This is a genomic window from Massilia sp. Root133 (assembly GCF_001426525.1).
Classification (GTDB): domain Bacteria; phylum Pseudomonadota; class Gammaproteobacteria; order Burkholderiales; family Burkholderiaceae_D; genus Telluria; species Telluria orientalis.
In genome coordinates, this window is sequence record NZ_LMEW01000031.1 from 180,050 (window position 1) to 596,344 (window position 416,295).

The 416,295-nt window shown below is 67.3% G+C and carries 350 protein-coding genes, 6 tRNA genes and 1 pseudogene (1 of these 357 running past the window's edge); 204 read left to right on the plus strand and 153 right to left on the minus strand.

Going from position 1 to position 416,295, the window contains the following annotated elements:
- A protein-coding gene (locus tag ASD28_RS18890; RefSeq protein WP_056131507.1) for a LysR family transcriptional regulator crosses the window boundary here: on the plus strand, nt 1-198 show its end. It extends 714 nt beyond the left edge of the window; 198 of the gene's 912 nt are visible here — the last part of the coding sequence; its start codon lies beyond the left edge, outside the window; it ends in the stop codon at nt 196-198.
- Nucleotides 199-201: 3 nt separating this feature from the next.
- On the opposite strand, the gene ASD28_RS18895 is transcribed toward ASD28_RS18890, so the two are convergent.
- Both ASD28_RS18895 and asd read right to left on the minus strand, forming a co-directional pair.
- Nucleotides 202-768, minus strand: coding sequence for a hypothetical protein (locus ASD28_RS18895; protein WP_056131509.1), 567 nt, complete (start codon nt 766-768; stop codon nt 202-204).
- A 56-nt stretch (nt 769-824) separates the two neighbouring features.
- Entirely contained in the window at nt 825-1,676 is an 852-nt protein-coding gene (gene asd / locus ASD28_RS18900; RefSeq protein ID WP_056131513.1) for an archaetidylserine decarboxylase, read from the minus strand.
- Nucleotides 1,677-1,821: 145 nt separating this feature from the next.
- On the opposite strand from asd, the gene ASD28_RS18905 reads away from it, so the two are divergent.
- From ASD28_RS18905 to ASD28_RS18920, 4 genes are all read left to right on the plus strand, one after another.
- Nucleotides 1,822-3,996, plus strand: coding sequence for a TonB-dependent receptor domain-containing protein (locus tag ASD28_RS18905; RefSeq protein WP_229412128.1), 2,175 nt, complete (start codon nt 1,822-1,824; stop codon nt 3,994-3,996).
- Between the two features lie 246 nt (nt 3,997-4,242).
- Nucleotides 4,243-7,131, plus strand: coding sequence for a TonB-dependent receptor (locus ASD28_RS18910; RefSeq protein WP_082577286.1), 2,889 nt, complete (start codon nt 4,243-4,245; stop codon nt 7,129-7,131).
- A 7-nt stretch (nt 7,132-7,138) separates the two neighbouring features.
- A complete protein-coding gene (locus ASD28_RS18915; RefSeq protein WP_200948849.1) occupies nt 7,139-8,725 on the plus strand; it encodes a tryptophan halogenase family protein in 1,587 nt (528 codons plus the stop codon).
- Entirely contained in the window at nt 8,726-10,222 is a 1,497-nt protein-coding gene (locus ASD28_RS18920; protein ID WP_200948848.1) for a glycoside hydrolase, read from the plus strand.
- Between the two features lie 2 nt (nt 10,223-10,224).
- Here the strand turns inward: ASD28_RS18920 and ASD28_RS18925 are convergent, their stop codons facing one another.
- The 6 genes from ASD28_RS18925 to ASD28_RS18950 all read right to left on the minus strand — a co-directional run bounded on the left by ASD28_RS18925 (nt 10,225) and on the right by ASD28_RS18950 (nt 14,668).
- Complete coding sequence (locus ASD28_RS18925; protein ID WP_056131520.1) at nt 10,225-11,061, minus strand: EamA family transporter; 837 nt, start codon at nt 11,059-11,061, stop codon at nt 10,225-10,227.
- The gene (locus ASD28_RS18930; RefSeq protein WP_056131522.1) at nt 11,058-12,293 is read right to left on the minus strand and encodes an MFS transporter; all 1,236 of its coding nucleotides are present in this window, start codon (nt 12,291-12,293) and stop codon (nt 11,058-11,060) included. Before ASD28_RS18930 ends, ASD28_RS18925 begins: the two co-directional genes overlap by 4 nt.
- 73 nt (nt 12,294-12,366) lie before the next feature.
- Complete coding sequence (locus ASD28_RS18935; protein WP_056131526.1) at nt 12,367-13,047, minus strand: HD domain-containing protein; 681 nt, start codon at nt 13,045-13,047, stop codon at nt 12,367-12,369.
- Nucleotides 13,028-13,696, minus strand: coding sequence for a ribonuclease HI family protein (locus tag ASD28_RS18940; protein WP_056131529.1), 669 nt, complete (start codon nt 13,694-13,696; stop codon nt 13,028-13,030). Before ASD28_RS18940 ends, ASD28_RS18935 begins: the two co-directional genes overlap by 20 nt.
- Before the next feature lie 50 nt (nt 13,697-13,746).
- Entirely contained in the window at nt 13,747-14,313 is a 567-nt protein-coding gene (locus ASD28_RS18945; protein ID WP_056131532.1) for a binary toxin-like calcium binding domain-containing protein, read from the minus strand.
- 136 nt (nt 14,314-14,449) lie between these two features.
- Nucleotides 14,450-14,668: a hypothetical protein gene (locus tag ASD28_RS18950; protein ID WP_056131533.1), complete on the minus strand. Its 219-nt coding sequence runs from the start codon at nt 14,666-14,668 to the stop codon at nt 14,450-14,452.
- A 197-nt stretch (nt 14,669-14,865) separates the two neighbouring features.
- Here ASD28_RS18950 and ASD28_RS18955 point away from each other — a divergent pair, with 197 nt between their 5' ends.
- The 7 genes from ASD28_RS18955 (at nt 14,866) to ASD28_RS18985 (ending at nt 26,028) form a co-directional block, all read left to right on the plus strand.
- Nucleotides 14,866-17,889: a penicillin-binding transpeptidase domain-containing protein gene (locus ASD28_RS18955; protein ID WP_056131536.1), complete on the plus strand. Its 3,024-nt coding sequence runs from the start codon at nt 14,866-14,868 to the stop codon at nt 17,887-17,889.
- A 142-nt stretch (nt 17,890-18,031) separates the two neighbouring features.
- On the plus strand, nt 18,032-19,252 hold the full coding sequence (locus ASD28_RS18960) for a hypothetical protein (protein ID WP_056131539.1): 1,221 nt from the start codon (nt 18,032-18,034) through the stop codon (nt 19,250-19,252).
- The gene (locus ASD28_RS18965) at nt 19,245-19,808 is read left to right on the plus strand and encodes a hypothetical protein (protein WP_056131542.1); all 564 of its coding nucleotides are present in this window, start codon (nt 19,245-19,247) and stop codon (nt 19,806-19,808) included. Before ASD28_RS18960 ends, ASD28_RS18965 begins: the two co-directional genes overlap by 8 nt.
- A complete protein-coding gene (locus ASD28_RS18970; RefSeq protein WP_056131545.1) occupies nt 19,805-20,839 on the plus strand; it encodes a hypothetical protein in 1,035 nt (344 codons plus the stop codon). The genes ASD28_RS18965 and ASD28_RS18970 overlap by 4 nt, the downstream gene beginning before the upstream one ends.
- Complete coding sequence (locus ASD28_RS18975) at nt 20,836-21,828, plus strand: hypothetical protein (RefSeq protein ID WP_056131547.1); 993 nt, start codon at nt 20,836-20,838, stop codon at nt 21,826-21,828. The genes ASD28_RS18970 and ASD28_RS18975 overlap by 4 nt, the downstream gene beginning before the upstream one ends.
- A gap of 34 nt (nt 21,829-21,862) precedes the next feature.
- Nucleotides 21,863-23,830, plus strand: a complete 1,968-nt coding sequence (locus ASD28_RS18980) for a hypothetical protein (RefSeq protein ID WP_056131551.1) — start codon at nt 21,863-21,865, stop codon at nt 23,828-23,830.
- On the plus strand, nt 23,827-26,028 hold the full coding sequence (locus ASD28_RS18985; protein ID WP_056132492.1) for a bifunctional serine/threonine-protein kinase/formylglycine-generating enzyme family protein: 2,202 nt from the start codon (nt 23,827-23,829) through the stop codon (nt 26,026-26,028). Before ASD28_RS18980 ends, ASD28_RS18985 begins: the two co-directional genes overlap by 4 nt.
- Before the next feature lie 187 nt (nt 26,029-26,215).
- Here the strand turns inward: ASD28_RS18985 and ASD28_RS18990 are convergent, their stop codons facing one another.
- The 3 genes from ASD28_RS18990 to ASD28_RS19000 form a co-directional block, all read right to left on the minus strand.
- Nucleotides 26,216-27,694, minus strand: coding sequence for an FHA domain-containing protein (locus tag ASD28_RS18990; protein ID WP_056131554.1), 1,479 nt, complete (start codon nt 27,692-27,694; stop codon nt 26,216-26,218).
- 134 nt (nt 27,695-27,828) lie between these two features.
- Nucleotides 27,829-28,788: a PP2C family serine/threonine-protein phosphatase gene (locus tag ASD28_RS18995; protein ID WP_056131557.1), complete on the minus strand. Its 960-nt coding sequence runs from the start codon at nt 28,786-28,788 to the stop codon at nt 27,829-27,831.
- 40 nt (nt 28,789-28,828) lie between these two features.
- Nucleotides 28,829-30,082, minus strand: coding sequence for an MFS transporter (locus ASD28_RS19000; RefSeq protein WP_056131560.1), 1,254 nt, complete (start codon nt 30,080-30,082; stop codon nt 28,829-28,831).
- 107 nt (nt 30,083-30,189) lie between these two features.
- Between ASD28_RS19000 and ASD28_RS19005 the strand changes: the two genes are divergently transcribed.
- Nucleotides 30,190-30,660 carry a GNAT family N-acetyltransferase gene (locus ASD28_RS19005; RefSeq protein WP_056131563.1) on the plus strand — a complete coding sequence of 157 codons (471 nt, stop codon included), beginning with the start codon at nt 30,190-30,192 and terminating at the stop codon, nt 30,658-30,660.
- On the opposite strand, the gene ASD28_RS19010 is transcribed toward ASD28_RS19005, so the two are convergent.
- The 4 genes from ASD28_RS19010 to ASD28_RS19025 are packed head-to-tail and all read right to left on the minus strand — an operon-like array spanning nt 30,634 to nt 35,804.
- Complete coding sequence (locus ASD28_RS19010) at nt 30,634-31,047, minus strand: SH3 domain-containing protein (protein ID WP_056131566.1); 414 nt, start codon at nt 31,045-31,047, stop codon at nt 30,634-30,636. The genes ASD28_RS19005 and ASD28_RS19010 overlap by 27 nt on opposite strands.
- Before the next feature lie 7 nt (nt 31,048-31,054).
- A complete protein-coding gene (locus ASD28_RS19015) occupies nt 31,055-32,587 on the minus strand; it encodes a hypothetical protein (protein WP_056131569.1) in 1,533 nt (510 codons plus the stop codon).
- On the minus strand, nt 32,557-34,872 hold the full coding sequence (locus ASD28_RS19020; protein WP_056131570.1) for an FtsW/RodA/SpoVE family cell cycle protein: 2,316 nt from the start codon (nt 34,870-34,872) through the stop codon (nt 32,557-32,559). Before ASD28_RS19020 ends, ASD28_RS19015 begins: the two co-directional genes overlap by 31 nt.
- Nucleotides 34,869-35,804 (minus strand): hypothetical protein, encoded by a 936-nt coding sequence (locus ASD28_RS19025; protein ID WP_056131573.1) that lies wholly within the window; start codon nt 35,802-35,804, stop codon nt 34,869-34,871. The genes ASD28_RS19020 and ASD28_RS19025 overlap by 4 nt, the downstream gene beginning before the upstream one ends.
- Nucleotides 35,805-35,915: 111 nt before the next feature.
- Between ASD28_RS19025 and ASD28_RS31935 the strand changes: the two genes are divergently transcribed.
- A complete protein-coding gene (locus ASD28_RS31935; protein ID WP_156403792.1) occupies nt 35,916-36,065 on the plus strand; it encodes a hypothetical protein in 150 nt (49 codons plus the stop codon).
- Between the two features lie 206 nt (nt 36,066-36,271).
- Here the strand turns inward: ASD28_RS31935 and ASD28_RS31940 are convergent, their stop codons facing one another.
- Nucleotides 36,272-36,772, minus strand: coding sequence for a glycine zipper domain-containing protein (locus ASD28_RS31940; protein WP_056131576.1), 501 nt, complete (start codon nt 36,770-36,772; stop codon nt 36,272-36,274).
- A 206-nt stretch (nt 36,773-36,978) separates the two neighbouring features.
- Between ASD28_RS31940 and ASD28_RS19035 the strand changes: the two genes are divergently transcribed.
- Together ASD28_RS19035 and ASD28_RS19040 are read left to right on the plus strand one after the other, a co-directional pair.
- The gene (locus ASD28_RS19035) at nt 36,979-38,121 is read left to right on the plus strand and encodes a metallophosphoesterase (RefSeq protein WP_056131579.1); all 1,143 of its coding nucleotides are present in this window, start codon (nt 36,979-36,981) and stop codon (nt 38,119-38,121) included.
- 81 nt (nt 38,122-38,202) lie between these two features.
- The gene (locus ASD28_RS19040; RefSeq protein WP_056131581.1) at nt 38,203-39,648 is read left to right on the plus strand and encodes a M20/M25/M40 family metallo-hydrolase; all 1,446 of its coding nucleotides are present in this window, start codon (nt 38,203-38,205) and stop codon (nt 39,646-39,648) included.
- 44 nt (nt 39,649-39,692) lie between these two features.
- On the opposite strand, the gene ASD28_RS19045 is transcribed toward ASD28_RS19040, so the two are convergent.
- The 3 genes from ASD28_RS19045 to ASD28_RS19055 form a co-directional block, all read right to left on the minus strand.
- Nucleotides 39,693-40,037: a DUF1566 domain-containing protein gene (locus tag ASD28_RS19045; RefSeq protein WP_229412127.1), complete on the minus strand. Its 345-nt coding sequence runs from the start codon at nt 40,035-40,037 to the stop codon at nt 39,693-39,695.
- Nucleotides 40,038-40,223: 186 nt separating this feature from the next.
- Complete coding sequence (locus ASD28_RS19050) at nt 40,224-40,895, minus strand: SOS response-associated peptidase (RefSeq protein ID WP_056131587.1); 672 nt, start codon at nt 40,893-40,895, stop codon at nt 40,224-40,226.
- 82 nt (nt 40,896-40,977) lie between these two features.
- Entirely contained in the window at nt 40,978-42,006 is a 1,029-nt protein-coding gene (locus tag ASD28_RS19055) for an acyltransferase (protein ID WP_160409823.1), read from the minus strand.
- Nucleotides 42,007-42,237: 231 nt separating this feature from the next.
- Between ASD28_RS19055 and ASD28_RS19060 the strand changes: the two genes are divergently transcribed.
- The 3 genes from ASD28_RS19060 to ASD28_RS19070 all read left to right on the plus strand — a co-directional run bounded on the left by ASD28_RS19060 (nt 42,238) and on the right by ASD28_RS19070 (nt 44,593).
- On the plus strand, nt 42,238-43,377 hold the full coding sequence (locus ASD28_RS19060; RefSeq protein ID WP_056131593.1) for a diguanylate cyclase: 1,140 nt from the start codon (nt 42,238-42,240) through the stop codon (nt 43,375-43,377).
- Between the two features lie 70 nt (nt 43,378-43,447).
- The gene (locus ASD28_RS19065; protein WP_056131596.1) at nt 43,448-44,416 is read left to right on the plus strand and encodes a glycosyltransferase; all 969 of its coding nucleotides are present in this window, start codon (nt 43,448-43,450) and stop codon (nt 44,414-44,416) included.
- Nucleotides 44,417-44,506: 90 nt separating this feature from the next.
- Nucleotides 44,507-44,593: transfer RNA gene (locus ASD28_RS19070), tRNA-Leu, on the plus strand.
- A 156-nt stretch (nt 44,594-44,749) separates the two neighbouring features.
- Here ASD28_RS19070 and ASD28_RS31945 read toward each other — a convergent pair.
- Nucleotides 44,750-45,016, minus strand: a complete 267-nt coding sequence (locus tag ASD28_RS31945; RefSeq protein WP_156403791.1) for a hypothetical protein — start codon at nt 45,014-45,016, stop codon at nt 44,750-44,752.
- A gap of 163 nt (nt 45,017-45,179) precedes the next feature.
- On the opposite strand from ASD28_RS31945, the gene ASD28_RS19080 reads away from it, so the two are divergent.
- From ASD28_RS19080 to ASD28_RS19125, 10 genes are all read left to right on the plus strand, one after another.
- Nucleotides 45,180-45,974 carry a hypothetical protein gene (locus ASD28_RS19080; RefSeq protein WP_056131604.1) on the plus strand — a complete coding sequence of 265 codons (795 nt, stop codon included), beginning with the start codon at nt 45,180-45,182 and terminating at the stop codon, nt 45,972-45,974.
- Between the two features lie 13 nt (nt 45,975-45,987).
- The gene (locus ASD28_RS19085) at nt 45,988-48,204 is read left to right on the plus strand and encodes a penicillin acylase family protein (RefSeq protein ID WP_056131607.1); all 2,217 of its coding nucleotides are present in this window, start codon (nt 45,988-45,990) and stop codon (nt 48,202-48,204) included.
- An 87-nt stretch (nt 48,205-48,291) separates the two neighbouring features.
- Entirely contained in the window at nt 48,292-48,843 is a 552-nt protein-coding gene (locus ASD28_RS19090) for a thymidine kinase (protein WP_056131610.1), read from the plus strand.
- A 12-nt stretch (nt 48,844-48,855) separates the two neighbouring features.
- Entirely contained in the window at nt 48,856-49,416 is a 561-nt protein-coding gene (locus tag ASD28_RS19095; protein WP_056131613.1) for a hypothetical protein, read from the plus strand.
- A 165-nt stretch (nt 49,417-49,581) separates the two neighbouring features.
- Nucleotides 49,582-51,846: a carboxy terminal-processing peptidase gene (locus tag ASD28_RS19100; RefSeq protein ID WP_056131617.1), complete on the plus strand. Its 2,265-nt coding sequence runs from the start codon at nt 49,582-49,584 to the stop codon at nt 51,844-51,846.
- A 189-nt stretch (nt 51,847-52,035) separates the two neighbouring features.
- A complete protein-coding gene (locus ASD28_RS31950; RefSeq protein WP_156403790.1) occupies nt 52,036-52,896 on the plus strand; it encodes a PEP-CTERM sorting domain-containing protein in 861 nt (286 codons plus the stop codon).
- 141 nt (nt 52,897-53,037) lie between these two features.
- Nucleotides 53,038-54,228 carry an acyl-CoA dehydrogenase family protein gene (locus tag ASD28_RS19110; protein ID WP_056131622.1) on the plus strand — a complete coding sequence of 397 codons (1,191 nt, stop codon included), beginning with the start codon at nt 53,038-53,040 and terminating at the stop codon, nt 54,226-54,228.
- An 8-nt stretch (nt 54,229-54,236) separates the two neighbouring features.
- Nucleotides 54,237-55,427: an acyl-CoA dehydrogenase family protein gene (locus ASD28_RS19115; protein ID WP_056131626.1), complete on the plus strand. Its 1,191-nt coding sequence runs from the start codon at nt 54,237-54,239 to the stop codon at nt 55,425-55,427.
- Nucleotides 55,424-55,894 carry a MaoC family dehydratase gene (locus ASD28_RS19120; protein WP_056131630.1) on the plus strand — a complete coding sequence of 157 codons (471 nt, stop codon included), beginning with the start codon at nt 55,424-55,426 and terminating at the stop codon, nt 55,892-55,894. Before ASD28_RS19115 ends, ASD28_RS19120 begins: the two co-directional genes overlap by 4 nt.
- Nucleotides 55,887-56,354 (plus strand): MaoC family dehydratase, encoded by a 468-nt coding sequence (locus ASD28_RS19125; RefSeq protein ID WP_056131632.1) that lies wholly within the window; start codon nt 55,887-55,889, stop codon nt 56,352-56,354. Before ASD28_RS19120 ends, ASD28_RS19125 begins: the two co-directional genes overlap by 8 nt.
- Nucleotides 56,355-56,358: 4 nt before the next feature.
- On the opposite strand, the gene ASD28_RS19130 is transcribed toward ASD28_RS19125, so the two are convergent.
- Both ASD28_RS19130 and ASD28_RS19135 read right to left on the minus strand, forming a co-directional pair.
- A complete protein-coding gene (locus tag ASD28_RS19130) occupies nt 56,359-57,291 on the minus strand; it encodes a diguanylate cyclase domain-containing protein (RefSeq protein ID WP_056131635.1) in 933 nt (310 codons plus the stop codon).
- Entirely contained in the window at nt 57,288-61,763 is a 4,476-nt protein-coding gene (locus tag ASD28_RS19135; RefSeq protein WP_229412126.1) for a PAS domain-containing protein, read from the minus strand. Before ASD28_RS19135 ends, ASD28_RS19130 begins: the two co-directional genes overlap by 4 nt.
- Before the next feature lie 329 nt (nt 61,764-62,092).
- On the opposite strand from ASD28_RS19135, the gene ASD28_RS19140 reads away from it, so the two are divergent.
- From ASD28_RS19140 to ASD28_RS19190, 11 genes are all read left to right on the plus strand, one after another.
- On the plus strand, nt 62,093-63,799 hold the full coding sequence (locus ASD28_RS19140) for a GspE/PulE family protein (protein ID WP_056131640.1): 1,707 nt from the start codon (nt 62,093-62,095) through the stop codon (nt 63,797-63,799).
- Nucleotides 63,800-63,808: 9 nt separating this feature from the next.
- Entirely contained in the window at nt 63,809-65,056 is a 1,248-nt protein-coding gene (locus tag ASD28_RS19145) for a type II secretion system F family protein (protein ID WP_056131643.1), read from the plus strand.
- A 10-nt stretch (nt 65,057-65,066) separates the two neighbouring features.
- Nucleotides 65,067-65,552 (plus strand): hypothetical protein, encoded by a 486-nt coding sequence (locus ASD28_RS19150; protein WP_056131644.1) that lies wholly within the window; start codon nt 65,067-65,069, stop codon nt 65,550-65,552.
- A gap of 46 nt (nt 65,553-65,598) precedes the next feature.
- Nucleotides 65,599-66,117, plus strand: a complete 519-nt coding sequence (locus ASD28_RS33110; protein ID WP_056131647.1) for a type II secretion system protein — start codon at nt 65,599-65,601, stop codon at nt 66,115-66,117.
- Between the two features lie 221 nt (nt 66,118-66,338).
- On the plus strand, nt 66,339-67,286 hold the full coding sequence (pilM, locus tag ASD28_RS19160) for a type IV pilus biogenesis protein PilM (protein WP_056131650.1): 948 nt from the start codon (nt 66,339-66,341) through the stop codon (nt 67,284-67,286).
- Nucleotides 67,283-67,954, plus strand: coding sequence for a PilN domain-containing protein (locus ASD28_RS19165; protein ID WP_056131653.1), 672 nt, complete (start codon nt 67,283-67,285; stop codon nt 67,952-67,954). Before pilM ends, ASD28_RS19165 begins: the two co-directional genes overlap by 4 nt.
- Nucleotides 67,951-68,667 carry a hypothetical protein gene (locus ASD28_RS19170; RefSeq protein ID WP_056131656.1) on the plus strand — a complete coding sequence of 239 codons (717 nt, stop codon included), beginning with the start codon at nt 67,951-67,953 and terminating at the stop codon, nt 68,665-68,667. Before ASD28_RS19165 ends, ASD28_RS19170 begins: the two co-directional genes overlap by 4 nt.
- Entirely contained in the window at nt 68,652-69,050 is a 399-nt protein-coding gene (locus tag ASD28_RS19175) for a hypothetical protein (protein ID WP_229412125.1), read from the plus strand. Before ASD28_RS19170 ends, ASD28_RS19175 begins: the two co-directional genes overlap by 16 nt.
- 12 nt (nt 69,051-69,062) lie before the next feature.
- Nucleotides 69,063-70,871 (plus strand): pilus (MSHA type) biogenesis protein MshL, encoded by a 1,809-nt coding sequence (mshL, locus tag ASD28_RS19180; RefSeq protein ID WP_229412124.1) that lies wholly within the window; start codon nt 69,063-69,065, stop codon nt 70,869-70,871.
- Nucleotides 70,872-71,765: an ExeA family protein gene (locus tag ASD28_RS19185; RefSeq protein WP_056131659.1), complete on the plus strand. Its 894-nt coding sequence runs from the start codon at nt 70,872-70,874 to the stop codon at nt 71,763-71,765.
- A gap of 12 nt (nt 71,766-71,777) precedes the next feature.
- A complete protein-coding gene (locus ASD28_RS19190) occupies nt 71,778-72,995 on the plus strand; it encodes a tetratricopeptide repeat protein (protein WP_056131661.1) in 1,218 nt (405 codons plus the stop codon).
- Between the two features lie 7 nt (nt 72,996-73,002).
- Here ASD28_RS19190 and ASD28_RS19195 read toward each other — a convergent pair whose 3' ends face one another.
- Nucleotides 73,003-74,160 carry a pyridoxal phosphate-dependent aminotransferase gene (locus ASD28_RS19195; RefSeq protein ID WP_056131664.1) on the minus strand — a complete coding sequence of 386 codons (1,158 nt, stop codon included), beginning with the start codon at nt 74,158-74,160 and terminating at the stop codon, nt 73,003-73,005.
- Nucleotides 74,157-74,627: a putative toxin-antitoxin system toxin component, PIN family gene (locus tag ASD28_RS19200; protein WP_056131668.1), complete on the minus strand. Its 471-nt coding sequence runs from the start codon at nt 74,625-74,627 to the stop codon at nt 74,157-74,159. The genes ASD28_RS19195 and ASD28_RS19200 overlap by 4 nt, the downstream gene beginning before the upstream one ends.
- 38 nt (nt 74,628-74,665) lie before the next feature.
- Here ASD28_RS19200 and yaaA point away from each other — a divergent pair, with 38 nt between their 5' ends.
- Nucleotides 74,666-75,436, plus strand: coding sequence for a peroxide stress protein YaaA (gene yaaA, locus ASD28_RS19205; protein ID WP_056131671.1), 771 nt, complete (start codon nt 74,666-74,668; stop codon nt 75,434-75,436).
- A gap of 215 nt (nt 75,437-75,651) precedes the next feature.
- Here yaaA and ASD28_RS19210 read toward each other — a convergent pair whose 3' ends face one another.
- The gene (locus ASD28_RS19210) at nt 75,652-76,491 is read right to left on the minus strand and encodes an outer membrane protein assembly factor BamD (protein WP_056131674.1); all 840 of its coding nucleotides are present in this window, start codon (nt 76,489-76,491) and stop codon (nt 75,652-75,654) included.
- A 67-nt stretch (nt 76,492-76,558) separates the two neighbouring features.
- On the opposite strand from ASD28_RS19210, the gene ASD28_RS19215 reads away from it, so the two are divergent.
- The 6 genes from ASD28_RS19215 to ASD28_RS19245 all read left to right on the plus strand — a co-directional run bounded on the left by ASD28_RS19215 (nt 76,559) and on the right by ASD28_RS19245 (nt 84,117).
- Nucleotides 76,559-77,596 (plus strand): RluA family pseudouridine synthase, encoded by a 1,038-nt coding sequence (locus ASD28_RS19215; protein WP_056131677.1) that lies wholly within the window; start codon nt 76,559-76,561, stop codon nt 77,594-77,596.
- On the plus strand, nt 77,596-78,390 hold the full coding sequence (gene pgeF / locus ASD28_RS19220) for a peptidoglycan editing factor PgeF (protein WP_056131680.1): 795 nt from the start codon (nt 77,596-77,598) through the stop codon (nt 78,388-78,390). The genes ASD28_RS19215 and pgeF overlap by 1 nt, the downstream gene beginning before the upstream one ends.
- Before the next feature lie 331 nt (nt 78,391-78,721).
- Entirely contained in the window at nt 78,722-80,476 is a 1,755-nt protein-coding gene (gene phaC, locus ASD28_RS19230; RefSeq protein WP_056131687.1) for a class I poly(R)-hydroxyalkanoic acid synthase, read from the plus strand.
- Between the two features lie 175 nt (nt 80,477-80,651).
- The gene (gene phaR / locus ASD28_RS19235; protein ID WP_056131689.1) at nt 80,652-81,206 is read left to right on the plus strand and encodes a polyhydroxyalkanoate synthesis repressor PhaR; all 555 of its coding nucleotides are present in this window, start codon (nt 80,652-80,654) and stop codon (nt 81,204-81,206) included.
- A gap of 236 nt (nt 81,207-81,442) precedes the next feature.
- Entirely contained in the window at nt 81,443-82,846 is a 1,404-nt protein-coding gene (rimO, locus tag ASD28_RS19240; RefSeq protein WP_082577282.1) for a 30S ribosomal protein S12 methylthiotransferase RimO, read from the plus strand.
- 86 nt (nt 82,847-82,932) lie between these two features.
- Complete coding sequence (locus ASD28_RS19245; RefSeq protein WP_082577281.1) at nt 82,933-84,117, plus strand: cystathionine beta-lyase; 1,185 nt, start codon at nt 82,933-82,935, stop codon at nt 84,115-84,117.
- Here ASD28_RS19245 and ASD28_RS19250 read toward each other — a convergent pair whose 3' ends face one another.
- Nucleotides 84,118-84,480 carry a hypothetical protein gene (locus tag ASD28_RS19250; RefSeq protein WP_056131695.1) on the minus strand — a complete coding sequence of 121 codons (363 nt, stop codon included), beginning with the start codon at nt 84,478-84,480 and terminating at the stop codon, nt 84,118-84,120. It abuts the gene before it with no gap.
- A gap of 46 nt (nt 84,481-84,526) precedes the next feature.
- Nucleotides 84,527-84,970, minus strand: a complete 444-nt coding sequence (gene trxC / locus ASD28_RS19255) for a thioredoxin TrxC (protein ID WP_056131696.1) — start codon at nt 84,968-84,970, stop codon at nt 84,527-84,529.
- Nucleotides 84,971-85,082: 112 nt separating this feature from the next.
- On the opposite strand from trxC, the gene ASD28_RS19260 reads away from it, so the two are divergent.
- From ASD28_RS19260 to ASD28_RS19270, 3 genes are read left to right on the plus strand one after another with little or no spacing between them, the layout of a single operon-like run.
- Nucleotides 85,083-85,868 carry a DUF72 domain-containing protein gene (locus ASD28_RS19260; protein WP_056131697.1) on the plus strand — a complete coding sequence of 262 codons (786 nt, stop codon included), beginning with the start codon at nt 85,083-85,085 and terminating at the stop codon, nt 85,866-85,868.
- Nucleotides 85,832-86,590, plus strand: a complete 759-nt coding sequence (locus tag ASD28_RS19265) for a Mut7-C RNAse domain-containing protein (protein ID WP_056131698.1) — start codon at nt 85,832-85,834, stop codon at nt 86,588-86,590. The genes ASD28_RS19260 and ASD28_RS19265 overlap by 37 nt, the downstream gene beginning before the upstream one ends.
- 12 nt (nt 86,591-86,602) lie before the next feature.
- Nucleotides 86,603-87,016 (plus strand): hypothetical protein, encoded by a 414-nt coding sequence (locus ASD28_RS19270; RefSeq protein WP_200948846.1) that lies wholly within the window; start codon nt 86,603-86,605, stop codon nt 87,014-87,016.
- Here ASD28_RS19270 and ASD28_RS19275 read toward each other — a convergent pair.
- From ASD28_RS19275 to ASD28_RS19300, 6 genes are all read right to left on the minus strand, one after another.
- Nucleotides 87,013-87,423 carry a hypothetical protein gene (locus ASD28_RS19275; RefSeq protein WP_056131699.1) on the minus strand — a complete coding sequence of 137 codons (411 nt, stop codon included), beginning with the start codon at nt 87,421-87,423 and terminating at the stop codon, nt 87,013-87,015. The genes ASD28_RS19270 and ASD28_RS19275 overlap by 4 nt on opposite strands.
- 181 nt (nt 87,424-87,604) lie before the next feature.
- On the minus strand, nt 87,605-87,952 hold the full coding sequence (locus tag ASD28_RS19280; protein WP_056131704.1) for a hypothetical protein: 348 nt from the start codon (nt 87,950-87,952) through the stop codon (nt 87,605-87,607).
- Nucleotides 87,949-88,386, minus strand: a complete 438-nt coding sequence (locus tag ASD28_RS19285; protein WP_307168651.1) for a GNAT family N-acetyltransferase — start codon at nt 88,384-88,386, stop codon at nt 87,949-87,951. The genes ASD28_RS19280 and ASD28_RS19285 overlap by 4 nt, the downstream gene beginning before the upstream one ends.
- Nucleotides 88,387-88,394: 8 nt before the next feature.
- A complete protein-coding gene (locus tag ASD28_RS19290; RefSeq protein ID WP_056132506.1) occupies nt 88,395-89,198 on the minus strand; it encodes a lipid II flippase Amj family protein in 804 nt (267 codons plus the stop codon).
- 123 nt (nt 89,199-89,321) lie between these two features.
- The gene (locus ASD28_RS19295; protein ID WP_056131710.1) at nt 89,322-89,942 is read right to left on the minus strand and encodes an ABC transporter ATP-binding protein; all 621 of its coding nucleotides are present in this window, start codon (nt 89,940-89,942) and stop codon (nt 89,322-89,324) included.
- 8 nt (nt 89,943-89,950) lie between these two features.
- Entirely contained in the window at nt 89,951-91,087 is a 1,137-nt protein-coding gene (locus ASD28_RS19300; RefSeq protein WP_056131713.1) for a hypothetical protein, read from the minus strand.
- 177 nt (nt 91,088-91,264) lie between these two features.
- On the opposite strand from ASD28_RS19300, the gene ASD28_RS19305 reads away from it, so the two are divergent.
- Together ASD28_RS19305 and ASD28_RS19310 are read left to right on the plus strand one after the other, a co-directional pair.
- Complete coding sequence (locus tag ASD28_RS19305) at nt 91,265-92,404, plus strand: glycerate kinase (RefSeq protein ID WP_056131716.1); 1,140 nt, start codon at nt 91,265-91,267, stop codon at nt 92,402-92,404.
- Between the two features lie 49 nt (nt 92,405-92,453).
- A complete protein-coding gene (locus ASD28_RS19310) occupies nt 92,454-93,620 on the plus strand; it encodes an aminotransferase class V-fold PLP-dependent enzyme (protein WP_056131719.1) in 1,167 nt (388 codons plus the stop codon).
- Here ASD28_RS19310 and ASD28_RS19315 read toward each other — a convergent pair.
- The 5 genes from ASD28_RS19315 to ASD28_RS19335 all read right to left on the minus strand — a co-directional run bounded on the left by ASD28_RS19315 (nt 93,599) and on the right by ASD28_RS19335 (nt 99,118).
- Nucleotides 93,599-94,321, minus strand: a complete 723-nt coding sequence (locus ASD28_RS19315) for an ABC transporter ATP-binding protein (protein ID WP_056131722.1) — start codon at nt 94,319-94,321, stop codon at nt 93,599-93,601. The genes ASD28_RS19310 and ASD28_RS19315 overlap by 22 nt on opposite strands.
- Before the next feature lie 9 nt (nt 94,322-94,330).
- The gene (locus ASD28_RS19320) at nt 94,331-96,277 is read right to left on the minus strand and encodes an ATP-binding cassette domain-containing protein (RefSeq protein ID WP_056131724.1); all 1,947 of its coding nucleotides are present in this window, start codon (nt 96,275-96,277) and stop codon (nt 94,331-94,333) included.
- Complete coding sequence (locus ASD28_RS19325) at nt 96,274-97,164, minus strand: branched-chain amino acid ABC transporter permease (protein ID WP_056131728.1); 891 nt, start codon at nt 97,162-97,164, stop codon at nt 96,274-96,276. The genes ASD28_RS19320 and ASD28_RS19325 overlap by 4 nt, the downstream gene beginning before the upstream one ends.
- A 164-nt stretch (nt 97,165-97,328) precedes the next feature.
- Nucleotides 97,329-98,486 carry an ABC transporter substrate-binding protein gene (locus ASD28_RS19330; protein WP_056131731.1) on the minus strand — a complete coding sequence of 386 codons (1,158 nt, stop codon included), beginning with the start codon at nt 98,484-98,486 and terminating at the stop codon, nt 97,329-97,331.
- Between the two features lie 224 nt (nt 98,487-98,710).
- Nucleotides 98,711-99,118, minus strand: coding sequence for a hypothetical protein (locus ASD28_RS19335; protein WP_056131734.1), 408 nt, complete (start codon nt 99,116-99,118; stop codon nt 98,711-98,713).
- A gap of 180 nt (nt 99,119-99,298) precedes the next feature.
- On the opposite strand from ASD28_RS19335, the gene ASD28_RS19340 reads away from it, so the two are divergent.
- Genes ASD28_RS19340 through ASD28_RS19355 form a run of 4 tightly spaced genes read left to right on the plus strand, consistent with a single transcriptional unit; the run spans nt 99,299 to nt 102,721 of the window.
- A complete protein-coding gene (locus ASD28_RS19340) occupies nt 99,299-100,192 on the plus strand; it encodes an EamA family transporter (protein WP_056131738.1) in 894 nt (297 codons plus the stop codon).
- Entirely contained in the window at nt 100,189-100,704 is a 516-nt protein-coding gene (locus tag ASD28_RS19345) for a GNAT family N-acetyltransferase (RefSeq protein WP_056131741.1), read from the plus strand. Before ASD28_RS19340 ends, ASD28_RS19345 begins: the two co-directional genes overlap by 4 nt.
- A 32-nt stretch (nt 100,705-100,736) precedes the next feature.
- A complete protein-coding gene (locus ASD28_RS19350; RefSeq protein WP_056131747.1) occupies nt 100,737-101,720 on the plus strand; it encodes an aldo/keto reductase in 984 nt (327 codons plus the stop codon).
- Nucleotides 101,720-102,721, plus strand: coding sequence for a ThuA domain-containing protein (locus ASD28_RS19355; protein ID WP_082579161.1), 1,002 nt, complete (start codon nt 101,720-101,722; stop codon nt 102,719-102,721). The genes ASD28_RS19350 and ASD28_RS19355 overlap by 1 nt, the downstream gene beginning before the upstream one ends.
- Here ASD28_RS19355 and ASD28_RS19360 read toward each other — a convergent pair.
- The 8 genes from ASD28_RS19360 to ASD28_RS19395 form a co-directional block, all read right to left on the minus strand.
- Nucleotides 102,678-105,179: a TonB-dependent siderophore receptor gene (locus ASD28_RS19360; RefSeq protein ID WP_056131753.1), complete on the minus strand. Its 2,502-nt coding sequence runs from the start codon at nt 105,177-105,179 to the stop codon at nt 102,678-102,680. The genes ASD28_RS19355 and ASD28_RS19360 overlap by 44 nt on opposite strands.
- A gap of 330 nt (nt 105,180-105,509) precedes the next feature.
- Complete coding sequence (locus ASD28_RS19365; protein ID WP_156650917.1) at nt 105,510-105,929, minus strand: hypothetical protein; 420 nt, start codon at nt 105,927-105,929, stop codon at nt 105,510-105,512.
- A gap of 148 nt (nt 105,930-106,077) precedes the next feature.
- A complete protein-coding gene (locus tag ASD28_RS19370) occupies nt 106,078-106,497 on the minus strand; it encodes a hypothetical protein (RefSeq protein ID WP_156650918.1) in 420 nt (139 codons plus the stop codon).
- Between the two features lie 31 nt (nt 106,498-106,528).
- Nucleotides 106,529-107,761: an SGNH/GDSL hydrolase family protein gene (locus tag ASD28_RS19375; RefSeq protein ID WP_056131760.1), complete on the minus strand. Its 1,233-nt coding sequence runs from the start codon at nt 107,759-107,761 to the stop codon at nt 106,529-106,531.
- An 82-nt stretch (nt 107,762-107,843) separates the two neighbouring features.
- Nucleotides 107,844-108,692, minus strand: coding sequence for a phosphoserine phosphatase SerB (serB, locus tag ASD28_RS19380; protein WP_056131765.1), 849 nt, complete (start codon nt 108,690-108,692; stop codon nt 107,844-107,846).
- Between the two features lie 20 nt (nt 108,693-108,712).
- Entirely contained in the window at nt 108,713-112,162 is a 3,450-nt protein-coding gene (mfd, locus tag ASD28_RS19385; RefSeq protein WP_056131768.1) for a transcription-repair coupling factor, read from the minus strand.
- 145 nt (nt 112,163-112,307) lie between these two features.
- Complete coding sequence (locus ASD28_RS19390; protein ID WP_056131771.1) at nt 112,308-112,607, minus strand: hypothetical protein; 300 nt, start codon at nt 112,605-112,607, stop codon at nt 112,308-112,310.
- A gap of 182 nt (nt 112,608-112,789) precedes the next feature.
- On the minus strand, nt 112,790-115,177 hold the full coding sequence (locus tag ASD28_RS19395; protein WP_082577279.1) for a penicillin-binding protein 1A: 2,388 nt from the start codon (nt 115,175-115,177) through the stop codon (nt 112,790-112,792).
- Between the two features lie 180 nt (nt 115,178-115,357).
- Between ASD28_RS19395 and ASD28_RS19400 the strand changes: the two genes are divergently transcribed.
- The gene (locus ASD28_RS19400) at nt 115,358-117,613 is read left to right on the plus strand and encodes an OPT family oligopeptide transporter (RefSeq protein WP_056131774.1); all 2,256 of its coding nucleotides are present in this window, start codon (nt 115,358-115,360) and stop codon (nt 117,611-117,613) included.
- On the opposite strand, the gene ASD28_RS19405 is transcribed toward ASD28_RS19400, so the two are convergent.
- Nucleotides 117,614-118,507, minus strand: a complete 894-nt coding sequence (locus ASD28_RS19405; RefSeq protein WP_056131778.1) for a LysR substrate-binding domain-containing protein — start codon at nt 118,505-118,507, stop codon at nt 117,614-117,616.
- Between the two features lie 136 nt (nt 118,508-118,643).
- On the opposite strand from ASD28_RS19405, the gene ASD28_RS19410 reads away from it, so the two are divergent.
- Nucleotides 118,644-119,573, plus strand: a complete 930-nt coding sequence (locus ASD28_RS19410; protein ID WP_056131780.1) for an NAD-dependent epimerase/dehydratase family protein — start codon at nt 118,644-118,646, stop codon at nt 119,571-119,573.
- 50 nt (nt 119,574-119,623) lie between these two features.
- Here ASD28_RS19410 and ASD28_RS19415 read toward each other — a convergent pair whose 3' ends face one another.
- On the minus strand, nt 119,624-121,126 hold the full coding sequence (locus tag ASD28_RS19415; protein ID WP_056131783.1) for a peptide MFS transporter: 1,503 nt from the start codon (nt 121,124-121,126) through the stop codon (nt 119,624-119,626).
- A gap of 235 nt (nt 121,127-121,361) precedes the next feature.
- Here ASD28_RS19415 and ppnN point away from each other — a divergent pair, with 235 nt between their 5' ends.
- Nucleotides 121,362-122,732 carry a nucleotide 5'-monophosphate nucleosidase PpnN gene (gene ppnN, locus ASD28_RS19420; protein WP_056131785.1) on the plus strand — a complete coding sequence of 457 codons (1,371 nt, stop codon included), beginning with the start codon at nt 121,362-121,364 and terminating at the stop codon, nt 122,730-122,732.
- A gap of 156 nt (nt 122,733-122,888) precedes the next feature.
- On the opposite strand, the gene lysS is transcribed toward ppnN, so the two are convergent.
- From lysS to prfB, 3 genes are all read right to left on the minus strand, one after another.
- Complete coding sequence (gene lysS / locus ASD28_RS19425) at nt 122,889-124,433, minus strand: lysine--tRNA ligase (RefSeq protein ID WP_056131788.1); 1,545 nt, start codon at nt 124,431-124,433, stop codon at nt 122,889-122,891.
- 23 nt (nt 124,434-124,456) lie between these two features.
- Nucleotides 124,457-125,110: an HAD family phosphatase gene (locus tag ASD28_RS19430; protein ID WP_056131792.1), complete on the minus strand. Its 654-nt coding sequence runs from the start codon at nt 125,108-125,110 to the stop codon at nt 124,457-124,459.
- A 4-nt stretch (nt 125,111-125,114) separates the two neighbouring features.
- Nucleotides 125,115-126,219, minus strand: a protein-coding gene (gene prfB / locus ASD28_RS19435) for a peptide chain release factor 2 (protein ID WP_156403785.1) whose coding sequence is annotated in 2 segments (ribosomal slippage) — nt 125,115-126,137 and nt 126,139-126,219 — 1,104 coding nt in all. Because the reading frame shifts where the segments join, the coding sequence is not laid out codon by codon here.
- A gap of 77 nt (nt 126,220-126,296) precedes the next feature.
- On the opposite strand from prfB, the gene ASD28_RS19440 reads away from it, so the two are divergent.
- Entirely contained in the window at nt 126,297-128,321 is a 2,025-nt protein-coding gene (locus tag ASD28_RS19440) for a bifunctional 2',3'-cyclic-nucleotide 2'-phosphodiesterase/3'-nucleotidase (RefSeq protein ID WP_082577277.1), read from the plus strand.
- On the plus strand, nt 128,318-128,647 hold the full coding sequence (locus ASD28_RS19445) for a hypothetical protein (RefSeq protein WP_156403784.1): 330 nt from the start codon (nt 128,318-128,320) through the stop codon (nt 128,645-128,647). The genes ASD28_RS19440 and ASD28_RS19445 overlap by 4 nt, the downstream gene beginning before the upstream one ends.
- On the opposite strand, the gene ASD28_RS19450 is transcribed toward ASD28_RS19445, so the two are convergent.
- The 4 genes from ASD28_RS19450 to ASD28_RS19465 all read right to left on the minus strand — a co-directional run bounded on the left by ASD28_RS19450 (nt 128,648) and on the right by ASD28_RS19465 (nt 130,945).
- Nucleotides 128,648-129,391, minus strand: a complete 744-nt coding sequence (locus ASD28_RS19450; protein ID WP_056131797.1) for a GAF domain-containing protein — start codon at nt 129,389-129,391, stop codon at nt 128,648-128,650. It lies immediately after the preceding gene.
- A gap of 98 nt (nt 129,392-129,489) precedes the next feature.
- Nucleotides 129,490-129,810 carry a DUF2288 domain-containing protein gene (locus ASD28_RS19455; RefSeq protein WP_056131800.1) on the minus strand — a complete coding sequence of 107 codons (321 nt, stop codon included), beginning with the start codon at nt 129,808-129,810 and terminating at the stop codon, nt 129,490-129,492.
- A gap of 13 nt (nt 129,811-129,823) precedes the next feature.
- A complete protein-coding gene (locus tag ASD28_RS19460) occupies nt 129,824-130,507 on the minus strand; it encodes an RES family NAD+ phosphorylase (RefSeq protein ID WP_056131802.1) in 684 nt (227 codons plus the stop codon).
- On the minus strand, nt 130,508-130,945 hold the full coding sequence (locus ASD28_RS19465; protein WP_056131805.1) for an MbcA/ParS/Xre antitoxin family protein: 438 nt from the start codon (nt 130,943-130,945) through the stop codon (nt 130,508-130,510). It abuts the gene before it with no gap.
- A 174-nt stretch (nt 130,946-131,119) separates the two neighbouring features.
- Between ASD28_RS19465 and ASD28_RS19470 the strand changes: the two genes are divergently transcribed.
- Nucleotides 131,120-131,545, plus strand: coding sequence for a nuclear transport factor 2 family protein (locus ASD28_RS19470; RefSeq protein ID WP_229412123.1), 426 nt, complete (start codon nt 131,120-131,122; stop codon nt 131,543-131,545).
- Between the two features lie 104 nt (nt 131,546-131,649).
- Nucleotides 131,650-133,488: a rhamnogalacturonan lyase gene (locus ASD28_RS19475; RefSeq protein WP_056131812.1), complete on the plus strand. Its 1,839-nt coding sequence runs from the start codon at nt 131,650-131,652 to the stop codon at nt 133,486-133,488.
- Nucleotides 133,489-133,590: 102 nt separating this feature from the next.
- On the opposite strand, the gene recJ is transcribed toward ASD28_RS19475, so the two are convergent.
- Genes recJ through ASD28_RS19495 form a run of 4 tightly spaced genes read right to left on the minus strand, consistent with a single transcriptional unit; the run spans nt 133,591 to nt 138,445 of the window.
- Entirely contained in the window at nt 133,591-135,240 is a 1,650-nt protein-coding gene (gene recJ / locus ASD28_RS19480; protein ID WP_056132515.1) for a single-stranded-DNA-specific exonuclease RecJ, read from the minus strand.
- Between the two features lie 44 nt (nt 135,241-135,284).
- Nucleotides 135,285-136,349, minus strand: a complete 1,065-nt coding sequence (locus tag ASD28_RS19485; RefSeq protein ID WP_056131815.1) for a hypothetical protein — start codon at nt 136,347-136,349, stop codon at nt 135,285-135,287.
- A gap of 24 nt (nt 136,350-136,373) precedes the next feature.
- Complete coding sequence (locus tag ASD28_RS19490; protein ID WP_200948844.1) at nt 136,374-137,207, minus strand: ferritin-like domain-containing protein; 834 nt, start codon at nt 137,205-137,207, stop codon at nt 136,374-136,376.
- Nucleotides 137,208-137,224: 17 nt separating this feature from the next.
- On the minus strand, nt 137,225-138,445 hold the full coding sequence (locus ASD28_RS19495) for a hypothetical protein (protein WP_056131818.1): 1,221 nt from the start codon (nt 138,443-138,445) through the stop codon (nt 137,225-137,227).
- A 161-nt stretch (nt 138,446-138,606) separates the two neighbouring features.
- Here ASD28_RS19495 and ASD28_RS19500 point away from each other — a divergent pair, with 161 nt between their 5' ends.
- The 8 genes from ASD28_RS19500 (at nt 138,607) to ASD28_RS19535 (ending at nt 153,800) form a co-directional block, all read left to right on the plus strand.
- On the plus strand, nt 138,607-139,872 hold the full coding sequence (locus ASD28_RS19500) for a lipoprotein-releasing ABC transporter permease subunit (protein WP_056131823.1): 1,266 nt from the start codon (nt 138,607-138,609) through the stop codon (nt 139,870-139,872).
- Between the two features lies 1 nt (nt 139,873).
- Nucleotides 139,874-140,566 carry a lipoprotein-releasing ABC transporter ATP-binding protein LolD gene (gene lolD, locus ASD28_RS19505; RefSeq protein ID WP_371769773.1) on the plus strand — a complete coding sequence of 231 codons (693 nt, stop codon included), beginning with the start codon at nt 139,874-139,876 and terminating at the stop codon, nt 140,564-140,566.
- A gap of 7 nt (nt 140,567-140,573) precedes the next feature.
- Complete coding sequence (locus ASD28_RS19510) at nt 140,574-141,374, plus strand: TatD family hydrolase (RefSeq protein ID WP_056131829.1); 801 nt, start codon at nt 140,574-140,576, stop codon at nt 141,372-141,374.
- 137 nt (nt 141,375-141,511) lie between these two features.
- A complete protein-coding gene (locus ASD28_RS19515) occupies nt 141,512-144,424 on the plus strand; it encodes a type VI secretion system Vgr family protein (RefSeq protein ID WP_229412122.1) in 2,913 nt (970 codons plus the stop codon).
- 42 nt (nt 144,425-144,466) lie between these two features.
- A complete protein-coding gene (locus tag ASD28_RS19520) occupies nt 144,467-146,131 on the plus strand; it encodes a triacylglycerol lipase (protein ID WP_056131832.1) in 1,665 nt (554 codons plus the stop codon).
- Between the two features lie 352 nt (nt 146,132-146,483).
- Nucleotides 146,484-148,106 (plus strand): T6SS immunity protein Tli4 family protein, encoded by a 1,623-nt coding sequence (locus tag ASD28_RS19525; protein ID WP_156403783.1) that lies wholly within the window; start codon nt 146,484-146,486, stop codon nt 148,104-148,106.
- A gap of 250 nt (nt 148,107-148,356) precedes the next feature.
- The gene (locus ASD28_RS19530) at nt 148,357-151,308 is read left to right on the plus strand and encodes a TonB-dependent siderophore receptor (RefSeq protein ID WP_056131839.1); all 2,952 of its coding nucleotides are present in this window, start codon (nt 148,357-148,359) and stop codon (nt 151,306-151,308) included.
- A gap of 125 nt (nt 151,309-151,433) precedes the next feature.
- The gene (locus ASD28_RS19535; protein ID WP_056131843.1) at nt 151,434-153,800 is read left to right on the plus strand and encodes a DNA internalization-related competence protein ComEC/Rec2; all 2,367 of its coding nucleotides are present in this window, start codon (nt 151,434-151,436) and stop codon (nt 153,798-153,800) included.
- Here the strand turns inward: ASD28_RS19535 and ASD28_RS19540 are convergent, their stop codons facing one another.
- Nucleotides 153,801-155,267 (minus strand): HAMP domain-containing sensor histidine kinase, encoded by a 1,467-nt coding sequence (locus ASD28_RS19540; RefSeq protein ID WP_056131846.1) that lies wholly within the window; start codon nt 155,265-155,267, stop codon nt 153,801-153,803.
- Between the two features lie 2 nt (nt 155,268-155,269).
- Nucleotides 155,270-155,956, minus strand: coding sequence for a response regulator transcription factor (locus ASD28_RS19545; RefSeq protein WP_056131851.1), 687 nt, complete (start codon nt 155,954-155,956; stop codon nt 155,270-155,272).
- A 135-nt stretch (nt 155,957-156,091) separates the two neighbouring features.
- Between ASD28_RS19545 and ASD28_RS19550 the strand changes: the two genes are divergently transcribed.
- The 3 genes from ASD28_RS19550 to dcd all read left to right on the plus strand — a co-directional run bounded on the left by ASD28_RS19550 (nt 156,092) and on the right by dcd (nt 158,105).
- A complete protein-coding gene (locus ASD28_RS19550; RefSeq protein WP_056131854.1) occupies nt 156,092-156,571 on the plus strand; it encodes a Spy/CpxP family protein refolding chaperone in 480 nt (159 codons plus the stop codon).
- An 83-nt stretch (nt 156,572-156,654) separates the two neighbouring features.
- On the plus strand, nt 156,655-157,491 hold the full coding sequence (locus ASD28_RS19555; protein WP_056132522.1) for an alpha/beta fold hydrolase: 837 nt from the start codon (nt 156,655-156,657) through the stop codon (nt 157,489-157,491).
- Between the two features lie 47 nt (nt 157,492-157,538).
- The gene (dcd, locus tag ASD28_RS19560; RefSeq protein ID WP_056131857.1) at nt 157,539-158,105 is read left to right on the plus strand and encodes a dCTP deaminase; all 567 of its coding nucleotides are present in this window, start codon (nt 157,539-157,541) and stop codon (nt 158,103-158,105) included.
- Nucleotides 158,106-158,155: 50 nt separating this feature from the next.
- On the opposite strand, the gene ASD28_RS19565 is transcribed toward dcd, so the two are convergent.
- Nucleotides 158,156-160,411, minus strand: coding sequence for an arginine/lysine/ornithine decarboxylase (locus tag ASD28_RS19565; protein WP_056131860.1), 2,256 nt, complete (start codon nt 160,409-160,411; stop codon nt 158,156-158,158).
- 262 nt (nt 160,412-160,673) lie between these two features.
- Here ASD28_RS19565 and ASD28_RS19570 point away from each other — a divergent pair, with 262 nt between their 5' ends.
- Entirely contained in the window at nt 160,674-161,177 is a 504-nt protein-coding gene (locus ASD28_RS19570; RefSeq protein WP_056131863.1) for a hypothetical protein, read from the plus strand.
- Here the strand turns inward: ASD28_RS19570 and ASD28_RS19575 are convergent, their stop codons facing one another.
- The 11 genes from ASD28_RS19575 to wrbA all read right to left on the minus strand — a co-directional run bounded on the left by ASD28_RS19575 (nt 161,178) and on the right by wrbA (nt 174,204).
- Nucleotides 161,178-161,666 carry a dihydrofolate reductase gene (locus tag ASD28_RS19575; RefSeq protein ID WP_056131866.1) on the minus strand — a complete coding sequence of 163 codons (489 nt, stop codon included), beginning with the start codon at nt 161,664-161,666 and terminating at the stop codon, nt 161,178-161,180. It abuts the gene before it with no gap.
- Between the two features lie 14 nt (nt 161,667-161,680).
- Nucleotides 161,681-162,475 carry a thymidylate synthase gene (gene thyA, locus ASD28_RS19580; RefSeq protein ID WP_056131867.1) on the minus strand — a complete coding sequence of 265 codons (795 nt, stop codon included), beginning with the start codon at nt 162,473-162,475 and terminating at the stop codon, nt 161,681-161,683.
- Nucleotides 162,476-162,514: 39 nt separating this feature from the next.
- Nucleotides 162,515-163,609 (minus strand): low specificity L-threonine aldolase, encoded by a 1,095-nt coding sequence (locus ASD28_RS19585; protein ID WP_056131869.1) that lies wholly within the window; start codon nt 163,607-163,609, stop codon nt 162,515-162,517.
- Nucleotides 163,610-163,689: 80 nt separating this feature from the next.
- Complete coding sequence (locus tag ASD28_RS19590) at nt 163,690-165,702, minus strand: Cache 3/Cache 2 fusion domain-containing protein (RefSeq protein ID WP_056131871.1); 2,013 nt, start codon at nt 165,700-165,702, stop codon at nt 163,690-163,692.
- A 155-nt stretch (nt 165,703-165,857) separates the two neighbouring features.
- Nucleotides 165,858-167,681 (minus strand): ABC transporter transmembrane domain-containing protein, encoded by a 1,824-nt coding sequence (locus ASD28_RS19595; RefSeq protein WP_056131873.1) that lies wholly within the window; start codon nt 167,679-167,681, stop codon nt 165,858-165,860.
- 31 nt (nt 167,682-167,712) lie between these two features.
- Nucleotides 167,713-168,780 carry a lipocalin-like domain-containing protein gene (locus tag ASD28_RS19600; RefSeq protein WP_056131876.1) on the minus strand — a complete coding sequence of 356 codons (1,068 nt, stop codon included), beginning with the start codon at nt 168,778-168,780 and terminating at the stop codon, nt 167,713-167,715.
- Nucleotides 168,780-171,341 (minus strand): FtsX-like permease family protein, encoded by a 2,562-nt coding sequence (locus ASD28_RS19605; protein ID WP_056131877.1) that lies wholly within the window; start codon nt 171,339-171,341, stop codon nt 168,780-168,782. Before ASD28_RS19605 ends, ASD28_RS19600 begins: the two co-directional genes overlap by 1 nt.
- Nucleotides 171,329-171,775, minus strand: coding sequence for a DUF4124 domain-containing protein (locus ASD28_RS19610; protein WP_056131882.1), 447 nt, complete (start codon nt 171,773-171,775; stop codon nt 171,329-171,331). Before ASD28_RS19610 ends, ASD28_RS19605 begins: the two co-directional genes overlap by 13 nt.
- 13 nt (nt 171,776-171,788) lie before the next feature.
- Entirely contained in the window at nt 171,789-173,198 is a 1,410-nt protein-coding gene (locus ASD28_RS19615) for an FAD-binding oxidoreductase (protein ID WP_056131884.1), read from the minus strand.
- Entirely contained in the window at nt 173,191-173,589 is a 399-nt protein-coding gene (locus ASD28_RS19620) for a DUF2069 domain-containing protein (protein WP_056131888.1), read from the minus strand. Before ASD28_RS19620 ends, ASD28_RS19615 begins: the two co-directional genes overlap by 8 nt.
- Nucleotides 173,590-173,592: 3 nt before the next feature.
- Complete coding sequence (gene wrbA / locus ASD28_RS19625) at nt 173,593-174,204, minus strand: NAD(P)H:quinone oxidoreductase (protein ID WP_056131891.1); 612 nt, start codon at nt 174,202-174,204, stop codon at nt 173,593-173,595.
- A 56-nt stretch (nt 174,205-174,260) separates the two neighbouring features.
- Between wrbA and ASD28_RS19630 the strand changes: the two genes are divergently transcribed.
- Nucleotides 174,261-175,649 carry a YihY family inner membrane protein gene (locus ASD28_RS19630; protein ID WP_229412121.1) on the plus strand — a complete coding sequence of 463 codons (1,389 nt, stop codon included), beginning with the start codon at nt 174,261-174,263 and terminating at the stop codon, nt 175,647-175,649.
- Here ASD28_RS19630 and ASD28_RS19635 read toward each other — a convergent pair.
- From ASD28_RS19635 to ASD28_RS19645, 3 genes are read right to left on the minus strand one after another with little or no spacing between them, the layout of a single operon-like run.
- Nucleotides 175,639-175,947, minus strand: coding sequence for a DUF962 domain-containing protein (locus ASD28_RS19635; RefSeq protein WP_056131894.1), 309 nt, complete (start codon nt 175,945-175,947; stop codon nt 175,639-175,641). The two genes, ASD28_RS19630 and ASD28_RS19635, sit on opposite strands and share 11 nt — an antisense overlap.
- Before the next feature lie 38 nt (nt 175,948-175,985).
- A complete protein-coding gene (locus ASD28_RS19640; RefSeq protein WP_056131897.1) occupies nt 175,986-176,789 on the minus strand; it encodes an alpha/beta fold hydrolase in 804 nt (267 codons plus the stop codon).
- Nucleotide 176,790: 1 nt separating this feature from the next.
- Complete coding sequence (locus ASD28_RS19645) at nt 176,791-177,894, minus strand: PLP-dependent transferase (protein ID WP_056131901.1); 1,104 nt, start codon at nt 177,892-177,894, stop codon at nt 176,791-176,793.
- Between the two features lie 188 nt (nt 177,895-178,082).
- Between ASD28_RS19645 and ASD28_RS19650 the strand changes: the two genes are divergently transcribed.
- Nucleotides 178,083-178,538 (plus strand): CBS domain-containing protein, encoded by a 456-nt coding sequence (locus ASD28_RS19650; protein WP_036231747.1) that lies wholly within the window; start codon nt 178,083-178,085, stop codon nt 178,536-178,538.
- 14 nt (nt 178,539-178,552) lie between these two features.
- Here ASD28_RS19650 and ASD28_RS19655 read toward each other — a convergent pair whose 3' ends face one another.
- Nucleotides 178,553-180,796: an EAL domain-containing protein gene (locus ASD28_RS19655; RefSeq protein WP_056131905.1), complete on the minus strand. Its 2,244-nt coding sequence runs from the start codon at nt 180,794-180,796 to the stop codon at nt 178,553-178,555.
- A 176-nt stretch (nt 180,797-180,972) separates the two neighbouring features.
- Between ASD28_RS19655 and aroC the strand changes: the two genes are divergently transcribed.
- Nucleotides 180,973-182,067 (plus strand): chorismate synthase, encoded by a 1,095-nt coding sequence (gene aroC / locus ASD28_RS19660; RefSeq protein WP_056131909.1) that lies wholly within the window; start codon nt 180,973-180,975, stop codon nt 182,065-182,067.
- A gap of 130 nt (nt 182,068-182,197) precedes the next feature.
- Here the strand turns inward: aroC and ASD28_RS19665 are convergent, their stop codons facing one another.
- Both ASD28_RS19665 and ASD28_RS19670 read right to left on the minus strand, forming a co-directional pair.
- Entirely contained in the window at nt 182,198-183,691 is a 1,494-nt protein-coding gene (locus ASD28_RS19665; protein WP_056131912.1) for an HDOD domain-containing protein, read from the minus strand.
- Complete coding sequence (locus ASD28_RS19670) at nt 183,688-185,421, minus strand: GGDEF domain-containing protein (protein ID WP_082577275.1); 1,734 nt, start codon at nt 185,419-185,421, stop codon at nt 183,688-183,690. Before ASD28_RS19670 ends, ASD28_RS19665 begins: the two co-directional genes overlap by 4 nt.
- 331 nt (nt 185,422-185,752) lie before the next feature.
- Between ASD28_RS19670 and ASD28_RS19675 the strand changes: the two genes are divergently transcribed.
- From ASD28_RS19675 to ASD28_RS19690, 4 genes are all read left to right on the plus strand, one after another.
- The gene (locus ASD28_RS19675; RefSeq protein WP_056131921.1) at nt 185,753-187,444 is read left to right on the plus strand and encodes an isovaleryl-CoA dehydrogenase; all 1,692 of its coding nucleotides are present in this window, start codon (nt 185,753-185,755) and stop codon (nt 187,442-187,444) included.
- A 98-nt stretch (nt 187,445-187,542) separates the two neighbouring features.
- The gene (gene upp / locus ASD28_RS19680) at nt 187,543-188,193 is read left to right on the plus strand and encodes a uracil phosphoribosyltransferase (protein WP_056131924.1); all 651 of its coding nucleotides are present in this window, start codon (nt 187,543-187,545) and stop codon (nt 188,191-188,193) included.
- A gap of 10 nt (nt 188,194-188,203) precedes the next feature.
- Nucleotides 188,204-188,578, plus strand: a complete 375-nt coding sequence (locus ASD28_RS19685) for an Hpt domain-containing protein (RefSeq protein ID WP_056131926.1) — start codon at nt 188,204-188,206, stop codon at nt 188,576-188,578.
- A 296-nt stretch (nt 188,579-188,874) separates the two neighbouring features.
- Nucleotides 188,875-189,078, plus strand: coding sequence for a cold-shock protein (locus tag ASD28_RS19690; RefSeq protein WP_036166698.1), 204 nt, complete (start codon nt 188,875-188,877; stop codon nt 189,076-189,078).
- A gap of 71 nt (nt 189,079-189,149) precedes the next feature.
- Here the strand turns inward: ASD28_RS19690 and ASD28_RS19695 are convergent, their stop codons facing one another.
- A complete protein-coding gene (locus ASD28_RS19695) occupies nt 189,150-190,058 on the minus strand; it encodes a LysR family transcriptional regulator (RefSeq protein ID WP_056131928.1) in 909 nt (302 codons plus the stop codon).
- 173 nt (nt 190,059-190,231) lie between these two features.
- Here ASD28_RS19695 and aceB point away from each other — a divergent pair, with 173 nt between their 5' ends.
- The gene (aceB, locus tag ASD28_RS19700) at nt 190,232-191,821 is read left to right on the plus strand and encodes a malate synthase A (protein WP_056131930.1); all 1,590 of its coding nucleotides are present in this window, start codon (nt 190,232-190,234) and stop codon (nt 191,819-191,821) included.
- 72 nt (nt 191,822-191,893) lie between these two features.
- Here the strand turns inward: aceB and gloB are convergent, their stop codons facing one another.
- On the minus strand, nt 191,894-192,691 hold the full coding sequence (gloB, locus tag ASD28_RS19705; protein ID WP_056131932.1) for a hydroxyacylglutathione hydrolase: 798 nt from the start codon (nt 192,689-192,691) through the stop codon (nt 191,894-191,896).
- Between the two features lie 23 nt (nt 192,692-192,714).
- Here gloB and ASD28_RS19710 point away from each other — a divergent pair, with 23 nt between their 5' ends.
- From ASD28_RS19710 to ASD28_RS19725, 4 genes are all read left to right on the plus strand, one after another.
- The gene (locus tag ASD28_RS19710; RefSeq protein WP_056131935.1) at nt 192,715-193,500 is read left to right on the plus strand and encodes a class I SAM-dependent methyltransferase; all 786 of its coding nucleotides are present in this window, start codon (nt 192,715-192,717) and stop codon (nt 193,498-193,500) included.
- A 21-nt stretch (nt 193,501-193,521) separates the two neighbouring features.
- On the plus strand, nt 193,522-193,962 hold the full coding sequence (gene rnhA, locus ASD28_RS19715; protein ID WP_056131938.1) for a ribonuclease HI: 441 nt from the start codon (nt 193,522-193,524) through the stop codon (nt 193,960-193,962).
- Nucleotides 193,963-194,023: 61 nt separating this feature from the next.
- Nucleotides 194,024-194,731 carry a DNA polymerase III subunit epsilon gene (gene dnaQ / locus ASD28_RS19720; protein ID WP_056131941.1) on the plus strand — a complete coding sequence of 236 codons (708 nt, stop codon included), beginning with the start codon at nt 194,024-194,026 and terminating at the stop codon, nt 194,729-194,731.
- A 70-nt stretch (nt 194,732-194,801) separates the two neighbouring features.
- Nucleotides 194,802-194,876 (plus strand) — tRNA-Val (locus tag ASD28_RS19725).
- 144 nt (nt 194,877-195,020) lie between these two features.
- On the opposite strand, the gene ASD28_RS19730 is transcribed toward ASD28_RS19725, so the two are convergent.
- Nucleotides 195,021-196,349 (minus strand): sorbosone dehydrogenase family protein, encoded by a 1,329-nt coding sequence (locus ASD28_RS19730; RefSeq protein ID WP_056131944.1) that lies wholly within the window; start codon nt 196,347-196,349, stop codon nt 195,021-195,023.
- Nucleotides 196,336-196,779 carry a DUF2231 domain-containing protein gene (locus ASD28_RS19735; RefSeq protein WP_056131947.1) on the minus strand — a complete coding sequence of 148 codons (444 nt, stop codon included), beginning with the start codon at nt 196,777-196,779 and terminating at the stop codon, nt 196,336-196,338. The genes ASD28_RS19730 and ASD28_RS19735 overlap by 14 nt, the downstream gene beginning before the upstream one ends.
- Nucleotides 196,780-197,070: 291 nt before the next feature.
- On the opposite strand from ASD28_RS19735, the gene ASD28_RS19740 reads away from it, so the two are divergent.
- The 9 genes from ASD28_RS19740 (at nt 197,071) to ASD28_RS19780 (ending at nt 210,085) form a co-directional block, all read left to right on the plus strand.
- On the plus strand, nt 197,071-198,687 hold the full coding sequence (locus ASD28_RS19740; RefSeq protein WP_056131950.1) for an AMP-binding protein: 1,617 nt from the start codon (nt 197,071-197,073) through the stop codon (nt 198,685-198,687).
- Nucleotides 198,684-201,008, plus strand: a complete 2,325-nt coding sequence (locus tag ASD28_RS19745) for a bifunctional salicylyl-CoA 5-hydroxylase/oxidoreductase (RefSeq protein WP_056131953.1) — start codon at nt 198,684-198,686, stop codon at nt 201,006-201,008. The genes ASD28_RS19740 and ASD28_RS19745 overlap by 4 nt, the downstream gene beginning before the upstream one ends.
- Nucleotides 201,008-201,763, plus strand: a complete 756-nt coding sequence (locus ASD28_RS19750; RefSeq protein WP_056131956.1) for an SDR family NAD(P)-dependent oxidoreductase — start codon at nt 201,008-201,010, stop codon at nt 201,761-201,763. The genes ASD28_RS19745 and ASD28_RS19750 overlap by 1 nt, the downstream gene beginning before the upstream one ends.
- The gene (locus ASD28_RS19755) at nt 201,760-202,224 is read left to right on the plus strand and encodes a MarR family winged helix-turn-helix transcriptional regulator (RefSeq protein ID WP_056131958.1); all 465 of its coding nucleotides are present in this window, start codon (nt 201,760-201,762) and stop codon (nt 202,222-202,224) included. The genes ASD28_RS19750 and ASD28_RS19755 overlap by 4 nt, the downstream gene beginning before the upstream one ends.
- Before the next feature lie 9 nt (nt 202,225-202,233).
- Nucleotides 202,234-203,052, plus strand: a complete 819-nt coding sequence (locus tag ASD28_RS19760) for an enoyl-CoA hydratase family protein (RefSeq protein ID WP_056131960.1) — start codon at nt 202,234-202,236, stop codon at nt 203,050-203,052.
- Between the two features lies 1 nt (nt 203,053).
- Entirely contained in the window at nt 203,054-204,211 is a 1,158-nt protein-coding gene (locus tag ASD28_RS19765) for an acyl-CoA dehydrogenase family protein (RefSeq protein WP_056131962.1), read from the plus strand.
- Nucleotides 204,211-204,603 (plus strand): RidA family protein, encoded by a 393-nt coding sequence (locus tag ASD28_RS19770; protein ID WP_056132527.1) that lies wholly within the window; start codon nt 204,211-204,213, stop codon nt 204,601-204,603. Before ASD28_RS19765 ends, ASD28_RS19770 begins: the two co-directional genes overlap by 1 nt.
- A gap of 140 nt (nt 204,604-204,743) precedes the next feature.
- Nucleotides 204,744-209,474 carry a discoidin domain-containing protein gene (locus tag ASD28_RS19775; RefSeq protein WP_082579162.1) on the plus strand — a complete coding sequence of 1,577 codons (4,731 nt, stop codon included), beginning with the start codon at nt 204,744-204,746 and terminating at the stop codon, nt 209,472-209,474.
- 8 nt (nt 209,475-209,482) lie between these two features.
- Complete coding sequence (locus ASD28_RS19780) at nt 209,483-210,085, plus strand: NF038129 family PEP-CTERM protein (RefSeq protein ID WP_056131966.1); 603 nt, start codon at nt 209,483-209,485, stop codon at nt 210,083-210,085.
- A 12-nt stretch (nt 210,086-210,097) separates the two neighbouring features.
- Here the strand turns inward: ASD28_RS19780 and ASD28_RS19785 are convergent, their stop codons facing one another.
- The gene (locus tag ASD28_RS19785) at nt 210,098-212,224 is read right to left on the minus strand and encodes a LamG-like jellyroll fold domain-containing protein (protein WP_056132531.1); all 2,127 of its coding nucleotides are present in this window, start codon (nt 212,222-212,224) and stop codon (nt 210,098-210,100) included.
- A gap of 455 nt (nt 212,225-212,679) precedes the next feature.
- Here ASD28_RS19785 and ASD28_RS19790 point away from each other — a divergent pair, with 455 nt between their 5' ends.
- The 4 genes from ASD28_RS19790 to ASD28_RS19805 all read left to right on the plus strand — a co-directional run bounded on the left by ASD28_RS19790 (nt 212,680) and on the right by ASD28_RS19805 (nt 222,593).
- Nucleotides 212,680-214,155, plus strand: coding sequence for a hypothetical protein (locus ASD28_RS19790; protein ID WP_056131968.1), 1,476 nt, complete (start codon nt 212,680-212,682; stop codon nt 214,153-214,155).
- 53 nt (nt 214,156-214,208) lie between these two features.
- Complete coding sequence (locus ASD28_RS19795) at nt 214,209-217,334, plus strand: glycoside hydrolase family 2 TIM barrel-domain containing protein (RefSeq protein WP_056131971.1); 3,126 nt, start codon at nt 214,209-214,211, stop codon at nt 217,332-217,334.
- 221 nt (nt 217,335-217,555) lie between these two features.
- Nucleotides 217,556-220,525: a TonB-dependent receptor gene (locus tag ASD28_RS19800; RefSeq protein ID WP_056131974.1), complete on the plus strand. Its 2,970-nt coding sequence runs from the start codon at nt 217,556-217,558 to the stop codon at nt 220,523-220,525.
- Nucleotides 220,526-220,610: 85 nt separating this feature from the next.
- Nucleotides 220,611-222,593, plus strand: a complete 1,983-nt coding sequence (locus ASD28_RS19805; protein ID WP_156650920.1) for a beta-L-arabinofuranosidase domain-containing protein — start codon at nt 220,611-220,613, stop codon at nt 222,591-222,593.
- Here the strand turns inward: ASD28_RS19805 and ASD28_RS19810 are convergent.
- A complete protein-coding gene (locus ASD28_RS19810; RefSeq protein ID WP_229412407.1) occupies nt 222,554-224,227 on the minus strand; it encodes a glycoside hydrolase 43 family protein in 1,674 nt (557 codons plus the stop codon). The genes ASD28_RS19805 and ASD28_RS19810 overlap by 40 nt on opposite strands.
- A 232-nt stretch (nt 224,228-224,459) precedes the next feature.
- Here ASD28_RS19810 and ASD28_RS19815 point away from each other — a divergent pair, with 232 nt between their 5' ends.
- Entirely contained in the window at nt 224,460-225,509 is a 1,050-nt protein-coding gene (locus tag ASD28_RS19815; protein WP_056131981.1) for a LacI family DNA-binding transcriptional regulator, read from the plus strand.
- Here the strand turns inward: ASD28_RS19815 and ASD28_RS19820 are convergent, their stop codons facing one another.
- Genes ASD28_RS19820 through kduI form a run of 8 tightly spaced genes read right to left on the minus strand, consistent with a single transcriptional unit; the run spans nt 225,510 to nt 233,787 of the window.
- A complete protein-coding gene (locus ASD28_RS19820; RefSeq protein ID WP_082579164.1) occupies nt 225,510-226,712 on the minus strand; it encodes a glycoside hydrolase family 88 protein in 1,203 nt (400 codons plus the stop codon).
- Nucleotides 226,713-226,729: 17 nt separating this feature from the next.
- Complete coding sequence (locus ASD28_RS19825) at nt 226,730-227,971, minus strand: oligosaccharide MFS transporter (protein ID WP_056131984.1); 1,242 nt, start codon at nt 227,969-227,971, stop codon at nt 226,730-226,732.
- A gap of 12 nt (nt 227,972-227,983) precedes the next feature.
- Nucleotides 227,984-228,976, minus strand: coding sequence for a carbohydrate kinase (locus ASD28_RS19830; protein ID WP_082579165.1), 993 nt, complete (start codon nt 228,974-228,976; stop codon nt 227,984-227,986).
- Nucleotides 228,973-230,187 carry an AGE family epimerase/isomerase gene (locus tag ASD28_RS19835; protein WP_056131986.1) on the minus strand — a complete coding sequence of 405 codons (1,215 nt, stop codon included), beginning with the start codon at nt 230,185-230,187 and terminating at the stop codon, nt 228,973-228,975. The genes ASD28_RS19830 and ASD28_RS19835 overlap by 4 nt, the downstream gene beginning before the upstream one ends.
- 11 nt (nt 230,188-230,198) lie before the next feature.
- The gene (locus ASD28_RS19840; protein ID WP_056131988.1) at nt 230,199-231,224 is read right to left on the minus strand and encodes a hypothetical protein; all 1,026 of its coding nucleotides are present in this window, start codon (nt 231,222-231,224) and stop codon (nt 230,199-230,201) included.
- Complete coding sequence (locus ASD28_RS19845; protein ID WP_200948843.1) at nt 231,221-232,177, minus strand: sugar kinase; 957 nt, start codon at nt 232,175-232,177, stop codon at nt 231,221-231,223. Before ASD28_RS19845 ends, ASD28_RS19840 begins: the two co-directional genes overlap by 4 nt.
- Nucleotides 232,174-232,929 (minus strand): 2-dehydro-3-deoxy-D-gluconate 5-dehydrogenase KduD, encoded by a 756-nt coding sequence (kduD, locus tag ASD28_RS19850; protein ID WP_056131991.1) that lies wholly within the window; start codon nt 232,927-232,929, stop codon nt 232,174-232,176. The genes ASD28_RS19845 and kduD overlap by 4 nt, the downstream gene beginning before the upstream one ends.
- A 9-nt stretch (nt 232,930-232,938) precedes the next feature.
- Entirely contained in the window at nt 232,939-233,787 is an 849-nt protein-coding gene (kduI, locus tag ASD28_RS19855) for a 5-dehydro-4-deoxy-D-glucuronate isomerase (protein WP_056131993.1), read from the minus strand.
- 444 nt (nt 233,788-234,231) lie between these two features.
- Here kduI and ASD28_RS19860 point away from each other — a divergent pair, with 444 nt between their 5' ends.
- Together ASD28_RS19860 and ASD28_RS19865 are read left to right on the plus strand one after the other, a co-directional pair.
- Nucleotides 234,232-237,306, plus strand: coding sequence for a putative Ig domain-containing protein (locus ASD28_RS19860; protein WP_056131996.1), 3,075 nt, complete (start codon nt 234,232-234,234; stop codon nt 237,304-237,306).
- 7 nt (nt 237,307-237,313) lie between these two features.
- Entirely contained in the window at nt 237,314-237,907 is a 594-nt protein-coding gene (locus ASD28_RS19865; protein ID WP_056131999.1) for an NF038129 family PEP-CTERM protein, read from the plus strand.
- A 72-nt stretch (nt 237,908-237,979) separates the two neighbouring features.
- On the opposite strand, the gene ASD28_RS19870 is transcribed toward ASD28_RS19865, so the two are convergent.
- Nucleotides 237,980-238,816 (minus strand): lipid-binding SYLF domain-containing protein, encoded by an 837-nt coding sequence (locus ASD28_RS19870; protein WP_162252947.1) that lies wholly within the window; start codon nt 238,814-238,816, stop codon nt 237,980-237,982.
- Between the two features lie 111 nt (nt 238,817-238,927).
- Here ASD28_RS19870 and ASD28_RS19875 point away from each other — a divergent pair, with 111 nt between their 5' ends.
- From ASD28_RS19875 to ASD28_RS19885, 3 genes are all read left to right on the plus strand, one after another.
- Nucleotides 238,928-239,299 carry a DUF2784 domain-containing protein gene (locus ASD28_RS19875; RefSeq protein ID WP_056132005.1) on the plus strand — a complete coding sequence of 124 codons (372 nt, stop codon included), beginning with the start codon at nt 238,928-238,930 and terminating at the stop codon, nt 239,297-239,299.
- A gap of 85 nt (nt 239,300-239,384) precedes the next feature.
- Complete coding sequence (locus ASD28_RS19880) at nt 239,385-239,756, plus strand: DUF427 domain-containing protein (protein ID WP_056132008.1); 372 nt, start codon at nt 239,385-239,387, stop codon at nt 239,754-239,756.
- Nucleotides 239,737-240,495, plus strand: coding sequence for a M15 family metallopeptidase (locus ASD28_RS19885; protein ID WP_056132011.1), 759 nt, complete (start codon nt 239,737-239,739; stop codon nt 240,493-240,495). The genes ASD28_RS19880 and ASD28_RS19885 overlap by 20 nt, the downstream gene beginning before the upstream one ends.
- On the opposite strand, the gene ASD28_RS32490 is transcribed toward ASD28_RS19885, so the two are convergent.
- Nucleotides 240,492-241,502: a hypothetical protein gene (locus ASD28_RS32490; protein WP_056132014.1), complete on the minus strand. Its 1,011-nt coding sequence runs from the start codon at nt 241,500-241,502 to the stop codon at nt 240,492-240,494. The two genes, ASD28_RS19885 and ASD28_RS32490, sit on opposite strands and share 4 nt — an antisense overlap.
- A gap of 168 nt (nt 241,503-241,670) precedes the next feature.
- On the opposite strand from ASD28_RS32490, the gene ASD28_RS19895 reads away from it, so the two are divergent.
- The gene (locus ASD28_RS19895; protein WP_056132017.1) at nt 241,671-243,197 is read left to right on the plus strand and encodes a sigma 54-interacting transcriptional regulator; all 1,527 of its coding nucleotides are present in this window, start codon (nt 241,671-241,673) and stop codon (nt 243,195-243,197) included.
- Here ASD28_RS19895 and ASD28_RS19900 read toward each other — a convergent pair whose 3' ends face one another.
- The 8 genes from ASD28_RS19900 to ASD28_RS19935 all read right to left on the minus strand — a co-directional run bounded on the left by ASD28_RS19900 (nt 243,198) and on the right by ASD28_RS19935 (nt 251,763).
- Complete coding sequence (locus ASD28_RS19900) at nt 243,198-243,581, minus strand: hypothetical protein (RefSeq protein ID WP_056132021.1); 384 nt, start codon at nt 243,579-243,581, stop codon at nt 243,198-243,200.
- Between the two features lie 41 nt (nt 243,582-243,622).
- Nucleotides 243,623-245,902 (minus strand): serine/threonine-protein kinase, encoded by a 2,280-nt coding sequence (locus ASD28_RS19905; RefSeq protein WP_156403780.1) that lies wholly within the window; start codon nt 245,900-245,902, stop codon nt 243,623-243,625.
- A gap of 341 nt (nt 245,903-246,243) precedes the next feature.
- Nucleotides 246,244-246,462 (minus strand): hypothetical protein, encoded by a 219-nt coding sequence (locus ASD28_RS19910; protein WP_056132027.1) that lies wholly within the window; start codon nt 246,460-246,462, stop codon nt 246,244-246,246.
- Between the two features lie 115 nt (nt 246,463-246,577).
- Nucleotides 246,578-248,446 carry an AI-2E family transporter gene (locus ASD28_RS19915; protein ID WP_056132030.1) on the minus strand — a complete coding sequence of 623 codons (1,869 nt, stop codon included), beginning with the start codon at nt 248,444-248,446 and terminating at the stop codon, nt 246,578-246,580.
- A 119-nt stretch (nt 248,447-248,565) separates the two neighbouring features.
- On the minus strand, nt 248,566-249,252 hold the full coding sequence (locus ASD28_RS19920; protein ID WP_056132033.1) for a methionine ABC transporter permease: 687 nt from the start codon (nt 249,250-249,252) through the stop codon (nt 248,566-248,568).
- Complete coding sequence (locus tag ASD28_RS19925) at nt 249,245-250,018, minus strand: methionine ABC transporter ATP-binding protein (RefSeq protein WP_056132038.1); 774 nt, start codon at nt 250,016-250,018, stop codon at nt 249,245-249,247. The genes ASD28_RS19920 and ASD28_RS19925 overlap by 8 nt, the downstream gene beginning before the upstream one ends.
- A gap of 10 nt (nt 250,019-250,028) precedes the next feature.
- Complete coding sequence (locus ASD28_RS19930) at nt 250,029-251,009, minus strand: acyl-CoA dehydrogenase family protein (protein ID WP_056132041.1); 981 nt, start codon at nt 251,007-251,009, stop codon at nt 250,029-250,031.
- A gap of 127 nt (nt 251,010-251,136) precedes the next feature.
- Nucleotides 251,137-251,763, minus strand: coding sequence for a LysE family translocator (locus ASD28_RS19935; protein WP_056132043.1), 627 nt, complete (start codon nt 251,761-251,763; stop codon nt 251,137-251,139).
- Nucleotides 251,764-251,856: 93 nt separating this feature from the next.
- Between ASD28_RS19935 and ASD28_RS19940 the strand changes: the two genes are divergently transcribed.
- From ASD28_RS19940 to cphA, 4 genes are all read left to right on the plus strand, one after another.
- Nucleotides 251,857-252,675: a metallophosphoesterase gene (locus tag ASD28_RS19940; RefSeq protein ID WP_229412119.1), complete on the plus strand. Its 819-nt coding sequence runs from the start codon at nt 251,857-251,859 to the stop codon at nt 252,673-252,675.
- A 255-nt stretch (nt 252,676-252,930) separates the two neighbouring features.
- Complete coding sequence (locus ASD28_RS19945; protein ID WP_056132049.1) at nt 252,931-254,334, plus strand: amino acid permease; 1,404 nt, start codon at nt 252,931-252,933, stop codon at nt 254,332-254,334.
- A gap of 164 nt (nt 254,335-254,498) precedes the next feature.
- Nucleotides 254,499-255,956: an iron-containing redox enzyme family protein gene (locus tag ASD28_RS19950; RefSeq protein ID WP_056132052.1), complete on the plus strand. Its 1,458-nt coding sequence runs from the start codon at nt 254,499-254,501 to the stop codon at nt 255,954-255,956.
- 58 nt (nt 255,957-256,014) lie between these two features.
- Entirely contained in the window at nt 256,015-258,660 is a 2,646-nt protein-coding gene (cphA, locus tag ASD28_RS19955; RefSeq protein ID WP_056132055.1) for a cyanophycin synthetase, read from the plus strand.
- Nucleotides 258,661-258,664: 4 nt separating this feature from the next.
- Here cphA and ASD28_RS19960 read toward each other — a convergent pair whose 3' ends face one another.
- Both ASD28_RS19960 and ASD28_RS19965 read right to left on the minus strand, forming a co-directional pair.
- Nucleotides 258,665-261,376 carry a PAS domain-containing protein gene (locus ASD28_RS19960; protein ID WP_082577272.1) on the minus strand — a complete coding sequence of 904 codons (2,712 nt, stop codon included), beginning with the start codon at nt 261,374-261,376 and terminating at the stop codon, nt 258,665-258,667.
- A 76-nt stretch (nt 261,377-261,452) separates the two neighbouring features.
- On the minus strand, nt 261,453-262,337 hold the full coding sequence (locus ASD28_RS19965) for a LysR family transcriptional regulator (protein ID WP_056132061.1): 885 nt from the start codon (nt 262,335-262,337) through the stop codon (nt 261,453-261,455).
- Between the two features lie 331 nt (nt 262,338-262,668).
- On the opposite strand from ASD28_RS19965, the gene sdhC reads away from it, so the two are divergent.
- The 8 genes from sdhC (at nt 262,669) to ASD28_RS20005 (ending at nt 268,920) form a co-directional block, all read left to right on the plus strand.
- The gene (gene sdhC / locus ASD28_RS19970) at nt 262,669-263,019 is read left to right on the plus strand and encodes a succinate dehydrogenase, cytochrome b556 subunit (protein ID WP_056132540.1); all 351 of its coding nucleotides are present in this window, start codon (nt 262,669-262,671) and stop codon (nt 263,017-263,019) included.
- A 2-nt stretch (nt 263,020-263,021) separates the two neighbouring features.
- Nucleotides 263,022-263,390, plus strand: a complete 369-nt coding sequence (gene sdhD / locus ASD28_RS19975; protein ID WP_056132064.1) for a succinate dehydrogenase, hydrophobic membrane anchor protein — start codon at nt 263,022-263,024, stop codon at nt 263,388-263,390.
- A gap of 2 nt (nt 263,391-263,392) precedes the next feature.
- A complete protein-coding gene (gene sdhA, locus ASD28_RS19980; RefSeq protein ID WP_056132067.1) occupies nt 263,393-265,171 on the plus strand; it encodes a succinate dehydrogenase flavoprotein subunit in 1,779 nt (592 codons plus the stop codon).
- A gap of 13 nt (nt 265,172-265,184) precedes the next feature.
- On the plus strand, nt 265,185-265,895 hold the full coding sequence (locus tag ASD28_RS19985) for a succinate dehydrogenase iron-sulfur subunit (protein ID WP_056132068.1): 711 nt from the start codon (nt 265,185-265,187) through the stop codon (nt 265,893-265,895).
- A gap of 211 nt (nt 265,896-266,106) precedes the next feature.
- On the plus strand, nt 266,107-266,373 hold the full coding sequence (locus ASD28_RS19990; RefSeq protein ID WP_036240314.1) for a succinate dehydrogenase assembly factor 2: 267 nt from the start codon (nt 266,107-266,109) through the stop codon (nt 266,371-266,373).
- 63 nt (nt 266,374-266,436) lie between these two features.
- On the plus strand, nt 266,437-267,738 hold the full coding sequence (gltA, locus tag ASD28_RS19995; RefSeq protein WP_056132071.1) for a citrate synthase: 1,302 nt from the start codon (nt 266,437-266,439) through the stop codon (nt 267,736-267,738).
- A 91-nt stretch (nt 267,739-267,829) separates the two neighbouring features.
- The gene (locus tag ASD28_RS20000; protein ID WP_056132074.1) at nt 267,830-268,363 is read left to right on the plus strand and encodes a dihydrofolate reductase family protein; all 534 of its coding nucleotides are present in this window, start codon (nt 267,830-267,832) and stop codon (nt 268,361-268,363) included.
- A complete protein-coding gene (locus ASD28_RS20005; protein WP_056132077.1) occupies nt 268,360-268,920 on the plus strand; it encodes a TetR/AcrR family transcriptional regulator in 561 nt (186 codons plus the stop codon). The genes ASD28_RS20000 and ASD28_RS20005 overlap by 4 nt, the downstream gene beginning before the upstream one ends.
- On the opposite strand, the gene ASD28_RS20010 is transcribed toward ASD28_RS20005, so the two are convergent.
- The 4 genes from ASD28_RS20010 to ASD28_RS20025 form a co-directional block, all read right to left on the minus strand.
- Nucleotides 268,907-270,028: a glycosyltransferase family 4 protein gene (locus tag ASD28_RS20010; protein WP_082577653.1), complete on the minus strand. Its 1,122-nt coding sequence runs from the start codon at nt 270,026-270,028 to the stop codon at nt 268,907-268,909. The two genes, ASD28_RS20005 and ASD28_RS20010, sit on opposite strands and share 14 nt — an antisense overlap.
- Nucleotides 270,025-272,238, minus strand: a complete 2,214-nt coding sequence (locus tag ASD28_RS20015) for a glycosyltransferase (RefSeq protein ID WP_056132083.1) — start codon at nt 272,236-272,238, stop codon at nt 270,025-270,027. Before ASD28_RS20015 ends, ASD28_RS20010 begins: the two co-directional genes overlap by 4 nt.
- Nucleotides 272,235-272,540 (minus strand): hypothetical protein, encoded by a 306-nt coding sequence (locus tag ASD28_RS20020; protein WP_056132084.1) that lies wholly within the window; start codon nt 272,538-272,540, stop codon nt 272,235-272,237. Before ASD28_RS20020 ends, ASD28_RS20015 begins: the two co-directional genes overlap by 4 nt.
- A gap of 161 nt (nt 272,541-272,701) precedes the next feature.
- A complete protein-coding gene (locus tag ASD28_RS20025) occupies nt 272,702-272,953 on the minus strand; it encodes a DUF3297 family protein (RefSeq protein WP_056132087.1) in 252 nt (83 codons plus the stop codon).
- 130 nt (nt 272,954-273,083) lie between these two features.
- Here ASD28_RS20025 and ASD28_RS20030 point away from each other — a divergent pair, with 130 nt between their 5' ends.
- Nucleotides 273,084-273,566, plus strand: a complete 483-nt coding sequence (locus ASD28_RS20030) for a nuclear transport factor 2 family protein (RefSeq protein ID WP_056132092.1) — start codon at nt 273,084-273,086, stop codon at nt 273,564-273,566.
- Here the strand turns inward: ASD28_RS20030 and ASD28_RS20035 are convergent.
- Genes ASD28_RS20035 through ASD28_RS20050 form a run of 4 tightly spaced genes read right to left on the minus strand, consistent with a single transcriptional unit; the run spans nt 273,558 to nt 279,429 of the window.
- Entirely contained in the window at nt 273,558-274,253 is a 696-nt protein-coding gene (locus ASD28_RS20035; RefSeq protein ID WP_056132094.1) for an SOS response-associated peptidase, read from the minus strand. The two genes, ASD28_RS20030 and ASD28_RS20035, sit on opposite strands and share 9 nt — an antisense overlap.
- 27 nt (nt 274,254-274,280) lie before the next feature.
- Entirely contained in the window at nt 274,281-276,389 is a 2,109-nt protein-coding gene (locus ASD28_RS20040) for a TonB-dependent siderophore receptor (RefSeq protein ID WP_056132097.1), read from the minus strand.
- On the minus strand, nt 276,386-277,582 hold the full coding sequence (locus ASD28_RS20045) for an MFS transporter (protein ID WP_056132100.1): 1,197 nt from the start codon (nt 277,580-277,582) through the stop codon (nt 276,386-276,388). The genes ASD28_RS20040 and ASD28_RS20045 overlap by 4 nt, the downstream gene beginning before the upstream one ends.
- Nucleotides 277,579-279,429 carry an IucA/IucC family siderophore biosynthesis protein gene (locus ASD28_RS20050; RefSeq protein ID WP_056132105.1) on the minus strand — a complete coding sequence of 617 codons (1,851 nt, stop codon included), beginning with the start codon at nt 279,427-279,429 and terminating at the stop codon, nt 277,579-277,581. The genes ASD28_RS20045 and ASD28_RS20050 overlap by 4 nt, the downstream gene beginning before the upstream one ends.
- Nucleotides 279,430-279,549: 120 nt before the next feature.
- Between ASD28_RS20050 and gluQRS the strand changes: the two genes are divergently transcribed.
- Nucleotides 279,550-280,443 carry a tRNA glutamyl-Q(34) synthetase GluQRS gene (gene gluQRS / locus ASD28_RS20055; RefSeq protein ID WP_056132108.1) on the plus strand — a complete coding sequence of 298 codons (894 nt, stop codon included), beginning with the start codon at nt 279,550-279,552 and terminating at the stop codon, nt 280,441-280,443.
- 25 nt (nt 280,444-280,468) lie between these two features.
- Here gluQRS and ASD28_RS20060 read toward each other — a convergent pair whose 3' ends face one another.
- A complete protein-coding gene (locus tag ASD28_RS20060; protein ID WP_056132111.1) occupies nt 280,469-281,065 on the minus strand; it encodes a CHRD domain-containing protein in 597 nt (198 codons plus the stop codon).
- 173 nt (nt 281,066-281,238) lie between these two features.
- On the opposite strand from ASD28_RS20060, the gene ASD28_RS20065 reads away from it, so the two are divergent.
- On the plus strand, nt 281,239-282,201 hold the full coding sequence (locus ASD28_RS20065; protein WP_056132114.1) for a hypothetical protein: 963 nt from the start codon (nt 281,239-281,241) through the stop codon (nt 282,199-282,201).
- A 6-nt stretch (nt 282,202-282,207) separates the two neighbouring features.
- On the opposite strand, the gene ASD28_RS20070 is transcribed toward ASD28_RS20065, so the two are convergent.
- The 5 genes from ASD28_RS20070 to ASD28_RS20090 form a co-directional block, all read right to left on the minus strand.
- Complete coding sequence (locus ASD28_RS20070; RefSeq protein ID WP_056132116.1) at nt 282,208-282,693, minus strand: DUF421 domain-containing protein; 486 nt, start codon at nt 282,691-282,693, stop codon at nt 282,208-282,210.
- A gap of 84 nt (nt 282,694-282,777) precedes the next feature.
- The gene (gene arsH, locus ASD28_RS20075; RefSeq protein ID WP_056132118.1) at nt 282,778-283,485 is read right to left on the minus strand and encodes an arsenical resistance protein ArsH; all 708 of its coding nucleotides are present in this window, start codon (nt 283,483-283,485) and stop codon (nt 282,778-282,780) included.
- Between the two features lie 7 nt (nt 283,486-283,492).
- A complete protein-coding gene (locus tag ASD28_RS20080; RefSeq protein ID WP_056132121.1) occupies nt 283,493-284,773 on the minus strand; it encodes an arsenic transporter in 1,281 nt (426 codons plus the stop codon).
- A complete protein-coding gene (locus ASD28_RS20085) occupies nt 284,773-285,261 on the minus strand; it encodes an arsenate reductase ArsC (RefSeq protein ID WP_056132124.1) in 489 nt (162 codons plus the stop codon). The genes ASD28_RS20080 and ASD28_RS20085 overlap by 1 nt, the downstream gene beginning before the upstream one ends.
- Before the next feature lie 11 nt (nt 285,262-285,272).
- A complete protein-coding gene (locus ASD28_RS20090; protein ID WP_056132125.1) occupies nt 285,273-285,587 on the minus strand; it encodes a helix-turn-helix transcriptional regulator in 315 nt (104 codons plus the stop codon).
- Between the two features lie 113 nt (nt 285,588-285,700).
- On the opposite strand from ASD28_RS20090, the gene ASD28_RS20095 reads away from it, so the two are divergent.
- From ASD28_RS20095 to ASD28_RS20105, 3 genes are read left to right on the plus strand one after another with little or no spacing between them, the layout of a single operon-like run.
- Entirely contained in the window at nt 285,701-287,107 is a 1,407-nt protein-coding gene (locus ASD28_RS20095) for an FAD-dependent oxidoreductase (RefSeq protein WP_056132128.1), read from the plus strand.
- Between the two features lie 11 nt (nt 287,108-287,118).
- A complete protein-coding gene (locus ASD28_RS20100; RefSeq protein WP_056132543.1) occupies nt 287,119-288,306 on the plus strand; it encodes an MFS transporter in 1,188 nt (395 codons plus the stop codon).
- A gap of 35 nt (nt 288,307-288,341) precedes the next feature.
- Entirely contained in the window at nt 288,342-288,659 is a 318-nt protein-coding gene (locus ASD28_RS20105) for a helix-turn-helix transcriptional regulator (RefSeq protein WP_056132131.1), read from the plus strand.
- Here ASD28_RS20105 and ASD28_RS20110 read toward each other — a convergent pair.
- The 5 genes from ASD28_RS20110 to ASD28_RS20130 form a co-directional block, all read right to left on the minus strand.
- Entirely contained in the window at nt 288,656-289,171 is a 516-nt protein-coding gene (locus ASD28_RS20110; protein WP_056132135.1) for an arsinothricin resistance N-acetyltransferase ArsN1 family B, read from the minus strand. The two genes, ASD28_RS20105 and ASD28_RS20110, sit on opposite strands and share 4 nt — an antisense overlap.
- Nucleotides 289,168-289,359, minus strand: a complete 192-nt coding sequence (locus ASD28_RS20115; protein ID WP_056132546.1) for an oxidoreductase-like domain-containing protein — start codon at nt 289,357-289,359, stop codon at nt 289,168-289,170. The genes ASD28_RS20110 and ASD28_RS20115 overlap by 4 nt, the downstream gene beginning before the upstream one ends.
- A gap of 43 nt (nt 289,360-289,402) precedes the next feature.
- Entirely contained in the window at nt 289,403-289,846 is a 444-nt protein-coding gene (locus tag ASD28_RS20120; protein WP_056132139.1) for a hypothetical protein, read from the minus strand.
- Between the two features lie 88 nt (nt 289,847-289,934).
- Nucleotides 289,935-290,612 (minus strand): response regulator, encoded by a 678-nt coding sequence (locus ASD28_RS20125; RefSeq protein WP_056132142.1) that lies wholly within the window; start codon nt 290,610-290,612, stop codon nt 289,935-289,937.
- Nucleotides 290,609-292,105, minus strand: a complete 1,497-nt coding sequence (locus tag ASD28_RS20130) for an ATP-binding protein (RefSeq protein ID WP_056132147.1) — start codon at nt 292,103-292,105, stop codon at nt 290,609-290,611. The genes ASD28_RS20125 and ASD28_RS20130 overlap by 4 nt, the downstream gene beginning before the upstream one ends.
- Before the next feature lie 297 nt (nt 292,106-292,402).
- On the opposite strand from ASD28_RS20130, the gene ASD28_RS20135 reads away from it, so the two are divergent.
- Nucleotides 292,403-293,773 carry a methyl-accepting chemotaxis protein gene (locus ASD28_RS20135; RefSeq protein WP_229412314.1) on the plus strand — a complete coding sequence of 457 codons (1,371 nt, stop codon included), beginning with the start codon at nt 292,403-292,405 and terminating at the stop codon, nt 293,771-293,773.
- Between the two features lie 238 nt (nt 293,774-294,011).
- On the opposite strand, the gene ASD28_RS20140 is transcribed toward ASD28_RS20135, so the two are convergent.
- From ASD28_RS20140 to ASD28_RS33215, 4 genes are all read right to left on the minus strand, one after another.
- A complete protein-coding gene (locus tag ASD28_RS20140) occupies nt 294,012-295,424 on the minus strand; it encodes an OmpP1/FadL family transporter (protein ID WP_056132150.1) in 1,413 nt (470 codons plus the stop codon).
- A gap of 123 nt (nt 295,425-295,547) precedes the next feature.
- On the minus strand, nt 295,548-296,744 hold the full coding sequence (locus ASD28_RS20145) for an SGNH/GDSL hydrolase family protein (protein WP_056132153.1): 1,197 nt from the start codon (nt 296,742-296,744) through the stop codon (nt 295,548-295,550).
- 70 nt (nt 296,745-296,814) lie between these two features.
- Complete coding sequence (locus ASD28_RS20150) at nt 296,815-298,050, minus strand: chemotaxis protein CheW (RefSeq protein WP_056132159.1); 1,236 nt, start codon at nt 298,048-298,050, stop codon at nt 296,815-296,817.
- A gap of 1 nt (nt 298,051) precedes the next feature.
- Nucleotides 298,052-299,767, minus strand: a complete 1,716-nt coding sequence (locus tag ASD28_RS33215) for a PAS domain-containing methyl-accepting chemotaxis protein (protein ID WP_307168752.1) — start codon at nt 299,765-299,767, stop codon at nt 298,052-298,054.
- 214 nt (nt 299,768-299,981) lie between these two features.
- On the opposite strand from ASD28_RS33215, the gene ASD28_RS20160 reads away from it, so the two are divergent.
- Nucleotides 299,982-301,412 (plus strand): carboxylesterase/lipase family protein, encoded by a 1,431-nt coding sequence (locus ASD28_RS20160; RefSeq protein ID WP_056132162.1) that lies wholly within the window; start codon nt 299,982-299,984, stop codon nt 301,410-301,412.
- Here the strand turns inward: ASD28_RS20160 and ASD28_RS20165 are convergent.
- The 5 genes from ASD28_RS20165 to ASD28_RS20185 are packed head-to-tail and all read right to left on the minus strand — an operon-like array spanning nt 301,406 to nt 305,759.
- Entirely contained in the window at nt 301,406-302,743 is a 1,338-nt protein-coding gene (locus ASD28_RS20165; RefSeq protein ID WP_056132165.1) for a sulfite reductase subunit alpha, read from the minus strand. The two genes, ASD28_RS20160 and ASD28_RS20165, sit on opposite strands and share 7 nt — an antisense overlap.
- Entirely contained in the window at nt 302,740-303,741 is a 1,002-nt protein-coding gene (locus tag ASD28_RS20170) for an FAD:protein FMN transferase (RefSeq protein WP_056132169.1), read from the minus strand. The genes ASD28_RS20165 and ASD28_RS20170 overlap by 4 nt, the downstream gene beginning before the upstream one ends.
- A 2-nt stretch (nt 303,742-303,743) precedes the next feature.
- Nucleotides 303,744-304,556 (minus strand): DUF4198 domain-containing protein, encoded by an 813-nt coding sequence (locus ASD28_RS20175; RefSeq protein ID WP_056132174.1) that lies wholly within the window; start codon nt 304,554-304,556, stop codon nt 303,744-303,746.
- 10 nt (nt 304,557-304,566) lie between these two features.
- A complete protein-coding gene (locus ASD28_RS20180) occupies nt 304,567-305,079 on the minus strand; it encodes a DUF2271 domain-containing protein (RefSeq protein WP_056132177.1) in 513 nt (170 codons plus the stop codon).
- Between the two features lie 20 nt (nt 305,080-305,099).
- Nucleotides 305,100-305,759, minus strand: a complete 660-nt coding sequence (locus ASD28_RS20185) for a PepSY-associated TM helix domain-containing protein (protein ID WP_056132180.1) — start codon at nt 305,757-305,759, stop codon at nt 305,100-305,102.
- 299 nt (nt 305,760-306,058) lie between these two features.
- Here ASD28_RS20185 and ASD28_RS20190 point away from each other — a divergent pair, with 299 nt between their 5' ends.
- The 6 genes from ASD28_RS20190 to ASD28_RS20215 all read left to right on the plus strand — a co-directional run bounded on the left by ASD28_RS20190 (nt 306,059) and on the right by ASD28_RS20215 (nt 314,135).
- Entirely contained in the window at nt 306,059-308,914 is a 2,856-nt protein-coding gene (locus ASD28_RS20190; protein WP_056132186.1) for a 2-oxoglutarate dehydrogenase E1 component, read from the plus strand.
- A gap of 70 nt (nt 308,915-308,984) precedes the next feature.
- Nucleotides 308,985-310,244: a 2-oxoglutarate dehydrogenase complex dihydrolipoyllysine-residue succinyltransferase gene (gene odhB / locus ASD28_RS20195; protein WP_056132190.1), complete on the plus strand. Its 1,260-nt coding sequence runs from the start codon at nt 308,985-308,987 to the stop codon at nt 310,242-310,244.
- 61 nt (nt 310,245-310,305) lie between these two features.
- Entirely contained in the window at nt 310,306-310,647 is a 342-nt protein-coding gene (locus ASD28_RS20200) for a PspC domain-containing protein (protein ID WP_056132559.1), read from the plus strand.
- A 188-nt stretch (nt 310,648-310,835) separates the two neighbouring features.
- The gene (gene lpdA / locus ASD28_RS20205) at nt 310,836-312,269 is read left to right on the plus strand and encodes a dihydrolipoyl dehydrogenase (protein ID WP_056132193.1); all 1,434 of its coding nucleotides are present in this window, start codon (nt 310,836-310,838) and stop codon (nt 312,267-312,269) included.
- A 79-nt stretch (nt 312,270-312,348) separates the two neighbouring features.
- Nucleotides 312,349-313,446 (plus strand): cell division protein ZapE, encoded by a 1,098-nt coding sequence (zapE, locus tag ASD28_RS20210; RefSeq protein ID WP_056132195.1) that lies wholly within the window; start codon nt 312,349-312,351, stop codon nt 313,444-313,446.
- A gap of 17 nt (nt 313,447-313,463) precedes the next feature.
- Complete coding sequence (locus ASD28_RS20215; protein WP_229412313.1) at nt 313,464-314,135, plus strand: hypothetical protein; 672 nt, start codon at nt 313,464-313,466, stop codon at nt 314,133-314,135.
- A 29-nt stretch (nt 314,136-314,164) separates the two neighbouring features.
- Here the strand turns inward: ASD28_RS20215 and ASD28_RS20220 are convergent, their stop codons facing one another.
- The gene (locus ASD28_RS20220; RefSeq protein ID WP_056132201.1) at nt 314,165-314,932 is read right to left on the minus strand and encodes a PP2C family serine/threonine-protein phosphatase; all 768 of its coding nucleotides are present in this window, start codon (nt 314,930-314,932) and stop codon (nt 314,165-314,167) included.
- 179 nt (nt 314,933-315,111) lie between these two features.
- Here ASD28_RS20220 and ASD28_RS20225 point away from each other — a divergent pair, with 179 nt between their 5' ends.
- The 9 genes from ASD28_RS20225 (at nt 315,112) to rlmD (ending at nt 325,019) form a co-directional block, all read left to right on the plus strand.
- Nucleotides 315,112-315,312 carry a YdcH family protein gene (locus ASD28_RS20225; protein WP_056132203.1) on the plus strand — a complete coding sequence of 67 codons (201 nt, stop codon included), beginning with the start codon at nt 315,112-315,114 and terminating at the stop codon, nt 315,310-315,312.
- Nucleotides 315,313-315,338: 26 nt separating this feature from the next.
- Nucleotides 315,339-317,408 (plus strand): ATP-dependent DNA helicase, encoded by a 2,070-nt coding sequence (locus ASD28_RS20230; protein WP_056132206.1) that lies wholly within the window; start codon nt 315,339-315,341, stop codon nt 317,406-317,408.
- Between the two features lie 240 nt (nt 317,409-317,648).
- Nucleotides 317,649-318,257 carry a toll/interleukin-1 receptor domain-containing protein gene (locus tag ASD28_RS20235; protein ID WP_056132211.1) on the plus strand — a complete coding sequence of 203 codons (609 nt, stop codon included), beginning with the start codon at nt 317,649-317,651 and terminating at the stop codon, nt 318,255-318,257.
- A gap of 8 nt (nt 318,258-318,265) precedes the next feature.
- Nucleotides 318,266-319,777, plus strand: coding sequence for a hypothetical protein (locus ASD28_RS20240; protein WP_056132215.1), 1,512 nt, complete (start codon nt 318,266-318,268; stop codon nt 319,775-319,777).
- Nucleotides 319,778-319,870: 93 nt separating this feature from the next.
- The gene (surE, locus tag ASD28_RS20245; protein WP_056132218.1) at nt 319,871-320,608 is read left to right on the plus strand and encodes a 5'/3'-nucleotidase SurE; all 738 of its coding nucleotides are present in this window, start codon (nt 319,871-319,873) and stop codon (nt 320,606-320,608) included.
- On the plus strand, nt 320,605-321,459 hold the full coding sequence (locus ASD28_RS20250) for a protein-L-isoaspartate(D-aspartate) O-methyltransferase (protein WP_056132221.1): 855 nt from the start codon (nt 320,605-320,607) through the stop codon (nt 321,457-321,459). Before surE ends, ASD28_RS20250 begins: the two co-directional genes overlap by 4 nt.
- Before the next feature lie 32 nt (nt 321,460-321,491).
- Nucleotides 321,492-322,397, plus strand: a complete 906-nt coding sequence (locus ASD28_RS20255) for a peptidoglycan DD-metalloendopeptidase family protein (RefSeq protein WP_056132222.1) — start codon at nt 321,492-321,494, stop codon at nt 322,395-322,397.
- Nucleotides 322,398-322,406: 9 nt separating this feature from the next.
- Nucleotides 322,407-323,420 carry an RNA polymerase sigma factor RpoS gene (rpoS, locus tag ASD28_RS20260; RefSeq protein ID WP_056132226.1) on the plus strand — a complete coding sequence of 338 codons (1,014 nt, stop codon included), beginning with the start codon at nt 322,407-322,409 and terminating at the stop codon, nt 323,418-323,420.
- 168 nt (nt 323,421-323,588) lie between these two features.
- Entirely contained in the window at nt 323,589-325,019 is a 1,431-nt protein-coding gene (gene rlmD / locus ASD28_RS20265; protein ID WP_082577652.1) for a 23S rRNA (uracil(1939)-C(5))-methyltransferase RlmD, read from the plus strand.
- Here the strand turns inward: rlmD and ASD28_RS20270 are convergent.
- From ASD28_RS20270 to ASD28_RS20285, 4 genes are all read right to left on the minus strand, one after another.
- Nucleotides 324,993-327,641, minus strand: coding sequence for an ATP-binding protein (locus ASD28_RS20270; RefSeq protein WP_056132229.1), 2,649 nt, complete (start codon nt 327,639-327,641; stop codon nt 324,993-324,995). The genes rlmD and ASD28_RS20270 overlap by 27 nt on opposite strands.
- Nucleotides 327,642-327,971: 330 nt before the next feature.
- Nucleotides 327,972-329,972: a TonB-dependent receptor gene (locus ASD28_RS20275; RefSeq protein ID WP_056132234.1), complete on the minus strand. Its 2,001-nt coding sequence runs from the start codon at nt 329,970-329,972 to the stop codon at nt 327,972-327,974.
- Nucleotides 329,973-330,051: 79 nt separating this feature from the next.
- Nucleotides 330,052-330,402 carry a hypothetical protein gene (locus ASD28_RS20280; RefSeq protein WP_156403997.1) on the minus strand — a complete coding sequence of 117 codons (351 nt, stop codon included), beginning with the start codon at nt 330,400-330,402 and terminating at the stop codon, nt 330,052-330,054.
- A gap of 333 nt (nt 330,403-330,735) precedes the next feature.
- Complete coding sequence (locus ASD28_RS20285; RefSeq protein WP_056132240.1) at nt 330,736-331,419, minus strand: Bax inhibitor-1/YccA family protein; 684 nt, start codon at nt 331,417-331,419, stop codon at nt 330,736-330,738.
- 267 nt (nt 331,420-331,686) lie between these two features.
- Between ASD28_RS20285 and ndk the strand changes: the two genes are divergently transcribed.
- The 34 genes and pseudogenes from ndk to ASD28_RS20450 all read left to right on the plus strand — a co-directional run bounded on the left by ndk (nt 331,687) and on the right by ASD28_RS20450 (nt 372,297).
- Nucleotides 331,687-332,112, plus strand: a complete 426-nt coding sequence (gene ndk, locus ASD28_RS20290) for a nucleoside-diphosphate kinase (protein ID WP_047824070.1) — start codon at nt 331,687-331,689, stop codon at nt 332,110-332,112.
- 118 nt (nt 332,113-332,230) lie between these two features.
- A complete protein-coding gene (rlmN, locus tag ASD28_RS20295; RefSeq protein ID WP_156650923.1) occupies nt 332,231-333,403 on the plus strand; it encodes a 23S rRNA (adenine(2503)-C(2))-methyltransferase RlmN in 1,173 nt (390 codons plus the stop codon).
- Nucleotides 333,403-334,212, plus strand: coding sequence for a type IV pilus biogenesis/stability protein PilW (gene pilW, locus ASD28_RS20300; protein WP_056132248.1), 810 nt, complete (start codon nt 333,403-333,405; stop codon nt 334,210-334,212). The genes rlmN and pilW overlap by 1 nt, the downstream gene beginning before the upstream one ends.
- A gap of 10 nt (nt 334,213-334,222) precedes the next feature.
- On the plus strand, nt 334,223-335,245 hold the full coding sequence (locus tag ASD28_RS20305) for a RodZ domain-containing protein (protein WP_056132250.1): 1,023 nt from the start codon (nt 334,223-334,225) through the stop codon (nt 335,243-335,245).
- Nucleotides 335,246-335,260: 15 nt separating this feature from the next.
- A complete protein-coding gene (gene ispG, locus ASD28_RS20310; protein ID WP_056132251.1) occupies nt 335,261-336,541 on the plus strand; it encodes a flavodoxin-dependent (E)-4-hydroxy-3-methylbut-2-enyl-diphosphate synthase in 1,281 nt (426 codons plus the stop codon).
- Nucleotides 336,542-336,655: 114 nt separating this feature from the next.
- Nucleotides 336,656-338,002 (plus strand): histidine--tRNA ligase, encoded by a 1,347-nt coding sequence (gene hisS, locus ASD28_RS20315; RefSeq protein WP_056132256.1) that lies wholly within the window; start codon nt 336,656-336,658, stop codon nt 338,000-338,002.
- Between the two features lie 31 nt (nt 338,003-338,033).
- A complete protein-coding gene (locus tag ASD28_RS20320; protein WP_056132260.1) occupies nt 338,034-338,687 on the plus strand; it encodes a tetratricopeptide repeat protein in 654 nt (217 codons plus the stop codon).
- A 145-nt stretch (nt 338,688-338,832) separates the two neighbouring features.
- Complete coding sequence (bamB, locus tag ASD28_RS20325; protein ID WP_056132263.1) at nt 338,833-339,978, plus strand: outer membrane protein assembly factor BamB; 1,146 nt, start codon at nt 338,833-338,835, stop codon at nt 339,976-339,978.
- Nucleotides 339,979-339,984: 6 nt separating this feature from the next.
- The gene (gene der / locus ASD28_RS20330) at nt 339,985-341,322 is read left to right on the plus strand and encodes a ribosome biogenesis GTPase Der (RefSeq protein WP_056132266.1); all 1,338 of its coding nucleotides are present in this window, start codon (nt 339,985-339,987) and stop codon (nt 341,320-341,322) included.
- A 213-nt stretch (nt 341,323-341,535) separates the two neighbouring features.
- Complete coding sequence (hfq, locus tag ASD28_RS20335; RefSeq protein ID WP_036168820.1) at nt 341,536-341,772, plus strand: RNA chaperone Hfq; 237 nt, start codon at nt 341,536-341,538, stop codon at nt 341,770-341,772.
- A 29-nt stretch (nt 341,773-341,801) separates the two neighbouring features.
- A complete protein-coding gene (hflX, locus tag ASD28_RS20340) occupies nt 341,802-342,965 on the plus strand; it encodes a GTPase HflX (RefSeq protein WP_082577657.1) in 1,164 nt (387 codons plus the stop codon).
- Nucleotides 342,966-342,968: 3 nt separating this feature from the next.
- On the plus strand, nt 342,969-344,357 hold the full coding sequence (gene hflK / locus ASD28_RS20345) for an FtsH protease activity modulator HflK (RefSeq protein ID WP_082577651.1): 1,389 nt from the start codon (nt 342,969-342,971) through the stop codon (nt 344,355-344,357).
- Nucleotides 344,357-345,235 carry a protease modulator HflC gene (hflC, locus tag ASD28_RS20350; RefSeq protein ID WP_056132272.1) on the plus strand — a complete coding sequence of 293 codons (879 nt, stop codon included), beginning with the start codon at nt 344,357-344,359 and terminating at the stop codon, nt 345,233-345,235. Before hflK ends, hflC begins: the two co-directional genes overlap by 1 nt.
- Nucleotides 345,236-345,397: 162 nt before the next feature.
- Complete coding sequence (locus ASD28_RS20355; RefSeq protein ID WP_056132274.1) at nt 345,398-346,552, plus strand: ATP phosphoribosyltransferase regulatory subunit; 1,155 nt, start codon at nt 345,398-345,400, stop codon at nt 346,550-346,552.
- On the plus strand, nt 346,552-347,865 hold the full coding sequence (locus ASD28_RS20360) for an adenylosuccinate synthase (protein ID WP_371768021.1): 1,314 nt from the start codon (nt 346,552-346,554) through the stop codon (nt 347,863-347,865). The genes ASD28_RS20355 and ASD28_RS20360 overlap by 1 nt, the downstream gene beginning before the upstream one ends.
- A 77-nt stretch (nt 347,866-347,942) precedes the next feature.
- Entirely contained in the window at nt 347,943-348,485 is a 543-nt protein-coding gene (locus ASD28_RS20365; protein WP_056132277.1) for a phosphoribosyltransferase, read from the plus strand.
- 261 nt (nt 348,486-348,746) lie between these two features.
- Nucleotides 348,747-349,343: a MarC family protein gene (locus tag ASD28_RS20370; RefSeq protein WP_056132280.1), complete on the plus strand. Its 597-nt coding sequence runs from the start codon at nt 348,747-348,749 to the stop codon at nt 349,341-349,343.
- 15 nt (nt 349,344-349,358) lie between these two features.
- Complete coding sequence (locus ASD28_RS20375; RefSeq protein ID WP_056132282.1) at nt 349,359-349,811, plus strand: FKBP-type peptidyl-prolyl cis-trans isomerase; 453 nt, start codon at nt 349,359-349,361, stop codon at nt 349,809-349,811.
- A 17-nt stretch (nt 349,812-349,828) separates the two neighbouring features.
- Nucleotides 349,829-350,626, plus strand: a complete 798-nt coding sequence (locus ASD28_RS20380) for a helix-turn-helix domain-containing protein (protein ID WP_056132285.1) — start codon at nt 349,829-349,831, stop codon at nt 350,624-350,626.
- 69 nt (nt 350,627-350,695) lie between these two features.
- The gene (locus ASD28_RS20385) at nt 350,696-351,946 is read left to right on the plus strand and encodes a glycosyltransferase (RefSeq protein ID WP_056132287.1); all 1,251 of its coding nucleotides are present in this window, start codon (nt 350,696-350,698) and stop codon (nt 351,944-351,946) included.
- A gap of 64 nt (nt 351,947-352,010) precedes the next feature.
- Nucleotides 352,011-354,041: DUF4347 domain-containing protein (locus ASD28_RS32890; RefSeq protein ID WP_229412408.1), on the plus strand; the 2,031-nt coding region annotated here is incomplete at its 3' end.
- Between the two features lies 1 nt (nt 354,042).
- Nucleotides 354,043-356,998: pseudogene (locus tag ASD28_RS33360) on the plus strand (hypothetical protein); the annotation flags it as partial.
- An 87-nt stretch (nt 356,999-357,085) separates the two neighbouring features.
- The gene (locus ASD28_RS20395) at nt 357,086-359,350 is read left to right on the plus strand and encodes an ATP-binding protein (RefSeq protein ID WP_056132293.1); all 2,265 of its coding nucleotides are present in this window, start codon (nt 357,086-357,088) and stop codon (nt 359,348-359,350) included.
- Nucleotides 359,351-359,550: 200 nt separating this feature from the next.
- Nucleotides 359,551-361,440, plus strand: coding sequence for a S53 family peptidase (locus tag ASD28_RS20400; RefSeq protein ID WP_162252948.1), 1,890 nt, complete (start codon nt 359,551-359,553; stop codon nt 361,438-361,440).
- Nucleotides 361,441-361,459: 19 nt separating this feature from the next.
- The gene (locus tag ASD28_RS20405; RefSeq protein ID WP_056132302.1) at nt 361,460-361,996 is read left to right on the plus strand and encodes a PEP-CTERM sorting domain-containing protein; all 537 of its coding nucleotides are present in this window, start codon (nt 361,460-361,462) and stop codon (nt 361,994-361,996) included.
- A gap of 582 nt (nt 361,997-362,578) precedes the next feature.
- Nucleotides 362,579-363,880 carry an oligosaccharide flippase family protein gene (locus tag ASD28_RS20410; RefSeq protein WP_156403996.1) on the plus strand — a complete coding sequence of 434 codons (1,302 nt, stop codon included), beginning with the start codon at nt 362,579-362,581 and terminating at the stop codon, nt 363,878-363,880.
- A gap of 45 nt (nt 363,881-363,925) precedes the next feature.
- Nucleotides 363,926-364,990 (plus strand): GNAT family N-acetyltransferase, encoded by a 1,065-nt coding sequence (locus ASD28_RS20415; protein WP_082579169.1) that lies wholly within the window; start codon nt 363,926-363,928, stop codon nt 364,988-364,990.
- A complete protein-coding gene (locus ASD28_RS20420; protein ID WP_056132310.1) occupies nt 364,987-365,997 on the plus strand; it encodes a GNAT family N-acetyltransferase in 1,011 nt (336 codons plus the stop codon). Before ASD28_RS20415 ends, ASD28_RS20420 begins: the two co-directional genes overlap by 4 nt.
- Nucleotides 365,997-367,355 carry a polysaccharide deacetylase family protein gene (locus tag ASD28_RS20425; RefSeq protein ID WP_082579170.1) on the plus strand — a complete coding sequence of 453 codons (1,359 nt, stop codon included), beginning with the start codon at nt 365,997-365,999 and terminating at the stop codon, nt 367,353-367,355. Before ASD28_RS20420 ends, ASD28_RS20425 begins: the two co-directional genes overlap by 1 nt.
- Nucleotides 367,356-367,366: 11 nt before the next feature.
- Nucleotides 367,367-368,575: an O-antigen ligase gene (locus ASD28_RS20430; RefSeq protein ID WP_056132317.1), complete on the plus strand. Its 1,209-nt coding sequence runs from the start codon at nt 367,367-367,369 to the stop codon at nt 368,573-368,575.
- A gap of 18 nt (nt 368,576-368,593) precedes the next feature.
- Nucleotides 368,594-369,778 carry a glycosyltransferase gene (locus tag ASD28_RS20435; protein WP_056132319.1) on the plus strand — a complete coding sequence of 395 codons (1,185 nt, stop codon included), beginning with the start codon at nt 368,594-368,596 and terminating at the stop codon, nt 369,776-369,778.
- Nucleotides 369,762-370,373, plus strand: a complete 612-nt coding sequence (gene hisH / locus ASD28_RS20440; protein WP_056132322.1) for an imidazole glycerol phosphate synthase subunit HisH — start codon at nt 369,762-369,764, stop codon at nt 370,371-370,373. Before ASD28_RS20435 ends, hisH begins: the two co-directional genes overlap by 17 nt.
- The gene (locus ASD28_RS20445) at nt 370,373-371,131 is read left to right on the plus strand and encodes an AglZ/HisF2 family acetamidino modification protein (RefSeq protein WP_056132325.1); all 759 of its coding nucleotides are present in this window, start codon (nt 370,373-370,375) and stop codon (nt 371,129-371,131) included. Before hisH ends, ASD28_RS20445 begins: the two co-directional genes overlap by 1 nt.
- On the plus strand, nt 371,128-372,297 hold the full coding sequence (locus ASD28_RS20450) for an N-acetyl sugar amidotransferase (RefSeq protein ID WP_082577647.1): 1,170 nt from the start codon (nt 371,128-371,130) through the stop codon (nt 372,295-372,297). The genes ASD28_RS20445 and ASD28_RS20450 overlap by 4 nt, the downstream gene beginning before the upstream one ends.
- Before the next feature lie 31 nt (nt 372,298-372,328).
- On the opposite strand, the gene ASD28_RS20455 is transcribed toward ASD28_RS20450, so the two are convergent.
- Together ASD28_RS20455 and ASD28_RS20460 are read right to left on the minus strand one after the other, a co-directional pair.
- Entirely contained in the window at nt 372,329-373,759 is a 1,431-nt protein-coding gene (locus ASD28_RS20455) for a tyrosinase family protein (RefSeq protein WP_162252949.1), read from the minus strand.
- A gap of 311 nt (nt 373,760-374,070) precedes the next feature.
- Nucleotides 374,071-375,138: a choice-of-anchor Q domain-containing protein gene (locus ASD28_RS20460; protein ID WP_162252950.1), complete on the minus strand. Its 1,068-nt coding sequence runs from the start codon at nt 375,136-375,138 to the stop codon at nt 374,071-374,073.
- Between the two features lie 479 nt (nt 375,139-375,617).
- Here ASD28_RS20460 and ASD28_RS20465 point away from each other — a divergent pair, with 479 nt between their 5' ends.
- Nucleotides 375,618-376,193: a methyltransferase domain-containing protein gene (locus ASD28_RS20465; protein ID WP_056132335.1), complete on the plus strand. Its 576-nt coding sequence runs from the start codon at nt 375,618-375,620 to the stop codon at nt 376,191-376,193.
- A gap of 43 nt (nt 376,194-376,236) precedes the next feature.
- Here the strand turns inward: ASD28_RS20465 and uvrB are convergent, their stop codons facing one another.
- On the minus strand, nt 376,237-378,333 hold the full coding sequence (gene uvrB / locus ASD28_RS20470) for an excinuclease ABC subunit UvrB (protein ID WP_056132338.1): 2,097 nt from the start codon (nt 378,331-378,333) through the stop codon (nt 376,237-376,239).
- 108 nt (nt 378,334-378,441) lie between these two features.
- Between uvrB and ASD28_RS20475 the strand changes: the two genes are divergently transcribed.
- The 3 genes from ASD28_RS20475 to ASD28_RS20485 all read left to right on the plus strand — a co-directional run bounded on the left by ASD28_RS20475 (nt 378,442) and on the right by ASD28_RS20485 (nt 379,917).
- Nucleotides 378,442-379,653 carry an amino acid aminotransferase gene (locus ASD28_RS20475; protein WP_082577643.1) on the plus strand — a complete coding sequence of 404 codons (1,212 nt, stop codon included), beginning with the start codon at nt 378,442-378,444 and terminating at the stop codon, nt 379,651-379,653.
- A 45-nt stretch (nt 379,654-379,698) separates the two neighbouring features.
- Nucleotides 379,699-379,774: transfer RNA gene (locus ASD28_RS20480), tRNA-Asn, on the plus strand.
- 67 nt (nt 379,775-379,841) lie between these two features.
- A tRNA-Asn gene (locus tag ASD28_RS20485) sits at nt 379,842-379,917 on the plus strand.
- A gap of 42 nt (nt 379,918-379,959) precedes the next feature.
- Here the strand turns inward: ASD28_RS20485 and purT are convergent.
- Nucleotides 379,960-381,162, minus strand: coding sequence for a formate-dependent phosphoribosylglycinamide formyltransferase (gene purT, locus ASD28_RS20490; protein WP_056132343.1), 1,203 nt, complete (start codon nt 381,160-381,162; stop codon nt 379,960-379,962).
- A 113-nt stretch (nt 381,163-381,275) separates the two neighbouring features.
- Here purT and ASD28_RS20495 point away from each other — a divergent pair.
- The 8 genes from ASD28_RS20495 to ASD28_RS20530 all read left to right on the plus strand — a co-directional run bounded on the left by ASD28_RS20495 (nt 381,276) and on the right by ASD28_RS20530 (nt 388,633).
- Nucleotides 381,276-381,351, plus strand: a tRNA-Asn gene (locus tag ASD28_RS20495).
- Between the two features lie 52 nt (nt 381,352-381,403).
- Entirely contained in the window at nt 381,404-382,498 is a 1,095-nt protein-coding gene (locus ASD28_RS20500) for an acyl-CoA dehydrogenase (protein ID WP_056132346.1), read from the plus strand.
- Nucleotides 382,499-382,520: 22 nt separating this feature from the next.
- Nucleotides 382,521-382,596: transfer RNA gene (locus tag ASD28_RS20505), tRNA-Asn, on the plus strand.
- Nucleotides 382,597-382,710: 114 nt separating this feature from the next.
- Nucleotides 382,711-383,928, plus strand: coding sequence for a YeeE/YedE family protein (locus ASD28_RS20510; protein WP_056132350.1), 1,218 nt, complete (start codon nt 382,711-382,713; stop codon nt 383,926-383,928).
- A 65-nt stretch (nt 383,929-383,993) separates the two neighbouring features.
- A complete protein-coding gene (locus ASD28_RS20515; protein WP_056132352.1) occupies nt 383,994-385,379 on the plus strand; it encodes an MFS transporter in 1,386 nt (461 codons plus the stop codon).
- Between the two features lie 25 nt (nt 385,380-385,404).
- A complete protein-coding gene (locus ASD28_RS20520) occupies nt 385,405-386,499 on the plus strand; it encodes a tartrate dehydrogenase (protein WP_056132355.1) in 1,095 nt (364 codons plus the stop codon).
- 40 nt (nt 386,500-386,539) lie between these two features.
- On the plus strand, nt 386,540-386,884 hold the full coding sequence (locus ASD28_RS20525) for an HNH endonuclease (protein ID WP_229412311.1): 345 nt from the start codon (nt 386,540-386,542) through the stop codon (nt 386,882-386,884).
- Between the two features lie 138 nt (nt 386,885-387,022).
- The gene (locus tag ASD28_RS20530) at nt 387,023-388,633 is read left to right on the plus strand and encodes a response regulator (RefSeq protein ID WP_056132359.1); all 1,611 of its coding nucleotides are present in this window, start codon (nt 387,023-387,025) and stop codon (nt 388,631-388,633) included.
- On the opposite strand, the gene ASD28_RS20535 is transcribed toward ASD28_RS20530, so the two are convergent.
- Nucleotides 388,634-389,092 (minus strand): response regulator, encoded by a 459-nt coding sequence (locus ASD28_RS20535; protein ID WP_056132362.1) that lies wholly within the window; start codon nt 389,090-389,092, stop codon nt 388,634-388,636.
- An 18-nt stretch (nt 389,093-389,110) separates the two neighbouring features.
- Nucleotides 389,111-391,354, minus strand: coding sequence for an ATP-binding protein (locus ASD28_RS20540; protein ID WP_056132365.1), 2,244 nt, complete (start codon nt 391,352-391,354; stop codon nt 389,111-389,113).
- Nucleotides 391,355-391,608: 254 nt separating this feature from the next.
- On the opposite strand from ASD28_RS20540, the gene ASD28_RS20545 reads away from it, so the two are divergent.
- The 3 genes from ASD28_RS20545 to ASD28_RS20555 all read left to right on the plus strand — a co-directional run bounded on the left by ASD28_RS20545 (nt 391,609) and on the right by ASD28_RS20555 (nt 395,424).
- Nucleotides 391,609-392,457, plus strand: coding sequence for an alpha/beta fold hydrolase (locus ASD28_RS20545; protein WP_056132368.1), 849 nt, complete (start codon nt 391,609-391,611; stop codon nt 392,455-392,457).
- Nucleotides 392,458-392,488: 31 nt separating this feature from the next.
- Complete coding sequence (locus tag ASD28_RS20550) at nt 392,489-393,340, plus strand: helix-turn-helix domain-containing protein (RefSeq protein WP_056132370.1); 852 nt, start codon at nt 392,489-392,491, stop codon at nt 393,338-393,340.
- A gap of 179 nt (nt 393,341-393,519) precedes the next feature.
- Complete coding sequence (locus ASD28_RS20555; protein ID WP_056132374.1) at nt 393,520-395,424, plus strand: PAS domain-containing sensor histidine kinase; 1,905 nt, start codon at nt 393,520-393,522, stop codon at nt 395,422-395,424.
- Here the strand turns inward: ASD28_RS20555 and ASD28_RS20560 are convergent, their stop codons facing one another.
- Nucleotides 395,425-396,621 carry a triacylglycerol lipase gene (locus tag ASD28_RS20560; protein ID WP_056132378.1) on the minus strand — a complete coding sequence of 399 codons (1,197 nt, stop codon included), beginning with the start codon at nt 396,619-396,621 and terminating at the stop codon, nt 395,425-395,427. It lies immediately after the preceding gene.
- Nucleotides 396,622-396,781: 160 nt separating this feature from the next.
- On the minus strand, nt 396,782-398,026 hold the full coding sequence (locus ASD28_RS20565) for a dienelactone hydrolase family protein (protein WP_056132381.1): 1,245 nt from the start codon (nt 398,024-398,026) through the stop codon (nt 396,782-396,784).
- 204 nt (nt 398,027-398,230) lie between these two features.
- Between ASD28_RS20565 and ASD28_RS20570 the strand changes: the two genes are divergently transcribed.
- The 7 genes from ASD28_RS20570 to ASD28_RS20600 all read left to right on the plus strand — a co-directional run bounded on the left by ASD28_RS20570 (nt 398,231) and on the right by ASD28_RS20600 (nt 405,385).
- On the plus strand, nt 398,231-398,668 hold the full coding sequence (locus ASD28_RS20570; protein WP_056132385.1) for a MarR family winged helix-turn-helix transcriptional regulator: 438 nt from the start codon (nt 398,231-398,233) through the stop codon (nt 398,666-398,668).
- A complete protein-coding gene (locus ASD28_RS20575; RefSeq protein WP_082577642.1) occupies nt 398,665-400,401 on the plus strand; it encodes an MFS transporter in 1,737 nt (578 codons plus the stop codon). Before ASD28_RS20570 ends, ASD28_RS20575 begins: the two co-directional genes overlap by 4 nt.
- A 13-nt stretch (nt 400,402-400,414) precedes the next feature.
- Nucleotides 400,415-401,494, plus strand: a complete 1,080-nt coding sequence (locus ASD28_RS20580; RefSeq protein ID WP_056132388.1) for an HlyD family secretion protein — start codon at nt 400,415-400,417, stop codon at nt 401,492-401,494.
- Nucleotides 401,491-402,861: an efflux transporter outer membrane subunit gene (locus ASD28_RS20585; protein ID WP_056132391.1), complete on the plus strand. Its 1,371-nt coding sequence runs from the start codon at nt 401,491-401,493 to the stop codon at nt 402,859-402,861. The genes ASD28_RS20580 and ASD28_RS20585 overlap by 4 nt, the downstream gene beginning before the upstream one ends.
- A 21-nt stretch (nt 402,862-402,882) precedes the next feature.
- Nucleotides 402,883-403,497 carry an NADPH-dependent FMN reductase gene (locus ASD28_RS20590; RefSeq protein WP_056132394.1) on the plus strand — a complete coding sequence of 205 codons (615 nt, stop codon included), beginning with the start codon at nt 402,883-402,885 and terminating at the stop codon, nt 403,495-403,497.
- A gap of 31 nt (nt 403,498-403,528) precedes the next feature.
- Nucleotides 403,529-404,134 carry a tRNA-uridine aminocarboxypropyltransferase gene (locus ASD28_RS20595; RefSeq protein ID WP_056132397.1) on the plus strand — a complete coding sequence of 202 codons (606 nt, stop codon included), beginning with the start codon at nt 403,529-403,531 and terminating at the stop codon, nt 404,132-404,134.
- Between the two features lie 99 nt (nt 404,135-404,233).
- Entirely contained in the window at nt 404,234-405,385 is a 1,152-nt protein-coding gene (locus ASD28_RS20600; RefSeq protein WP_056132578.1) for a PA0069 family radical SAM protein, read from the plus strand.
- Here the strand turns inward: ASD28_RS20600 and ASD28_RS20605 are convergent.
- The gene (locus ASD28_RS20605; RefSeq protein ID WP_056132400.1) at nt 405,382-405,936 is read right to left on the minus strand and encodes a GNAT family N-acetyltransferase; all 555 of its coding nucleotides are present in this window, start codon (nt 405,934-405,936) and stop codon (nt 405,382-405,384) included. The two genes, ASD28_RS20600 and ASD28_RS20605, sit on opposite strands and share 4 nt — an antisense overlap.
- An 85-nt stretch (nt 405,937-406,021) precedes the next feature.
- On the opposite strand from ASD28_RS20605, the gene ASD28_RS20610 reads away from it, so the two are divergent.
- A complete protein-coding gene (locus tag ASD28_RS20610; protein WP_056132403.1) occupies nt 406,022-406,567 on the plus strand; it encodes an AAA family ATPase in 546 nt (181 codons plus the stop codon).
- On the opposite strand, the gene ASD28_RS20615 is transcribed toward ASD28_RS20610, so the two are convergent.
- A complete protein-coding gene (locus ASD28_RS20615) occupies nt 406,564-407,898 on the minus strand; it encodes a deoxyguanosinetriphosphate triphosphohydrolase (RefSeq protein WP_056132405.1) in 1,335 nt (444 codons plus the stop codon). The genes ASD28_RS20610 and ASD28_RS20615 overlap by 4 nt on opposite strands.
- Before the next feature lie 116 nt (nt 407,899-408,014).
- Here ASD28_RS20615 and ASD28_RS20620 point away from each other — a divergent pair, with 116 nt between their 5' ends.
- Complete coding sequence (locus ASD28_RS20620) at nt 408,015-408,707, plus strand: PadR family transcriptional regulator (protein ID WP_082579175.1); 693 nt, start codon at nt 408,015-408,017, stop codon at nt 408,705-408,707.
- Between the two features lie 3 nt (nt 408,708-408,710).
- Here the strand turns inward: ASD28_RS20620 and ASD28_RS20625 are convergent, their stop codons facing one another.
- The gene (locus ASD28_RS20625) at nt 408,711-409,880 is read right to left on the minus strand and encodes an acyltransferase (RefSeq protein ID WP_056132407.1); all 1,170 of its coding nucleotides are present in this window, start codon (nt 409,878-409,880) and stop codon (nt 408,711-408,713) included.
- 128 nt (nt 409,881-410,008) lie between these two features.
- Between ASD28_RS20625 and ASD28_RS20630 the strand changes: the two genes are divergently transcribed.
- On the plus strand, nt 410,009-410,578 hold the full coding sequence (locus tag ASD28_RS20630; RefSeq protein WP_200949053.1) for an RNA 2'-phosphotransferase: 570 nt from the start codon (nt 410,009-410,011) through the stop codon (nt 410,576-410,578).
- 8 nt (nt 410,579-410,586) lie between these two features.
- Here the strand turns inward: ASD28_RS20630 and ASD28_RS33115 are convergent, their stop codons facing one another.
- The 3 genes from ASD28_RS33115 to ASD28_RS20645 all read right to left on the minus strand — a co-directional run bounded on the left by ASD28_RS33115 (nt 410,587) and on the right by ASD28_RS20645 (nt 412,832).
- Nucleotides 410,587-411,123 (minus strand): ankyrin repeat domain-containing protein, encoded by a 537-nt coding sequence (locus ASD28_RS33115; RefSeq protein WP_056132410.1) that lies wholly within the window; start codon nt 411,121-411,123, stop codon nt 410,587-410,589.
- An 81-nt stretch (nt 411,124-411,204) separates the two neighbouring features.
- Complete coding sequence (locus ASD28_RS20640; protein WP_056132412.1) at nt 411,205-411,777, minus strand: gamma-glutamylcyclotransferase; 573 nt, start codon at nt 411,775-411,777, stop codon at nt 411,205-411,207.
- A 56-nt stretch (nt 411,778-411,833) separates the two neighbouring features.
- A complete protein-coding gene (locus ASD28_RS20645; RefSeq protein ID WP_056132415.1) occupies nt 411,834-412,832 on the minus strand; it encodes a LysR family transcriptional regulator in 999 nt (332 codons plus the stop codon).
- A 95-nt stretch (nt 412,833-412,927) separates the two neighbouring features.
- Between ASD28_RS20645 and ASD28_RS20650 the strand changes: the two genes are divergently transcribed.
- Complete coding sequence (locus ASD28_RS20650) at nt 412,928-413,953, plus strand: fumarylacetoacetate hydrolase family protein (RefSeq protein WP_056132418.1); 1,026 nt, start codon at nt 412,928-412,930, stop codon at nt 413,951-413,953.
- Nucleotides 413,950-414,594, plus strand: a complete 645-nt coding sequence (gene maiA / locus ASD28_RS20655) for a maleylacetoacetate isomerase (RefSeq protein WP_056132422.1) — start codon at nt 413,950-413,952, stop codon at nt 414,592-414,594. Before ASD28_RS20650 ends, maiA begins: the two co-directional genes overlap by 4 nt.
- Nucleotides 414,595-414,625: 31 nt before the next feature.
- Here the strand turns inward: maiA and ASD28_RS20660 are convergent, their stop codons facing one another.
- Nucleotides 414,626-415,084, minus strand: coding sequence for a CBS domain-containing protein (locus ASD28_RS20660; RefSeq protein WP_056132425.1), 459 nt, complete (start codon nt 415,082-415,084; stop codon nt 414,626-414,628).
- A 153-nt stretch (nt 415,085-415,237) separates the two neighbouring features.
- Between ASD28_RS20660 and ASD28_RS20665 the strand changes: the two genes are divergently transcribed.
- On the plus strand, nt 415,238-415,999 hold the full coding sequence (locus ASD28_RS20665) for a uracil-DNA glycosylase (RefSeq protein WP_056132428.1): 762 nt from the start codon (nt 415,238-415,240) through the stop codon (nt 415,997-415,999).
- Nucleotides 416,000-416,295 lie beyond the last annotated feature (296 nt).

Sequence of the window (416,295 nt, forward strand, 5' to 3'; positions counted from 1 at the left end):
ATCGCGGCGAGCACGGATTTCATCGTGGCCAAGCACGTCAGGAAGGGAGAACTGGTGCGCGTGCTGCCGGACTGGGATTTGCCCGGCTCGACGGGCTGGGCCGTGTTCCCCGGCCGCCGGCTGATGCCCGCGAAGACGCGGGCGTTCCTCGATATGCTGGACGAGGTGTTCTGCAAGGACCGGAACAAGTCCGAATAAGCGTCAGGCCGATACGCGCAGCGTGTCCTTCGTGGCGCGCAGCGCAGCCAGCACGATGATGCCGAACACGATCTCGATGGCGCCGCCGGCGAACGCGCCCGCCGCCGGCGCCGCATGCAGGGCGGCCAGGCCGTAGCCCGCCAGCGCCAGCACGGCGCCGCACACCCAGAACAGCTTCGTGCCGAATACCGTGGCGAACGTCAGGTAGCGCCCGCCGATGACGAACAGCATCGCGGGGAAGAACAGCTCGATGCGCCACAGGGCGATGCCGTAGGCGAGGGCGAGCATCATGATCATCCAGATCGTCGTCGCGAAGGCGAGCATGCCGAACGGATTGCCCGCGGCGTGCTTGCCGGAGCGCCCCAGCAGGCGGGTCAGCAGGGAGGACACGGGATGAATCAGCACGCCGCCCACGTACAGGGCCCAGACGGCGTCGTGCGGCGACTTCCACAGGCAGACGAGACCCGCGATGGTCCACACGGTGCCCGACACGAACAGGCCGGGCGCGCCGCCCAGGTAAGCCGTGCGCATGTCCTGCTGGGCGCCGGCGACGGTAAGGGTGTCCTGCATGGCTTGCCTCCATGAAATAAGGCGTCCATGCTGCCACGAAAAACTTGTCAGTACAATCAGGCCGGCCGGTTACCCATCAATTCGCCCAGGCGCACGGCGCGTTCCGGCGCCCAGTCCGGGTTGAAGCGGATCGTGTCGGGGCGGAACAGCATGACGATCGTCGAGCCGAGCAGGAAACGCCCCATCTCTTCGCCCTTCTTGAGGACGATGTCGCGGTCATCATAGGTCCACTCCGTCACCTTCTGCATGCGGGGCGGGTTGACGACGCCGTGCCACACGGTCGCCATGCTGCCGACGATCGTCGCGCCCACCAGCACCAGCACGAACGGGCCGTGTTCCGGCGATTCGAACACGCACACGACGCGCTCGTTGCGCGCGAACAGGTTCGGCACGCCGCGCGCCGTCGTCGGGTTCACGGAGAACAGGGCGCCCGGCACGTAGATCATCCGGGTCAGCCTGCCGTCGCACGGCATGTGCAGGCGGTGGTAATCCTTCGGCGACAGGTACAGGTTGGCGAAGCAGCCGTGCTGGAACTGCTTGGCGAGGGACGCGTCGCCGCCGACCAGTTCCGTCGTCGTGAAGCGGTGGCCCTTGGCTTGCAGGATGTGATGATCGTCGATCGCGCCGAACTGGCTGATGGCGCCGTCGACGGGGCAGACGAAATCGGCGGCGGCCAGCGGACGCACGCCGGCTTTCAGCGGACGGGTGAAGAATTCGTTGAAGCTCTTGTAGCTGGTGATGTCCGGATTCTCGGCCTCCTGCATGTTCACGCCGTACTTCGCGACGAACCAGCGGATCAGCCGCGTCGTCACCGTACCGCCATTGGCACCGGCCACGCGGCCGGCAAACGTCGTGAGGCGCCGTTTCGGCAACAGATACTGGGGCAGGACTTTCAGGCGATCGGACACGGTAAACCTCGATATGAAGACGCGCCATTATAGCGGCACGAGCCAACGGTAATGCATATCAAAAATATTTACGCAAAAGCAACAAAAAGCCGATGATCTGACGGACAATGGCGGCCGCCTATTTTGCCATTCTGACATGCATACCGTGAAAACGCCATTCCGCCTCACCTTGCTCGCCGCCGCCATCGGCGCCGCGAGCGTCGCTCACGCCCAGCAATCGTCGGCACCGCTTGCGAAGGACGACAGGATCCAGCAAGTCGAGGTCAAGGGCGCGGCCGACGCCTATGATCCGCGCCGCGACGACACCGCCAGCAAGATCGTCGTCAATCACGACGAGATCGTCAAGTACGGCGACACGAGCGTGCTCGACGTGCTGAAGCGCGTGCCGGGCGTCACCGTCAGCGGGACGGGAGGCGGACGCGGCGGCGAGATCCGCATGCGCGGGCTCGGCAGCGGGTACACGCAGGTGCTGCTCAACGGCGAGCGCGCGCCGGCCGGGTTTTCCATCGATTCGCTGGCGCCGGACGTCATCGAACGCATCGAAGTGCTGCGCGCGGCCAGCGCGGAATTCTCCACGCAGTCGATCGCCGGCACCATCAACATCGTCCTCAAGAAGACGGTGAAAACGGCGCAGCGCGAACTGAAGGCGGGCTATGGCCACGGGCACGACGTGGCGAACCCGTCCGTGAACCTGCAGCTGTCGGACCGCCTCGGCAAGCTGTCGTATTCGCTGTCGGCAAACCTGTCGCGCTCGCACTTCTGGCGCGAGCCGGCGACCGTTGAACGGCATCTCGACACGGCGGGCCATCTCGACGGCCTGCGCCTGGGCGGCCAGTCCGACGCCGCCCGGTTCACGGCCTTCAACCTGGGCCCGCGCCTGAACTGGAGCTTCGCCAACGGCGACACGCTGACGTCGCAGGCGTTCTTCAACATCAACCGGTTCCAGAACGCGTCCGAGGGACGTTTGTCGACCCGGCTCGGCCCGCTCCCGGCGTATCCGGCGCTGGACCAGACGATGAGTAACGACAACCGCTTCTTACGCGAAGAGCTGAACTGGGTGCACAAGTTCGCGGGCGGCGGCAAGCTGGATGCCAAGCTGAGCGGCCTGTACGGGGCCCTCGCCAACGCGACCTATCGCACCGGCAGCGGCAACCCGGCGTCGCCCGCGCTGCACGAGGTGATTTTCTCGGCCGGCACGGACCGCGGCATCAGCTCGATGGGGAAATACACGAGCGCCAGCTGGGAAGGCCATGCGCTTGCGTTCGGCTGGGACGGCGGCTATTCGACGCGCGACGATGCCCGGCGCGACCGCGACTATTTCCGGCCCGACGTCGCGCTGCCCGGCGGCGACGAGATCTACAATGCCCATGTCGCCCGGCTGGCGGTCTACACGCAGGACGAGTGGAACGTGACGCCGCGCTGGTCCGTGTACCTGGGCGCGCGCTGGGAAGGCATCCAGACGCGAACCGAAGGGAACACGTTCGCGACGGCGCACTCGCGTTCGACCGTGTGGAGCCCGCTGATGCAGACGCTGTACAAGCTGCCCGGCACGAAGGCCGATCAAGTCCGGTTCGCCGTCACGCGCACGTACAAGGCGCCGGGCCTGCAGAGTCTCATCCCGCACCGCTTCACGTCCGTCAACAACAGCCAGACGGAACCGGATTTCATCGGCAACCCGAACCTGAAGCCCGAGCTGGCGCTGGGCATCGACGCGTCGTACGAGCATTACTGGGCCGAGGGCGCGCTGTTGTCGGCGAGCGTATCGAGCCGGCGCATCGACGACTACACGCGCAACCAGGTGCTGTTCGACGGCACGCGCTGGGTGTCGACGCCGTCCAACGCGGGCCAGGCGCGCACGCACGGCGTGGAACTGGAGGCGAAATTCCCGCTGAAGGCCCTGATCGACACGAGGGAGGCGCTGGACCTGCGCGCGAGCCTGTCGCGCAACTGGTCGACCGTCGATTCCGTGCCGGGTCCGAACAACCGCCTGGACGCGCAGACGCCCGTCTCGGCCACGCTGGGTGCCGATTACAAGCGCGGACCGCTGACCGTGGGCGGCTCGTACGTGTTCAAGAACGGCGGCCAGGTGCGCGTGTCGGCGAACCAGATCAGCTACCAGTCCGTGCGCCGCGACCTCGACCTGTACACGCTGTGGAAATTCGACCCGAAGCTGCAACTGCGCGTCGCCACCGCGAATCTGCTCGCGCAGGACACCATCAGCGAAAGCAGCTACGTCCTGGCCGGCAACGGCACGCAGTCGACGCGCACCATCACGCCGCTGTACCGCAGCGTGCGCGCGACGCTCGAAATGAAGTTCTGATCCCGCATCGACGCGCCGCAGCATCGCGCACCGGCCCGGCCACGCCGAGCCGGACGCCTATCCCAATCTATCCGCAATCGTTATACCACCATACAAAATCCGCATAGGATTGCTGCCAATCTTTTCTCGTAACATTGTATGTATGCGACAACGTTGTCGCGCTGCTCCGATGGTTCAGTGCGATGACTTACGCGACATTCCCGCCGGCTGGAATGGGATCCAAACGAGCCGGCAGCATACAAGGCAATGCCCAAAAATTACTATAAGGAGATATTTGCTGTGCGAAACGGAAATGTAAAAACGATTAAAAAGACGATGGTGGCCAACGCTTGCGCGCTTCTCGTGGCAGGGCCGATGGCCGCGCATGCGCAGGAGGCGGCCACGGCGAGTGCAAGCGGGGACACGAGCGCCCCGAGCACCGTCATCGTCACCGGTCAGCGCGCGGCGCTGAAGTCGGCGCGCGATCTCAAGCAGGACGCCAATCAGATCGTCGACTCGATCCAGGCAACCGATATCGGCAAACTGCCGGACGTGAGTACGGTCGAGTCGCTGCAGCGGGTCGCCGGCGTCCAGATCCAGCGCCGCTATGGCGAGGGTGGCACCGATTACGACCATCGCACCGAGCCCGCGATCACGATCCGCGGCATTACCCAGGTCCGTAACCTGATCGACGGACGCGACTTCTTTACGGCCAACGGCGGGCGGGCACCGGACCTGGAAGGGCTGCCTTCCGAACTCATGGCCGGGGTCGACGTCTACAAGAATGCAGCGTCCAACCTCATCGAAGGCGGTGTCGGCGGCGTGGTCAACATTCGCACGCGACTGCCATTCGATTCGAAAGAAGACATCAACGTCATTACGCTCAAGTCCAATTACTACGACCGGATACGCAAGTATTCACCGTCGGGTTCGGGCCTGTTGAGCCGCCAGTTCAAGACGGATTTCGGCCGCATGGGCTTCCTGGTGAATGCCACGGCGAGCAAGACCTACTATCGCCAGGACGCCGTTCTTCAACAGCAGCAGCACTGCCTGACCGCAACGGCAGGGAAATGTGCGACCGACGCGGCGCAACCGCCCTCGGCGGCCAAGGTTGCGGCCTACAATTCGATGCCGAACAAGGGGTCTCTCTCGGAACTCTATGTGCCGACATCCTTCGAGATGTACGAGGACTCGGGGGAGCGAAAGCGCCAGGGCCTGGCGCTCGCCTACCAGTGGCAGGTGAACAGCGACGTTCTCCTCACGGCACAAAATCTCTATTCGAACTACACGTTCATCCGTCGCGGCGAATACATCTACGGCGACGACAAGAACAACGACCCGCACGCAGCGGCGGGTTCCACATGGACGTGGGCGCCGGATGGCAGCGCCACGAGCGGCACGTTGTCGCCGCAAATTTTTTCATCTTCCCGGTTCGACCAGGATGTTCGCAATCGCACGAACCTGTCCGCGGTGAACGTCAAGTGGCGCATTTCGGACAGGCTCAAGTCGAAGACCGATTTCGCGTATGAACGTGCCAACTACGACGCCGACCGCAATGGCGACTCCATCAAGCTTTACGACAATGAAAACAGAAGCGTCGCGAATATCCCCAACCTGAATCTCGCCTTCGACGTGCGTGGCAGGATCCCCACATTTTCGATTGTCGATCCAGCCAATCCGGGCAATCCTTACGCCTACTTCGGCAATCCGAAGAATTGGTATTATGAGTGGCTCGCCAATGCGGTCGATCGTCACAAGCTGAAGATGTCGGCGCTCAGCCAGGATTTCGACTACGACCTCGGCGATCATTTCTTTACCAAACTGCACGTCGGCATCCGCGCAGCCGATACCAAGGTGCTGTTGCGGGGTAACTGGAACAACACCGGTGTCTGTAACGATACGGGCACCAACCCCAGCTGGGGTGCCTGCCCGCTGATTCCGGTTGCGCAACATCCGGATCTCGCCTACGCCGGGCCGGCCAGCAATTTCATGCAGCCGGGTATTGGTTGGCCTGTTGCCGTGTTCCCGGAGTACGCCAATCCCAACTCGAGCGTTCTCGACCGAACCGTCGCGACGTATGCGCAGTTATTCGCCGGAAAGCCAAATACTTATACGTTCGATACGTCGTTCCGGCCGGGCGATATCAATGAACAACACGAAAAGACGCGGTCGTTCTTTGTCACGGGTGACTTCGGTACAAGCGTATTCGGTTACGACCTCGACGGTACCGCCGGTATGCGCGTCGTGAAGACCGACCAGACGTCGATCGGCTATGTCCAGGACAGCACCGGGTCACGCGCCGCCACGCTCAATAACAGCTACCGGAATTTCCTCCCGAGCCTCAATACACGCCTGCACCTGAACGAGGATGTGCAAGTCCGCTTCGGCTACAGCAAGACGATGACGCGGCCAAACTTTACCGACATGGCCGCCCATGTCCAGCTGAATCCGAACATTCCTTCGCAGTACGACGCCAACGGCCGTCCGACGGGCAGTTCCGGTAACCCGTACCTGAAACCGATGACGGCGACGTCCTACGATTTGACGTTGGAAGACTATTGGGGGACGTCCAATACGGCGTTCCTGGGTTTGTTCAAGAAGGATATCGACGGTTACCTGGCCGGCGGCACGGAACCAATGAACTTCGGTGGCGTCATCTACGATATCGGCACCAGCATCAATCTCGGCAAGGGCTCGGTAAAAGGCATCGAAGCCGGCTTTACCCAGTTCTTTGATTTCCTTCCCGACCCGTTCAAGGGATTCGGCATACAGGCCAACTACACTTATGTCGATTCGAAAGTCGAGCTCAAGCCCGGGACCCTCATTCCGTTGCCGAAGTTGTCCAAGAACAGCTACAACCTGATCGGCCTCTATGAAAAAGGACCGTTACAGGCGCGTCTTGCGTACAACTGGCGTTCCTCCTACCTCGACCAGATCAACGGCAGCGGTGTGTTCGGTGCGAACCAGTATGCGGCGCCGTATTCGTCGCTCGATGCGTCGGTGAGCTACCAGATCAACAAGATCTTCACGCTGTCGGCGGACGCCGTGAATCTGAGGAACTCGATGTACCACACGTATGTCGAGCGGTCGTCGGGCGGTTTGTTGTGGCAACTTAACGATCGTCGATACAGCGTGTCCCTGAAGGCAAGCTTCTAACGCCGACATGAGCGAACGCGCCGCGGGTCTTTCCGCGGCGCGCTTTTTGTGCACGCGATCCAAAGGGGACAGGATGGACAAGGATAGATGGATTGGGAAGGTTGTCATCCTCGGCGGCGGTACCGCCGGATGGATGACGGCGGCCGCGTTGTCCCACACGTTTGGGCACGCCGTCGAGATCGTCCTGGTGGAATCGGACGCCATCGGCACGGTGGGCGTGGGCGAGGCGACGATTCCGCCGATCCGCGCGTTTCATCAACTGATCGGCATCGATGAAGCCGAGTTCATACGCGCCACCGGGGCGACGTTCAAACTCGGTATCGAATTTCGCGGCTGGCGCAGCGAGAGTTCGACATATTTCCACCCTTTCGGTGCGTACGGGGTGGAACGCGACATCGGCTACTTCTTCCAGTACTGGCTGCGTTTGAAGGAGAAGGGGCAAGTGTCGGACTTCTCCGAGTTCTCGCTATGCACCCTGGCAGCGCGACATAACGTATTTGCGCCTGCGTCCGAACGGCCGGGCGATCCGCTGCAGCATCTCCAGTCCGCCTATCATTTCGACGCCGGCCGCTATGCGACATACCTGAAGGGGGTTTGCCTGGCGCGCGGGGTGGCCCACAAGATCGGCGACATGCTGACGGCGGAACGCAACCCCGAAAACGGGTATATCACAGGCCTGAAGCTCAAGTCGGGCGAGCTTGTGCCGGGTGACTTGTTCATCGACTGCTCCGGCGTGCGCGCCATGCTTCTCGGGCAGGCGCTGGGTGTCGAGTATGAAGACTGGTCGCGTTGGTTGCCGATGAATCGCGCCTGTGCGGTGCCTTGTGAACAAAAGCTGGCACTGACGCCCTACACGATTTCCACCGCCAGACCTTTCGGCTGGCAATGGCGGATACCTTTGCAACATCGCGTTGGTAACGGTGTGGTGTATTCGAGCGAATTCGCCACGGATGAAGCGGCAGAGCGGTGTCTGCTGGATGGATTGGAAGGGGAGCCGCTCGCGCCGATCAACCGCATCAAGTTCACGGCAGGAAGGCGCAGGACGCCGTGGACCAGGAACGTGGTCGCCATCGGGCTTGCCAGCGGGTTCCTGGAGCCGCTGGAGTCGACCAGCATTCATTTCATTCAATCCAGCATCCAGCGGCTCATCCGCTATTTTCCGGATGCCGGCTTGTCTCCGGTGTGCGCACAGGCTTTCAACAAGGAGGCGAGCCGGGAAGTCGAAAACGTCAGGGATTTCCTCATCCTGCATTACCACGCTACGGAACGTGACGACTCGGCATTATGGCGCTACGTAAAAGCCATGCAGATCCCGGACAGTCTGCAGGAAAGAATTGCGCTGTTCCGTGAGCGTGGACAACTGAACCTTGCTGCCGAAGAACTGTTCCAAAGTACGTCATGGCATGCCGTCCTGTTGGGGCAGGGTATTCGACCAAGAACCTATATGCCGACCATGGTCCTGCAAGACGACGCCATGCTCGCGAATGCATACGGCAATCTGGAGCGCAACTTCAAGAAAATCGTGTCGAGGTTGCCGGATCACGCCGCCTACATCAAGGAACACAAGCTGACCTCGACCATGGAGAATCGCTGAATGAGGTTTCGCAAGGTACTGCGCTACATGGTTGTCATCGGATTGGGTGTCCTGGCAAGCGGCGCCCATGCCGAACATGCCGACGAAAAGCCGGCGCCGGTTGCCGTCGCGATCAACGTCGACTGGCGGCATCCGGCGCCACCGTTTGAAGGTTGGGGAACCGCGCTTGCCTGGTTTGCCCATGTGACCGGGAAATTCGCCGAGCCGCAGCGCACCCGGTTGGCCGATTTGCTCTATGGGCGGGACGGTCTTGCACTGAATATTGCGCGATACAATATTGGTGGCGGCAATGCGCCCGGGACACCATCGTATTTGCGGCCCGGTGGAGACATTCCCGGATTCTGGCGCAAGCCGGATGGGTGGAATCCGGACGCCGACGATGCCTGGGACTGGTCCGCGGATGCCGGGCAGCGCTGGTGGCTCGATGCCATCAAAGCGCGGGTCACGCCGCGAGATCTGATCCTCGAGGCGTTTTCGAACTCGCCGCCGTATTTCATGACCCGCAGCGGGCTCGTTTCCGGCAACGTCAATGGGTTGGAGAACAACCTTCGTCCGGGATTCGAAACGCAATTTGCTAAATATCTCGCGCGCGTCACGGCGGAGCTCGAGCGGCGGCATGGTATCCGATTCAGGACGCTGTCTCCGGTCAACGAGCCGAATACGCCTTATTGGTTCTCCACCAATAAACAGGAAGGCGCACATTGGTCGCCGGAAGCGCAGTCGCGCATGTTCATTGCGCTGGCCAAGGTCTTGACCGAATACGGCATGAAGACGGAGATATCCGGGCCGGATGAAACCAATCCCCAGACGTTTTTCGTCGATTGGGCCGGCCTGTCACCCGATGCGAAAAGCGTCATCCGGCAACTCAACGTCCATACCTACGAATGGATCGGAAAGAGTGGGGTGCGGGATATTGCGGAAACGTCCGGCAAACGGTTATGGATGTCGGAAGTCGATCTATCGCCCAGCAATGTGCGGGAAGACATCAACGACATGCGCCCAGCCATCGCGCTCGCGCAGCAGATCGTTACCGACATCAACAGCATGAATCCCCGCGCCTGGGTCCTGTGGCAAGCCATCGAAAACAGGTCGTCCGATCCAAAGAACAGCTCGAACTGGGGATTGATCAAGGCTGATTTTTCAAACCTGGAGCGACCGGACTATCAGATCACGAAGAAATTCTGGGCGTTTGCCAATTTCACGAGATTCATCAGGCCGGGCTTTCGGTTCCTGAAATCCGATAACCCGGATGCGCTGGTGGCTGAAAATCCGGAAACGCATGAAGTCGTCATCGTGGCCGTCAATCCAGGTATCGTGTCGCGGATGCTGGACATCCGGCTGCCGGATGCAAAACGCGGCACGATGACATGCAAGACCTATATGACCCGGGCAGAAGACAGCCTCGCGACCTCGAAACCCGCATCATGCGGCGCCAGGTTGTCCGTGCATGCGCGGCCCATGTCCGTGGTGACCGTCGTTGCGACGCCTCGACAATAGGGTCAGGCCAGCCGCATCGCGACCGCACCGCACGCGATCAGGGTGACGGCCGCCAGCCGTGCGCGGCCGATGGGTTCGCGCAGGATGAAGGCGGCGATCGCGGTCGCGAACAGGATCGACGTCTCGCGCAGCGCGGCGACGGCGGCGACCGGCGCGCGCGTCATCGCCCATAGCGCGATGCCGTACGACCCGACCGACGCGAGGCCGCCCAGCGGCGCCACCAGCGGATTCGCGCGCGCGAACGCCACGAGCGCGCCCACGCGGCCGCGGGCCGTCCAGGCGCATACCCAGGCGCCCGTCAGCAGGAAGATCCACAGCGTGTACGCGGCCGGCGCGCCGGAGAGCCGCACGCCCTGGCCGTCGATCAGCGTACAGGCCGCGATGACGCCGGCCGTCAGCAGCGCGAACACGGTCGTGCGGCGCGCACCGGTGGCCGGCGCGGCGAGCCATAGCCCCAGCACGCCGCCGCAGATCAGCAGCATGGCGACCCACTGGCCGGGGCTCAGTAGGTCGCCCGTCAGCGGCCCGTTGACGATGGCGACGAGCAGCGGCGCGCAGCCGCGCATCAGCGGGTAGGCGTGGCTGACCTGGCCGTCGCGGTAGGTCTCGATGAGCAGCAGGAAATAGGCCGCCTGGACGACGCCCGACGCCGCGATGAACGGCCAGCTCGCCCGCGCCGGTGCCGGCAGGAAGGGGAGCAGCAAAATGGCAACGCAGGCCGACCCCGCCACCACGAGCACGGTCGCGAGTAGCGGCTCGCCGCGCCGCTTGAGCAGCGTGTTCCAGCTCGCGTGCAGCAGCGCCGCGCCCAGCACGGCGCCCAGCACGAATGGCGTCACGCCTGCTCGGCGGCCGGTGCCGTCTCGGGAATGCCGTGGCGGCGGAAGTAGCGGTGCGCGACGAGCAGCGCGGCCGCCTGCATGGCCGCGCACAGGAAGAATGGCCCGCCGACGCGCCAGTCCTGCGGCGGCAGATGGCTCGCGGCGCCCAGCAGCAGGGTGCCGACGAGCGGCGAGACGACGAGGCCGACGCTGCTGATCGATTGCAGGGAGCCCATCAGTTCTCCCTGTTCGCGGTTGGACGACGATTTCGACAGGATGCCCTGCAGCGCCGGTCCCGCGGCGAACGACAGCAGGTTGCAGAGGATGAAGACGTACATCATCCAGCCGTGCGTCGCGATCGCGTACAGGAAGTAGGTGACGGCGCCGGACGCGAGGCCGATCAGCGACAGCCGCACTTCGCCGAAGCGCCGGATCAGCGGCGCGAGCAGCCCGGCCTGCACGACGATCGAGCACACGCCCACGCAGAACAGGGCGATGCCGTTGTCGCGCGGCGTCCAGTCGAAGCGGAACGTCGTGAACAGGACCCACGTCGACTGCAGCATCATTTGCGCGAAGGCGACGAGCGTGTAGACGGTGATCAGGCCGCGGATGTCCGTGCGGCGCACGAGGCGCAGCAGGGAGCCGAACGGGTTGATGCGCGACCACTGGAACGCCGCGCGGCGTTCGCGCGGCAGCGATTCCGGCACGGCAAAGTAACCGTAGACGAAGTTCGCGGCGGACAGCGCGGCCGCCACGTAGAACGGCAGGTGCAATCCCATATTGCCCAGCAGGCCGCCGAGGATCGGCCCGCAGATGAAGCCGAAGCCGAACGCGGCGCCGATCTTGCCGAAGCTTTTCGCGCGGTTCTCCGGCGTGGACACGTCCGATGCGTACGCGGACGCGACGGACATGCTGGCCGACGACGCCCCGCCGATCACGCGCCCGATGAACAGGCAGGCGAGGTTCGGTGCCCAGGCGGTCGCGAGGAAGTTGATGCACATGCCGCCCATCGAATACAGCAGCACGGGGCGGCGGCCGATGCGGTCGGACAGCGCGCCCACCATCGGCATGAACAGGAATTGCATCAGCCCGAACGTGGCGCCCAGCACGCCGTACCACAGCGCCTGCTGCGCGCGGTTGTCGACGAATTCGCCCACGAGGCTCGGCAGCACGGGCACGATCAGGCCGATGCCGAGCATGTCGACGAACACGCAGATGAGGACGAAATTCAGGTTCGCGCTTTTGGCCATGGGCGTACCGGGACGATGCGGAAAACGTCTATGGTAGCACCGATTGCCCGGCAGACAACTGCGTGCTTTTCGATCAAGCTGCCACGTGCGGGATGCCAGTCCATTCGGCCGCGAAGGCGCTGCGGAAGTCCGTCAGGATCGCCAGCCGTTGTGCGGCGAGGCGGCGGCCGGCGTCCGTCTGCATCATGTCCGGCAGGCGCGCCAGCTTCGCGTCGATGTGGTCGAGCGAATACGATTTGTCGTCGAGCGGCCGGTCCAGCGCGAGCGGATCGCTGCCGTGGGCGAGGGCGCTGCCCATGCGGCCCGCGATATAAAACATGCGCGCGAGGCCGACGGCGCCGAGGCCGTCCAGGCGGTCGGCATCCTGCACGATGCGGGCTTCCAGCGTGGTCGCGGGGATGGCGGCGGAAAAGCTGTGCGCTTCGATCGCGTGGGCGACGGCGGCCAGCTTGTCCGCCGGAAAGCCGAGCGCCGCCAGCCGCTCGCTGGCCAGTTCGGCCGACAGGCGGGATGCAATGCTGCGGCGCGGGTCGTCCTTCGGCACGTTGACGAGGTCGTGCAGATAGCACGCCGCCAGCACGACGAGCGGATCGGCCTGGTCGTGGTGCGCCAGCAGCGCCTGCGCATTGCGCCAGACGCGTTCGAAGTGGTTCAGGTCATGGGCGCCGTCGGGGCCCTGGTCGGCGACCGCCTGTGCGGCCAGTTGGGCGAGGCGGGGCCGCCAGCCGTCGAGTTCAGGATGGAGTGCTTGCATCGGTCTCTAAGTCAATGAGGGCGCGCTGCGACAGCGCGTCGGCCCCGGTGTTCTTGTGGCGCGGCACCCAGCGCAGGCGCACGTCGGGGAGGAGGGCCAGCAGCGCCAGCGCCCGGGCGCGATAGCCGGCCAGGGCGGGCGCCGCGTACAGGTCGGGGCCGGTGACGTCGTCGATCACGACCCGGCTGTCGCCGTGGATGGTCAGCTCGTGCGCGCCGTGGGCGGCGGCCGTTTCCAGCAACGCGATCAGCGCGCGGTATTCCGCCTCGCTGCTGTTGCCGTGGCCGGCCGGCTGGGCGAGTTCGACGACATGGCCGTCGGGGCCTTCGATCCGCACGCCGATGCCGCAGCGGCCCGGGTTCGGTTTCGCTGAGCCGTCGAACCACGCGCGCCATGCGGTCGGCTGCGCATCGCGCCGTGAGGTCGCGGCGGCTTTTGCGGAGGCGCGGGCCGCATCGCGCGCCGCCTGGGCGGCCAGCATGCCGGTACGCACCTCGACGAGGGCGGCGAGGCCCGCCGCGCCGGCCGCCAGTTCCAGCGTGCGGCGCAGCGCCACGTCGGCGGACAGTCCTTCGGCCAGCGCCAGGCGGCGGCTGGCCGCGCGCTCGGTCTTGTAGGCGATCCTTGCCAGGTCGGGGAAGTTGTTCATGCCGAGAGGATACTACAAAGAAAAACAGCGCCGGGGCGCTGTTTTCAGGATTAGCGGCGGTAGGGATTGTCCGGCCGGCGATCCCAGCGGTTCGGCACACCGTCGCCGTCACGGTCGCGGTCGTAGCGGTTCGGCACGCCGTCGCGGTCTTCGTCCCAGCGGCGGCCGTTGCGCTCGTAGCGGTCGGGGATGCCGTCGCGGTCGCGGTCCCGGTAGTACGGCCGGTCGTTGTAGTACGAACCACGGTCGTAGTCGCGGTCATGGCGGCGCTCGAAGCGGTCGGGCACGCCGTCGCGGTCGCGATCGGGGCCGTAGGGCGTCCACGCGGCAGGCTGCATGTACCAGCCGCCATTGCCCTGGTACCAGGCCGGTGCGCGGTAGACATAGCCCGGACGCTCGGCGACCCAGTAACCCGGCGCCCACGTATGGCGATGGCCGGACCAGGCCCAGTAGCCGGGTGCCCAGACATAGCCGTGGCGCGGCGCGGGGACGCGTTCGTACAACGGGGCCGGCGGGGCGGTGCTGATGGTCAGGCTGACATTGCTGTAAGCCATGGAAGGAAGCGGTGCGGCGGCGGCGCCGATGGCGATCAGGGTGGCAAGTGCGAGGCGTTTCATGTCGGTCTCCAATCCGGACTGCGGATGTGACCAATATAGCGCGGCGGGCAGAACGATTCAGCGGTTGAAGCAGACTCTTACATCTGAAACAGATTGTGTGCGGGGACGGCGGTGGCGACCGTCCCCGCGCTGAACATCATGCGCGGCTCCGCACGCGTTCCAGCGCCAGCATCTGCTGCTTCTCGACCGGCGTCAGGCGCTTGGCGGTGACGTGCACGACGGGGATGCCGGCGGTCGTCGCGAGGACGGGTGCGGTCGCCTGTGCGGGCTTGGCGCTGTCGAGTGCCGTACCGCCGGCGGCGGCCAGGCTGAGTGCGACGATGAAGGCGGCTTCCATGTGCTTGATGACGTTCATGATGCTCTCCTCGGGGTTGGATGCGGCGTTGGGTGATGAAGCGCTTGTCGATGTGTGTACTGTAGCCACAAGGGTTCCTGGTCTCCACCTGCGTGCGACGAACCGCACGAAATGCGGGACGAAGCGCAGATATGCGGGACTGGCTTTCATCCGCCCCCGGCTAGGCGCGCACGGACACAACGAGGGAGAACCCAGCGATGATCGGAACGCTCGTCGAGGCCGTCGCGGCCAACCGGACGCGCTTGCGGCGCGCGCGCAACCTGCGTGCCGGCACGCGCACGCACGTGGCGGCGCAGCCGCGCGCACGCGGGCCCGCGCCGCTGCGCTGGCTGACGGCAGGCTGCGTGCTGCTGGCCGTGGCGGGCGCCGCGCTCATCGTCGTGCACGCGCGCTGGCTGGCCGCTGCCGGCGCGATGCCGATGGGCGACGGCGCTTCCCGCCTGACGGCCGTGCTGCCGGGCGTCGCGTTCACGGTGCCCGACAGTCCAGGGGTGACGATGCACATGCACGGCGGCGCGGCGCTGCTGATCCTGGCGGGCATGCGCGGCGGACCGGCGCAGCGTGTCGACCTGTGCGACCAGCTCGCCGACCGCACGCGTCCCGGCCGCCTGCTGCCGCTGCGGATCGGCTGGACGTTCGCCGACGCGGCAGGCCTCGCTTCCCCGCGCAACGTGTTGCTGGCGGAACGCCCGATGCCGCGCGTGCGCGTCGACGGCCGCGCCGGGGCGCCGCTGGACGTGCATTGGGACGGGGAGGCGCGGTGGGTCGGCGCCGCGGCACGGCTCGCGCCGGGCAGCGAGGGCTGGCTGGCGTGGCGCGACGGCGCACTGCGGCTGCGCCACCGGCCGAGCAACGCTTGCCCGGCCGCCGGCGAACTCTTCGTGCAGCTGTACCGCCCCGCACCGACGCCACGCGCGCTGGTCGTCGCCGTGCCGGCGCACGGCGAACCGGTCGAGACGCTGCTGGCGCCGGGCGGCTACCGCGTGCCGGCATCGCCCGCGGCCACGCTGGAAGACGAGCAGCTGTTCGCCCAGCTGCAGGCCCGCGGCCTCGTGCGCCTGGGTGCGAACGGCCTGGCCGAACTGGCCCCGCCGGACCTCGCCGCATGGCGCGCGGCCGGCAAGACGCCGTGGGATGACGTGAACCTCGACGGCGACGCGCTGCGGCTGCTGGAGCGCTTGTATCGCCGCGCCGACGGCGATTTCGTGCGCGAACAGGTCCGCGTCTTCAATGCCGAGCGGCGGCTGCTCGCGTGGCGCCTGCCGGCCGGCGCGACCGCCGGGTGGCGCGCGGAAGTCGTGCAAGGCACGGCCGCGGTGCCCGTGCCGCTGGCCGACGACATGCCCCCCGCCACCGCCCGCCTGTTCGCCCGGCTGCCGCAGGGCTGGGCGCCGTGGCAGCGGATCGGCGCGTGGCCGGCGGACGGCGGCGTGGCCCGCCTGCGCCTGACCGTACCCGCCGGGACGGCGAGTCTCCGGCTGATGCTGGCAGGCCGCCTGCGCCACGTGGCCGGCGCCCGGTTGCGCACCGATCCGCAGCCGGGCTGCGACGGCCGCGCGTGCACTGCGCCGGACGAGGTGCAGGTGCTCGACCTGCTGCCCGACGCCGCCGACATCGTGATCGATGCGGAACCGCTGGCCCAGGGTGCGCTGGCCACGCCGGGCGATGCGCGTTACCGCCACCTCGTCGCGCGCGACGGCCGCCTCGCATGGCAGGCGCTGGGCGCGGCCGCGCCGCGTCCGTCCGTGCCGCTGGCGGACGTCGTGCTGGGCGACCGCAACGGCATCCCGCTGTGGCGCGACGGTGCGCCGACGGAGGCCGCCCGCGTGGCCGGCCTCGCCACGATGCTGGGCGTGCGCGCGGGCCAGGCGGGCAGCGTCGCCACGTCGCTCGGCCGGGTGCCGGGCGACCGCCACACGGCGCGGATCACCCTGGACCTGCGCCTGCAGGCGGCCGCGCAGGCGGCGCTCGACTGCATCGCGATGCGGCGCGGGCACTGGGATGGCCGCGCCTGCACGGGCGCCGGTCCGGTGCCCGCGGGGCGGCAGGCGGGCGTCGTCCTGCTCGACACGGAGACGGGCGCGATCCTCGCCGCGGCCGGGGCGGGCATGCCCGCCGTGACGCAGGAAAACTGGCGCGAGGCGCGCGACTTCGATCGCGTCGACCCGGCCGCCAGCCCGCTGCGCCTGCCCGCGCTGCAGCACGACGGCGGCGCGGAGCGGGCGCCGGGGTCGACGTTCAAGATCGTCAGCGCCCTCGGCCTGGAACTGGCCGCACAGTCCGACCGCCAGCTGGACGCGTTGCTGGACGGCCTGCCGCTCGCCGGCATCAATGCCGCCGCGCACGAACGAGGGTTCGCGTTCCGCACCGATGCGCCGACGTATCCGGTCGACGGCCGCGTGCGCATCACGAACTTCCGCGACCAGGGCCTCGACCGGCGCGCCCAGGACGGCCGGCTGGGCCTCGCCCAGGCACTGACCTACAGCCTGAACACCTGGTTCGCGTGGACGGGAGAGCTGTCCGACCGGAGCCTGCTCGGCCGGCCCGACGGCGGCGTGCCCGACCTGCAGCCGTTGGAACCGGGCGCGCTGGACCCGGTCCGGCCGATCGTCGCGATGGCGCACCGGCTCGGCTTCGGCCAGGCGCTGCGGCTGGACGGCGGTTTGCTGCCGGCGGATGGCGGCTGGTCGGCGTGGGACGCGCTGCAGGCGACGCCGGCCGCCATCGACCCGGTCCACACGCGCCACGAACTGCGTCAGATGGCGATCGGCCTGCGCATGCAGGCGACGCCGCTGCAGATGGCGCTCGTCGCCGGTGCCGTCGGGCAGGGGCGGGCGATCGTGCCGCACCTGCTGGGGGAACTCGACGGCAAACCGGCCGCACCGTCGAACGGCCCGGCCCTGGGCGTGCGCCTCGACCGTGTGCGCGCGGGCATGAAGGGCGTTGTCGACGTGGGCACGGCGGCCGGGGCCTTCCGGGCGCCCGCGCTGGCCGGCATCCGGCGCGGCCTGTCAGGCAAGACGGGGACGGCGCCGGTGGGCGACGGATCGCTGGCGACGGTCTGGTTCACGGGCTGGCTGGAGCCGCACAGCGTGCCGGGGCAGGCGCACCGGCTGGCGGTCGCCGTCTTCGTCAGCCGCTCGGAAGCCACGGGCGGCGCGCATGCGGCGCCCGTCGCGGCGGCCGTCCTGGGGGCGCTCGCCGCCAACGGGTCGAATTGAGGGGTATTTGCCGCTCATCTGCGCGCCTCAACGATGTGTTTCTATGGCATGATCTGTTGCGGACACGTCAAAAACCTGCTGCGACGGTTTTTCAGGTGCCCTTATGGTCCTGCTATTAGCGGCCGAACATCGAAGAGGATTTATGCGTTTGCCGGGAACCCGGTACCAGGAGCCGGGCTGGGAAGAAGTGCGCAAGTTGCTGGGACAGTGCTCGCTCGCCGCGCTGCGCGGTCTCGATGGCGCACATCCGGACCTGGAAGACTACGTGGAGCGCATGACGGACCAGCTGACGGCCCAGCGCCACGGGGCCCGCGCCCGGGCGGCCGGCAACGGCTACGGCGACACGGTGCACGAGCTGGCGGTGACGCTCGTCGTCGAGCTGCGCGCCCGTCCGGCCGACTGGGACGCCCTGTGTGCCGCGCTGGCCGACGGTCCCGCCGGCGACGCACTCCTGCGCAAGAAGGTAAACGACATGTACGCCGTGCTGCGCGACCGCGTCGACGCCGACAACTACCAGGCCGCCTGCGGCCGTCCGTGCAGCCCGAACCGTATGTACGCGTACCGGATGCTGGACACCGCCTACCACGACATCGCCCGCCTGTTTGCCAACTGGCGCGCGCACCGGGCGCAGGTCGGCGCGATCCTCGGCCGCGCGATCGCGGACGGCGCCGACCCCATCGAAGTGCGCCAGCTGCGCACGATCCACGACTGCCGCGCCGAGTGGATCCTGCGCTGGAGCGCCTCGCTGGAGGACTTCGGCGGCGCTCCCGGGCCGCTGCACACGCGCTCCAAGCGCTTCGCCAGCCTGAAGACGAGTCCGGACCGCATCGCCGCCATGCTGCGCGAGATCGGCGATTACGAACAGCTGTCGGCCAACCGCGACGAGGACTGGCTGCAGGACCTGGACGACGCGTCGGTCTGGGTGGAAGATTACTGGCGCGTGCTGCAGGAATCGGACAGCGCGGCGACGCCCGGCCCCGACCGGATCCTGGAAGCGCGGCAGGATGCGCTCGACGCTGCGGCGCCGGAACCCGATCCGGCGCCGGAGGAAGCCGACCCGCGCCTCGAGACGCTCGCGCTGAGCGTTTCACTGCCCCCCGGCTATGTGGCGCAAGCGGTGCCGGACGGCCTGCTGGCGGCCGAGGGCCTGCCGGTGGGACTGGCCGTGTACGCGAAGCTGCTGGGCCCCGACGACGCGTCCTACCCGGACGCGTGGCGCGACCCGGCCACCGGCGCGCTGCCGACGATGCAGCAGCTGGCGGCACTGGCCGAGGTGTCGCTGCCGACGTTGCGCAAGCGGCGCGACGCGGCGATCGCCCGGATGACGGCCGCCTTTGACACGAAGCGAGGACGCGATGCATAGCAACGACACGAGCTCACGCCGGCTGCAGGAAGCCCTGCTGCTGGCCCGCCGCAAGGACGGCGACCGCCTGATGCTGGACGATGCCACGCTGGCCGCGGCGCTGGACGGCAGCCGGCCGCTGACGTCCGGCGAGCGGGCCGCGCTGCAGGCATCGCCGCTGACCGCGCGCCGGCTGCGCCATCTCGCGCTGGCGCGGCGCGCCGCCGCATCGACCGCGTGGCGCGGCAGCCGCGGCGCGCTGCGGGCCGCGAGCAGCGGCGCACCGGAAACGGTCGTGACGGACGACGGCTGGTGGACCCTGCATTTCATTGCGGCCGGCGCAAGCTGGCGCACGGTCCTGCAGCTGGCGCCGCAAGCCCCGTTCGCGGAAGCGCTGCTGGTCGCGCGCGCGCCGCTGCGCGTCGTGGACGGCGCCGGCGGCGTGGTGTTCGCCGGCCAGCTCGATGCGGACGGCGAATGCGAAGCCGCCTGGCCGTTTGCCGCCGCACCCTCGGACCATTTGCAGGCGCACGGCGCCCGTTTCACCGTCGAACCGTTGGAGGCGGACACACCATGATCCCATTCTTCAAGCGCGCCGCGCCCGTTCACGATGCCTGCACCCTGGGACGCACGGCCGTCGCGCTGCCGCTGTCGCCCGGTTGCGGCGCGCCGGCGGGCTGCCCCGTCGTCATCGTCGACGCCGACGGCCGCCCGCGCCGCGCCACGACGCCGGCCGGGAAAAAGGTCGAGCTGCGTCCCGGCGAACTCGCCTGGGCATTCCATCCGGGGCCGTACACGATCGCCGTGGTCCCGTACGCGCAGGCGCCCGAGATCGGCCTGCGCACGACGTTCGCCATCGACCCGCAGGACCCCGCCGCCGCGGGCAAGCGCTTCGACCTGTACCTGGCCGCGGAAGCGGATGGGCGCGTCGACCTGGCCGCGCTGGGCATGAAGGTGGAAAGTGCGGTGCGCAGCGCGCTGGAACAGGGCGCGCTCGAACTGCCGCCGTGCGCGGACATCGACGAGTGGAATGCGTTCCGCCAGGGCCTGAACCGCTTGCTGTACCTGCGCTTTGGCCTGACCGTGGACGATTGCGTGCCCGTCGAACTGGACGGCATCGACTACGCGGCGCAACTCGCCGCGCGCGCAGCCGGAAGCACGGCGGCCGCGGCGCCCGCACCCGTGGCGGAGAAGGTCGTGCCGGACCTGGCCGACGCGAAGGCCATGCGCCGGCTGTTCCTCGAACTGCCTTGCCTGATGTGCGGCCTGCGCTTCGGCGCGCTGCCGAACGGGCAGGAACAGTTCCGCCAGCAGCAGGCCTTGCTGCAGCGCCTGGACCGCCTGTCCGTCGAGATCACGACGATGCCGGCCCTCGTGCTGGCCGCGCCCGGGCAGCCGCTCGCGCTGGACGAGCAGCTGCGCCGCATGCGCCACAGCCGCCGCGCGACCGTCGCGCTGGACGAGGCGTGGGCGCTGCTGGCCCGCCTCGAAGGCGCGCAGGGAGAGCGCCTGGCCGCGCTGTACGACGAGGCCGAGCGCATCGTCGCCAACCTCGAAGCCGATTGCGCCGGCCGGCGCGCGGCGAAACACGTCGCGGAGGCGGCATGAACGTACCCCAACAGGCCGCATGCCGCACCCGCCTGCCCGACGGCACGCTGCTCACCGTGACGGCCACGCGGCGCGAGCGCGCGGGCCGCGCTGACGTCAAATGCACCGTGCCGGGCGACGCGGCATTGGCCGAACGCCTGCAGCAAGTGGTCCGCCTCGCGCGCCACACGGAAGCGAAGATCGACAGCCGCGACCAGGTCGTGCTCAGCGTCGACCGGTTGCCTGTGGGGCGCGACTGCGAACTGGCGTTCGTGCTGGCCGACCGACTCGTGCGCCGCGTGTGGCATGGACGGGACGTGGTCGCCAACGGCTGGTCGGATGCGTGGCAGCTGGGCCGTGTGGACGGCCACGACGCGCCGAACGCGTCGCCGGACGCGCTGCTGGGCGGGCCGGACGGCCTGTCCCACCTGGGCCAGCTGGACGGCCATCCCGATCCCGGCGCGCGCGTGTCCAGCGCCCGCGCGTGGTTTCCGCTGCACAGCGGGGGAGACGGCGACGGCCTCGGTTGGGTCGAGGTGAGCGTGCACCCGCTGGAGGGCGAACGCATCGAGGAGGAACAGACGATCGCCGTGGCGGGCGCGGACGCCGCGCGCCAGCTGGCGGTGCGCCAGGCGCTGGCCGGTGCGCGTCATTTCGATGGCCGCGGTCTCGGGCGCTGGCGCACGACGGTGCGCTTCAGCGACGCCGCGTTCGCCGGCCGCTCGTACGAACTGGCCCTCGTGCTGGCCGACCGCATCGCGCGCGGCCGCGAATTCATCCCGCGTGCGCGGCTGCTGGCGACGGGCTGCTCCGACTCTTGGCATGCGGGCCGCGTGGATACGGTCGACGGGCTCGCGCCGAAATGCGCGCTGCTGCTGCGCGAAGCCGGGCCGGGCGACCGTATTCTCCTGCCGCATGCGTGGCGCGATGCGCTGCCGGCCGGCTTCGCGGACGACGTCCGTGCGCGCGGCGCGAGCGTGGCGTGCGTGGAGCGGATCGGAATCATTTGATGTAGGCTTGCAGGTGAGCCGGAAGGAGTCGACGATGTTGCGGATGTTTGGATTGGGTGGGGCAAAGTGCCCGCGCTGTTCTCGAGGGACGAGCGCGGCGGACGGCTATTGCACCGCCTGCGGCCTGATGCTCGGCACGCCGCGCAACGAGCCGGTGCTGGTGGAGAACCGCTGGGTGCCCGGCCCGGACGAATTGGCCGTGTTCTTCGGCGTGCGCGCGCTGTCCGGCGTATTCGTCAAGACCTTGCGCGTGCCCGCCACGGCGCGTGCCTACATCCTGCAGGGCGACCAGGCCACGGAAGTGCCGCAGGGCGAGTACGAGATCGAAGGCTTCTTTACGCGCCTGAACCACCTGCTGCGCGACCAGCATGCGGAGATCCTCGTCACGAGGAGCAGCGCGCTGCCGGTCGAATTCGAGCTGGATGGCCTGGTCAGCGCCGAACATCTCGAGGTGTCCGCGCGGCTGGCGCTGTCCGTGCGGATCGAGAGCGTGCCCGCGTTCGCGCGCCATTTTATGACGATGCCCGGCACCGTGAAGGCCGACCACCTGCGCGAACTGCTGCTGCAGCCGGTGCGCCAGCTGGCGGGCGAATTCGTCGCCGCCCGTTCGCTGCGCGAGATGGCGGGCCAGCGCGAACTGCGGCCGGAACTGGACCAGCACCTGCAGGGCGGCCTCGCCACCCTGCTCGCCGATTACGGCCTCGCCATCGTCCGGGTGGAGACGCTGGCGCTGCGCCACGACCGCTTCGACGCCAACCGCGCCCGCATCGGCAGCCTGTGGCTGGCCGTGGACGAGCAGCGGGTGAAGGTCGAGCATGCGCGCCAGTTGGACGAACTGTATTCGGACGACGAGTGGCGCCGCATCGCGCGCGAGGAAAGCCAGGCGCGCCTGGCGCACCGGCGTGCGGAACTGCGCCAGGGCGCGGGCATCGAGCGCGCGGAGATGAGTTTGCAGAACGCCGAGCGCGCGCAGGCGATCCGCGCCCGAGAAATCGAGCTGTATGGCCGCATCGTCGAGTCCCGTTCGCGCAAGCACGCGATCGAACGGGGCGCCCAGGACCTCGTCGCGGAACTGGAACACGAACTGGCGCAGAAACGCGGCGCGCGCGCGGACCAGGAAACGGAATGGGCCCATTTGCGCGAACTGGCCGCCGTGCACATGCGCGAAGAGGTCGCCCTCGCGCGCCAGGACGCGGCGCAGGCGCGCACGGTCGCCGCGCAGCGCTTCGCGCACCAGTTGCTGCAGCAGCAGATCCGCAACAAGATCGAGCAGGCGCGCGGCATCGAGGACGCGGCGCGCCAGCGCGCGGAACTGGCACGGCTGCACGCGGTAGAGGAAGACGCGGCGCGGCGCGCGCGCGAGATCGAGGCGCAAGAACATGCGCTGCGGCTGCGGGCGGCGGAGCGCGAGGAGTCGATCGAGGTGGAAGCCGTGCGCCAGCGCGTGGAAGCGCTGCGCCGCGACGGGACGCAGGCCGACGCGTTGGCCCAGCACGAAAAACTGCTGCGCACGATCGAGGCCGATGCGGCGCTGCAGCGGGTGGCGCTGGATGGCGAGGAGTGCCGGGCCGTGCTGCAGGCCGAGATGCTCGCGGCCGAGCGCGCGCACGAGCTGCGCCGCATGGAGACGCTGGGCGCCGTGGACGACACGACGAAACTGGTCGTGGCCGGCGCGACCAATGCCGCGCTGCTGGCGGACGTGCTGAAGGCGCGCACGCAGGCCGGCATGAGCGCGGAGCAGCTGGCGGCGCTGACGTCGTCGCGCCTCGCGGATGAACAGGTCGAACGCGAGCGCGCGCGGCGCAACGACGAACTGGAACGCGAACGGCGCCACCAGCTGGAACTGCTGGCGCTGCAGAACGACGTCAACAAGACGGCGCTGGCCACGCAGGCGCAACTGGGCGGCGCGCTGATCGCGGGGGCAATCTGCCGTCATGCGGGCGCCCAGCCCGGCGACCGGTTCTGCGGTACGTGCGGCGCGCCGCTGCCGGCGCGGGGATGATGCAGACGGCGATCGACAAGCTGCGCGAACTGCGCGCGCTGCACGAAGACGGCCTGTTGAGCCGCCAGGAATTCGACAGCCGCAAGAACGCGATCCTCGACGCGGCGTATCCAGCCGACGCGCCGGTCGACTTGCCGGTGCGCGCCGGCACCGAGATCGGCCTGATGGCCACGCAGGAAGTGGGGCCGGTGAACCGCCGCTACCGGCTCGAGCGCCTGATCGCGCAGGGCGGCATGGGCGAGGTGTGGCAGGCGACGGACCTCGCCACGCATGCGGAACTGGGCCACAGCGCCCAGGTCGCGCTGAAGATCCTGCCGCCCCGGCTCACGGAAAACTCGCTGCACGCGAAGCTCTTGATCGAGGAAGCGGCACGTGCGCGCCAATTGGCGCACCAGCACATCGTGCGCGTCTACGACTGGGCCCAGGACCCGGCGACCGGCAGCTATTTCATCATCATGGAGTGCCTGGACGGCGAGGACCTCGACGCGCTGCTGGCGCGCGTGGGCCGGCTCGACCTGGCGCGCGCGCTCGACGTGCTGGCGCCCGTGGCCGCCGCGCTGGATTACGCGTGGGAGCGGCACCACCTCGTCCACCGCGACATCAAGCCCGCCAACGTGTTCCTCGCGCGCGGCGGCGACGTCAAGCTGCTCGACTTCGGCATCGCGGCGCGCGCCCGCGCGGGCGGCCTCGCGCTGGAAGCACCGGCCAGCTCGGGCACGGCGGGCTATCGCGCGCCGGAAGCCAGCGGCGCCGGCGGCGCGCCGGCGCGCGGGCTGGATGTGTATGCCGTCGCTGTCATGCTGTATCAAATGCTGACGGGGTCCTTGCCCGTCGGCGCCGATCCGGCCAGGCCGGCGGCATTCAACGATGCGCAGTGGGCCGTGCTGCGCGCCGGCTTTGCGCAGGACCCGGACGAGCGTCCGGCGAGTGTGACGGATCTGCTCGCGCGCTTGCACGCGGCGCCGGTCGTCGACGAGGCGGCGCAGGCGGCGCAGGCGGCGCAGGCCGCGGCGGACGCCATCGACAAGGAGCGCGCCGCACGCGAACTGGCGGCGCGCAAGCTGGCGCAGGCCCAGGCGGAAGCCGCGGCAAAAGCGCAGCTCGACCGCCAGCGCCGCGAACAGGAACGGGCCGCGAAACAGGCGGCGGAAGCGGCGCGTGCGGCGCGCAAGGAAGCGCTGCGCCAGCAGTTGCTGGAACGGCGTGCGGCGGAAGCGGAAAAGGCGAGACTGGAGCGCGAGGAAGCGCAGCGCAAGCTCGTGCAGGCCAGGGCGGCCGCGGCGTACATCGCGGAACAGAAGCGCGCCCGGCTCGAAGAGGCGGCGCGTGCCCAGGCCGTGCTGACGCAACTGATGCCCACGCCGGCCAGCCCCGTCGCCGACACGGAAGGGGTGCTGCGCGACCGCTTCCTCGGCGGCGACGCCAGGGGGCCGGAACTGGTGCTGCTGCCGACGGGCCGCTTCCAGATGGGCTCTCCCGAGCACGAACGGAAGGTCGCGATGGAAGCCGGCTCGCAGCCGGCCTGGCTGGCGCGCGAGCTGCCGCAGCACTGGGTCGGCATCGAGAAGCCGATCGCGATGGGCCGTTATCCCGTGACGGTCGGCGAGTGGCGCGTGTTCGTGGCAAGCACCGGCTGGCGGCCGAGCGGGGAAACCGACTGGGACGCACCGGGCTTCGCGCAGACCGACCGCCATCCCGTCGTCGGCGTAAACTGGTTCGACGCGATCCGCTACGTGCGCTGGCTGTCCGAAGCGACCGGTAAGTCGTACCGGCTGCCGAGCGAGGCGGAATGGGAATACGCGTGCCGCGCCGGGACGAAGACGGCGTTCTCGTTCGGCGACAGGATCACGACCGACCAGGCGAACTACGACGGCAATTTCACGTACAACGGCGGCCCGCGCGGCGAGTACCGGCGCGGCACGACGCCGGTCGGCATGTTCGCCGCCAATCCCTGGGGCCTGTTCGATATGCACGGCAACGTGTGGGAATGGGTGCAGGATGTCGTCCACGACAATTACCATGGCGCGCCGCTCGACGGCGGCGCGTGGGAGGAGGACGGCGACCAGGCCCGCCGCATCCTGCGCGGCGGCTCCTGGCTGTACAACCCGCGCTACCTGCGCTCGGCGCTACGCAACGGCTTTTCGGCCGCGCTGTCGAACGACATTGTCGGTTTTCGTATCGTACGCGACCTGATGTAGCCAACACGATACGCGGCGGAAATTCGCTGTGTCTCTACCTTGAGCGCATAATGAATCGCACTCTGCAAACGAGGAGGCGATCATGCGAATTCCCAAGGATATCCAGATCCCGTTCATTGTCCTGTCGCTGGAAGCCGTGCTGCTGACCGGCGCGGCGTTGATCTTCCTGATCCTGCGGCCGGGCTGATCAGGCGTCCAGCAGGCGTGCGTGCGCGCGCCGGCGGTCGCCCGTGCGTTCGGCATGGTCTTCGGGACGCGGGCTGGCCGCGAAGCGCACGCGGCCCGTGAACCGGGCGAGGCGGTCCAGCACCGTGGCCGGGCCGATGGCGGTTTCCTGGCCACTGGCCGGGTCGACGTGCCAGAAGCCGCCGTCGCGGTGGAACAGGACCGGCATGCCCGCCGCGCGCGGCAGGGCGCCGGCCCCCTGCGCCGCCGGCTCGGGCACGACGCCGGGCGCCAGCAGCACGAAGCACTCGGACGCACCGCCGGCATCCACGCGGTGCAGGGTCAGCGCATGCGCGTGCAGCGCGGTCACGACGAACGTCACCACGCCGCGTATGCTGGCCGTCAATTCGATGCGCATCCCGAGGCGCAGGGGGACGGGCACGTGCTTGCCCGGCCAGGCGCCGTCCAGCAACAGGCCGTAGCGCGACACGTCCTCGATCTCGAACCCGCCGCGCGCGGGGCGGATGACGGCGTGGCGCGCGGACAGCCGGCGCGTGAGGCCATCCCGTTCGGGCCCGTTCCCGTCATGGTGTTCCAGCAGCAGGTCGGCCTCGGCGCCGACGGTGTCGAAGCGGCCCAGCACGCATTCGTCCAGCGCGAACAGCCGCACGTGGCGCTGGGCGCCGGCGTCCGGTTCCGCGTACACGAGGCAGCCGACGCTCGCCGGGCACGGATGCGCCGCGCGCTCGGCGGGCAGGTCGATCTCGATCAGGTCTTCGTCCCACGCGATGGTCGGCAGGCCGACGGCCACTTTGCCGCCGGCATTCCCATCGAGGTTCAGCTGGGCGATGGAGGCGTTGCGGGCCTCGATGTCGATGTCCATCGCGCCGCCGCCGGCCAGGCCTTGTACCCGGGCGATGGCGGCATCGTCGGCGCTGATGCGCACGTTCTTGTGCGTGGACAGATAGGTCTGGTGGATCTCGCCCAGCGACGCGTCCGGGCGCGGCACGAGCAGCACGAGCGTCGCGACCCATGTGCGCGCCGGGTGGCGCGCATGGATTTCCAGGTCGACGCGGTACTGGCCATGTTCCCGTCCGCGCGACGAGAATTCCACGAACACGGGCCGCCAGTCGCCGCGCAAGGTGCGCGAAAACTGCAACTGGCCGGCGCCCATCGGCAACAGCTTCGATTCGAGCAGCAGCGTCAGTTGCGCCGGCGCGTCGTCCGGCATGCCCCGCAGTTCCAGCTTGATCGCCTGGCGGCCGCCGGCCGCGCGCGGGTCGAAGCCGCTCACGTGCAGGTGCGGCCGGGGTGGCGACGCCTGGATCGGCGCCGGTATCCGCGCCGGTCCTGCGGCGCGTACGCGTTTCAGCATCTCGAAACTCGAGCCGAGCACATCGACCGCGCCGGCGGGCTGGCGGTGGCCGTGCGCGCACTGCGCCTCGCCCGGGGCGACCCAGACGGTGCAATGCGGGTGATCGGGACTGCTGCAACGCTTCATGGGCGGTTATCGGTTCGGCAGATGTGGGCTGTGGACGGGTCGTCGGACCTCAGCTTACGCGATTGTAGCGTAGCGCGGCGCGCGGATTTCATGGTTGAGCAAGACTTTTTTCCAAGATGCACTATTTACCACAGTCATGCCCCCGGCAATGCGGTCTCGTCGCGCGCCGCGCCAGGGACGCGCACGAGGATGGCGCTGACGTTGTCCGGATAAAAGAATGCGGCCGGATGGGCGTCGTAGGCCGCCATCAGCGCGCGCAGCATCGCGGCGGCGTCGGCGGTGCCGGCCAGCAGTTGCGGCCATTGTCCGGCCCAGCCGACCGGGTCCGAGCACGACCACAGGCCGTCCGTCGCCAGCAGGTAGGAGGCGCCGGGACGCAGCGCGAGCGGACGACGGTCGGCCAGCCCGGACAGCCAGGACGGCAGGTTCAGCGGCGATAGTTCGTACAGCGGGTCGTTCAGCCGCGTCGGGTCGGCGAACGCGTTCCCGAGCAGGAAGGCCTGGGCGATCTGCGGCCGGTGTTCGCCATGGACCTGGCGCCACCAGTCGGCTTCGCCCAGCAGGCCTGCCATCGCATAGGCGGTGGCGGGGACGTGGTCGACCGTCAGCGGCGCCGCGCGTGCCGGCGTGATCTCGTACAGGCGCGAATCGCCCACGTGGTACAGCAGCGGCGTGTCGTCCGCGCGCAGTTCCAGCAGCGTGAGCGTCGTGCCGGGACGGGGGCCGGGCACGTCGGCGAAATGGCGCTGCAGGTCGGCGTGCAGCGCGTCCAGGCGGCGCGCCAGCTCGGCGCCGGTGGCGCACGGCGGCAGCGCGAGCAGGCCGGCGACGACGGCTTCCGCGGCTTCGCGGCCGTGGCCATGGCCGCCCATGCCGTCCAGCACGGCCAGTCGCGCGTGGCCGCGACGCCAGCCGGGGAGTGTCCGGCGCTGCACGGCCTGGTCCTGCAGCCAGGCGGCGTCGCCGTCCGTGTCGATCAGGAGCAGGTTGTCCTGGTTTTCCGCGCGCCGGCGCGGCCCGGCGCCCAGGCGCGAGCACGCCGCAACGTCCAGGGGGCCGAAGCGCAGCCCGGCAATGAAGGGAGAAATTGGCATCCTTTACTCTAACCGCAAATGCCAGAAGACCAAGCTTCGATTAGATGGGGTTTTGCCGTCCACCCGTCAGCAACACGGCCGCGTTGACGAGCACGCACGCGCCGGCCGCCGCCATCGCGAACCGCACGCCGCAGGCGTCGGCCATGCGGCCCCAGAACAGGCTGCCGAGCGTGTAGCCGCCCGCCATCACGACGAGATAGATGGCCAGCGTGCGCGCCCGCACGTCCGCCGGGAACGACAGCTGGGCGGCCGCGTTCAGGGTCGACACGACGGCCGACCAGGCCATGCCGCCGACCACGATCAGCGGGATGAGCAGCGCCAGCGTATGCAGGAAGGGCAGGATGGCCAGCATCGTGCCGTACACGGCCAGCGCGGCGGCCAGGATCCTGGTCTTGTCGACGCGCGCGCGGATCGCGGGCAGGCAGAATGCGGCCAGCACGGCGCCGGCGCCCAGGCTGCCCATCAGGGTGCCGAACACGCTGGCGTCCATCCGGAGGACGTCGCGCACGAACACGGGCAGCAGGCCCGCGAAGGCGATGGTGGCGAAGAACACGGTGGCCACGTTGCGCAGGATGCGCCGGTAGCGCGGGCAGCCGAACGCCGTTCGCACGCCTTCGCGCAGGCGCGCGCCATAGCCCGCGCAGGGCTTCACGTGCGAGCGGTCGGCGCGCCACCAGGCGCGGTAGATGGCGAGCAGGCCCACGAACGAGATCGCGTTGAGGAGGAACAGCGGACCGGGGCCGATCCATTTGAACAGGACCCCGCCCAGCGCCGGGCCGATGATCGCGGCCGTGTTGTACGACAGGTTGTTGAGGGTCGCGGCGGCTTCCACTTCGTCCGGCTCGACGAGCCCGGACATCGCCGCCTGCCACGCGGGCCACATGAACGCGGAGCCGCAGCCGAGGCAGAACAGCACCATCAGCACGACGGCGTGCGGCGCATGGCCGGAGGCGACGAGGGCGGCCAGCGTGCACGCGCAGCCGGCCATGAACAGGTTGCAGAAGAACAGGAATTGCGGGCGGTGCACGGCATCCGCGACGACGCCCGCGAACAGCGCGAACAGGAAGATCGGGATGTACGTGCACGTCTGCACGAGCGTCGTCGTGGACGCCGAGTGCGAGCTGGACGCGATCAGCCAGGCCGCCGCGAACGTCTGGATCCACGTGCCGAGATTGGAGACCAGGTTGGCGCACCACAGGTGCCGGTAGCGCGCATGGCGCAGCGGTTGCGTCAGCGGGACCTTGCGCCGGCCTTGCGTACCCGTCTGCGCCGGGGTGAAGCTGGATGTCGTCATCGGGCCAGTCTAAGTGCGCGGCCCGGCCGGGTCAACGCGGCAGGGGATGCCCGCGTGGTTTTCCCAACGTGACGTTTCGACAAGGCTGCCGTGTTATCTTGTGACGCATGCAAATACGCCTACTGGAACCCGCCGACATCCCGGCCGCCGCCGCGGTCCTGCGCCGTGCCGCCGAGACGTTCTTCCTGCACGAATCCGCGCCGGAGGACGCCGCCGGCTTCCTCGCCCAGCACGACGCCGCGGGCCTGCGCCGCAACCTGGACGCCGGCTTCGTCTACCACGTGGCCGTCGTCGACGGCGTGCTGGCCGGCTTCATCGGTGTGCGCGGCGGCACGCACGTGTTCCACCTGTTCGTCGACGCCGCATACCAGCGGCGCGGCATCGCGCGGGCGTTGTGGGACGCGGGACGCGCGGCGGCGCTCGGGCCCGGGCACCCGGGTTTCTTTACCGTGAATGCGTCGAATTTCGCCGTGCCCTTCTACGCGTCGCTCGGCTTCGAACGCACGGCGCCCATGCAGGTCGACAAGGTGCGCTACAACCCGATGCGCCTGTCAATGCCGCTCGTCGGTGCGGCGTAGCCACAGGCTGCTCGCCCAGCCTTCCACGCCGCCTTCCACGCGCACGCGCCACCAGTCGCCGTCCGTCGCCCCCGTCGCGCTGACGACCGTCCCCGCGCGCAGCACGCGCATGCGGGCGGCACCCACGCCGCGGTCCTCGCGCAGGTTCAGGTCGTCGACGACCAGGTAGCGGGCGCCGGCGGCCGGGCCGGCTGCCACGGCCACGGCCACGGGTTCCGGCGCGGCCGGCAGGAGCGTGGAGAACAGCAGGCCGACACCGAGCGTGCCGCCGGCGACGACGGCCAGCGCCCGCAGGTTCGGCCGGCGCCACCATCCGCGCGGCGTGCACCACGCGGCCAGCACGAGCGTCGCCGCCAGCGCGCCGGCCCACACGAGCCACGAAGCCATGGCCGCCTCACGCATCGAAGCGCAGCACGTAATGGCCCGCGACTAGGTGGTGCCCGGCCGGCAGGCGGTACGGCTGCTCCGGCGTCGCGGTGTCGATCGCGGCGACGAATGCCAGCTTGTCATCGAGGTGGTACAAGGCCTGCGTGGGCGACAGGCGCGCGATCCGCCAGCCGTCCGGTCCCGCTTCGAAGCTGAACGCGTCGCGCGACAGGCCCAGGCGGTCGGCGCTCGACGGCGGCGTGCCGGCGGCATGCTTCAGGAAGGCCGGCGAATCCAGTACGCGCAGCGCCGCGAGCATGGGTGCGCCCCGGCCGAACGTGAAGCGCGCGCCGGGCGCCACCGGCAGCGCCGGCGGCTGCGGCAGCACGAGCAGGGCGCAGTAGCGGTCGGCCAGTGCGGGGGCGCAGGCGGCCAGTTCCACGCGCGTGCCGTCGAGGGGGCTGAACGCGGCCGGCACGGCGATCCGTTCGCGGCCGGCCTGCGTGATCGCCTGCAGCTGGTCCTGGTCGTCGACGGCGAAGCCGATGACCGTGTCCGACGGTTGCGTCGACGGGACGAACGCGCGGTTCAGGTTGATCTCGAGCGCCTGCGCGCCCGTTTCGCGATAGCGCGACAGCCGCGGCAGCGCCAGCGCGGCCAGCGTGACGCGCTGGCGCGACACGGGGGCGTACGTGGCGTCGACGGTTGGCGGTGCCGGGGCGCGCGCCACCGGCACCGCGGTCAGTTCGGGGTCGGGGACGGCACGCGGTTTCCACACGGCGGGGCGGGCCGACGCAGGTTTGACCGGCGCCGGCGCGCGGGCCGTCGCGTTCGGCGTCACCCGCAGCAGCAGGCGCAACGCGGCGCCGGTGGCGTCGACGGCGCCGCGGCGCGACTTGATCGTCCAGTAGCCGGCGGCCGCGTCGTAGCCGCAGTCGAAGGCGTCCTTCGGCCGCACCTGCACTTCGAGCGGAGAGTCCGGTCCGTCGTTGATGAGGAGGACGGCGCCTTCCGCGCCGAACGGCCAGCCCGGCGCGGTGTACGTCGCTTCGTGCGCGTCGTGGCCGATCAGGGTCAGTCTCTGGTTCGGGTAGATGGGGCAGACGGTCTTCCACACGGCGCTGTCGCGCGATACGCTGACGGTGTACTGCACGGCCTCGCCCGGCGCGGGCAGGTAGACGGCATGGCCGAACTTCACTTCGACCTCGCCCGGCTCCAGGCGGTCGGCGCCGACGACGTGGTAACGGACGTCGTCGCCCTGCAGCAGGTCGCCGAAATCCTTGCGGTGCAGCGCGGACAGCGACTCGGCGAGGTCGCGCACGCGGGCGCCGCGCGTGAGGTGGCGGTCGTCGTCGACCTCTTCCTGCGGCAGCACCAGCGTGATGTGGGAAAAGCAGCGCGTCGCGGCGCGTCCGCGCTGTTCGCGCGGCGAGCGTTCCAGCAGGTCGCGCAGCAGCGGACGGCGCGCGAACAGCGCCAGCCCGGGCGCCTGCCAGATGGCATGGGCGTCGAAGACGTCGTTGATCTTGCCTAGGGCTTCATGTTGGACGTAGACCGGCATGATTCGTTCTCCTCTAAAGTTTGGCTGCTGGCGGCAGCGGCACCTAGCAGGGGGCAGATGAAAAACAGCAGGTGCGAGCCGCCCGCCGACAGGAAGCTCATCGGCTGGCCCATCACCGGGAAGATCGCGAGGTTGGTGCCCCACGAGAGCAGGAAGTGGCCGAACGCCAACGCGGCGCCGCCGGCCAGGAAGAAGCAGCGCAGGCGGGCGAGCCACGCCACGCGGAAGTCGCGCGCGTTCGCCCCCGCCAGCCAGCAGCGCAGGGCAAGGCGCAGCAGCGCGGCGAGGAACAGCGCCTGCAGCAGCCACAGGCCGACGGCGGCCGCGAGCCCGTGGCGCGCGAGGTAGAACGACGCGGCGAAATCGTCCTGCACGGCGGGAATGCGCAGCGCGAAGCCCGGATCGCGGCCCAGCACCGTGACGCCGAACGCGCCGTCGGCGCCCACCCAGCCGCCCTGCGCGATGGCGCGGGCGCCCAGCAGCAACTGTTGTCCCGTGTGCGGATGCGTGCCGGGATCGAGCCAGACGAGGAAGCGGTCCGCATAGAAATCCCAGCGCGCGATGCCGTCGGCGCCCGCGCCGCGCAGCAGGGCCACCGTCGCGACGGCCGCCAGCGCGACGCACGCGAGCGCCAGCGCGGTGCCGCGGCGGCGCGTGGCCAGCGCCTGCGCCAGCATCATCGTGCCGCCCCACAGCGCGAGCAGCACCAGCGGAGAATAGTCGTCGACCTGCACGAGCGCGACGCCCAGCAGCAGCATGAACAGCAGCGCGGGCGCCCCGACCCGAAGGGCACGCCGCCATGCGCCGCCCGGTGCGGGACCGTCCGCGCAGGCGAGCGCCAGGCAGTGCGCGGCCAGCGCGGCCAGCGCCAGCTTGGCGAATTCCACGGGCTGCAGGTCGAACACGCCGGTCTCGTCGCCGTACGCGACCTGCAGCAGCAGCGCGAGCAGCGCGACGCCGGTCAGCAGCAACAGCGCCAGTTCGATGCGCGCCTGCGGCAGCGGCCGCGCCGGGCGCACGACGCTTGCCAATGTCGCGGCGCCGGCGCCCAGCGCGAGCAGCGCCGTGGTCTTGTGGAAGTGGCGCAGCCAGGCGGTGTCCGGCGCGCCGAGGCCCAGGTCCAGCTGGGCGAGCAGGCCCACGGCCAGCAGCGGCAGCGCGGCGGCGAGGACCGGTTCGAGCCGTCGCGGCGCCAGCAGCGCGAACGCGAGCGCAGCCCAGGCCACGAGCAGGCCGAGGCCAGGGCCCGCCGGCGTGCCGGTGCGCTGCAGCCAGAACAGGACGGCGCCGCTGCCGGCCAGCAGCAGCGGGAAGCCGACCGCCGCACCCGCGCGCAAACGGTTGGCCGGGTTCAGAACGAGGGCCGTCAGCGCGCCCGTCAGGGCCAGGCCGAGGACGGCCAGCAGCGGCAGCGCGGCGTGTGGCGGCAGATCCCATGGGCCGCGCCGCGTCCACGTCCATGCGACGCCGGCCGGCAGGCGCTTCTGCGTGTCGGCATACAGGGCGACGTGGCCGTTGGGGTGCAGCCGCAGCACGTCGCCGCCTGGGGCGAGCAGCAGGCGCGTGCGGCCCGCGACGAGCGTCTGCCCGGCCGCCAGCCGCAGCGGCCGGCCGGCCAGCAATGCCGCGCCGCGGTCGTCTTCCAGCAGCAGCGGCACGGCGGGTGCGGCGCCCAGCAGGAAACCGTCGTCGTTGCGCGCGATGCCGGCGGCGTGCAGGGGCAAGCCTGCGATCGCGATGCGGTTGCCGCAATCGAGGTTGCCGCCGAAGACGAGCGGGCGGCCGAACGCCAGCGCGCGCGGGACGATCCGGTTCCACGCGTCCGCGAAGCGCGCGTCGGGACAAGCCTTTTGCGGCTTGCCGTCGCGGCGCAGCAGGGCGCCGTCGTAGCGCCAGCGGATGGCGCCGGCCGCCAGGTCGACGGCGTCCCCGCCGGCCGCGTCGACGCGCATGCGCAGCACGCCCAACTGGAATTGCTGGCCGGGCTTCAGGACGACGCTGCCGCTGCGGCGCTGGCGGTTGCCGTCCTGGACGCGCAGCGGGGCACCCGTGCCGTCGTCCGCCGCCCACCACGTGCCATTCCGGTTGCGCCCCAGCCGCAGGCGGCCCGTATCCGCCGCGGGGGCGCCGAGCATGGCGTGGTCGACGTCGAGCGCCGCGCCCGGCGCCAACGTCAGTGCGACCTGCGCGGGCAGCCACGCGGCCGGCGCGCGCAGCAGCGCGAGCATCTGCAGCGCGCACAGGGCGGCGAGCAGCGCGCCGGCGGCAAGGCGGGTGCGGCTCATGCCGCGCTCCGCAGCGGGTCCGCGCCGGCCGCGGCGCGCGCGATCAGGCGGCTGATTTCCAGCGCATGGCGCGGCCGCGCTTCCGGACGCGCCGCCAGCAGCGCGCGCAGCAGCGCCACGGGCGCGTCTCCACCGTGGCCGGCGAACAGCGCGGCCTCGTCCGGCGCGAGGATCGCGGGTGCGCGCAGTGCCGCCGCGCCTGCCGTGCCCCGGGCCCGGTAGGCATCCGCGCAGGCGGCGCAAAAGCGCAGCGGGATGCCGGCGACGAGCCAGTAGAGCAGGGCGCCCAGTGCAAAATAGTCGCTGCGCGCGTCGGTCCGGTAGCGGCCGGCGTCATCGGGAAAGAATTGTTCCGGCGCCTGCCACGCCGCGGTGCCGGCATACGAATGCGCGGCGCTGTCCTGCAGGGGGCGATTGGTGCCGAAGTCCGCGAGCTTGAGCGTGCCGGTGTGCGCATCGACGAGCAGGTTGGCCGGCTTCAGATCCAGGTAGCGCCAGCCGTATTGGTGGACCTTCGCCAGCGCGGCATTCACCTGCGCCGTCCACGCAAGGGCCTGCCCGATGCGGGGGCCGTCGCCGCGGCTGCGCAACGTCGCCACGTGGGCGGCGAGGTCGCCGTCCAGCAGTTCGAGCGCGAGCGCGGGCTGGCCCTCGTGTTCGCCGCTGTCGAGCAGGCGCACGATGTGGCGCTGGTCCCATGGCTGCAGGCCGCGCAGGAAGGCGATCTCGGCGTCGAAGCACGCGCGCCAGACGACCTGCTGGGGCGGCAACGCAAGGTCCATCTGCGCGCGGTTGACGAGTTTCACCGCGGCCGGCGTGCCGTCCAGCACGGACGCCGCGCGCCACACCTGGCCGTAGCTGGACCCGCCCAGCGGCGCCTGCAGGCGCCAGGCGCCCGCCGTCAACGTGATGATGTCGCCTGCCTCGACCATGTAGCCTCCCGAACGGGCGGCCGGTGCCGCCTCGGCGGGGAATAGCAGGGGGACGGAGAAAACACGTCAGAGTCGACAAGATTGTAGTGCTAACAACTTGTCGAGGCAGCCTTGTCCAAAGCCACGTTCAGCACCCCGGTGTTCGCCGTCTTCGTCGTCGGTACCGTGCTCGTCGTCGCGCCGCACGTGCCGCCGGGGATCTTCGGCATCGCGTCGACGTCCGGGGTGGGGATCCGCGTTGCGGGCGATCCATTCCCGTAGCCGAGCCAGGTCGTCTGGCGACAACTGCACCGCCAACAGCATGGCGAACCAGTCGTCGAACGTCAGGCCGCATCGTCACTCCTCATGAGTTAACTCGACGATGCGTCTGACCTCTGCAACGAATCTCAGTTCACACAAATAGCGCGAACACAGCCAATAAAAAACCGCGCACGAGGCGCGGTTCTCAAAGTTGGCTGTTGCTGCGATCAGCGGTGCCAGCCACGGTCATGGCCGCGGTCCCAGCCGCCGCGGTCGCGGTCGTAGCCGCCGCGGTCGCGGTCCCAGCCGCGATGGCCGCCGCGGTCGTGGTCGTAGCCGCGGCCCCGTTCGACGACGACGACGTCCGGGCGCGCGTTGTAGTAATAGCGGGGCGATTCCACATATACCGGACGCGACTCGACGTAGGCCGGTGCCGCCTGGTAATAGCCGCCGGAATAGCCGCCGGAATAGCCGTTCGAATAGCCACCCGAGTAGGCGTAGCCGCGGTTGCGGTAGTAATAGTCGTCGTTGGTGCGGACCGAATTGCCGACCGCGGCGCCGATGGCACCCCCGACAAGCGCGCCGTCGCGACCGCCCACGCTGCCGCCGATGGCGGCGCCGGCCAGTGCGCCCACGACCGTGTTCACACCCCGATCGCCAGCCATTGCCGAGGTGGACACGGCAGCTGCGGCCAGGAGCATGGCACCAATGCATTTTTTCTTCAACATGGTTAGTTCCTTGCGCCTCAACGGGGATCGGGATGATCGCAACTACGCCGGGCATGCAATCATCATAGATACATCCGTGTATGCTGCCACGCGTTAATACAGATTATTACATCTGCTTCCGCCCCGGTAACATCGGTTACAGGCAGGCCTTGCAGTCGGCGCATGCCGCCCCATCTTGGAAGCGTCACCGACTGTACGAACCTACCATGGCGCGCCGGCGTTCTTTCGTTTCCATTCTTGCCATCCTCCTGCTGTTGCACGCCTACATCGGCCTGCGGCTGTTGCCTGCGCTGGACGCCGGTGTCATCGGCATGCTGGCGGGGGCCGTGCTGCTCGCCCTGTCGGCCGCGCTCGTACGTATCGGCCTCGTCGCACCGAGCCTGCGCCGCACGCGCTGGACCGAACCGCTCACGTGGGCCGGGCTGCTCGCGATGGGTCTGTTTTCCTCGCTGTTCGTGCTGACCCTGCTGCGCGACCTCTTGCTGGTGGCCCTCGCGCTGGGCGGCGCCGGCGGGCCCGGCTTCACCCACGACAGCGCCGTCGCGGTGCCGCTGCTCGCACTGGCCATCACGTGCATCGGGTTCGTCAACGCCCGCCGCGTGGCGCGCGTCGTCAAGGTCGAGGTGCCGATCGACGGCCTGCCGGAAGACCTGCACGGGTATTCGATCGCGCAGATTTCCGACATCCACGTGGGCCCGACCATCCGCCGGCCGTATCTGAACGCCATCGTCACGAAGGTCAACGCACTCAGGCCGGATGCCATCGCCATCACGGGCGACCTCGTCGACGGCAGCGTGCAGCGCCTGGCCATGCACACGGAACCGCTGGCGCGCCTGTCCGCGCCGGACGGTGCGTTCTTCGTCACCGGCAACCATGAATACTATTCCGGCGCCGAGCAATGGATCGCGGAAGTGCGCCGCCTGGGCCTGCGCGTGTTGCTGAACGAGCACGTGATCCGGCGCCGCGGCGGGGCCAAGCTCATGATTGCCGGCGTCACGGATTACACGGCGCAGCATTTCAATCCCGCCCACAAGAGCGACCCGCACCTCGCCGCCGCGGGCGCGCCGGACGACGTGGCCGTGCGCATCCTGCTGGCCCACCAGCCGCGTACGGCGCCGGCCGCGGCCGACGCCGGCTTCGACCTGCAATTGTCCGGCCATACCCATGGCGGCCAGTTCTTCCCGTGGAATTTGTTCGTGCCGCTGCAGCAACCATTCGTCGCCGGTCTGAACCGCGTGCGCTCCCTGTGGGTGTACACGAGCCGCGGCACCGGGTATTGGGGGCCCCCGAAACGCTTCGGCGCGCCGTCCGAGATCACGCTCGTGCGCCTGGTGCCAGGCCGCGTGTGATTGACTACGCCAATATATTTCCCCAAAAACAAGCGGATGCGTTATCGTTTTGGTTTTTCCCCCGACCAAAGGATTGCAAGCATGAATCGCCTCCGTCTCCCCGCCTTGAGCCTGCTCGCCGCCTGCCTGCTGGGCACTACCGCGAACGCCGCCACTCCCGGTAATGACCCGGCCGCGCTCGCCAAGGTGCGCGATACGGCCTTGCAAAGCGATTACGCGTACCAGCGGCTGGAAGACCTGACGGACCTGGTCGGCCCGCGCCTGTCGGGTTCGCCCGGCGCCGCCGCCGCCGTGACGCAGGTCGCCGACGAGCTGCGCAAGCTGGGCGCCAAGGTCACGCTGCAGCCGATCAAGGTGCCGCACTGGGTGCGCGGCGAGGAGAAGGCGGCGCTCGTGGACTACCAGGGCCGTCCGGCGGGCGTGACGCAAAAAATCGTGCTGACCGCGCTGGGCGGATCGGGCGCGACCCCGGCCGCCGGCATCACGGCGCCGGTGATCGTCGTGCGCACGTTCGAGGAACTGAAGGCGCGCGCGGCCGAAGTGAAGGGCCGCATCGTCCTGTTCGACGTGCCGTTCGACCAGAACATGGCCGACCGCGGCCTGGCAGGCACCGCGTATGGCCAGGCCGTCGCGTTCCGCGGGGCCGGCCCGCGCATGGCGGCCGAGATGGGCGCCGCGGCGGCCCTCGTGCGCGCCGTCGGCGGTGCCGCTTACCGCATCCCGCACACGGGCGCCACGCTCCTCAAGGACGATGCGCGCATCCCGGCGGCGGCGGTCACGATCGAAGACTCGCTGCTGATCGCGCGCCTGTCGAAGCGCGGCCCCGTCACGATGCACCTGACCCTGACGCCGCAGATCCTGCCGGACGCCGACAGCTACAACGTGATCGCCGACTGGCCGGGCACGGACAAGGCCGACGAGATCGTGATCGTGTCGGGCCACCTGGATTCGTGGGACCTCGCCACCGGCGCCAACGACGATGCGTCCGGTGTCGTCAGCGCGATGGAAGTGATCAACACGCTGCGCAAGCTGGATTACCGGCCGCGCCGCACGATCCGCGTCGTCGCCTGGATGAACGAGGAGAACGGCGGCCGCGGCGGGCACACGTATGACGCCGTCAACAAGAAGCTCGCCGAGAAGCATGTCGCGGCGTACGAGGACGACGGCGGCTCGGGCCGTCCGTTCGGCCTGCACGCGGGCATCGGCGTGGCCGGCGCGAAGCTGCTGGCGCCGCTGCAGGCTGCCCTGTATCCGATGGGCGCGGGCGCATTCCGCCGCGACGACGTCGTCGGTGCCGGCGACCTGCACGACCTGGAAGATTCGGGCGTGCCGACTTTCGAACCGTGGATCGATTCGTCCGATTACTTCAATTATCACCATACCCCCGCCGATACCTTCGATAAGGTGAATCCGGAAAACCTGCGCCGCCACGCCGCCGTCATGGCGACGACGGCCTGGTTCCTGGCCAACATGGATCAGCCCATCGGCCGCTCCAACGTCTTCACCGAGGCGAAGACGACGAAGTAAAAGCAGCAGCGCTGCGGCAGGCGGCGCACCGCCTGCCGTGGCCGTCATCCGGCGTCGATGCGCCGGATCGCGCGGGCATGCCCGCGGAACGGACGGCCATACACGGTCTGGATGCCGCTGGCAAAATTCTGCCCCCAGACCAGTTGCGGCCGTGTGTCGTGGGACTCGTTCGACCAGTACCAGACGCGGTCGAAGCCTTCGCGCAGGTTGGCGAACAGCAGGGCGAGTTCGCGCCGTGTCGGCAGCTCGCCTTGCTGTGCGGCAGCCCATTCGCGCGCGGCAGGCCAGCTGACGTCGGACGCTTCGTCCGGCAACAGCACCAGGTGGTAGTCGGACTCGCCGTTCTTGCCGAGTATCAGGCCGGCATAGGCTTCGCCTTCCTTCAACATTTCTTGGATCCTCAGGTAGTCACCCATTGCGCAACCCTTTCGTCATGTCTTGCGGTCTCGTATGACCATCGATCGCCGCGCTTGGTTGCGACATTCGATACGACCTAGCTCATAACGGCGTTTGCAATAGCGGTTCTCAGCTTTCGTTGCGAAGCTGGCCGAGGCAATGAATGACTGTGGGACAGGTTAGTCGTCCAGCGGCCGGACGATCTCCGGCCCGTCGGCGCCGGCCCGGTTGACGGCCGTGCTGACCTTGTACCATTCGAAGGCATCCGCGGGCACGGCCGCATGGCGCGCCAGTTCGATGGCCTGCTGGGGCGACAGGCCCGGATCGAGCCAGAGTTTCGCGTCTTCCGCCTCCAGCACGACGGGGCGGCGGTCGTGGATGTCCAGCATGCCGCCGGAGGCGTCGTCCGTGACGATGACGAAACCCGCCTCGGCGCGGTTCTCCTCGAACGGGCCGAAATTGGCGACGGCCAGCATGAACAGCGGGGCGTGGTCCTTGCGGTGGATGTGCCAGGGCTGCTTGTGGCCTTTTTCTCCCGTCCACTCGTACCAGCCCTCGGCGGGCACGATGCCGCGCCCGTTCTTGACGAGCCGCGACCAGTAGCGGTTGGCCAGCTTTTCCAGCCGGGCGTTGATGACGATGGGCACCTTGCCTTCAGCCCATTTCGCGCGGTAACTCCAGAACACGTCGTCCACGCGCTGCTCGCCGTCCTGCACGTGCATGACGGGGCGGTAGGTGCCGGGCGCCGCATTCGTCGTTGGTCTCGACTCGCTGTCGAACACGGCGTCGGTCCAGCCGATCAGGTTGGCGTAATGGCGCGCGGTCTGGCTTTGGTCAAATCGTCCACACATGGGACGATGGTAGCGCAGATGGGCGACGACGGTCGTCCGTTAGCGCGCCGTGCCGGCCAGTCCGTACGTGGTGCTTCCGGATTCATGCGACCAGGCGGCGCGTGGGCGCGAACCGCCACAACAAGCCCGTCAGCGCCAGCGACAGCGCGAAGACGAGGGCGACGACGATGATGTCCCAGCCGGGGATGGCGCGCAGCGGCGCATCCGGGCCGGCAAGCAGGTCGACGAACAGGAAGTGCGACGCATAAATCCCCAGCACCAGCGGACCGAGCCCGGCGAGGCGGGAACAGCGCAGCGGCGCCGGATCGGACAGGGCCAGCATTGTCATGCCCAATCCATAGAAATAGGTGCCGAGCACGAAATCCTGTGCCATGTTCGTACCCCAATGTGCATGCAGCCAGGCGACCTCGGCCAGCTGGAGGGCCAGTCCGCCCAGCGCCAGCGCGGGACCGAGCCGGCGCCATGCGGGCCGCGGGCCCAGGCGCTGCAGACGGACGCCGGTGACGAACATGATCAGGCTGAAGCACGGCCCGTTGCGCATGTTGACGGGCGTGTGGAAGCCGATGGGCGTATCGGCGTACGCCTTGCCGGCGAGGCCGGCCGCGTACAGCGCCAGCGCCAGCACGAGCAGGGTGCGCTCCCGCCCGCGCGCGAGCAGGGCGCCGGTGACGAGTGCTGCCAGTGCAAGTGCTGGCAGGAACCACAGATGGGCCTTGGTGCCTTGCAGTAGCAGGGTGGGCAGGCCGGGCAGGGGGCGCGTGGCGGCCGCCCAGCCCACCGCCGCGACCGTGATGAGGAAATAAATCGCGGACCAGGCGGCGAACAGCACGAGGATGCGCCGGGCGAGCGCGACGCCGGCCGTCCGGCATGCGGCACGGTCCCGGCAGCGGCCGGCCCAGAAATAGCCGGACAACATGAAGAACAGCGGCACGGCGAAGCGTTCCAGCTGGTCGCATACCGTGCGGGCGTCGAAGCGCAGTCCGACCGCGTCGAGGCCTGCGCGCGGCGCGGTGTGCAGCGCGATGACGGCGGCGATCGCCAGGACCCGGAAGACGTCGACGGACTGGATGCGCGTCGCGGCCGGCCGGCTGCCCTGTTGTTTCTGCATCATCGTGGTCGGCATTTTTTCGACGATTTTGCCAAAAAAGCGTGAACAATTCCTTCTCGGCAATATCACGGCACTCAAATTTGCTAAACTTATGTTTATTTCCACCGCGCAATTTCGCGCGCCTTTCCCGGGACTTGTGCCAGTCTCGACAGTGTTGCACGTCCAGCCCATCCAGCCCGTTTCGATTTGAGCGCCTTACTCCTTTTACTTGTCACCATCGCACTGTCGGCGATCATGCTGATGGTCCTGCGCTCGCTGGCACGCAGCGGGGTGCCCGGCATGCGCGAGTGGACGGTCGCGAACGTCCTGGCCATCGCGGCGCTGCTGCTGTTCGCCGGCCGCGGGCGGATCGCGGACGTGCTGTCGATCGACATCGCGAACCTGCTGTTCCTGTGCGCGCCGGCACTGATGCATGCCGGCTTCCAGCGCCACCTCGACCGTCCGGCGCCGTACGGTGCGCTGGCCGTGCTGGTGGCTGCGTCGACCGCGGCGCTGGGTGTTTTCCACTACGTCGTGGACGCGATGGCGGTGCGGGTCGCGCTGTCGTCCCTGTTTCACGGCATCGTGTGCGTCGCCATGGCCTGGGGACTGCGGCCCTGGGCGCAGCCCGGCCGGGCCCGTTATCCGATCCGGTTCGCGTTCGGCGCCGCGCTGACCCTGGCGGCGGCCCACGCGGTGCGCGCGCTGATGTACGCGTCCCACCATGACGCCCAGGTCACGCTGTTCGACGCGTCGCCCGTCAACCTCGTCTGCTTCGCCCTCGGCACGCTGGCGCTGCCGGGCCTGACCCTGGGCGCCGTGATGATGGCGAACGCCGGCCTGATCGGCCAGGCCCGGTATGCGGCGGAACACGACCACCTGACGGGCGCCTGGTCGCGCCGCGCCTTCTTTGGCCGCGCCGAGCGCGCCCACGCGGATGCCGTGCGCGCGGGCAGGACGCTGTCGGTGCTGATCTTCGACGTCGACCACTTCAAGTCCATCAACGACACTCACGGCCACGCCGTCGGCGACCGGGTGCTGGCCGACCTCGTCGCACGGACGGCCGCCGTGCTGCGCGGCGACGGGTGCGCCCGCCTGGGCGGGGAGGAATTCGCCGTCCTGCTACCGGATTCGGATGCGGACACGGCCGTGTGTCTTGCCGACGAATTGCGGCGCACGCTCGAACGGGCCGCCGTAGCCGGACCAGGGGGCGTGGCCGTGCGCTACACGGTCAGCGTGGGGGTGGGCAGTCTCGCTGATGGGGAGTCGCTGGCGAACCTGTTGCAGCGGGCGGATGCGGCGCTGTATGCGGCCAAGCGGGGCGGGCGGAACCGGATCGCGGATGCACGCCTCGTGGACGGCGAGCGATGTAAGTACGCAACGTCAGGCAGTTAGCGGGTAGGAATTTTCCTACAGCTGAGCTACTATCTGGCAATCGTTCTTATATTTAGAGCATCGGCAATCCATGCGCACCCCTACCGTCACCGTCATCGCCCTCTGCTATAACCACGAGCGTTTCGTGCTGGACTGCCTGGAGAGCATTCGCGCCCAGACGTTCCAGGACTTCGAACTGATCGTGATCGACGACTGCTCGCGCGATCATTCGCCGCAGGTCATCGCGAATTGGCTGGCCGAGCATTATCCGGCGGCCCGTTTCATCCGCCACGAGGTCAACCGCGGTATCTGTGCCTCGCTGAACGAAGCGCTGGCGCTGGCGCAAGGTACGTATGTCAGCATGACCGCCACCGACGACACCTGGCTGCCGCACAAGCTGGCATCGCAGGTGGCGCTGGCGCAATCGCTCGACGCCGACACGGCCGTCATCTATGCCGATGCCGGGCAGATGGATGAGGCGGGAGCATTGCTCCCCAAACCCTTCATCGAGGCGCATGGCGTCACCGACCCGCCGCAGGGACGGATCTTCAACAGGCTGGCCGACGGCAATTTCATCCCCGCCATGGCGACGCTGATCCGGCGCGACGCACTGGAGGCCGTCGGCGGCTACGACGAACGCCTGAACTACGAAGACTACGACATGTGGCTGCGGCTGGCGGACCGTTATGCCTTCGCTTTCCAGCCCGAGGTCGTGGCGTACTACCGTATCGTGGCCACGTCCGTGGTGCGTACCGTGTTTGCCCAGCCGAGCGCCTGGTATCACCACTCGAATTTCCTGATCCGCCAGAAATGGTTGCGCTCGGACCGCCTGACGCGGCAACAGCGCGCGCTGTGGGCCGACAAGATGTGGTGGGCGGCCTATGGATTGTTCGTCCTCGACGACCGGCGCGCCGCGTCCTGCCTGTGGCTGGCGTTCCGCCACTCCGGCCGGCCGCGCGCGGCGGTGCTGGCCTTGACGTTCCGGCTCGGGGTGTCGCGCGCGCGGCTCATGCGGTTGCGCCGGGTCGTCACCGGGATGACCCGGCGCACGCCGACCTGACCTCCAAGCCGGAATGACACCCGCGCCATCGCGGTCAATATTGCAATTTCGACCCTGATCGGGTCTGGCTGTGCTAGAATTCGGCGCGCTGCCCGGATGGTGAAACTGGTAGACACCCGGGACTTAAAATCCCGTGCCAGCGATGGCGTGCCGGTTCGATCCCGGCTCCGGGCACCAGGTGCCTCTGCGCATTTGGCAGCTGGCCGTCACTCCTTTTTCCGCCTGCGATCGTTCCGCACAATGCGAGGCGTTCCGCAATCATCGTCTTGCCCTGATCTGCCCGACCAGGGCGCGGTCAATATCGACCGATCGTTATTGAGCATGGTGCAAACCTCAACCGTTGGTTTGTAGGCTTTCTCGACGGTGAGGATGCGCCGCCCCGAACGGCCGCACGACGGCCGCCGCCGCCGCCACCAGCACATGCGGAGGACGGGGTCCCAGGCGCCTTCCCGCAGGGCGCGTCAGTACGCGCAGCGCGACGTCGAACGCCACGCCGTCCTCTTGCAGGAGGCGGGCGGCGCGGGCGGTGCCATGGTGCCGGCTGGCGTCCAGCACGGCCTCGATGAACATGGCGGAGATGCGGTCATGGCGTCGATTCATCGTTCGCTCCCTGAAGGCTGAGTCCACATCATTGTGCGCCGATCCGGCCGATGTTGCCATTCAACATGCATGACGCGTGCCGGCCGGCGGCGCATGGTGTAGCATGCGGGGCGATACGCCCGCGGCCGCCATCGCCGCGGCAGGAAACATGCAAGGACACATTTTGAATATCACGATCAACGAGGAACTCCGCTCTTTCATCGACCCCCTCACGCCCGTCGAATACGCCGCGCTCGAACGCAGCCTGCTGGCCGACGGCTGCCGCGACGCGCTCGTGTTGTGGCGCGACGTCCTGATCGACGGGCATAACCGCTACGAGATCTGCACGAAGCACGGCATTGAGTTTCGTACAGTCAACAACGACAAGTTCGACTCGCTCGAAGACGTCATGCTGTGGGTGATCGACAATAACCTCGCGCGCCGCAGCGTGTCCGACTTCCAGCGCGGCATGCTCGCGCTGCGCAAGAAGGAAATCGTCGCCGCGCGCGCCGCCCAGCGCGCCGCCGAGGCGCCGCCGGACCAGCCGGCGCCGGAACCTGCCGACGATCCGGTCGACCCGCCGTGGAGCACGCGCGAAGACGTGGCCAAGGCCGCGCGCGTGTCGGCCAACACGCTCAGCCAGATCGAGCGCATCCGCAAGACGGCGGCGCCGGAACTGGTCGACGCCGTGCGCAGCGGGACGATTTCCGTCAGCGCCGCCGCCAGCGTCGCGTCGCTGCCGCCGGAAGCGCAGGTCGCGGCCGTCGCCGGCGGACGCAAGGAGCTGCAGCAGGCCGCGCGCCAGGTGCGCGAACAGAAGACGGGCGCCAAGCCGAAGAAGGAGACCGTGCCGGATTCGCCGGAAGACCAGGTGAAGGCCTTGCGGGCCCAGGTCGGCGAATTGAAGGACCGCGTCGCCACCTTGATGACGGAAAACGAAGTGCTGCGCCAGAAGCTCGCCGCGCTCGGCGGCGCCTGAACGAGGCGCCCTCATGACGCTGTCCCGCGCGACCCCGGTCGCCATCGCCTGCGCCGCGCTGTTCGCGCTCGTCCAGCCCGTGGCCGCGCATGCCGCCGCAAAGCCGCATGCCGCCTCGACGTCCTCCGAGCGCGCGCGCCTGCAGGCCCAGGCACGGCGCGTGACGATCCTGCGCGACAAATGGGGCATCCCGCACGTCTTCGGCAAGACCGATGCGGACGCCGTGTTCGGCACGCTGTACGCGCAGGCCGAGGACGATTTCAACCGCGTCGAGCTCAATTACATCAACGCGTTGGGGCGGCTGGCCGAGGTCGAGGGCGAGAAGGAGATCTGGCGCGATTTGCGCATGAAGCTGTACATCGACCCGGCCGAGCTGAAGGCAAAGTATGCGGAGAGCCCGGCCTGGCTCAAGAAGCTGATGGATGCGTACGCGGATGGCCTGAACTGGTATCTCGCCACGCATCCGCAGGTCAAGCCCAGGCTGATCACGCGTTTCGAGCCGTGGATGGCGCTCGCGTTCAGCGAGGGCAGCATCGGCGGCGACATCGAGACCATCGACCTGAAGGCCTTGCAGGCGTTCTACGGGACGGCACCGGCGCCCGCCGTGGCGCTGGCCGACAAGGGCTTCGATCCGGAGCCGCGCGGCTCCAACGGCTTCGCCATCGCGCCGCGGCTGGCGGCCGGCGGCCACGCGCTGCTGATGATCAATCCGCACACGTCGTTCTACTTCCGGCCCGAGATCCACATGGTGAGCGGGGAGGGCCTGAACGCGTACGGTGCCGTCACATGGGGCCAGTTCTTCATCTACCAGGGCTTCAACGACCGCATCGGCTGGATGCACACGTCGGGCGGCGGCGACGTCATCGACGAGTACCTGGAAACGGTGGAGCGGCGCGACGGCGGGTTTGTGTACAAGTACGGCGCCGGCGAACGCACGGTGCGCGCGAAGACGATTGCGCTGCCTTATCGGACCGCGCACGGCATGGCCACGCGCACCGTCACGGCGTACTTCACGCACCACGGTCCCGTGATCCGCGCGCAGGACGGCAAGTGGGTCGCGGTGCGCATGATGGACGACCCGATGCACGCGCTCATGCAGTCGTACGGCCGCACGAAGGCGCGCGACTACGCGGCGTTCCGCAAGGTGATGGACCTGCGCACGAATTCATCGAACAACACGGTGTACGCGGATGCCGACGGCAATATCGCCTACTTCCACGGCAATTTCATCCCGCGCCGCGACCCGCGCTTCGACTGGACGAAGCCCGTCGACGGCAGCGACCCGGCCACCGAGTGGAAGGGCCTGCACGACGTCGGCGAGACGATCACGGTGTTCAATCCGGCGAGCGGCTATATCTCCAACACGAACAACTGGCCGTGCACGGGATTCGGCGCGAGCAGCCCGGATTGCGCGACGTATCCGGCCTATATGTGGTCGCTGCCGCAGAATCCGCGCGGCGTCCACGCGGAGCGCGTGCTGCACGATGCGCGCGACGTCACGCTCGACGGCCTCATCGCGAAGGCCTACGACAGCTACCTGACCGCGTTCGAGCCGCTCGTCCCGGCCGTGGTGAAGGATTGGGAGGCGCTGCCGGACGGCGATCCGCTGAAGGGGCGCCTGGCCGACCAGGTGGCGCTGCTGCGCGGCTGGGACCTGCGCTTCTCGACGGCGTCCGTGCCGACGTCGCTTGCCGTGTACTGGGGCCAGGACATGGTCGCGCAGGCATCGAGCCGCGCGAAGGCGCAGCGCGTGCCGGTGGTCGACTTCGTGCAAACGCAGCTGACCTCGCGCGAACGGCTGGATGCGCTGGCGCGCGCGAGCGACAAACTGCAGGCGGACTTCGGCAGCTGGAAGACGCCGTGGGGCGAGATCAACCGCTTCCAGCGCCTGTCCGGCGCCGTCGGCCAGCAGTACGACGACGACAAGCCGAGCCTGCCCGTCGGCTTCACGTCCGCCAACTGGGGCTCGCTCGCGTCGTTCGGCATGACGGCGAAGCAGACGACGAAGCGCATCTATGGCGACCGCGGCAACAGTTTCGTCGCCGCCGTCGAGTTCGGCCCGCGCGTGCGCGCGAAGAGCATCCTGGCCGGCGGCGAGAGCGGGGATCCGGCCTCGCCCCATTTCGCGGACCAGGCCGCGATGTACAGCCGCGGCGAATTCAAGGACGTGCTGTATTACAAGGAAGATATCGAAAAACAGCTCGAGCGCAAATACCATCCGGGCGAGTGACGGCGGCCCGCTGCGCCATGTCCGATTGCCGGCGGGATTGCTATAATCCTCGGATCGTACAACGGCATTCCAGGGCAGGACAGGGCAGTGGCAAAACTCTATTTCAGGTATTCGGCAATGAACGCGGGCAAGTCGACGTCGTTGCTGCAGGTGGCGCACAACTATGAAGAGCAGGGCCAGAAGGTCCAGCTGTACACGGCCGCCATCGACGACCGCTACGGCGTCGGCCAGATCACGTCGCGCCTCGGTCCGCAGCGCCAGACCGACGTGTTCGACACGACCACGAATTTCCTGGACAAGGCGCCGGTCGTGTCCTGCGTGCTCGTCGACGAAGCCCAGTTCCTGACGAAGGAGCAGGTCGTGCAGCTGCACCAACTGGCGCAGGTGCGCGGCGTGCCCGTCATCTGCTACGGCCTGCGCAGCGATTTCCGCGGCGACCCGTTCCCCGGCTCCGCGCACCTGCTGGCGCTGGCCGACGATATCGAGGAAATCAAGAACATCTGTACGTGCGGCAAGAAGGCGACGATGAACATCCGGGTCGATCCGGAAGGACGCCGCATCCGCGAAGGCGAGCAGGTCAGCATCGGCGGCAACGAGAGCTACCGCCAGGCCTGCGCCCGCTGTTTCTACCTGGGCTGACGCGCCGCGGCCATGTCCTGGCTTGCGGGCTGCGCCTCCCATTTGCCCGCCTGGGCCTGCGGCCTGGGCGAGATGCTGCTGTATCTCGTGCCGTCGCTCGCGCTCGCGTTCCTGATCTGGATGGTGACGCGGGCGCACCCCGTCTTCTTCCTGTTCAGCGCCGTCGGCACGTTCTGCCACGAGCTCGCGCATTTCTCGGTCGGGCTGCTGCTGGGCGCCGAACCCGTCGGTTTTACCATCATCCCGCGCCGCAACGGGCGCGTGTGGGAGCTCGGCTCCGTCTCGTTCGCCAACCTGCGCTGGTACAACGCCGCGCCCGCGGCGCTGGCGCCGTTCCTCGTGCTGTTCGTGCCGGTGACCGTGGCCTGGTGGCGCACCCGCGCCCCGTGGCACTTCGGTCCGGCCGACCTGGCGCTGACGCTGCTGCTGGCACCGCAGTTCCTGTCGTTCTGGCCATCGCCCGTCGACTGGAAATTGAGCGCGCGCAGCTGGCCTTATCTGTTGATCATCGCGGCGGGCGGCCTGGCTTACTGTTGGTTCCAAACGAGTTTGTTTCGATTTGTAAAAGCGTAGGCACGAGGGCGCCATGAAGACTTAAGCTCGGCTGAAGACACGTACAAGCCGGCTCTGCGCCGCCGCGCTATCCTGTAGAATGGGTTGCATCCGCCGCTGCGTCGGCGCGACTGCCGGCCCTCCCGCCAAGCAGTCGCATGAATATTCCCGTCCGGAGAACCAAGAATGAAGAAGCAGTTGTTGACGGTCGCGCTGGCGTTTGCCATGTCGGCCCACGTGGTCACGGCACAGCCCGAGAAGGTTGCCGCGGCCAAGACCGACACGGCCCCCATCGTCCAGATCAAGCCGGCCCCCGCCCAGACCCAGGCCGCGCTGTGGGCCTCGCGCGTGCTCGCGCGCTACCACTACAAGGCGACGCCGCTGGACGACGCGATGTCCGCGAAGATCTTCGACGCTTACTTCAAGGCGCTCGACAGCGAGAAACTCTACTTCACCCAGGCCGACATCGACAGCTTCGCGCCCGTGCGCACCAAGCTGGACGATGCGATCAACAACGAAGACCTGACGGTCCCTTTCCAGATCTACAACGTGTACCAGCAGCGCTTCTTCGACCGCATGACGTATGCGCGTGAGCTGTTGAAGGGCAAGTTCGATTTCACCACGGACGAATCGCTGCAGATCGACCGCGAGAAGGCGCCGTGGGCCAAGAACGAGGACGAGGCGAAGGATCTGTGGCGCAAGCGCGTCAAGAACGACTGGCTGCGCCTGAAGCTCGCCGGCAAGGACGAGAAGGCGATCCGCGAGACGCTGGACAAGCGTTACGAGGGCTACCAGAACCGCCTCAAGAAGTTGAACAACGAAGACGTGTTCCAGATGTTCATGAACGCGTACGCGATGGCCATCGAGCCGCACACGAACTACCTGGGCCCGCGCTCGGCCGAGAACTTCGACATCGCCATGCGCCTGTCGCTGGACGGCATCGGCGCCGTGCTGCAGTCGCGCGAAGACTACACCGTGATCCGCGAGATCGTCCCGGGCGGCCCGGCCGATAAATCCGGCAAGCTGAAGGTGGGCGACCGCATCGTCGGCGTCGCGCAGGGCAACGGCCCAGTCACGGACGTGATGGGCTGGCGCATCGACGACGTCGTGCAGCTCGTGCGCGGCGAGCGCAACTCGACGGTCCGCCTGGACGTGCTGCCGGCCGACGCCGGCCAGGACGGCAAGCACACGACGATCTCCCTCGTGCGCCAGAAGATCAGCATGGAAGAGCAGTCGGCCAAGAAGAAGGTCATCGAGGTCACGGACAACGGCGTGAAGCGCCGCATCGGCGTGATCCAGCTGCCGACCTTCTACCAGGACTTCGAGGCGCGCCGCAAGGGCGACAAGGACTTCAAGAGCGCGACGCGCGACGTGAAGCGCATCCTCGGCGAACTGAAGAAAGAGAAAGTCGACAACGTCCTGATCGACCTGCGCAACAACGGCGGCGGTTCGCTGATCGAGGCCGTCGAGCTGACGGGCCTGTTCATCGACAAGGGCCCGGTCGTGCAGCAGCGCAGCGCCGAAGGCCGCGTCGAAGTCGAGAGCGACACGGACGCCGGCCTGGCGTGGGACGGCCCGATGGGCGTGCTGATCAATCGTGGTTCGGCATCGGCGTCGGAAATCTTCGCCGCCGCGATCCAGGATTACGGCCGCGGCGTCATCATCGGCGAGCCGAGCTTCGGCAAGGGCACCGTGCAGACGCTGATCAACCTCGACCGCTTCTCGCAGAACGACAAGATGAAGTACGGCGAGCTCAAGATGACGATCGCCCAGTTCTTCCGCATCAACGGCGGCACCACGCAGCTGCGCGGCGTCACCCCGGACATCAGGTTCCCGGTCACGTCGGACGACGACAACTTCGGCGAATCGTCTTACGACAACGCGCTGCCGTGGGTACAGATCAAGCCGGCGACGTACATGCCGTCGGGCGACCTGAAGGAGCTGTTCAACCCGCTGCAGAAGAAGCACGATTCCCGCGTCGCGAAGGACCGCGACTTCCTGGACATCGAGCAGGACATCGCCGAGGCGCTGAAGGTCCGCAAGGACAATCTCATCTCGCTGAACGAGACCGTGCGCCGCAAGGAGCGCGAGAACCAGGAAGCGAAGGCCCGCCTGCGTGAATCGCGCCTCGCCGGCAAGGATAATCCGGATGAGCCGGTGTCCGGCCCGGGCAGCAAGGAGCAGCGCGGCAAGGTGCCGACGCCGACCAGCCCGAAGAAGACGAATGTCGTGCTGAAGGGCGCGGCGAGCGCGGACGACGGCCTGCAGGGCGACGAGCGCAGCCTGACGGCGGAACTGGCCGCCGAGAAGGCCGCCAAGAACGCCAAGGACGTGTATCTGCAGGAAGCTGCCCACATCCTGGCCGACGAGGCCGGCATGTTGAAGGCCGACACCCGCATGGCGTCGCGCGCGATGCCGTACATGTCGATGTTGAAACAACCCGGCAATTGATCGGTTGCCAAATGTGAAATAACCACTAGTTAAGCATTCATCCTTACCGGATGGCTGAAGGCGAGGCTCCCCTGGGAGTCTCGCCTTTTTTTATGCCGCTCAATTGAAAATTGTATTTTTTATAGGTGTGCTACAGTCACTCAGCAGTTAATTTAACAATAACTTTATGAACTGAGCAAGGAGTGCAATATGACAACTCGTTACCTCATCGCGGCGGCTCTGCTGGTCGGGACCGCATGCGGAGCCCAGGCAGAAGTGGTCTCGGGGAACCAATCGGGCTTCCTGTCCGGATGGACCGGCGGGAACGGCGCGGACGTGGTCAGTTCGGGCGTGCTGGCGAACGGCACGAGCCTGGTCGGCGGCGCCGCCTACGGCAGCGGCAACCTGGCCGAAACCCTGTACCAGAAGGCCAGCGCCAACGTCGGCCAGAGCGGTGCGCCGGTCAAACTGACGTATTCGCAGGGCATCGAAGGCACCTATCTGCTGAGCACGAGCAACGCCAGGCTGGCGGCGATGCTGGGTAACGGCATGGCGGTGGTGTCCACCAGCGACGGCAAGGTCGTCACGGTCGGCCAATCGGGCAGCGTGACGGTGGGCAACGGTGGCGGCTTCGGCGGCGGCTTCGGCAACGGCGCGATCGGGGGCGGCGCGTCCGGCGGCGGCAGCGCATCGAATGGTGGCGGCGCGTCCGGCGGGGGCACGGCGGTGGCTGGCGGTGGTTCCACCAAGGGCGGCGGCTCGACGAATGCGGGCAACGGCGTCGACGGCGCCCCGTCCGGCAATTACAACAACGGGAACGGTGCGACGGTGATCACGCCGGCGGCCGGCGGCCAGGAGGGCGGCGCCATCGTCCAACTGCCGATCCCGGCGCAGAACGGCCATGCCGGCGGCAATGCCGGCAACGGTGGCGGCATCGGCGGCATCAGTGACGATGTCGGCGTGGGCCTGCCGGCCGCGCCCGCGGCGGCCGTGCCGGAACCGTCGTCGATCGCCCTGATGATGGCGGGCATGCTGGGCGCGATGGGCATCGTCCGTCGCCGCAAGCGCTGATCGACACCGCACGCGGCAGCACGAACGCCCCCGCCCGCGCGGGGGCGTTTGCATTTGTACGCCGCGTTTCTCGCCGGATGATTTCGGGTACAATCTTTTGAACGGTCGTGCTTTTTTGGCCGGCATAACAAAGGAGACAACATGGACCTGACCTATACCGGCGACGACCTGACCTTCCGCGACCAGGTGCGTGCCTTCCTCGAGGCCGAGCTGCCGGCCGACCTGCGCCACAAGGTGGCCAACCACCTGCGCCTGCACAAGGACGACTACGTGCGCTGGCACCGCATCCTCGCGCGCCAGGGCTGGGCCGCGCCCGGCTGGCCGCGCGAGTACGGCGGCCCGGGATGGACGCCCGTGCAGCGCCACATCTTCGAGGAAGAATGCGCCCGCGCCGGTACGCCGCCTGTGCTGCCGTTCGGCGTGAACATGGTCGCGCCCGTCATCATGGCCTTCGGCAGCGAGGAACAGAAAGCGTACTACCTGCCGCGCATCCTGGCGTGCGAGGACTGGTGGTGCCAGGGCTATTCCGAGCCGGGCGCCGGGTCCGACCTCGCGTCGCTGAAGACGACGGCGGTGCGCGACGGGGATCACTACATCGTCAACGGCCAGAAGACGTGGACGACGCTGGCCCAGCACGCCGACATGATCTTCTGCCTCGTGCGCACCGACCCGGCCGTGCGCAAGCAGGAGGGCATCTCGTTCCTGCTGATCGACATGCATGCGCCGGGCGTCACCGTGCGCCCCATCATCATGCTCGACGAGGACCACGAGGTGAACGAAGTCTTCTTCGACAACGTGCGCGTGCCCGTGGCGAACCTCGTCGGCCAGGAAAACCGCGGCTGGACGTATGCGAAATATCTGCTGGGTCACGAGCGCACGGGGATCGCGGCCGTGGGCCGGTCCAAGCGCGAGCTGGCCCGGCTCAAGGCGCTCGCCCGGCGCGAGCAGAAGAACGGCGCGCCGCTGCTGCGCGATCCGCTGTTCGCGGCAAAAGTGGCGGACCTCGAGATCGAGCTGATGGCCCTCGAGATGACGGTGCTGCGCGTGCTGGCGCAAGCCGACAAGGCGCCGGGACCGGAAGCGTCCGTGCTGAAGGTGCGCGGCACCGAGATCCAGCAGCGGCTGTCGGAACTGATGGTCGAGGCGGCCGGCCCGCTGGCGCTGCCGTTCGACCCGGCCTACCTGGAAGGCGAGCAGGCGCATAGCGCGATCGACGACGACTTCGCCGCGCCGCTGCTGCCGCATTACTTCAATTTCCGCAAGACGTCGATCTACGGCGGCTCGAACGAGATCCAACGCAACATCATCTCCCAGATGATCCTGGGCCTGTGAGGAAAGACATGGACTTCAACTTCAAGGAAGAGCAGCTGCAGCTGGCGGATGCGCTCAAGCGCTGGATCGCACGCGACTACACGTTCGAGGCGCGCCGCGCCATCGTCGGGTCGCCGGCCGGCGTGTCGGAGGCCGCCTGGGCCACGCTCGCCGAGCTCGGCCTGACGGCGCTGCCGCTGCCGGAAGCGCAGGGCGGCTTCGATGGCGATGCCGTCGACATGTTCGTCGTGATGCAGGAACTCGGCCGCGGCCTCGTTGTCGAACCGTATTTCGCAACGATGTTCGGCGCCGAGTTCCTCCGTCGCGGGCGTGCGCATGAAGCGCTGCTCGAACGCGTGGCGGCGGGCGACCTGAAACTGGCTTGTGCGCTGGGCGAGCGCCAGTCGCGCCACGACCTGCGCGATATCGCCATGCGCGCCACCCCGGACGGTGCTGGCTGGCGCCTGAACGGCGAAAAGAAGGTCGTGTTGCATGGCGCGCAGGCCGGCTTGCTGATCGTGTCGGCCAGGACGGCCGGCGCGCAGCGCGACGAGGACGGCATCACGCTGTTCGCGGTGCCGGCGGACGCGGCGGGCGTGGTCATGCGCGACGTGCGCATGCTGGACGGCCAGCGTGCGGCCGACGTACTGCTGCGCGACGTGACAGTCGGTGCCGATGCCGTGATCGGCACCGTGGACGAAGGCTGGACTATCCTGGAAGCGGCGGCCGACCATGGCGCCGGCCTGCTGTGCGCGGAAGCGTTGGGTGCGATGGATGCGCTGTTCGGCGCGACGCTCGACTACCTCAAGACGCGCCAGCAGTTCGGCGTGCCGATCGGTAAGTTCCAGGCCTTGCAGCACCGCATGGCCGACATGTACGTGCATCTGGAGCAGGCCCGTTCGATGGCGCTGCTGGCCGCCGTGCGCCTGGCCGCCGAGCAGAAGGCCGCCGGGCACCAGGCCGAAGATGCTTGCACGGGCATCGTCGCCGAGCGCCGCCGCGCGGTCGCGGCGGCCAAGTACCGCGTGGGCCAGGCCGCCCGCTTCGTGGGCCAGCAGGCGATCCAGTTGCACGGCGGGATGGGCGTAACGGACGAGTTGCCGGCGTCGCATTATTTCAAGCGCCTGTCGACGATCGAGCTGACGCTGGGCGATTGCGACCATCACCTGGCCCGCTTCATCGCGCAGCCGGGCTTTTACGATGACGAGGAGGCGGCATGAAAGAGTACTGGTATTTCGAGGATTTCGAACCCGGCCAGGACATCGACCTGGGCACGCGCACCGTCACGGAAGACGAGATCGTCGCGTTCGCGCGGGAGTTCGATCCGCAGCCGTTCCACCTTGATCGCGGCGCGGCCGAGGCGTCGATCTTCGGCGGCGTGATCGCCAGCGGCTGGCACACGTGCAGCATGATGATGCGCATGGTCGTCGACGGGCTGATGAACCGGTCGGCCAGCATGGGCTCGCCCGGCCTGGACGGCGTGCGCTGGCTCGCGCCCGTGCGCGCGGGCGACACGTTGAACGTGCACTACCGGACCACGCGGGTGAAGGCGTCCACGTCGAAGCCCGACCGCGGCATCGTCTGGTCGACGTGGGTCGCGCTCAACCAGCATGGCGAGACCGTGTGCACGGTCGAGGGCATGGGCATGTTCGGGCGCCGGCCCGGCGGGGAGGCACGCCATGGCTAGCGCCCTGCACGAAGTGACGGGGCTGGACGCGCTGCGGGGCCTCGTCGGCACGGAGCTGGGCCGGTCGCGCTGGTTCGAGATCGGCCAGGACCGCATCGCGACGTTCGCCGACGCCACCGACGACCACCAGTGGATCCACATCGATCCCGAACGCGCGGCGCGCGAATCGCCGTTCGGCGGGACCGTGGCGCACGGCTTCCTCACCCTGTCGTTGCTGCCGTCGATGCTTGCCGACGTCCTCGTCATGGTCGATGCGAAGCTCGTCGTCAACTATGGCTTGAACAAGGTGCGGTTTCCCGCGCCGGTGCCGGCCGGCAGCCGCGTGCGCGCGGCGATCGTGCTGGCGGCATTGGAGGATGAACATGGATCGAGCCAGCTCACACTCGACGTCACGGTCGAGCGCGAGGGCGGCACGAAGCCCGTGTGCGTGGCCGAATTCCTCGTGCGGCGCTACGCGTGACAGGCTAGGCGGCGCAGTCGGCGCCGCCCAGCTTGTAGCGGTTGCGGCCCTCGGCCTTGGCCTGGTACAGCAGGGCGTCGGCCACCTGGATCAGGTCGGCCGGGATGCTGTGTTCGCCCGGCACCATGCAGGCGATGCCCATGCTGGCAGTCAGGCGGGAGGCCGTGGGCGATGCGGCGTGCGGGATCGCCATCTGCTCCAGCTCCGTCATCAGGCGGTGCGCCACGCCGGTGGCGCCACGGCCGTCCAGCTGCGGCAGCAGGATCGCGAATTCCTCGCCGCCGTAGCGCGCCACGAGGTCCTGCGTGCGCGCGGCGGCGCGCCGCATCGCGGTCGCGAACTGCACGAGCGTCGCATCGCCGGCCTGGTGGCCGTAGTGGTCGTTGTACAGTTTGAAGTGGTCGATGTCGACGAGGATCAGCGCCACCGGCAGGCCCGCGCGGCCGCAGCGGCGCCATTCGGCGTCGAGGCGCTCGTCGAAGGCGCGGCGGTTCGCGACGCCGGTCAGGGCGTCCGTGAGGATCAGCGCGCGCAGGGCGTCGCGCTGGCGCTTGACGGTCAGCTGCGTGCGCACGCGGGCGCGCACGACGGCGGCGTTCACCGGCTTGCTGATGAAGTCGGCCGCGCCGGCGCCCAGGGCGCGCGTCTCGTCCTCGGGCGACTTCAGCGCCGTCACGAAGATCACGGGGATGTCGCTCGTCTCGGGTGCCGCCAGCAATTCCTTGCAGACGGCATACCCGTCCATGCCGGGCATGACGGCGTCGAGCAGGATCAGGTCGGGCTGCTGGGTACGGGCGATCTCGAGCGCGCGTGGACCGTCCATCGCGAACAACACCTCGTGCTCGTCCTGCAGGGCGCCGTGCAGGATCTGGATATTCTCCATCGCATCGTCGACCACCAGGACGCGGCCGTTGACGGCCATGTCGGTCCAGCTCATGCATCCTCCTTCGTATCCAGTAGCGTCCGCACCAGTCGCGCCGCCTCTTCGAAGCGCAGGGTCGCCACGGCATCCGCCAGCGGCGCCACCTGGCATGGTTCGAGGCGGGCGAGGGCGGGGCGCAGCGTCTCGAACTGCGCGATCGCCTTCATGTTGTTATTGTGGAGCAAATCGAGGAGCTGCGCCAACTCGCGCTGCAGGATAGCGCTATCTTCCGGCGCCGCGGCCGGCGCGGGCTTGGCCTCCGGTGCGGGGAGGTCGCGTGCCGCCTCCAGCACGATGGACAGCGCGGCGTCGAGACGGGCGAGGCGCAGCGCGAGCGCCGCCTCGTCCTCGCTGCGCAGCGCCTGTTCCAGCTCCAGCGCCTGGCTCGCCACGTCCGTCGCGCCCAGGTTGGCGGCCACGCCGCGCAGGCGGTGCGCGGCCTGGCCCGCCCCGGCGCGGTCGCCGGCGTCGAGCAGGGCGCGGATGTCGGCCACGGCGCCGCCCTGCGAGCTCTCGAAGCGCCTGAACAACGCGGCGAAGCTGGCGAAATTGCCGCCGAAGCGGGGCAGCGTCGCCTTGAGGTCGATGCCGGGCAGGTAAGCGGGCACGGCCAGCCCGGCGGCGAGCGCCGTCTGCGCCGCTTCGGACGGGGACGCCGCCGGCCGGCCCGTGACGCGGACCAGCATGTTCACCAGTTCGTCCACGTCGATCGGCTTGGCGAGGTAATCGTTCATGCCCGCGGCCAGCGCGCGGCGGCGGTCCTCGTCCAGCGCGTTGGCCGTCATCGCGATGATCGGCAGCCGGTCGAGCCCCATGGCGCGGATCGCGTGGGTCGCCTCGAAGCCGTCCATCACGGGCATCTGCAAGTCCATCAACACCGCGTCGTAGTGCGCGCTGCAGTTGGCCGAATGTTCGGCGAGCATGCTGACGGCGCTGCGGCCGTTGGCGGCGAAATCGACGCTGGCGCCCGCGTGCACGAGCACGTAGTTCGCCACTTCCTGGTTGAGCAGGTTGTCCTCGACGACGAGCACGCGCATGCCGGCCAGGCGCCCGCCCAGCGGCGTCGGGCGTCCGCTCGCCGGCGCGGGCGCGCCGCTGTGCAGTTCCGCCAGCGCGTCGGCCACCGCGCCCGGCGTGAACGGTTTCGCGAGCACGGCGTCGATGCGCAGGTCGGCCGCCACGGCGTCGAGGCGTTCCCGTTCCGGGTCGGCCGCGAGCAGCGCGCAGCGGGGCAGGGAAATCGCCTGGTCGGCGCGCGCGAAGGCGATCACGGACGCGCCGTCCAGGTCGCCCAGCACGCTGTCGATGAACGCGACGTCGAACGGCCCGGCGGCGCGCAGCAGCGCGAGCGTGTCCGCGCCGCTGGCGGCCGTCTCGACGTGCCAGCCGCGGCCCGCGAGCAGGGCGGCCAGCGCGGCGCGGCTGCTCGCGTTGTCGTCGGCGACGAGGACGCGCAGCGGCGCCGTTTCGGGTTGTGCGGGCGCGGCATCGCCGGCGATGCCGAACGGCGCCGTGAAGCGGAACGTGGCGCCCCGCTCGGGCACGCTGTCCACGCGCAGGTCGCCGCCCATCAGGCGCACGAGGCGGCGGCTGATGGCGAGGCCCAGGCCCGTGCCGCCGTACTTGCGGCTCGTGGACGTGTCGGCCTGCGAGAAGGCCTCGAACATGCGCTGCTGCTGTTCGGGCGGGATGCCGATGCCGGTGTCGCGCACGGTGAACGCCAGCGCGTCCGGACCGGCCGGTTCGATGGTGAGCACGACTTCTCCACGTTCCGTGAACTTGATCGCATTGCTGACGAGGTTGAGCAGCACCTGGCCGAGGCGCATCGGGTCGCCCACGAGGCGCGCCGGCACGTCCGGGTGGACCGCGAACACGGGTTCGATGCCCTTGTTCCACGCGCTCGTGGCGGACATCGCGGCGATGCTGGCGAGGACGTCGTCGAGCGCGAACGGCGTCTGTTCGAGCACGAGCTGGCCCGCTTCCACCTTCGAATAATCGAGGACGTCGTTCAGCATCGACAGCAGCGATCGCGCGGCCATCTGCATGCGCGCAACGTAGCCCCGTTCGCGCCGGCCCAGGTCGGCCTCCTCGAGCAGGCGCGCGAGGCCGATGATGGCATTCATCGGCGTGCGGATCTCGTGGCTCATGTTGGCGAGGAACTCGCCCTTGGCGCTGCTGGCCGCTTCGGCCGCGTGCAACGCTTCCTCCAGGCGCGACTGGGTGCGTTTCAGTTCCGTGATGTCCGCGTGCAGCATGTAGAAGCCTTGCACGCGCCCGTCGGCGTCGAAGTCGGGGATGTAGCTGCCCCACGCCTGGATCACCTTGCCGGAGCCCTTGCGGTGCAGCCTGCGCTCGAAGAACTGGCGCTCGCCGCGCAGCACGCCCTCCAGGTGCGGCATCACTTCGCGGACCTGGTCTTCGTCGATGAGTTCGACCAGCGTGTGCCCGATCACGTCGGCGGCGTCGCGCTCCAGCCAGTCGAGATAAGGCTTGTTGGCGAAGCGGCAGCGCATGTCCGCGTCCCAGTAGCCGACGAGCGCGGGCAGGTGGTCCGTCACGGTGCGGATCATGCGCTCGCTCTCTTCCAGCCGGCGGCTGGCGGCGCGCAGCGCGGCGGCCGTTTCCACGCGCGCGGTGATGTCGCGGATGGTGCCCTGCACGATGCCGCGGCCGCCGATGTCGACGCTGTTCAGCAGGACGTCGGCGTGGAACAGCGAGCCGTCGCGGCGGCGGTAGATCCACTCGAAGCGGTTGCCGCCCGTGTCGAGCGTGCGCCGCATCGCCTCGTGCCACAGCTCGTCCGAGCGGCGGCCATTCGGCTGGAAGTCGGGCGAGCTGCTGGCCGGCGCCATCGCGAGGAATTCGTCCGCGCCCGCGCAGCCGAACAGGTCGATCGCCGCCTGGTTGGCGCTGATGAAGCCGGCCCCGTAGGCGATCAGCACGTGGGCGTCGCCTGAGCCCTCGAACAGCGCGCGGAACATCACCTCGTTGTCGCGGTTGCGCTGTTCCTGGCGCTTGCGCTCCGTGATGTCGAGGACGACCGCGTTGATGCCGACCAGGTCCCGATCCCGCCCGTACACCGGGTAGTAGCTGCAGATCCAGTGGCGCATGATGCCCGGCTCCGCGGGCGATTCTCCGCTGTCCTCGACGTCGATCAGCGGTCGCCCCGTCGTCAGCACGTGGCGGTAGGGCCGTTCGATGTGGATGCCCCGTTCGCCCAGCAGGTCGGGCAGGGTGTGGCCGATGTGGGCGCTGGCGGGGAGCGCGTTCACGGCCGCCAGGTAGTCGTTGATCATCACGACCTTCAGGCTGCGGTCGAGGAACGCGAGGCCTACCGGCGCCGTCGCGTACACGGTCGCCAGCATGGCGGAGGAACGCTGCAGTTCGTCGGTGCGCTCGGCCACGAGCGACTCCAGGCCGGCGCGGTATTGTTGCAGTTCGCCTTCGACCTTGCCGAGCGCGCGCGCGACGGTCGCCGCCTCGCGGATCGCCAGCGGCGGGATCACGAGCGCCTCGCCACGGCCGAGGGCCGCCGCCGGCTCGGTCAGGGCGCGCACCGAGCGCGCGATCGAATCGCCGATGCGCCAGGCCAGGCCCAGGCTGACGGCCAGCATGACGGCGATCCACGCGAGCGTCGTGGCGGGATCGGGCCCGAGGATCTCGCGCGCGGCGTGGCGCGGAAAGCCGATCGCCACGGCCCAGTCGTGGCCGAGCGTGCGCGCATACGCGGAATACATGGCCTGCGGACCGTGCGCCGTCAGCTCGACGATGCCGACCGGGCTCTTGGCCACCGCCTTGATCAGCTCCGGGTGCATCCTGTCGCCGATCCCGTGCGGCGTGTGGCCGCGGTAGGCGACCAGCCTGCGGTTGTTGTCGAACACGATCGCGCTCCAGCGCGCCGGCAGGTTCTGGTTCGCGAGCAGTTCCTGGAGGCGGCGCGGGCGCAGTTCGACCGTCACCGCATACGCGACCTTGCCCTCGCGCCAGACCGGCACGCTGATCGAGATCACCCAGGGCTGCGTGGCGTCGCCCCGGTGCAGGCCGGACGTGACAGCGTCGCCGCTGGCGAAGACGGCGCGGATGTCGGCCTCGTTGCCGCGGGGCGGGAGCGTGCTGCCGAGGGCGTGGCGCGTGTCGAGGAGGACTTTGCCGTCCGGCGCGCTGACCGCAACCGCATAGGCGGGGAATTCGGGGCGCAGCAGCCGGCGCGCCGCCGTGTAGAACGCGGCCAGGTCGCCTCTGGCGAGATTCGCCTGGTTGGCCAGGGTGCGCGCCGCCGTTTCGCCGTTGGCCAGGTCGCGGTCGACGGCCGCGGCCAGCGCGCGCGCGATCATCTCCGCATCCTCGGCGACGTGGACCCGTTCGCGCTGGTCGGCGTCCCTGGCGAACACGATGTAGCCGATCAGGATCGGCAAGGCGCACGCCAGCACGAGCGTCACGAGCTTGGCGCGTATGGAAGGGAGAGAACGACGTTGTAACAGCTGCACAGCAAGCTCCGCGGATAATGCGCAGCCCAGGCGCCTTGCGAGCATGGTAGCCCAGCAGCCACCTCATGTAAATTCGGGGTCGGAGCACATTTTGGGCAGGTGCCGCAGCCGCAAGTGTCTGTTTTATCGAAGATTTAACGCCGCGCGTCGGGGAAAAAGTGGACCTGACCCCGAATCTTGGCAACATTTGTTTCTTGTGTGGCATGCAGGAGTGACACGGAGTCGCGCGGACGATACGTTTTGCCTTACGTAAAGTCATTCTCCACGTTAATTTTTCGTTCCTCTGGAATACAATGAAGGACTAGTCCTACATTGATCGAAGAGGTGGTATGGCCCGGCCCGAAAAAGTCCGACTTGGCGAAATCCTGGTGCAACAAAAGCTGTTGTCGGAAGACCAGCTGAACCAGGCGCTTGCCGACCAGAAGCGCACGGGCCGCAAGCTCGGCCGCGTGTTCGTCGAGAGCGGTTTCGTCACGGAGGAGCAGATCTCGGGCGCCCTGGCGCGCCAGCTGGGCATCCCTTACCTCAACCTCAAGTTCTACAACATCAACCAGGACGTCGTGCGCCTGCTGCCGGAAACGCAGGCGCGCCGCTTCCGCGCGCTCGTGCTGGAAGACCGCGGCGAGACGATGCTCGTCGGCGTCTCCGACCCGACCGACCTGTTTGCCTACGACGAGATCGCGCGCCTGCTCAAGAAGGGCGTCGAGCTGGCCGTCGTCAACGAGACGGAAGTGCTGCAGGCCATCGACCGCATCTACCGCCGCACGGGCGAGATCACGGGCCTGGCGCGCGAGCTCGAGCAGGACCTGGGCGACACGACCTCGGTCGACTTCAACGCGCTGTCCGCCAACTCCGGCCTCGAAGAAGCGCCGGTGGTGAAACTGCTGCAGTCGGTGTTCGACGACGCGGCCCAGGTGCGCGCGTCCGACATCCACATCGAGCCGCAGGACGGCCGCCTGCAGATCCGCTTCCGCATCGACGGCGTGCTGCACCTGCAGACGGAAGCCGACATCAAGATCGCGACGCCGCTGGCGCTGCGCCTGAAGCTGATGGCGGACCTGGACATCTCGGAAAAACGCCTGCCGCAGGATGGCCGCTTCGCCGTCAAGGTGCGCGGCCAGCGCATCGACGTCCGTATCTCGACGATGCCCACGCAGTACGGCGAATCCGTCGTCATGCGTCTGCTGAGCCAGGTGGGCATGAACTTGCGCCTGGATGCGATCGGCATGCCGGCCGCGCTGGTGGAACGCTTCCGCGCCATCGTCCAGCGGCCGAACGGCCTCGTGCTCGTGACGGGGCCGACGGGTTCCGGCAAGACGACCACGCTGTACAGCGCCCTGGCCGAGCTGAACTCCGTCGAGAAAAAGCTCATCACGGTCGAGGACCCGATCGAATACCGGCTGTCCGGCATCAACCAGGTGCAGGTCAACGACAAGATCGAGCTGAATTTCGCGCGCGTACTGCGTTCCGCGCTGCGCCAGGACCCGGACATCGTGCTCGTCGGCGAGATGCGCGACCAGGAGACGGCGCAGATCGGCCTGCGAGCCGCCATGACGGGCCACCTCGTGCTGTCGACCTTGCACACGAACGATGCCGCCTCCACGCCGCTGCGCCTGATGGACATGGGCGTGCCGCGCTACATGGTGAGCGGCTCGCTGCAGGCCGTGCTGGCGCAGCGTCTGGTGCGCGTGATCTGCGAAAGCTGCTCCGAGCCGTACCAGCTGCCGGCGCCGGAACGCGCCTGGCTGCGCGCCGAACTGGGCGACCGCGCCGAAACGGTGCCGTTCTTCCACGGGCGCGGCTGCTCGCACTGCAACGGCACGGGCTACCGCGGCCGCACGGGCGTGTACGAACTGCTGGAGATGACGCGCGTCGTCAACGAAGCCGCCAACCACCCGGACCCGTCGCACTTTCTGAAGGTGGCGCATGCCGAGATGCGCGGCGAGACGCTGCGCCGCAGCGGCGTGCGCCTCGCGATCCAGGGCCGCACGACGGTGGCGGAAGCCATGCGGATCAGCAACCAGATGGAAGACTGATAGACATTCATGCCGTTCTTTGCCTACAAGGGCCGCAACGCGCGCGGCGAATTGATGCAGGGGGTGCTGGAAGGCGCCGACAGCAGCGCCATCGCCGACCAGTTGTTCGGCACTGGCGTCACGCCGCTCGACATCACCCCGACCACCCGCAAGGCGACGACGCCGGGCAACGCCGCCGGCGCGAACGACAGCCTGTGGGAACGCCTGACGCGCAAGAAGGTCACGTCGATCGACGTGCAGCTGTTCAGCCGCCAGATCTACACGCTGCTGAAATCCGGCGTGCCGATCATGCGCGGCCTCGCCGGGTTGCAGGAATCGGCGACCAATAAAAGCTTCGCGCGCGTGATCCAGGACCTGCGCGAATCGCTGGACGCGGGCCGCGAACTGTCGACCGCGATGCGCCGTCATACGGAATGCTTCACGCCGTTCTACCTGTCGATGGTGCGCGTGGGCGAGATGACGGGCCGCCTGGAAGAAGTCTTCCTGCGCCTGTTCGACCACCTGGAATTCGACCGCGACATGCGCGACCGCGTGAAGACGGCGATGCGCTATCCCACGTTCGTCATCATCGCGATGATCGCGGCGATGGTCGTCGTGAACGTGTTCGTGATTCCTCAGTTCGAAAAGGTCTTCCAGAGCTTCCACGCCGAGCTGCCGCTGATGACGCGCATCCTGATCACGACGTCGCGCTTCACCGTCGAGTACTGGCCCGTGATGCTCGGCGCCGCCCTGGCGGCCTTCTTCGGTGTGCGGGCGTGGACGCGGACCGTGTCCGGACGCCTGGCGTGGGACCGCTGGAAGCTGCGCTTCCCCATCGCCGGCAAGATCATCCACAAGGCCACGATGGCCCGCTTCGCGCGCAGCTTCGCGCTGTCGATCCGCAGCGGCGTGCCGATCGTGCAAGCCCTCTCGGTCGTCGCGCAGACGGCCGACAATGCCTACCTGACCATGCGCCTGGACCAGATGCGCGACGGCGTCGAGCGGGGCGAAAGCATCCTGCGCACGGCGACCAACGCCCAGGTGTTCACGCCGATCGTGCTGCAGATGATCGCCGTGGGCGAGGAATCCGGCTCGCTCGACGACCTGATGGACGAGATCGCGCAGATGTACGAGCGCGAGGTCGATTACGAGCTCAAGACGCTGTCCAGCCAGATCGAGCCGATCCTGATCACCTTCCTCGGTGCGATGGTGCTCGTGCTGGCGCTCGGCATCTTCCTGCCGATCTGGGACCTGGGCAAGGCAGCCCTGCATCATTGACGAGGCATCCATGATTCGTGTGAAGACAGCCAGCGGGTTCACCCTGTACGAATTCGCGATCGTCGCCGCCATCACGGCGGCGCTGTCGACCGTGCTGCTGCACCGCCTGGACGGCTACCGCCGCGCGGCCGAGGACGCGGCGGCGCGCCAGACCGTGGCCGCGCTGCGCACGGCGCTGCAGGTCGAGGCGGCCCGCCATCCCGGTACGCTCGCGGCGCTCGCCGGGCAGAATCCGATGCGCCTGCTGGCACGGCCGCCGGCCGATTATCTTGGCGAATTCGCACTATCCGAGCAGGGTAGCGTGGCACGAAACGGGTGGGTGTTTGACCCACGCGACAAAACCCTTGTCTATCTCACCTCAGAACGAGAAAGATTTGCTTCGGGCAAATCGAAATTGCCTACGTTCAAGGTAGAATTAACCCGAACTCCTGCTGACGCAGGGAAACAAATGATGAGTCTTGCATTGAATGAAATCGGTGTGCAAGGCGGTCGTTAATCAAAACCCACGCGGCCGGGAATGCCGCACCTAAATCGGAGAGAGCATGAAAGTAAGTATCAAGAACAATGCGCAGGGCGGCTTCACCTTGATCGAATTGATCGTCGTGATCGTTATTCTGGGCATCCTGGCTGCGACGGCACTGCCGAAGTTTGCCAACCTGGGCAGCGATGCCCGCGTGGCCAGCCTGAATGCTGCGAAAGGTGCACTCAGCGCGACCGCGGCAATGGCGCATGGCAAGTTCATGGTCGATCCGAACGTGACCACGACCAAGCAACTCACGGTCGAAGGCGTGACGATGAACATCAACACCACGACCGGCTATCCGGTGGCCGACAGCAATCTCGCGGAGGCTGCCGGCATGAAGGACGGCGTCGACTATAAGGTCATCGCGACGGCCGCTACGACGGGTACCAATGCTTCGGGTGCGTCGATCAAGCTCGTACCGCAGAGCCTTGCGGGCACGACCAATGAGGCGAACTGCTACGTCCAGTACACCGAGGCAACGACGGCGGGCGGCGCACCGTCGATCAAAGTGAACGGCACGGCGGCAAATTGCAACTAAGCGTTTTTACGCTGGATCAATCGGGACCGCAATGCGCGGTCCCGATTGTCGTTTACAGGCCGAATGCTGCGTATTGACCACACCCCATTAGTAGTTCCACACGGAAAACCAAATATATTCTCCCAGAGTAAAAATTTGGTATCGGAATTTCCTACCGCTTGAATATAATCAAGCCTCTATCGCACTTATCTCGACCAAGTCACGGATAACCATCGCCACGCATGGGTTTTTTCAGTAAAGCACAGAACAATGCAGCCTGGCTGGCCATGGTGCCGCAGCGCGACGGGATCGCGGCGGCCAGCGTGCGCCGTGGCGCGGACGATGGCGCGAAGCCGGCCGTGACGCATGCCGTCTTCTTCCCCGGCGCCCCGTCCGCGGACAGCCTCGACAAGGCCGCGAAGGAGATGCACAGCGCGAGCTACCGCTGCACGACAGTGCTGGCCGGGGGCGATTACCAGTTCATGTCGGTCGAATCGCCGAACGTCCCGCGCGAGGAACTGAAAAGCGCCATGCGCTGGCGCCTCAAGGACATCCTCGATTTCCCCATCGACGACGCCACGTTCGACGTCCTCGACGTCCCGCTCGACCCGAACGCCGTCGTGCGCCCGCAGCAGAGCGTGTTCGCGATCGCGGCGCGCAACAGCATCGTGTCCGCGCGCCAGAAGATGTTCAACGCGGCCAAGGTGAAACTGCGCGCGATCGACATCCCCGAGATGGCCCAGCGTAACGTGTCCGCGCTGCTGGAGCAGGACGGCCGCGGCATCGCGCTGCTGTCGTTCGGCGAGGACGGCGGCCTGTTGACCGTGTCGTGGCGCGGCGAGCTGTATCTGTCGCGCCGCATCGACGTCACGCTGGCCCTGCTGCTCGACGACGACCACGACCGCAAGCACCAGGCCTTCGACAAGATCACGCTGGAGCTGCAGCGCTCCCTCGACAACTTCGAGCGCCAGTTCTCGTTCATCAGCGTGGCCAAGCTCGTGCTCGCGCCGACCGGCGCCACGGGCCTCGAAGACTACCTGTCGAGCAACCTGTACACGCGGGTCGAGACGCTCGACCTGGCCGACGTGCTCGACCTCGGACGCGTGCCGGACCTGGCCGATCCGGGCCGCCAGCAGCGCTTCTTCGTGCCCATCGGCGCCGCGCTGCGCGTCGAGGAGGGCGCGGCATGAGCCAGCAGATCAACCTGTTCAATCCCGCGTTCCAGCCGCAGAAGAAGATCTTCTCCGTCAATGCGATGGCCGGCGCGCTCGGCGTGCTGGTGCTGCTCGTCGTCGGCACGGGCGTGTACGCCAAAATGCGCATCGCGCAGCTGGAAGCGCGGGTCGCGCGCGGCGAGGCGGAGGTGCAGGCCGCGCAGAAACGCCTGGAAGCCGCCACCGCCGAATTCGCGCCGCGCACGAAGGACGGCCGCCTCGAAGCGGAGGTGGCCGCGGCCCAGGCCGAGCACGATGCCTTGCGGCGCGTGGCCGACGTCATCCAGCGCGGTGACCTGGGCAATACCGAAGGCTATGCGGAATACTTTCGCGCGCTGGCGCGGCAAAGTGTCGACGGCCTGTGGCTGACGGGCGTGACCATCACGGGCGCCGGCACGGAGATCGGCGTGCGCGGGCGCGCGCTCGATCCGGCCCTCGTGCCGGGCTACCTCGCGCGCCTGCGCAATGAGCGCGTCCTGCAGGGCAAGCCGGTGGGCAGCATGCAGATCGGCCAGGCGTCCACCGTCAAGGTGCTCGGCGCCGACGGCAAGGAGTCCGATGCACCGGCGCCGTACGTCGAATTCAGCCTGCAGTCGGCCGCCGCCGGTGCGGCACCGGCGCCGGGCACCGGAGGCCAGCCATGAAGCGCCGCTGGCTCCAGTTCACGGCGCGCGTGGAGGCGCTGCAGCCGCGCGAACGCATCATGGCATTCGGCGCCGCCGTCGTCATGCTGGTGTTCCTCGCGAATAGCTTCGTGTTCGCGCCGATGTCGCGCAAGGAAGCCGCGCTGCGCTCGACCCTGCAGCAGCAGACCATCACCATCGGCGGCATCGCGGCCGACATCGAAGGCAAGGCGCGCGCCTACGGCAACGATCCGAACGAGGCGCTGCGCAAGCACCTGGGCGAATTGCGGGCCGAGACGGCGCGCACGAGCGACGAGCTGCGCACGATGCAGAAAGGCCTCGTGCCGCCGGAACGCATCGCGCCGCTGCTGGAAGCGATCCTGCGCGCGAACGGGCGCCTGAAGCTCGTGTCGCTGAAGACGCTGCCCGTGTCGACGCTGACCGACGGCGCGGCGCCGGCACCGGCAGCGGCGGCATCGGCACCGGCACCGGCACCGGCCGCACCGGCGCCGCCGCCCGTCGTGAAATCGCCCGACCTGCTGTACCGCCACGGCGTCGAACTGACGGTGCGCGGCAGCTATCTGGACATGGTCGACTACATGCAGGCGCTGGAGACGCTGCCCACCCAGCTGTTCTGGGGCAAGGCGCAGCTGGATGCGGAAGCGTATCCGAACGTGCGCCTGACCCTGACGCTGTACACCCTGAGCCTGGACCCGAAATGGATGAAGCTGTGATTCCGACGACGATGAAGCCGGCCCTGCGCGCCGCATTCCTGGCGCTGCTGCTGGCGGGCGGCGCCCACGCGCAGCCGCTGCAGGACCCGACGAAACCGCCCGCGGCGGCGACGCCGGTCGCGCTGGGTCCGCAGGCCGTGAGCAGCGGCCCGCAGCTGCAATCGATCCTGATCGGGCGCGCGGCGGGCGGGCGCCACGTGGCCGTCATCGACGGCGAGACGGTGCGCCAGGGCGAGAGCTTCCGCGGCGCGAAGGTCGTGCGCATCCGCGAGAACGAGGTGGAACTGGCGCGCGGCGGCGAACGCCAGGTGCTGCGCCTGTACGCCGAAGCCGAAGGCGCCATCAAGGGCGACCACGCCGCCACGGTCACCGTGCGGCGCTGACAGAGGATGAGGATGAACGACAAGCGTATTCCGATGCGTTCCATGGCGGCGGCCGCCGCCGCGCTGCTGGCACTGTCCGGCTGCCAGACGACGCCCAGTTCGGCCACCTACGACAACATCAAGGGCGAGGTGGCGAGCGGCGCGAACAAGCGCCCGGCCGCCGCGCCGACGGTCGACGCGGCCGTCGCCGACGCGCTGCTGCCGCCGGCCGCCGCGCTGGCGACGCAACTGCCGAAGGCGCGGCCCGCGCTGGAAGAGCGTTTCAACGTCTCCTTCAACAACGTGCCGGCGCAGCAGTTCTTCCGCTCGATCGTCGCGGGCACGCGCTACAACATCCTCGTGCATCCGGACGTCGCCGGCACCATCACGGCGAACCTGAAGGACGTGACCCTGCCGGAGACGCTCGACGCGATCCGCGAGATGTACGGCTACGACTACAAGATCGACGGCACGCGCATCTCGATCAAGCCGCTGACGATGCAGACCAAGATGTTCCACGTGAACTACCTGGTCGGCAAGCGCTCAGGCATGTCGAGCACGCGCGTGACGTCGACGTCGGTCTCGAACGCGGTCAACAACCAGAACGGCAACGGCTACGGCAACAACGGCAACAACCAGGGCCAGAACCAGAACGGCAACAACCAGAACAACAACGGCAACAACCCGAACGGCCAGAACGGCGGGCAGATGGACAGCACGGACGTCGCCACGACGTCCGCCAACGATTTCTGGAGCGACCTGAAACTGGCCATCGAGGCCATCGTGGGTTCCAAGGAGGGCGGCCGCAGCGTCGTCGTCAGCCCGCAGTCGGGCGTGCTCGTGATCCGCGCGATGCCGGACGAGCTGCGCAACGTCGACGCCTACCTGAAAGCCACCCAGCTCGCCGTCGACCGCCAGGTGATCCTGGAAGCGAAGATCCTCGAAGTGGAGCTGAACGACAGCTACCAGAGCGGCGTCAACTGGGCATCGTTCGCGTCGATCAAGAGCGGCCACGACAACCGCGTCTCGGGCGGCATGATCGCGCCGGGCGCCACGCTCACGCCGCTGCCGTTCGGCGGCGGCCAGCCGGCCGTGATCACGGATCCGAGCACCGGCCTGTCGGCCAGCAGCGGCTTCTCGCTGTCGAACGCGGCGGGGGCGGCCGGTTCGATGTTCGGCCTGGCCGTGCAGACCGCGAACTTCGCGGCGCTGATCTCGTTCCTCGAGACGCAGGGCACCGTGCACGTGCTGTCGAGCCCCCGCGTGGCGGCCGTCAACAACCAGAAGGCCGTGCTGAAGATCGGTACCGACGAGTTCTACGTCACCGGCGTGCAGACGACCACGAACTCCACGACGACCGGCAACACCGTGTCGCCGAGCGTCACCCTGCAGCCGTTCTTCTCCGGCGTCGTCCTCGACGTCACGCCGCAGATCGACGAGAAGGGCAACATCCTGCTGCACGTGCACCCGTCCGTGAGCCAGGTCTCGACGATCAACAAGTCCGTCAACCTGGGCACGGCCGGCAGCCTGAACCTGCCGCTCGCGGCATCGGCGACGTCGGAACTGGACAGCATCGTGCGCGGCCAGAACGGCCAGGTCGTCGCCATCGGCGGCTTGATGCGCCAGTCGTCGACGGCGGACGATTCGCAGCTGCCCGGAACCGGCAAGGTGCCCGTGCTGTCGGCGCTGTTCGGCGCGAAGAAGCGCGTGAACCAGAAGCGCGAACTGGTCGTGCTGATCAAGCCGACCATCGTCGAGGGCATCAACAACTGGAACGACGACCTGCTCGACACGAGCCGCCGCATCGAGCAGCTCGACCCGCGCACCCGGGGGAGCCGCTGAATGTACACGGCCCACTTCGGCCTGCGCGAACTGCCGTTCGGGATCACGCCGGACACCAGCTTCTTCTTCGGCGCCCCGCATTCGCAGGAAGCCCTGAACACGCTGCTCGTCGCGGCGCGCGGCGGCGAGGGCTTCATCAAGATCACGGGCGAAGTCGGCACCGGCAAGACCCTGTTGTGCCGCAAGTTCATGGCGACACTGGGTCCGGAATTCGTCACCGCGTACATCCCGAACCCGTACCTCGAACCGCGCACCCTGATGCTGGCGCTCGCGGACGAGCTGGAAGTCGGCTACGACAAGGACGCCGACCAGCACCAGGTCCTGAAAGCGATCACGCACCGGCTGCTGCAGCTGGCGGGCGAGGACAAGCGCGTGCTGCTGTGTCTCGACGAGGCACAGGCGATGCCCGTCGAGACGCTGGAGGCGCTGCGCCTGCTGACGAACCTGGAGACGGAAAAGCGCAAGCTGCTGCAGATCGTCCTGTTCGGCCAGCCGGAGCTGAACCGCAAGCTGGAGCTGCAATCGATCCGCCAGCTCGCCCAGCGCATCACGTTCCACTATCATCTCGGTCCCTTGAGCCGCGACGACCTCGATTACTATGTGGCGCACCGCCTGCGCGTGGCCGGGTATGATGGGGCGCGCCTGTTCTCGCGCGCTGCGGTGGCCCGCCTGTACGGCGCCAGCGGCGGCGTGCCGCGCCTCGTCAACATCCTCGCGCACAAGGCCATGATGCTGTGCTACGGCCAGGGACGCCAGCAGGTCGCGCGCGCGCACGTGAACCTGGCCGCGCGCGACACGCTCGCGACGAGCAGGCGCCGCGTTTGGCCCTGGGCCGCCTCGGCCGCCGCGCTGGCCGCCGCCGGCGCGGGCCTGGCCTGGGCGTTGAGCCATTGACGGGGAGCGGGAATGAGCCTGATTAACAAGATGCTGCAAGACCTGGACGCGCGCGGCACGCCCAAGGACGGCGAGCTGCCGGGCCAGGTGAAGCCGGTCGCGCGCGAGCCGTACCGGCTGAACCGGCGCGCGATCGCGGCCGCCGTCGGCGGCTCGCTCGCCGCGAGCGCAGTCTGCTGGCTGGCCTTGACCCAACCGCACCGCGCGCCGGCACCGGCTGCGCCGCCGCCCGCCGCTGCCGTCCGGGTGGCGCCGGTGGTCACGGGCCCCGTGCAGGCTTCTCCGGTGGTGACCGTGCAGGCGCCCGCCGCGCCGGCGGCGCCGCCGCCCGCCGTGGAAAAGACCGCAGACGCGCCGCCGACGAAGCACATGACGCGGGCGGAGCGGCGCGCGGAACGCAAGCGCCTCGCGCAAGAGAAAGCCGCGGCGCGCAAGGCGGAGAAGGCGGCGCAGGCGGCGTCCGTGCGCGCGCAGGACGTGGCGCCGATGGAGCCGGACAGCGCGGAAGCGCGCGCGGCGCGGCGCGCCATGGCGCAGGCGCTGGCCGCACGGGGCAAGTCCTCGAAGACGACGTCCGCCGCGATGGTGGCCGCCGCGCGCGCGGCCGCGCACGACGACGCGGCGCCGAAGGGCAAACGCGGCGTCCAGGGCCGCCAGGAGACGGGCGCCCAGCGCGCGGAAGGCGAATACCGGCGCGCACTGGCGAGCCTGCAGGAAGGCCGCATGACCGAGACCGTCGCGGCGCTGGAGCAGGCGCTGAAATACGAGCCGGCGCACGAAGCGGCGCGCCAGACCCTGGTCGGCCTGCTGATCGAGGCGAACCGCAACGACGAGGCGATGCGCCAGCTGCAGCTGGGCCTCACGCTGGACCCGCGCCAGCCCGCGATGGCGATGCTGCTCGCGCGCCTGCAGATCGAGCGCGGCGGCAACGGCATCGACACCTTGATGCGTACCTTGCCGTACGCGGGCAACGACGCCGACTACCACGCCTTCCTGGCGGCCGCGCTGGCACGCCAGCAGCGTCACCGCGAGGCGGCCGAGCAGTATCACCAGGCCGTGCGCGCGGTGCCGTCGAACGGCGTGTGGTGGATGGGCCTCGGCATCTCGCTGCAGGCCGAGAAACGCAACGGCGAGGCGCTCGACGCGTTCCAGCGGGCGCGCGCCGGCGGCGGGTTGTCGCAGGAATTGCAGGGGTTCGTGGAGCGCCGCATCCAGCAGCTCTCGCACTGAGCCCGCGTCACACTGTCGCCAACCGCTCGAGGGCGCCGTTCAGCGTCTCGTCCTTTTTCGCAAAGCAGAACCGCACGATGCCGGACTCCGTCGGCTTGCTGTAGAAGGCCGACACGGGAATCGCGGCCACCTTGATCTCGCGCGTCAGCCACTGCGCGAATTCGGATTCGCTCAGGTCCGAAATCCCGTCGTAGCGCACGCACTGGAAATACGTGCCGTCCGCCGGCAGCAGGGTAAACCGCGTGTTCGCCAGCCCCGCGCGGAACAGGTCGCGCTTGCGCTGGTAGAACGCGGGCAGGTCGCACCACGGCGCCGGGTCGCGCATGAAGGCGGCCAGGCCGGCCTGCATCGGCGTGTTCACGCTGAAGACGTTGTACTGGTGGACCTTGTGGAATTCCGCCATCAACGGCGCCGGCGCGGCCACGTAGCCCACCTTCCAGCCCGTCACGTGATAGGTCTTGCCGAAGCTCGACACGACGAATGCGCGCGCCGCCAGCACGGGATGGCGGCTCACCGACGCATGCGGCTGGCCGTCGTAGACCATGTGCTCGTACACCTCGTCCGCCAGGATCAGGATATCGGTCCCGTCGACAATGGCGGCCAGCGCATCGAGGTCGGCCCGGCGCAGGATCGTGCCGGTCGGGTTGTGCGGCGTGTTCACGACGATCATCCGCGTCCTGGGCGTGACGGCCGCCGCGACGGCATCCCATGGCACGCTGTAGCCGCCGGCGTCCACGCGCATCGCGACGGGCACCGGCACGCCGCCGGCCAGGGTGATCGACGGCTGGTAGCTGTCGTAGCAGGGCTCGATGACGATCACCTCGTCGCCCGGATGCACGGCGCACAGGATCGCGGTGATGATGCCTTGCGTGGCGCCGGCCGTGATCGTGATCTCGGTGGCGGCATCGTAGGCGTGGCCGTACAGCGCGGCCAGCTTGGCGGCGATGGCCTCGCGCAGCACGGGCAGGCCGGTCATCGGCGCGTACTGGTTGTGGCCCGCGCGCATGGCGGCGTCGACGGCGTCCAGCAGGCGCGGATCGCAGTCGAAGTCGGGGAAGCCCTGGCCCAGGTTGACGGCGCCGTGCTCGGCCGCGAGCGCGGACATCAGGGTGAACACGGTGGTGCCGACGGCCGGCAGGCGCGATTGCAGGACGGGTGTGGTCATGGTGCGTACGGGTTGGGTGGGGCTGCCGGCGCCTCGGTCTTGACCCAAGCGTCGGGCGTCATGATGCGGAAGAGGTTCTCGCGCGCGGCGCGGCGGGCCAGTTTCAACAACGCCTTGTCCTTCGTGACGAGGACGGCGGCATCGGCGTCGCGCGCGATCTCGAGGAATTTCTGGTCGTCGCGGTCCGTGCAGACCGGCAGGCGCAGCGCGCGCGACGTCGGCGCCACGACCTCGATCAGGGCGTCGAAGGCGGCCTCCGCCTGCGGACGGGTATCGTCGTCGAGCGGCAGGTGAGAATAATGCAGCACGATCCGGTATTCGTCGCGGCAGTCGGCGCGCGTGACGGCGCGCACCGTGCCGGACTCCAGCGCGGCGAGCAGGGGCGCCCAGCGCGGGTCGCGGAAAACGAACAGGTCGAGGCAGACGTTGGTGTCGATGACGATGGGTTTCGCTGAAGCAGGTATCATGTCAGCAATTTTACCCGCTGTACGTGTTTCATAACTAAATGCTGATCGTTCTCTCGCCCGCCAAGTCCCTCGACCTCGAATCGCCACCCACCACGCAGGAGCGCACGACGCCCCGCTTCATCGACGATGCCGCCGAATTGATCCGCGTTCTCAAGCCGAAATCGCCGGCCGAGATCGGCGCGCTGATGGATATCTCGGACCAGCTGTCGGTGCTGAACGTGACCCGTTACGCCGACTGGCACCCGGACCACGCCGACGCCCGCCAGACCATCATGTCGTTCGACGGCGACGTGTATACGGGCCTGGCTGCGCGCACGCTCGGCAAGCACGCGCTCGGTTATGTGCGCGACCGCGTGCGCATCCTGTCGGGCCTGTACGGCGTGCTGCGACCGCTAGACGCCATGCATCCGTACCGCCTGGAGATGGGCACGCGCCTCGCGAACCCGCGCGGCAAGGATTTGTATGCCTTCTGGGGCGAGCGGGTGACGGCCGCGCTGAACGCGGACCTGAAGGAGGCGGGCGCGCCGGTCCTCGTGAACCTCGCGTCCGAAGAATACTTCAAGTCCGTCAAGCCGAAGCTGCTGGACGTGCCCGTGATCACGCCCGTGTTCGAAGACTGGAAGAACGGCAAGTACAAGATCATCTCGTTCTTCGCCAAGCGGGCGCGCGGGATGATGGCGCGCCATGCGGCCGAGCAGGGCATCACGGACGTCGAGCGCCTGAAGGACTTCGACGTGGACGGGTATGCGTACGACGAGGCCGTGTCGACGGACAAATCCTGGGTGTTCCGCCGGCGCATCGAAGGCTGACGACGTCGACAAATTCGGGGTCAGAGCACTTTTTTGCGCAAGGTCCTCGAAGTAAGTTCTGCGCGTGGCGCCGGGCGCGAATGTCCATGGACGGCGTGAACGCGCGCAGAGCGTTGCCAGAGCAACTGGTCGCAGGATATTGATCGGAAATGTGCTCTGACCCCGAATTTTGGGGCAGGGGGGCGAAAAAAAGCCCGCTTCCGCGGGCACTGGGGTTACTGCACGGCGTCTTTCGGCGCCGGTTTGGGGCCGGCCTTGGCCCAGAACTTCCACCACGGCGCGTCGCCCGAACCCTTGCCGCCCATGAAGCGGCTGTTCGGGTAGTTCATGGTGAAGATGCGCTGCGTGTCGTCGCGCAGGTCGAACATGCCCAGCTTGTCGTAGGCGCGAATCATGATGAACAGTGCTTCCTCGCGCGCCGGGGCTTCGCTGAACTGGGTAACGGCGCCCTGGGCGCGGTTCAGCGCGGCCAGGTAGGCGCCGCGGCGGTAGTAGTAGTTCGCCACGTGCACTTCGTACTGCGCCATCGCGTTGATCAGGTAGTTCATGCGGGCGACCGAGTCCGGAGCGTATTTGCTGTTCGGGAACTTGTCGACCAGTTCCTTGAACGCGGCAAACGCTTCGCGCGTCGCCTTCGGGTCGCGCTCGGTCGGATCCTGGGCGTAGATGAAGCTGAGGAAGCCGATCTGGTCGTTGAAATTGATCAGGCCGCGCAGGTAGTACATATAGTCGACCTGCGGGTGGTTCGGGTGCAGCTTGATGAAGCGTTCGACGGCGGCCAGCGCCTCGGCCTGGTCCTGCGCCTTGTAGTGCGCATAGGCGATTTCCATCTGCGCCTGGGCGGCGTAGGTGCCGAACGGATAGTTGGATTCGAGGCGTTCGAACAGCTTGATCGCGGCTTCGTAGTGGCCGCCCGCCATTTCCTCCTGCGCGTCAGCGTATAATTTCGATGCTGACACGTTCTTGTTTTCGTCGGATCTTTCCGGCAACAAACCGCAAGCTGACAAACTGAGCAGGACGCTAGTCAGGACTAATACAGACAATTTTTTTTGCATAAGCTCTTAGTGCAAGAAAGTTTTACCGAGATTCAACGAACGGCTGATTATAGCCGATGGGACTGACGTGATATTAACTGCTGCGCCGAATTCGGCGGAAAACCTTTTCGACCCCGACCTGGATGAGGACCTCGACGCCGAGCTCGATGCCGGCACCGGTGGCCCTGATTATTCTCCGATCTCCCTGGAACTGGAGCCAGAACACTGCGGCCAGCGGTTGGACAAGGTCGTGGCCGGGTTGGTGCCCCAGTTCTCGCGCAGCCGCCTGCAGCAATGGTTCGACGAGGGCCACATCCTCGTCGACGGCAAGCCGGCGAAGGGCAAGAGCACGGCCTATGGCGACGAGACGGTCACCGTCGTGCCGCAGCCGGCGCCCGAGGACACGGCCTACACGCCGGAAGCGATGGAACTGGACATCGTCCACGAGGACGACGCCATCATCGTCATCAACAAGCCGGCCGGCCTCGTCGTGCATCCGGGCTCGGGCAACTGGTCGGGCACCCTGCTGAACGGGCTGCTGTATCACTGCCCGCAACTGGTGTCCGTGCCGCGTGCCGGCATCGTGCACCGCCTCGACAAGGACACGAGCGGCCTGATGGTCGTCGGCAAGACGCTGGAAGCGCAGACGGACCTCGTGCGCCAGCTGCAGGCGCGCACGGTGAAACGCGAATATTTCGCGCTCGTGTGGGGCACGCCGCGTGCCTACGGCACCATCGATTCGGCGATCAGCCGCGATGCGAAGGACCGCGTCAAGATGGCCGTGTCGAACAGCCCGTCGGCGAAGCCGGCCATCACGCACTACGAACTGCTGGAGACGGGCGAGCTCGACCGCCGCCCGGTCAGCCTCGTGCAATGCCGCCTGGAGACGGGCCGCACGCACCAGATCCGCGTGCACATGCAGTCGCTGGGCTACAGCCTCGTCGGCGACACCGTGTACGGCAAGCAGCACCTGCGTTCGTTCTTCCACCGCCAGGCGCTGCAGGCGCGCCGTCTTGGGCTCACGCACCCGGCCACCGGCGAGCACATGGAATGGGTCGTGCCGCTGGCCGACGATTTCGCGGAACTTCTGGAACAGGCCGGGATCGAAGAACCGGAAGCGATCTGATGCCGGAATCCGATCTGCAGGACGCTGATCTGATCCACCCCGCGACCCAATGGCCCGATCTGCCTGACGCGTTCGGTGCCCTGGCCACGACGCGGCGTGGCGGCGTCAGCATGGGCCCGTTCGGCGACGGGCGCGACGGTGGCGGGCTGAACCTGGGCAGGCACGTGAACGACGATCCGGAGGCCGTGCAGGCCAACCGGATGCGCCTGTGCGCGCGCCTGCCGGGCCCGCCCGCGTGGATCGCGCAGGTGCACGGTCCCGACGTCGTCGATGCGGCGGCCGTCCAGCCGGGCGGTCCCGTGCTTACGGGCGATGCGAGCATCGCGACGGTGCCGGGCGTCGTCTGCGCCATCCTCACGGCCGACTGCCTGCCCGTGCTGTTCGCGGACCTGGGCGGCAAGGTCGCGGGCGCCGCGCATGCGGGCTGGCGCGGGCTGGCCGGCGGCGTGCTCGGTCAGACGGTCGCGGCCATGCGCGCGGCTGGCGCGGGCGAGATCACGGCCTGGCTCGGGCCGGCGATCGGCCGGGACGCGTTCGAAGTGGGCGGCGACGTGCTGGCCGCCTTCGAGGCCGCGTTGCCGGGGCAGGTGGACGATGCTTTCCGGCCGTATGCGGGGCGACCGGGCAAGTATCTGGCGGACATGTATTTGTTGGCGCGTCGCATGCTGGCCCGCGACGGGATCACGCGCGTCCATGGCGGCGACCGTTGCACCGCGACCGAGACCGACTGGTTCTATTCGTATCGCCGCGACGGCGTCACCGGCCGGCAGGCCAGCCTCATCTGGTTGAAGTAAGCGCGGGCCGTTCAGCGGCCCCCATCGCGGGCGTCTCCGGCCGCACCGCCATCGGCGCCGGCCACATGGCCTGCCACGGGCACGACCGGTGTTCCGTCAGCCGTCCTCGGCGCCGCCTGTGCCGCGCGGGCGCGCCGCCGTCTTGATCCCGCAAGGTAAAAAACGATTGAGAATGGCAACACGCCATAGCCGAAAAAAGTCATAATGCCGCCAACCACAGTCGGCTCCGTCGCCGCCATCAGGGTTACGACGTACATCCATCCTATGGCTACGATCCACATGCGATGCTCCGGTTGCTGTCGATAAAACGATTCTACACAATGGACGCCTTATGAATACGCCTGATGCTACCCCGCAGATGCTTGCCGCACCCTGGATGGCGCCGTTTGCGCAATTCACCGATCCCTCCGCCTGGCAGTCCTGGATGAAACTCCCTGACGGGGCCGACGGCTCGGCAGCGTTCGCACCGGTGGCCAAGATGCTGGGCGATATCGGCGCCGGGCTGTCGCAGGGCAAGCTGGAAGCGCTGCGCAACGATTACCTGCAAAAGGCGATGAAGCTGTGGCAGGATCTTGTCACCGGCAAGCTGCCGTCGTTCAGCGACCGCCGCTTTTCCGCGCCCGAGTGGACGGCGAACGCGATGTCCGCGTACAGCGTCGCGTCCTACCTGCTGAATTCCGAATTCCTCATGGCGCTGGCCGAGGCCGTCGAAGCGCCGCCGCGCGACAAGCAGAAAATCCGGTTCGCCGTCCAGCAGATCGTCGATGCGATGTCGCCCGCGAACTTCCTCGCGACGAATCCGGAAGCCCAGCAGAAAATGATCGAGACCAAGGGCGAAAGTCTCACGAAAGGCTTGCAGAACATGCTGGCCGACCTGCAGAAGGGCCGCATCTCCCAATCGGACGAGTCCGCGTTCGAAGTGGGCCGCAATGTCGGTATGACACCGGGCACGGTCGTGTTCGAGAATCACTTGTTCCAGCTGATCCAGTACACGCCGGCGACGCCCACCGTGCACGAGGTGCCGCTGCTGATGGTGCCGCCGTGCATCAACAAATACTACATCCTCGACCTGCAGCCGGAGAATTCCCTCGTCCGCTACCTGGTGGAGCAGGGCAATACGGTGTTCATGCTGTCCTGGCGCAATCCGGACCAGAGCCTGGCCGGCACGACGTGGGACGATTACGTGGAACAGGGCGCGATCCGCGCACTCGACGCCACGCGCGCCATCACGGGCCAGGACAAGGTGAACGTGTTCGGCTTCTGCGTGGGCGGCACGATCGCCGCGACGGCGCTGGCCGTGCTGGCCGCGCGCGGCCAGAAACCGGCCGCCAGCCTGTCGCTGTTCACCACGCTGCTCGATTTCTCGGACACCGGCGTGCTCGACGTGTTCGTCGACGAGACCCAGGTCAAGCTGCGCGAACAGCAGCTGTCCCGCGGCGGCTTGATGCCGGGTCGCGACCTGGCGACGACGTTCTCCGCGCTGCGTCCGAACGATCTCGTGTGGAACTATGTCCAGCAAAACTACCTGAAAGGCAAGACGCCGCCCGCGTTCGACCTGTTGTACTGGAATGCCGACAGCACGAACCTGCCGGGCCCGATGTATTGCTGGTACCTGCGCAACACGTATCTCGAAGACAAGCTGAAGGTGCCGGGTGCGCTGACGGTGGCGGGCGTCAAGGTCGACCTGGGCGCCATCGATTGCCCGACCTTCCTGTACGGCTCGAAGGAAGATCACATCGTGCCGTGGGAAGCGGCGTTCGCGTCGATGGGCCTGCTGAACCCGAAAAAGCCGAAGAACAACCGCTTCGTGCTGGGCGCGTCCGGTCACATCGCCGGCGTGATCAACCCGGCGTCGAAGAACAAGCGCAGCTACTGGGTCAACGAGGGCGGCAAGACGCGGCCGAAGACGCCGGCCGACTGGATGGGCGGCGCCGTCGAGAAGAAGGGCAGCTGGTGGCCGGAATGGGCGAAATTCCTCGTCGAACACGGCGGCAAGGAAGTCGCGCCGCCCGCACAGCCGGGCAATGCGCAGTATCCGGCGATCGAGCCGGCGCCGGGCCGATACGTCAAGGCCAGGGCCGATTGAAGAGGCGGCAGCCGCGTTGCGAAAAAAATCATTCAGTTGCTCAGCGAATAATTGCTGCACCTGCGTTCGCAACGTGGTATTTTTAGCGGATATCCTCTTGGAATCGGAGACGCCGCAGGAGATCCCCGCGGTCGCCGCATAATAAATGCGCTACGGCGCTGTACATGGAAATGAGATGAGTAGTGTCAAAAAAAGCACTGAACGCCTGATCAAGAAGTATCCGAACCGCCGGCTGTACGACACCCAGACCAGTTCTTACATCACCTTGTCCGACGTGAAGCAACTCGTCCTCGATTCCGACGAGTTCACGGTCGTGGATGCCAAGACGAACGAAGACCTGACCCGCAGCATCCTCCTGCAGATCATTCTCGAAGAGGAAGCGCACGGCGTGCCGATGTTCTCCAGCGGCGTGCTGTCCCAGATCATCCGCTACTACGGCCACGCGATGCAGGGCATGATGGGTTCCTACCTGGAAAAGAACGTGCAGGCGTTCACCGACATCCAGAACAAATTCGTCGGCTCGGCCACGGGCGCGATGGAAGGCAAGCCGTTCAGCACCGAGATGTGGACCCAGTTCATGAACATCCAGGGCCCGATGATGCAGGGAATGATGAACAACTACATCGACCAGAGCAAGAACCTGTTCCTGCAGATGCAGGAGCAGATGCAGAGCCAGAGCAAGGCGATGTTCGGCGCGTTCCCGTTCGGGGTGCCGCCGGAGAAGAAATGAGTGCATAAAGTACGGCGCACTCAAATCTGTCATTCCCGGCAATGCCGGAAATGACTTCCCGGCATTGCCGGAAATGACTTCCCGCCTAGGCGGGAATCCAGGTTCCCGGGCGCTCCCGCGGCGCTGAAATTGGGCCCCTGCCTTCGCAGGGGCGACGTTCCAAGGCCATCGATTTCCCTCCGCCCCCGCTTCCTGTACAATCGCGGATTGCCCTGAACGTTTGCCGCAATCCGACAATGCAAGAACTCCGCCGTAACCCTCTTCCCGCCACCTCCGACGCCGCCGGCAATGCCGTGCCGCCGAAGGTCGGTTTCGTCTCGCTCGGCTGCCCGAAGGCGCTCGTCGACTCCGAACAGATCCTCACGCAGCTGCGCGCGGAGGGTTACGAGACCGCCAAGTCGTATGCCGGCGCGGACCTCGTGATCGTCAACACCTGCGGCTTCATCGACGCGGCCGTGCAGGAATCGCTGGATGCGATCGGCGAGGCGCTGGCCGAAAACGGCAAAGTGATCGTCACGGGTTGCCTGGGCGCCAAGAAGGATGCATCGGGCAGCGACATCATCACCAAGGTGCACCCGAAGGTGCTCGCGGTGACCGGCCCGCACGCCGTGGCCGAAGTGATGGAGTCCGTCCACATCCACCTGCCCAAGCCGCACGACCCGTTCATCGACCTCGTGCCCGACCACGGCGTCAAGCTCACGCCCAAGCACTATGCCTACCTGAAGATTTCGGAAGGCTGCAACCACCGCTGCAGCTTCTGCATCATCCCGTCGATGCGCGGCGACCTGGTGTCGCGTCCCATCCACGACGTGCTGCAGGAGGCGGAGAACCTGTTCAAGGCGGGCGTCAAGGAACTGCTCGTGATCTCGCAGGACACGAGCGCGTACGGCGTGGACGTCAAGTTCCGCACCGGCTTCTGGAACGGCCGCCCCGTCAAGACGCACATGACGCAGCTGATGGAAGCGCTGGGCCAGTTGGCGAAACAGTACGGCGCGTGGGTGCGCATGCACTACGTGTACCCGTACCCGCACGTGGACCAGGTGATCCCGTTCATGGGCGAGCACGTCCTGCCCTACCTCGACATCCCGCTGCAGCACGCGCATCCGGACGTCCTGAAGCGCATGAAGCGCCCGGCCAGCGGCGAGAAAAACGTCGACCGCATCCAGGCATGGCGCAAGATGAACCCGGACCTCACGATCCGCTCGACGTTCATCGCCGGCTTCCCGGGCGAGACGGACGCGGAATTCGAATACCTGCTGGACTTCCTCAAGGAAGCGCAGATCGACCGCCTGGGCTGCTTCGCCTACTCGCCGGTCGAAGGCGCGACGGCGAACGAGATCGCGAATCCGGTGCCGGACGAGGTCAAGGAAGAGCGCCGCGCCCGCGTGATGCTGCTGCAGGAAGAAATCTCGGCGCAGCGCCTGCAGGCGAAGGTCGGCAAGACGATCCGCGTGCTCGTCGACGAAGCGGGCCCGCGCGAAGCGGTCGGCCGCTCGGCTGCGGATGCGCCGGAAATCGACGGCGTCGTCCACATCAAGCGCGCCCTCACGCCGGGCAAGGCCAAGCCGGCCGTGGGAGAATTCATCGACGTGGTCGTGACGAAGGCGGATGCGCACGACCTGTGGGCGACGGTCGCCTGATTACCCGTCTTTCCCGCGCACGCGGGAAACCATATTGAGTCGGCTGAAGTGACTCGGCATGGGTTCCCGCTTTCGCGGGAACGACGATGCATGGAGCATCCGACGTGACGAAGACAAAGTCCATCCAGACCACGCTCACCCACAGCGACTACCGCCCGCCGGCCGGCTTCGCCGCATACCCGACGCCGATCCACCACGCGTCCACGGTCCTGTTCAAGGACGTGGCCAGCCTGCGCTCGGGCGACTGGCGCAGCAAGCAGGCCTATACCTACGGCCTGCACGGCACGCCCACGACGTTCACGCTGGAAGCGCGCCTGGCGGCCATCGAAGGCGGCACGCATTGCCTGCTGGCGCCGTCCGGGCTGGCCGCGATCTCGATGATCCTGCTGGCGCTGCTGAAGTCGGGCGACGACGTCCTGCTGCCCGATAACGTCTACAACCCCACGCGCGAGCTGGGACGCTGGCTCGCGAACGACTTCGGCATCTCTGCGCGCTTCTACGATCCGCTCGTGGGCGCGCGCATCGCGGACCTGATCCAGCCGAACACGAAGCTGATCTGGACCGAGGCGCCGGGCTCCGTGTCGATGGAAGTGCCGGACCTGCGCGCGATCAGCGCGGCGGCGCACGACAAGGGCATCCTGGTCGCGCTGGACAACACCTGGGCCGCAGGCCTCGCGCTGCGCGGTTTCGACGTCGGCGCCGACATCGTCATGCAGGCGCTGACGAAATACCAGTCGGGCGGCTCGGACGTACTGATGGGCGCCGTGATCACGCGCGACACCGCCATCAACGACCGCATCGCGACGTCGCACATGCGCCTCGGCATGGGCGTGGGCGGCGACGATGCCTGGCTCGTGCTGCGCGGGCTGGAAACGATGAAGCTGCGCTTCGACGCGCACGATGCGTCCGCGCGCAAGGTGGCGGCGTGGCTGAAAGGCCGTCCCGAAATCGCGAAGGTGCTGCACCCGGCATTCGAGGATTGCCCCGGCCACGACGTGTGGCAGCGCGATTTCACGGGCGCGGGCGGCCTGTTCTCCGTGGTCTTCGACGCGCGTTTTTCGGGCGAGCAGGTCGACCGCTTCGTCGACGCGCTGGCACTGTTCGGCATCGGGTACAGCTGGGGCGGGACGCACAGCCTCGCGGTGCCGTACCGGATGCAGGGGATGCGGCGCGACTGGCCCGACACGGGCCCGCTCGTGCGCTTCAACATCGGCCTCGAAGGGACCGACGATCTCATCGCGGACATCGAGCAGGCGCTCGGCCGGCTCTGATCACACCGGCATCGCGCGGTTGTTGTTCAGGTCGAGGAAGCCGCGGATGATCCTGTACGCCATCCACACCCACGCACCCGCGCCGACGAGCCACGCGATCGGAATCCCGATGATCGTGATGGCAAGCACCACCGCGACCACCATCCAGACCAGGTAGAACCAGAACGACCGGATCATCCACGTGTGGTGGCTGTACACCATCGTCCCGGCCGTATCGGGCCGGCGCATGTAATTTACGATCAGCACGAGGATCGACAGCGTGCCGAGCGAAAAGAAAAACGTGAGCGCATGCGCGACGTACAGGATGCGGGCGAACTGCTTCGCATCCTCGAGGCCGCGTTCGTAGACGAGTTCCTGGGCCATGATCTCTCCTGGTTCTAGATTGCCATTACCATAACCGATCGGCCGCTCATGCGGCGCGCGCGGTCTGCTGCACCCACGCGACGAGGCGGTTCGCATCCATCGCCCCGGCCTGGCGCGCGATCTCCCGGCCGCCCTGGAACAAGGCGATCGTCGGGATGCTGCGGATGTCGTACCGCGCCGCGAGATCCTGCGACGCTTCCGTATCGACCTTCAGCAGGCGCACGTGCGGCTCCAGCCGGCCGGCGGCCTGCGCATACGCGGGCGCCATCATGCGGCACGGGCCGCACCACGCGGCCCAGAAATCGACGAGGACGGGGATATCGTTGCGCCCGACGTGCTTGTCGAAGCGGACGGACGACACGTCCGTGGGCTGGGCCGTGAACAGCGCCTTGGCGCATTTGCCGCAGACGGGCTGGTCGGCCAGGCGCTCGCCCGCGACGCGGTTGACGGCGTCGCAGTGCGGACAGACGATGTGCAGGGACTCGGCCATGGTTTCCTCCTGTAGGTAATCGATATTCTGGGCCCGGTGGCGCGTGCGCCGTCGATCATGCCGTTCGACATAGAATCGGATGCCGGGCGGATGCCCTCCAACATGGGTCCAGATGAGCGAATTGCAATCCACGGCAGTCAATCGGCCCCTGATCGGCTGCGCCGGCTGGGGCCTCAACAAGGACGTGGCGGCCGACTTCCCCGTCGAAGGCAGCCACCTCGAGCGTTACGCGGCCGTGTTCCCCGCGGTCGAGATCAACTCGTCATTCTACCGGCCGCACCAGCCGCACACCTACGCCCGCTGGGCCGCCAGCGTGCCCGACGCCTTTCGTTTCTCCGTCAAGCTGCCGAAGGCGATCACGCACGAGGCGAAGCTGCGCGACGCGGACGAGTTGCTCGACCGTTTCGTCCGCGAAGCCGGCGAACTGGGCCGGAAACTGGGCTGCGTGCTCGTCCAGTTGCCGCCGAGCGGCGTGTTCGATGCGGAGACCGTCGCCGATTTCCTGCCGCGCCTGCGCGCACGCTTTCCCTGCATGCTGGCGCTGGAAGGGCGTCATCCGACGTGGTTCGGCGACACGGCGACCGCGCTGCTGCGCGAGCACGGCGTCACGCGCGTGATGGCCGATCCGCCCGCCGGCCAGCTCGGACCGCACGCGCCGACGACGGCGTCGACCTACATCCGCCTGCACGGCACGCCGCGCATCTACTACTCGTCCTATTCGCCGGAGTTCCTGCGCGAGGTCGAGCAGCGGATCGTCGCGATGGAGCAGCCCGGCGCGGACCTCTGGTGCATCTTCGATAACACGGCCGAGGGCCATTCGGTGCCGAACGCACTGGAGGTGCTGCGCGGCGTGGACGAATCATGGTCAGCGCGACGTTCCGCTTCTACGGCGAACTGAACGACTTCCTCGCGCGTGAGCGGCGCGGACGCTCCTTCGCGGCGCCGTGCGCGCGCGCCGCCACGACCAAGCACATGATCGAGGCGCTCGGCGTGCCGCACACGGAGGTGGAACTGGTGCTGCTGAACGGCGAGTCGCGGGGCCTGGACGACATCCTGGAAGAGGGCGACCGCATCGCCGTCTACCCGCGCTTCACGACCTTCGATGTGGCCGACGTGGCGCGGCTGGACCAGCGTCCGCCGGGCCGCGTGCGCTTTGTCGCGGACGCGCATCTCGGCGGTCTCGCGCGGCTGTTGAGAATGGCGGGGTTCGACACCATCTACCGCAATACGCTGAACGACGCCGAAGTCGAAGCGATCGCGCTCGATGACGGCCGCGCCGTGCTGACGCGCGACCGCGAACTGCTCAAGCGCCGCGGCATCGCGTACGGCTGCTACGTGCGGGCATTGAAGGCGGAAGCGCAGCTGCGCGAAGTGGCCGAGCGCTTCGGCCTGGCCGAGCGCATGCGCCCGTTCACGCTGTGCCTGTCGTGCAATGCGCCGCTGCGGCCCATCGCGAAGGCGGAGGTGAGGGACCGGCTGCCGCCGCGCGTGGCCGCCACGCAGGACGAGTTCAGCACGTGCGACCGCTGCCATGGCGTGTTCTGGAAGGGCTCGCACTGGCGGCGCATGGCGGGCGTATTAAATGAGATACACTACCTTCCCGGACGAGCCATCCGTTGACAGCGTGACCCCATGTTGCAACAAGTATCGATACCCATCCGCACCGAATGTCCTCCCGGCGCCTGCGTCTGCGGGCGCGAGATCCTGCTCGCCGATCCGGACGCGGACCTGCGCCCGCTGCGCCTCACCCGCACGGAAGAGCAAAAACTGCTCGAGCGCATCGACGCCGTCGCCAGCTACGACGACCTGAAACGCCTGCAGGAGCGCATCCGCGCCAACCTCGGCGTCGAACTGAAGATCGCGCCCGGTCCGAACGAGGTGCGCACCTTGCGCGGCATCCTCATCGTGCTGGAAGACCGGCCGGGCCTGTGCAAGAAGGTGCGCCAGTCCGTGCCCGCGGCCGTGCGCAGGGTGCTGGAACGCCATCCCGGGATCACGTACGCGATCCTCGACGCGCACGATCTGTTCGGGGCGGGCGGCGCCTAGCGCTGCGCGATCGACACCGAGGTGAGCACGACCTCGGCCATGCCGACGCCCGGCACGTAGCGCAGCGTCATGTCGTTCTCGTCGTTGCCGCGGCTGAATTCCATGGTCACGTTACCGTCGCCGGACACGAACTTCCGGGGCGATATGGCAAGGAGCCGCAGCGGCCTGTTCCGGTCGATGAGGACGTCCACGTGGCGCATGTCGGGACGCACGTCGACGGACCAGCCGTTCGACATCTCGTACGTGCCAGCGATCTGCCGGGCTTGCTCGTTGCGCAGGCGGTAGGGCCCGTCCATGGGTTTGACCTGGACGACGGCGACGGGGTCGTCCGGCGCCAGGGTTTGCGCCTGCGTGCCGGACGCGGACACGAGCAGGACGGGGATGAGCATCAGGTACAGGGGACGCATGATCGTTCCTTCACGAAGTACATGGAGACTTCGGTCAGGCATCGCGTCGCAACGGCACGATGTCGGCCGCCGGTGTGGTCATCCCAGTCTAGGGCGGAGCACGCCAACCGCAAGGCGGCCAGCGCGTGTATCACGAAACAATCTGATTTTGCCGGGGACCAGACCGGCGCGGCATGACGCGTTACTCGTCGAAATCCTCGGCCAGGTTCTTCCACCCCTTGCTTTTCGCGAACGGCGCGAATTCCTCGGGCGCCTCGAGCACGATGAGACGGCTCTCCTGCAGGCCGGGATCGCTGTGGCCGAAGTCCGGCCCCTTGTACCCGACGGCGCGCAGCCGGTCGATGATGGCGCGCACGAGGACGGAGTCCTTGTAGGCGCCGGGGTCGAGACGGTCCTTGAATTTCACGTACACGTCGATGATCCCGTAGCCCTCGTCGAAAATGCGGATCGACTTGACGTCGAGGTTACGGCCATTGGCGTCCCTGGCCTGGAATGGGCCGGACAGTTCAATATCGGAATCGGTAGTCATGGCGCCAAGGATACCACCGGGCGCGCCAGCGTGTACGCGATCTCGGTGGCGCTGACGGGCGCGCGGCGCCAGCCCTGGGCCGCATAGAAGCGGTCGGCGCGGGTGCCGGCGCCGGTCGTCAGCCGGATCTGCGCGTGGCCTTGCGCGAACAGCCAGTTCGCCGCCCGCTCGAGCAGCGCCTTGCCGAGTCCCCGTCCTTCCTGGCCCGGCTGGATGAAGAGCGCCCAGATCGACGCGTTCACGTTGTCGGCGTAGCTGAAGCCGACGATGCCGCCATCGGCTTCGGCTACCCAGCCGCGGCCCGACCGTTCCAGATAATCCTCGTACATCGCGACCGTGATCCGTGTGGGGTCGCGCAAGGCGTTCTCGGTGACGGCCAGCCGGATGCGCGACATGGCGGGGATGTCGGCGTGGGTTGCGCGTCGGAACAGCACGTGCCCGGTCATATGACGCGGGCCACGGACGCGATCAGCAGCGACGCCGGTACCAGCAACGCCTGCGCGGCGACGGTGCCCGCCAGCCGGCTGCCGACCAGCCAGACGATGGCCTTCCTGAACTGGCTTTCCGTGACGTTGCCTTCGACGACATCGTCCGTCATCCCCGACATGTGCGGGTCGATGAACACGGCCATCATGATGGTCGCGCCGCCGTTGATGATCGAGGAGAGCGTGCTGGAGGTGACGCGGACCGACGGGTCGAGCACGCCGGCGTACAGGGCCGCGAACACGCCGACGGTCCAGAGCGCGGTGGCGCCGACGTTCAGCAGCGTGATCCGGCCCGACACGCCATGTCCCGACCGGAATCCGGTCATGTTGCGCGCGGCGGGCATGCGGGCGACGTCCCGGACGTACGAGAGGCCACCCTTGAAGAAACCATGGAGGATCAGCTTCGGGATCGAGCGATGTGCCTGGAAATGCAGGACCGCGCGGCAGAATACACGCTGGAACGTCGGAATCAGCAGGGCGCCCGCCACCGTCGCAAGACTTGCGGATACGAGCAGCCAGCGAAAATCGGCGAGCAGCGCGCCGCCGGCGAGCGCGTCGAGATGGGTCTCGACGCGCTTCGCCAGGAACGGGCCCAGGAACGAATTCGACGTCCGCGACACGAGCATGAGAATGCCGAACAGGGCCAGCGACACGGCGATCCGCCCGGTCCGTACGCCGGCGATCCGTACCGAATACGCCAGGGTCCCGATCAGGTGGATCACGAACGTCAGGAAGCAGATGAAGAAGAGTTGCGTGTCCATGTCGGCCAGCCGGTTCATTTCACAAAATACACCGCGTCCCACTGCCGGCCATGCGCCGGCGGCGACGCCAGCGCGGCGGCCACAGCGACGAGTGAAGCAGGCTGTGTCATCGCACCTCCCCGATTAACGGTCTGTGAGTGTTTCGAATTCTATCTCTGCCGCGCCGATCGCATCCGCGAATGCCTTGTCGTGCGTGGACATGAAGACGACGGACGTGTCCCGTTGCGCCGCCAGCAGGTCGGCGAGTACGGCGCGCGCGTCCGCATCGAGGCCGTTCGACGGTTCGTCGAGCAGCAGCACGGCGGGTTCGCCGATCCACGCCGCCGCCAGCATCAGCTTCTTTTGCGTGCCCAGCGACATGGCGCCGCAGCGCGTGTCGAGATGGCGCGCGAGACCGAAGCGTTCGACGATGCGGGTGACCTTGTCCGGGATCGCGCAGCCTTTGGCCCAGGCCACGAACGCCAGCAGTTCGCGGCCCGTCACGAACGGGTACACGGGGCACTCGTCCGGCGCGTAGGCCAGGCGGGCTTTCGCGGAGGCCGGTTGCGCGCGCAGGGAGTGGCCGTCGATGACGATGTCGCCGCCATCGGCCTCGTCGACGCCGGCCAGCACCCGCAGCAAGGTCGATTTGCCGATGCCGTTCGGCCCCCGCAATGCGTAGGCGCCCGGCGCGAAGCGTCCGGTCCGCCGTTGCAGCACGGCCCGGGATCCATATGATTTGCTCACGTCGTCGAAGCGCAGCATGGTGTCTCCTAAAGCAGGCAGGCGAACGTGCCTGCCGTCCAGCAGCCCGCCGCGATGGTCGTCAGGACGACGGCATGCCGGTCGCTGATCAGTTGGGGCGTGCGCAGTGCGCACAGCAGGGCCGCGTTCGAGGCCAGCGCCGCCAGCGCGTGCGCCGGCGTGGCGCCGATGGCCCACGCGCAAGCCGTCAGCGCGGCCAGGAACGGCAGGGCCGCCGCCAGCACGGCCGCCAGGTCGTACGGGCGCCACCAGGCGGCGGGCAGCGGCAGCGCACCCAGGTAGCCCATGCTGGCGCGATGCGCGAGATGCAGGCCGCGAAACAGGCCGCTGAACGCTAGGGCGATGGCGCCCTCGGCCAGCAGCATGGTGGGAAAGCTGCGGGCATCCCGCTCGAACAGCTCCACGAGGCCGACGGCCGCCGCCGCGATGGCCGCGGCGGTCAGGCATGTCGCGAGCAGTTCGCCGCGGCGCTCGCGCAACAGGACGGCGAGCGACATTTGCAGCGCGGCGCCACGACGTCCGCCCGGCGCGGGCGGGCTGGCGCGGCGCGCGTGCGGGCTTGGTACGCGGCGCTGTGCGCGCGGCCGCGGTTGCATGACGAGGGCACATGCCGCCGCCGCGCCCACGAGCAGGTTCGCGGCAAGGTCGAGGCGCGTGCCGAACGCCGCCCCCGCCAACACCGCGCCGGCGGCCACGCCGGGCCACGCGCCGGCACGCCGTTCCAGCACGGCTTGTTGCGCGACCAGGGCCAGCAGCGCGACGTCGGCCAGCAGCACGGCGTGGGCGGCCGGTGCGCCGCGGCCGGCGGTCAGCCCAAGCGCGCAGGCGGTGACGACCAGCAGCGGCGAATCGGCCAGCAGCAGCACGGCCAGGTCGGCACGGCGGCGCTGGCGCGGGGTGAACGGCAGCGATCCGGCGAATGCCATGAACGGACCGCCCGCGACCTGGTCGCGCTGCATGGCGACCCAGGCGGCCGCGAGCAGCAGCAGGGCGAGCAGATAGCCCGTGCGCCAGATGGCGCCGTGGCCGGGTGCGAGCAGGGTCAGCAGGGGGCGCGCGTAGGTGTCGAGGTTGCCGAAGGCGGACGCGTTGGCCGACGCCAGCACGCCGGTGGCGAGCAGGATGGCCTGCCAGCGGCGCAGCAACAGGCGTGCGGTGCTGATGGCATACCAGCGCAGGCGCAGGCGGACGAGGGGTGACTGGATGGCGTTCTCCTGGGTCGGGTCGCAGGATTATGAACGACTTTTTGTCGATAGAGCAATATATTCCCGCTGAAGTCCGGGCTCGTATATCCTTCCGGGCATCGAGATCAAGGACAACCCATGAAGATCGTCATCGCCCCCGATTCGTTCAAGGAAAGCCTGACGGCGCTGCAGGTGGCCGACGCCATCGAGGCCGGCATGCGCGAGGTCTGGCCCGACGCGACCTACGTGAAGGTGCCCGTGGCCGACGGCGGCGAGGGCACGGTACAGGCCATGATCGACGCGACCGGCGGCCGGCGCGTGGACGTGCGCGTGACAGGCCCGCTGGGCCAGGCGGTGGACGCGTTCTACGGCGAGGCCGGCGGCATCGCCGTGATCGAGATGGCGGCGGCCAGCGGCCTGGAAGGGGTGCCGCCCGACTTGCGCGATCCGCGCACGGCCACGAGCCGCGGCACGGGTGAACTGATCCGCGCGGCGCTGGATGCCGGCGCGCGCAGGTTCGTGCTGGGCGTGGGCGGCAGCGCGACCAACGACGGTGGCGCCGGCATGCTGCAGGCGCTGGGCGTGCGCCTGCTCGATGCGGACGGCAGGGACCTCGGCCCGGGCGGCGCGGAACTGGCGCGCCTCGACCGCATCGACGCCTCCGGGCTCGACCCGCGCGTGCGCGAGGCGGAATTCCGGATCGCGTGCGACGTCGACAACCCGCTCGTCGGCCCGCGCGGCGCGTCCGCCGTGTTCGGCCCGCAGAAGGGCGCGACGCCGGCGATGGTCGCCCAGCTCGACGCCGCGCTCGCGCATTATGCGGAGGTCATCCGGCGCGACCTTGACGAGGACATCGCGCAAACCCCTGGCGCGGGCGCCGGCGGCGGCATCGCGGCCGCGATGGTGGTGTTCCTGGAAGGGCAGCTGAAACCCGGCGTCGAGATCGTGCTTGATGCCGTCGGGCTCGATGCGGCCGTGCGCGACGCGGACCTCGTCGTGACGGGAGAGGGCCGAATCGACGGCCAGACCGTGCACGGCAAGACGCCGATGGGCGTGGCGAACGTCGCGCGCCGCCACGGCAAGCCCGTCGTCGCCATCGGCGGCGGCCTCGCGGTCGATGCGGATGCCGTGCACGCGCACGGCATCGAGGTCGTGGTCGCGGCGGTCGCGCGGCCGTGTTCCGTCGCCGAGGCGCTGGCCGCGGGCGCGGACAACCTGCGCCGCGCGGCGCGCAATCTCGCGGCGGCGCTGGCGCTGGGGGGACGCCTGCAGCATTGACCGGGGCGGGCTATGATGGCGGTTGCACAACGCCCGACAGGAGCCCGTCTTGACCGCCATCCTTCCCGACGACGAATCGTTCTGGTCCACCGTCCGCGCGCAATACACGCGCTCGCCCGACTTCCTCAACCTGGAGAACGGCTACTTCGGCATGCCGGCCGATCCCGTGCGCGCGGCGCTCAAGCGTTACCAGGAGGAGGTCGACGTCGAGAACGCGTTCTTCCTGCGCAAGCGCTGGCCCGCGCGCCTCGCGCACGTGAAGGCGCTGCTCGCCGGCTTCACCGGCGTCGCGCCCGATGAGCTCCTGATCACCCGCAGCGCCGTCGAGTCGTTGAACATCGTGTTCCAGGGTTATCCGTTCGAACCCGGCGACGCGATCCTGATGGCGCGCCACGACTACGACTTCAGCCACGACATCGTCCGCATGGTCGCGGCGCGCAAGGGCCTGGCCGTCATCGAGGTGGACGTGCCCCACGACCTGGAAGACGAGGACGCGATCGCGGCGCTGTACGCGGACGCGATCACGCCGCGCACCCGCGTGCTGCTGATCACGCACATCGTGCACCGTACCGGCCGCATCATGCCGGTGGCGCGCCTGGCCGCGCTGGCGCGCGAGCGCGGCGTCGATCCCATCGTCGACGGCGCTCACGCGCTCGCGCAACTGGACTACAGGATCCCGCAACTGGGCACGCAGTTCGCGGCGTTCAACCTGCACAAATGGGTCGGCGCGCCGCTGGGCACGGGCCTGCTGTACATCGCACGCGAACGCATCGCCGACATCGCGCCGCTGTACGGCGACGTGACGTTCGGCCGCACCGACATCGACAAGCTGGGCGCGTTCGGCACCGTGCCGCCGGCGCCGATCATGGCCATCGAGGACGCGCTGGCGTTCCACGCGGCGATCGGCGCGCGCAACAAGGAAGCGCGCCTGCGCTGGCTCGCGCGGCGCTGGATGGACCAGGTGCGCGACCTGCCCGGCGTGCAGATCTACACGCCGCGCGATCCGAACCTGCACTGCGCGCTGGGCGCGTTCGGCATCGACAGCGTGCCGGCCGCGGAGGTCGCGCGGCGGCTGATGGATGAACACCGCATCTTCACCGTCACGCGCAAATTCGGCGGCACCGAGATCGTGCGCGTGACGCCGCACCTGTACAACGGGCCCGAGGACCTCGATGCGCTGGCGGATGCGATCCGTCAGTGGGCGCCGCCCAGGTAGGCCGCGACCACCTTCGGATCGTTCTTCAAGCTCGCGGCGGGGCCGTGCACGGCGATGCTGCCGTTTTCCAGCACATAGCCGTAATCGGCCACGTTCAGCGCGGCCTGGGCGAACTGCTCGACGAGCAGCATGGTAACGCCTTCCGTCTTCAGCCGCGCGATGATGCGGAAGACTTCGTCGACGAGGATCGGCGCGAGACCCATCGACGGTTCGTCCAGCAGCACGACGTCCGGATTCAGCATGACGGCGCGCGCCATCGCCAGCATCTGCTGCTCGCCGCCGGACAGGGTGCCGGCCAGCTGCGTGCGGCGTTCCTTCAGGCGCGGGAACAGTTCCAGTGCGCGCTCCAGGTCGTGCTGCACGTCGCCCTTCGGCCGCGAGCGGGTGAAGCGCGGGAAGGCGCCCAGCAGCAGGTTGTCCGTGACGGTCATCGTCGCGAACACGCGCCGCCCCTCCGGCGAATGGGCGAGGCCCGCGCGCGCGATGCGGTGCGATTCCATGCCGGTGATGTCGCGGCCGGCGAGCAGTACCTTGCCGCCGCGCGGCTTGATCATGCCGGAGATGGCGCGCATGGTCGTCGTCTTGCCGGCCCCGTTGGAACCGATCAGCGTGACGAGTTTGCCTTTCGGGACTTCCAGCGAGATCCCGTGCAGCACTTCGACCTTGCCATAGGCCGCGTGCAGGTTGTCGATGGTGAGCATGCGGTCTCCTCAGACGGCGGCGGAGGCGGCGGGTTCGCCGGCGCCGCCCAGGTAGGCTTCGATCACGCGCGGGTCGGACTGGACGCGCGCCGGCGTGCCCTCGGCGATCTTCTGGCCGAAATCCAGCACGGTGACGGTGTCCGAGATCGACATCACGACGTCCATGTGGTGTTCGATCAGGACGATGGTGATGCCGTGGTCGCGGATCTTGCGGATGATGGCCATCAGCTCGCGGATGTCCGGCGCCGTCAGGCCCGCGGCCGGTTCGTCCAGCAGCAGCAGGCGCGGGTCGAGCGCCAGCGCGCGGCCGATCTCCAGCAGGCGCTGCTTGCCGTAGGGGAGGTTGCGCGCTTCTTCGTCGACGAGGTCGGCGAGGCCGACGAAACTCAGGATCGCGGCCGCCCGCGCGCGCGCGGCCAGTTCCTCGCGCAAGCGGCGCGGCGTGTGCAGCATGGCGTCGAACACGTTCGAGCGGAAGCTGTGGTGCAGGCCGACGAGGATGTTTTCCGTCGCCGTCATCTCGCCGAACAGCTGCACGTTCTGGAACGTCCGCGCGATGCCGCCCAGCGCGATCTGCGCGGGCGTGCGGCCCGTGATGCCGCTGCCGGCGAAGACGACCCGGCCGGCCGTCGGTTTATAAATGCCGGTGAGGACGTTCATCATCGTGCTCTTGCCCGACCCGTTCGGCCCGATCAGGCCGTGCACGGTGCCGCGCGCGACGGCCAGGTCCACCTGGTTCAGCGCCTTCAGGCCGCCGAACTGCATCAGCACCTGCTCGACTTTCAGCAGATCGCCGCCGGTGGCTTCCGCCTGCGGCACGCCGGCGAACGGATCGCCGCCGTGGTCCGCCAGCGCGCGCGCATGCGTGCGGCCGCGCCCGAGCAGGTCGCGCAGGAAGCCCACGATGCCCTCCTGCAGGTAGTAGACGACGAACAGCGTCATGAGGCCGAAGATCGTCAGGCGCCAGTCGACCATGCTTTCCAGCTTGTAGGAGACCACGGCCAGCGCCAGCGTCGCCACGACGGGGATGGCGACGCGGCGCGCGGTCGTCTTGCGGCGCGCCAGCAGCAGCCCCGCGCCGACGACGGCGAGGATCGCGGCGCCGATGGCGATGCGGCGGAACAGGTCGATGTCGGACAGGAGGCTCGGCAGCATCACGACGATCACGGCGCCGATCAGCGCGCCGCTGCGGGTCTTGCGGCCGCCCATGATCACCGCGAGCAGGAACAGGATCGTCAGCTCGAAGTTGTACGTGTTGGGCGAGATGTACTGTTCGGAATAGGCATACAGGCTGCCGGCCAGGCCCGCGAAGCCGGCGCTGATCACGAACGCATAGACTTTATAACGGTACACGGAGACGCCCATGCAGTCCGACGCGATGGGACTGTCGCGCAGCGCCTCGAACGCGCGGCCGATGTGCGATTTCAGCAGCCGGTGCACGAGCAGCAGCGACACGATCATCAGCGCGGCCACGGCGTAGTAGTACTCGACTTCCGACAGCTCGTGCCCGGCCACGGTGGGCTTCGTCAGCATGATGCCCATCGGGCCCTCGGTGAGGAAGGTCATCTCGTTGATGAGGATTTGCACGATGGTGCCGAAGGCCAGCGTGACCATCGCGAGATACGGCCCCGTCACCCGCAGGGCGGGCAGGGCGAGGATCGCGCCGAACAGCGCCGCGCCCGCGATGCTGGCCGGGAGCGTGAGCCACCATGCGGCGCCCAGCTTCATCACGAGCACGCCCGTCACGTACGAACCCACGCCGAACAGGCCGGCGTGGCCCAGCGACACCTGGCCCGTGTAGCCGACGACGATGTCGAGGCCGAACAGCAGGATCGCGTAGATCAGGATCGTCTCGACGAGGTGGATGTAGTACGGGTTCCCGACCAGCACGGGAAAGGCGGCCAGCAGCGCGATGCCCGCGATCGCGCCGCTCCAGGTCAGCTTGTTCATCGTCATACCTTCTTGATGGCGGCCTTGCCGAACAGGCCGGACGGCTTCACGGCCAGCACGAGCAGCAGCAGGACGAGGCCCGGCACTTCCTTGTAGCCGGTCGACAGGTAGAAGCCGGTCGCCGTTTCCGCGATGCCGAGGATGATGCCGCCGACGATGGCGCCCATGCCCGACGTCAGCCCGCCGATGATCGCGACGGCGAACGCCTTCAGGCCCAGCGACGCGCCCATCGTGGCGCTCGTGAGCGTCAGGGGCGCGACGAGGGCGCCCGCGAAGGCGGCCGTCGCGGACGACAGCGCGTACGAGAACGTGATGACCATGCCGGTGTTGATGCCCATGAGGCCCGCCGCGTCGCGGTCGTTCGCGGTGGCGACGACGGCCTTGCCGTAGATGGACTTGCGGTTGAAGATCTCGACGGCGAACATGATGGCGAGCGCGCCGACGATCACGGCCACCTGCATCGGCTGCACGTTCGCGCCGAGCACGGTGAACGGTTCGGACGACAGCGGCGACGGGAAGGGCAGCACGTCCTTGCCCCAGATGTTCTCGGCCACGTTCTTGAAGATGATGGCGAGGGCGATGGTCGACATGATCCAGCCGAACTCCGACTTGATGCGGATCGCGGGCCGCACGGCGATCCATTCGACGAACACGCCCTGCAGTGCGCCGAACAGGACGACGATGGGAATCATCAGCCAGTAGCCGAGATAAGGCCCGCCGTGGATGGTGCCGACGAGCGACAGGCCGACGAGCGCGCCGAGCATCAGCGCCTCGCCCTGGCCGAAGTTGAGGGTGCCGGACGTGGCGAACGTGAGCTGGTAGCCGAACGCGATCACGGCATAGATCATGCCGAGCGCGATGCCGGACACGACGAGTTGGAGCAGGATCTCCATGGTTCCTCCAGGGGCGGCACGTGGATAGAGCTCGTCGTTCCCGCGCAGGCGGGAACCCATGCTGAAGGGCCGAAGCCGGGCCTCGTTCGAACTGCGGGATGTCCGGGATACGGAATCCGGTTCGTCAGTATGGGTTCCCGCTTCCGCGGGAACGACGGATTACGTTACTTGGCCTGCACCACTCGCCCATCCTTCACTTCACCGAACTTGGTGTTCTCGAAGTTGATGGCCTCATGGTCCGTATGCGAGTACGGCTTGTTGTAGGTGGTGACGACGCCTTCGACCGGCGTCTTGAGGTCTTCCAGCGCGGCGGCGATCTTCGGACCCTCGGTGCTGCCGGCCTGCTGGATGGCGGCGGCGAGCAGGTACACGGAATCGTAGCCCTGCGCGGCCGACACGGCCGACGGCATGCGGCCGCCCGGCGGGTTGTAGGCCTTGATGTAGGCGTCGATGAACGCCTTGCGCTTCGGCGTGTCCGGGTTCTGGATGAAGGTCTGCGGCATGCGGGTGCCGTCGCCGTTCTTGCCCGCGTTGTCGATGAAGTTGGCCATCGCGAGCGTCCAGCTGCCGACGATGGGCACTTTCCAGCCCAGCTTCTGCATGCCGTTGGCGATCTGCGCCAGCTCGGGGCCGATGCCGTAGGTGAGGACGACGTCGGCGCCGGCCTGCTTGGCGCGCAGCAGTTGCGCCGTCATGTCGACGTCGCCGATGTTGTATTTCTCGACGACGACCGGCTTCACGCCTTTCTTGTCGAGCACCTTCTCGAGGTCTTCGCGGCCCAGCTGGCCGTAGTTGGTGGAGTCGGCGAGGATCGCCGGCTTCTTGAAGCCGCGGCGCGTGATCGCTTCCTCGACGATCATCGCGGACTGGATGGTGTCGTTCGCGGAGTTGCGGAAGATGAAGTTTTGCGGCTGGTTCGCGAACTGCTTCGTGACGATGGAGCCGGTGGCCACGTTGTTCATCACGGGGATCTTCGCCTGCTGGTAGAAGCGCTGCGAGGCGAGGGCGACGCCCGTGTTGATGTAGCCGACGGTGGCGGCGACGCGCTCCTTGTTGATGAGTTCCTGCGCGACCTGCACGCCGCGCTCGTTCTTCGCTTCGTCGTCGCGTTCGACCAGTTCGATCTTGCGGCCCAGCACACCGCCCTTGGCATTGATTTCAGCGGCGGCGAGACGGACGCCATCGCGCATCGACACGCCCATCGGCGCCGACCCGCCCGTGAACGGACCGGACACGCCGATCTTGACCGGCTCCGCCGCCATGCCCGACATCGAAAAACCCAACACTACCCCTGCAAGCAATGCCTTTACCTTGAAATTCATTGTCGTCTCCGTAGTCGTATTCTCGTTTTACGCCGGGCACCGCGGACCAGTGCCGGGCCCATCGTGAGCCGATTGTAGAATGGCAATCAGACAACAGCAATCGATTGATGTGACGCGATGCAACATGCGTCATTCATGCAAATGCGTAAGGAAAGCGTCAGGCAGCAGGGGTACCGGCGAAAAAAAAGCTGCGCCGAAGCGCAGCCTTGTCGGTGGAGCGGGCGTCAGCGGTGACGCCACCCGCCGCGATGGCCCCAGCCGCCGCGATGGCCGCCGCTCCAGTGGTTCCAGCTGAAGCCGAGGCCGATCGAGATCGGCGGATACCACAGCGGGTCGGCATACACCGGGGCCGGCGCGTAGATCGGCGCGGGCGCGTAGACCGGCGGCGCGACGTACACCGGCTGGGTCACGACGGTCGCCGGGGCCGGGGAATAGGTCACGCGGCCGGCGTCGCCCGATGCCGCCGCGGCCGCACCGGTCCCCGGCGCCACCGGCGTCACGGACACGACCTGCCAGCCGTTGGCATCGGGTTGCGAATAGGCGCGCGTGCCGTAGTTGGCCGGCGCCGGGTAATACGTGGCGCAACCGGTCAGGGCGGCGGCGCAGGAAACGATAATAGCGAGCTTGATCATGGCGGTTCTCCTCACCTGCCAACTATAAAGAATCCGTTGGCGCGTGCCTGTTGTTTTACAGGCTGTTACAGATGTTCATGATCCGGAAAAAGAGCGTTACCGGGCCAGTCCCATCGTAGCGCCCGCGGAGGGGGCCGGATTGATGATATCGTTGCAGGTTTCGCTACACGCCGCTTTTCGATGTCCTCTTCCACGCGTCCGTCCGTTGTTCCCTACGCAGCCCTGCTGTTGTCCCTCGTCTCGCTGACGACGGGCGCCTCGCTCGCGAAGCACCTGTTCCCCGTCGTCGGCGCGGCCGGCGCCACCGCGATGCGGCTGACCTTCGCCGCCGTGATCCTCGCGATCGTGTTCCGGCCGTGGCGCATCGGCGTGCGGGGTGATGGACGCGCGCTGCTGCAATACGGCCTGTCGCTGGGCGCCATGAACCTGAGCTTTTATTCGGCGCTGGCGTATGTACCGCTGGGGATCGCGATCGCCGTCGAGTTCACGGGGCCGCTCGTCGTGGCCGTGGCGACGTCGCGCCGGCGCCTGGACTTCGCCTGGATCGCGCTCGCGTGCGTGGGCCTCGCGCTGCTGCTGCCGCTGGGCGGCGATGCGCCGGCGGTGGACTGGCGCGGCATCGCGTTCGCGCTCGTCGCGGGCGCCTGCTGGGCCGTGTACATCCTGGCGGGCAAGCGCGCCAGCGACGCCTACGGCGCGGCCGCGTCGAGCTGGGGCACGCTGCTCGGCGCGCTGATCGCCGCGCCGGTCGGCATTGCGCACGCGGGCGCGGCGCTCTTGGCCCCGTCCGTGCTGCTGCTCGGCTTGGCCGTCGCCGTGCTGTCCAGCGCGATCCCCTATTCGCTCGAGATGGTCGCGCTGCGCCGCCTGCCGGCCAACACGTTCAGCACCCTGCTCAGCGCGGAGCCGGCCATCGGCGCGCTGATGGGCCTCGTGCTGCTGGGCGAGCACCTCGACGTGTCGCAGTGGCTCGCGATCGGGCTCATCGTCGCGTCGTCGATCGGCGCCGCGACCAGCGCGAGCCTGGCCGCGCGCCGCCGTCCCGCCGATGCCGAACCGCCGGTGCCGCTATGACTGAACGGATCCGGCTGCTGCAGGAAGACGACTGGGCCGCGTTCCAGCAATTGCGCGTCCAGGCGACCGTCGAGTCGCCGCTCGCGATCTGGCCCACGCGCGACGAAGAGGCGGGACGCACGCCGGCCGAGGTCCGCGCGCGCATCGCGCCGACGGTATTCCAGGCCGTGTTCGGCGCGTTTGCGGGCGACGAACTCGTCGCGATCGCCGGCGTGCGGCGCGAACCGCTGGCGCAGGTGGCGCACAGGGCGATGCTGTGGGGTGTCTACGTGCATCCGGCGCATCGGCGCGGCGGCCTCGCGCGGCGCTTGCTGGCCGCCGCGTGCGCGCATGCGCGGGCGCAGGGTGTGCTGCAGATCCACCTGGCGGTAAATGCCCGGAACCCGCGCGCGCTCGCCCTGTACGAGTCGCTCGGGTTCGTCCCCTATGGCCGCGAGCCGCGCACCTTGCGGGTCGACGGCGTTTTTTACGACGAGATCCTGATGGCGCTGCCGCTGGATCGGGTACAGTAGCGCACCCACACAACGACTAACGAGGGAAGACGATGCAGCGACGACAACTGGGCCCCGACGGCCTGACGATACCGGAAATCGGCCTGGGCTGCTGGCAGCTGGGCGGCGGCTGGAGCAACGACTGGAACGACGACATCGCGCAGCAGACCTTGCAGACGGCCATCGACGCGGGCGTGCGCTTCATCGACACGGCCGATGTCTACGGCGACGGCGCCAGCGAGCGCTCGATCGGCCGCTTCCTCGCCGGCCGCAAGGATGCGGATATCGTCGTGGCGACGAAACTGGGCCGCGCGGGTATTTACCCGGACGGCTACACGCGCGCGTCGCTGCGCGAAGCGACGCAGCGTTCGCTCGAGCGCCTGCGGGTGGACGCGCTGGACCTCACGCAGCTGCATTGCGTGCCGACGGAGGTGATGCGCCAGGGCCACGTGTTCGACTGGCTGCGCGAGCTGCAACAGGAGGGCTTGATCAAGCGCTGGGGCGCCAGCGTGGAGTCGGTCGAGGAAGGCCTCATCTGCCTGGCACAGGACGGCCTGACGTCGCTGCAGGTGATCTTCAACATCTTCCGCCAGAAGCCGGCCGAGGAACTGTTCCCGCGCGCGGCGGACAAGAAGGTCGGCATCATCGTGCGCCTGCCGCTCGCGAGCGGCCTGCTGGGCGGGAAGATCACGCGGGCGACGACGTTCCGCGACGACGACCACCGCAATTTCAACCGCGACGGCGCGATGTTCAACGTGGGCGAGACGTTCGCCGGACTGGAACTGGAGCGCGGCATCGCGGCCACCGAGCAGGTGGCGGCGCTGGTGCCGGCCGGGATGACGATGGCGCAGATGGCGCTGCGCTGGATCCTCGACCACCCGCAGGTGTCGGTGGTGATTCCCGGCGCGAGCCGCCCGGAGCAGGTGCGGGCCAACGTGGACGCGGCGGCAGTGCAGCCGCTGCCGGCGGACCTGCACGAGAAACTCGCCGGCGTGTACCGCGCCCACGTGCGCGACTTCATCCGCGGGCCGTACTGATGATGCGCGCCGGTGCGCTGGCCGCGCTCGTCCTGGCCGCAACGATGGGCGGCGCAGCCGCGCAAACCGGATCGCACGGCACCTGGGCCGGACCGCCCGCCAACGCGGGCCCCATCGCCGTCACGCCCCCGCCGCCGGGCGCGGCGCCGGCGTCCCCGGTGCCGCCCGGCATGCGTTCGCCTTCGCCCAAGCACGTGCTGGTACTGGGCGGGGCGCGCGGCTGGCATCACGATTCGATTCCGGCCGGGATGGCCGCCGTCTACAACTGGGGCCGCGCGACGCATCTGTGGGACACCGACATGCGCACGGAATTCAGCCTCGTCAACGGGCGCGGCGGCCAGCCGATGACGGCCGGCTTCCAGCCCGTGGGCCTGCGCGACTTCGATGCGATCGTCGTCGTCAGCGCGACCGGCGATTGGGGGCTGGACGCTTCCCAGAAGGCCGCGCTGCTCGACTTCGTGCGCGCGGGCGGGGGACTCGTCGCGATCCACGGCGGCGTCGACGCGAACCACGGCTGGAAGGAATACGTGGACATGGTGGGCGGGGCGTTCGTGTCCCACCCCTTCAACAATCACGCGTGGCCGCTGTTCCCGTTCCCGCTGCGGACCGAGAACCGCGACACCCCGATGACGTCGTTCCTGCCGGCGCGCTGGATCCGGCAGGACGAGCTGTACGTCGTGCGGAATTTCTCGCGCGCCGATGCGGAAGTCCTGCTCAGCATGGACGGCGAGCGGCTGGACATGACGCGCATCCCGGAGCAGCTGCCGCCCGACCGCGACATCCCCGTCGCCTGGATCAAGCAGTACGGCAAGGGACGGGTGTTCGCGTCCACGATCGGGCACGCGAAGGAAGCCTTCGACGATCCCGACGTGGCGCGCATGTACACGGAGGCGATCCGCTGGGCGCTGCGCCTGTCGGGAGACGACGCGCGCCCACGTCCCTCGGTGATTCCCGCGCTTACAGCGCCACGTCCAGGCGGGCAGACCAAGAACGGCCGTTGATGCCGAACGGGCAGGTCTCCCAGCAGTAGGTGAAGCCCAGCTGCGGGAACGGCGCCGCCTTGACCGGGTCCCACTTGGTCGGGAACGTGTTGAAGATGTTGTTCGAACCGACGGTCAGGCTGGTCGACTTCGAGAAGTTGTAGCGCACGGTGGCGTCCACGATCCACTTGCCGTCCCAGGTCTGCACGAACGGGGCGGTGAAGCCCTGGCCCTGCACTTCGCCGTACCAGTTGGCGCGTACGTTGCCGTTCCACTGGCCGTGCGTCAGGTCGGCCGCCAGCACGTGGTGCTGGCGCGGCTGGCCGCGTTCGATCAGGGTCACCTGCGAGTCGTCGAACAGCTGGGCGCCCGTCAGCACCGGCGAATCCGAATGGCGGCCCGTCACCGACGTGCGGTTGAAGTCCAGCTGCGCGGACAGCACGAGCGTCGTGGCCGGCCAGCGGGTCGTGTGCTCGGCGACGATGTCCAGGCCCTTCGTTTCGGTATCGATCGCGTTCGTGAAGAACTGCGCCTGGCCGACCTTGAGCGGATCGAGGATGGCCTTGATCGGGCAGGCGGCGGCCGTCGCGCACGCACCCGATTCCGGCGCGATGTTCGACGAGAACACGATGCGGTTGTCGATGTCGATGCGCCACAGGTCGGCGGTCACCGAGAAGTTCGAGGCCGGACGCAGGATGATGCCCACGCTGCCGTTCTTCGACGTTTCTTCCTTCAGGTTCGGAATGCCGAAGGCCTTGGTGACGGCGCTGCCTTCGCGCGCCGTCAGCGTCTCGGTCAGCACGCCGGCGCTGTTCAGGTTCGTCGACACGGAGCTGTAGAATTTCTGCTGCACGCTCGGTGCGCGGAAGCCGGTCGACAACGTGCCGCGGAAACCCACCTGGCGGCTCGGGTCGTAGCGCAGCGACAGCTTGCCGGTCGTCGTGCTGCCGAAGTCCGAGTATTTTTCCCAGCGCGCGGCGGCGCCGACCAGCAGCTGCGGCGTGATGTTGTATTCAGCGTCGGCGTACAGCGCGATGTTGTGGCGTGCATCGTCGACGGCGGTAGCGGGCGTGTAGCCGGGGAAGCCCTGCGTGCCCGACGCGGCCGCGCCGCCCGTCTGGTCCTTGATCACGATGGCCGGATTGTTGGTGCGGCCGTACTGGTAAGAGACCGGGTCGCCGGCGTCGATCGCATAACCGTCGCGGCGCCATTCGAAGCCCGTCGCGAAGTTGATCTTCCTGCCCAGGACGTCCAGCGGGCCGCGCAGGTCGGCATTGAACGTCGTCTGCTTGAATTTCAGCTTGCCGGTATCGGCTTCCAGCGGGGACTCCGCATAGATGCCGCCGCCCGGTTTCGGCTCGAACCAGTAGCTGACGTTGATCGTGCTCTTTTCGTGGAAATCCAGTTCGCTGCGGCCGTGGTTGAGCGAGACGTCGACCTTCCAGTCGTTCGCGAGGTCGCGGCGGTAGCCGACGGCCAGCGACGCATCCTTGACGGTGGTGCGGATGTTCGGCAGGAAGCCGTTCGGGTAGACGGCAGGCACGTTGCGGCCGTCGCCCGCGGAGCGGAAGAAGCCGGCCGAATCGCCCGTGCGGTGCGATACGCCGCCGAAGGTATAGAACTCGCCTGCGCTCGACACGGGAACGGCCGAGTTCCACCAGAAGTACTTGTCTTTCGCGAGGCTGTCGCCGATGCGCTGCGTGACGCGCGGCGGGTCGACCCGGAGGGAGTCCACGCCGGCGCGGTTGGTTTCGCCGCGGTGGCGGGCCTCGGCCGTCAGGTTGATGTAGCCGCCGTCGCCGATCGTCCAGCCCTTGTTGACGCTGCCCTGGCGCAGCTCGCCGCCGCCCTCGGTCGTGCCGCCGACGGTGCCGGACAGCTGCGTTTCGTTGGTCTGGTTCTTCAGCACGATGTTGATCACGCCGGCGATCGCGTCGGAACCGTACTGCGCGGCGGCGCCGTCGCGCAGCACCTCGATGCGCTGGATCGCCGACATCGGGATCGCGTTGATGTCCGTACCGGCCGAGCCGCGGCCGATCGTCTGCTGCACGTTGACGAGCGCCTGCTGGTGGCGGCGCTTGCCGTTCACGAGCACGAGCAGCTGGTCGGGGCCCAGCGAGCGCAAGGTGGCGGGGCGGATGATGTCGGTGCCGTCGCTGATGAACGTGGTCGAGAAGTTGAAGGACGGGTCGAGCGTCTGCAACAGCTTGCCCAGTTCCACCGGACCGGCCATCGCCATGTCCTTGGCGCCGATCAGGCCGACCGGCGCGGCCGAATCCAGAGCCGTGCGCGCGGTCGAGCGCGAGCCCAGCACCACGACGGACGCCATGCCCTTGTCGGCGGGCGGCTGTGCCTGCGGCGCAGTGGCGGGGGGAGGATCGGCGGGGGTCTCTTGGGACCAGGCGGGAGAGAAGGCCAGGAACAGCGAGGAAGCGAGCAAAGTGCGGGTGAAAACGGGTACGGCGCGGAGTTGGGTCATCCTTATTCTCTCGTCGATGGTTGTTGTTGTGAGAACGCCCAACCGCACCGGGTGGATGCCGGCCAGGCGTGACTCAGTGTAACGAGCGCCCAGCCGTATTCACAATCGTCACCTGTCTATACTGTTGTGAAATTGATGCATGAAGGGCAATCTTGCTTGTTGTGATAGACGAATTACGGCTATTCTGGGGAGGATGCCAGCATTGTCGGCCACACAAGGGGCCGCTTGCGAGCATGAGAATTCCGAATATGCATATACGCGGAATGTCACAAAGTTGCTGATTTGTTAGCGCGGGACAGGCCCGGCGGCACGCCGGGCCAGGGTCGACGGTCAGGCCGATACGTCGATGGTGGCGCCCGGCGGGGCGGTGGGCGCGGTCGTTGCGGACGCGCTGTAGGTCAGCGATTCTGCGCCGCCGGCTTGCGTCCGGTGGCTCCGGTGGTGCTGCGCTCCCTGCGTTCCGCCGCTGGCTTCCTTGCGGTCGTCGCGCAGCTTCGCGAGCGCCTGTTTGGCCGCATCGGCGTCGCCGCTGTCGAGGGCCTTGCCGATGGCGGCGATGGCTTGGTCGCGCTGGTTCGTGGTCCCCGACGCATCGGTCGCGCCCTGGCGGTTTTTCTGGAGCGTGTCGAACGCCGCCTTGGCGCTCGCGAGGTCGCCGCTGTTGATGCCGTCGACGAGCGATTTCATCGCGCCGCCGCGGGAGGCGGGCTGTGGGGACACCGAGGTGGTCGAGATTGCGGATACGGTCATGCTGATTCTCCCGTGAGTTGACAAGAGGCGCCGATCGCGTCGTTGCGTCGAGCGCCGAGCCTTATAACGTCACGGGTCGGCAAACCTGTTGGGCAAGCGGGGCGGTTTTACCCCGCTTTACATGCATTACGCGCCGTCCATGTAGCGGTCACACGTAGACATTGATCGTGTTGACGATGCCCTGCGCGACGGCGTCTTCGACCGCGACGCTCGTTAGTGCGGGATTCGATTTCAGGATCGTGCCCCAATCGCCCGGCACGGCGGCCGCCACGGACGTGCCGGACGCTGCGGACGTGTCCACGGATGCGGCCGGATCGGTCGGCGCCGGCGCGGCCGTGTCCGCCTGCGCCATGCCGGCCTGCGCGACCGCGTTCAGCAGGCCCGTCGCGTCATACGTCTGGACGCCGCTGTCGCGGTTGCCCAGGGTCGCGACGATGCTCGCTTGTTCGGACAGGTTCGACAAGGTCACGCGGGTCGCCGGATCCTGCGTCGCGGGCTCGGGCGGTTTCGTCGTCACGGACGTGTTTGGCGTCGGGGTGGGCGTCGATGAGAGGGAAGAGATGGCCATGATATTCACCTGAATTGTTGCCACAAGCAAACTATACACCGAACCAGCCCAACGGTATCGCTTTCGCCATGGCTTCGTAGCCGAGATCGTTCGGATGCAGGTGATCGCCGCCGTCGTAGGCCGGCAGCAGCCGCGTGGGACGGCCCGGATCGCGCAGCACGGCGTCGAAGTCCGCCACGGCATCCCAGGCGCCGGACGTCCGGATCAACGCGTTGGCGCGCTGGCGCACGGCATCGCGCGCCGTCGTGAAATACGCATGGCCTTCGTACGGCGGCAAGGTCGTGCCGATGACCTGCATGCCGCGCGTGCGCGCCCGGGCGATCAGTTGCAGCCAGCCCGCTTGCAGGGATTCCGCGGGGACGGGACTTGACGCAGAGCTATAGAGAATGTCGTTGATGCCGATGAGGACGAACAGCCAGCGCGCGCCGGCCGTGGCCAGCACGTCGCGGTCGAAACGTTCCAGCGCGTCGCGGCCGGACAGCAGCGCCGTCGGATAGTCCGTCAGCAGCGAATTCGCGCTGATGCCCCGGTTGACGACGGCGATGGGCGCGCTGCCGGGCAGGGTCTCGGTGCGCAGGCGGCGCGCCAGGTAGTCGGTCCAGCGGCGGTTGGCGTTGCTCGTGCTGCGCACGCCATCCGTCAGCGAATCGCCCAGGGCCACGATGGCGGACGGCGTGCCGGCGGCACTCGTCACGTCGACTGCGGTCAGGAACGGCCACGAGGCCAGCGTGCGCTGCACGGGCAGGGTGTTCGCGCCCGCGTAATTGCCGGCGACGGACACGTAGTTCGTCTGGAGCGCGAGATCGTGGATCGACGTCGCCTGCGTGCTGCCTGGCAGCCAGAGGCTGACGGCCAGGTCGGCCAGCGCGGGCACGGCGAAGTCGATGGGGTCGGAGACCAGCGGATCGCCCGGTGCGACGGTGGCGCCCGACGATCCGCCGAACGTCAGGTCGCGCCCGCTGCCTGCGACGAGGCTGGCGCCGCCGGAGCGCACGCCGATGTGGGCGGCGCCGATGCGCAGAGGCCCGCTGCCCATTTCATTCGACAGCCGCACGCGCACGCGGTTGCCGGGGATGCTCGTGTGGACGATCAGGCGCAGCGTCTGGTTGCTGAACGTCTGCAGGCTGGCGGACGGCGGCGGGCCGGCCGGCGCCGTGCCCCACGTGGCGCACCAGGCGCTGGAGGACTGGGCGCGGACGGCCGGCAGCGTCAGGCAGCCGGCCAGTGCCGGCAAGGCGTGGAGAAATGTGCGGCGTGACGGCATCGCGGGCTCCGTGATCGACGAGCGGACCCCATCAATCTACACATGCACACCGCATAGCCCTTGCGCCAGATCAGGAGAGGCGTCAGGCGAGGACGGCAAGCAGGCCGTCGAGGCCCGTGACATTCAGCGCCACGTCGGCCTGCGCGCGCACCACGGGCTTGGCGCGGAAGGCAACGGACAGGCCGGATACGCCCATCATCTTGAGGTCGTTGGCGCCGTCGCCCATGACAATGGCCTGTCTCGTGGCGATGCCCAGCTCGGCGCACACGCGTTCGACGGTGCGCTTCTTTTCCTCCGCGTCGACGATGCCGCCGACAACTTTACCGGTCAGCACGCCGCCGGCCGCTTCCAGCACGTTCGCATGGGTGTAGTCGAGGCCCAGGCGCGTCTTGAGGCGTTCGGTGAAGAAGGTAAAGCCGCCCGAGACGAGCAGCGTCTTCAGGCCCGCGGCCTGCACGGCCTGCAGCATCGCTTCGCCGCCCAGCGAGATGCGCAGGCGTTCTTCGTACACGCGCTCGAGCGCGTCGACCGGCAACCCTTCCAGCAGCGCGACGCGGCGCGTGAGGCTTTCCGAGAAATCCAGTTCGCCGCGCATCGCGGCTTCCGTGATCGCGGAGACCTGCGGCTTGAGGCCCTGCATGTCCGCGATCTCGTCGATGCACTCGATGGTGATCAAGGTGGAATCCATGTCCATCGCGACCAGCTTGAAATCGGCCAGGGTCAGGTCCGCGTCGACGAACGTCGCGTCGATGCCGGCGGCGTGGGCGGCCGTCTCGACTTGCGCTTTCAGTGCCGGCGTGAAGTCGAACCCGTCGCAACGGAGCGCGTGCGCGTGAACTTCGGTGGTGCGTGCGGGACGGGCGAGGGCGGCAATCTGTGCGAGTGCGGCCTGGTCGGCCGCTGGACCCTGGAGGACGAGCTTCTTGGACATGATAGGTTCGGTGTTCTGTTTTAAGCGAGGAGTTGTTTGATGGTCTGCTTGACCTGGTTCACGCGCGCGGCCAGGTCCGGCATGTTGGCCGTGATGCGCAGCTTGTCCTGGCCGGCCAGCTTGACGTGGCGGTTCTTTTGAATGAGCGTGATGATCCTGATCGGGTCGATGGGCGGCTTTTCCATGAACTGCAGGCTGGCGGCATCCGCATGCGCGTCGATCTTGACGATGCCGACCGACTTCGCCGCGATGCGCAGGCGGTGCGTCTCGATCAGCGCCTTCACGGCATCGGGCAGCTTGCCGAAGCGGTCGATGAGTTCTTCCTGCATGTCGTCGATGCGGCCCTGCTCCTCGCAGTTCGCGAGGCGTTTATAAATCGACAGGCGCTCGTGCACGTCGCCGCAAAAATCCGCCGGGAGCAGGGCGGGCACGTGCAGGTTGATCTCCGTCGTCGACGACAGCGGCGCGCTCATGTCCGGTTCGCGGCCGGCCTTCAGCGCCTTCACCGCTTCGTTCAGCATGTCGGAGTACAGCTGGAAGCCGATTTCCAGCATCTCGCCCGACTGGTTCTCGCCCAGCACTTCGCCGGCGCCGCGGATTTCCAGGTCGTGCATGGCGAGATAGAAGCCGCTGCCCAGTTCTTCCATCTGCTGGATCGCGTCCAGGCGGCGCTGCGCCTGCTTGGACAGTCCGAGCACGTCGTTCACGAGCAGGTAGGCATAGGCCTGATGGTGCGAGCGGCCGACGCGTCCGCGCAGCTGGTGCAGCTGGGCGAGGCCGAACTTGTCGGCGCGGTGCATGATGATCGTGTTCGCGGTCGGCACGTCGATGCCGGTCTCGATGATCGTCGTGCACAGCAGGATGTTGTAGCGCTGGGCGACGAAATCGCGCATCACCTTTTCCAGGTCGCGCTCGTGCATCTGGCCGTGCGCGACGGCGATGCGCGCTTCTGGCAGCAGCTCGCGCAGCATCGCGAGGCGGTTCTCGATCGTCTCGACTTCGTTGTGCAGGAAGTAGATCTGGCCGCCCCGTTTCAGCTCGCGCAGGCAGGCCTCGCGGATGACGGAGCCGTCCTCGCTGCGTACGAATGTCTTGATCGCGAGGCGCTTCTGGGGCGCCGTCGCGATGACGGAAAAGTCGCGCAGGCCTTCCAGCGCCATGCCCAGCGTGCGGGGAATCGGCGTCGCGGTCAGCGTGAGCACGTCGACTTCGGCGCGCAGGGCCTTCAGCGCTTCCTTCTGGCGCACGCCGAAGCGGTGTTCCTCGTCGATGATGACGAGACCGAGGCGCGTGAACTTCACGTCCGGCGACAGCAGCTTGTGCGTGCCGATCACGATGTCGACGGTGCCGTCGGCCATGCCCTTGATCGCGTTGTTGATCTCCTTGCCGGTGCGGAAGCGCGACAGTTCCGCGATGCGCACGGGCCAGTCGGCGAAGCGGTCGGAGAACGTCTGCGCGTGCTGCTCCGCGAGCAGCGTGGTCGGCGCGAGGATCGCGACCTGCTTGCCGCCCATGACGGCGATGAACGCGGCGCGCAGGGCCACCTCGGTCTTGCCGAAGCCGACGTCGCCGCACACGAGGCGGTCCATCGGCCGGCCCGACGTCATGTCCTGGATGACCGCGGCGATGGCGGCGCGCTGGTCCGGCGTTTCGTCGAAGCCGAAGCTTTGCGCGAAGTTTTCGTAGTCGGTGGTCGAGTATTCGAACGAATGGCCCTGGCGCGCGGCGCGGCGGGCGTAGAGGTTCAGCAGCTCGGCCGCCGTGTCGCGCACCTGTTCCGCGGCTTTTCTCTTCGCCTTGTCCCACTGGCCGGAGCCGAGCGTGTGCAGCGGCGCGTCGTCCGGCGCGGCGCCCGAGTAGCGCGAGATCACGTGCAGCTGCGACACCGGCACGTAGAGCTTCGACTCTTTCGCGTATTCCAGGTGCAGGAATTCCGTCTCGCCTTCGCCCAGGTCCATGCTGACGAGGCCCAGGTAGCGGCCGATGCCGTGATTGATGTGCACGACGGGATCGCCGATCTTCAGCTCCGACAGGTCGCGCACCATCGACTCGACCTGCGAGCCCGCTTCCTGCTTCTTCTTGCCCGCGCGGCGGCCGGTGCCCGCGTACAGCTCCGTCTCCGTGATGAACACGAGATGGCCGGCGCCTTCTTCCATCAGCTCGAAGCCCGCCTGCAGCGGCGCGACGCCCAGCACGACCTTCGCCGCCGTCGCGCGCAGGCCGTCGAAGCCTTCGATCAATGCGAGATCCAGCTTGTACTCGTTGAAGTACTGCTGCAGGGTCTCGCGCCGGCCGGCCGATTCGGCGCAGATCATCACGCGCTTGCCGGTGGCCTGCATCAGGTACGAGCGCAGGTTCGCGAGCGGATCGTCGAGGCGGCGGTTGACGGCGATGTCGGGCACCGGCGCGGACAATTCGGACGCGCCCGCGTTCGCGTCGCGCGCGATCGCCCAGCGGCCGTGCGGCTTGGCCTGCACGAAGAAATCCTCGGCACCGAGGAAGATCTCCTTTGGTTCCAGGATCGGGCGGTCGCGGTCGCTCTTGAGGAATTTGTAGCGCGATTCGGTATCGAGCCAGAAGCGCTGGATAGCCGATTCGATGTCGCCGACGAGGGCGAGGCTCGCTTCGTCCGGCAGGTAGTCGAACAGCGTGGCCGTCCCGTCGAAGAACAGCGGCAGGTAGTATTCGATGCCGGCCGAGGCGATGCCGTTGCCGATGTCCTTGTAGATCGTCGACCGCGACGGATCGCCTTCGAAGCGTTCGCGCCAGCGGCCGCGGAAGGCCGTGCGCGACGCCTCGTCCATCGGGAATTCGCGCCCCGGCAGCAGGCGCACTTCCTTCACGGGGTACAGCGAGCGCTGGGTGTCGGCGTCGAACGTGCGGATCGTCTCGATCTCGTCGCCGAACAGGTCCAGGCGGTACGGCAGCGCGGAACCCATCGGGAACAGATCGATCAGGCCGCCGCGCACCGAGTATTCGCCCGGCGACATCACCTGCGTGACGTGCGTGTAGCCGGCCAGGGTCAGCTGCGCTTTCAGCTTCGCTTCGTCCAGGCTTTCGCCCTGGCGGAAGAAGAACGTGTAGGCGGCCAGGAACGACGGCGGCGCGAGGCGCACGAGGGCCGTCGTAGCGGGCACGACGAGCACGTCGCACTGGCCGTTGCGGACTTCGTGCAGCGTGGCGAGGCGTTCGGACACGAGGTCCTGGTGCGGCGAGAACGCTTCGTACGGGAGCGTCTCCCAGTCCGGCAGCAGGTGGCAGGACAGCTTGCCTTCCGCGAACCAGGGAATTTCATCGAGCAGGCGCTGGCCGTCGCTGGCATTCGCGACGATCACGGTCAGCATCTGCTTCCTGGCTTTGAGCGCGAGGGCGGCGACGGCGAGCGCATAGGCATCGGCCGAGCCATGCAGCTGGGGCAGGGCGAAACGGGTTCCGGGCTTGGGAAGGTGTTTGGTGAGGTCGAAGGGCATTGACGCGGTGCTGTTCGGGTTCGTCAGGACGAGCGTCCATTATAGTCGAACAACGTGCGGGCCGCCCTCGTGCCAACCAGGCGGGAGTCGTCCGGCCTGGTTGGCCGGAGTCGTCCGGCCCGGGGGGGCCGGACGACGAAGACGGTTACTGGTTGCCGGTGGTCTGGGCCGGTGCCGGGTTGGTACCCTGGCCGGTGGCGTTCGAGTTGCCGGTACCGCCGGCGGAGATGCCGGTCGGCGTCGTGCTGGTGGCGTTGGTCGCGGTGCCCATGGTGCCGGATTCCGACGTGCCGGTCGAGCTCGAACCCGAGCTGGTCGACATCGCGCCCGACGAGGAGCTGCCGCTGGCGCTGCTGCTGTCGCTGCCGCTGGTGCCGGTCGAGCTGCATGCGGCCAGGGACATGGCCATCAGGCCGCCGATCAGAAGGGCTTGGTACTTTTTCATATTGACTCCTTTTGTAAAAGTGACGCCATCATGGGGGCACACTTTTGCGTTCGAAATAGGATGAGTTCGTACAGACATGTAGGACTGGACGTACGATCTCTTCCATTTGTTGCAATGCGATTGCTGGCCTGCCAATGAAAACGGGCCGCACGCGGCGGCCCGTTCGTCGAGTGACCAGCGGGTCAGAACAGCGTATTCGACGGCTGCTGTTGTTGCGGCACCGGCCGCACCGGCTGCACCGGCTGGCCAGGCTGGCCCGGCGGGACCATGCCGTCCACCGGCTGCACGGCGTTCGGATCGGGCGCCTGGTCGAGGTCGATGCCACCGAGGGTCGGCGTTTCCGCGAACTCGGCATACACCCAGTCGTCGTTCTCGCGCACGACGCCTTCCGGCGCCAGGCGCTCTTCCTGCTGCGGGCGCTTGGCCAGCGCCACGCGCATGTAGTCGATCCAGATCGGCAGCGCGACGGTGGCGCCGAATTCACGGCCGCCCAGCGATTTCGGATCGTCGTAGCCCATCCACGCGACCGCGACGACGTTGCCGCCATAGCCCGAGAACCAGCCGTCCACGGCATCGCTCGTCGTACCGGTCTTGCCGGCGATGTCAGTGCGGCCCAGCGCCTTGGTCGCTTCGGCGCCCGTGCCGTAGCGGGTCACGTCGCGCAGCATGCTGTCGGTGATGAAGGCGTTGCGCGGATCGAGCACGCGCTGTTCGTCGGTGTGTTCGGCGGGCGCCTTCGTCTCCTGGATGATCTTGCCGTCGGCATCCTCGATGCGGGCGATCAGGTAGGGCTGCACGCGGTAGCCGCCGTTCGCGAAGACGGCGTATGCGCCGGCCATCTGTAGTGGCGTCGCCGCGCCGGTGCCCAGCGCCAGCGTGTAGTTCGACGGCTGGCGCGTGAGGTCGAAGCCGAACCTGGCGATGAATTCGTGCGCATACGGCACGCCGACGGCGCGCAGCAGCCGCACGGACGGGACGTTCTTCGATTCGGCCAGGGCGCGGCGCATCGTGATCGGACCGTCCCACTTGCCGTCGTCATTCTGCGGCGACCACGTCTTGCCGGCATCCTCGCCCGGCATGTCGAGCGGCGCGTCGAGGATGAGCGTGCCCGGCGAATAACCCTTGTCGACGGCGGCCGAGTAGATGAACGGCTTCATGCCGGAGCCGGGCTGGCGGTACGCCTGCGTCACGTGGTTGAACTTCTGGAAGTTGTAGTCGAAGCCGCCGACGAGCGCGTGGTAGGCGCCCGTATCGGCATCGATGGCGACGAAGGCCGCGGCCACCTGCGGCACCTGCGCGACGCTCCAGTTGCCTTTCGCATCCTTCGCGACGCGGATGATCGCGCCCGGCGTCAGCTTCATCTTTTCCCTGGCGCTGGACGACAGGCCGGCCTGCGCGAATTTCAGGCCGGCGCCGGTGAGGTCCACCGTGTCGCCGTCGGCCGTCTCCACGCGTACCGTCTTTCCCGTCGCCGAGAGCACGACGGCCGGGATCAGCCCATCGCTGGTCGGGCGCTTGCCCAGCGCGTCGCCGATCGCGTCTTCGCGCTCGACCGGGTCGGACGGCAGTTCCATGCGGTCTTCCGGACCGCGCCAGCCGTGGCGCTGGTCGTACGTGAGCACGTTGCGGCGCACGGAGGCGTAGGCGGCGTCCTGCTCGGGCTTCAGGATCGTCGTGTAGACCTTGATGCCCTTCGTGTACGCGTCTTCCTTGAACTGGCTGTAGACGGCCTGGCGCGCCAGTTCGGCCACGTATTCCGCGTGCGTGCCGAATTCCTGCACGCCGCGCTGGTTGACGCGCAGCGGCTCGGCCATGGCCTTCTCGTATTGCGCCTCGGTGATGTAGTTCAGTGCGCGCATGCGGCCCAGCACGGCGTGCTGGCGCTCGCGCGCCCGCTTCGGATTCGCGACCGGATTGTGGCGCGCCGGGTTCTGCGGCAGGCCCGCCAGCATGGCCATCTCGGCGACCGACAACTGGTCCAGCGTCTTGTTGAAATAGATGCGCGCGGCGCTGGAGAAACCGTAGGCGCGCTGGCCCAGGTAGATCTGGTTCATGTACAGTTCGAGGATCTCGTCCTTCGACAGGGCGGTCTCGATCTTGTACGCGAGCGCGATCTCGTTGATCTTGCGCGTCAAACGCTTTTCGCGCGACAGGAAGAAGTTACGCGCGACCTGCATCGTGATCGTCGACGCGCCGCCGGAACCGAAGCCGCCGCGCAGGTTGGACCCGACCGCGCCCATCGCGCGCTTCCAGTCGATGGCGCCGTGCTCGTAGAAGCGGGCGTCCTCGATGGCGAGCAGCGATTTCTTCATCAGGTCCGGGATTTTATTGATCGGGACGAAATCGCGGTGCTCTTCGCCGAACTCGCCGATCAGGACGTTGTCTGCCGTATAGATCCGGAGCGGGATCTTGGGCCGGTAGTCGGTGACGGCATCCAGCGCCGGCACGTTGGGCAGCACACGGAACACCACGTAGCCGGCGACGCCGGCAATGAACAGGACGACGAGGGCGGCCGCGACGGCCAGGATGGGGAGCAGGAAGCCGCGCTGGCGGCGGGGGATAGTTGCCAAAACTGAACTCTCTTGATGGGGGTCGTAAAACCCCGTTGAGGCCGTAAACACGGGCGGTTTAAGAAATTATAATCCGCTTTTCTTAACCTACGGCATGTGAGATAGTCACGCTTTCAAGGGCTGCGTGGCGATCCCGGCAGTCCTGTTTGACTCTACCCACGCCTGAAGGAAATCCCTCCGATGCCCTACGATCCCCATCCGCCCGCGGTCAAACCGTATATCCCGGCGTCGGCGGACCTCCCCGAACTGACCTGGCGCGCCCTGATCATGGGCACCGTGCTCGGCATGGTCTTCGGCGCATCGTCGCTGTACCTCGTGCTGAAGGTGGGGTTGACCGTCAGCGCATCGATTCCCGTGGCCGTCATCGCGATCACGCTGTTCGGGCTCGCGAAGAAGATGGGCGGACGCGAATCGACGATCCTCGAAAACAGCATCACGCAGACGGCCGGTTCGGCCGGCGAATCGCTCGCGTTCGGCCTCGGCTGCACCATGCCCGCGATCATGATCCTCGGCTTCGACCTGGAGATCTCGCGCGTGATGCTCGTGGGCGTACTGGGCGGCCTGCTGGGCATCCTCATGATGATCCCGATGCGGCGCACGATGATCGTCGACCAGCACCGCGAACTGAAGTACCCGGAAGGCACCGCGTGCGCCGAAGTGCTGAAGGCCGCGGCCACGGAAACGTCGCGCGCGGCCGCCGGCGAAGTGCGCGACGCGGATTCCGACGAAGCCAGGGATGCCCGCCGGCGTGCCTTCATTATCTTCGGCGGCTTCGGTCTCGGCCTGCTGTACAAGGTTCTCAATATCTCCCTGAAGCTGTGGAAGGACACCGTCAACTTCATCTTCGACGCACCGCTGAAATCCGGTTCGGCAGGCGCCGAGATCTCGCCGGAGCTGCTGGGCGTCGGCTACATCATCGGCCCGCGCATCGCGATGATCATGGCGGGCGGCGGCGTGCTGTCCTACCTGCTCCTGATCCCGATGATCAAGTTTTTCGGTGATTCCCTGACGGTGCCGGTGGCGCCGGGCACGATGCTGATCCGCGACATGAGCCCGGACGACGTGCGCAGCGCCTACGTGCTGTACATCGGCGCGGGCGCCGTGGCGGCCGGCGGTCTCATTTCGCTCGTGCGCTCGCTGCCCACGATCTGGAACGGCCTGAAAGGCGGCCTGGCCGGCATCGGTAAAGCCTCGAACGTGGATACGTCGCTGCGCACCGAGCAGGACATGCCGCTGAAATGGGTCGTCATCGGCTGCCTGGGCATCATCGCCGTGATCACGTTCGCGACGCCGCTCCACATGAACGTGCTGGGCGCGCTGCTGATCCTCGTGTTCGGCTTCCTGTTCTCGACCGTGTCCTCGCGCCTGACGGGCGAGGTGGGCTCGTCGTCGAATCCGATTTCCGGCATGGCCGTGGCGACCCTGCTGTTCACGTGCCTGATCTTCCTCGTGATGGGCTGGACGGGCGGCCGCTACTACGTGACGGCGCTGTCGGTCGGCGCCATCGTCTGCATCGCCGCCAGCAACGCGGGCACGACGTCGCAAGACCTCAAGACGGGCTTCCTCGTCGGCTCGACGCCGAAACTGCAGCAGTACGCGATCCTCGCGGGCGCGCTCGCGTCCGCGCTGATCCTCGGCCCGATCCTGTTGAAGCTGAACGACGCGGGCACCGTGTACGTGCCAGCCGCGCAGGTGGCGCCGCACATCAGGACGGACGCATCGAAGCTGACGGAGTCCGCGCAGCTGCAAGGCCCGCAGGCCGCATCCGATCACGCCACGTATAAAGTCTGGCAAAAGACGGACACGGTCGGCGGCCCCGCCGGCAAATACCTCGTGCGCGCCGACGGCTCGCTCGCCTGGCTCGTCGACCCGGGCATCAACGGCCAGTACCACACGCGGCCGGACGGCACCGAGGTCAAGAAATTCGATGCGCCGAAGGCCGTGCTGATGTCCTACATCATCAAGGGCATCCTCGATCACCAGCTGCCGTGGACCCTCGTGCTGTTCGGCGTGATGGTCGCGGTCGTGCTGGAGATGTCGGGCGTCGCGTCGCTTGCGTTCACGGTGGGCGTGTACCTGCCGCTCGTGTCCACACTGCCGATCGCGATCGGCGGCATCATCCGCTGGATGGTCGACCGCCGCAACAGCGGGCTGCCGCAGTACCAGGGCCTGAACGAGGAAGAATTGCAGGCCGCGGGCGACCGCAGCTCGGGCACCTTGCTGGCCTCCGGCTACATCGCGGGCGGCGCGCTGGCGGGCATCATCATCGCCATCACGGCCGGCGTGATGACGGGCTTCGACGATGCGATGAACAAGTGGGCCGAGGCCGCGAATCCGTTCTTCGCGGGCGCCGGCGCGGACCTGCTGTCGATCCTGCCGTATGCGGCGATCTGTGTGCTGTTGTACGTCGTGGGCCGCGAGAAGGCACGTAGATAATCAGGCGATCGTCGCCTTCATGGCCTCCATTTCGGCGACGATCCAGTCGCGGAAATGCTGGACCTTCGTCATCGCTTCCTTGTGCGGATTGACGAGCAGGCGGTACCCGTACCCGAACGGCGCGCTCCTGCACGCGAGCTGAAGGAGTGTCCCCGCACGGATGTCCTCGAACGCGATTCCGTACGGCACGAGGCCGATCCCCTGGCCCGCGACGGCCGCCTGCGCCAGCACGCCCCAGTGGCTGTACGTGCGCGCAAAATCGTAATCGCCTTTCAGCGCGCGGTTCTCGTTGAGGAGCTGCAGCCACGTTTCCGGCGTGCGTTCGCACAGCAGCGGGAACCGGGTCAGGTCCGACAGCTGCAGGGCGTCCTGGCCCTCCGCCAGCAGATCCGGGCTGTACACGGGCACGAGCCGTTCGCGGAACAGCAGCGCGGGGTCGTCGTCGCGCACGGGGCCGTAGCGGATCGCCACGTCGACGGCATCGTCCTCGATGTCGACCGGGGTGTCGTTCGAGTCGATGCGCAGGTCCAGCTCCGGATGCAGCTTGGTGAAGCGCGACATGCGCGGCACGAGCCACTTGATCGCGAACGAGTGGGTCGTCGAGATGCGCAGCACCGCTTCCTCGTCGCCCCGCTGCAACGCCGCCACTTTCCCGCGCAGGTCCGCCAGCATGCGCGCGACGACGATCGCCAGTTCCTGCCCCTTGGCCGTCAGCGCGATGTGGCGCGGATGCCGCACGAACAGCGGAAAACCGATGGCTTCTTCCAGCTGCTTGACCTGCAGGCTGACGGCAGCGGGCGTCTTGTGCAGCTCGCGCGCGGCCAGCTTGAAGCTGCCCCAGCGCGCGGCGCAATCGAAATCGATCAGCCCGGAGAGGCTGCGCAGCGGTTTCACGCCATCCCCGAGCGTAAGTTTTTCTTATTCATAAGATTTATTTTTCTCGTTTGAACAATTGCCGTTCTAGTTACAGAATATAACGGATTCACCAAAACAGTGCTACGAGCCTCGCCCACAGACTAAGGAAAACTTCATGCCCAAGAATGTCCTGGTGATCGGCGGTACCCGTTATATCGGCAAGCTGCTCGTGCAGCGGCTGCTGCGCGCCGGCCATCGCGTCACCATCGCGACGCGCGGCTATGCGCCCGACCCGTTCGGCGACCGCATCGCGCGCGTGCGCGTCGACCGCCGCAACGAGACCGCGATGCGCAACGCGTTCACCCATCGCGGCCCGTTCGACATCGTGTACGACCAGATGTGCTACAACCCGCTGGACGCGGCCATCGCCGTGCGCACGTTCGCGGGCAAGGTGGGGCGCTACGTGATGGCGTCCACGATCGACGCCTACCGCGCCCTCGGCTACGGCCATGCCGACCCGCTGCGCGAGAGCGACCTGGCCGTGGAGGCGCAGCGGATCGACACCGGCTATCCTTGGCACGACCCGTGCCGCGCGACCGAGTGCTATGTCGCGGGCAAGGTGCAGGCGGAGGCCTATCTCGTGCGCGACGGCGCGCTGCCCCTCGTGACGCCGCGCCTGGCGCACGTGCTGGGCGGGCCGGAAGACTTCACCGGCCGCCTCGCGCACTACGTGGAACTGGCGCGCATGAACGGGGTGCTGGAATACTCGAACCCGGACGCCGTGCTGTCCTTCATGCCGTTGCAGGGCGCGGCCGACTTCCTCGTGTGGGTCGGGATGCAGGATTTCACGGGGCCGGTGAATGCGGCCTGCGACGGCGCGCTGTCGGCAAAAAGCCTGTACCAGCGGGTCGGCGCCGTGCTCGACACGCCGGTACGCATGCGCCAGCGCGTGCCGCCGGCGGAGATGGGGCGCCTGTCGCCGTTCGACGTGCCGGGGGCGATGGTGCTCGACACGGCGCGCGCGCAGGCACTGGGCTATCGCTTCGGCCACTGCGAGGATTGGATCGACGATACGATCCAGCTGCACGATCTGGCGTTCGTGTAAACGATAACGGCGGCCCGCGGGCCGCCGTCGCTGCCGAAGCGTCAAGAGATTTACTTCACGCCGTGCATCAGTTTCTGGATCAGCGGTGCGACCAGGAACAGCAGCACGCCGGCGCCGATCAGGGCCCAGAAGCCGAACGTGTAGCCGGACAGCGCCGATTCCACGGTCATGCCTTTTTCACCCGATACGACGGAAGCGAAGATGCCCGACAGGTTGTTGCCGATACCGGTGGACAGGAACCAGCCGCCCATGCCCAGGCCCACGAGGCGGGTCGGCGCGAGCTTGGTCACCATCGACAGGCCGATCGGCGACAGGCACAGTTCACCGATGGACTGGATCACGTACACCATGAACAGCGTCCAGAACGGGATCTTGCTGTCGGCGCCGACGAGGTGCTGCAGCGCGAACATCAGCAGCAGGAAGGCGAGGCCGTTGAAGATCAGGCCCAGGCCGAACTTGCGCGGGATCGACGGGTTCTTGCGGCCCATCGCGACCCACACGGCGGCGACCATCGGCGCGCACACGATGATGGCCAGCGTGTTGACGGACTGGAACCAGCCGGTCGGGAACGTCCAGCCGCCGAAGTCGCGGCGCACGATGTATTCGGCCAGGAACGTGAACGAACTGCCGGCCTGTTCGAAGAAGCACCAGAACATCACGTTGAAGAAGAAGATGACGAGCATGGCGATCGTCTTGTCGCGCACGACCGCGCCGCCGCGGATGCCTTCCACCATCAGCATGATCGCGAGGATGATGAAGAGGACCGACAGCACGCCCTGCAGCTTTTCCGCGCCGAGCTTCAGCAGGAAGTACACGACCGGGATGACGAGCAGCGAACCGATGACGACGCCGACGAGGCGTACCGGATTGGCCAGAGGACCGGTGGCGGCGCCGATACCCTTCAGCATGCGGCGGCCGATCTGGAACCAGATCAGCGACAGGATCATGCCGACGCCGGCGGCGAAGAACACGACCTTGTACGCGGGCACGCCGGTCTGGCTGGACATGCTCTGCGCCAGCGCGCCGGTCAGGATCGGGGCGAGGAAGCCGCCGCCGTTGATGCCCATGTAGAAGATCGTGAAGCCGGAATCGCGGCGCTGGTCGTTGATGCCGTACAGCTGGCCGACCATGGCGGAGATGTTCGGCTTGAACATGCCGTTGCCGACGATGATCGTGGCGAGACCCAGCTTGAAGATGTCCGGGTTGGGAATGGTGATGGCGAACAGGCCGGCCACCATGAACGAGGCGCCGACGAGGATCGAGCGCTGGTAGCCGATCACGCGGTCGGCGATGTAGCCGCCGAACACGGCGCCTGCGTACACGAGGGCGAGGTAGGAACCATAGGTCAGGTTGGCGTCGGCCTGGCCTGAGCCGTCTCCGCCGTAGAACTGGGCGACGATGTAGAGCACCAGGGCCCAACGGATGCCGTAGAAGGCGAAGCGTTCCCAGAATTCGGTCATGAACAGCATCCAGAGGGGCGCCGGATGGCCCATGATCTGCTTGAATTCCGGGACCGCCTTCGGTTCGGCGGTTGAAGTAGCTGCACCGCTCATGCGGTTCCTCCCCTAATCTTTTTAAGAGTGATTGTCTTTGCGTGGCCTGCGCGTCCTGGGTAAGGACCGCGGCTAGCGTCGCATTTTAGTGGAAATCGTGCATATGGGGCCAGCTTTTTACAGCTCAGCCATATGCGGAATCGGCATAAGCGAAAACGGAGACGCAAACTCGGTTGACTTGTCGTATATTGGAGCAAAAGCCACACCGATTCACAGTAGAGAAAAGGAATACACCATGAACTACGACGTTGTCGATACGCTGATTTCTCCGGAAGGCCGGTTGGAAGTCCTGTCCAAGGCCGAAGTGGCCAAGCTCCTCGATACGAGCCAGGGTGGGCTGTACCAGATCTTCCGCAAGTGCGCGCTGGCGGTGCTCAACTCCGGCAGTTCGATCGACGACGGCAAGGAACTGCTCGAACGCTACAAGGATTTCGACATCAAGATCATCCAGCGCGAACGCGGCATCAAGCTCGATATCCGCGGCGCGCCCGCGCACGCCTTCGTCGACGGCAAGATGATCAAGGGGATCCACGAGCACCTGTTCTCGGTCCTGCGCGACATCGTCTACGTGAACTTCGAGGTGACGGACAATCCGCGCTTCGACCTCACGCGCCCGGAAGGCATCACGGACGCCGTCTTCCACATCCTGCGCAACGCCAACGTGATCCAGCCGCAGCGCAATCCGAACCTCGTCGTGTGCTGGGGCGGCCACTCGATCAACCGCGTCGAGTACAACTATTCGAAGCACGTCGGCTACCAGCTCGGCCTGCGCGAACTCGACATCTGCACGGGTTGCGGCCCGGGCGCGATGAAGGGCCCGATGAAGGGCGCCACCATCGGCCACGCGAAGCAGCGCCTGCAGGGCGGCCGCTATCTCGGCATCTCGGAGCCGGGTATCATCGCGGCCGAGTCGCCGAACCCGATCGTCAACGACCTCGTGATCATGCCGGACATCGAGAAGCGCCTGGAAGCCTTCGTGCGCACCGGTCACGGCATCGTCGTGTTCCCGGGCGGCGCCGGCACGGCGGAAGAGATCCTGTACATCCTCGGCATCCTGCTCCACCCGGACAACGCGGAACAGCCGTTCCCGCTCGTGTTCACGGGGCCGGCGACGGCGCGCGAGTACTTCGAACAGATCGACCACTTCATCGGCCTGACGCTGGGCGAGGCGGCGCAGCGCCGCTACAAGATCATCATCGACGACCCGGACGCGGTGGCGCGCGAGATGCAGCAGGGGATCCGCCAGGTGCGCGAATTCCGCAAGTCGCGCAGCGACGCGTACTACTTCAACTGGGGCCTGCGCATCGACCCGGAATTCCAGAAGCCGTTCCGTCCGACGCACGAGAACATGCGCAACCTGTCGCTGCACAAGAACCAGGAAACGCATTTGCTGGCCGCGCACCTGCGCCGCGCGTTCTCCGGCGTCGTCGCGGGCAATGTGAAGGAAGAGGGTATCCGCGCGATCGAACAGTTCGGCAAGTTCGAGATCCACGGCGAGAACGAGATCATGGCGCCGATGGATGCGCTGCTGCAGTCGTTCGTGGAGCAGAGCCGCATGAAACTGCCGGGCAAGGAGTATGTGCCCTGCTATCGGGTGGTGCGATAACCCGAAACGTCGTTCCCGCGAAAGCGGGAACCCATACTGAGCTGATTTTTCAACCTGCGTATGGATCCCCGCTTTCGCGGGGATGACGGTTCAACGGTCGGGGGAAATAAAAAAGGCGCGGACGAGTCCGTGCCTTTTTTTTGTGATGCGTGGCGTTTAATCTTCCTTGCGCAGGTGCGGGAACAGCAGCACGTCGCGGATGTTCGGCGAATCGGTGATGATCATCATGAGACGATCGATACCGATGCCGCAGCCGCCGGTCGGAGGCATGCCGTATTCCAGCGCGCGGATGTAGTCGGCGTCGTAGTACATCGCCTCCTCGTCGCCCGCCTGCTTCGCTTCGACCTGGGCCAGGAAGCGTGCCGACTGGTCTTCCGGATCGTTCAGCTCCGAGAAGCCGTTGGCGATCTCGCGGCCCACCATGAACAGCTCGAAGCGTTCCGTGATGCCTTCGCGCGTGTCCGACGCACGCGCCAGCGGCGACACTTCGACCGGGTAGTCGATGATGAAGGTCGGTTCCCACAGCTGCGCTTCCGCCGTCTCTTCGAACAGCGACAGCTGCAGCGCGCCCAGGCCCGAGATGACGTGCGGCTTGACGCCGAATTTCGCCAGCTCCGCCTTCAAGAAGTCCATATCGTGCAGCTGCTCGTCCGTGTAGTGCGGGGCGAACTTGTTGATGGCCTGGACGATCGTCAGGCGGTGGAACGGCTTGCTCAGATCCAGCGCGCGGCCGCCGTACGTCAGGTCGGCCGTGCCGTGCGCGTCGATGGCGGCCTGGCGGATCACGGCTTCCGTGAAGTCCATCAGCCACTTGTAGTCGGTCCACGCGGCGTAGAACTCCATCATCGTGAATTCCGGATTGTGGCGGATCGACACGCCCTCGTTGCGGAAGTTACGGTTGATCTCGAACACGCGGTCGAAGCCGCCCACGACGAGGCGTTTCAGGTACAGCTCCGGCGCGATGCGCAGGAACATCTGCATGTCGAGCGCGTTGTGGTGCGTGATGAACGGCTTGGCCGCGGCGCCGCCCGGGATCGGGTGCAGCATCGGCGTCTCGACTTCCATGAAGCCGTGGTCCTGCATGAAGCGGCGGATCGACGAGATCGCGGCCGTGCGCGCCTTGAACGTGCGGCGCGTTTCCTCGTTCATGATCAGGTCGACGTAGCGCTGGCGGTACTTCGTTTCCTGGTCGGCGAGGCCGTGGAATTTGTCCGGCAGCGGGCGCAGGGCCTTGGTGATCAGGCGCAGGGTCGTGACCTTGACGGTCAGTTCGTCGGTCTTGGTCTTGAACAGCGTGCCCACGACGCCGAGGATGTCGCCCAGGTCGAAGTGGCGCAGCGCTTCCATCGCCTCTTCGCCCGTGTTGTCCAGGGTGACGTAGATCTGGATGCGGCCGTCGGCGCGCGGGCCCGACGCATCCTGCAGCGTCGCGAAGGCGGCCTTCTTGCCCGCTTCGCGCTTCAGCATCATGCGGCCGGCCAGCACGACCTGCTGCGGTTCCGCTTCCAGCTGTTCGCGGGTCCAGCCGCCGAACTGCCCGGTGAGATCGGCCGCCTTGTGCTGCGGGACGAAGTCGTTCGGGAACGCGATGCCTTTTTCGCGGAGCGCGGCCAGCTTGGCGCGGCGCTCGGCGATGATCTTGTTGTCTTCGGCCGCGAGAGTCGACGGCTCGTGTTGTTGTTCTTGGTTTTCGGTGCTCATGTCAGTATCGGTCTAGTTTGGGATCATGGGGTGCCGAGCAGGTTGCCGACGTTCAGGTCTTCGTAGTGTTCGACGATGCGGATCACGTTGTCGAATTCGCGGAACGCGTCGGCGGGCAGGGTGGTCGTGATGACGACGGCCTTCATGCCGGCGCGGCGCGCCGCTTCCACGCCCATCGGCGCGTCTTCGAACACGATGCAGCTGCGCGGGTCGAAGCCCAGCTTCTCGGCCGCTTTCAGGAAGACGTCCGGATGCGGCTTGCCGCGCGCGACGTCGGCGGCGCCGACGACGGTGTCGAAATGGCGGCGCAGGTCCAGTTCGTCGAGCGTGAAGACGATGTTCGCGGGCGGGGCGGACGTCGCCACCGCCAGCTTCACGCCTTGCGCGCGCGCGGCCGTCACGAAGTCCTCGAAGCCCTGGATCGCGCTGCGGTGCGGGCCATACATCTCGCGGTACAGCGCATCTTTTTCGTGCGCCAGCAAGGCGATCTCGTCGTCCGTGATCTCCGGGCCGAGGCGCTCGCGCAGGATCTCGCGGCCCTGCGCGCCCGCCGTCTCGCGGAAGAACGCGTCGGCGTCGTACGTCTTGCCGTGGCGCTCGAAGAACGCCAGCCAGGAATCCGTGTGGAACGCCATGTTGTCGACGATGGTGCCGTCCATGTCGAAGATGAAGGCCATCGGCTTACACCCCTTGCTTCAGCGAAGCGGAGATGAAGTCGTCGAGGTCGCCGTCCAGCACGTTCTTCGTGTTGCCGGTCTCGAAGCCGGTGCGCAAGTCCTTGATGCGCGACTGGTCGAGGACGTACGAACGGATCTGGTGGCCCCAGCCCACGTCGGTCTTCGAATCTTCCAGCTTCTGCTGCTCGGCCATGCGCTTGCGCAGCTCCAGCTCGAACAGCTTCGCGCGCAGCATGTCGAACGCTTCGGCCTTGTTGCGGTGCTGCGAGCGGTCGTTCTGGCACTGCACGACGATGCCCGACGGGGCGTGCGTCAGGCGCACCGCGGAGTCGGTCTTGTTGATGTGCTGGCCGCCCGCGCCGGACGCGCGGTACGTGTCGATGCGGACGTCGGCCGGGTTGATGTCGATTTCGATCGACTCGTCCACTTCCGGGTACACGAAGATCGACGAGAACGACGTGTGGCGGCCGTTGGCGGAGTCGAACGGCGACTTGCGCACGAGACGGTGCACGCCGGTTTCCGTACGCAGGTGGCCGTAGGCGTACTCGCCCTCGACCTTGATGGTGGCCGTCTTGATGCCGGCGACCTCGCCCTCGGACAATTCCATCACCTCGGCCTTGAAGCCCTTGCGCTCGCAATAGCGCAGGTACTGGCGCATCAGCATCGACGCCCAGTCCTGGGCCTCGGTGCCGCCGGCGCCGGCCTGGATGTCGATGAAGCAGCTGGCGTGGTCCATCGGGTTGCTGAACATGCGACGGAATTCCATCGCCTCGATGACCTTCTTGATCTCGTCGGCATCGCCTTCGACCGATTCGATCGTGGCGTCATCGCCTTCTTCGCGTGCCATCTCGAACAGGTCGGACGCGTCCGCCAGGTCGGCGCGCGCCTTTTCCAGCGTGAGGACGACGCCTTCCAGCGCCTTCTTCTCGCGGCCCATGTCCTGGGCGCGTTTCTGGTCGTTCCAGATGGCGGGGTCTTCCAGTTCCTGGTTGACCTGCTCTAACTTCTCCGCTTTGCGGTCGAAGTCAAAGATACCTCCGAAGTTCGGCTTCACGGCTGGTCAGGTCGTTCAGCAGGGACGAGAGGGCATTGATGCGTTCAGCTTCCATGGTCTGTGGCAATTTTCTGTGGTTGAATCGAACCGGAGATTATACCTTAGTGCGCGCATGCTTTATGATGCGAGCCCATGACGCGCCACCTTTCCCATCTGTTCCGCCTGCTGCCGCTCGCGGCCATGGCCTCCGCGGCCGGCGCGGCACCTGTGCCGCGCGCACCTTTGCCAGCAGGCACTCATGCCACGCTCGCGATCCTGGAGACCACCGACCTGCACGCGAACGTCGTCGGTTACGATTATTTCAAGCTGGCGGCCGACCCGTCGCTGGGCCTGGACCGCACGGCGACCCTGATCGCCCAGGCGCGGCGCGACTTCCCGAATACGGTGTTGCTCGACAACGGCGACACGATCCAGGGCAGTGCGCTGGGCGATTACCAGGCCGTCGTCGCGCCGGTGAAATGCGGCGAGCTGCTGGGCATCCACAAGGTGATGAAGCGGCTCGGCTATGACGGCGGCGGCGTCGGCAACCACGATTTCAACTATGGCCTGGGTTTTCTCGGCCAGGTCACGGGCAACCGCTTCGACGTGCCAGGCGTCGCGCGCGCGCAGAAGCCATGCGCCGGCCCCGGTTTCCCGATCGTGCTGGCGAACGTCGTCAGCGTCAGGACGCACCAGCCCCTGTTCGCGCCGTACCGCATCATCGAGAAGCGCGTGCACGCCGAGGACGCCGCCGGCAAGCCCGTCGAAGCGACGGTCAAGGTCGGCATCATCGGCTTCACCACGCCCACGATCCTGTCCTGGGACAAGCGCTGGCTGGAAGGCCGCGTCACCACGGAAGGCGTCGTCGAGACGGCGCGGCGCTACATTCCGGAGATGCGCAGGAAGGGCGCCGACGTGATCGTCGCGATCTCGCACGGCGGCCTCGATGCGAGTCCGTACTCGCCCACGATGGAAAACGGGAATTACTACCTCGCGCAGGTGCCCGGCATCGACGCGCTGCTGCTGGGCCACGCGCACCAGCAGTTCCCGAACCCCACGAGCACGGTGGCGCAGTTCAATCTCCCGAACGTCGACAAGGCGCGCGGCACCGTGTTCGGCGTGCCGACCGTGATGGCGAGCCTGTGGGGCAAGAACCTCGGCGTGATCCGCTTCGACCTGCGCCACGACGGCAAGGGCTGGACGATCGCCCGTGACAATACCGTCGTCGAGACGCGCGCCACGCAGCAGGCGGACAAATCGTATGTGGCCGCCGACCCGGCCGTGCTCGACCTCGTGCGCGCCGAGCACGAGGCGACGATACGCTATGTGAAAACGCCGGTCGGCAGCACGGACTTCCGCATGTCGACGTATTTTGCCGACGTGGGCGATCCGTCCGCGATCCAGCCCGTCAACGCAGCGCAGGCGGATTACGTGCGCGCCTACGTGAAGGCGAACCTGCCGCAGTACGCGAACCTGCCGGTGCTGTCCGTGTCCGCCGCGTTCAAGGCCGGCGCGGCGGGACCGGGCGATTACACGGACGTGGCGCCCGGCAGCCTCGCGCTGAATAATGCGGCGGACCTGTACCTGTATCCGAATTCGCTGTACGCGGTCAAGGTGGACGGTGCGGCGTTGACGGCGTGGCTGGAAAAGGCGGCGCACCGTTTCAACACGATCGACCCGGCGCGCGCCGAACCGCAGGAGCTCGTCAACGGCGGCTTCCCCAGCTATAACTTCGACACGGTCACCGACCCGGATCTGCACTACGAGATCGACGTGACGCGCCCGCCCGGCCAGCGCATCCGCAACCTCACGTGGCAGGGCAAGCCGGTCGCGAGCGGCCAGGTGTTCCTCGTCGCGACGAATAACTACCGCGCGAGCGGCGGCGGCAACTTCCCGGGTCTCGATGGCAGCAAGACCGTGATCGCGTCGCCGGACGCGAACCGCGACGTGCTCATCGCCTGGATCCGCGCGCACAAGCGGCTCACGCGGGCGGCCGACGGCGCCGCGCGCAGCTGGCGCTTCACGCCCGTGACGACGGCCGGGCCGGTCGTGTTCCACGCGCCGCCGGGCAAGCTGGACCTGGCGCGCGCTGCCGGCATCGACAACGTCACGGAAGTGCGCGCCGATGACGGCCAGGGCAAAGGGGTCGCGCTGTACGCGGTCGACCTGTCGAAATGAAGAGATTGCTTGCGGCGATGCTGCTGGCCGCGCTGGCGCTGCCTGCGTGCGCGGACGCGGACGCCGACGACGCGCGGCGCCGCCTGCAACAACGGGCGGAGGGCGGCGAACCCGCCGCGATGTTCCTGCTGGCGCACATGCTGGCGGACGGGGAAGGCGGACCGCCCGACGCGGCCGCCGCGCGCGCGTGGCTGGCGCGGGCTGCCGAGCTGGAGTATCCGGAAGCGTTACAGGAGCTGGCGCTTTCCGAGCCGGACCCGCAGCGGGCGGATATGCTCATGCGCGCGGCCGCGCACGCGCTCGCGCACCGCGCGCACCGGCATTGATCAGTTGCGGACGTTGCGGCCCGTGGCCTGGATCTCGCTCGAGGCGATCTCGGCCAGGTCGATGAGGCCTTGTACTTCGGCCGCGCGCAGGCGGCGCGGTTCGCGGTCGATCACGCACAAGGTGCCGAGCGGCTGGCCGGACTTGTCGCGCAGCGGCACGCCGGCATAGAAACGGATGTGCGGTTCCTGCAACACGAGCGGATTCGTGCGGAAGCGCTCGTCTTCCATCGCGTCTTCGACGACGAACAGTTCGTTTTTCAGGATCGCGTGCGAGCAGAACGCCCAGTCGCGCGGCGTCTCGCGGGCGGCGAGGCCGACCCGGGCCTTGAACCACTGGCGGGTCGACGTCAGCAGGGAGATGAGGGCGATCGGCGAGCCGGTCACCATCGAGGCGAGGCGGACGAGGCGGTCGAAGCGGGCTTCCTCGTCGGTGTCGACGAGGCCGGTGGCGGCCAGCGCGGCGAGGCGCGAACGTTCGCCGACGCCGACGGGGTAGCCCGGTTGCGACGCCGGCTGGTATTCCTTGTCCGTGCTGGGGTTCGGGGTCGACCGGGCCTGGTCGTCGCCATGCATCAGGCCTTGCACGAGGGAGAGACGCGTACGGCGGTGTCCGCCCGGCGTCTTCCACGATTCGATCGCGCCGCTTTCCATCCAGATTTGCACGGTGCTCGTCGCCACGCCGAGCAGGCGCGCGACTTCGCTCGTGGTCAGGATCGGGTCGTCTTCTTGTAAGTTGCTTTGCATAAACTTCCTCACTTCACGCCAGTATAGCGGATTCGGAGGGATCACATTTCTTAAAATCTAGTTGCTGTACGGTAATGTGCTTGCTGGCCAACACTTTCTCAGTGGACGGCATGCTTTTCCGGCTGCACGAGCACGAACGGGCTCACGACGGATGCCCACAACAGGGTGTCGGACGCCTGCCAGGTGCTCGCCTGCACGTCGGATACCTTGGCAACCTTGCCGTCGTTCATCCAGCGGCCGATGGCATCCTTGTCATCGTGGGCGATGCGCAGCGCGACTTCGACGAGATCCAGTTCTTCGCTCACATACACGACGGCGCCGTGGGCGAAATGGCGTTCGAGTTCGGACCAGTGCACGCGGGCGGTCTCGCGGTTGATCTTGTCGTGCAGTTCGGTGTCTTTGAGCGGATCGGTTTTCATGGCGGTGTCTGGTTCAGAGGGGTTCGATGGCGGGAAGCGGCGAACCCGCCCATGTTAACCGATATGCATGCCCCTTGCGGACATTGCCGACCAATGCGGGGCGGAAGCATGCGAGATTCGTGCCCTCGGGCCGGCGCACGCTCGGGTAGATGACGCCCATCGAACCCGCCTCCAGCAGCTCCGCCGCCAGCGCCTGCGACGCGACATAGCTGTCGGCCGCGAGGCAGTCTTCCCACGCGTCGGCGCCGCGCAGGTCGTGGAAGCCGGCGCTGAAATCGGCCAGCAGGGCCTGGTAACTCACGCTGTCGTCGAAGTGGCCGATTTCCTGGTATTCGACGGTCTTGTGGAACGCCACCTCGGCCAGCGCCGTCTCGATCTCGAACGCGCAATACCACGCGCCCCGTTCGCCGTCGTTGAAGCGGCTGCCTTCAGGGCGTGCATAGGTGTAGGCCGCGTTGACGATGCGGAAGTTCGGCACGCCGAACACGAGTTCGTCGACGCCGATGCCGGGCAGCAGGCCCGATTCGCCGCGCAGGCGGTCGTTGGTGGCGTTGTCGAGGTCGAACAGGTCGCGCAGCATGCCGTCGTCATCGGCCAGCGGGGCCAGCACGGAATCTTCGAGGTCGGCGAAGCGCGACGGGATCAGGCGGCACGTATCGAACTGCCGCAGCGCCGTCAAACGGGGGATGAGTTTCACTCACAGCCCTCCGCGGCGGGCGTCGAGCAGGCGGCGCACGGTCTGCATCGCCAGCAGGCCGCCGCCCAGCATGTAGGCCAGCGGCGTGCGGCCGTTGAAGATGGGATTGGTGTTGGGGAGGTGGATCCAGTCGTCGGCGAGCTTGTCGCCGTACAGGATGTGCAGGGCTTTATAGATGCCGAGCAGGTAGGAGATGCGGGTGATGCGGTCGACTTCCAGCACCCGCGCGGGGTGCTTCTTCCATTCGTAGAACGAGGACGACGACAGGCCGCCGAGCAGCTCGCGCGCATCCTCGTCGCGGATCTGCCAGGCGCCGGCCAGGCGAAAGAAGCCTTTCAGGGCCGATTCCGACAGCCGTTCGCGTTCCGAGCGGGCGGACAGGTCGACGAGTACCGCCGGTTCGAACCGGCTCTTGGGGTAGGCGTAAGCGAAGCTCATGAGGAATTCTCCGGTTATGGACTATATATACTCCGCTTTCGGACGTCGCGCAAGCGTCTTGTACAAACCGAATTGCCATGCCAGAATTCAAGGCTTGTCAAATCATCATCCTGGGCAACGACGTTAAAGGGGGGCGCGATGCGTCTGCTGTCGATTGGGGTCATGTGCATCAGCATGCTGATGCTGGCTATGGCGAGCGCGGCGCGGCCGTCGCACGACGAGCTGAAGAAACAGGTGGCGGACATCGAGCGTGCCTTTGCCGCGACGATGAAGGCGCGCGACCACGCCGCGTTCACCTCCTTCCTGGCCGACGAGGCCATCTTCTTTTCCGGTCCGACCCCGCTGCGCGGGCGCGAGGCTGTCGCGAATGCGTGGCGCAAGTATTACGACGGCGAACGCGCGCCATTCTCGTGGGAGCCGGAGCAGGTGGAAGTCGTGGAGTCCGGCACCCTGGCCTATAGCGGCGGGCCCGTCTACGACCCCAGCGGCAAGGTGGTCGGCCGCTACAACTCGATCTGGCGGCTGGAAGCGCCGGGGCGGTGGAAGATCGTGTTCGACCGGGGCGAGGCGCCGCCCTGTCAGTGCGGCAAGAACGAGTAGCCGGCCCGCTCAACATTGTGACTGCTTGCCTGGACCGAATTGACACTCGCCAGGCCAATCCAGATACTCGAACGCCCGACAACAACAACGAGCAGGCTGGAGACATGATACCGATCCGAACCGTTGCACCGCTAGGGCTGCTGGCGCTCGCCCTCACGCAATCCGCGTTTGCCGCGCAGGGCAAGCAGGTTGAAAAACTCGACCGCGGCGTCGTCGCCGTCGCCACCGGCGGCGGCGTCTTCGTCAGCTGGCGCGTGCTGGGCGTCGACGACCCCGACACCCGTTTCAACCTCTACCGCGACGGCGTCCGCCTGAACGGGGCGCCGCTTACGGCGAGCAATTTCACGGACACGAACGGCACGCCGGCGGCCCGCTACACCGTGCGCGCGATCGTCGACGGGCACGAAAAGAAGGACGAAGCGGCCGGCGCCACGTGGAGCCAACCCGTCCTGCGCATCCCCGTGCAGCGGCCGGCCGGCGGCGTCACGCCGAAGGGCGAGGCCTACACGTACGACATCAACGACGGCACACCGGCCGACCTGGACGGCGACGGCCAGTACGAGCTGATCGTCAAATGGCAGCCGACCAATGCCAAGGACAATTCGCAGTCGGGCTATACCGGCAACACGTATGTCGACGCCTATCGACTCGACGGCACCCGGCTGTGGCGCATCGACCTGGGCCGCAACATCCGCGCGGGCGCCCATTACACGACGGTGGTCGCCTACGACTTCGACGGCAACGGCAGGGCCGAGGTGATGCTGAAGACGGCCGACGGCACCGTCGACGGCCAGGGCAAGGTGATCGGCGACGCCAATGCCGACTACCGCAACGCGAACGGCTACATCCTGTCCGGTCCAGAGTACCTGACCGTGTTCGATGGCCGCACGGGCAAGGCGCTGGCGACCACGGATTACCTGCCGGCGCGCGGCTCGGTGGCGGCGTGGGGCGACAACTATGGCAACCGCGTCGACCGTTTCCTGGGCGGCGTCGCCTACCTGGACGGCCGCCGGCCCAGCGCCATCTTCTCGCGCGGCTATTACACGCGTGCCGTGGTCGCGGCGTGGGATTACCGCGACGGCGTACTGTCCAGCCGCTGGGTGTTCGACACGGACAAGGAAGGCAGCGCCGTCCGCGGCCAGGGCTCGCACTGGTTCGCGGTGGCGGACGTCGACGGCGACGGCCGCGACGACATCGTCTACGGCGCGGCCGCGATCGGCAGCGACGGCCACATGTTGTACAGCACCGGCCTGTGCCACGGCGACGCGCTGCACGTCGGCAAACTCGACCCGACCCGCGCGGGCCTGCAGGCGTACATGGTGCACGAGACGCCGTCCTGCTACGGCGCCACCGGCTCCGAGATGCACGACGCGGCGACGGGCCAGGTCCTGTGGGGCGTCAGCGGCAGCGGCGCCGACGTCGGCCGCGGCGTGTGCGCGGACATCGATCCGAACTACCTGGGCGAGGAGTGCTGGGCGTCGCGCGGCGGCCTGATGGCGGCGAACGGCCACCAGATCTCCGCGGCGCGTCCGGGGAACATGAATTTCGCCAGCTGGTGGGATGGGGATCTCGGCCGCGAACTGCTCGACGGCACCGTCATCAACAAATGGCAGCCCACGACGGGGAGCGTCGTGCGCCTGCTCGACGGCGCGCCGTACGGGGCGGCGTCGAACAACGGCACCAAGGCGACGCCGGTGCTGTCGGCCGACATCCTCGGCGACTGGCGCGAGGAAGTCGTGTGGCGCACGGCGGACAACTCGGCGCTGCTCGTGTTCACGACGACGGCGCCGACCACTGCGCGCATTCCGACCTTGATGCACGATCCGCAGTATCGCGCGCAGGTGGCGGGGCAGAATGCGGGCTACAACCAGCCGCCGCATCCGAGCTTCTACCTGGGCGAAGGGATGGGGGCGGTGACGCAGGCGCCGATTTTTACCCGCTAGGCCCGTAACGTAAAACCATCATTCCCGCGCAGGCGGGAATCCATGCTGAGGTTCCGAAGTCGGTTGCTCAGTATGGGTCCCCGTTTTCGCGGGGACGACGGGTTATACAGGTTCCGCGTGCTCCACCAGCAACTGCACCTTGGTCACGCCGTTGTATTCATTGGCATCCAGCCTGAACGCCACCCGCGCCTTGTCACCCAGCGCATCCGTATGCCCGAACCAGATGGCATCGTAGCGCCGCCCGTTCCGCTCCAGCAGCAGCTTGAGGTGCTTGTCCTTCAGGATGCGCTGGCTGACGACGCGGAATTCGTCGCAGAACACGGGCGGCGCGAACCCCTGGCCCCAGACCTGGCCGTCCAGCAGTTCGATGAATTGCGTGCTGTAGAAATCGTCTTCCAGCGGGCCGTCCGTCTCGACGATACGCTCCAGCTGCGCCTCCGTCAGCCACGCGCGGCCGACGGCTTCGAACGCCTGCGCGAACGTGTTGAAATGGTCGCCGCGGATCGTCAGGCCGGCCGCCATCGCGTGGCCGCCGAACTTGTCGATCAGCCCCGGCACCTTCTTCGACACGAGGTCCAGCGCGTCGCGCAGGTGGAAGCCCGGGATCGAGCGGCCCGAACCCTTGATCCAGCCGTCGCCCGCGGGTGCGAACGTGATCGTCGGGCGGTAGAATTTCTCTTTCAGGCGCGAGGCGACGATGCCGATCACGCCCTGGTGCCAGCCGTCGTCGAACACGGCGATGGTGCTGGCGTCCGCCGGCTTGAAATCGTCCAGGTGCAACAGCGCCGTACCCTGCATGTCGGCCTCGATCTCGCGCCGTTTCAAATTGATGTCGTTGAGTTCCTGCGCGATGGCCCAGGCGCGGCCCTCGTCGTCCGTGATCAGGCATTCGATCCCGAGCGACATGTCTTCCAGGCGGCCGGCGGCGTTCAGGCGCGGGCCGAGGGCGAAGCCGAGGTCGAACGGCGACGCGCAGCGCGCCTCGCGGCCCGCCACGCGGAACAGCGCCGCGACACCCGCGTGCATGCGGCCCGCGCGCATGCGCTTGAGGCCTTGCGCGACGAGGATGCGGTTGTTCGTGTCGAGTTTCACCACGTCGGCGACGGTGCCCAGCGCGACGAGGTCGAGCAGGTTGTCGAGCTTGGGCTGTGTCTGCGCGTCGAACACGCCGCGCCGGCGCAGTTCCGCCCGAAGGGCCAGCAGCACGTAGAACACGACGCCCACGCCGGCCAGGTTCTTGCTGGGGAAGCCGCATTCCGGCTGGTTCGGGTTCACGATCACGCGCGCGTCCGGCAGCGCGTCGCCCGGCAGGTGGTGGTCGGTGACGACGACGTCGATGCCGCGCGCCTTCGCCGCCGCCACGCCGTCGATGCTGGCGATGCCGTTGTCGACAGTGATGATGATGTCCGGGGATTTCTCGCGCGCCGTCAGTTCGACGATTTCCGGCGTCAGGCCATAGCCGTACTCGAAGCGGTTCGGCACGATGTAGTCGACGCGCGCGCCCATCGCCGTGAGGCCGCGGATCGCCGTGGCGCAGGCGGTGGCGCCGTCGCAGTCGTAGTCGGCGACGATGGTCATCTTCTTGCCGGCCGCGATGGCGTCGGCGAGATACACGGCCGCCGCGTCGATCTGGCGCAGCGCGCCGGGCGGTACCAGCGCTTGCAGCTCGACGGCCAACTCGCGCGGGTCGGTCAGGCCGCGGGACGCAAACACGCGCGCGAGGACGGGGTGGATGCCGCCCTGGCGCAGCATTTCGGACTGGCGTACGGGGCAGGGGCGGATGGTGATGCGGGTCTTCAAAGCAGTCGTTCCAGGGTGGGGCGGCGCCAGAATTTACGTTGCGCCAGCGGGGTCGTCGTCGTTTCGAGGTGGCCGTCGCGGTGGCTCAGCACGAGGCGCACTTCCTTGATGCGGCCGGATTTCAATGCGGCCAGCAAGGGCGCGAACAGCTCGGTCTCCAGGCGCTGCATCTGCTGCAGCCAGCCATGCCAGTCGGCCGCGATACCGGACGCCGCCACGTTGCCGCAGGCGAGCAGCCAGTGGCCATCCTCGTCCAGGATCGAATCCAGGCCGGCCAGGGTGTCCAGGCGGCGGTCGGCCAGCGCCGTCAGCCAGCCGGGCGTGTCGAACGCCGCCACGCGCGGGCGCACGAGCGGCTTGCCGGAGACCTTCGCCACCAGTTGCTGGGCGTGTTCGGTCGCCATGCTCGCATTCCCCCACGGCCAGAACGAATTGATCGGCAACTGGCCGCGCGCCTCGCGCGCCGCGTTGGCCGGATCCGTGAACCACGTCACCTGCACGTCGTTCTGCAGCTTGCGGAACGCGCGCGCCTGCGGGCCGGACGGCATCCAGTCCGTCAGGTTCATGTTCACGGCCGCATCCGGGCTCGCCGTCCCGATGTCCGTCCAGTCGTCCGCGCGCATGAACCACGTGTCGTGGGCGCCCCACGCGAGCGCGTAGCCCGCGTCCTCGAAGCAGGGGCGGGCGCTGTCGAACAGGGCGCGCGCTTCGTCCTCGCGCAGGTCGAGCTGGCGCATGTCGCCCATCTGCAAATGCGTGCGCGCGATCTGGATATGGGTCGGGTTCACGACGAACCACATGCCGTCGTCCGGATCGAGGCCGATTGCGCGCATCGCGCTGGTCGCGACTCCCGGGACGAGCCCGTGCGCGACACCCAGCGCCCGCGCGATCCAGAGCTCATACGGCAGGACGCGCGCGTCGGTGTCCAGCGGGCGGTAGCGCGCGTCTGATATTTTCGACAACAGCGCGGCCAGCGCCGGCGCCTGCAGGGCACGGGTCAGGTCGGGCGCGAATTCGGGAGCGGGGAGGGCGAACGGCAGGACGAGCGAAATGTGGGCCATCCCTCTATTTTAGGCGAAATGGACTCAGATGTCCGCCCCCGGTCCCGGCGTCGTCACGTCCGGCGACGTCGTGGGCGCGGTCGTCGAATCGGGCGGCATCCCGGCCGACCCGCCCGGCGGCAGCATCCCGGCAACGGGCGTCAGCCCGATGGCTTCGTGATACCACCCCTGGACGAGCACCAGGTGCCGGTGCTCGTCTTCCAGCGCCAGCGTGAAGCCGGCCACGAGGTCGTCCTGGCCGGCCTCGCCCGCGAGCGCGATCAGCGTCTCCCAGCCGGCGCGGTCGGCCAGCTCGGCCGTCAGCAGCGCGTGCAGCGACTGGGCCAGGCTCGTGCGCGGATCGTTCAGCACTTGCACGAATCCCAGGGACTCGACGCCGGTCACGTCCGCGCTGGGCGTCTGCGCCGTCGGGTCGCCGCCCAGCGATTCGATCGCGTCCTTCAGCAGCAGGAAGTGGCGGGCTTCGTCGCGGCGGATGGCGGCGACGTGGTCGCGCGTCATGCCGGCCGGGCCGCCCTGCATCACGTCGCATTTCGCCAGCAGCGCGTCGTAAAGACGGGTGCCCGTGCGTTCGAACGCCAGGCGCTCGCCCAGCTTGTCGAGCAGGATCTGCGGCCGGTCGCCCTTGAGCATGTGCATGCCCATGCTGACGGCGCCCGTCACTGAGCCCGGCATGGGGATGGAGCCGATGTCGCCGGCGTCCATGATGAGCGCTTCGCGCGCGTCCAGCAGGGCGCGCTCGTCGCCCGGCGCGCCGCGGATCGGCGCGTTGTCGCTGCCCTGCATGGCCGCCGTGTCGATGGGCGACATCTGCACGCCCGTCCGGTTCATGCCGAGGTGTTCGGTCTGCTGTGCCATGGTGTCTCCGTTGCGGTTCAGGGGTGGACGACGCCACCCTGGTTGGCGGGAAGGGTCGTCGTGACGGCCGTCGTGGTGGCCGCGCCATGGCTCACGAGTTCCGTGCCCGGCGTCCACACGTAGCCGGCCGCCACCGCCTCGCTGGGCGAGCCGTCGCTGTTCATCCGCCGCCGGTAATCGATGCTGGCCTGGTCTTCGTGCGCCTTCGGCACGAATTGCGTGCCCAGCGCGCGCAGGTCGACTTCGCTGGCCAGCACCTGCCGCACGTAGTCGCGCTGGCTGCGGAACGGGATCGGGCCTGAGAAATCGCCGACGATCTCGGCCGGATCGCGCCGCTCGTAGCGCCGGAAGGCGTCGGCGGCCATGTGGAAGTGGCCCAGCTCGTAGTCGAGGCACCGCTCCCACACGGCCTTGACGTGGTGGTTCGTCTCCGTTTCGACGCAGCTGTAATAGGTGTAGCACTCGTTCGCCTCGTGCAGCAGCCACTGCTCGACCCACGTCTCCGTCGGGTCCAGCAGCGATTCGTATTGCGTGACGTGCTGTTCCTCCACCGAGGCGATCTCCGCATACAGCTGGCGCGCGACCGGGTCGGCGAACGCCGGGCCCACGTTCATATAATAGTTGTGGGTCTGCGCCTCGGCCGCCGTGATCGTCAGCGCGTGCAGCTTGCTGAGCATCGTGGCCATGCTGCGGTCGTACGGCATGCGCAGGTCGTCGCGCGGGGCGCGGTGGTGCTCGGGCGTGGGGCGGCCGGGGAGAATGTCCGTATAGCTCTGCAGGATATTGTTCGCATCCTTGCCCTCCACGCGGTCGAGCAGCGCCGCGTAGCGGTACAGGTGGTCGAAGTCTTCCAGCAGGCCGAAACGGTAGACTTGGGACAGGTAGTCGTCCGGCTCGGCCCGGGCCACGCTCGCCGTCAGCTCGATGGCGAGCTGTTCGTAGGCGATGGTCGTCTCGAGCGGAGAATGATCGGGCGACAGCAGCCAGTTCACCATCGTTGCCTGGTGCTGCTCGACCCGCCTGACGTCGGCCAGCGGCTGGCGCAGCGCCATGTTGCAGCGCGCGGCCATGTGCGAGAAGCGCAGGGCCTCGAGCTCGATGCCGTTCATGAGGATGATGCGCATGCGGGTAAAGGCATCGTCGTCCAGCTTGCTGATCGGCTTGCGCACCATGTCGCGCCACGTGGTGTGCTGCCGGTCGAGCGGCGTGCCCTTCGAATCGAAGACGGAAAATGCCATGGTGGGCCTCCTGTCTGCGTTCGATAGTCTTGCCGCGCCCGGAGTTCCGGACATTTTATGATGTGTGCAAGATAGAAAAAGTACTTCCAATTGTGACAACGCCCCACATGGATGAGCGTTGTGTGGCAAACTGCGGGACCAAAGCATTTACCCTGGAGCCCATGAGTCTCATCCACAAACTGCCGTACGAATGGCTGGTCGGCTTGCGCTACACGCGCGCCGGCAAGCGCAGCAGCCGCAACAGCTTCATTTCCTTCATCTCGCTGATCTCCGTGTCCGGCATCGCCCTTGGCGTGGCCGCCCTGATCGTCGTGCTGTCGGTGATGAACGGGTTCCAGAAAGAGGTCACGGACCGCATGCTGTCCGTGCTCGCCCACATCGAAGTGTTCGACGCGAGCGGCACCATGCCGAACTGGCGCCAGGCCGAGCAGGAAGCCTTCCGCAACCCGGCCGTGCGCGGCGCCGCGCCGTTCGTCGAGACGCAGGGCCTGCTGGTGCGCGAGGACACGATGAAGCCGGCCGTCATCCGCGGCATCCTGCCGTCGGAAGAGCACAAGGTGTCGGACGTGGCGAAGCAGATCCGCCAGGGCAGCATCGAGAGCCTCAGGCCCGGCGAGTACAACATCGTCATGGGCTACGCGCTCGCGCGCTCGCTCGGCGTGGGCATCGGCGACAAGGTCAACATGCTGCTGGCGCAGGGCCAGACGACGCCGGCCGGCATGGTCCCGCGCTCGCGCGTCTTTACGGTGAGCGGCATCTTCGAGGCCGGCCACTACGAATTCGATTCGGCGCTCGCCTTCATCAACATCGAGGACGCGCAGCGCATGGTGCGCATCGACGCGCCCAATGGCCTGCGCCTGCGCATCGCCGACATGCACCAGGCCCCGTTCGTCGCGCAGGAACTCAAGCGCAGCATGTCGGGCGAGCTGATGATGCGCGACTGGTCGCAGCTGAACGCCAACTGGTTCGCCGCCGTGCAGACGGAAAAGCGCATGATGTTCATCATCCTCACGCTGATCATCGCCGTGGCCGCGTTCAACCTCGTCTCGACCCTCGTCATGACGGTGACCGACAAGCAGCCCGACATCGCCATCCTCCGCACCCTCGGCGCATCGCCGCGTTCGATCACGAAGATCTTCATGATCCAGGGCGCCCTCGTCGGCATCATGGGCACCGCGGCCGGCGTGGGCCTGGGCGTGCTGGTGGCTCTGAACATCGACGTCATCGTGCCGTTCATCGAACACCTGCTCGGTGTGCAGTTCCTGTCCAAGGATATTTATTTGATCAGCGAAATCCCGTCCGACCTGCGCTGGCCGGACGTCTTCAAGATCGGCGGCGTCTCGGTGCTGCTGGCCTTCGTCGCGACCATCTACCCCAGCTGGTCCGCGTCGCGCGTGAAACCGGCGGAGGCACTCCGCTATGAATGACATGAATGTGAATACGGCAATACTGGCCTGCCGCAACGTCGGCAAGACCTTCCGCCAGGGCGATTACGCGGTCCAGGTGCTGGACAACATCGATTTCTCGATCGGCCGCGGCGAGCGCGTGGCCATCGTGGGCGCGTCCGGGTCCGGCAAGTCCACGCTGCTGCATATCCTGGGCGGGTTGGACACGCCCAGCACGGGCAGCGTCACCCTGCAGGGCGAGGACTTCGCGACCTTGTCCGAAACGCGCCGCGGCGAGCTGCGCAACCGCTCGCTCGGCTTCGTCTACCAGTTCCACCACCTGCTGCCGGAGTTCACCGCGCTGGACAACGTCGCGATGCCGCTGCTGATCCGGCGCATGAAGCGCGAGGACGCCGTCGCGCGCGCCGAGGCGATCCTGGCGCGCGTGGGCCTGACGAAGCGCGCCATCCACCGGCCGGGCGAACTGTCCGGCGGCGAGCGCCAGCGCGTGGCGCTGGCCCGTGCCCTCGTCACGGAACCCGCGTGCGTGCTGGCGGACGAACCGACCGGTAACCTCGACCACTCGACGGCGCAGGGCATCTTCGACCTGATGCTGGAACTGTCGAAGACCCTCGGCACCGCGTTCGTCATCGTCACGCACGACCCGGAACTGGCGCGCCGCTGCGACCGCGTGCTGCGCATGACGGAGCACGGCCTGCAGCCGGCCGGGGCGTGATCCTGCCATGTGGATCGACACGCACTGCCACCTCGACGCTCACGAATTCGGCGGGGACTCGCGCGCCATCGCCCGGCGCGCGCAGGAACTCGGGGTCGGCATGATCGTGATACCGGCCGTCGCGCGCGCCAACTTCGACGTCGTGCGCCGGCTCGCGGCCGACCTGCCCAACGCCAGCTATGCGCTGGGCATCCACCCGATCTACGTGCCGCAGGCGACGGACGACGATCTCGCCGAACTGCGGCGCCAGGTCGAGGCGTCGCTGGCGGACCCGAACTTCGTGGCCATCGGCGAGATCGGCCTGGACTTCTTCATTCCGATGCTGTGCGAGCCCGCGATGCGCGACAAGCAGGAGCGCTTCCTGCGCGAGCAGCTGCGCATCGCGCGCGATTTCGACCTGCCCGTGCTCGCGCACGTGCGCCGTTCGCAGGACCAGGTGCTGAAGCACGTGCGCCAGATCCGGCCGGCGGGCGGCGTCGCGCACGCGTTCAACGGCAGCTTCCAGCAGGCGAAGGCCTTCATCGACGCCGGCTTCCACCTCGGCTTCGGCGGCGCCATGACCTTTACGCGCGCGCTGCAGATCCGCCGGCTCGCCGAGGACCTGCCGCTGGAATCCATCGTGCTGGAGACGGATGCGCCGGACATCTCGCCGGCGTGGGTCCACCCGGGCCGCAACAGCCCGGAGCAATTGCCCGCGATCGGGGCCGCGCTGGCCGCCATGCGCGGACTCGATGCGGACGCCGTGCGCGCGGCGACGCACGCGAGCGCGCTGGCGACAATGCCGCGCCTGGCCGCGCTGCTGGGCTGACTACGCGGCCCGCATGAAGCACATGGGTCCTACCCGGCCCTCATGACGGCGCGACCGCGCCTGAACACGCCCGGTTCCATCGAGTCGCGCCGGCGCGCGCTGCGCACCCGCGCGGCGCGCCGCGTGGGACCATCCGCATGCGCCGAAGTTCGCTCCTGTACACCCTGACGCACGTTAATCTCGCGCCGGTTGAAGCATGGAAGAATCCATTCTCGTGCCGCAGCCGCGGCGTGTTCACGGGAGAGACAGTGGAAAGCGCGAGCGATTTCCTGCGGGTTCTGCAGCACGAGAAGGTCCTGAGCACCGCGCACCGGCCGTTGCGCCTGCGCCTGGCCCACGGCGGCCAGCTCGCGGAGGACGTGCTGCTGCCCCAGCGGGTCGTGGGCCACGAGGCGATCTGCGGCGGCATCGACTACCGCGTCGCCTGCCTCGCCAGCAGCCCGCACATCGCGCTGAAAGACCTGATCGCGCTGCCGGCCGAACTGCAGTTCGTCACCGACCGCGGCATGCTTCGCAGCGTGTGCGGCATCGTCACCGAGGCGCGCGCGGGCGATGCGGACGGCGGCCTGGCCGGCTACGAGCTCGTCTTGCGCGACGTGTTCGCCATCATGGAAAAGCGCACCAACAGCCGCGTGTTCCGCTACCAGAACGAGCTGGAGATCGTGCAGGTGCTGTGCGCCGAATGGCGCCAGTCGAACACCGTGCTGGCCAACGCCTTCGAAGTCGAGCTCGATCCGCTGTTCGACATGCGCCAGTTCCCGCCGCGCGAACAGACCATGCAGTACAACGAGTCGGACGCCGCGTTCGTGCGCCGCCTGCTCAAGCGGCGCGGCATCGCCTGGGTGTTCCGGCCGGGCCGCAGCCGCGGCAGCCCCGTCGACCCCGCGCACGACCGCACGCCCGCGCACACGCTGGTGCTGTTCAACGACCCGAACGGCCTGCCGCAGAACGCGGCCGGCACGGTGCGCTACCACCGCGACAGCATGGCGGACGGCCGCGACACCGTCAGTTCCTGGCGCGCCGCGCGCCGCCTGCAGCCGGGCGTCGCCACGCGCCACAGCTGGGACTACAAGAATCCCGGCGCCGCGCAGTTCATGACGGCCTCCGCGCGCAGCAACGTGGACCAGGGCCCGAGCGGCAACACGCTCGCCGCGTCGCTGGACGACTACCTGATCGAGATGCCGCACGCGGGCAACGACGTCGAGGACCACTGGCGCCTGGGCCAGGTGCGCATGAGCCGCCACGAATTCGAATCGAAGTGCTTCCAGGGCGAGGGCAGCGTGCGCGACTTCTGCGCCGGCCAGTATTTCGCGCTCGAAGGCCATCCGGAGATCGACACCCATCCTGCCGCCGAGCGCGATTTCGTGATCACGGAGTTGCACGTGGTGGCCGACAACAACCTGCCGCGCGACCTGGAACGCCACGCCAGGCAGGTGGCGGCGGATGCGGCCCCGAGCGCGCTGCCGGCCCCGCGCGCGGGCGACGGGCAGGCGCGCGTGCGCGTCAGCTTTTCCGCCGTCCGGCGCGGCATTTCGATCGTGCCCGCGTACGACCCGCGCACCGACCTGCCGCAGCCGCCGCTGCAGAGCGCCATCGTCGTCGGGCCGGCCGGCGAGGACGTCCATTGCGACGCGCTGGGCCGCGTGAAAATCCGCTTCCCCGGCATGCGCGTCGCCGACCACCGGCATGCGCACGGCGCCGGCGCGTCCGATTCGCCGGCCGATTCGGCCTGGGTCCGCGTGGCGTCCAACTGGGCCGGCAACGGCAACGGCAGCCAGCAGCAGGCCGGCGCGCTGGCGCTGCCGCGCGTCGGTTCCGAAGTGCTGGTCGCCTTCCTCGGCGGCGACCCGGACCGCCCGATCATCCTCGCCCAGCTGTACAACCAGCGCACGGCGCCGCCCGCGTTCAGCCAGGCGGGCGCGCTGCCGGGCAACCGCTACGTATCCGGCACGCGCACGCACGAGATCCAGGGCGCGCGCGGCAACCAGCTGCGCTTCGACGACACGCGCGGCGAGATCAGCGCGCAGCTTGCCAGCGACCACGGCACATCGGAACTGAATCTCGGCTGGCTGACGCGTCCGCGCGCCGACGGCACCGGCACGCCGCGCGGGGAGGGCGCCGAGCTGCGCAGCGACCTGTCGGTGGCCGTGCGCGGCGCCCAGGGCGTCCTGATCAGCGCGGAGGCGAGCCCGCAGGCGGAAGGCGGCCAGCTCGACCGCGCCGGCCTGGTGGGCCTGGCCGACGTCATGCAGGGCATCCTCGACGAAGTGGGCAGGCTGGCCGCGGTCCACACGGACGACGAGCCGACGGGCCGGCGCCTCGCCGTCCTCGTCGACAAGCTGAAGCGTTGGCATGCGGGCAGCAATGTCGCGGAAGGTGCCGCGGGCGGCGGGGAACCCATCCTGGCTGCGACGGCGCCGAACGGCATCATCGTCGCCAGCAACGACAACCTGGCACTGGGCGCGAGCGGCAAGGTGGACGTCGTCAGCGCGGGCGACGCCGAGGTCGCGGCCGGCGCCAACATCTTCGTGCGCGCCGCTCGCCGCCTGAGCCTGTTCGCCCACGAACTGGGCGTGCGCCTCGTCGCGGGCCGCGGCGACATCGTCGTGCACACGCACGTGGGCAATATCCAGATCAAGTCGGCGGGCCGCATCAGCCTGATCGCTGCCGAACGCATCGAACTGGAAGCGCCGGCCGTGAAGATCATCGCGCCGGGCGCGCAGACCGACTGGGCCGACGGCACGGTCACCCAGCAGACGAGCGGCCGCCAGGTCTTCAAGGCGACGGAGCACGACCTGGTCGGCCCCGGCGGGGCGGCACCGGCAGGCGTGCGCATGCCGACGTCGCACCTGCACACGGACGAATACGTGGTGCTGCGGCACCAGCAGACCGGCAAGCCGGTCCCGAACCAACGCTACAAGGCGACGTTCGAAGACGGCCGCGCCGTCACCGGACGCACCGACGAACAGGGCCGCACCTCGTTGCTGATCGGCGAAATGATCGGCGACGTCGACATGGCCTTCCTCCCCGACGACGACCCGGCCCGTTGACCCCGAATTTTACGCAAACTCAACCCAGACCACGGAGCGCGCATGGCAGACCCGACCCGCCCCTTGCCCAACCTCGTCCCGCAGCCCGACGGCAGCTGGACGGGCCGAACCGTCCTGACCCCCACCTCGTTCACGACACGCGGGCTGTTCACTTTGCCGCCGTCGAAAGTCATTCCGGTCATCGTCGTGCCCGGAATCATGGGGAGCAACCTGCGGGCGGCGACCAGTCCGGCGATGCGGGCGAACGCCGTGCTGGATCCGGGCGAGCCGGCGTGGCGGGCGCCGAACGGGACATTCGAGGGATTGAAGACGGCGCGCAAGTGGAAGGAGTTCGATCCGAAGAAGCGCCAAAAGCTTCTCAACGCACGGACGCTCGAGGTGGATAACCGTGGCGCTATCCACTTGCCGCTGGAAGCACGCAACTACGGTACGACCGAGGCCGAGGTGCGGCAGCGCTGGTGGGGGGAGGTGCATTGGGATTCGTATGGCAGGCTGCTGTACGGCTTGCAGGTTGGCCTCAATCACACGTTCGAGATGGATCCGCTGGATAACGTCCGTGTGATATGCAGCCATTGGAAGAACGTGATGGCGTGCGATCCGGCGCAGTGGGGTGTGCGGGGCATCGCCAGGGTGACGGAGGCGGAGCTCGACAAGCACGCGGCGTATTACTATCCGGTTTATGCCTGTGGCTACAATTGGCTCGAGTCCTGCGACGCATCGGCCAAATGGCTGCGGCAGCGTATCGAACGGATCATTTCTTTCTGGACTGAGCGCAAGCGCGAATGCCGGCAAGTGATCCTGGTCACCCACTCGATGGGTGGATTGGTTGCGCGCGCTTGCGCGAAGCAGATCCCGGAGCAGATCCTGGGCGTCATCCATGGTGCCATGCCCGCCCTTGGTGCGCCCGCATGCTATCGCCGCATCGCATGCGGTACCGAGAAATGGAGTCCTAGCAATGGGCAGGTGGACAATATCAAGGCAGAGCACATCGCCGAAATCCTGGGTGAACTGCCCAAGGACACGATGCCGGTGATGGCCGCCGCGTCCGGCGCTCTGCAGCTGCTACCCAATCATCTTTATCCGCAGCCCTGGCTGCACATCTGCCTGGTCAACAAGGTCAACCATAAAGATGTGCCGCGCGAGGTGGTGCATCTGCCCGCGGGTGATCCCTACGACATGTATCGCGATACGCAGTCGTGGTACAGGTTGATCGACCCTGTGCTCGCAGACCCTGCAAAGCTCTACAACGACACCGAGGTCGTCGATGTTCTACGGCGAGCCGTCGACGAGGCCGAGCGGTTCCACCGCAAGGTCCTGGATACGTACTATCACCCGAACACGTACGCATTTTATGGCGCCGATCCGGAACACATGTCGTTTGGCGCGGTGCGTTGGGTTGCACGCGACCCGGCTGCCGGCGCCGTGTTTACAGAATCTAATATCAAGGCGGCGGCCCGGGCGGGCTATGGCCCGGGTGGCGGGCGACGCGTGCGCGTGGAAGGACGTAGTGATCTCTACTTTGTTCCTGCACGCCAGGACGTGGCCGGCGACGGCACCGTGCCACATCAGTCCGGAGCGGGCCCACGGGGAAAGGTCAGCCAGTTGTTCGACGTGCGTGGAATCGATCATCAGGGCGCATACAACAATGATGCAACCCTGATGCTGACCCAGCACCTGATCGTCAAACTGGTTCAGAAGCTGCAATGAAGCGCACCGGGAAACAGCGTTGGCGCCGTCGCGCCACATCGGTTGCGCCTCCATGCATGATGAGACGCAAGGAAACCCCAAGCCTCATCCAGTGTGCGGGGGCCGCTAAATGTAAATTGGATGGGCGAATGATTGTCGTCCGTACGTTCCTTCGTATGGATGCGTTCATGCGGCAAGTCGTCTTGTCGTCGGGCCCAGTTTCCGTTGCCATGCCGGTACCGACGTTGCCATGACGCGAACAAGGAAACGCGGTTGGCGAGAGCTCATCGTTTTGCTTGCAGCTCTCGCCTGTGCAGGTACCTGGGCCGCTGGCCAGGTCCGCAGCATACGGGACAGATCCGAGGTGGCAAAAATGACGGGAAAGATGAAAACGGTATGCGTCGGACGGTACCTGGTCGACGTTCCTGGCGAGGCCGATGTCAGCTTGTCGGGCGAAAGGATATCCGGGTTCGCGATCGACTCCGTCGAGGAAGACGAGGCCACATTCCGTGGGCGGGTGGCGGCACGCGAGGCAGAGATCGCGGCACGCGGCCGCGATCACGACGACAGCGGCGAAGGCGGGATGCTCGACGCCCATGACCTCCGTATTCCCGGGGTCACCGGGCGAAGCTTCGTTTACGGCCGCAGCCGCGGGCATATGATGAACGGGGATCGCCGGATCGATATGGAATCGGTGTCGATCGAAGTCCATGCGCACATGAACGGTTTGAGTTTCACGATGTCTGCGTCGTCGAAGCAGGCGCAAGGTGTCAAGGACGCAGAAACGCTGCTGGCACGATTGCAAGTGCGCGGCACGGACGAGATTCCGCGTGGTCCCGGGTTCTGCATCTGGCGAGGGGTCTTCGCGGAACCTTTGCCGGAACATGAGAACGAACATGTCACCCTGCATCTCGGCCTGCCTGGCCATCCGGACATGGGATTGGCATTCGACGTCATGCCTGCTGGTCGCACTGACCGCAGCTTGCTTGTCCGTGTCGCCGATATCGACGCAGACGCCAGCGCCGATGAAATGCTGCGCGTGACAAAGCTGCGCTCGGGCAAGCGGAGCATCAATGGCATTGACGGGGAAGAGGTCCTGGAGCGCGTCCGCGAACTGAATTTCACGACGGGCTATAGCTTCATGTGGGAGGCGCATGGGGTCGGCAATGATCACTTGCAGCCGTACTTGCTGCTTAACATGGAAACCGGCACAAACCCGAGCCCCGGGGGAAAACCTGTCGATTCCAGTCTTCATGAAGACGCCGTGCTCGAGCTTTGGGACAGCATTTCGTCCAGCATCCGCCTGCGCAAGTCCGATTCGCCGCCGCCAACGGATCCGCCGCCGGAACCGCCCGGACCGAAACTGGGTGCGTTGGCGACTGCCGGAGAAATCTGTCCGCAATCCGGCTGGTGGAAATGCCGCGAAGGCGGCCCCGGCGTGGACGTACACGGCGGATCGGTCCAATGGATACGCAAAGGCGACCGCATGCCACAGGCGCTGCTGCTACCGCGCCAGACGCTGTGGCAAAAGCTGCGCGGTCTCCAGCCGAGCATCGAACCGTCGCAGCCGACGACGTGGAGGCTGGTCGATCAACGGCTACGTCCCCGTACGCCAATGCTGGTCACCCTTGCCCCGCCGGGACCGGGCAGTCTCGCCCTGGAAGGCGAAGCCGACCCCGTCCAGGAAGCCGCTCTCGGCACGAACGTCAGGACCGGTGAAATCTGTCCGGCGAGCGGCTGGTGGCGTTGCGGGGAGGCGCATGCGCTCGACGGCACGCGCTGGTTCCCGCGCGGAAGCACGCTTCCGGCTGCGACCTTCCAGGTAGCCGTGGGCATGTTCGGGCGTTCGGCCGGTCCGGAAGTGATCCAGCGACGCAGTACGTGGCAACTGATGCGCATCGCCGAAGCCGAACGCGTCGCACTTTTCGCCGGGTCCGTACAGGACGGACAACCCGTGCCCGGGCCGCCGCCAATGGGACCATCGACGCTCGCCTGAGCCTTTGTCATTGGCAGTGCTGTTCGGTATTTTATAAATGAAATCCATTTCATGCTGGCCGCGTCCGTTTTCGTATCGACGGATATCGCGCTTTGGCTTGATCGCCAGTGCTGGCCGCGTCGGTTTTTTATAAATGATATCCATTTTTGTATCGGAGGACGAAAAAAAGGAATTGGATGGTAGCGTGTAACATCCCTAGGATGATTTTTCACACTATTCAAGGTGTGATAAAAATCATAACGGAGATCTCATGACCATTCGACCCGCCAGGCGCAGCGAGGCCCAGCCTCCACAACCCTATCCCTTGAAACTGTCCACCGCAGCATTGCTCGGAGCAGGCCTGATCAGCGCCGCAACCGTCTGCGCGCAGGAAGCAGCGCCCGCTCCCAAGGCCGTCGACAATGTGGTGACGGTGACCGGTTCGCGCATCGCGGCGCGCGGCTTCAACCAGCCCACCCCGACCACGACGTTGACCGCCGACGATATCGAAAAATCGGCCGAGCCGAACATCTTCAACACCATCGCCCAGCTGCCGGCGCTGCAGGGCAGCACGGGCAGCCAGGTGCTGACGTACAGCACGTCGAGCGGCCAACAGGGACTGAGTGCGTTCAGCCTGCGCGGCCTGGGCGCGTTCCGCACGCTGACGCTGCTCGACGGCCAGCGCGTGGTGCCGGCCAATGTCACCGGCGTCACCGACATCAGCCAGTTTCCACAATTGCTGGTCAAGCGCGTCGACGTGGTCACCGGCGGCGCGTCGGCCTCGTATGGCTCGGACGCGGTCGGCGGCGTCGTCAACTTCATCACGGACAAGAAATTCAAGGGCTTCAAGGCCAACATCGAGGGTGGCGAGACCACCTACCACGATGACAAGAACGTCACGCTGCAGGCGGCATGGGGCCGCGGCTTCCTGGACGACAAGCTGCATGTCGTGGTCAGCGTGGAGCGCAGCAAGGAGGATGGCATACCGCCCAACGGCTTCGGCGCCGGCCCGGGCCCGAACGGCCGCACCGCGTTCAAGGCGCCGGCCTTTCAAACGCGTCCGTTTGCCCAGACCACCGACGGCAAGCCGCAAATCTACGACATCCGTAACGCCCAGAATTACCAATACAACCTCTATGGCCTGATCACCTCCGGCCCGCTGCAAGGCACGGCCTTCGGCGATGGCGGCGTGCCGTACAAGTTCAACTACGGTTCCAACGGCGTGCCCGACGGTAAGGGCGGCGTGAGCGGCTGTATCAGCCCGTTCTGCGTGGGCGGCGACCTGTCTGGCGTGTCGGCCAATACCACGACGCTGGCCTCGGAGCTCAAGCGCGAGAACGCCTACACCCGCATCGGCTATGCGATCAATGACGACCACGAGATCTACATGACGATCAACGCGGCCGAGGTCAATTCGCAGAACCAGCCCAATGGCGGGGCGCCGAAAAACGCCAACCTCACCATCCAGTGCGACAATCCGTTCCTGCCCGCCTCGATCGCGGCAGCCTGCGCGGCCAACAACATCACCAGCTTCCAGTACGGCACCGCCAACGCGAATCTTCCGAAATACATCAGCGTCGTGCCGACCCGTCGCATGGCGCGCTACGTGATCGGCGCCGACGGCCGCTTCGATGCCGGCGGTACGACCTGGTCGTACAACGGCTACTACCAGCGCGGCATCAACCGCACCGACCTGTACGTCAACAACATCACGCTGACGCCGCGCTATAACGCCGCGATCGACGCCATCCGTCTGCCCGACGGCAGCATCGTCTGCCGCAACGTCGTCGCGCGCAATTCGGGGTGCCAGCCCCTCAACATCATCGGCAACGTCCCGCAGAGCACCGGTGCGCTGGCCTATGTGATGCCGCCGAACGGCCCGCAGCAGCACGCCCGCCAGACCCAGGATGTGGCCAGCTTCAACGTCAGCGGCGAGCCGCTCGCGCTGTGGGCCGGTCCGCTGGCCGTCGCCACCGGTCTCGAGTACCGCAGGGAGGCCTATACCGTGCGCGCCGACCCGTACGGCAACGGCGTCACGGCGGACAGCCCGAATTCGCCCGCCTACCCGGCCGATCCGCTGCTGAACACGTCGTCCGGCGCGAACTGGTTTGCGGGCAATTACCACAACGGCTCGGGCGCCTATTCCGTGCGCGAAGCGTACCTGGAAGTCAATCTGCCGCTGTTCAAGTCGGCTGGGCTCGGCGAAGCCAACCTGAACGTGGCGGGACGCGGCACCAGTTACAGCACCGCCGGCAACGCCAAGACCTGGAAGATAGGCGGAACCTGGAAAACGAGCATCGACGGGGTGCGCCTGCGGGCCGTCACCTCGCGCGACGTGCGTGCGCCCAATCTGAGCGAACTGTTCGCGCCGGTCGTGATCACCAACAACGTCGTGAACCACAAAGGCACGACCTTGACGGTGCAGCAGCAGGTCACCGGGAACCCGGCGCTCAAGCCGGAGGTCGCGCGCAGCACCGAGCTGGGCATCGTCCTCGCGCAACCGCGCTGGGCGCCGGGTTTCAGTGCCTCGTTCGACTATTACACGATCAAGGTGAACGGCGTCATTTCGACGCTGGGCCTGCAGCAGGAGGTCGACCTGTGCGACGCCGGGCACCAGGACCTGTGCGCGGCCATGGTGCTCGACAGCGCCGTGCCGACGAATAACTACGTGCGCCTGCAGCAATTCAACCTGGCGTCGCTCAAGCTCAAGGGCTATGACATCGAGACCTCGTACCGCGGCAGCATGGCCGGCCTGGGCCTGCCCGGCATGTTCACGCTGCGCGCGCTGGCCACGCATACGATCGACAACATCACGGACTCGGGCGTACCCGGCACCATTCCGACGCAGGGGGCGGGCGTCAACATGGGCACCACGCCGCGCTGGAAGCTGCTGGCCTCTCAGGGCTGGTCGTCGGACAGCGGCAGCCTGACGCTGAGCGAGCGCTGGATCAGCAACGGTGTCTACAGCAATGAGTACATCGAGTGCCAGACCAACTGTCCGGTCTCCACGCCTATCCACCAGACCATCGACAACAACCACATGAAAGGCGTGTTGTATGTCGACCTGGGCGCAACCTACAAGGTGTCGGAGAACGTCATGGCCTATGCCAAGATCGACAACCTGGCCAACCGCAACGCGCCGACCTCGGGCAATGGCATCAACCCGTCTCTGTACGACCTGTTCGGTCGCATGTATCGCGCCGGCGTGCGATTCACGTTCTGAGTCGAGTGGCGCCGCCGCAGCGCTCTTCAGCTGTGGCAGCTCAACAGAGGGTGTGGTAGCGCCGCTTCGGCCGTCCGCGCTGCGTAAGATATGCGCTGGACAGTGCCAGACGAAAGGCAGGCGCCATGCGGATCGCGATATGCAGCTTTGTCGCCGGCGTCGCGTGGCTGCAGTGCCGGGCTGCGCTTCCCACATGGAGCGCGCTGGCATTCGGGGCGGTCTTGCTGCTGGCCTGCCTCATGGTTCGGCGACCGCGGCGGCGGATCCCCCTGTTGATTACCGGCGGCGCACTGTTGGGTTTCGGCTGGGCGGCGTTCCTCGCGGGCGGCGCGCTCGCGGACCAACTGGCGGCGGTGGACGAGGGGCGCGACGTCACCCTGGTGGGCACCATCGATAATCTGCCCTATCGCTTCGATGGTGGTGTGCGCTTCAATTTCGCGGTCGAGCACGTCGTCGGTGGCGCGCTGAAGGTGCCACGGCGCGTAGCGCTCTCCTGGTATTCGGGCTCGCGCAACACGGTTGCCACGGTCGGCGACGTCCAGCCGGGCCAGCGCTGGCAATTGACGGTGCGCCTGCAGCGCCCGCACGGCAACGCAAACCCGGGCGGATTCGATTACGAAGCGTGGCTGCTGGAACAGGGCGTGCGCGCCACCGGCTATGTGCGCGCCGACGACGGCAACCGGCTGCTGGACGCGTTCGTGGCCGCTCCCGGCGCGGTCGTCGAGCGCGTCCGCGCGGCGCTGCGCGCGCGCATCCAGGCCGCACTCGCGGGACGCACGTACGCGGGCGTGGTCGTGGCACTGGTGATCGGCGACCAGCGCGGCATCGAGCAGGCCGACTGGCAGGTGTTCAACCGCACCGGCATCGGTCACCTCATTTCGATCTCGGGCCTGCACATCACGATGATCGCGGGACTCGCCGCGTGGGCCGTCTCGGCGTTGTGGCGCCGCTCGTTCTTCACCGATGCGCGCCTGCCGCTGCGCCTGCCGGCACAGAAGGCCGCCGCGCTGGCCGGCAACGTCGTCGCCTTGCTGTACGTGCTGCTGGCCGGCTTCGGCGTGCCGGCACAACGCACGCTGTACATGCTGTCCGTCGTCGCGCTCGCGTTGTGGATGGGGCGTCTCGCGGCCGTGTCGCACGTGTTGTGCACGGCGCTCGCGGTGGTCGTGCTGCTCGATCCGTGGGCCGTGCTGTGGCCGGGGTTCTGGCTGTCGTTCGGGGCCGTGGCCGTCATCCTGTTCGCGGGGCATGGCCGCATCGGGCCGCCGCCCACGGGCCCGCGCGGCGCGCTGCTGCTGGCCGGACGGACGCAATGGGCCGTCACGGCGGGACTGGTGCCGTTGACGTTGCTGTTGTTCGGCCAGGTGTCGATCGTGAGCCCGGTCGCGAATGCGGTGGCGATCCCGCTCGTCAGCTTCGTCGTGACGCCGCTCGCGCTGGCCGGCAGCCTGGTTCCCGGGCCGCCGGGCGACTGGCTGCTCCTGCTCGCGCACTGGACGGTGGAGATGCTCGCCTGGCTGCTGCGGCTGATGGCCGGCTGGCCCGGTGCCGTGTGGCGCGCGCCGGCGCCGCAGGCGTGGGTGTTCGCGCTGGGACTCGGCGGCATCCTGTGGATGCTGATGCCGCGCGGCTGGCCGCACCGCTGGGCCGGGGCCGTCGCGCTGCTGCCGATGCTGTTGCAGCGCCCGGACCATCCACGCGACAACACCTTTCGCGTGACCGCGTTCGATGTCGGCCAGGGCATGGCGCTGCTCGTCGAAACGGAGCGGCACCGCCTGCTGTACGACACCGGTCCCGCGTACGCCCCGGGCGCGGACGGCGGCAGCCGCGTGATCCTGCCGTACCTGCGGATGCGCGGCATCGCCACGCTCGACGGGATCGTCGTCAGCCATGGCGACAAGGACCACACGGGCGGGGCGCTGGCGGTGCTGGAAGGCGTCGACGCGGGCTGGCTCGCCTCGTCGCTGCCCGCCGATCACGCGATCGTCCGCGCCGTGCGCCGCCACGTGCGCTGCAGCGCCGGCCAGCATTGGGAATGGGACGGCATCGCGTTCGACATGCTGCATCCGACGCCGGCCAGCTACGATGACGCGCACCTGAAGACGAATGCGCGCAGCTGCACGCTGCGCATCAGCAATGGCCGGCGCACGGTGCTGCTGGCCGGCGACATCGAGGCGGCGCAGGAAGCGGCGCTGGTCGATCGTGCAGCGGATCGCCTGCACGCGGACGTCCTGCTGGCGCCGCACCATGGCAGCGGCACGTCGTCCACGCCGGCCTTCCTGCAGACGGTACGTCCGGACATCGCGCTCTTCCAGGTCGGATACCGCAACCGCTATCACCATCCGAAGCCCGAAGTCTACGACCGCTACGGCACGCTCGGCGCCCTGCGCCTGCGGACCGACGACGCGGGCGCGCTGACGCTGGACTTCGGCGCCGACGTGGCCTGGCGCGGCTACAGGAACGAGCACGCGCGCTACTGGTACGGGCGCTGATTACGCCACGCGCGGCAGCGTGATCGTGACGCGCAAGCCGCCTTCGGGCCGGTTGGCGGCCGAGATCCGTCCGCCATGCGTCTCCACGACCCGCTTGGCGATCGCGAGTCCGAGCCCATGGCCGTCGACGTTGTTGAGCGTGGGGTTGGAGCGGAAGAACGGTTCGAACACGTCGCCCAGGTGTTCGGGCGCGATGCCCTGGCCCTTGTCGAGGACTTCGATGTGAACGAGGTCGCCGTCCGGATGCAGGCAGACGTTCACGGGGCCGCCCGCGCCGTGCTTGACGGCGTTGCGCACGATGTTCTCGACGGCGCTCCACAGCAGGTCCGGGGCGCCGCGCACCGTGACCGGTTCCGGCGCGTCGACCTCCACCACCGCGCCGGCTTCGAAGCGGGCATCGTCGGCGATCTGGTCGACCATCTCGACGAGGTCGACGGGCTCGGTGGCGGGCAGCGTCGTCGCCGCTTCCAGGCGCGACAATGTCAGCAGCTCGCCGACGAGGCGGTCCATGCGTACGCTTTCGCGCTCGATGCGTTCGAGCGACGCCTGCAGGCGGTCCGGCCGCTGGTGCGCGAGGCCGATGGCGGCCTGCAGGCGCGCGAGCGGCGAACGCAGTTCGTGCGAGACGTCGTGCAGCAGGCGGCGCTGGCCATCCATCAGGGCGCGCAGCTGGGCGCTCATGCGGTCGAAATCCTGGCCCAGTTCCGCCAACTCGTCGCCGATGAGGCGCGGCGCCGCGTGGGCGAATTTCGGCGCGAGGTCGCCCGCCGAGGCGGCGTCGAAGGCGCGCTGCAGGGCGCGGATCGGGCGCGAGAAATACCAGGCGAGGAGGGCGGCGAACAGGAGGCTGGCCAGCGTGGCGGCGACGATGGGCAGCCAGGGGCCCACGTGCCGGCTGAATTCCGGCGGCAGGCCGAACCAGCCGCCACCCGGGCCGCCCGGGCCGCCGGGTCCGCCGTCCATGCGCGCGCCCGGGTCGCCGTCGCCTGGGCCGGCCGGCGGCGGCCCGGCGCCCGGTCCGGTGCCGAAGCCGCGCGGACCCGGACCGTCCATGCCCGGCACATGCCATGCGCGCGAGGCGAAGGCCGTGTAGCGGCGGCCGTCGGCGCCCGTCAGGTGGGCGACGGCATGGGTGTGGCCGTCGCCGTTCAGGTTGCGCTCGACTTCCTCGCGCAGCCTGGCGGGCACGGGCCGGTCGAGCAGTTCGTGGCCCTGCTCGTCGAGAACGTACAAATGCATGCGGCGGCTCCCGGCGGCGAGGTCGCGCAACGCGTCGATGCCACCGTGCTTCAGCGTCGCGGCGGCTGCGTCCAGCATGATCGTCGCGGGGGGACTCTTGTCGAGCGTGGGTTCGCCGCCGCGCTGGCGCGCCTGGTCGCGCAGCCACAAGGTGCCGCCGACGCCGATCGTGGCCGCCACCTGGGCCAGCAGGATGGACAGGAAAAACTTCCAGAACAGCCGGCCCATCGCTACTCGCGGATCAGCTGGTAGCCGAGACGGTAGACGGTCTGCAGGCAGGAACGCCCGTCGGACAGCGTGCCCAGTTTATGGCGCAGGCTCGACAGGTGGACGTCGATGTTGCGGTCGAAGCGGGCCAGCGGGCGGCCCAGTCCCTGCTCGGAGAGGTCGTTCTTGCTGACCGGACGGCCCGCATTGCGCGCCAGGACTTCGAGCAGGTTGAATTCGGTGCTGGTCAGGTCCAGCGGCTGGCTGTCCCACATGGCGCGGCGCTGCTCCGGCAGCATCGTCAGCTTGCCGACGGTGAGCGTGATGCCGGGACCGTCGTTAGGCGAGCTTTGCGTGCGGCGCAGGATGGCGCGCACGCGCGCCGTGAGTTCGCGCGGCGTGCAGGGCTTCGTGACGTAGTCGTCGGCGCCCAGTTCGAGGCCGAGGATGCGGTCGGCGTCGTCGCCGCGCCCCGTCAGCATCAGGATCGGCATGCGGCTGGCGGCGCGGATGCGGCGCAGCGTCTCGATGCCGTTCATGCGGGGCATCATCACGTCGAGGATGGCGATCGCGTACTGGCCGGTCAGCGCTTCGCGCGCGCCCGTCTCGCCGTCGTGGGCGCAGGCGACGCGAAAGCCTTCCTGTTCCAGGTATTCGGAAAACATGCCGACCAGTTCGGTGTCGTCGTCGATAAGCAGGACTTGGTTCATGTTCGCATCTTAGCGCAGCGCGGCTGTGCCGGCCACGACCGCCGCCGGCTCTTTACGCGCTTTTACACGCCGACAACACGCCTTAACATCGAGACAATCGAGAATGGCGTCTCCGAACAAAAAAGGATGACACACATGAAATTCACAAGCCTTTCCGCGGCAGCCGCGCTGCTCGCCGCCTGCCTTGCCGCCGCCCCGGCCTTCGCGACCGGCGAACCGGATGCGCCGCCGGCCGCCGGCCGGCACGGTCCCGACGGTGACCACGAGCGGGGCCCGGGCATGCCCTTCGGCCACGTGCCGCTGCACCGCCTGAAGCTGACGGAAGCCCAGCAGGACAAGGTGTTCGCCATCGTGCACGCCCAGGAACCGCAGCGCCGCGAGTACGACAAGGCGATCCGCAAGGCGCACGAAGGTTTGCGCGAACTGGGCCGCGCCGACGGGTTCGACGAGGCCAGGGCCGGCGCGCTGTCGCGCGACCTCGGCCAGGCGGTGGCCGCCCAGGCGCTGCTGCAGGCACGCACCGACGCGCAGATCCAGGCCGTGCTGACGCCGGAGCAGCGCGAGCAACTGCGCCAGCACCGCATGCGCGGACACGATGGGGGCGAGCGGCCGTAGGCGTTTCCCTCTAAATACTTGGAGATAATGACATTACAATGGGTGTCGTCCTGACTATGCGCTGCCGCGTCATCCCATTCCCGATGTCCAAGCCTTTACTCCATTTCACCCACGGGAACAGCTACCCGTCCGGTTCGTACGGCCGCCTGCTGGACGACTTGCGCCGTGATTTCGACGTGCGCACGACGGACATGCTGGGCCACGATCCGCGCTTTCCCGTGCGCGACAACTGGCACACGCTGATCGACGAGCTGATCGCGCAGCTGGAGGGGTACGGCCAGCCGGCGATCCTCGTCGGCCATTCGCTGGGCGGCGCCGTCAGCATGCTGGCGGCGCACCGGCGGCCGGACCTGGTGCGCTGCGTGGTGATGCTGGATTCCCCCGTCGTTGCGGGCTGGCGGGCGTGGGTGTGGCGGTTCGCGAAGATGCTCGGACTGCGCATGCGGCTGTCGCCGGGGAACGTGGCCCGGCGGCGGCGCAACGTGTGGCCGTCGCGTGCGGCCGCCTTCGAGCATTTCATGGCGAAACCCGTGTTCCGGGCATGGGCGCCGGGTGCCCTCGACGATTACCTGGAGCACGGCCTGGTAGCGCATGCCGAGGGCGTGCAACTCCGCTTCGACCGCGACGTCGAAGCGGCGATCTACAGCACGCTGCCGCACGACATGGACCGGGTGCTGCGTGCGCCTTTCCCCGTGCCCGTCGGCTTCATCGCGGGGACCGATTCCACGGAGCTGCGCCAGGCGGGCCTGGACGGGACGCGCCGGCTGGTCGGCGGCAATCTCGTCACGATCGAAGGCACGCACCTGTACCCGATGGAGAAGCCGGCGCTGACCGCCGCGTTGACACGCGAGATGATCGCGCGGCTGCTCGCACAGGCCGAGGAAAAAAAGGCCGGTCGTCCCAAGGCGCTTTTCGCGTAAAATTGCGGGATTCATATCCCCATTTTTTTTGGAAAAGAAGCCCAGCGATGAGTATCAAGAGCGACAAATGGATCCGCCGGATGGCGGAAGAACACGGCATGATCGAACCGTTCTCGCCGAAACAGGTGCGCGAGACGGACGGCCGCAAGATCATTTCGTGGGGCACGTCCTCGTACGGCTACGACATCCGCTGCGCCGACGAATTCAAGGTGTTCACGAACATCAACAGCACCATCGTCGATCCGAAGAACTTCGATTCGAACTCGTTCGTCGACGTGAAGAGCGACGTGTGCATCATCCCGCCGAACTCCTTCGCGCTGGCCCGCACGATCGAGTACTTCAAGATCCCGCGCAACGTGCTGACCGTCTGCCTGGGCAAGTCGACCTACGCGCGCTGCGGCATCATCGTCAACGTGACGCCGTTCGAGCCGGAGTGGGAAGGCTATGTGACCCTGGAGTTTTCGAACACGACGCCGCTGCCGGCCAAGATCTACGCCGGCGAAGGCTGCGCACAGGTGCTGTTCTTCGAGAGCGACGAGGTCTGCGAGACCTCGTACAAGGACCGCGGCGGCAAGTACCAGGGCCAGCATGGCGTGACGCTGCCGAAGGCCTGATCGCGCCGAACACGTAAAAAAGGAGGCCGCGGCCTCCTTTTTTTACGTCGTCAGTCCTGCTTCACGCAGTCGACGAAATACCCCAGCTTCCCGTCGATCTCGCGCTTCACGAGACCATGCACGTCCGTCTCGAAGCCCGGGAACCGCTCGTTGAAGTCGCGTGCGAAGCGCAGGTAGTCGACGATGGTCTTGTTGAAACGCTCGCCCGGGATCAGCAGGGGGATGCCCGGCGGGTAGGGCGTCAGCAGGATCGCCGTGATGCGGCCTTCCAGTTCCTCGATCGCCACGCGCTCGATCTCGCGGTGCGCCATCTTCGCGAACGCATCCGACGGCTTCATCGCCGGGATCATGTCCGACAAATACATCTCGGTGGTCAGGCGGGCGACGTCGCGCGATTTGTAGAAGTCGTGGATCTGCTGGCACAGGTCGCGCAGGCCCCACGATTCGTAGCGCGGGTTCGCGGCCGTGAACTCCGGCATGATGCGCCACATCGGCTGGTTGCGGTCGTAGTCGTCCTTGAACTGCTGCAGCGCGGTGACGAGCGTGTTCCAGCGGCCTTTCGTGATGCCGATCGTGAACATGATGAAGAACGAGTACAGGCCGCACTTCTCGATGATCACGCCGTGCTCGGCGAGGTACTTGGTGACGATCGACGCCGGGATGCCGGAGGTGCCGAACGAGCCGTCCAGCGACAGGCCCGGGGTGACGACCGTCGCCTTGATCGGGTCGAGCATGTTGAAGCCTTCGGCCAGCCTGCCGAAGCCGTGCCAGTCGTCGTCCGCGTGGATCATCCAGTCGGCCTGCGTGCCGATGCCTTCCTCGCTCGTGACCTGCGGGCCCCACACCTTGAACCACCAGTCGTCGCCGTAGTCCTCGTCGACCTTCTGCATCGCGCGGCGGAAGTCCAGCGCTTCATAGATCGATTCCTCGACGAGGGCCGTGCCGCCCGGCGCTTCCATCATCGCGGCGGCGACGTCGCACGACGCGATGATCGAGTACTGCGGCGACGTCGACGTGTGCATCAGGTACGCCTCGTTGAATGCGTCCTGGTCCAGCGCCACGGTCTCCGATTCGCGCACGAGCACCTGCGAGGCCTGCGACAGGCCCGCGAGCAGCTTGTGCGTGGACTGCGTCGAGAAGATCATCGACTGCTTCGCGCGCGGGCGGTCGCGGCCGATCGCGTGCATGTTGCGGTAGAAGTCGTGGAACGTCGCGTGCGGCAGCCAGGCTTCGTCGAAGTGCAAGGTGTCGATCTCGCCGTCCAGCAGTTCGCGCAAGGTCTCGACGTTGTAGACGACGCCGTCGTAGGTCGACTGCGTGATCGTCAGGATGCGCGGCTTCTTGTTCTTCGCTTCGCGGGCGAACGGGTTCGCTTCGATCTTCCGGCGGATCGACTCCGGCGAGAATTCTTCCAGCGGGATCGGGCCGATGATGCCGAGGTTGTTCCGGGTCGGCATCAGGAACACGGGGATCGCGCCGCACATGATGATCGAGTGCAGGATCGACTTATGGCAGTTGCGGTCGACGACGACGATGTCGCCCGGCGCCACGGTCGAATGCCACACCATCTTGTTCGACGTCGAGGTGCCGTTCGTGACGAAGTAGCAGTGGTCGGCGTTGTAGATGCGCGCGGCGTTGCGCTCCGACTTCGCGACGGGGCCCGTGTGGTCCAGCAGCTGGCCCAGTTCCTCGACGGCGTTGCAGACGTCGGCGCGCAGCATGTTCTCGCCGAAGAACTGGTGGAACATCTGGCCGATCGGCGACTTCAGGAACGCGACGCCGCCCGAGTGGCCCGGGCAGTGCCAGGAATACGACCCGTCGTTGGCGTAGTTGACGAGCGCGCGGAAGAACGGCGGCGCCAGGCTGTCCAGGTAGGCTTTCGCTTCGCGGATGATGTGGCGCGCGACGAATTCCGGCGTGTCCTCGAACATGTGGATGAAGCCGTGCAGCTCCTTCAGGATGTCGTTCGGGATGTGGCGGCTCGTGCGGGTCTCGCCGTAGATGTAGATCGGGATGTCCGAGTTCTTGTGGCGGATCTCCTGCACGAACGCGCGCAGGCCGCTCAGTGCGAAATTGGTCTCCTCGATGGTGCCGCCGCCGAATTCCTCGTCGTCGATCGACAGCACGAAGGCGGAAGCGCGCGACTGCTGCTGGGCGAACTGGGACAGGTCGCCATAGCTGGTCAGGCCGAGCACTTCCATGCCTTCTTTTTCCATCGCGGCCGCAAGCGCGCGAATGCCGAGACCGGACGTGTTCTCGGAACGGAAATCCTCGTCAATGATGACGATTGGGAAACGAAATTTCATGGACAGCTCCAAAGCGAAGCGCCGTGCGCGCCGCTATCCGGGAGGGAAGGCGGCCGGGCACGGCACCGGAAAAATGAAGAAGCGGATTTTCGCAGAAATCGCGGGGTCCCGTGCAAAAATTTTTAATAGGTTAGCTACACGGGGCAGATTGTGGCGCACTCTTGTGTAAACAAGATGACGGAGCGGCCGCTACGTTAAGGGATTAACGGAAGCGGGTATGCGGCGGGCGTAGAGTGGGGACTCTTTTGCAGCCGAGGTCATCATGTCCACCGTCCGCGTCCAGTTGGAAAGCAGCGTCCCCCGTTCGCCCGCCGAGCTGTGGGACTGGAGCACGTCGGTCGAGGGCGTCGTGACCGAGATGGGACCGGTCCTGAAGCTCGATTTCCCCGAGGGGATGACGCACATCCCGCGCGACGGCAGCAACCTTGGGCGGCCGCTGGGCGATTACCGGTTCCTGCTGTTCGGCGTCGTGCCGGTCGATCTGTCGCGGCTGACCTTTACCGAGATGGAGCCGGGCCGCCGCTTCGTCGAGCAGTCGCCGCTGCTGTCGATGAAGAGCTGGCGGCACGAACGGATCATCACGCCGTCCCGGGACGGTTCGAAAATCGTCGACCGCCTGGAATTCACGCCGCGCTTCGCCGGCCCCGTCGTCGGCTGGATCATCGAGCGCTTCTTCCGCCACCGCCACGCGGTGCTGAGGAAGCACTACCGCGAGCGCCGCTCGGTGGCCAGAGGAGAACAGGGCGCCCAGCGGATCCACGCGTAGCTACCTGACTCTGTCGTAGGTGACGATGGCGTAGTCGACGCCGGCCGTCGGCGAGTGCAGGGTTTCGTTCGAGACGGCGGCCCACTGCGCGCTGTCGATCTCCGGGAAGAACGCGTCGCAGCGGTAGGCCTTGTCGATGTGCGTGACGATCAGGCGGTCGGCAACGTGCATCGCCTCCGCGAAGATCTGCGCGCCGCCGATGATGCTGGCCGAGTCGGCGCCGACGAGGGTGACGGCATCTTCCAGCGAATGCACGACGTCCACGCCGTCATGGCCCCAGTCGGTATTGCGCGTGACGACGATGTTGCGGCGGCCCGGCAGCGGACGGCCGATCGATTCGAACGTCTTGCGGCCCATGATGATCGGGTGGCCGAGGGTCACGCGCTTGAAGTGCGCGAGGTCCTCGGGCAGGTGCCAGGGCAGCTGGTTGTCGACGCCGATGCCGCGGTTGGCATCCATCGCGACGACGAGGGATAAATGGTTGGCCATGCGAACCTCCTTGCTTACACGGCGACCGGCGCCTTGATGGCCGGGTGCGGATCGTAGCCGACGATCTCGACATCCTCGAATTTATAATCGAACAGCGAGTCGGGTTTGCGGTGGATGACCAGCCGGGGCAGCGGACGCTCCTCGCGCGACAGCTGCAGCTCGACCTGCTCCATATGGTTCGAGTACAGGTGGCAGTCGCCGCCCGTCCACACGAAGTCGCCGACGTCCAGGCCGGCCTGCTGCGCCATCATGTGCGTGAGCAGCGCGTACGACGCGATGTTGAACGGGACGCCGAGGAAGATGTCGGCGCTGCGCTGGTACAGCTGGCACGACAGCTTGCCGTCCGCAACATAAAACTGGAACAGCGCGTGACATGGCGGCAGCTTCATCTTCGGCACGTCGGCCACGTTCCAGGCCGACACGATCATGCGGCGCGAGTCCGGATTGTTCCTGATCTGGTCCATGACCTGCGTGATCTGGTCGATGTGCTCGCCGGACGGCGTCGGCCAGCTGCGCCACTGGTAGCCGTAGATGGGGCCGAGGTCGCCGTTCGCGTCCGCCCACTCGTCCCAGATCGAGACGCCGTTTTCCTTCAGGTACGCGATATTCGTGGAGCCGGCGAGGAACCAGATCAGTTCATGGATGATCGACCGCAGGTGCAGCTTTTTCGTGGTCACCAGCGGGAACCCGTCCTGCAGGTTGAAGCGCATCTGGTGGCCGAACACGGAACGGGTGCCGGTGCCGGTGCGGTCGGTCTTGACCGTGCCATGGTCCAGCACATGGCGCATCAGGTCGTGGTATTGGCGCATCGGTGTGGCTCGATTTGAAAGGTTGAAAACCCGCGCATTTTAACCCAAGCCGCGCTCCACGGCGGCCGCCAGCAGCGCCACGGCTTCGCGCACGCGGCCGTCGGGCGTGTCGAGCAGGTTGTCGCCCACGTACAGCTCGAAGAACGCGGTATCCGGCAGCACGCCGTGGTTGACGCGATTGAATGGCCAGATGCCGTGGTCGCGCGCCAGCTCGCGGCGGATCTCCAGCGCGCGCTCACGGCTCACGGGCAGGTGGACGTGCAGCATGTTGGCTTGCGGCCGGGCAGGGTTCACGCGCAGCACCGGGTGGTCGCGCAGCACGTCGAACAGGAAGCGCGTGCGCTCGAAGTACGCGGGCATCGCGGCCAGTCTCTGCTCGAACTGCATCGCCGCCGCGACCACGTACGGCGAGCGATGGATCACGTTGCCGCCCTGGCGCTTGAACCATTCGGCGGCCTGCGCGACGAATTCGCGGCTCCCGGCCAGCATGGCGCCACCGAGACCGCCGATGCCCTTGTACAGCGACGTGTAGACGGTGTCGAAGCCGGCCGCGATCTCGGCCACCGGACGGCCATATCCTGCCGCCGCCTCCCACAGGCGCGCGCCGTCCATGTGCAGGTGGATGCCGCGCGCGCGGCAGTGCGCCTTGATGGCCTGCAGGTCGTCCCACGCCGACAACTGGCCGCCGATCTCGCGCATCGGGATCTCGAGCGCGACGGCGGACAGGCGGTCCGGGATGCCCGTGATGTCGGCGGCCGTCCACGGACGAAACGGGTCGCCCGTGCGCAGCGCGTCGAAATGCCCCAGCAACTGGTAGTTGGAACGTTCGTGGACGAAGATGTGGGCGGTCGGATGCAGCGCCACCGGTGCGCGTCCGCGCGCGTCGGCGGCGAGGCGCAAGGTCGTCACCTGCGCGAGCGTGCCGCTGATGCAGAACACGGCGGCCTCGAAGCCGAGGACTTCGGCCACGCGGGCCTCGAAGCGCTGGATCAGGGCGCCGTCGCCGTAAGTGTCGTGGGCGATGCCGTTGGCGTCGCACCAGGCGGCCATCGCGGCGAACATCTCCGCCGGCGTGCGGGCGCGGTGGCCGGGGAGGACGGTGGTGCAGCGGGCAAGCAGTTCGGTGTCGGTCAAGGTGACGCTCCAGGCAGGTGGCGTTACTCTACACCGAAGGCCGCGCAGGTGGAAGGGCTGTAAAGCGACGGCGGTTCGAGTCAGTACTGCGCGAGCGCAGTGCGCTTCGTGGCCTGCTGTTGGTCCAGCTTGAACAACCGCACCGAGCGCGCCAGCTGGTCCGCCTGTTCCTGCATGGCCTGGGCGGCCGCGCTGGCCTCCTCGACGAGGGCAGCGTTCTGCTGGGTGACCTGGTCCATCTCGCCGATCGAGCGGTTGATGTGCTCGATGCCGGTGCTCTGCGCCGCATTGGCCGTGCTGATGCGGGCCATGATGGCGGTGACCTTCTCGGCGCTGGCCAGCACTTCGTTCATCGTGACGCCCGCTTCCTGCACGATGCGGCTGCCCGCATCCACTTCCGCCGTCGACGCGACGATCAGGCCCTTGATCTCCTTGGCCGCGGCGGCGCTGCGCTGGGCGAGGTTGCGCACCTCGGTCGCCACGACGGCGAAGCCGCGGCCCTGTTCGCCGGCGCGCGCGGCTTCCACGGCCGCGTTGAGGGCGAGGATGTTGGTCTGGAACGCGATGCCGTCGATGACGCCGATGATGTCGCCGATCTTGCCGGACGACGCCTTGATCGTGTCCATCGTGTCGATCACTTCGCGCACCATGCGCCCGCCTTCCTGCGCCACCATCGACGTGTTCACGGCCAGCTGGTTCGCTTCATGGGCGTCGCCGGCATTGCGGCGCACGGTCTCCGTCAGGTCCTGCATCGAATTCACGGTGGACGCCAGGTTGGCGGCCTGCTGCTCGGTGCGCGAGCACAGGTCCAGGTTGCCGGTCGAGATTTCGCCGGACGCGTTGGCGATCTGCTCGGCGCCGCTGCGCACCTGGCCGACGACGGTCGACAGGCTGCCGCTGATGTTGTTCATGGCGTCGGCCAGCAGGCCGATCTCGTCGCTGCGGTCGACGGGGATGCGCACGGTGAGGTCGCCCTCGGCGATGCGGACGGCGGCGTCGCGGGCCCGTACGAGCGGACGGGTGACGGTGTGCTTCATCACGGTGTGCAGGATCGCCGCGAAGATCGCCAGCGCCACGAGGCCGATGGCGATGTAGCGGTTGCGCAGGCTCGCCGCTTCCTTGGTGATCTCGTCTTCGTACGTGCCGCCGGCGATCATCCAGTTCCAGTCCTTGAACAGCGTGTAGGCGGCGACTTTCGTGCGCGGGCTCGTCTCGCCCGCCTCGGCGTTCTGCCACGGGTACTGGATCAGGCCGTGCTTCGTTGCCAGCATCTCCTTGATGAATTCGCGGCCGCTCGCATCCTTGCTGGCGAGGATGTTCTTGCCTTCCTTGACGGGGTGGACGATCAGGTCGCCGTAGGTCTTGCCGGGCGTTGCGTCGAGCACGTAGTAATAGCCCGTGTCGCCCACCTTCATCTTCCTGATGCGGTCGCGCAGCGCGGCGATGTTGGCGTCGACGTCGAGGCCGATGTACAGGATGCCGATCACCTTGCCGGACGCGTCGCGGATCGGTTCGTAGTCCGTCATGAACTGCTTGCCGAACAGCCTCACCAGGCCGACGTAGGGTTTGCCCGCGCGGATCGCGGCATACGCGGGGCTCTCGTGGGCGAGCACCGTGCCGACGGCGCGGTCGCCGTTTTCCTTCTTGACCGACGTGCTGATGCGCACGAAGTCGTCACCGCTGGCCACGAAGATCGTCGCGTTGCCGCCGGTCTGGTGGGTGAAGCGGTCGGGCAGCGTGAAGTCGAGGTTCAGGGGCTTGCCGTTCGAGTTCAGGGTGGGCACCTGCTTGTCGCCGACGGCAACCATCGCGTCGGGGTCCAGCGTGAACTCGCCTTCGAAATGCGTGGCGAAGATGCGGCCGAAGCTCGTGGCCTGGCTCTTCATCACGTTGTCGAACATCTCGACGGCGTTGACGACGCTCTGCAGTTCCGAGTTGACGTTGGCGATCGCGCGGGCATGCAGCATCGACGACGTCGTCCAGGTGATGGTGAAGACGAGGCCGGCGAGGATGACGGCGACGAGCGCGAACGTGAAGGCCGTGATCTTTGCGCCGACCGTCAGGTTCGCGACGCTGAACGATTTCTTGTTCATGAAAATAGGGGATAAGCTGGCGTTGCGCTATGGTACGCCAGGTATCCACTAGGAAACAAAAATGTGTCGCGTTTTCGATGTGTTCATGCAACAAATTCTTGCCGGGATGGCATGAATCGTTGCGTAACCATGCGTGGGGTTATCGTCCGGCTAACTCAATGCTCGACCTGGACGTTATGGAACTGTAAAGCCGCCAGGTTCGCGTAGATGCCGCCGAGCGCCACCAGCGACGCATGCGTGCCCGTCTCGACGATGCGCCCGTCCTCCATCACGATGATGCGGTCGGCCCGCTGCACGGTGGCCAGGCGGTGCGCGATGATGAGCGTCGTGCGGCCCACCATCGCCGCTTCCAGCGCGCGCTGCACGAGGCGTTCCGACTCCGCGTCGAGGGCGCTCGTGGCTTCGTCCAGCAGCAGCAGCGGGGGATTCTTGAGGAGTGCGCGCGCGATGGCGACGCGCTGGCGCTGGCCGCCCGACAGGCGCACGCCGCGCTCGCCCAGGTAGGACTGGTAACCCTGCGGCAGGCGTTCGATGAATTCGTGGGCCGCGGCCAGCTTCGCGGCGGCGATCACTTCTTCGTCCGTCGCGTCGGCGCGGCCGTAGCGGATGTTTTCCAGCGCGTTCGCGGAGAAGATGACGGTGTCCTGCGGGACGATGCCGATGGCGCCGCGCAGCACGTGCAGGTCGAGGTCGCGGATGTCCACGCCGTCGAGGCGGATGCTGCCTGCCTGCGGGTCGTAGAAGCGCAGCAGCAGCTGGAACAAGGTGGTCTTGCCGGCGCCGGACGGGCCGACGACGGCCACCGTCTCGCCGGGTTTCACGTCCAGGCTCACGTGGTCCAGCGCCGCGGTCTCGGGCCGCGACGGGTACGAGAACTGCACGTTCGCGAGGTTCAGGGCGGCACCGCCGGCCGTGCGGTGCGGCAGCGGCGTCGGGTGCGCGGGGTTGCGGATGTCGGAGCGGACGGCCAGCAGTTCCAGCAGGCGCTCGGTGGCGCCGGCCGCGCGCTGGGCCTCGCCCATCACTTCGGACAGCGCGCCGATGGCCCCGGACACGATCGACGCGTACAGGATGAACTGGCCCAGGTCGCCGCCCGTCATGGCGCCTTCCAGGACGGCGTGGGCGCCCAGCCACAGCACGAACACGATGGCGCCGAAGACCAGCGCGATCGCGAGCATCGTCAGGACGGCGCGGGCGCGGATGCGCCGCATCGCCGTCGCGAACGCGCCTTCGACGGAAGACCCGAAGCGCCGGGCTTCGATCTTCTCGTGGGTGAAGGCCTGCACGGTGGGCATGGCGTTGAGGATCTCGCCGGCGATGGCCGACGCGTCGGCGATGCGGTCCTGCGAATCGCGCGACAGCTTGCGCACGCGCCGGCCGAACAGCACGATCGGCACGACGACCAGCACCAGCAGGCCGAGGATGATCGACGTGAGCTTCGCGCTCGTCACGAACAGCATCGCGAGGCCGCCGACGAACAGCAGGGTGTTGCGCAGCGCGAGCGAGATGCTCGTGCCGACGACGGCCTGGATCAGCGTGGTGTCGGTGGTCAGGCGCGACAGCACCTCGCCCGTGCGCGTCGTCTCGAAGAATTCGGGACTCTGTTCGACGACGTGGCGGTAGACGGCGCTGCGGATGTCCGCCGTCACGCGCTCGCCGAGCCACGACACCGTGTAGTAGCGCGCCGCCGTCGCGACCGCGAGCACGGCGGCCACGCCGAACAGCGCGAGGAACGTGGCGTTGACGCTGGCGGCGTTCGACGCACCGCCCTTCGCGCCGAAGCCGTGGTCGATCATCTGCTTGAAGGCGGCCGGGATTGCCAGCGTGGCGCTGGCCGCGACGAGCAGGGCGATGCCGGCGAACAGGAACTGGCGGCGGTACGGCCGCAGGAAGGGCAGCAGGCCTTTCAATGCGGCGAGGGCGCCCTTGCGCGAGGTGGAGTCGTTGGATGGGGTGTCGCTGGTGGAACCGTTGCTCATGTCGTCTTCTTGTTCGTCTTGTTGCGGATGCTTACAGCTTCATGGCCGATACGTAGCCGGTCAGCTCGAGGTAGCCCCTTCCGGCGGGCCTTCCGTCGCGCTGCACGGTGACGGCGCCTTCCCAGTACACGGCCCCGGTCGAGCGGCGCGAATCGAGTTCCTGGTCCGGCTGCAGCGGCTCGATGCGCCATTGCGTCGTCCCCGTGGTGAGCAGCGTCGCCACCGGGTAGGCGGCGTTCGTGCGCGGCGAGGTCCAGGTTCGTTGCGGCGCGAAGCGCACCTGGTCCGGACCGTATTGCGTCACCTTGCCGGCGCCGTCGCGCCAGGTCGCGTGGGCCCACAGTGTACTACCATCCTTGGCGCGGATCCGGAAGGCCATCAGCGCGCCGCCGTCGTCGAGGTTCACGCCGGTCCAGTCCCAGCCCGCGGCCTTCGTGTCGAGCACCTGGCTGGACCATTCATGGTCGAGCCATGCGGTGCCCGTCACGGCCTGCTTGCGGCCCGCGTGAACGACGTCGCCGTCGACCTGCAGATGCGGCTCGCTATAGTAATAGCTGGCGTGGCCCGCCTGTGGACCCTTTTGCGAAAAGCCGGCCTCGCCCTGCAGCAGCACCGGTTGCGTGGGCGTGAGCCGCAACGTGAACGACAGCTCGCCGGCGCGCACGACGACGCGGTAGCGGCCGTCCGGTTCACGCCGCATGCTCCAGTCGTCGAGTTTCACGTCCGTCGTGCCCGTGCCCGCGTAGGCGAGCCCGAAACCGGCACGCGCGCTTCTCTGGTCGTGCACGAGGTGGCCAAGCACCGGGTCGGACAGCGCCGCGTGGCCGATGATCAGCTGCTTCGGTGCGAACGCGCTCGGGTTGGCCGGATCCGTCTCCGTGCGGCTGCGGAAGAACGTGACCTGGAAGCCGAGCGGCTTGCCGTCGGGTGTTTTCAGCCAGCCGGTCGCGTACCACCATTCCGTGCGGTAGTCCGGATGGGCGCCGTAATCGGCGGGGAAGGCCAGGGTGCGTCCTGGCGTGACGGGTGCGAACGCAGGCGGCGCCGCGTGGACGCACGTCGCCACGAGCCACAGCAGCAGGGTGCGCACCAGGATCATCACCAGTCCTCCCGTACCGCGCGCACCGGCCCGCCGGACAATGCGTAGCGGCCCGACACGAGCGCCGTCGCAACGGACGCCGCCACCAGCACGGCCGCGACGCTGCCCAGCAGGGGCCACGGCAGGTGCAACTGCATCGTCCAGTGGAACGACTGCGGATTCACGACGTAGACGAGGATCAGGCTGATGACGAGGCCGAGGACGAAGCCCGTGACGACGCCGAGCGCCGTCAACGCGCCGCCCTCGACGGCGAGGATGCCCAGCACCTGCCTGCGCGTGACGCCCACATGGCGCAGCATGCCGAATTCCTTCGCGCGCGCCAGCGTCTGCGCCGAGAATGTCGCGGCCACGCCCGAGAGGCCGATGGCGATGGCGATCGCTTCCAGCAGATAGGTCACGGCGAAGCTGCGGTCGAAGATGCGCAAACTCATGGCCCGGATGTCGCCCGGCCGGGCCAGTTGGAGTGCCGCGCCGAACGGCAGTTTGCGCAGCGCGGCCTCGACGTGCGCGACATCGGCGCCGGGGGCGACCCACAGCGCGGCATCGGTGACGGTCGTGTCGCCCGTCAGCGCGCGATAGTCATCCAGGAGCACGACGACGGCGCCGGTCTGGTTGGCATAGTCGCGCCAGACGCCGGCGATGAAGAAAGGCTGCGGCCGGCCGCCCAGCGGCAGGTTCACGGTCTGCCCGGGCTTCAACCGGTACAGGTCCGTCATCGCTTCCGATACCCACACGGGCCGGGCGCCGGCGGGCACCGGGGCCGGGTCGCCGACGAGGGCCAGCATCCGTCCCGGATCGTTCGCGTCGATATCGCGCGCGACGAGCGCGATGTTCGGGCGGGCCGGGTCGAGCGACAACGGCCGCGTGCGCAGGAACGCGGCGCGCGCGACACCGGGCACGCCGGCCAGCGCCGCCTGTTCCGGCGCGCCGAAGCCGCCCGTGTTGCCGCCGCTGCTGCTGCGCACGTACAGGTCGGCCGGCAGGATGTGCAGGATCCAGTCGTCGACGGAGACGCGGAAGCTGGCGACCATGATGCCCATCGCGACCATCAGGCTGAAGCTCGCGAGCACGCCACCGAGGGCGATCGAGGCCTGGCCCGGCGCGTTGGCGAGGCGCGCCAGCGTGAGTGCCAGCACGGGCGAATGGTCTTCACGGCGGCGCAGCACGCGGTCCAGTGACCGGAATGCGGATGCGGCCAACCGGGGCATCAGGCCGATGCCGCCGATGAGCAGCAGGGCGACGGCGAAGTAGCCGAACAGCGGCAACCCGAACACGGGCGGCGCGAACGCGCAGGCGCCGGCGAGCAGAAGGCAGACCACGGCGGGCCAGACGCGGTTGAGGCGCTCCAGCGCCGTCTCGTCGTTGCCCGACTTGAGTGCGATGGCGGGCCGGGCACGCGCGGCTTCGAGTGCAGGCGCGGCGCAGCCGAGCAGCGCGACGCCGAGGCCCAGGCCGAAATAGACGAGGGCGGCGCCGGGCGCGAACTGTACGTGCGGTTTCACGCCGGGGAAGTAGCCGGCGCCGAGGTCGCCGCCGAACAGCGACAGGGCGGCCGCCGCGAGGCCATAGCCCGCCGCGATGCCGAGCAGGGCGCCGAGCACGCCCAGGATCGCGCCTTCCAGCAGCACCTGGCGCAGCAGCGCGCGCCGTTCCAGGCCGAGCACGCGCAGCAGCGCGAACTGGCCGCGCCGGCGCAGCACGGACAGCGCCTGCGTGGAAAACACGAGGAATGCGCCGGTGAACAGGGCGACCAGCGCCAGCACCGTCAGGTTCACCCGGTACGCGCGGCTGAGGTTATTGCTGCGGCTTTCCTGGTTGGCGTCGCCGGGACGGCCGACCGTGAAGCGGCCGGGATAATCGCGCTCCAGTTCCGCCGCCAGCGCGCGCTCGAACGTGGCGCGGTCGACGCCGTCGCGCAGTTTCAGGTCGATGCGCGACAGTTTGCCGGTGAGTCGAAAACGCCACTGCAGCGCGCCGATGTCCATCACGCCGAGGCGCTGGCCGCTGCGCGCGCGCAGGATCGGCCCCGCCACGCGCAGCGCCAGGTCGCGCGTGCCGGCGCGGACCGTGATGCGGTCGCCGCGCGCCTTGCCCAGCCACGCCTGCGCGGCCGGCGACAGGAACACCGTGTCGTCCGCGAGGACGTCGTACGGGCGGGACGCATCCGGCACGCCCATCAGGTCGGGGGCGATGTAGCCGGCGCGGAAGGCGTCGAGGCCGACAATCTTCAGCGACCCCTGGCCATCGGCCCGCGCGGCGTCGACTTCGAGCACGGGCGAGGCGAGGGCGACGCCTTCGTGGGTGGCCAGGCGTGGGTAGATGCCCTCGTCGAACAGCGCTTCGCGCCCCGTGACCTGGACGTCGGCCTGGCCGGAGAGGCTGTGCACGGCCGCGTTGAATTCATTGAATGCCGCTGCATTGATCAGGTGGATGGCGAAGCCCATCGCGACGCCGACCGCGATGGCGACGACGGCCAGCACCGCGCGCATCGGGTGCGCGCGCCACTCGCCGAACAGCAGCCAGCGCGACAACGGGTTGACGCCGAGGATCACGCCGGACATTCCACCGCCAGCGCTTCCGTCGCCCGTTTCGACCGGCGCTGCGCGGCCACCTTGGCGCGGCCCGTCAGCCGGGCGACGTCTTCCTCGGCCCAGCGCTTGCGCAGGTTCAGCCGCGCACACTGCTTGCGGTGCGTGGCGGCGGCTCTGGCCTGGCGCGCGTCGGCCTTGTCGCTGCGTTCCTGTTCCCGCTTTTGTTCCTTCTCCCGCGCGATGCGCAGCTTTTCCAGCTGGAGGAGCGTGCGCGCGTCGCGCGTCGGCACCGATTCCGCGCCTTCGGGGCGGATGCCCACCGGCGCCGGCAGCTCGACCGATTTGCCGTGGACGCAGGGGCGGTCCGAGTAACTCGTCTTGCCGTCCTGCGTGCATTTGTAGACGGGATCGGCGAGGGCGTTGGTCAGCAGACAGGCCGCGAGCAGGGGAAGAAAACGCATCATGAAGGTCTCCGGGTCACAGGATTTTACCGGGGTTCATGATGCCCAGCGGGTCGAGCGCAGCCTTGATCGCACGCATCAGCTGCAGCTCGACCGGCGACTTGTAGCGCGGGAGCTCGTCGCGCTTCAACGCGCCGATCCCGTGCTCGGCCGAGATCGACCCGCCATGCGCCGCCACGCTGTCGTGCACGATGCGGTTGATCGGGCCCTGCTCGGCGAGGAAATCGTCGTGGCGGATGCCTTCCGGCGGCGCGACGTTGTAGTGCAGGTTGCCGTCGCCCAGGTGGCCGAAGCAGACGACCTGTACGCCGGGATAGTCCGCTTCCAGCTGCGCGTCCGTCGTCTCGATGAAGTCGGCGATGCGCGAGATCGGCACGGAGATGTCGTGCTTGATGTTCTTGCCGGCCGCCGCCTGCGCCAGCGGGATGTGCTCGCGGATGGCCCACAGCGCGCGCGACTGGGCGATCGACGTCGCGACGACGGCATCCTGCGCGAGTCCGTCTTCCAGCGCCCGTTCGATCGCGCGCTCCAGCAGCGCCACGCCGTGCGCCTCGGACTCGTGGCTCGACAGTTCCAGCAACGCGTACTGCGGATAGCGTTCCGGGAACGGCTTCGGCAGGTCGGGGAAATGGCTGGCGACGAGGCGCAGGCTGACGTCGCTCATCAATTCATAGCCGGTCAAGGTCGGCCCGCATTCGCCTTCGACGAGCTTCAGCAGCGCCAGCGCGTCGCGCGGCGTGGCCAGCGCGACGAGCGCCGTGATCGCGGCCTTCGGCTGCGGGAACAGTTTCAGTACGGCCGCGGTGATGACGCCGAGCGTGCCTTCCGCGCCCACGTACAGGTCGCGCAGGTCGTAGCCGGTGTTGTCCTTGCGCAGGCCGCGCAGCGCATCCCACACCTCGCCCTGCGCGGTGACGACTTCGAGGCCCAGGCACAATTCTCTTGTGTTTCCGTAGCGCAGGACGCCCGTGCCGCCCGCATTGGTCGACAGGTTGCCGCCGATGGTGCAGCTGCCTTCGGCCGCCAGCGACAGCGGGAACAGCATGCCGTGGTCAACAGCGGCACGCTGGATGTCCTGCAGGATGCAGCCGGCTTCCACGGTCATCGTGCGGTTGAACGTATCGACGGTGCGGATGCGGTTCAGGCGCCGCAGCGACAGCACGACGGCGTCGCCCGCCGCATCCGGCACGCTGCCCAGCACGAGGCCCGTGCGGCCGCCCTGGGGCACGATCGGCACGCGCAGTTCCGCGCACAGGCGCACGACGGCGGCCACTTCGGCCGTGCTGGCGGGACGCACGACGGCACGGGCACGGCCCGTGAAGCGGCCGCGCCAGTCGGTCAGGTACGGGGCGGTGTCGTGCTCGTCGACGAGGACGTTCGTCGGCCCGACGATGGCGCTGCAACGCTCGATAAAGCCATCAGTCATGCGGTACTTTGACCTTGTCGAGCAGCTCCTTGGCCAGCTTCTGCGCCTGCTTCTTGTAAGGACGGAGGTACAGCAGGGCGAACAGGAAGTACGAGACGACGAGCAGCGCTTCGCCCAGCGCCATCATGCGCGAAATTTCCGTCTTGTCGCTCCAGGCGCGCACGATGCCTTCGACGAAGTAGATCAGGATGACCATCGACGACCACTGCAGCGTGTACAGGTCGCGTTTCAGGACGCCGCGCAGCGGCAGCAGCAGCGGCAGGGCCTTCAGGGCCAGCAGCGAGCCGCCCGGATGGAGCGGCGCGACGACGATCTCCCAGACCAGCAGCCAGGCGAACAGGATGACGAGACTCGTCACCGCGCCCGTGTGAAATGCCCTTTGCGTTTGCATCGTTTATTCCGTCCCCTGCAGTTTGCGGCTGGCGATCGCGAGGCGCCGGCCGAGCGCGATCGCGAGCCGCTTCTCGTCTTCCGTCACCGGGCGGTTGCCGTCCACGCCCGACCAGTGGGTCGCGCCGTAGGGACTGCCGCCGCTCGCGGTGGTCATCAGTTCCGGCTCGGTGTAGGGCAGGCCCATCACCATCATGCCGTGGTGCAGCAGCGGGATCATCATCGACAGCAGGGTCGATTCCTGGCCGCCGTGCAGGCTGCCCGTCGACGTGAACACGGCAGCGGGCTTGCCGGCCAGCGTGCCGGACAGCCATTGCGCGGAAGTACCGTCGAGGAAATATTTCATGGGCGCCGCCATATTGCCGAATCGCGTGGGCGAACCCAGCGCCAGTCCGGCACACTCCGCCAGGTCCTCGAGCTCCACGTAGGGCGCGCCGGCACGCGGGATGTCGGGTTCCGTCGCTTCGGCAACCGTCGATACCGCGGGAACAGTCCGTAACCGGGCTTCCAGGCCCGGCACGCTGTCGATGCCCTGGCCGATCAGTTCGGCAAGCCGGCGCGTCTTTCCATGACGCGAGTAATACAACACGAGGATAATCCGATTGGTTGGGTTCATCGTTGGTATTATAGGGCGCTTTACAAGATGACACGCTCGCCGTCGGCGCTTTTTCGATGCTTTCCAAGACCGTCACCAATCTTTCCCGCAGCACGACCGAGATGATCAATACGGGCGTCGACCGGGTGCGCGGACTGACGTGGAACGAGGTGCGCGACCTCGTGCGCTTCGCGCGCCGCCGCCTCACCGAGGAAAAGCTGCCGCAGGTGGCGGGCAGCCTCACGTTCACGACCACCCTGGCCATCGTCCCGCTGCTGACGATCGTGCTGGCCATCTTCACCACGTTTCCGATGTTCGGCAAACTGCGCACCGCCCTGGACAATTATTTCGTCCAGATGCTGATGCCGAAGGCGATCGCCAACACGATCACGTCGAACCTGACGCAGTTCGCCAGCAAGGCGACGGGGCTGTCGGCCGTCGGCGGTATCGCCCTCGTGTTCACGACCGTCGCGCTGATCGGCACGATCGAGCGGGCGTTCAACCAGATCTGGAAGGTGCGCCGCCCCCGTCCCGTCGTGCAGCGCGTGCTCGTGTACTGGGCGCTCGTCACCCTGGGGCCGCTCGCGTTCGGCCTGTCGCTTACGTTGACGTCGCAACTGTTTTCCGCCACCAATGGCCTGATGAGCCTCGTGCCGTTCCTGGGCGCGGTCTTCTACACGGTCGTGTCGGTCGCGTTGACGACGGGTGCCTACGTGCTGCTGTACATGACGGTGCCGAACCGCGACGTCGACTGGCGCGACGCCATGTGGGGCGGCCTCGTCGCCGCCATTGCGTTCGAGGTGGCGAAACGCGTGTTCGCCATCTTCATCCGCCAGTTCCCCACCTACGCCATCATCTACGGGGCGCTGGCCGCGCTGCCGCTGTTCCTCGTCTGGATGTACCTGTCCTGGATGATCACCCTGGTGGGCGCGCTGCTGACGGCCGCGCTGCCCATCGTCAAGTATGAGCGCTGGTGGTACGAACCCGTGCCGGGCGGCGCGTTCGTGGATGCGATGGCCGTGCTGAAGGTGCTGCATGGCGGTGCGCGGCTGACCGGTACCGCGATGGTGTCGAGCGCCCAGATCCGTACGTGCACGCGGATCGGCTACGACGAGATGACCGAGTTGCTGGAGCGGATGGTGGCGGCCGGCTGGGTCGGGCGCGTGCACGTGGAGGAGCAAGTGTCGCTGCGGTGGAGGATGGGAAAACGCGGAGGCGCGCGGGCCGGGACCGACTGCTGGGTGCTGCTCGTCGATCCGCGCCTCGTCAGGCTGGCGGACGTCTACCGGTTGTTCGTGTTCGGCGGCGTCAAGAGCGAGACCGGCCCGCCGGCCGACGGCGCGCAGTCGCCGCTGGCGCTGGACACGGCCGCGCTCGCGCGCCAGGTCGAGGCGTCCGTCGAGCGGGGGCTGGACGAGACGCTGGCTGACCATTTTGATCGCTCAGTTGCGCCACTTACCAACTGAGCTTGCCGGTCAGCATCTCCCAATACATCACCCAGTCCGCGCGGAACGAATACCACGGGTAGCCGAACGTGGCCGGGCGGTTCTTCTCGAACAGGAAGTGCCCGATCCAGGCGCCGCCGTAGCCCGTCACGCCGGCGACGACGAGCCACCACGGATTCAGGCTGTCGATGTATTGCGCGATGCCCGCGATGGCCGACGACGTGCCGAGGAAGTGCGCGCGCCGGCACATCCGGTTCTCGTGCTGGGTCAGGTACCAGGGATAGAACTGCGCGAAACTGTCGTAGCGGACGGCGGCCATGCTGCTCTCCGGGTTGTCTCCCTGCCGTCCAGTGTAGATCAATCCAGGCCGCGCACGAAGTCCGCCAGCGCGGCGCTCACCGCATCCGGCTGTTCCGTCATCAGCGCATGCCCGCAATCGAGCGCGACGACGCGCGCATGCGGGATCGCGGCCACGAGCCCTTGCGCCGAACGGGGCGGCGTCATCACGTCGCGCCGGCCCTGCACGAACAGGGTCGGGCACGCGATGGCCTGCGCGGCCGCGCCCCCGTTCGCGTACGTATCGCACGCCACGAAGTCCGTGTGGAACAGCCGGTCCGGGTTCAGTTGCGACAGCCGCTGCATCAGCCGGCGCGCCGCGCCCGCCAGCCAGGTACCTTGCGGCCGGCCCGGCGCGGCCGGCGCGACCGCGACGTGCGACCACAGGTTGACCATGTCGATGGCGGCCTGCTCGTTAGTGCGCGCCGTCTCCAGCAGGGCGTCCGAGACCTTCATCGGCCACGTGCTGCCCACGAGGGCCAGCGCGCGTACGCGGGCGGGCGCCCGGGCCGCGGCCTCGAGGGCGATCAGCGACCCCATGCTGTGACCGGCCAGCACGGCGCGGGCGATGCCGGCCGCGTCGAGCAGGTCGAGCAGCCAGGCGGCCATGTCCTCGACCGTGGCCAGCGCGGGGCCGGCACTGCGGCCGTGGCCGGGCAGGTCGACGGCCAGCACGTGATGGCCCTGGTGCGCGAGGGTGCGGGCCGGGGCCGTCCAGACGGAATGGTCGTTCTGGGCGCCGTGGATGAACACGATGGCCTCCCGGCCCGGCGCGCTGCCGGCGGTGTAGCCGTAGGCGGTCCTGCCGTTCACGTCGAGCAGCATGTCAGGCTCCTTTCTGCGCCAGTTTCAGGGCGCGGGCGAGATCGTCGAGCAGGTCGTCCGGGTCTTCCAGGCCGACGTGGAGGCGCACGTTGCCCGCGCCGGCGTCGGTGGCGGACGAGCGGGGGCCGCCGATGGCATCCGCCCGGCCGAAGACCTTCAGCGCATCGAGGAAGCGGCCGGCCGCGGCCGGGCCGCCCTGCAGCGTGAACGGGACGATGGCGCCGGCGCCGCGCGGCAGCAGTCCGTGTTCGGCATACGCGACGCCCGCGACGGCCGGGTGACCCGCGAGCGTCTGCGCGACCTTGCGGGCGCCGGCGACGTGGCGGTCCATGCGCATGCCCAGGGTCTCGAGTCCGCGCAGGATCGCGGCCGCATCGTGCGCGCCCGGTGCGGTGCCGAAAGCGCGCAGGCCGACGTGGCGCGCGCACAGGGCGAAGGCGCCGACCGTCGACTCTTCGGCGAACACGCGGCCGTCGCAGGCGGGGTTCGGTTCGCACAGGTCGGCGTAGCGGCCCGTGCGCGTGTGCGCGGCATGCCAGTCGAACGTGCCGCCGTCGACGAGCAGGCCGCCAGGCGCGTCCGCTTGTCCGGCGAGGAAGGCGGCGTCATGGACCACGAGGTCGGCGCCGAGGTCGAACGCGGACAGCAGCCACGGCGTGGCAAGTGTCGCGTCGACGAGCAGCGGCAGGTCGTGGTCGTGCGCGACGGCGGCCACGCGCGGGATGTCGAGGACGGTGCCGTCCAGCCCGAGGGCCGCGCCGACGAGGACCCGCGTCTCGGCCCGGATGGCCGCGCGCCACGCGTCGGGAGCGCGCGGATCGACGAACGTCGTCGTGACGCCGAAGCGGCGCAGGCCGTGGGCGAGGAGGGCGCGCGCGTCGTCATGCAGGTTGTCCGCGGCGACGACGTGGTGGCCGTTGGCTGCCAGCGTGGCCAGCGCCAGATGCAGCGCGGCCTGGCCGCTGGCCGTCGCGATGCCGGCGACACCACCTTCGAGGGCGGCGACGCGCTCCTCGAGCGTGGCGCCGGCCGGGGCGGGTAACGGGGCGCCGGCGGCGACGTGCAGCGCCAGCGTGCTGAAGCCGGGGTAGCGGGGACCGCTCATGGGGTTCATCCTGAAAACGAAGACGGCGCATGCTAGCATCCGATAGCGCTAACCGTTACATTTAATCATCAAGATGGTGCAGAGTGCACGGTTGCAAGGCAAAAAGGTGGATTTTTTGGGGAGCTTAGGCTAGAGTCAAATTTATGAAATACACAACGCAGCACGCATCTCCACTCAAGGGGGTCCAAATGAAGGTATCGGAAATCCTGCAGGTCAAAGGCGACATCCTGTACACCGTGTCGCCGGACACCGACCTGGCCAACGCCGCCGCCACGATGGCCGAGCGCGACATCGGCTCGCTCGTCGTGATGGAATATGGCGACCTGGTCGGCATGCTGACCTTCCGCGAGGTCATCAAGGCCTTGCACGCGCATGGCGGTTCGCTCGAACCCGCGGGCACCGTGCGCAAGCACATGGACGACAGCCCGATCACCGTCACCCCGGACACCGAAGTCAACGAAGTGCGCCGCATCATGCTGGAAAAGCACGCGCGCTACCTGCCCGTCATGAACGCGCGCACGCTGCTGGGCGTGATCTCGTTTTACGACGTCGCGAAGGCCGTGCTCGAGGCGCAGAGCTTCGAGAACCGCATGCTCAAGGCCTATATCCGCGACTGGCCTGCCGAGCAGATGGCCGAGGATTGAGCGGTCGTTGGTGATTACGCGGCGAGCGTCAGCGCGTCGCTGCCCAGCCACTCGATGAGTGCCTCGGGCGCGAGCGGGCGCGCGAACAGATAGCCCTGCGCGAGCGGGCAACCGAGCGCCTGCAGGATCTGCGCCTGCACCTCGTCCTCGACACCTTCGGCGATGATCGACAGGCCCAGGTTGCGGCCCAGCTCGATGACCATCTCCGCGATGCTGCTGCCGCGTGCCGCGTCCGTGATCTCGGTCACGAACGCGCGGTCGATCTTGAGCCGGTCCACGCACAGGCGCTGCAGGTAGGAGAGGGACGAGAAGCCCGTGCCGAAATCGTCGATGGCGATCGACACGCCCGTGCGCTTGATTTCGGCGAGGCGTTCGATCAGCAGGTCGGGTTCTTCCATCGCCATCGATTCCGTGATCTCCAGCTCGACACGCTCCGGCGGCGCGCCCGTCTCGAGCAGCGCCTGGCGCAGCATGTCGATGAAATGCGGATGGCGGAACTGGACTTGCGAGACGTTGATCGACATCGTGAAGTCGAGGTGGCCCGCCGCGCGCACGCGCACGAGTTCCGCGCAGGCTTCGCGCAGCACCCACGCGCCGATGTCGATGATCAGGCCCGAGTATTCCGCGATCGGAATGAACCGGTCGGGCGGGACGAAGCGGCCGTCTTCCGTGCGCCAGCGCAGCAGCGCCTCCGCGCCGAACGCGCGGCGCGCGGCGAGTTCGACCTGGGGCTGATAGGCGAGGAACAGTTCGCCGCGCGCGAAGCCGCTGCGCAGCGCGTGCATCAGGCGCACCCGTTCACGGATCTCCACGCCCATGCCGCGCGAAAAATAGAAGTGGCCGCCGCGCCGCTGGGTTTTCGCGCGCTTCAGCGCGATGTCGGCATCCTTCAGCGCATCGGCCGCGGTGCCGTCATGCTCCAGCAGGCGCACGAGGCCCAGCGTGGCGGACACCTGCACGTCCTGGCCTTCGATCGAGAACGGCGCCGCGAACTGGTCTTGTACGGCGGCCGGATCGATCAGGTCGGCCTCGCCCAGCAGGCAGAAGATGTCGCCGCCGATGCGTGCCAGCGCCACCCGCGCATCCAGGCGCGTGCGCAGGCGCTGCGCTACCGCGCCGAGCAGCGCGTCGCCGAACTGGTGGCCGAGGGCGTCGTTCGTTTCGGCGAACTGGTCGATGTCGACGAGGCACAGGGTCGCGTCGGCGCGCGCTCGCAGGCTGTCGTCGATGAGTTCGACGAGGCGGGTCCGGTTCGGCAGGCTCGTGAGGCCGTCGTAGAACGCCGCGCGGTGCAGGGCGGTCATCAGGGCGACGTTGTCCAGGCCGACCGCGATGCTGCTCGTGAAGACGTCGACGAGGCCGCGGCGCAGGGCGTCCAGCGGCCGCGTCAACTTCAGCCACGCGGCGAAATGACGGTGCGACTTGCCGCAGAAGTAGAGGGCGAGGTAGTCGGGTTCGTACAGGTTGCGCCGTTCGGCCAGCGCACGCGCGATGGCGGCGGCGGGGCCCTGACCGCCCGGCGCGAGCATGCCGCCGCGCGCGAGGTCCGCGCTGGGCCCGCAACTGGCCAGCACCTGCCAGCCGACGTGGCCCGTGCCCGGCACGCAGGCGCACAGCACGCCGTCCGCCGGTTGGCCCGCGAGGACAGCCACTGCGCGCAGGATGCCGAGCGTCATCTCGCCGACGGTGTGCAGGGCCATCAATTCCGTATTGGCGCGCACGACTTCGGCAAGGCCCATGCGGCTGTCTTCGAGCGCGTGGATCTGCTCGTAGGCGCGGATCGCGGTGGCCACGCTCGTGTAGAGCTTCGTGCGGGTGAGTTCCGACTTGGTGCGGTAATCGTTGATGTCGTAGCCGCGGATCGCGTCCATCTCGGGCGCATAGCCGGGCTGGCCCGTGCGCAGGATGATGCGCACGTCGTGGCGGCCGAGCGTGTCGCGCACGTGGCGCACGAGGTGCAGGCCGGCGTCGGCCTGTTCCATCACGACGTCGAGCAGGATCACGGCGATGTCGTGTTCGCGGGCCAGCACGTCTATCGCTTCGGCGGCGGAATACGCATGCAGGAATGCCAGCGGCCGGCCGTGCATCTCGAGCGTACCGAGCGCGAACGTCGTCGTCGAATGGACGTCGGCGTCGTCGTCGACGATCAGCACGCGCCACGCGCCGCCGTCCTTCACAGGGGCGTCTGCCGGCGTCTCGTCTGCGAACACCAGGTCATCGTCCTGTGCGGCGCCCGGAGGCGTGTTCGGTGCGGGCATTGCTGCGTCTCCAGGTTAAGCTCCGTAGTTGCGAACTAGTATATCTGCAATGGTATCAAGTCAGGCAAGAAAATTCCACAAGGAAACATTTTTATTCGTGCAAGTAGTCAATTCACCGGTCGGTTGTCCATGCTGGTAGAATCTTCCATTCCATTCGCACAACCCAACGAGATTCCATGTCCGGCAACACATTTGGCAAGCTGTTTTCCGTAACCACTTTCGGCGAATCGCACGGTCCCGCAATCGGCTGCGTGATCGACGGCTGTCCGCCGGGACTGGCGTTGTCCGAGGCCGACATCCAGCCCGAGCTGGACCGTCGCAAGCCGGGCACGTCGCGCCACGTGACGCAGCGCCAGGAAGCGGACCAGGTGAAGATCCTGTCCGGGGTCTATGAAGGCGTGACGACGGGCACGCCAATCGCGCTGCTGATCGAGAACACGGACCAGCGCAGCAAGGACTACGGCAACATCGTCGAGATGTTCCGTCCTGGCCACGCGGACTACACCTATTGGCACAAGTACGGCGTGCGCGACCCGCGCGGCGGCGGCCGCTCGTCCGCGCGCCTCACCGCGCCCGTCGTCGGCGCCGGCGCCATCGCCAAGAAGTGGCTGCGCGAGAAGTACGGCACCGAGTTCATGGGTTGCATGAGCCAGCTGGGCGACATTCCCGTGCCGTTCGAGGATTTCAGGCACGTGCACGACAACCCGTTCTTCGCCGCGACGTCCGACGCCGACCTGATCGCGCGCATGGAAACGGCAATGGACGAACTGCGCCGCGCGGGCGATTCCATCGGTGCCCGCATCGACGTGGTGGCGAAGAACGTCCCGGTGGGTCTCGGCCAGCCGATCTATGACAAGCTCGACGCCGACATCGCCTACGCCATGATGGGCATCAATGCGGTGAAAGGGGTGGAGATCGGCGCCGGTTTCCACTCGGTCGCGCAGAAGGGGTCGGAACACGGCGACGAACTGACCCCGGAAGGCTTCGTCGGCAACAATGCCGGCGGTGTGCTGGGCGGGATCTCGACGGGCCAGGACATCACCGTGTCCATCGCCATCAAGCCGACGTCGTCGATTCGCACGCCGCGCCGCTCGATCGACAAGCAGGGCAATCCGGTGACGGTCGAGACGTTCGGCCGCCACGACCCGTGCGTGGGCATCCGCGCGACGCCGATCGCGGAGGCGATGCTGGCGCTGGTGCTGATCGATCACGCCCTGATGAACCGCGCCCAGTGCGGCGACGTGCACGTGGATACGCCGCGCCTGCGTTAAACCCGTCGTCCCCGCGAAAAGCGGGGACCCATACTGAAGTGCAGGATTCGATAAGTCCGAAGTCGCGCGGTCTTTTCGCAGTCCGAATCCGGCCGCTCGGCATGGATTCCCGCTTGCGCGGGAATGACGATCAGGCCCGGCTCGCCACCGCTTCCACCGGCTGCCGCCGCTCCACGCTCTTGACGACGAGCGCGCGCAATTCGTTCAGCAGCGAGAACTCCGTCTGGCTCAGGTAGACGGACGGGAAGCGGTCGTCCCAGTCGCCGTAGATGAAGCCGACCGGCTCGCCGCGCGTGCACAGCGGGATGATGACGAAGCAGCGGGCCTCGGACAGCGTGCCTTTCCACCAGCCCGGCAGCTTGCTCGAGAATTTCGGATCGCGCGCGTTTTCGATGAAGATCACGCGGTCGCTGCCGAGGGAGGCGAAGAACACGTTCGGTTCGTACGCATCGTCGAACGACAGCTTGGGCACGAGTGTCTTGGCGTTGTCGCCCAGGCCGATCTTGGCCGTGTAGCGGCCGTCGCGGCGGTTGCGCAGGAAGCCGAACGCGCGCGTGAACGACAGGCCGTGGTACGCCGTCTCGATCGCCATCGACACCATCTGGCCAGGCGTTGCGGTCGCGGCGGCGTCACGCATGTCGGCCACCCCGTTCAGCAGGATCTTGTTGCCGGCCTCGCGCAGGCGCGTGACGGCGGAGGCGCGGGCGCGCTTCTCGGGCGGGTTCGCGAGCGGCGCGATCGACAGGTCCGCGGCCGCTTCGACCTTCGCCTTCTCGATCGCACCGACGATGTTGTCCGGCTCGATGCCGATCAGCGGCGCGAAGCCGGCTGCCAGCAGTTTCACCTGTTCGGCGCCCGCTTCGTCGCCGTGCCACAGGTTGTCGGCGCATTGCGACGCCATGGTGCCGAGGGCGGCGAGCCAGTCGTCGTGGCCGAAGTCGGCGCCGCGCAAGCCGGGCTCCACGCGGCGCATGCCGGCGATCAGGTTGCGCGGCAGGCCCCAGTGTTCGGCCGTGGCGCGGCCGATCTGTTCGAGCGACAGGCCCAGTTGCGCGATGGCGATCGGGTCGATATCGCCGGCGCCTGCCGCCTGCTGCATCAGGGTCCAGTGCTCGGGCAGGTAGAACGTGACCATCATCCGGCCCAGCGAATGGAGGATCGAGCACACGACGGCTTCTTCCGGATCGCGCGTGGCCGCTTCGGCCGCGACCTGGTGCGCCACCATCCCGGCCAGCACGGCCTTTTCCATCTCGATGTGGGCCTGCAGCGAATCGGGCGTCGACTTGGACAGTTCCTCGATCAGTTTCAGGCCCAGCGCCAGGTGGCCGATGGCTTCCGTGCCCAGCACGAGGATGGCCTTGGAGACGGTGTTGATGCGCTGGCCGAAGGCCGAGTACATGCCGCTGTTCGCCAGGCGCAGCACCTTCTGGGTGAGCACGGGGTCGGACAGCACCGTCTGGGTCATGGAAAAGTCGCGCTCGTCCTCGCCGCGCATGGAGGCGAGGATGGCGTTGATGGCCTTGGTGAAGCCGGGCATGTCGCCGCGCCGCCGGATCCGCTCCCACAGGAGGGCGAGGGTGGCGTCGGCTTTCGGCGATCGTTCGATGGTAGCAGTCTGGTTCATGTGAGGCCCGCCCGTAATTCGTCCGGCAGCAGTTCCGTGTACAGGTTTTCCTTGAGCGCGGCCATGGCCACGTGGGCCGGCATCGGTTTCCCGGTCAGGTAGCCTTGTACGTAGTCGCATCCGCGCGACTCGACGTAGGTCAGTTGTTCTTCGGTCTCGACGCCTTCGGCCACGACCGACAGGTCGAGGTGCTTGGCCAGGTCGAGCACGGCATTGCAGATCGCCGCGTCCTTGGTCGAGGCGGGCAGGTCCTTGATGAAGGCGCGGTCGATCTTCAGCACGGAGATCGGGAAACGTTTCAGGTAGGCGAGGCTGGAATAGCCGGTGCCGAAGTCGTCGATCGCGATGCGGGCGTTGCGTTCCGCCATCTTGGTCAGGATCGCCTCCGCGTGCGCCGGGTCGACCATCAGCGTGCCTTCCGTGATCTCGAGCACGAGCTTGTCGCCGGGCGCGCCGGAAAAGTCGAGGGCGTCGTCCAGCACGTTGAGGAAGCGGTCGTTGCGGAACTGGCGCGGGCTGATGTTGACCGAGATATACAGGTCGCGCTTGGCCACTTCCTCGAACTGGCGCAGCTGCACCAGCGCCGCCTTGAGCGCCCAGGCGCCGAGCAGGTTGATGAGGCCATTGGTCTCGGCGATGGGGATGAAGCGCACGGGCGGCACCATGCCGAGGGTCGGATGCTTCCAGCGCATCAAGGTCTCGAAGCCTTCGATCTGGCGCGTGCGGCTGGACACGATCGGCTGGTAGTACAGCAGGAACTCGCCTTCGCGCACGGCCTGGAACATCGCGGCTTCGAGCGAGATGTCGTGCTGCGGCATGCCGTTCTCGCGCACGCTGTAGACGACGGCGCGGCCCTTGCCCGTTTCCTTGGCGCGGCCCATGGCGGCGTCGGCGAGGGCGATCAGGCGGATCTCGTCCTCGGCGTGGTCGGGATAGATCGACACGCCGACGGACGCGCCCAGGTACACGGTATGTCCGTCGACCTCGAACGGCGATTGCAGCGCGGCCAGCAGGCGGCCGCTCACGAGCTTGATCTGGTCCGGCGTGAACGTGCCCGGCAGGACGGCAACGAACTCGTCGCCGCCGACGCGGGCCAGCGTGTCGCTGTCGCGCAAGGTCTTGCGCAGGCGGCTCGCGGCCTGGCGCAGCACGGCATCGCCGACCGGATGGCCGAGGCCGTCGTTGACCTTTTTAAAACCGTCCAGGCCGATCGTGGCGACGCAGAAGCCCTGGCCCGAGCGGCGCGCACTGGCGATCACCATGCGGATGCGGTCGGACAGCAGCAGGCGGTTCGGGAGTTCCGTCAGCGCGTCGTGCGTGGCCATGTGGCGCAGGCGTTGTTCGGTCGCGCGCTGGGCCGACATGTCGCGGCCGACGGCCAGCAATTCATGGCTGCCCGGGAGCTGGCCGATGCGCAGTTCGAACCAGACGTCCTTGCCGGCGCAGCGCAGCCGCACTTCGACGAGTACCGGATCGCTCGCCGTGCCGGCATCGACGAGGGCGTTGCGCAGGGCGGCCTGGTCGACGTCGACGGCCAGTGTCGTCAAGACGGTGCCGGCCAGCGTCTGCGCGCCGAACGTGCGCTGGGCGCGCTGGCTTGCGTGGTGGATCAGGCCGGAAGGGTCGAGGCGGAACGCGACGTCGCCCACCGCCTCCATGTAGCCGTCCGGGCTCGCCGCCGGGGCCGCATGACGCGGATCGTTCGGTACTGCGGGTGAACTGGCGCGCATTGTCGAAATATCTGCTTTCAAATCTAGGCAGGAACTGCCCTTAATGCTGGAGTGTACCAAAACAACAAGCAATGTATCACCGAAAGATTCCAGGCGGCACTAAAAAGCACAATGCCGTGTCACTTTCTCCCGCTGCTTGACACGCCGCAGTGCCGGCGTCCGAATCGGTCCCGCTTGCCCCGCACGTGGCTTTGGGCTAGCCTTGTTGCCTAACCGATAACCCGGCGGTGGGCTTGAAGGGTTATTGTCGCCGATACAGTGCAAAGTAGAAACTTTTGCGCCGTTCATATGATGCTCAGTTGCAACAACTCGGCCATTCCGGAGGGACGCCATGAACCGATTCGACACCCACGAGGTTTTCAACCAGGCGCCGCCGTTCGGTGACGTGGATTTATTCGCCTGTGACCCCGCGCTGCGCGAAGGCCTGGTGCGCGAAGGCGCCGGCTGGGTGGAGGGCGAACTCGGGCGGCTGGGGCAGGAACTCGGCGCCGCCGCCGTGCTGGACTTGGGCCGGCTGGCGAACGACAACCCGCCTCGCCTCGTCAATTTCGACCGCGGCGGGCATCGCGTGGACGAGGTCGAATTCCACCCGGCGTGGCATGAGCTGATGCGCCTGCTGATCGAGAACGGCGCCCACTCGCTGCCGTGGGAAGCGCCGCGGCCCGGCGCCCAGGTCGCGCGCGCGGCCGCCTATCTGCTGTTCGGCCAGGTCGAGAACGGCTCGCAATGTCCCGTGACGATGACGTACGCGTCCGTTCCGGCATTGCGCCAGCACCCGGGCATCGCGGCGCACTGGCTGCCGAAGATCCTGTCGCGCACCTACGACCCGCGCTCGCTGCCCATCGAGCAGAAGCGGGGCGCCCTGATCGGCATGGGCATGACGGAAAAACAGGGCGGCACCGACGTGCGCGCCAACACGACGCGGGCAACGCGCATGAATCCGGCGGTGGCGGAGACCCGGTTCGGCGCCGACTGGCGCGACGCGTGGAGCCTCGTCGGCCACAAATGGTTTTTCTCCGCGCCGCAATCGGACGCCCACCTCGTGCTCGCGCAGACGGACGAGGGCGGCAGTACGGGTCTGTCGTGCTTTTTCGTACCGCGCTTCCTGCCGGACGGGACGCGCAACGCGATCCGCGTGCAGCGCCTGAAGAACAAGGTCGGCAACAAGTCGAACGCGTCGTCCGAAGTCGAGTTCTGCGACGCCGTCGGCTGGCTGATCGGCAAGGAAGGGCGAGGCATCCCGACGATCCTCGAAATGGGCAGCCACACGCGCCTCGATTGCGTGCTGGGCTCGGCCGGCATCATGCGTGCCGCCCTGTGCCACGCGCTGCACCATGCGCGCGCGCGCAGCGCGTTCGGGCGCAAGCTTGCCGACCAGCCGCTGATGCAGAACGTGCTGGCCGACCTGGCGCTGGAATCGGAAGCGGCGACCGCGTTCGCGCTGCGGCTGGCGCGCTGCTTCGACCCGGGCCCGGATGGCGCCGCGGACCCGCGCGAGGCGCTGCTGGGGCGCATCCTGACCCCGGCCGGCAAATACTGGCTGTGCAAGCGCGGCCCCGCGTTCGGCGCCGAGGCGATGGAAGTCATGGGCGGCAACGGCTATGTCGAGGACGGCCCGCTGGCGCGCCTGTACCGCGAATTCCCCGTCAATTCGATCTGGGAAGGCTCCGGCAACGTGATGTGTCTCGACGTGCTGCGGGCCTTTTCCAGGGGGCCGGAGACGCGCGACGCGCTGGCGGCGGAACTGGCGCTCGCCTCCGGCCGCGACAGCCGCTTCGACGCGTATTGCGCGCGCCTGCTGGACGGCCTCGCCACGCTCGCGGCCGACGAATTCGGCGCGCGCCGCCTCGCGGAACGCCTCGTCGTGGCCGTGCAGGCGGGGCTGCTGCTGCGCCATGCGCCTGGATGCGTCGCCGCCGCGTTCGTCGCGTCGCGCATCGCCGTGGACGTGGGCGGCGCGTTCGGCCGGCTGCCCGACGGGGTCGACTGCGACGCGATCCTCGCCCGTGCGCTGGTGGAATAAGCCGCGATAAATCTTCGACAAAGGACGGGACAAACTGGGATAATGCACGCCATTTACCAAATCAACCACGCCGTTGCCACAAGCGCCGGCCATGCATAATGAAACAAGATCCGCGCTTCCCGAACCTGTTCATCCTGAACCATCCCCTGATCCAGCATAAGCTGTCGCACATGCGCGACCGCGGCACGTCCACGCGCACGTTCCGCGAATTGCTGCGGGAAATCACGTTGCTGATGGGTTACGAGATCACGCGCGACCTGCCGCTGACGACGCGCCAGATCGACACGCCGCTGATGACGATCGACGCCCCCGTCATCGCGGGCAAGAAGCTGGCCATCGTGCCGATCCTGCGTGCCGGCGTCGGCATGAGCGATGGCCTGCTGGAACTGGTGCCGTCGGCCCGCGTCGGCCACATCGGCGTGTTCCGCGACCCGGACACGCACCTGCCCGTCGAATACCTCGTGCGCCTGCCGGATACGACCGAGCGCACGTTCATCCTGTGCGATCCGATGGTCGCGACGGGCAACTCGGCCGTCTACGCCGTCGACGTGCTCAAGAAGCGCGGCGTGACGGACGACCAGATCATCTTCCTGGCCCTCGTCGCGGCGCCGGAAGGCGTGGAAGTGTTCCACAAGGCCCATCCGGACGTGAAGCTGTACGTGGCTTCGCTCGACAGCAAGCTGAACGACCACGCCTACATCGTGCCGGGCCTCGGCGACGCGGGCGATCGTATATTTGGTACGAAATGAGCGGCAGGAAATGAGTTCGAGTGCGGATGCCGAATTCTTCGCGCGCCTCGCGGAGCTGAACGATAAATTCGCGGCGAGCCTGCCGCAGACGCTCGGCCGCCTGTCGGCCGCGCGCAACGCCTTCGACCCGAAACGGCCGCCGGCCGCGCTGATCGAGCAGATGCATGCGGTGCTGCATACGCTGGCCGGCTCGTCCGCCACATTCGGCTTCCGCATCCTCGGTCAGCAGGCGCGCATGCTGGAACAGCGCCTGCGCGTGCTGACGACATTCGACGCCGTCGGCCCGGAAGAGTGGGAAGCGTGGCTGTCCGAACTGGATGTGTTCATCGCTTGGGGCGGCGTCGATCCAAAGGCCGCGTACCCGAACGACGAGTCTTCTGTATAGCGCCACAACAAAGCACCTGTCCCGAAATCGTTTGATTTAGGACAAACTTTATCCGCATCCATGCCCTATATTTTGCGTACTGCCGACGCAAATGGGATCCGTAAAAAGGTTGGCTTCAGGAATTGTCACGGATCCCGGTTTTATTTTGCGAAAACCGTGTACGTGTGGGTTTATTCGGTATAATTAGGGATCGTTGGATTCGCGGTAGCAGTGCAGTTAGTCTGTCATTTGTTTCTTGCTTCTTCAAACGATCGTAAACGGACTTCGGTCCACTTCAACTGAAATAGGAAATTGTAATGGCAACTGGCATCGTTAAATGGTTCAATGACTCCAAAGGCTTCGGGTTCATCACCCCGGACGAAGGCGGCGAAGATCTGTTCGCGCACTTCTCGGCGATTCAGAGCCAGGGCTTCAAGTCCCTGCAGGAGAACCAACGCGTCTCGTTCGACGTGACCTCCGGTCCGAAAGGCAAACAAGCATCGAACATTCAGCCGCTGTAATCTGCTGAATTGATGACAAAAAATCCTCGGAGCTTCCGAGGATTTTTTTTTGCCCTAACGTTTCATGCCGGTCAGCCAGGCTTGCGCCAGTAATCCGGCTGAGAATACGCATGGCGCAGAAAGTCCACGAATACCCGGATGCGCAGCGGCAAGTGACGGCGTTGCGCAAACACGGCATAGATATCGTTGCCGGGCGCCGCGAACTGTTCCAGCACGGGTACCAGCAGGCCCGCTTCGATTTCCGAACTCACCTCCCACATCGACCGCCAGGCCAGTCCGCGCCCGGCCATCGCCCAGTCGTGCAGCACGGCGCCGTCGTTGCACACCATATTGCCGCCCACCTTCATCGTGACGATCTTGCCGTGGTCGCGGAACGTCCAGCCCCGCTGGCTGCCTTGGCTGCTTATCGCCAGGCAATTGTGCTTCGATAGGTCGCCCAGGGTCTGCGGCGTCCCATGGCGTTTCAGATAGCCGGGCGTCGCGACGACGACGCGGTGATTGTCCGCGAGCTTCACGCCGACGAGATTCGAGTCCGTCAGGCTCGCGATGCGGATCGCGATGTCGACGCCTTCGCCGATGACATCGACGACGCGGTCGGACAGGTTCAGGTTCATGCTCACCTCGCGGTGCTCGGCCAGGAAAGAGGGGACGAGCGGTGCCACGTGCTGGCGCCCGAACCCGGCCGGCGCGGATACGACGAGGTGTCCCGTGGCGCGCGCGCTCCGTTCCGACACGGCCGCTTCCGCTTCTTCGAGCTCGGCAAGGATGCGCTGGCAATCCTCAAGGAACACCGCCCCTTCGTCCGTCAGCGCCAGCTTGCGCGTGGTACGCTGTAGGAGCTTCACGCCCAGGCGCGCTTCGAGCGCGTCCAGACGCCGTCCGATCATGGCCGGCGCGATGCCCTCCGCGCGCGCGGCCGCGGACAGGCTGCCGCGGGCGATGACTTCGACAAAAGTAGATATCTGACGGAAATGGTCCAAAGGAATGCCTCGATTCTGTTCGTCACTTGTGACAAAAAAGCATAAATGAATATATTTTTTGTCTCGTTTAGGCGATTAATAGTGAATATACTGGAAGCAATATCAAACGCCAAGCTGGCTTGTGCCAGGAACCGCGGCACTGTCCACATTTCATACTAGAACAGGAGAACGCAATGACCATCGCCACCCCAGCCGGAATGGAAATCCGGGCCGAGATCAAGCCCGGCTATGAACAGATCCTGACGCCGGAAGCGCTCGCGCTGGTAGCGAAGCTGAGCCGCGAATTCGAACCGCGCCGCCAGCAACTGCTCGCCGCGCGCGTCGAGCGCGCGAAACGCCTGGACGCCGGCGAGCGTCCGGACTTCCTGCCCGAGACGGCGCACATCCGCAACGGCGACTGGAAGATCGCGCCGATCCCGAAGGCGCTGGAATGCCGCCGCGTGGAAATCACGGGCCCGGTCGAACGCAAGATGGTCATCAACGCCCTGAACTCGGGCGCGGACAGCTATATGACCGACTTCGAGGACTCCAACACCCCGAACTGGGACAACCAGCTCACTGGCCAGATCAATATGCGCGACGCCGTCCGCAAGACGATCTCGCTGGAGCAGAACGGCAAGCAATACAAGCTGAACGACAAGGTCGCGACGCTGGTGGTCCGTCCGCGCGGCTGGCACCTGGACGAAAAGCACGTCCTCGTCGACGGCAAGCGCATCTCCGGCGGCATTTTCGACTTCGCCCTGTTCATGGTCCACAACGCCAAGGAACAACTGGCCCGCGGCGCCGGTCCGTACTTCTATCTGCCGAAGATGGAATCGCACCTGGAAGCGCGCCTGTGGAACGACATCTTCGTCATGACCCAGAACGAACTGGGCCTGCCGCAGGGCACCATCAAGGCGACCGTCCTGATCGAGACGATCGTCGCCGCCTTCGAGATGGACGAGATCCTGTACGAACTGCGCGAGCACAGCGCCGGCCTGAACGCGGGCCGCTGGGACTACATCTTCTCGTGCATCAAGAAGTTCAAGCTGGACAAGGACTTCTGCCTGGCCGACCGTCCGAAGGTCACGATGACGGCGCCGTTCATGCGCGCGTACGCGCTGCTGCTGCTGAAGACCTGCCACAAGCGTAACGCCCCGGCGATCGGCGGCATGGCGGCGCTGATCCCGATCAAGAACGATCCGGAAAAGAACGAAGTCGCGATGGGCGGCGTGCGCAACGACAAGGCGCGCGACGCGACCGACGGCTACGACGGCGGCTGGGTCGCGCACCCGGGTCTCGTCGATCTGGCGATGACCGAGTTCAAGAAGGTGCTGGGCGACCGCCCGAACCAGATCGACAAGCAGCGTCCGGACGTGGAAGTGACCGCGAAGGACCTGCTGGACTTCCGCCCGGAAGCCCCGATCACGGAAGCGGGCCTGCGCTACAACATCAATGTCGGCATCCACTACCTGGGCGCCTGGCTGGCCGGCAACGGCTGCGTGCCGATCCACAACCTGATGGAAGACGCGGCCACTGCCGAGATCAGCCGTTCGCAGGTGTGGCAGTGGATCCGCTCGCCGAAGGGCGTGCTGGAAGACGGTCGCAAGGTCACGGCCGAGATGGTCCGCGCCATGATCCCGGAGGAGCTGGCCAACGCGAAGGCGGCCGCCCCGAACGGCGACAGCCCGACCTATGAGCGCGCCGCGCAGATCTTCGAACAGATGTCGACGTCGGAAGACTTCGCCGAGTTCCTGACCCTGCCGCTGTACGAAGAAATCTGATCCTCCCCGAATGACGCGGCCGCCAGCGATCGGCGGTCGCGTCGTCTCATCCCCAGCCGGTCTCTCCCGGTTTCAGAACACGTTCTTCCACTCCCGCAGCGCCGCGAATACCGTGACCGGGTCCGCACCCGGCGCGAGGCGTCCGGCCGCCGTCAGGCTGCCGATGATGGCGGGCTCGCGCGTGCGCAGGAAGGGGTTCGTCGCCTTTTCGATCGCGATTGTCGACGGGATCGTGGGCAGATGCGTGCCGCGCAGCTCGCTGTCGTGCGCGATGCGCAGCTGCAGCGCGCGGTTGCCCGGTTCCAGCGCTTCGGCGAAACGCAGGTTGGACAGCGTATATTCGTGGGCGCAATAGACCAGCGTGTCGTCGGGGAGGGCGGCCAGCTTCGCGAGCGAGCCCATCATCTGCGCCGGCGTGCCTTCGAACAGGCGGCCGCAGCCGCCGCCGAACAGCGTGTCGCCGCAGAACAGCCAGCGCGCGCCCGCGTCCTCGCGCACGTACGCGATGTGACCCTTCGTATGGCCGGGGACGTCGAGCACGGCGAGTTCGAGCGCGAGGCCCGGCACCTCGACCGTGTCGCCTTCGCCCACCGGGTGGTTCACGACGGCGATGCCGTCGTTGCGCGGACCGAAGACGGGCACGTTGCTGTGTTCGAGCAAGCGCGTCACGCCGCCGATGTGGTCAGCATGGTGATGGGTGAGTAGAATGGCGGTCAGGGTCAGGCCATTCGCCTGCAGGGACGCGAGGATCGGTTCCGCGTCGCCCGGATCGACCACTGCCGCATGTGTGCCGTCATGGATAATCCAGAGATAGTTATCCTTGAAGGCCGGCACGGTCAGGACTGCGAGTTCAGTGGGCACAGGAATCATATGGGTATCGATAAAGGTTGGGCATGGACAGCGCGGCATCCGAAAAATCCATTATAGCGCTCGACCGCTGGCTGCAATCGCCGGCGGGCGCGTACGTGCGCGCCTGGGAACAGGCGTGCCTGGACGAGTTGACGGTCGATATTTTCGGCTTCAACGCGGTCCAGATCGGCGTGCCGCAGATCGACGCACTGGCCGCCAACCGCATGCCCAACAAATGGCAGGCGGCTACGCGCACGTCGACGGCCGACGAACTGGTCTATGCCGCCACCGGCAAGCAGATCGCCGTCGCGCTCGACTTCGCCGACCTGCCGTTCGCGTCGCAAAGCCTGGACCTCGTCGTGCTGCCGCACGTGCTGGAATTCGCGGCCGAGCCGCACCAGGTGCTGCGCGAAGTCGAGCGCGTGCTGATCCCGGAAGGGCAGGTGATCATCTGCGGCTTCAACCCGGCCAGCCTGTGGGGCGTGCGCCAGGGGATGGGGCGCATCACGAGCAGCGACTACCTGCCGGCGGCGGGGGAGTTCATCTCTATGCCCCGTCTCAAAGACTGGTTAAAATTGTTGAATCTCGGCGTCACGCGCAGCCATTTCGGCTGCTACGCGCCGCCGTTCCGGACCGCGCAGTGGCTCAACCGCTTTGCCTTCGTCGAAGGGGCGGGGCGGCGCTGGTGGCCGTATCTCGGGGCCGTGTACATGGTCCACGCGATCAAGCGCGTGAAGGGCATGCGCATCATCGGTCCGGCCTGGAATAAAAAGACGAGCAAGGCGCCGCAGGCGGTGCCGGCAGCGAACCGCAACGAACATTACAAGTAAGACATAAGGAAAAAGCGCAGCATGACCAAAGTTGAGATTTTTACCGACGGCGCCTGCAAGGGAAATCCGGGCACCGGCGGCTGGGGCGCGCTGCTCGTGGCCGATGGCGGCCACGAAAAGGAAATCTTCGGGGGCGAGCCGAATACGACGAACAACCGCATGGAACTGCGCGCCGTGATCGAGGCGCTCACCGTCCTCAACCGCCCGTGCGAGGTTGTCCTGCACACCGACAGCCAGTACGTGCAAAAAGGGATCTCGGAATGGATCCACGGCTGGAAGGCGCGCGGCTGGAAGACGTCGGCGAAGGAGCCCGTCAAGAACGACGACCTGTGGAAGGCGCTGGACGCCGCCCAGCAGCAGCACGCCGTCGAATGGCGCTGGGTGCGCGGCCACAACGGCCACCCCGGCAACGAGCGTGCGGACACCCTCGCGAACATGGGCGCCGCGTCGCTAAAGCGTTGATATTGTGCTGATTTTGTTATACTTACCGGTTCTTTCCACGCTTACTTGAGTTTGCACGCGCATGCGCCAAATCGTCCTCGATACCGAAACCACAGGCCTGAATCCGCGCACCGGCGACCGCATCATCGAAGTCGGCTGCGTCGAGATCTTCAACCGCAAGCTGACTGGCAATAACTTCCACCGCTACATCAATCCCGAGCGCGACTCGGACGAGGCGGCACTGGCGGTCCACGGCCTGACGACCGAGTTCCTCAGCGATAAGCCGAAGTTCCACGAGATCGCCCACGAACTGCGCGAATTCGTGCAGGGCGCCGAGATCATCATCCACAACGCGCCGTTCGACCTTGCGTTCCTGAACCATGAGTTCGAGCGCATGGGCCTGCCGCCGTTCGTCGAACACTGCGCGAACGTGATCGACACGCTCGTCCATGCCAAGGAACTGCACCCCGGCAAGCGCAACTCGCTGGACGCGCTGTGCGACCGCTATGGCATCTCGAACGCGCACCGCAAGCTGCACGGCGCACTGCTGGACTCGGAGCTGCTGGCCGACGTCTACCTGGCGATGACGCGGGGGCAGAACACGCTGTCGATGGACGTCGAGGTCGAGGCGAGCGGCGGGGGCATCGTGCTGGAAGCCGGTCCGCTGGGCGAGATCTTCGTGCTGCCGGCTGCTGCCGACGAGCTCGCCGAGCACGAGAACGTCCTTGCCGCACTCGACAAAGGCGTAAAGGGAGAATGTGTTTGGAGAAAATATTCTCCGCAGGGGTGACAAAACGCAAAAGTCCCCCTATAATGCTCGTCATTGCAGCGACGCAATCGCAGCAAAGCAGTAAAAAGTAGGGCGGTTAGCTCAGGGGTAGAGCACAGCATTCACACTGCTGGGGTCGCAAGTTCGAAACTTGCACCGCCCACCAGGATTCAAGCTCCGGTGCACGGGATGGGTTGAGAAAAACCACCTGGAAGTCGGAGCGACAGGAAGGCCAGCGATAAGCTGGCCTTTTGCGTTTCTGGCGTCCTCTCCGCTTCCGGCAGACTCGCGCAGGGCAGGTCGACAGTCTTCAGCGCCTGGCGCCCGTCACGCGCCATACCACGTCGCCGACGTCGTCGGCGATCAGCAGGGCGCCGTCCGCGTCCTGGGCGAGGCCGACCGGCGCGCCGAACAGATGTTTCTCGTCGGCGGAATGGAAGCCGGTCACGACATCCTGGGCCTTCCCGCTCGGCATGCCGTTGGCGAACGGCACCCAGACGACCTTGTATCCGCTCAGCGGTGCGCGGTCCCAGCTGCCGTGCTCGCTGATGAAGGCGCCGCTCTTGAACTGCGGCAGGGCGTCTCCGGTGTAGAACAGCAGGCCCAGCGCCGCCACGTGCGACCCGAGGGCGTAATCCGGCACGATGGCTTTCTTGACGAGATCGGGGCGCTGGGGCCGGACCCGGTCGTCCACATGCTGGCCGTAGTAGCTGTAGGGCCATCCGTAAAAACCATGCTCCCGCACGGAGGTGAGGTAGTCCGGCACCAGGTCCGCGCCGATCTCGTCGCGTTCGTTGGCGATCGCCCATAGCTTTCCGCTCTGCGGTTCGAACTGCAGGCCGGTCGGATTACGGATGCCCGAGGCGAACACGCGGCTGGCGCCGGTCGCGGCGTCGACTTCCAGCACGGCGGCGCGCCGGTATTCCACCTCCAGTCCGTTTTCCCCTGCGTTGCTGTTCGAACCGCTGCCAACATACAGGTATTTGCCGTCGGGGCTCGCCACCATCGCTTTCGTCCAGTGGTGGTTGACGGTGCTGGGCAAGTCGCCGAGTTCGGTTCCCGGATCGGACATCTTCGTCTCGCCCGGCGTGTAGCGGTATTTCATGATGTTGCCGGTGTTTGCCACATACAGGGCGTCGCCCACCAGCGCGATACCAAAGGGGGAGTGCAGCTTTTCGATATACACGAACTTGTCCCACTCGCCGCCGCCGCCGGGTTTGCGGCGCAGCAGGGTGACCCGGTTGCCGCCCTTGCCGCCCTTGCCGGACTGGTTCTTGATCTTGCCGGCGATGAGCTGTTTCGGCGTCGTGATCGCCTCCTCACCCGGGCCGTTGCCTTCCACCACCAGCACGTCCTGGTTCGGCAGTACCAGCACCTGGCGCGGGTGCATGAGCCCCGAGGCGATCTTCTCGATCTGCAAGCCGGTCGCCACCTGGGGCCTGGCATCACCCTGCCAGCCGGCGAAGTCCGGCACCTTCATCGGCGGGAGCAGGTAAGCCTTCGGGCGCGGCAGGGGCGGATTCTCGCCCATCTGCTGGGAGGGGGCGAGGTTGGCTTTCTCGCCGCAGCCGGCGAGGGCCAGCAACAAGGCCGCGGCCAGGACCAGGCCGTGCCGGCGCGTGCGCTCATGCTTGTTCATGGCGGTATCCCCGGTAGTCGACTCTGTCCCCGGCCAGGACGATCCTGCCGATAACGAGTGCGAGCACTGTCACGACGGAGAGCCAGAGCCCGGCGGGCATGCTGCCGTATGCATCCCGGCTGTGCACGAAGGCATTGAAGATGGCCGCCACGATCGCGACGACCTGAAGCCAGAAATTGATCGCGAGAGCCTTGGTCCGGCCCCTGGTGAACCAGGTGCGGCCGAGATTGATAAGTTGCGGGACGATCGCGAACAGGAGGCCGATGCTGACCAGCCACGCTGCCGCTTTCACCCAAAGGATCGTGAAGGTCTCGACATACAGGATGTCGAAGACGAGCGCGGCCACGAAGAAACCAAATGGTATCGGGTCGAGCACATCGAATATCGCCGACGTGATGCTGGATCGGGATGCTTGGGTTGTCGAGTTCATGACGCGGCTCCTTCGGGATATGAGCGGGCTTCCGGCTGGAAAACCGCAATCCTGCGCCCGCTTGGGGGCGGTCTGGTTCCGTGGAAGGCTAGCATGGATATTGAACTCCGCGTCGCGAGTCTGGACCGCAGCACCTACGGCAAGGTCGCGCAGGAAGGCATCGCCTTCGCCTGTCCGCCCCTGCTCCTGAACCTGTCAGGGCGTGCGCCATGCAACCCGGCTTGCGTCCCGAAATACTTTAGGCTTAAAGTATCTCCCGGTACCGACCGATCTTTTCTCCGGGGGCGCTTCATGACGAGCTTGTCCGCTGCAGAGTCAAGTCTTTCGGCCCATGTCGACACGTTCGCGCGGGATCATCTCCCGCCCGTCGACCTGTGGCCGGACCTCGTGTTCGACCTGCCCGCGCTCCAGTATCCCGCGCGGCTGAATTGCGTGGCGGAACTGCTGGACCGCCATGTCGCCGCCGGACGGGGCGGCCGCACCGCCATCGTGGGCGATACGGTAACCTGGACCTACGCCGATCTCATGCAGCGCGTCGACCGCATCGCCCACGTCCTGCGCACGGACTTGAACCTCGTGCCGGGCAACCGCGTGCTGCTGCGCGGCGCCAACTGCCCGATGATGGCGGCCGCGATCCTCGCCGTGTTCAAGGCCGGCCTCGTGGCCGTGCCGACGATGCCGCTGCTGCGGGCCCGCGAGCTGGGCATCATCGTCGACAAGGCGCGGGTGAACGCCGTGCTGTGCGCGCGGCCGCTCGCGGACGAACTCGAACAGGTGGCGGGGCACCCGCCCGTCGTGTATTTCCAGGATCCGGAAGGACTGGAAGCACGCATGGCCTACCACGATGCGCCGTTCGCACCGTTGGACACGGCCGGCGACGACGTGTGCCTGATCGCCTTTACGTCCGGCACGACCGGCATCCCGAAAGGCACGATGCACTTCCACCGCGACATCCTGGCGATCTGCGACTGCTTCCCGCGGCACACGCTGGGCGCGCAGGCGGACGACGTGTTCATCGGCACGCCGCCGCTGGCCTTCACGTTCGGCCTGGGCGGGCTGTTGCTGTTTCCCCTGCGCGTGGGCGCGGCCGGCGTGCTGCTCGAAAAGCCGGCGCCGGAAGGCCTGCTCGCCGCGATCGAGCGGTACAAGGCCACCGTCTGCTTCACGGCGCCCACGTTCTACCGCCAGATGACGCCCCTCGTCCCGCGCTACGACCTGCGCTCCCTGCAGAAATGCGTGTCGGCCGGCGAGGCGCTGCCGCTGGCGACGCGGGACGCCTGGAAGACGGCGACCGGCATCGCCATGATCGACGGCATCGGCGCGACCGAGCTGCTGCACATCTTCATCTCGGCCAGCGGCGCGGACATCCGGCCCGGCGCGACCGGCAAGCCCGTCCCCGGCTACCGCGCGTGCATCCTCGACGACGACGGCGCGCCGGTCGGTCCCGGCGTGGTCGGACGGCTGGCCGTCAAGGGCCCGACGGGCTGCCGCTACCTGGCCGACGAGCGCCAGCGCGACTACGTGCTGGATGGCTGGAACCTGACGGGCGACAGCTACGAGACGGACGCCGACGGTTATTTCTACTATCGCTCGCGCACGGACGACATGATCATCTCGGCCGGCTACAACATCGCCGGCGCCGAAGTGGAAGAGGTGCTGCTGCGCCATCCGGCCGTGGCCGAGTGCGGCGTCGTGGGCCGGGCCGACGAGGAGCGCGGCCAGATCGTGGAGGCCCACGTCGTGCTCAAGCCCGGGTTCGAACCGACCCCGGAAACGGCATGCGTATTGCAGGACTTCGTCAAGGCGCAGATCGCCCCGTACAAATATCCGCGCGCCGTGCGCTTCACCGACAAGCTGCCGCGCACGGAGACGGGCAAGCTGCAGCGCTACAAACTGCGGCTGTCATGAACATCGTCTGCATCGGCGGCGGGCCCGCCGGCCTGTATGTCGCCCTGCTGATGAAGCGGCAGGACCCGGCGCACCGCGTCGTCGTCGTGGAACGCAACCGCCCGTACGACACGTTCGGATGGGGCGTCGTGTTCTCCGACCAGACGCTCGCCAACCTCGTCGCGGCCGACGAGCCGACGGCGCGCAGCATCCTGCAGGCGTTCAATCACTGGGACGACATCGACGTCTTCTTCAAGGGCGAGCGCATCACCTCCGGCGGCCATGGCTTCTGCGGCATCGGCCGCAAGCGGCTGCTGAACATCCTGCAGCAGCGCTGCGAGGAACTGGGCGTGGAACTCGTGTTCGAGACCGACGTGCAGGACGACGAGGCCGTCGCCGCGCGCTACCGGGCCGACCTCGTCGTCGCGGCCGACGGCATCCACAGCCGCACGCGGGCCCGCCATGCGGCCACCTTCCAGCCGTCCGTCGAGACGCGCCGCTGCCGCTTCGTGTGGCTCGGCACGAAAAAGAAGTTCGATGCGTTCACGTTCGTGTTCAAGGAGACGGCGTTCGGCTGGTTCCAGGCCCACATCTACCAGTTCGACGACGACACGTCCACGTTCATCGTCGAGACACCGGAAGACGTGTGGCGCCGCGCGGGCCTGGCGGACATGGCGCAGGAAGAGGGCATTGCCTTTTGCGAGCGCCTGTTCGCCGAGCACCTGGACGGGCATCCGCTGCTGTCGAACGCGGGCCACCAGCGCGGCGCCGCGGCCTGGATCGCGTTTCCCCGCATCGTGTGCGAGCGGTGGGTGCACTGGAATGGCGACGTGCCCATCGTGCTGATGGGCGACGCGGCCCACACGGCGCACTTCTCCATCGGTTCCGGCACCAAGCTGGCGCTGGAAGACGCGATCGAACTGGCGTGCTGCCTGCGGGAACACGGCAGCGACGTGCGCGCGGCGCTGGCCGCGTACCAGGCGAGCCGCGCGGTCGAGGTGCTGAAGATCCAGTCGGCCGCGCGCAATTCGATGGAGTGGTTCGAGAACGTGGAGCGCTACGGCGCGCTGGACGCGGAGCAGTTTGCGTACGCGATGCTCACGCGCAGCCAGCGCGTCTCGCACGAGAACCTGCGCCTGCGCGACCCCGGCTATGTCGCGCATTTCGAGGACTGGTTCGCGCGCCGCGCGTGCGCGCAGGCGGGCGTGGCGCTGCCCGAGAACACCCACATGCCGCCCATGTTCACGCCGCTGCGCGTGCGCGACGTGTTCCTGAAGAACCGCATCGTCGTTTCGCCGATGGCGCAGTATTCGGCCATCGACGGCGTGCCCGGCGACTACCACCTCGTGCACCTGGGCGCGCGGGCAATGGGCGGGGCGGCGCTCGTGATGGCCGAGATGACGTGCGTGTCGGCCGACGCCCGCATCACGCCGGCCTGCCCCGGCATGTATGCGCCCGAACACACGGCCGCGTGGCGGCGCATCGTGGACTTCGTGCACGGCCGGACCGATGCGCGCATCGGCATCCAGCTGGGCCACGCCGGCCCGAAAGGATCGACGCGCCCGATGTGGGACGGCATCGACCAGCCGCTCCCGGACCACAACTGGCCGCTGATCGCGGCATCGGAACAGCAGTACCTGCCGGGCATCTCGCAGGTCGCGCGCGCCGCGACGCAAGCGGATCTCGCGCGCGTCGAGGCGGACTTCGTGCGCGCGACGCTCGCGGCCGACGCGGCCGGCTTCGACTGGCTCGAACTGCACTGCGCGCACGGCTACCTGCTGTCGTCGTTCATTTCGCCGCTGACGAACCGGCGCGAGGACGAGTACGGCGGCAGTCTTGACAAGCGCTGCCGCTATCCGCTGCGCGTGTTCCGCGCGATGCGCGCCGTGTGGCCGGCCGCGAAGCCGATGAGCGTGCGCATCTCGGCGCACGACTGGGTCGACGGCGGCATCACGCCCGCGGACGCCGTGCACATCGCGCGCCTGTTCAAGGCGGCGGGCGCGGACATGATCGATTGCTCGTCGGGCCAGGTCAGCAAGGAAGAACAGCCCGTGTTCGGCCGCATGTACCAGACGCCGTTCGCGGACCGCATCCGCAACGAGGCCGGGATCCCGACCATCGCGGTCGGCTCGATCTACGAAGCGGACCACGCCAACAGCATCATCGCGGCCGGGCGCGCGGACTTGTGCGCGGTGGGCCGGCCGCACCTGGCGAATCCCGCGTGGACGCTGGCGGAAGCGGCGCGGATCGGCGTCACGGCGGTCGCGTGGCCGAAGCAGTATCTGGCCGGGAAGGCGCAGCTGGAACGGAATATGAAACGCGAACGCCAGGGGGAGGGCTGATGGAGACGCTGGATGGAAAACACGCGGTCGTGACGGGTGCCAGCCGCGGCATCGGCCTCGCCATCGCGCGCGCGCTGCGGGCGCACGGCGCGCGCGTCACGCTGATGGCGCGCGAGGCCCGTGTGCTGGAGGCCGCGGCGGCGGAACTGGGCGGAGAAACCGCCTGGCAGACGGTGGACGTGACGGATGCGGAAGGCGTCGCGGCCGCGTTCGCGCGCGCTGGCGCCGTGGACATCCTCGTCAACAATGCGGGCCAGGCCGCGTCGGCGCCGTTCGGGCGCACGGACGCCGCGCTGTGGCAGCGCATGCTGGACGTGAACCTGACCGGGGCCTATCACTGCATGCAGGCCGCGCTGCCCGGCATGCTGGACGCGGGCTGGGGAAGAGTCGTCAACGTCGCGTCGACGGCCGGCCTCACGGGCTACCGGTACGTGGCCGCGTATTGCGCGGCGAAGCACGGCCTCGTCGGCCTCACGCGCGCGCTCGCGCTGGAGGTGGCGACGCGCGGCGTCACCGTCAACGCCGTGTGCCCGGGCTTCACGGACACGGACATCGTGGCGGATGCCGTCGCCAATATCGTCCGCAAGACGGGGCGCACCGCCGACCAGGCGCGCGCGGAACTGGCGGCCGGCAATCCGCAGGGACGGCTCGTGCGGCCGGACGAAGTGGCGCACGCCGTCGCGTGGCTGTGCATGCCCGGCGCGGCGGCGCTGAACGGCCAGGCCATCGCGGTGGCCGGCGGGGAGGTGATGTGACGCCGGCCGACGATGCCCCGCTCGACCTGAAACTGTGGCTGCGGTTGTTGTCTTGCACGGTGCGCGTGGAGAACACGATCCGCAGCCGGCTGCGGACCACGTTCGGCATCACCTTGCCGCGCTTCGACCTGATGGCGCAACTGGAGCGCCATCCGGACGGCTTGCGGATGGGAGAATTGTCGAAGCTGATGATGGTCACGGGCGGCAACGTGACGGGCATCGCCGACCAGCTGGAACGCGAAGAGCTCGTCCTGCGCGTGCCCGACCCGCAGGACGGGCGGGCGTTCGTGCTGAAGCTGACGCCGCGCGGGCGTACCGCGTTCGCGCAAATGGCGGCCGTGCACCAGGGCTGGGTGGCCGACCTGTTCGGCGACGTCTCCCCGGACGACAAGGCCAGGATGATCGCCTTGCTGGACACGATGAAGCGGCAATTGAATGTGCAATTGAGCGACAAGGACTAGGAGACCACGATGCACCGCACGCAGCTGGCCGGCTACCGCGCCGAACATTTCCTCTACGAGGCCGACGGCGGCGTCGCCACCATCACGCTGAACCGCCCGGAGCGCAAGAACCCGCTGACGTTCGACTCGTACGCGGAGCTGCGCGACCTGTTCCGCGCGCTGGCGTACGCTGACGACGTGAAGGCCGTCGTGCTGACGGGCGCGGGCGGCAATTTCTGCTCGGGCGGCGACGTCCACGAGATCATCGGGCCGCTCACGCAACTGGACATGCCGGGCCTGCTCGCGTTCACGCGCATGACGGGCGACCTCGTGAAGGCGATGCTCGGCTGCCCGCAGCCCATCGTGGCGGCCGTCGACGGCGTGTGCGCGGGGGCTGGCGCGATCCTCGCGATGGCATCCGACGTGCGGCTCGCCAGCACCCGCGCGCGCACCGCGTTCCTGTTCACCAAGGTCGGCCTGGCCGGCTGCGACATGGGCGCGTGCGCCATCCTGCCGCGCCTCATCGGCCAGGGACGCGCGGCGGAACTGCTGTACACGGGCCGGGCGATGTCGGCCGAGGAGGGCGAGCGCTGGGGCTTTTATAACCGCCTGTGCGCGCCGGACGAGGTGAGGGGCGAGGCGCAGGGGCTCGCGCGCGGCCTCGCCGAGGGGCCGACGTTCGCGCACGGGATGACGAAGAAGATGCTGCAGCAGGAATGGACGATGGGGCTCGCGGAAGCCCTCGAGGCCGAGGCGCAGGCGCAGGCGATCTGCATGGCCACCGGCGACTTCAGGCGCGCCTACGACGCGTTCGTCGCGAAGACCACGCCCCGCTTCGAAGGAGACTGACATGGCGGACAAGTCCTATCTCGACTGGCCGTTCTTCGACGGGCGGCACGTCGACCTGGAAGAGGCGCTGGACGTATGGGCCGCCGCGTACGTGCGCGACCTGCACGGCACGGACGTCGATGCCGATTGCCGCCGCCTCGTGCGGATGCTGGGCGAAGGCGGCTGGCTGCGCCACGCGATCGGCGGCGCCGGTGCTCCCATCGACACGCGCGCGCTCTGCCTGATCCGCGAGACGCTGGCGCGCCACAACGGCCTGGCCGACTTCGCATTCGCCATGCAGGGCCTGGGATCGGGCGCGCTCAGCCTGTTCGGGACGGAGGCCCAGCGCGAACGCTACCTGCCGCGCGTGGCCCGCGGGGAGGCCATCGCGGCGTTCGCGCTGTCCGAGCCGGACGCCGGTTCCGACGTGGCCGCGCTGCGCTGCACGGCGCGGCTTGAGGGCGATGCGTACGTCCTCGACGGCGACAAGACGTGGATTTCCAATGGCGGCATCGCGGACTTCTACGTCGTGTTCGCGCGCACGGGTGAAGCGCCGGGCGCGCGCGGCATCGGCGCGTTCGTCGTCGATGCGGGCACGCCGGGCTTCACGATCGCGGAACGGCTGGCCGTCATCGCGCCGCACCCGCTGGCCCGGCTGCGGTTCGAGGGTTGCCGGGTGCCCGCGGCGCAGCGCATCGGCGCGGCCGGGCAGGGCTTCAAGGTGGCGATGGCGACGTTGGACGTGTTCCGCACGTCCGTCGCGGCGGCCGCCCTCGGGTTCGCGCGCCGCGCGTTCGACGACGCGCTGGCCCATGCGACGCAGCGGCGGATGTTCGGCCAGACGCTCGCGGATTTCCAGCTGACGCAGGCGAAGCTCGCGCAGATGGCGACGCACATCGACGCGAGCGCGCTGCTGACGTACCGGGCGGCGTGGCAGCGCGACCGCGGCGGCAAGGTGACGAAGGAAGCGGCGATGGCGAAGATGACGGCGACCGAGTCGGCGCAGCAGGTCATCGACGCGGCGGTGCAGATGTTCGGCGGCCTTGGCGTCACGAGCGGCCATCCGGCCGAGCGGCTGTATCGCGAGATCCGCGCGCTGCGCATCTACGAGGGCGCCACCGAAGTCCAGCAACTGATCATCGCGCGCGAACTGCTGCGCGCGGCAAAGGAAGAACGATGATGGAGATACTGCAACCACCCGGCTGGCCGCGCCCGCGCGGGTACGCGAACGGCATCGCGGCGCGCGGCCGCCTTGTGTTCGTGAGCGGGATGATCGGCTGGAACGCGGACGGCCAGTTCGCCAGCGACGATTTCAGCGCGCAGGCCGGACAGGCGCTGCGCAACATCGTCGAGGTGTTGCGCGCGGCGGGCGCGCGGCCGGAACACATCGTGCGCATGACGTGGTACGTGGTCGACCGTCGCGAATACCTGGCCGCCGGCAGCGCCCTGGGCGCCGTCTATCGCGACATCATCGGCGCCCATTATCCGGCCATGACGGCCGTCGAAGTGCGCGCGCTGGTCGAGGACCGCGCCCGCGTGGAAATCGAGGCGACGGCGGTCGTGCCGGACTGATACCGATTTTGGTATCGATCACAATTATTTCGGAATGGCAGGTTTTACACCGGTTTATGCATGCTAGACTCCTCGTGGGGTATCGATAACATAGACGTTGTCGGGGATCCCGCGAAAACAATACCGAACAGGAGACTACAATGCGTAAATCCCGTACCCGCACGCCCATGTTGCGGGCAGCGGCGCTGGCGGTGTCGCTCGCCGTCGCGAGCCTGCTTCCTGCCGCGCACGACGCCGTCGCGGCCGACACGATCCAGACCATCCTCACGAGCTACCAGCCCGCCATCGACGAGTTCACCGACGCGAACGGCTTCAGGCATCCCGGCGTCGGCCTCACGAAGGAGGTGCTGGAGAACATGCGCGCGGAAGTGCAGGCGCAGAAGGAGCCGTGGAACACCTATTTCAACATGATGCTGTTGTCCGGCGCGGCGTCGAAGACGGTGGCATCGAAAAACCAGAGCGGCGCCGATCCGACGAAGCCGGCGGTGGTGGCGTTCAACAGCCAGGGCGTGGAATCGAAATTCATCGCGGACGCGCTGTCGGCCTACACCCAGTCCATCCTGTACTACGTGACGGGCGACGAGACCTACCGCGCCAACGCGATGCGCCTGATCCGCATCTGGGCGCAGATGGATCCCGCCCAGTACGCGTATTACACGGACGCGCACATCCACACGGGCATTCCCATGAGCCGGATGATGGCCGCGGCCGACATCATGCGCACCACGACTTGCCAGACGGCGGCGCTGGCCTGGACCGACCAGGACACGGTGAACCTGACGAACAACCTGATCGTGCCCGTCACGGAAACGTTCAACCACAGCCCCGACCACTTCATGAACCAGCACCTGTACGCGCTGCTGGGGTCCATGTCCGGCTATATCTTCACGGGCAACCGGGCCCGCTGGAACGAGGGCGTCGAGTGGTTCACGGTCAACCGGACGGCCGTCGACCAGGGCCAGAACGGGGCCATCAAGCAGCTGTTCCGTCTCGTGACGAAGAACGACCTGACCGGCGAAGCCGTGACGCCGATGGTGGAGCACGTGGAAATGGGACGCGACCAGGCGCACGGCGCCGGCGACGTCACCAACATGAGCATCCTCGCGCGCCTGCTGATGTCGCAGAACCAGAAGATCGACCCCGTCAACGGCACGCCGTCGGCGGCGCCGGACGCCGTGGGACCGTACGAATTCCTGAATGACCGCATCCTCGACGCCACGGAGTATTTCGCCGGCTTCATGCTGGGCTACGACACGCCCTGGGTACCGACCGCAGCCCACACGGACGCCAACGGCGTGCCGACCGTCGTCTACAAGACGCTGCAGGGCGGCTACCGGGGCCGCCTCACGCAGAATACGTGGGAGCCGTACTACTATTACAAGTACACGCGCGGACTGGACATGAACCAGCGCGCGCCCAACTACACCCGCATGTTCGCCGACCGCACGGTCTACAACTGGGACGGCGTGGACGGCGGCGGCGACTTCTGGCTCTTCATGCCGCCCGCGGCGGAAAGCGAGGGCACGCAATTCCTGGTCAAGCCCATCGTCGATCCGGTGCGCGAAGTCGAAGACCGTTTCACGTCGCTCGACGGCTTCGGGACCGCGATGCAGGACGACACCGCGTCGTTCATCCGCGTCGCGGCCACAGGAGCGGGCAGCCGGCTGGCCGTCGTCGGCTACGGCAACGGGACGCGCAGCGTGGCATTCCGCGTGCGCACCAACGGCGAAGCATCGATGGACGCTTTCGGCGACACCATCCTGCTGCCGGACACGCAGGGCCAGTGGCGCTACCTGAGCTATGCATTCGGCCAGTACCAGGGCCTGGGCGACTACCTGCCGCTCACCGTCAAGGGCGCCGGCACGACGGTCGACATCGACCACATCAACGTCAACCCGGGCGCCTCGATCACGCCGCCCGTGTTCACGAGCGGCGACGCGGACCTGAGCCTGTACACGAACGCCGGCTCCACGGCGACCGTGTCGTACAGCTTCGCGGCGACGGACGCCACGGCCACCGACGTCCTGACGTACACGATCGACCACCTGCCGCCCGGCGCCCAGTTCGACACGAAGACGGGCGCCTTCGCGTGGGTGCCGACGCAGGCCGGCACCTACAGCTTCATCGTCACGACGACCGACGGCACGGTCGTCACGTCGAAGGCCGTGCAGGTCGTCGTCGGCGCGGACCGCCAGTCCGCCGTCGCCGCGGTGACGGCCGGGTACAAGCCCGACACGCTGTACACGACCCCGAGCCTCGCCGCCTACAACGCGGCGTACGCCGACGCCACCAGCGCGGTGACGACGGCCACCGACGACCAGTTCTATCAGAAGCTGGGCGCGCTGCAGGCGGCGTTGAAGGGACTCTCCGAGCTGACGCCGCTGCTCGCCGACGGCAGCATGAACTACGCGAACATGTTCGTCTCGTCCACGTTCGGCACGCAGGTGCCGAATGCCGTGGACGGCACGCCAGATTCGTTCGTCGGCTATTACCTGGCCCAGAACCTCACCTATTACTTCGACTTCGGCCCGGGCTACAAGGTCAATGCCACCGCCTTCGGCATCCAGGCGCGTACGTCCTTCCCCGAGCGGGGCGGCGGCGTCGTCGCCTTCGGTTCGAACGACAACGAGAACTGGGTCCGCCTGACGCCGGGCATGACCGTCGTGACGGAGGACATGCAGACCCTGGCCGTCGGCGATGACCTCAAGGACCAGCAGTACCGCTTCTTCAAGGTGCAGATGATCCAGCCGTCGAGCTCCATGTTCGAGATGGGCGAATTCCGGATCTTCGGCACGCGCCACGAGACGGTCAACCTGCTGTCGTCCGTGTCGATCGGGTCCGACCAGGCGCTCAGGAAGCGCATCGTGCCGGGCAATACGGTCAAGCTGAACTTCCAGGCGACGGCCCCGATCAACGCCGTGGCCGCGACGATCCAGGGCGTCCCGGCCCAGGTGACGACGGCCGACAACGTGAACTACACGGCCACCGCCGTCATGCCGGGCGACGCGCAGCCGGGCACCGTCAAGTTCACCCTGAATTACAAGACCGGGGCCGGCGCCGATGCGGAACCCGTGCTGTTCACGACCGACAGCTCGTCGCTGTTCATCGCGGACCAGACGAACTACCTGGGCAACCTGCTGGCGATCACGAGCCTGCAGGATTCCAGCGGCCGCAACGCGACCGACCTGCTGGCGACGGTGAACACCCTGTTCGACGGCAATCTCGGCACCGGGACGGACTTCCGCGTCAACGGCAGCGGCTACGGCGGCTGGGTGATGTTCGACTTCAAGGAAGGCGGCAAGGCCACGATCCAGCGCGCGGAAGTGATCGGCCGCCAGGACCAGTACGCGTCGCGTATCAACGGCACCGTCGTGCAGGGCTCGAACGACAACGCGGCGTGGACGACCCTCTCCAACGCGGCCGGGAACACGGCCGACTGGCAGACCCTGACCGTGGCGAACCCGCAGCCTTACCGCTACATCCGCGTCATCAACGGCAATAGCTGGTACGGGAACATGGAAGAACTGCGCCTGTACGGCGTCGCCGAATCGTCGAACAAGATCGCGACCGTGTCGATGAGTTCCGCGCAGGCGCTGCGCACGCGCATCGTGCCCGGGAATGCCGTCAAGCTGACGTTCACGGCGAAAGAGGCGATCAGCGGCGTGGGTGTCGCGATCCAGGGCGTACCGGCCACCGTGACGACGACCGACAACATCAACTTCACGGCCACGGCGACCCTGCCCCAGGGCGTGGCGGCGGGTGCGGTCAAATTCGCCATCGGCTACACGCAGGCCAACGGTCAGCCCGGCTTCACGAGCACGGCGACCACCGACAATACCGCACTGACGCTGGTGGACGAGGCGGACACGATCCGCAACGTGCCGACCGTCGCCACCCTGATCGATTCGACGGTGAACCGGCCCGCGGCCACCACCCAGGCCGTCGTCACGAGCCTGTTCGACGCCAACCTCGGTTCGATCTCGGACTTCCGCACCGGCAGCAACAACTCGGGCGTGGGCGCGTACGTGACCTTCGACTTCAAGGCCGGCAACCAGGTCAACCTGACGGGCGTGGAGCTGGCGCCGCGCCAGGATAGCAATTACGGGCGCATCAAGGGCACCGTGATCCAGGGCTCGAACGACAACACGACGTGGACGACGCTGACCACGCCGGCCGCCTCGACGCTCGAGTGGCAATCGTTCCCCGTCGCCGACCCGACGCCGTACCGCTACCTCCGCATCTATAACGGCGGCACGTGGTACGGCAACCTGTCCGAAGTGCGCCTGCATGGTTCGCTGCATGGCGCCGACACGACACCGCCCGTGACGACCGCGAGCACGAGCGCGACACCTGCGGCGAACGTGACGGTCACGCTGTCCGCCACGGATACGGGCGGCAGCGTGAAGGCGACGTACTACACGGTGGACGGCGGCGCGCAGCAGACCGGAACGACGGTGGCATTGAACTCGACCGGCAGCCACACGGTGGCCTACTGGAGCGTCGACGCGGCCGGCAATACCGAGGCGCAGCACACGCTGGCCGTGAACGTCGCGCCGGTGGACGTCGGCGCGAACGTCAGGATGACCCAGCAGGGCGCGACCCTGAACCGCATGACCGGCAAGTACGTGGGCGGCGTGACCGTCACGAACACCGGCACGACCGCGCTGGCGGGGCCGTTGTGGCTCGCGCTGAATGGCCTGACGAGCGGCGTCACGCTCGACAACGCGGGCGGCACGACGGGCGGTGTGCCGTACGTCGCCGTCGCGGGGCCGCTGAATCCGGGCGCGACGCTCACCGTGCCGCTGACGTTCACCAATCCGAACCGTGTCGCGATCGGCTACGTGCCGGCGCTGTACCAACCCCACTTCTGAGGACAGCCATGACCATCCGATTCAAATCCCTTGTTTCCGCCCTCGCGCTGATGCTGGCGGCGGGCGCCGGCGCTGCGTCGGCCGAGACCATCCACGTCGCGATCGACACGTCGACCTTCGGCGCCGCCACGGGCTACGTCGACATGCAGCTGTCCGCCAGCAGCGGCGTGCCGCTGGCCACCGCGCTGGTCAGCAACATGGTGGGCTTCGACAGCACGGCGTTCATCGATTCGTGGGGCGTGACGCCCGTCGCGGGCGGCTACCTGTTCCGCAACGATACGTCGAATGACCTGTTTCACGCCGTGGACTTCGGCGGCACCCTGTCGTTCGACCTGACCTTCGCGGGCGCGCCCGATCCGGTGACGAGCTATGTGTCGCATTTCGTCGTGGCGGCGTTCGACGACGCGTTCGCGCCACTCGGCCACTATGATCCGTTCACGGGCGCGCTGGCCGATTTCACGTGGACGCCGGCGCTGGACGCGCAAGGGCGGGGGACGATCGCCGGCACGCTGACGGATCCCGCCGTGACGGCGGTGCCGGAACCGGCGGGGTATCTGCTGGCGGCGATCGGGTTGTCGGCGCTGGCGCTCGCGCGCCGGCGCCGGGTGTGACGGACCGGCAGGTCAGCTGGCGGAGATCAGCGCGGCGATGTCCGCCGCCGCCAGCGCGCCGCGGTAGATGCGGAACTCGTCGATGCGGCCATTGAAATATGGGTCGCCCGCATACTGCGAGCGGCCGATCCAGTTCCGGCTCGTGCCGCCCAGCTGCCACGGCGGCAGGAATTGCGCGCCGTTGCTGCCGACCGCGGTGCCGTTCACGTACAGGGTGGCCAGCTGTCCCGACAGCGTGACGGCCACGTGCACCCACTGCGCGGTCGGCAGCGCGGCCGTCCCCGTCACGGCCTGCTCGCCCTTGCCGCCGTCGACGGTGATGGCGAAGCGCACGACGCCGCTGCCCGAACGCGGCGTCAGGAACATGTAGCGGCCGGTGCCCGACCCGAAGTCGAAGATGCGTTCCCAATTCCGTGATGCGTTCCAATATACCCAGCAGGCCACCGTGAAATCGGTGAGATCCGTGACGAGGTTCGCGGGCAGGCTCACGTAATCCGTGCTGCCGTTCAGCGCCAGCGCGCTGCCCGATTTGCCGGCTCCCCACGTGCCGCTGCCCGTCAGCGTGCCCGCGTGGCCCTGGCCGCTGGCGTCGGACACGGTCGTCCCGGTGCCGTCGTTACACGCCAGGTAGGTGTGCAGCGTCTTGCCGACCTTGGCGGTGGCGCGGTTCGAATCAGCCGTCTCGCCCGCCGGCGTGATGGCGGAAACGACGTAGTACCAGGTGCCCGCGCCCGGATTGTCGGTGTATGTCAGCAGGTCCGTGATGCCGCTCGCGATGGTGCTCCAGGGGCCGCTCGTCGACGTGGCGCGCTTGACCTTGTAGCTCGTCGCGTAGGCGCTGCCCCACCACGACAATTCTACGCCGCCCGCCGGGGTGCGCGCTTTCAGGCCGCCGGGCGGCACGCCGGCGACGACGGGGTCGCGCGTGCAGGTGAGGGTGCCGTAGCCCAGCTGGTCGTAGCCGCCGCTCGTCGAGCCGTAGTTGCCGCCGCCGCCTTCCGGCTGGATCTGCAGGGCGAACATCTTCGAATATGGCGCCGCGAGACCCTTGCGGTTCACGTAATGGTTGTAGACCAGCGCCCAGCAGGGCCGTACATTGCCCCGGCTGTTCGTCGAGAAGACGGCCTGGTTGACGTTGTCGGCGTTGTTGTAGGGGACGTACGGCACCGTGTAATACGTCGTGCCGGACTGGATCAGGTTCGCCTTGGCCACGTATTCCGCGCCCATCAGGAAGCGGTTGTTGTCGTAGCCGTACAAGTCCACGCCCTGGTTCCAGGCCATCTCGCACATCGCGCCCATCAGCGCGATGCCGAGCGTGTTGTGGCCCTGGTCGCGTCCCGATTCCTGCCATTGGCCGAGGAAGCCCGGGTGGACGTAGTACACGGCCTGCGCGACGGCGCCGTTGCCCGCGCCCGACTTGAAGTAGGTGACGGCTTCGTCGAACAGGCCCTGGTCGTCGCACAGCACGCCGATGGCGAGGATAGCCGCCATCTGGCACAGGTCCCAGTTGGCCCAGTAATGCGTGACGTCGGTGTTGTTGTGGCGGATGAGGAAGTCGTGGTTGACCGGATAGAACACGGTCTTCATCATGTCCTGGAACGCGGCGAAATCCGCCGCGGCCCAGCCGGTGTAGGTGCGCACGATCTCGCCTGCGTTGGCGAATTCGTAGCCGTAGATGCCGGCGGCGAGGGCGGCGTCCGTCGTGCCCTGGATCGAGGTGAGGACGGACGACCAAGCATTCATGATCTGCACGGCCTTGTCAGCATAGGCGGTGTCGCCCGAGATCTTCCAGCGCACGGCGCACGCATAGGCGGCGGCCACGTCGTTGAACAGCGTCGAATAGTTTTCAGGATGGACGCCGTCGTAGCCGCGGTACACGATGGTCTGCGGGTGCGGCGTGTAGGACAGGCTGGCGTGCGAATTATTGACCAGCAGGTTCCAGCTGCCCGACCACGGCGACGTCGTGTACTTCGCCTTCATGCGGTCGAAGTCGGCCTGCGTGTGCAGCAGGCCCGGATGGACGAAGGCGGTGGCGGCACCCGTGCCGCTCATCGTGCCGGTGGCGAGCGTGCGCGTGGCCGGTGCGTCGGCGCCGCCGCCCGCGCCGCAGCCGGCGAGCGCGAGGGCGCCGAGGCCCATCAGGAAGTCGCGGCGTCCCAACAGGGTGCGCGAGACCGCGTCGGGGGCTTCGGCCGGGGTCAGTGCGGATGTCAGGGCGGGGGCTTTGCAGTCGTTCGGTTCCATTTTTTTCATTGGTAGTCTCCATGCCATGCAGGCGAATGTTGAACTGCGATCGAAGGTGCTGCCGTACTGCCGCGCCGATGCTAGCACGTATGCATCTATTTTGTTATCGTTAACCGCGATCTTGATCAACCGCGCTGCCATGTCCAAAACATATCGATTTCGATAAAAAAGGCATGCCTGCGGCGCCACCGCCACCGTTAAGATGTGCGGCAGCGTAGGCCGGGATCCGGGAATCCGGAGAGTTCTTGACATCGTTTCCAGATGTGTTATAACTGGCCGAGTTATCGATACCAAAATCAAACGACAAGCCCGGCGGCGTGAACCGCACCACGGGCAAAGGAGACGATCCGTTGTTCACGTTACGTGCGTTCGCGCGCCGCTGCGCCGCGCCGCTTGCCGTCCTGCTGGGATGCCTCGCGGCCGATGCCGCCCAGGCCATCGAGAACCGGCTGCAGGTGCACCCGTTCCCGAATCCCATCCGCTACACCCACCACAACGACGACTACACGGTGCGCGTGCGCGCGCCCGGCGGGCAGTGGCAGGACCTGTACGAGTACAACGTGAAGGTCGACCTGGACAAGCCGCAGGACGCCTCGATGGTCTACTTCAACTTCGACGGCGCGGTGGAAGTGGCGGTCCAGAAGAACAACGGCGCGTTTTCGAAAGTGGCGGTGCGGCCGGACGCGAAGGGCGTCAAGCCGCTCGTGCGCGACGGCGTCGTGTATTTCACGCTGCGTCGGCCTGAGAACCTGAGCGTGGAGTTCGACGACGATCGCCTGCACAACCTGCACGTGTTCACGCACGCGATCCGCGCCGACATGCCGGCCGTGCCGGCGAACCTGGCCTCGAACGACATCGGCACGGGCACCGCGCCCGATTTCACGCAGCCCGTCGTGTTCTTCGGACCGGGCATCCACAAGGGCGACTTCCGGCTGCGCTCGCACACGAAGGTGTACATCCACGGCGCCGCGGTCCTGAAAAGCCCGCTCGTGATCGACGGCGTCGAGGACGTGCAAGTGTTCAGCGACGGCCTGTTCGACGGCACCGACGTGACGACCATCCGGAATTCGCGCAACATCGGGATCGACGGCCCGATCGCCATCAATCAGCCGCACGGCACGATGCGCTGCATCATGTCGCAGGACCTCGTCGAGACGAGCATCCGCACCATCGGCGCCGGCCAGTGGTCGGACGGCATCGGCCACTTCGCGTGCGAGCGCGTGACGATCGCGGACAGCTTCGTGCGCACGTCGGACGACTGCCTGACGTTCTACAACCACCGCTGGGACATCTGGGGCAATACGCGCGACGTGCAGGTCCGGGACACGACCCTGTGGGCCGACATCGCCCACGCGATCATGATCGGCATCCACGGCAATACGCCGACCCCGGCGCATCCGCAGAGCGAGGTGCTGGAGCGCCTGCGCTTCTCGAACATCGACATCCTCGATCACGACGAGGACGACCCGGAATACGAGGGCGCGCTGGGGATCATGGCGGGCGATGACAACCTGGTGCGCGACGTCGTGTTCGAGGACATCCGCGTCGACCGCATCGAGGAAGGGAAGCTCTTCAACCTGAAGATCGCGTACACGGCCAAGTACAACACGAGCCCCGGACTGGGCATCGAGAATGTCACCTTGCGCAACATCCACTACACGGGCAAGGGCGCGCCGAGCGCGTCCGCCATCACGGGTCGCGACGCCACGCGCACGGTGAAGAATGTGACGATCGAGAACGTGACCGTGGGCGGCAAGCGGCTCACGGCGCCCGAGGCAGGACTGCTGGAAGTGAACGGCTTCGTCGACGGCCTGCGCTTCCGCTGACACAGCAACCATAACGATAACGATAACGATAACGATAACGACAGAGGAGAGACATGGAATCCACGAACATCATCGCGGCCGTGCTGCTGGCGACGGCGGCCTTGCCGGCGCTGGCCGCGCAGCCGAAACCGGCCGAGTGGGAGCAGCCGGAAGTGGTCGCGGTCAACCGCGAGCCGATGAAGGCGACGTTCTTCAATTTCGAATCGCGCGAGAAAGCGCTGGCCGGCGACAAGGCCGCGTCGCAGTACTACGTCTCGCTCGACGGCACGTGGTCCTTCGCGTACTCGACGACCCCGGAAACCCGCCCGAAGGATTTCTACAAGCTGTCGTACGACGTCAGCAAGTGGGGGCGGATCCAGGTTCCCGGCATGCTGCAGACGCAAGGCTACGGCAAGCCGATCTTCACGAACATTCGCTATCCGTTCCCCGCCAACGAGCCGTTCATTCCGCATGACCTGAACGAAGTCGGCTCGTACCGCCGCGAGTTCGACGTGCCGGCCGCGTGGAACGGCCGCGACGTGTTCCTGCAGATCGGCGCCGCGGGCGCCGCCTATTATGTGTGGGTGAACGGCCAGAAGGTCGGCTATTCCGAGGATTCCAAGCTGCCTTCCGAATTCGACCTGACCCGCTACGTGCACCCGGGCCGCAACACGATCGCCATCGAGCTGTATCGCTGGGCGGACGGCTCGTACCTGGAAGACCAGGACTTCTGGCGCGTCAACGGCATCGAACGCAGCGTGTACGTGTATGCCGAACCGAAGACGCGGCTGCGCGACTACCGCGTGACCGCGGGGCTGGACAAGTCGAATTATCGCGACGGCCGCTTCGAACTCGTCGCCGAGATGGCGGGCGCGCCGGCCACGGTGGACGTGGAGGCGCGGGTGCTGGACGGCACGCGCGAAGTGCTGCGCGTGAAAGGCACGCCGGGTGCGGACCGCAAGGCGGTGCTGGCCGGAGCGATCCCCGCCGTGAAACCCTGGTCGGCCGAGACGCCGAACCTGTACACGCTGCTCGTGGAGGTGACGGATGCGCAGGGCCGGCTGGTCTCGGCGACGTCGCGCCGCATCGGCTTCCGCACGGTGGAGATCGCCGACGGCGAAGTGCGCGTGAACGGCAAGCGGGTGATGATCAAGGGCGTCAACCGGCACGAGCACGACCCCCATACCTACCGCGTGATGTCGATGGCGTCGATGCGCAAGGACATCGAGCTGATGAAGCGGGCCAATGTGAACGCCGTGCGCGCGTCGCATTATCCGAACGATCCGCGCTGGTACGACCTGGCCGACGAATACGGCCTGTACATCATGGACGAGGCGGACCTCGAGTCGCACGGCTACATGGAGAAGGGCGACCAGGCGGGCGACCCGCAGAAGCGCGCCGCGATCCAGCTGGGTTACAAGCCGCACTGGCGTATCGCCCACCTGGACCGCATCTCGCGCATGGTGGAACGCGACAAGAATTCGCCGTCGGTCATCTTCTGGTCGCTGGGGAACGAGGCCGGCACGGGGCCGAACTTCGAGAACGCGGCCGCGTGGATCCGCAAGAACGATCCGACGCGCCTGATCAGCTACCTGGGCCACGGCACCATCGGCGAGGAACATCTGCCGAACGCCTACGTCGACATCTACGCGCCCATGTATGACGACATCGAGAAGATGGCCGACTACGCGCTCGACCCGAACTTCCGCCAGCCGATGATCCAGTGCGAGTACGCCCACGCGATGGGCAATTCGCTGGGCAACCTGGAGGACTACTGGCAGGTCATCCGCGCGCACCGCAAGCTGCAGGGCGGCTTCGTGTGGGACTGGGTCGACCAGAGCGTCATCGCGAAGGACGACAAGGGCCGTACCTACTGGGCGTCCGGCTTCGACCTGAACCCGGAGCGGGGCGACAACAGCGTGGTCGGCGACGGCGTCGTGCGCTCGGACCGCACGCCGGATCCGGAATACTACGAACTGCAGAAGGTCTATTCGCCCGTCGTCTTCGAAGGCGACCCGGCGGCAGGCAGCGTCGAGGTCGTGAACCGCTACGATTTCCGCGACCTGTCGCATCTCGCGTTCGACTGGGAACTGGCGCGCGACGGCGTCGTCGTCGCCCGCGGCACGCTGGCCGATGCGGCCACGCCGGCCGGCGCCCGCCAGAAACTGGCGCTGGCATTGCCCGATGTCGCACCCGGAGGCGAGCGTGTACTGACCGTGCGGGCGAAGACCCGTGCGGCGCTGCCGGGCGTGGAGCAGGGCGCCGTCGTCGGCTGGTCGCAGTTCGTGCTGGCGTCGCCGCGCGCCGCGCAGAAACAGCTGGCCGCCGTGGCGCCTGTCCGCACGGACGGCGCGGTGGAGCTGCGCGCCGCCGACGCCGTACTGCGCGTCGCACCGGACACCGGCCTCGTGACCTACACGGTGGCCGGCCGCACGGTCCTGAAGGGCGGTTCGCCGAATTTCTGGCGCGGCCTGACGGACAATGACGAGGGTTCCGGCGTGGACAAGAGCCACTGGGTGTGGCGGACGTTCACCGACCAGCGCAAGGTGCGCGACGTGACCGTGACGGGCGACGGAGTGCGCGTGCTGTTCAGCTTCGGCGCCGGCGCGGCGCACTGGGAAAACGTCTACCGGATGCGCGCCGACGGCAGCGTCGACGTGCAGGCCAGCTTCACGCCGCTGCGTGACGACCTGCCGGATCCACTGCGCCTGGGCCTGCGCTTCGACAGCCTCCCGGCGCTCGATGCGCTGTCATGGTACGGCCGTGGTCCGTACGAATCGTATGCGGACCGCAAGACGGGATCCGCACTGGGCCAGTACGCGGGCAAGGTGGCGGACCAGTACCACGGTTATATCCGCCCGCAGGAAAGCGGCAACAAGACAGACGCGCGCTGGTTCCAGCTGCAGGACGGCGCCGGCACCGGCATCCGCGTGGACTTCGATGCGCCGGGCGCGTTCAATGCGCTGGCCTTCCCGTACGAAGACCTGTACCTGCGGCCGCGCGGCACGTGGAAGAGTTCCGAGATCGCGCCGCATGGCGACGGCTCGGTGCTCATCGACCTGGCCCAGGCGGGCGTGGGCGGCGACACCGGCTGGAGCCTGGACGGGCGGCCGCACGTGAAGTACCGCATCCCGCTCGCACCCGCCAGCTATCGCTTCGTGCTCGCCCCCGTGCGTGCCAAGCGGGTGGCGGACAGGTGATCGATAACCGGGACATTCGCGTCCCGGATCACGATGCCGGCGGCCCGTCAAGGTGCCGGCGTCGCGTAGATACCACATCAATAATGATATTTCGCAAAGGAACTACCACGAGGAAGGACGCGGCCTATAATTCAACCTAGATTTGTTATCGATACCTAAAACGTCGGCCACACAGAGCCGGGAAAAAACCCATGCCAAATCGGATTACAGAGGAGAACCAAATGAAGCAGAATCACCGCAATCTCGGACCGACGATGTCGGTCGTCGCCGTGGCGCTCGCCCAAGCCTTCGCGGGCCACGCCTGGGCGCAGCAGGCGGACGCCAACACGGTCGTCGTGACGGGCATCCGCGCCAGTGCGCAATCGTCGCTGGCGATCAAGCGCGACTCGATGGAGGTCGTCGACTCGATCAGCGCCGACGACATCGGCAAGCTGCCGGACCCGAACGTCACGGAGACCATGACGCGCATTCCCGGCGTGCAGGGCTACCGCTACGGCGGCGAGGGCGCTTCGCCCGTGGGCACCGGCTCCGGCGTGACGATCCGCGGCCTGTCCGGCCAGACGGCGTCGGAAGTGAACGGCCGCGCCTACTTCACGGCCGGCAGCCGCGAATTCAACCTGGAAGGCGCGATTCCGGGCATGGTCGCCGGCATCGACGTGTACAAAAACCCGTCGGCCGAACACATCGAGGGCGCCATCGGCGGCCTGGTCAACATCCGCACCCGCAATCCGAGCGACTTCAAGGGCCTGACGGGCGCACTGAACATCGGCGGCCGCTACAACGACCTCGCGAAGAAGGGCAACCCGGAATTGTTCGGCATGATCGCCAACCGCTGGAACCTGCAGGGCGGCGGGCGCATCGGCGTGATGGCGGCAGCCGTGTTCCAGCAGAGCACGGGCCGTTCGGACAACAACCCGGCCAACGGCGGCGCCAACTACAAACGCGCGGTCCGCGCCGACAGCGCCGAATACGCGACCCTGGCGGCCGCCAACGCGGCGAACGACCCGTCCAGGCCGATGTCGCAGTACGTCGGCCGCACCGACGTCTCTTACCTGGCGAGCGTGCCCACGCTGCCGACATCGACGACTGCCGGCGCCTACATGCCGAACCTGGCGGGCCTGACCCAGGAGCAGATCGGCAACGTCATGGCGGCGCCCGCACTCACCAATAACGTGTTCCAGGAAACGATCATGCGCACCCGCCGCGGCCTGAACCTGGCTGCCGACTGGCGCGTCGACAACACCCTGCGTTTCTACGTCGACGGCAACTACACCTACTACCTGTATCACCAGAATTACCGCGGCCTGAACTCGTCGGACATCAATACGCAGGCGAACAACGTGCAGAACCTGCAGACGGCGCCGTTCAGCCTGACCGAACAGTTCGCCAACGGCAACCTCAATGGCGGCAGCAACGACGTCCTCGCCACCAAGCGCTTCCTGAGCGGGAACTTCCTGAACACGAGGATGACGACGACCGGCGGCGACGAGCACCGTCCGTACACGACGTGGATCGCGGCGACCGGTGCGGAATGGCACCCGACGCCGGCCCTGTTCCTGAAGGCGGACATCAACTTCATCAAGGCCGACCAGACCCAGGACAACCGCGCCGTGACCCTGCTGTCCAACCCGGGCCTGTACTGGACCGTCAACCGCATGGCCGACGGCGCCCCGCACCAGACGACGTTCACCGGCCCGGACCTGTCCAACCCGGCCAACTTCATGTACCAGGCCTACAGCAACGGCACGCACCAGAGCTTCCACGACACCGGCGGCGCCGTGGCCCTGGACGGTACGTATTCGCTGGACGATGGCTGGTTCTTCAGCCGCATCAAGTTCGGCACCCGTGCCGCGCGCCAGTCGAGCAGCTTCAACAACTTCGCCTTCAGTGGCCGTCCGCTCACGACCGACGGACTTCCCCTCGCCGCGGACGGCAGCAACGGCATCTCGGCCGCGACCGGCGGTCATGTGCAGTCGTCGCCCACCAACTTCATGGACGGCCTGGCCGGCTATTCGGGCGGCTACGCCGTGTACAACCCCGACCAGCTGCTGGGCAACCAGGTCAGCGGCGCCTTCCCGAAGGCGGGCATCCTCCCGGAGAACGGCCTGGCGGAACAGGTCCTCGCGCGCCGCTACACGAACGAGAAGACCAAGGCGATCTACCTGGTGGGCGAATTCTCGCTGCTGGACGACCGGCTCAAGGGTAATGCCGGCGTGCGCGTGGTGCGAACCAACGGCGAATTCGTGGCGCAGGTGCCGAATGCGAGCGGCGTGATCGGCCCCTACAGCCGCACGACGTCGTACACGAACGCGCTGCCGTCGTTCAACCTGACGTACGACCTGGCGAAGGATTTCCTGGCGCGCTTCGGCTATGGCCGCGGCATGACGCGTCCGGGCCTCGACCAGCTCAACCCGTACGTCACCTACAACTCGACGCAGGGCACGGCGTCGGTCGGCAACCCGGAACTGCACCCGCTGACCGCGAACAGCTTCGACTTCTCGCTGGAGCGCTACTTCAGCAAGACGAACTACCTGGCAGCGGGCGTGTTCGACAAGGAGATCAACGGCTTCTTCAACGACGTCCAGAACTGCGAGTCCCTCGCGCTGGCGCCGGCCTACAACGGCGCGGTCGCGAACGGCTGCTCGGGCGGCCAGTACCTGGTGTCGAAGACCCTGAACTCCGAGAAGGGCTATGCGCGCGGCGTCGAGCTGTCGGGCCAGTACTTCTTCGACAGCGCCCCCGGCATCCTGAAGAATTTCGGCGTGGCCGGTTCGTACACCTACGTGAAGACGGACAACCCGTTCAACGTGGGCACGAAGGCCGCGCCGAACATCATCTCGACGCCGCAGCCGTTCGCCTCGAAGAACAGCTACAGCGTGAGCGCCCTGTACGAAGACAACAAGGCGTCCGCGCGCCTGGTCTACACGTGGCGTTCGCCGTCGGTGCTGTTCGGCTTCTCGCCGAACCCGATCGACGGCCGCTACATCGATGCCTACGGTATCCTGGACGGCTCGTTCAACTACCAGCTGACCGACAACCTGGCGCTGTCGCTGATCGCGTCGAACATCACCAACAAGACGCTCAATCGTAACGTCGGCGGCCTTGGGAACGAGAGCGGCATCGAACGCCAGCACTACGAGAACGGCCGCTTCTTCGGTTTCAGCTTGCGCTACAAGTTCGGCAACCTGTAATCTTCTCTCTCGTCGCGGGCCGCGTGCCCGCTTTCGACCGCCGCCGGTGTTTGCCGGCGGCGGTTTTTTTACGAAAGGCTTTTCGATGTCCTTCACCCGCCGTTCGATGCTCAAAGCCACCCTCGCGGCGTTCCCGGCGCATGGCGTCGCCCGCGACCTCGGCCAGCTTGCGCCGCCCGTGCCGGTCGACGCGGCGCGTGCCTTCCTGGCCGACCAGGTGCGCCTGCTGCCGGGAAGCCCGTTCCACGTCCGGCAGGAGCTGCATCGCACGGGGGTGCTCGCGTCCTACGATCCCGACAAACTGCTTTACCACTACCGCGCGTTGGCGAAACTTCCCCAGAAAGCGGGCATCGAGAAGGGCTACGACGGCTGGGACAGTGAATTCCTGCGTGGGCACATGACAGGGCACTATCTGTCCGCCGCGTCGCGCATGGCGGCGGCAACCGGAAGCCTGCGGTTTCGCGACCGCGTCAACTACCTCGTGGCCGAGCTCGCGGCATGCCAGAAGAGCCTGAATCAGGATGGCTACCTGGCCGCGTTTTCCACGGCCGCCTTCGACCAGCTCGAAGGCAAGCCCGGGGCCGACGCCGGGGGCATCGGGGTGCCTTATTACACGATCCAGAAGATCATGTCGGGCCTCCTCGACGCCCATGCCTACGTCGGCAACCAGCAGGCCCTCGACGTGGCCACCCGGATGGCCGACTACTTCGGCAAACGGCTCGCGCGGCTCGATGCCGGCCAGGTCGAGCGGATATTCCGCACGGACGGCAGCCGCAATCCGCAAAACGAATTCGGTGCGATGAGTGACGTCCTGACGGAGCTCTACAAGATCGACAAGAATCCCCGGCACCTCGACACCGCCCGCATGTTCCATCGCGCCTGGTTCGTCGGCCCGCTTGCCGACGGCGAGGACCGGTTGGGGGGCCTGCACGCCAATACGCACATCGCGCAGGTGGTGGGCCTGGCCAACGCCGCGAACGTCGATGGCAACGCGCTGGAACTGAAGGCGTCCGAGAACTTCTGGCGGCTGGTCGTGCACAGGCATGCGTTCGCCAACGGCGGCACGTCGGTGAACGAATGGTTCGATCAACCCGGCGTGGAGGCCGGCCCGTCGATCGACAGCGGGAAGGTATTGCCGCCGACGACCGCCGAAACCTGCAATACCCACAACATGCTCAAGCTGACCGCGAGACTGTTCGAGCGCGATCGTCGTGCGGACCTTGCCGACTACTACGAGCGTGCGCTGTACAACCACGTGCTGGCGTCGGTGGCGCCGGATTCCGGTGCGATGACGTATTTCACGCCGTTCCATGGGGACTTCCGCACCTATCTCAACGGCAGCTATTGCTGTACCGGCTCCGGTATCGAAAACACCGCGCGCTACAACGAAGGCATCTACTTCCACAAGGACGATGCGCTCTGGGTGAACCTGTACATCCCGTCCGAGCTCAGTTGGCGGCGAGCCGGGATCGTGTTGCGGCAGCAAGGGGACATCACGCGCGGCGACCCGGTGCGCCTGACGGTGGTGAAGCCGGGCGCCCGCGCCGTCACGCTCAATCTGCGCGTTCCCGCATGGGTCGCCGGACGGGTGACGCTCAGGATCAACGGCAAGCCGCAACCCGTGGACGCGCAGCCCTCGACCTATATCGCGTTGCGGCGGCAATGGCGGGCCGGCGACGTGATCGACCTGACGCTGCCGGCCGGGTTGCGGCTGGAGCAGGCCATGGACGACGCCTCGACGGTCTCCCTGTTCCATGGCCCGGTCTTGCTGGCCGGAGAACTTGGCAGGCAGGGCATGCCGGCCAGCGACGTGGGCGACAAGGATGCCTGGCTGAAGATCGCGGCCGTGCCGGTTCCCGATATCGTCGGCAAGTCCGGCAATCCCGCCGACTGGCTCGCGCCGGTCCCCGGTGATCCGTCCGCGTTCAGGTTCAAGGATGCAGGTCCGGCCAACGGCATCGTCGTCCGGCCGCTGTTCGACCTGCACCACCAACGCTATGCCGTGTACTGGCGCCTGAACGCAGCCGGTCAGTACGGCCCGACCCCCGGCGCCGTCACGTCGAAATAATCGGCTTCGAGGTACGACGGCTGCGTGCGCGCCCGCGCACCGACGCTGAACAGGCCCACCTGCGCGCCCACCCACGTGCCGCGCGTAACCGGGAACGGGTCGCCGGCCGGCTTGAACGCGCGGCCGTCCACGCTGTACGAAAAGCCGACGAACGCCGTTTCGTACATCGACATGCGCAGGACCACCTCGTCCGGCGCGTCCGGCAGCACGACGGTGGACTCCTCGCGGCAGCGCGGTCCGAACGGTCCGCACACGGTGCGCACGAGTTCCGTCTTCCCGCCGCTGCGGCGCAGGCCCACCCAGCCATACTGCATGGCGTTGACGATCAGGCCTGCCCGGTCGCCGTCGACGGCACCCTTGAGGCGCACGCGGGTCTCCACGACGAAGCGTGACGCGGGCACCTTCTGCGTGAGGATCGCGCCCGCGGCGCGCACGAAGCCGTCGGCTTCCGGCACCACCTGCGTGGCGAGGCGCAGGTGGCCGGGGTTGTCCGTCAGCGAGTACCAGCCGGGCGCCGGATTCGCGCCCCATTGCCATTGCAGGCCGAGGGCAGGGCCGTTAAACGCATCGCTCGTCGCCGGCGCTGCCGGGCCGAAGCCTTGCACCGGTTTCGCGTACGTGTTCACGGGTTCGCCGACGCCCGGGGTGCGGCCCGGTGCGCCGATGACCGGCCAGCCGTCCTGCCAGCGCATCGGCTGCAGGTGGACGACGCGGCCATACGCCCCCTTGTCCTGGAAGTGCACGAACCAGTCCTTGCCGTCCGGGGCATCCACCCACGCGCCCTGGTGCGGCCCGTTGATCGGGGTGTCGCCCTGGTCCATCACGCGGCGCGCTTCGTACGGGCCGTCGATCGAGCGCGAACGGAACACGGCCTGCCAGCCCATCTCGACGCCGCCGGCGGGGGCGAACACGTAGTAATAGCCGTTCGCCTTGTACAGCTTCGGCCCCTCGACCGTGTGGTAGCCGGGATAGCGGCCGCCGTCGATGATGATCTTGCCGCCGTCGTCCAGCAGGCGCGTCGCCTGCGGGTCCATGCGGCGCAAGGTCAGCACGTTGTTGATGCCGGAGCGGCTCTTCGCCCAGGCGTGCACCAGGTACGCCTTGCCGTCGTCGTCCCACAGCGGCGCGGGATCGATGATGCCGCGCCCGGCCAGCAGCAGCCGCGGCGGCGTCCACGGGCCCGCGAAATGCTCGGCCGTCGTCACGTAGACGCCGTAGTCCGGATCGGGGTAGAAGATCCAGAAGCGGCCGTCGTGCCAGCGCAGCGTCGGCGCCCACACGCCCTTGCCGTATTGCGGACGGTCGAACACGTCGGCCGGTTCCAGCCGGGGCAGGGCGTGGCCGACGAGCGTCCAGTTCACCAGGTCCGGCGACTCCAGCAGCGGCAGGCCGGGCGCATTGTTGAAGCTGGATGCCGTCATGTAGAAGGTGTCGCCGACGCGGATCGCGTCCGGATCGGAATAATCCGCGTGCAGGATGGGGTTGCGGTAGCGGCCGTCGCCGAGATCCGCGATCCAGGGCGCGGCGGCGAGGCCCGCGGGCGCCTGCGGCTGGGCAGGCGCGGCCACGGTACGGCAGCCCGCGACGGCCGCGGCGGCGAGCAGCACGGCGATGGTGAGGCGAGAGGCAGGCAAGACAGTCTCCTTCTTCATTCGGTGAAACTTGGGGTTGTTATCGATCTCATGGTAGCATTGTTGAATTGGTGCAATCAAGGCATCCATGCTGCATGGAGAGCCGTCAAGCGGGCTGCCATGCGGCGTTGTCAGAAGTGGCATTTCCCCTGGCACGGCGGTATCATGTGACATCGTGTGCCGGGAATGAAATCGATAACAATGCCAGGCCATCAGACTACAGGACAATAATTCAATGGGTAGTGAAACCAAGCAGGGCGACCGCCCGGCCGGCGGTGCGACCGTCTGGGACGTCGCGCAGAAGGCCGGCGTCTCCGCGATGACCGTGTCGCGCGTCATCAACGGCAACGCCAGCGTCAGCGACAAGACGCGCGAAAAGGTCAACCGCGCCATCCAGGAACTGAACTACCAGGTCAACGTGGCGGCGCGCGCGGCGCGCATCGGTACACTGCGCGTCGGCCTGTTGTACAGCAATCCCAGCGCCGCGTTCCTCAGCGCCTTCCTCGTCGGGGCCCTCGGCGAGTGCAGTCAGACGGGCGCGCACCTGATCCTCGAGAACTGCGACAACCTGCGCAGCCAGCGCAAGGCGATCGACCGCCTGATCGCGGACGGCGCCGACGGCATCCTCGTCCCGCCGCCGCTGTGCGACTCCAAGGCCGCGCTCAAGCAGCTGGCCGAGATGGGCATTCCGTCCGTCGCGGTCGCGACCGCGAAGCCGTCGCCGCAGATGTCGGCCGTGCGCATCGACGACTACGAAGGCGCGCTGACGATGACCAAGCACCTGCTGGCGCTGGGCCACACGGACATCGGCTTCATCAAGGGCGACCCCGAGCACACGCCGGCCCAGCTGCGCTACCAGGCGTTCATCGACGCGATGCGCGAGGCGGGCCACCACGTCCCCGCCGAGCGGGTGGCGCAGGGCATGTTCACCTACCGTTCCGGCCTGCTCGCGGCGCGCGAACTGCTGGCCCAGCCGACGCGGCCGACCGCGATCTTTGCCAGTAACGACGACATGGCGGCTGCCGTCATCGCGGTCGCGCACGGGCTGCACCTGCAGGTGCCGGACGACATCGCCGTCTGCGGCTTCGACGACACGCCCGTCGCGACGACCGTGTGGCCGGAGCTCACGACGGTCCACCAGCCGATCACGGAAATGGCGCGCAGCGCCGTCGCCCTGCTGGTGGAACACATCCGCGCGCGCCGCGCCGGCCAGTCGTACATGCCGCAGCACCGGCTGATGCCGTTTACGCTGGTCGAGCGCGAATCGACGGAAGCCCACGACTGATTACCAGTAGGGGCGCCACGTGCGGGTCAGCCGCACGAGCGCCTCGAGGTAGAAGTAATCGCCCCAGATGCAGGCCTCGTCCACGCCGACGCCGTTCGGCTTGTGGTACACGCCGTGCTTCAGCAGGCCCGCGCCCGGCGTGCCGCTCGTGTCGGCGTAATCGCCCGCGAGCGTCAGTACCATGCCGGCCGCCGCGCGTTCGTAGGCCGGACGCAGCGGATCGGCCAGCGGCAGGTTGCGCGCCAGTTCCAGCAGGCCGCAGGCGGCGATGGCGGCGCCGGAGCTGTCGCGCGGCTCCGGTCCGGACGTGAACACGAGATCCCAGTAGCAGATGCCGTCCGCCGGCAGGCGGTTCAGGTAGTAGTTGGCCAGCACCTTCGCCAGGTCGACGAGGCGGCCGTCGCCGTTGTGGCGGTAGACGAGCGGGAAGCCGGAGATGCCCCAGGCCTGGCCGCGCGCCCAGCACGAATCGTCCGCGTAGCCCTGGTGCGTCTTGCCGTGCAGCGGCGCGCCGCTGGCCGGGTCGAAGAAGAACGTGTGGAACGTGGAGCCGTCCGGACGCACGATGTGGCGCGCGGCCGCCTCGATGTGGCTGTCGGCCGCCGTGCGGAACGCGGGGTCGCCCGTGAAGTCGCTGGCCCAGTACAGCAGCGGCAGGTTCAGGTTGCAGTCGATGATCATGCGGCCGCGCTGGGCCGGGTCGGACAATTCCCCCCACGCCTGGATGATGCCGGCGCCCGGCAGGTAGCGCTCCAGCAGCATGCGCGCGGCGCCCAGTGCCGCTTCGGCCGCGAGCGGTTCGCCCGTCAACTGGTAGCCGGACACGCACGAGAGGCTGTACAGGAAGCCGAGGTCATGGTGGTTGACGTTGATGCGGTCGCGCTGGCGCGCGTGGAAGCTCGCCACGTGGCGCAGGCCCGCGTCGCGGTAGCGGGCGGCGCCCGTCAGCTCGTACGCCAGCCACAACATGCCGGTCCAGAAGCCGTTCGTCCATTCCGTGTTGTCCATCGCCGGGTAGACGCCGCCCTGCGACGACGGCATCGGGAAGGCGTCGCCGAAGTGCGCCAGGTTGCGGTCGACCGCCTCCAGCGCGCGCGCGATCGCACGGTCGATGGCGGCCTTGTCGATGCCGCGGTTCCAGTGGGCCGGCAGCGCGCCGGTGTTCAGCGGCTCCAGTGCGGCCGCGTTCAGGGGTGGGGTCATGCTTGCTCCTTGTTGGATCATTTGGCAGGTTCGGCGAGCGGCGTGGCCTGCTCGCCAGGCGTTTCCGCCGGCGTCGGCAGCAGGAACACGGCGGACAGGACGAGGAAGACGAGGCCGAGGCCCGCCAGGATCAGGTAGGTCGCGGAAAAACCGATCCGGTCGTACCCGATGCCGGCCAGCGACGACAGCGCGAAGATGCCGATCGAGTGGCCGAAGCTCACGCCGACCATGTAGACGGTCGAGGCGAGGCGGTTGTCGAAATGGTGCGCGATGTAGCGGAACAGCGAGACGGCGAGGATCGGCAGCTCCACCGAGTGCAGCAGTTTCATCGCGGAGATCGAGACGGGACCGACGGCGAGGCCGGAACCGCCGATCCGCACGAGCATGATGGAACCGGCCAGCAGCAGGCCGTTCTTCGCGCCGATGCGGCGCACGAGCAGCGGCGCGAGGAACAGGCCGCCCGCTTCCAGGAAGATTTGCGCGGAATTCAGGTAGCCGAACATCGCCACGCCCGTCTTCGGGTCCGGGAACAGCGACGCGAAATAGCGCGAGAACTGCTGGTCGAACACGAGGTACAGGTTCGTCACGCCCAGCACGAACACCATGAAGCGCCAGAAGCCCGGCATGCGCAGCAGCGCGAATGCGTCGGCGAGCTTGACGCCTTCCTTGCCGCGCACGCCCGGTTCGGCCGGGCCGCCGCGCGTGACGGCCAGCAGCGCGAGCATCACGCCGCCCGCCAGCGACGCGAGCGCGAAGTTGATGCCGGGGTCGACGTTGTAGATGCGGCCACTGAACGCGGCGGCGCTGGCGAAGCCGAGCGAGCCCCACAGCCTCACGCGGCTGTATTCGAACCCGTCGCACCGGCCGATGCGGTCGACGTACGATTCGATCGCGTAGCTGCCGGCATTGAACGTGATCCCGAGGTACAGACCGCCCACGACGGCACCCAGCAGGATGTTCGTCTTCAGCAGCGGGGCGTAGAGGAACGGGAAGAACAGGCCGGACAGGGCGACGAGCGCGGCGACCGTCCACAGTATGTTGCGACGGGTGCCCACGCGGTCCGACACGAAGCCATAGATCGGCTGCGAGCACATCGCGGCAAAGGCGTTGGCGGCGAAGACGATGCCCGCTTCGGTCCCCGACAGCTTGAGCGTCTGCCCCAGCCAGACGGCGAGCAGCGAAATGCTCATCGCCTGGGCGAAGAAATAGATGTAGACGTAGCCGCACAGGAAGCGGAATTGCGATGTGCGCGTTGCCATGGTGTCTCCTGGTTATCGTTGTAATTGCTTGCCGAAATACTGTTGGCCCGGCGCCGCGAAGTCAAGGGCGCGATGCGTTCCCTCCTGGCGGCGGACCGCGATGGCGTCCGCCAGCGCGAGCACGGCATCCAGCGCCGGCGGCTGCGCGCCCGCGACCCGGCAGGCGGCCGTACCGGCGGCGACGGCGACCCGCAAATGGCTGCCGCCGGCCCGCTCCGGCCACGTCATGAGGCTGTAGAGCAGGCCGCCGATGCTGGCGTCGCCCGCGCCCACCGTGTCGACGACGTCCACGGCGGGTGCGGCCGCGTGCCAGGCGCCGTCGGGCCGTACGAGGCAGGCGCCGTCGGCGCCGCGCGTGAACAGGTACGTCGCGGCCGGATTCAGGGCGCGCAGCGCCGCGAACGCGGCGTCGGTGTCGTCGTGGCGGAACAGGCCGCGCACGTCCTCGTCGGACACCTTCACCACGTCCGCCAGGCCGGCCATCGTGCGCAACGTGCCGCCGTAGCGTTCGTCCATCAGCGCGCGGAAGTTGGGGTCGTAGCTGATCTTCGTGCCGCGCAGTTTCAGGCCGCAGGCCAGCGCGACCAGCGTGGACGCGAGCGGCTCGCGCGCGAGGCTGATGCCGCCGAAGTGCACCCATGCGGCGCCGTCCTGCCAGCCGGCCGGCAGATGGTCCGGATCGAAGTGCAGGTCGGCGCTGTCGGTGCCGATGAAGAAGTAGCGGGGCGGGTGGCGTTCGTGCACGACGGCCAGCAATGGCGGGCGGTCGACCTGCTGGAGGAAGCGCTGGTCGAGACCCGCCGCCGTGTTCGCGGCGGCGAGTTCGAGGCCGAACACGTCGCGGCTGACGGCGCCGGCGAACGCGCTCGGGATGCCGAGGCGGGCGACGACGCGCGCCACGTTCCACGTCGAGCCGCCGGTCTGGCTCGTCCAGGTGCCGGGGCCCGTCGCGAGCAGGTCCGTCAAGGCCTCGCCGGCCGCGACGAAGCGGGTCAGCGCGGTCATGGGTTCGCCTCCAGCGCGTGCAGCACGTCATAGCAGGCGCCCATCGTGTGATAGTCCGTCTTGCCGGCCGGGCTCTTCTCATTGGTCAGCTTGCGGTTGTCCTGGCCGAGGATGCGGTACCAGGCGCCGTGGACGTGGTCGACGAAGTGCGCCCAGCTGTACGCCCAGATGCGGTCGTACCAGGTCCAGTAGGCCGGGTTCCCGGTGCGCACGGCCAGCAGCGCGGCGGCCGCGAAGCTTTCGGCCTGCACCCAGAAATACTTGTCGCCGTCGCAGATGCTGCCGTCCGGCGCGTAGCCGTAGCAGATGCCGCCGTGCTCCGCGTCCCAGGCGCGCAGCAGCGCGGCGTCGAACAGCTGGATGGCGCGCGGCGCGAGCCATTCGGCGTCGCCCGCCAGGTGGGCGCGGTGGCGTTCGAGCAGCAGCAGCAGCTTCGCCCATTCCGTCAGGTGGCCGGGCTGGTAGCCCCAGGGCCGGAAGATGTTCGTCTTGTCGTCGCGGTTGTAGTCCCAGTCCACCGACCAGTCGGCGCGGTAGTGTTCCCACACATAACCTTCCGCGAGGGCGGCCTGGCGCAGCGTGATGTTGCGGGCCAGCGTCTCGGCGCGGTGCAGGTAGCGCACCTCGCCCGTCGCCTCGAACGCCGCGAGCATCGCCTCGCACGAATGCATGTTGGCGTTCTGGCCGCGGTACGCATCCAGCACGGACCAGTCGGCGCTGGCCTGGTCCGCGTACAGCCCGTGCCCGGGTTCCCAGAAGCGCGCCTCCATCAGGTCGAACGTCTCGGCGAGGTAGCCGCGCGCCTCCGCGACGCCGGCCCGCAGCGCATGCGCATACGCCAGCATGACGAAGGCCAGGCCGTAGCAGTGGTTGTCGCCGTCGAGGACGTCCTTGCGGCCCGCTTCCCACGCGAGTTGCCAGGCGTAGCCGCCCGTGCGCGGGTCGCGGTGGACGTCGCGCAGGAAGGCGACGCCGTGGCGCACGGCCGCGAGGTGATCTGCGGCGCCGAAACGCCGGTACGCCATCGCGTAGTTGAAGACGAAGCGCGTGCTGCTGACGAGGTGGCGCGTCGTGCGGTCGTACACCGTGCCGTCGTCGCGGAAGAAGTGATAAAAACCGCCGCTCGGGTCGATGCAGCGCGGGTGATAAAACCGCATCGTATGGGCGATGTGGTCGAGCAGGAAGCCGGGAGAACGGAAGTCGGGTGCCATGGCGCGGTTCTCTATCGTTGGGTTGGGAGGGACGGTTGGGGCCAGGCGGCGATGCGGTACCGGGTTTCCCACGGCGCGTCGGGGCCGATGGCGATCCCGAGGCGGTCCGCCAGCGGATGGTTCGCGGGCGCCGTCGCGACGCGGCCCAGGTCGAACAGGCTGTTCACGGGTTCGGCGCCCAGCGCCAGGTGGCTGCTCATCCAGGGGAAGTGGATGCGGCCGCCGTTGCTCACCCAGAGCAGCAGGTCGGGCAGCTGCGCCGTGTCCCACCACAGGCCGACGCAGGCGTCGTAATCGAGGTAGTGCAGCGTGATCGGCGCGGCGCCGTCCTGGCCGCCGATCGCGCGCACCTGCAGCAGTTCCTCGGCCGGCGCGGCGAACGGCAGGTGCGCGAGGTCGATGGGGCCGTCGACGCCGGCCAGGCTGTCCAGCGATGCGGAGCGCGTGTCGGACAGCAGCCGCGACACCGCGCCCGCCGGCTGGGCGGGATAACTGTGGATGCCGTCGTGCGGCCCGAGCACGATGCGTACGCGCTCCGGTGCCGGCGGCAGGCGGAACGTCGGATGCAGGCCCGCGGGCACGCGCGCCGGGCGGCGGGCCCACACGCGCAACGTGATGTCGACGGCCGGTGCGTGCGGGTCGGCCGCGATCTCGCGTTCGATGTGTTCGATCGGCGAGCCGGCGGGATAGTCGATGGCCAGGTGGATGCGGGTGTCGGTCGCGGACACGCAGCGCCAATGGTGGTTGGCCGCATAGCCGTGGTCCCACGCATCGTCGGGCGCGCGCGTGCCCCAGCCGGCGGGCAGGCCGCGCGGCGCTTCCGTGCAGCCGAACGGCAGGCAGGGCCATTCGCCGCGCAGGCGCCGCATGATGCCGGGCAGGGTGTCGGCGCGCGTCATGCCGGCCCAGGGCGCCACGTGCATGATCTCGAGCTCCCGCTCGTCGCCGATGCGCAGGCTCAAGGGACCGAGCATCGCGCCCAGCGACTGCACGTCCGCGCTGCCGTGGTCCCAGGTGAGACGCCAGCTGCCGCTCATGCGGACGTTCCCGCGTGCGCGACGTTGAGGTCGCCGGTGATCGCGTGTTTCATGGCGGCGGCGGCCAGCGCGAACCCGGCCACGTCCGCCGTCGCCATGCCCGACTGGAGTCCGTGCAGGACGCCGGCCGCGAAGGCGTCGCCCGTGCCGATCCGGTCGACGGTGCCGGACAGCCGGTAGCTGCCGCCGGTCACGGACGCCGTGCGCGTGTGCAGCACGGCCGACAGCTCGTGCTCGTCCGCCCGATGCGGCACGCGGCGGGTCCAGGCCAGCATCGCCAGGTCGGGAAATGCGGCGAACGCGCCTCGCACCGCATCCTGTTCGCGCGCGCGATCCGCCAGTTCGGGGCGGTCGAGCACGAGCGCGATGTCGCGCGGACCGGCGAACAGCACGTCGGCCATGCGCATCGCCTCCGGCAGCGGCGGCTGCGCCGTGCCGTCGAACGCGACGCGCACGCCCGCGGCGCGCGCCGCCCGCATCGCCGCGAGCACGGCCTGGGCGGGACCGTCGCCGGCGGCCGGCGGGATGCCCGACACGTGCAGCCACCCGGCCCCGTCCAGCAGCGCGGGCCAGTCGTACAGGCCGGGGTCGGCCAGCGCGTATGCGGAGCCGGCGCGGTCGTAGATGATCTCGGATGGGCGCGCGGCGGCGTCCGGCGTGATGAAGTACAGGCCCATGCGGCCGGGGCGCAGGCGGATGCCGGCCGTGTCGACGCCGTGCGCGCGCAGGCCGTCGAGCGCCGCGCGGCCGAGGGAGTTGTCGGGCAGGACGCTGACCATCGCGGTGCGGTGGCCGAGCAGCGCGAGCGCGACGGCGACGTTCGCCTCGGCGCCGCCCGCGCACGCATCCAGCGCCGGCGTCTGCAGCAGCATGCGGCCCGGCGGGGCGGCGAGGCGCAGCAGGATCTCGCCGAAGCAGACGATCCGGCCTGCCATGTCGGGACGGGCGCTCATCGGGCGAGCCAGCCGCCGTCCACCGGCAGGACGACGCCGTGGACGTAGTCGCTGGCCCGGCTGGCCAGGAACACGGCGGCGCCGGCCAGGTCGGCCGGCTGGCCCCAGCGGCCGGCGGGAATGCGCGCGAGGATGGCCGGTTCGCGCACCGGATCCACGCGCAGGGCCGCCGTGTTGTTCGTGTCGAAGTAGCCGGGTGCGATCGCGTTGACGTTGATGCCTTGCGCGGCCCATTCGTTGGCGAGCGCGCGCGTGATGCCCGCAATCGCGCTCTTGCTCGCCGCATAGGCCGGCACGCGGACGCCGCCCTGGAACGACAGCAGCGAGGCGATGTTGACGATCTTGCCGCCGCCATGTCGGGCCATGTGGCGCGCCGCGGCCTGGGACAGGAAGAACACGGATTTCAGGTTGGTGTCGATGACGGCGTCCCAGTCGGCCTCGTCGACGTCGAGGCTGTCGGCGCGGCGGATGATGCCGGCATTGTTGACGACGATGTCGAGCCGGCCGTTCAGGCCGACGGCGGCGGCGACGACGTCGCGCACGGGCGCCGTCGACGACAGGTCGGCGCGCACGTCGAGGAAGCGCCGGCCCAGCGCGCGGACTTGCGTGGCCGTGTCGTCGGCGGGGCTGCGCCCGGCCGCGACGACGTCGGCGCCGGCCGCGGCCAGCGCGAGGGCGATGCCCTGGCCGAGGCCCGTGTTGGCGCCCGTGACGAGCGCCGTGCGGCCGGCGAGGTTGAACAGGTCGAGCATGGGGTCCCCTTATTTCAGCTGGCAGATGTCGAGGACCTGCATGTCGGTGTAGTCCAGGTTCTCGCCGCCCATCGCCCAGATGAAGGCATAGTTGGCCGTGCCGGAGCCCATGTGGATCGACCAGGGCGGCGACACGACGGCCTGCTCGTTGGCCACGACGAGGTGGCGCGCCGAATCGGGGGCGCCCATGAAGTGGAACACGCGCTGGTCGTCCTGCAGGTCGAAATAGAAATACACCTCGGAGCGGCGCTCGTGCACGTGCGGCGGCATGGTGTTCCACACGCTGCCCGTCTTGAGGATCGTGAGGCCCAGCAGCAGCTGGGCGGACTTGCAAACGCCCGGGATGACGTACTGGTAGATCGTGCGTTCGTTCGACGTCGCGGCGCTGCCGCGCTCCAGCGGGATCGCCTGGGCGTGCGTGATCTTGACGAGTTCGCAGCGGACGTGCGCCGGCGTCGACGCGAGGTAGAAGCGCGCGGGGTTGGCCGCGTCCAGCGATTCGAAGACGACTTCAGCGCTGCCCATCGGGACATACAGGCCGTCGCGCGGGGCCAGCTCGACTGCCTGGCCGTCGACGGTGACGCGGCCCGCGCCGCCCGCCACGTTGATGATGCCCAGCTCGCGCCGCGCCAGGAACGGCTGGCCGGCCGCGGAAGGCGGCTCCGTGTGGGTGGGCAGGGCCAGCGGGCCGGCGACGGGCGCCGCGCCGCCGATGACGAAGCGCTCGTCGTGGCAATAGTTCAGCGTGACGGCGTCCGGCGCGAACATCCGGTCGATGAGGTAGCGCTGGCGCAGCTGCTCGTTGCTGGCGCCCGCCATCATGTCGGGGTGGGTGGCGTAATAGGTCTTGTCGAACACGGAGGTCTCCTCGCGATGAATATCGGTTATCGATAACAATCATATCAGGGTATTTCAAAAAGTAAAACCCCGCGGGAGGCGCGCCGGCACAAAAAAAATGACCCACCCCGACGACGTCGAGGCGGGCCGAATACGGGACTGGAACGTACCCGCAAGGAGATCGCCATACCGGCACGAACCGGCCATGCCCGAGCGTACAGCGCAAGTTAACGATAACAAAACTTGTCGTCGAGATCAACAGATTTTGTTGCGTCCCGATTTCCGTCCCGGCGGTGGGGCATTTGTCGCGGACGCAACACGTGGAGGTAACGATAACAAATTTTCATCCATTTCGTTGTGCTCGTGTTACGATCGCCAGCGCTATCGATAACACAACAGTCAAAGGAGGAGGCAGTGCCGTCGGTGGCATCCAATGAACTGGTTAGCAAACATATAAGGACAATCATGTATAACCATTCGCATCTGAGGTGGAATGCGTTGCGCGGCAACGCAAGCGGAAAGATGGTGGCATTGGCACTGGCGTCCGCGCTGGTGCTCGTGGGGAGCGGCGCCAGGGCCGTGACCTTCGTCGCCACGCCGATGGTCCAGCCGGTCGTGAGCGGTACCGGCTTTCGCCATCCGGGACTCGGCTTCACGCCGGAGCAGCTGGAGTACGTGCGCCAGCAGATCCGCGCCGACGTCGAGCCTTATAAATCGTATTACAACATTCTCGCGACCGTGTGCTGCAACTACGCGAACATCAACCTGCAGCCCACGAACCGCGATGCGACGAAGGTCGATACGCCGAACACGCCGAACTACAACAGTTCGACGGCGCAGACGCGCATGATCAACGATTCGCAAGGCGCGTTGACGCAGGCGATCCTGTACTACGTCACGGGCCGCAACGAATACCGGCGCAACGCGATGCGCATCCTGCGCACGTGGAGCAATATGAACCCGAACGGGTACGCCTATTTCCCCGACGCGCACATCCACAACGGGGTGCCGCTGTCGCGCATGCTGATGGCCGCGGAGATCATGCGCTATACGCCGGCCGATCCGACCTATACGGATTACCCGCTCGCGTGGACCGACACCGACACGCAGAAGATCAAGGACAACCTGGTCGATCCGATGGAGCGCACCTTCTTCTCCAGTAACGAGCGGTTCCGGAACCAGCAACAATATTCGCTCGTCGGCCGCATCGCCGGCGCGATCTTCACCGACAACCGTGCACGCTACGACGAGTCGGTCGAATGGCTCACCGTGAACGCCACCTCGACGCGCCAGGACATCAACGGCGCGATCATGTCGGCGATCGCGCGCATCGACGCGGACGACCCGCTCAACAAGACGGGGAAGACGTTCTACGAAGTGGAGGAGATGTCGCGCGACGGCGCGCACGCGGGCGACAACGTCGACATCCTCGGCGGCCTGCTGCGCCTCGTGACCGCGCAGGGCACGAAGGTCGATCCGTTCACCGGCAAGCCGTCGTCCGGCGGCGACGCCGTGAGCGTCTACCGGTTCGGCGACGACCGCCTGCTGCGCGGCGCGAACGCCTACGCCGAATACATGCTCGGCTACGACACGCCATGGGCCGACACGACGGGCGGCACGTCCGGTATCTCGCCCGCCTATCGCGGCCGCCTGTACGAGGTCGACGCGATCGCGGAGATCTACAACACCTATAAATACGTGGAAGGCGTGAACGTGGACGCCGAAGCGCCTTACCTGGCGACGGCGGCGGCCCATGCGAACGGCCCCGCCATCCCGTGGGGAGCGGCGACGCCCAACAACAAGGACATGGGCCCGACCGCCATCTTCACGTTGCCGCAGGCCCTCACCGGGGTGCCGCTGCCGGCCGGCACGGCGGGGATCCTGGAGACCGAACGTAAATCGGTCTTCCTCGACGGCGGCTGGACGATGCAGACCGAGGGCGAGCGCACCTACGGCCACGGAAGCGTGACGCCGGCCGGCGCCACCATCGTATTCCACGACGTGCAATATGCGGACCGCTCGAAGTACGCGCCGGTCGGCATCATGGTCCGCACCAATGCGCCGGTCACGCTGTCCGCGAGCGCCAGCCGCGACGCCAGTCCGTGGTCGCTGATGACGGTCCCCGACACGCACGGCGAATGGCGCTACATCGTGCCGGACACGTCGGCCGCCGCCATCGGCGGCCGCGCGCTCGGCGACAACATCATGTTCTTCAAGTTTTCCGGCCCCGAGGGCGCGACGGTGGACGTCGACTACGTGAACATGGCCGCGCCCACGCAACTGACGCCGCCGCGCTTTGCCATGCCCGTGTTCCCCGTCACGGAAATCGTCGTGCAGGGCATGCCGTATCGCGCGAGCTATGCCGCGCTTGACGCCAACACGGCGGACAGCGTCGCGTACGAGGCCGTCCGGCTGCCGACCGGGGCGACGGTGAACGCGTCCAGCGGCGCATTCGACTGGACGCCGACGCCGGACCAGGTGGGCATGCACGACATCGTTGTCGCCGCGACCGACGGCGTCGCCGTCAGCACGATGACGGCGCGCCTGAACGTGCAGCCGGACCGCGCGTCCGCATTCCAGGCCGCGCTCGACGGCTACGATCCGTCCGCCGCCTACACGACGCCGTCGCTGGCCACGTTCAAGACGGAGCTGGCGCCGCTGCAGCAGCAGATGGCGACCGTGTCCGATGCCGATTTCCCGGCCCTGTTGAAGGCCGTGCAGGCGGCCGTGCGCAAGCTGGAGCTGGTCAATCCGAAGGTCGCCTCCGACGGCAGCCTCGACTGGAGCAAGAACATGGTGACGACGATCGGCTTCGGCGCGGACCGTCCGGCGCTGCTCGTCGACAATAACTACAACAGTTATTCGGGCGACCTGCGCGCGCCGATCACCATCGACTTCGGCGAGAACTACCGCGTGGCCGTCGCTGCCTTCGGCATCCAGGCCCGCTACATGTTCGGCAACCGTTCGCAGGGCGCCAACGTGTACGGGTCGAACGACAACGTGAACTGGACCCTGCTCACGAGCCGCGAGACGACGGACACGAGCGGCCGCAACTTCGAGATGGAAGTCATCCCCGTGCTGGCCGGCCTGGAGACACAGCCCTACCGTTACTTCATGGCGCGCGTCGACCATCCGGGCCCGCCGACGGATCCGGCGTATCCCGGCATTTCGTCGTATGGCGAGTTCCACTTCTACGGCACCCGCTACGACCTGCTGGCGCCCGTCGACCTGACGGCCAATGTCAGGATCGCGCGTTCGGGCCTGACGATGAACCGCTTCACCCAGAAGTACACGGGCACGGTGACGTTCACGAACACGACCGGGACGGCGCTCGAGGGACCGCTGCAGTTCCGCCTCGCCGGTCTGACGAACGGCGTCACGCTCGACAACGCGACAGGCGTGAAGGACGGCGTCCCCTACGTCACGCTGAACGAAGCGGAACTTGCGCCGGGCCAGACGGCGACCGTGACCACGACGTTCTCGAATCCAGCGAAGGCCACCATCGCCTACACCCCACAACTGTTCAAGGCTAAATACTAGGAGACACATGATGCAGTCCATCACACACCGCGCGGCCCGGCTTCTGGCCGCAACCTGGATGTGCCTGTGCGCCGGCGCGGCGCTGGCCGTGCCCGTCCACCACGTCGACATCGATACGTCGGCGCTCGGCACGGGTACCGCCTACCTGGGTATGTCCTTTCTCAGCGTCGGCGGCGCGACGCCGGCCAGCGCGTCGGTCACCAATCTCGCGGCCGACCTGCTGGGCGTGCCCGTCGGCACCGGTTCCGTGGCAGGCGGCCCGCCGGGCGCGCTGACGTTCTCGAGCGAGGCGGGCGGCGGCGACTGGTTCCAGGCGATCCAGCTCGGCGGCCACGTCGGCTTCGACGTCAGCTTCCTGTTCGGCGACGGCACCGACGGCAGCACGTTCAGCTGGTCGCTGTTCGACGACACGCACTACCTCGGCGTCGACGGCGACCTGGGCAGCATCGCCCTCCATCCGGACGCGACGCCTGACGGGCGCCTGACCATCACGCCGGACAACGCGTTCACAGCCGTGCGCGCCGTGCCGGAGCCGTCCACGCTGCTGCTGGTGGCGCTGACCGGCTGCATGCTGGCGGCAGTGCGGCGCCGGCCGGCCTGACGGTCCGCGGTGGCGCGCCGCCGGGCGCGGCCACCGCCTTCGGGCCCGGATCCGCGCGGGCCCGACGCGCCGCTACCGTCCGCCGGACTTGCCGCCGCTGCCGGCCGGCGTCGGCGGACTGCCGAGTACCTTGCGCAGGGCGTCGGCCTGGGCGTTGCTCTCCTTGCTGTCGATCGCCTGCAGCGCCGTCATCGGCTTGCCGTAGTAGGCCTCGGTCAGGCGCTGGTTGTAGCGGACGTCGTTGATGCCCACCGTGGCCGCGTTGCCGAACAGGCCCTTGCTCCCCGACCACGCGACGACGTCGCCCGCCGTGGAGCCCTGGGCCATGCGCGCGAAGTTGACGACCGTGAGGCCGGCGTCGGCGCTGAGCGAGAAGTTGTTACGGTTGCGGAAACTGTCGACGGCTTTCTGGTTCAGCAGCACGAGGGCGATCGGCCCGCCTTCCACGCCGGCCTGGAGTCCGATGCTGAGGCCGCCCGTGTCGAAGAACACCGGGTTGCCCCAGGCGCCATCCGCGCGCCGGGCCATCAGTACGCCCGCGCCGCCGGCGCCCCCGACGCCGAGCGCGGCGCGGCCATAGGTGGGCACGATGAAGACGCCGCGCGCGCGGCCCAGCAGGGCCGCCATGCCGGTCTCGTTGCTCATCGTATGGACGACGCCCACGGCGTCGCTGACGTGCTTGACGGCGGCCTGCTGGCGCCGCGTGGCGGCGTCGTTGTCGGTGCCGTGCGCCGCCTGGCCCGCCGCCGCCGCGGACCGGGACGCGTGGGAATCCTGCGCGGTCGCGGCGGGCAATGCGAAAGCGAGCATGAGCAGGGCGGCGGCACCCAGCAGGGCATGCCGCAGGACGGACCGGCGCCGGCCAGTGCGAGGCGGCGGCGGGGGCGTGCGTGGCATCACGTGCATCATGATGTTCTCCTCGGTTCGGCCGAACGAATCGGCGATGAAGGTGGAGAATAGGAGCACCCCCGGGTGCGGGCTTGACATGTATCAGTCGTGCGCCGGTCGGTATCATGGGCCATGGTCTATCAATTGTTCGCCGCCATGGTGCTGTTATTGCACCTGGGCTTCATCCTGTTCGTCGTCGCGGGTGCCGTACTCGTAGCGCGCTGGCGCCGGCTGCTGCCGCTGCACCTGGCCGCCGTCGCCTGGGGCATCCTGATCGAGGCCACCGGCGCGGCGTGCCCCCTGACCGGGCTGGAGAATCATCTGCGCATGCTGGCCGGGACGGCGGGCTATGCGGGCGGCTTCGTCGACCATTATCTTGTCGGACTCATCTATCCGTCCGGTCTCACCCGCCCGATGCAATGGGGACTGGCCGCGGCCGTGCTGGCGCTGAACGTCGTGCTGTACGCGCGCATCGTGCGCCGTGGCCGGGACGACCGCGATTGATCGGGATCCGCGGCTGGCGTGGACGGGACGCACTTGCAAGGGACCGGGCGGCATGAGATCGTAGGAGGCCACGACAGGAGAAGACATGCCGACAGCCATGAAGACACCGGGTCCCGACCATCCGATCACGATCACGCCCGCGCCCGGCCGCGTGACGGTGCGCGCCGGCGGCGCCGTGCTCGCCAGCAGCGACCGCGCGCTGGCGCTGCGCGAAGCCGATTATCCGCCCGTGCTGTACATCCCGCGCGAGGACGTGGCGATGGACCGCCTGCAGCGCACCGAACGGCACACCCATTGCCCGTACAAGGGCGATTGCGCCTATTTCTCGATCGTGGACGCGGGGCCGCGGGGCGAGAACGCGGTGTGGAGCTACGAAGCGCCGTATCCGGCCGTGGCCGCGATCCGGGAACACGTGGCGTTCTATCCGGACCGCGTCGATGCGATCGAGACCCGTTGAGCCCGGCGGTGCGGGGGCGGGCAGCGCGCCGTTCGACGAGTTTACGCTGACGGGGCGCGCGCGCACGCATGTCCAGCAGTACGGGCAGACGCCGGGACAGCCTCGTTTCGCGGCGCGGCCCGAGGTCGCGGCGGCCTTTCTCGCGATGCGCGCGGCGGCCGCGCAGGACGGTATCGACATGCTGCCGATCGCGTCGTGGCGGCCGTTCGAGGCCCAGGCCCGCAACTGGAACCGCAAATTTTCCGGGCAGGCGACGCTGTACGATTGCGCGGGCGGTGCGCGCGACCACGGGGCGCTGGCGCCGCCGGAGATCGTCCGTGCGATCCTCGACTGGACAGGGCTGCCGGGCGCGACGCGGCGCCACTGGGGCACGGACATCGACGTGTTCGACCGCGCCGCGCATCCGCCCGGCTACCGGACGAAGCTGCTGCCGGACGAGGCGGGACCGGACGGCGTGTACGCTCGCCTGCATGCCTGGCTCGACGCGCACGCGGCGCGCTTCGGCTTCTTTCGTCCGTACCGCACCCGCCGCCGCGGGATGTGCCCGGAACCATGGCACCTGAGCCATGCCCCGTCGGCACAGGCGGCGCTGGCGGCCATCGATATCGACATGGTCGCGCGCGCGGTCCGCGGTGCGGATCTGCTGGGCCGCGAGCTCGTGCTGGACATGTTGCCGGACATTTTCCGCGACCACGTGCTGGACGTGGACGGCCCGGACCCGGGGAGCGGCGGCAGTTAACCGGCGTCCTGGCCGGCCGTGCGGGCGAGGCGGTGCACGCCGCCAGCGTCGGCGCGGTCCGTGCGCACGGGGGGCGGCGTCAGGTGCAGGGTGGTGCGGGCCAGCGCGTCCATGCGCACGCCGAGCGGACGCCGCATCGGACCGGGTTCGAGGCGGGTAGCGAACATCCACAGGACGGGGTAATCGAGGGTCGTCGGCACGACCACGTTCAGGATCATCGCGAGTTGCCAGTCGGCGCACTGGAGGTCGTCGATGGAGATAAGCAACGGCTGGTTCGCCGCGCGATGCTGGACCAGCGCGCACAGGGCGGCCGTCTGCAGCAGCTGGGTGGCCGGCAGGGGCCACTCCGGCGGGGCGTCGATCAGGCCGACGCACGCGTCGATGTGGACCGGCGACACACCCAGCGCGGCGCAACGGCTACGCACGAGGTCGGCCAGCGGGACGGCGTCCGTAACGGCGCCGGCCTGAAGGCCGAGCAGACCGAGCATCAGGTCGGCGGCCGTGTGGACGGCGGGGATGCGGGCGCGACCGCCGTCGAGTACGACGCAGGTATAGCCGCGTGCCCGGGCGTCGCGGGCGCCGAACGACAGCAGCGGCGATTTGCCGGCGCCGGCGACACCCTGCACGTCGATGATCCGCCCGCGGCCGCCGACGTGGACCGCGTCGATGACGGCGCGGCATTGCAGGCGCTCGACGTCCCATATGTCCGCCAGGTCCGGCACGGCGCGCGCGGGCGGCGCCTGGCGGGTCGGCGCCGCGTCGATCAGGGTCTCGACGCCGATGCCGTAGAACGCGGCCAGGTGGCGCACCGTGCGGTAGGGCACGGGGCGGCCGGATTCGGCGCGCTTGATGGCGGCGTGGGTGAGGCACAGTCTTCGTTCCTGGAATTGCGCGGACAAGGCCTCGCGTCCGCCGCGGCGCTGGCGCAGGGCTTTCAGGCTGTGCACGTCGAGCATGACGCGGGCGTCAAAGGGCTGGATGGGCGAGGAAGCGAGGTTGAATGTCATGGCACGTCCGGGAAAAGGCACCGCCCCGATGGCGGCGTTACTCATATTGCAAACGCCGTGCCATGGCGAAATCCGGGGAGACAGCCCCGATTTCGGCCCATCGGATGTTTCTGCGTGTAAAATTGCCATGTTTTTTACATGTAAAGCGATAACGTTGACGTTCCGCGCATGCTTGACTCCACCGAATATACCCAGACGTTGCAGCTGTCCGCGCAGGGCATGCCCGGACGGCCGCTGCTGGCGCTGACGATCCTCTGGCATCCCGACCCGGCGCGCATCGGCGAACAGTTCGTCGGCGATCCCGGCACGCTGGAAGTGAACCGCTACGCGCCGCTGTTCTATCGCCCGGGCCAGGCCGGCCTGCCGCTGGGCCACGGCACGATCTCGCGCGACCCCGTGCGGATCGCGCGCGGCGGCGACGGCGATGGCGAGGGCGTCGTCGTGCATTTCCCGGCGACCCGCATGCCGGTCGAGCTGAACGGCCGGGCCGCGACCGGGCCGGTCCGGTTCGACGCGGCCGACGTCGCGCGCGGCCAGGTGTTGACGCTCGGCCGCGCCGTCGTCCTGTGCCTGCACTGGATGGACTGCCTACCCAAGCACAACCCGGTGCCGGGACTCGTGGGCGTGGGCGCCGCGGCGATCGCGCTGCGCGACCAGATCCGCATGGTGGCGCCGACCGACATCCCCGTGCTGCTGCTGGGCGAGACGGGCACCGGCAAGGAAATCGCGGCGCGCGCCATCCACGCGCTGGGCCAGCGCGCGCAGGCGCGGCTCGTCGCCGTCAACATGGCGGCGCTGAACGAATCGCTCGCGGCCGCCGAGTTGTTCGGCGCGGCGCGCGGCGCGTACACGGGCGCGCAGGAGCGCCGTGGCCTGTTCGCGGAAGCGGACGGCGGCACCCTGTTCCTCGACGAGATCGGCAATGCGCCGGCCAGCGTCCAGCCGATGCTGCTGCGCGTGCTGGAAGGCGGCGATTACCGTCCGCTGGGCGCGACCCAGGACCGCAAGACGACGGCGCGCCTGATCGCGGCGACGGACCAGGACCTCGATACGGCCGCGTTCAACCAGGCCCTGTTGCGCCGGCTGGAGGGATTCGCGCTGCAGCTGCCGCCGCTGCGCGCGCGGCGCGAAGACATCGGCGTGCTGATCGTGCACCTGCTGCAGGCGCACGGCGCGCTGCCGGTGCTGCCGCTGGAACTGGTGGTGGAGATCGCGTGCTACGACTGGCCGGGCAACATCCGCCAGTTAAGCCACACGTTGCGCCGCGCCGCGCTGCTGGTGCAGCACGGCGGCACGCCGCAGCTCGAACAACTGGTGCGCCTGACGCCGGCCCCGGCCGGCAGCGCGGCGCGGCTGGTGCCGGCTGCGGAAGCCATGCCGGCGCGCGCGCCTGCCGGACCGGAGACGCCGCGCCGCAAGCCGTCCGACATCAGCGACGCCGAGGTCCTGCGGGCGATGGCCGGCAACGAGTGGAACATCCAGGCCGCGGCGCGCGACCTGGGCATCTCGCGGCCGACGATGTACAAGCTGCTCGATGCCCACCGCGAGATCCGCTGGGCGGAGCGGATTCCCGCCGAGGAGATCGAACGCGCACTGGCCGCGTGCGCCGGCGACGTCGGGCGCTGCGCGGAGTTGCTCAGGACGCCGACGGAGTCGTTGCGGCGGGAAGTGCGGCGGTTGCGGGAGAGCGTCTGATTATTCGCAGGAGCGCGAGCCAACGAATACTTCCGGATCGGGCAAGTAGTAGAAGGCAGTGGTGCCGTCACCGTTATGGGCGGAGAAAGAGACGGTGAAACCCCACGCGCCTTGACCCTTACCGATGTGGAGCGTCGAGTTGGCCTTGAGGTTGACGCGGTTGCCCTCGGTGAAAGGCGACGAGCCGGCGCAGCCGTTTTGCATCTGGCCACTGATCATCACGCATTCTGCGATGTCCCCGGGGCCTTCGAACTGGAAGGTAACCTTATCACCCGGCTGGGCCTGAAAAGAGTCGCCGTCCTGGCAAGGAACGCCATCGAGGCTCCAGGTAGCCAGGGTCTGGCCTTGGACATAGGTCACTGTGATTTGGTGGGTTTGCAGCATGTCGGTCCTTTCGTATGGACGGTGGTGAACGGGTGGTCGTATCAATCCGTGTGATAACCAGGATCGCTACGCAGGGCGACGAGATCCGGTTCCGTTTCGATGTACTTGAGTGGGTAACCCAGGTGCAGCGCCCTGGAGATCGCGGCAAGCGCAAGCGAGCGTTTGCCGAGGAGTTCGTAGGACAGGCCTGCGCGGAATTGGATGTCCGCGCTGTCGGGGGCCAACGCGATGGCGCGAGCGTTAAGCTCGAGAGCGCGAGGCGCATCGCCGGTGCGTGCGGCGTACAGACCCATGCGCGACACCAGCAGGACGTCGTTCGGTGCACGATCCAGCCGCGGTGCCAGCAACCGAAGCGCTTTGTCGTAGGCCTGGCGGGCTTCCTGCGTACGGCCGGGAATCCAGAGCAACGTGTCGCCGAGGTTGGCCCAATTGATGTAGGAGCGCGGGTCGCCGTGCGTTGACGAGACCGCGTTCTTGAACGCATCGGCTGCGCCGACGTAATCGCCGCGCATGAACAAGACGTTGCCCAAATTGACGTAGAGGTTCGCATACGGGCGCACTTGCAGACCTTGTTGGAGCACGCGCGCCGCGTCGTCGAGGCGACCTTGGCGCAACAGCGTCCCTGCCAGGCTGGCATAAGCAGTGGCCGCGTCCGGCTCCAGGGAGATACTGCGCCGGAAAAGCTGCTCGGCTGCAGCATTGTTGCCCTGCTCATACTCGACACTGCCTAGCTCGTCGATAAAGACCCGCTCGCGCGGAAAACGCCGGATCGCTTCGGCCAGCACGGTGCGTGCGTCCGGATAACGGCGCGCGCGTCGCAGCGTCTCGGCTTTGATGTACCAGGCAAACTGGTTGGTCGGATCGAGGTGAAGTGCCCGGTCGCACTCTGCGATTGCTGCGTCGAATTGGCTCTGCCCCTCGCGGACGGCGGCAGTCGCAACATGCGCTAATGCGAGCTGGTCATTCAGATGAAGGGCCTGTTGCGCGCTGGCGTCGGCTTTTTGCAACCACGTCTCGTCTTCGTGTTCACTGGCATAGCGCCCACTGTAGACCAGCGACATGCCGGCCACCGCTGCCGCGTTATCCGGTGTGCGAGCAAGGATCCGCTCAAAATGTCGTTGCGCAGTTTCCAAAGCGCCGGGGCGATCGAAAAACTTGAGCGACGCAAGGCCTTGCTGAATCTCTACCGCCTCCGAATATGGCGCTAGCGCTTGTTGCGTCGTGGCCGTGAGTTGCGCCAGATTGGGCAAACCCCGCCATAGAAAGATTCCGGCCGTTGCGACCACGAGCGCGCCCACGGCAAACATGATCGGACGTTTCGGTGGCCGGCGAACCATGGGTTCGTGGAGACCAGAGGGACGCATGGTGCCAGTGTTGCCAAGCTCGGCCATGCGCCGTAGCGCCTCATGCATGCTATCCAGGCGTTGTTCAGGTTGTCGCGCCGTCATTGCGCGAATAAGCGCGATCATTGGCGCATCCAGCGTTTCCGGGTAATCCCACCCATCCGACGAGGTCTGGACCAGGGCTGCGGCCAGCGCCAGTCCGTGCAAGGTCGCAAAAGGCCGCTTGCCGCAGACGAGTTCATAGAGGATGACGCCGAGCGCGTAGACGTCCGCGCGCGTGTCGGGTGTTGCGCCCTGCAGTCGCTCGGGCGCCATGTAGGCGATCGTACCCTGCGGATCGGTCTGGCCTGTCGCTGCGACCTCGGCGAGCGAGACAGTCTCGGTGGCGAGTGCGTCCTGGCGCAGCGCGAGGCCGAAGTCGAGGATGCGTACCCGTCCGTCCTGATCGACCATCAGATTCGACGGCTTGATGTCGCCGTGCACGAGGCCTGACGCGTGGGCATCGCACATGGCTTCCGCCGCTTGGCCCACCCAGTCCAGAGCGGTCGGAAGTGGTACCGCTTCATCCTGCAAGATCTGCTTCAGCGTGCGGCCACGCACGAGTTCCATGACGATGAACTGGCGGACGCCGTTGTCTTCGATCGCGTGCACCTGGACGAACGCCGCGTGTCGCAACGAAGCGGCGAGCCGCGCTTCGCGCACGAGGTCGGTACTCTCCGCTACGCCGTGGCGGATGGTCTTGATCGCGACGCTGCGTTGGAGGCGCGTGTCCCAGGCTTCGTAGACTTCACCGAAGCCGCCCTCGCCGAGACGAGCGCGCAGCTCATAATGTTCAGGATAGCCGAGGCCGGTATCGACGTTCGGTACGCCGGTCGCATCAGGAAGAGTGGAAGCCGCCATGACCGCAAAAATGTGATGTGTGGCAACATTATAGCGGAAGGCAACTACATGGAAGCGATTTCGGGATTGCTTCGACAACTATTTTACGGGCCGTAGGTTCGATGTGTCCGTGGCCTGCAAGTGGCTGCAGGTTGCAGCGGCAGGCAAGTGCCGCTGAGCCGAAGACAAACGGTATCGCCTGGAGATCAGGAATCGGTATCTTGCGGTGCCGCGTCGTCGCGTTCAGGTTCGGCGGCGGTACAGTCGACAGTCACCAATGACTGGGGCGCTACCACCGGCGGCCGGGTGCCGACCTGCATCTCCGGCAGGGCCGAAGCCGTACCGCTGGCACTCAGGCCAAGCAGACCGGCGATCAACGCCAGGTAAGCGCCCCAGTTTTTCGCTGTGGACGATGTATCGGCTTCTTCGTTCGGCGTAGTTCAGTTGGAGGCCGATGCCGCATCCTCGTCGTCGGCGGTCGTGTCGCTATCTTCAGCAACCGCTGCGTCGGCCGACTCTACGGGTTCGGTCTGCGTGGTGATAGTCAGGCGGGACCCGACGTCCACTTCCGGCAACGCCAGGGCTGCACCGCTCGCACACATCCCCAGCAGACCAGCGATCAGCGCCAACCCGGCACCGAATTTCTTGTTTTGGACCATTTGCATTCCTTTTATCAAGTTGTACATGTCGTCATGGCATCTACACATTGAGTTGCCATCAGGAAATTGTATAACAGATAATGAACGAAATGATGTAGCGATTTTTTCGACACGCTCACCCCCGCGGCGCCCGCTCCGGCGCTACAAACGCCAGCGCCTCCTCGAACGAGCGCAACACGATATCGACATGTTCCTCGACCGCCGGCTGCGGCACGGTCGACTGGTCGAACGGCAGCTTGACGGTGGCGAGCAGCGCATCCGGCAGATGGGTGCGCAATTCCGTGACGGCGTTCAGCCAGTCCCCGAGCCGGTCTTCCACGGGGTAGGGCAGGATCACGGTGGAGATAAGCTCCGCCTTTTCCGGACCGGGCCGGTCGGCCGAGCCCAGCAGGGTGCTGCGCGCGTCGATGTTCGCGTCGCGCAGCGCCGACACGAGCAGCTCGGCGAGCAGCTCATCCCGTTCCACCGCGAGGGCGGCGCACAGCACGACGGAGTGCGCGGGCACGTCCAGCGAGCCCTGCCAGCGGCCCTGGCGGGTCTCGCGCATCTGGCGCAGGTAGGCGCCCAGGTTGGCGTCGAGCAGCGAGACGTCGCGGCGGCGCCGCGTGCGCGCGGGCGTGCGGCCTTCCGGGTTCAGGGTCGCCGCCACGCGGCCCATGGCGGCGCGCATGGTTTCCATCTGGCCCGCGTCGATGCGGCCCGCGCGCATGTCGGCGCCGGCCAGGGCGAGGCCCGGCAACAGCACCTTGTCGCAATAGCGCGCGAAGCTGGCGCGGCGCAGGTAGGCGTGGGCGTCGCGCACGATCGTGTCGCTGTCGGCCGTCAGCAGGCGCTGGTACAGGCGCTGGGCGCCCGAGACGTTGGGGGCGTCGCCCAGCAGGATCGTCACCGGTTCCAGCCCGCGCACGTGGCGGCCGGCCACGACGAAGCACAGGGTCAGCGGCGTCGACAGCAACAGGCCCACCGGCCCCCACATCGCGCCCCAGAACACGGCCGAGACGATCACGGCGAGCGGCGACAGGCCCGAGCTGTGGCCGTAGACCTTCGGTTCGACGACGTTCGCGACGAACAGTTCCAGCGCGACGAACAGGGCGATGCAGGACAGGGCCAGCTGCCAGCCGGGGTCGATGGCGGCGACGAATACGGCGATGACGGCGCCAGCCGCCATCACGCCGATGTAGGGCACGAAGCGCAGCATGCCGGACAGGGCGCCCCACAGGCCCGCGTGCGGTACGCCGGCGAGCCACAGCAAGAGGCCGATCAGGGTGCCGAACGTCAGGTTGACGATGAACTGAGACAGGAAGAAGCGCGACACGCCCTGGGCCGCGTCGCCCAGGGTGCGGATCGTGCGGTTGATTTCCGTCTGGCCGGCGAGCCGGATCAGGCGGTCGCGCAGCGATTCGTGTTCGAGCGAGATGAAGACGAGCAGTACGAGCACGAGCCCCGCCTCGCCCAACGGACCGAAGGCCATTGCGAACAGGCGTGTGAGCGAGTCGCGCGTCGTCAGGCGCGGCTGGCGGATCTCGACGGGCAGCGGCTGCGTGGGGCTGACGGTCACGGTGCTCATGCCGCGCCGGCTGCTGACGGTGCCGCTCTGCTGCGCCTGCGGCTGCACGGCGCTGATCTCGGCCTCGATGCGGGCGAACGGCCGCTCGGTCATCTCGCGCACGGCCGCGACCTTGGTGCGGATCGCGGCGCGGTATTTCGGCAGGTCGCCCGTCACGGCGACGAGCTGGAACGCGAGGACGATGCCCAGGCCGACCACGCACGTGCCCACCATCAGCACGGACAGCATCGTCGCCGGCACCTGGCCCAGGCCGATGCGCCGCAGCGTGCGGATCAGCGGGGCGATCACGAGGCTGAGGATGACCGCCAGCGCGAGCGGTTCGAGGACGTCGCGCCCGAAATACAGCAGACCGAGCACGCAGCAGGCGGTGACGATCGCGCTGGAAGTCAGGTGCTTGAACAGAGTGGATTCGCGCATTCGCGGCCGCAAGCGGGGATGGCGGCCATCCCGTAGAGATAAAACCGCCAATGTAGCAAAAAATGTGGCCGGCAATCAAATTTCTATGCAGAAATTTCCATTTATCGTAAGAGGTGGGGTCAATCTGTCCTCGCGTAGCCCGGCTGGCGCTTGTCCAGCCGCCGCGCGAAGCGGTCGCCCGTGAGTTGGATGACCTGCACGAGCGCGACCAGCACGACGACGGTGAACACCATGATGTCCGTCTCGAAGCGGTAGTAGCCGTAGCGGATGGCGAGGTCGCCGATGCCGCCGCCGCCCACGACGCCGGCCGCCGCGGCGTACGAGAGAAAACCGATCGCGAGGGCAGTCAGCGCCAGCACGAGGCCGGAGCGGGCTTCGACGAGCAGCACGCGGGTGACGATCTGCAGCTCGGACGCGCCCATTGCCTGCGCCGCCTCGATCAAGCCGCGCGGCACGTCGCGCAGGGTCTGTTCGACGAGGCGCGCGAAATACGGGACGGCGGCGATCGACAGCGGCACGGCGGCCGCGAGCGGCCCGATCGAGCTGCCGGCGATCAGCCGGGTGAGCGGCACGAGCGCGACGAGCAGGATGATGAACGGGAACGAGCGGATCGTGTTCACGGTCCACCCGAGCAGGAGCGCGAGCGGACGGTTGCGCAGCGACTGGCCGGCGCCGACGACGAACAGGACGACGCCGAGCGGGCCGCCGAACAGCACGGCGGCGCACACGCCGATACCGAGCATGGCCAGGGTCTGGCCCAGCGCGACGGCCAGGTCGGGCAACAGGTCGATGAGACTCTCAAGCATGCAGGACTCCTGGATGGAACAGCGCACCGGCTTCGGTGGCGTGGAACGCGAGTTCGCGGCCGAGGGGCGTGATGCGCGGAGCCGTCGTGTCGGTGGGGGCGAACGTTTCCGCGACGACGCCGTGTTCGATCACCGCCACGCGGTTGCACAGCGCCGCCAGGGCGGGCAGTTCGTGGCTGACGATGACGATCGTGACGCCGAGATCCGCACTCACGGTGCGCAGGGTGGCGAGCAGGGCCCGCGTCGCTTCCGCATCGAGTGCGGACGTCGGCTCGTCGCACAGCAGGACCTCGGGCTGGCTTGCGATCGCCCGGGCGATGGCCGCGCGCTGTTTCTGACTGCCGGACAGGCGTGCCGGATACTCGTCCGCCCGCGCCGCCAGGCCGACGAGCTCCAGGCACGCCTGCACGCGCCGGCGCAGGCGCGGAGGATTCAGCATGCCGTGCAGGCGCAGCGGGAACGCGACGTTGTCGAACACGGTCAGGTTCTGCAGCAGGTTGTCGTGCTGGAAGGTCATGCCGATGTTCTGGCGCGCGGCGCGCAGGTCGCGTTTCGACAGCCGCGTCAGGTCGCGGCCCGCGACGACGACGGCGCCGCTGTCCGGCCTCTCCAGCAGGTTGATCGTGCGGAGGAGGGTCGACTTGCCGGCGCCGCTCCGGCCGGCGATGCCGAAGATGTCGCCGCGCGCCACGTGCAGCGATACGTCGCGCAGCACGGGGTCGGCACCGAAGGATTTGCGCACGCGGTCGAGACGGATGATGCTCATGGCGGCCCCGTCACGCGTATGCGGCCGGTGCGCGCAGCGTGCCGCCGAGGGTGTGGCGGCCGATCCCGATCGCGGCCTTGTGCGCGACGACCTTCGCCTCCGCGGCCGCCAGCGCGACCTCGCGCCGTTCGCGTCCCGTCAGATGGTGGCCGCGCGCGAACGCGTCGTCCAGCGCCGCGGCGGCGCCTTCGACCAGCACCTGCGCGGGCCGCATGAGCACCTGGAACCACGGCTGCGCCTCGCCGCGCGCCGCCTCCAGCGCGCCCTCGGCGAGGCCGACGTACACGTTCGCGACGATCATCTGCGCCACCTGCGCGCGCAAGGCCGCCCGCGGCGTGGCTGCGCGGGCGGCCGGCTGCAGCACGTCGTCTTCCGTCAGCTGCACGCCGGTGAACGTCACGGTGCCGCTGGCGGCCTGGCGCAGGCCGAACGCGTTCCAGTCGGCGTGGACGGCGACGCCATCCCGCTGCGTGGGCAGCACGGCGACCAGCGTGCCGTGCGCGAGCGGGTCCCAGGCGCACACGGTGAGCCGGTCCGACCCGACCGAACTTGATGCACAAGCCTTGGCGCCGTCCAGCACGTAGCCGCCCGCGGTCGGCCGGGCGACGAGCCGTTGGTCCAGCGGGTTCATGGTCTCGCCCCAGAACACGTCGTGCTCGATGGTCTCGAACAGCAGGCGGCGCTGCTGGCGCGCGTTGCCCGTCAGGCGGATGCCGGCGACCTGGAGGTGGTGGAGGCCGAGCCGGTGGGCGAGGGCGCCGTCGGCACGTGCGACGATGCGCACGACGTCGCCGATCGTCTTCCAGCTCGCCCCGAGGCCGCCGTATTCGCGCGGCACCGGGAGGGCGAGCAGGCCGGAAGCGCGGAGCCACTGCCGCCCGCGCGCCGCCAGGTCGTGGGCGGCGGCAATGGGGTCATACGGGTCGGGGGCCGGGGCCGGGTGGGCGTAGCCGTCCGACGAAGCGGGAACCGGGTGTAGTGCCAGATGCATGGTCGATATCCTTCAGCAGAGTCGGCCCAGTATGGCAAACGGGGGACTCCACGTGAACGAAGATATTCGCCGTTCGATATGTGACGAACGTTAAAACGAAAAGCGACTATGTATCCGGGTGATGCCGTCAGCGCGACACGATCAGCCGCAGGCCGAGGGCGATGAAGATGGTGCCGGCGATACGGTCGAGCCATTGCCCGGCCTTGGGACGGCGCGCCAGCCACTGGCCGATGGCACCGGAAAAGAAGCCGAGCAGGCCGAACAGGACGATGGCCTGCAAGGTGAACGTGAGGCCCAGCAGCGCCGTCTGCAGGTTGGCGTCGCCGCGCTGCGCGACGACGAACTGGGGCAGGAACGACAGGAAGAACAGGGCCACCTTCGGATTGATGGCGTTCGCGACGAGGCCTTTGAAGAACAGCGTGCGGGCCGGGTCGGCGGCGGCATGCGCCGTGTCGACGCGGGCGCCGCCGCGGCTGCGGATCGCGTGCCAGCCCATCCAGGCGAGATACAGGCCGCCGCACACCTTGAGCGTCGTGAACGCGAGCGGCGACGCGGCGATGAGGGCGGACACGCCCACGACGGCCAGCAGCGTGTGCGACAGGCACCCGAACGCGCACCCGAGCCCGAACGCGATGCCCCGCACCCGGCCCTTGGCGACGCCCACGCTCAATACCATCATGTTGTCCGGTCCCGGCGACAGGGTCAGCAGGATGGCGGCGGCGAGGAAGGCGAAGAACTGGTCGGGTGTCAGCATGGTAGCCCTGGGCAAAGTGGCAATGTTACCTCACCGGGGGCGCAGTTGGTGTAAAGTGCGGGTCCTATGTCCAGTCACAAGCATGAGCAACCCTTGCGCAATGCGTTCGAACGCGTCCTGAATGCCGCCCTGCTGAAGGGCTTCGTGGCCGGGTTGAGCTACCGGCTCGGCGGCCTGGGCAAAGTGCGGGTGACGCGCCAGGAGGTGGAGCTGGACCCCGGACGCCGGCTGGCGCAGCCGCTGCGCATCGGTTTCGCGTCCGATTTCCATGCCGGCCCCACCACCCATCCCGCCATATTCGGCGACCTGCTGGCGGCGATCCGCGCGGAAGCGCCGGACGTGATGCTGCTGGGCGGCGACTACGTGTGTTTCGATGCGGAGAACGTGACCGTCCTGGCGGACTTCATCGCGGGCGCACGGGCCCCGCTGGGCACCTATGCCGTCATCGGCAACCACGACACCTGGAACGGACGCACCGTGATCGAGGACGCGCTGCGCGCCGGCGGCGCCGAGGTGCTCGTGAACCGCAACGTCGCGCTGCCCGCGCCGTTCGGCGACGTCAGCGTGTGCGGCATCGACGATCCGTGGACCGGGGCGCCGTCGGCCAACGCCACGTTCGCCGGCGCGGGCGCCGTCCGGATCTACCTGACGCATTCCCCCGACGGGCTGTACCGCCTGGAGCGCCAGCGTTTCGACGTCGCCTTCGCCGGCCATACCCATGGCGGCCAGATCGCGCTCCCGGATGGTGCGCCGCTGTTCCATCCCAGCGGCCCGTGCTCGCGCGATTTCTGCTACGGCCGCTACGACGTGTCCGGCAACGGCCCCCTCATCGTCAGCCGCGGCGTCGGCTGTTCCGGCATCCCGCTGCGGCTGAACGCCGATCCGGAACTCCTCATTTGCACGCTGCGCTAAGCGTTTGTGGCCGGTTTTTGCGGTTTCCCAGCTTCTACACCTTGAAATATTGAGTATTTCCTTTGATTCTGGATAACAGAATGGAGATAATGTGACGCCGCCAGGCTGGCGACCGGCATTGTTCTTGCATGTCAGTCCAGGCGGTCCGTGCCCAGGAGGAGACCCCCTTCGGCGGATGTATGTGCAGGTTACCGCCTGCCCGCCGCACATAACAATCAGGGACCGGGATTTATCTACTATCGATTGGAGAAAGCAGTGAGTCTTTTCAGAACCAAGAATCTCGACAACATGGTCGCAGCCTCCCGTACCCCGGGCGGGCTGAAGAAAGTGCTGGGGCCAACCGACCTCATCCTCATGGGCATCGGGGCGATCGTCGGCACCGGTATCTTCGTGCTGACCGGTACGGGCGCATTGACGGCCGGTCCGGCGTTGACGGTGTCGTTCATCGTCGCCGCCATCGCGTGCGGCTTCGCGGCCATGTGCTACGCGGAGTTCGCGTCGACCGTGCCGATCGCCGGTTCGATCTATACCTACAGCTATGTCGTCCTCGGCGAACTCGTCGCCTGGATGATCGGCTGGGACCTTCTGCTCGAATACGGGCTGGCGACGTCGGCCGTGGCCGTCGGCTGGTCCGGCTATTTCCAGTCGCTGTTGAGCGGCTTCGGCATCACCATTCCTGAAATCCTGTCCGCCGCCCCGGGCGCGGTGCCGGGCGTGCACAGCGTGATGAACCTGCCGGCGCTGGTCATCATGCTCGTGCTGACCGCGATGCTGTCGTACGGCGTGCGCGAATCGGCGCGCGTGAACAACGTCATGGTCGTCATCAAGATGATCGTCGTGCTGCTGTTCATCGCCGTCGGCGTCAAGCACGTCACGCCGGCCAACTGGCATCCGTTCGCGCCGTTCGGCGGCACGGGCATCATGAGCGCCGCCGCCGTCGTGTTCTTCGCGTTCATCGGCTTCGACGCCGTCACGTCGGCCGCCGAGGAAGTCAAGCGTCCGGAACGCGACCTCCCGATCGGCATCATCGGCTCGCTGACCATCTGCACGATCCTGTACGTGATCGTCGCCGCCATCATGACCGGCATCGTCCCGTTCCAGATGTTCAAGGGCATCGACCACCCGGTGTCGCTGGCCCTGCAGCACGCCGGCGAAAACTGGTTCGCCGGCTGGATCGACCTGGGCGCGATCCTCGGCATGACCACCGTGATCCTGGTGATGGCGTATGGCCAGACCCGCATCATCTACGCGATGTCGCGCGACGGCCTGCTGCCGGCGAAGTTGTCCACCGTGCACCCGAAATTCGGCACCCCGTTCTTTGCGACGTGGGTGGTCGGCATCCTGTTCGGCCTGATCGCCGCGTTCGTGCCGCTGAACGTGCTGGCCGAACTCGTCAACATCGGCACGCTGGCGGCGTTCTGCCTCGTCTCCGTCGCAGTGATCGTCCTGCGCAAGAAGCGGCCGGACCTGAAGCGCGCGTTCCGCTGCCCGGGCGTGCCCATCGTGCCGGGGATCGCCGTCGTCTTCTGCCTGGCGCTGATGTCGTTCCTGTCCGCGATCACGTGGGTGGCGTTCCTCATCTGGCTGGTGCTGGGCCTGCTGGTGTATTTCGGTTATGCCCGTTCGCGTTCCTTGCTGAACGGCGCGACGCAGTCGTAATCCGCTGTCCGCGTTCTGAAAGCGGCGCTGCGGCGCCGCTTTTCTTTTTGGCAACGATACAATTTTTGTAATCCCTGTCCGACATTCTGGAGGGAAGCGTACCGATTACGCCATCTCCGCCGGGTCCGCATAATCTTGGTAGAACATTTACCAAAAGATTTGTTATGACCTCCACTTTTGCCGTCGACAGCCCAACACGCGCAGCAGGCCGGGACACCCGCCCGGTCCAGGTATCGTCCGCCAGGGACTTGTATTTCGCGCTGATGGACAACCCGGCCGCGGCCCTCGAGGCGTCCGGCGCGTTCCTGGCGGCGCAGATCGAGGTGGCGCGCGCCGAACCGTGCGAGCTGCCGGACGCCGTGTGGCAGCTGCAGGGCTGGATCCAGGGCCGCGCCGAATCGGTCGGCATCGCCTACCGCGAATACCTGGCCGCGCGCAAGAACGGCGCGCCGCGCCGCTACTTCACGAACAAGTCGCATGCGCTGTACTTCCTGAAGGGCGTCGCGCCGACGAAGCTCGTCGACGGCGCCTGGCTGTACGGCACCCTGTCGCGCTGGGAGAATCCGGAATTCCACCCGCTGATCAAGACCTATCTCGAAGAGCTGGGCGACGGCGTCCCGGACAAGAACCACGTCACGCTGTACCGCCGCCTGCTCGCGACGCACGGTTGCGAACACTGGGAGACGCTGCCGGAGGACCATTTCGTGCAGGGCGCCATCCAGCTCGCGCTCGCCTACAACGCCGACGCCTTCCTGCCGGAAGTGGTGGGGTACAACCTCGGCTACGAACAACTGCCGCTGCATTTGCTGATCACGTCGTACGAGTTGAACGAACTCGGGATCGACCCGTATTACTTCACCTTGCACGTCACCGTGGACAACGCCGGCAGCGGCCACGCGCACAAGGCCGTGCAGGCGCTGCGCCACCTGATGGCGCAGTCCGGCGACCCGGCCGCGTTCTTCCAGCGCGTCCTGGACGGCTACCGGCTGAACGACCTGGGCGCGTGCACGACGTCCGTCATCGGCGCCTTCGACCTTGAAGCGGAACTGGTCGAGATCTTCAGCGCCAAGGCCGCCATCGGCAAGAACATGCATTCGGATTACTGCCGCGTGGCGGGCCGCTCCGTCAACGACTGGCTCGCCGATCCGCGGCAGATCCCCGAGTTCCTGACGAAGCTGGAGGAGTCGGGCTGGATCCAGCGCGGCGAGGACGTGGAGCAGAGCCGCTTCTGGCGCCTGATCCAGGGCGAGCGCGCGGAGATGTTCGGTGTCTTCTCGAGCTATGAGCAGCAGGTGCTGCGCGACTGGATCACGACGCCGCGCGACGCCATCGCCGCCGCGCGCACGACCCGCGTGCTGAGCCACCGCGCGCGCCAGCGCACGCTCGACAGCCTCACGCAGCATGCGCAGCGCAGCGGTTATCCGGAGCGGGGCCTGATCCGTCGCCGCCCCGCGGGCACCGGCGGCGACTCCGAACTGCACCAGCTGGAACAGCGCGTGGCAGCGGCCGCCGGTAAGCCGGAGGCGATGGCAATGCTGGCGCAGCTGATGTCGCCGTCCGTGCACCACACGGCGATCGGCCTGATGGCCACGCGGATGTATTCGCAGCTGCTCGACGCTTGAGAATGAACGCAGCGGCGCGCGCACGCGCGCCGCGACGACCGACAAACAAGGGATTCCCGTGCACATACTCGAACAACGCTTCCTGCGTGGACCGAACATCCACGCCGCCACCCCCTGCCTGCTGTCCGTGCTCGACCTGGACGATCTGTATGGCGTCTCGACCCGCGACCTCCCGCAATTCAACGAGGCGCTGCTGGCGCTGCTGCCGTCGCTCGCGGACTACCTGGTGCCGACGGGCCAGCCGGGCGGCTTCGCCCAGCGCCTGCGCGAAGGGACGTATCTCGCGCGCGTGATCGAGCATGTGACGCTGGGCCTGCAATGTCTCGCGGGCGCGCCGGTAGCGTTCGGCCGGACGCGTCCCGTGACGGGCAAGCCGGGCCAGTACCGCATCGTCTGCGCCTACCAGCTGGAAAAGGTCGCGCAGCCCGCGTTCGCGCTGGCGGTGGACATCGTCGACGCGCTCGCGCACGGCCGCGCGTTCGACCTGGCGCCGCGCCTGGAGGAGCTGCGCGAGATCGCCGAGCGCTACGCGATCGGCACGAGCACCGCCGCTGTGCTGGCCGCCGCGCAGGAGCGGGGCATCCCCGTCACGCGCATCACGGAGGATGCGAACCTGTTCCAGCTGGGCTGGGGCGTGAAGCAGAAGCGCATCCAGGCGACCATCACGGGCGACACGGGCACCATCGCCGTGCGCATCGCCAGCGACAAGCAGCTCACCAAGCAGCTGTTGCACGAGGCGGGCGTCCCCGTGCCGCAGGGCGAGACGGTGACGACTGTCGAAGACGCGCTGCGCGTCGCCCATAACATGGCAAACAAGCTGAACGCGCCGGTGACGGTGAAACCGTTGGACGCGAACCAGGGCAAAGGTGTGACGGTCGCGTGCCGCACGGATGAAGAAATCGAGCAGGCCTACGCGTACGCGCGCAAGTTCGGCCGCCACATCATCGTCGAACGCTTCATCGAAGGCGCGGATTACCGCGTGCTCGTCGCGGGCGGCAAGGTCGCGGCGGCGTCGCTGCGGCGGCCCGCGCAAGTCGTGGGCGACGGCACGCACACGGTGCGCGAACTCGTCGACCTCGAGAACCGCAATCCCGCCCGCGGCGCGGGCCACACGAACATCCTCACGCAGATCGCGCTGGACGCCCATGCGGAAGACCTGCTGCGGCGCCAGGACCTCGTCCCGGACGCCGTGCCCGCGGCCGGCATGACGGTGTATCTGCGCGGGAACGCGAACCTGTCCACGGGCGGCACCGCCGAAGACGTGACGGACCTGCTGCCGGAATCCACGCACCGCCTGTGCGTGCGCGCGGCAGCGAAGATCGGCCTGGACGTGGCCGGTATCGACATCGTCTGCCGCGACATCGCCCAGCCGCTGGCGGACCAGGGCGGCGCCGTCATCGAAGTCAACGCGGCGCCCGGCATCCGCATGCACCAGCATCCCGGCAGCGGCACGCCGCGCGACGCGGGCGACGCCATCGTGCAGGGGCTGATGGGCGAGTCGGACGGGCGCATCCCGATCATCGCGTGCACGGGCACGAACGGCAAGACGACGACCACCTTGCTGATGGCGCACACGGTGCGCCTCGCCGGCAAGGTCACGGGCGTGACGACGACGCACGGCGTCTACATCGCCGGCAAGGAAGTCACGAAGGGCGATTGCACGGGCTACTGGTCGGCGCGCACGGTGCTCGCGTCGCCGGACGTGGAGTTCGCGGTGCTGGAGACGGCGCGCGGCGGCATCCTGAAACGCGGCCTCGCCTTCGACCGCTGCGACATCGGCATGGTGCTGAACGTATCGCCGGACCACCTGGGCCTGGACGGCGTCGACACGATCGAAGACCTCGCGCAGGTGAAGGCCGTGGTGCCGCTGGCGGCCAGCCGCGCCGTCGTGCTGAACGCCGAGGACCCGTTGTGCGTGGCGATGGCGCGTCGCGTGCATCCGGACGTGGAGATCGTGTACTTTGCCATGGAGGCGGACAACCCGGTGCTGCTGCGCCACCTGGAGGAGGGCGGCCGCGCCGTCTACTTCCAGGACAATTCGATCGTCGTCGCGGATGCGACTTACCACCAGGAGCTGCTGCGCGTGGAAGCGATGCCGATCGCGCTGGGCGGCCGCGCGCGCTACAACATCGCCAACGGGCTCGCGGCGGCGGCGGGCCTGATGGCGGCGGGTTTCAACAACCTGCAAATCGCGACGGGCCTCTCGACGTTCGTCAGCGACGGCAAGACCAACCCGCTGCGCACGAACGTGTTCGACGTGCGCGGCGTGACCGTGATCGTCGACTACGCGCACAATCCGGCCGCGTACGCCGCGCTGGCGGAGATGGCGCGCTCGCTGCTGCCCGGCCAGCTGGTGGGTGTCGTGACGGCGCCGGGCGACCGCCGCGACGCCGACCTGCTGGAAGTGGGTCGCGTGTGCGCCGGCCGTTTCGACGAACTGGTCGTCTACGAATCGTCGAGCCGCGGCCGTGCATACGGCGGCGCCGTCGACCTGATCCTGCAGGGCGCGGAGGAGGTCGTCGGCAAGACCGATACGCTGCACCGCGAACTGGACGTGGGCGAGGCGATCCGCCTGGGCCTGTCGCTGTGCCGCCGCGGGGACGTCCTCGTGTTCGCGTGCGGGTCGTCGCTGGACGTGTTCGTCGAGGCGATCCGGCAGACGGACCCGGAAAGCGCGGCCAGGATCGCGGCGCAGGTGGGATAAGCCTTCAGCCGTGCGCCTGCGCGGCCGGTGCCGCTGCCGCCAGCGCGCGGTGCAGCGCGGTCATGTCGATCGGCTTCACGAAGTAATGGTCGAATCCCGCCGCCTTGGCGAGCACCCGGTCGTGCGCCTGTCCATAGCCCGTCAGCGCGATGTACGCCGCATGGCCGGTCTCCGGCAGGCCGTGCAGGCGGCGCGACAGTTCGTAGCCGTCCATGTCGGGCAGGCCGATGTCGAGGATCAGGGCATCCGGATGCGACGTCCGGGCCGCGTCGAGCGCGCCGTGCGCGTCGTGCCGGATCGTGACCGTGTGGCCTTCGGTTTGCAGGAGCGCCGCCAGCGACGTCGCCGCGTCTGCATTGTCGTCGGCGATCAGGATATGCAGCGGATGGGATTCCGGCGCGATCGCGAGGGAGCCGTCGCGCGCCGCGTGCCTGCGGTCGAGCAGCGGAAGCGACAGGGTAAATGTGCTGCCCTTGCCGGGGCCGCCGCTGCGGGCCGTCACGTTGCCGCCATGCTGGGTGGCGATGCTGCGGACCAGCGCCAGGCCGAGCCCGAGGCCGCCCTGGGACCGGTCCGGCGTCTGCTCGGCCTGGGAGAACAGGTCGAACACATGGGGCAGGAAGTGCGCATCCATGCCGACGCCGTCGTCGGTCACGTGAATATGGACGCTGGATGTCACGACTTCGAGCTCGAGCCGGATGCGTCCGCCCATCGGCGTGTATTTCGCCGCATTGTTCAACAGGTTCGCGAGCACCTGCACGAGGCGCGTGCGGTCGCCAAGGACGAGCACGTGCTCCGGCACGAGGCGCACCGACAGCCGGTGGCGCCGGGCATCGATCAGGGGCCGGGATTGTTCGATCGCGGCGTCGATGGCGTCGCGGATATCGAGTTCCGCCCGGTCGATGGACACCAGGCCCCGCGTCACGCGGGACACATCGAGCAGGTCGTCGACGAGCTCCGTCATGTGCCTGACCTGGCGCGTGATGATTCCGCTGTATTTCCTGACGGTGTCCGCGTCGGTCCCTGCCTTGCCGAGCAGCTGCGCGGCGGTGCCGATCGGCGCCAGCGGGTTGCGCAGTTCGTGCGCGACCAGCGCGAGGAATTCGTCCTTGCGCCGGTTGGCCTGTTCCAGCGCGATTTCGGCCTCGCGCTGCAGCGTGATGTCGGTATTCGTGCCGAACCAGCGCACGATCCTGCCGTTCCGGTCGCGGATCGGCACCGCCCGCGACAGGAACCAGCGATATTCGCCGTCCGCGCCGCGCAGCGGGAACAGGTCCTCCCATGCGACCTGCTGCCGGACGATCTGCTCGTAGTACTTCGCCTTGACCGCGTCCGCGAAGTCGGGGTGGTGGACTTTTTCCCATCCCCACCCCTGCATGTCCGCGAGCGTCGTGCCGGTGTATTCGAACCAGCGGTTGTTGAACCAGAAGATCGCGCCGTCGCTGTGCGCCATCCACGCCAGTTGCGGGATGTTTTCCGCCAGCGTGCGGAACTGGTTTTCGCTTTCCCTGAGTGCCGACTGGGCTTTTTTCGCCTCGCTGATGTCGAGCACGACCCCCAGCATCCGGGCCGGCTTGCCGTCGCGGTCGACTTCGATCCTGCCGCGCGCCTGGAGATGGCGGATGCCGCCGTCCGGGTAGCGCAGGCGGTACTGGTACTCGAAAGGCTTGCCGGTGGCGAGCGATTCGGCGGTGCAGGCGTCGACGGCCGGGCGGTCGTCCGGATCGATCATGGCGAGATACACGGCTGACGGCCCGCCGTCGGCATCCGCGTCGGAGACCCGGAACATGCGCGCGAAGTTGCGGTCCGCATGCACCCGGTCGGCCAGGATGTCCCAGGTCCACGTGCCGACTTCCGCTGCGGCGAGCGTGCCTTCCAGGCGCGCCTGGGCATCCTGCAGCGCCGCCTGCAGGGCCTTCTGGTCGTCGATGTCGGTGCAGGTGCCCATCCACCGTTCGATGTCGCCGGCCTCGTTCCGGATCGGCAGCGCGCGCGCCAGCATCCAGTGGTAGTCGCCCGAGCAGTGGCGCAGGCGGTATTCGATTTCGTAGGGCTCGCCCGTGCGCAGGCTGTGTTTCCAGGCCCGCTCCGTGCGCGGCAGGTCGTCCGGATGGAGGATGGCCCCCCAGTTGTCGCCGATGGTGGCGCTCGCCGGCACGCCGGCGAAGTCGTAATGGCGCCGGTTGTAGTAATCGTGATAGCCGTTCGGCAGCGCCGACCACACCATCTGCGGGATGGCGTCGGCAATCTGGCGGAACCTGGCTTCGCCTGCCTCCGCCGCCTGCTGTTTCAAGACCTGTTCCGTGACGTCTTCCACGTAGTGGATGATGTAGACGACGTCGCCCGCGGCATCCAGTACCGGGGCGTTGACGGGCTTCCAGTAGCGCACCTCGAATCCGCTCGCGGCCGGTCCGCGCTTCGGGATATCGTATTTCTGGATCGGCATGGCGTCGGTTTCCCGGGTCCGCAGCACGCGGTCGAGCGAGGCGCGCAGGTTCGCGGCGCCGGTCGCGGTGGCATCCTCCGGGTTGTCCGGAAAAACGTCGAACACGTTGCGCCCCAGGATCTGCTCGCGCGTGGTCATCGTCGCGGACAGGCGCGCCTCGTTGGCGGCGACCATGGTGAAATCGGGCGTCAGGACGAGCAACGGAATGGGTGTCGCGTCGAACAACAGCCGGAAATCGGGTGCAAGACCAGCGGGCAGCGGTGTAGCCATGTCGCAACTCCTTCGGGTACGGCCATACTAAGCCGAAGTCCGGAATGGTGTCGCGCTGAAAGACATCCGTGTCACATTAATGCGCCTGCCGTGCGATCTCGAGGAAATTGCCCACTTTGGTCGACGAATTCCCTTCGAGCGACGCCAGCGCCAGCTTCGAACGGACTTTCGCATCCGCGATATCCACGTACGTCACCCCTTCGGCGTGGAACTGGCTGACGGACGCGGGCACGATCGACACGCCGAATTCCGCGGCGACGAGGCTGACGACGGTCGACAGCTGCGGCGCCTGCTGGCCAGGCATCGGTTCGAACCCCGCGTGGCGGCAGGCCGAGACGATCTCGTCGTGGAGCATCGGGCTGGCCGCGCGGGGAATCAGCACGAACGGTTCCTGCGCCAGCGCGGACAGGGGGATACGGGTGCGCCGCGCGAGCGGGTGCGTGACCGGCAGCACGGCCTTCATCGACTCGCTCGCGATGTCCTGCAGGACGACGCCGGCGAACGAGTGCACGCCCGGGCGCAGGAAGGCCAGGTCGATGCGGCCTTCCTCGAGTTGCGCCAGCAGGTGCGCCGTCGTGCCTTCGGTGAGCGTCAGGCCGACACCGGGATAGGCATTGCGGAATTCACGCACCAGCGCACGCACGATCGGGTGGAACGCGGCGGACGCCGTGAAGCCGAGGTGCAAATGGCCCGTCTCGCCGCGTCCGGCCCGCTGCGCGTTCAGGGTGGCGTGCTCCACGTCGCCCAGCAGGCGCTTGGCGTCGACGAGCAGCGCCTTGCCGGCGTCGGTCGGCACCACGCCATGGCCGGTGCGGTGGAACAGCTTCACGTCCAGCTCCCGTTCCAGCGCGTGGATCTGCTGGCTCAGCGGCGGCTGGCCGATGCCGAGCCGTTCCGCCGCGCGGGTGATATTGCCTTCCTCGGCGACGGCGACAAAGTAGCGTAAATGTCTGAGTTCCATGCGGTATCTGTGAAAAGTATGGATCCTAGATTATCCATATATTGGACAGCATAGTGAGATTTCGCGATAATACAGGTATCCCACGGACAAGTTTTTTTGCGGCGAGAGCCGCATGGACGCGTTCCGGCGGGCCCATAAATCAACTTGGAAGAGTGCTGGAATGTCAGAAGCGATAAAAAAAGTGCAGGAGCGAAGGCAGCCGATCCGTAACGTGAACATTACGGACATCACGATGAACTACAAGCAGCCGCCGTCGGCCATCGTGTCGATCCTGCACCGTATCAGCGGCTTCGTGCTGTTCCTCTTCCTGCCGTNCATTACGGACATCACGATGAACTACAAGCAGCCGCCGTCGGCCATCGTGTCGATCCTGCACCGTATCAGCGGCTTCGTGCTGTTCCTCTTCCTGCCGTTCCTGCTCTACCTGTTCGAGCAGAGCCTCCGTTCCGAGATCTCGTTCGCGCACTTCGCCGGGATCGTCAGCCATCCGTTCACCAAGATCGTCATCCTGGGCCTGTCCTGGGGCTACCTGCACCACTTCTGCGCCGGTATCCGCCACCTGTTCATGGACAAYCACATGGCCCTGGACAAGGACGCGGCGCAGCGCACCGCGCGCTACGTGCTGGTCGTCAGCCTGGTCCTGACCCTGCTGGTCGCCCTCAAACTGTTCGGAGTGWTTTAATCATGGCTACCCCCAAGAATATCGGACAGCGCCGCCTCGTCGTCGGCGCSCACTACGGCATGCGCGACTGGCTCGCCCAGCGCGTCACCGCCATCGTGATGGTCGTCTTCACCGTCATCCTGCTGGTCTCGTTCCTGACCGGCCAGAATTTTACGTACGAAGGCTGGGCCGGCCTGTTCGCCCGCCAGTGGTTCAAGCTYTTCACGATGGTCACGTTCTTCGGCCTGTTCTACCACGTGTGGGTGGGCATCCGTGACATCTGGATGGACTACGTCAAACCGGTCGGCATCCGCCTGACCTTGCAGATCGCCACGGTGCTCTGGCTGCTCGCCTGCGCCGCCTGGACTGTGCAAATTCTCTGGAGCGTGTAATCGTGGCAGCAATCAACACCAACATCCCCGTCCGCCATTTCGACGTCGTCATCGTCGGCGCCGGCGGTTCCGGCCTGCGCGCGGCGCTGCAACTGTCCGAAGCGGGCCTGAACGTGGCCGTGCTGTCGAAAGTGTTCCCGACCCGTTCGCACACCGTGGCRGCSCARGGCGGCATCGGCGCMTCSCTCGGCAACATGAGCGAAGACGACTGGTTCTGGCACATGTTCGACACCGTCAAGGGCGGCGACTACCTGGGCGACCAGGACGCCATCGAATTCATGTGCCGCGAAGCCCCGAAGGTCGTGTACGAGCTCGAACACTTCGGCATGCCGTTCGACCGCAACCCGGACGGCACGATCTATCAACGTCCGTTCGGCGGCCACACCGCGAACTTCGGCGAGAAGCCGGTGCAGCGCGCCTGCGCCGCCGCCGACCGTACCGGCCACGCGCTGCTGCACACGCTGTATCAACGTAACGTCCGYTCGCGCACGCATTTCTTCGTCGAATGGCAGGCGCTGGACCTGGTCCGCAATGCCGACGGCGACGTCCTCGGCGTCGTCGCGCTGGAAATGGAAACGGGCGACGTCATGATGCTGCAGGCGAAAACGACCGTGTTCGCCACGGGCGGCGCGGGCCGTATCTTCGCCGCGTCGACCAACGCCTTCATCAACACCGGCGACGGCCTGGGCATGGCGGCRCGTGCCGGCATCCCGCTGCAGGACATGGAGTTCTGGCAGTTCCACCCGACCGGCGTGGCCGGCGCGGGCGTCCTGATCACGGAAGGCGTGCGCGGCGAGGGCGGTATCCTCATCAACAGCAACGGCGAACGCTTCATGGAGCGCTACGCGCCGACCCTGAAAGACCTGGCGCCGCGCGACTTCGTGTCGCGTTCGATGGACCAGGAAATCAAGGAAGGCCGCGGCGTGGGCCCGAACAAGGACCACGTGCTGCTGGACCTGCGCCACATCGGCGCGGACACGATCCGCAAGCGCCTGCCGTCGATTCTCGAGATCGGCCACAAGTTCGCCAACGTCGACGCGACGAAGGAACCGATCCCGGTCGTCCCGACCATCCACTACCAGATGGGCGGCATCCCGACCAATATCCACGGCCAGGTCGTCACGCCCGACGCCAGCGGATCGCAAAAGGTCGTGAATGGCCTGTACGCGATCGGCGAATGCGCGTGCGTGTCGGTGCACGGCGCGAACCGCCTGGGCACGAACTCGCTGCTGGACCTGGTGGTGTTCGGCCGCGCGGCCGGCAACCACATCGTCGCGCAGAACCTGAAGGAGCAGGGCAACCGCGCGCTGCCGAAGGATTTCGCCGACTACGCGCTGGGCCGCCTGAACCGCCTGGAAAACGCCWCCGGCGGCGAGAAGGTGCAGGACGTGGCCAAYGCGATCCGCGCGACGATGCAGAAGCACTGCGGCGTGTTCCGCACGCAGGCGCTGATGGACGAAGGCGTCAAGGAAATCATGGCCCTGGACGAGCGCCGCAAGCAYGTCTCGTTCAAGGACAAGTCGAAGGTGTTCAACACGGCGCGCATCGAAGCGATCGAGCTGGACAACCTGATCGAAGTGGCCAAGGCGACCGTCGTGTCGGCCGCGGCGCGCAAGGAATCGCGCGGCGCCCACGCCCACAGCGACTACGAGCAGCGCGACGACGAGAACTGGATGAAGCACACCCTGTTCTACTCGGAAGGCAACCGTCTCGACTACAAACCGGTCGTGACCAAGCCGCTCACCGTCGACACGTTCAAACCGAAGCCCCGCACGTTCTAATTAGGTACCGATAATGGCACGCACAGTCCACCTGAAAATCTACCGCTACGATCCGGACAAGGATTCGAAGCCCTATATGCAAGACGTCACCGTCGAGCTGAAAGACACCGACAAGATGCTGCTGGATGCGCTGCAGCGCATCAAGTCCGACGTCGACGACTCGCTCGCCCTGCGCCGCTCGTGCCGCGAAGGCGTGTGCGGTTCGGACGCGATGAACATCAACGGCAAGAACGGCCTGGCCTGCACGACCAACCTGAACGAGCTGACGCAGCCGATCGTGCTGCGTCCGCTGCCGGGCCTGCCGGTCATCCGCGACCTGATCGTGGACATGACCAACTTCTTCAAGCAGTACCACTCGATCAAGCCGTACCTGATCAACGACTCGATCCCGCCGGAGAAGGAGCGTCTGCAGTCGCCGGAAGAACGCGAAGAACTCGACGGCGTGTACGARTGCATCCTGTGCGCGTGCTGCTCGACGTCSTGCCCGTCGTTCTGGTGGAATCCCGACAAGTTCGTCGGTCCGGCCGGCCTGCTGCAGGCCTACCGCTTCATCGCCGACTCGCGCGACGAGGCGACCAACGAGCGCCTGGACAACCTGGAAGACCCKTACCGCCTGTTCCGCTGCCACTCGATCATGAATTGCACGGACGTGTGCCCGAAGGGTTTGAACCCGAACAAGGCCATCGGCAAGATCAAGGAATTGCTGGTACGCCGCGCGATCTAAACCNTACCGCCTGTTCCGCTGCCACTCGATCATGAATTGCACGGACGTGTGCCCGAAGGGTTTGAACCCGAACAAGGCCATCGGCAAGATCAAGGAATTGCTGGTACGCCGCGCGATCTAAACCCGGCTCATCGAACCGAAACAGTAAAACTACCGTACTGCCGGCCTCCGGCAGCCGGAGTATAGTGTTGACCCAACAACGGACTCTAGTGTGAATACGCATCAATCCGACCCCGCCAACCGTGCCCGCCTGCGCTGGCGCGCCCGCCGCGGCCTGCTCGAGAACGACCTGATCCTCACGCGCTTCCTGGATGCGCATGAAGAAACCATGACGGACGAGGAAGTCGATGCGCTGACCCGTCTGCTGGACCTGGCGGATAACCCGCTGATGGACCTGCTGCTGGGGCGCGCCGAGCCCGAAGGCGAGGTCGACCTCCCGCACGTCCGCGCCCTGGTGGCGCGGCTGCGGCAAGCCTGAGCGAAACCGGAAGATTTCGTTTTATTTTGTCTTGTAGACTCACCTCCCAAAGAAGGAAGTGCCATGAACATCTCTGATACCAAAGCCACCCTGTCGTTTTCGGACGGCAGCCCATCGGTAGACATGCCGATCTACAAAGGCACGATCGGCCCGGACGTCATCGACATCCGCAAGCTGTACGGCCAGACCGGCAAGTTCACCTATGACCCTGGCTTCATGTCGACCGCCGCCTGCCAGTCGGCCATCACGTACATCGATGGCGACAAGGGCGAGCTGCTGTACCGCGGCTACCCGATCGAGCAGCTGGCCGTCAACTGCGACTTCCTGGAGACCTGCTACCTGCTGCTGAACGGCGAACTGCCGAACGCCGCAGAAAAGGAAAAATTCGTCGCCACCGTGACCAAGCACACGATGGTCCACGAGCAGATGCAATTCTTCTTCCGCGGCTTCCGCCGCGACGCGCACCCGATGTCGGTGCTGGTGGGTACCGTCGGCGCCCTGGCGTCGTTCTACCACGACTCGCTGGACATCAACGATGCCAAGCAGCGCGAGATCTCGGCCATCCGCCTGATCGCCAAGCTGCCGACCCTGGTCGCCATGGCCTACAAATACTCGATCGGCCAGCCGTTCGTGTACCCGCGCAACGACCTGTCGTACAGCGCGAACTTCATGCGCATGATGTTCGGCAACCCGTGCGAAGAGTACAAGGTCAACGACGTCCTCGTCCGCGCCCTGGACCGCATCCTGATCCTGCACGCCGACCACGAGCAGAACGCTTCGACCTCGACCGTCCGTCTGGCCGGTTCGTCGGGCGCCAACCCGTTCGCCTGTATCGCAGCCGGTATCGCCTGCCTGTGGGGCCCGGCACACGGCGGCGCGAACGAAGCCGCACTGAACATGCTGAAGGAAATCGGCTCGGTCGAGAACATCCCGGCCTTCATCGAGAAGGTCAAGGACAAGAACTCGGGCGTGAAGCTGATGGGCTTCGGTCACCGCGTGTACAAGAACTTCGACCCGCGCGCCAAGCTGATGCGCGAAACCTGCCACGAAGTGCTGAACGAACTGGGCCTGCAGGACGACCCGCTGTTCAAGCTGGCGATGGAACTGGAAAAGATCGCCCTGAACGACGACTACTTCGTGTCGCGCAAGCTGTACCCGAACGTCGACTTCTACTCGGGCATCGTGCAGTCGGCCCTGGGCATCCCGGTCTCGCTGTTCACCGGTATCTTCGCGATGGCCCGTACCATCGGCTGGATCGCCCAGTGGAACGAGATGATCGCCGACCCGGAACAGAAGATCGGCCGTCCGCGCCAGCTGTTCGTCGGTTCGACCGTTCGCGACGTGCCGACCATCGACAAGCGCTGATCCGCTTCGTCGTCGTCAAGAAAGCGAGCCTGCGGGCTCGCTTTTTTTGCGTCTTCGTATAAAATATACAGTGTATAAATAAGGAGACTCCATGAGCGGACACGTATTCATCGCCACCAGCCTGGACGGCTACATCGCGCGCCCCGACGGCGACATCGGCTGGCTGCTCGCCCGCGACGACCCGAACGAAGACCACGGCTACGACGCCTTCATCGCCGACAAGGATGCGATCGTGATGGGCCGCGGCAGCTACGAGAAGGTGGCGACGTTCGACCTCTGGCCGTACGACCGGCCGGTGCTCGTGCTGTCGCGCCGACTGGCCGGCACGCCGGTGCCCGACCGGCTGCGCGGGAAGGTGCGTTTCGCGGACCTGGCACCGCCCGAGGCCATGCGCGTCCTGGAGCAGGAGGGCGCACGCCGGGTCTACGTGGATGGCGGCCAGGTCGTGCAGGCATTCCTGCGCGCGGGGCTGGTCGAGGACATGGTCATCACGACGGTGCCGGTGCTGATCGGCTCCGGTCGCTCGCTGTTCGGGGCACTCCCGGCCGACCGCGACCTGGCCCTCGTCGCCAGCCGCAGCTTCCCCTCGGGCCTCGTGCAATCCACGTACCGCGTGCAGCCATGACGCGCCCGCGCGGCCGGCCCGCGCGCGGGCAGGGCGTCACGCGCGACGCCATCCTGGATGCCGCGCTGGCCCTGCTCGACGAGGATGGCGACGCCGGCCTGACGATGCGCGCGCTGGCGGCCCGGCTGGGCGTGACGCCGATGAGCCTGTACCACCACGTGACCGACCGCGCCGGCCTGCTGCGGGCATTGTCGGACCGGTTGTATGGCGATGTGCTGCAGGATGCCGACGCGGCCGCCGGTCCCATCGACGGGGTCCGGATGCTGCTGACGCGCTATCACGACGCCGTCGTCGCGCACCCGCAGCTGACGCTCGCGATCTTTGCCGAGCCGGCGGCCTTCGCGGGGGCGAGCCGCGAGATCACGGACCGCCTGACCGCGCTGCTCGCGGCCGTCACGCCGGCGCACCTGCTGTGGCGCGACATCCTCGTCGACCACGCGCATGGCAGCGGGCTTGCGCTCATCGCCGCCCGCGCCGACGCGGGGCGCGTGGACGCGTTGCGGGAGGCGTACCGGCAGGCGCTGGACTGCCTGCTGGCGCCATTCAGTCGAGGTTGACCAGGGACCCGACCGCATCGATGAAGCGCTGTCGGATCAGCGCGGGGCTGAACTGCTGGACGAATCGCCACGCGTCCAGGGCGTGCTCGCCATAGCCTCCTGCGCCCGCCGACCGCCATGCGGGGGCGCGGACTTGCGCGATATCCGCGGCAAGTGCACGGGCAAGGGCATCGACATCGCCGGTCGGCACCAGGCTGGCATGGCCGCCGGTCACGGCCGGCGTGTTCGAATTGTCGCAGGCGATGACCTTGCAGCCCGCGGCCAACGCTTCCACGATCGGGACGCAAAAGCCTTCGTGACGGGTCGGCAGGACGAACACGTCGGCATCGCGCAGGATCCGCTCCTTGGCGTCTTCCGGTGCGTCGCCGTGCAGGCGCACGACGATGCGGCCGCCGGCAACGCGGGGCAGGTCGGCGGCCGCCGCGCGCATCATGTCGAGCAGTGCAGGATCCGAAAACGCGATGTTGGCGACGACGTCCAGCGCCAGGCGGACGTCGGGTCCGGTTTGCGCGAGTACCTGGTGGAGCGCCGCCAGCAGGTCCTGCGGGCCTTTCGACCCGACCAGCCGTCCGACGAAGGCGAGACGGACGATGCCGTCGCGCGCGCTGGGCTTGTCCGGCACCGGCGCCGGCGGACTGGCGACAGCGAGCGGCAGCACGGTGGCGGCCGTCCCGATGCGCGCGGCGCGCAGCACGCCGAGGTTGATCCGGCTGTCGCACAACACGTGGTCGGCGAACGCGATGTTGGCCATCTGCCGGAACGAGCGGTCGATCGTCTCGTGCTGCGCCGGAGCCACCAGGTGTTTCGGCGTGATGTTGTGGAAAGCGACCACGCGCCGCGCGCCGCGTGGCACGACGGGCAGCAGGTCGAACAGCGCGTAGTAGATGCCGAAATGGAAAAGGACCAGGTCGCTTTGCTGGAAATGCGCGTCGAACGCCACGTCGGACAGCGCGCCCACCGCATGACACGCCACCCCGGGCTGGTCGCAGACGTGGGCATACAGGCGCACGTCGTGCCCCGCGGCGCGCAGCCAGTGGTACTGGTCGGCGATGGCGTTCGAAATCGCGTCGTGGCGGACGCAGACGCCGTGGATCAATGACACCTTCATGCCGCTTGCGGCGCGAAGCGTCCGCGGGCCAGGTCGTACAGCGGCATGCTGGACTGCGCCATGCGCGCCGCGGTGAAATGCTGGACGAACCGCGCGCGGCCGGCCGCGCCCAGCGCCGCGCGCCGCGGCGCGGAAGCCGCGAGTTCCAGGATCGCGTCGGCCAGCGCCGCGCTGTCGCCGGGCGGCACGAGGATGCCGTTGAGGCCGTCGTCGACGACTTCCGGCATGCCGCCGGCGCGGCAGCCGATCACCGGTTTGCCTTCCCGCATGGCTTCGAGGAATACCAGGCCGAAGGACTCGAAGCGGCTCGGCGCCACGAACACGTCGCAATCGCGGTAGGCGGCCCGCAGCGTCGCGTCGTCGACGCGGCCTTCGAACACGACCCGGTCCGCCCAGCGCCGCGGATGGCCTTGCGCGCGCCAGGCGTCCAGGTAGCTGGTGCGCTCTCCGGGCCGGGGAATCGTGTTGTCGCCCAGGATGCGGAAGCGGATGGACGGATGCGCGGCCAGCACCCGCGGTATCGCGGCGAGCAGCACGTCGATGCCCTTGCGCGCTTCGAGCCTGCCGACGAACAGCACGTCGATGCGTCCGCCCCGGGGTGCGGGCGGCGGCGCGGCGGGCGCATCCGGCATCCCGAGCGGGACCGTCATCACGGCGGCGGGATCGAACCGGAATCCGTACGCCTGTTCGATGTCGCGGCGGATGGCCTCACTGATCGCACGCACCGCATGCGAGCCGCGCATCAGCTCTTGTTCCAGCGCCAGCATCGGCGTACCGAAATCCGCCATCCAGCGCGCGTCATTGCGCAGGTCGGGATGTTCCTGCAGCCAGAAATGCAGGGTGGTCTGCAGGCTCGTGACCAGTGGCCAGCCGCCATCGAGCAACAGCGCGGCACCCTCCGTGTCCCAGATGGGCGCCTCGACCACGTCGACGGGACGCAGGCCGGCGATGCGGCGCGTCTCCGCCAGCGCCGTCGCGCACCAGTCCCAGACGGGTTGCGGAATCGCGCGCGCGACTGCGGCCGGCGTGCGCGTGCGGCGCTGCACGGCCATGCGATGCATCCAGACCCCGTTCTCCAGGCTCACCTCGTTGGCGCCTTCCGTGATGACGTGCACCTGGTGCCCCGCCTGCGCCAGCGCTTCGGCCAGGTCGCGGTAGAAGACGGCGATGCCGCCGCGATGCCCGGGCGGATAGTCCCGCGACATCAGCACCACCGTGCGCGTGTCCCGATGCGCGCGCGTCGCGAACGGCAGGAAGTCGCCCGGCAGTGGCGACCATGTCGTCGGCGCGCTGCCCGGGCGGGGGCTTTCCAGGCCGCGGCGCAGGCCTGTTTCGCCGGCGCGGACCGCCGCGGCATCGAAGTCGTCGAGCGCCGCCGGCGGCAGGCGGCCGGCGGCGACGAGGTGGACGACGTCGGCGCGCCGGGCGGCGACCCGCTCCGCATGCAGGCGCTCGATGTGCGCGAGCGGGACATACGGCAGGCCGTGCTTGAGCGAAAAATACAGCGAATTCTTCAGGATCGGATACGACGCCACGGTGAGCTGCGCCGCGTCGCGTACCGCGTTCGGCGCGGCCTCGTGGTGCACATACGCATCCGGCAGCTGCCTGATCAGGAAGCCCGCATCGATCAGGCGACAGCAGAGGTCGGTCTCGTCCAGGTAGTATTCGATCTCCTCGTCGAACCCGCCCACCTCGAGCAGCGCGGTGCGGCGGAACGATGCGTTGGTGCCCTGCAGATAGGGAAAGCGGAACGAACCCGGGAAGCACAGCGACGGGCTTGCGCCAGGTGCGCGCCAGTCGGTCTCGGCCAGCCTTGTCGCGGTCGCATACCGGTACTGGAACGTGTAGCCGCTGCGGTCGCATACGATGCCGCCGGCGCCGCCGACCTGCGGATCGGCATAGGCCGCCGCCAGGTGGGTCAGCCATTCCGGCTCGGGAATCGCGTCATCGTCGATGAACGCCACCACGTCGCCGCGCGCCATGCGGATACCGATGTTGCGCGACATCGACAGGTTGGCGACGGGGCAGGTTCCCGTGCGGATCCGCGATCCCCACTCAGCAAGCAGGTGCGCGGTGTCGTCGGTGCATGGCCCCTGGACGACGATGACTTCGAACTGTCCCGCGTAACGAAGGTGCGCCAGGCTCGCCAGCACGCGCCGCAGCAGGGACGCGCGGTTCAGCGTATTGATGACGATGGAAAAGGACGTCATTGCCCGAGCTGCCGCTCCAGGCGTTCCAGCCGCGTCCGCAACTCGGCCAGTTCCCGCGTCAGCCCGCGCAGCGTCACCGGAAGCGACTGGGCGAGGTTCTCGGGATCCTGCAGGACGGCCAGCGTGCGGGCGTTCAGGTCGGACATCGTGTGCAGCAGTGCCGGCAGTTGTTCGGTCGCGAAACGATGCTGCCGATCATTGTGTTCCGGCAAGCGGATCAACGCCACCAGTATGCGGACGAGGCGGCCCACGACGGGCCAGCCCGCCAGGGTGCGTACGATGCGTCGCAGTAATGCTTCCATGAAGTGACGTCATAGGAAATTGTTAACTGCGCAATATTAACGTAATCAATCGTCCATCATGCAGCGCTGGATCACGGTTCCTGACTGCGCGAACACAGCCACGAAAAAAGGCCGCCGGATCGCTCCGGCGGCCTTCGCATGTCCACGTTATCGATGAATGATCAGACGGCGTAATACGCCTCGACCGTACCTTTCAGCTTGATCAGCATCGGGCGGCCCTTGCGGTCCAGGGTCTTGCCGGCGGCGACCCTGATCCAGCCTTCGCTCAGGCAGTATTCCTCGACGTCCGTGCGTTCCTTGCCGTTGAAACGGATGCCGACCGGGTGCTTGAAGACTTCCGCGTTGTGGTGCGGGCTCTTCGGGTCGATGGACAGGCGGTCGGGCAGGGGTGGGAGTTGGGTAGTATCGTTCATGGCGGGAATTATCCACGATTCCGTGCGCATGCGCGAGCGCCGCGTGATCCGTCCCGGTGGACGCAGTTGCAACATTTCGCTATGCTCGGCCGAAGTTCGTTCGATCTGGCCACATGAGGAGATCAAGACCATGAAATCGCTCATCCTCGCCTGCTGCCTGTTCGTGGCCGGCCTCGCGCACGCCGCCGGCATCGACCCGGCCCTCGCGCAGCAGGTCGATGCGTTCGTCGACGGCTGGCACGACGATGCCGCGCACGCGCGCATGCGCTACTTCGACAAGATGGCGCCGGACGGCGTCTACATCGGCACGGACCGCACCGAACTATGGCAGCGCGACGCTTTCCGCGAGTGGGGCCGCAAATACTTCGAGGGCAAGCAGGCCGCATGGGTCTTTCATCCCACGCAGCGCAATGTCTACGCGACGGCGGATGGATCGATGATCTGGTTCGACGAATTGCTCGACACGGAAAACATGGGCCATTGCATGGCCAGTGGCGTCATCCGCAGGACGCCGGCCGGATTCGAGATCGTGCATTACCAGCTGTCGCTGGCGGTGCCGAACGAGGCGGCGAAGAAGGTGATCGAGGTCGTCAAGGCGGCCGAATCAAAATAGTTCGAGGTTCTGCGGCGCCGACGGCGGCGGCGTCTTTTTCACGGGCGACTTCGGGGCAGCCCAAGCCTTCATCTCTTCGGCCGGATAGGGGCGCAGGAAGCTGCGCGCCAGCTCCGGATCGCGGCAGTGCAGCCACGCGTCGACGTCGTCCGGCGGCAGCACGACGAGCGCGCGCTTTTCGTCGTCGGGCTTGTGGAAGCGCCGCATCAGCGGGTGGTCGTCCGCGTTGATCGTGATCTGCGTGAACGACGCCGCGATCGTCCCGTCGGCCTCGGACCATTCGCGCCACAGGCCCGCCACGAAGAACATGCCGTCGTCCCGCATGCCGATGCCGAAGCGTTCGGCGCGGCCGCTTTCGTAGTTGGGCTCATAAAAACAGGTCATCGGCACGGCGCACAACTGGGTGCGGCGCCAGGCCGGGGCGAACGAGCGCTTTTCGCCCAGCGATTCGGCGCGCGCGTTCATCGTGTCGAACGGTTTGACACCGGCCGGGATGTGACGGCGCGGGACCATGCCGTAGCTCGCGAGCTGCAGCACGCGTTCGCCGTCCGGCCCCGCGCGCACGATCGGGGCCGTGTAATCCTTCCACGTTTCGCTGGGCCAGTCCCAGTCGCGGTACAGGTCGACGAGGGTGCCGAGCACCATGTCGAGTTGTTCGGGCAGCGGGGGGCGGTAGTTGACGCACATGGCGCTAGTTTGACATAAAAACGCCTCTTAAAAGCGGTAACGCGCGCTGACCAGCACCGTGCGCGGCTCGCCCGGCAGGTTGTAGTCGTTGGCGCCGCTGTGCGCGGACACGAAGTACGTGCGGTTGAGCAGGTTCCGCACCGTGACCGTGACGTCGACCTTGCCGCTGTCGTAGCCCGCGCCGAGCTGCAGCACGCCGTAGCCCGGCAAGGTCGTCAGGTCGTCCGGCGACGCATAGCGGCCCGATTCCGCGCGGCCGCCGGCGGCGACCCAGAAGTGGCCGTCGAGGCGGTGCTTGATCCATGCGTTGAACGTGTGGCGCGGCGTGAGCGCGGCCGTGTTGCCCTCGAACGGCTTGCCGGCCGACGTCAGTTCCGTCGAGTCCTCGATGGTGCCGCGCATGTTCGCATAGCCGGCGATCGCATCCCAGCCCGGCGCGATCTCGCCCATGAAGCTCAGTTCCAGGCCGCGCGTGCGCTGGCGGCCGATGGGCAGCGAGAAGTTCGTGTTGCCTGGATCGGCGACCTGGATGTTCGATTGAGTCATGTCGAACAGCGCGGCCGTCAGGCTCGAACGGGCCGTCAGGTCGAGCTTCACGCCCGCTTCCTTGTTGACCGTCTGCGTGGGCTTCAGGGTGTCGCTGTTGGCGCGGAACGTGAACGAATCCGCGATGGGCTGGAAGGAGCGGTTCCACGATGCGTAGACGGCCACGCGGCTCGTGGGCTGGTACACGGCGCCCAGCCGCGGCGACCACGTGTCGTCCGTGCGCTGCAGGTCGATGTTCTTCGCCGTGCGGTCGTCGCGGTCCTGCTTCAGGTGGTCGTAGCGCACGCCGGCCAGGACTTTCCATTCCGGCGTCAGCGCCACGAGGTCTTGCAGGTACAGGCCCGCGATGTCGACGCGGTTCCGGTTGTCCGCGCTGGTCGCGACGCTGTCCGGCAGCACCGGCAGGTCGACGAGGACCGGATGGAACAGGTCGTACGTCGCCACGTTGTTGCGCGAGCGGAGCACCTCGCTCTTGTTCTGGCGGCCGAGTTCCACGCCGTACAGCAGCTTGTGGTTCGTCGTGCCCCAGTCGACGGTCTGGGACAGCTCGTTCTGCAGGTAGCGGCCGTCCTCGTCGCGCAGACGGTGGCTCTGGCCGATGGCGACGGTCGGGTTGGCGCCATCCTTGATGGTGCCGATCGACGTGTAGTTGCGGTCGAGCGCGTAGTCGTACGCGCGCAGCACGGTGTGCAGTTTCAGGTCCGGCGTGAACGCGTGGTCGAGCGTCGCGGTGGCGCTTTTCACGTCGCTCTGCACGAATGCGCGCGCGGTGGCGTTGGCGGCGCCGAAATAGGTCTCGACCGGCACGTCGACGGGACGGCCGTGGTAGCTGGGCACGCCCTGGTCGGCCAGGCGCTTGTCGTGCAGGTAGTCCGCTTGCAGGGTCAGCGTCGTGGCGGGCGACAACTTGAACGTGGCCGACGGCGCGAGCGCCTGGCGGCGCAGGAAGTAGCGGTCGCGGAAACCGGTCGAGTCCTCGACGGCGCCCGTCACGCGGAACAGCGCGTCCTTGTCGTCGTTGGCCGCGCCGGCGTCGAACTCGCCGCGGCGCTGGCCGTGCGAGCCGAGCGTGACGCCCGCCTCCAGCAGCGGATCCGCGAGCGGCTTCTTCGTCACGCGGTTGACGAGGCCACCGGCCGAGCCGCGGCCGTACAGCACGGACGCCGGCCCCTTGAGCACCTCGACGCGTTCGATGTTGGAGAGGTCGCGGAAGTACAGCGCGTCGTCGCGCACGCCGTCCACGAACTGGTCGCTGATCGCCGAAAAGCCGCGGATCGTCACCTGGTCGCGCTGGCCGTCGCCGACCGAGAACGACAGGCCCGGCACGTTCTGCAGCGCGTCCTGCAGCGACAGCGCGTTCTGGTCGTGCAGCACGACGGCCGGCACCACGTTGACGGTCTGCGGAATGTCGCGCAGCGGCACGTTGATCTTGGTGGCCGTGTTGGTCTCCGTGACTTCGTACGAGCCGGCGTCGATCTTCCGGTCGCGAATGACGACTTCCGGCATCGCGGGTTCTTCGGCGCGGACCGGTGTCCACACGCTGCAGGCAAGGGCGACGAGGCAGGGGAGGGGGCGCAGTACTTGTTTCATGATGTTCCTGTTGTTGTTTGAAGGTGTTGGAAATCGGACGAGCGGGTCCGGATCGCGCGCATGCCGACGGCGGCGACGGCGTACAGCAAGGCGACGGTCCAGAACATGGCGGCCAGCGGCACCCACGCGAGCGCGAGGCCGCCCGCGCCGGCGCCGACGAGCGCGCCGGCCTTGGCGGCGCCGTTGCCGGCGCCGAGCACGCGGCCCTGTTCGTCGTCCGCCGCTGCGCGCGAGAGCAGGCCATAAAAGACGGGCAGCAGCGCCGCGAGGCACACGCCCCACAGCACGCGCGTCAGCACGAACAGGGCGATGTTCGTGACCAGGGCCTGCACCGCGACGATGGCGGCGCACGCCCAGAGAATCCATTCGACCTGCGCGAGCACGCGTGCATGCGCCAGGTGCGCGAAGCGCCGGGCCCAGTACGGCGCGGCCACGCACAGGCCCAGGGCAGTGCCCGCATAGCACAGGCCCGTCACGCGGTTCGATACGTGCAGGACTTCGTCGGCATACAGGCCGAAGAACGTCTGCGGCATCATCTTCCCGGCTTGCACCAGCACGATGCCGAGCAGCAGGCCATACAGCCCGGCCGGGAGCGCCGCCTTCCGCTCACGCACGCCGGGGGAGCGCGTGGCCGGCGGCGCGACGGCCGGCAGGACGAGGAAGGCCAGCGCCGCGCACAGCAGGCACGCGGCGCCCGCCCACACGTTCACGCTGGCGAAACCCTGGGCATCGAACAGCCAGCCACCGAGCACCGGGCCTGTTACGGAGCCGATGGCCGTCGCGGCCTGCAGCTGCGCCATCAGCGCGCCGCGCGCCTCACGCGTCACGAGCCGCGCGCCGTAGGCCTGGGCGGCCGCGATGTAGCCGGCCAGGGCGCCCTGCAGCAGGCGCACGGACAGGATGACGGCGACGTTGTCCGTCGCCGCGATCCACCATTGCGTGGCCGCCAGCGCGAGCAGCGCGCGCAGCAGCATCGGCTTGTGGCCGACCTTGTCGCCCAGGCGGCCCCACCACGGCGTCGTGCACATCGCCATGGCCAGCGGGCCCGCATAGGCGATGGCGCTGACCCACGCCAGCGCATGCGGCGTCAGGTCGCCCACGCGGCGCAGGTGCAGGGGCCAGAACGGGCCGCTCATCTCCATGGCGCCCATTGCCACGAGCTGCAGCGCGAACAGCCAGCGCGTGGTGGTCATGCGAGCGGATTGGGCATGGTGCCGTGCACGTCGTCCTGCGTGTCGGACAGGCGCATGCGCAGGAACGCTTTCGCCGGCCAGTCGTGCTCCAGCAGCGCCGCGCGTTCGGCGTGCCAGCGGGCCGCGTCGACGCGGCCGCGCAAGGCCGTGAAGACGGCGTCGATCTCGCGCCTCAGGACGTCCCAGAACGGCTGCTCGGGATGGCCGTACGCGCGCGCCAGCAGCAGCGCCAGTTCGGACAAATGGCACAGCAGCACGGCGTGCAGCAGCTTGTCGCGCACGGGTTCGTCATCTTCGTACACGGTGGCGCCGGCGCGGTAGGCGTCGATCGCGCGGCCCGCGCCGCGCAGGGTGGGACCGTGGATGCGCAGATCGCCGAAGTCGCGCGCGAGCAGCTGCACGGGCGCGTGGTCCGCGTCGAGCATGATGAAGCTGTTCTGCTGGTGCGCCTCGAACGCGATGCCGTACACGAGGTAGGCGGACAGCAGCGCCGTCAGCACGGTCCGCGCGTGGCGCTCGAAGTACGCGACGGCGCCCGCGGCGTGGTCGCCGTACGCGAGCGCGACGGCCTCCGTGACGAGCGGCCGGCCGCTGAACGGCGATTCCGCGAACAGTGCGCCGACGGGGACCGGGAAGCGCGCGCCGTCCGCCTTCGCCATCGGATTGGTGCGGTACAGGATCGCCAGGTGGCGCGCGCGGTCGTCGTTACCGTCCGGGTCGAGGTAGTGGAGGCCCACATCCTCGCGCACGATGTCGAGCGTGCCGCCGAAACCCGCTTCGGCGTCGAGGATCGTCGCGAGCAGGCGCGTGATGCGCGGTCCCATCACGGCGGACTTCGGCGACACGGTCCGCTGCACGCTGGTCAGGCGCAGCGACACCGGCAGCTTCAGGTGCGGCAGGGTCGGCGAGCCGGCCGGGACGACGGTGCGGAACGACATGGTCGGGGTCGCGTCGAGCGCCACGTCGTCCGGCAGCAGCAGGTCGCCGCGCGCGATCTCGGCCGCGAATTTTTCCGGGATCACCCGGCCGGCCTGGAAGGGATGCAGGGGCAGCGGGAGCCAGTCGGACGGCGACCTGCCCAGCGCCGCCAGGGCGACCTTCCAGCGCAGCAGCGGCTGCGGGAAGTGCCGGCCGAACCACGCGAGGTAATCGCCGTCGCCGGTCGAGAAGGTCACGTGCGCCTTGTCCGCGCGGATCGCGGCCAGCGGCACGGCCAGCGTCGGCTGGAATTCCGGCGACAGGGCCGTGACCTCGTCCGCGGACAATCCCAGCTTCGTCTTGAACGTGGGATGCCACGGGTGGCCCAGCGTGCCCCATTGCTCCAGCAGCAGGGCGGGATTCGCATGGCCGGACTTGCGCAGCGCGGCGATGAAATGGATGTCGGCCGCGCCCAGCCCGGCGCGCAGCGCCCGCGCCCAGCCGCGCCGGTAGCTGAGGCACAGCACGTCGTTGGCGAGGCTGTTGTCGAGTTCGTGGATGAGCCTTTGCAGGTCCGCGCCGTCGCCCGGCAGGGAGGGCGCCACGCAGGCCAGCAGCGCCGCCGCGTGCGCGACCGGCTGCGGCCGTTCCCCGGTCGCGTAGTACGACACGCCGCCGGCCAGCCGGCAATCGCCGATGCGGCCGAGGCTCAGGCCTTCGAAGCGCAGCATGCCTTGTTGCGCCCACAGCGGCAGCCACGATACCGCGCCCTCCGTGATCAACTGGTCCCCGTTCAGGAGGCGTTCGCGGAGCAGGGCCTGCAATGTGCGCTGCAGGCTGCGCCGGCGGGCGTCGGACGATGCCAGCTCGGCGGCAACGGCGTCCAGGGAGTGATCGACGGGGTCGAGCAGTTTCGGTATCGCGTTCATCGGCTTGCCTTCTCAATAACGACGGGAACGCAGCATAACGTAAACGCGAATCATTCTCAATACGATTCTCAATATTGCCCGATCTGGATCAAGGCAGGGGCGTATGTTAAGGTTGCGCCGATGAACACCCGATCCAACGGCGGCTACGTCGGCCGCTTCGCTCCATCGCCCACGGGCCCGCTGCACGCGGGGTCGCTGGTCGCCGCGCTGGCCAGTTATCTGGATGCGCGCGCCCACCACGGCACCTGGCTGGTCCGCATCGAAGACATCGACGAGGGCCGCAGCGCGCCTGGCGCCGCCGGGGAGATCCTCGACCTGCTGCACCGGCTGGGCATGGAGTCCGACCGCGAGGTCGTGTGGCAGAGCCGCCGCAAGCATTTGTACGAGGCGGCGTACGACCGCCTCGCCGGCCACGTCTACCCGTGCGGCTGCAACCGCCGCGAGATCGCCGATTCGCGCCTGGGCTTCGCGCCCGACGGCGCCGCCATCTACCCGGGCACATGCCGCCATGGCCTCGCGCCGGGCCGCAGCCCGCGCAGCCTGCGCCTGCGCGTGCCGGAGGCGGGCGCGGACGTCATCACATTCCAGGACCGCGTGGCCGGCGCCGTCACGCAGCGGCTGGCCAGCGAGTCGGGCGACTTCGTATTGAAGCGCGCGGACGGCTACTGGGCGTACCAGCTGGCCGTCGTCGTGGACGATGCGGAGCAGGGCGTGACGGACGTCGTGCGCGGCGCCGACCTGCTCGATTCCACGCCGCGCCAGATCTTCCTGCAGCGGCTGTTGAACGTGCCGACGCCGCGCTACCTGCACGTGCCGGTGGTGCGCAATGCGAATGGCGAAAAACTGTCGAAGCAGACGGGGGCGCTGGCCGTGCGGCCGGGGGACGAGGAAGCTGCAGTGGCCGCGTTGCGGCAATCGGCGGGTTTTCTCGGGCTGGAAGTGGGCGAGCCAAGGTCGCTGGAAGCATTCTGGCGGGTCGCGGTGCCCGCGTGGGCTGCGTTGCATGTAAGTTGATGCCTCCCCGCATCAACCATCGATCTCACACCATCGGCCGCCTCCGGCTCATCCACATCAACCCGGCGAGACCCACGGCCAGCATCGACCACTCGGCCGTCTCCGGCACGGGCGGTGCGGCCACCAGCCAGCCGCGGATTTCCCCGTTCGGATAGAGACTCGTGTGGATGTTGACGTAGGCCTCGTTGGCATTGATGGCGTCGATGAGGGCCGTTTCGGCACTCGACGCCGTGCCGCCGTGCGTGCTCACGAAGGCGGGATCGTAGGACATCGCGTCATCCAGCGCGACGGCGTTGGTGTAGGTGCCCGCGCGGACGCCTAGCGGGAAGTCCTGGAACGGTATCGCCACCGGCGCCGTGCCCGTGAAGGCCGAGCTCGTGCAGCAATGGATGTGGGCGTCGGTGGTGGTGCCGTCCAGGTCGCGGAACGGCATGTCGACGAACATTTCCTTCCCGCCCAGGTCGATCGTCACGAGGCTGGTGCCGGGCGACGGGTTGGGCGGGCTTTCCAGCGCCCCGCTGGCGACGGCCCGGTAGCTCGGGTCGGCCGGGGCGGCAGCGGCGGGCACGGCGATGGCGGTCGACGCCGCCGCCAGTGCAAGGACTGACAGAACACGTTTCATGAGTACCTCCTTTGAACAAAAGTCCTGCGCGCACCCCGTCCTGGGGTGCTGACTAAAAACTTAGCACCGAAGACATGGGCGGCCTCACACCATACGGCTGAGATAGTGCCTATGGGCGACTTTGATTCGGAAAGCTTGGCATAATCGCCAACTGATCCTAATTGACTCCATTCATGCGCTATCTTTACAGTATCTTTACGCTTTTCACTATTTCCTCTGTCGTCCAGGCGCAGGATGCGTCCCTGCTGGCCGGTGCGATGCGCGCCGACACGGATGCCGGCAATACCTCGTTCGCAGTCAACGTCGGCTATACGCAGCACCTCCACAACTACTTCTCGGTGAGCGCCGATTACCTGAACGAGGGCCATCCGAAGCTCCACCACCGCGACGGTCTCGGCGCCCAGCTGTGGGCACATACGGCGGTCCCGCAACGGGGCTGGTCGTTCGGCGCCGGCTTCGGTCCCTACTATTACTTCGACACGACGACAGGCAATGGCTCCGAGGGCGACTACCGCAACGAACACGGCTGGGGCCAGCTGATGAGCGTGAACGCGATCTACCACCTGCATTCGCGCGCCTACGTCGAGGCGCGCCTGTCGCACACGCACGGCATCACGTCGCACGACAGCTCGATGCTGATGGTCGGCATGGGCTACGAACTGGGCAGCGTGCCGCGCTCGATCCGGCTGGAAAATGCCGACCGCGGCGACAACCTCGTCATGCTGCTCGCGGGGCGCTCGATCGTGAACAGTTTCAAGTCGGAGACGTCGACGTCGACGGGCCTGGAGTATCGGCGCACGTTCACGCCGAACGTCGAGGGCAGCGTCATCCTGATGAATGAAGGGAAGGTGGACGCGGCCGAGCGCAAGGGCGTCTCGGCCCAGGTGTGGCTGCTGCGCCCGTTCACCGAGCGCACCGTGCTGGAGATGGGGTTCGGCGCCTACGCCATGCTCGACCAGCTCGACCGCACCGATCCCCACGCGGCGCGCGAGAACCACGTGGCGCCGCTCGCGTCGATCGGCATGCGCTACCGCATCGACGACCACTGGCGCGGCCAGCTCACCTGGAGCCGCGTCATCACGAATTACGCGCGCGATTCCGACGTGTTCCTGCTCGGCGCCGGCTACGCGTTCTGAGCGCCTTCAGGTGCGCACCGGATCCGTCGCCAGCGGCCGCTTCATGATCGTGATGCTGCCGTCGGCCTCGAGGAAGGCGCACTGCATCTCGTGCTGCGCGCAATCGGCCTGGCGCAGGGCCTGCCGGACGTCCGACTCGCCCACGCGGTTGCGGCGCAAGACCTTGTCGAAGAACACGCCGTCGCGGCCGATGAGCAGCGAGTCGCCGTCCAGCAGGGATTCCATGCGATGGCTGTTGGCCGCGAGCATCCCGAAGCCCGCGTTCAGCACGATCAGCGTGGCCGCGATGATCAGGCCGCCGCTGACGGAATCGTCGCCGCCCGACAAGCCGTTCGACACGGCTTCCGACAACAGCATCACGACGAGCAGGTCGAACGGCGTCAGCTGGCTGATCGTGCGCCGTCCGGACAATCGCACCATGGCGAGCAGGGCGACGTAGACCAGCGCGCCCCGCGCAACAAATTCCCACCAGGGAAGATCCATATCGAACATAGCGGCCTCGCTGGAATGCGGCGGATGCATCCATCGTAATGACGGGGCCGGCGGTTGACTGTTCGCTGGGGAACGTTGCGGGCTCTACAGCTTGCCGATCTGCCGGTCGATGGCCTTGCGCGCCCGTTCGCTGCGTTCGCTGTAGCGGTCGGTCAGGTAATCCGTGCGGCCGCGCAGCAGCAGCGTGAATTTGACGAGTTCTTCCATCACGTCGACGACGCGGTCGTAGTAGGCGGACGGGCGCATGCGGCCGGCGTCGTCGAATTCCTTGTACGCCATCGGCACCGACGATTGGTTCGGGATCGTGAACATGCGCATCCAGCGTCCCAGCAGGCGCAGCGTGTTGACCACGTTGAACGATTGCGAACCGCCGCAGACCTGCATCACGGCGAGCGTGCGTCCCTGGCTGGGCCGTACCGCGCCCTGTTCGAGCGGAATCCAGTCGATCTGGTTCTTCATGACGGCCGTGACGGCGCCGTGGCGTTCGGGACTGCACCACACCTGGCCCTCGGACCACAGGCACAGTTCGCGCAGTTCCACGACCTTCGGATGCGTCTCCGGCACGCTGCCGACCATCGGCAATTCCATCGGGTCGAAGATTTTCACCTCCGCGCCGAAGTGTTCGAGGATGCGCGCCGCCTCGTACGTGAGGAAGCGGCTGAACGAGCGCTCGCGCAGCGAGCCGTACAGCATCAGGATGCGCGGCGGATGATCGAGGTCCCCGACGGGTTCCAGCTTGGCGGGCGTCGGCAGGTCGAGGCGTTCGAAGTCGATGTTGGGGAGTTTGTCCATGGTGGTGTCAGGAAAGCCGCAGCGCCAGCGCGGCCAGCGTCACGAGCAGGATCGGCAGGGTCAGCACGACGCCGGTGCGGAAGTACTGGCCCCAGGAAATACGGATGCCCTTGTCCGCCAGCACGTGCAGCCACAACAGCGTGGCCAGGCTGCCGATGGGCGTGATCTTCGGACCGAGGTCGCAGCCGATCACGTTGGCATAGATCATCGCCTCGCGCACGGCGCCGGTGGCGGGAACGGCGTCGATCGCCAGCGCGCCGACCAGCACGGTGGGCATGTTGTTCATCACCGACGACAGCAGGGCGGTCGCGAAGCCGGTGCCGAGCGCGGCGCCCCAGGTGCTGTGCGCCGCGCTGCGCGCCAGCAGCGCCGTCAGGCCGTCCGTGAGGCCGGCGTTGCGCAAGCCGTAGACCACCAGGTACATCCCGAGCGAGAACACGACGACCTGCCATGGGGCGCCGCGCAGCACGGCGCGCACGGAAATGACGTGGCCGCGCGCGGCGACGGCCAGCAGCACGAGCGCACCCGTCGCGGCCACGGCGCTGATCGGCACGCCCGCGCGTTCCAGCCAGAAGAAACCGGCCAGCAGCAGCGCCAGCACGTACCAGCCGGCGATGAAGGTCGCGCGGTCGCGGATGGCATCCGTCGGGCGCTTGAGCTGGGCGAGGTCGTAGCGGGCGGGCAGGTCGCGGCCGAAGTACGCGACGAGCGCGGCGAGCGTCGCCAGCACCGCGACGATATCGACCGGCACCATGACGGCCGCGTAGCGCGCGAAGCCGATGCCGAAATAATCCGCCGACACGATGTTGACGAGGTTCGACACGACCAGCGGCAGGCTCGACGTGTCGGCGATGAAGCCGGCCGCCATCACGCACGCGAGCGTGGCGCGCGGCGGGAAGCGCAGCGCGGCCAGCATCGCGATCACGATCGGCGTGAGGATCAGCGCCGCGCCATCGTTCGCGAACAGCGCCGCGACGGCCGCGCCGAGCAGCACCAGCAGCACGAACAGGCGCCGGCCGTGGCCGCCGCCCCAGCGCGCCACGTGCAGCGCGGCCCATTCGAAGAACCCGGCGCGGTCGAGCAGCAGGCTGATGACGATGATGGCCACGAAGGCGCCGGTGGCGTTCCAGACGATGTGCCAGACGACCGGGATGTCGTCCACGCGGATCACGCCCGCGAGCAGCGCGACGCCGGCGCCGGCGGCGGCGCTCCAGCCGATGCCGAGTCCGCGCGGCTGCCAGATGACGAGGGCCAGCGTGGCGAGGAAGATGAGCAGCGCCGGCAGCATCACGGCATCGATCCGTCCAGCTTGCCGATATGGTCGAGCGCAGCCTTGAAGGCCGCGCGGTCGCCGGCTAGGCGCTCGGGCGGCAGCGCCAGGAATGCCTCGATGCGGGCGCGCAGGATCGCGTACGCCCGCTCGAACGCGGCATCGATCGCGGCCTCCGTGCCGGTCACGTGGCTCGGATCCTCCACGCCCCAGTGCGTGCGCAGTACCGGGCCGAGGTAGGCCGGGCAGGTTTCGCCGGCGGCGCTGTCGCACACGGTGACGACGACGTCCGGCGTGACGGGCAGGCCGTCCCACGATTTGCTGTAGTAGCCGTCGGTCGGGATGCCCTTGGCGGCCAGCAGGGCGAGCGCGCGGGCGTTCAGCCGGCCGGTCGGGTGGCTGCCGGCGCTGAGGGCATTCCAGCCGGCGGGGGCCAGGTGGTTGAAGACGGCTTCGCTGATCAGCGAGCGGCAGGAGTTGCCGGTGCAGAGAAAGAGTATGTTCATGGAGATAAGAGTCAGCAGCAGGAGGTGTCGCGCGAGCAGGGCGTGCCGCCGCAGCAGTTTTCGGTGAGGAAGCCGACAAGGGCGTTCATCGCATCGAAGCGGGCGGCATAGATGACGAAGCGGCCCTCCTGGCGCGGGACGACGAGGCCGGCGTGGGTCAGCTCCTTCAGGTGGAACGACAGCGACGAGGGCGGGACGCCCAGCGCTTCCGCGATCCTGCTGGCGGCAAGTCCGTCCGGCCCGGCCTGCACCAGGAGCCGGAAGGTCGCCAGCCGCGATTCCTGCGCGAGGGCGGCGAGGGCCGCCACCGCTTCCTTGTTGTCCATGGTCGCTCCGCTTTTCAATTCGATAATTCGATTATAGTCGAAATGACTTGACACGGTCGAATATGGGAATCTATTCTTTATTCGTCGAATAACGAATAAAGGAGAGAACGACGATGGACACGAACGAACGACAATTTACGGTCGCGGTGCTGGGCGCCGGTCCGGTGGGCCTCGCGGCCGCGGCGCACCTGGTCGCGCGCGGCCTGGCGCCCCTGGTGTTCGAGGCGGGCGCGGCGCCGGGCGCGAACCTCGCGACCTATCGGCACGTGCGCCTGTTCTCGCCATGGCAGTACGACGTGGACAAGGCCGCGCGCCAGCTGCTGGAGCGCCGCGGGTGGACGGCGCCGGCGCCCGACGCCCTGCCGACCGCCGGCGAACTGCTCGACGACTATCTGGCGCCGCTGGCCGCCACGCCCGAGATCGCGCCGCACCTGTTGTTCGGCCACCGCGTCAGCGCGCTCACGCGCGCCGGCTTCGACAAGGTGAAAACGCAGGGCCGCGAGCGTGCGCCGTTCGTCATCCGCGCCGACACGGCCGCCGGGCCGCGCGCGTACCTGGCCGATGCGGTGATCGATGCGACCGGCACGTGGTCGCACCCGAACCCGTTGGGGGCGGACGGCATTCCCGCGCTCGGCGAAGCGGCGCTGGCCGCACGCATCGATTACGGCATGCCCGACGTGCTGGGGGCCGCCCGCGCGCGGTTCGCGGGGAAGACGATCCTCGTCGTGGGCGCCGGGCATTCCGCGGCCGGCACGCTGCTCGCGCTGGCCCGGCTGGCGCAGGACGACCCGGCGACGCGCATCGTGTGGGCGACCCGCGGCCGCCGCCTCGACCGGGTGTTCGGCGGCGGCGCCGCGGACGGATTGCCGGCGCGCGGCGAGCTGGGGCTGCGCCTCAAGGCCCTGCGCGACGCGGGCGGCCTGGTATTGCGCCAGGACTTCCGCATCCAGGCCCTGGACGAGATCGATGGGCAGCTGCGGGTGACGGGTGCGCCGGTGGAGGGTACGGTGCCGGTGATCGACGGCATCGACCGGATCGTCTGCGCGGCGGGCGCCCGGCCCGACCTGGGCCTGGGCCGGGAACTGCGCGTACGCCACGATCCGTGGCTCGAGAGCACGGACGCGCTGGCGCCGCTGATCGACCCCAACGAACACAGTTGCGGCACCGTCCGGCCGCACGGACACCGCGAGCTGGCGCACCCGGAGCCCGGCTATTACGTCGTCGGCGCCAAGAGTTACGGCCGCGCGCCGAACTTCCTGCTGGCGACCGGGTACGAGCAGGTGCGTTCCGTCGTCGCCGCGCTGGCGGGCGACCTGGCGGCCGCCGACGACGTCCAGCTCGACCTGCCGGAAACGGGCGTCTGCAACACGCGGCTGGCCTTCGACGACGCCGCGCCAGGGCCGGCGGACGGGTGCTGCGGCGTGGCCCCGGCGGCAGCGGCCGCCTGCTGCGTGCCGGCAGCGGCCGCGGGCGGTGCGTGCGGTTGCCGTCATCCCGCCCCGACGGGCTGCTGCGCCTGAGCGGAGTCCGCATGCGCCGCCCATCGACGACCGTCGGCATCCTCGCCGTGACCCAGATCGTGTCCTGGGGTTCGCTGTACTACGCCTTCACCATCCTGGCGCCCGGCATCCGGCGCGACCTCGGCCTCGCGCCGGAGGTGGTGTTCGGCGCGTTCTCGTGGGCGCTGCTCGTCGCCGGGCTGGCCGCCGCGCCGGTCGGCATCCTGCTGGACCGTCACGGCGGCCGCGCCATCATGGCCGGCGGCTCGTTCCTGTGTTTCCTGGGGCTGGCCTGGCTCGGCCTCTGCACGGGCGTGGTGTCGTACTACGCCGCCTGGACGCTGGTCGGCCTGGCGATGGCGTTGACGCTGTACGAAGCCGCGTTCGCGACGATCCAGCGGCAACTCGATAGCGGGGCAAGGCAGGCGATGTCGACGCTGACGCTGTTCGGCGGCTTCGCCAGCACGCTGTTCTGGCCGTTGACGGCGTGGCTGCAGGCGTCGCATGGATGGCGCGACACGTACCTGTTGTACGGGATCGTGCAACTCGCCGTGTGCATGCCGCTGCACCTGGGCCTTGGCGCCGGCGCGCCCGCGGTGGCACGCGTGGGTCCGGCGCGCGGACACACGTTCGCGGAAGCCGTGCGGCATCCCGCGTTCTGGACGCTGGCGCTGGCATTCGCGGCGAATACCTGTGTCTTCTCGGCGCTGGCGGTCCACCTGATTCCGCTGTTCGAACGTCTTGGCCAGGCGAGGGAGACTGCAGTGCTGCTGGCCGCGCTGATCGGTCCGATGCAGGTGGCGGGACGCGTGGGCGAGATGGCGTTCGCGCGGCACACGGCACCGCAAACGGTCGGCAAGGTGACGTTCGCGCTGCTGCCGGCGGCCCTGGCCGTCATCGCGCTGGGCGGTGCGCAGGCCTGGGCGGTGGCCGCGTTCTGCGTGCTGTATGGCTTGAGCAACGGCATCCTCACGATCCTGCGCGGATCGTTGCCGCGGGCGCTGTTCGGCCGCGACCATTACGGCGCCATCGCGGGGGCCATGGCCGGGCCGGCATTGTTGTCGAAGGCGGCGGGACCGTTGATCGCGGCCGCGCTGCTGGGCCGCGCCGACGGTCCCGCCCTGCTGCTGGCCGCGCTGCTGGCCATGTCGCTCGCGTCCCTCGCGTTCTACCTGCGCGCAGTCGCGCCGGACAAAACTTTTGACAAGCGTCCCGCCTGACGTCTATCCTGCGTTCGCCCAACCACGAACGCACCATGTCCAAGTCCTGCTGCCCCCCGGCGCCCGAGCGCGCCCGTACGACGGAATTCGATGCCGACGACCTCGCGCGCATGTGCAAGGCGCTGTCGCATCCCGCGCGCGTCCAGCTGCTGCGCCACCTGATCGATCACGGCGAGTGCTATTTCGGGAACCTGGCCGACGTGTTGCCGCTGGCGCCGTCGACGATCTCGCAGCACGTCACGATCCTGAAGGAGGCCGGCCTGATCGAAGGCTCGGCGGACGTGCAACGGGTCTGCTATTGCGTCAACCGGGACCGGCTGGCGCAGCTCAAGCAGGCGATCGGGGCACTTTAACCCTGTCCGTCCCTGGCCAGGTTCAGTTCCCAATAGCCCACGTCGACCCAGCGGCCGAATTTCATGCCGACTTCCGAGAAGTGGGCCACCTTGCGAAAGCCCAGCGCTTCGTGCAGGCCGACGCTGCCGGCGTTCGGCTGGGCGATGCCGCCGATCACCAGGCGCAGTTCGCACTTGCGCAACTCGTCCAGCAGCGCGCCGTACAGGACCCGCCCCAGCCCCCGGCCGGTGCAATCCTTGTCCAGGTAGACGGTGCTCTCGACGGAATGGCGATAGGCCGGCCGCACGCGCCACTTCGTCGCATACGCATAGCCGGCGAGCGTGCCGTCGACCTCCAGCACGAGCCACGGCAGGCCGGCGGCGCCGACGTCGGCGATGCGCTGGGCCATCTCGGCTTCGCCGACCGCGTCTTCCTCGAAACTGACCGTCGTGGTCGTGACGTAGTGGTTGTAGATGGCGCAGATGCGGGCGGCATCAAGCGGTGTGGCGGGGCGGATGCGGGTGGCGGTCACGGTTGCTCTCCGGCGGCTTCCGGATGCCGCGCCTCCCACGCCGCCAGCGCTTCCTTGTAATTGGCAAGCAGCATCTGGTAGACGTCGAAGATGCAGTTCGGGCAGCCGGAGCCGCAGCAATCTTCCAGCGCAGGTTCGATGGGCGGCAGCGGCCGCGGGTCGGGCAGGGGTGTGACGGGATCGGACATGCGGGGCAGCATACCGCAAACGCGCCCTGCGCGTCGAGTAGGCCTACCCGTTCAGCTCATAGCTGCGCAGCACGAATACCGTCTTGCCGTTCCGTTGCGCGCAGACGCCTTTCATGACTTCGCCGCCGCCCAGGTCCCATGTGAGGGCGCTGCCGGCCGGTTTGCCGGCGCAGGCCGCGTGCGCCTCGGCCGGGACCTGCGGCAGCTTCGGTGGCGGTGGCGGTGCGGGGACGGCCGGGACGCCGGGCACGGCCGGGATGGGCGGCAGCGCGGGCGGCACGCCGGCTTCGCCCACGTCCGGGACGGGCGGTGCGGGCGGGGCCGGTGGTGCGGGCGGCGTTGGCGGGACAGGGGGCACGGGCGGGGCCTTGCACTTGCCGGTGGCGGTCTTGCAGTGGATGCTCACGTGGACGTGCTCGTCCGTCGTCTGCGCCAGCGCGGGCAGCATGACGGCGCCCAGCAGGATGCCGAGGATGGTGGGTTTCATGGTCTTCTCCTTGTCGTGGCCCGCACGACGCGGCGGGCCATGTCGGTATCGTGCATGCCGATTGTGGAGAAAAAATGAAGACCGCCTGTCAAAGATCGAAGCGGTAGCCGAGCCCGTAGATCGAACGGATGGCGTCCACGCCCGGCAGCGCGGCGTCGAGCTTGCGCCTGAGGTTCTTGACGTGGGTGTCGATGGCGCGGTCCGTCACGTCGAGGCTCGCGTTGCCCTCGCGCGCGAGGTCGAGCAGCTGGGCGCGCGAAAAGACCTGGCCGGGGCGGCGCGCCAGCGCGGCCAGGATGCCGTATTCGGTCGGCGTCAGGTCGAGCGCCTTGCCGTGGATGGCGATGCGGCGGGCGAGCGTATCGACGGCGACGACCGGCGCGGGACGCCCCGCGCGGCGCAGGATCGCCTTGATGCGCGCGACGAGTTCGCGCGGGCTGAACGGCTTGCACAGGTAATCGTCGGCGCCCGCCTCGAGGCCCAGCAGGCGGTCGATTTCTTCCACGCGCGCCGTCACCATCACGACGGGCAGGCCGGCCAGCAGCGGGTTCGCATCGGCCCGCAGCGCGCGGCACAGGGACAGCCCGTCGAGCCCCGGCAGCATCAGGTCCAGTACGACCAGCGCGGGCTGATCGCGCCGCAGCGCCTCCAGCGCGGCGGCGCCGTCGCCGCACACGTCGGCCGTGTAGCCGGCCGCGCGCGCGTAGTCGGCCACCAGCGCAGCCAGTTCCGGCTCGTCCTCGACGATGACGATGCGGTCGCTCATGCCGGGTCTCCCGCGCGCGCCAGCGTGATGGTCGCGCGCAGGCCGCCGGTCGGCGCGTGCGCGAAGGCGAGCGTGCCGCCCTGGGCTTCCACGAGGCGCCGGCACAGCGCGAGCCCGAGGCCGGCGCCGCCGTGGGCGCGGCTGCGCGACGCGTCCACGCGATAGAAACGGTCGCCGAGGTGCGCCAGCGCGCCGTCCGGGACGCCGGGCGCGCTGTCGTCCAGGTGCAGCCGGATGCCGCGGCCGTCCGCCTGCGCATGCAGGTGGATGCGGCCGCCGGCAGCCGTGTAGCGCAGGCTGTTCTCGAACAGGTTGGCGAGCACCTGGCGCATGCGGTCGGGGTCCGCCATGACTTGTGCCGCTACCGGGCCGGGGCCGAAATCGAGCGCGAGGCCAGCTTGTTTGAACCGTTCTTCGAAACCGCGCGCCTCGGCGCATGCGAGCGTCCACAGGTCGAGCGCGACCGGCTTGCATTCGAGCGCGCCGACGTCGGCGCGCGCCAGCGCGTACAGCTCGTCGATCAGTTTATTCAGCGCGAGCACCTGGCGCAGCATGGCGTCGAGCGTGTCCGGCGTGGCGCTGCGCACGCCGTCCTGCAGCGCTTCCAGCTGGGCGCGCAGCACGGCCAGCGGCGTGCGCAATTCGTGCGACGTGTCCGCGACCCATTGGCGGCGTGCCTGCTCCGCGCCGGCCAGCCGGGCCGCGAGGGCGTTGAAGTGGCGCGCGAGGTCGCCCAGTTCGTCGCTGCGCTGCGCGGGGAGGCGCAGGTCGAAGTGGCCCTCGGACAGTGCCCGGCTGCCCGCCGCCAGTTGCCGGATCGGACTGCGGAAGTGGCGCGCCAGCAGCACGGCGGCGAGGGCGCTGAGGCCCACCGCGAGCGCGACGATCTGCCACAGGCTGTCGGTGAGCTGCTGCAGGAACGCATAAGCCAGCGCGTCGCCGGGACGGGCATCGCGGACGACGGCCAGGTAGCCGACCGTGCGGCCGTTCACCTCCAGCGCGCGCCGGACCGTGGCGGCGTCGGGGCCCGGACGGCGGCCGGCGAGCCAGGCCCCGTTCGCATCGAGCAGCGTGACGCGGCGCGCCAGCGGTAATGGGCCGGGGTCGGGCAGGTCGGGCACGATGGGAACGTGCGCCACGCGGGGACCGGGCAGCGGCGGCAGCGGCGGGGCCGGCGGCGCGGGTGGCGCAGGCGGGACGGGCGCGGCCGGTGCGACCGGCATGACCGGCGTGGCGGAAGGTACCCCATCGTCGCGCAGCCGCTGCAGGCGCGCGAGCTCCGTCGCGATCCAGTCCTGGCGGTCGGTGGCGGGAATGAAACCCCAGCCGTTGCCGGTGCGGTAACGGCGCGTGAGCGTGGTCGACAGCTCGTCCAGGCGGTCCAGTTCGATGCCGGCGGCGTAGTCGCCGAAGCTGGCCACCACATTCTGGCGCAGCAGGAATACGGCACAGGCGGCCACGGCGAGGATCGCCAGCAGGACCGAGGCAAACAAGCGATGACCGATCGAGAACTTCAAGGCGGAATGTGCAGGAATTGACGAAGAGGCATTTTAGGGCAAATTAGTGTGGTAAATACGACGTGATAGCGCGCGTCTACCCGATTAGGCTGGACAGTATGTTGATTTTGCGCGAATGATGACATGTATCCAGAATGCAGCTATATTTTCCTCAAATAAAATCGGCCAGCGAGTCAATAGAGCCGACCACCCGGGAGACAAGTTATGTTGAATTGGTTGAAAACGACGCTCATACCGTCCGCGTCGGCGTTCGCGCCGACCGGACGGTCCGGCATGACGGCCCGCGTCCGCAGCCTGGTGCTGAATGCGCGCGACGGCAGCATCCGCACGGCGATCAACGCGGCGCGCCTGCGCAAGGAAGTCGACCAGTCGCTCGACAAGGCGCGCCAGCAGTACACGGCGTCGCGCGAGCTGGCGGCGTCGGCGCGCGAGGTGACGGCGCTGTCGGCCAGCGTGAAGGCCGGCACGGACGACATCGCGGGGACGGCGGGCCGTAACCTGGCCGTGGCGCGCGCGTCGATGGACGAGTTGTCGCACCTGGAAGCGCGCATGCGCGCGATCGAGGAAAAGGTGGATGGCTTCGCGCGCACCGTCGGGCAGCTGGACCACCATGCCCGCTCGATCAGCGAGTTCGGCGGCATCATCCAGCGCATCGCCAACCAGACCAACCTCCTGGCCATCAACGCCGCGATCGAAGCGGCGCGCGCGGGCGAAGCCGGCCGCGGTTTCGCCGTCGTCGCGGCCGAGGTGCGGCGCCTGTCGCAGCTGGTCAACGAAGAGACGACCAAGATCGCGGGCGTCAACAGCGAGATGCGCACGCTCGTCGAGTCGACCACCGGCGCCACCCAGGAGATCCTGGAAGGCGTGAACGTGTCGGCCCGCGAGGTCGGCCTCGCCGCCGGCCACTTCAAGACCTTCGTCGCCGATTTCGAGCGCATGACGGGCACCGTCAACGAGATGGCAGTGGCGATGCAGTCGCTGGACAGCATCAGCCAGTCGATCGGCCGCCAGGTCACGGACATGGCGACGAATGCGTCGGAGACGGGTAAATCGATGGCCGACGCGTCGCGCCGCGTCGACGAAGTGCGCGCGACCACCGAGGAAATGCAGGGCGTACTGGCCGAGTTCCGCACGGGCGGCACGACGTTCGACGGCCTGGTGGAAGCGACGACCCAGCTGCGCGACGCCGTCGGCCGCTGCCTCGCCGGCCACCTGGCGCGCGGCGCGGACATCTTCGACCAGGACTACCGCCCGATCGAAGGTTCGGATCCGCCGCGCTTCACGACGGGCTACGACCGCGCCGTCGAGCGCGACCTGCAGGCGCTGTACGACCGCGTCCTGTCCGACCTGCCCGGGTGCACTTACGCGCTGTCCGTGGACACGCGCGGCTACGCGCCCACGCACAACAGCAAGTTCTCGCAGACGCCGACGGGCCAGCGCGAGCACGATCTCGTCTACTGCCGCAATAAACGCATCTTCGACGACCCGGTGGGCGCGAAGCTGGCCGCCAACCGCAAGCCGTTCCTGTTCCAGACCTATCTGCGCGATACGGGGGAGGTGATCAACGACCTGTCGATGCCGCTCGAGATCGGCGGCCGGCATTGGGGGGCGGTGCGGGTCGGGTTCGATTCGTCGAAACTCTAGAATCCCGTCGTTCGCGGGCAGGCGGGAACCCAATTTGCACGCGCCATCGCTGCGCATGCAGAACCTGGATCCCCGCCTGCGCGGGGATGACGTTCGGGGTGTGGGGTGCGGTGCGGTGCGGGTCGGGTTCGATTCGTCGAAACTCTAGAATCCCGTCGTTCCCGCGCAGGCGGGAACCCATAATGAAGCACCGAAGTCACTCAGCATGGATTCCCGCGTGCGCGGGAATGACGGGTGGTCAGAACTTGTAGTTGTACGCCAGGCCAAGCAACTGCATGCGCGTCTTCCACGTGCCGCGCGTCGTCTCGCCGTTGCCGGTGCAGCCCGTCATCACGGGATTGCAGTTGTTCGTGTAGTTGCCGCTCGCGTCGTTGAAGTGCAGCCAGCTGTAGGCCAGGTCCAGCGACGACGCCGGAGTCAGCTTCCAGTTCGCGCCGAACGACAGTTGCAGGCGGTCGGCGTCCGGCAGCGCCGCGTGGCGCAGCGTGTCGCCGCGGACCGGGGCGTCGTCGTGGGCGATGCCGCCGCGCAGGGTCACGGCGTCGTTCAGCGCATAGTTCGCGCCCAGCGCCACGCGCACGGTGTTCTTCCACTGCTGGCGGATCACGAGGTCGCCCTCGTTGGTGCCGACGAACTGGATGTTGATGTCCTGCATGCGCGAGTTGCGCGTCCACGTCACGTCGGCCATGCCGGCCCATTTCGCATCGAACTGGTGGAAGGCGTTCAGCGACAGCGTCTCCGGCGTGCTGACGTCCACGCGCGCGGCGGAATTCACGTGGTGCGAGGCGCCCTGTAGCACCTTGTTGACCACGGCGTCGCTCGTCACCGTCGAGAAGTCCCACACCGCGCCGCCTTTCAGTTCATGCTTGATCGACGAGCGGTAGGCGATGCCGAAGCGGGTATCCGGCGTCGGCGAGTACATGTAGCCCACGTTGAAGCCATAACCCCAGTCCTTGCCCTCCACGCCCGCGTGCGCGTCGCCCGCGGTCGCGAGTGCGGCCGGGTTGCCGCCCAGGGAAGCGATCTGGCGCACCAGCGCGGCGCCGCTGCCCGCGGCCTGCGCGGCGGCGATCGAGCCCGGCACGTCCACGCCCTGGCGCAGGCTCGCCTTCATGTGTTCGACGGAGATGCCGAAACCGAAGCTGTGCTGCTCGGAGAGCCTGAAGGCCACCGACGGGTTGATGTTGATGGACTCCAGCTTGATGTTGGTGAGCGAGTAGCGGCCCGACCAGTTGTCGTCGTAATCCAGCTTGGTGCCGTACGGGACGAACACGCCGACGCCGGCGGTCCACTGGCTGTCAATTTTCTGGCTGTAGTACAGCGTCGGCGCGGCCACGACGCCCGGCGCGTAGTCGTCCTGCGATTTCACGCCGCCGGTCGAGGTCTTCGTGAAGCGGGTCGAGCCGGCATCCTGGAACGTCGAATGCGGGACGACGGCGGTGATGCCGCCGACGATCTGGCGGCCTTCCAGGCGCGACAGGCCGGCCGGGTTGGCGAAGATGGTGGATGCATCGGCGGCTTCGGCGCCGTTGGCTTCCGCCGTGCCCTGGGCGGACACGCTCTGGGAGCCGAAGCGGTAGCCGGAAGCGGTCGCGTCGAGCGACGCGCCCAGGGCCAGGGCGACGAGCAGGGTCAGGTGTTTCTGGTTCATCGGTCTCACTCCAAGTATCGATTCGTAGCCCGCCCCCCGGACCGGAAGGGCCGGGGGCGGCGGGAGCCGAAGCATACACCATTTCGTACGACCGTTCTATTTCTGTTGTGTGGAGAACACGGGTCAGGGATGGAGCAGGCGCAGGTCGACCTGCTGCGCCATCACGCGGTAGCCGGCGTCGTTCGGATGCAGGTGGTCGCCGCTGTCGTAGGCGGGATTCAGGCGGGAGGGTTGTTCCGGGTCGCGCAGGGCGGCGTCGAAATCGACGACGGCATCGAACACGCCGGCCGTGCGGATCCACGCGTTCAGCGCCAGGCGGTCGCGCTCCGCGTCTGCCGACCAGAAGTCCTTCGTGCCGGCGAACGGAAGCAGGGTGCCGGCCCAGATTTTCACGCCGCGCGCGCGGGCCCGCCCGGCCAGCTTGCGCATGCCGGCCTCGATCTGCCCGACCGTGACCCGGTCGGCCGGCGCAGCCAGCAGGCGCGCGGCCGTGATGTCGTTGACGCCTTCGTGCAGCAGCACCCAACGCACGCCGGGCTTGTCGAGGGTGTCGCGGTCGAAGCGGGCCAGCACGCTGGGGCCGACGTACGGTGTCGACGCATCGTTCAGGATGCGGTTGCCGGCGATGCCCTCGTTCGCGATGCCGATGGTAGCCAGCGCCGGCTCGGCCTGCAGGCGGGCGGCCAGCGCGTCCGGCCAGCCCGCCTCCTCGGCGCCGACGCCGTCCGCGATCGAGTCGCCGATGACGGCCAGCGTGCGGCCAGTGTCCGGTCCGAGGACCTCCACGTCGCTGAGCAAATAGAGGTTGTCGTCCGTGGCGGCCGAGGGGAAGTCGGCGGCACCGGTGACGTCGCCGGCCGCCTTCAGGTACGTCGGCCGCAGCACGAAGCCGTGGACCGTCGATACGGGCACCGGCGCCGGCAGGTACAGGCTGACCGCGAGCGGCTGCAGCGCGGCCACGGCGAGGTCGACGGGATCCGACAGCGCGCTCGAACCCGCCGCGATCGTGACCGCCGGCCGGCCGCCGAACAGCAGCGGGCGATCGCTGCCCGCCGCCACGCGCGCGCCGCCCGCGGACAGTCCCACGTGCGCCGCGCCCACGTGCAGCGGCTGCGTGCCGAACAGGTTCGACAGGCGGATGCGCATGCGGGTGCCTTTCGTGGTCGTGCGCACGACCTGGCGCAGGGTCTGCGCGGGCAGCGCCGGTCCCGCGGAGTCGGGCGCGGACGACCAGCCGGTGCGCCAGCCTTCGTCCGCTGCGGTGGCGGTGGTGGCAAGCAGGGCGGAAAAGAGCAGGGCGGCGAGCGCGCGTCCGGTCATGGTGACTCCAGCGAGAGGGTGGGACAGCGATGCTGGCATCGGCCTCCCGCTGGCGCAACTGACACTTGTGTTAGCAATACGTCGTCAGGTCGACGATGCGGTAGCTGGCCCGTTCGCCGCCATCGTCCGTCATGATGAACGCGCCGGCACCGAGGCGGTACAACTGCCCGCCGCCGGCCGGGATCATCACGTGCACGCGCGCGGCCACGCACGCCACGCGGCGCTCGCCCGCGCGCACGACCAGCACCTGGCCGTCCTCCGCCGGCACGTGGTTCGGACGGCGCAGGTCGATGACGGCAATGGTCTGGTCGCCCCAGCGCATCGTCGCGCCGGGCGTGTCGACCAGCGGCAGCACGCGTTCCAGCGCATCGAGCGGCGTGGCGGCGAGGCCGTCCGCGTCGAACACGACGTACGCGGCGTCGTTCGGCTTGCCGGCACGCGCCTGCGCCGGGGCGGCGGCGTGCGCGGACCGCGACAGATCCGCCTCGGGACGGCGTGCGAACAGCGCCGCCACGTCGACCAGCCGGACCTCGGCGCCATCGTCGTCGTAGACCGTCGCGGCCGGAACGAAATCCGCCAGGCGCAGGGTCGCGCGCACGGGCACGCCGAGCGCGAGGCCGTCGTGTTCCAGCACGGCGAGCAGGCCCGCGCCGACGTCCCCGAGGGCGGGGTCGACCGCGGCCGGCGGCACGATGGCCAGGTGCCGGCCGCGCCACGTGCACCACGCGCCGTCGCCGATCGCCGCGCGTGACGGCATCGCGATCACTTCGGCGAGCGCGCCGGCCGGCACGCCCAGGCGCAGCGTGCCCGCATCGAGCACGGCATACGTGCGCCTGTCGTGCGCGGCCGGTGGCGGAGGCGACCCGGACGCCATTGCCGCGCCGCCGTGCCACGCGCAGGCCAGCGCGGCGAGCCGGCCGACGTCCAGCACGTTCAGGACACGTCCCGTCTCCGGCGAGCGCGCCACGCTGTGGAACACCTCGTCCGCATCGTCGTCGTGATGCAGCCGTGTCACCGCATCGGATGCCACGTCGACCAGCCCGCCGACGGCCGACACGCGCAGCCCCAGCAGGCGTCCGCCGTCGCGCAGGATCAGGATGCGTCCGTCCTGCCGTTCGCCCGTCTCGACCCAGCGCGCGAGGTCGACGACGGGCACCAGCACGCCGCCGTGGTCCACGACGCCGGCCAGCGCGCCCGCGCGGCGGGGCGGGGCGGCCAATGCGTCCGGCTGCGGCAATGCCTGCACGACGGCGTCCGCCGCGATGCCCACGTCCACGGCGTCGATGCGCACTTCTGCCAGGCGCATGTCAGTGCTCCGTGGCCACGCGTTCCAGCTCGGCCAGCAGCGCGGACGCGTCGCGCGTCGCGTTGGCCTGCGCGCTCGTCGACGCGTGGATGCGGGCGATCGATTCGCTCGTCGCCGCGACCGAGCGCACGATGCGGCCAAACGCGTCTTCCACGTCGCCGGCGAGGCGGGTGCCTTCGCCCACGCGGGCGGCCGTCTCGTTGATCAGCTTCGCGATCTCGCGCGCCGCCAGCGCGGATTTCTCGGCCAGCTTGCGCACCTCGTTGGCGACGACGGAAAAGCCCGTGCCGTGTTCGCCCGCGCGCGCCGCCTCGATCGCCGCGTTGAACGCGAGGAGGTGCGTCTGGCTGGCGATGTCGCTGATCGTGTCGATGATCTCGTGCACGTCGTCGGAGGATTTCTGGATCGCGAGGATCGCATCCTTCGAGCGCGCCAGCAGCGTGCTGCCTTCGGCCGCCTGGTCGCGCGTCTGCACCGCCAGGCCGGCCGACTGCTGCGAACCCTGGGCGATGGAGGCGATCGATTGCGACAGGTCGGCCAGCACGGCGGACATCGCCTTGATCTTGGCGCCGAGCTGCTCTTCGCGGTGCACCTGCTCCGTCACGTCCATCGCGAACTTGATGACTTTATAGGGCTTGCCGTCGGCGTCGAGGATCGGGTTGTACGTGGCCTGGATCCAGATGTCGGCGCCGTGCTTGCCGCGGCGGCGGAAGCGGCCGGACTGGAACTGGCCGCGCGCCAAGTCGGACCAGAAGTTGCGGTACGCGGCGCTCTGGATGAGCGCCTCGTCGCAGAACATGCTGTGATGGCGGCCGACCACTTCGTCCGCGAGATAACCCATCGTGCGCAGGAAGTTGTCGTTCGCGGCCAGCACTTTGCCGTGCAGGTCGAACTCGATCACGGCCTGCGAGCGGCCGATGGCGTCCAGCTTGCCGCGGCTCTCGGCGGCGAGCGCCTTGCGCGCCGTGATGTCGGTGGCGAACTTGACGATCTTGACCGGCTTGCCGTCCGCGTCGAGGATCGGGTTGTACGCGGCGAGGATCCACACGGTGCGGCCGTCCTTCGTCACGCGCCGGTACTCGCCGCTGTCGGCCTGCCCGCGCCCGAGCCGCTCCCAGAACGCGAGGTACCCGGCCGAGCGCGCGTGCTCCGGCAGGCAGAACATGCGGTGGTGGCGGCCGCGCACCTCGTCGAGCGTATAGCCCGTCACGGCGAGGAAGTTGGCGTTCGCGTGCAGCACATTGCCCTGCAAATCGAATTCGATGACGGCCTGGGTGCGGTCGATCGCGGCCATCTTGCCCTCGAAGTCGATGTTGCGCAGCTTGGCCGCCGTGATGTCGGTGGCGAACTTGACGACCTTCGCGGGCTTGCCGTCCGCATCGAAGATCGGGTTGTACGTGGCGTGGATCCACACCGGGCTGCCGTCGCGGGCCACGCGTTTGAACTCGCCCGCGTGGTATTCGCCCGCGGCCAGGTGCTTCCAGAAATCGCGGTACGCCTGCGAGCGCACGTACTCCGGTTCGCAGAACATCGCATGCGGCTGCCCGACGACGTCGTGCAGCTCATAGCCGAGCGCGTCGAGGAAGTTCTGGTTGGCGTGCAGGATGCGGCCGTCGAGACCGAATTCGATCACGGCCTGGGCGCGGTTGATGGCATCCAGCGCGGCGTGGGCAAGGTCATCCCGGGAGGTGACCGGGGCAGGGGCGATCATATGCATGGCTTCTCGTGGTGGCGTCATGATGTTCATAATATTTCCGTGCGGAAATCTATTTGGCGATTTAATCATTTTTCTCGTGAGAATGCGAGATAATTTTGATGATTTCGATTATTTGTTGCTGAGTACTTACGGCACAAGGCGAGGTTTCCATTGACGGGTTGCCATACGGTCATTAGCATCGGAATGCATTCCATACCCACAACAAGGAGACACCATGCCACGTCCGACCCTGCCATCCCTGCTCGTGTTAGCGCTAACTACCATCGCCTCCGCCGCGTATGCCGCCAGCGGTCCCGTCGTGACCACGGACACCGGCAAGGTCCAGGGCGCCGTCGACAAGGGCGTGGCCAGCTGGAAGGGCATCCCGTTTGCCGCGCCGCCGGTCGGTGAGCTGCGCTGGCGCGCGCCGCAGCCGGCGGCTGCCTGGTCCGGCGTGCGCGCGGCGACGGCATACGGCCATGACTGCATGCAGCTGCCTTTCCCCAGCGACGCCGCGCCGCTCGGCACGCCGCCGGCCGAGGATTGCCTGTACGTGAACGTGTGGCGTCCCGCGAAGGCGAAAGCGTCTGCGCAGCTGCCCGTGGTCGTGTGGATCTATGGCGGCGGCTTCGTCAACGGCGGGTCGTCGCCGCCGACCTATTCCGGCGCCGCGCTGGCGAAGCAGGGCGTCGTGCTGGTCAGTTTCAATTACCGGCTGGGGCGCTTCGGCTTTTTCGCGCATCCGCAGCTGACGCAGCATGCAAAGGACGAACCGCTTGGGAATTACGGGTACATGGACCAGCTGGCCGCGCTGCAGTGGGTCAAGCGTAACGTGGCGGCGTTCGGCGGCGATGCGTCCAACGTGACGATCATCGGCGAATCGGCCGGCGGCATGTCCGTCAACGCGTTGCTGACGTCACCGCAGGCGCAGGGCCTGTTCGCGAAGGCGGTCGTGCTGTCCGGCGGCGACGGCAAGTCGGCCGATCCGGGGCTGGCAAGCGTGGAGCAGATCGGCGTGAATTTCGCGACGGCCAAGGGCATCGCGGCGGACGATCCGCAGGCACTCGATAAACTGCGCGCGCTGCCGGCCGAGCAGGTCGTCGACGGCATGAACCTGGCCAACCGCGCGCCGCAGAATCCGGCGACGTACGCGGGGCCGTTCGCGGACGGCAAGGTGGCCGTCGAGACGGGCGCCGCGTTCGCGTCCGGCCGCTTTGCCAAAGTCCCCGTGATGATCGGCGCGACGAGTGCCGACATCGGCGGCAAGACGGGCTTCATGGTCGCGGGCGCGCGCAGCCTCGCCGGCCGCCTCGCCGCGCAGGGCGTGCCCGTGTACGCATACCGCTTCTCGTACGTGGCCGACAGCATCGGCAGGACGGGCGCACAGCACGCGAGCGACATCCCGTATTTCTTCGACACGGTCGACGTCAAGTACGGCGATGCCGTCACGAAGAAGGACGTGGCGATGGGCCGCGCGATGAGCGCCTACTTCGTGAACTTCGCGAAGAAGGGCGATCCGAACGGCCGCAAGCTGCCCGCGTGGCCGCGCTATGCGGGCGACAGGGACATGATCATGGATTTCGCCGAGGACGGCAAGCCGGTCGCGCTGCGCGATCCGTGGGGATCGGAGATCGACGCCACGACCGTCGCGGCCGGCGGTCAATAAACGTCCCTGCGGTAGCGGCCCTCGGCCGCAAGCTGTTCCAATCGCGGCGCGCCGAGGATGGCTTGCAAGGCCTCGTGCACGCCGCCGGCCATGCCCTGCAGGCTGCCGCAGACATAGATCGCGGCGCCGCGCTCCACCCAATCGCGCAGCCGGTCGGCCCGGTCGCGCAGCACGTCCTGCACGTAGCGGCGCTCGGCCTGGTCGCGCGAGAATGCGAGGTCGAGGTGCGCCAGTCGGCCGCCGTCTCTCCATGCCTGCAGCTCGTCGCGCAGCAGGAAATCGTGGATCTGGTTGCGCTCGCCGAACAGCAGCCAGTTATCCATCCGGCCCGCGGCAATGCGCGCCTTGAGCAGGCCGCGCAGGCCGGCCAGGCCGCTGCCGTTGCCGATGGCGACCAGGGGCCGCTGCGCATTCGCGCCGAGGCGGAAGCGCTCGTGCGCGCGCAGGCGCAGGCGTACGAGGTCGGCCGCGGCGGCTTGAGCGCACAGCCACCCGGACGCAGCGCCGGCACTTCCATCTTCGCGCCGCTGCAGGCGCACGAGCAGTTCGAGCCGGCCTTCCATCGGCAGCGAGGCGATCGAGTATTCGCGCGGGTGCCCGGGATCCGCCGGCGGGCTGACCTGAGCGAGGTCGCCCGCTTCCCACTCCGGCAGCGCGCCGCCGACGGGTTCGAGCGCGACGCGGTACAACGGCGCGCCCGCGCTGCCGGGATTTTCCAGCGTGCGCGCGACGATGCGCCAGTTGCCGTAGGCCGGCGCGTCCCAGTCCGGTGCGTCGTCCGTGCCCGCCAGGCGGCCCACGTGATGCTGCCATTCCGCCAGCGCCTTGGCATCGCCGCGGTCGACGTCGATGCGGTCGAACAGGCGCGTCGCGCCCTGCTGCGCGAGCCAGGCGTCCAGCGCGCGGCCGAAGCCGCAGTAATTCGCGTAGTTCCGGTCGCCCAGCGCGAGCACGGCGTAGTGCAGGTGGGACAGGTCGAGACCGGCCGCCATCAACCGGCCCGCGAACTGCGCCGCCGTGTCGGGCGCATCGCCTTCGCCGTACGTGCTGGCGATGAACAGCACGCGCGTGGCGGATGCGAGCCGGTCGCGGTCGAGCGCGGAGATGCACACGGCGCGCGCCGCCAGGCCGCCCGTCGCCAGCAGCTCCGCGCTGCGTTTCGCGAGCCCTTCCGCGCTGCCCGTCTGGCTGGCGTGGACGACGAGCCAGTCCGCGCCCTTGACGTCCAGGGCGGTACTGTTGCGGTGGGTGCGCCACATGGTGAACGACAGCCCGAGCCAGCCCAGGGACAGGGCCAGCGCACCCGCGAGGCGCAGCGGTTCCGTCGTCATTGCAGCAGCGCCTTCCACGCCGGCGTCACGATCTCGTCCAGCGTGCCCGCGCGCCGCACGAGGACCCGTGCGGCCAGCGCGCGCGCCTCCGCGAACGCGGCGCCGTCGTCCGGACCGAGCACGGCGAGGACGGTCGACAGCGCGTCGGCTTCCATGCACGTGGGCGCCAGCACGGTTACGGAAGCGGCGTCGTTGGCGACGGGCCGGCCCGTGCGCGGGTCCAGCGTGTGCGACACGCGGCGCGCATCGTGTTCGAAATACTGGCGGTAGTCGCCGGACGTCGCGATGGACAAGCCGTGCAGCGCGACGACGGCCTGCGGCGTGGCGCTATCGGGCACGCCTTCGATCTCCACCCACCACGGATGTCCGTCCGGCTTGACGCCCGCGCCGCGCAATTCGCCGCCCACCTCGACGAGGTAGTGGCGGAGTCCCCGCCGTTCCAGGCATTGCGCGAGGCGGTCGACGGCGTAGCCCTTCGCGATGGAGGACAGGTCGAGCCGCAGGCCGCCCGGCTGCAGCAGCCGGCGCCCGTCGCGGTCGAACGACAGGCGCGCGGCGGCGCGTTGCTCCATGACGCGCTCGATGGCGGCGTCGGTCGGTGCGTAGAACCCCGTGTGGTCGTAGCGCCGCGCGGCGCCGAAGCCCCACAGGTCCACGAGGGCGCCCGCGGCCGGATCGTACGTGCCGCCGCTGGCCATGTGCGCCCACAGCGCGTAGTCGACCACCTCGAAGAATTGCGCGGGCAGGTCGACCCACGTGCCGGCCGGCGCGCGGTTGTAGCGCGACAGCAGCGAGTCGGGTTCCCAGTGGCTCATCTGGGCGACGATCGCATCCAGTTCGGCCTGCAGCGCCGGGCGCGGATCGTCGATGCGGCCGGCGGCGACGCTGACCGCCCACGTCGTCCCCATGCTCGCGCCTTCGAACGTGTGGATCCGGCTGCCCGGCGGCGGCACGGCCGGGTCGAGGTCGAGGGGAATGAGGACGGCGCGTTCGGTCAAGGTCACTCCGGCAGGATCTCGAACGTGGCCGAGTAGCTGTAGCGCTTCGCCGGGCCGTCCATGCCGCGCGGCGCGTTGGCCGGATACGCGGCGCTCAGCCAGTACATGTTCGGCGCGGGCAGGGTGAAGCTGGCGTCGCCGTTCGCGTCCGTGGTGAGGCGCACTTCGTTCAGCGTGCCGCGGTATTTCACGCCGCCCGGGATCAGGCTGAACGGGAAATTCGCGAGCGGCTTGCCGTCCAGCTGGAAGCGGAACTTCGCTTTCTCGCCGGCGCGCAGTTCGGTCGGATTCGTCAGCGCGACCAGTTCCAGGCCCGAGCCGGTGGGCTTCAGCGCGCCCGCCGTCGGCTTGTTCAGGGTGACGAACGTGTCCTGGCGCTGCACCATCGTCATGCTCCGCACTTCCGTGGCGCCGGCCGGGACTTCGTCCTTCACGGTCTGCTCGGTGGCGCGGAAGCGCTTCGTCTCGCCGTTCAGTTTATAGGCGCCCATCACGTTCACGGCGGCCAGGGTGACACGGTAGGTGCCGTCCTTCGGCAGGCGGATGTCGACGGTGGAGCGGTGCTTGCCCAGCGTCGCGGCCGGCGCCGGGGCCGTGTTGCCGTCCGGGTCGGTGACCGTGAGCCCGTCCAGCTTCTGCGGCATGAAGTCCGTCTCGAACAGGCCTTCCGAGATGGCGGCGTCGATGGTCGCCCACGCTTCGCCGCGGTCGGATTCGATGAGGCTCGTGTTCGGGATCATCCACGGACGGTGCGCCTGCGCGACGCAGGCGATGCCGGCCAGGGCGAGTGCGATGGCGATCTGCTTGATGTGCATGCTGGTCTCCTTACTTGATGCTGAGCGACACGGCGCCCAGTTCTTCCTTGCCGGCGAAGGCGGCGGCCACGTTCGATTTCGGCTCCCAGTGGAACGGCACGCGCACGAGTTCGCGGCCGCCCGCTTCGCGCGCGGCTTCGATCACGAGCTTGTAGTCGCCCGCCGGCAGCTTGTCCAGGCCGGCGCGGGCGGCCGGGAAGGTCAAGGTCTGCACGCCCGCCGTGCGCGTCGCGCCGCTCACGCCGTCCATCGGCAGGGTGACGTCGCGGCCCGCTTTTCTCCACCACGTGCGCAGGTCCTTGACCCACTTGGTGCCCGCGTTGTCGCGCTTCTTGACGTCGTACAGCACGGCCAGCGTATTGGCGACGCTCTGGTCCGCGCGCTCGATCCAGATCGCGACGTAGGGCTTGTGATACTCCGCCACGTTCAGCTGCGGCAGTTCGAACTTGACGGTGAGGTCGGCGGCCATCGCCCAGCTCGAGGCGAGCGGCAGGGTCAGGGCGAGCGAATGGGACAGTTTCATGTCGGCTTTCGATGGATGGATTAATGAACGAACAGCAGGGCCAGCACGATCGGCAGCACGATGCCGAGGCCGATCACGGGCCATGTCGACGGCCGGTTGGCCGCGTGGTATTTCAGGATCAGGAAACCGGTGACGCAGAACACGACGCAGGCGATGGCGAAGATGTCGATGAACCAGCCCCACACGGGACCGGCGTTGCGGCCCTTGTGCATGTCGTTCAGCCACGAGATCCAGCCGCGGTCCGTCGTTTCGTATTCGGCATTGCCGTCCACGCCGATGCGCAGCCAGGCGTCGCCGCCGGGGCGGGGCAGGGCCACGTAGGCATCTTCCTCGCTCCATTCGGCGCGCACGCCGCGCACCTGCACGGGGAACGTCTGCTCGGCCCAGTCGGCCAGCGGGGCGGGCAGGGGGACGTTGGCGTCGGCATGGCCGGCGGCGAATTCCTCGATCCGGGTGCGCAGCGCCGGGGGCAGGACGGCCTTCTGGCGCGTGACGGCCGGCTTCGCTTCGATCTGGGACGCGTGGTTCAAGGTAAAACCCGTGATGGCGAATAACAGCATGGCCATCAGGCACAGGGCGGAACTGATCCAGTGCCATTGATGCAACTGGCGGAGGAATGTGGCACGGCGCGCGGCGGGCGGCGCGGTGGAGGTGGGGGATGTGGAGCCGGTCGGGAGCATACGCAAATGATAACGATTATCATTTAGGCGGTCAACCGCTGGTTCATGATTGAGTTGACAATGTGGAAAAAAGTAATATCGGAATGAATAAAATGTCGGTGCGGGGTCAGCGGCGGCCGAATCCTTGCGTTACAATGTCGTGCGCCAATGGGCAGGTCGGCTGCATTGATTTGCCTTTAGAGTCCTTCCCCCACAACTTGATATGAAGTAAGTGCGATCCGCTAACCGGTCAGGCCGTGTCGCGGAAGGTTAGATTAACCCGCCCTAAAATCGCGAAACGCGAAGAAAGGTGAGCAAGAATGATGCAACAATATAACGCCAACTCGTACCTGTTCGGCGGTAATGCGCCGTACGTGGAAGAGTTGTACGAAGCGTACCTGAACAATCCGGGCTCCGTCCCCGACAACTGGCGCGCCTATTTCGACGCGATGCAGCACATGCCCGCCGTCGACGGTACCGCCAAGCCGGACGTGGATCACTCGTCCGTGATCGCTTCGTTCGCCGAACGCGCCAAGCAGGGCCCGATCCGCACCGTGACCGCATCGCCGGACGCTGAACTCGGCCGCAAGCGCGTCGCCGTGACCCAGTTGATCGCCGCTTACCGCTACCTCGGCTCGCGCTGGGCCAACCTGGACCCGCTGCAGCGCCAGGAACGTCCGCCGATCCCGGAACTGGATCCGGCCTTCTACGGCTTCACCGAAGCCGACCTGGACACCAAGTTCAACATCAGCAACACCTATTTCGGCCAGGAAGACGCCTCGCTGCGCGACCTGCTGAACATGTTGCGCGACACCTACTGCCGTTCCATCGGCGCAGAATTCATGTACGTCAGCGATCCGACCGAGAAGCGCTGGCTGCAGGAGAAGCTCGAGTCGATCCGTTCGACCCCGACCTTCACCGCTGAAAAGAAAAAACACATCCTCGAGCGCCTGACCGCGGCCGAAGGCCTGGAGCGCTACCTCCACACCAAGTACGTCGGCGCCAAGCGCTTCTCGCTGGAAGGCGGCGAATCGTTCATCGCCTCGATGGACGAAGTGATCCGCCGCGCCGGCGAGCACGGCGTGCAGGAAATCGTCATCGGCATGGCCCACCGCGGCCGCCTGAACGTGCTGGTCAACACGCTGGGCAAGGCCCCGTCCGACCTGTTCGAGGAATTCGAAGGCAAGCACGCCGACGACCTGCCGGCCGGCGACGTCAAATACCACCAGGGCTTCTCGAGCGACATCTCGACCCCGGGCGGCCCGGTCCACCTGTCGCTGGCGTTCAACCCGTCGCACCTGGAAATCGTCAACCCGGTCGTGGAAGGTTCCGTCAAGGCGCGCATGGAGCGCCGCGGCGACCGCCTCGGCAAGGAAGTCCTGCCGATCCTCGTGCACGGCGACGCCGCGTTCGCAGGCCAGGGCGTCGTGATGGAAACGCTGAACCTGGCGCAGACCCGCGGCTACGGCACGGGCGGCACGGTCCACATCGTCATCAACAACCAGATCGGCTTCACCACGTCCGACCCGCGCGACGCGCGCTCGACGCTGTACTGCACCGACGTCGTCAAGATGATCGAGGCGCCGGTGCTGCACGTGAACGCGGACGATCCGGAAGCCGTCGTGCTGGCCTCGCAGCTGGCGATGGACTACCGCACCGAGTTCCATAAAGACATCGTCGTCGACGTGATCTGCTACCGCAAGCTGGGCCACAACGAGCAGGACACCCCGGCCCTGACCCAGCCGCTGATGTACAAGAAGATCGCCAAGCACCCGGGCACCCGCAAGCTGTACGCGGACAAGCTGGCCGCGCAGGGCACCATCGCCGCCGACGGCGGCGACCAGCTCGTGGCCGCGTACCGCGCCGCGATGGACGCCGGCAAGCACACCGTCGACCCGGTCCTGACCGACTTCAAGAACAAGTACGCCGTCGACTGGGCGCCGTTCCTGAACAAGAAGTGGACGGACGCCGCCGACACCGCCGTGCCGCTGACCGAGCTGAAACGCCTGGCCCAGCGCATCACGACCGTGCCGGAGAACTTCAAGCTGCACTCGCTCGTCGAGAAAGTGCTGGCCGACCGCGCCAAGATGGGCCAGGGCGAGCAGAACCTCGACTGGGGCATGGGCGAACACCTGGCCTACGCGTCGCTGCTGGCCTCGGGCTACGCCGTCCGCCTGTCGGGCCAGGACGCCGGCCGCGGCACGTTCGTGCACCGTCACGCCGTGCTGCACGACCAGAACCGCGAGCGCTGGGACCAGGGTATCTACCTGCCGCTGGCGAACGTGTCGGACAACCAGGCCAACTTCACCGTCATCGACTCCGTGCTGTCGGAAGAAGCGGTGCTGGGCTTCGAATACGGCTATTCGACCGCCGAGCCGAACACGCTGACGATCTGGGAAGGCCAGTTCGGCGACTTCGTGAACGGTGCGCAGGTCGTGATCGACCAGTTCATCGCGTCGGGCGAAGTGAAGTGGGGCCGCGCGTCGGGTCTCGTCATGATGCTGCCGCACGGCTACGAAGGCCAGGGTCCGGAGCACTCGTCGGCCCGTATCGAGCGCTTCCTGCAGCTGTCCGCCGACCACAACATGCAAGTCGTTCAGCCGACCACGGCCGCGCAGATCTTCCACCTGCTGCGCCGCCAGATGGTGCGCCAGTTCCGCAAGCCGCTCGTCATCTTCACGCCGAAGTCGCTGCTGCGTAACAAGGACGCCGGCTCGCCGCTGACCGACCTGGCCAAGGGCGGCTTCCAGACCGTCATCGGCGAACTGGACGACAAGATCGACGCCAACAAGGTCAAGCGCGTGATCGTCTGCTCGGGCAAGGTGTACTACGACCTGGTCAACGCACGCAAGACCCGCGGCACGACGGACACGGCCATCCTCCGCATCGAGCAGCTGTACCCGTTCCCGCACAAGGCGTTCCAGGCCGAACTGAAGAAGTTCCCGAACGCCACCGAAGTGGTGTGGACGCAGGACGAGCCGCAGAACCAGGGCCCCTGGTTCCAGATCCAGCACAACGTGTTCGAAAGCATGGAAGCAGGCCAGCGCCTGGCATACGCCGGCCGTCCGGCTTCCGCGTCGCCTGCCGTCGGCTACACCGACAAGCACGTGGCGCAGCAGAAGGAACTGCTGGACACCGCGTTCTCGAAGCTGAAGGGTTTTGTCCTGACCAAATAAGCAGCGCTCATTGACCCCGCGCCCGTGGTGCGGGGTTTTTTGCACAGAATACAAAAACGGAGTTTTCTAAATGGCACAAATCGAAGTCAAGGTCCCCCAATTGTCGGAATCGGTCGCCGAAGCGACCCTGCTGTCGTGGCACAAGAAAGTCGGCGAAGCCGTCTCGCGCGACGAGAACCTGATCGACATCGAGACCGACAAGGTGGTCCTGGAACTGCCGGCACCGGCTGCCGGCGTGATCGTGCAAATCATCAAGAACGACGGCGGTACCGTCGTCTCGGGTGAAGTCATCGCCATCATCGACACCGAAGCCTCGGCCGGCGTGAGCCCGCTGCAGGTGACCGCCGCCCCGGCCGCCGCCGCCGAAGCCGCTGCTGCACCGGCCGCTGCCGCTGCCGCCACCGGTTCGAAAGGCGACGTCGCGATGCCGGCCGCCGCCAAGATCCTGGCCGACAACAACATGACGGCCGCCGACGCGACCGGCACCGGCCGTGACGGCCGCGTGACCAAGGGCGACGCCCTGGCCGCCGTCGCCAACAAACCGGCTGTTGCCGCTCCGGCTCCGCTGCAGCAGGCCGCACCGAAGGCAGCCCTGCCGCAAGTGGCCGCGCCGGCCGTCAACCTGGGCGACCGTCCGGAAGAGCGCGTGCCGATGAGCCGCCTGCGCGCCCGTATCGCCGAGCGCCTGCTGCAATCGCAGTCGACCAACGCCATCCTGACGACGTTCAACGAAGTCAACATGGCACCGGTCATGGAAATGCGCGCCAAGTACAAGGACAAGTTCGAGAAAGAGCACGGCGTCAAGCTGGGCTTCATGTCCTTCTTCGTCAAGGCCGCCGTCGCCGCGCTGAAGAAGTACCCGATCCTGAACGCGTCGGTCGACGGTAACGACATCATCTACCACGGCTACTTCGACATCGGTATCGCCGTCGGTTCGCCGCGCGGCCTGGTCGTCCCGATCCTGCGCAACGCCGACCAGATGTCGATCGCCGAGATCGAGAAGAAGATCGGCGAATTCGGCCAGAAAGCCAAGGACGGCAAGCTGACGCTGGAAGACCTGACCGGCGGTACGTTCTCGATCTCGAACGGCGGGACCTTCGGTTCGATGCTGTCGACCCCGATCATCAACCCGCCGCAGTCGGCGATCCTGGGCGTGCACGCGACCAAGGACCGCGCCGTCGTCGAGAACGGCCAGATCGTCATCCGCCCGATGAACTACCTGGCGATGTCGTACGACCACCGCATCATCGACGGCCGCGAAGCCGTCCTGGGCCTGGTCGCGATGAAGGACGCGCTGGAAGATCCGGCCCGCCTGCTGCTCGACCTGTAATTCACGAACGGGGGGCGCGCCCGCCTGGTGCGCCCGTGCGTGTGTCTGATGGAAGGGAATGATCATGATCTCCGATGAAATCAAGCGTTTGCACGAACTGCACCAGGCCGGCGCTTTGACCGACGCCGAATTCGAACAGGCGAAGGCGAAGGTATTGTCCGGCGCCTCGTCGACCGTGAACCTGAACAAGAGCGCGAGTGCCGACGGTACGTTCGCGTCCGAGCTGAACACCTTGCGCCGCTCGCGCACCGACCGCTGGCTGGGCGGTGTCTGCGGCGGCCTGGCGAAAGTGTCGGGCGTGGATGCGTGGGTATGGCGGCTCGTGTTCGCGCTGTTCACCATCACGTTCGGATTCGGGATCGTGATTTACCTGTTGTTGTGGATTTTCGTGCCGGAAGAGTGAGTCTTCGGGCGAAGAACGAATACGAAACTCCCACGTCACCTTTGCACGTCGTCCCCGCGAAAGCGGGGACCCATGCTGAGTGCAGCGAAGTCGCCATGTGTGCGACTCCGGTATGGCCTGCATGGATTCCCGCTTGCGCGGGAATGACGGTATTCATGCGGCCGTGGGAACAAAAAGGAAAACGTTAGATGAGCACTGAAAAACAATTCGACGTCGTCGTGATCGGCGGCGGTCCTGGCGGCTACGTGGCCGCGATCCGCGCAGCGCAGCTGGGCTTCAAGACCGCCTGCATCGACGAATGGCAGAACGCCAAGGGCGGCCCGGCACTGGGCGGCACCTGCACCAACGTCGGCTGCATCCCGTCGAAGGCGCTGCTGCAATCGTCGGAACACTTCGAGCACGCCGGCCACGCGTTCGCCGAGCACGGCATCGACGTCGCCGGTCTGTCGCTGAACCTGGGCCAGATGCTCAAGCGCAAAGAGGGCGTCGTCAAGGCCAACAACGACGGCATCGTCTACCTGTTCAAGAAGAACAAGGTCACCTTCTTCCACGGCCGCGGCACGTTCGCCGGCAAGGCCGAAGGCGGCTTCACCGTCAACGTGTCGGGCCCGACCACCGATTCGATCAGCGCGAAGAACGTGATCATCGCGACCGGTTCGAACGCCCGCGAACTGCCGGGCGCGGCGTTCGACGAGAAAGTCATCCTGTCGAACACCGGCGCGCTGACCGTCGACGCCGTCCCGGCCAAGCTGGGCGTCATCGGCGCCGGCGTGATCGGCCTGGAGATGGGTTCCGTGTGGCGCCGCCTGGGTGCCAAGGTCACCGTGCTGGAAGGCCTGCCGACGTTCCTGGGCGCGGTCGACGAACAGATCGCCAAGGAAGCGCACAAGCTGTTCACCAAGCAAGGCCTGGACATCCAGCTGGGCGTGAAGATCAACAGCGTCACCAAGGGCGACAACAACGTCACCGTGGACTACGCCGACGCAGCGGGCGCCGCCAAGAGCGAAACGTTCGACCGCCTGATCATCTCGATCGGCCGCGTGCCGAACACCAACGGCCTCGGCATCGAGACCGTCGGCGTGCAGCTGGACGAGCGCGGCTTCGTGGCCGTCGACGACGAATGCCGCACCAACGTCCCGGGCATCTGGGCCGTGGGCGACGTCGTGCGCGGCCCGATGCTGGCGCACAAGGCGGAAGAAGAGGGTGTCGCCGTTGCCGAGCGCATCGCAGGCCAGCACGGTCACGTCAACTTCAACACGATCCCGTGGGTCATCTACACCTCGCCGGAAATCGCGTGGGTCGGCAAGACCGAGCAGCAGCTCAAGAAGGAAGGCGTCGCGTACAAAGCCGGCACGTTCCCGTTCATGGCCAACGGCCGTGCGCGCGCGCTGGGCGACACGTCGGGCATGGTGAAATTCCTGGCCGACGCGACGACCGACGAAATCCTGGGCGTCCACATCGTGGGCCCGGTCGCGTCGGAGCTGATCTCGGAAGCCGTCGTCGCGATGGAATTCCGCGCGTCGTCGGAAGACATCGCCCGCATCTGCCACGCCCACCCGTCGCTGTCCGAAGCGACCAAGGAAGCCGCGCTCGCCGTCGACAAGCGTTCGCTGAACTTCTAATACCTGTATGACCCGGGCTTCGGCCCGACTGGGGGTGGATGGCGTCGCTGTCCACCCCCATCTTTATGCGGCTCTTTTCATGAACGTCCAAGAGTACTACCAGCACGCGCTGACCGAGCGCGGATTCAAGTCCGATCCCGCGCAGCAGCGCGCCGTCGACCGCCTGCAGGCCGCCTACGACGACTGGGTCGGGTACAAGTCGCAGCGCTCGTCCGCGTTCAAGCGCCTGATCAACCGTCCCGACGTCCCGCAGGGCGTCTACATGTGGGGCGGCGTGGGGCGCGGCAAGTCCTTCCTCATGGACAGCTTCTACTCGGTGGTGCCGGTCGTGCGCAAGACGCGCCTGCACTTCCACGAATTCATGCGCGCGGTACACCGCCAGCTCGACGAGCTGAAAGGTGTCGAAGACCCGCTGATCGAGGTCGCCAGGCGCATCTCGAAGAAATACCGCCTGATCTGCTTCGACGAATTCCACGTGAGCGACGTGGCCGACGCGATGATCATGTACAACCTGCTGTCCGCGCTGTTCGCCAACGGCGTGTCGTTCGTGATGACGTCGAACTACGATCCGGACAAGCTATACCCGGACGGCCTGCACCGCGACCGCATGCTGCCCACGATCGCGCTGATCAAGGACAAGCTGGACGTTATGAACGTCGACGCCGGCATCGATTACCGCCACCGCGCGCTGGAACAGGTGCAGGCCTATTACACGCCGCTGGGCGCGGCCTCCGACCATGCCTTGCGCGAGGCGTATGCGAAAGTCGCCGACACGGCCGACGAGGATCCGCGCGTCCACATCGAACAACGCGAGCTGCGTGCGCTGCGGCGTGCGGGCGGCGTGATCTGGTTCGATTTCGCCACCTTGTGCGGCGGCCCGCGCTCGCAGAACGACTACCTGGAACTCGCGAGCCAGTTCCACACCGTGATCCTGTCGGGCGTGCCGCGCATGTCGGCCGCGATGTCGTCGGAGGCGCGCCGCTTCACGTGGCTGATCGACGTGTTCTACGATCACAAGGTCAAGCTGATCATGTCGGCCGAGGTCGAGCCGGAGCTGTTGTACACAGAGGGCGCGATGTCGAACGAGTTCCATCGCACGGTGTCGCGTATCATTGAGATGCAGTCGCGTGAATACATGCTCGCCGAGCGCCGCGGCGCGGCCGACTCGCTGGCCTGAACGATCAAAGGAACCGAATGAAAGCAGACTTCGTCACAGACTCTCGTACCCGTTTGCGCGCGCTCGCCGTGGCGCTGTCCGCCACGCTGCTGGCCGCGTGCGCAAGCCAGGACGTGGTGCCGCGCGAGGTGCCGCCGCCGCCCGTGACGTCCGTCGCGCAGGCCGACCAGCAACTGGCCGCCGTCGCGCGCGAGCGCGCCGCGATCGAGGCCCGCTTCGCGGAACGGGAACGCGTCTGCTACGACAAGTTTTTCGTGAATAACTGCCTCGACGAGGCGAAGGAACGCCGCCGCAGCGCGCTCGCCGCCCAGCGCGCGATCGAGGTGCAGGCCGAACACTTCAAGCGCCGGGCGGTCGTCGAGGAGCGCGACCGCAACCTGGCCGAAGCGGAACGCCGCTTCAAGGAACAGGAGGCGCGTATGGCGGCCGAACCGCCGAAGCCCGCAGCGGAGCCGACGCCGGTGCCGGCGCAGCGCAAGGCGATCGCGCCCGAGCGCATGGCCGAGCGCGACGCCCGCCTGCGCGCGCAGAAGCAGCAGGAAGCGGCGAGCGCCGGCAAGCGCGCGCAGAACGTGCGCGACTACGAGGCACGCAAGGCCCAGTCGGAAGAACGCCAGCGCAAGGTTGCGCAGCGCAAGGCGGAGAAGGCGGCGAAGGCCGCGAAAGAGGCCGAGGACGCCAAGAAGTAGCGTTACGGGAGGGCGGAGGGCCGCCGGCCCTACACAACCTGGGCCGGCTTGACCAGCTTCACGATGGCCATGCTGCAGTTCCCGCCCTTGCCCTGCGAGCGCTCGCCGGCCTTGTTGATCAGCATCTCGGACGCCTGACGGGGACTCGCCTTCGCGGTCACAGTGCCCAGTTCGGCATCCGTGAAGAAATGCCACAGGCCGTCCGAGCACAGCAGGAACACATCGTTCGCCGCGAGATCGAGGCGCTGGCCGAACGCAATGAAGGGCTCCTTGCGGCTATTGCCCATCACATTCAGCAACAGCTTGGACTTGCGGTGGTTCTTCGCGGCGTCCGGCGGCAGGCGGTCGCTCGACACGAGGTGCTCGACATAGGCCGCGTCGCTCGTGCGCGCCAGGCACTTGCCGTCGTGAAAGTAATACAGGCGCGAATCGCCCACGTGGGCCCAGACGGCCTCGCCATGCGGCGTCAGGACGAGGCCGACGAAGCTGGCGTGCGCATGGGCCTGTGTCGTGACGGCGTTCATGTTGATGACCAGATGGGTTTCCTGCACGATGTCGCGCAACAATTGCTGCAGGCGCTCCACGGACGGGTGGTCGCCCGGCTTGAATTCGTCGAACACCTGCTTGGCGGTGTGCAGGACCTGTTCCGCGCCGGCCGCGCCGGCAATGCCGTCGGACAGCACGGCCAGGACGTAGCCGGGCGCGCGGGCGCCCGTCATGAGCGCGACCCGGTCGTTCTGCTGGGGGCGGTTACCGATATGCTGGGCGGTTCCCGCTTCTAACTTGTATGAGGTCATAAACGTGGCTTTCCGATGCCGCCATGCCGGACTTTGTTGGCGGCAACGACGGTGTAGTTTAAACTATGCACCGGTTTGCACTGGAGTTGCAAGCCGTAACAATGAATAGCGCGCCGCCCCGAGCCAGCGGGCATGCGTCTTCCCACCCCTTTACGCTTAACTGTTCGGAAATGCCTAACATGATCGACGTCCAGGAGATCCACCGCCGTATTATCGAACTCGACGTGGAACATCGCGACCTCGACGCTGTCATCGACATGCTGACCCGCGACGGTCACGCCGACCAGTTGCAGTTGCGACGTCTGAAGAAACGCAAGCTGCAGTTGAAGGACCACATCACACTGCTGAAAATGCAGTTGGTGCCGGACGTTCCGGCATAAGCCCACGTTTTTTAAGCAGTCTCATTTTGACCGATCACCTCCCCTTGTCCGAGTCCGACCTCGACGCCGACCTCGACGCCGCGCCCGCGCCTTCCGAACCTGCCGGCAAGTACGATGCCGAAGTGGACCGCATCTTCGGTGCCGGCGGCCCGCTCGCGCCCGCCGTCGGCACGTTCAAGCCGCGCCAGTCGCAGACCGAGATGGCGAAGGCGATCGCGCATGCAATCAGCGAGCAGGGCACGCTGATCGCCGAGGCCGGCACGGGCACGGGCAAGACCTTCGCCTACCTCGTTCCCGCGCTGCTGTGGGGGGGCAAGACGATCATCTCGACCGGCACCAAGAACCTGCAGGACCAGCTTTTTTCGCGCGACATCCCGACCGTGCGCGCCGCGTTGCGCGCCCCGGTCTCGGTGGCGCTGCTGAAAGGCCGTTCGAACTACCTCTGCCACTACCACCTGGAACGCACGCTGTCGAACGGCCGCCTGACGTCGCGCGACGACGTGGGCCATCTGCGCGAAATCTCTCGTTTCATCAAGATGAGCCAGTCGGGCGACAAGGCCGAGTTGACGAAGGTCCCGGAAACGGCGTCCGTGTGGAATCTCGTGACGTCCACCCGCGAAAACTGCGTGGGCCAGGAGTGCCAGTACTACCAGGACTGTTTCGTGATGAAGGCGCGCCGCGAGGCGCAGCAGGCCGACGTCGTCGTCGTCAACCACCACCTGTTCTTCGCCGACGTGGCGCTGAAGGAAGGCGGCATGGCCGAACTGCTGCCGTCCGCCAACACGATCATCTTCGACGAGGCGCACCAGTTGCCGGAAGTGGCCACGCTCTTCTTCGGCACGACGGTGTCGACGGGCCAGGTGCTGGAACTGTGCCGTGACGTGCTGGCCGAAGGCCTCGCGCATGCGCGCGGCGGCGTGGACTGGGCGAAGGTCGTGACCGTCGTCGAGAAGGCCGCGCGCGACCTGCGCCTGACGTTCCCGGAAGGCAGCACGCGCTTGTCGCTGCCGCAGATCCCGCCCAGCTCGGAATTCTTCCCGGCGCTGGACAAGCTGAAGGAAGAGCTGGAAGGCCTGATCGACGTGCTGGAAGCCCAGGCCGAGCGCGCCGAGACGATCGAGCAGTGCCGCGTGCGCGCCGTCGAGCTGCTGGAGCAGTACAAGGCGTGGAAGTCCGAGCCGAAGAAGGGCAAGGAAGTCGAGGGGGACGATGCCGTGCTGTGGGTCGAGGCGTTTTCCTCGTCGCTGCAGCTGCACAAGACCCCGCTGTCGATCGCGCCGATCTTCGCCGGCCAGCGCGCCGGCACGCCGCGCAGCTGGATTTTTACTTCCGCGACCCTGGCGGTCAAAAACGACTTCAAGCATTTCAGCGCACAGCTGGGCATGACGGGCGAGCCGGCCCAGAGCTGGCCGAGCCCGTTCAACTACCAGGAGCAGGGCATCCTGTACGTGCCGACCGGCCTGCCGGAACCGAACACGTTCGGCTACACGGACGCGGTCGTCGACATGGCGCTGCCCGTGATCGAGGCCGCGGGCGGCCGCTGCTTCTTCCTGTGCACGACGATCCGCGCCGTCAACCGCGTCGCCGAACGCCTGCGCGAGGAATTCGCCGCGCGCGGCCTCGACTTCCCCCTGTTCGTGCAGGGCGAACGGGGCCGCACGGAATTGCTGGATTCGTTCCGCAACGCGGGCAACGCCGTGCTGGTCGGCAGCCAGAGTTTCTGGGAAGGCGTCGACGTGCGCGGCGAGGCGCTGTCGCTCGTCATCATCGATAAGCTGCCGTTCGCGCCGCCCGACGACCCCGTGCTGGCCGCGCGCATCGAAGTGATGGAAAAGAAGGGCATGAACGGCTTCGTTCACCACACCTTGCCGGAAGCCATCATCAACCTGAAGCAGGGCGCCGGGCGCCTGATCCGTGACGTCGAGGATCGGGGCGTGCTGATGCTGTGCGATCCGCGGGTGATCAGCAAGCCTTATGGGCGGCGCATTTGGCAGAGTTTGCCGCCGTTTCGGCGGACGCGGGTGCAGGCGGAGGTGATCGAGTTCTTTGCGACTTCGAATCCGCCGCGGGGTAAGGATTCGGGGTCAGAGCCCTAACAAAGCAAATTCGGGCTCTGACCCCCGGCTTCGGGCCGCGGGCTGAGAACCGGGGTCAGAGCCCTTTTAAAAGCAACACCGGGCTCTGACCCCTCCGCTCCGTTATACGCTACCTTTCCGCCCGTCTGCCGATACTCGGCGCAGCGGCTCCGCTTTCGCTTGTGCTCCCACAACATGCAGGATGGGTGACTTGTTTAGAGTCACACAGGCCCGGCCGGTGGCAGACTTCAAGGGGGAGCAATGGCGATACGTTATGGCTGCTTTTTCAGCTATGCCCATGGGCGGCATGAGCTGATGCAGCGCTTCAAGGCCACGCTGGCCGATGCACTGCGCTGTTACCTCGAACCGTATTTCGACAACGAAGACGAACTGTTCATCGACACCGAGCAACTCGGCGGCGGTGACGACCTCGACCGCAAGATCGCCCGCGCGCTGTGCGAAAGCGCGTGCATGGTGCTGATCTACACGCCCAAATACGAAGCCCATCCCTACACCCGGCGCGAGTACGCCGCGATGCGCCTGATCGAAGCCGAGCGCAGCACGTGGTACACGCTGCCCAGCCAGCTGATCATCCCCGTGATCATGACGCAGCACCCCGTCAGCCTGCCGCCGCAGATCAGCGAATCCACGTTCTACGTCGACTTCTCGCGCTTCACGATGGCCACGGCCGACCTGAAGTCCAACCCTGATTTCTTGCCGGACATCGACAAGATGGTCCGGCGTATCGTCACGCATTACCAATACCAGAAAAAAACCATGCCGCCGGCGCATGACTGCAACCAATTCGTCCTTCCCGCTGTCCCACCCGCATGGCGTGAGTTACCGGATCCAACCTTCCCAAAAAAATGAGGAGCCTTATGGAAACCAACCGCATCACCGCAGTACCGGCCGGTCAGGCCGGCGAGGTGACGACGTTCTACTCCTACGACAGCGCACCCGTGCGCAGCCTTGCGCTGGCCCATGCCGCCTGGCTGCTTGCCGGGCGCGCGCATGCGAAGACACCGGTGCTGATGATCGACTGGGACCTGGAAGCCCCCGGTCTGCATCACTATTTTCCCCGCACGGACGATGGGCGGCACGCCAGCGGCCTGCTCGAACTGTTCGAGAGCTGCCGCGAACAATTGCACGGCAATACGTCGAACGACGACGCCGAGGCGCTGGCCGGGCGCGTGCTCGACACGCTGGACTGGGACGACTACATCGTCCGCGTCGACGACAGCCGTCCGCTGTACCTGATGCGCGCCGGCCGCTTCGACGACAGCTATGGCGAGCGCGTCGACCGGCTCGACTGGGACGCGCTGTTCTGCGCGTGCCCCGCGCTGTTCCGCACATTCGCGGCGCAGGTGGCACGGCGCTTCGCCCACGTGCTGATCGATTGCCGCAGCGGCCGCTCGGCGGCGGCCAGCGTCTGCACGGCGCTGTTGCCGGACAAGATCGTCGGCGTGTTTACGCCCGACGCGCGCAGCCTGGACGGCCTGCAGGGCGTCGTCGCGCGCGCGCTCGATTACCGCTGCAGCCATGAGGACGAACAGCGGCCGCTGCTCGTCTATCCGCTGCCTTGTCCGGTCGACGGCACGGGCGAAGGGCCGTTGCGCTGGCGCTTCGGCGACGCGCCGCGGAGTCCGTCCGGCTACCAGGCCCGGCTGGAACGCATGCTGGCCGAGTGCTATGGCCTGTCCAGCGTCGTGCTCGACAGCTACCTCGACGAAGTGCAGCTGCCCCAGGCGGCCGTCAGCGGCATGGCACCGGCCGGCGGCCGGGCCCAGGCGGGCGAGCACGACCGGCTGGGGCCGCAGCGCGCCGTCGAAGCGCTGCTCGAATGGCTAGCACCCGGCCATTTTCCATGGCGCCCGTTGCCCGAGGTGCGGCTCGTGCAGGCCGTCGAATCGCTGCGCGAACGGGCCGCCGATCCGCAGGCCCCGAGCCTCGTGCGCGAACTGGCCCGGCTGGCGCAATTGTATTTAGGGCAACAAAGCGAACTGGAAGCCGCACGCCGCATCGAGCAGCACGTGATCGCGCTGGAGCAGGGCCTGCACGCGATGGAGGAGGGCAAGCGCGGCCACGGCGCGCCGCGCCGCGCCGGCGAACCGTCGCCGGATGCGCTGGACGACAAGCTGTCGCGCCTGCAGGAACTGATCGACAGCCGCAGTCCGCGCGAGGCGCGGGCACTGGCGGACAGCCTGCGCTCGACGATCCTGCGGCCGAGTGTGGCGCATCCGCTACGACGGCGCGGCGCTGCGATGATCAAGCAGGTCTACCTGCAGGAAGGCGACAAGGACGCGCTGCTGGCCTTCACCCTGGACGAGGTCTCGTCCCTCGAAGGCGCCCTGATCCAGGCGGCGGAAGGGCGTCCGCTGGTGGCGGGCTGACGCCGTGGCGGGACGTGCGGAGGCACGTCCGGGGGGCAATAAATGTGGCGTCCGATTGGTCGATCTCGCCGTTGCTTCAGGTAAAATCGCAGGATGCGTATCCTTATCAGTAACGACGACGGCTATCTCGCCCCCGGCATCAACGCCTTGGCCGATGCGCTCGCGACAGTCGCCGACATCGTGGTCGTCGCGCCCGACAGCAATCGCTCGGGCGCGTCGAACTCGTTGTCGCTGGACCGTCCGCTGTCGGTGTCGAAGGCTGCCAATGGGTTTTATTTCGTCAACGGCACCCCCACCGACTGCGTGCACATCGCGTTGACGGGGATGCTCGACGTACGCCCGGACCTGGTCGTCTCCGGCATCAACAACGGCCAGAACATGGGCGATGACACGCTGTACTCCGGCACGGTGGCTGCGGCGACGGAAGCCTATCTGTTCGGGATCCCGGCCATCGCTTTTTCCCAGGTGCATGGCGGCTGGGCGGAGGTGGAATCGGCCGCGCGGGTGGCGCGCGACATCGTGCTGCGCCGTTTCGAGATGCTGGACGCGCCGTTTTTGCTGAACGTAAATATTCCGAATTTGCCGTACGAGCAGATGGGACCGCTCGTGCCGACCCGCCTGGGCCGGCGTCACCAGTCCGAGCCCGTCATCCGCGGCCAGGATCCGCGCGGGCGCGAGATCTTCTGGATCGGGGCGCCGGGCGCCTGCCGCGACGCGGGCGAGGGTACCGATTTCCACGCGACGAGCCAGGGCTGTGTGTCGGTGACGCCGCTGCAGGTCGACCTCACGCACCGCGACCAGCTGGACCAGCTGCGGCGAGGGCTCGGATGAGCGAGAAGCGCAGCCAGTTTCCTCTGCCGCTCTCGTCCGTGACGGGCGGCGGCACCCGAAAGCCCGCTGCGCCGGCGCCGGTCGCCACCCCGCAGACGGCGACCCAGAACGCGCGCGAGAATAGCCAGGCACAGCCGCGCGGCGGCGCGCCGGCCGGCGTGCCGGGCACGACCAAACCGGCCCAGCCGCAGCAGACCGTCGTGCGGTCCGACCTGGCGGCCACGGAAGCACCGCGCCGCGCGATGGCGGCCCGGGCCGCCCGCCAGGGCGTCAAGGACCCGCAGGTGCTGGCCGCGCTGGAAATCGTGCCGCGCCATATGTTCGTCGAGCCGGGCATGCTGGCCCAGGCGTATGTCGACATCTCGCTGCCGATCGGCCACAACCAGACGATTTCGCAGCCGTACATCGTCGCGCGCATGATCGAGTTGCTCAAGGACAGTAAGCAGCCGCTGCGCCGCGTGCTCGAGATCGGCACGGGTTGCGGCTACCAGGCCGCGGTGCTGTCGTGCGTGGCGCAGGAGGTGTATTCCATCGAGCGCATCAAGCCGTTACATGAGCTGGCGAAGGCCAATCTGCGCCCGTTGCGTATCGCCAATCTGCGCTTGCAGTACGGAGATGGTATGCTAGGGCTCCCGCAGGTGGCCCCGTTCGACGGCATCATCCTGGCGGCGGCCGGTCTCGAGGTGCCGCGTGCATTGCTCGAGCAGATGGCCATTGGCGCCCGCCTGGTGGCGCCCGTCGGTGCTCAGGTCCAGCACCTGCAGCGCATTACCCGTACCGGCAAGGCGGAATGGACCAGCGAAACGCTGGAAGCCTGTCATTTTGTCCCGCTGCGGCCAGGCATCGCTTGAATGCCAGTTGTTGTAAAAGAATTATAGAGAGAATGAAACTTACGCCCCGCTTAGCCCTGTTGACCCTCAGTCTCGGCATCCTGTCCGCCTGCAGCACCGAGACCCGCGTAGCCCCCGTGATCGACCGTCCGGCCCCGACCGCATCCAGCTTCCGTCCCCGCCCGCAGCCGGCGCCGGCGCCGGCCGCCGAGGAGTCGAAGCCCGACGCGCGCGGTACCTATACCGTGCGGCGCGGCGACACCCTGCTGCGCATCGCCCTCGACCACGGCCAGAACTACCGCGACCTCGTCGCCTGGAACAACCTGGCCGATCCGGACGACATCAAGGTCGGCCAGGTGCTGAAAGTGGCGCCGTCCGAACGTAACGGCAACGGCAACGGCGTCGTGACGTCGCCGATCGCGATGCCGGGTGCCGAGAAGGCGCCGGCCGTGCCGAAGAAGACGGAACCGAACGGCGCCAAGAAGCCGTACAGCGAATCGAACCTGGCCGCGAAAGAAGACAATCCGAAGGCGGAGAAAGTGATCTCGGCGGGGGTGACCCCGGGCACCACCGTCACCGCGAACGACGACGAGAAACTGAGCTGGATGTGGCCGTCCGACGGCAAAATCATCGCCACCTTCGACGAAGGCAAGAACAAGGGCATCGACATCGCCGGCAAGATGGGCCAGCAGGTGATGGCCGCGGGTTCCGGGAAGGTGATGTATGCCGGCAGCGGCATCCGCGGATATGGTAATCTCGTGATTGTTAAGCACAGCAACAGCCTGCTGTCGGCATATGCGCACAACCGCACCATCCTGGTGAAGGAAGGTCAGAACGTGACCAAGGGCCAGGCGATCGCGGAGATGGGCGATTCCGATGCCGACACCGTCAAACTGCATTTCGAGATACGCCAGCAGGGCAAGCCGGTCGACCCGGCCAAGTTCCTGCCCAGTCGCTAGAGAGAGCCGATGACCTTGCCCCCCGACCCGTTGGACAACGACACGCCGGAAGAGAATCCGGATGAACCGCTGGACGACGGCGAGTTCGGGGCGGACGGCGTCGACCGCGCCGAGCTGCTGCCGGAAGGCGCGGCGACGGCCGTCGTCGACACCGTCGACGAGCTGAAAAGCGTGCTGCAGGCCGAGCTCTCGACGGACACCACCCAGCACTACCTGAACCGCATCGGCGCCAAGCCCCTGCTCACGGCCGAACAGGAAGTGCATTACGCGACCCTCGCCAAGGCGGGCGACTTCAATGCGCGCCAAAAGATGATCGAGCATAACCTGCGGCTCGTCGTCTCCATCGCCAAGCACTACATCAACCGCGGCGTCGTGCTGCTCGACCTCATCGAGGAAGGCAACATCGGCCTGATGCGCGCGATCGACAAGTTCGAGCCGGAGCGCGGCTTCCGCTTTTCCACGTACGCGACGTGGTGGATCCGCCAGAGCATCGAGCGCGCGATCATGAACCAGGCCCGCACCGTGCGCCTGCCCGTGCACATGGTGCGCGAGCTGAACCAGGTGCTGCGCGCGAAATACCACCTGGAGGCCCAGCACCACGACGGCAAGGAAGCGAGCGCGGAAGACATCGCCAGCCTCGTCGGCCGGCCTGTGGAAGAAGTGCAGGACATCCTCGCGCTGTCCGAACACGCGACGTCGCTCGACGCCCCGCTCGACAACGATCCGCAGAGCAGCCTGATGGACATGCTGCCGGACGAGGGCGACGTCAGCCCGGACGCCCACGCGGAGCAGCACGAAATGACGGTGCTCGTGCGCGACTGGCTGCAGAAGCTGCCGGACAAGCAGCGCCTCGTCGTGATGCGCCGCTTCGGCCTCGACAACGACGATCCGGCCACGCTGGAAACCCTGGCCGAGGAGATGGGCGTGACGCGCGAACGCGTGCGCCAGATCCAGCAGGAAGCCCTCGTCAAACTGAAACGGGCGATGGCCGCCCGTGGCGTCGTCCGCGATTCCTTGTTATGATGCCCGGCTGGCCGGCATCGGCCACAAGTCGTCATTCCCGCGCACGCGGGAATCCATGCTGAGCAACCGCAGTCGACCCGCAGGCACTCCGGCTCCGTGATCTTCAGCATGGGTCCCCGTTTTCACGGGGACGACGTTGTTTGGTTGCGCGATCAGCTCTCTATTCCCATGCAAGAAACCTTCATCAACATCAAATCCCTCGACATGGACGCGCGCGGCGTCGGCCACCTGGAGAACGAGGACGGCACGCAAGGTAAAGTGATCTTCGTCGAAGGCGCGCTGCCGGGCGAGCGCGTCAGCTTCGAGACCCTGCGCAAGAAGAAGAACTGGGAATCGGGCCGCATGGTCACGCTGCAGAAGGCGTCGAGCATGCGCGTCGAACCGAAATGCCCGCACTTCTGGCATTGCGGCGGCTGCTCCATGCAGCACCTGGAGCCGTCGGCCCAGGTCGCGATGAAGCAGCGCGTCCTGGAAGACAACCTGTGGCACATCGGGAAGACGAAGGCCGAGAACATCATGCGCCCGATGTATGGCCCCACGTGGGACTACCGCTACCGCGCGCGCCTGTCGGTGCGCTGGGTGGCCAAGAAGGGCAAGGTGCTGGTCGGCTTCCACGAGCGCCATTCGTCGTACGTGGCCGACATGACGAGCTGCGAGATCCTGCCGGACCACCTGTCCGCCATGCTCGTGCCGCTGCGCGAACTGGTGGGCGCGCTGTCGATCTACCAGCAGATGCCGCAGATCGAGATCGCCGTCGGCGAAGAGACGACCGTGCTCGTGCTGCGCATCATGGCACCGTTGAGCCCCGCGGACGAGACGCTGGTGAAAGCGTTCGCCGACCAATGGAACATCCAGTGGTGGCTGCAGCCGAAAGGCCCGGACACCGCCGCGCCGTACTATCCGCTCAAGGATGAGCCTAACTACAGGGAACTGTACTACACGCTGCCGGAATTCGGCATCAGGATGCCGTTCAAGCCGACCGATTTCACGCAGGTCAACCACCAGATCAACCGCCTGCTCGTGCACAAGGCGTTGACCCTGCTGGACGTGCAGCCGGGCGACCGCGTGGCCGACCTGTTCTGCGGCCTCGGCAACTTCACGCTGCCGCTGGCGACGCAGGCGCGCGAAGTCGTCGGCATCGAAGGCAGCACGGCGCTGACGACGCGCGCGCTGGAAAACGCCAGGGCCAACGGCCTGGCCGACAAGACGACGTTCTACACGCGCAACCTGTTCGAGGTGACGAAGGACGACCTGATCGCGCTGGGTAAATTCGACCGCATGCTGGTCGACCCGCCGCGCGACGGCGCCGTCGCGCTGGCGATCGCGCTGGCCGAACTGCGCCTGACGAATCCGGACCTGCTGCCGCAGCGGATCGTGTACGTGTCGTGCAGCCCGTCGACCCTGGCGCGCGATGCCGGCATCCTGACGCACCGCGCCGGTTACGTGCTCAAGAAGGCAGGCGTGGCGAACATGTTCCCGCACACGTCGCACGTGGAATCGATCGGTGTGTTCGAGCGGCTCGAGAACTTCCAGCCGCGCGAATTCGCGGCGCCGGACGTCGCCGACAACGCGTCAACGGGCGGCGACGCGGTCCAGTAACGCGAACAGGCCGGCCGGATCGACCGGCTTGACGAAATAACTGTCGAAGCCGGCATACGCCGCGCTGGCCTGGTCGGACTGCTGGCCATACCCCGTGATGGCGACGAGCGTCGCCTCGCTGCAGCCGGGCACCTTGCGCAGCCGGCGCGCCAGTTCGTAGCCGTTCATGCCGGGCAGGCCGATGTCGAGCAGGAACGCGTCGTAATGCGCTTGCGCGGCCCGTTCCAGCGCCTCGCCCGGGTGGTGCATCACCGCCACGTGGTGGCCGCCCGATTCCAGCAGCAGGCCCAGCGTCATGGCGGCGTCGACGTTGTCATCCACCAGCATCAGCGACAGCCCGCGCGCCGCGCCCGGTGCCGCGGGACCGGCCGCGGCCGTGCCGCCGGCGGGTGCGGTGGCGCTGTGCAGCCGCGGCAGGCGGATCGTGAATTCGCTGCCCAGGTTGCGGCCTTCGCTGGCCGCCGTCACCATCCCGCCGTGCAGTTCCACGAGACTCTTCACTAGCGCAAGGCCGAGTCCGAGGCCGCCCTGCGAGCGGTCCGGCGTGCGCTCGGCCTGCGAGAACAGGTCGAACACGGTCGGCAGCAGTTCGGCGGAGATGCCGATGCCGTTGTCCGACACGGTCACGAGCACCTGCTCGGGCGTGATGCCCATCCAGATCGACAGCCGGCCGCCTTCGTGCGTGTACTTCGCCGCGTTGTTCAGGAGGTTCGCGAGCACCTGCACGAGGCGCTTCGGATCGCCTTCGACGATGGCCGGTTCCGTCGACAAATGCAGCGCCAGCTGGTGGCGGCGCGCCTCGATCAGCGGGCGCACCTGCTCCACCGCGTCGCCGATCACGCGGCGCAGGTCGACCTCCTCGCGCGTCAGCACGACGAGCCCGCGCGTAACGCGCGAGACGTCGAGCAGGTCGTCGATCAGGCCCGTCATGTGCGCCACCTGGCGCGCGATGATGGCGCTCGTGCGCTCCACGCGGACATTGTCCGGCGGGCCCAGGTTCAGGAGCTGCGCGGCGGCCGAGATCGGCGCCAGCGGGTTGCGCAGCTCGTGCGCCAGCATCGCGAGGAATTCGTCCTTGCGGCGGTCGGCGAGGCGCAGCGCGTCTTCCGCGCGCACGCGCTCGACGGCGCTCCACGCGCGCTCGGCGACGTCCTCGATCAGGCGCACGATGTCGGCGCTCCACACGCGCGGCAGGTTATCGTTGATGAACAGACAGCTCGTCAGCGCGCCATTGCGGTTCAAGGGCACGACGACGGCGGAGCGGATCTGCAGCGCCGCATAGTTCGGCCACACGTCGGGGCCGCTCGTGCGCGGGTCGCGCTGCAGGTCGCTCGACACCCACGTGCCCAGGCTCAGCGTGCTGAAATTCGCCACGCCGAACAGCGCGGCGGGGAAGGTGCCGTTCAGTTCGGCGACGATGCCGTCCGTGTAGTTCGAGTGGAAGGTGACGAGCTGCTTGTCGGCGTCGTAGTCGCCGTACAGCACGCGGCTGGCCTGCAGGAAGCGGCCCAGCATGGCGCCGGTCTGGACGAAGATCTGCGCCGGGTCGTTCAGGCGGCGCAGCAGGTCCGACACTTCGAGCCGGAATTCGTTCATGTCGAGCAGCGTCGTCTGGCGCGCGACGGCGTCGCGCAAGGCCTGTTCCGCGCGCACGCGGTCCAGCGCTTCCCAGCTGCGCTCGGCGATGTCGGTGGCGAGGCGCTGCGCTTCCTCGTCCCAGTCGCGCGTCTGGGTGGAATAGCCGACGAGGGCCGCCACGAGCTGGCCGCGCCTGACCTTGGGCACGACGAGGATCGCGCGCGCGCCCGCGGCCGCGTAGCGCTCGCCGCGCGCGGGGAGCCTCGGGTCGGCCGTCGCGTCGCGCACGGCCAGCGGCGAACCCGTGCGCAGCAGGGCCAGCGCCTGCGGGCCGAAGTCGTCCAGGCGGGCGCGCCGGCCGATGAGCGGCGCGCCCGCGTCGCGGGCCCAGTCGTGCATCACTTCGAAGCTGCCGTCTTCCTCGTCCGTTTCGACATAGCAGGCGCGCTCGAGTTCCAGGTGCTTGCCGAGCAAGGTGCACGACCCTTCGATGATGTCGGACGGGTGGTGCAGGCGGCGCAGGCTGTCGACCACCTGCAGCTGCACGGCGTGGCGCCGTTCCAGCTGCACGCGCTGGGTCGTCTCGCTCGTCACGCACAGCATGCCGCGCACGGTGCCGGCATCGTCGCGCACCGGAGAATAGGCCAGCGTGAACCAGGCGTTGTACGGCTTGCCGTTGCGGTCGATCGGGCTCGGCACGTCCTCGCCGTACGTGGCGTGGCCCGCGAGGGCACGTTCGACCAGCGGCTTCAGGCCGGGCCAGCGGTCGGGCCAGACCTGCGCCAGCGGGCGGCCGAGCGAAGCGGGATGGGTGCCGTCGAGGAGGGGAATGAAGGCGGCGTTGTACAGCAGCGCCAGGTGCGGGCCCCAGGCGAGGTACATGGGGAATTCGGATTCGAGGATCAGGCTGACCGCATTGCGCAATGCGGGACTCCAGCGGTCCGGCGGGCCGAGGGGGGACGCCGACCAGTCATGGACGTGGTAACCGGCGCGGACGGCGCCGGTGCTGCCGAGGAGATGAAAGTCGCGCGTTGCCGCTTCCATGCCGATCGCTTCCGAGTCCGAAAGCGGTCATTTTATGCGCAAATGCATAAGCTGGAACGGCTATGCAAAAAAATACATTTTCCGCGCGAGAAACTCCGTTGATACCTGGAGAATAAAATGTCTCCGAAGGACCATTTGTGGCGGCAAACGTACTGCTGATGCCGAGGGGATTGGGTTTGATGGCAAGACTATAACGGACGTCCCGAGCGCGTGGCGCACGGGACGTCAATACGGCACTAGCCGTCGTCCCCGCGGAAGCGGGAACCCATGCCGAGCTGAACGTGGACGCTCGGTATGGATTCCCGCGTGCGCGGGAATGACGGCGTCATGTCAGAACTTTGCTCTTACGCCGAACACGACATTCCGTCCCGGCAGCGGCGCAATGTCCTTCAGCAGCGACGTGGCCAGGCGGATGTCCTCGTTGAGCAGGTTCTTCGCCGTCACGAAGTACGTCAGGTCCAGGTGCTCGAGCCTCTGCGTGTACGAGACATTGGCATTGACCTGGTTGTACGACGGCGTCGTGGACGTCTCGAACGCCGCGAGGCGGTCCTGGCCGCGGGCGTGTGTCCAGTCGAGGCCGGCGCGCCAGTGCGGCTGGCGGTAGCCGATCGCGGCGCCCACGCGGTCGGCCGGCTGCAGCGGCAGGTTGCCGGCGTCGTCGAGGTAGCCGCGCGAGGTGTCCGCGAACACGCGGCCGTTCCAGCCCATGCCGATCTGGTTCCACGTCATCTCCGCTTCCGCGCCCTGGACGTGCGCCTTGGCCTGCTGGAACAGGCGCTGGCGGAACTCGCCGCCCGGGTTGCCGTCCTCGTCGAACGACGCGTCCATGATGTGGCCGTAGATGAAGTTGTTGACGTTGTTGCGGTACGCGTTCACGCGCCAGCGCAGCAGGCCACTCGTCTTTTGCAGCGACAGCTCGATGTTGCGCGAGACTTCCTTTTGCAGGTTCGGATCGCCCACGTCGAACGTGAGCGTGGCGTCGTGCGGGCCGCCCGAATACAGTTCCTCCGTCGCGGGCGCGCGCTGCGCGTACGACACCGTCGCGCCGGCCGAATACCCCTTCGTGAACGGCCACAGCGCGCCGATCGAGCCGGAGCCCAGGTCGAAGGTACGCTCACGGTTGGAGACCGGCTTGCGGTCGACGTTTTCATAGCGCAGACCCGCGTTCCAGCGCAGCGGGCCCTGGCTCCATTCCTCGACGAGGAAGGCGGCCTGCGTCGTCGAATGCGTCACGGGCACGGTGTCCGGCCCGCCTGCCGCGCTCAGCGCCGAGAAATGCGTGTTTTCCGTCTGCACGCCGAACGTGCCGTGCAGGCCCAGGCTCGTGATCGGCTTGTGCGTCAGCTCGACGCGCGATTCGAACGATTTATTGGAGAACAGCGTGGCCGGCACGCCGTCGTCCAGCTCGGCGTGGTGGTAGTCCGTATAGCCGGCCTTCACGCGCGCGCTTTCGAGGCCGGCGAGCGGGTTCTTGACGACGCTGTCGAAGTCGTAGCGGTTCTGGCGCTGGTCGATGTGCGATCCCTCGTCGGTCGGGATGCCATAGAAATTCGTCAAGTGCGAGGCCGACAGGCCCGCATAGCCCCAGTCGTCGATGTACGAACCGCCGATGCCGATGTTGCGCTCCTTCGTGTCGGAATTCGGCAGGCGGTTCATGCGCGACGTGGGGTCGTTCACCACGCGCAGGTCGGGGATCTGGTAGTCGTCCGTGTTGCGCGCGTTGCCGTCCAGGTGCAGGCCGATCTTGCCGATGGAGCCGTCCAGCGTGCCGGACATGTCCTTGCCGTTGTCGACGGTGCTGAGGCGGGTCTCGACCTGGCCCGTCAACTTCGGTTCCAGCGCCGTCGGGATGCGTTCGTTGACGACGTTGACGAGGCCGCCGATGGCGCCCGAGCCGTACAGCAGGGCGGCGGGGCCGCGCAGGATCTCGATCTGGCGCGCGATGGCGCCTTCGGACGCGACGGCGTGGTCGTTCGACAGGCCGGACACGTCCGACGTCGCCATGCCGTTTTCCAGCATTTTCACGCGCGAACCTTCCATGCCGCGGATGATGGGGCGCGACGCGCCCGCGCCGAACGCGGAGGCGGACACGCCCAGTTCGTTCTGCAGGGTTTCGCCCAGCGAGCTGCCGACCTTGTCGCGCAACTCGTCGCCGGCGAGCACTTTAGCCGGCGTGAGGATCTGGTCGCCTTCGCCGTTGCGCAGCGGGCTGGCGGTGACGACGACTTGCTGGATCTTGCCGTCGTTGATGATTTCCTGGTCATCGGCGCGAACGGCCGGGTGGAAGGCGAGCAGGAGCGCGCTGGCGAGCAGCGTACGTTCGATTTTCATGGTTTTCTACAATCTCAAGCGAATGGATAACGGCCCATGCCGCCGGGACGCGCCGGGCGGTACGGGAAAAGCGGGAGCGTTATCGGGCTTGAGGTGGCGCGCGCGACTGGAACGGGCAGGCCGTGAGCAGGCAGATGCCCGGCGTGGCAGGCACGGCGGGCACGGCATAGGCCAGCTCGGCCGGAACGAATTGGCGCAGCGAAGTCGGCAGCGCAAACGCGATCTGGGCGCTGGCCGCGCACTGGCCGCACAGGTCGTGCAGGCCGGGCTTGGGCAGCTTGCCGGTGCCGTCATCGTCCGTGTCGGCGGCGACTTGCTGGACGAGCGTGTCGTCGGCCTCGGTCCAGTGGGTATAGCCGTGGGCGAGCGACAACTGCTGCGAAACGAGCAGCAGCAGCGACAGCAATACGTGGACCAGGCTACGGGACATGGGGGACGGAGTCGAAAGCGAACGGATATTGTACGCAGGGGCGTTCGGTTCTGACAATCATACTTTCAGTAAGATCCTTAAGCTCAATTAAATTCGGGGTCAGAGCACATTTCGGAACAAATTCGGGGTCAGAGCACTTTTTGGCGCACGATCTTCGAGGCAAGTTTCCTCTGCGTGCTGCAGCTGGATTGCGGGCGGTCGCATGGCGGTGGTGTGGCTCGGCGTGACGGTTTCGTTGTGAGCCAGGACATTGATCAGAAATGTGCTCTGACCCCGAATTGGGGCAATAAAAAAGCCGGCCCGCAGGCCGGCTCTTCGATGCGAGCGGATGGATCAGTCGCGGTTGCCGAAGCCGATGCCCAGCAGTTGCAGCATGCTCGTGAACACGTTGTAGATGTCCAGGTAGATGGCCAGCGTCGCGCTGATGTAGTTGGTCTCGCCGCCGTTCACGATCCGGTTCACGTCGAACAGGATGAAGGCCGAGAAGATCACCATCGCGAGCACCGACACGACCAGCATCAGCGCCGGCAGGTGCAGGAAGATGTTGGCCAGGCCAGCCAGGATCACGACGATGGCGCCGGCGAACAGCCAGCTGCCCATGCCCGAGAAGTCGCGCTTGGATACGGTCGCGATCGTCGCCATCGTGGCGAACACGGCCGCGGTGCCGGCGAACGCGGTCATGATCAGCGTGCCGCCGTTGGAAAAGCCGAGCGTGAAGCGCAGCAGCGGCGTCAGCCACAAGCCCATGAAGAACGTGAAGGCGAGCAGGATCGGCACGCCGGCCGCCGAGTTCTTGGTCTTCTCGATCGCGAAGATGAAACCGAACGCGATCGCGAGGAACAGGATCACGCCCATGCCGCTAGCAAAGATCGGCAGGGCCATTTGCAGGCCGATATAGGCGCCGAACACCGTCGGGATCATGGACAGTGCCAGCAACCAGTAAGTGTTGCGCAGCACGCGGTGACGCGTGGCCTGGATGGCCGAGACGTCGTAGGTTTTCTGCAGGCTGGGAATCATAATGCCTCCGTTGGAAGAAATCGCTTTGCTCCCCATATGGGGACTGGACCCGGCGTCAACAGGGGTGAATATGCTGGAAGCGCAAGTTTTAAGTCTTGCCTAAGGGCCAGCGCACACCCGGGTATGGACCAGGTCGAACCGATGTCACTGTATCATCCGCGGTCGGCCCGACGCAATATCGGTGGCATCCAGGATGTATGGTAAAATAGAAGGTTGATTGAGTTCCCAAATCTCGATTTAAACCTTTCTTTTTATTGGAGTTTTTAAATGGCAATCGAACGCACCCTGTCGATCATCAAACCTGACGCAGTCGCTAAAAACGTGATCGGCCAAATCTACAGCCGTTTCGAAGGCGCAGGCCTGAAGATCGTCGCTGCCCGTATGGCCCAGCTGTCGCGCGCCGAAGCCGAAGGTTTCTATGCTGTCCACAAAGAGCGTCCGTTCTTCAAGGACCTGGTCGACTTCATGATCTCGGGCCCGGTCATGATCCAGGTGCTGGAAGGCGAAGGCGCGATTGCCAAGAACCGCGAACTGATGGGCGCAACCGATCCGAAGAAAGCCGACAAGGGCACCATCCGCGCCGACTTCGCCGATTCCATCGACGCCAACGCCGTGCACGGTTCGGACGCTGCCGAGACCGCAGCTGTCGAGATCGCTTACTACTTCCCGGCACTGAACGTCTACTCGCGTTAATCTTAGTAGCAATTTTTTTGTGTTGATCGGCCTGGTGCCGGTTTAACATTGCAATATCCCGCTCGCCCATGCTCGAAGAGCCCGGCGGGCGGGACTTATTTTGAAGGCACAGGATTCAATCATGGCAACTCTCACCAACTTGCTGGACTTCGATCCCGCGCAGCTCGTCGCTTACTGCGCCGAGTTGGGGGAGAAGCCGTTCCGCGCGAAACAGCTGCAGCGCTGGATCCACCAGTTCGGCGTCGCCGATTTCGACGACATGACCGACCTGGCGAAGTCGCTGCGCGAAAAGCTCAAGACGCGCGCCGAAGTCCGTGCGCCGGCGATCATCAGCGACCACACGTCGAGCGACGGCACCCGCAAGTGGCTCGTCGACGTGGGCAACGGCAACGCCGTCGAAACCGTGTTCATTCCGGAAGAGACGCGCGGCACGCTGTGCATCTCCACGCAGGCCGGCTGCGCCGTCAATTGCCGCTTCTGCTCGACGGGCAAGCAGGGCTTCAACCGCAACCTCTCCGTGTCCGAGATCATCGGCCAGCTGTGGATGGCGGAGTTCGAGCTGCGCCGCACGAAGGGCATCGAGCCGGGTCCGAAGGGCGAGCGCCAGATCACGAACGTCGTCATGATGGGCATGGGCGAGCCGCTGCTGAACTTCGACCCGACCGTCACCGCATTGAAACTGATGCTGGACGATAACGCGTACGGCCTGTCGCGCCGCCGCGTGACCGTGTCGACGTCGGGCGTCGTGCCGAACATGGACAAGCTGTCGCAGGAATGCCCGGTGGCGCTGGCCGTCTCGCTGCACGGTTCGAACGACCCGCTGCGCGACATGCTCGTGCCGCTGAACAAGAAATACCCGCTGCGCGAGTTGATGGCTGCGTGCAGGCGCTACCTGGAATTTGCGCCGCGCGACTTCATCACGTTCGAATACTGCATGCTGGACGGCGTCAACGACACGGACGAGCATGCGCGCGAACTGGTTGCCCTCGTCAACGATCCGGTCGTCGGCGTGTCGTGCAAATTCAACCTGATTCCGTTCAACCCGTTCCCGGAATCCGGCCTCGTGCGTTCGAAGAACCCGCGCATCAAGGCGTTCGCGCAGGTGCTGATGGATGCCGGCCTCGTCACGACGATCCGCAAGACGCGCGGCGACGACATCGACGCCGCCTGCGGCCAGCTGGCGGGCGAGGTCAAGGACCGTACCCGCGTAAACGAGCGCATGAGCAAGATGGCTGAATACCAGCAGAAATTCGGGCCGAACTTCGGCAAGATCGTGGAGATCTCGTCCTGATGCCGCAGCTGTCCGGACGCCTGGCCTGCGCGCTCGCCCTCCCGTTGCTGCTGGCGGCATGCGCCGGCAATGGCGGCATGGCGGGCGAATCGCATGAGCTCAAGACGCTGTCCGACCAGACGGCCGCGGAAAAACGCGCCCAGATCCGCCTGCAACTGGCGGTGGGCTATTACCAGGAGCGCAAGTACGAGATCGCGCTGGACGAGGTGAAGCAGGCTATCGCCGCGGACCCGGACGATGCGGATGCGTACGGCGTGCGCGCCCTGATCTACACGGCGATGAACGAAAACCGTCTCGCCGACGAGAACTACCGGCACGCGCTGCGCCTGGCGCCGCGCAATCCGGACCTGTCGAACAATTACGGGCTGTTCCTGTGTGACGCCGGCGGCAAGCCGGCCGAGGCCATGGGCTATTTTGACGCCGCGCTGAAGAATCCAAATTACGCGACGCCGGTCAAAGCCATGGTGAACGCAGGTAACTGCAGCCTGAAGATGAAGAACGTCGACGCGGCCGAGCGCTATCTGCTCGACGCCCTGCGTTACGATCCCGACCTGGCGGCGACGAGCGCCGGCCTGGCCCGGGTGTATTTCGAGCGGCGCGATTACACCCGCGCCGGGTTTTTCATTAACCGCCTGACGGAGACAGCGAAGCTCGATACGCTGTCGGCCGACGTGCTGTGGCTGGCCATCCGGGTCAAGCACATGCTCGGCGACCGGGCCACGGAAGCTTCGCTGGCGGCGCAGTTGCGCAAGCGCTTCCCCGGCTCGTCCGAGTACGCGGCCTTCGAGCGCGGTGCATTTAATGAGTGAGACAACGACAATGAGTTCCGAGCGTGCAGATCAGCCGGCGACGCCCGACAACCAACCGCCTGTGCACGGTGTTCCCGGCCAGGTCCTGGCCAGGCAGCGCGAGGCGATGGGGTGGTCGGTCGAGCAGGTGGCCGACCAGTTGAAACTGGCGGTGCGCCAGGTCATCGCCCTGGAGGCGGGCGATTACGCGTCCCTGCCGAGTCCGGCCGTGACCCGCGGTTTCGTGCGGGCCTACGCCAAGCTGGTGAAGGTCGATCCGGCGCCGCTGGTGGCCCAGATCGCCATGGAGACCGAGCCCGCGCCCGATACGAGCGCCGTCACGGCGAACCGCCGTCCGACGCCGACCTCGTTCTCCCAATCGAAATTCCCGAGCCATGGCAAGCGTTCGTCCCTGCCGCTGGGGATGATCGCGGGCGCCGTCGTGGTCGTCGTGGCTGCCGCTGCCGCGGCGTGGCATTTCGGCTTCGTGCCGGGCGGCCAGCATGCCGAAACGGGTACCACCGTGGCCACGCCGGCCGCGACCGGTGCCTCGGCCGAGGCCGCCAACGGCAGCTCCGTCGAGGCCCTGCAGAATCCGGCCGTGCCGCTGATTTCCGTGCCGGGTCCGAGCGCGAGCGCATCGGCGCCGGCAACGACTGCTGCCCCGGGTGCTGTCGTCAATGTTCCGGGTACGACCGCGACCGGCGCGCCGCCGACCACTGTTCCCACGGCCCCGGCCGCCGCGCCGGGCGCCACGTCGCCCGCGACGCCGGCTCCGGCCGCGACCGCGCCGGCTGCCCCGGCCGCCGCCGGCGCCAACGCGCTCGTGCTGAACGTGCGCGAAGATTCGTGGATCGAAGTGCGTCCGGCGAAGGGCGGCGCGCCGCTGTTCTCGCGCCTCGTCAAGGCCGGCAGCACGGAGACCGTCAATGTCGAGCAGCCCGTGCGTGTGACCGTCGGCAATCCGGGCGGCGTCACGGCCATGCTGCGCGGTACGGCCGTCGCTTTGCCGCCGGTACCCGGCAAGACGCTGTCCCGTGTGAATTTGCAGTAAGAACGGAATAAACAGATGACTTTCTCGAACAACGCCAACGACCCGATCGGTTCCGGCCCGCTGCCGCGCCGCGCCAGCCGCGGCGTGGTCGTGCAGCACGGCGCGCGCAAGGTGATCGTCGGCGGCGACGCCCCGGTCGTCGTGCAGTCGATGACGAACACAGACACGGCCGACGTGATCGGCACCGCCATCCAGGTCAAGGAACTGGCGCGTGCCGGTTCCGAGATCGTGCGCATCACCGTGAACACGCCGGAAGCGGCGGCTGCCGTGCCGGCGATCCGCGAACAGCTCGACAGGATGGACGTCGACGTCCCTCTCGTCGGCGACTTCCACTACAACGGCCACCTGCTGCTGCGCGATTATCCCGAGTGCGCGCAGGCGCTGTCGAAATACCGCATCAATCCGGGCAACGTGGGGCAGGGCGCCAAGCGCGACACCCAGTTCGCCCAGATGATCGAAACCGCGATCCGCTACGACAAGCCGGTGCGCATCGGCGTCAACTGGGGCAGCCTGGACCAAGCACTGCTCGCGCGCATCATGGACGAGAATGCCGCCCGCGCCCAGCCGTGGAGCGCGCAGTCCGTCATGTACGAAGCGCTGATCACGTCGGCGATCGAGAACGCCCAGCGCGCCGAGGAGCTTGGCATGCGGCGCGACCAGATCGTCCTGTCGTGCAAGGTGTCGGGCGTGCAGGACCTGATCGCCGTCTACCGCGAACTGGGCAAGCGCTGCGACTACGCGCTGCACCTGGGCCTGACGGAAGCGGGCATGGGCAGCAAGGGTATCGTCGCGTCGACGGCCGCGCTGTCCGTGCTGCTGCAGGAAGGCATCGGCGACACGATCCGCATCTCGCTGACGCCGGAACCGGGCGGCGACCGCACGAAGGAAGTCGTCGTCGGCCAGGAAATCCTGCAGACGATGGGCCTCCGTAAATTCACGCCGATGGTCATCGCGTGCCCCGGCTGCGGCCGCACGACGTCGACCGTGTTCCAGGAACTGGCCGACAACATCCAGACCTTCCTGCGCGAGCAGATGCCGGAATGGAAGAAGACCTATCCGGGCGTCGAAGCGATGAACGTGGCCGTGATGGGCTGCATCGTGAACGGTCCGGGCGAGTCGAAGCACGCGAACATCGGCATCTCGCTGCCGGGGACGGGCGAATCGCCGGCGGCTCCGGTCTTTGTGGATGGGCAAAAGGTCGCTACACTGCGGGGCGAGCGGATCGTGGATGAGTTCAAGACGATCGTGCTGGATTACGTACAGAAGAATTACGGTAAGCAAACCGAAACAATATAACGTCGCCCCCGCGCAGGCGGGGGCCCATGCTGAGCTGGCTGAAGATGCTCAGTATGGGGGGAACAGCCCACTGGGCTGTTCCCGTCTCCGCGGGAACGACGGCGAGGAATCAGAATGTCCGAGAAAAAAGAGAAAATCGTCGCCATCAAAGGCATGAACGACATCCTGCCGGCCGACGCGCCGCTGTGGGAGCTGTTCGAGAACACCGCGGAATCCGTGCTGAAGAGCTACGGTTACCAGAAGATCGTCACCCCGATCGTCGAGGAAACGGGCCTGTTCGCGCGCGCCATCGGCGCCGTCACCGACATCGTCGAGAAGGAGATGTATTCCTTCACCGATTCGATGAACGGCGACCAGCTGACCCTGCGTCCGGAAGGCACGGCCGGCGTCGTGCGCGCCGTCATCGAGCACAATCTCGCGTACGACGGTCCGAAGCGCCTGTGGTACAAGGGCCCGATGTTCCGCCACGAGCGTCCGCAGCGCGGCCGCTACCGCCAGTTCTTCCAGTTCGGCGCGGAAGCCATCGGCTTCTCCGGTCCGGACATCGACGCGGAACTGATCATGCTGTGCCGCCGCCTGTGGGACGACCTGGGCCTCGACAACATCCGCCTCGAACTGAACTCGATCGGCAACGCGGAAGAGCGCCAGCGCCACCGCGCCGACCTGATCGCCTACTTCGAAGCGAACATCGACGTCCTCGACGCGGAAGCGAAGCGCCGCCTGCATGCGAACCCGCTGCGCATCCTGGATACGAAGAACCCGGCGATGCAGAACCTCGTCAACAACGCGCCGAAGCTGCTGGACTACCTGGGCGGCGAATCGCTCGCGCACTTCGAGGGCCTGAAGAAGATCCTCGATGCGAACAACGTCCAGTACACCGTCAACCCGCGTCTGGTGCGCGGCCTCGATTACTACAACCGCACCGTGTTCGAGTGGGTCACGGACATGCTGGGCGCGCAGGGCACCGTCTGCGCGGGCGGCCGCTACGATCCGCTGATCGAGACCTTCGGCGGCAAGCCGACGCCGGGCATCGGCTTCGCGATGGGCATCGAGCGCCTGATCGAGCTGATGAAAGAGCAGGGCGAACCGGCCACGCCGGCCCAGTGCGACGTCTATCTCGTGCACCAGGGTGAAGACGCGCAGACGAAGGCATTCATCCTCGGCGAGCGCATCCGCGACGCGGGCCTGGACGTCGTCCTGCACTGCGCCACCCCGGCCGGCGCGGGCAGCTTCAAGAGCCAGATGAAGAAGGCCGACGGTTCCGGCGCCGCATTCGCCGTGATCATCGGCGAGGACGAGGTCGAGAACGGCGTCGTCGCCGTGAAATCGCTGCGTGACAGCGAAGGCGGCCAGCAGCAGACGAGCGTGCCGTTCGACGAGGCTGTCGACTTCATCGTCGACCAGATCGTCGGTGGCCACGATCACGACCACGATCACGACCACGTGCACTACCATCCCTAATCCCGATCAACGATAACGAAAAAGAACGTCCATGGCATACGATCTCGAAGAACAAGAACAGATAGCCAATTTCAAGGCCTTCTGGGACCGCTTTGGCAACCTGATCACCTGGGTGCTGATCCTCGCTCTGGGTGGCTATGCCGCCTACAACTTCTGGGGCTCGCACCAGCGCTCGCAGGCCGCGGAAGCGTCCGGCCTGTATGACGGCCTGACCGAAGCGATCGAAGCGAAGGATGCGGCGAAGGTCCAGCGCATCACGGGCGACATCGAGAACAAGTTCGGCTCGACCGCCTACGCCCCGATGGCCGCGCTGGCCGCCGCCAAGGCCGCGTTCGACGCGAACGACCTGAAAACGGCGAAAACCCAGCTGCAATGGGCGGTCGACCATGGCGACGACGAGTACAAGGCCATCGCGAAGCTGCGCCTGTCCGGCGTGCTGCTGGACGAGAAAGCGTTCGACCAGGCGCTGGCGCAGCTGAACGGCGAGTTCCCGGCGCAGTTCGCGGCCGAGGTGCAGGACCGCAAGGGCGACATCCTCGTCGCGCAGAACAAGCTGGCGGAAGCCCGCACGGCCTACCAGGCCGCGCTCGACAAGATGGAGAAGAACCATCCGGGCCGCCAGGTCGTGCAGGTCAAGCTGGATGCCATTGGCGGTTCGGCACCGGCGCAGAAAGCGGCAGCGTAAAATAACAACTCCGTCATTCCCGCGCAGGCGGGAATCCATACTGAGTTTCAGAATTCGATACGTCGCACATGTCGCGACTTCGGTAAATCAGCATGGGTTCCCGCCCCCGCGGGAACGACGTATTTAAGAACAAGGTAAATAAGACATGCGTATTACCCGGAAGCTCGTTGGTGTCGGTATGTTCGCCCTGATGGCGGGCTGCTCCTCGCTCAATCCGTTCGCGTCCAAACCGAAGGGCAACCAGCCCACGCCGCTGGTCGACCTGAAAGGTTCGATGGCCGTGCGCACGGCGTGGAAGCTGGAAGTCGGCAAGTCGCAGAGCTACATGTTCTCGCCCGCCATCGCCGACAACACCATCGTCGCGGCCGGGGCCGACGGCACCATCGTGCGCGCGGAAGCGGCCACCGGCCGCCAGATCTGGCGCACCAAGGCCGGCACGGACCTGACCGCGGGCGTCGGCACGGACGGCAGCGTCATCGTGCTGGGCGGCGCCAAGGGCATGCTGCTGGCGTTCGACATGGATGGCAAGAAGCTGTGGGATGCCCAGCTGTCTTCCGAGATCCTGTCGTCGCCGGTCGTGGGGCAGGGCATCGTCGTCGCGCGCAGCATCGACAACCGCATCGTCGGCTACGACGCCAAGACGGGCCAGAAGAAATGGACCGTGCAGCGCACCGCACCGGCGCTCACGCTGCGCCTCGCGCCAGGCATGGTCATCCACGACAAGGACGTGCTGGTCGCCCAGCCGGGCGGCAAGCTGATGTCGCTGATCCTCGCCACCGGCGCGCCGCGCTGGGAGATCGAGGTCGGCGTCGCCCGCGGCGCGACGGAACTGGAGCGCGTCACCGACATGGGCGGCACGCCGGTCATCATCGAGAACGACGTGTGCGCCGTGTCGTACCAGGGCCGCGTCGGCTGCTTCGACCTGGCCACGGGCAGCCCGCGCTGGACCCGCGACCTGTCGTCGGAAGTCGGCGTCGCCGCGGACCAGCGTTTCGTGTTCGTCCCGGACGACAAGGGCGCCGTCTACGCGTACAACCGCGACAGCGGCACGAGCGCGTGGAAGAACGACAAGCTGGCCTACCGCCGCCTGTCCACGCCGGTGTCGTACGGCCGTGCCGTCGCCGTCGGCGACTACCAGGGTTACGTGCACTTCCTGTCGCGCGAGGACGGCTCGTTCCTGTCCCGCGCCGCCACGGACGGCAGCGCCATCGAATCCACGCCACTGGTCGTCGGTTCGAACCTGATTTTTCAAACACAAAATGGAACCGTGACCGCCATCGCGGTCGAATAAGATTCAATGAAGCCGGTAATCGCACTCGTAGGTCGTCCCAACGTCGGAAAGTCGACCTTATTCAATCGCATGACCCGCTCGCGCGACGCGCTGGTGGCGGACTTGCCCGGCCTGACGCGCGACCGCCACTATGGCGAAGGGCGCATGGGCGAACGTCCGTTCCTGGTCATCGATACCGGCGGTTTCGAGCCGGTCGCCAAGGAAGGCATCATGCACGAGATGGCGCTGCAGACGCGCCAGGCCGTCGCCGAGGCGGACATCGTCATGTTCATCGTCGACGGCCGCCAGGGTCTCACGCCGCACGACAAGACCATCACGGACTTCCTGCGCAAGTCGGGCCGCAAGGTCATGCTCGTCGTGAACAAGAGCGAGGGCATGAAGTACACGTCCGTCACCGCCGAGTTCTATGAGCTGGGCATGGGCGACCCGTACGTGATCTCCGCCGCCCACGGCGACGGCGTGCTGGACCTCGTCAACGAGGCCATCGACGTCGCCGTCCAGCAGCGTCCGGAGGAAGCCGAGGAGTTCGATCCCGCCGACTACGGCGTCAAGATCGCGCTCGTCGGCCGTCCAAACGTGGGCAAGTCCACCTTGATCAACACCCTCGTGGGCGAGCAGCGCGTGATCGCGTTCGACATGCCGGGCACCACGCGTGATTCGATCGAGGTCCCGTTCGAAAAGGGCGGCAAGCACTACACGCTGATCGACACGGCCGGCATCCGCCGCCGCGGCAAGGTGTTCGAGGCCATCGAAAAATTCTCGGTGGTGAAGACCCTGCAGTCGATCTCGGAAGCGAACGTCGTCGTGCTGATGCTGGACGCGCAGCAGGACATCTCCGAGCAGGACGCGCACATCGCCGGCTTCATCCTGGAGACGGGCCGCGCGCTCGTCGTCGCCGTCAACAAGTGGGACGGTTTGACGTCCGACGTGCGCGACCAGGTCAAGAACGACATCGACCGCAAGCTGAACTTCCTCGACTTCGCGGAAACGAAATTCATCTCGGCGCTGAAGGGCACCGGCATCAACCACCTGATGAAGGCGATCGACACGGCGTATGCCGCGGCGACCGCGAAGCTGTCCACGCCGCGCCTGACGCGCGCGCTGCAGGAAGCGATCGAGAAGCAGGAGCCGAAGCGCAAGGGCAGCACGCGTCCGAAGTTGCGCTACGCGCACCAGGGCGGCCAGAACCCGCCCATCATCGTCATCCACGGCAATGCGCTGGATGGCATCACGGAACCGTACAAGCGTTACCTGGAAAAGCATTTCCGCGATACGTTCGATCTCATCGGCACGCCGCTGCGCATCGAACTCAAGAGCGGCAAGAATCCGTTCGCCAAGGAATAACCGTAACGCGTGAAATTCATTTGTGTTAAATGTTTTTCACGCGTGCGAAGGCACTTTTTAAGCCAGCTTTAACCATAGCAGTACGACAAAAAAGAGCAAAACAGGTTACAGTTAGCTTGGGCGAACATTCACAGCTTGAGAATGTTGGCGCAGCCACTTGAAATCCGGCATCCCGCCACAATTTTTATACGACAACAACATCACGGAGCTGTCATGAGCAACAAAGGGCAACTGTTACAAGACCCATTCCTCAACGCCTTGCGCAAAGAGCACGTCCCCGTCTCGATCTACCTGGTCAACGGGATCAAGCTTCAGGGCCACATCGAATCCTTCGACCAGTACGTCGTCCTCCTGCGTAACACCGTCACCCAGATGGTGTACAAGCATGCGATCTCTACCGTCGTTCCGGCCCGTGCGGTCAATCTCAACCTCGAACAAGACGCCGAGTGAGGTCGATGGCTGACGTTTCCGGCAACACCATGCGCGCCGCCTTGGTCGGTATCGATTTCAACGCTGGCGATTTCAAAGCCAGCCTGGAAGAACTGGCCCTGCTGGCGCGCTCGGCCGGGGCCGAACCGATCAGCACGATCACAGCAAAGCGCAACAGTCCCGATCCTGCGTATTTCGTCGGCAGCGGCAAGGCCGACGAAATCGCGCAGGCCGTTCTCGCCGACAAGGTCGAGATCGTCATTTTCAACCACGCCCTGTCGCCCGCCCAACAGCGTAACCTGGAGCGGCGGCTCAATGTACGCGTGGTCGACCGTACCAGCCTGATCCTCGACATCTTCGCGCAGCGCGCGCAGAGCCACGAGGGCAAGCTGCAGGTCGAACTGGCCCAGCTGCAGCACCTGGCCACGCGCCTGATCCGCGGCTGGACCCACCTGGAGCGCCAGAAGGGCGGTATCGGCCTGCGCGGTCCCGGTGAAACCCAGCTCGAGACCGACCGCCGCCTCATCGGCGAGCGCGTCAAGATGCTGCGCACCCGTCTTACCAAGCTGCGCAAGCAGCACGAGACCCAGCGCCGTTCGCGCGGGCGCAACCAGACATTTTCCGTGTCGCTCGTCGGCTATACCAACGCCGGCAAGTCGACCCTGTTCAACACCCTGACGAAGGCCGGGGTGTACGTCGCGAACCAGTTGTTCGCAACGCTCGACACGACGTCGCGCCGTCTGTACCTCGGTCCAGACGTCGGCAACGTGGTCGTGTCCGATACCGTCGGTTTCGTGCGCGAACTGCCGCACCAGCTGGTCGCCGCATTCCGCGCCACCTTGGAAGAAACCATCCACGCCGACCTGCTGCTGCACGTCGTCGACGGCGCTTCTCCCGTGCGGATGGAGCAGATCGAGCAGGTCAACGAGGTCCTGCGCGAAATCGGCGCCGACCACATCCCGCAGATCCTGGTCTGGAACAAGATCGATGCGGCCGGCCTCGAGCCGGGGATCGAGCGTGATGAATATGGTAAGATCAGCCGCGTTTTCATCAGCGCCAGGAGCGGCGCCGGCCTCGATCTGCTGCGCGACGCGATCGTCGAGGCGGCCACCCGCGGCGCCGGCGTGGCGCCCGCTGACGTGCAGGAACGCGAAGTCGCCGATTTCGCGCACGCCGACCTGCTGCCCGCGACTCCCCATCCCGGACCACACTAGTCTATGCCTGTTTCTCTGATCAAACGGATCGGCGCGCGGCTCGCGCCGACCGGTCGTCACGCCGGCGCGCGCAAGGCCGGCGTGCCGCTGTTTTCCCTCAATGATCCTCGCTGGGGCCACAACCCCAAGTCGAACGAGGGCCGCCGCCCGAACAATAACAACAAGAACGACAGCGACGGTCCACCTGACCTCGACCAGCTGTGGCGCGATTTCAACCAACGCCTCAACAAGCTGTTCGGCGGCAAGCGCGGCGGCGACGGCGGCCCGTTCCGCCCGGACGCGCGCGGCGTCGGCCTGACGGCCACCGTCGTCGGCGCCATCGCCCTGCTGATCTGGCTCGCCAGCGGCGCGTTCATCGTGCAGGAGGGACAGGTCGGCATCGTCACGACGTTCGGCCGGCTGTCGCACGTGACGGGCGCCGGCTTCAACTGGCGCTGGCCCGCGCCGTTCCAGTCGCACGAGACCGTCAACACGGCCCAGGTGCAGACGACCGAGATCGGTTACCGCGCCAATGTGCGCAACAAGCAGCCGAGCGAAGCGCTGATGCTGACGGGCGACGAGAACATCGTCGACGTCCAGTTCTCCGTGCAGTACAAGATCAAGGACCCGGTCGCGTGGGTGTTCAACAACCGCGACCAGGTCGAGACCATCCGTGACTCCGCCGAGACCGTCGTGCGCGAACTCGTCGGCCAGAACAAGATGGACACCGTCCTGTACACGGGCCGCGACAAGCTGGCGATGGAAGCGCGCGAAGCGATCCAGCGCCTGGCCGACCGCTACAAGATGGGCGCGGAGATCGTCGGCGTGACGATGCAGTCCGTGCAGCCGCCCGACCAGGTCGCCGCCGCGTTCGAGGACGCCGGCAAGGCGCAGGAAGAGCGTGTGCGTGCGCGCAGCGAAGCGCAGGCGTTTGCCGACGAGGTCATCCCGCAGGCGAAGGGCAAGGCCGCGCGCCTGTTGCAGGATGCCGAAGCGTACCGCGCCAGCGTGGTGAGCGTCGCGACCGGCAACGCCGCGCGCTTCGACAAGATCGTGGCCGAGTATGCGAAGGCCCCGGCCGTCACGCGCGACCGCATGTATATCGAGACGATGCAGCAAATTCTTTCCAGTACCAGCAAGGTCATGATCGACGCCAAGACCGGCAACAACACGATCTACCTGCCGCTCGACCGCCTGCTGGCCCAGTCGACGGCCAACGAGGCGGCGCGCGGCGCCAATTCCGGTCCGATGATGGCGCCGCAGCAGAACCCGGCGCAGCCGCAAGCGCAGCAGCCGGCGGCGGCGCCGGCCCAGGCGCAACCGCAGCCGCAGACCGAAATCTCGGCCGGCGAATCGAACCGCACGCACGACCTGCGCAGCCGCGACACGGGCCGCGAACGGGAGAGCCGCTGATGAGTCGCCTGTTAGCCAGCCTGATCGGCGCCGCCATCGCGGTGGCGCTCGTGTCGTCGTCCGTGTTCGTCGTCGACCAGCACCGTTACGCCGTCGTGTACGCACTCGGCGAACTGCGCGAGGTCATCCAGGAACCGGGCCTGAACATCAAGGCGCCGCCGCCGTTCCAGAACGTCGTCTTCCTGGATAAACGCCTGCAGACGCTCGACACGCCCGACGGCGAGCGCTTCCTGACGGCGGAAAAGAAGGACCTGCTCGTCGACGCGTTCGTGAAATGGCGCATCGTGAATCCGCGCCAGTACGTGATCGCCATCGGCAGCAACGCCGACCGCGGCGGCGAGCGCCTGAACCAGCTCGTGCGCAATGCGCTCACGGCCGAGATCGGCAAGCGCAACCTCGCCGACGTGCTGACGGGCGGCAAGCGCACGGACGTGGCGAATGCCGTGCGCGCCGACCTGGCCCCGGAAGCGAAAGACCTCGGCGTGGAAGTCGTCGACGTGCACCTGAAGCGCATCGACTTCATCGACCAGGTCAACAACGCCGTGTACGAACGCATGAAGGCCGACCGCGTGCGCGTGGCGAACGAACTGCGCGCGACGGGCGTGGCCGAGGCGGAGACGATCCGCGCCGACGCCGAGCGCCAGCGCAGCGTGATCCTCGCCGACGCCCAGCGCGACGCCGAGACGATCAAGGGAGAAGGCGATGCGCAGGCGTCGCAGATCTATGCCCAGTCGTTCGGCAAGAATCCGGAGTTCTACCGGTTCTACCGCTCGATGGAAGCCTACAAGGCCACCTTCAAGGGACGCAACGACGTGATCGTGATCGACTCGAACTCCGAGTTCTTCAAGTATTTCAAGGGTCCTGGCGCAGGCAAGTGAGCGCCTTGGTCGTGGAGTATCGGCAACGTTGGCATTCGTTTCATCGCCAACCGCCCCGCGTTTTCGGTTAAAATCGTCGATTCGGCGGAATGAACGCGTGCAAAGCCGCGTTCATGCTGCCCGAATGTTGTCCGACTTTTAATAACCCGACCCGCTTTGCCCATGCCCACCTGGCTCCTGCCCGAGAATATCGCCGACGTCCTGCCGTCCGAAGCGCGCAAGATCGAAGAGCTGCGCCGCTTGATGCTCGACACCTTCCGTACCTACGGCTACGAACTCGTGATGCCGCCGCTGCTCGAATACGTCGATTCGCTGCTGGCAGGCGCCGGACAGGACACCGATCTCCGCACCTTCAAGCTCGTCGATTCGATGAGCGGCCGCCTGCTCGGCCTGCGCGCCGACATGACGACGCAGGTCGCCCGCATCGACGCCCACCTGCTGAACCGCGATACCGTCACCCGCCTGTGCTATGCCGGCAGCGTGCTGCACACGCAGCCGTCCGGCCTGCACGCGACGCGCGAGCCGCTGCAGATCGGCGCCGAGATCTACGGCCACGCCGGCCTCGAAGCGGATGCGGAGATCCAGGAACTGGCGCTGGCATCGCTCGCGCTGGCCGGCTTCGAACAGCCGCGCCTCGACCTGTCGCACGTCGGCGTGCTGCGCGCGATCCTCGCCGAGGATGCCGCCGCCAAACGTGACGAGCAGCTGCTGTACACGTTGCTGCGCTCGAAGGACGTGCCGGGCCTGATCGATGCGACGGCGGACTACAACGAACAAACCCGCGCCGCGCTGCTGGCGCTGCCGAACCTGTACGGCGACATCGACGTGCTCGCGCGCGCCAAGGACGTGCTGCCGGCGCTGCCGGGCATCGCCCGCGCGCTGGCGGAACTCGCCGCGCTGGCCGGCTCCGCGCTGGGCCGCGCCCAGATCGCGATCGACCTCGCCGACCTGCGCGGCTACCAGTACGAAAGCGGCGCCATGTTCGCGCTGTACGTGCCGGGCCTGCCGAACGCCGTCGCGCGCGGCGGCCGCTACGACCACGTGGGCGAAGCCTTCGGCCGCGCGCGTCCGGCCACGGGCTTCTCGCTCGACCTGCGCGAACTGGCCCGTCTGCTGCCGACGGCCGAGCGCAAACACTCCATTCGTGCCCCCTGGGGCAACGCGCCCGAGCTGCGCGAAAAAATCGCTGAACTGCGCAAAGCGGGCGAAGTGGTGATCCAGTCGATGCCGGGTCACGACAATGTACAGGACGAGTTCGAGTGCGACCGTGTGCTCGTCCTCGAACAAGGAAATTGGATTCTCAAAAACTTAGGTTAATGATGTCAAATACTGCTAAGAACGTCGTTGTCATCGGCACCCAGTGGGGCGATGAAGGCAAGGGTAAGATCGTCGACTGGCTGACCGACCATGCCGCCGGCGTGGTGCGTTTCCAGGGCGGCCACAACGCCGGCCACACGCTGGTGATCAAGGGCCAGAAGACCGCGCTGCAACTGATCCCGTCGGGCATCATGCGCGAAGGCGTGGCCTGCTACATCGGCAACGGCGTCGTCGTCTCCGTACCGGACGTGATGCGCGAGATCGACAAGCTGGAAGCGGCCGGCGTGGAAGTCGCGTCGCGCCTGAAGATCTCGGAAGCCTGCCCGGTCATCCTGCCTTACCACGTCGCCATCGACGTCGCCCGCGAAGCGAAGCGCGGCGTCAACAAGATCGGCACGACGGGCAAGGGCATCGGCCCGGCGTACGAAGACAAGGTCGCGCGCCGCGCGATCCGCATCGCCGACCTGCTGAACGAAACCCGTTTTGCCGAGAAGCTGCGCGAAAACCTGGAATACCATAACTTCGTGCTGACCGGCTTCCTGGGCGGCCAGGCGCTGGACTTCCAGAAAGTGTACGACGACGCGATGGCCCTCGTGCCGCGCCTGCGTCCGATGGTCGGCGACGTGTCGTCCGCGCTGTACGCGACGCACAATGCCGGCGGCCACCTGCTGTTCGAAGGCGCGCAAGGCTCGCTGCTGGACGTCGACCACGGCACGTACCCGTTCGTCACCTCGTCGAACTGCGTGGCCGGCAACGCCGCCGCCGGTTCGGGCGTCGGTCCGGGCATGCTGCACTACATCATGGGCATCACCAAGGCCTACACGACCCGCGTGGGTTCGGGCCCGTTCCCGTCGGAGCTGCCGACGGACGCCGGCGTCGGCGAACACCTGTCGCGCATCGGCCACGAGTTCGGCACCGTGACGGGCCGTGCCCGCCGCTGCGGCTGGTTCGACGCCGCGCTGCTGCGCCGCTCCGTGCAGATCAACGGCGTGTCCGGCATGTGCCTGACCAAGCTGGACGTGCTGGACGGCCTGGACACGCTGAAGCTGTGCACCGGCTACAAGATCGACGGCCGCGACGTGGACATCTTCCCGGTCGGCGCGGAAGAAGCCGCGGCCTGCGTGCCGGTGTACGAAGAGATGCCGGGCTGGACGGGCACCACCGTCGGCGCCAAGTCGATGGACGAGCTGCCGGCCAACGCGCGTGCCTACATCAAGCGCATCGAAGAACTGGTCGGCGTCCCGGTGGACATGGTGTCGACCGGTCCGGACCGCGAAGAAACCATCGTGCTGCGCCACCCGTTCGCAGCCTGATATCGAAGCCCGGTCCCTGCCGCGCCACCCGCGGGGCAGGGACGTCAGCCACAAGCAGAAACTAGGAAAATCTGAACATGACGACGCCTCCATCGACCGACAAGGACCTGTGGGTCTCCTGGGATGAATACAACCGCCTGATCGAGCGCCTGGCGCTCAAGGTGTACGAATCGAACTGGAAGTTCGACATGGTGCTGTGCCTCGCGCGCGGCGGTGTGCGCCCGGGCGACGCGATCTCGCGCATCTTCGACGTGCCGCTGGCGATCCTGTCGACCAGCTCGTACCGCGAAGAAGCGGGCACGAAGCAGGGCGACCTGGACATCGCCAAGTACATGACGATGACCAAGGGCCCGCTGGCCGGCCGCATCCTGCTGGTCGACGACCTGGCCGATTCGGGCGTCACCCTGATGCGCGTGCGCGAGCACCTGCAGGCGAACTACCAGGACGTCACGGAAGTGCGTTCGGCCGTCATCTGGGTCAAGGGCACGTCGTCGATCAAGCCGGATTACCACCTGGTCGACCTGCCGCACAATCCGTGGATCCACCAGCCGTTCGAGGATTACGACGGGCTGCGTCCGCACCAGCTGCATTCCTGGCTGAAGAAGTTCGAACAGAACTGATTCGCGAGCGGATGCAAGAAGAGGGCGGTGCCAATGGCGCCGCTTTTTTTTTGCCGTCATTCCCGGCACTGCCGGAAATGACTTCCCGGCACTGCCGGAAATGACTTCCCGCGCACGCGGGAATCCATACTGAGGCGCCGCAGTCGCGTCACCAGCATTCCGGCTTCGTTTCAGTCAGCATGGGTTCCCGCCTTCGCGGGAACGACGGGAGTGCGTGCAGATCGGTTAAGATCACACCTGCCATAACAATAACAACGCCCCATGACCCAGAGCTTCTTCCAGACCTTCATCCTGCTGCTGCTGGTCACCGACCCCTTCGGCAACGTCCCCCTGTTCGTGACGGCGCTGAAGGACGTGGCCCCGGCCCGCCGCCCGCGCATCGTCGTGCGCGAGTGCGCCATCGCCTTTCTCCTGCTGCTGCTGTTCATGTTCTTCGGCCGCCACTTCCTCGCGGCGCTGCAGCTGACCGACATCTCGCTGCGCATCGGCGGCAGCGTCATCCTGCTGATCATCGCAATCCGCATGATCTTCCCCCATCCGGACGGCGTGCTCGGCCGCAGCGAAGGCGGCGAGCCGTTCATCGTGCCGCTCGCGATCCCCGCGCTGGCCGGGCCGTCCGCGCTGGCCACCGTGCTGCTGTTCACGTCGCAGTCGGTGGAGGAGGTGATGGTGCACGTGGCCGCGCTGGCGGCCGTCGCCATCATCTGGCTCGCCGTCTTCCTCGGCGCCGAACGCCTGCAGAAGGTGCTGGGCATCCAGGTCATGACCGCGTTCGAGCGCCTGATGGGCCTCATCCTGACCGCGATGTCGATCGAGATGCTGCTGGGCGGCGTGCGCGCCTTCGTCAAGACTTTATAACCTCAAGGATTCAACATGACCCCGATGATCCGCGCCGGCTTCCTCGGCCTCGCACTCGCGCTGTCCCTCGCCGCTTGCAAGCGCCGCGAAGAGGCCCCGGCCGCCCCGGTGAAGGCCGACACCTCCGCCATCAGCTTCCAGAAGATCGACACGACCGCCGGCACGGGCGCCGAAGCCAGGGCCGGCTCCCACGTCACAGTCAACTACACGGGCTGGCTGTACCTGCCGGACGCGCCCGACCACCACGGCGAGAAGTTCGACAGCTCCATCGGCCGCAAGCCGTTTACGTTCCGCCTCGGCAGCGGCATGGTGATCCCGGGCTGGGACCAGGGCGTCGACGGCATGAAAGTGGGCGGCAAGCGCACGCTCGTCATTCCCGCCGCGCTGGGCTATGGCGCGGACGGCGCGGGCCCGATCCCGCCGAACGCCAACCTGATCTTCGACGTCGAGCTGCTCGACGTGCAATAAACGCCGTGAAGGCCTGGATGCACCACCCGCAGGGCGAGCTGGCCGAGGCCCTGCACGGCATCGGTTTCTATTCGACCGTGGACGAGCCGTGGCCGCCGGCGCAGCCGCAGCTGAACCGGTTCCCGGCGATGGTGTACTGCAGCCTGAACTTTTTCACGGAGGGCGCCGCCGCGCTGCCCGGCGACGACGGCGAACTGCGCGCCATGTCCGACCTGATCGTGTCCGGGCCGCGCACGCGGCCGATCGCGTCGCTCACGCTCGCGCCGCTGCGCACGGTGGGCATCGTGCTGTATCCGGATGCCTTCGCGTTGCTGACGGGGCTCGCCCCGGCGGCGCTCCAGGACCGCAACGACCCCGCCGACGGCCTGCTCGACGACACCTGGGCGGACTGGCCGCAGGCATTGCGCGCGTGCGCCGACGACGCCGCACAAGCGGCGTGGATCGAAGCGCGGCTGGTTGAACGCTGGCGCGCCGTGCGCGGACGCTGGGATGCGGAGCTCGGCGCGAGCCTGCGCAGCATCGCCGCCAGCGCGCCCGAGCTGGGTGTCGGCGCGCGCCAGACGCAGCGGCAATACCGCGCCCGCGTGGGCCTGAGCCCCGCGCAGGCGCGCCGCCTGCAGCGCATGAACGCGGCCGTGTACGCGTTGCGCGACCCGCATGCGCCCGCTCGTTCGCTCGCGGACCTGGCCGCGGAACTGGGCTATGCCGACCAGGCCCACATGGCGCGCGAACTGCGCGAGCTCGCCTTCCTGCCGCCGTCGCGGCTGGAAGCGCACATCGAGACCGATCCCGAATACTGGCCCTATCGGCTGTGATGTCGGGTTTATACAAGCCGGGCTGACGTCCGCTGGCGACAATCGTGCCTTTCCGAACGAGGCACGACCATGAAGATCACCTTTCTCACCTACGGCACCGAGGGCGATACCCGGCCGCTGCTGGCGCTGGCGCGCGAAGTCGCCGGCCGGGGCCACGAGGCGCACGTGCTGGCCGACGTGGCGGGCGCCCCGCGCGCGCAGGCCCTCGGCATTCCCTTCACGGCGCTGGCCGGCGACATGCGCGGTGCGTTCCAGCCGGGCGGCGCGTTCGGCGCGCTGCTGAAGGATGGCGCCAGCATGTCCCGCCTGATGCGCGCCTGCGCGACGCTCGCGCGCGACAGCACGCTGCCGTGGATGGAAGCGGCGTGCGCGGCAGCTTCCATGCACGGCAGCGACCTGCTCGTGTATTCGGGTCTGGCCGGCTTCGTCGGCCTCGCGGTGGCGGAGGGGCTCGGCATCCCGTGCATCGGCGCCGCGATGTGGCCGATGACGCCCACGCGCGAATTCGCGCCGCCATTCCTCAACATGCACCGCCTGCCGGGCTGGGCCAACATGCTGGCCCACCGCGCGTTCGAACGGATGGCGTGGTCGATGTTCGGCCCGGAACTGAACCGTGCCCGCGCGCGGGTGTTCGGCGCCCCGCCGCGCAAGCAACCCTGGCGCGACATGCCGCTGCTCGTCGGCTGCTCGCCCACGTTGCTGGCGCGCCCGGCCGACTGGCCGCCGAACGTCGCGGTCACGGGCGCCTGGCAGTTGCCGGCGGGGCAGGACCATACACCGCCGCGGGCCTTGCTGGACTTCCTGGCGGCCGGGCCTGCGCCCGTCTACATCGGCTTCGGCAGCATGGCGGGCATCGCCCAGGGCACGCTGGTCGATGCGATCGCGGCCGTGGCCAGCGGACGGCGCGTGCTGTTCCATCCGGGCTGGAGCGGCATCGATCCATCTCGCCTGCCGTCCGACGTGTACGTGCTGGACGACACGCCGCACGACTGGCTGTTCCCGCGCACGGCGCTCGTCGTGCATCACGGCGGCGCGGGCACGAGTCACGCGGCGGCGCGCGCGGGCGTGCCGTCCGTCGTCGTGCCGTTTGCCGGCGACCAGTTCTTCTGGGCGCGGCGCATGACGCTGCGCGGGATCGCCGTGGCCTGTCCGGCGGCCGGCCTCGACAGCGCGCGCCTCGTGCAGGCCGTGGCCGCGGCGTCGCAACCGGCCATGCGGGAGGACGCGCGGCGCATGGGGCAGGTGATGCGGGAAGAGGACGGCGTGCGGGCGGCCGTCGATCTGCTGCTGGGGGACAACATTTGCACAAATGATAAATAAAGTTGTAGATTGGAAATCCGAATGGCTATAATTTCCAGATCAATTAAAAAAACCGAGAGAGTTCATGAGCCATTCCCGTGCAGTCGTTTTCATCGATCCCGCCATCGCCGGCTGGGAAGACATCGCCGCCTCCGCAGGCCACGCACGCGTCGTCGTGCTGGATGACGGACAGGATGGGCTGCTCCAGGTCGCCGCCGCGCTGGCGGCCGAGCGCGACCTGGCCGCCATCCACATCGTCTCGCACGGCAGCGCCGGCCGGATCGTGCTGGGCAGCACGGTCGTGACCGCCGGCGTGCTCGCGCATTACGCCGGCGCGCTCGCGACCATCGGCCGCAGCCTGGCCGCGGCGGGGGACATCCTGCTGTACGGCTGCGAAGTCGGCCAGGGCGCCGCCGGCGCCGCCTTCCTGGAGCAGCTGTCCGACTACACGGGCAGCGACGTGGCGGCGTCGACCGGCCTGACCGGCGCGGCCGCGCTCGGCGGCGACTGGCACCTGGAAGCGCACGTGGGCACGATCACGGCCCGGCCTCTGGCGGCGCCGGCCTTTGCCGGCACGCTGGCGCTCGTCGGCGGCACCGTCAATAACGACCGCCTGGTCGGTACCGCGGGCACGGATTCGATGTCGGGCGGCGCCGGCGACGACGTCCTCGTCGGCAGCGCCGGCAACGACACGATGGATGGCGGCGCCGACGGCGCGTACGGCGACACGGTCGACTATTCGGCCGGCACGGCCGGCGTGTCGGTCGACCTGGCAGCAGGCACCGCCAGGGACAACTGGGGCAACACGGACACGCTGATCGGCATCGAGCACGTCACCGGCTCCGCATTCGCCGATACGCTGATCGGCTCGGCCGGCCAGAACTGGTTCCGCCCGGGCAAGGGCAACGACACCGTCAACGGCGGTGGCGGCGACGACGTCGTCATGTACGAGGGCATCACCACCAGCGTCACCATCAACCTGCGGACGGGCGTCGCCACCGGCGCGGACGTCGGCAGCGACACGCTGACCGGCATCCGCAACATCCACACGGGCGCGGGCGCGGACATCATCCAGTTGTCGGACCAGGGCGGCTATGTGTTCGCCCGCGGCGGCAACGACAGGATCACGGGCGGCAACGGCAGCGATACGTTCATCGGCGGCAGCGGCAACGATACCCTCGACGGCGGCGCCGGCCGCGACACGGCCAACTACATGGACGACACCTATGACGGCACCGTGAACGTGGCGGTCACGGGCTTGGGCGTCAAGGTCAACCTGGCCACCGGCATCGCGACCGACAACTGGGGCCACACGGATACGCTCCTCAACATCGAAGACGTGTCCGGCTCGCGCTTCGGCGACACCATCACGGGCAACGCGGCCGACAACAACCTGCGCGGCGAGGATGGCAACGACACGCTGTCCGGCGACGCCGGCAACGACTGGCTCGACGCCGGCAACGGTGCCGACAGCGTGGTGGGCGGCGCCGGGTTCGACCAGCTGACGGGCGGCGCCGGCAACGATACGCTCGACGGCGGCGCCGACCGCGACCGCGTCAACTACAACAACGAGTATCCCGGCACCGGGCTCACGGGCAAGGGCGTGACGGTCAACCTGGCGACCGGTACCGCAACCGACAACTGGGGCAACACGGACAAGCTCGTCAGCATCGAGGACGTGTCCGGCTCGCGCTATGCCGACACGCTGGTCGGCAATGCAGCCGACAACAGCCTGAACGGCGACGACGGCAACGACACGTTGTCCGGCGATGCCGGCAGCGACTGGCTCGACGGCGGCAACGGTGCCGACAGCCTGCTGGGCGGCCTGGGCATGGACCAGCTGTCCGGCGGTGCCGGCAACGATACGATCGACGGCGGCGCCGACCGCGACCGCGTCACCTATTTCAACGACTACGGCACCATCGCGCCGACGGGCAAGGGCGTCGTGGTCAACCTGGCGACCGGTACCGCGACCGACAACTGGGGCAACACGGACAAGCTCGTCAGCATCGAGGACGCGTCCGGCTCGCGCTATGCCGACACGCTGGTCGGCAATGCGGCCGACAACAGCCTGTCCGGCGACGACGGCAACGACACGATCTCCGGCGATGCCGGCNGTCCGGCTCGCGCTATGCCGACACGCTGGTCGGCAATGCGGCCGACAACAGCCTGTCCGGCGACGACGGCAACGACACGATCTCCGGCGATGCCGGCAGCGACTGGCTCGAGGGCGGCAACGGTGCCGACAGCATCCTGGGCGGCCTGGGCATGGACCAGCTGTCCGGCGGCGCCGGCAACGACACGATCGACGGCGGCGCCGACCGCGACCGCGTTACCTATTTCAACGACTACGGCACCATCGCGCCGACCGGCAAGGGCGTCATTGTCAACCTGGCGACCGGTACTGCGACCGACAACTGGGGCAACACGGACAAGCTCGTCAGCATCGAGGACGCGTCCGGCTCGCGCTATGCCGACACGCTGGTCGGCAATGCGGCCGACAACAGCCTGTCCGGCGACGACGGCAACGACACGATCTCCGGCGATGCCGGCAACGACTGGCTCGACGGCGGCAGCGGTGCCGACAGCATCCTGGGCGGCGCCGGCTTCGACCAGCTGACGGGCGGCGCCGGCAACGACACGCTGGACGGCGGCGCCGACCGCGACCGCGTCAACTACAACTACGAGTACCCGGTCACCGGACTTACCGGCAAGGGCGTGACGGTCAATCTCGCAACGGGCACGGCCATCGACAACTGGGGCAATACGGACAAGCTCGTCGGCATCGAAGAGGTGACCGGCTCCCGCTTCGCCGACGTCATCACGGGCGATGCGCAGGATAACTACCTGTGGGGCGAAGAAGGCAACGACAGCATCGCGGGTGCCGGCGGGTCGGACATGCTGACCGGGACCAGCGGCAACGACACACTGGACGGCGGCGACGGCCGCGACCGCGCCAATTACTCGGACGACTACCGCGGCCCGGCGCCCACCGGCAAGGGCGTCACGGTCAACCTGGTCACGGGCGTCGCGACCGACAACTGGGGCAACACCGACAAGCTCGTCAGCATCGAGGACGTGACCGGCTCGCGCTATGCCGACACGCTGACCGGCAATGCGGCCGACAACAGCCTCAACGCCGACGACGGCAACGACACGCTGTCCGGCGATGCCGGCAACGACTGGCTCGACGCGGGCGCTGGCAGCGACAGCCTGCTGGGCGGTGCGGGCATGGACCAGCTGTCCGGCGGCGCCGGCAACGACACGATCGACGGCGGCGCCGACCGCGACCGCGTCACCTATTTCAACGACTACGGCCCCATCGCGCCGACGGGCAAGGGCGTCATCGTCGACCTGACGCTGGGCACCGCGACCGACAACTGGGGCAACACGGACAAGCTCGTCGGCATCGAGGACGTGTCCGGCTCGCGCTACGGCGACGTCCTGACCGGCGACGCCAACGACAACAACTTCTACGGCGACGACGGCAACGATACGCTCGCCGGCGGCGCCGGCAACGACTGGCTCGACGCCGGCGCCGGCAACGACAGCCTGCTGGGCGGCATCGGTACGGACCAGTTGTCCGGCGGCGCGGGCAACGACACGATCGACGGCGGCGATGGCCGCGACAACGTCATCTACGACAACGACTATGGCAGCATCGCGCCGACCGGGAAGGGCGTCGTCGTCAACCTGGCGACCGGTGTCGCGACCGACAACTGGGGCAATATCGACAAGCTCGTCGGCATCGAAGCCGTCGTCGGTTCGCGCTATGGCGACTTCATCACGGGTAGCGCGGGCGACAACGACCTGTTCGGCCAGGACGGCAACGACACGCTGGCGGGCGGCGACGGCAACGACTGGCTCGACGGCGGCAACGGCAGCGACGTCCTGCAGGGCGGCAGCGGTGTCGACGCGTTCTCGGGCGGGACCGGCAACGACACGATCGACGGCGGCGACGGCCGCGACCTCGTCTCGTACACCAACGACTACGGCGCACTCCCGATCACGGGCGTGGGCGTGAAAGTCAACCTGGCCACCGGCGTCGCCACCGACAACTGGGGCAACACGGATACGCTCGTCAGCATCGAGGACGTGTCGGGTTCGCGCTTCGCCGACAAGCTGACCGGCAATGGCGCCGACAATGCCCTGATGGGCGGCGCCGGCGACGACGTGCTCGCGGGCGGCGGCGGTGCCGACCGGCTCAATGGCGATGCCGGCGACGACACCCTGGACGGCGGCAGCGGCGTCGACACGTTGAGCGGCGGCGACGGCAACGACACGTACTACGTCGACAATGCGGGCGACATCGTGATCGAGACCAATGCGTCCGCGGCGGGCGGGATCGACGAGGTCGTGGCGTCGGCCAGCCACGTGCTGGGTCTCAACGTCGAGAACCTGACCCTGCTGGGCGGAGCCATCAACGGCACCGGCAATGCGCTGGGCAACCTGATCATCGCCGGTTCGGGCGTGAACGCGATCGACGGCGGCGCCGGCATCGACACGCTGTCGTTCGAAACGGCCACCACGTCCGGCACGACCGGCGTGACGCTGGCATTGGGCGCGGCCGGCGTGAAGACGACCGCGGCGGGGATTTCCGGCGCGGACACCGTGGTCAACATCGAAAACCTGATCGGGTCCGACTACAACGACACCTTGTCCGGCAACGCCGGCGTCAATGTCATCCATGGCGGCGAGGGCAGCGACGTCCTCAATGGCATGGGCGGCAACGACGTGCTGTTCGGCGGCGCGGGCAGCGACGCGTTCGTCTTCACGACGGCGCTGAGCGCCACGGCCAACGTCGTCCGGATCGAGGACTTCTCGAAAGGGGAGGACAAGCTTCGGCTGGAAAACGCGATCTTCACGAAGCTGGCGGCCACGGGGACGCTCGGCATCAACAATTTCAAGGTGATCGGTTCGGCGGCCCTCGATGCGGACGACTACATCCAGTACGACAAGGCCACCGGCGCCCTGTACTACGACGCGGACGGTTCGGGTGTGGGCGCGGCCGTCAAGTTCGCCATCGTCGGCGTCAACCTGGCGCTGACCAGCACCGACTTCATGGTGATCTGAGGCAGAGCAGGCCGGTTCCTGCGGACTTCCTGGGTATATACTGGACCATCGTTGCCCGATGACCAGTCCAGGAACCGTGGGTCCCCAATGAACCAGTCGCTCTCCCGCCCGACGAGGATCAGCTATTGCCTGATCATCCTGTTGCTGCTGGCGACGCCGGCGCTGCTGGTCTGGCAGCACTACGGGATGGTCAGGACCATCGAGATCTCGCCCGGCCAGCCGCACGGCGCCAGTGTCGCGGACGACCGGCCCGAGCTGGGGGGCAACTCGGTGGGCATCCTGGAGCGCACCCCCGATGCGATCGTCATGCGGTGCGCGCTGGGCACGGTCGCGACTTACGGCTTCTGCAAGTTGCAGTTCCTGCTGGGCCGGCCGGGCAAGGGGATCGATCTGTCCGGGTTCGACTCGATCGATTTCGACCTGCGCTACACGGGGCGGCCGCCGCGTATCGTCAAGCTGCACCTGATGAATTTCGAGCCGGAGTTCTCCACCCTCGGCGACTGGAATTCGCAGCGCTTCAACGAAGCGGAAATCGACTTGTCGCGGCAGGCCACTCCGTTCACGATTCCGATGAACGTCCTGCGCACCGCCGACTGGTGGCGCAGCACGCACAAGATCCCGCTGTCCAAGAGCTACCCCCGGCTCGACCGCGTGACGGCCGTGGAATTGTCGACGGGCGCCGTCCCGCAGGGGCAGACCATCACGCTCGAGGTGCGCTCGATCCGCTTCCACGGCAAGTGGATCTCGAAGACCGCGCTGCTCATGGGCCTGGTGTTCGCCTGGATCGCCTGCGGCATCCTCGGCCTGACGCTCGGCCTGCTGCATTTCCGGGACAGCCTGTCCGCCACGAAGTCGCGCCTGGAACACCTGGCCGCCGTCGACCGCGAACGCAAGGCGGCCGAAGCGGCGCGCGAGGCGGCGCTGGCCGAGGCCGTCGGCCTCGCGCGCCAGCGCAGCAATTTTCTCGCGCAGATGAGCCATGAATTGCGCACCCCGCTCAACGCCATCATCGGCTATGCGCAATTGCTCAAGCGCGACCGGCACCTGCTGAACGACCGCCAGGCCGCGGGCCTCGCCACCATCCACGAAAGCGGCCAGCACCTGCTCACCCTCATCAACGACATCCTGGACCTGGCGCGGGTCGAGGCCGGCAAGATGGTGCTGTATCCGGCCGCGGTCCACCTCGGCACATTCCTGCAGGTGGTCGTCGACATCATGCGCGTGAAGGCCGAGGAGAAGGGCCTCGCGTTCGAGTACGCACTCGCGCCCGACGTGCCGGCCGCCGTGACGGTCGACGAGACGCGCCTGCGCCAGGTGCTGCTCAACCTGCTCGGCAACGCGGTGAAATTCACCGATCGCGGGACGGTCTCGCTGCGGGTGGCGCGCGTGCCGGCGGCAAGCGGGGACGACGCCTGCGTACGGCTGCGCTTCGAGGTGGCCGACACGGGCATCGGCATGAGCGCGCAACAGCTCGGCCGCCTGTTTCGCCCGTTCGAACAGGTGGCCGACGTGCCGCGGCGCGCCGGCGGCACGGGGCTGGGCCTGGCCATCAGCCAGCAACTGGTGCGCCTGATGGGCGGCACCATCGGCGTCGCCAGCGAACCGGACGAGGGCAGCACGTTCTGGTTCGAATTCGCCGCGCCGGTCGCCACCGGCAGCCCGGCCAGCGTGCCGTCGCAGCGTACGATCGTCGGCTATGAAGGCGAGCGCAAGCGCTTGCTGATCGTCGACGACGTCCCGCAGAACCGCGCGATGCTGGTCGACCTGCTGCAGGCCGTGGGCTTCGTCGTGGCCGCGGCCGAGAACGGCCTCGAATGCCTCGCCCTGCTCGACAGCTTCAAGCCCGACCTGATCGTAATGGACGTCATGATGCCTGTGATCGACGGCAACGAGACGACGCGGCGGATCCGCCAGATGCCGGCGTGGCGCCGGGTGCCCGTCATCGCCGTGACGGCCGGCGCGAGTCCCGAGGACGAAGCGCGGTGCCGGGAAGCGGGCGCCGACGCCTTCGTGCCCAAGCCGGTCGAACACGACGTCCTGCTGCGCGCCATCGGCACACAGCTGGGCCTGGCGTGGATCACCGGCCCGGCTGCGCCGGACGCGCCGCCGGAGGAGGAAGAGGCCGCGCTGGTCGTCCCGCCCACCGAAGAGATCGAGGTGCTGTGGCAGCTGGTGCGGATCGGAAACATGCGCAAGATCCGCGAACAGGCCGGCTACCTGCGGACGCTCGACCCGTCCTATGCGCCGTTCGCCGACCACCTCGATGCGCTCGCGCGGGGCTATCACTCGAAAGACCTGGCCGCGTTCGTGGCCCGCTACCGGACCGAGGACGTCGTGCGGCCGGCGGTTTGACGACGGACAAATACATATGTGTCGGAGAAATTTACATAAATACAATCATTTTGAAACAAAAAATCCGGCAAAAATGAAACAAGCGTTTGATTAATTGAAGAAATAACTCTTGGTTACAGTTAATGGCATACCCCTTGCTTGACTGCGGATGAGCCTGCCGGTGCCCGGCGGGATCTCCAACAATCGACAGGGAGTCCGCTTTGAGAACGCTTACCGCCATTGCTGTAGCCATCGGCGTGCTGACCACGTCGCTGGCGTACGGCGCCACGACCTCCACCCAGTTCCACCTCGACCGCGATGCGCGCATCGTCGACCTGGGCCTCGCGCCCCAGTCGGAAGTGCGCCAGGTCACGCTGTCGCTGGCGGTGAAAAACGCCGCCGCGATGGACGCGCACGCGGCGTCCATCGTCGACCCGTCCAGCCCGAACTACCGCAAGTTCCTGACGCCGGCGCAGGTCGGCAGCCTGTACGGCCAGGACGCCACGTCCATCGCCCAGGTGGTGAACTTCCTGCAGTCCCAGGGCCTCACGGTCACGAAAGTCTATGCGAACAACCTGCTGATTTCCGCGAAGGGCACGAATGCGCAACTCGCGGCCGTGTTCGGCAGCCCGATCCATGCCTACCAGTCGCTGGGCCGCAAGTACGAGGCGCCGGCGGGCGCGACCACCGTGCCGGCCAACCTGTCCGGCATCGTCAAGGCCGTGCACGGCTTGAACGGCCGTCCGCTCTTCCACAGCAATATCGTGCGCCAGCCGGCCTCGGGCGTGGCGACCGGCGAGTCGAAGCTCGTACCGAGCCGCATCCCGACCGCGAACGCCGCGGCCGCCTCCTTGCCGGGCGAGTACACGGTACGGGACCTGGCCGCCAAATACAACGTGACGCCGCTGTACGCGGCCGGCGTGACGGGCGCCGGCAAGACCATCGGCATCGCCACGCTGGCCGGCTACCGCCAGTCCGATGCGTACGGCTACTGGAATGCACTGGGGTTGAACGTGGCGCCGAACCGCATCACCGACGTGCCGGTCGACGGCGGCCCGCTGCCGGATGACGGTCCGGGCAGCGACGGCGCCGGCGAGACCACCCTCGACATCGAACAATCGGGCGGCGTGGCGCCGGGCGCGAACATCCGCGTCTACCTGGCGCCGAACCAGGGCAATGGTTTCCTGGACATGTTCGCCACGGCCGTCGACGAGAACATCGTCGATACGCTGTCCGTGAGCTGGGGCGCCGCAGAGGTATTCAATGACCCGGCGGACCTGGCCGCGTTCCACGCGGTGTTCGTCCAGGCCGCGCTGCAGGGCATTCCCGTGATCGCCGCGTCGGGCGACGCCGGCGCCTTCGACATCAACAGCGCGCTGCCGTATCCCGCCTGCACGACCCTGCTGACGACCGATCACCCGGCGTCCGACACGGCCGTGCTGGCCGCCGGCGGCACGACCCTGCCGCACACGCAGGCGCACAAGTACGGCAACATCACGATCCCGACCGAGCGCGCGTGGGCGTGGGACTACCTGCGCAACTACATCACGCAATACTACGGCCAGACCACGTATTACACGGATTACTTCCCGGTGGGCGGCGGTGGCGGCGTGAGCGTCGACTTCGGCCGGCCGTCGTACCAGAACAACCTGGCCGGCGTCGCGTCGACCTCGGCGGCGCAGAGCCTGTACTGCAAGGCGTCCGTGCTGGGCGATCCAGGCACGGGCTACGAATGGCTGATCGACCTGCCGCCTGCCGTCCCGGGCCGTAACCTGCCGGACGTGTCGCTCAACGCCGACCCGTACAGCGGCTACCTCGTGTACTTCGAAGGGCAATGGGGTTCGGGCAGCGGCGGCACCAGCTTCGTCGCGCCGCAGCTGAACGGCATTTTCACCCTGATCGCGGCCGGCAGGAACGACCGCCTGGGCCTGCTGCATCCGCAGCTGTACGGCGCTTTCAAGACCTACGGCTATGGCGCCAGGTCGCCGTTCCGCGCGATCACGGCCGGCACGAATCTTTACTACAAGAGCACGAACACGTTCAACCCGGCGACGGGCCTCGGCTCGCTCGACGTGACGAACCTCGCGCGCGCATTCGGCGTGAATCTGTAAACCCTTCAGGAACAAGCAAATGAAATCGATCAAGCACATGCTGTTCGGCCTCGTCCTCGCGACCTGCGCCGCCTTCAACGCCTCCGCCACGCCGACGTACAGCGACATGTTCTTCGTCGTGCCCGAGTTCGGCCCGACCACGACCCAGACCTGGGATTTCGGCATCTCGGCACCCGGCGCCCTGGCCGGCGAGACGTTCGAGTTCGACTTCCTGTTCAACACGCCGCCCGAGCCGGCATGGTTCTCGTTCGTCGTGTTCCCGGACCTTGCGGGCTCGATCGCCTTCACCGACCTCGGCATCTTCGCCGGCGACCTCTTCACGCCGATCGACGCGCTGAGCCTGAACCTGGCGAGCGAACTGGCGAAAGGTGCGGGCTGGATCACGAGCGGCACGTACGACCTGCGCCTGGCCGGCACGTTCCTCGTCGACGGCGCCGGTTTCACGGGGCGTGCGGAGTCCGACATTCCGGAACCCGTGAGCCTGGCGCTGCTGGGGCTCGGCCTGGCGGGGATGGCGGGGGTGCGGCGGCGCAAGGCCGTCAAGGAAGCGGCTTGATGTGAAGGCCGGCATGTCGCCGCGGCGCCTTGCCGCGGTCCTCCTGTGCCTGCGGACCGACCGGAACGTGGAGCGGTCGGAACGATGTTTTCAAACGACGGGCGCCGCCCGTCCCCGGCACGCAACGCCGTTCGACATGCCTCACTCGACCCCGCGGCCCGACCCTTCGACGAGCACGGCGCCCGAAAACTGTTGCAACCCGCCGGCTTGTGGCCGACGTGGGACCCGCCGTACATCATCTCCTGCATCGCGTTCGTGAAGACATCGTAGACGCGCTCAGGATCACACTGACATGGTGGCCGTGCCGCTGATGCGGCGGGAGAATATCTGCCCGACACGAAAACAAATGCCCGCGAAGTTGCGGGCATTTTATTGCCTACTGCACGGAGCAATTGCTCTAGTTTATTTGCCCAGCTAATCCCATGGAGCGGCGGCCTGACGGCTTGCGTGGTGTCAAAAGGCTAATTCGGCCCGTATAGGAGTATCTCATTTCGTGTCATTCCGGGCCACGTAACATTTAGTTGTTACTGCGTAATGCAACGCCTCTTTTAGTGCCGTTTGGTAATTCAAGCGAACACGTACATGTTAAATAGCGTCAGAGTGTTTTTCCAGGGCGAATTCAACCGCAATGTTGTCACCCTGGTGACCGGGACGGGGCTCGCGCAGCTTATTCCACTTGCGGTCACACCGATCCTGTCACGCCTTTATCCGCCGGAGCAATTCGGCGTGCTCGCACTCTTTGTTTCGGTCGTATCAAGCTTGTCCGTGCTGGCCACGGGCCGTTATGAATTCGCGATCATGCTGCCGCGTAAGGATGTCGATGCCGCCAATATTGCGGCATTGTCGATCACGATCAGCCTGATCGTCGGCGTCAGCCTGTTTGCGGTCGCCTGCCTGTTGCACAAACCGATATCAACAGCGCTGGAAAACGAATCGATGTCGGCATGGCTGTATGTCGTTCCCCTGGCGGTTTTTCTGAATGGCATTTACTCGACTCTAAAATATTGGTGCAATCGCCACAAGTTGTATTTTTTGATGGCGCATCGGCAAGTGCTTCATAGCGGCGGGACCTCGGCCGTGCAGCTCGGCCTCGGGCTGCTCCACGCCGGCGCCGGCGGACTGGTGATCGGAAGCGTGTCCGGCCAGGCCCTGGCGGCGGGCATGATGGCGAGCATGGTGCGCCGCCATTGTCCGCGATTCTGGCGCGGCGTCGACAAACGCAAGATGCTGGCGCTGGCGAAGCGTTATCGAAGCTGTCCGCAATACCTGGCCCCGGCCCATACGCTGGGTGCGGTGTCGGTCCAGCTGCCCACGATATTCATCAATGCCGCGTTCGGTCTGGCGGCGTCCGGATATTTCATGCTGGCCGAGCGGGCGGTCGGCATGCCGCTGTCGCTGGTATCGGGCTCGATCGGGGATGTTTTCAGGCAGGAAATCAGCGAGGCTTTCCTGGCAGGGCAACGTTGCAGAGAGATATTTATTTCGACACTCAAAAAACTTGTGGCGATCGCGACACCGCCGTTTCTGCTCCTGCTGTTTTTCGCGCCGTCGCTGTTTGCGCTGGTATTCGGTGAAAAGTGGCGTGTCGCGGGAGAATATGCCCGGCTGATGTGCCCGATGTTTTACCTGCGCTTCATCAGTAACCCTTTGAGCCTGGTTGCGATAATCGCGCAGAAGAATCGATTCGAATTTGTGTGGCAGGTGGGTATGTTGTTTTGCCTGACGATCGTGGCGGCAACACATTATGTCATTCACCTGGACGCGAACATGTACATCGTCGGCTTCGTGATTATCTACAGCGTATTTGATCTCGCGAATCTTTTTGCTTCATATAAATTTGCCTGCGATGGCGACTGGCGGAAGTCCGGCAGCCGAATGCCTTGATCGGCTCCGCAGTTTCAATCGTTGTTTGATGACGGGGGCAAGGCAATGGATGCAGTCATTCAAGAGTTGAACGGGACAGAAGGCGAGAATACGGAACACCGGTCCGCTACGCTGCTGAACAAAGCCGAGTATCGAAACCTGTGCGCAGCCGAGCCGTCGATCCCGATTTTTTCGAATGCCTGGTGGCTCGACGCGGTCGCCGGGCCGGACGGCTGGGACGTCGCGCTCGCGAAGGCGAATGGGCGGATCGTCGGTGCCATGCCGTTCTGCATGACCCGGCGCTATGGCATGAAGGTGATCCAGCAGCCGCCCTTGACACCTGTACTCGGGCCGTGGATACGGGGCGACCAGGGCACCCCCACCACCAGACTGAGCAACCAGCAAAAAATCATGCAGTCGCTGATCGAGCAGCTGCCCTGGTTCGACCATTTCAGCCAGGCCTGGAACAAGGATTTGTCGAACTGGCTGCCGTTTTACTGGAACGGCTTCAGCCAGTCGACTGAATACACCTACGTCATTCCCGGGCTGGACGACCTCGATGGCGTCTGGAGCAGGTTCGACCCCACCCGCCGCAAACATTGCAGGACAGCTGTCGAGCGGCACAATCTGCGGGTGCGCGACGACCTGCCGCTCGGCGCGTTCCTGGCCCTGCACAGGATGACGATCGAAAGCCGCGGCGTCGCGCAGGCGTTCACGGACGATTGCCTGCGCCGCCTGGACGCCGCGTGCGTCGAACACAAGCGGCGCAAGCTCCACATCGTTGTCGACGAGGCTGGCCGGCATTGCGCCGCGACCTATACGGTCTGGGACAACAATTGTGCGTACGCATTGCTGAAGGGGTCCGACCCCGACATGCACCATACCCAGGCGCCCAGTGTCTGCCAATGGGAAGCCATCAAGTTCAGTGCCACGGTTGCCCCGAAATACGATTTTCTCGGGAACATGAACCCGTCGATCGAACCCTATGTCCGCAGCTTCGGGACGGAGCAGACGCCGGTATTCACCATCACCAAAACCCCTTCGCGTTTGCTGCGCCTGCGCCGCGGTCTGCTCTCGGCGCTCGCCGGTGGACACCAGGAACGCCTCATCCACCGAAAGCCAGCCCGATGACGACCATCCCGCCCAAGGCGCCTGTACAGGCCACGCGCGACATTGCCTCGCCGAAGGACACGTACCGCCGGTTCTGCGCCCAGGAACCTTCGCTGCCCCTGTTTTCGCGCGACTGGTGGCTGGACGCAGCGGTAGGTCGGAACGGCTGGGATGTCGCGCTCGTAAAGAAAGGCAACGAAGTGCTCGCGGCGATGCCGTATGTGATCCGCAGCCGCTACGGCATGCGGATCGTCACGCAGCCCGCCCTGACGCCCATGCTCGGCCCCTGGCTGCGGCCGACCGGGGGCAGGCAGGCGGCGCAGCTGAGCAACGACAAGGACGTCATGCAGGCGCTGATCGATCAACTGCCCCGTTTCGATCACTTCGCGCAGACCTGGCATCCGGGCGTCGGGAACTGGCAGCCTTTCTTCTGGAACGGCTTCCGGCAAACCACGTACTACACCTTCGTCCTGCCCGAGTTGACGGACATGGACAAATTGTGGGCCGGGTTCGAAGGCAAGACCCGCCGCGCCATCACCAAGGCCCAGAAGCAACACCAGCTGCAGGTCCGCAGCGACGTCCCCCTCGACCTGCTTCTCGACCTGAACCGCAAGACGTTTGCGCGCCAGGGCCTGCTCCCACCGTATCCCGACGACTTCGTCCGGCGCCTCGACGCCGCCTGCCGGGAGCGCGGCTGCTGCAGGGTGTTCTGCGCGATCGATCCCGACGGCGCCCCGCATGCGGCCTGCTACGTCGTCTGGGACGAACACAGCGCCTACGGCCTGATCTCGGGCACGGACCCCGCCTACCGCGAAAGCCAGGCCAACAGTCTTTGCGTATGGGAGTCGCTCCTCCACGCCGCCGGCGTGACGCGCGCATACAACTTCTCCGGTTCGATGATCGCGCCTTTCGAAGCCTACCTGCGTGGCTTCGGCGGTAACCATGTCCCGTATTTTCACATCAGCAAAACCCCGTCGCGGCTGCTGACCCTGCGCCAAGGCCTGTTGTCACTCACCGGGAAACACTGATGCTGCGTATCTCACTGCCGGAAAGCCAGCGTCCCGAGCGCAGCTGGATCTGCGACGTCTTGCTCGGCGAATTCCTGGGGCTCGATGTCGAGCTCGCGTTCGACCGCGGGGACACGGTGCGCATCAGCGCGGCCGGCCGGACGCTGCGTTTGCCGGACGTCTTCTTTGCCGGGGCCGCGCGCCCGGATGCAACGCCGCAACAATGGGTCGTCGCCCGCAGCGGTCTCGATGCGCGTCTGTGCGAAGCCGGCGTCCCGGTGCTGTTCGGCGCTCCCGGGTTCACGATCGACGCCGACGGCAACGCCGCGCTGGCGCTCGATGTCTTCGGATCGGCATTCTTCATGCTCGCGCGCTACGAGGAATCGGTGAGTCCCGCGCGCGACGGACATGAGCGTTTCCCCGCCAGCGAGTCGCTTGCCGTGCGCCAGGGTTTTCTCGACCGCCCTATCGTGGACGAGTACGTCGAGATCCTGTGGGCGGCCATGCACAGGCAGTGGCCCACGCTCGCGCGGAAGCAACGCGCCGCGCGCACGCTGATCAGCTGCGACGTCGACCTGCCGTTCGATCCGGCGTGCGCATCGATCGGGCGTCTCGGCAAGCGGCTGGTGGGGCGCGCGGTACGGGAGCGCTCGCTGAGTGCGTTATGCGCCACCGCCGGCAACTACTGGGCAGTCAGGCGCGGGAACCAGGCACGGGACCCTTACTGGCAAGCGTTGTCGTGGATGATGGATGTGAACGAGAAGGCCGGCAACCAGGTCACGTTCAACTTCATCCCCGAACGGACCGACGGCGCCATGGACCATGCGCCGGGCATCGACGATGGCCGCATGCGCGCGCTGCTGCGCACCGTGCACGCGCGCGGCCACCTGGTCGGCATTCACCCCGGCTATCGCACCTACCGGCATCCTGACGCGTTTGCGCGCTCGGCCGCGGCCCTGCGGCGCGCCATCGATGAGGAAGGCATCCGCCAGGACGAACTGGGCGGGCGCCAGCACTACCTGCGCTGGGACGTGCGGACCACGCCGCAGTTGTGGGCAGCGAACGATCTGACTTACGACAGCACCCTGTCTTACCCGACGATCGCCGGGTTTCGCACGGGAACCTGTCACGAATACACGATGTACGACCTGGTCGGGCGCCGGCCGCTCACTTTGAAGCAACGGCCGCTGGTCGTCATGGAAAACGCGGTGATCGACGACCCCAACATGGGACTGGGCCATGGCGACCGGGCGCATGCCGCGATGCGGTGCTACAAACAGAGGTGCGCCCGTTTCGATGGCGACTTCACACTGCTCTGGCATAACTCGTCGTTCGCGGGCGAAGCCGACCGGGCGATGTATTGCGACCTCATCCAATAGGCGAGCCGAGCATGTCCGCCACCTATGCGCCCTCGGCCAGCATCGCCAGCACGCCCGGCAAGGCAGGTCCGGCGCGGCTGGCGTTCCTGCTGCTGTTCCCTGGCTTTTTTTTCTACCAGACGCTGATCGGCATGGGGGTGATGGGGGCCTTCGTGGGCGGGTATTTTTCGGTCGTCTCCATCGGGTTGTTGCCGCCGCTCGCCTGCATGTATTACCTGGCAATCAGGGCGTCCGGCTACCGTATCGCGTCGACCGATCTGCAGTTCGGCTTTTTCCTGTTCTATTTTTTCCTGGTCGTGGCGATCAACGCGGCCTTTGGCGCCGATCCCACGATCGTGAAGACGCACCTGTTGTCGATCCTCTATTTCATCAACATCTACCTGATCTTCAAACACAGCGACTTTTCAGAGCGCAAGACGATCGCGACGACGCTGGCCTCGCTCCTGCTGATGTCGGCGACCGTATTCTTCTTTTCGCGGGACGGCAGTTTCCAGCCGGGGCAGTTCGGCGATCCGACGAGCCCGGACAGTGTCGCGACCTACCAGGAGCTCGCCCGCTCCTATGTCCTCACCTTCGTGACGGTCGTCTGCTTCACGCGCGTACTGGCGGCTCGGCTGGTCCTGTATGTCATCGCTGCCGCGGCGCTGTTCCTGAACGGTGCGCGCAGCGAGCTGGTGGCGGCGCTGTCCCTGTTTCCGATGATCGAACTGTATCGCGCGAAGCACTGGCTTCCTTTCCTGTACCTGGTGCTGCTCGTGTCCGGCCTGGCGAGCATCGATCCGAAGTTCCTGGCGACGCATTTTCCTGAAAGCCGGGTGTGGGAATTATTCAACCTCTCCCAGTCGTCGTCTGCGAGCGCCAGGCACGAGCTCACCGAACACGCGCTGCGCACGATTGCGGATAACCCGGTACTGGGCGCATACGCCAGTTATCCGCCGGGCGGGTATTCGCACAACATCCTGTCGGCCTGGGTCGACCTCGGCTTGTTCGGCTTTGTCTACATGCTGTTCATGCTGGGACGCACCACGGTCGTGCTGTGCTCCCGCGGTTGGCTGGCACGGCCCAGGTCAGGCCAGTTCCTGCTGGCATGGTCACTGATCTGCATCTCGTTGCTCCTGCTGGTGACCGCCAAGACGTTCGACGACATGTTCACCGGCGCCGCCATGGGGGCTTACGCGAACTATCGAAACACCAAGCGGCCGCCGGGAAGCCGCCGATAACGTAGAAGGGGAGAGACCTTGATCAACATTCACCTGTATCCGTCGCCGTTCCTGAACGAGAGCCGGATCCTGCGCGAGGCCTGTTCGCTGTCCCGCCTGGCGCTGTTCGACCGCATCGACCTGGTCGGCGTGGGACAGGAAGGCCTGCCGGCGCTCGAGGATCTACAGGACAATATCCGGATCGTGCGCATCGGACAGCGCAGCGGCGACCGCCTGATCGGCAAGCTGAGGCGCACCGGCGACTGGACCCGCGCGGTCTACCAGCGCTATCGCGACGACGAACTCGGATGCATCAACTGCCACAGCATCGCCACATTGCCGCTCGGCGTCCTGCTGAAGCGCGCCACCGGCGCCAGGCTGGTGTATGACGCCCACGAACTGGAGACGGAGACCAATGGCCTCGGCGGCGTGCGCAAGTGTCTTACGCGCTGGGCCGAACGCGCCCTGATCCGGCACGCCGACCATTGCATCTTCGTCGGGCAAGCGATCGAACAATGGTATGTGCGCAAGTACGCTTTACGCAACGTCACGGTCCTCTACAACTGCCCGCCGCGCCGCAGCGTGAACCCGGCCGATTATTTCCGCAAGGCGTATTCGATCGACGCCGGCATGCCGATCTTCCTCTACCAGGGCTTCATCGGCGAGGGCCGCGGGATCCGCAACCTGGTCGAAGCGTTTGCCGGCCTGGCCGGGCGCGCGGCGCTGGTCGTGATGGGGTACGGCCCGCTGGCGGACTGGATTGCCGGGGAAGCGGCACGCCATGGGGACATCCATTACCACCCGGCGGTCGCGCCGGAGCGCCTGCTCGATTACACCGCGGCGGCCGATTTCGGGCTGTCGGTGATCGAGGCCACGTCGCTCAGCTACGAGTACTGCATGCCGAACAAGCTGTTCGAGTACGTGATGGCGCGCAAGCCGGTGCTGGTTTCGCCGACCCGCGAGCAGAGCGAGTTCGTGCGCAGGCACGGGATCGGCGAAGTGACGAGCGACGCCTCGGCGGCGGCGATCCGCGACGGCGTGCTGCGCCTGCTGACGCGCGACCAGCGCGTCCTGCAGGATGCGCTGGTGCGGACCGCCGACGAATATTGCTGGGAAGGGCAAGAGGCGAAGCTCGAGATCGTCTATCTGAATGCGCTGGGCATGCGTTCGCGCACGTACGGCCAGGGCCGCCAGGGGGAGGTGCGGCATGATCTCTGTCATTGACTACGGCGTCTGCAATCTCGGGTCGATGCTCAACATGCTGCGCAAGGTCGGTGCCGAGGCGGAGCTGGTATCGACCGCCGCGGCGCTCGAGCGGGCCGGGAAGCTCGTCCTGCCCGGCGTGGGCGCCTTCGACAATGGCATCGGCGCCCTGCGGGAGCGTGGGCTGGCCGATGCACTGCGCAAGCGGGTACTCCAGGACAAAGTCCCCCTGCTGGGCGTGTGCCTCGGCATGCAAATGCTGGGCCGGCGCAGCGAAGAGGGCGGCATGGAGGGCCTGGGCCTGATCGATGCCGAGGTGCGCCGCTTCCAGTTTGCGCCGGACAGCAGGAACAAGGTCCCGCACATGGGCTGGAACCTGTTGGCGCAGCGCCGCGACGGCCCATTGCTGCGCGAGCTGGGGGCCCGCTCACGATTTTATTTCTGCCACTCGTACCACCTGGTCTGCGCGGATCCCGGCGACGTGCTGGCCACCGCCGACTACGGCGGCGAGTTCGTCGCGGTGCTCCAGCACGACAATGTGTACGGAGTGCAGTTTCATCCTGAAAAGAGCCATCGCTTCGGCATGGCGCTGCTGCACAACTTCGCGGAGCTGTGATGTTGCACCCACGTGTGATTCCCTGCCTGTTGATGCGCAACGGCGGCCTCGTCAAGACGGTCAAATTCAAGAACGCCCGCTACGTCGGCGACCCGATCAATGCCGTGCGGATCTTCAACGAGAAGGAAGTCGACGAGGTGGTGTTCCTCGACATCGGCAGCGCCGGCATGCGCACCGCGCCCGACTTCGATTTGCTGGCCGACATTGCCAGCGAGGCCTTCATGCCGTTTTCCTACGGCGGCGGCATTACCAGCATCGGGCAGGTGAAACGGCTGTACGCGCTCGGCGTCGAGAAAGTCGTGCTCAACACCGCGGCGGCCGAGCAGCCGCGCCTCGTGTCGGAAGCGGCCGCGCTGGCAGGCAGCTCGGGGGTCGTGGTGTCGATGGACGTACGCCGCAGCTGGCTGGGCGCTTATACGGTCTGCGTGGCCGGCGGCACGCGCGACCTGAAGCGCGAACCGGCCGCGTATGCGCGCGCGATGGAACAGCTCGGCGCCGGCGAAATCCTCCTCAACGCGATCGACCGCGACGGCACGCGGGAAGGCTACGACCTCGAGCTGGTACGGCGGGTGAGCGAGGCGGTATCGATCCCGGTGGTGGTCGCCGGCGGCGCGGGAGAGGTGCGGCATTTCCGCGAAGCCACCGAAGCCGGTGCGTCCGCACTGGCAGCCGGCAGCATGTTCGTTTTTCACGGCAAGCACAACGCCGTGTTGATCACGTATCCCGAGTACGAAGAACTGGACAAGGTATTCAAATGACGTCGATTACGGAACACTACAACTATTCGGCCGTGCCGGACCAGGCTCACCAGGTTTGCACCCGCTGCATCATGAACACGGCGGCGGACCGCAGCATCAGCTTCGATGACATGGGCCTGTGCAGTCACTGCCAGCGCTACGACCGGCTGGTGAGCGCGCGCCGGCTGCAGGGCGAGCAGGGGCGCGAAGCGTTGCGGGCGCTGGTCGAGCGCATCAAGGCAGCTGGCCGCGGACGCGAGTACGACTGTATCGTCGGCGTCAGTGGCGGCGTGGACAGTACCTACGTGGCCTGGCTGGTCAAGCAGCACGGGCTGCGCCCGCTGGCGGTACACTTCGACAATGGCTGGAATTCCGAACTGGCGACGAGGAACATCGAGCTGGTGCTGCGCAATCTCGGCATCGACCTGCATACCCATGTCGTCGACTGGGAAGAGTTCCGCGACCTGCAGCTCGCCTTCCTCAAGGCGTCGACGCCGGATGGGGAGATCCCGACCGACCATGCGATCGGCGCCTTGTTGTGGAAACAGGCGGCATCGCGGGGCATCAAGTACATCATATCGGGGATGAATTTCGCCACCGAATCGATCAGCGTGCCGGACTGGTCGTACGGGCATTCCGACTGGCGCTTCATCAAGGACATCCATCGCCGCTTCGGCAGTGTGAAGCTGAAGACTTACCCGCACTTCAGTCTGTTCTACCTGTTTTACGCCAACATCCTGCGCGGCACGCGCATCGTGTCCATCCTCAACTACGTCGATTACGACAAGGACGAGGCCATGGCTTTGCTGAGCAGCCAGCTTGGCTGGAAGGGCTACGGGGGCAAGCACCACGAATCGATCTACACGCGCTTCTACCAGGGCTATATCCTTCCTCGCAAATTCGGCATCGACAAACGGTATGGCCACCTGTCGGACCTGATCAATGCCGGACAGATCAGCCGAGCGCAGGCGCTCGCGGAGATGCAGCGGCCGCCCTACCCGGAAGAGCTGCAGCAGCAAGACCTCGCCTATGTGGCGAAGAAGCTGCGCCTGTCGACGGAGCAGTTTGCGAACATCATGGGTGCGCCGGTCAAGTCATTCAGGGACTATCGCAACCTGTACGGTGTGGTGCAATTCTTGCGTAATACGGTCAACGCGCTGCGCAAGCGCCATCTCTATCCGCGCTAGGCGGCGACGGCGCTCGCAATCGGCGTCCCGACTAGGCGTCGTTGTCCTCGGTCGAGAGTTCCAGCCGAACTTCGCCGAGGCCGATGACCTGGCCTGTCGGACCCTGTTCACCGTCGACCCGTACAAACGAGACGGACAGCAGGCCGATCCTCGCCGCCACCCCGGCAAAGACGGCGCGCCGCATCCGGTAACGCAACCAGACAGGACTGCCATGGTGCGCCGCGCCGCTGATCTCGAAAGCGCCGAGGGTGCCGATGGGAATTGACTGTGACTTGCCGGAAGCGTTCGGCGGGAGGTTCAGGTCGACCCGATAGTAGTATCCTCCGCGCTTTCCGGCTTCGGTGATCATGACGTTATCCAGGACGAGCTGGACGGAACGATAGCGCTGCTGGCTGGCGGGCACGGTGGCGGTGCCGCCGACCCCGATCTGCGCCAGGGCGCGCATGTGTTCCGAACTCACCGGCAACTGCACACCGGTTGACCTCTCATCCAGGCCGATATCGAGCGCGCCGCTGATCGCGAACGTCCGGTCGCTCGTCTGGCGTGTCGGCGATATCCTGAATGAGCCGAGTGGCGGCTGCGTTGTCGCGCGTTCGTTCGGCGCGGCCTGCACGAGATCCGGGGCCGAGGGCGCGGATCGCGCCAACGGCAGCCCGGTCGGGAAGCTCTCGTTCTGGTAGCGGTATCCCAATGTCGTCCGCGTGCTGTAGGTGTATGACCGCCGCAACGTCAGCGTACTCGTGTAGACATGCGACCCGGACCAGTAAGCGCTGCTGATCGCCGGCATCTTCCGTCCGTTACCGGCACTGACCCAGGCCACCCACAGCCGGTCGACATTGGCATGGTGCAGCCAGAAAATCGGGTCCGTCGGCGACAGCATATCGGACATCACGCCGCCAATGATGTTATGGACCAGATTATGGGGCGCCGATTCGAAACTGGGCTCGAATGCGTTGGCGCTATTCGTCGGGAAATTAATGAGGCTCGAATCGAATGGCGCCATGCTCAGGGCTTGTCGAACGTTATTGTTGACCCGCGCAACGTAGAGCGGATTGTCGGTGCTCGGATTCGTGAACTCGGCCGGTAATGTCGGGTTCGTATAATAATCCCAATACGGCAGGATCAGTTGCGGATCGCCGCAGACCGCACGCAGCTGGCGCTCGAAATAATAGAGATAGCCGCGGTGCCAGGCGAAGAAATACGGAATGGAATGCGGGCAACGGTTCAGGTGAATATTCGTCCAGTAAGACCAGCTCCTGGGGTCGGTGGCCTGCGTATTCGTTTTCATGAGCTTTACCGCTCTCAGGAATGAATCATAGCGCGGCGTGGTCTTGAACGCCTGCCATTCCGGGCGGACCATTAGTGTCGTTTGGCCAAATGTTTTAGGGAGAATTGCCGATGCGCCGAGCAACATCGCGGACCGCTGCATAAAATGTCTTCTACCCACCAGATCATGTCTCATCACGCTCTCCTTGAAATATCTGCAGTCTCGAACAGACTCATCCTTTTGAGATTTGCTGGCGATAAATTGCCGGCAATTGGATATCATGTCGTCTGAAATCCATTGCTTACGCTATGCTCGTCAGTAATGGGATTTTTGATTAACTTCATGTGCTGCAGAGGCAGGGCGAGAAGGGGGACATTCCGTATTTGCGCACTCCGAATTCCACTGGCTTTGACGTTTTTACGCAATTCGGAAGCCGACATGAAAACACCCTACGAGCCTGGGCTTCGTAGGGTGTTAAGGAGCAGTGCCGGCGCTCTCGACAGGGTTTAGTTCGCGTTCGTCTCGTAGGCGCCCATGTCGATGTAATAGCCACGGGCCTTGCCGTCGAAGTCGGTCTGGGGCGCGTAGCTGGTCTGGCCCCTGTTGACGGCCGGCGACGTGGTCTTCAAGCGGTAGTTGCCGCCACCGTTGGAGAGGTAGCTGACGAACTGCGGATCGGTGCTGATGATGCCGGTCCTGGTGGCGCTGCTCGGGCTGGCCAGGTCGAAGTTCGTTCGGTTCGCATAGACCAGGTTGTTGGCGACGCTGTTGCCGACGTCTTCGGACGCGATCGGCCCCTGGATGCCGCCGCCGTTCGCATAGATGATGTTGTTGTGGATCTGGATGCCGCGGGTCGGGCAGCCGTTGTTGTAGGCTTCCTTGCAACCGCCGAAATACACGCCGTAGCCGCTGTTGGCGAACAGGGTGTTATTCATGACCAGGATGTTGTGGTCGTCATGGCCCATGTTGATGCCCTGGCTGGTCCCATTGACCACGTTATTGATGATCTTGCCCGACGACGAGTGGTAGATGCCCTGGATCCAGCCGCAGCCACCGCCGACATTGTTCACCCTGTTGCCGATGATGTCATAGTTGCTGTAGGCCGAACCGCGGCCCTGGTCGGCGACGATGCCGCCGCCGCCGCGGTTGTCGCAGCCCGAGGCCATCGCAACGTCGTGGATCCAGCTGTTCTTGACCGACGAATTGCCGCCATTCAGATAGATGCCGACACGCGCGGTGGTGCTGCCGGCGCCATTGATCTGGAAGCCGTCGATATCGGTATAGCCGCCCCGGGCGGTCCACATCGTATACGCGCTGCCGGCCGGACGCAGGATCGCGCCGTACTTCGTGTCCGAAACGAAGCGGATGCGCGCGGACGAGGTCCCGTTCACGGTCGAGGTGATGGTCTCGGTGTAGGTGCCGGGGGCCACGTGGATCGTATAACCGGGGCGTGCCAGGTTGGCGGCACGCTGGATGGTGCGCAGCGGGGCGGTGCTCGACGTGCCGGTGTTGGTGTCCCGGCCTGCGGTCGACACATAGAGGTCGGCCGCCGAGGCGACGGTACAAGTCATCATTGCGACCGCAAAACCGGTCAGCAGGGGGGCGGTCAATGCGTTGTTTGCGAACGAAAAATTTTTCAAGGGAAAGCCACTCATCAATAAACGAAGGAGTAACTTTGACGAGGGGAAACTGCCAAAGTTCAACGTTTCGCGAAATAAATTTCCCTGAGTAATAGTTTTTCTACAGAAGTTTCTCGTGCGTTATATGTGTGGTCTGATCAAAAACTTGATGGCCTGACGCCGTGTTCGACAACAACGGCGTCCGTTTGAACCGGCGAGCATGGCGCCGATTGACCATCGATAAAGGCCGCGCTAGCGAAGGTCGGGAAAATAGATGAAGTCCGAGCTTCGGATCATTTGTCGGAATGTCAATGGCTCACCACACTGAATCGACTCGCATTCAATTGCAAGGCAGAATCGCCACTTGGCTGAGACGACCGCTCGCCCATAAACTGCGCTCGCTTTCGAACAAGGCCGCGGGTGGAGTGAGCTGGATGGAGGACCAGCTGTTCGAAAAATGGCACGGCCTCGACTGCGGGGGCTTTATCGATGGGCACGAACTCGAAACCAGTTATTCGTCGGCGCGCGCGCACTCACGGGCCTACCAGGCCGTTACCTGCGTGGCGATGCGGGCGTTGCTCAATGAGGCAATGAAGACCGGCATCGTATTCGACCATTTCATCGATCTCGGTTCGGGCAAGGGAAAGGCGTGTTTTTATGCTGCCGCGAACTACCGGTTTCGACGGCTCGTCGGCGTCGAGTTTTCGGAGCCGCTGGTGCAGGCGGCGGACCGTAACGTCAGGAAATTTGGCGCCGATAATATCTGCTTCGTCAACGCCGACGCAGCCAGTTTCTCACTTCCGGCCGGAAATAATCTGGTCTACCTGTTCAACCCATTTGGCGAGGCGATCCTGCTCGAATTCCTGAAAAACAATATGGACAAGTTCAGGCGGAGCCAGTCGATCATCGCCTACGCCAACGACAAGCACCGGCTGTGCCTCGCAAAAGCCGGTTTTGTCACGCTCTTCAGGAACCAGGATTCCCAGAGCTCGCTGCACCAATACCTGTAAAGCAAAAGCGGCCACGAAGGCCGCTTTTGATCTGGTGTACTGCTTACTTGCCGAGGATAGACACGACGTTGTCCGCCCCCGGCGCGCCGAACGCCTGCTGCTTGAGGACATGCAACTGGTCGCGCACCTGCGCCGCCTTTTCGAACTCCAGGTTCTTGGCGTGGTCGACCATGAGCTTTTCGAGGCGCTTGATTTCTTTCGAAATCTGCTTCTCGCTCATCCCCTCGACCTTGGCCGCTTCCTCCGACAAGCCGTTGTCGTTCAGCATGGCCTTCTGCGCGGCCGCGCTGTAGACGCCGTCGATCATTTCCTTGATCTTCTTCTGCACGCCTTTCGGGGTGATGCCGTTCGCTGCGTTGAACGCGATCTGCTTGGCGCGGCGGCGTTCCGTTTCGTCGATCGCGCGCTTCATCGAATCCGTGATCTGGTCCGCGTACAGGATCGCCACGCCGTTCAGGTTGCGCGCCGCGCGGCCGATGGTCTGGATCAGCGAGCGTTCCGAACGCAGGAAGCCTTCCTTGTCGGCGTCCAGCACGGCCACGAGCGACACCTCCGGCAAGTCGAGACCCTCGCGCAGCAGGTTGATGCCGACGACGACGTCGAACGTGCCCAGGCGCAGGTCGCGCAGGATCTCCACGCGCTCCACCGTGTCGATGTCGCTGTGCAGGTAGCGCACCTTGATGCCGTGGTCGGACAGGTATTCCGTCAGCTGCTCGGCCATGCGCTTGGTCAGCGTCGTGACCAGCACGCGCTCGTCCTTCTTGATGCGGTCCGTGATCTCGCCCATCAGGTCGTCCACCTGCGAACGCGCGGGTTTCACGATGACCTGCGGGTCGACGAGACCCGTCGGACGCACGACCTGTTCGACGACGTTGTCGGCTTTTTGCTTTTCGTAGTCGGCCGGCGTCGCCGAGACGAAAATGCACTGGCGCATCTTGCTCTCGAATTCCGAGAATTTCAGCGGCCGGTTGTCGAGCGCGGAGGGCAGGCGGAAGCCGTAGTCGACGAGGTTAACCTTGCGCGAACGGTCGCCGTTGTACATGGCGTTCAGCTGCCCGATCATCACGTGCGACTCATCCATGAACATCAGCGCGTCTTTCGGCAGATAGTCGATCAAGGTCGGCGGCGGTTCGCCCGGCATCGAGCCGGACAGGTGGCGCGAGTAGTTCTCGATGCCTTTGGTAAAACCGACTTCGGCCAGCATCTCGAGGTCGAAGCGGGTGCGCTGCTCGAGGCGTTGTTCTTCCAGCAGCTTGCCCTGCTGGCGGAATTCCTCCAGGCGGTCGCGCAGCTCGGCCTTGATGGAGTCGACGGCCTTCAGCACGGTGGCGCGGCCGGTGACGTAGTGCGAGCCCGGGTAGACGGTGAAGCGCGGGATCTTCTGGCGCACTTTACCCGTCAGCGGATCGAACAATTGCAGCGATTCGATCTCGTCGTCGAACATTTCGACGCGGATCGCGAGCTCGGCGTGTTCGGCCGGGAAGATGTCGATGGTGTCGCCACGCACGCGGAACGTGCCGCGCGCGAAGTCCATTTCGTTGCGCGTGTACTGCATCTGGATCAGGCGCGCGATGACGTCGCGCTGTGCGACCTTGTCGCCTGTGCGCAACGTGAGAATCATCTTGTGGTACTCGTTCGGATTACCGATACCGTAGATGGCCGACACGGTCGCGACGATGACGACGTCGCGCCGCTCCATCAGCGACTTCGTGCACGACAACCGCATCTGTTCGATGTGCTCGTTGATCGACGAGTCCTTTTCGATGAACAGGTCGCGCTGCGGCACGTACGCTTCCGGCTGGTAATAGTCGTAGTACGAGACAAAGTACTCGACGGCATTCTGCGGGAAGAACTCGCGGAACTCCGCGTACAGCTGGGCCGCGAGGGTCTTGTTCGGGGCGAACACGATCGCCGGACGGCCGGCTCTGGCGATCACGTTGGCCATCGTATAAGTCTTGCCGGAACCGGTCACGCCGAGCAGCGTCTGGTACATCAGGCCGTCCTCGATGCCTTCCACCAGGCCGTCGATCGCCGTGGGCTGGTCGCCCGCGGGCGGGAAGGGCTGGTGCAGCTTGAACGGGGAATCCGGGAACGTGATGACGGTAGGTGCTGGTGAATTTGCAACCGATAAATCTGCCATTGGATCAGACCTTTGCTAGAATGAGAATCCGCCTGCGACCGAGCAACTCTCGAGGTCGCTGTCTATACAACCGCTGCGAAACCCAGCCGACAAACCAAGTTTATCACGATGAATTCCCCAGCTACTGCCAGCATCTTCAGCGCCATCGCCATGGCTCCCCGCGATCCGATCCTCGGCATCACCGAGGCCTTCAATGCAGACACCAACCCCGCCAAGATCAATCTGGGCGTGGGCGTCTACTACGATGACAACGGGAAAGTGCCGCTGCTGGAATGCGTGCAGAAAGCGGAAGCGAAGTTGATGGAACAACCGACGCCGCGTACCTACCTGCCGATCGAAGGCCTGGGTGCGTACGACAAGGCTGTGCAAGAACTCGTATTTGGTGCCGATAGCGCCGTAATTCAAGAGAAACGTGCAGTCACGGTGCAAGCCCTGGGCGGCACCGGCGCGCTGAAGATCGGCGCCGACTTCCTGAAGCGCTTCGCGCCGGATTCGCAAGTCTACATCAGCGACCCGAGCTGGGAGAACCACCGCGCCCTGTTCGAAAGCGCCGGCTTCACCGTCAACAACTACGCCTACTACGACGCGGCCACGCACGGCGTCAACTTCGAAGGCATGCTGGCCGCGCTGAAAGCGATGCCGGAAGGCGCCATCGTCGTCCTGCACGCCTGCTGCCACAACCCGACCGGCGCCGAACTGAACGCCGACCAGTGGGGCCAGGTGATCGAGGTCGTGCGCGCCAACAACCTGATCCCGTTCCTCGACATGGCCTACCAGGGCTTTGGCGACGGCATCGCCGAAGACGGCGCTGTTGTGCGCCGCTTCACCGCTACCCCCGGCCCGCTGCTCGTGTCGAACTCGTTCTCGAAGTCGTTCTCGCTGTACGGCGAGCGCGTCGGCGCGCTGTCCGTCGTCGCATCGACCGCGGAAGAGGCTGCCCGCCTGCTGTCGCAGCTGAAGCGCATCGTCCGCACCAACTACTCGAACCCGCCGACGCACGGCGGCAAGGTCGTCGCGACCGTCCTGTCCACGCCGGAACTGCGCCAGCTGTGGGAAGACGAGCTGGCCGGCATGCGCGTCCGCATCAAGCAGATGCGTGACGAGCTGGTCAAGAAGCTGGCCGAAAAGGCACCGGGCTCGGACTTCGAGTTCGTGCGCAAGCAGGTCGGCATGTTCTCGTACTCGGGCCTGACGAAGGAGCAGGTCGAGAAGCTGCGCGCGGAATCGATCTACGCCGTGGACACCGGCCGCATCTGCGTCGCTGCCCTGAACTCGAAGAACATCGATCGCGTCGTTGACGCCATCGCAAAAGTTCTCTAAAATCTCGCTTCTTTCGCTGCGGCATCTGTCGTAGCGAAAGACGATTCCCTGATAGCTCAGTCGGTAGAGCGACGGACTGTTAATCCGCAGGTCCCTGGTTCGAGTCCAGGTCGGGGAGCCAGATTTTCGCACGGTTGGCCTGCCAACTTTGCAAGCCGTTGGTGAGCGGCTATAATACGACCACCTATTCCCTGATAGCTCAGTCGGTAGAGCGACGGACTGTTAATCCGCAGGTCCCTGGTTCGAGTCCAGGTCGGGGAGCCAGAATATCAGAAGGGGCATCGAGCGATCGATGCCCCTTTTTCGTTATCGGCCCGATACCGGCTTGACCTTCGACGCCGCCTCCAGCGCCCGTGCGCGCGCCGTCTCGACATCCTCCGCCGTCGCCAGCGCCACGCCCATGCGGCGGCGCGCGAAGGATTCCGGCTTGCCGAACAGGCGGATGTCGCTGCCCGGCACGCGCAGCGCGTCGGCCACGCCTTCGAACGCGATAGCCGCTTCCTCCAGCTGGCCGTAGATCACGGCGGACGCACCCGGCGCGCGCAGCGCCGTGTTCACGGGCAGGCCCAGGATCGCCTTGGCGTGCAGCTCGAATTCGCTCTGCACCTGCGTCGCCATCGTCACCATGCCGGTGTCGTGCGGGCGCGGGCTCACTTCCGAGAACCACACCATGTCGCCCTTGACGAACAGCTCGACGCCGAACACGCCCTGGCCGCCCAGGTTCGCCGTGACCTTTTCGGCGATCTCCTGCGCGCGCTGCAGCGCGAGCGGTGCCATCGGCTGCGGCTGCCACGATTCGACGTAGTCGCCATGTACCTGCTTGTGGCCGATCGGCTCGCAGAAGCGCGTCTCGACGTTGCCATCGGCACCGACCGCGCGCACGGTCAGCAAGGTGATCTCGTAATCGAAGTCGATGAAGCCTTCGACGATCACGCGGCCCGCGTCCACGCGCCCGCCGGACGCGGCGTAGTTCCAGGCGCTCTCGACGTCGGCCGCGCTGTCCAGCTTCGACTGGCCCTTGCCCGACGACGACATCACGGGTTTCACGACGTTCGGAAAGCCGATCTCGGCGCAGGCGGTCTTGAGCTCGTCGAGGCTGGACGCGAAGCGGTACGGCGACGTGGCCAGGCCCAACTCTTCGGCGGCGAGGCGGCGGATGCCTTCGCGGTTCATCGTCAGCTGCGCGGCGCGCGCGGTCGGGATGCACGTGATGGTCCCGGCCGCTTCCAGCTCGGCCAGCTTCGCGGTCGCGATCGCCTCGATCTCCGGCACGACGAGGTCGGGCCGCTCCCGCTCGATCAGCGCGGCGAGGGCGGCGCCGTCCGTCATGTCGATGACGTGCGCGCGGTGCGCGACCTGGTGGCCGGGCGCGTTCGGGTAGCGGTCGACGGCGATCACTTCGATGCCGAGCCGTTGCAGCGCGATGATGACTTCCTTGCCGAGCTCGCCAGAGCCGAGCAGCATGACTTTGGTTGCGGAAGGGGAGAGGGGAGTGCCGAGGGTGGTCATTGGTCAGTAGGGGCAGGTCGGGAAGAGGGCGACTATAGCAAACAGTGCTTACGGACGCACGCCGCGGGCGCGATTTGGCAATTCGCGGATTCCTGCTATAATATTGCCTCAATTCCCTGATAGCTCAGTCGGTAGAGCGACGGACTGTTAATCCGCAGGTCCCTGGTTCGAGTCCAGGTCGGGGAGCCAGAATTCAAAAGGCCGCGTTATCCAACGCGGCCTTTTTCGTTTCCGCCCTGCCATGACTATCCTTTCCTCGCGCGACGCCGCCCGCATCGACCACTACGCCGCCGCGGCCGACACGGACGGCTGGCTGCACCCCGTCCACCAGGCCCTGATCCACCACCGCGGCTGGCTGCGCATGCTGGCGCCGCGCGCCGTCGGCGGGGAAGAGCGGCCGCTGCCGGACGTCGTGCGGCTGGAAGAAGCCATCGCCCGCGTCGACGGCAGCGTCGGCTGGACCGTCACCCTGTGCGCCGGCGCCGGCTGGTTCGCGGGCTTCCTGCCGCCGCACCTGGCCCGCGCGATCCTGGCCACGCCCCGCGCCTGCCTCGCGGGCAGCGGCGCCCCGACGGGATACGCTGACCGCGAGGGCGACGGCTGGCGCGTCGAGGGCGAATGGGACTACGCGAGCGGCGCGCCGATGGCCACGCATTTCACGTTCAACGCCTTCCTGCGCGCGGACGGCCGGCCGCTGCTCGATGCGGATGGCCAGCCGCGCATCCAGGCGTTCGTGGTGCCGAAGGCGATCGTCGAGATCGTGCCCCGCTGGCGCAGCATCGGCCTGCGCGCGACGGCGTCGCACGCCTACCGCGTCCGCGGCGCGTGGGTCCATGCCGACCACGGCTTCGTGATCGACCCGGCCGCCGCGCGCGAGCAGGGGCCGCTGTACCGTTTTCCATTTCTCCCGTTCGCCTTCGTCACGCTGGCCGCGAACGTGGCCGGGATGGCGTCCCACTTCGTCGACCTGGCCCATGCCTGCATCGCGCGCCGGCGCAACCGGTTCGGCGCCCGGAACGAGCTGTTGATCGACGTGCCCGCCGTGCGCGCCGTGCTGGATGATGCCCGCGGCAGGCTGGACGACGTGCGTGCGCGCTTCTACGCCCTGCTCGACGCGACGTGGGCCGACGTCGTCGCCGGCGCCGACGTCGCGGACGAACAGGCCGCGCAGATGCAGGCGCTGGCACAGGAGTGGGTCGCCGCGTCGCGCCACGCCGTCGACACGCTGTATCCGTACTGCGGCCTCGTGGCGGCCAGCGCGGACAGCGCCATCAACCGCGTCTGGCGCGACTTCCACACGGCGTCGCAACACGCGCTCTTGCTGCCGCAGAGCTGAGCCGCTATAATGCGGCCTCTTTTCCCTGATAGCTCAGTCGGTAGAGCGACGGACTGTTAATCCGCAGGTCCCTGGTTCGAGTCCAGGTCGGGGAGCCAGAATTCAAAATGGGCGTCGAGAAATCGATGCCCATTTTCGTTTTTGCCCGCCCCAGCAGGAAACAAAAAAACGAGCGAAAATAACGACTTACGTTATCCCGAGATCGTTTCCTAATGTCTACTGCAGCTTCTCCAACATTCCCCCGTGGCGCCGACGTCAACCCGAAACCGCTGGGCGTCGCGCTGTTGCTCATCATCGTCGGCGCGTGGTACCTCGCGCAAACCGTCGGTGCGAAGCACGCGGCGTTGTTCGTCGTCGGCGCGCTGCTCGGCCTCGCGCTGTACCACGCCGCATTCGGCTTCACGTCCGCGTGGCGCGTCTTCATCGCGGACGGCCGCGGCGCCGGCCTGCGCGCGCAGATGATCATGCTCGCCGTCGGCGTCGCGCTGTTCTTCCCGGCACTGTCCGCAGGCACCCTGTTCGGCAATCCCGTCAACGGGCTCGTGTCGCCTGCGGGCACGTCCGTGATCGTCGGCGCGTTCATGTTCGGCATCGGCATGCAACTGGGCGGCGGTTGCGCGTCCGGCACGCTGTACACGGTCGGCGGCGGCAGCACGCGCATGATCGTGACTTTGCTGGCGTTCATCGCCGGCTCCGTCATCGCCACGGCACACATGCCGTTCTGGACGTCGCTGCCGCAACTGAAACCGGTCTCGCTCGTGAAGACGCTGGGCCTGGCCCCCGCGCTGCTGCTCAACTGGGCCGTGTTCGCGCTGATCGCGTTCATCACCGTCGTCGTCGAGAAGCGCCGGCACGGCCGCCTCGTCGACCCGACCGTGCGGCCCGCGCACGCGTCGCCGTGGCTGCACGGGCCGTGGCCGCTGGTCGCCGGCGCCGTCGCGCTCGTCGTGCTGAATTTCGCGACGCTCGCGCTGTCGGGCCGGCCGTGGGGCGTGACGTCCGCGTTCGCGCTGTGGGGCGCCAAGGCCGCGCAGGCGGTCGGCATCGACACGGCAAGCTGGACGTACTGGTCGACGAAGGCGAACGCCGCAGCGCTGGCCGCACCCGTGTCGCACGACGTGACGTCCGTGATGGACATCGGCATCGTGCTGGGCGCGATGCTGGCGGCGGCGCTGGCGGGCCGCTATGCGCCCGTGTGGCGCGTGCCGCTGCGCTCGCTCCTCGCGGCCGTCGTCGGCGGCTTGATGCTCGGCTATGGCGCGCGGCTCGCGTACGGCTGCAATATCGGCGCCTACTTCAGCGGCATCGTGTCGGGCAGCCTGCACGGCTGGCTGTGGCTCGTGGCTGCGTTCACCGGCAACGTGTTCGGTACGCGGCTGCGTCCGCTGTTCGGGCTCGAGGTCGAGCGGGTGAAGCCGAGCGGCTGCTGAGGCCGGTCCGCTGCACGCTTCGCCGGACAGGCCTACAATCGATCCTTTTGCCGTCAGGATCGAGCATGCAAGCAGCAGTCAATACAACACCTCTCGAACAGGACGGATTACCCGCGGGTCCGCGCGCCTGGGCCATTCTCGCTCTCGCGCTCGGCGTGGGCATGTCATCCCTCGATACCGCCATCGCCAACACCGCGTTGCCCGCGATGGCGCAGCAATTGCACGCCACGCCGGCCGACTCCGTGTGGATCGTGAATGCCTATCAGCTGGCCATGGTCGCCACCTTGCTGCCGATCGCGGCGCTGGGCGAAACCATCGGCTACCGCCGCGTCTACGTGGCCGGCATGGCCCTGTTCACGGTGGCATCGCTCGCGTGCGCGCTCGCGTGGTCGCTGCCCGTGCTGATCGTCGGGCGCCTGTTCCAGGGCCTCGGCGCCAGCGCCATCATGGGCGTTAACACGGCGCTGCTGCGCGCCACGTATCCGGCGAAACTGCTGGGACGCGGCTTCGGCACCAATGCCCTCGTCGTCGCGGTCGGCTTCGCGCTCGGGCCGAGCCTCGCGTCGATCATCCTTGCTGCATCGTCGTGGCAATGGCTGTTTGGCATCAACGTGGTGCCGGGCATCGTCGCGTTCTTCATGGCGCGCAAGGTGCTGCCGGAAACGCGCCGCGCGACCCACCGCGTCGACCGGCTCGCCGGCGTCTACAACGTCGTCGCGTTTTCGATGGCCGTGCTGGCGCTGGGCGATGCCGCGCACCGCGTGGACATGAAGACGTTGTTGCCGGAGGCGTTGATCGCGCTGGTATTTTTCGGCCTGCTGTTGCGCCGCGAGCGCGGCCATCCGGCACCGCTGTTGCCGGTGGACCTGTTCCGCCGTCCCCTGTTCGCGCTGTCGACCATCACCGCCATCTGCACGTTCGCCGCGCAGGCGCTGGCGTTCGTCGCGCTGCCGTTCTTTTTCGAGACGACGCTCGGCCGTTCGCCCGTCGAGACGGGCTTCCTGATGACGCCGTGGCCCGTGATGGTCGGGATCATGGCGCCCGTCGCCGGACGATTGAGCGACCGGTATTCGCCGGGCCTGCTGGGCGGCATCGGCCTGTTGATCCTCGCGGCCGGCCTGGTCACGATGATGAGCCTGCCGGCAGCGCCGTCCGCCTTCGACATCGGCTGGCGCATGGCCGTGTGCGGCATCGGCTTCGGCTTTTTCCAGGCGCCGAACGTGAAGGCGATCATGGGCAGTGCGCCCGGCTCGCGTGCCGGCAGCGCCAGCGGCATGGTCGCCACCGCGCGCCTGACGGGCCAGGCGACGGGCGCCGCGCTCGTCGCATTCTGCCTTACCATCTCCCATGTACGCGGTCCGTGGATCGCGCTCGGCATCGCCGCCGCGTTCTCGTTCGCGGCCAGCGTGGCCAGTTTCTCGCGCCTCGTCGTTGCGGCGCCCGCGGTGTGAGTCTTACCATTCAAGAAAGAACCAAATGACACGACGTTTCAGGATCGCCGCCATCGCCGGCGACGGCATCGGCAAGGAAGTCCTGCCGGAAGGCCTGAAGGTATTGGCGGCCGCGGCCGAGCGCTTCGGCCTGCAGCTCGAGTTCACGCATTTCCCGTGGGCCAGCTGCGACTGGTATATGCAGCACGGCGAGATGATGCCTCCCGACTGGAAAGCGCAATTGTCCGGCATGGACGCCATCTATTTCGGCGCCGTCGGCTGGCCCGCGCTGGTGCCCGACCATATCTCGCTGTGGGGCTCGCTGCTCAAGTTCCGCCGCGAATTCGACCAGTACATCAACCTGCGCCCGGTACGCCTGTTCGAAGGCGTGCCGTGCCCGCTGGCCGGCCGCAAGCCGGGCGACATCGACTTTTTCGTGGTGCGCGAAAACACGGAAGGCGAGTACACGAACCTGGGCGGCGTGATGTTCCCGGACACCGAGCGCGAGATGGTGATCCAGGAATCCGTGTTCACGCGTTACGGCACCGACCGCGTGCTGCAGTATGCGTTCGAGCTCGCGAACGCGCGCCAGCGCAAGCATGTGACGGTGGCGACCAAGTCGAACGGCATCGCCATCAGCATGCCGTGGTGGGACGGCCGCGCGGACGCGATCCACGCCGACTACCCGGACGTCACCGTCGACAAGCAGCACATCGACATCCTGACGGCCCGCTTCGTGCTGCAGCCCGACCGCTTCGACGTCGTCGTGGCGTCGAATTTGTTCGGCGACATCTTGTCCGACCTCGGCCCGGCGTGCACGGGCACGATCGGCCTGGCGCCGTCCGGCAACCTGAATCCGGACCGCAGGTTCCCGTCGCTGTTCGAACCCGTGCACGGCTCCGCGCCGGACATCGCCGGCAAGGGCATCGCCAACCCCATCGCGATGATCTGGTCGGGCGCGATGATGCTGTCGTTCCTCGCCGCCGGCGCCGACGCCGATCCGCGCTGCGGCGAGGCGCACGATGCGATCGTGGCCGCGATCGAGGACGTGCTGCGCGAAGGACCGCGCACGGGCGACCTGGGCGGCACGGCGACGACGGTCGAGGTGGGCGACGCCATCGCCGCGCGCGTACGCGGCTGACGATGCTTTAAACGGGCCCGGCCGCCCCGATATCAGGAACATGGCGCGCCGTTCCCGTATTCCCGACTTCGATTCTCCTGCCCAGCCTGCCGCGGCGGACAGCCCGTGTCCGCTGTGCGGCCGGCCGCTCGGCACGGTCAACATCGACCGGCATCACCTGATCCCCAAGTCCCTGAAGGGCAGGGAACAGTTCCCTATCCATAAGATCTGCCATCGCAAGATTCATGCGACGTTTTCCGAGCGCGAACTGCTGCGGGCTTATCACACGTGGGAGGCGCTCAAGAGCGATAACGATATCCGGGCGTTCGTCGACTGGGTGGTGAAAAAGCCTCCGGAGTTTTATGCGCGGACGTTCACGTCGAATAAGAAGAAAGGGCGTGACTGACCGGTATGATCAGGATGGCATCGCTTATGTCGCACGATTGAATCGAACGTCCCCCCTGTCGTGCTTGGTGTTAAAATCAGTTCTTACTTTTTTGCAATTCTGGTTCCTTTTTTCAATGCCGCTATCCCCGCAGTTGCAATGAACCAAGAAGACTCGAACGCCTGCTCGGTTCTCCTGATCGACGACGAACCCTTTGCCGAGGACATCATCTCCCACGGCATGAAGGGATGCGCCGCCTATGCGTTGCGCTATGCCCGCGATCCCGGCATGGCGGTCGAGTTGGCCAAGGAAGTCGGCGCGACGGTCGTGCTCGTCGACCTGCGCATGCCCGAGATCGATGGCTTCGAAGTCACCCGCCGCCTGCGCGCGGACAAGGACACCGAACACATTCCCGTCGTCCTGTTGTCGTCCGAAGAAGATCCCGAGATCAAGGCGAAAGCGTTCGCCCTCGGCGCCAACGATTACCTCGTCAAGTGGCCCGATCCGCGCGAACTCGTCGCACGCGTGCGTTACCACAGCGATGCCTGCATCGCGCGGCGCCAGCGCGATGCGGCGTTCGTGTCGTTGCGTCTTAGCCAGGAACAACTGGCCGCCAGCCAGTCGGCGCTGCACCAGGCGCAGAAGATGGAGGCGATCGGCCAGTTGACGGGCGGCGTCGCGCACGATTTCAACAACGTGCTGCAGATCATCGGCGGCAACCTGCAATTACTGAAACTGGTGGGCAACCTGAACGATGCCGGCAAGGCGCGCGTCGACATGGCGCTGGCCGGCGTGGAGCGCGGGGCCAAGCTGTCGTCGCACCTGCTCGCCTTTGCCCGCCGCCAGCCGCTGCAGGCCGTCGTGATCAATCCCGGCCATTTGCTGCGCGAAATGGACGACATGATGCGGCGCGTGCTCGGTCCGCGCGCGCGCGTCGTGACGGAGATCGCGGCCGGCCTGGGCAGCACGCTCGTCGATCCGAACCAGCTCAACAACGTGCTGCTGAACCTCGCGATCAATGCGCGCGATGCGATGGCGGGCGGCGGTACGCTGACGATCCGCGCCGCCAATGCCGGGCCCGACGGCGCGTTGCCGACGGAAGTGCCGCGCGGCCATTATGTGCTGATCGAAGTGGCGGACTCGGGCAAGGGCATGGCGCCCGAAGTGCTGGAGCGCGCGTTCGAGCCGTTCTTCACGACCAAGCCGACGGGGCAGGGGACGGGCCTGGGCCTGTCGATGGCGTACGGGTTCGTCAAGCAGTCCGGCGGCGAGATCGTGCTGAGGAGCGAGCCGGGCAAGGGCACCAGCGTGCGCATCTACCTGCCGCGCAGCGAGGCCGAGCCGCAGCACGCGGAACAGGCGCCGACGGCGCCGCTGCTGGGTGGCATCGAGACGATCCTCGTCGTCGAGGACGAGGAAGACGTGCGCAGCACGACTTGCGGTATTCTGTCCGCGCTCGGCTACAAGGTGCTGGAGGCGCCGGATGCGGCGAAGGCCGTGGAGATCGTCGAGAGCGGCCAGCACATCGACCTCGTGTTCACGGACGTGATCATGCCGGGCCCGGTGAGCAGCCTGCAACTGGGCGAGGTGGTGCGTGCGCGCCTGCCGCAGGCGCAGATCCTGTACACGTCGGGCTATGCGGAGGGCGTGCTGGCGCACGAAGGGAAACTGGAGGCATCCGTCAACCTGTTGCAGAAGCCTTACCACCCGGACGCGCTCAGCGCGCGCATCCGGCACCTGCTGCGGCGGCGCCAGGTCGCGATGATGTGATTACTTGTTGGGCTTGACGTAGCGCTGCGACCCCGGCGGCGGTTCGTTCAGCACGGCCCAGAAAATGCCCAGGTCCGCGATCGCGCGCACGAATTCCGTGAAATCCACCGGCTTGACGACGTAGGCATTCACGCCCAACTCGTAGCTGCGCACGAGGTCCTGTTCTTCCTTCGACGACGTCAGCATCACCACCGGCAGGGGCTTGAGCCCGTTCGTGCTGCGGACTTCGCGCAGGACTTCCAATCCATCCACTTTCGGCAACTTCAGGTCGAGCAGGACGACGGCCGGATTGCCGGCCGGGCGCGATGCGTATTCGCCGCGGCGGTGCAGGTAGTCCAGCGCTTCGGCGCCGTCGCGCACGATGATGACCTGGTTGGCGAGCTGGCTCTTGGACAGCGCGATCAGCGTGAGTTCGAGATCGTTCGGGTTGTCTTCGACCAGCAGGATGGGTTTGAGCATGGATGTCTTCGTAAGCTTTCAGTGAGATGAGTCTGGTTTGGGCAGCGCGAACGAGAACGTCGCGCCTTCGCCCTGCACGGAGTCGGCCCAGACGCGGCCGTTGTGGCGCTCGACGATGCGGCGCACGTTCGCCAGGCCGATGCCCGTCCCCTGGAAGTCCTCCATCCGGTGCAGGCGCTGGAACACGCCGAACAGTTTGTGCACGTACTCCATGTTGAAGCCGGCGCCGTTGTCCGCCACGTGGAAGACCGTCTCGTGCGGATGGTCTTCGGCGGACACGCGGATCACGGCCGGATCGCGCTGGCCCGTGAACTTGACGGCATTGGCCAGCAGGTTGAACAAGGCCAGGTGCAGGAAAGTCGGGTCGGCCCAGGCTTCCGGCAGAGTGCCGATGTTCCACTCGATGTTGCGGCCGCGCGTTTCCAGCGCCAGCTTGTCGAGGCAGGACGCGACGAGGTCGTTCATGTCGACCGTCGTCGGGCGCAGCGAGGCGCGGCCCATCTGCGAGAACGACAGCAGGTCGTCGACGAGCTTGCCGGCCAGGCGAGCGGCTTCCTTGATGTTCTTGAGGAAGCGCTGGCGCTGCTGGGCGTCCTCGCTGCCGGCCGATTCGAGCAGCAGGTCGGCAAAGCCGACGATGTGGCGCAGCGGCGCGCGCAGGTCGTGCGACACGGAGTACGAGAACGCTTCCAGTTCCTTGTTCGCGCGGCCCAGTTCCTCGGCCAGTTCGGCCATCTGCTCCGCGCGTTCGAGCGCGATGCCGAGGAGGGCGGTGCGGAATTCCAGCGCCATCTCGATCTCGCCCTGGTGCCACGGCTGGCTCGTGCCGTGGATCGTCTCGCGCCACGCGTCGAAGCTCGTGCGCGGCGACAGCTGCGTCGGCGCGCCCGTTGCGGCCGCCTTCGCGTGCGGATTGCCCGCCCACTCGATCGTGTGCACCCACTCGGGACGGAACCACAGCAGGTAGTGCTTGTGGATGCGCGAGATCGGCATCGCGAGCAGGCCGCTGGCGTTGCGCGTGAGGCGTTCCGCCGGCGGATACTGCGCGGACAGTTTATCGGTGTGGAACACGTCGCCGTGGTCGTGCAGCGTGAGCCAGTCGACGAGGGCGCGGATGTCGTCTTCCTCCGGCGTGTCGCCGTACGTGAGGACGCGGCCGTCGACCATGATCGCCGCGCCCGACGCGCGCGCGAAGCGCAGCAGGTCCGGGAACACATTGACCAGGTTCTCGACGAAGTCGCTGCCCTGCGTGAGGCCGGCGAGCATCGACACCATCGTGCGCCGCACTTCGAGGCGGAACTGCAGGTCGGCCGCGTCCTCGCGCGATTCGATGCACAGCGCGAGGATCTGGCCCAGCTGCTCGCACGCCGTGCGCTTTTCGAAGGCGATCGGGATCGGTCCCTCGTTGTGGCACGAGATCAGTCCCCACAGCTTGCCCTTGACCATCAGCGACACGGACATCGACGCGAGCGTGTTCATGTTGCGCATGTACTGCAGGTGCACCGGCGAGACGCTGCGCAGCGCCGCGAACGACAAATCGTTCGGCCGGCCCGTGACGGGGTTCAGCGCCGGCACGAGCGGGGCGGGCACGTAGGTCGCGTCCTGGATCAGGCGGATGCGCGACAGCTTGTACAGCTCGCGCGCCTGCGCCGGGATGTCGGACGCGGGGAAGTGCTGCCCCATGTACGAGTGATAGCGTTCGTCGCGCGCTTCCGCCGTCACGTGGCCGTGGCCGTCCGCGTCGAACTGGTAGACGAGCACACGCCCGAAACCCGTCACGGAGCGAATATGCTGGCAGGCCAGGCTCGCCAGCGCTTCGATGCCGGTCGCGTCGTTCACCTTCAGCAGGAAGTCGCCGATCAGCGGGTACAAGTGGCGGAAATCCGCCGCTTCCGCGCGGTCGACGGCTTCGAATTCGGCGATGATCACGCCATCCCATTCGTGGGCCAGCACGTCGAAGTGGTGGCCGTTGGCCGTCGTGATCGTGCCGGCGTAGTACGGGCGCGGACCCAGGTCGGCCGCCAGCTCGGGCGCGATACGCTGCGCCGCCGCGGCGCCGATCACGGCCGCCAGCGGCTGCCCGACGGCGTCCCTCGCCGCGACGCCGGTCCAGTCGCCCACGTTGCCACTGGCCTGCAGCACGGCCAGGTCGGGCGCGAGCGTCAGCAGGAAACCGTGCGGCTGGATGCTGCCGGGCGTGCGGATCGGTTCCTTGTCGCAGGTCGACAGGTCGAGGACGGGTACGGTGGCGGCCTGGGTCATGGGTGGTAAACGGCGTGGGAAACGTCGGGTTGCAAGTGCAGCATTTTACAATGAAAAGCTGAATGCCGATTCGGCATTCCTACCATGCAATCTCGTCGATCCGCGCGAATCCGGCGAATTGCGCGGTGTATTGATGGGCTTGTCGCTGTAGAAATGGGAAATTCGACGACAGCCGTCATTACCTGGGAGGTAATCGCCGCGCTGCACGCCGCCCGGCACACTGGCTCCAACGTCAACCACCGAAGGAGACCATCATGACCCTGCAGCGACACACCCGCGCCTACACCGCCGCCCCGAACACCATCATCGCCGGCGACGTCAACCTGTACTACCGCGACTGGGGCCGCGGCCGCCCCGTGCTGTTCGCGGCCGGCTGGTCGATGTGCTCGGATTCCTGGGGCTACCAGATGATGGCGTTGTGCCGGCAGGGCCTGCGCTGCATCGCCTTCGACCGGCGCGGCCACGGCCGCTCGTCCGACCCGGGCGGCGGCTACGACCTCGACACGCTCGCCGACGACATCGCGGCCGTCATCGAAGCCCTCGACCTGCGCGACGTCGTGCTGGTCGGGCATTCGATGGGCTGCAACGAGATCGTCCGCTACCTCACGCGCCACGGCAGCGCGCGGGTGACGCGGGTCGCGCTGCTCGGGCCGATGACGCCGGGCATCACACTGTCCGCATCGAATCCGCACGGGGTCGATCCCGCGCTGCTGCAACAGTTCCGCAGCACGCAGCTGCTGCACGACTTCCCGCGCTGGATCGAGGAGAACGTCGAGCCGTTCGTGCCCGGCGCCGGCCCGCGCATGCGCGACTGGCTTGCGCAGATGGCCCTGCAATGCTCGCTCCAGGCGCTGCACGATTGCCACCTCTGCGTGGAGGCGTCAAGCATGGAGGCGGAGCTGGAAGCCGTCGACGTGCCCGTGCTCCTGATTGCCGGTGCACTCGACGTCTCCGCGCCGCTGGAGCTGACCGCGCGCCGCACCGCCGCCCTCGTGCCGGACTGCCGCCTCGTCGTCTACGAAGACGCGGCGCACGGCATGTTCCTCACGCACGTGGAGCAGGTCAATGGCGAGTTGCTTGAGTTCATCCGTGCGGAGGTCTAAATTGACGCTTTTACATCAACAGGGGATCGCAATGCAGGATGGACACGCGGACGCGCGCGGCGACGGCTACTTCAGCGACTTCGGCTCGGCGCTGCGCTACTGGCGCACGCGGCGCGGCTACAGCCAGTTGCGTCTGGCAGTGGATGGCGGCGTCTCGCAGCGGCACCTGAGCTTCCTGGAGAGCGGACGGGCGCAGCCGAGCCGCGACCTGGTCCTGAAACTCGGCATCGTGCTCGACGTGCCGTTGCGCCAGAGAAACGCGATGCTGCTCGCCGCCGGCTTCGCGCCCGCCTACCAGGAGCGCAACCTGTCCGACCCGGAACTGTCGTCCGTGATGCAGGCGCTCGACTTCATGCTGCGCCAGCAGGCGCCGTTTCCCGCCCTCGTCGTGGACCGGCTGTGGAACCTCGTGATGTTCAACGAGCCCGCCGCCGGCTTCATGAAGTGGCTGCTGGGCCTGCCTTCCGATGCGGCCATCCCGCGCGACGGCTCCATCAACGTGCTGCGCCTGATGCTCGACCCGAACGGGCTGCGGCCGCGCCTCGTCAACTGGGAGGCCGTGTGCGCGGACAGCCTGTCGTGGATCCAGCGCGAAGCGATGGCGGACGGGCCGGGCAGCGAGGCGACGGCGCTGCTGGCCGAACTGTCCGCGTTGCCCGGGATGGCGGCACTGTCCGACGGCCACGTGCCGAACCTCGACCGGCGCGCGCTGCCGTTCCTGCCGCTGACGATCGCTCACCAGGGTGTGGAACTGAACCTGTTTACAACGATCACGACGCTCGGCACGCCGCACGACGTCACCGTGCACGAGTTGCGGCTGGAATCGTTTTTCCCGGCCGACGGTCCGACGGCGGCATGGTTCCGCGAAAATTTTGCGGTGTAATAACACTCATCAATTCCGGTGATTTTTGGTGAAGATGCATCGTCCATGCAGGTTTTTGGTCCAGTAAAATCCTGAAATTGACAATGTGAAATTCGTTAATCGCAACGCGCGCAAGGCTTTTTTCTCCGGTGTATGATGACCCGGTTTTGACCCTATTCGAGCGCATTCAGCCGCAGTAAATGAACGACCTGTCACCTACGCAATCCTGGCCCGACGAGCGGCGCTACCAGTACCTGATCTCCGGGATCAGCGACTATGCCATCTACATGCTCGATCCGAACGGTTACGTCAGCAGCTGGAATGCCGGCGCGAACCGGTTCAAGGGCTATGTTGCGCAGGAGATCCTGGGCGAGCACTTCTCGCGCTTCTACACACCGGAGGACCGCGAAGCGGGGAAGCCGGCACGGGCGCTGTCGATCGCGCTCGCGGAGGGCAAGTACGAGGCCGAGGGCTGGCGCGTGCGCAAGGACGGCTCGCGGTTCTGGGCGCACGTGGTGATCGATCCGATCTACAACGAGGAGGGCGTCCTGCTCGGCTTCGCGAAGGTGACGCGCGACGTCACCGAGCGCAAGCGCGCCGAGGATGCGCTGCGCGAAAGCGAGCAGCGCTTCCGCCTGCTCGTGAACGGCGTCACCGACTATGCGCTGTTCATGCTGTCGCCGGAAGGCACCGTCACCAACTGGAACCCGGGCGCCGAGCGCATCAAGGGCTATAGCCAGGAAGAGATCGTCGGCAGCCATTTCTCGCGCTTCTATACGCCGGAAGACCAGGCCGCGGGCATCCCGAAGCGCGCGCTGGACACGGCCGCGGCGGCGGGCCGCTACGAGTCCGAGGGCTGGCGCGTGCGCAAGGACGGCTCGCGGTTCTGGGCCCATGCCGTGCTCGACGCCATCCGCGGCGACGACGGCGAACTGCTCGGCTTCGCCAAGATCACGCGCGACCTGACGGAAAAGAAGAAGGCCGACGAGGCGCTGGAAAAGGCCAGCATCGCGTTGTACCAGGCGCAGAAGATGGAATCCATCGGCCAGCTCACGGGCGGCGTCGCGCACGATTTCAACAACCTGTTGTCGGTGCTGTCCAGCGGCCTCGAGGTGCTGAACCTGCAACGGGGCGAGGGCGATGCGCGCACGCTGGAATCGATGCGGCGCGCGATCGACCGCGGCGCGCGCCTGACGCAGCAACTGCTCGCGTTCGCGCGCCAGCAGCCGCTGCAGGCGGAAACGCGCAACCTCAATGCCGTCATCCGCGGCTTCGAGACCGTGCTGCGCCGCGCCGGCAATCCGTCCATCGATTTCGTGATCGACCTCGATCGCAAGGCCCACAATGCGCTGATCGACAGCGCCCGCTTCGAGTCGGCGCTGCTGAATCTCGTCGTCAACGCGCGCGACGCGATGCCGGAGGGCGGCCGCCTCGTCATCGCGACGGGCAATATCGTGGCGGACGGCCAGCATCCGGCCGGCCTCGCGCCGGGCGACTACGTGCGTGTGACCGTCAGCGACACGGGCACCGGCATGCCGCCGGACGTCGTGGCGCGCGCCTTCGAACCCTTCTTCACGACGAAGGAAGTGGGCAAGGGCACGGGCCTGGGCCTGTCGCAGGTCTACGGCTTCATCAAGCAGTCGGGCGGCGAGGTTGCCATCGACAGCAAGCCGGGCGAAGGCACGACGATCGCGATCTACCTGCCGGCCGTCGTCAATCCCGCCGAGGAGGCACAGGCCGAGCACACGGAGCGCGTCCTCATCGTCGAGGACGAGCCGGACCTGATGGACGTGGCCGCGTCGCTGTTCACGAGCATGGGCTACGAGGTCGTCACGGCCGCCAGCGGGCAGGAAGCGATCGACTTGATGGAACAGCGCGACATCGACATCCTGTTCACCGACGTCGTGATGCCCAATGGCATGAACGGCATCGAGCTGGCCACCTATACGCGCGAGCATTTTCCGACTACCAAGATCATGCTCGCGTCCGGCTATCCGCTGCCGGCCCTCAAGCAGCGGCATGGCGTCGATCTCAACGAGTTCGCGTTCGTCAACAAGCCGTATCGGCTGTCGGACCTGGCGCGGACCTTGCGGTCTGCGATGTGATTACAACCCGAAGATGATGTCGCTGATCCGCTCGTAGATCGGGTCGGCCGACGGCCCGTTGTTCGGCCAGTTCAAGATATCGAAATGGTCGTAGCCGCGGTAATTGCCGAGGAAATTCCACGTCCCCTTGACGGCCTTGCCGTCGTAGTCGCGCACCGGATGGCCGCTCGGCGCGCGCATGCTCACCGTGTTGACCACGCCATCGTTCGGAAACCATGCGCTGTCGATGCGCACGCGGCCCGGCGCGTTCTGTGTGTACGAGCCCATGCCCGGCTGGGCCAGCGAGCCGACGATCCATTCGCCGGCGAACAGCTTGAAGTACGGGATCATGTCCGCGCGCGGATACTGGAACTGGACGTTCTGCACGGGCGCGAGCACGCGGTCCGTGCCGTTGCAGCACCAGGCGCCGGCTTCCGTCGCCAGCGTCCCCACCGAAAAATAATAGGCCGATGGTGACGTCAGCGCCCAGCGGTTGAATTCGCGCGCGCCGTCCGGCGCCAGTTCCCAGTGGGCCAGTTCGTTGTCGAGGATGTCGCGCAAGGGGCTGCGCAGGTTCGGCAGCACGTCCAGCACGGCATCGCGCAGGGTGGTGCCGTCGTGCGGCGCGGAGATCGTCACGACGCTCCTGATCCAGCCCACCTTGCCGCCTTTGTACAGATCGCCGCCGCCCTCGTCGCCGTCGGGCGAGCCGTGTTCCAGCAACTGGATCAGGGCGCGGATCGTCGTGCCGCCCTGGCTGTGGCCGATCATGTGGACCGGGTGCGCGGCATCCCATTGCGGGTAGAACGCGAGCGGGTAGTTGTCCGGATTGTTGGCCGGATCCGCGGCCCAGCATTTGCCGGCCGGCTTCTGTGCCTGGCCGGGATAGCCATAGCGCGCCACGTGGTGGGCGCCGTAGTCGACGCAGCCGCCCTTGACCTGGGCGTACAGCTCGGCGGCGCGGTCCCAGTTCGACGCGATCGCGCCCACCTGCGCGGTGAAGACGGTATGCGGGCCGTGGTAGACGGTCAGGTGCGCGGCGATGTTGCCGTAGCCGCCCCAGTACAGGAAGCTGCCGAGCGGATGCGATTCCGGCCCGAAGCCGAGGACGCCGTGCACGAGCACGACGGGATCGTTGTTGGTGGCGCGCGCGGAGGTGCCCAGCAAGGCGGCAAGCGCCAGCAGCGCGCAGGCGCAGGACTTCGTCAGTCGCAACATGTGACTCTCCATTGGACGTGGCGAGCCCATTGTCGGTTTGATATGCGGCACGGAGTTTGCGCTGCCTCGACCGGGACGACGAAACGGCTGCTGCAATGCAACAAAATGGCGTCGGTGTGGCTTGTGCGCACTATACCGCCGCACATTGTGCAACGCGAGGTCAGTTCGCCGCCGTCATGCCCGCCGCATTGCCCACCGCGCCATCGCCCGGCGTGGACGGGGCCGGCGTATTGGATGCCGTGACGGCCGCCTTCTCGGCCAGGTCCGGATTCCAGACGACGTGCTCGTCCACCGAATACAGGCGGCATGGCTTGTCGCTCTTGGCCGAGCAGGTGGCCAGGGCGCGGGCTTCCGGATCCTCGCCTTCCTCGGCCCAGCACCAGGCGCCGCTGGGCGACACGGCGAACGCGCGCGGCGTCATCTTGGTCAGATATTCGCGGTAGGCGCGCTTGCCGTTCTCGGACAGGAACGGCACGGCCTCGATGTCCTCGATACCGGCGAAGTTCGTCGCCTGCGGCTGCGGCGGTTCCGGCACCTTGTAGACGACCTTGGTCGGCATGCCGATCTGCTGCAGGAAGTTCATCGTGTCGGCCAGCCATACCTTTTGGCCGTCGCGGCTGGCCAGCATTCCATGCGAATCTCGCTTGAACGGGGCGTACTCGACGAGCTGGGCGCGGCCGCCGGCCTGTTCGAAAGCGTCGTGCATGCGCGCCACGAGTTCCGGCGAGAACAGCGAATCATTCTGGCCGTACATCCACAGGCTCGGCAGCTTGTTCTGCGACCCGTACTCGGCGAAGGCCGACACGAGGGCCGAGCGCCAGCCGCAGCCGTTGCTGTCGTCGCGCAGGCCGCCCGCGAAGTTGATCAGGCCGCGCACGCCCGGCAGGTCCTCGGTGCCGAGCGCCATCGTCGCGAGGCCGCCGTACGACTGGCCGGCGACGACGATATGGTCCGTGTCGATCCATTTCTGCGCACGCGCGTATTCGAGGGTGTCCTTGATGTCCTCGGCCTGGGTATAGCCGTTGGCCGTCATGTCGCAGCCATGGTCGTGGTAATAGCCCGTCGAGTTGGCGAAGCCCTGGCGCATCGGCACCATCACGGCATAGCCGCGTGCCACGAACGCGTGGGCCATGTGGTAGAAGCGGTCGCGCGGCTGCAGGTTCGGGTGACCCGGATCCTTGCCGTGGTTGATGATGATGAGCGGGAAGGGCCCCGGGCCGTTCGGCTGGAACACGGTCGTCTCCAGGCGGGCCTGATGGTCCTGGCCGGCCGGGATCAGGACGATGTGCTCGTTGATCCGATAGTCGAGCTGAAGCTCTTGTTCGATGGCGAGACCCGGCAGCAGGGCCAGGGCGGCAATGAAGGCGGACGTCAGTTTGCGAACGGAAGGGCGGACTTTAAGCATGGAAGACTCTGCGACGACACCGGGTTTGCACTTTTCCCCGAGAACTGATTGCCTCGCGGAATGAATTGATTCTAAGCACGGTGATTTCTCAGAGCAATGTCCAATTAACCAAATCTCGAACTAAATCTTCACGTGTGGCCACATTTGCCATAACAGGCAGATAATCTGGATGGCCAACGATTGGGATGCCCATGTTTAACTGACATGAATACCGACGACCCCGACGACCGTTTTCTGCAAGCGTTACAAGGCAGCGCGCGCGCCTGGCGCCTCGCGCTCGAACGCCACCTGAAGGCGAACGGCCTGACGATGGCCGGCTGGAACGCACTGACGGCCGTGGCCGACAGCCCCGAACCGCCGTCGCAGCGGGAACTGGCGCGCCGGCTCGGCGTGGACGGCGCCACGCTCGTGACGACCCTCGACCGCCTCGTCGCGGGCGGCCTCGTGCGGCGCGGTTCGGCGCCGGGCGACCGCCGCGTCAAGCGCATCGCGCTCACGCCGCAGGGCGAGGCGGTGGCGGACCACGTCCACGCGGAAGCGGCCGCGCTGCGGCGCCTGACCGTCGCGCGGCTGGACGCCAGCGCCATGGCCGCGGCGGCGGCCGTGCTGGAAGACCTGCAGCGGCTGCTGGAGAACCCATGAGCGACGCCGATTACGCGCCGCGCCAGTGGCATCCCGACGAGCGCCCCACGCTGCCGGGCGGACCATCGTTTCCGAAGCACTCGATGCCGCGCCGCATCGCCTACTTCCTGATCGGCACGCTCGTGACCATCACGGGCGGCCTCGGTAACGCACTCGTCACCGTCAACCTCGTGAACCTGCAGGGCACGCTGGGCGTGTTCGCGGCCGAAGTCAACTGGCTGCCGACGGCCTACGTGATGACCAATGTGTCGATGAATCTGTTGCTGGTGAAATTCCGCCAGCAATTCGGCCTGCGCGCGTTCACCGAATTCTTCCTCGTGCTGTATGCCCTGATCACGTTCGCGCACCTGTTCGTCAACGACCTGGGCTCCGCGATCGCCGTGCGCGCGGCCCACGGCATGGCGGGCGCGGCCCTGTCGACGCTGGGCCTGTACTACAGCCTGCAGGCTTTTAAAAAGGAATGGCGGCCGCGGGGCATCGTGATCTCGACCGGCATCGCGCAGCTGGCCCAGCCGATCGCCTACATCTTTTCCAGGAGCCTGCTGCAGATCGCGGAATGGCGCGGCCTGTATCTGTTCGAGCTCGGGCTCACGCTGGTCACGCTGGCCGCCGTGCTGTGGCTGAAACTGCCGCCGGGCGACCGCTTCAGGGCGTTCCGGCCGGCGGATTTCCTCACGTTCTCGCTGTTCGCGCCCGGCATGGCGCTGCTGTGCGCGGCGCTCACGTTCGGCCGCGTGCTGTGGTGGACGGAGAACGCGTGGGTGGGGATCGCGCTGGCCGTGTCCATCGTGCTGCTGCTGGCCGCGATCTGCGTCGAGCACAACCGCGACAATCCGCTGCTGAACATCCGCTGGCTGACCAACGGGATGATCCTGCGCCTGTCCATCGCGCTGATGCTCGTGCGCGTCGTGCTGTCCGAGCAGAGCGTGGGCGCGGTCGGCTTCCTGCGCCTCGTGGGCCTGAACAACGACGAGATGCAGACGCTGTTCATCGTCATCCTGCTCGCGACGATCCTCGGCATCGTCGTCTCCGTGCTGGTCACCCGGCCGCCGCACCTGATGGCGCCGCAGGTGGTGGCGCTGTTGATCATGGCGCTGGGCGCATGGATCGATTCGAACGCGACCAACGCCACGCGGCCCGCCCAGATGTACGTGAGCCAGGGCCTGCTGGCGTTCGGCGGCGTGATGTTCCTCGGGCCGTTGCTGCTTACGCTGCTCGGGTCCGTGATCGCCAACCCCGCGAACCTGATCAGCTTTTCCGTGCTGTTCGGCCTGACGCAGAACCTGGGCGGACTGATCGGCTCGTCGCTGCTGGGCACGTTCCAGGTGATGCGCGAAAAATACCACTCGTCCGTGCTGGCCGAGCAACTGAGTTCGCTCGATCCGCTCGTCGCCGCGCGCATCCAGCAGTACGGGGCGGCGTACGCGCGCCAGCTGGCGGATCCCGCCGCGCGCACGCGCCAGGGCATCTCCGTGCTGACGCAGACGGCCGCGCGGGAAGCGAACATCCTCGCCTACAACGACGTGTTCCTGTTGATTTCCATCATCGCCACCCTGCTGGCCGCGTGGATCTTCGGCCGCTCGCTGTGGCTGAAGTACGTAGCGCCGCCACCGCCGGCGCCGGTGCCGGTGCCGGCACCGCCCGACCCAACCGATTCGCCGATCGCCGTCCCGTCCGGCGACCGCCGCACGGCGCCGCGTCCGCCCCAGCCGACGCCGGCCGTCCCAACCTGAACCGAGCCCGACCATGCCGGAAACGACCACAACCCAACAAACATCGAACCGCCGCGTCATCGTGAGCGGCCTGCTGTTCGCGTTCATCGCCCTGATCGGCGTCCTGATCGTGCTGTATGCCTGGAACCTGCCGCCGTTCCACAGCGCGCTGCAGACGACGGAGAACGCGCTCGTGCGGGGCCAGGTGACGATCATCAGTCCGCAACTGTCCGGTTACATCGTCGAAGTGGACGTGCAGGATTACCAGGTGGTCCACCAGGGCCAGCTGCTGATGCGCATCGACGACCGCATCTACCAGCAGAGACTGGACCAGGCCAAGGCCCAGCTGGCGACGACACGCGCGGCACTCGCGAACTTCGCGCAAAGCCGCGGCACGGCCAGCGCCACCATCCAGCAGAACCAGGCCGCGGTCGCCAACGCGGCCGCCCAGGCGCAGCGCGCGAATGCCGACCTGAGACGTGTGGAAGAACTGGCGGCCGACGGTTCGCTGTCCGCGCGCGAACGCGACGCCGCCCGCGCTACCCGCGCGCAGACCGTCGCCGCGGCCGAGCAGGCGCGGGCGGCCCTCGAGATCTCGCGCCAGAACCTGCGCACCGTCGACGTCAACCGTGCGTCGCTGGAGGCGGCCGTCGCGAATGCGGAGGCGGCCGTGCGGCTGGCCGAGATCGATTTGTCCAATACCCGCATCACGGCGCCGCGCGACGGCCAGTTGGGGCAGGTGAGCGTACGCCTCGGCGCGTTCGTCAACGCGGGCGCGCAGCTGACGGCGCTCGTGCCGCAGACGATGTGGGTCGTCGCCAACATGAAGGAGACGCAGATGGCCGATGTCCGGCTGGGCCAGCCCGTTACGTTCACCGTCGACGCGCTCAACCACGCCAGGCTGCGCGGCCACGTCGAGCAGATTTCGCCGGCGACCGGGTCCGAGTTTTCCGTGATCGTGCCGGACAATGCGACGGGTAACTTCGTCAAGATCGCCCAGCGGATTCCGGTCCGCATCAGCATCGACCCGAACCAGGCACTGGCGGCGCGGCTACGGCCCGGGATGTCGGTGGTGGCGAGCATCGACACGAAAGCGAAAGGACAGGCCCGATGAAGCGCCGCCTGATGCTGGGCGCCTGCGCCGCGCTGCTGGCCGGCTGCCGCATCCCCGTGCAGCCGCCGCCGCAGACGACCTTGAGCGTGCCGCCCGCGTGGCGGGGCCAGGCCGGGCCGGGTGCGTCCGTCGAGCGGGACTGGTGGCGCGCGTTCGCCGATCCCGCGCTGGACCGTCTCGTCGCGCAGGCGCTGGAACGCAACAACGACGTGCGCACGGCGCAGGCGCGGCTGCAGGAATACCGGGCGCGTGTCCAGGTGGCGCGCGCGGTCGAGGCGCCGACCTTGTCCGTCGGCTTCACGCCCACGCGGGCGCGCGTGATCGGGCCGTTCGGCACGCCGATCGATACGACGTCGATGCAGGGCGCGTTCCAGGCCGCCTACGAGCTCGATCCGTTCGGCCGCACGGCCAGCCTGACGGAAGCGTCGCGGTTGGACTACGCCGCGCAGCAGGCGGCAGCGGAGGCGACGGCGCTGTCGGTCGCGGCGAACACGGCGTCCGGCTACCTGAACCTGCGCGGCCTCGACGCCCAGCTGGAACTCGCGCGCGCCACCCTGGCGTCGCGCCAGCGCTCGCTGGACCTGGCGCGGCGCCAGTTCGAGGTCGGCTACAGCTCGCGCCTGGAATTGTCGCAGGCCGAGGCCGAGTACCGCGCCACGGCCGCCGTCGTGCCGCAGCTGGAGCGGGCGATCGCGCAGCAGGAAAATGCCCTCGACATCCTCGCCGGCGCCAATCCCGGCCCGGTCGGACGGGGCACCGCACTGGTTCGCCTGAATGCGCCCGCGATCCAGCCCGGGCTGCCGTCCGAACTGCTGCGCCGGCGGCCCGACATCGCATCGGCCGAACGCGCGCTCGCCGCGGCCGACGCGAGCCTCGCGGCCGCGCGCGACCAGATGCTGCCGTCGTTGCGCCTGACGGCGTCGCTGGGCGCGTACGCGAACGATTTGCCGACGTTGCTGTCATCCCCGACGAGGCTGTGGAGCGTGGGCGGCAGCGTGCTGGCGCCGCTGTTCGACGCGGGCCGGCTGCGCGCCCAGGCCGAGATCAGCGCCTCGCTGCGCGACCGCGCCGTGTTCGCGTACGAAGCCGCGGTGCGTAATGCGTTCGCCGACACGGAGAATGCCCTGGCGGCCGTGCAGCGCCTGCGCGAGCAGCTGGACGAGGTCGAGGCGCGCCGCGTGGCTACGAGCGAAGTTCTGCGCATTGCCCACAACCGCTACCGCAACGGCTATTCGTCGTACCTGGAAGAGCTGGACGCCCAGCGCAACGCGTTCGCCGCGGAGAACGCCGCGCTGCAGCTGCGCGCCGCCTGGCTGCAGGCGCACGTCGACCTGTACCGCGCGCTGGGCGGGGGCTGGCATCAATAACGACACCATGGAGGAGGGAACATGATCAAGATCGGGATCATCGTCGGGAGCACCCGGCCGGGCCGCAAGGCGCTGGACGTGGCGCGCTGGGTGCTGGACATCGCGGGCATGCGCGCCGACGCCGTGTTCGAGCTGGTCGACATCCAGGATTTCAACCTGCCGCTGCTGGACGAGCCGGTGCCGCCGTCGCAGGGCCGGTATTCGCAGCCGCATACGCAGGCCTGGGCCGCCGCCATCGCCGGCTTCGACGGCTACGTGTTCGTCACGCCCGAGTACAACCACGGCACATCCGGCGCGCTGAAGAACGCCATCGATTTCCTGTACAAGGAATGGAACAACAAGGCCGCCGGTTTCGTCGGCTACGGCAGCGCGGGCGGCTCGCGCGCCATCGAGAGCCTGCGCCTCGTGATGGGCGAGCTGATGGTGGCCGACGTGCGCGCGCAGGTGATGCTGTCGCTGCGCACCGACTTCGAGCATGGCACGAAGTTCAATCCGGCCGAGCATCACGAGCAGTCCGTGGATGCCATGCTGGACCAGGTGGTGGCGTGGAGCCGGGCGCTCAGGACGTTGCGGCCGGATGCGCCCATCACGTCGGCCGACGCGCCGCATACGGGTCAGCGCATGGGTAGCCAGTGACGGCATGGCGGCGGCGTTACAATCGCCGTCCATGACCGCTTTATCCTCTTCCACAAGGCGCGCGACGTGCGCCGCCTGCCTGCGCGCGCAGAGCGCCTGCATCTGCCACTGGGTGCGGCCGCTGTCCAGCCGCGTCGACCTGTTGATCCTGCAACATCCGCTCGAGGTGCGCAACGCCAAGAACAGTGCGCGGCTGCTGCATCTGTGCTTGCCCGGGAGCCGCCTCGAAGTGGGCGAGACGTTCCCTGATCTGCAGGCGCTGTTGTACGCGGATGGGCGCGTGCCCGTGCTGCTATATCCCGAAACGCCCGGCTTCGCGGCGACCGTGCTTGAACCGGCGCCGCCGGAGCGGCTGCGGCTCGTCGTGCTGGACGCCACCTGGCGCAAGAGCCTCAAGATGCTCCACGTAAATCCCGAACTGCAGCGTCTGCCACGCCTGGCGCTGCACGACGTGCCGGCGTCGGCTTATCGGATTCGCAAGGCGCATGCGCCACACCAGTTGTCGACGCTGGAAGCCGCAGCGCTGGCACTTGGCCAAATGGAAAGCGACGCCGACGCATACCGGCCTCTACTGCAGGCGTTTGACGGTTTTGTGCAACAACAAGCTGCTCTTTTTTTGTGCTTGAACCCATCCTGACATCGGCGTACTATACTGTATAAACATACAGTACTTAAGGAGCGCCGTGTGAATCGGGTCAACAAAGCAAACGCAAGTCGGGCGGTCAGCCAGGTGGTGTTGCCGTTCCCGCAAAAGTCCGCCGAGGTCGTGCCCATCCACGGTCCGATCAAAGGTCGTGGCGCCGTCACCAATATGCAAGGCCGGTACGAAGTGAACGGCCGCGAGCGGTTCGACGACGGCTGGACCGTGCCTGGCGTAAAGGACGAGGCACCGGCGCCCCTCAAGACGACCGTCACGGACGAGATCGCCAAATCGATCCTCAGCCGCAACACGTCGCCGGATATCCCGTTCAGCGTGTCGCTGAACCCGTACCGCGGCTGCGAGCACGGCTGCATCTACTGCTTCGCACGGCCCACACACGCCTACCTGGGCCTGTCGCCGGGTCTCGATTTCGAAAGCCGTTTGTACGCCAAGGTGAACGCGGCCGACCTGCTGCGGCGCGAGCTGGCGCGGCCGGGCTACGTCCCGGAAAACATCGCCATCGGCGTGAACACGGACGCCTATCAACCGTGCGAACGCGAACGCCGCCTCACGCGCGAGGTGCTGGAAGTGCTGGGCGAATGCAACCACCCGTACGGCCTGATCACGAAGTCGTCGCTGATCGAGCGCGACATCGACCTGATCGCGCCGATGGCCGAGAAGGGCCTTGCCTGCGCGGCGATTACCCTGACGACCCTGGACGGCGAAATCTCGCGCACGCTCGAACCGCGCGCGGCCGCGCCGGCCCGCCGCCTGCGCGCGATCCGCACCCTGACGGAAGCCGGGATCCCCGTCAGCGTGAGCGTCGCGCCGATCATCCCGTTCATCACGGAACCGGAAATCGAGCGCATCCTGGAGGCCGCGAAGGACGCCGGCGCCGTCGGCGCGCACTACACGGTGCTGCGCATGCCGTGGGAAGTGAACCCGCTGTTCCAGCAATGGCTGCACGCCCACTTCCCGGACCGCGCCCAGCGCGTGATGAACCGCATCCGCGACATGCGCGGCGGCAAGGACTACGACAGCGACTTCAGCAAACGCATGACGGGCGAGGGCATCTGGGCCGACCTGATTCGCCAGCGCTTCACGAAGGCCATCAAGCGCCTGGGCCTGGATGGCTATATGGGACGTTTCCACAAGCTGGACGGCTCGCAGTTCAAGCGGCCGCTCGTGGTGCCGAAGACGATCGTCAAGCCGACCAGCGCGGCGGCGGCGCAGATGGATCTGTTTTAAACGTTCGCCGTCGTGTCCGACGGCGTCAGCGACAGCACGTGCGCCGCGACGGGGCGCCCGTGCAGGTTGAGGCGGTTGCGCGCGAGGCATTCATGCACCGCCCCGGCCTTGCGGGCAACGCCGAGGCTAGCCTGGTTGCCGTCCGCGACGACGATTTCGACCCGCGCCTGGCCCAGGTGCTCGAACGCATGACGCGACAGCGCCCGGATGGCCGCCAGAGCCGCACCCTGTCCCTGGGCCGAGGTACGCACCCAGTAGCCGAGGTTACAGAAGCCGTGCAGGCGATTGAACTGGTTGAGGCCTGCCGCGCCGACGTAGTGCCGGCCGTCCGGCCCGAAAATGCCGAACTCGTGCGCGCTGCCATCGGCATGCGCGGCAGCGCAGAACGCGATCCACGCCAGCGCATCGGCATCGTCGTAGGCGGCTTGGGCCCAGGGCATCCACGGGCCGAGGCTCGCCATCGATTCGCGGACCGCGGCCGCCATCGCCGGCGCGTCGTCCGGGACGAGGGGACGCAGGAGGAAACCGTCGGCGTGGATGGGCTGTGTCATGTCAGCATGATAACCGGTCAGTTGTAGGGATGCAGGCTCTCGGCTACGATTGCGTTCTTTATATCGGCGGATCGGCAGGCGGGATATGGTGGAGCAGGGCAGTACGGTGCAGCGCGTCGTGTTCGTGGGCGCGGAATCGACGGGGAAGTCGACGTTGTCCGAGCACCTGGCACGTGCCTACGACACGGTCGCGGTGCCCGAGATCGGCCGCTTCGTCTGGGAAGAAAAACAGGGCAAGCTGGGGCCGGACGACTACGTCGAGATCGCCGTCAGGCACCGCGCCGCCGAGGACGTGGCGATGGCGCAGGCGCGGCGCTGGCTGTTCGTCGACACGAATGCGCTGACGACACTGCTGCTGGGCATCGAGTTCCGCCAGGTCGGCGATCCGCCGCCGGCCGAGCTGCTGCGCTGCGCCGGCGAATGCCGCGCGCGCTATGCCCACACGTTCGTCTGCGCGGACGATATCCCGTACGAGGAACAGGACGTGCGCGAGAACGAGGCGTGGCGCGGGCGCGTCCAGCGACTCGTGCTGAAGGATCTCGACGCCCGCCGCATCCCGTACACCGTCGTGCACGGCAGCGTGGAAGAGCGGGCACGCCAGGTGCGCCGGGTGCTCGACGGCGTCGTTTAGACGATCGTGCCCGGCAATTCGATACCGTGCAGGCGCCGGAACAGCTTCAGCGCGAAGCCGTCCGTCATGCCGGAAATATAGTCGGTCGCGCCGAGCAGGCGCGCGTACGGCGTCGTACCGCGGCTGAATTGCTGCGGGATGATTTGCGCGATCTTGCGGTCGGCCGCCGACCGCTCCGCTTCCGGCTTGACGAGCGCCGGCACGATCTTGCCCAGCAGCCCGCCGAGGATCTCGAAGCCGGCCGCTTCGATCTGCAGCACGGAAGGCGTCGCATAGATGCGCTCGCGCGACAGCGTCGCGATCGCCTTCAGCTCGGGCGCGAAGCGCGATGCGCCGGCGAGGTCTTGCTCGAAGCGGCCGTTCATGATCGCGTCGTAATGCTCGCGGAACACATCCAGCGCGGCGCCGATGAGATGGCCGATGGCGCGGGCACGCAGGTATTCCACGCGGCCCGTGTCGTCCGCGAGCTGGCGGTAGGACGGACTCTCGGCCGCGCCGCCCGGGAAGGCGAGGGGCCACAGCAGTTGCCGCGCCTCGTCGAAGGACACGCGGCCCAGACGGTGACCGTCTTCCAGGTCGACGATGCCGTAGCAGATGTCATCCGCCGCTTCCATCACGAAGGCGAGCGGATGGCGCGTCCAGGCGCCCGGGGCCTTGCGCACGAGTCCGACCTGGGTAGCGACCCGTTCGGCCGTTGCCGCGTCGTCCGCGAAGTAGCCGAATTTCTTTTCGCTGATCCTGTCCCTGGCCGACGGCAGGTCGGACGCGCGCGGGTATTTCATGAACGCCGCGAGCACGGCATAGGTGAGCTGGAAGCCGCCATGGTCGACGGCATTCTGCAGGCGCGTGACGAGGCGGAAGCCCTGGGCATTCCCTTCGAAGCGCAGGAAATCCTGGCGTTCGCGCTCGGTGAGGTCGGCCAGCCAGCGTTCCTCGTGCTCGGCGAACCATGACTGGATCGCAGCTTCACCCGAGTGGCCGAACGGCGGGTTGCCGATGTCGTGGGCGAGGCAGGCGGCGGCCACGATGCTGCCGAAGTCCTGCGGCGCCATCGACAACGCGGGTTCGCGCTCCTTGATGAATTCGCCGCACAGCATGCCCAGCGAGCGGCCCACCGACGACACTTCGATGCTGTGCGTGAGGCGCGTGCGTACGTAATCGCTGTCCGACAGCGGGAACACCTGCGTCTTGTCCTGCAGGCGCCGGAACGCGCTCGAATACACGAGCCGGTCCCAGTCGCGCATGTATTCGGTACGGCTGCCGCCGTCGCCCCGGTCATCCTCGCGGCCCAGGCGCATCGTCGACACCAGGCAGTCCCATTCCATCGACATCAATCTCTCCATAAATTATCAGGCGGCCCAGTGTAGCGCGCTCGCGTCAATAAATGGTTGACAGTATCAACTTGGTTGTATATCTTACGATGTATCTTACGATATAAGGGGCGATCATGCCACACCACCATCCACATCATCATCATCACCATCATCATCATCACCATCACCTTCATCACGACCACGGACACGCAGGGTTCGCGCCGCACCACAGGCATGGTCCCGGCGGTCCCGGCGGCCACCATGGCCGGGGCCGCGGTCCGGGCGGCTTTGGCTTTTCCGACGACGGCGGGCTGCCGCGCGGACGCAAGCTGTCGTCGGACGACCTGCAATTGCTGCTGCTGGCCCTTATCGCCGAACAGCCGAGCCATGGCTACGAGCTCATCCGGGCATTGGAAGCCCGCTCGGGCGGCTTCTACGTACCGAGCCCCGGCATGATGTATCCGGCGCTCGCCGCGATCGAAGACCTGGGCTGGGTAACCATCGAGCTCGAAGGCACGCGCAAGCGTTATGCGTTGTCCGACGACGGCCGCGCCCATCTGGACGCGAACCGCGAACACGTCGACATGCTGCTCGCCCGGCTGCAGGAGGCCGCGCGCAAGATGGAATTGATGCGCAGCGCGCTCGCCGAAGGAGAAGAGGGGCCGGGCGGACGCGGTGCGTTCAGCGCCGAGTTGCACGACGCGCGCCACGCACTCAAGCGGGCACTGGCCTCGCGGGCGGGCGCGTCCGCCGAGGAGCAGCAGCGCATCGCCGCCGTCCTGGCGCGCGCCGCCGCCGAGATCGAGCAGGGCGGCGCAGCCGGCTGAAGCTCAGCCCGCGAGTGCGCCGGGCAGCCGGCGGGCCATGCCTCGACGCATTCGCAGTCCCGGACGCTCGACCGCCACGTACAGCAGCGCCGCCACGGCCAGCGACGCCCCGTTGTACAGCACGAACGCGGTGAACGGTGCGTTGGCCGCCACATCGCCCGCCACGCCGTCGAGCCACGCAACCACCTGGCGATGCGTCAGGTACAGGCTGAACGCGAGTCGGGCGAGCACTCGGATGCCCGGCAGCGCCCGGCATCCGAGCGGCGTACGCGGACTCAGTGCACCGAGCAGTAGGCAGGCGCAGCCGAGGGCCACGAGCGGATAGAGAAAAACGGCACCGCCACGGCCAAGCACATCGACCCGCGTGGCCGCGACAAGCAGCGCCAGGCCCGCGCCGAGTAGCACCCATCCGTGCGACAGCACGCGCGTCCACCAGGCTGGACGGAACGCGCGCAAGGCAGCCAGCAGGACACCGGCCAGCAACCCGTCGACCCGCGTCCATGTCGGGCTGTAGATCCTGCCGACGTAGCCCGCGACCGCGCGCGCTGCGTCTCCGCCCGGCGCGAGATGCGGCGCGATCGCATGCCGCCATTCCCAGTCGCGCAACAGCATCCCGGCACCGAACAGCAGGGCGGCACCGGCGCTTGTCGCGAGCACGCCCGGCATCCGTCCGCGACGCGCCAGCAGCCATGCAGCCAGCGGGAACAGCAGGTAGAAATGCTCCTCGACGCACAGCGACCAGGCGTGTGAATACGCCCGCTGCGTGAGGTGGACGGGCAAGACGTTCATGGTGAAGGTGAGGAATTGCCAGGCGGGCGGCATCGTCCCGGCCTCGCGCCATGCCGGCAGCGCGAGATACAGCGCCAGCACCGCAAGGTAGGCCGGCAGGATGCGCCACGCCCGGCCCGCGACGAAGCCCGCCCAGTCCGGCGTGCGGCCGGCCGCCAGGTCGCGCAGCACGGGCCACCCGATCAGGTAGCCGCTGAGCACGAAGAACAGGTCGACACCCATCCAGCCATGCCGCCCGGGGCCCGAGACGTCGATGCCGTGGCTGGACAGGTGGTACAACATGACGACGCCGATGGCGCTGGCGCGCAGCAGATCGAGGCCGGGCGCGCGGGGCGACGGCGAAGGCGACGGCGAAGGCGAAGTCGGAACGGGTGATGGATGCATGGCGCGCAAGTCTACCCGAGCGCAAGGCGTCAAGACTCGGCAATCATCACCGCGTCTCGGCGAGTGCGTTGGCGGTCGCGACCCGCCTGTCGTATGCTGGCGCCGATTCCATTTCTCCTGTTCACATCATGTCCCGCGATACGATCGTCGACACCAGCAAACTACTGAGCTACGTGCTGCGCCATCGCCCGGACAGCATCGGCCTTCAGCTCGATACCAACGGCTGGGCCGATGTCGACGCGCTGCTGCAGCGTCTGGCGGAACATGGCAAGCCGGTCGCGCGCGAACTGCTCGACCGCGTCGTCGCGAACAACGACAAGCAGCGTTTCGCGTTCGATGCCACCCGTACCCGCATCCGCGCCAGCCAGGGACACTCGATCCAGGTCGACCTGGCCCTGCAGCCGGCGCAACCGCCGGACGTGCTGTACCACGGCACGGCGAGCCGCTTCCTGAAGTCGATCCTCGCGTCGGGCCTGCGCGCCGGCAACCGCCAGCACGTGCATCTGTCGGGCGACGTCGGCACCGCTCGCCGCGTCGGTGCACGCTACGGCTTTCCCGTCATCCTGCGCGTCGACACGGCCCGCATGCGCGCGGATGGCGCCGTGTTCTACCGCTCGGACAACGGCGTCTGGCTGACTGGTCCCGTGGCGCCGCGCTACCTGCGCGTGCTGGATGGGAACAGTCGCAACGGCGATTGAGAAGCGGCTCAGCGCTCGTCGGTCGCGGCAGCCAGCAGTTCGGCCGTGTCGCCCGCACCCATCCTGCGCGCCGCGTCGAGGATCGCATTGCCGTCCGCGTCCGGGCGGAACGGGTCGGCGCCGCGCGCCAGCAGCAGGCGGACGATGTCCCCGCGGTTGAACATGGCGGCGAACATCAGCGCCGTCTTGCCGTTCGGGCCCGCGTGGTCGACCGCCGCGCCGTGGTCCAGCAGCAGGGTCGCGATCGCCAGGTCCCCCTTGAAGGCGGCGCCGGCCAGCGGAGTCTGGCCGGCGTCGTTCATGAGTTCCGGATCGGCGCCATGCTCCAGCAGTACCCGGGCCGCGTCCGCATGGCCGTGGTAGCAGGCCAGCATCAGGAGGCTGTCGCCGCGTTCGTTGCGCAGGTTGGGCGGCAGGCCCTGGCCCAGCAGCGTCGCGAGTTCGGCGGCCTCGCCGGTGCGCGCGAAGTGGAAGACCTTGCGCACGAAGGCCAGCGTGTCTTCGTCGAGTTCGCTGGCCGATGGCGGATGAGGCGGTGGTTGCATCGTGGTCTCCTGTGCGTGAAAGCTCGACAGGATTAGAACATAAAGCCGCCGCGCGCACGGCAGCGCCGGATTCGCGCGATATCAAACCCGGCGCTGGAACTCTTCCAGGTGCCGTTCGATCTCAAACACATGCGGGTCGGGCTTGCCGAGTGCGCGCAGGGCCTTGGCCAGTTCCAGCAGGTATTCGCTGTTCGGTCCGCTCGGGCCGCGCGCGGTGGCGATTTGTAGCGCAATGTCGCGCTCACTCGCCGGACCGAGGTACGCGGCGTTTTCGTGCGTGGCGATGTAGACGAGGCCTTCGGTGGCGCTCCCATCCTCGAAGCGGATGTCGGTCGCCAGGCGCAGGTAGCCGTTCTTCTCGCGGTAGTCGAGGTGCGCGAATTCCTCGGGCGTGACGAGGTAGGCCATGCCGTGGCACGTCGCGTCCGGGTCCGGCACCAGGGTCACGACCCGGCCCGGCGCCGTCTCGGTGCCGCGGTGGTCGTGCGAGCCTTGCCAGAAGCGCCGCGTCCATCCCGTGATGCTCGCGGGGCGCCGTTCGATGTAGGGGAAGTCGGCCTTGAAGATGAGGGAGCCGTAGCCGAACAGCCAGACGCTGGCGTGGTTGTCGAACCTGCCCATGCGCTGGTTGATCGCGATGGTGTTATGGGACATCGATGAAAGGAGGTTGCGTGGAGGAAGCTGCATTCTAGCGCGGCCGTTCGGCGGCGTCAGGCGCGTGGCCGCAATGCGCCCGCGGGATTGTGGGCCGCGCCGACCCAGTCGAACAGGAACGCGATGAAGGCGGCCGCGGCCGGCGACAGCGACCGCTGTTCGCGTGTGTAGACGAAGAAGCGGCGCGTCAGCACGGGCGCGTCGAGCGGCAGCATGCGCAGGCCGTGCAGGCGCACGAGCGGCGCGGCGTAAGGCATGCAGACGGTGACGCCGAGGCCGGATGCCACCATGGCCAGCGCGGTGGTCATGTACGTGACTTCGTGGGCCGGCCGCAGCGTCGGCTCGTGCAGCGTGCCCGTGCTGCCGGCTGTCGATTCGGCGGCGCCGCCGTTGCCGCTGCCGTTGCCGCTGCCGCTGCTGCGGCCACGGCCCATGTCCGCCAGCAGCCGCTCCGTGAACTGGCCGCGCAGGGTGATCAGCGGATGCGTGGCCAGGTCGCTCCAGCCGAGCCGGCGGCGCTTCGCCAGCGCATGATCGGTCGGCAGCACCGCTTCGAACGGCATCTCCATCAGCTCGCGTGCTTCCAGCTGCGGGGCGTTGTCGCGTTCGGGGCCGATGCCGAAGTCCGTCTCGCCGGACAGCACGCGCGTCGTGACGGCCTCGACCGGCGAATCGGACAGGCTGATGCGGATGTCCGGGTAGCGCGTGCGCCACGCGGCGATCACCTGCGGGAGCAGGGTGCAGGCCATCAACTGGGGCACGGCCACGCGCACGATGCCCTTCCTGAGTTGCGCCTGGTCCGCAATGTTCGCAAGCGCACGGTCGAGATCGTCGATCATCTGGCTGAATAGGGGGTACAGCTCGTTCCCTGTTTCGGTCAAGGCGATACGCCGCGTGCTGCGGTCGACGACGCGGACGCCGAGCGTCTGTTCCAGCTCCTTGATCAAACCGGACAAGGCCGATTGTGTAACGTGCATGTACTGTGCGGCAAGCGTAAAGTTACCGGTCTTCGCCAGGGCAACAAGGGCGCGCATCTGGCGCAGGGTAGGATTCATCAGAAAATCCGATAAATAGGACGGAAAATATTGTTTGTATGATAGTCCGTTTTAATTTTTAATGGCGGAAACACTTAATCGTTGAAGGAAACGCCATGAAACTCGCTACCCTGAAGTCGGGCGGCCGCGACGGTACGCTCGTCGTCGTCAGCCGGGACCTGGTCACGTGCCAAGCCGTCCCCAGGATCGCCCGCACCCTGCAGCAGGCGCTGGACGACTGGGACCATGTCGCGCCGACGCTGCGCCAAGTCTATGAGCAACTGAATGCCGGCAAGGCCACCGAGGCGGAATCCTTCATCGAGGAAGCATGCGCGTCGCCGCTGCCGCGTGCCTACCAGTGGGCCGACGGCTCCGCCTACATCAACCATGTGGAACTCGTGCGCAAGGCGCGCGGCGTGCAGGTGCCGCCGTCGTTCTATACCGATCCGCTGATGTACCAGGGCGGTTCGGATTCCTTCGTCGGCCCGTGCGATCCGATCGCCGTGCTGTCCGAGGAGTGGGGCGTCGACCTTGAGGCGGAAGTCGCGGTCGTGACCGGCGACGTGCCGATGGGGGCCAACGTGGAGCAGGCGGCCCGGGCCATCCGCCTCGTCATGCTGGTCAACGACGTCTCCCTGCGCAATCTGATACCGAAAGAGCTGGAAAAAGGCTTCGGCTTCTTCCAGTCCAAGCCGGCCAGTGCGTTCTCCCCGGTGGCCGTGACACCGGACGAGCTCGGCGATGCCTGGCGCGACAGCAAGCTGCACCTTCCGCTGCTAGTGACGTTGAACGACGAGCCGTTCGGCCGTCCCAACGCGGGCGACGACATGACGTTCAGCTTCGCGCAACTGGTCGCGCACGCCGCGAAGACGCGTGAGCTGGCAGCCGGTTCCATCATCGGCTCGGGCACGGTGTCGAACAAGCAGGGCAGCCTGCATGGATCGAGCATCGCCAACGGCGGCGTGGGCTATTGCTGCCTGGCGGAGCTGCGTATGTACGAGACGATCGAACAGGGCGCGCCCGGCACGCCTTTCCTGCGCTTCGGCGATACTGTCCGTATCGAGATGCTCGATGCCGACGGCGCCAGCGTGTTCGGCGCCATCGCCCAGGAGGTAGCACACTATCACGGGAGGAAGGAATGAAGCTCTATACCTATTTCCGCAGTTCGGCCGCATACCGGGTGCGTATCGCGCTCAACCTGAAGGGGCTGAAGTACGACGCGGTCCCGGTGCACCTTTTGCGTGGCGGCGGTGAGCAGCTGCAAGAGAACTACGTCAAGATGAATCCCAGCGGTCTCGTCCCCACCTTCCAGGACGACTACATCACGCTCACGCAGTCGATGGCCATCCTCGAATACCTCGAGGATGAATACCCGCAAGTCCCGCTGCTGCCGAAGGATGCTTCCGGTCGCGCGCGCGTGCGCGAGCTCGCGCAGATTATTGCCTGCGACATCCATCCTGTAAACAATCTGCGCGTGCTCCGCTACCTCGTCAAGGACCTCGGCCTGTCGGAAGAGATCAAGACGCAGTGGTACCGCCACTGGCTCGTGGGCGGCCTCGAGGTGCTGGAGAAGCATCTGGCGCGCGACCCGAGCGCGGGCCCGCTGTGCCACGGCTACCTGCCGACGATCGCCGACTGCTTCCTCGTGCCCCAGGTGTTCAATGCGCAGCGCCACGGCATCGACATTACTGTCTATCCGAACATCGCGCGCATCAATGCCGCGTGCGTCGAACTGCCCGCCTTCGTGGCGGCGCATCCGTCCAACCAGCCGGACGCCGAGTAAAGCGACCGGCAGATTGACGACGCGGCGCTGCTCAGTGCCGCGTCTGCGAGCCGAAAGTCGAGCGATCCGGCTCGGCCGGCGTCGAGATCTCTTCCAGCGTGTGATCGATGCCGGCCGAATGCTTGGCCGCCATGTCGCCAAGGGAAACGATGCCGATCACTTCCTGCGATTGCTCGTCGACGACGGGTACGCGGCGGATCTGCACGTCGCCCATCTGGCCCAGCACCTCGTCCACCGTCTGGTTCGGCGCGCAGGTGCGCACGTCGGTGCTCATCACGTCGCCCACGCGTGTCTGGCCCGGCGCCTGGCCGGCCGCCGTCGAGCGGACCGTGATGTCGCGGTCGGTGATCATGCCGACGAGCTTCTGGCCGTCCAGCACGGGGATCGAGCCCACATTCAATTCATCCATCATCTGCGCGGCGCGCTGCACGGTGTCCTGCGGCGAAATGCTTTGCACGTCGCGGGTCATCACATCCTGAATGGTCTGCATTTGAACTTCCTCCTGATGTTCACACGGCGATGCATGATGCACGCTTTCGCGAAGATCGGACGCTACGTTGACTCGCGGAACAGTCCGTGAATACGGGGCTTGTGCGAAGCCGGCTCGGCTACAATCTGCGGCTCTTTGACTCGCAACGACACCATGCCTATTCCCGCGCCCATCCTCGAAGCCTTGCAGCGCGCCGACGCCTCGTGGCGCCCCCATCTGGTCACCGGTCTCGACGCGATGATGCGCGCGACGCCGGACTACCTGCCGGACCTCGCCAGCGATCAATACCTGCCGACCGGCGGCCGCCTGTTCGCGGCGTTCGCATTGCCGCTGCCCGACGTGCGCTACGTGCTCGTGGGGGAGGGCCCGTATCCGCGCGAGGAGAGCGCGACCGGCGTGTGCTTCATGGACGGTGCCGTCGGACCATTGTGGTCGGAGACAGGCCTGTCGAAGCCCGTCAACCGCGCGACGTCGCTGCGCAACTTCATGAAGATGCTGCTCGTGGCCGAGGGCCGGCTGAGCGAGGACGACACGGGCGGCGCGGCATTGGCCCCGGTCGCGAAAGCGGCGCAAACGGATGGCTCGATCCAGACCCTGGCCGAGCTGCAGGACAACCTGCTTGGCCACGGGTTCCTGTTATTGAACGCTGCCCTCGTGTTCCGCAAGCACGTGCCCCCGGTCCAGGAAGCGCGTGCGTGGGTACCGTTCCAGCGCGCCGTGTTTGCCGCGCTGGCGGAACGGGCCGACAAGCCGACGCTGGTCCTGTGGGGCAAGATCGCGGAGCAATTGAACAAGGTGCCGGAGACGGCCGGCCTGCCGCAGATCCACGCCGAGCACCCGTACAACCTGTCGTTCATCCGCCACGAAGGGATGCAGAAACTGTTCGGGCCGATGCATTTGCTGCACCGCCGTTAAATTCGGGGTCAGAGCACATTTTTGCGCAATTGATCCAATGCTGTTCGACCGGCTGAGGGCAGGAGGGGGGCGGCAACGATCTCCAGGCAGCTGCCATGCCGTCCGCTGACCGAAGCGCCAATGCCCGGCGCGAAACTTGGCAGGAAGCCATTGCCAAAAAAAGGGCTCTGACCCTGACCCTTCCCCTCAAATTTTCACAACCTGCACCAAATTGATCAGTGTAAGTAGGGCGAGCTGGAAGGCGTGGTGATCCAACTGAGGTCGTACGCAATCGGTCAAATAATGACGTGCCAGGG

What these genes read in the sequence shown, in the direction of transcription:
- ASD28_RS18895 (WP_056131509.1), bottom strand. Translation starts at nt 768, where the DNA reads ATGCAGGACACCCTTACCGTCGCCGGCGCCCAGCAGGACATGCGCACG.
- ASD28_RS18910 (WP_082577286.1), top strand. Translation starts at nt 4,243, where the DNA reads ATGCCCAAAAATTACTATAAGGAGATATTTGCTGTGCGAAACGGAAAT.
- ASD28_RS18915 (WP_200948849.1), top strand. Translation starts at nt 7,139, where the DNA reads ATGAGCGAACGCGCCGCGGGTCTTTCCGCGGCGCGCTTTTTGTGCACG.
- ASD28_RS18920 (WP_200948848.1), top strand. Translation starts at nt 8,726, where the DNA reads ATGAGGTTTCGCAAGGTACTGCGCTACATGGTTGTCATCGGATTGGGT.
- ASD28_RS18930 (WP_056131522.1), bottom strand. Translation starts at nt 12,293, where the DNA reads ATGGCCAAAAGCGCGAACCTGAATTTCGTCCTCATCTGCGTGTTCGTC.
- ASD28_RS18935 (WP_056131526.1), bottom strand. Translation starts at nt 13,047, where the DNA reads ATGCAAGCACTCCATCCTGAACTCGACGGCTGGCGGCCCCGCCTCGCC.
- ASD28_RS18940 (WP_056131529.1), bottom strand. Translation starts at nt 13,696, where the DNA reads ATGAACAACTTCCCCGACCTGGCAAGGATCGCCTACAAGACCGAGCGC.
- ASD28_RS18945 (WP_056131532.1), bottom strand. Translation starts at nt 14,313, where the DNA reads ATGAAACGCCTCGCACTTGCCACCCTGATCGCCATCGGCGCCGCCGCC.
- ASD28_RS18950 (WP_056131533.1), bottom strand. Translation starts at nt 14,668, where the DNA reads ATGAACGTCATCAAGCACATGGAAGCCGCCTTCATCGTCGCACTCAGC.
- ASD28_RS18955 (WP_056131536.1), top strand. Translation starts at nt 14,866, where the DNA reads ATGATCGGAACGCTCGTCGAGGCCGTCGCGGCCAACCGGACGCGCTTG.
- ASD28_RS18960 (WP_056131539.1), top strand. Translation starts at nt 18,032, where the DNA reads ATGCGTTTGCCGGGAACCCGGTACCAGGAGCCGGGCTGGGAAGAAGTG.
- ASD28_RS18965 (WP_056131542.1), top strand. Translation starts at nt 19,245, where the DNA reads ATGCATAGCAACGACACGAGCTCACGCCGGCTGCAGGAAGCCCTGCTG.
- ASD28_RS18970 (WP_056131545.1), top strand. Translation starts at nt 19,805, where the DNA reads ATGATCCCATTCTTCAAGCGCGCCGCGCCCGTTCACGATGCCTGCACC.
- ASD28_RS18975 (WP_056131547.1), top strand. Translation starts at nt 20,836, where the DNA reads ATGAACGTACCCCAACAGGCCGCATGCCGCACCCGCCTGCCCGACGGC.
- ASD28_RS18980 (WP_056131551.1), top strand. Translation starts at nt 21,863, where the DNA reads ATGTTGCGGATGTTTGGATTGGGTGGGGCAAAGTGCCCGCGCTGTTCT.
- ASD28_RS18985 (WP_056132492.1), top strand. Translation starts at nt 23,827, where the DNA reads ATGATGCAGACGGCGATCGACAAGCTGCGCGAACTGCGCGCGCTGCAC.
- ASD28_RS18990 (WP_056131554.1), bottom strand. Translation starts at nt 27,694, where the DNA reads ATGAAGCGTTGCAGCAGTCCCGATCACCCGCATTGCACCGTCTGGGTC.
- ASD28_RS18995 (WP_056131557.1), bottom strand. Translation starts at nt 28,788, where the DNA reads ATGCCAATTTCTCCCTTCATTGCCGGGCTGCGCTTCGGCCCCCTGGAC.
- ASD28_RS19000 (WP_056131560.1), bottom strand. Translation starts at nt 30,082, where the DNA reads ATGACGACATCCAGCTTCACCCCGGCGCAGACGGGTACGCAAGGCCGG.
- ASD28_RS19005 (WP_056131563.1), top strand. Translation starts at nt 30,190, where the DNA reads ATGCAAATACGCCTACTGGAACCCGCCGACATCCCGGCCGCCGCCGCG.
- ASD28_RS19010 (WP_056131566.1), bottom strand. Translation starts at nt 31,047, where the DNA reads ATGGCTTCGTGGCTCGTGTGGGCCGGCGCGCTGGCGGCGACGCTCGTG.
- ASD28_RS19015 (WP_056131569.1), bottom strand. Translation starts at nt 32,587, where the DNA reads ATGCCGGTCTACGTCCAACATGAAGCCCTAGGCAAGATCAACGACGTC.
- ASD28_RS19020 (WP_056131570.1), bottom strand. Translation starts at nt 34,872, where the DNA reads ATGAGCCGCACCCGCCTTGCCGCCGGCGCGCTGCTCGCCGCCCTGTGC.
- ASD28_RS19025 (WP_056131573.1), bottom strand. Translation starts at nt 35,804, where the DNA reads ATGGTCGAGGCAGGCGACATCATCACGTTGACGGCGGGCGCCTGGCGC.
- ASD28_RS31940 (WP_056131576.1), bottom strand. Translation starts at nt 36,772, where the DNA reads ATGTTGAAGAAAAAATGCATTGGTGCCATGCTCCTGGCCGCAGCTGCC.
- ASD28_RS19035 (WP_056131579.1), top strand. Translation starts at nt 36,979, where the DNA reads ATGGCGCGCCGGCGTTCTTTCGTTTCCATTCTTGCCATCCTCCTGCTG.
- ASD28_RS19040 (WP_056131581.1), top strand. Translation starts at nt 38,203, where the DNA reads ATGAATCGCCTCCGTCTCCCCGCCTTGAGCCTGCTCGCCGCCTGCCTG.
- ASD28_RS19045 (WP_229412127.1), bottom strand. Translation starts at nt 40,037, where the DNA reads ATGTTGAAGGAAGGCGAAGCCTATGCCGGCCTGATACTCGGCAAGAAC.
- ASD28_RS19050 (WP_056131587.1), bottom strand. Translation starts at nt 40,895, where the DNA reads ATGTGTGGACGATTTGACCAAAGCCAGACCGCGCGCCATTACGCCAAC.
- ASD28_RS19055 (WP_160409823.1), bottom strand. Translation starts at nt 42,006, where the DNA reads ATGATGCAGAAACAACAGGGCAGCCGGCCGGCCGCGACGCGCATCCAG.
- ASD28_RS19060 (WP_056131593.1), top strand. Translation starts at nt 42,238, where the DNA reads ATGCTGATGGTCCTGCGCTCGCTGGCACGCAGCGGGGTGCCCGGCATG.
- ASD28_RS19065 (WP_056131596.1), top strand. Translation starts at nt 43,448, where the DNA reads ATGCGCACCCCTACCGTCACCGTCATCGCCCTCTGCTATAACCACGAG.
- ASD28_RS31945 (WP_156403791.1), bottom strand. Translation starts at nt 45,016, where the DNA reads ATGAATCGACGCCATGACCGCATCTCCGCCATGTTCATCGAGGCCGTG.
- ASD28_RS19085 (WP_056131607.1), top strand. Translation starts at nt 45,988, where the DNA reads ATGACGCTGTCCCGCGCGACCCCGGTCGCCATCGCCTGCGCCGCGCTG.
- ASD28_RS19095 (WP_056131613.1), top strand. Translation starts at nt 48,856, where the DNA reads ATGTCCTGGCTTGCGGGCTGCGCCTCCCATTTGCCCGCCTGGGCCTGC.
- ASD28_RS19100 (WP_056131617.1), top strand. Translation starts at nt 49,582, where the DNA reads ATGAAGAAGCAGTTGTTGACGGTCGCGCTGGCGTTTGCCATGTCGGCC.
- ASD28_RS31950 (WP_156403790.1), top strand. Translation starts at nt 52,036, where the DNA reads ATGACAACTCGTTACCTCATCGCGGCGGCTCTGCTGGTCGGGACCGCA.
- ASD28_RS19110 (WP_056131622.1), top strand. Translation starts at nt 53,038, where the DNA reads ATGGACCTGACCTATACCGGCGACGACCTGACCTTCCGCGACCAGGTG.
- ASD28_RS19115 (WP_056131626.1), top strand. Translation starts at nt 54,237, where the DNA reads ATGGACTTCAACTTCAAGGAAGAGCAGCTGCAGCTGGCGGATGCGCTC.
- ASD28_RS19120 (WP_056131630.1), top strand. Translation starts at nt 55,424, where the DNA reads ATGAAAGAGTACTGGTATTTCGAGGATTTCGAACCCGGCCAGGACATC.
- ASD28_RS19125 (WP_056131632.1), top strand. Translation starts at nt 55,887, where the DNA reads ATGGCTAGCGCCCTGCACGAAGTGACGGGGCTGGACGCGCTGCGGGGC.
- ASD28_RS19130 (WP_056131635.1), bottom strand. Translation starts at nt 57,291, where the DNA reads ATGAGCTGGACCGACATGGCCGTCAACGGCCGCGTCCTGGTGGTCGAC.
- ASD28_RS19140 (WP_056131640.1), top strand. Translation starts at nt 62,093, where the DNA reads ATGGCCCGGCCCGAAAAAGTCCGACTTGGCGAAATCCTGGTGCAACAA.
- ASD28_RS19145 (WP_056131643.1), top strand. Translation starts at nt 63,809, where the DNA reads ATGCCGTTCTTTGCCTACAAGGGCCGCAACGCGCGCGGCGAATTGATG.
- ASD28_RS19150 (WP_056131644.1), top strand. Translation starts at nt 65,067, where the DNA reads ATGATTCGTGTGAAGACAGCCAGCGGGTTCACCCTGTACGAATTCGCG.
- ASD28_RS33110 (WP_056131647.1), top strand. Translation starts at nt 65,599, where the DNA reads ATGAAAGTAAGTATCAAGAACAATGCGCAGGGCGGCTTCACCTTGATC.
- pilM (WP_056131650.1), top strand. Translation starts at nt 66,339, where the DNA reads ATGGGTTTTTTCAGTAAAGCACAGAACAATGCAGCCTGGCTGGCCATG.
- ASD28_RS19165 (WP_056131653.1), top strand. Translation starts at nt 67,283, where the DNA reads ATGAGCCAGCAGATCAACCTGTTCAATCCCGCGTTCCAGCCGCAGAAG.
- ASD28_RS19170 (WP_056131656.1), top strand. Translation starts at nt 67,951, where the DNA reads ATGAAGCGCCGCTGGCTCCAGTTCACGGCGCGCGTGGAGGCGCTGCAG.
- ASD28_RS19175 (WP_229412125.1), top strand. Translation starts at nt 68,652, where the DNA reads ATGGATGAAGCTGTGATTCCGACGACGATGAAGCCGGCCCTGCGCGCC.
- mshL (WP_229412124.1), top strand. Translation starts at nt 69,063, where the DNA reads ATGAACGACAAGCGTATTCCGATGCGTTCCATGGCGGCGGCCGCCGCC.
- ASD28_RS19185 (WP_056131659.1), top strand. Translation starts at nt 70,872, where the DNA reads ATGTACACGGCCCACTTCGGCCTGCGCGAACTGCCGTTCGGGATCACG.
- ASD28_RS19190 (WP_056131661.1), top strand. Translation starts at nt 71,778, where the DNA reads ATGAGCCTGATTAACAAGATGCTGCAAGACCTGGACGCGCGCGGCACG.
- ASD28_RS19195 (WP_056131664.1), bottom strand. Translation starts at nt 74,160, where the DNA reads ATGACCACACCCGTCCTGCAATCGCGCCTGCCGGCCGTCGGCACCACC.
- ASD28_RS19200 (WP_056131668.1), bottom strand. Translation starts at nt 74,627, where the DNA reads ATGATACCTGCTTCAGCGAAACCCATCGTCATCGACACCAACGTCTGC.
- yaaA (WP_056131671.1), top strand. Translation starts at nt 74,666, where the DNA reads ATGCTGATCGTTCTCTCGCCCGCCAAGTCCCTCGACCTCGAATCGCCA.
- ASD28_RS19210 (WP_056131674.1), bottom strand. Translation starts at nt 76,491, where the DNA reads ATGCAAAAAAAATTGTCTGTATTAGTCCTGACTAGCGTCCTGCTCAGT.
- pgeF (WP_056131680.1), top strand. Translation starts at nt 77,596, where the DNA reads ATGCCGGAATCCGATCTGCAGGACGCTGATCTGATCCACCCCGCGACC.
- phaC (WP_056131687.1), top strand. Translation starts at nt 78,722, where the DNA reads ATGAATACGCCTGATGCTACCCCGCAGATGCTTGCCGCACCCTGGATG.
- phaR (WP_056131689.1), top strand. Translation starts at nt 80,652, where the DNA reads ATGAGTAGTGTCAAAAAAAGCACTGAACGCCTGATCAAGAAGTATCCG.
- rimO (WP_082577282.1), top strand. Translation starts at nt 81,443, where the DNA reads ATGCAAGAACTCCGCCGTAACCCTCTTCCCGCCACCTCCGACGCCGCC.
- ASD28_RS19245 (WP_082577281.1), top strand. Translation starts at nt 82,933, where the DNA reads ATGCATGGAGCATCCGACGTGACGAAGACAAAGTCCATCCAGACCACG.
- ASD28_RS19250 (WP_056131695.1), bottom strand. Translation starts at nt 84,480, where the DNA reads ATGGCCCAGGAACTCGTCTACGAACGCGGCCTCGAGGATGCGAAGCAG.
- trxC (WP_056131696.1), bottom strand. Translation starts at nt 84,970, where the DNA reads ATGGCCGAGTCCCTGCACATCGTCTGTCCGCACTGCGACGCCGTCAAC.
- ASD28_RS19260 (WP_056131697.1), top strand. Translation starts at nt 85,083, where the DNA reads ATGAGCGAATTGCAATCCACGGCAGTCAATCGGCCCCTGATCGGCTGC.
- ASD28_RS19265 (WP_056131698.1), top strand. Translation starts at nt 85,832, where the DNA reads ATGGTCAGCGCGACGTTCCGCTTCTACGGCGAACTGAACGACTTCCTC.
- ASD28_RS19270 (WP_200948846.1), top strand. Translation starts at nt 86,603, where the DNA reads ATGTTGCAACAAGTATCGATACCCATCCGCACCGAATGTCCTCCCGGC.
- ASD28_RS19275 (WP_056131699.1), bottom strand. Translation starts at nt 87,423, where the DNA reads ATGCGTCCCCTGTACCTGATGCTCATCCCCGTCCTGCTCGTGTCCGCG.
- ASD28_RS19280 (WP_056131704.1), bottom strand. Translation starts at nt 87,952, where the DNA reads ATGACTACCGATTCCGATATTGAACTGTCCGGCCCATTCCAGGCCAGG.
- ASD28_RS19290 (WP_056132506.1), bottom strand. Translation starts at nt 89,198, where the DNA reads ATGGACACGCAACTCTTCTTCATCTGCTTCCTGACGTTCGTGATCCAC.
- ASD28_RS19295 (WP_056131710.1), bottom strand. Translation starts at nt 89,942, where the DNA reads ATGCTGCGCTTCGACGACGTGAGCAAATCATATGGATCCCGGGCCGTG.
- ASD28_RS19305 (WP_056131716.1), top strand. Translation starts at nt 91,265, where the DNA reads ATGAAGATCGTCATCGCCCCCGATTCGTTCAAGGAAAGCCTGACGGCG.
- ASD28_RS19315 (WP_056131722.1), bottom strand. Translation starts at nt 94,321, where the DNA reads ATGCTCACCATCGACAACCTGCACGCGGCCTATGGCAAGGTCGAAGTG.
- ASD28_RS19320 (WP_056131724.1), bottom strand. Translation starts at nt 96,277, where the DNA reads ATGACGATGAACAAGCTGACCTGGAGCGGCGCGATCGCGGGCATCGCG.
- ASD28_RS19325 (WP_056131728.1), bottom strand. Translation starts at nt 97,164, where the DNA reads ATGGAGATCCTGCTCCAACTCGTCGTGTCCGGCATCGCGCTCGGCATG.
- ASD28_RS19330 (WP_056131731.1), bottom strand. Translation starts at nt 98,486, where the DNA reads ATGAATTTCAAGGTAAAGGCATTGCTTGCAGGGGTAGTGTTGGGTTTT.
- ASD28_RS19335 (WP_056131734.1), bottom strand. Translation starts at nt 99,118, where the DNA reads ATGATCAAGCTCGCTATTATCGTTTCCTGCGCCGCCGCCCTGACCGGT.
- ASD28_RS19340 (WP_056131738.1), top strand. Translation starts at nt 99,299, where the DNA reads ATGTCCTCTTCCACGCGTCCGTCCGTTGTTCCCTACGCAGCCCTGCTG.
- ASD28_RS19345 (WP_056131741.1), top strand. Translation starts at nt 100,189, where the DNA reads ATGACTGAACGGATCCGGCTGCTGCAGGAAGACGACTGGGCCGCGTTC.
- ASD28_RS19350 (WP_056131747.1), top strand. Translation starts at nt 100,737, where the DNA reads ATGCAGCGACGACAACTGGGCCCCGACGGCCTGACGATACCGGAAATC.
- ASD28_RS19355 (WP_082579161.1), top strand. Translation starts at nt 101,720, where the DNA reads ATGATGCGCGCCGGTGCGCTGGCCGCGCTCGTCCTGGCCGCAACGATG.
- ASD28_RS19360 (WP_056131753.1), bottom strand. Translation starts at nt 105,179, where the DNA reads ATGACCCAACTCCGCGCCGTACCCGTTTTCACCCGCACTTTGCTCGCT.
- ASD28_RS19365 (WP_156650917.1), bottom strand. Translation starts at nt 105,929, where the DNA reads ATGACCGTATCCGCAATCTCGACCACCTCGGTGTCCCCACAGCCCGCC.
- ASD28_RS19370 (WP_156650918.1), bottom strand. Translation starts at nt 106,497, where the DNA reads ATGGCCATCTCTTCCCTCTCATCGACGCCCACCCCGACGCCAAACACG.
- ASD28_RS19375 (WP_056131760.1), bottom strand. Translation starts at nt 107,761, where the DNA reads ATGCCGTCACGCCGCACATTTCTCCACGCCTTGCCGGCACTGGCCGGC.
- serB (WP_056131765.1), bottom strand. Translation starts at nt 108,692, where the DNA reads ATGTCCAAGAAGCTCGTCCTCCAGGGTCCAGCGGCCGACCAGGCCGCA.
- mfd (WP_056131768.1), bottom strand. Translation starts at nt 112,162, where the DNA reads ATGCCCTTCGACCTCACCAAACACCTTCCCAAGCCCGGAACCCGTTTC.
- ASD28_RS19390 (WP_056131771.1), bottom strand. Translation starts at nt 112,607, where the DNA reads ATGAAAAAGTACCAAGCCCTTCTGATCGGCGGCCTGATGGCCATGTCC.
- ASD28_RS19400 (WP_056131774.1), top strand. Translation starts at nt 115,358, where the DNA reads ATGCCCTACGATCCCCATCCGCCCGCGGTCAAACCGTATATCCCGGCG.
- ASD28_RS19410 (WP_056131780.1), top strand. Translation starts at nt 118,644, where the DNA reads ATGCCCAAGAATGTCCTGGTGATCGGCGGTACCCGTTATATCGGCAAG.
- ASD28_RS19415 (WP_056131783.1), bottom strand. Translation starts at nt 121,126, where the DNA reads ATGAGCGGTGCAGCTACTTCAACCGCCGAACCGAAGGCGGTCCCGGAA.
- ppnN (WP_056131785.1), top strand. Translation starts at nt 121,362, where the DNA reads ATGAACTACGACGTTGTCGATACGCTGATTTCTCCGGAAGGCCGGTTG.
- lysS (WP_056131788.1), bottom strand. Translation starts at nt 124,433, where the DNA reads ATGAGCACCGAAAACCAAGAACAACAACACGAGCCGTCGACTCTCGCG.
- ASD28_RS19430 (WP_056131792.1), bottom strand. Translation starts at nt 125,110, where the DNA reads ATGGCCTTCATCTTCGACATGGACGGCACCATCGTCGACAACATGGCG.
- ASD28_RS19440 (WP_082577277.1), top strand. Translation starts at nt 126,297, where the DNA reads ATGACGCGCCACCTTTCCCATCTGTTCCGCCTGCTGCCGCTCGCGGCC.
- ASD28_RS19445 (WP_156403784.1), top strand. Translation starts at nt 128,318, where the DNA reads ATGAAGAGATTGCTTGCGGCGATGCTGCTGGCCGCGCTGGCGCTGCCT.
- ASD28_RS19450 (WP_056131797.1), bottom strand. Translation starts at nt 129,391, where the DNA reads ATGCAAAGCAACTTACAAGAAGACGACCCGATCCTGACCACGAGCGAA.
- ASD28_RS19455 (WP_056131800.1), bottom strand. Translation starts at nt 129,810, where the DNA reads ATGAAAACCGATCCGCTCAAAGACACCGAACTGCACGACAAGATCAAC.
- ASD28_RS19465 (WP_056131805.1), bottom strand. Translation starts at nt 130,945, where the DNA reads ATGAGCTTCGCTTACGCCTACCCCAAGAGCCGGTTCGAACCGGCGGTA.
- ASD28_RS19470 (WP_229412123.1), top strand. Translation starts at nt 131,120, where the DNA reads ATGCTGATGCTGGCTATGGCGAGCGCGGCGCGGCCGTCGCACGACGAG.
- ASD28_RS19475 (WP_056131812.1), top strand. Translation starts at nt 131,650, where the DNA reads ATGATACCGATCCGAACCGTTGCACCGCTAGGGCTGCTGGCGCTCGCC.
- recJ (WP_056132515.1), bottom strand. Translation starts at nt 135,240, where the DNA reads ATGCTGCGCCAGGGCGGCATCCACCCCGTCCTCGCGCGCGTGTTTGCG.
- ASD28_RS19485 (WP_056131815.1), bottom strand. Translation starts at nt 136,349, where the DNA reads ATGGCCCACATTTCGCTCGTCCTGCCGTTCGCCCTCCCCGCTCCCGAA.
- ASD28_RS19490 (WP_200948844.1), bottom strand. Translation starts at nt 137,207, where the DNA reads ATGGCACAGCAGACCGAACACCTCGGCATGAACCGGACGGGCGTGCAG.
- ASD28_RS19495 (WP_056131818.1), bottom strand. Translation starts at nt 138,445, where the DNA reads ATGGCATTTTCCGTCTTCGATTCGAAGGGCACGCCGCTCGACCGGCAG.
- ASD28_RS19500 (WP_056131823.1), top strand. Translation starts at nt 138,607, where the DNA reads ATGAGTCTCATCCACAAACTGCCGTACGAATGGCTGGTCGGCTTGCGC.
- lolD (WP_371769773.1), top strand. Translation starts at nt 139,874, where the DNA reads ATGAATGTGAATACGGCAATACTGGCCTGCCGCAACGTCGGCAAGACC.
- ASD28_RS19510 (WP_056131829.1), top strand. Translation starts at nt 140,574, where the DNA reads ATGTGGATCGACACGCACTGCCACCTCGACGCTCACGAATTCGGCGGG.
- ASD28_RS19515 (WP_229412122.1), top strand. Translation starts at nt 141,512, where the DNA reads ATGCGCCGAAGTTCGCTCCTGTACACCCTGACGCACGTTAATCTCGCG.
- ASD28_RS19520 (WP_056131832.1), top strand. Translation starts at nt 144,467, where the DNA reads ATGGCAGACCCGACCCGCCCCTTGCCCAACCTCGTCCCGCAGCCCGAC.
- ASD28_RS19525 (WP_156403783.1), top strand. Translation starts at nt 146,484, where the DNA reads ATGACGGGAAAGATGAAAACGGTATGCGTCGGACGGTACCTGGTCGAC.
- ASD28_RS19530 (WP_056131839.1), top strand. Translation starts at nt 148,357, where the DNA reads ATGACCATTCGACCCGCCAGGCGCAGCGAGGCCCAGCCTCCACAACCC.
- ASD28_RS19535 (WP_056131843.1), top strand. Translation starts at nt 151,434, where the DNA reads ATGCGGATCGCGATATGCAGCTTTGTCGCCGGCGTCGCGTGGCTGCAG.
- ASD28_RS19540 (WP_056131846.1), bottom strand. Translation starts at nt 155,267, where the DNA reads ATGGGCCGGCTGTTCTGGAAGTTTTTCCTGTCCATCCTGCTGGCCCAG.
- ASD28_RS19545 (WP_056131851.1), bottom strand. Translation starts at nt 155,956, where the DNA reads ATGAACCAAGTCCTGCTTATCGACGACGACACCGAACTGGTCGGCATG.
- ASD28_RS19550 (WP_056131854.1), top strand. Translation starts at nt 156,092, where the DNA reads ATGAAATTCACAAGCCTTTCCGCGGCAGCCGCGCTGCTCGCCGCCTGC.
- ASD28_RS19555 (WP_056132522.1), top strand. Translation starts at nt 156,655, where the DNA reads ATGTCCAAGCCTTTACTCCATTTCACCCACGGGAACAGCTACCCGTCC.
- dcd (WP_056131857.1), top strand. Translation starts at nt 157,539, where the DNA reads ATGAGTATCAAGAGCGACAAATGGATCCGCCGGATGGCGGAAGAACAC.
- ASD28_RS19565 (WP_056131860.1), bottom strand. Translation starts at nt 160,411, where the DNA reads ATGAAATTTCGTTTCCCAATCGTCATCATTGACGAGGATTTCCGTTCC.
- ASD28_RS19570 (WP_056131863.1), top strand. Translation starts at nt 160,674, where the DNA reads ATGTCCACCGTCCGCGTCCAGTTGGAAAGCAGCGTCCCCCGTTCGCCC.
- ASD28_RS19575 (WP_056131866.1), bottom strand. Translation starts at nt 161,666, where the DNA reads ATGGCCAACCATTTATCCCTCGTCGTCGCGATGGATGCCAACCGCGGC.
- thyA (WP_056131867.1), bottom strand. Translation starts at nt 162,475, where the DNA reads ATGCGCCAATACCACGACCTGATGCGCCATGTGCTGGACCATGGCACG.
- ASD28_RS19590 (WP_056131871.1), bottom strand. Translation starts at nt 165,702, where the DNA reads ATGAACAAGAAATCGTTCAGCGTCGCGAACCTGACGGTCGGCGCAAAG.
- ASD28_RS19595 (WP_056131873.1), bottom strand. Translation starts at nt 167,681, where the DNA reads ATGAGCAACGGTTCCACCAGCGACACCCCATCCAACGACTCCACCTCG.
- ASD28_RS19600 (WP_056131876.1), bottom strand. Translation starts at nt 168,780, where the DNA reads ATGATCCTGGTGCGCACCCTGCTGCTGTGGCTCGTGGCGACGTGCGTC.
- ASD28_RS19605 (WP_056131877.1), bottom strand. Translation starts at nt 171,341, where the DNA reads ATGTCCGGCGTGATCCTCGGCGTCAACCCGTTGTCGCGCTGGCTGCTG.
- ASD28_RS19610 (WP_056131882.1), bottom strand. Translation starts at nt 171,775, where the DNA reads ATGATGCGTTTTCTTCCCCTGCTCGCGGCCTGTCTGCTGACCAACGCC.
- ASD28_RS19615 (WP_056131884.1), bottom strand. Translation starts at nt 173,198, where the DNA reads ATGACTGATGGCTTTATCGAGCGTTGCAGCGCCATCGTCGGGCCGACG.
- ASD28_RS19620 (WP_056131888.1), bottom strand. Translation starts at nt 173,589, where the DNA reads ATGCAAACGCAAAGGGCATTTCACACGGGCGCGGTGACGAGTCTCGTC.
- wrbA (WP_056131891.1), bottom strand. Translation starts at nt 174,204, where the DNA reads ATGAACCCAACCAATCGGATTATCCTCGTGTTGTATTACTCGCGTCAT.
- ASD28_RS19630 (WP_229412121.1), top strand. Translation starts at nt 174,261, where the DNA reads ATGCTTTCCAAGACCGTCACCAATCTTTCCCGCAGCACGACCGAGATG.
- ASD28_RS19635 (WP_056131894.1), bottom strand. Translation starts at nt 175,947, where the DNA reads ATGGCCGCCGTCCGCTACGACAGTTTCGCGCAGTTCTATCCCTGGTAC.
- ASD28_RS19640 (WP_056131897.1), bottom strand. Translation starts at nt 176,789, where the DNA reads ATGCTGCTCGACGTGAACGGCAGGACCGCCTACGGCTACACCGCCGGC.
- ASD28_RS19645 (WP_056131901.1), bottom strand. Translation starts at nt 177,894, where the DNA reads ATGAGCGGTCCCCGCTACCCCGGCTTCAGCACGCTGGCGCTGCACGTC.
- ASD28_RS19650 (WP_036231747.1), top strand. Translation starts at nt 178,083, where the DNA reads ATGAAGGTATCGGAAATCCTGCAGGTCAAAGGCGACATCCTGTACACC.
- ASD28_RS19655 (WP_056131905.1), bottom strand. Translation starts at nt 180,796, where the DNA reads ATGCCCGCACCGAACACGCCTCCGGGCGCCGCACAGGACGATGACCTG.
- aroC (WP_056131909.1), top strand. Translation starts at nt 180,973, where the DNA reads ATGTCCGGCAACACATTTGGCAAGCTGTTTTCCGTAACCACTTTCGGC.
- ASD28_RS19665 (WP_056131912.1), bottom strand. Translation starts at nt 183,691, where the DNA reads ATGAACCAGACTGCTACCATCGAACGATCGCCGAAAGCCGACGCCACC.
- ASD28_RS19670 (WP_082577275.1), bottom strand. Translation starts at nt 185,421, where the DNA reads ATGCGCGCCAGTTCACCCGCAGTACCGAACGATCCGCGTCATGCGGCC.
- ASD28_RS19675 (WP_056131921.1), top strand. Translation starts at nt 185,753, where the DNA reads ATGAACCGATTCGACACCCACGAGGTTTTCAACCAGGCGCCGCCGTTC.
- upp (WP_056131924.1), top strand. Translation starts at nt 187,543, where the DNA reads ATGAAACAAGATCCGCGCTTCCCGAACCTGTTCATCCTGAACCATCCC.
- ASD28_RS19685 (WP_056131926.1), top strand. Translation starts at nt 188,204, where the DNA reads ATGAGTTCGAGTGCGGATGCCGAATTCTTCGCGCGCCTCGCGGAGCTG.
- ASD28_RS19690 (WP_036166698.1), top strand. Translation starts at nt 188,875, where the DNA reads ATGGCAACTGGCATCGTTAAATGGTTCAATGACTCCAAAGGCTTCGGG.
- aceB (WP_056131930.1), top strand. Translation starts at nt 190,232, where the DNA reads ATGACCATCGCCACCCCAGCCGGAATGGAAATCCGGGCCGAGATCAAG.
- gloB (WP_056131932.1), bottom strand. Translation starts at nt 192,691, where the DNA reads ATGATTCCTGTGCCCACTGAACTCGCAGTCCTGACCGTGCCGGCCTTC.
- ASD28_RS19710 (WP_056131935.1), top strand. Translation starts at nt 192,715, where the DNA reads ATGGACAGCGCGGCATCCGAAAAATCCATTATAGCGCTCGACCGCTGG.
- rnhA (WP_056131938.1), top strand. Translation starts at nt 193,522, where the DNA reads ATGACCAAAGTTGAGATTTTTACCGACGGCGCCTGCAAGGGAAATCCG.
- dnaQ (WP_056131941.1), top strand. Translation starts at nt 194,024, where the DNA reads ATGCGCCAAATCGTCCTCGATACCGAAACCACAGGCCTGAATCCGCGC.
- ASD28_RS19730 (WP_056131944.1), bottom strand. Translation starts at nt 196,349, where the DNA reads ATGAACAAGCATGAGCGCACGCGCCGGCACGGCCTGGTCCTGGCCGCG.
- ASD28_RS19735 (WP_056131947.1), bottom strand. Translation starts at nt 196,779, where the DNA reads ATGAACTCGACAACCCAAGCATCCCGATCCAGCATCACGTCGGCGATA.
- ASD28_RS19740 (WP_056131950.1), top strand. Translation starts at nt 197,071, where the DNA reads ATGACGAGCTTGTCCGCTGCAGAGTCAAGTCTTTCGGCCCATGTCGAC.
- ASD28_RS19745 (WP_056131953.1), top strand. Translation starts at nt 198,684, where the DNA reads ATGAACATCGTCTGCATCGGCGGCGGGCCCGCCGGCCTGTATGTCGCC.
- ASD28_RS19750 (WP_056131956.1), top strand. Translation starts at nt 201,008, where the DNA reads ATGGAGACGCTGGATGGAAAACACGCGGTCGTGACGGGTGCCAGCCGC.
- ASD28_RS19760 (WP_056131960.1), top strand. Translation starts at nt 202,234, where the DNA reads ATGCACCGCACGCAGCTGGCCGGCTACCGCGCCGAACATTTCCTCTAC.
- ASD28_RS19765 (WP_056131962.1), top strand. Translation starts at nt 203,054, where the DNA reads ATGGCGGACAAGTCCTATCTCGACTGGCCGTTCTTCGACGGGCGGCAC.
- ASD28_RS19770 (WP_056132527.1), top strand. Translation starts at nt 204,211, where the DNA reads ATGGAGATACTGCAACCACCCGGCTGGCCGCGCCCGCGCGGGTACGCG.
- ASD28_RS19775 (WP_082579162.1), top strand. Translation starts at nt 204,744, where the DNA reads ATGCGTAAATCCCGTACCCGCACGCCCATGTTGCGGGCAGCGGCGCTG.
- ASD28_RS19780 (WP_056131966.1), top strand. Translation starts at nt 209,483, where the DNA reads ATGACCATCCGATTCAAATCCCTTGTTTCCGCCCTCGCGCTGATGCTG.
- ASD28_RS19785 (WP_056132531.1), bottom strand. Translation starts at nt 212,224, where the DNA reads ATGGGCCTCGGCGCCCTCGCGCTCGCCGGCTGCGGCGCGGGCGGCGGC.
- ASD28_RS19795 (WP_056131971.1), top strand. Translation starts at nt 214,209, where the DNA reads ATGGAATCCACGAACATCATCGCGGCCGTGCTGCTGGCGACGGCGGCC.
- ASD28_RS19800 (WP_056131974.1), top strand. Translation starts at nt 217,556, where the DNA reads ATGAAGCAGAATCACCGCAATCTCGGACCGACGATGTCGGTCGTCGCC.
- ASD28_RS19805 (WP_156650920.1), top strand. Translation starts at nt 220,611, where the DNA reads ATGTCCTTCACCCGCCGTTCGATGCTCAAAGCCACCCTCGCGGCGTTC.
- ASD28_RS19815 (WP_056131981.1), top strand. Translation starts at nt 224,460, where the DNA reads ATGGGTAGTGAAACCAAGCAGGGCGACCGCCCGGCCGGCGGTGCGACC.
- ASD28_RS19820 (WP_082579164.1), bottom strand. Translation starts at nt 226,712, where the DNA reads ATGACCCCACCCCTGAACGCGGCCGCACTGGAGCCGCTGAACACCGGC.
- ASD28_RS19825 (WP_056131984.1), bottom strand. Translation starts at nt 227,971, where the DNA reads ATGGCAACGCGCACATCGCAATTCCGCTTCCTGTGCGGCTACGTCTAC.
- ASD28_RS19830 (WP_082579165.1), bottom strand. Translation starts at nt 228,976, where the DNA reads ATGACCGCGCTGACCCGCTTCGTCGCGGCCGGCGAGGCCTTGACGGAC.
- ASD28_RS19835 (WP_056131986.1), bottom strand. Translation starts at nt 230,187, where the DNA reads ATGGCACCCGACTTCCGTTCTCCCGGCTTCCTGCTCGACCACATCGCC.
- ASD28_RS19840 (WP_056131988.1), bottom strand. Translation starts at nt 231,224, where the DNA reads ATGAGCGGCAGCTGGCGTCTCACCTGGGACCACGGCAGCGCGGACGTG.
- ASD28_RS19845 (WP_200948843.1), bottom strand. Translation starts at nt 232,177, where the DNA reads ATGAGCGCCCGTCCCGACATGGCAGGCCGGATCGTCTGCTTCGGCGAG.
- kduD (WP_056131991.1), bottom strand. Translation starts at nt 232,929, where the DNA reads ATGCTCGACCTGTTCAACCTCGCCGGCCGCACGGCGCTCGTCACGGGC.
- ASD28_RS19860 (WP_056131996.1), top strand. Translation starts at nt 234,232, where the DNA reads ATGTATAACCATTCGCATCTGAGGTGGAATGCGTTGCGCGGCAACGCA.
- ASD28_RS19865 (WP_056131999.1), top strand. Translation starts at nt 237,314, where the DNA reads ATGATGCAGTCCATCACACACCGCGCGGCCCGGCTTCTGGCCGCAACC.
- ASD28_RS19870 (WP_162252947.1), bottom strand. Translation starts at nt 238,816, where the DNA reads ATGATGCACGTGATGCCACGCACGCCCCCGCCGCCGCCTCGCACTGGC.
- ASD28_RS19875 (WP_056132005.1), top strand. Translation starts at nt 238,928, where the DNA reads ATGGTCTATCAATTGTTCGCCGCCATGGTGCTGTTATTGCACCTGGGC.
- ASD28_RS19880 (WP_056132008.1), top strand. Translation starts at nt 239,385, where the DNA reads ATGCCGACAGCCATGAAGACACCGGGTCCCGACCATCCGATCACGATC.
- ASD28_RS19885 (WP_056132011.1), top strand. Translation starts at nt 239,737, where the DNA reads ATGCGATCGAGACCCGTTGAGCCCGGCGGTGCGGGGGCGGGCAGCGCG.
- ASD28_RS32490 (WP_056132014.1), bottom strand. Translation starts at nt 241,502, where the DNA reads ATGACATTCAACCTCGCTTCCTCGCCCATCCAGCCCTTTGACGCCCGC.
- ASD28_RS19895 (WP_056132017.1), top strand. Translation starts at nt 241,671, where the DNA reads ATGCTTGACTCCACCGAATATACCCAGACGTTGCAGCTGTCCGCGCAG.
- ASD28_RS19900 (WP_056132021.1), bottom strand. Translation starts at nt 243,581, where the DNA reads ATGCTGCAAACCCACCAAATCACAGTGACCTATGTCCAAGGCCAGACC.
- ASD28_RS19910 (WP_056132027.1), bottom strand. Translation starts at nt 246,462, where the DNA reads ATGGTCCAAAACAAGAAATTCGGTGCCGGGTTGGCGCTGATCGCTGGT.
- ASD28_RS19915 (WP_056132030.1), bottom strand. Translation starts at nt 248,446, where the DNA reads ATGCGCGAATCCACTCTGTTCAAGCACCTGACTTCCAGCGCGATCGTC.
- ASD28_RS19920 (WP_056132033.1), bottom strand. Translation starts at nt 249,252, where the DNA reads ATGCTTGAGAGTCTCATCGACCTGTTGCCCGACCTGGCCGTCGCGCTG.
- ASD28_RS19925 (WP_056132038.1), bottom strand. Translation starts at nt 250,018, where the DNA reads ATGAGCATCATCCGTCTCGACCGCGTGCGCAAATCCTTCGGTGCCGAC.
- ASD28_RS19930 (WP_056132041.1), bottom strand. Translation starts at nt 251,009, where the DNA reads ATGCATCTGGCACTACACCCGGTTCCCGCTTCGTCGGACGGCTACGCC.
- ASD28_RS19935 (WP_056132043.1), bottom strand. Translation starts at nt 251,763, where the DNA reads ATGCTGACACCCGACCAGTTCTTCGCCTTCCTCGCCGCCGCCATCCTG.
- ASD28_RS19950 (WP_056132052.1), top strand. Translation starts at nt 254,499, where the DNA reads ATGACCTCCACTTTTGCCGTCGACAGCCCAACACGCGCAGCAGGCCGG.
- ASD28_RS19960 (WP_082577272.1), bottom strand. Translation starts at nt 261,376, where the DNA reads ATGGCTACACCGCTGCCCGCTGGTCTTGCACCCGATTTCCGGCTGTTG.
- ASD28_RS19965 (WP_056132061.1), bottom strand. Translation starts at nt 262,337, where the DNA reads ATGGAACTCAGACATTTACGCTACTTTGTCGCCGTCGCCGAGGAAGGC.
- gltA (WP_056132071.1), top strand. Translation starts at nt 266,437, where the DNA reads ATGAACATCTCTGATACCAAAGCCACCCTGTCGTTTTCGGACGGCAGC.
- ASD28_RS20000 (WP_056132074.1), top strand. Translation starts at nt 267,830, where the DNA reads ATGAGCGGACACGTATTCATCGCCACCAGCCTGGACGGCTACATCGCG.
- ASD28_RS20005 (WP_056132077.1), top strand. Translation starts at nt 268,360, where the DNA reads ATGACGCGCCCGCGCGGCCGGCCCGCGCGCGGGCAGGGCGTCACGCGC.
- ASD28_RS20010 (WP_082577653.1), bottom strand. Translation starts at nt 270,028, where the DNA reads ATGAAGGTGTCATTGATCCACGGCGTCTGCGTCCGCCACGACGCGATT.
- ASD28_RS20015 (WP_056132083.1), bottom strand. Translation starts at nt 272,238, where the DNA reads ATGACGTCCTTTTCCATCGTCATCAATACGCTGAACCGCGCGTCCCTG.
- ASD28_RS20020 (WP_056132084.1), bottom strand. Translation starts at nt 272,540, where the DNA reads ATGGAAGCATTACTGCGACGCATCGTACGCACCCTGGCGGGCTGGCCC.
- ASD28_RS20025 (WP_056132087.1), bottom strand. Translation starts at nt 272,953, where the DNA reads ATGAACGATACTACCCAACTCCCACCCCTGCCCGACCGCCTGTCCATC.
- ASD28_RS20030 (WP_056132092.1), top strand. Translation starts at nt 273,084, where the DNA reads ATGAAATCGCTCATCCTCGCCTGCTGCCTGTTCGTGGCCGGCCTCGCG.
- ASD28_RS20035 (WP_056132094.1), bottom strand. Translation starts at nt 274,253, where the DNA reads ATGTGCGTCAACTACCGCCCCCCGCTGCCCGAACAACTCGACATGGTG.
- ASD28_RS20040 (WP_056132097.1), bottom strand. Translation starts at nt 276,389, where the DNA reads ATGAAACAAGTACTGCGCCCCCTCCCCTGCCTCGTCGCCCTTGCCTGC.
- ASD28_RS20045 (WP_056132100.1), bottom strand. Translation starts at nt 277,582, where the DNA reads ATGACCACCACGCGCTGGCTGTTCGCGCTGCAGCTCGTGGCAATGGGC.
- ASD28_RS20050 (WP_056132105.1), bottom strand. Translation starts at nt 279,429, where the DNA reads ATGAACGCGATACCGAAACTGCTCGACCCCGTCGATCACTCCCTGGAC.
- gluQRS (WP_056132108.1), top strand. Translation starts at nt 279,550, where the DNA reads ATGAACACCCGATCCAACGGCGGCTACGTCGGCCGCTTCGCTCCATCG.
- ASD28_RS20060 (WP_056132111.1), bottom strand. Translation starts at nt 281,065, where the DNA reads ATGAAACGTGTTCTGTCAGTCCTTGCACTGGCGGCGGCGTCGACCGCC.
- ASD28_RS20065 (WP_056132114.1), top strand. Translation starts at nt 281,239, where the DNA reads ATGCGCTATCTTTACAGTATCTTTACGCTTTTCACTATTTCCTCTGTC.
- ASD28_RS20070 (WP_056132116.1), bottom strand. Translation starts at nt 282,693, where the DNA reads ATGTTCGATATGGATCTTCCCTGGTGGGAATTTGTTGCGCGGGGCGCG.
- arsH (WP_056132118.1), bottom strand. Translation starts at nt 283,485, where the DNA reads ATGGACAAACTCCCCAACATCGACTTCGAACGCCTCGACCTGCCGACG.
- ASD28_RS20080 (WP_056132121.1), bottom strand. Translation starts at nt 284,773, where the DNA reads ATGCTGCCGGCGCTGCTCATCTTCCTCGCCACGCTGGCCCTCGTCATC.
- ASD28_RS20085 (WP_056132124.1), bottom strand. Translation starts at nt 285,261, where the DNA reads ATGAACATACTCTTTCTCTGCACCGGCAACTCCTGCCGCTCGCTGATC.
- ASD28_RS20090 (WP_056132125.1), bottom strand. Translation starts at nt 285,587, where the DNA reads ATGGACAACAAGGAAGCGGTGGCGGCCCTCGCCGCCCTCGCGCAGGAA.
- ASD28_RS20095 (WP_056132128.1), top strand. Translation starts at nt 285,701, where the DNA reads ATGGACACGAACGAACGACAATTTACGGTCGCGGTGCTGGGCGCCGGT.
- ASD28_RS20100 (WP_056132543.1), top strand. Translation starts at nt 287,119, where the DNA reads ATGCGCCGCCCATCGACGACCGTCGGCATCCTCGCCGTGACCCAGATC.
- ASD28_RS20105 (WP_056132131.1), top strand. Translation starts at nt 288,342, where the DNA reads ATGTCCAAGTCCTGCTGCCCCCCGGCGCCCGAGCGCGCCCGTACGACG.
- ASD28_RS20115 (WP_056132546.1), bottom strand. Translation starts at nt 289,359, where the DNA reads ATGTCCGATCCCGTCACACCCCTGCCCGACCCGCGGCCGCTGCCGCCC.
- ASD28_RS20120 (WP_056132139.1), bottom strand. Translation starts at nt 289,846, where the DNA reads ATGAAACCCACCATCCTCGGCATCCTGCTGGGCGCCGTCATGCTGCCC.
- ASD28_RS20125 (WP_056132142.1), bottom strand. Translation starts at nt 290,612, where the DNA reads ATGAGCGACCGCATCGTCATCGTCGAGGACGAGCCGGAACTGGCTGCG.
- ASD28_RS20135 (WP_229412314.1), top strand. Translation starts at nt 292,403, where the DNA reads ATGACGGCCCGCGTCCGCAGCCTGGTGCTGAATGCGCGCGACGGCAGC.
- ASD28_RS20140 (WP_056132150.1), bottom strand. Translation starts at nt 295,424, where the DNA reads ATGAACCAGAAACACCTGACCCTGCTCGTCGCCCTGGCCCTGGGCGCG.
- ASD28_RS20145 (WP_056132153.1), bottom strand. Translation starts at nt 296,744, where the DNA reads ATGACCGGACGCGCGCTCGCCGCCCTGCTCTTTTCCGCCCTGCTTGCC.
- ASD28_RS20150 (WP_056132159.1), bottom strand. Translation starts at nt 298,050, where the DNA reads ATGCGCCTGGCAGAAGTGCGCATCGACGCCGTGGACGTGGGCATCGCG.
- ASD28_RS33215 (WP_307168752.1), bottom strand. Translation starts at nt 299,767, where the DNA reads ATGCATATGATCGCCCCTGCCCCGGTCACCTCCCGGGATGACCTTGCC.
- ASD28_RS20160 (WP_056132162.1), top strand. Translation starts at nt 299,982, where the DNA reads ATGCCACGTCCGACCCTGCCATCCCTGCTCGTGTTAGCGCTAACTACC.
- ASD28_RS20165 (WP_056132165.1), bottom strand. Translation starts at nt 302,743, where the DNA reads ATGACGACGGAACCGCTGCGCCTCGCGGGTGCGCTGGCCCTGTCCCTG.
- ASD28_RS20175 (WP_056132174.1), bottom strand. Translation starts at nt 304,556, where the DNA reads ATGCACATCAAGCAGATCGCCATCGCACTCGCCCTGGCCGGCATCGCC.
- ASD28_RS20180 (WP_056132177.1), bottom strand. Translation starts at nt 305,079, where the DNA reads ATGAAACTGTCCCATTCGCTCGCCCTGACCCTGCCGCTCGCCTCGAGC.
- ASD28_RS20185 (WP_056132180.1), bottom strand. Translation starts at nt 305,759, where the DNA reads ATGCTCCCGACCGGCTCCACATCCCCCACCTCCACCGCGCCGCCCGCC.
- ASD28_RS20190 (WP_056132186.1), top strand. Translation starts at nt 306,059, where the DNA reads ATGATGCAACAATATAACGCCAACTCGTACCTGTTCGGCGGTAATGCG.
- odhB (WP_056132190.1), top strand. Translation starts at nt 308,985, where the DNA reads ATGGCACAAATCGAAGTCAAGGTCCCCCAATTGTCGGAATCGGTCGCC.
- lpdA (WP_056132193.1), top strand. Translation starts at nt 310,836, where the DNA reads ATGAGCACTGAAAAACAATTCGACGTCGTCGTGATCGGCGGCGGTCCT.
- zapE (WP_056132195.1), top strand. Translation starts at nt 312,349, where the DNA reads ATGAACGTCCAAGAGTACTACCAGCACGCGCTGACCGAGCGCGGATTC.
- ASD28_RS20215 (WP_229412313.1), top strand. Translation starts at nt 313,464, where the DNA reads ATGAAAGCAGACTTCGTCACAGACTCTCGTACCCGTTTGCGCGCGCTC.
- ASD28_RS20220 (WP_056132201.1), bottom strand. Translation starts at nt 314,932, where the DNA reads ATGACCTCATACAAGTTAGAAGCGGGAACCGCCCAGCATATCGGTAAC.
- ASD28_RS20225 (WP_056132203.1), top strand. Translation starts at nt 315,112, where the DNA reads ATGATCGACGTCCAGGAGATCCACCGCCGTATTATCGAACTCGACGTG.
- ASD28_RS20235 (WP_056132211.1), top strand. Translation starts at nt 317,649, where the DNA reads ATGGCGATACGTTATGGCTGCTTTTTCAGCTATGCCCATGGGCGGCAT.
- ASD28_RS20240 (WP_056132215.1), top strand. Translation starts at nt 318,266, where the DNA reads ATGGAAACCAACCGCATCACCGCAGTACCGGCCGGTCAGGCCGGCGAG.
- surE (WP_056132218.1), top strand. Translation starts at nt 319,871, where the DNA reads ATGCGTATCCTTATCAGTAACGACGACGGCTATCTCGCCCCCGGCATC.
- ASD28_RS20250 (WP_056132221.1), top strand. Translation starts at nt 320,605, where the DNA reads ATGAGCGAGAAGCGCAGCCAGTTTCCTCTGCCGCTCTCGTCCGTGACG.
- ASD28_RS20255 (WP_056132222.1), top strand. Translation starts at nt 321,492, where the DNA reads ATGAAACTTACGCCCCGCTTAGCCCTGTTGACCCTCAGTCTCGGCATC.
- rpoS (WP_056132226.1), top strand. Translation starts at nt 322,407, where the DNA reads ATGACCTTGCCCCCCGACCCGTTGGACAACGACACGCCGGAAGAGAAT.
- rlmD (WP_082577652.1), top strand. Translation starts at nt 323,589, where the DNA reads ATGCAAGAAACCTTCATCAACATCAAATCCCTCGACATGGACGCGCGC.
- ASD28_RS20270 (WP_056132229.1), bottom strand. Translation starts at nt 327,641, where the DNA reads ATGGAAGCGGCAACGCGCGACTTTCATCTCCTCGGCAGCACCGGCGCC.
- ASD28_RS20275 (WP_056132234.1), bottom strand. Translation starts at nt 329,972, where the DNA reads ATGAAAATCGAACGTACGCTGCTCGCCAGCGCGCTCCTGCTCGCCTTC.
- ASD28_RS20280 (WP_156403997.1), bottom strand. Translation starts at nt 330,402, where the DNA reads ATGTCCCGTAGCCTGGTCCACGTATTGCTGTCGCTGCTGCTGCTCGTT.
- ASD28_RS20285 (WP_056132240.1), bottom strand. Translation starts at nt 331,419, where the DNA reads ATGATTCCCAGCCTGCAGAAAACCTACGACGTCTCGGCCATCCAGGCC.
- ndk (WP_047824070.1), top strand. Translation starts at nt 331,687, where the DNA reads ATGGCAATCGAACGCACCCTGTCGATCATCAAACCTGACGCAGTCGCT.
- pilW (WP_056132248.1), top strand. Translation starts at nt 333,403, where the DNA reads ATGCCGCAGCTGTCCGGACGCCTGGCCTGCGCGCTCGCCCTCCCGTTG.
- ASD28_RS20305 (WP_056132250.1), top strand. Translation starts at nt 334,223, where the DNA reads ATGAGTTCCGAGCGTGCAGATCAGCCGGCGACGCCCGACAACCAACCG.
- ispG (WP_056132251.1), top strand. Translation starts at nt 335,261, where the DNA reads ATGACTTTCTCGAACAACGCCAACGACCCGATCGGTTCCGGCCCGCTG.
- hisS (WP_056132256.1), top strand. Translation starts at nt 336,656, where the DNA reads ATGTCCGAGAAAAAAGAGAAAATCGTCGCCATCAAAGGCATGAACGAC.
- ASD28_RS20320 (WP_056132260.1), top strand. Translation starts at nt 338,034, where the DNA reads ATGGCATACGATCTCGAAGAACAAGAACAGATAGCCAATTTCAAGGCC.
- bamB (WP_056132263.1), top strand. Translation starts at nt 338,833, where the DNA reads ATGCGTATTACCCGGAAGCTCGTTGGTGTCGGTATGTTCGCCCTGATG.
- der (WP_056132266.1), top strand. Translation starts at nt 339,985, where the DNA reads ATGAAGCCGGTAATCGCACTCGTAGGTCGTCCCAACGTCGGAAAGTCG.
- hfq (WP_036168820.1), top strand. Translation starts at nt 341,536, where the DNA reads ATGAGCAACAAAGGGCAACTGTTACAAGACCCATTCCTCAACGCCTTG.
- hflX (WP_082577657.1), top strand. Translation starts at nt 341,802, where the DNA reads ATGCGCGCCGCCTTGGTCGGTATCGATTTCAACGCTGGCGATTTCAAA.
- hflK (WP_082577651.1), top strand. Translation starts at nt 342,969, where the DNA reads ATGCCTGTTTCTCTGATCAAACGGATCGGCGCGCGGCTCGCGCCGACC.
- hflC (WP_056132272.1), top strand. Translation starts at nt 344,357, where the DNA reads ATGAGTCGCCTGTTAGCCAGCCTGATCGGCGCCGCCATCGCGGTGGCG.
- ASD28_RS20355 (WP_056132274.1), top strand. Translation starts at nt 345,398, where the DNA reads ATGCCCACCTGGCTCCTGCCCGAGAATATCGCCGACGTCCTGCCGTCC.
- ASD28_RS20360 (WP_371768021.1), top strand. Translation starts at nt 346,552, where the DNA reads ATGATGTCAAATACTGCTAAGAACGTCGTTGTCATCGGCACCCAGTGG.
- ASD28_RS20365 (WP_056132277.1), top strand. Translation starts at nt 347,943, where the DNA reads ATGACGACGCCTCCATCGACCGACAAGGACCTGTGGGTCTCCTGGGAT.
- ASD28_RS20370 (WP_056132280.1), top strand. Translation starts at nt 348,747, where the DNA reads ATGACCCAGAGCTTCTTCCAGACCTTCATCCTGCTGCTGCTGGTCACC.
- ASD28_RS20375 (WP_056132282.1), top strand. Translation starts at nt 349,359, where the DNA reads ATGACCCCGATGATCCGCGCCGGCTTCCTCGGCCTCGCACTCGCGCTG.
- ASD28_RS20380 (WP_056132285.1), top strand. Translation starts at nt 349,829, where the DNA reads ATGCACCACCCGCAGGGCGAGCTGGCCGAGGCCCTGCACGGCATCGGT.
- ASD28_RS20385 (WP_056132287.1), top strand. Translation starts at nt 350,696, where the DNA reads ATGAAGATCACCTTTCTCACCTACGGCACCGAGGGCGATACCCGGCCG.
- ASD28_RS20395 (WP_056132293.1), top strand. Translation starts at nt 357,086, where the DNA reads ATGAACCAGTCGCTCTCCCGCCCGACGAGGATCAGCTATTGCCTGATC.
- ASD28_RS20405 (WP_056132302.1), top strand. Translation starts at nt 361,460, where the DNA reads ATGAAATCGATCAAGCACATGCTGTTCGGCCTCGTCCTCGCGACCTGC.
- ASD28_RS20410 (WP_156403996.1), top strand. Translation starts at nt 362,579, where the DNA reads ATGTTAAATAGCGTCAGAGTGTTTTTCCAGGGCGAATTCAACCGCAAT.
- ASD28_RS20415 (WP_082579169.1), top strand. Translation starts at nt 363,926, where the DNA reads ATGGATGCAGTCATTCAAGAGTTGAACGGGACAGAAGGCGAGAATACG.
- ASD28_RS20420 (WP_056132310.1), top strand. Translation starts at nt 364,987, where the DNA reads ATGACGACCATCCCGCCCAAGGCGCCTGTACAGGCCACGCGCGACATT.
- ASD28_RS20425 (WP_082579170.1), top strand. Translation starts at nt 365,997, where the DNA reads ATGCTGCGTATCTCACTGCCGGAAAGCCAGCGTCCCGAGCGCAGCTGG.
- ASD28_RS20430 (WP_056132317.1), top strand. Translation starts at nt 367,367, where the DNA reads ATGTCCGCCACCTATGCGCCCTCGGCCAGCATCGCCAGCACGCCCGGC.
- hisH (WP_056132322.1), top strand. Translation starts at nt 369,762, where the DNA reads ATGATCTCTGTCATTGACTACGGCGTCTGCAATCTCGGGTCGATGCTC.
- ASD28_RS20445 (WP_056132325.1), top strand. Translation starts at nt 370,373, where the DNA reads ATGTTGCACCCACGTGTGATTCCCTGCCTGTTGATGCGCAACGGCGGC.
- ASD28_RS20450 (WP_082577647.1), top strand. Translation starts at nt 371,128, where the DNA reads ATGACGTCGATTACGGAACACTACAACTATTCGGCCGTGCCGGACCAG.
- ASD28_RS20455 (WP_162252949.1), bottom strand. Translation starts at nt 373,759, where the DNA reads ATGAGACATGATCTGGTGGGTAGAAGACATTTTATGCAGCGGTCCGCG.
- ASD28_RS20460 (WP_162252950.1), bottom strand. Translation starts at nt 375,138, where the DNA reads ATGATGACTTGTACCGTCGCCTCGGCGGCCGACCTCTATGTGTCGACC.
- ASD28_RS20465 (WP_056132335.1), top strand. Translation starts at nt 375,618, where the DNA reads ATGGAGGACCAGCTGTTCGAAAAATGGCACGGCCTCGACTGCGGGGGC.
- uvrB (WP_056132338.1), bottom strand. Translation starts at nt 378,333, where the DNA reads ATGGCAGATTTATCGGTTGCAAATTCACCAGCACCTACCGTCATCACG.
- ASD28_RS20475 (WP_082577643.1), top strand. Translation starts at nt 378,442, where the DNA reads ATGAATTCCCCAGCTACTGCCAGCATCTTCAGCGCCATCGCCATGGCT.
- purT (WP_056132343.1), bottom strand. Translation starts at nt 381,162, where the DNA reads ATGACCACCCTCGGCACTCCCCTCTCCCCTTCCGCAACCAAAGTCATG.
- ASD28_RS20500 (WP_056132346.1), top strand. Translation starts at nt 381,404, where the DNA reads ATGACTATCCTTTCCTCGCGCGACGCCGCCCGCATCGACCACTACGCC.
- ASD28_RS20510 (WP_056132350.1), top strand. Translation starts at nt 382,711, where the DNA reads ATGTCTACTGCAGCTTCTCCAACATTCCCCCGTGGCGCCGACGTCAAC.
- ASD28_RS20515 (WP_056132352.1), top strand. Translation starts at nt 383,994, where the DNA reads ATGCAAGCAGCAGTCAATACAACACCTCTCGAACAGGACGGATTACCC.
- ASD28_RS20520 (WP_056132355.1), top strand. Translation starts at nt 385,405, where the DNA reads ATGACACGACGTTTCAGGATCGCCGCCATCGCCGGCGACGGCATCGGC.
- ASD28_RS20525 (WP_229412311.1), top strand. Translation starts at nt 386,540, where the DNA reads ATGGCGCGCCGTTCCCGTATTCCCGACTTCGATTCTCCTGCCCAGCCT.
- ASD28_RS20530 (WP_056132359.1), top strand. Translation starts at nt 387,023, where the DNA reads ATGAACCAAGAAGACTCGAACGCCTGCTCGGTTCTCCTGATCGACGAC.
- ASD28_RS20535 (WP_056132362.1), bottom strand. Translation starts at nt 389,092, where the DNA reads ATGCTCAAACCCATCCTGCTGGTCGAAGACAACCCGAACGATCTCGAA.
- ASD28_RS20540 (WP_056132365.1), bottom strand. Translation starts at nt 391,354, where the DNA reads ATGACCCAGGCCGCCACCGTACCCGTCCTCGACCTGTCGACCTGCGAC.
- ASD28_RS20545 (WP_056132368.1), top strand. Translation starts at nt 391,609, where the DNA reads ATGACCCTGCAGCGACACACCCGCGCCTACACCGCCGCCCCGAACACC.
- ASD28_RS20550 (WP_056132370.1), top strand. Translation starts at nt 392,489, where the DNA reads ATGCAGGATGGACACGCGGACGCGCGCGGCGACGGCTACTTCAGCGAC.
- ASD28_RS20555 (WP_056132374.1), top strand. Translation starts at nt 393,520, where the DNA reads ATGAACGACCTGTCACCTACGCAATCCTGGCCCGACGAGCGGCGCTAC.
- ASD28_RS20560 (WP_056132378.1), bottom strand. Translation starts at nt 396,621, where the DNA reads ATGTTGCGACTGACGAAGTCCTGCGCCTGCGCGCTGCTGGCGCTTGCC.
- ASD28_RS20565 (WP_056132381.1), bottom strand. Translation starts at nt 398,026, where the DNA reads ATGCTTAAAGTCCGCCCTTCCGTTCGCAAACTGACGTCCGCCTTCATT.
- ASD28_RS20570 (WP_056132385.1), top strand. Translation starts at nt 398,231, where the DNA reads ATGAATACCGACGACCCCGACGACCGTTTTCTGCAAGCGTTACAAGGC.
- ASD28_RS20575 (WP_082577642.1), top strand. Translation starts at nt 398,665, where the DNA reads ATGAGCGACGCCGATTACGCGCCGCGCCAGTGGCATCCCGACGAGCGC.
- ASD28_RS20580 (WP_056132388.1), top strand. Translation starts at nt 400,415, where the DNA reads ATGCCGGAAACGACCACAACCCAACAAACATCGAACCGCCGCGTCATC.
- ASD28_RS20585 (WP_056132391.1), top strand. Translation starts at nt 401,491, where the DNA reads ATGAAGCGCCGCCTGATGCTGGGCGCCTGCGCCGCGCTGCTGGCCGGC.
- ASD28_RS20590 (WP_056132394.1), top strand. Translation starts at nt 402,883, where the DNA reads ATGATCAAGATCGGGATCATCGTCGGGAGCACCCGGCCGGGCCGCAAG.
- ASD28_RS20595 (WP_056132397.1), top strand. Translation starts at nt 403,529, where the DNA reads ATGACCGCTTTATCCTCTTCCACAAGGCGCGCGACGTGCGCCGCCTGC.
- ASD28_RS20605 (WP_056132400.1), bottom strand. Translation starts at nt 405,936, where the DNA reads ATGACACAGCCCATCCACGCCGACGGTTTCCTCCTGCGTCCCCTCGTC.
- ASD28_RS20610 (WP_056132403.1), top strand. Translation starts at nt 406,022, where the DNA reads ATGGTGGAGCAGGGCAGTACGGTGCAGCGCGTCGTGTTCGTGGGCGCG.
- ASD28_RS20615 (WP_056132405.1), bottom strand. Translation starts at nt 407,898, where the DNA reads ATGTCGATGGAATGGGACTGCCTGGTGTCGACGATGCGCCTGGGCCGC.
- ASD28_RS20620 (WP_082579175.1), top strand. Translation starts at nt 408,015, where the DNA reads ATGCCACACCACCATCCACATCATCATCATCACCATCATCATCATCAC.
- ASD28_RS20625 (WP_056132407.1), bottom strand. Translation starts at nt 409,880, where the DNA reads ATGCATCCATCACCCGTTCCGACTTCGCCTTCGCCGTCGCCTTCGCCG.
- ASD28_RS20630 (WP_200949053.1), top strand. Translation starts at nt 410,009, where the DNA reads ATGTCCCGCGATACGATCGTCGACACCAGCAAACTACTGAGCTACGTG.
- ASD28_RS33115 (WP_056132410.1), bottom strand. Translation starts at nt 411,123, where the DNA reads ATGCAACCACCGCCTCATCCGCCATCGGCCAGCGAACTCGACGAAGAC.
- ASD28_RS20640 (WP_056132412.1), bottom strand. Translation starts at nt 411,777, where the DNA reads ATGTCCCATAACACCATCGCGATCAACCAGCGCATGGGCAGGTTCGAC.
- ASD28_RS20645 (WP_056132415.1), bottom strand. Translation starts at nt 412,832, where the DNA reads ATGAATCCTACCCTGCGCCAGATGCGCGCCCTTGTTGCCCTGGCGAAG.
- ASD28_RS20650 (WP_056132418.1), top strand. Translation starts at nt 412,928, where the DNA reads ATGAAACTCGCTACCCTGAAGTCGGGCGGCCGCGACGGTACGCTCGTC.
- maiA (WP_056132422.1), top strand. Translation starts at nt 413,950, where the DNA reads ATGAAGCTCTATACCTATTTCCGCAGTTCGGCCGCATACCGGGTGCGT.
- ASD28_RS20660 (WP_056132425.1), bottom strand. Translation starts at nt 415,084, where the DNA reads ATGCAGACCATTCAGGATGTGATGACCCGCGACGTGCAAAGCATTTCG.
- ASD28_RS20665 (WP_056132428.1), top strand. Translation starts at nt 415,238, where the DNA reads ATGCCTATTCCCGCGCCCATCCTCGAAGCCTTGCAGCGCGCCGACGCC.